The sequence below is a fragment of the Streptomyces sp. cg40 genome (assembly GCF_050320165.1).
Lineage (GTDB): Bacteria > Actinomycetota > Actinomycetes > Streptomycetales > Streptomycetaceae > Streptomyces > Streptomyces hokutonensis.
Genome location: NZ_CP190128.1, coordinates 3,836,721 through 4,290,543 on the forward strand (window position 1 = coordinate 3,836,721; position 453,823 = coordinate 4,290,543).

427 protein-coding genes, 2 tRNA genes, 1 pseudogene and 1 riboswitch (2 of these 431 only partly in view) are annotated in these 453,823 nt (G+C 70.3%); of the genes and pseudogenes, 194 read left to right on the plus strand and 236 right to left on the minus strand.

Annotation, left to right across the window (positions count from 1 at the left end; translation table 11 throughout):
* Positions 1-108: the 5' portion of an SIS domain-containing protein gene (locus ACQHII_RS16730; protein WP_427920056.1), read on the minus strand. The gene continues 963 nt to the left of window position 1, outside the view; 108 of the gene's 1,071 nt are visible here — the first part of the coding sequence; its start codon is at positions 106-108; the stop codon falls past the left edge of the window.
* Between the two features lie 180 nt (positions 109-288).
* Between ACQHII_RS16730 and nagB the strand changes: the two genes are divergently transcribed.
* On the plus strand, positions 289-1,074 hold the full coding sequence (nagB, locus tag ACQHII_RS16735) for a glucosamine-6-phosphate deaminase (protein WP_427920057.1): 786 nt from the start codon (positions 289-291) through the stop codon (positions 1,072-1,074).
* Between the two features lie 117 nt (positions 1,075-1,191).
* Here the strand turns inward: nagB and ACQHII_RS16740 are convergent, their stop codons facing one another.
* The 4 genes from ACQHII_RS16740 to ACQHII_RS16755 all read right to left on the minus strand — a co-directional run bounded on the left by ACQHII_RS16740 (position 1,192) and on the right by ACQHII_RS16755 (position 5,938).
* Positions 1,192-2,700, minus strand: a complete 1,509-nt coding sequence (locus tag ACQHII_RS16740; protein WP_427920058.1) for a glycoside hydrolase family 3 protein — start codon at positions 2,698-2,700, stop codon at positions 1,192-1,194.
* A gap of 9 nt (positions 2,701-2,709) precedes the next feature.
* Positions 2,710-3,573 carry a carbohydrate ABC transporter permease gene (locus ACQHII_RS16745; protein ID WP_427920059.1) on the minus strand — a complete coding sequence of 288 codons (864 nt, stop codon included), beginning with the start codon at positions 3,571-3,573 and terminating at the stop codon, positions 2,710-2,712.
* Positions 3,570-4,553, minus strand: coding sequence for a carbohydrate ABC transporter permease (locus tag ACQHII_RS16750; protein ID WP_427920060.1), 984 nt, complete (start codon positions 4,551-4,553; stop codon positions 3,570-3,572). The genes ACQHII_RS16745 and ACQHII_RS16750 overlap by 4 nt, the downstream gene beginning before the upstream one ends.
* 98 nt (positions 4,554-4,651) lie before the next feature.
* The gene (locus ACQHII_RS16755; RefSeq protein WP_427920061.1) at positions 4,652-5,938 is read right to left on the minus strand and encodes an extracellular solute-binding protein; all 1,287 of its coding nucleotides are present in this window, start codon (positions 5,936-5,938) and stop codon (positions 4,652-4,654) included.
* Between the two features lie 309 nt (positions 5,939-6,247).
* On the opposite strand from ACQHII_RS16755, the gene ACQHII_RS16760 reads away from it, so the two are divergent.
* From ACQHII_RS16760 to ACQHII_RS16805, 10 genes are all read left to right on the plus strand, one after another.
* The gene (locus ACQHII_RS16760; protein WP_033282079.1) at positions 6,248-7,012 is read left to right on the plus strand and encodes a GntR family transcriptional regulator; all 765 of its coding nucleotides are present in this window, start codon (positions 6,248-6,250) and stop codon (positions 7,010-7,012) included.
* Between the two features lie 101 nt (positions 7,013-7,113).
* Positions 7,114-9,258 carry a carbon starvation CstA family protein gene (locus ACQHII_RS16765; protein WP_427920062.1) on the plus strand — a complete coding sequence of 715 codons (2,145 nt, stop codon included), beginning with the start codon at positions 7,114-7,116 and terminating at the stop codon, positions 9,256-9,258.
* Positions 9,230-9,430 (plus strand): YbdD/YjiX family protein, encoded by a 201-nt coding sequence (locus ACQHII_RS16770; RefSeq protein WP_427920063.1) that lies wholly within the window; start codon positions 9,230-9,232, stop codon positions 9,428-9,430. The genes ACQHII_RS16765 and ACQHII_RS16770 overlap by 29 nt, the downstream gene beginning before the upstream one ends.
* Before the next feature lie 150 nt (positions 9,431-9,580).
* On the plus strand, positions 9,581-9,844 hold the full coding sequence (locus tag ACQHII_RS16775; RefSeq protein ID WP_427920064.1) for a DUF3311 domain-containing protein: 264 nt from the start codon (positions 9,581-9,583) through the stop codon (positions 9,842-9,844).
* Complete coding sequence (mctP, locus tag ACQHII_RS16780; protein WP_427920065.1) at positions 9,841-11,442, plus strand: monocarboxylate uptake permease MctP; 1,602 nt, start codon at positions 9,841-9,843, stop codon at positions 11,440-11,442. Before ACQHII_RS16775 ends, mctP begins: the two co-directional genes overlap by 4 nt.
* Positions 11,443-11,572: 130 nt before the next feature.
* Positions 11,573-12,079 carry a GNAT family N-acetyltransferase gene (locus ACQHII_RS16785; protein WP_427920066.1) on the plus strand — a complete coding sequence of 169 codons (507 nt, stop codon included), beginning with the start codon at positions 11,573-11,575 and terminating at the stop codon, positions 12,077-12,079.
* 52 nt (positions 12,080-12,131) lie between these two features.
* A riboswitch (cobalamin riboswitch) is annotated at positions 12,132-12,255 on the plus strand.
* A 123-nt stretch (positions 12,256-12,378) separates the two neighbouring features.
* Positions 12,379-14,805, plus strand: a complete 2,427-nt coding sequence (locus ACQHII_RS16790) for a ribonucleoside-diphosphate reductase subunit alpha (RefSeq protein WP_427920067.1) — start codon at positions 12,379-12,381, stop codon at positions 14,803-14,805.
* Positions 14,805-15,818, plus strand: a complete 1,014-nt coding sequence (locus ACQHII_RS16795) for a ribonucleotide-diphosphate reductase subunit beta (RefSeq protein WP_427920068.1) — start codon at positions 14,805-14,807, stop codon at positions 15,816-15,818. Before ACQHII_RS16790 ends, ACQHII_RS16795 begins: the two co-directional genes overlap by 1 nt.
* A 293-nt stretch (positions 15,819-16,111) precedes the next feature.
* On the plus strand, positions 16,112-18,196 hold the full coding sequence (locus tag ACQHII_RS16800) for a putative Ig domain-containing protein (RefSeq protein ID WP_427920069.1): 2,085 nt from the start codon (positions 16,112-16,114) through the stop codon (positions 18,194-18,196).
* 141 nt (positions 18,197-18,337) lie between these two features.
* A complete protein-coding gene (locus ACQHII_RS16805) occupies positions 18,338-18,805 on the plus strand; it encodes a hypothetical protein (RefSeq protein ID WP_427920070.1) in 468 nt (155 codons plus the stop codon).
* Here the strand turns inward: ACQHII_RS16805 and ACQHII_RS16810 are convergent.
* Positions 18,780-18,938, minus strand: coding sequence for a hypothetical protein (locus ACQHII_RS16810; RefSeq protein WP_427920071.1), 159 nt, complete (start codon positions 18,936-18,938; stop codon positions 18,780-18,782). The two genes, ACQHII_RS16805 and ACQHII_RS16810, sit on opposite strands and share 26 nt — an antisense overlap.
* 93 nt (positions 18,939-19,031) lie before the next feature.
* Here ACQHII_RS16810 and ACQHII_RS16815 point away from each other — a divergent pair, with 93 nt between their 5' ends.
* On the plus strand, positions 19,032-19,994 hold the full coding sequence (locus ACQHII_RS16815; protein WP_427920072.1) for a GlxA family transcriptional regulator: 963 nt from the start codon (positions 19,032-19,034) through the stop codon (positions 19,992-19,994).
* Between the two features lie 16 nt (positions 19,995-20,010).
* On the opposite strand, the gene ACQHII_RS16820 is transcribed toward ACQHII_RS16815, so the two are convergent.
* The 10 genes from ACQHII_RS16820 to ACQHII_RS16865 form a co-directional block, all read right to left on the minus strand.
* Entirely contained in the window at positions 20,011-21,381 is a 1,371-nt protein-coding gene (locus ACQHII_RS16820) for a cytochrome P450 (protein WP_427920073.1), read from the minus strand.
* On the minus strand, positions 21,378-22,463 hold the full coding sequence (gene cyc1, locus ACQHII_RS16825) for an epi-isozizaene synthase (RefSeq protein WP_427925331.1): 1,086 nt from the start codon (positions 22,461-22,463) through the stop codon (positions 21,378-21,380). Before cyc1 ends, ACQHII_RS16820 begins: the two co-directional genes overlap by 4 nt.
* 309 nt (positions 22,464-22,772) lie before the next feature.
* Entirely contained in the window at positions 22,773-23,423 is a 651-nt protein-coding gene (gene def / locus ACQHII_RS16830) for a peptide deformylase (protein WP_019072154.1), read from the minus strand.
* Positions 23,424-23,571: 148 nt separating this feature from the next.
* Complete coding sequence (locus tag ACQHII_RS16835) at positions 23,572-24,552, minus strand: tetratricopeptide repeat protein (RefSeq protein WP_399114702.1); 981 nt, start codon at positions 24,550-24,552, stop codon at positions 23,572-23,574.
* Positions 24,553-24,656: 104 nt separating this feature from the next.
* Positions 24,657-25,913, minus strand: coding sequence for an HD-GYP domain-containing protein (locus ACQHII_RS16840; RefSeq protein ID WP_427920074.1), 1,257 nt, complete (start codon positions 25,911-25,913; stop codon positions 24,657-24,659).
* Between the two features lie 7 nt (positions 25,914-25,920).
* Positions 25,921-27,228, minus strand: coding sequence for an HD-GYP domain-containing protein (locus ACQHII_RS16845; protein ID WP_427920075.1), 1,308 nt, complete (start codon positions 27,226-27,228; stop codon positions 25,921-25,923).
* Between the two features lie 115 nt (positions 27,229-27,343).
* Entirely contained in the window at positions 27,344-27,646 is a 303-nt protein-coding gene (rsrA, locus tag ACQHII_RS16850) for a mycothiol system anti-sigma-R factor (RefSeq protein WP_019072150.1), read from the minus strand.
* Positions 27,643-28,326 (minus strand): RNA polymerase sigma factor SigR, encoded by a 684-nt coding sequence (sigR, locus tag ACQHII_RS16855; RefSeq protein ID WP_427925332.1) that lies wholly within the window; start codon positions 28,324-28,326, stop codon positions 27,643-27,645. The genes rsrA and sigR overlap by 4 nt, the downstream gene beginning before the upstream one ends.
* A gap of 236 nt (positions 28,327-28,562) precedes the next feature.
* Positions 28,563-29,189 (minus strand): alpha/beta family hydrolase, encoded by a 627-nt coding sequence (locus tag ACQHII_RS16860; protein WP_427920076.1) that lies wholly within the window; start codon positions 29,187-29,189, stop codon positions 28,563-28,565.
* A gap of 1 nt (position 29,190) precedes the next feature.
* Positions 29,191-30,006 carry an SOS response-associated peptidase gene (locus tag ACQHII_RS16865; protein ID WP_427920077.1) on the minus strand — a complete coding sequence of 272 codons (816 nt, stop codon included), beginning with the start codon at positions 30,004-30,006 and terminating at the stop codon, positions 29,191-29,193.
* A 50-nt stretch (positions 30,007-30,056) separates the two neighbouring features.
* Between ACQHII_RS16865 and ACQHII_RS16870 the strand changes: the two genes are divergently transcribed.
* From ACQHII_RS16870 to ACQHII_RS16885, 4 genes are all read left to right on the plus strand, one after another.
* A complete protein-coding gene (locus tag ACQHII_RS16870) occupies positions 30,057-30,779 on the plus strand; it encodes a M50 family metallopeptidase (protein WP_427920078.1) in 723 nt (240 codons plus the stop codon).
* A 100-nt stretch (positions 30,780-30,879) separates the two neighbouring features.
* A complete protein-coding gene (aroA, locus tag ACQHII_RS16875) occupies positions 30,880-32,202 on the plus strand; it encodes a 3-phosphoshikimate 1-carboxyvinyltransferase (RefSeq protein WP_427920079.1) in 1,323 nt (440 codons plus the stop codon).
* Between the two features lie 12 nt (positions 32,203-32,214).
* A complete protein-coding gene (gene rsgA / locus ACQHII_RS16880) occupies positions 32,215-33,225 on the plus strand; it encodes a ribosome small subunit-dependent GTPase A (protein ID WP_427920080.1) in 1,011 nt (336 codons plus the stop codon).
* A gap of 86 nt (positions 33,226-33,311) precedes the next feature.
* Positions 33,312-33,635: a DMT family transporter gene (locus ACQHII_RS16885; protein ID WP_200710829.1), complete on the plus strand. Its 324-nt coding sequence runs from the start codon at positions 33,312-33,314 to the stop codon at positions 33,633-33,635.
* Between the two features lie 4 nt (positions 33,636-33,639).
* Here the strand turns inward: ACQHII_RS16885 and ACQHII_RS16890 are convergent, their stop codons facing one another.
* Entirely contained in the window at positions 33,640-34,260 is a 621-nt protein-coding gene (locus tag ACQHII_RS16890) for a TetR/AcrR family transcriptional regulator (RefSeq protein WP_427920081.1), read from the minus strand.
* A gap of 216 nt (positions 34,261-34,476) precedes the next feature.
* On the opposite strand from ACQHII_RS16890, the gene hisN reads away from it, so the two are divergent.
* From hisN to ACQHII_RS16920, 6 genes are all read left to right on the plus strand, one after another.
* On the plus strand, positions 34,477-35,277 hold the full coding sequence (hisN, locus tag ACQHII_RS16895) for a histidinol-phosphatase (protein ID WP_019072141.1): 801 nt from the start codon (positions 34,477-34,479) through the stop codon (positions 35,275-35,277).
* Between the two features lie 194 nt (positions 35,278-35,471).
* The gene (locus ACQHII_RS16900; RefSeq protein ID WP_427920082.1) at positions 35,472-35,864 is read left to right on the plus strand and encodes a CBS domain-containing protein; all 393 of its coding nucleotides are present in this window, start codon (positions 35,472-35,474) and stop codon (positions 35,862-35,864) included.
* A gap of 100 nt (positions 35,865-35,964) precedes the next feature.
* Positions 35,965-36,381 (plus strand): Fur family transcriptional regulator, encoded by a 417-nt coding sequence (locus ACQHII_RS16905; protein ID WP_200689012.1) that lies wholly within the window; start codon positions 35,965-35,967, stop codon positions 36,379-36,381.
* 196 nt (positions 36,382-36,577) lie between these two features.
* Positions 36,578-37,345, plus strand: coding sequence for an ABC transporter ATP-binding protein (locus ACQHII_RS16910; protein ID WP_427920083.1), 768 nt, complete (start codon positions 36,578-36,580; stop codon positions 37,343-37,345).
* Complete coding sequence (locus ACQHII_RS16915; RefSeq protein WP_427920084.1) at positions 37,342-38,205, plus strand: ABC transporter permease; 864 nt, start codon at positions 37,342-37,344, stop codon at positions 38,203-38,205. Before ACQHII_RS16910 ends, ACQHII_RS16915 begins: the two co-directional genes overlap by 4 nt.
* A complete protein-coding gene (locus ACQHII_RS16920; protein ID WP_427920085.1) occupies positions 38,202-39,347 on the plus strand; it encodes an ABC transporter substrate-binding protein in 1,146 nt (381 codons plus the stop codon). Before ACQHII_RS16915 ends, ACQHII_RS16920 begins: the two co-directional genes overlap by 4 nt.
* Before the next feature lie 48 nt (positions 39,348-39,395).
* Here the strand turns inward: ACQHII_RS16920 and ACQHII_RS16925 are convergent.
* The 4 genes from ACQHII_RS16925 to ACQHII_RS16940 form a co-directional block, all read right to left on the minus strand.
* Positions 39,396-39,469 (minus strand) — tRNA-Met (locus tag ACQHII_RS16925).
* A gap of 212 nt (positions 39,470-39,681) precedes the next feature.
* Positions 39,682-41,592 carry a tetratricopeptide repeat protein gene (locus tag ACQHII_RS16930; protein WP_427920086.1) on the minus strand — a complete coding sequence of 637 codons (1,911 nt, stop codon included), beginning with the start codon at positions 41,590-41,592 and terminating at the stop codon, positions 39,682-39,684.
* A 206-nt stretch (positions 41,593-41,798) separates the two neighbouring features.
* Positions 41,799-41,872, minus strand: a tRNA-Met gene (locus ACQHII_RS16935).
* A gap of 72 nt (positions 41,873-41,944) precedes the next feature.
* On the minus strand, positions 41,945-44,899 hold the full coding sequence (locus ACQHII_RS16940) for a UPF0182 family protein (protein WP_427925333.1): 2,955 nt from the start codon (positions 44,897-44,899) through the stop codon (positions 41,945-41,947).
* 174 nt (positions 44,900-45,073) lie between these two features.
* On the opposite strand from ACQHII_RS16940, the gene ACQHII_RS16945 reads away from it, so the two are divergent.
* Positions 45,074-45,616 (plus strand): PPA1309 family protein, encoded by a 543-nt coding sequence (locus tag ACQHII_RS16945; protein WP_427920087.1) that lies wholly within the window; start codon positions 45,074-45,076, stop codon positions 45,614-45,616.
* Between the two features lie 91 nt (positions 45,617-45,707).
* Here ACQHII_RS16945 and ACQHII_RS16950 read toward each other — a convergent pair whose 3' ends face one another.
* From ACQHII_RS16950 to ACQHII_RS16965, 4 genes are all read right to left on the minus strand, one after another.
* The gene (locus ACQHII_RS16950; RefSeq protein WP_427920088.1) at positions 45,708-46,805 is read right to left on the minus strand and encodes a YlbL family protein; all 1,098 of its coding nucleotides are present in this window, start codon (positions 46,803-46,805) and stop codon (positions 45,708-45,710) included.
* Positions 46,806-46,858: 53 nt separating this feature from the next.
* Positions 46,859-47,023 (minus strand): hypothetical protein, encoded by a 165-nt coding sequence (locus tag ACQHII_RS16955; protein WP_019072131.1) that lies wholly within the window; start codon positions 47,021-47,023, stop codon positions 46,859-46,861.
* 153 nt (positions 47,024-47,176) lie between these two features.
* Complete coding sequence (locus tag ACQHII_RS16960) at positions 47,177-47,638, minus strand: molybdenum cofactor biosynthesis protein MoaE (RefSeq protein WP_427920089.1); 462 nt, start codon at positions 47,636-47,638, stop codon at positions 47,177-47,179.
* Between the two features lie 105 nt (positions 47,639-47,743).
* Positions 47,744-48,856 carry an SDR family oxidoreductase gene (locus ACQHII_RS16965; protein ID WP_427920090.1) on the minus strand — a complete coding sequence of 371 codons (1,113 nt, stop codon included), beginning with the start codon at positions 48,854-48,856 and terminating at the stop codon, positions 47,744-47,746.
* Between the two features lie 192 nt (positions 48,857-49,048).
* Here ACQHII_RS16965 and ACQHII_RS16970 point away from each other — a divergent pair, with 192 nt between their 5' ends.
* The gene (locus ACQHII_RS16970; protein ID WP_427920091.1) at positions 49,049-50,461 is read left to right on the plus strand and encodes a zinc-dependent metalloprotease; all 1,413 of its coding nucleotides are present in this window, start codon (positions 49,049-49,051) and stop codon (positions 50,459-50,461) included.
* Entirely contained in the window at positions 50,458-50,979 is a 522-nt protein-coding gene (locus tag ACQHII_RS16975) for an NUDIX hydrolase (protein ID WP_427920092.1), read from the plus strand. Before ACQHII_RS16970 ends, ACQHII_RS16975 begins: the two co-directional genes overlap by 4 nt.
* A 55-nt stretch (positions 50,980-51,034) precedes the next feature.
* Here the strand turns inward: ACQHII_RS16975 and ACQHII_RS16980 are convergent, their stop codons facing one another.
* The 4 genes from ACQHII_RS16980 to ACQHII_RS16995 form a co-directional block, all read right to left on the minus strand.
* Positions 51,035-51,790, minus strand: a complete 756-nt coding sequence (locus tag ACQHII_RS16980; RefSeq protein WP_399114725.1) for an AIM24 family protein — start codon at positions 51,788-51,790, stop codon at positions 51,035-51,037.
* A gap of 16 nt (positions 51,791-51,806) precedes the next feature.
* Positions 51,807-52,487: an AIM24 family protein gene (locus ACQHII_RS16985; protein ID WP_427920093.1), complete on the minus strand. Its 681-nt coding sequence runs from the start codon at positions 52,485-52,487 to the stop codon at positions 51,807-51,809.
* A gap of 11 nt (positions 52,488-52,498) precedes the next feature.
* Entirely contained in the window at positions 52,499-54,157 is a 1,659-nt protein-coding gene (locus tag ACQHII_RS16990; RefSeq protein ID WP_427920094.1) for a TerD family protein, read from the minus strand.
* 114 nt (positions 54,158-54,271) lie between these two features.
* Positions 54,272-54,868: a M48 metallopeptidase family protein gene (locus ACQHII_RS16995; RefSeq protein WP_201052424.1), complete on the minus strand. Its 597-nt coding sequence runs from the start codon at positions 54,866-54,868 to the stop codon at positions 54,272-54,274.
* 219 nt (positions 54,869-55,087) lie between these two features.
* Between ACQHII_RS16995 and ACQHII_RS17000 the strand changes: the two genes are divergently transcribed.
* Both ACQHII_RS17000 and ACQHII_RS17005 read left to right on the plus strand, forming a co-directional pair.
* Positions 55,088-56,314: a ThiF family adenylyltransferase gene (locus tag ACQHII_RS17000; RefSeq protein WP_427920095.1), complete on the plus strand. Its 1,227-nt coding sequence runs from the start codon at positions 55,088-55,090 to the stop codon at positions 56,312-56,314.
* Positions 56,307-57,695, plus strand: a complete 1,389-nt coding sequence (locus ACQHII_RS17005) for an ABC1 kinase family protein (RefSeq protein ID WP_427920096.1) — start codon at positions 56,307-56,309, stop codon at positions 57,693-57,695. The genes ACQHII_RS17000 and ACQHII_RS17005 overlap by 8 nt, the downstream gene beginning before the upstream one ends.
* Positions 57,696-57,726: 31 nt before the next feature.
* Here the strand turns inward: ACQHII_RS17005 and ACQHII_RS17010 are convergent, their stop codons facing one another.
* From ACQHII_RS17010 to ACQHII_RS17030, 5 genes are all read right to left on the minus strand, one after another.
* On the minus strand, positions 57,727-57,936 hold the full coding sequence (locus ACQHII_RS17010; protein ID WP_427920097.1) for a hypothetical protein: 210 nt from the start codon (positions 57,934-57,936) through the stop codon (positions 57,727-57,729).
* Between the two features lie 133 nt (positions 57,937-58,069).
* Positions 58,070-58,399, minus strand: coding sequence for a hypothetical protein (locus tag ACQHII_RS17015; RefSeq protein WP_427920098.1), 330 nt, complete (start codon positions 58,397-58,399; stop codon positions 58,070-58,072).
* Positions 58,396-58,764, minus strand: coding sequence for a WhiB family transcriptional regulator (locus ACQHII_RS17020; RefSeq protein WP_019072119.1), 369 nt, complete (start codon positions 58,762-58,764; stop codon positions 58,396-58,398). The genes ACQHII_RS17015 and ACQHII_RS17020 overlap by 4 nt, the downstream gene beginning before the upstream one ends.
* Before the next feature lie 173 nt (positions 58,765-58,937).
* Complete coding sequence (locus ACQHII_RS17025; protein ID WP_200715742.1) at positions 58,938-59,255, minus strand: hypothetical protein; 318 nt, start codon at positions 59,253-59,255, stop codon at positions 58,938-58,940.
* A 168-nt stretch (positions 59,256-59,423) separates the two neighbouring features.
* Positions 59,424-61,622 carry an ATP-dependent DNA helicase UvrD2 gene (locus tag ACQHII_RS17030; RefSeq protein WP_427920099.1) on the minus strand — a complete coding sequence of 733 codons (2,199 nt, stop codon included), beginning with the start codon at positions 61,620-61,622 and terminating at the stop codon, positions 59,424-59,426.
* A 184-nt stretch (positions 61,623-61,806) separates the two neighbouring features.
* Here ACQHII_RS17030 and ACQHII_RS17035 point away from each other — a divergent pair, with 184 nt between their 5' ends.
* Positions 61,807-62,049, plus strand: a complete 243-nt coding sequence (locus tag ACQHII_RS17035; protein ID WP_019072117.1) for a mycoredoxin — start codon at positions 61,807-61,809, stop codon at positions 62,047-62,049.
* 87 nt (positions 62,050-62,136) lie between these two features.
* Here ACQHII_RS17035 and nudC read toward each other — a convergent pair whose 3' ends face one another.
* From nudC to ACQHII_RS17060, 5 genes are all read right to left on the minus strand, one after another.
* Entirely contained in the window at positions 62,137-63,081 is a 945-nt protein-coding gene (gene nudC, locus ACQHII_RS17040) for an NAD(+) diphosphatase (RefSeq protein WP_019072116.1), read from the minus strand.
* Between the two features lie 154 nt (positions 63,082-63,235).
* Positions 63,236-64,648, minus strand: coding sequence for a dipeptidase (locus ACQHII_RS17045; RefSeq protein ID WP_427920100.1), 1,413 nt, complete (start codon positions 64,646-64,648; stop codon positions 63,236-63,238).
* Positions 64,649-64,718: 70 nt separating this feature from the next.
* Entirely contained in the window at positions 64,719-68,246 is a 3,528-nt protein-coding gene (locus ACQHII_RS17050) for a UvrD-helicase domain-containing protein (RefSeq protein WP_427920101.1), read from the minus strand.
* A gap of 100 nt (positions 68,247-68,346) precedes the next feature.
* Complete coding sequence (locus tag ACQHII_RS17055) at positions 68,347-71,832, minus strand: ATP-dependent helicase (RefSeq protein WP_427920102.1); 3,486 nt, start codon at positions 71,830-71,832, stop codon at positions 68,347-68,349.
* A 257-nt stretch (positions 71,833-72,089) separates the two neighbouring features.
* Positions 72,090-72,476, minus strand: a complete 387-nt coding sequence (locus ACQHII_RS17060) for an MGMT family protein (protein WP_427920103.1) — start codon at positions 72,474-72,476, stop codon at positions 72,090-72,092.
* A 187-nt stretch (positions 72,477-72,663) separates the two neighbouring features.
* Between ACQHII_RS17060 and ACQHII_RS17065 the strand changes: the two genes are divergently transcribed.
* From ACQHII_RS17065 to ACQHII_RS17075, 3 genes are all read left to right on the plus strand, one after another.
* Positions 72,664-75,408, plus strand: a complete 2,745-nt coding sequence (locus ACQHII_RS17065) for a lysylphosphatidylglycerol synthase transmembrane domain-containing protein (protein ID WP_427920104.1) — start codon at positions 72,664-72,666, stop codon at positions 75,406-75,408.
* 95 nt (positions 75,409-75,503) lie between these two features.
* The gene (locus tag ACQHII_RS17070; protein WP_427920105.1) at positions 75,504-77,048 is read left to right on the plus strand and encodes an alpha/beta hydrolase; all 1,545 of its coding nucleotides are present in this window, start codon (positions 75,504-75,506) and stop codon (positions 77,046-77,048) included.
* A 137-nt stretch (positions 77,049-77,185) separates the two neighbouring features.
* A complete protein-coding gene (locus tag ACQHII_RS17075) occupies positions 77,186-78,742 on the plus strand; it encodes an alpha/beta hydrolase (RefSeq protein WP_427920106.1) in 1,557 nt (518 codons plus the stop codon).
* Positions 78,743-78,816: 74 nt separating this feature from the next.
* Here the strand turns inward: ACQHII_RS17075 and moeZ are convergent, their stop codons facing one another.
* The 12 genes from moeZ to ACQHII_RS17135 form a co-directional block, all read right to left on the minus strand.
* Positions 78,817-79,995, minus strand: coding sequence for an adenylyltransferase/sulfurtransferase MoeZ (gene moeZ, locus ACQHII_RS17080; RefSeq protein WP_427920107.1), 1,179 nt, complete (start codon positions 79,993-79,995; stop codon positions 78,817-78,819).
* Positions 79,996-80,058: 63 nt separating this feature from the next.
* Positions 80,059-80,808 carry a spherulation-specific family 4 protein gene (locus tag ACQHII_RS17085; protein WP_427920108.1) on the minus strand — a complete coding sequence of 250 codons (750 nt, stop codon included), beginning with the start codon at positions 80,806-80,808 and terminating at the stop codon, positions 80,059-80,061.
* Positions 80,796-81,755: an NAD-dependent epimerase/dehydratase family protein gene (locus tag ACQHII_RS17090; RefSeq protein ID WP_019072106.1), complete on the minus strand. Its 960-nt coding sequence runs from the start codon at positions 81,753-81,755 to the stop codon at positions 80,796-80,798. Before ACQHII_RS17090 ends, ACQHII_RS17085 begins: the two co-directional genes overlap by 13 nt.
* A 144-nt stretch (positions 81,756-81,899) precedes the next feature.
* On the minus strand, positions 81,900-83,249 hold the full coding sequence (locus ACQHII_RS17095) for a hypothetical protein (RefSeq protein WP_427920109.1): 1,350 nt from the start codon (positions 83,247-83,249) through the stop codon (positions 81,900-81,902).
* A complete protein-coding gene (locus tag ACQHII_RS17100) occupies positions 83,246-85,084 on the minus strand; it encodes a glycosyltransferase (protein ID WP_427920110.1) in 1,839 nt (612 codons plus the stop codon). Before ACQHII_RS17100 ends, ACQHII_RS17095 begins: the two co-directional genes overlap by 4 nt.
* 263 nt (positions 85,085-85,347) lie before the next feature.
* A complete protein-coding gene (locus ACQHII_RS17105; RefSeq protein ID WP_427920111.1) occupies positions 85,348-87,021 on the minus strand; it encodes a dipeptide ABC transporter ATP-binding protein in 1,674 nt (557 codons plus the stop codon).
* Entirely contained in the window at positions 87,018-88,016 is a 999-nt protein-coding gene (locus ACQHII_RS17110) for an ABC transporter permease (RefSeq protein ID WP_427920112.1), read from the minus strand. The genes ACQHII_RS17105 and ACQHII_RS17110 overlap by 4 nt, the downstream gene beginning before the upstream one ends.
* On the minus strand, positions 88,013-89,128 hold the full coding sequence (locus ACQHII_RS17115; protein ID WP_427920113.1) for an ABC transporter permease: 1,116 nt from the start codon (positions 89,126-89,128) through the stop codon (positions 88,013-88,015). The genes ACQHII_RS17110 and ACQHII_RS17115 overlap by 4 nt, the downstream gene beginning before the upstream one ends.
* Positions 89,129-89,132: 4 nt before the next feature.
* Complete coding sequence (locus tag ACQHII_RS17120; RefSeq protein ID WP_427920114.1) at positions 89,133-90,851, minus strand: ABC transporter substrate-binding protein; 1,719 nt, start codon at positions 90,849-90,851, stop codon at positions 89,133-89,135.
* A 193-nt stretch (positions 90,852-91,044) separates the two neighbouring features.
* Positions 91,045-91,137, minus strand: a complete 93-nt coding sequence (locus ACQHII_RS17125; RefSeq protein ID WP_317886218.1) for an Ms4533A family Cys-rich leader peptide — start codon at positions 91,135-91,137, stop codon at positions 91,045-91,047.
* 56 nt (positions 91,138-91,193) lie between these two features.
* Positions 91,194-92,933 (minus strand): DUF3152 domain-containing protein, encoded by a 1,740-nt coding sequence (locus tag ACQHII_RS17130; protein WP_427920115.1) that lies wholly within the window; start codon positions 92,931-92,933, stop codon positions 91,194-91,196.
* A 306-nt stretch (positions 92,934-93,239) separates the two neighbouring features.
* Positions 93,240-94,433, minus strand: a complete 1,194-nt coding sequence (locus ACQHII_RS17135) for an alpha/beta fold hydrolase (RefSeq protein ID WP_427920116.1) — start codon at positions 94,431-94,433, stop codon at positions 93,240-93,242.
* 223 nt (positions 94,434-94,656) lie between these two features.
* Between ACQHII_RS17135 and ACQHII_RS17140 the strand changes: the two genes are divergently transcribed.
* The 4 genes from ACQHII_RS17140 to ACQHII_RS17155 all read left to right on the plus strand — a co-directional run bounded on the left by ACQHII_RS17140 (position 94,657) and on the right by ACQHII_RS17155 (position 96,544).
* On the plus strand, positions 94,657-94,875 hold the full coding sequence (locus ACQHII_RS17140) for a hypothetical protein (RefSeq protein WP_427920117.1): 219 nt from the start codon (positions 94,657-94,659) through the stop codon (positions 94,873-94,875).
* A 212-nt stretch (positions 94,876-95,087) separates the two neighbouring features.
* A complete protein-coding gene (locus tag ACQHII_RS17145) occupies positions 95,088-95,732 on the plus strand; it encodes a TetR/AcrR family transcriptional regulator (RefSeq protein WP_200714443.1) in 645 nt (214 codons plus the stop codon).
* A 143-nt stretch (positions 95,733-95,875) separates the two neighbouring features.
* Positions 95,876-96,103, plus strand: coding sequence for a DUF3107 domain-containing protein (locus ACQHII_RS17150; protein WP_019072095.1), 228 nt, complete (start codon positions 95,876-95,878; stop codon positions 96,101-96,103).
* Between the two features lie 171 nt (positions 96,104-96,274).
* Positions 96,275-96,544 (plus strand): hypothetical protein, encoded by a 270-nt coding sequence (locus tag ACQHII_RS17155; RefSeq protein WP_262056281.1) that lies wholly within the window; start codon positions 96,275-96,277, stop codon positions 96,542-96,544.
* A gap of 6 nt (positions 96,545-96,550) precedes the next feature.
* Here ACQHII_RS17155 and ACQHII_RS17160 read toward each other — a convergent pair whose 3' ends face one another.
* The gene (locus ACQHII_RS17160) at positions 96,551-97,288 is read right to left on the minus strand and encodes a ferritin-like fold-containing protein (RefSeq protein ID WP_427920118.1); all 738 of its coding nucleotides are present in this window, start codon (positions 97,286-97,288) and stop codon (positions 96,551-96,553) included.
* A 468-nt stretch (positions 97,289-97,756) separates the two neighbouring features.
* Between ACQHII_RS17160 and ACQHII_RS17165 the strand changes: the two genes are divergently transcribed.
* Together ACQHII_RS17165 and ACQHII_RS17170 are read left to right on the plus strand one after the other, a co-directional pair.
* Positions 97,757-100,444 (plus strand): DEAD/DEAH box helicase, encoded by a 2,688-nt coding sequence (locus tag ACQHII_RS17165; protein ID WP_427920119.1) that lies wholly within the window; start codon positions 97,757-97,759, stop codon positions 100,442-100,444.
* A gap of 162 nt (positions 100,445-100,606) precedes the next feature.
* On the plus strand, positions 100,607-101,485 hold the full coding sequence (locus ACQHII_RS17170; protein WP_427920120.1) for an alpha/beta fold hydrolase: 879 nt from the start codon (positions 100,607-100,609) through the stop codon (positions 101,483-101,485).
* A 6-nt stretch (positions 101,486-101,491) separates the two neighbouring features.
* On the opposite strand, the gene ACQHII_RS17175 is transcribed toward ACQHII_RS17170, so the two are convergent.
* Entirely contained in the window at positions 101,492-102,385 is an 894-nt protein-coding gene (locus ACQHII_RS17175; RefSeq protein ID WP_093629010.1) for an NYN domain-containing protein, read from the minus strand.
* A gap of 196 nt (positions 102,386-102,581) precedes the next feature.
* Here ACQHII_RS17175 and ACQHII_RS17180 point away from each other — a divergent pair, with 196 nt between their 5' ends.
* Positions 102,582-102,734, plus strand: coding sequence for a hypothetical protein (locus ACQHII_RS17180; protein WP_019058373.1), 153 nt, complete (start codon positions 102,582-102,584; stop codon positions 102,732-102,734).
* Positions 102,735-102,830: 96 nt separating this feature from the next.
* Here the strand turns inward: ACQHII_RS17180 and ACQHII_RS17185 are convergent, their stop codons facing one another.
* From ACQHII_RS17185 to ACQHII_RS17195, 3 genes are all read right to left on the minus strand, one after another.
* Positions 102,831-103,436, minus strand: coding sequence for a MarC family protein (locus ACQHII_RS17185; RefSeq protein ID WP_427920121.1), 606 nt, complete (start codon positions 103,434-103,436; stop codon positions 102,831-102,833).
* 59 nt (positions 103,437-103,495) lie between these two features.
* Positions 103,496-104,353, minus strand: coding sequence for a PHP domain-containing protein (locus ACQHII_RS17190; protein WP_427920122.1), 858 nt, complete (start codon positions 104,351-104,353; stop codon positions 103,496-103,498).
* A 173-nt stretch (positions 104,354-104,526) separates the two neighbouring features.
* Entirely contained in the window at positions 104,527-105,168 is a 642-nt protein-coding gene (locus ACQHII_RS17195; protein ID WP_026179063.1) for a DUF6758 family protein, read from the minus strand.
* A gap of 148 nt (positions 105,169-105,316) precedes the next feature.
* On the opposite strand from ACQHII_RS17195, the gene ACQHII_RS17200 reads away from it, so the two are divergent.
* Positions 105,317-106,558 carry an MFS transporter gene (locus ACQHII_RS17200; protein ID WP_427920123.1) on the plus strand — a complete coding sequence of 414 codons (1,242 nt, stop codon included), beginning with the start codon at positions 105,317-105,319 and terminating at the stop codon, positions 106,556-106,558.
* 65 nt (positions 106,559-106,623) lie between these two features.
* On the opposite strand, the gene ACQHII_RS17205 is transcribed toward ACQHII_RS17200, so the two are convergent.
* A complete protein-coding gene (locus ACQHII_RS17205; RefSeq protein ID WP_427920124.1) occupies positions 106,624-107,220 on the minus strand; it encodes a suppressor of fused domain protein in 597 nt (198 codons plus the stop codon).
* 529 nt (positions 107,221-107,749) lie between these two features.
* Between ACQHII_RS17205 and ACQHII_RS17210 the strand changes: the two genes are divergently transcribed.
* The gene (locus ACQHII_RS17210) at positions 107,750-108,868 is read left to right on the plus strand and encodes a magnesium and cobalt transport protein CorA (protein WP_427920125.1); all 1,119 of its coding nucleotides are present in this window, start codon (positions 107,750-107,752) and stop codon (positions 108,866-108,868) included.
* A 23-nt stretch (positions 108,869-108,891) separates the two neighbouring features.
* Complete coding sequence (locus ACQHII_RS17215; RefSeq protein ID WP_427920126.1) at positions 108,892-109,407, plus strand: hypothetical protein; 516 nt, start codon at positions 108,892-108,894, stop codon at positions 109,405-109,407.
* Between the two features lie 16 nt (positions 109,408-109,423).
* Here ACQHII_RS17215 and ACQHII_RS17220 read toward each other — a convergent pair whose 3' ends face one another.
* Positions 109,424-110,140, minus strand: coding sequence for a hypothetical protein (locus tag ACQHII_RS17220; RefSeq protein WP_427920127.1), 717 nt, complete (start codon positions 110,138-110,140; stop codon positions 109,424-109,426).
* A gap of 191 nt (positions 110,141-110,331) precedes the next feature.
* Between ACQHII_RS17220 and ACQHII_RS17225 the strand changes: the two genes are divergently transcribed.
* Genes ACQHII_RS17225 through ACQHII_RS17235 form a run of 3 tightly spaced genes read left to right on the plus strand, consistent with a single transcriptional unit; the run spans position 110,332 to position 113,386 of the window.
* Positions 110,332-111,636: a magnesium transporter MgtE N-terminal domain-containing protein gene (locus tag ACQHII_RS17225; protein WP_427920128.1), complete on the plus strand. Its 1,305-nt coding sequence runs from the start codon at positions 110,332-110,334 to the stop codon at positions 111,634-111,636.
* Positions 111,626-112,210 carry a DUF1003 domain-containing protein gene (locus ACQHII_RS17230; RefSeq protein WP_427920129.1) on the plus strand — a complete coding sequence of 195 codons (585 nt, stop codon included), beginning with the start codon at positions 111,626-111,628 and terminating at the stop codon, positions 112,208-112,210. Before ACQHII_RS17225 ends, ACQHII_RS17230 begins: the two co-directional genes overlap by 11 nt.
* Before the next feature lie 42 nt (positions 112,211-112,252).
* Positions 112,253-113,386, plus strand: coding sequence for an Mrp/NBP35 family ATP-binding protein (locus tag ACQHII_RS17235; RefSeq protein WP_427920130.1), 1,134 nt, complete (start codon positions 112,253-112,255; stop codon positions 113,384-113,386).
* A 61-nt stretch (positions 113,387-113,447) separates the two neighbouring features.
* Here ACQHII_RS17235 and ACQHII_RS17240 read toward each other — a convergent pair whose 3' ends face one another.
* From ACQHII_RS17240 to sigE, 5 genes are all read right to left on the minus strand, one after another.
* On the minus strand, positions 113,448-114,107 hold the full coding sequence (locus ACQHII_RS17240) for a hypothetical protein (protein ID WP_200691275.1): 660 nt from the start codon (positions 114,105-114,107) through the stop codon (positions 113,448-113,450).
* Positions 114,108-114,329: 222 nt separating this feature from the next.
* Positions 114,330-114,758: a sec-independent translocase gene (locus ACQHII_RS17245; RefSeq protein WP_019072077.1), complete on the minus strand. Its 429-nt coding sequence runs from the start codon at positions 114,756-114,758 to the stop codon at positions 114,330-114,332.
* Between the two features lie 199 nt (positions 114,759-114,957).
* Positions 114,958-116,403, minus strand: a complete 1,446-nt coding sequence (locus tag ACQHII_RS17250; protein ID WP_427920131.1) for a S1C family serine protease — start codon at positions 116,401-116,403, stop codon at positions 114,958-114,960.
* A gap of 77 nt (positions 116,404-116,480) precedes the next feature.
* A complete protein-coding gene (locus tag ACQHII_RS17255; protein ID WP_427920132.1) occupies positions 116,481-117,452 on the minus strand; it encodes an anti-sigma factor family protein in 972 nt (323 codons plus the stop codon).
* Entirely contained in the window at positions 117,449-118,150 is a 702-nt protein-coding gene (sigE, locus tag ACQHII_RS17260; RefSeq protein ID WP_019072074.1) for an RNA polymerase sigma factor SigE, read from the minus strand. Before sigE ends, ACQHII_RS17255 begins: the two co-directional genes overlap by 4 nt.
* Positions 118,151-118,273: 123 nt before the next feature.
* On the opposite strand from sigE, the gene ACQHII_RS17265 reads away from it, so the two are divergent.
* Positions 118,274-118,408: a hypothetical protein gene (locus ACQHII_RS17265; RefSeq protein ID WP_427920133.1), complete on the plus strand. Its 135-nt coding sequence runs from the start codon at positions 118,274-118,276 to the stop codon at positions 118,406-118,408.
* A gap of 12 nt (positions 118,409-118,420) precedes the next feature.
* Positions 118,421-119,119 carry an O-methyltransferase gene (locus tag ACQHII_RS17270; protein WP_362975611.1) on the plus strand — a complete coding sequence of 233 codons (699 nt, stop codon included), beginning with the start codon at positions 118,421-118,423 and terminating at the stop codon, positions 119,117-119,119.
* Between the two features lie 87 nt (positions 119,120-119,206).
* On the opposite strand, the gene ACQHII_RS17275 is transcribed toward ACQHII_RS17270, so the two are convergent.
* The gene (locus tag ACQHII_RS17275) at positions 119,207-119,374 is read right to left on the minus strand and encodes a DUF3117 domain-containing protein (RefSeq protein ID WP_003966491.1); all 168 of its coding nucleotides are present in this window, start codon (positions 119,372-119,374) and stop codon (positions 119,207-119,209) included.
* A 375-nt stretch (positions 119,375-119,749) separates the two neighbouring features.
* On the opposite strand from ACQHII_RS17275, the gene ACQHII_RS17280 reads away from it, so the two are divergent.
* The gene (locus ACQHII_RS17280; protein ID WP_427920134.1) at positions 119,750-120,553 is read left to right on the plus strand and encodes an enoyl-CoA hydratase/isomerase family protein; all 804 of its coding nucleotides are present in this window, start codon (positions 119,750-119,752) and stop codon (positions 120,551-120,553) included.
* Positions 120,554-120,559: 6 nt separating this feature from the next.
* On the opposite strand, the gene ACQHII_RS17285 is transcribed toward ACQHII_RS17280, so the two are convergent.
* Both ACQHII_RS17285 and ACQHII_RS17290 read right to left on the minus strand, forming a co-directional pair.
* A complete protein-coding gene (locus ACQHII_RS17285) occupies positions 120,560-121,132 on the minus strand; it encodes a DNA-3-methyladenine glycosylase I (RefSeq protein ID WP_427920135.1) in 573 nt (190 codons plus the stop codon).
* Entirely contained in the window at positions 121,129-121,470 is a 342-nt protein-coding gene (locus ACQHII_RS17290; protein WP_381243543.1) for a DivIVA domain-containing protein, read from the minus strand. Before ACQHII_RS17290 ends, ACQHII_RS17285 begins: the two co-directional genes overlap by 4 nt.
* A 141-nt stretch (positions 121,471-121,611) precedes the next feature.
* On the opposite strand from ACQHII_RS17290, the gene folP reads away from it, so the two are divergent.
* Complete coding sequence (gene folP / locus ACQHII_RS17295; protein ID WP_427920136.1) at positions 121,612-122,472, plus strand: dihydropteroate synthase; 861 nt, start codon at positions 121,612-121,614, stop codon at positions 122,470-122,472.
* Between the two features lie 154 nt (positions 122,473-122,626).
* On the opposite strand, the gene ACQHII_RS17300 is transcribed toward folP, so the two are convergent.
* Together ACQHII_RS17300 and dapE are read right to left on the minus strand one after the other, a co-directional pair.
* A complete protein-coding gene (locus tag ACQHII_RS17300) occupies positions 122,627-123,385 on the minus strand; it encodes a TIGR00730 family Rossman fold protein (RefSeq protein WP_093628996.1) in 759 nt (252 codons plus the stop codon).
* Positions 123,386-123,462: 77 nt separating this feature from the next.
* A complete protein-coding gene (gene dapE / locus ACQHII_RS17305) occupies positions 123,463-124,542 on the minus strand; it encodes a succinyl-diaminopimelate desuccinylase (RefSeq protein ID WP_427920137.1) in 1,080 nt (359 codons plus the stop codon).
* Positions 124,543-124,627: 85 nt separating this feature from the next.
* Here dapE and ACQHII_RS17310 point away from each other — a divergent pair, with 85 nt between their 5' ends.
* Both ACQHII_RS17310 and ACQHII_RS17315 read left to right on the plus strand, forming a co-directional pair.
* Positions 124,628-125,620: a heavy metal transporter gene (locus ACQHII_RS17310; RefSeq protein ID WP_427920138.1), complete on the plus strand. Its 993-nt coding sequence runs from the start codon at positions 124,628-124,630 to the stop codon at positions 125,618-125,620.
* Positions 125,621-125,892: 272 nt separating this feature from the next.
* Positions 125,893-126,345: a hypothetical protein gene (locus tag ACQHII_RS17315; protein ID WP_019072065.1), complete on the plus strand. Its 453-nt coding sequence runs from the start codon at positions 125,893-125,895 to the stop codon at positions 126,343-126,345.
* Between the two features lie 114 nt (positions 126,346-126,459).
* Here the strand turns inward: ACQHII_RS17315 and ACQHII_RS17320 are convergent, their stop codons facing one another.
* Together ACQHII_RS17320 and fdxA are read right to left on the minus strand one after the other, a co-directional pair.
* Positions 126,460-127,554 carry a bifunctional succinyldiaminopimelate transaminase/glutamate-prephenate aminotransferase gene (locus ACQHII_RS17320; RefSeq protein WP_427920139.1) on the minus strand — a complete coding sequence of 365 codons (1,095 nt, stop codon included), beginning with the start codon at positions 127,552-127,554 and terminating at the stop codon, positions 126,460-126,462.
* Between the two features lie 149 nt (positions 127,555-127,703).
* Positions 127,704-128,024, minus strand: coding sequence for a ferredoxin (fdxA, locus tag ACQHII_RS17325; RefSeq protein WP_019058397.1), 321 nt, complete (start codon positions 128,022-128,024; stop codon positions 127,704-127,706).
* Positions 128,025-128,164: 140 nt separating this feature from the next.
* Here fdxA and ACQHII_RS17330 point away from each other — a divergent pair, with 140 nt between their 5' ends.
* Together ACQHII_RS17330 and ACQHII_RS17335 are read left to right on the plus strand one after the other, a co-directional pair.
* Positions 128,165-129,235 carry a GNAT family N-acetyltransferase gene (locus ACQHII_RS17330; protein ID WP_427920140.1) on the plus strand — a complete coding sequence of 357 codons (1,071 nt, stop codon included), beginning with the start codon at positions 128,165-128,167 and terminating at the stop codon, positions 129,233-129,235.
* A 17-nt stretch (positions 129,236-129,252) separates the two neighbouring features.
* Entirely contained in the window at positions 129,253-130,110 is an 858-nt protein-coding gene (locus ACQHII_RS17335; protein WP_427920141.1) for a tetratricopeptide repeat protein, read from the plus strand.
* Between the two features lie 13 nt (positions 130,111-130,123).
* Here the strand turns inward: ACQHII_RS17335 and ACQHII_RS17340 are convergent, their stop codons facing one another.
* The 9 genes from ACQHII_RS17340 to ACQHII_RS17380 form a co-directional block, all read right to left on the minus strand.
* On the minus strand, positions 130,124-130,738 hold the full coding sequence (locus ACQHII_RS17340) for a response regulator (RefSeq protein WP_427920142.1): 615 nt from the start codon (positions 130,736-130,738) through the stop codon (positions 130,124-130,126).
* Entirely contained in the window at positions 130,735-131,943 is a 1,209-nt protein-coding gene (locus ACQHII_RS17345; RefSeq protein WP_427925334.1) for a sensor histidine kinase, read from the minus strand. The genes ACQHII_RS17340 and ACQHII_RS17345 overlap by 4 nt, the downstream gene beginning before the upstream one ends.
* 5 nt (positions 131,944-131,948) lie before the next feature.
* Positions 131,949-132,680 carry an ABC transporter permease gene (locus tag ACQHII_RS17350; RefSeq protein ID WP_200713335.1) on the minus strand — a complete coding sequence of 244 codons (732 nt, stop codon included), beginning with the start codon at positions 132,678-132,680 and terminating at the stop codon, positions 131,949-131,951.
* Entirely contained in the window at positions 132,677-133,603 is a 927-nt protein-coding gene (locus ACQHII_RS17355; RefSeq protein WP_427920143.1) for an ABC transporter ATP-binding protein, read from the minus strand. The genes ACQHII_RS17350 and ACQHII_RS17355 overlap by 4 nt, the downstream gene beginning before the upstream one ends.
* Positions 133,604-133,783: 180 nt before the next feature.
* A complete protein-coding gene (locus ACQHII_RS17360; RefSeq protein WP_427920144.1) occupies positions 133,784-134,200 on the minus strand; it encodes a hypothetical protein in 417 nt (138 codons plus the stop codon).
* 93 nt (positions 134,201-134,293) lie between these two features.
* Entirely contained in the window at positions 134,294-136,876 is a 2,583-nt protein-coding gene (locus ACQHII_RS17365; protein ID WP_427920145.1) for a hypothetical protein, read from the minus strand.
* Positions 136,877-137,026: 150 nt separating this feature from the next.
* Positions 137,027-137,449 carry a DUF6113 family protein gene (locus ACQHII_RS17370; protein WP_427920146.1) on the minus strand — a complete coding sequence of 141 codons (423 nt, stop codon included), beginning with the start codon at positions 137,447-137,449 and terminating at the stop codon, positions 137,027-137,029.
* A complete protein-coding gene (gene mshB, locus ACQHII_RS17375; RefSeq protein WP_427920147.1) occupies positions 137,446-138,306 on the minus strand; it encodes an N-acetyl-1-D-myo-inositol-2-amino-2-deoxy-alpha-D-glucopyranoside deacetylase in 861 nt (286 codons plus the stop codon). Before mshB ends, ACQHII_RS17370 begins: the two co-directional genes overlap by 4 nt.
* A 24-nt stretch (positions 138,307-138,330) precedes the next feature.
* Positions 138,331-138,525, minus strand: a complete 195-nt coding sequence (locus ACQHII_RS17380; RefSeq protein ID WP_019058412.1) for a hypothetical protein — start codon at positions 138,523-138,525, stop codon at positions 138,331-138,333.
* A 203-nt stretch (positions 138,526-138,728) separates the two neighbouring features.
* Here ACQHII_RS17380 and ACQHII_RS17385 point away from each other — a divergent pair, with 203 nt between their 5' ends.
* On the plus strand, positions 138,729-140,846 hold the full coding sequence (locus ACQHII_RS17385; protein WP_427920148.1) for a prolyl oligopeptidase family serine peptidase: 2,118 nt from the start codon (positions 138,729-138,731) through the stop codon (positions 140,844-140,846).
* 150 nt (positions 140,847-140,996) lie between these two features.
* Here the strand turns inward: ACQHII_RS17385 and ACQHII_RS17390 are convergent, their stop codons facing one another.
* Genes ACQHII_RS17390 through ACQHII_RS17410 form a run of 5 tightly spaced genes read right to left on the minus strand, consistent with a single transcriptional unit; the run spans position 140,997 to position 146,581 of the window.
* The gene (locus tag ACQHII_RS17390) at positions 140,997-142,070 is read right to left on the minus strand and encodes an ABC transporter ATP-binding protein (RefSeq protein ID WP_427920149.1); all 1,074 of its coding nucleotides are present in this window, start codon (positions 142,068-142,070) and stop codon (positions 140,997-140,999) included.
* A complete protein-coding gene (locus ACQHII_RS17395; protein ID WP_427920150.1) occupies positions 142,051-143,037 on the minus strand; it encodes an ABC transporter ATP-binding protein in 987 nt (328 codons plus the stop codon). The genes ACQHII_RS17390 and ACQHII_RS17395 overlap by 20 nt, the downstream gene beginning before the upstream one ends.
* Before the next feature lie 9 nt (positions 143,038-143,046).
* Positions 143,047-144,027 carry an ABC transporter permease gene (locus ACQHII_RS17400; RefSeq protein WP_427920151.1) on the minus strand — a complete coding sequence of 327 codons (981 nt, stop codon included), beginning with the start codon at positions 144,025-144,027 and terminating at the stop codon, positions 143,047-143,049.
* Positions 144,020-144,943 carry an ABC transporter permease gene (locus tag ACQHII_RS17405; protein ID WP_200714015.1) on the minus strand — a complete coding sequence of 308 codons (924 nt, stop codon included), beginning with the start codon at positions 144,941-144,943 and terminating at the stop codon, positions 144,020-144,022. The genes ACQHII_RS17400 and ACQHII_RS17405 overlap by 8 nt, the downstream gene beginning before the upstream one ends.
* A gap of 6 nt (positions 144,944-144,949) precedes the next feature.
* The gene (locus ACQHII_RS17410; protein ID WP_427920152.1) at positions 144,950-146,581 is read right to left on the minus strand and encodes a peptide ABC transporter substrate-binding protein; all 1,632 of its coding nucleotides are present in this window, start codon (positions 146,579-146,581) and stop codon (positions 144,950-144,952) included.
* Between the two features lie 343 nt (positions 146,582-146,924).
* On the opposite strand from ACQHII_RS17410, the gene ACQHII_RS17415 reads away from it, so the two are divergent.
* From ACQHII_RS17415 to ACQHII_RS17440, 6 genes are all read left to right on the plus strand, one after another.
* Positions 146,925-148,805 (plus strand): ABC transporter substrate-binding protein, encoded by a 1,881-nt coding sequence (locus ACQHII_RS17415; protein ID WP_427920153.1) that lies wholly within the window; start codon positions 146,925-146,927, stop codon positions 148,803-148,805.
* Positions 148,806-148,842: 37 nt separating this feature from the next.
* A complete protein-coding gene (locus ACQHII_RS17420) occupies positions 148,843-149,883 on the plus strand; it encodes an ABC transporter permease (protein ID WP_427920154.1) in 1,041 nt (346 codons plus the stop codon).
* The gene (locus ACQHII_RS17425; RefSeq protein WP_427920155.1) at positions 149,880-150,794 is read left to right on the plus strand and encodes an ABC transporter permease; all 915 of its coding nucleotides are present in this window, start codon (positions 149,880-149,882) and stop codon (positions 150,792-150,794) included. The genes ACQHII_RS17420 and ACQHII_RS17425 overlap by 4 nt, the downstream gene beginning before the upstream one ends.
* A complete protein-coding gene (locus tag ACQHII_RS17430; RefSeq protein WP_427920156.1) occupies positions 150,791-152,056 on the plus strand; it encodes an oligopeptide/dipeptide ABC transporter ATP-binding protein in 1,266 nt (421 codons plus the stop codon). Before ACQHII_RS17425 ends, ACQHII_RS17430 begins: the two co-directional genes overlap by 4 nt.
* The gene (locus ACQHII_RS17435) at positions 152,053-153,048 is read left to right on the plus strand and encodes an ABC transporter ATP-binding protein (protein ID WP_427920157.1); all 996 of its coding nucleotides are present in this window, start codon (positions 152,053-152,055) and stop codon (positions 153,046-153,048) included. Before ACQHII_RS17430 ends, ACQHII_RS17435 begins: the two co-directional genes overlap by 4 nt.
* 171 nt (positions 153,049-153,219) lie before the next feature.
* Positions 153,220-153,579 carry a hypothetical protein gene (locus ACQHII_RS17440; RefSeq protein WP_427920158.1) on the plus strand — a complete coding sequence of 120 codons (360 nt, stop codon included), beginning with the start codon at positions 153,220-153,222 and terminating at the stop codon, positions 153,577-153,579.
* A 124-nt stretch (positions 153,580-153,703) separates the two neighbouring features.
* Here the strand turns inward: ACQHII_RS17440 and ACQHII_RS17445 are convergent, their stop codons facing one another.
* The 6 genes from ACQHII_RS17445 to ACQHII_RS17470 all read right to left on the minus strand — a co-directional run bounded on the left by ACQHII_RS17445 (position 153,704) and on the right by ACQHII_RS17470 (position 160,446).
* On the minus strand, positions 153,704-154,852 hold the full coding sequence (locus ACQHII_RS17445; protein ID WP_427920159.1) for an ABC transporter ATP-binding protein: 1,149 nt from the start codon (positions 154,850-154,852) through the stop codon (positions 153,704-153,706).
* Positions 154,845-155,906 carry an ABC transporter ATP-binding protein gene (locus ACQHII_RS17450; protein WP_427920160.1) on the minus strand — a complete coding sequence of 354 codons (1,062 nt, stop codon included), beginning with the start codon at positions 155,904-155,906 and terminating at the stop codon, positions 154,845-154,847. The genes ACQHII_RS17445 and ACQHII_RS17450 overlap by 8 nt, the downstream gene beginning before the upstream one ends.
* A gap of 11 nt (positions 155,907-155,917) precedes the next feature.
* Complete coding sequence (locus ACQHII_RS17455; protein WP_427920161.1) at positions 155,918-156,856, minus strand: ABC transporter permease; 939 nt, start codon at positions 156,854-156,856, stop codon at positions 155,918-155,920.
* The gene (locus ACQHII_RS17460) at positions 156,849-157,775 is read right to left on the minus strand and encodes an ABC transporter permease (RefSeq protein WP_427920162.1); all 927 of its coding nucleotides are present in this window, start codon (positions 157,773-157,775) and stop codon (positions 156,849-156,851) included. Before ACQHII_RS17460 ends, ACQHII_RS17455 begins: the two co-directional genes overlap by 8 nt.
* Positions 157,776-157,921: 146 nt before the next feature.
* The gene (locus ACQHII_RS17465) at positions 157,922-159,544 is read right to left on the minus strand and encodes a peptide ABC transporter substrate-binding protein (RefSeq protein WP_427920163.1); all 1,623 of its coding nucleotides are present in this window, start codon (positions 159,542-159,544) and stop codon (positions 157,922-157,924) included.
* A gap of 506 nt (positions 159,545-160,050) precedes the next feature.
* On the minus strand, positions 160,051-160,446 hold the full coding sequence (locus ACQHII_RS17470; protein ID WP_427920164.1) for a VOC family protein: 396 nt from the start codon (positions 160,444-160,446) through the stop codon (positions 160,051-160,053).
* Between the two features lie 85 nt (positions 160,447-160,531).
* Between ACQHII_RS17470 and ACQHII_RS17475 the strand changes: the two genes are divergently transcribed.
* Positions 160,532-161,275, plus strand: a complete 744-nt coding sequence (locus ACQHII_RS17475) for a class I SAM-dependent methyltransferase (protein ID WP_427920165.1) — start codon at positions 160,532-160,534, stop codon at positions 161,273-161,275.
* A gap of 54 nt (positions 161,276-161,329) precedes the next feature.
* Here ACQHII_RS17475 and typA read toward each other — a convergent pair whose 3' ends face one another.
* The 3 genes from typA to ACQHII_RS17490 form a co-directional block, all read right to left on the minus strand.
* Positions 161,330-163,237, minus strand: a complete 1,908-nt coding sequence (gene typA, locus ACQHII_RS17480) for a translational GTPase TypA (protein WP_427920166.1) — start codon at positions 163,235-163,237, stop codon at positions 161,330-161,332.
* 153 nt (positions 163,238-163,390) lie between these two features.
* Entirely contained in the window at positions 163,391-164,002 is a 612-nt protein-coding gene (locus tag ACQHII_RS17485; RefSeq protein ID WP_427920167.1) for a hypothetical protein, read from the minus strand.
* A 75-nt stretch (positions 164,003-164,077) separates the two neighbouring features.
* Positions 164,078-166,264, minus strand: coding sequence for an ABC transporter family substrate-binding protein (locus ACQHII_RS17490; RefSeq protein WP_427920168.1), 2,187 nt, complete (start codon positions 166,262-166,264; stop codon positions 164,078-164,080).
* Positions 166,265-166,556: 292 nt separating this feature from the next.
* Here ACQHII_RS17490 and ACQHII_RS17495 point away from each other — a divergent pair, with 292 nt between their 5' ends.
* Genes ACQHII_RS17495 through ACQHII_RS17510 form a run of 4 tightly spaced genes read left to right on the plus strand, consistent with a single transcriptional unit; the run spans position 166,557 to position 170,409 of the window.
* Positions 166,557-166,847 (plus strand): hypothetical protein, encoded by a 291-nt coding sequence (locus ACQHII_RS17495; protein ID WP_427920169.1) that lies wholly within the window; start codon positions 166,557-166,559, stop codon positions 166,845-166,847.
* A 30-nt stretch (positions 166,848-166,877) separates the two neighbouring features.
* A complete protein-coding gene (locus ACQHII_RS17500) occupies positions 166,878-167,699 on the plus strand; it encodes a hypothetical protein (RefSeq protein WP_427920170.1) in 822 nt (273 codons plus the stop codon).
* Positions 167,699-169,642 carry a fumarate reductase/succinate dehydrogenase flavoprotein subunit gene (locus ACQHII_RS17505; RefSeq protein ID WP_427920171.1) on the plus strand — a complete coding sequence of 648 codons (1,944 nt, stop codon included), beginning with the start codon at positions 167,699-167,701 and terminating at the stop codon, positions 169,640-169,642. The genes ACQHII_RS17500 and ACQHII_RS17505 overlap by 1 nt, the downstream gene beginning before the upstream one ends.
* Positions 169,639-170,409 carry a succinate dehydrogenase/fumarate reductase iron-sulfur subunit gene (locus tag ACQHII_RS17510; RefSeq protein WP_427920172.1) on the plus strand — a complete coding sequence of 257 codons (771 nt, stop codon included), beginning with the start codon at positions 169,639-169,641 and terminating at the stop codon, positions 170,407-170,409. The genes ACQHII_RS17505 and ACQHII_RS17510 overlap by 4 nt, the downstream gene beginning before the upstream one ends.
* On the opposite strand, the gene ACQHII_RS17515 is transcribed toward ACQHII_RS17510, so the two are convergent.
* From ACQHII_RS17515 to ACQHII_RS17535, 5 genes are all read right to left on the minus strand, one after another.
* The gene (locus ACQHII_RS17515; RefSeq protein WP_427920173.1) at positions 170,390-170,713 is read right to left on the minus strand and encodes a hypothetical protein; all 324 of its coding nucleotides are present in this window, start codon (positions 170,711-170,713) and stop codon (positions 170,390-170,392) included. The genes ACQHII_RS17510 and ACQHII_RS17515 overlap by 20 nt on opposite strands.
* Positions 170,710-171,702 (minus strand): phosphotransferase family protein, encoded by a 993-nt coding sequence (locus ACQHII_RS17520; protein WP_427920174.1) that lies wholly within the window; start codon positions 171,700-171,702, stop codon positions 170,710-170,712. The genes ACQHII_RS17515 and ACQHII_RS17520 overlap by 4 nt, the downstream gene beginning before the upstream one ends.
* Positions 171,699-171,977: a hypothetical protein gene (locus tag ACQHII_RS17525; RefSeq protein WP_427920175.1), complete on the minus strand. Its 279-nt coding sequence runs from the start codon at positions 171,975-171,977 to the stop codon at positions 171,699-171,701. The genes ACQHII_RS17520 and ACQHII_RS17525 overlap by 4 nt, the downstream gene beginning before the upstream one ends.
* A gap of 146 nt (positions 171,978-172,123) precedes the next feature.
* On the minus strand, positions 172,124-172,669 hold the full coding sequence (locus tag ACQHII_RS17530) for a DUF4232 domain-containing protein (protein WP_427920176.1): 546 nt from the start codon (positions 172,667-172,669) through the stop codon (positions 172,124-172,126).
* 501 nt (positions 172,670-173,170) lie between these two features.
* The gene (locus ACQHII_RS17535) at positions 173,171-174,277 is read right to left on the minus strand and encodes a hypothetical protein (protein ID WP_427920177.1); all 1,107 of its coding nucleotides are present in this window, start codon (positions 174,275-174,277) and stop codon (positions 173,171-173,173) included.
* A 223-nt stretch (positions 174,278-174,500) separates the two neighbouring features.
* Between ACQHII_RS17535 and ACQHII_RS17540 the strand changes: the two genes are divergently transcribed.
* Positions 174,501-176,012 carry a hypothetical protein gene (locus tag ACQHII_RS17540; RefSeq protein WP_427925335.1) on the plus strand — a complete coding sequence of 504 codons (1,512 nt, stop codon included), beginning with the start codon at positions 174,501-174,503 and terminating at the stop codon, positions 176,010-176,012.
* Here the strand turns inward: ACQHII_RS17540 and ACQHII_RS17545 are convergent.
* The 6 genes from ACQHII_RS17545 to ACQHII_RS17570 form a co-directional block, all read right to left on the minus strand.
* Entirely contained in the window at positions 175,999-178,665 is a 2,667-nt protein-coding gene (locus ACQHII_RS17545) for a SpoIIE family protein phosphatase (protein ID WP_427920178.1), read from the minus strand. The genes ACQHII_RS17540 and ACQHII_RS17545 overlap by 14 nt on opposite strands.
* 276 nt (positions 178,666-178,941) lie before the next feature.
* Positions 178,942-179,373, minus strand: coding sequence for an ATP-binding protein (locus ACQHII_RS17550; RefSeq protein WP_427925336.1), 432 nt, complete (start codon positions 179,371-179,373; stop codon positions 178,942-178,944).
* A 199-nt stretch (positions 179,374-179,572) separates the two neighbouring features.
* The gene (locus ACQHII_RS17555) at positions 179,573-180,025 is read right to left on the minus strand and encodes an NUDIX domain-containing protein (RefSeq protein WP_427920179.1); all 453 of its coding nucleotides are present in this window, start codon (positions 180,023-180,025) and stop codon (positions 179,573-179,575) included.
* A 22-nt stretch (positions 180,026-180,047) separates the two neighbouring features.
* Positions 180,048-180,239 carry an SPOR domain-containing protein gene (locus ACQHII_RS17560; RefSeq protein ID WP_019072018.1) on the minus strand — a complete coding sequence of 64 codons (192 nt, stop codon included), beginning with the start codon at positions 180,237-180,239 and terminating at the stop codon, positions 180,048-180,050.
* A 394-nt stretch (positions 180,240-180,633) separates the two neighbouring features.
* The gene (locus ACQHII_RS17565) at positions 180,634-181,386 is read right to left on the minus strand and encodes a GntR family transcriptional regulator (protein ID WP_019072017.1); all 753 of its coding nucleotides are present in this window, start codon (positions 181,384-181,386) and stop codon (positions 180,634-180,636) included.
* Positions 181,387-181,533: 147 nt separating this feature from the next.
* The gene (locus tag ACQHII_RS17570) at positions 181,534-182,856 is read right to left on the minus strand and encodes a DUF4190 domain-containing protein (protein WP_427920180.1); all 1,323 of its coding nucleotides are present in this window, start codon (positions 182,854-182,856) and stop codon (positions 181,534-181,536) included.
* Positions 182,857-182,983: 127 nt separating this feature from the next.
* Between ACQHII_RS17570 and ACQHII_RS17575 the strand changes: the two genes are divergently transcribed.
* The 3 genes from ACQHII_RS17575 to ACQHII_RS17585 all read left to right on the plus strand — a co-directional run bounded on the left by ACQHII_RS17575 (position 182,984) and on the right by ACQHII_RS17585 (position 188,166).
* On the plus strand, positions 182,984-184,168 hold the full coding sequence (locus ACQHII_RS17575; protein WP_427920181.1) for a serpin family protein: 1,185 nt from the start codon (positions 182,984-182,986) through the stop codon (positions 184,166-184,168).
* Between the two features lie 148 nt (positions 184,169-184,316).
* Positions 184,317-185,474 carry a serpin family protein gene (locus ACQHII_RS17580; RefSeq protein WP_427920182.1) on the plus strand — a complete coding sequence of 386 codons (1,158 nt, stop codon included), beginning with the start codon at positions 184,317-184,319 and terminating at the stop codon, positions 185,472-185,474.
* Positions 185,475-185,562: 88 nt separating this feature from the next.
* On the plus strand, positions 185,563-188,166 hold the full coding sequence (locus tag ACQHII_RS17585; protein ID WP_427920183.1) for a discoidin domain-containing protein: 2,604 nt from the start codon (positions 185,563-185,565) through the stop codon (positions 188,164-188,166).
* Between the two features lie 7 nt (positions 188,167-188,173).
* Here the strand turns inward: ACQHII_RS17585 and ACQHII_RS17590 are convergent, their stop codons facing one another.
* On the minus strand, positions 188,174-190,411 hold the full coding sequence (locus tag ACQHII_RS17590) for a DEAD/DEAH box helicase (protein WP_427920184.1): 2,238 nt from the start codon (positions 190,409-190,411) through the stop codon (positions 188,174-188,176).
* Between the two features lie 146 nt (positions 190,412-190,557).
* A complete protein-coding gene (locus tag ACQHII_RS17595) occupies positions 190,558-191,388 on the minus strand; it encodes an oxidoreductase (RefSeq protein ID WP_427920185.1) in 831 nt (276 codons plus the stop codon).
* Between the two features lie 99 nt (positions 191,389-191,487).
* On the opposite strand from ACQHII_RS17595, the gene ACQHII_RS17600 reads away from it, so the two are divergent.
* Together ACQHII_RS17600 and ACQHII_RS17605 are read left to right on the plus strand one after the other, a co-directional pair.
* Positions 191,488-192,399 carry a LysR family transcriptional regulator gene (locus ACQHII_RS17600; protein WP_427920186.1) on the plus strand — a complete coding sequence of 304 codons (912 nt, stop codon included), beginning with the start codon at positions 191,488-191,490 and terminating at the stop codon, positions 192,397-192,399.
* Between the two features lie 54 nt (positions 192,400-192,453).
* On the plus strand, positions 192,454-194,043 hold the full coding sequence (locus ACQHII_RS17605; RefSeq protein WP_427920187.1) for a hypothetical protein: 1,590 nt from the start codon (positions 192,454-192,456) through the stop codon (positions 194,041-194,043).
* On the opposite strand, the gene ACQHII_RS17610 is transcribed toward ACQHII_RS17605, so the two are convergent.
* On the minus strand, positions 194,028-195,533 hold the full coding sequence (locus ACQHII_RS17610; RefSeq protein ID WP_427920188.1) for a sigma-70 family RNA polymerase sigma factor: 1,506 nt from the start codon (positions 195,531-195,533) through the stop codon (positions 194,028-194,030). The two genes, ACQHII_RS17605 and ACQHII_RS17610, sit on opposite strands and share 16 nt — an antisense overlap.
* A gap of 208 nt (positions 195,534-195,741) precedes the next feature.
* On the opposite strand from ACQHII_RS17610, the gene ACQHII_RS17615 reads away from it, so the two are divergent.
* From ACQHII_RS17615 to ACQHII_RS17625, 3 genes are all read left to right on the plus strand, one after another.
* On the plus strand, positions 195,742-196,158 hold the full coding sequence (locus ACQHII_RS17615; RefSeq protein ID WP_427920189.1) for an SsgA family sporulation/cell division regulator: 417 nt from the start codon (positions 195,742-195,744) through the stop codon (positions 196,156-196,158).
* A 68-nt stretch (positions 196,159-196,226) separates the two neighbouring features.
* A complete protein-coding gene (locus ACQHII_RS17620; RefSeq protein WP_427920190.1) occupies positions 196,227-197,672 on the plus strand; it encodes an NAD(P)/FAD-dependent oxidoreductase in 1,446 nt (481 codons plus the stop codon).
* Positions 197,673-197,714: 42 nt separating this feature from the next.
* Positions 197,715-198,329 carry a hypothetical protein gene (locus tag ACQHII_RS17625; RefSeq protein WP_427920191.1) on the plus strand — a complete coding sequence of 205 codons (615 nt, stop codon included), beginning with the start codon at positions 197,715-197,717 and terminating at the stop codon, positions 198,327-198,329.
* Between the two features lie 24 nt (positions 198,330-198,353).
* Here the strand turns inward: ACQHII_RS17625 and ACQHII_RS17630 are convergent, their stop codons facing one another.
* Together ACQHII_RS17630 and ACQHII_RS17635 are read right to left on the minus strand one after the other, a co-directional pair.
* Positions 198,354-199,058 (minus strand): polysaccharide deacetylase family protein, encoded by a 705-nt coding sequence (locus ACQHII_RS17630; RefSeq protein WP_427920192.1) that lies wholly within the window; start codon positions 199,056-199,058, stop codon positions 198,354-198,356.
* Positions 199,059-199,081: 23 nt separating this feature from the next.
* The gene (locus ACQHII_RS17635; protein ID WP_427920193.1) at positions 199,082-199,768 is read right to left on the minus strand and encodes a glycoside hydrolase family 11 protein; all 687 of its coding nucleotides are present in this window, start codon (positions 199,766-199,768) and stop codon (positions 199,082-199,084) included.
* Positions 199,769-200,080: 312 nt separating this feature from the next.
* On the opposite strand from ACQHII_RS17635, the gene ACQHII_RS17640 reads away from it, so the two are divergent.
* The gene (locus ACQHII_RS17640) at positions 200,081-201,370 is read left to right on the plus strand and encodes a M14 family zinc carboxypeptidase (protein ID WP_427925337.1); all 1,290 of its coding nucleotides are present in this window, start codon (positions 200,081-200,083) and stop codon (positions 201,368-201,370) included.
* Positions 201,371-201,434: 64 nt separating this feature from the next.
* Here ACQHII_RS17640 and ACQHII_RS17645 read toward each other — a convergent pair whose 3' ends face one another.
* From ACQHII_RS17645 to ACQHII_RS17655, 3 genes are all read right to left on the minus strand, one after another.
* A complete protein-coding gene (locus tag ACQHII_RS17645) occupies positions 201,435-201,641 on the minus strand; it encodes a hypothetical protein (RefSeq protein ID WP_427920194.1) in 207 nt (68 codons plus the stop codon).
* The gene (locus tag ACQHII_RS17650; protein ID WP_427920195.1) at positions 201,638-203,056 is read right to left on the minus strand and encodes an ATP-binding protein; all 1,419 of its coding nucleotides are present in this window, start codon (positions 203,054-203,056) and stop codon (positions 201,638-201,640) included. The genes ACQHII_RS17645 and ACQHII_RS17650 overlap by 4 nt, the downstream gene beginning before the upstream one ends.
* A 388-nt stretch (positions 203,057-203,444) precedes the next feature.
* A complete protein-coding gene (locus tag ACQHII_RS17655) occupies positions 203,445-204,248 on the minus strand; it encodes an AfsR/SARP family transcriptional regulator (RefSeq protein WP_427920196.1) in 804 nt (267 codons plus the stop codon).
* 374 nt (positions 204,249-204,622) lie between these two features.
* Here ACQHII_RS17655 and ACQHII_RS17660 point away from each other — a divergent pair, with 374 nt between their 5' ends.
* From ACQHII_RS17660 to ACQHII_RS17670, 3 genes are read left to right on the plus strand one after another with little or no spacing between them, the layout of a single operon-like run.
* A complete protein-coding gene (locus tag ACQHII_RS17660; RefSeq protein WP_427920197.1) occupies positions 204,623-206,893 on the plus strand; it encodes a glycoside hydrolase domain-containing protein in 2,271 nt (756 codons plus the stop codon).
* A 17-nt stretch (positions 206,894-206,910) separates the two neighbouring features.
* The gene (locus ACQHII_RS17665) at positions 206,911-207,945 is read left to right on the plus strand and encodes a hypothetical protein (protein WP_427920198.1); all 1,035 of its coding nucleotides are present in this window, start codon (positions 206,911-206,913) and stop codon (positions 207,943-207,945) included.
* Entirely contained in the window at positions 207,936-208,286 is a 351-nt protein-coding gene (locus tag ACQHII_RS17670; protein WP_427920199.1) for a hypothetical protein, read from the plus strand. Before ACQHII_RS17665 ends, ACQHII_RS17670 begins: the two co-directional genes overlap by 10 nt.
* 106 nt (positions 208,287-208,392) lie before the next feature.
* Here ACQHII_RS17670 and ychF read toward each other — a convergent pair whose 3' ends face one another.
* On the minus strand, positions 208,393-209,481 hold the full coding sequence (gene ychF, locus ACQHII_RS17675) for a redox-regulated ATPase YchF (protein ID WP_019072727.1): 1,089 nt from the start codon (positions 209,479-209,481) through the stop codon (positions 208,393-208,395).
* A gap of 187 nt (positions 209,482-209,668) precedes the next feature.
* Between ychF and ACQHII_RS17680 the strand changes: the two genes are divergently transcribed.
* Complete coding sequence (locus tag ACQHII_RS17680; protein WP_427920200.1) at positions 209,669-210,244, plus strand: DUF6542 domain-containing protein; 576 nt, start codon at positions 209,669-209,671, stop codon at positions 210,242-210,244.
* Between the two features lie 40 nt (positions 210,245-210,284).
* Here ACQHII_RS17680 and ppgK read toward each other — a convergent pair whose 3' ends face one another.
* Both ppgK and ACQHII_RS17690 read right to left on the minus strand, forming a co-directional pair.
* A complete protein-coding gene (gene ppgK, locus ACQHII_RS17685) occupies positions 210,285-211,031 on the minus strand; it encodes a polyphosphate--glucose phosphotransferase (protein ID WP_427920201.1) in 747 nt (248 codons plus the stop codon).
* Positions 211,032-211,060: 29 nt separating this feature from the next.
* Positions 211,061-212,086, minus strand: a complete 1,026-nt coding sequence (locus ACQHII_RS17690; protein ID WP_427920202.1) for a 4-hydroxy-3-methylbut-2-enyl diphosphate reductase — start codon at positions 212,084-212,086, stop codon at positions 211,061-211,063.
* A gap of 100 nt (positions 212,087-212,186) precedes the next feature.
* Here ACQHII_RS17690 and ACQHII_RS17695 point away from each other — a divergent pair, with 100 nt between their 5' ends.
* The 5 genes from ACQHII_RS17695 (at position 212,187) to ACQHII_RS17715 (ending at position 216,494) form a co-directional block, all read left to right on the plus strand.
* On the plus strand, positions 212,187-213,575 hold the full coding sequence (locus ACQHII_RS17695; protein WP_427920203.1) for an APC family permease: 1,389 nt from the start codon (positions 212,187-212,189) through the stop codon (positions 213,573-213,575).
* Positions 213,576-213,633: 58 nt separating this feature from the next.
* Positions 213,634-214,851, plus strand: coding sequence for an exodeoxyribonuclease VII large subunit (xseA, locus tag ACQHII_RS17700; protein ID WP_427920204.1), 1,218 nt, complete (start codon positions 213,634-213,636; stop codon positions 214,849-214,851).
* 9 nt (positions 214,852-214,860) lie between these two features.
* Positions 214,861-215,091: an exodeoxyribonuclease VII small subunit gene (locus ACQHII_RS17705; protein WP_427920205.1), complete on the plus strand. Its 231-nt coding sequence runs from the start codon at positions 214,861-214,863 to the stop codon at positions 215,089-215,091.
* A 144-nt stretch (positions 215,092-215,235) separates the two neighbouring features.
* On the plus strand, positions 215,236-215,826 hold the full coding sequence (locus ACQHII_RS17710) for a malonic semialdehyde reductase (protein WP_427920207.1): 591 nt from the start codon (positions 215,236-215,238) through the stop codon (positions 215,824-215,826).
* A gap of 272 nt (positions 215,827-216,098) precedes the next feature.
* A complete protein-coding gene (locus ACQHII_RS17715; protein WP_427920208.1) occupies positions 216,099-216,494 on the plus strand; it encodes a VOC family protein in 396 nt (131 codons plus the stop codon).
* 18 nt (positions 216,495-216,512) lie between these two features.
* Here the strand turns inward: ACQHII_RS17715 and ACQHII_RS17720 are convergent, their stop codons facing one another.
* Entirely contained in the window at positions 216,513-217,034 is a 522-nt protein-coding gene (locus ACQHII_RS17720) for a DUF4245 domain-containing protein (RefSeq protein WP_427920210.1), read from the minus strand.
* Positions 217,035-217,160: 126 nt separating this feature from the next.
* Between ACQHII_RS17720 and glpX the strand changes: the two genes are divergently transcribed.
* A complete protein-coding gene (glpX, locus tag ACQHII_RS17725; protein ID WP_019072737.1) occupies positions 217,161-218,195 on the plus strand; it encodes a class II fructose-bisphosphatase in 1,035 nt (344 codons plus the stop codon).
* A gap of 84 nt (positions 218,196-218,279) precedes the next feature.
* On the opposite strand, the gene ACQHII_RS17730 is transcribed toward glpX, so the two are convergent.
* Both ACQHII_RS17730 and ACQHII_RS17735 read right to left on the minus strand, forming a co-directional pair.
* Entirely contained in the window at positions 218,280-218,654 is a 375-nt protein-coding gene (locus tag ACQHII_RS17730; RefSeq protein ID WP_427920211.1) for a WhiB family transcriptional regulator, read from the minus strand.
* A gap of 173 nt (positions 218,655-218,827) precedes the next feature.
* Positions 218,828-219,544 carry a DUF1707 SHOCT-like domain-containing protein gene (locus ACQHII_RS17735; RefSeq protein WP_427920212.1) on the minus strand — a complete coding sequence of 239 codons (717 nt, stop codon included), beginning with the start codon at positions 219,542-219,544 and terminating at the stop codon, positions 218,828-218,830.
* Positions 219,545-219,723: 179 nt separating this feature from the next.
* On the opposite strand from ACQHII_RS17735, the gene ACQHII_RS17740 reads away from it, so the two are divergent.
* The 6 genes from ACQHII_RS17740 (at position 219,724) to ACQHII_RS17765 (ending at position 227,526) form a co-directional block, all read left to right on the plus strand.
* Positions 219,724-221,394: a fumarate hydratase gene (locus ACQHII_RS17740; RefSeq protein ID WP_427920213.1), complete on the plus strand. Its 1,671-nt coding sequence runs from the start codon at positions 219,724-219,726 to the stop codon at positions 221,392-221,394.
* Positions 221,395-221,709: 315 nt separating this feature from the next.
* The gene (locus ACQHII_RS17745; RefSeq protein WP_427920214.1) at positions 221,710-222,087 is read left to right on the plus strand and encodes an SH3 domain-containing protein; all 378 of its coding nucleotides are present in this window, start codon (positions 221,710-221,712) and stop codon (positions 222,085-222,087) included.
* A gap of 132 nt (positions 222,088-222,219) precedes the next feature.
* On the plus strand, positions 222,220-222,939 hold the full coding sequence (locus ACQHII_RS17750; RefSeq protein WP_427920215.1) for a DUF2690 domain-containing protein: 720 nt from the start codon (positions 222,220-222,222) through the stop codon (positions 222,937-222,939).
* A 37-nt stretch (positions 222,940-222,976) separates the two neighbouring features.
* Complete coding sequence (locus ACQHII_RS17755; protein WP_427920216.1) at positions 222,977-224,362, plus strand: class II fumarate hydratase; 1,386 nt, start codon at positions 222,977-222,979, stop codon at positions 224,360-224,362.
* Between the two features lie 72 nt (positions 224,363-224,434).
* Positions 224,435-225,127 (plus strand): cytidylyl-2-hydroxypropylphosphonate hydrolase, encoded by a 693-nt coding sequence (fomD, locus tag ACQHII_RS17760; RefSeq protein ID WP_427920217.1) that lies wholly within the window; start codon positions 224,435-224,437, stop codon positions 225,125-225,127.
* A 302-nt stretch (positions 225,128-225,429) separates the two neighbouring features.
* Complete coding sequence (locus tag ACQHII_RS17765) at positions 225,430-227,526, plus strand: SpoIIE family protein phosphatase (RefSeq protein ID WP_427920218.1); 2,097 nt, start codon at positions 225,430-225,432, stop codon at positions 227,524-227,526.
* Positions 227,527-227,587: 61 nt separating this feature from the next.
* Here ACQHII_RS17765 and ACQHII_RS17770 read toward each other — a convergent pair whose 3' ends face one another.
* Complete coding sequence (locus ACQHII_RS17770; RefSeq protein WP_427920219.1) at positions 227,588-229,909, minus strand: transglycosylase domain-containing protein; 2,322 nt, start codon at positions 229,907-229,909, stop codon at positions 227,588-227,590.
* Between the two features lie 210 nt (positions 229,910-230,119).
* Between ACQHII_RS17770 and ACQHII_RS17775 the strand changes: the two genes are divergently transcribed.
* The 5 genes from ACQHII_RS17775 to ACQHII_RS17795 all read left to right on the plus strand — a co-directional run bounded on the left by ACQHII_RS17775 (position 230,120) and on the right by ACQHII_RS17795 (position 234,949).
* Positions 230,120-231,052 carry an SPFH domain-containing protein gene (locus ACQHII_RS17775; protein ID WP_427920220.1) on the plus strand — a complete coding sequence of 311 codons (933 nt, stop codon included), beginning with the start codon at positions 230,120-230,122 and terminating at the stop codon, positions 231,050-231,052.
* Entirely contained in the window at positions 231,049-231,291 is a 243-nt protein-coding gene (locus ACQHII_RS17780) for a hypothetical protein (RefSeq protein WP_093628922.1), read from the plus strand. The genes ACQHII_RS17775 and ACQHII_RS17780 overlap by 4 nt, the downstream gene beginning before the upstream one ends.
* 105 nt (positions 231,292-231,396) lie before the next feature.
* Positions 231,397-231,921: a PadR family transcriptional regulator gene (locus ACQHII_RS17785; protein WP_427920221.1), complete on the plus strand. Its 525-nt coding sequence runs from the start codon at positions 231,397-231,399 to the stop codon at positions 231,919-231,921.
* Complete coding sequence (locus tag ACQHII_RS17790) at positions 231,918-232,610, plus strand: ABC transporter ATP-binding protein (RefSeq protein ID WP_019072750.1); 693 nt, start codon at positions 231,918-231,920, stop codon at positions 232,608-232,610. Before ACQHII_RS17785 ends, ACQHII_RS17790 begins: the two co-directional genes overlap by 4 nt.
* Positions 232,607-234,949, plus strand: a complete 2,343-nt coding sequence (locus ACQHII_RS17795) for an ABC transporter permease (RefSeq protein ID WP_427920222.1) — start codon at positions 232,607-232,609, stop codon at positions 234,947-234,949. Before ACQHII_RS17790 ends, ACQHII_RS17795 begins: the two co-directional genes overlap by 4 nt.
* A 28-nt stretch (positions 234,950-234,977) precedes the next feature.
* Here ACQHII_RS17795 and ACQHII_RS17800 read toward each other — a convergent pair whose 3' ends face one another.
* The 4 genes from ACQHII_RS17800 to ACQHII_RS17815 all read right to left on the minus strand — a co-directional run bounded on the left by ACQHII_RS17800 (position 234,978) and on the right by ACQHII_RS17815 (position 237,888).
* Positions 234,978-235,406: a hypothetical protein gene (locus ACQHII_RS17800; RefSeq protein WP_019072752.1), complete on the minus strand. Its 429-nt coding sequence runs from the start codon at positions 235,404-235,406 to the stop codon at positions 234,978-234,980.
* Between the two features lie 4 nt (positions 235,407-235,410).
* Complete coding sequence (locus ACQHII_RS17805) at positions 235,411-235,770, minus strand: roadblock/LC7 domain-containing protein (RefSeq protein WP_427920223.1); 360 nt, start codon at positions 235,768-235,770, stop codon at positions 235,411-235,413.
* 69 nt (positions 235,771-235,839) lie between these two features.
* The gene (locus tag ACQHII_RS17810; protein WP_427920224.1) at positions 235,840-236,754 is read right to left on the minus strand and encodes a MarR family transcriptional regulator; all 915 of its coding nucleotides are present in this window, start codon (positions 236,752-236,754) and stop codon (positions 235,840-235,842) included.
* A gap of 177 nt (positions 236,755-236,931) precedes the next feature.
* Positions 236,932-237,888 (minus strand): LysR substrate-binding domain-containing protein, encoded by a 957-nt coding sequence (locus ACQHII_RS17815; RefSeq protein ID WP_427920225.1) that lies wholly within the window; start codon positions 237,886-237,888, stop codon positions 236,932-236,934.
* A gap of 134 nt (positions 237,889-238,022) precedes the next feature.
* Here ACQHII_RS17815 and ACQHII_RS17820 point away from each other — a divergent pair, with 134 nt between their 5' ends.
* Both ACQHII_RS17820 and ACQHII_RS17825 read left to right on the plus strand, forming a co-directional pair.
* Complete coding sequence (locus ACQHII_RS17820; protein WP_427920226.1) at positions 238,023-238,577, plus strand: peroxiredoxin; 555 nt, start codon at positions 238,023-238,025, stop codon at positions 238,575-238,577.
* Between the two features lie 6 nt (positions 238,578-238,583).
* A complete protein-coding gene (locus tag ACQHII_RS17825) occupies positions 238,584-239,129 on the plus strand; it encodes an alkyl hydroperoxide reductase (RefSeq protein WP_427920227.1) in 546 nt (181 codons plus the stop codon).
* Between the two features lie 25 nt (positions 239,130-239,154).
* Here the strand turns inward: ACQHII_RS17825 and ACQHII_RS17830 are convergent, their stop codons facing one another.
* The 4 genes from ACQHII_RS17830 to ACQHII_RS17845 form a co-directional block, all read right to left on the minus strand.
* Positions 239,155-240,468 (minus strand): AI-2E family transporter, encoded by a 1,314-nt coding sequence (locus tag ACQHII_RS17830; protein ID WP_427920228.1) that lies wholly within the window; start codon positions 240,466-240,468, stop codon positions 239,155-239,157.
* A gap of 140 nt (positions 240,469-240,608) precedes the next feature.
* Positions 240,609-241,298, minus strand: coding sequence for a transglycosylase SLT domain-containing protein (locus tag ACQHII_RS17835; RefSeq protein ID WP_427920229.1), 690 nt, complete (start codon positions 241,296-241,298; stop codon positions 240,609-240,611).
* A 402-nt stretch (positions 241,299-241,700) separates the two neighbouring features.
* Positions 241,701-243,026 (minus strand): PhoH family protein, encoded by a 1,326-nt coding sequence (locus ACQHII_RS17840; protein ID WP_019072758.1) that lies wholly within the window; start codon positions 243,024-243,026, stop codon positions 241,701-241,703.
* A 310-nt stretch (positions 243,027-243,336) separates the two neighbouring features.
* Complete coding sequence (locus ACQHII_RS17845; protein WP_093628914.1) at positions 243,337-244,110, minus strand: isoprenyl transferase; 774 nt, start codon at positions 244,108-244,110, stop codon at positions 243,337-243,339.
* Positions 244,111-244,760: 650 nt separating this feature from the next.
* Between ACQHII_RS17845 and ACQHII_RS17850 the strand changes: the two genes are divergently transcribed.
* The gene (locus ACQHII_RS17850; RefSeq protein ID WP_427920230.1) at positions 244,761-245,921 is read left to right on the plus strand and encodes a winged helix DNA-binding domain-containing protein; all 1,161 of its coding nucleotides are present in this window, start codon (positions 244,761-244,763) and stop codon (positions 245,919-245,921) included.
* Between the two features lie 12 nt (positions 245,922-245,933).
* On the opposite strand, the gene ACQHII_RS17855 is transcribed toward ACQHII_RS17850, so the two are convergent.
* The 4 genes from ACQHII_RS17855 to ACQHII_RS17870 all read right to left on the minus strand — a co-directional run bounded on the left by ACQHII_RS17855 (position 245,934) and on the right by ACQHII_RS17870 (position 249,056).
* Positions 245,934-246,719, minus strand: a complete 786-nt coding sequence (locus tag ACQHII_RS17855) for a class I SAM-dependent methyltransferase (protein ID WP_427920231.1) — start codon at positions 246,717-246,719, stop codon at positions 245,934-245,936.
* A gap of 62 nt (positions 246,720-246,781) precedes the next feature.
* Entirely contained in the window at positions 246,782-247,654 is an 873-nt protein-coding gene (locus tag ACQHII_RS17860) for an LLM class flavin-dependent oxidoreductase (protein WP_427920232.1), read from the minus strand.
* Between the two features lie 40 nt (positions 247,655-247,694).
* A complete protein-coding gene (locus ACQHII_RS17865; protein WP_427920233.1) occupies positions 247,695-248,267 on the minus strand; it encodes a dihydrofolate reductase family protein in 573 nt (190 codons plus the stop codon).
* A gap of 39 nt (positions 248,268-248,306) precedes the next feature.
* Positions 248,307-249,056 (minus strand): prepilin peptidase, encoded by a 750-nt coding sequence (locus ACQHII_RS17870; protein WP_427920234.1) that lies wholly within the window; start codon positions 249,054-249,056, stop codon positions 248,307-248,309.
* Positions 249,057-249,195: 139 nt separating this feature from the next.
* Here ACQHII_RS17870 and ACQHII_RS17875 point away from each other — a divergent pair, with 139 nt between their 5' ends.
* Positions 249,196-249,564 (plus strand): DUF192 domain-containing protein, encoded by a 369-nt coding sequence (locus tag ACQHII_RS17875; protein ID WP_427920235.1) that lies wholly within the window; start codon positions 249,196-249,198, stop codon positions 249,562-249,564.
* Here the strand turns inward: ACQHII_RS17875 and ACQHII_RS17880 are convergent.
* The 4 genes from ACQHII_RS17880 to ACQHII_RS17895 are packed head-to-tail and all read right to left on the minus strand — an operon-like array spanning position 249,506 to position 254,292.
* Positions 249,506-250,015: a hypothetical protein gene (locus ACQHII_RS17880; RefSeq protein ID WP_427920236.1), complete on the minus strand. Its 510-nt coding sequence runs from the start codon at positions 250,013-250,015 to the stop codon at positions 249,506-249,508. The two genes, ACQHII_RS17875 and ACQHII_RS17880, sit on opposite strands and share 59 nt — an antisense overlap.
* Positions 250,012-250,506 carry a hypothetical protein gene (locus ACQHII_RS17885; RefSeq protein WP_427920237.1) on the minus strand — a complete coding sequence of 165 codons (495 nt, stop codon included), beginning with the start codon at positions 250,504-250,506 and terminating at the stop codon, positions 250,012-250,014. The genes ACQHII_RS17880 and ACQHII_RS17885 overlap by 4 nt, the downstream gene beginning before the upstream one ends.
* The gene (locus tag ACQHII_RS17890) at positions 250,503-251,801 is read right to left on the minus strand and encodes a hypothetical protein (protein ID WP_427920238.1); all 1,299 of its coding nucleotides are present in this window, start codon (positions 251,799-251,801) and stop codon (positions 250,503-250,505) included. Before ACQHII_RS17890 ends, ACQHII_RS17885 begins: the two co-directional genes overlap by 4 nt.
* Positions 251,802-251,859: 58 nt before the next feature.
* A complete protein-coding gene (locus tag ACQHII_RS17895) occupies positions 251,860-254,292 on the minus strand; it encodes a hypothetical protein (protein ID WP_427920239.1) in 2,433 nt (810 codons plus the stop codon).
* 239 nt (positions 254,293-254,531) lie between these two features.
* Here ACQHII_RS17895 and ACQHII_RS17900 point away from each other — a divergent pair, with 239 nt between their 5' ends.
* The 5 genes from ACQHII_RS17900 to ACQHII_RS17920 all read left to right on the plus strand — a co-directional run bounded on the left by ACQHII_RS17900 (position 254,532) and on the right by ACQHII_RS17920 (position 257,911).
* Positions 254,532-254,873: a DUF4333 domain-containing protein gene (locus ACQHII_RS17900; RefSeq protein ID WP_427920240.1), complete on the plus strand. Its 342-nt coding sequence runs from the start codon at positions 254,532-254,534 to the stop codon at positions 254,871-254,873.
* 106 nt (positions 254,874-254,979) lie between these two features.
* A complete protein-coding gene (locus ACQHII_RS17905) occupies positions 254,980-255,366 on the plus strand; it encodes a hypothetical protein (RefSeq protein ID WP_427920241.1) in 387 nt (128 codons plus the stop codon).
* A gap of 94 nt (positions 255,367-255,460) precedes the next feature.
* Positions 255,461-256,765: a hypothetical protein gene (locus ACQHII_RS17910; protein ID WP_427920242.1), complete on the plus strand. Its 1,305-nt coding sequence runs from the start codon at positions 255,461-255,463 to the stop codon at positions 256,763-256,765.
* An 80-nt stretch (positions 256,766-256,845) separates the two neighbouring features.
* Complete coding sequence (locus tag ACQHII_RS17915; protein ID WP_427920243.1) at positions 256,846-257,343, plus strand: hypothetical protein; 498 nt, start codon at positions 256,846-256,848, stop codon at positions 257,341-257,343.
* Between the two features lie 55 nt (positions 257,344-257,398).
* The gene (locus tag ACQHII_RS17920; RefSeq protein WP_427920244.1) at positions 257,399-257,911 is read left to right on the plus strand and encodes a hypothetical protein; all 513 of its coding nucleotides are present in this window, start codon (positions 257,399-257,401) and stop codon (positions 257,909-257,911) included.
* Between the two features lie 139 nt (positions 257,912-258,050).
* Here the strand turns inward: ACQHII_RS17920 and ACQHII_RS17925 are convergent, their stop codons facing one another.
* The 15 genes from ACQHII_RS17925 to ACQHII_RS17995 all read right to left on the minus strand — a co-directional run bounded on the left by ACQHII_RS17925 (position 258,051) and on the right by ACQHII_RS17995 (position 270,241).
* Complete coding sequence (locus ACQHII_RS17925) at positions 258,051-258,488, minus strand: hypothetical protein (RefSeq protein ID WP_427920245.1); 438 nt, start codon at positions 258,486-258,488, stop codon at positions 258,051-258,053.
* Positions 258,489-258,602: 114 nt separating this feature from the next.
* Positions 258,603-259,187 (minus strand): OmpA family protein, encoded by a 585-nt coding sequence (locus ACQHII_RS17930; RefSeq protein ID WP_427925338.1) that lies wholly within the window; start codon positions 259,185-259,187, stop codon positions 258,603-258,605.
* A gap of 55 nt (positions 259,188-259,242) precedes the next feature.
* Complete coding sequence (locus ACQHII_RS17935; protein ID WP_427920246.1) at positions 259,243-259,821, minus strand: hypothetical protein; 579 nt, start codon at positions 259,819-259,821, stop codon at positions 259,243-259,245.
* A 34-nt stretch (positions 259,822-259,855) separates the two neighbouring features.
* Positions 259,856-260,455 carry a pilus assembly protein TadG-related protein gene (locus ACQHII_RS17940; RefSeq protein WP_427920247.1) on the minus strand — a complete coding sequence of 200 codons (600 nt, stop codon included), beginning with the start codon at positions 260,453-260,455 and terminating at the stop codon, positions 259,856-259,858.
* Positions 260,455-260,652, minus strand: coding sequence for a Flp family type IVb pilin (locus tag ACQHII_RS17945; RefSeq protein ID WP_427920248.1), 198 nt, complete (start codon positions 260,650-260,652; stop codon positions 260,455-260,457). The genes ACQHII_RS17940 and ACQHII_RS17945 overlap by 1 nt, the downstream gene beginning before the upstream one ends.
* A gap of 148 nt (positions 260,653-260,800) precedes the next feature.
* Positions 260,801-261,670, minus strand: a complete 870-nt coding sequence (locus ACQHII_RS17950; RefSeq protein ID WP_427920249.1) for a response regulator — start codon at positions 261,668-261,670, stop codon at positions 260,801-260,803.
* A 48-nt stretch (positions 261,671-261,718) separates the two neighbouring features.
* Positions 261,719-263,320, minus strand: coding sequence for a histidine kinase (locus ACQHII_RS17955; RefSeq protein WP_427920250.1), 1,602 nt, complete (start codon positions 263,318-263,320; stop codon positions 261,719-261,721).
* A 20-nt stretch (positions 263,321-263,340) separates the two neighbouring features.
* Positions 263,341-264,231 (minus strand): DUF5936 domain-containing protein, encoded by an 891-nt coding sequence (locus ACQHII_RS17960; protein WP_427920251.1) that lies wholly within the window; start codon positions 264,229-264,231, stop codon positions 263,341-263,343.
* Between the two features lie 14 nt (positions 264,232-264,245).
* Positions 264,246-265,187, minus strand: a complete 942-nt coding sequence (locus tag ACQHII_RS17965) for a type II secretion system F family protein (RefSeq protein ID WP_381243370.1) — start codon at positions 265,185-265,187, stop codon at positions 264,246-264,248.
* An 11-nt stretch (positions 265,188-265,198) separates the two neighbouring features.
* Positions 265,199-266,539: a CpaF family protein gene (locus tag ACQHII_RS17970; RefSeq protein WP_427920252.1), complete on the minus strand. Its 1,341-nt coding sequence runs from the start codon at positions 266,537-266,539 to the stop codon at positions 265,199-265,201.
* 50 nt (positions 266,540-266,589) lie between these two features.
* The gene (locus ACQHII_RS17975; protein WP_427920253.1) at positions 266,590-266,967 is read right to left on the minus strand and encodes a TadE/TadG family type IV pilus assembly protein; all 378 of its coding nucleotides are present in this window, start codon (positions 266,965-266,967) and stop codon (positions 266,590-266,592) included.
* Position 266,968: 1 nt separating this feature from the next.
* Positions 266,969-267,352 carry a TadE family protein gene (locus ACQHII_RS17980; RefSeq protein WP_427920254.1) on the minus strand — a complete coding sequence of 128 codons (384 nt, stop codon included), beginning with the start codon at positions 267,350-267,352 and terminating at the stop codon, positions 266,969-266,971.
* A gap of 5 nt (positions 267,353-267,357) precedes the next feature.
* A complete protein-coding gene (locus ACQHII_RS17985; protein ID WP_427920255.1) occupies positions 267,358-268,608 on the minus strand; it encodes an AAA family ATPase in 1,251 nt (416 codons plus the stop codon).
* 9 nt (positions 268,609-268,617) lie between these two features.
* The gene (gene cpaB, locus ACQHII_RS17990; RefSeq protein ID WP_427920256.1) at positions 268,618-269,328 is read right to left on the minus strand and encodes a Flp pilus assembly protein CpaB; all 711 of its coding nucleotides are present in this window, start codon (positions 269,326-269,328) and stop codon (positions 268,618-268,620) included.
* 103 nt (positions 269,329-269,431) lie between these two features.
* Entirely contained in the window at positions 269,432-270,241 is an 810-nt protein-coding gene (locus tag ACQHII_RS17995) for a hypothetical protein (protein ID WP_427925339.1), read from the minus strand.
* A gap of 378 nt (positions 270,242-270,619) precedes the next feature.
* Here ACQHII_RS17995 and ACQHII_RS18000 point away from each other — a divergent pair, with 378 nt between their 5' ends.
* On the plus strand, positions 270,620-272,308 hold the full coding sequence (locus ACQHII_RS18000; protein WP_427920257.1) for a chitinase: 1,689 nt from the start codon (positions 270,620-270,622) through the stop codon (positions 272,306-272,308).
* 95 nt (positions 272,309-272,403) lie between these two features.
* Here the strand turns inward: ACQHII_RS18000 and ACQHII_RS18005 are convergent, their stop codons facing one another.
* Positions 272,404-272,640: an antitoxin gene (locus ACQHII_RS18005; RefSeq protein WP_427920258.1), complete on the minus strand. Its 237-nt coding sequence runs from the start codon at positions 272,638-272,640 to the stop codon at positions 272,404-272,406.
* Between the two features lie 467 nt (positions 272,641-273,107).
* On the opposite strand from ACQHII_RS18005, the gene ACQHII_RS18010 reads away from it, so the two are divergent.
* The 3 genes from ACQHII_RS18010 to ACQHII_RS18020 all read left to right on the plus strand — a co-directional run bounded on the left by ACQHII_RS18010 (position 273,108) and on the right by ACQHII_RS18020 (position 276,397).
* A complete protein-coding gene (locus tag ACQHII_RS18010) occupies positions 273,108-273,626 on the plus strand; it encodes a SigE family RNA polymerase sigma factor (RefSeq protein ID WP_427920259.1) in 519 nt (172 codons plus the stop codon).
* Between the two features lie 52 nt (positions 273,627-273,678).
* Positions 273,679-274,920 carry a hypothetical protein gene (locus tag ACQHII_RS18015; protein ID WP_427920260.1) on the plus strand — a complete coding sequence of 414 codons (1,242 nt, stop codon included), beginning with the start codon at positions 273,679-273,681 and terminating at the stop codon, positions 274,918-274,920.
* Positions 274,921-275,044: 124 nt separating this feature from the next.
* Positions 275,045-276,397 carry a M14 family metallopeptidase gene (locus ACQHII_RS18020; RefSeq protein WP_427920261.1) on the plus strand — a complete coding sequence of 451 codons (1,353 nt, stop codon included), beginning with the start codon at positions 275,045-275,047 and terminating at the stop codon, positions 276,395-276,397.
* 28 nt (positions 276,398-276,425) lie between these two features.
* Here ACQHII_RS18020 and ACQHII_RS18025 read toward each other — a convergent pair whose 3' ends face one another.
* The 5 genes from ACQHII_RS18025 to ACQHII_RS18045 form a co-directional block, all read right to left on the minus strand.
* On the minus strand, positions 276,426-277,049 hold the full coding sequence (locus ACQHII_RS18025; protein ID WP_427920262.1) for a hypothetical protein: 624 nt from the start codon (positions 277,047-277,049) through the stop codon (positions 276,426-276,428).
* 284 nt (positions 277,050-277,333) lie between these two features.
* Positions 277,334-278,809, minus strand: coding sequence for a GntP family permease (locus ACQHII_RS18030; RefSeq protein ID WP_427920263.1), 1,476 nt, complete (start codon positions 278,807-278,809; stop codon positions 277,334-277,336).
* 131 nt (positions 278,810-278,940) lie between these two features.
* Positions 278,941-279,345 (minus strand): RidA family protein, encoded by a 405-nt coding sequence (locus tag ACQHII_RS18035; RefSeq protein ID WP_200712523.1) that lies wholly within the window; start codon positions 279,343-279,345, stop codon positions 278,941-278,943.
* A complete protein-coding gene (locus ACQHII_RS18040; protein WP_427920264.1) occupies positions 279,342-280,106 on the minus strand; it encodes an IclR family transcriptional regulator in 765 nt (254 codons plus the stop codon). Before ACQHII_RS18040 ends, ACQHII_RS18035 begins: the two co-directional genes overlap by 4 nt.
* Positions 280,103-281,149, minus strand: a complete 1,047-nt coding sequence (locus tag ACQHII_RS18045) for a sugar kinase (RefSeq protein ID WP_427920265.1) — start codon at positions 281,147-281,149, stop codon at positions 280,103-280,105. The genes ACQHII_RS18040 and ACQHII_RS18045 overlap by 4 nt, the downstream gene beginning before the upstream one ends.
* Before the next feature lie 138 nt (positions 281,150-281,287).
* On the opposite strand from ACQHII_RS18045, the gene ACQHII_RS18050 reads away from it, so the two are divergent.
* Complete coding sequence (locus ACQHII_RS18050; protein WP_427920266.1) at positions 281,288-282,565, plus strand: amino acid deaminase; 1,278 nt, start codon at positions 281,288-281,290, stop codon at positions 282,563-282,565.
* 20 nt (positions 282,566-282,585) lie between these two features.
* A complete protein-coding gene (locus ACQHII_RS18055) occupies positions 282,586-284,193 on the plus strand; it encodes an N-acyl-D-amino-acid deacylase family protein (RefSeq protein ID WP_427920267.1) in 1,608 nt (535 codons plus the stop codon).
* A 1-nt stretch (position 284,194) separates the two neighbouring features.
* Here the strand turns inward: ACQHII_RS18055 and ACQHII_RS18060 are convergent, their stop codons facing one another.
* Positions 284,195-285,031 (minus strand): trypsin-like serine peptidase, encoded by an 837-nt coding sequence (locus tag ACQHII_RS18060; RefSeq protein ID WP_427920268.1) that lies wholly within the window; start codon positions 285,029-285,031, stop codon positions 284,195-284,197.
* A gap of 102 nt (positions 285,032-285,133) precedes the next feature.
* Complete coding sequence (locus ACQHII_RS18065) at positions 285,134-286,942, minus strand: P-loop NTPase fold protein (protein WP_427920269.1); 1,809 nt, start codon at positions 286,940-286,942, stop codon at positions 285,134-285,136.
* A 146-nt stretch (positions 286,943-287,088) separates the two neighbouring features.
* Between ACQHII_RS18065 and ACQHII_RS18070 the strand changes: the two genes are divergently transcribed.
* The 6 genes from ACQHII_RS18070 (at position 287,089) to ACQHII_RS18095 (ending at position 293,350) form a co-directional block, all read left to right on the plus strand.
* A complete protein-coding gene (locus ACQHII_RS18070; protein ID WP_427920270.1) occupies positions 287,089-288,300 on the plus strand; it encodes a pyridoxal phosphate-dependent aminotransferase in 1,212 nt (403 codons plus the stop codon).
* A gap of 101 nt (positions 288,301-288,401) precedes the next feature.
* Positions 288,402-288,800: a hypothetical protein gene (locus ACQHII_RS18075; protein WP_427920271.1), complete on the plus strand. Its 399-nt coding sequence runs from the start codon at positions 288,402-288,404 to the stop codon at positions 288,798-288,800.
* Between the two features lie 106 nt (positions 288,801-288,906).
* Complete coding sequence (locus ACQHII_RS18080; protein WP_427920272.1) at positions 288,907-289,986, plus strand: substrate-binding domain-containing protein; 1,080 nt, start codon at positions 288,907-288,909, stop codon at positions 289,984-289,986.
* 13 nt (positions 289,987-289,999) lie between these two features.
* Positions 290,000-291,217 (plus strand): toxic anion resistance protein, encoded by a 1,218-nt coding sequence (locus ACQHII_RS18085; protein WP_427920273.1) that lies wholly within the window; start codon positions 290,000-290,002, stop codon positions 291,215-291,217.
* Positions 291,214-292,752 carry a substrate-binding domain-containing protein gene (locus tag ACQHII_RS18090; RefSeq protein ID WP_427920274.1) on the plus strand — a complete coding sequence of 513 codons (1,539 nt, stop codon included), beginning with the start codon at positions 291,214-291,216 and terminating at the stop codon, positions 292,750-292,752. The genes ACQHII_RS18085 and ACQHII_RS18090 overlap by 4 nt, the downstream gene beginning before the upstream one ends.
* Positions 292,739-293,350: a hypothetical protein gene (locus ACQHII_RS18095; RefSeq protein ID WP_427920275.1), complete on the plus strand. Its 612-nt coding sequence runs from the start codon at positions 292,739-292,741 to the stop codon at positions 293,348-293,350. The genes ACQHII_RS18090 and ACQHII_RS18095 overlap by 14 nt, the downstream gene beginning before the upstream one ends.
* Here the strand turns inward: ACQHII_RS18095 and ACQHII_RS18100 are convergent.
* From ACQHII_RS18100 to ACQHII_RS18130, 7 genes are all read right to left on the minus strand, one after another.
* Positions 293,338-294,498 carry a hypothetical protein gene (locus ACQHII_RS18100; RefSeq protein ID WP_427920276.1) on the minus strand — a complete coding sequence of 387 codons (1,161 nt, stop codon included), beginning with the start codon at positions 294,496-294,498 and terminating at the stop codon, positions 293,338-293,340. The two genes, ACQHII_RS18095 and ACQHII_RS18100, sit on opposite strands and share 13 nt — an antisense overlap.
* Positions 294,495-295,286: a PP2C family serine/threonine-protein phosphatase gene (locus ACQHII_RS18105; RefSeq protein ID WP_427920277.1), complete on the minus strand. Its 792-nt coding sequence runs from the start codon at positions 295,284-295,286 to the stop codon at positions 294,495-294,497. Before ACQHII_RS18105 ends, ACQHII_RS18100 begins: the two co-directional genes overlap by 4 nt.
* Positions 295,287-295,289: 3 nt before the next feature.
* Positions 295,290-296,051, minus strand: a complete 762-nt coding sequence (locus tag ACQHII_RS18110) for a vWA domain-containing protein (protein WP_427920278.1) — start codon at positions 296,049-296,051, stop codon at positions 295,290-295,292.
* A 27-nt stretch (positions 296,052-296,078) separates the two neighbouring features.
* On the minus strand, positions 296,079-296,993 hold the full coding sequence (locus ACQHII_RS18115) for a hypothetical protein (protein ID WP_427920279.1): 915 nt from the start codon (positions 296,991-296,993) through the stop codon (positions 296,079-296,081).
* An 80-nt stretch (positions 296,994-297,073) separates the two neighbouring features.
* Positions 297,074-297,535 (minus strand): hypothetical protein, encoded by a 462-nt coding sequence (locus tag ACQHII_RS18120; protein ID WP_019072807.1) that lies wholly within the window; start codon positions 297,533-297,535, stop codon positions 297,074-297,076.
* Complete coding sequence (locus ACQHII_RS18125) at positions 297,522-298,505, minus strand: serine/threonine-protein kinase (RefSeq protein WP_427920280.1); 984 nt, start codon at positions 298,503-298,505, stop codon at positions 297,522-297,524. Before ACQHII_RS18125 ends, ACQHII_RS18120 begins: the two co-directional genes overlap by 14 nt.
* Before the next feature lie 214 nt (positions 298,506-298,719).
* Positions 298,720-300,543 carry a phosphoenolpyruvate carboxykinase (GTP) gene (locus tag ACQHII_RS18130; RefSeq protein WP_427920281.1) on the minus strand — a complete coding sequence of 608 codons (1,824 nt, stop codon included), beginning with the start codon at positions 300,541-300,543 and terminating at the stop codon, positions 298,720-298,722.
* Positions 300,544-300,859: 316 nt separating this feature from the next.
* Between ACQHII_RS18130 and trhA the strand changes: the two genes are divergently transcribed.
* The 3 genes from trhA to ACQHII_RS18145 all read left to right on the plus strand — a co-directional run bounded on the left by trhA (position 300,860) and on the right by ACQHII_RS18145 (position 303,890).
* Positions 300,860-301,573, plus strand: a complete 714-nt coding sequence (trhA, locus tag ACQHII_RS18135) for a PAQR family membrane homeostasis protein TrhA (RefSeq protein WP_019072809.1) — start codon at positions 300,860-300,862, stop codon at positions 301,571-301,573.
* Positions 301,574-301,686: 113 nt separating this feature from the next.
* Positions 301,687-303,261 carry a DHA2 family efflux MFS transporter permease subunit gene (locus ACQHII_RS18140; RefSeq protein ID WP_427920282.1) on the plus strand — a complete coding sequence of 525 codons (1,575 nt, stop codon included), beginning with the start codon at positions 301,687-301,689 and terminating at the stop codon, positions 303,259-303,261.
* On the plus strand, positions 303,258-303,890 hold the full coding sequence (locus ACQHII_RS18145; protein ID WP_427920283.1) for a TetR/AcrR family transcriptional regulator: 633 nt from the start codon (positions 303,258-303,260) through the stop codon (positions 303,888-303,890). Before ACQHII_RS18140 ends, ACQHII_RS18145 begins: the two co-directional genes overlap by 4 nt.
* Positions 303,891-303,913: 23 nt before the next feature.
* Here the strand turns inward: ACQHII_RS18145 and ACQHII_RS18150 are convergent, their stop codons facing one another.
* The 5 genes from ACQHII_RS18150 to ACQHII_RS18170 form a co-directional block, all read right to left on the minus strand.
* Positions 303,914-306,331 (minus strand): galactose oxidase-like domain-containing protein, encoded by a 2,418-nt coding sequence (locus ACQHII_RS18150; protein ID WP_427920284.1) that lies wholly within the window; start codon positions 306,329-306,331, stop codon positions 303,914-303,916.
* Positions 306,328-307,518, minus strand: a complete 1,191-nt coding sequence (locus tag ACQHII_RS18155; protein ID WP_427920285.1) for a glycosyltransferase — start codon at positions 307,516-307,518, stop codon at positions 306,328-306,330. The genes ACQHII_RS18150 and ACQHII_RS18155 overlap by 4 nt, the downstream gene beginning before the upstream one ends.
* The gene (locus ACQHII_RS18160) at positions 307,515-309,164 is read right to left on the minus strand and encodes an ArnT family glycosyltransferase (protein WP_427920286.1); all 1,650 of its coding nucleotides are present in this window, start codon (positions 309,162-309,164) and stop codon (positions 307,515-307,517) included. Before ACQHII_RS18160 ends, ACQHII_RS18155 begins: the two co-directional genes overlap by 4 nt.
* Entirely contained in the window at positions 309,161-310,429 is a 1,269-nt protein-coding gene (locus tag ACQHII_RS18165) for a glycosyltransferase (protein WP_427920287.1), read from the minus strand. Before ACQHII_RS18165 ends, ACQHII_RS18160 begins: the two co-directional genes overlap by 4 nt.
* 192 nt (positions 310,430-310,621) lie before the next feature.
* A complete protein-coding gene (locus ACQHII_RS18170) occupies positions 310,622-312,658 on the minus strand; it encodes a thioredoxin domain-containing protein (RefSeq protein ID WP_427920288.1) in 2,037 nt (678 codons plus the stop codon).
* A gap of 146 nt (positions 312,659-312,804) precedes the next feature.
* Here ACQHII_RS18170 and ACQHII_RS18175 point away from each other — a divergent pair, with 146 nt between their 5' ends.
* Positions 312,805-316,008 carry a tetratricopeptide repeat protein gene (locus ACQHII_RS18175; RefSeq protein ID WP_427920289.1) on the plus strand — a complete coding sequence of 1,068 codons (3,204 nt, stop codon included), beginning with the start codon at positions 312,805-312,807 and terminating at the stop codon, positions 316,006-316,008.
* Between the two features lie 22 nt (positions 316,009-316,030).
* Here the strand turns inward: ACQHII_RS18175 and ACQHII_RS18180 are convergent, their stop codons facing one another.
* Together ACQHII_RS18180 and mca are read right to left on the minus strand one after the other, a co-directional pair.
* Positions 316,031-316,276: a hypothetical protein gene (locus ACQHII_RS18180; RefSeq protein ID WP_427920290.1), complete on the minus strand. Its 246-nt coding sequence runs from the start codon at positions 316,274-316,276 to the stop codon at positions 316,031-316,033.
* On the minus strand, positions 316,269-317,132 hold the full coding sequence (mca, locus tag ACQHII_RS18185) for a mycothiol conjugate amidase Mca (protein WP_427925340.1): 864 nt from the start codon (positions 317,130-317,132) through the stop codon (positions 316,269-316,271). The genes ACQHII_RS18180 and mca overlap by 8 nt, the downstream gene beginning before the upstream one ends.
* 157 nt (positions 317,133-317,289) lie before the next feature.
* Here mca and ACQHII_RS18190 point away from each other — a divergent pair, with 157 nt between their 5' ends.
* Entirely contained in the window at positions 317,290-317,688 is a 399-nt protein-coding gene (locus ACQHII_RS18190) for a DUF4307 domain-containing protein (protein ID WP_427920291.1), read from the plus strand.
* Between the two features lie 168 nt (positions 317,689-317,856).
* Positions 317,857-318,357: a transcription elongation factor GreA gene (greA, locus tag ACQHII_RS18195; RefSeq protein WP_381243444.1), complete on the plus strand. Its 501-nt coding sequence runs from the start codon at positions 317,857-317,859 to the stop codon at positions 318,355-318,357.
* Positions 318,358-318,454: 97 nt separating this feature from the next.
* Here the strand turns inward: greA and ACQHII_RS18200 are convergent, their stop codons facing one another.
* The 3 genes from ACQHII_RS18200 to ilvA all read right to left on the minus strand — a co-directional run bounded on the left by ACQHII_RS18200 (position 318,455) and on the right by ilvA (position 321,742).
* On the minus strand, positions 318,455-319,312 hold the full coding sequence (locus ACQHII_RS18200; protein ID WP_200712180.1) for an ABC transporter permease: 858 nt from the start codon (positions 319,310-319,312) through the stop codon (positions 318,455-318,457).
* Positions 319,309-320,340, minus strand: a complete 1,032-nt coding sequence (locus ACQHII_RS18205) for an ATP-binding cassette domain-containing protein (RefSeq protein ID WP_427920292.1) — start codon at positions 320,338-320,340, stop codon at positions 319,309-319,311. Before ACQHII_RS18205 ends, ACQHII_RS18200 begins: the two co-directional genes overlap by 4 nt.
* 172 nt (positions 320,341-320,512) lie before the next feature.
* A complete protein-coding gene (gene ilvA, locus ACQHII_RS18210) occupies positions 320,513-321,742 on the minus strand; it encodes a threonine ammonia-lyase (RefSeq protein WP_427920293.1) in 1,230 nt (409 codons plus the stop codon).
* Between the two features lie 163 nt (positions 321,743-321,905).
* Between ilvA and ACQHII_RS18215 the strand changes: the two genes are divergently transcribed.
* The 3 genes from ACQHII_RS18215 (at position 321,906) to ACQHII_RS18225 (ending at position 323,300) form a co-directional block, all read left to right on the plus strand.
* Positions 321,906-322,403 (plus strand): MarR family winged helix-turn-helix transcriptional regulator, encoded by a 498-nt coding sequence (locus ACQHII_RS18215; protein WP_427920294.1) that lies wholly within the window; start codon positions 321,906-321,908, stop codon positions 322,401-322,403.
* Between the two features lie 119 nt (positions 322,404-322,522).
* Positions 322,523-323,026, plus strand: coding sequence for a sigma factor-like helix-turn-helix DNA-binding protein (locus tag ACQHII_RS18220; protein WP_427920295.1), 504 nt, complete (start codon positions 322,523-322,525; stop codon positions 323,024-323,026).
* Between the two features lie 25 nt (positions 323,027-323,051).
* Positions 323,052-323,300 (plus strand): hypothetical protein, encoded by a 249-nt coding sequence (locus ACQHII_RS18225; RefSeq protein WP_019072827.1) that lies wholly within the window; start codon positions 323,052-323,054, stop codon positions 323,298-323,300.
* 9 nt (positions 323,301-323,309) lie between these two features.
* On the opposite strand, the gene ACQHII_RS18230 is transcribed toward ACQHII_RS18225, so the two are convergent.
* Positions 323,310-324,464: a cystathionine gamma-synthase gene (locus ACQHII_RS18230; protein WP_019072828.1), complete on the minus strand. Its 1,155-nt coding sequence runs from the start codon at positions 324,462-324,464 to the stop codon at positions 323,310-323,312.
* A gap of 127 nt (positions 324,465-324,591) precedes the next feature.
* Here ACQHII_RS18230 and ACQHII_RS18235 point away from each other — a divergent pair, with 127 nt between their 5' ends.
* The 11 genes from ACQHII_RS18235 to ACQHII_RS18285 all read left to right on the plus strand — a co-directional run bounded on the left by ACQHII_RS18235 (position 324,592) and on the right by ACQHII_RS18285 (position 332,710).
* Entirely contained in the window at positions 324,592-325,710 is a 1,119-nt protein-coding gene (locus ACQHII_RS18235) for a hypothetical protein (protein WP_427920296.1), read from the plus strand.
* Positions 325,711-325,841: 131 nt separating this feature from the next.
* A complete protein-coding gene (msrA, locus tag ACQHII_RS18240) occupies positions 325,842-326,510 on the plus strand; it encodes a peptide-methionine (S)-S-oxide reductase MsrA (protein WP_427920297.1) in 669 nt (222 codons plus the stop codon).
* Complete coding sequence (locus ACQHII_RS18245; protein WP_427920298.1) at positions 326,503-326,952, plus strand: DUF4304 domain-containing protein; 450 nt, start codon at positions 326,503-326,505, stop codon at positions 326,950-326,952. Before msrA (ACQHII_RS18240) ends, ACQHII_RS18245 begins: the two co-directional genes overlap by 8 nt.
* Before the next feature lie 65 nt (positions 326,953-327,017).
* The gene (locus ACQHII_RS18250) at positions 327,018-327,293 is read left to right on the plus strand and encodes a DUF4291 family protein (protein ID WP_427920299.1); all 276 of its coding nucleotides are present in this window, start codon (positions 327,018-327,020) and stop codon (positions 327,291-327,293) included.
* Between the two features lie 2 nt (positions 327,294-327,295).
* Positions 327,296-327,679, plus strand: a complete 384-nt coding sequence (locus ACQHII_RS18255; RefSeq protein WP_427925341.1) for a hypothetical protein — start codon at positions 327,296-327,298, stop codon at positions 327,677-327,679.
* 194 nt (positions 327,680-327,873) lie between these two features.
* Positions 327,874-329,154 carry a hypothetical protein gene (locus ACQHII_RS18260; protein ID WP_427920300.1) on the plus strand — a complete coding sequence of 427 codons (1,281 nt, stop codon included), beginning with the start codon at positions 327,874-327,876 and terminating at the stop codon, positions 329,152-329,154.
* A 42-nt stretch (positions 329,155-329,196) separates the two neighbouring features.
* Positions 329,197-329,904 carry a hypothetical protein gene (locus ACQHII_RS18265; protein WP_427920301.1) on the plus strand — a complete coding sequence of 236 codons (708 nt, stop codon included), beginning with the start codon at positions 329,197-329,199 and terminating at the stop codon, positions 329,902-329,904.
* 29 nt (positions 329,905-329,933) lie between these two features.
* Positions 329,934-330,542 (plus strand): hypothetical protein, encoded by a 609-nt coding sequence (locus ACQHII_RS18270; protein WP_427920302.1) that lies wholly within the window; start codon positions 329,934-329,936, stop codon positions 330,540-330,542.
* A 455-nt stretch (positions 330,543-330,997) separates the two neighbouring features.
* Positions 330,998-331,480 (plus strand): DUF6232 family protein, encoded by a 483-nt coding sequence (locus ACQHII_RS18275; RefSeq protein ID WP_427925342.1) that lies wholly within the window; start codon positions 330,998-331,000, stop codon positions 331,478-331,480.
* Entirely contained in the window at positions 331,477-331,812 is a 336-nt protein-coding gene (locus ACQHII_RS18280; protein ID WP_427920303.1) for a hypothetical protein, read from the plus strand. The genes ACQHII_RS18275 and ACQHII_RS18280 overlap by 4 nt, the downstream gene beginning before the upstream one ends.
* Positions 331,813-331,972: 160 nt before the next feature.
* Complete coding sequence (locus ACQHII_RS18285; RefSeq protein WP_427920304.1) at positions 331,973-332,710, plus strand: NAD(P)-dependent oxidoreductase; 738 nt, start codon at positions 331,973-331,975, stop codon at positions 332,708-332,710.
* A gap of 275 nt (positions 332,711-332,985) precedes the next feature.
* Here ACQHII_RS18285 and msrA (ACQHII_RS18290) read toward each other — a convergent pair whose 3' ends face one another.
* A complete protein-coding gene (msrA, locus tag ACQHII_RS18290; protein WP_026179176.1) occupies positions 332,986-333,498 on the minus strand; it encodes a peptide-methionine (S)-S-oxide reductase MsrA in 513 nt (170 codons plus the stop codon).
* Between the two features lie 136 nt (positions 333,499-333,634).
* Positions 333,635-334,726, minus strand: a complete 1,092-nt coding sequence (locus ACQHII_RS18295) for an aldo/keto reductase (protein WP_427920305.1) — start codon at positions 334,724-334,726, stop codon at positions 333,635-333,637.
* Between the two features lie 124 nt (positions 334,727-334,850).
* Between ACQHII_RS18295 and ACQHII_RS18300 the strand changes: the two genes are divergently transcribed.
* The 5 genes from ACQHII_RS18300 to ACQHII_RS18320 all read left to right on the plus strand — a co-directional run bounded on the left by ACQHII_RS18300 (position 334,851) and on the right by ACQHII_RS18320 (position 339,773).
* Entirely contained in the window at positions 334,851-335,750 is a 900-nt protein-coding gene (locus tag ACQHII_RS18300; RefSeq protein WP_427920306.1) for an AraC family transcriptional regulator N-terminal domain-containing protein, read from the plus strand.
* Positions 335,751-335,803: 53 nt separating this feature from the next.
* Positions 335,804-336,574, plus strand: coding sequence for a hypothetical protein (locus ACQHII_RS18305; RefSeq protein WP_427920307.1), 771 nt, complete (start codon positions 335,804-335,806; stop codon positions 336,572-336,574).
* A 118-nt stretch (positions 336,575-336,692) separates the two neighbouring features.
* Positions 336,693-337,715 (plus strand): ABC transporter substrate-binding protein, encoded by a 1,023-nt coding sequence (locus tag ACQHII_RS18310; protein ID WP_427925343.1) that lies wholly within the window; start codon positions 336,693-336,695, stop codon positions 337,713-337,715.
* A 34-nt stretch (positions 337,716-337,749) separates the two neighbouring features.
* Positions 337,750-338,739 (plus strand): FecCD family ABC transporter permease, encoded by a 990-nt coding sequence (locus ACQHII_RS18315; protein ID WP_427920308.1) that lies wholly within the window; start codon positions 337,750-337,752, stop codon positions 338,737-338,739.
* Positions 338,736-339,773, plus strand: a complete 1,038-nt coding sequence (locus ACQHII_RS18320) for a FecCD family ABC transporter permease (RefSeq protein ID WP_427920309.1) — start codon at positions 338,736-338,738, stop codon at positions 339,771-339,773. Before ACQHII_RS18315 ends, ACQHII_RS18320 begins: the two co-directional genes overlap by 4 nt.
* A 315-nt stretch (positions 339,774-340,088) precedes the next feature.
* On the opposite strand, the gene ACQHII_RS18325 is transcribed toward ACQHII_RS18320, so the two are convergent.
* Positions 340,089-341,132, minus strand: a complete 1,044-nt coding sequence (locus tag ACQHII_RS18325) for an NAD(P)-dependent alcohol dehydrogenase (RefSeq protein ID WP_427920310.1) — start codon at positions 341,130-341,132, stop codon at positions 340,089-340,091.
* Between the two features lie 169 nt (positions 341,133-341,301).
* On the opposite strand from ACQHII_RS18325, the gene ACQHII_RS18330 reads away from it, so the two are divergent.
* Positions 341,302-342,237: a helix-turn-helix domain-containing protein gene (locus ACQHII_RS18330; protein WP_427925344.1), complete on the plus strand. Its 936-nt coding sequence runs from the start codon at positions 341,302-341,304 to the stop codon at positions 342,235-342,237.
* Positions 342,238-342,500: 263 nt separating this feature from the next.
* Here the strand turns inward: ACQHII_RS18330 and ACQHII_RS18335 are convergent, their stop codons facing one another.
* The 3 genes from ACQHII_RS18335 to ACQHII_RS18345 all read right to left on the minus strand — a co-directional run bounded on the left by ACQHII_RS18335 (position 342,501) and on the right by ACQHII_RS18345 (position 348,451).
* Positions 342,501-345,860 carry a S8 family peptidase gene (locus ACQHII_RS18335; RefSeq protein ID WP_427925345.1) on the minus strand — a complete coding sequence of 1,120 codons (3,360 nt, stop codon included), beginning with the start codon at positions 345,858-345,860 and terminating at the stop codon, positions 342,501-342,503.
* 274 nt (positions 345,861-346,134) lie between these two features.
* Positions 346,135-346,821 carry an ABC transporter ATP-binding protein gene (locus tag ACQHII_RS18340; protein ID WP_427920311.1) on the minus strand — a complete coding sequence of 229 codons (687 nt, stop codon included), beginning with the start codon at positions 346,819-346,821 and terminating at the stop codon, positions 346,135-346,137.
* A 160-nt stretch (positions 346,822-346,981) separates the two neighbouring features.
* Entirely contained in the window at positions 346,982-348,451 is a 1,470-nt protein-coding gene (locus ACQHII_RS18345; RefSeq protein ID WP_427920312.1) for an ABC transporter permease, read from the minus strand.
* Between the two features lie 177 nt (positions 348,452-348,628).
* On the opposite strand from ACQHII_RS18345, the gene ACQHII_RS18350 reads away from it, so the two are divergent.
* The gene (locus ACQHII_RS18350) at positions 348,629-348,973 is read left to right on the plus strand and encodes a hypothetical protein (RefSeq protein WP_427920313.1); all 345 of its coding nucleotides are present in this window, start codon (positions 348,629-348,631) and stop codon (positions 348,971-348,973) included.
* Here ACQHII_RS18350 and ACQHII_RS18355 read toward each other — a convergent pair.
* Positions 348,942-349,313, minus strand: a complete 372-nt coding sequence (locus ACQHII_RS18355) for an ATP-binding protein (protein WP_427920314.1) — start codon at positions 349,311-349,313, stop codon at positions 348,942-348,944. The genes ACQHII_RS18350 and ACQHII_RS18355 overlap by 32 nt on opposite strands.
* Entirely contained in the window at positions 349,310-349,495 is a 186-nt protein-coding gene (locus ACQHII_RS18360; RefSeq protein ID WP_427920315.1) for a hypothetical protein, read from the minus strand. Before ACQHII_RS18360 ends, ACQHII_RS18355 begins: the two co-directional genes overlap by 4 nt.
* A gap of 112 nt (positions 349,496-349,607) precedes the next feature.
* Here ACQHII_RS18360 and ACQHII_RS18365 point away from each other — a divergent pair, with 112 nt between their 5' ends.
* From ACQHII_RS18365 to ACQHII_RS18375, 3 genes and pseudogenes are all read left to right on the plus strand, one after another.
* Positions 349,608-350,471 carry a helix-turn-helix domain-containing protein gene (locus ACQHII_RS18365; protein WP_427920316.1) on the plus strand — a complete coding sequence of 288 codons (864 nt, stop codon included), beginning with the start codon at positions 349,608-349,610 and terminating at the stop codon, positions 350,469-350,471.
* A complete protein-coding gene (locus ACQHII_RS18370; RefSeq protein WP_427920317.1) occupies positions 350,443-350,649 on the plus strand; it encodes a DUF397 domain-containing protein in 207 nt (68 codons plus the stop codon). Before ACQHII_RS18365 ends, ACQHII_RS18370 begins: the two co-directional genes overlap by 29 nt.
* A 79-nt stretch (positions 350,650-350,728) precedes the next feature.
* A pseudogene (locus ACQHII_RS18375) lies at positions 350,729-351,210 on the plus strand (hypothetical protein).
* Between the two features lie 466 nt (positions 351,211-351,676).
* Here ACQHII_RS18375 and ACQHII_RS18380 read toward each other — a convergent pair.
* The gene (locus ACQHII_RS18380; RefSeq protein ID WP_427920318.1) at positions 351,677-352,927 is read right to left on the minus strand and encodes a L,D-transpeptidase; all 1,251 of its coding nucleotides are present in this window, start codon (positions 352,925-352,927) and stop codon (positions 351,677-351,679) included.
* A 230-nt stretch (positions 352,928-353,157) separates the two neighbouring features.
* Positions 353,158-353,511: a hypothetical protein gene (locus ACQHII_RS18385; protein WP_200712146.1), complete on the minus strand. Its 354-nt coding sequence runs from the start codon at positions 353,509-353,511 to the stop codon at positions 353,158-353,160.
* A 130-nt stretch (positions 353,512-353,641) separates the two neighbouring features.
* Between ACQHII_RS18385 and ACQHII_RS18390 the strand changes: the two genes are divergently transcribed.
* Both ACQHII_RS18390 and ACQHII_RS18395 read left to right on the plus strand, forming a co-directional pair.
* The gene (locus ACQHII_RS18390) at positions 353,642-353,935 is read left to right on the plus strand and encodes an LAETG motif-containing sortase-dependent surface protein (protein ID WP_362985111.1); all 294 of its coding nucleotides are present in this window, start codon (positions 353,642-353,644) and stop codon (positions 353,933-353,935) included.
* A gap of 41 nt (positions 353,936-353,976) precedes the next feature.
* Positions 353,977-354,792 carry a hypothetical protein gene (locus ACQHII_RS18395; protein WP_427920319.1) on the plus strand — a complete coding sequence of 272 codons (816 nt, stop codon included), beginning with the start codon at positions 353,977-353,979 and terminating at the stop codon, positions 354,790-354,792.
* 42 nt (positions 354,793-354,834) lie between these two features.
* Here ACQHII_RS18395 and hutH read toward each other — a convergent pair whose 3' ends face one another.
* The 3 genes from hutH to ACQHII_RS18410 form a co-directional block, all read right to left on the minus strand.
* Positions 354,835-356,373 (minus strand): histidine ammonia-lyase, encoded by a 1,539-nt coding sequence (hutH, locus tag ACQHII_RS18400; protein WP_427925346.1) that lies wholly within the window; start codon positions 356,371-356,373, stop codon positions 354,835-354,837.
* 75 nt (positions 356,374-356,448) lie between these two features.
* Positions 356,449-357,594, minus strand: a complete 1,146-nt coding sequence (locus ACQHII_RS18405; RefSeq protein ID WP_427920320.1) for a diguanylate cyclase domain-containing protein — start codon at positions 357,592-357,594, stop codon at positions 356,449-356,451.
* Positions 357,595-357,670: 76 nt separating this feature from the next.
* Entirely contained in the window at positions 357,671-358,465 is a 795-nt protein-coding gene (locus tag ACQHII_RS18410) for an enoyl-CoA hydratase/isomerase family protein (protein ID WP_427920321.1), read from the minus strand.
* A gap of 146 nt (positions 358,466-358,611) precedes the next feature.
* Here ACQHII_RS18410 and ACQHII_RS18415 point away from each other — a divergent pair, with 146 nt between their 5' ends.
* Positions 358,612-359,235, plus strand: coding sequence for a hypothetical protein (locus ACQHII_RS18415; RefSeq protein ID WP_427920322.1), 624 nt, complete (start codon positions 358,612-358,614; stop codon positions 359,233-359,235).
* A gap of 51 nt (positions 359,236-359,286) precedes the next feature.
* Positions 359,287-359,721, plus strand: coding sequence for an ester cyclase (locus ACQHII_RS18420; RefSeq protein ID WP_427920323.1), 435 nt, complete (start codon positions 359,287-359,289; stop codon positions 359,719-359,721).
* A gap of 7 nt (positions 359,722-359,728) precedes the next feature.
* Here the strand turns inward: ACQHII_RS18420 and ACQHII_RS18425 are convergent, their stop codons facing one another.
* Together ACQHII_RS18425 and ACQHII_RS18430 are read right to left on the minus strand one after the other, a co-directional pair.
* Positions 359,729-360,883 (minus strand): adenylate/guanylate cyclase domain-containing protein, encoded by a 1,155-nt coding sequence (locus tag ACQHII_RS18425; protein WP_200711667.1) that lies wholly within the window; start codon positions 360,881-360,883, stop codon positions 359,729-359,731.
* Positions 360,884-361,200: 317 nt separating this feature from the next.
* The gene (locus ACQHII_RS18430) at positions 361,201-362,064 is read right to left on the minus strand and encodes a biotin--[acetyl-CoA-carboxylase] ligase (RefSeq protein ID WP_427920324.1); all 864 of its coding nucleotides are present in this window, start codon (positions 362,062-362,064) and stop codon (positions 361,201-361,203) included.
* A 111-nt stretch (positions 362,065-362,175) separates the two neighbouring features.
* Between ACQHII_RS18430 and ACQHII_RS18435 the strand changes: the two genes are divergently transcribed.
* From ACQHII_RS18435 to ACQHII_RS18450, 4 genes are all read left to right on the plus strand, one after another.
* Positions 362,176-363,780 (plus strand): acyl-CoA carboxylase subunit beta, encoded by a 1,605-nt coding sequence (locus tag ACQHII_RS18435; RefSeq protein WP_427920325.1) that lies wholly within the window; start codon positions 362,176-362,178, stop codon positions 363,778-363,780.
* Positions 363,781-363,793: 13 nt separating this feature from the next.
* Positions 363,794-364,003: an acyl-CoA carboxylase subunit epsilon gene (locus ACQHII_RS18440; protein WP_093628832.1), complete on the plus strand. Its 210-nt coding sequence runs from the start codon at positions 363,794-363,796 to the stop codon at positions 364,001-364,003.
* A 104-nt stretch (positions 364,004-364,107) separates the two neighbouring features.
* Positions 364,108-364,236, plus strand: a complete 129-nt coding sequence (gene mmpB / locus ACQHII_RS18445; protein ID WP_355903251.1) for a morphogenic membrane protein MmpB — start codon at positions 364,108-364,110, stop codon at positions 364,234-364,236.
* 31 nt (positions 364,237-364,267) lie between these two features.
* Positions 364,268-364,888, plus strand: a complete 621-nt coding sequence (locus tag ACQHII_RS18450; protein WP_427920326.1) for a Maf family protein — start codon at positions 364,268-364,270, stop codon at positions 364,886-364,888.
* A 3-nt stretch (positions 364,889-364,891) separates the two neighbouring features.
* Here ACQHII_RS18450 and ACQHII_RS18455 read toward each other — a convergent pair whose 3' ends face one another.
* Positions 364,892-365,386 carry a hypothetical protein gene (locus ACQHII_RS18455; protein ID WP_427920327.1) on the minus strand — a complete coding sequence of 165 codons (495 nt, stop codon included), beginning with the start codon at positions 365,384-365,386 and terminating at the stop codon, positions 364,892-364,894.
* 352 nt (positions 365,387-365,738) lie between these two features.
* On the opposite strand from ACQHII_RS18455, the gene ACQHII_RS18460 reads away from it, so the two are divergent.
* Together ACQHII_RS18460 and ACQHII_RS18465 are read left to right on the plus strand one after the other, a co-directional pair.
* Complete coding sequence (locus tag ACQHII_RS18460; protein WP_427920328.1) at positions 365,739-367,511, plus strand: acetyl/propionyl/methylcrotonyl-CoA carboxylase subunit alpha; 1,773 nt, start codon at positions 365,739-365,741, stop codon at positions 367,509-367,511.
* A gap of 127 nt (positions 367,512-367,638) precedes the next feature.
* Entirely contained in the window at positions 367,639-368,214 is a 576-nt protein-coding gene (locus ACQHII_RS18465; protein ID WP_427920329.1) for a TetR/AcrR family transcriptional regulator, read from the plus strand.
* 171 nt (positions 368,215-368,385) lie between these two features.
* Here ACQHII_RS18465 and ACQHII_RS18470 read toward each other — a convergent pair whose 3' ends face one another.
* Both ACQHII_RS18470 and ACQHII_RS18475 read right to left on the minus strand, forming a co-directional pair.
* Positions 368,386-369,339, minus strand: a complete 954-nt coding sequence (locus ACQHII_RS18470) for a DeoR/GlpR family DNA-binding transcription regulator (protein WP_427920330.1) — start codon at positions 369,337-369,339, stop codon at positions 368,386-368,388.
* Positions 369,340-369,503: 164 nt separating this feature from the next.
* Complete coding sequence (locus ACQHII_RS18475) at positions 369,504-370,952, minus strand: NAD(P)H-quinone dehydrogenase (protein ID WP_019072870.1); 1,449 nt, start codon at positions 370,950-370,952, stop codon at positions 369,504-369,506.
* A gap of 249 nt (positions 370,953-371,201) precedes the next feature.
* Here ACQHII_RS18475 and ACQHII_RS18480 point away from each other — a divergent pair, with 249 nt between their 5' ends.
* The 3 genes from ACQHII_RS18480 to ACQHII_RS18490 all read left to right on the plus strand — a co-directional run bounded on the left by ACQHII_RS18480 (position 371,202) and on the right by ACQHII_RS18490 (position 374,340).
* Positions 371,202-371,639, plus strand: a complete 438-nt coding sequence (locus ACQHII_RS18480) for a gamma-glutamylcyclotransferase (protein ID WP_019066947.1) — start codon at positions 371,202-371,204, stop codon at positions 371,637-371,639.
* Between the two features lie 138 nt (positions 371,640-371,777).
* Entirely contained in the window at positions 371,778-372,602 is an 825-nt protein-coding gene (locus ACQHII_RS18485; protein WP_427920331.1) for a purine-nucleoside phosphorylase, read from the plus strand.
* A gap of 103 nt (positions 372,603-372,705) precedes the next feature.
* The gene (locus tag ACQHII_RS18490; protein WP_427920332.1) at positions 372,706-374,340 is read left to right on the plus strand and encodes a phospho-sugar mutase; all 1,635 of its coding nucleotides are present in this window, start codon (positions 372,706-372,708) and stop codon (positions 374,338-374,340) included.
* A 25-nt stretch (positions 374,341-374,365) separates the two neighbouring features.
* Here the strand turns inward: ACQHII_RS18490 and ACQHII_RS18495 are convergent, their stop codons facing one another.
* The 12 genes from ACQHII_RS18495 to ACQHII_RS18550 form a co-directional block, all read right to left on the minus strand.
* Positions 374,366-375,067: a hypothetical protein gene (locus tag ACQHII_RS18495; protein ID WP_427920333.1), complete on the minus strand. Its 702-nt coding sequence runs from the start codon at positions 375,065-375,067 to the stop codon at positions 374,366-374,368.
* Positions 375,064-375,933: a phosphate ABC transporter ATP-binding protein PstB gene (gene pstB / locus ACQHII_RS18500; protein WP_427920334.1), complete on the minus strand. Its 870-nt coding sequence runs from the start codon at positions 375,931-375,933 to the stop codon at positions 375,064-375,066. Before pstB ends, ACQHII_RS18495 begins: the two co-directional genes overlap by 4 nt.
* A 36-nt stretch (positions 375,934-375,969) precedes the next feature.
* Positions 375,970-376,917 carry a sortase gene (locus ACQHII_RS18505; protein WP_427920335.1) on the minus strand — a complete coding sequence of 316 codons (948 nt, stop codon included), beginning with the start codon at positions 376,915-376,917 and terminating at the stop codon, positions 375,970-375,972.
* Between the two features lie 148 nt (positions 376,918-377,065).
* The gene (locus ACQHII_RS18510; protein WP_427920336.1) at positions 377,066-378,745 is read right to left on the minus strand and encodes a hypothetical protein; all 1,680 of its coding nucleotides are present in this window, start codon (positions 378,743-378,745) and stop codon (positions 377,066-377,068) included.
* Positions 378,746-378,842: 97 nt separating this feature from the next.
* Positions 378,843-379,820: a substrate-binding domain-containing protein gene (locus tag ACQHII_RS18515; protein ID WP_427920337.1), complete on the minus strand. Its 978-nt coding sequence runs from the start codon at positions 379,818-379,820 to the stop codon at positions 378,843-378,845.
* A gap of 262 nt (positions 379,821-380,082) precedes the next feature.
* On the minus strand, positions 380,083-382,524 hold the full coding sequence (locus ACQHII_RS18520) for a hypothetical protein (protein ID WP_427920338.1): 2,442 nt from the start codon (positions 382,522-382,524) through the stop codon (positions 380,083-380,085).
* Positions 382,524-384,233: a phosphate ABC transporter substrate-binding protein PstS gene (pstS, locus tag ACQHII_RS18525; RefSeq protein WP_427920339.1), complete on the minus strand. Its 1,710-nt coding sequence runs from the start codon at positions 384,231-384,233 to the stop codon at positions 382,524-382,526. Before pstS ends, ACQHII_RS18520 begins: the two co-directional genes overlap by 1 nt.
* The gene (pstA, locus tag ACQHII_RS18530) at positions 384,230-385,492 is read right to left on the minus strand and encodes a phosphate ABC transporter permease PstA (RefSeq protein WP_427920340.1); all 1,263 of its coding nucleotides are present in this window, start codon (positions 385,490-385,492) and stop codon (positions 384,230-384,232) included. Before pstA ends, pstS begins: the two co-directional genes overlap by 4 nt.
* A 69-nt stretch (positions 385,493-385,561) precedes the next feature.
* Entirely contained in the window at positions 385,562-386,602 is a 1,041-nt protein-coding gene (gene pstC / locus ACQHII_RS18535; RefSeq protein WP_427920341.1) for a phosphate ABC transporter permease subunit PstC, read from the minus strand.
* 165 nt (positions 386,603-386,767) lie between these two features.
* Positions 386,768-387,163 carry a hypothetical protein gene (locus ACQHII_RS18540; protein ID WP_427920342.1) on the minus strand — a complete coding sequence of 132 codons (396 nt, stop codon included), beginning with the start codon at positions 387,161-387,163 and terminating at the stop codon, positions 386,768-386,770.
* Between the two features lie 250 nt (positions 387,164-387,413).
* Positions 387,414-389,165 carry a hypothetical protein gene (locus ACQHII_RS18545; protein WP_427920343.1) on the minus strand — a complete coding sequence of 584 codons (1,752 nt, stop codon included), beginning with the start codon at positions 389,163-389,165 and terminating at the stop codon, positions 387,414-387,416.
* 130 nt (positions 389,166-389,295) lie between these two features.
* Positions 389,296-389,994, minus strand: coding sequence for a PH domain-containing protein (locus ACQHII_RS18550; protein WP_427920344.1), 699 nt, complete (start codon positions 389,992-389,994; stop codon positions 389,296-389,298).
* 166 nt (positions 389,995-390,160) lie between these two features.
* Here ACQHII_RS18550 and deoC point away from each other — a divergent pair, with 166 nt between their 5' ends.
* Genes deoC through ACQHII_RS18565 form a run of 3 tightly spaced genes read left to right on the plus strand, consistent with a single transcriptional unit; the run spans position 390,161 to position 393,481 of the window.
* On the plus strand, positions 390,161-391,117 hold the full coding sequence (gene deoC / locus ACQHII_RS18555; RefSeq protein WP_427925347.1) for a deoxyribose-phosphate aldolase: 957 nt from the start codon (positions 390,161-390,163) through the stop codon (positions 391,115-391,117).
* 5 nt (positions 391,118-391,122) lie between these two features.
* The gene (locus ACQHII_RS18560; protein ID WP_427920345.1) at positions 391,123-392,571 is read left to right on the plus strand and encodes an aldehyde dehydrogenase family protein; all 1,449 of its coding nucleotides are present in this window, start codon (positions 391,123-391,125) and stop codon (positions 392,569-392,571) included.
* Positions 392,564-393,481 (plus strand): aldehyde dehydrogenase family protein, encoded by a 918-nt coding sequence (locus ACQHII_RS18565; RefSeq protein ID WP_427920346.1) that lies wholly within the window; start codon positions 392,564-392,566, stop codon positions 393,479-393,481. Before ACQHII_RS18560 ends, ACQHII_RS18565 begins: the two co-directional genes overlap by 8 nt.
* A gap of 133 nt (positions 393,482-393,614) precedes the next feature.
* Here ACQHII_RS18565 and ACQHII_RS18570 read toward each other — a convergent pair whose 3' ends face one another.
* On the minus strand, positions 393,615-394,022 hold the full coding sequence (locus tag ACQHII_RS18570) for a hypothetical protein (RefSeq protein WP_427920347.1): 408 nt from the start codon (positions 394,020-394,022) through the stop codon (positions 393,615-393,617).
* Positions 394,023-394,149: 127 nt separating this feature from the next.
* Between ACQHII_RS18570 and ACQHII_RS18575 the strand changes: the two genes are divergently transcribed.
* A complete protein-coding gene (locus tag ACQHII_RS18575; protein WP_427920348.1) occupies positions 394,150-394,797 on the plus strand; it encodes a uridine kinase family protein in 648 nt (215 codons plus the stop codon).
* A gap of 184 nt (positions 394,798-394,981) precedes the next feature.
* Here ACQHII_RS18575 and ACQHII_RS18580 read toward each other — a convergent pair whose 3' ends face one another.
* Positions 394,982-395,719 carry a SigE family RNA polymerase sigma factor gene (locus ACQHII_RS18580; protein WP_019066937.1) on the minus strand — a complete coding sequence of 246 codons (738 nt, stop codon included), beginning with the start codon at positions 395,717-395,719 and terminating at the stop codon, positions 394,982-394,984.
* Between the two features lie 254 nt (positions 395,720-395,973).
* Here ACQHII_RS18580 and afsQ1 point away from each other — a divergent pair, with 254 nt between their 5' ends.
* The 3 genes from afsQ1 to ACQHII_RS18595 are packed head-to-tail and all read left to right on the plus strand — an operon-like array spanning position 395,974 to position 398,824.
* Positions 395,974-396,651 (plus strand): two-component system response regulator AfsQ1, encoded by a 678-nt coding sequence (gene afsQ1, locus ACQHII_RS18585; RefSeq protein WP_427920349.1) that lies wholly within the window; start codon positions 395,974-395,976, stop codon positions 396,649-396,651.
* Positions 396,648-398,225, plus strand: coding sequence for an ATP-binding protein (locus ACQHII_RS18590; RefSeq protein ID WP_427920350.1), 1,578 nt, complete (start codon positions 396,648-396,650; stop codon positions 398,223-398,225). Before afsQ1 ends, ACQHII_RS18590 begins: the two co-directional genes overlap by 4 nt.
* The gene (locus tag ACQHII_RS18595) at positions 398,222-398,824 is read left to right on the plus strand and encodes a hypothetical protein (RefSeq protein ID WP_427920351.1); all 603 of its coding nucleotides are present in this window, start codon (positions 398,222-398,224) and stop codon (positions 398,822-398,824) included. Before ACQHII_RS18590 ends, ACQHII_RS18595 begins: the two co-directional genes overlap by 4 nt.
* Before the next feature lie 34 nt (positions 398,825-398,858).
* Here ACQHII_RS18595 and ACQHII_RS18600 read toward each other — a convergent pair whose 3' ends face one another.
* Positions 398,859-399,281, minus strand: a complete 423-nt coding sequence (locus ACQHII_RS18600; RefSeq protein WP_427920352.1) for a hypothetical protein — start codon at positions 399,279-399,281, stop codon at positions 398,859-398,861.
* Between the two features lie 136 nt (positions 399,282-399,417).
* Here ACQHII_RS18600 and ACQHII_RS18605 point away from each other — a divergent pair, with 136 nt between their 5' ends.
* Entirely contained in the window at positions 399,418-399,969 is a 552-nt protein-coding gene (locus ACQHII_RS18605; protein WP_427920353.1) for a VanZ family protein, read from the plus strand.
* A 246-nt stretch (positions 399,970-400,215) separates the two neighbouring features.
* The gene (locus ACQHII_RS18610) at positions 400,216-400,419 is read left to right on the plus strand and encodes a PspC domain-containing protein (RefSeq protein ID WP_026178268.1); all 204 of its coding nucleotides are present in this window, start codon (positions 400,216-400,218) and stop codon (positions 400,417-400,419) included.
* Positions 400,420-400,563: 144 nt separating this feature from the next.
* Here ACQHII_RS18610 and ACQHII_RS18615 read toward each other — a convergent pair whose 3' ends face one another.
* The gene (locus tag ACQHII_RS18615) at positions 400,564-400,923 is read right to left on the minus strand and encodes a hypothetical protein (RefSeq protein WP_019066929.1); all 360 of its coding nucleotides are present in this window, start codon (positions 400,921-400,923) and stop codon (positions 400,564-400,566) included.
* A 140-nt stretch (positions 400,924-401,063) separates the two neighbouring features.
* Entirely contained in the window at positions 401,064-402,221 is a 1,158-nt protein-coding gene (locus tag ACQHII_RS18620; RefSeq protein WP_019066928.1) for an adenosine deaminase, read from the minus strand.
* Between the two features lie 113 nt (positions 402,222-402,334).
* Between ACQHII_RS18620 and ACQHII_RS18625 the strand changes: the two genes are divergently transcribed.
* Together ACQHII_RS18625 and ACQHII_RS18630 are read left to right on the plus strand one after the other, a co-directional pair.
* Positions 402,335-403,096, plus strand: a complete 762-nt coding sequence (locus ACQHII_RS18625) for a prolyl oligopeptidase family serine peptidase (protein WP_427920354.1) — start codon at positions 402,335-402,337, stop codon at positions 403,094-403,096.
* Between the two features lie 377 nt (positions 403,097-403,473).
* Complete coding sequence (locus ACQHII_RS18630) at positions 403,474-404,484, plus strand: zinc-binding dehydrogenase (RefSeq protein WP_427920355.1); 1,011 nt, start codon at positions 403,474-403,476, stop codon at positions 404,482-404,484.
* 1 nt (position 404,485) lies between these two features.
* On the opposite strand, the gene ACQHII_RS18635 is transcribed toward ACQHII_RS18630, so the two are convergent.
* Positions 404,486-405,442 carry a LysR substrate-binding domain-containing protein gene (locus ACQHII_RS18635; RefSeq protein WP_427920356.1) on the minus strand — a complete coding sequence of 319 codons (957 nt, stop codon included), beginning with the start codon at positions 405,440-405,442 and terminating at the stop codon, positions 404,486-404,488.
* Positions 405,443-405,505: 63 nt separating this feature from the next.
* On the opposite strand from ACQHII_RS18635, the gene ACQHII_RS18640 reads away from it, so the two are divergent.
* Both ACQHII_RS18640 and ACQHII_RS18645 read left to right on the plus strand, forming a co-directional pair.
* Complete coding sequence (locus tag ACQHII_RS18640; RefSeq protein WP_427920357.1) at positions 405,506-406,780, plus strand: MFS transporter; 1,275 nt, start codon at positions 405,506-405,508, stop codon at positions 406,778-406,780.
* A 135-nt stretch (positions 406,781-406,915) separates the two neighbouring features.
* Positions 406,916-407,932 carry a sigma-70 family RNA polymerase sigma factor gene (locus tag ACQHII_RS18645; protein ID WP_427920358.1) on the plus strand — a complete coding sequence of 339 codons (1,017 nt, stop codon included), beginning with the start codon at positions 406,916-406,918 and terminating at the stop codon, positions 407,930-407,932.
* Here ACQHII_RS18645 and ACQHII_RS18650 read toward each other — a convergent pair.
* Positions 407,816-408,166 (minus strand): STAS domain-containing protein, encoded by a 351-nt coding sequence (locus ACQHII_RS18650; protein ID WP_427920359.1) that lies wholly within the window; start codon positions 408,164-408,166, stop codon positions 407,816-407,818. The genes ACQHII_RS18645 and ACQHII_RS18650 overlap by 117 nt on opposite strands.
* 142 nt (positions 408,167-408,308) lie before the next feature.
* Here ACQHII_RS18650 and ACQHII_RS18655 point away from each other — a divergent pair, with 142 nt between their 5' ends.
* Together ACQHII_RS18655 and ACQHII_RS18660 are read left to right on the plus strand one after the other, a co-directional pair.
* Complete coding sequence (locus ACQHII_RS18655) at positions 408,309-409,229, plus strand: AEC family transporter (protein ID WP_427920360.1); 921 nt, start codon at positions 408,309-408,311, stop codon at positions 409,227-409,229.
* 112 nt (positions 409,230-409,341) lie between these two features.
* On the plus strand, positions 409,342-409,482 hold the full coding sequence (locus ACQHII_RS18660) for a hypothetical protein (RefSeq protein ID WP_427920361.1): 141 nt from the start codon (positions 409,342-409,344) through the stop codon (positions 409,480-409,482).
* A 50-nt stretch (positions 409,483-409,532) separates the two neighbouring features.
* Here ACQHII_RS18660 and ACQHII_RS18665 read toward each other — a convergent pair whose 3' ends face one another.
* From ACQHII_RS18665 to ACQHII_RS18700, 8 genes are all read right to left on the minus strand, one after another.
* The gene (locus ACQHII_RS18665) at positions 409,533-410,810 is read right to left on the minus strand and encodes a thymidine phosphorylase (RefSeq protein ID WP_427925348.1); all 1,278 of its coding nucleotides are present in this window, start codon (positions 410,808-410,810) and stop codon (positions 409,533-409,535) included.
* 97 nt (positions 410,811-410,907) lie between these two features.
* Positions 410,908-411,318: a cytidine deaminase gene (locus tag ACQHII_RS18670; RefSeq protein ID WP_200712802.1), complete on the minus strand. Its 411-nt coding sequence runs from the start codon at positions 411,316-411,318 to the stop codon at positions 410,908-410,910.
* Positions 411,315-412,577 carry an ABC transporter permease gene (locus ACQHII_RS18675; RefSeq protein WP_427920362.1) on the minus strand — a complete coding sequence of 421 codons (1,263 nt, stop codon included), beginning with the start codon at positions 412,575-412,577 and terminating at the stop codon, positions 411,315-411,317. The genes ACQHII_RS18670 and ACQHII_RS18675 overlap by 4 nt, the downstream gene beginning before the upstream one ends.
* The gene (locus ACQHII_RS18680) at positions 412,574-413,701 is read right to left on the minus strand and encodes an ABC transporter permease (RefSeq protein WP_427920363.1); all 1,128 of its coding nucleotides are present in this window, start codon (positions 413,699-413,701) and stop codon (positions 412,574-412,576) included. The genes ACQHII_RS18675 and ACQHII_RS18680 overlap by 4 nt, the downstream gene beginning before the upstream one ends.
* A complete protein-coding gene (locus ACQHII_RS18685) occupies positions 413,698-415,317 on the minus strand; it encodes an ABC transporter ATP-binding protein (RefSeq protein WP_427920364.1) in 1,620 nt (539 codons plus the stop codon). The genes ACQHII_RS18680 and ACQHII_RS18685 overlap by 4 nt, the downstream gene beginning before the upstream one ends.
* A gap of 285 nt (positions 415,318-415,602) precedes the next feature.
* Entirely contained in the window at positions 415,603-416,661 is a 1,059-nt protein-coding gene (locus ACQHII_RS18690) for a BMP family lipoprotein (protein WP_427920365.1), read from the minus strand.
* A gap of 253 nt (positions 416,662-416,914) precedes the next feature.
* On the minus strand, positions 416,915-417,961 hold the full coding sequence (locus ACQHII_RS18695; RefSeq protein WP_019066914.1) for a BMP family lipoprotein: 1,047 nt from the start codon (positions 417,959-417,961) through the stop codon (positions 416,915-416,917).
* Positions 417,962-418,238: 277 nt separating this feature from the next.
* Positions 418,239-419,477, minus strand: coding sequence for a M20 family metallopeptidase (locus ACQHII_RS18700; protein WP_427920366.1), 1,239 nt, complete (start codon positions 419,475-419,477; stop codon positions 418,239-418,241).
* Positions 419,478-419,781: 304 nt separating this feature from the next.
* Here ACQHII_RS18700 and ACQHII_RS18705 point away from each other — a divergent pair, with 304 nt between their 5' ends.
* On the plus strand, positions 419,782-420,477 hold the full coding sequence (locus ACQHII_RS18705; protein ID WP_427920367.1) for a class I SAM-dependent methyltransferase: 696 nt from the start codon (positions 419,782-419,784) through the stop codon (positions 420,475-420,477).
* Positions 420,478-420,586: 109 nt separating this feature from the next.
* Complete coding sequence (locus tag ACQHII_RS18710; protein ID WP_427920368.1) at positions 420,587-420,760, plus strand: hypothetical protein; 174 nt, start codon at positions 420,587-420,589, stop codon at positions 420,758-420,760.
* A gap of 16 nt (positions 420,761-420,776) precedes the next feature.
* Here the strand turns inward: ACQHII_RS18710 and ACQHII_RS18715 are convergent, their stop codons facing one another.
* Genes ACQHII_RS18715 through ACQHII_RS18730 form a run of 4 tightly spaced genes read right to left on the minus strand, consistent with a single transcriptional unit; the run spans position 420,777 to position 425,523 of the window.
* Positions 420,777-421,865, minus strand: a complete 1,089-nt coding sequence (locus ACQHII_RS18715) for a hypothetical protein (RefSeq protein WP_427920369.1) — start codon at positions 421,863-421,865, stop codon at positions 420,777-420,779.
* Between the two features lie 60 nt (positions 421,866-421,925).
* Positions 421,926-422,864 (minus strand): N-acetylneuraminate synthase family protein, encoded by a 939-nt coding sequence (locus ACQHII_RS18720; protein WP_427920370.1) that lies wholly within the window; start codon positions 422,862-422,864, stop codon positions 421,926-421,928.
* A 14-nt stretch (positions 422,865-422,878) separates the two neighbouring features.
* Positions 422,879-424,180, minus strand: a complete 1,302-nt coding sequence (locus ACQHII_RS18725; protein WP_427920371.1) for a cytidylyltransferase domain-containing protein — start codon at positions 424,178-424,180, stop codon at positions 422,879-422,881.
* Positions 424,181-424,212: 32 nt separating this feature from the next.
* Entirely contained in the window at positions 424,213-425,523 is a 1,311-nt protein-coding gene (locus ACQHII_RS18730) for a DUF6716 putative glycosyltransferase (RefSeq protein ID WP_427920372.1), read from the minus strand.
* A 198-nt stretch (positions 425,524-425,721) separates the two neighbouring features.
* Here ACQHII_RS18730 and ACQHII_RS18735 point away from each other — a divergent pair, with 198 nt between their 5' ends.
* The 4 genes from ACQHII_RS18735 (at position 425,722) to ACQHII_RS18750 (ending at position 430,529) form a co-directional block, all read left to right on the plus strand.
* Positions 425,722-426,699 (plus strand): glycosyltransferase family 2 protein, encoded by a 978-nt coding sequence (locus ACQHII_RS18735; protein ID WP_427920373.1) that lies wholly within the window; start codon positions 425,722-425,724, stop codon positions 426,697-426,699.
* Positions 426,696-428,033 (plus strand): alpha-2,8-polysialyltransferase family protein, encoded by a 1,338-nt coding sequence (locus ACQHII_RS18740; RefSeq protein WP_427920374.1) that lies wholly within the window; start codon positions 426,696-426,698, stop codon positions 428,031-428,033. Before ACQHII_RS18735 ends, ACQHII_RS18740 begins: the two co-directional genes overlap by 4 nt.
* Before the next feature lie 233 nt (positions 428,034-428,266).
* Positions 428,267-429,442 (plus strand): acyltransferase family protein, encoded by a 1,176-nt coding sequence (locus ACQHII_RS18745; protein ID WP_427920375.1) that lies wholly within the window; start codon positions 428,267-428,269, stop codon positions 429,440-429,442.
* Positions 429,443-429,632: 190 nt separating this feature from the next.
* Positions 429,633-430,529 (plus strand): class I SAM-dependent methyltransferase, encoded by an 897-nt coding sequence (locus ACQHII_RS18750; RefSeq protein WP_427920376.1) that lies wholly within the window; start codon positions 429,633-429,635, stop codon positions 430,527-430,529.
* On the opposite strand, the gene ACQHII_RS18755 is transcribed toward ACQHII_RS18750, so the two are convergent.
* Entirely contained in the window at positions 430,516-431,166 is a 651-nt protein-coding gene (locus tag ACQHII_RS18755) for a TetR/AcrR family transcriptional regulator C-terminal domain-containing protein (RefSeq protein WP_427920377.1), read from the minus strand. The genes ACQHII_RS18750 and ACQHII_RS18755 overlap by 14 nt on opposite strands.
* 81 nt (positions 431,167-431,247) lie before the next feature.
* Here ACQHII_RS18755 and ACQHII_RS18760 point away from each other — a divergent pair, with 81 nt between their 5' ends.
* A complete protein-coding gene (locus ACQHII_RS18760; RefSeq protein WP_427920378.1) occupies positions 431,248-432,660 on the plus strand; it encodes an FAD-dependent oxidoreductase in 1,413 nt (470 codons plus the stop codon).
* A 23-nt stretch (positions 432,661-432,683) separates the two neighbouring features.
* Here the strand turns inward: ACQHII_RS18760 and leuE are convergent, their stop codons facing one another.
* Together leuE and ACQHII_RS18770 are read right to left on the minus strand one after the other, a co-directional pair.
* Positions 432,684-433,340, minus strand: a complete 657-nt coding sequence (gene leuE / locus ACQHII_RS18765; protein WP_427920379.1) for a leucine efflux protein LeuE — start codon at positions 433,338-433,340, stop codon at positions 432,684-432,686.
* Positions 433,341-433,370: 30 nt separating this feature from the next.
* A complete protein-coding gene (locus tag ACQHII_RS18770; protein ID WP_427920380.1) occupies positions 433,371-434,951 on the minus strand; it encodes an acyl-CoA mutase large subunit family protein in 1,581 nt (526 codons plus the stop codon).
* Between the two features lie 112 nt (positions 434,952-435,063).
* Between ACQHII_RS18770 and ACQHII_RS18775 the strand changes: the two genes are divergently transcribed.
* Positions 435,064-435,870 carry a L,D-transpeptidase family protein gene (locus ACQHII_RS18775; RefSeq protein ID WP_427920381.1) on the plus strand — a complete coding sequence of 269 codons (807 nt, stop codon included), beginning with the start codon at positions 435,064-435,066 and terminating at the stop codon, positions 435,868-435,870.
* Between the two features lie 190 nt (positions 435,871-436,060).
* On the opposite strand, the gene ACQHII_RS18780 is transcribed toward ACQHII_RS18775, so the two are convergent.
* Both ACQHII_RS18780 and ACQHII_RS18785 read right to left on the minus strand, forming a co-directional pair.
* Complete coding sequence (locus ACQHII_RS18780) at positions 436,061-437,221, minus strand: hypothetical protein (protein ID WP_427920382.1); 1,161 nt, start codon at positions 437,219-437,221, stop codon at positions 436,061-436,063.
* Entirely contained in the window at positions 437,221-437,883 is a 663-nt protein-coding gene (locus ACQHII_RS18785) for an RNA polymerase sigma factor (protein ID WP_427920383.1), read from the minus strand. Before ACQHII_RS18785 ends, ACQHII_RS18780 begins: the two co-directional genes overlap by 1 nt.
* 779 nt (positions 437,884-438,662) lie before the next feature.
* On the opposite strand from ACQHII_RS18785, the gene ACQHII_RS18790 reads away from it, so the two are divergent.
* From ACQHII_RS18790 to ACQHII_RS18830, 9 genes are all read left to right on the plus strand, one after another.
* Positions 438,663-439,769, plus strand: coding sequence for an ATP-binding protein (locus ACQHII_RS18790; protein WP_427925349.1), 1,107 nt, complete (start codon positions 438,663-438,665; stop codon positions 439,767-439,769).
* A gap of 20 nt (positions 439,770-439,789) precedes the next feature.
* Positions 439,790-440,617 carry a roadblock/LC7 domain-containing protein gene (locus ACQHII_RS18795; protein WP_427925350.1) on the plus strand — a complete coding sequence of 276 codons (828 nt, stop codon included), beginning with the start codon at positions 439,790-439,792 and terminating at the stop codon, positions 440,615-440,617.
* Positions 440,610-440,996, plus strand: coding sequence for a DUF742 domain-containing protein (locus tag ACQHII_RS18800; RefSeq protein ID WP_093628763.1), 387 nt, complete (start codon positions 440,610-440,612; stop codon positions 440,994-440,996). Before ACQHII_RS18795 ends, ACQHII_RS18800 begins: the two co-directional genes overlap by 8 nt.
* A gap of 4 nt (positions 440,997-441,000) precedes the next feature.
* Positions 441,001-441,561, plus strand: coding sequence for a GTP-binding protein (locus tag ACQHII_RS18805; RefSeq protein ID WP_381248619.1), 561 nt, complete (start codon positions 441,001-441,003; stop codon positions 441,559-441,561).
* A gap of 8 nt (positions 441,562-441,569) precedes the next feature.
* Positions 441,570-442,946: a cytochrome P450 gene (locus ACQHII_RS18810; protein ID WP_427920384.1), complete on the plus strand. Its 1,377-nt coding sequence runs from the start codon at positions 441,570-441,572 to the stop codon at positions 442,944-442,946.
* Between the two features lie 89 nt (positions 442,947-443,035).
* Positions 443,036-444,283 carry a cytochrome P450 gene (locus tag ACQHII_RS18815; RefSeq protein ID WP_427920385.1) on the plus strand — a complete coding sequence of 416 codons (1,248 nt, stop codon included), beginning with the start codon at positions 443,036-443,038 and terminating at the stop codon, positions 444,281-444,283.
* Positions 444,280-445,101 carry an enoyl-CoA hydratase/isomerase family protein gene (locus ACQHII_RS18820; RefSeq protein WP_427920386.1) on the plus strand — a complete coding sequence of 274 codons (822 nt, stop codon included), beginning with the start codon at positions 444,280-444,282 and terminating at the stop codon, positions 445,099-445,101. Before ACQHII_RS18815 ends, ACQHII_RS18820 begins: the two co-directional genes overlap by 4 nt.
* A gap of 129 nt (positions 445,102-445,230) precedes the next feature.
* Positions 445,231-446,055, plus strand: a complete 825-nt coding sequence (locus ACQHII_RS18825; protein ID WP_427920387.1) for an amidohydrolase family protein — start codon at positions 445,231-445,233, stop codon at positions 446,053-446,055.
* Positions 446,025-446,363, plus strand: coding sequence for an amidohydrolase family protein (locus ACQHII_RS18830; RefSeq protein ID WP_427920388.1), 339 nt, complete (start codon positions 446,025-446,027; stop codon positions 446,361-446,363). The genes ACQHII_RS18825 and ACQHII_RS18830 overlap by 31 nt, the downstream gene beginning before the upstream one ends.
* 260 nt (positions 446,364-446,623) lie before the next feature.
* On the opposite strand, the gene ACQHII_RS18835 is transcribed toward ACQHII_RS18830, so the two are convergent.
* The 6 genes from ACQHII_RS18835 to ACQHII_RS18860 form a co-directional block, all read right to left on the minus strand.
* Positions 446,624-446,803 (minus strand): hypothetical protein, encoded by a 180-nt coding sequence (locus tag ACQHII_RS18835; RefSeq protein WP_427920389.1) that lies wholly within the window; start codon positions 446,801-446,803, stop codon positions 446,624-446,626.
* Complete coding sequence (locus ACQHII_RS18840) at positions 446,796-447,446, minus strand: RNA polymerase sigma factor (RefSeq protein ID WP_427920390.1); 651 nt, start codon at positions 447,444-447,446, stop codon at positions 446,796-446,798. Before ACQHII_RS18840 ends, ACQHII_RS18835 begins: the two co-directional genes overlap by 8 nt.
* A 198-nt stretch (positions 447,447-447,644) precedes the next feature.
* On the minus strand, positions 447,645-449,120 hold the full coding sequence (locus tag ACQHII_RS18845) for an MFS transporter (RefSeq protein WP_427920391.1): 1,476 nt from the start codon (positions 449,118-449,120) through the stop codon (positions 447,645-447,647).
* 123 nt (positions 449,121-449,243) lie between these two features.
* Positions 449,244-449,630 (minus strand): hypothetical protein, encoded by a 387-nt coding sequence (locus tag ACQHII_RS18850; RefSeq protein WP_427920392.1) that lies wholly within the window; start codon positions 449,628-449,630, stop codon positions 449,244-449,246.
* A gap of 138 nt (positions 449,631-449,768) precedes the next feature.
* Positions 449,769-450,329: a hypothetical protein gene (locus ACQHII_RS18855; RefSeq protein WP_427920393.1), complete on the minus strand. Its 561-nt coding sequence runs from the start codon at positions 450,327-450,329 to the stop codon at positions 449,769-449,771.
* A gap of 155 nt (positions 450,330-450,484) precedes the next feature.
* Positions 450,485-452,119, minus strand: coding sequence for a beta-N-acetylhexosaminidase (locus ACQHII_RS18860; protein WP_427925351.1), 1,635 nt, complete (start codon positions 452,117-452,119; stop codon positions 450,485-450,487).
* 215 nt (positions 452,120-452,334) lie between these two features.
* On the opposite strand from ACQHII_RS18860, the gene ACQHII_RS18865 reads away from it, so the two are divergent.
* From ACQHII_RS18865 to ACQHII_RS18875, 3 genes are all read left to right on the plus strand, one after another.
* The gene (locus tag ACQHII_RS18865) at positions 452,335-452,892 is read left to right on the plus strand and encodes a 2-oxo-4-hydroxy-4-carboxy-5-ureidoimidazoline decarboxylase (protein ID WP_427920394.1); all 558 of its coding nucleotides are present in this window, start codon (positions 452,335-452,337) and stop codon (positions 452,890-452,892) included.
* 256 nt (positions 452,893-453,148) lie between these two features.
* Entirely contained in the window at positions 453,149-453,529 is a 381-nt protein-coding gene (gene sdhC, locus ACQHII_RS18870; RefSeq protein WP_079660228.1) for a succinate dehydrogenase, cytochrome b556 subunit, read from the plus strand.
* A gap of 5 nt (positions 453,530-453,534) precedes the next feature.
* Positions 453,535-453,823 carry the 5' portion of a succinate dehydrogenase hydrophobic membrane anchor subunit gene (locus ACQHII_RS18875; RefSeq protein WP_427920395.1) on the plus strand. Its footprint extends 191 nt past the window's final position, so the window shows 289 of its 480 coding nt (coding positions 1-289); the start codon lies at positions 453,535-453,537; its stop codon lies off the right edge, out of view.

Genomic DNA, 453,823 nt, shown 5'->3' on the forward strand with positions numbered 1-453,823 from the left:
GGCGCCCTCCTCCAGGATGCGGCGCAGGACATCGGGCTGTTCGGCCATCTCGCGGGCCATGATCCGGCCGGGGAGTTCGCTGTCGGGGGCCGGGGGCGTGGCGGTCATGCGGGATCCTCCGGAGGTGGGTCGTGGCGGCGGTGCGGTGTCCATTTCACCCCTTCTTCCACGGCGGCGCCCGTGCGGGGTGGTGGGACGTGGATCACTCTGGGAGGGCGGTACCGATTCTGTTAGATTGGACACGATTGGTCTAAACCACATGGTTCTCTTCAGAACGGCAGGCCCCGCGTGGAAGTTGTCATCGTTCCGGACGCCAGGTCGGGCGGCGAACTCATCGCCGAGGCCATGGCACAGCTGCTCCGGCGCAGGCCGGAGGCCCTGCTGGGCGTGGCCACCGGCTCGACGCCCCTGCCCGTCTACGAAGCGCTGGCGGCCAGGGTCCGCGCCGGCGCCGTGGACACCTCACGGGCGCGCATCGCCCAGCTCGACGAATACGTGGGACTGCCCGCCGAGCACCCGGAGTCGTACCGCTCGGTGCTGCGCCGTGAGGTCCTGGAGCCGCTCGGGATCGGGATGGACGCGTTCCTCGGACCGGACGGGACCGCCGAGGACGTACAGGCGGCGTGCGAGGCCTACGACCGGGCGCTGGGCGAGGCCGGCGGGGTGGACCTCCAGATACTGGGGATCGGGACCGACGGGCACATCGGGTTCAACGAGCCGTGCTCGTCGCTCGCCTCGCGGACCCGGATCAAGACGCTGACCGAGCAGACACGGGTGGACAACGCGCGCTTCTTCGACGGCGACATCGAGCAGGTCCCGCACCACGTCATCACACAGGGCATCGGCACCATCCTGGAAGCGCGGCACCTGGTGCTGCTGGCGACCGGTGAGGGCAAGGCGGACGCGGTCGCCGCGACGGTGGAGGGGCCGGTCGCCGCGGTGTGCCCTGCCTCAGCGCTCCAGCTGCACCGGCATGCGACGGTCGTGGTGGACGAGGGCGCCGCGTCCAAGCTGAAGCTCGCGGACTACTTCCGGCACACGTTCGTCAACAAGCCCGACTGGCAGGGGATCTGAGGCGCGGCTTCCGCTTCCGCACACGTACATGCCGGTGCCGGGCTCCCTCGTGGAGAGCCCGGCACCGGTGTATTCGGAGGTGTTCCCCCGGGTCGGGGTCGCTCCCCCGGCTCGCGGTCACGCCCCGGCGACGACCTCCGCCGCGGCCCGGCCGCAGACTCGGGCCGCGCCGTGGGTGGCGATGTGGAGGGCGCCCCGGGGGGCGGCCTGCGGTATGCCCATCTCGACCACGACGGTGTCGGGCCGGGCGGCCAGCACGGTGTCGAGGGCGGCGGCCATCCACGGATGCCGGTGCTCGTCCCGCACCACGACCACGATCCGCCGCGCCCCCGCCGCCTCCAGCACCGCGTCCCCCGCGGCCTCCCCGGCGAAGCTCCCCGTCTCCGTGCCGGGCAGCGTCCTGGTCAGCTCCGCGCCCACGCCCCAGGGCGTCTCGTCGCCGACGGCGATGTTGGCGACGGGGGCGAGGAGGGCGACGTACGGCGGTTCGGTGAGGGGGGTGAAGGCTTCGGCGCCGGTGACCGTGAGGGCGCGGCGGGCGGCGACGAGACCGATGTCGACGCGCGTCACGTCCGGCGCGGGAGCGACGCCTTCAGCTGAGGCGGAGGCCGATGCCGTGGCCGCCCACCGGGCCAACCCCCGTACCCGTTCCGCCGCTTCGGCCAGGCGTTCCTCCGGGAGTTCGCCCGCGCGGACCGCGCTCACCAGCGCGTCCCGCAGGCGTCGTATCGTCTCGTCGTCCGCGAGGCCGCCGCCCACGCAGATCGCGTCGGCGCCGGCGGCGATCGCGAGGACGCTGCCGCGCTCGATGCCGTAGGTGGCGGCGATGGCCTGCATCTCCATGCCGTCGGTGACGATGAGGCCGTCGTAGCCGAGCCGGCCGCGCAGGAGGCCGGTCAGGATGTGCGGGGAGAGGGTGGCCGGGTGGTCCGGGTCCAGGGTCGGGACCAGGATGTGGGCGCTCATCACCGCGCGGGTCCCGGCGGCGATGGCCGCGCGGAACGGAAGGAGTTCGCGCCGCTCCAGGACCGCCGACTCCGCGTCGATGCGCGGCAGCGCGTGGTGGGAGTCGACGGCGGTGTCGCCGTGGCCGGGGAAGTGCTTCGTGCAGGCGGCGACGCCCGCGGCCTGGAGGCCGGTGACGTAGGCGGCGGTGTGGCGGGCGACCAACTCCGGGTCGGCGCCGAAGGAGCGGACGCCGATGACCGGGTTGGAGGGGTTGGAGTTGACGTCGGCGGACGGGGCCCAGTTGAGGTTCACACCGCAGGCGGCGAGGCGGCGGCCCAGTTCGTACGCCACCTCCCTCGTCACGTCGACGTCGTCCACCGCGCCGAGCGCGTGATTGCCGGGGAAGGAGGAACCCGTGCGCACCTCCAGGCGCGTGACGTCTCCGCCCTCCTCGTCGATCGCGACCAGCACGTCGTCCCGTTCGGCCCTCAACTGGGCGGTCAGGGAGGACAGTTGCTCGGCGGACGCGATGTTGCGGCCGAACAGGCCCACCGAGGCAAGGCCTTCGCCGAGGCGCCGCAGCAGCCAGTCGGGGGCCGTGGTGCCGGGGAAGCCCGGTTGCAGGACGGTGAGGGCGTCGCGCGTCAGAGTGTCTGTACCGCTGGCGAATGTCGTCATCGGTTGGCGTTATCCCTTCACAGCGCCGGCGGTCAGACCCGCGGCCATCTTGCGCTGGACGAGGAGGAAGAGGACGACGATCGGCACGGCCATCATCGTGGCGCCGGCCATCATCGGGGCGTATTCGGTGCCGTGCTTGGTGGTGAAGTTGCCGAGCCAGACGGTCGCCGTCTGGTGCTCCTGGCTGAGCAGCATCAGGGCGTACAGGTACTCGTTCCAGGCCTGGATGAAGCCGTAGACCGAGGTGGCGACCATGCCGGGGGCCAGCAGTGGGAAGACCACGCGGATGAAGGCGCCGGTGCGGGAGCAGCCGTCGACCATGGCCGCCTCCTCCAGTTCCTTCGGGATGTTGACGATGAAGCCGCGCAGGGTCCACACCGTGAACGGGAGGATGAAGGTCAGGTACGTGATGACCAGGCCGGAGAGCTTGTCGTACTGGTCGAGGTCGTTCAGCAGCAGGAAGACCGGGATGATCATCGAGACCAGCGGGACCATCTGGACCGCGAGGATGCCGACGATCACGATCTTGCGGCCGCGGAAGGCGAAGCGGGAGATGGCGAGCGCGGCCAGCAGGCCCACGACGATGCCGATCACCACGACCGACAGGGACACGATGAGGCTGCGGCCGACCGGGCCCCAGAAGTCCGCAATGGCCAGCGCCCGGCGGAAGTTGTCGAGCGTGATGCCGGTGGGCAGCAGGCTCGGGTCCGGGTCGATGGCGTCCTTGGCCGGCTTGAAGGCCGTGTCGACCATCCAGTAGAGCGGGAAGCCGACGACGAGGAAGACGAGGAGGCCGACGAGGTTCCAGCCGAGCTTGGACTTCTTGCGCCCGCCGGTCGGCCTGCGGGGCGCGTCGGTCGTGAGCGCGCTCATTCGACCTCTCCGATCTGAAGCATCTGACGCATGTAGACGGCGACGACACCGAGCAGCAGCACCACCGTGACCAGGGCTATCGCGGAACCCTGTCCGTAGTCGTTGACGACGAAGGCACGGTCGTACGAGTAGGTGCTCAGGAGCTGGAAGTCGGCCTCGGGATGGCCGCCGCGCATCACGAACACCTGGGGGAAGACGCCCATGTCCCAGATCACCGAGAGGGTCGTGAGCATCACGATGATCGGCTTGAGGATGGGCAGGGTGACGTACCGGAAGACGCCCCAGGCGCCGGCGCCGTCGAGGCGGGCGGCCTCCTCCAACTCCTGCGGGACCTGGGTGAGTCCGGCGCTGAGGGTGATCACCACGAAGGGCACCGCGCCCCAGACCACGAGCAGCATGATGACGAGGAGGCCCTGCGGTCCGCTGGCGAACCAGTTGTGGCCGACCATGTCGACGCCGGGGAGCTTGCTGAGCAGGGCGTTGAAGACGCCGTAGTCGGTGTCGAAGAGCCACTTGAAGACGGTGGTCGCGACGATGACCGGCATGCCCCAACTGGCCACCAGGACAATGTTGATGAGGGTCTTCATCCAGCCGGAGACCCGCTGCTGGAGCAGGGCCAGGGCCATGCCGGCGACCATCGTGAAGATGACCGAGCCGGCCGCGAAGACGATCGTGCGGACGACGACGCCCCAGAACTCGCCGTCGCCGAGGACCCCGGAGAAGTTGTCGAAGCCGATCCACTCGGCGGGCTTGAAACCCCACAGCTGGGACTGTCCGAAGGACTGGAAGGACAGCGTGACCAGGCGCACCAGCGGATAGCCCATGACCAGGGCGAGGATGGACAGACAGGGGGCGAGCAGCAGCCAGGGGATCCCGGTGCCTCTCGCCGTGCGCTTTCCGCGAGGTGCGCCCGGGGCGCGCGGTGGGGGCGCCTGCCGCGGCGGCGGCACCTTGGCAGGGGTGGTCGTGTCGGCACTCATCGCGCGCTCCTCAGCGGTCCCTCAGGTCGTACGGCCGTACGTGAGGCGGGGCCCTGCCCCGAGAACACCGAGGTGTCCAACAGGGCCCCACCCTCAGGTCACTTGGTGTTGATGACCTTGTCGATCGCGGTGTCCGCGGCCTTCGCGGCGTCCTCGACCGACTGCTTGCCGGTGCCGATGTTCTGCAGCATGGTCTGCAGGACCTGGGCCTTCTCGACCTGGCCCCAGCCCGGTGCCATCGGGACGAACCAGTTGGACTCGGCCGCGGTGGCCGGGACCGCCGTCGCGGGGTCGTTCTTCAGGGTCGCGAGGTCGGTCTTGTTGTTGGGCAGGTTGCCCTTGGCCATCAGGCCCTTCTGGCCGGAGGGGCCGGTGAAGGCGTTGATCCACTCGGCGGCGAGCGCCTGTGCCTTGGACTTGACCGGGACGGCCAGGTCCGAACCGCCCAGGAACACGGGCATGTTCTTGCCGGACGGGCCGGGCATCACGAAGTTGACGAGGCTGGTCTTCAGCTTGCCGCCGGTCTTGTCGGCCTTCGGGTCGGCCGCGCTCGCGCCCTCCCAGGCGGCACCGAAGATCATGGCCGACTTGCCCTGGCCGTAGACGATGTAGCGGTCGGACTCGTCCTTGGTCTTGTCACCGTGCATGTACTTGTCGATGACGTTCTTGAACTCGGTGAGGCCCTTGATGGACTCCGGCGAGGAGAGGTTGCCCTTCCACTGGCCGCCGGACTCCGCGGCGATGGAGCCGCCGGCGTCGTAGACGAAGGACATGGCCGCGTACCAGTCACGGGTGGGCTGGTACCAGGCGCTGAACTTGTCGCCTTCCTTCTTCTGGATCTTGTCCAGGTCGGCGGTCAGCTCGGTGTACGTCTTCGGGGGCGCCTTGATGCCGACCGAAGCGGCGATGTCCGAACGCCAGTTGCCGACGCGGCCACCGGCGTAGTACGGGACGCCGTAGGTCTTGCCGTCGTAGGTGACCGAGGCCTTGAGGCCGTCGAGCCATTGGGAGGAGTTGGTGAACTTCGAGGCGTCGAGGGGCGCGAAGGCGCCCTTGACCATGTAGCTCAGCATCTCGGTGTTGCCCATCTCGACCACGTCGGGGGCCTTGTCGGTGGCGAGGACCGCGTCGAGCTTGGTGTTCTTGTCCGGCCAGCCGTAGTACTCGTGCTTGATCTTGACGCCGGGGTGCGCCTTCTGCACGGCCGCGTCGGCCGCCTTCACCAGTCCGGGCCAGTTGTTCTGCGCGTCGACGGTGAGCCAGACGGTCAGCTCCTTGGCGTCGGCGCCGCTGTTCGAAGAGCCCTTGTCGTCGTTGCCCCCGCACGCCGCGATGGAGACCATCATGCCCGCGATACCGATCGCGGCTATCAGCTTGCGCTTCACGCCACCCTCCTCAGGGATGCCTGCCACACCTCCCGCCCAAGGGCCGGGACCTGAACCAATGGTGTAGACCAGTACCGGGAGCTTGGACCAGACCACAGGGCCTGTCAAGGGTTCCCGAAACGGCCCTGACCAGCCGTTATGGGACCTACATATGCAGGAACCTTTAAGTAAGAAGGCAGCGAAAACAACCATGCCGGAGTACTCTCCTCCACTAGACCACTTGGCCTTGTGGACTAGACCAAAAGCAGCGGCGACGGTATACAGAAGGGATCACGAAGTGACCCTTGTCCGGAGCCGGAAAGGCGGAGCATGAGCACCGACGTCAGCAGTGCGGAGAACGAGGGTGGGGCTACCGTCCGCACCGCGCGTGTGCCCAAGTACTACCGCCTGAAGAAACATCTGCTGGACATGACGGAGACGTTGCCGCCCGGCACACCCGTCCCGCCCGAGCGCACCCTGGCCGCCGAGTTCGACACCTCGCGCACCACCGTCCGCCAGGCCCTTCAGGAACTGGTCGTCGAGGGCCGCCTGGAGCGCATCCAGGGCAAGGGCACGTTCGTCGCCAAGCCCAAGGTCTCGCAGGCGCTCCAACTCACCTCGTACACCGAGGACATGAGAGCGCAGGGCCTCGAACCCACCTCGCAGCTCCTGGACATCGGCTACATCACCGCCGACGACACCCTCGCCGACCTGCTCGACATCACCGCCGGCGGCCGGGTCCTGCGCATCGAGCGCCTCCGCATGGCCAACGCCGAGCCGATGGCCATCGAGACCACCCACCTCAGCGCGAAGCGCTTCCCCGCGCTGCGCAGGTCCCTGGTCAAGTACACGTCCCTTTACACGGCGTTGGCCGAGGTCTACGACGTCCATCTCGCCGAGGCCGAGGAGACCATCGAGACCTCGCTGGCCACCCCGCGCGAGGCCGGCCTGCTCAGCACCGACGTCGGCCTCCCGATGCTGATGCTCTCCCGCCACTCCCTCGACAAGGAGGGCAAGCCGGTGGAGTGGGTGCGGTCGGTGTACCGAGGGGACCGGTACAAGTTCGTGGCCCGCCTCAAACGCCCGCAGGACTAGTTCGTGGCGCGACTCAAGCGCCCACAGGACTAGGGGACTTACGGAGTTACCCGGGTTGCTCTACGTTCCTCCCGTCGCCGCATGGACGGGAGGACTCCCCGGTGCGTACCGCGAACGTCCGAACCATCGTCGTCTGGACCCTCGTCGCGCTCGTCGCCGCGGCGGGCTGGTCCGTCCTCGCGCTGGCGCGGGGCGAGAACGTGTCGGCCGCCTGGATGGTGGCCGCCGCCCTCGGCTCGTACGCCATCGCCTACCGCTTCTACGCCAGGTTCATCGCGTACAAGGTCCTGAAGGTCGACGCGACCCGGGCCACCCCGGCCGAACGCCTCGACAACGGCATCGACTACCACCCCACCGACCGCCGCGTCCTGCTGGGCCACCACTTCGCCGCGATCGCCGGCGCCGGACCGCTCGTCGGACCCGTGCTGGCCGCGCAGATGGGCTATCTGCCCGGCACGATCTGGATCATCGTCGGCGTCATCTTCGCGGGCGCGGTCCAGGACATGGTGGTGCTGTTCTTCTCAACTCGCCGCGACGGCAGGTCACTTGGCCAGATGGCCCGCGAGGAGATCGGCCCGTTCGGCGGCGCGGCGGCCCTGCTCGCCACCTTCGCCATCATGATCATTCTGCTCGGCGTGCTGGCCCTGGTCGTCGTGAACGCGCTGGCCTCCTCCCCCTGGGGCACCTTCTCCATCGGCATGACCATCCCGATCGCCCTGCTGATGGGCTTCTATCTACGGGTACTCCGCCCCGGCCGCGTCTCCGAGGTGTCGCTGATCGGCGTGGCCCTGCTGCTGCTCGCCCTGGTCGCGGGCCGCTGGGTCGCCGAGTCGTCCTGGGCCGGCACCTTCACGCTCGCGCCCTCGACGCTGGTCATCTGGCTGGTGGCGTACGGCTTCATCGCCTCGATCCTCCCCGTCTGGACCCTGCTCGCCCCGCGCGACTACCTCTCCACCTTCATGAAGATCGGCACCATCGCCCTGCTGGCCATCGGCGTCGTCGTCGCCCTGCCCGACCTGAAGATGCCCGCCGTCACGGACTTCGCGAAGCACGGCAACGGCCCGGTCTTCGCCGGTTCCCTCTTCCCCTTCGTCTTCATCACGATCGCCTGCGGGGCCCTGTCCGGCTTCCACTCGCTCATATCGAGCGGTACGACCCCGAAGATGATCCAGAAGGAGACGCAGATCCGGATGATCGGCTACGGCTCCATGCTGATGGAGTCGTCGGTCGCGATCATGGCGCTGGTCGCCGCGAGCATCATCGACCCCGGCCTGTACTTCGCCATGAACGCACCGGCGGGCGCGATCGGCACGACCGTGCAGAACGCCTCGCAGGTGGTGACCGGTTGGGGCTATCACATCTCCCCCGCCGACCTCGCGCAGGCCGCGAAGAACGTCGACGAGGCCAGCCTCCTGTCCCGCACCGGCGGTGCGCCCACCCTCGCGGTCGGTGTCTCGGAGATCTTCGCCAAGGTCACCGGCGGGAGTCTGCGCGCCTTCTGGTACCACTTCGCGATCATGTTCGAGGCGCTGTTCATCCTGACCGCGCTGGACGCGGGCACGCGGGTGGGCCGGTTCATGCTCCAGGACATGCTGGGGAACCTCTACCGGCCCTTCAAGAACGTGAGTTGGAAGCCGGGCCTGGCGCTGACGAGTGCCCTGGTCTGCGCGCTCTGGGGCTACTTCCTCTGGGTCGGCGTCCACGAACCCCTCGGCGGGATCAACCAGCTCTTCCCGATCTTCGGCATCTCCAACCAGCTGCTCGCGGCCGTGGCGCTGGCCGTCTGCACCACCCTCCTGGTGAAGTCCGGCCGCCTCAAGTGGGCCTGGATCACCGGGATTCCACTCGCCTGGGACGCGACGGTCACGCTGACCGCGAGCTGGCAGAAGGTGTTCTCCAGCGACCCCAAGGTCGGCTTCTTCAAGCAACGGTCGGTGTTCCAGGACGCGATCGACGCGGGCAAGGTCCTGCCGCCCGCCAAGAACATGGACGACATGCACACCGTCGTCACCAACTCCACGGTGGACGGAGTGCTTTCGGCCATTCTCGCGGTGCTGGTCGTGGTCGTGATCGCGGACGCCCTTCGGATCTGCGTTCGGCATATCCGCCGCCCGGCGCTCTCCACGCTGAGCGAGACGCCGTACGTCGAGTCGAAGATCGTGGCACCGGCCGGGCTGATCCCGACCCGGGAGGAGAAGGAGGAGGCGAGGTCTCGCGATGTGGTCGGCGCTCAGGCGGGCGACTAGCGGAGTGCTCTGGTACGTCCGGGAGTTGACCGACGAAACGGCCTACGACCGGTATGTCGCACACGTACGCCGGGACCACCCGGACGCGGAGGTCCCGAACCGACGCGACTTCGAACGCATGCGGACAGACCGTCAGGAGGCCGATCCACGCCAGGGTTTCCGCTGCTGCTGACCCATGCCGGACCCCTGCTTTTGACACCGATGTCAGGCTTTCACTAAATCGACATGACGATATGCGGACGGGGTCTTTCGCTCGCGTGATGCCGTGACCTACATTGCCTGCGCGTTACACAGGCGATCAGTGAGGGGACGGAGTCGCGAAATGTCAGATGTGCCTGAAGTTCCGCCCGAAGTGGCGGCGCCGGTGGTGACACCGGTCCGCGTGGTCATCGCCGTCTGCCTGTTCGCCCCCTTCGTGGCGCTGCTCTGGGTCGGCTCCTACGCCAAGACGGACCCCGCGTTCATCGGCATCCCGTTCTTCTACTGGTACCAGATGCTCTGGGTGCTGGTCTCGACGGCGCTGACCATGACCGCCTACAAGCTCTGGCAGCGCGACCAGCGCACCCGTCACGGAGGCACCCGGTGAACGACGGCGTGAACGGCGTCGCCCTCGGCGTCTTCATCTTCTTCTTCCTGGCCGTCACGGTCCTGGGCTTCCTGGCCGCGCGCTGGCGCCGGGCCGACAACGAGCACAGCCTCGACGAATGGGGCCTGGGCGGACGGTCGTTCGGCACCTGGGTCACCTGGTTCCTGCTGGGCGGCGACCTCTACACCGCGTACACGTTCGTCGCCGTCCCCGCGGCGGTCTACGCGGCGGGCGCGGCCGGCTTCTTCGCGGTGCCGTACACGATCCTGGTGTACCCGCTGATCTTCACGTTCCTGCCCCGCCTCTGGTCGGTGTCGCACAAGCACGGCTACGTGACGACGTCCGACTTCGTGCGCGGCCGTTTCGGCTCCAAGAGCCTCTCGCTGGCGGTGGCGGTCACCGGCATCCTCGCGACGATGCCGTACATCGCGCTCCAACTGGTCGGCATCCAGGCCGTGTTGGACGTCATGGGCGTCGGCGGCAGCGCCAACTCCAACTGGTTCGTGAAGGACCTGCCGCTGCTGATCGCGTTCGCCGTGCTGGCCGCGTACACCTACTCGTCCGGCCTGCGCGCGCCCGCGCTGATCGCGTTCGTCAAGGACGGCCTGATCTACATCGTCATCACGGTGGCGATCATCTACATACCGATCAAGCTCGGCGGCTTCCACGACATCTTCAGCGCGGCGGGCGCCAAGTTCAAGGCGGCGGGAGCGGGCGGTCTGGTCCCCGCCCCGGCGGGCCAATGGACGTACGCCACCCTGGCGTTGGGCTCGGCGCTGGCCCTGTTCATGTACCCCCACTCGATCACGGCGACGCTCTCCTCCAAGAGCCGCAACGTGATCCGCCGCAACACCACGATCCTGCCCCTGTATTCACTGATGCTGGGGCTGCTCGCCCTGCTCGGCTTCATGGCGATCGCGGCGGGCGTCAAGGTCACCAACGGCCAACTGGCCATCCCGCAGCTCTTCGAGAACATGTTCCCCGACTGGTTCGCGGGCGTGGCCTTCGCGGCGATCGGCATCGGCGCGCTCGTGCCCGCGGCCATCATGTCCATCGCGGCGGCCAACCTCTTCACTCGCAACATCTACAAGGACTTCATCAACCCGGCCGCGACCCCCGCCCAGGAGACCAAGGTCTCCAAGCTGGTCTCGCTGCTGGTGAAGGTCGGCGCCCTGGCCTTCGTCCTGACGATGGACAAGACGGTCGCCATCAACTTCCAGCTCCTGGGCGGCATCTGGATCCTCCAGACCTTCCCGTCCCTGGTGGGCGGCCTCTTCACCCGCTGGTTCCACCGCTGGGCCCTCCTGGCCGGCTGGGCGGTGGGCATGCTCTACGGCACGCTCGCGGCCTACGGCGTGGCTTCGCCGACCCAGAATCACTTCGGCGGCTCGTCCAAGGAGATCCCGGGAATCGGCGAGATCGGGTACATCGGCCTGACGGCGTTCGTGCTGAATGTGGCGGTGACAGTGGTCCTGACGTTCATCCTGAAGGCGGCGAAGGCCCCGGAGGGCGTGGACGAGACAAGCCCGGCGGACTACACGGCGGACGCGGGCGACCCGGGAGTGAAGGAGGAGCTCCCCGTCATCGCCGGTCACTGAAATTCCTTAGGGGCGCGGGGCTGTATCAATGTGCGGCTCCGCCGCGTGGGCGCGACCAGCCACAACGAACCCGCAGCGGGCCGCCGACAGCAAGTAAGACGGCGGCCCGTTGTCATACAGACTCACCCCCATGAACATCCTCATCCGCCCAGCAGACCCCACCGAATACGAACCCCTGGGCGAAATCACAGCCCAGGCCTACCTCCAGGACGGCCTCCTCGACTTCGGCGAAAGCGACGCATACCTCGGCGAGTTGAGAGCCGTGGCAAAACGAGCCGCCGCAGCCGACGTCCTCGTAGCCGTCGAGAACGGCCACCTCCTCGGCGGAGTGACCTTCGTCCCGTCCGGCGGCCCCATGGCCGACATCGCGCAACAAGGCGAGGCCGAGATCCGCATGCTGGCGGTCGCCCGCGAGGCCCGCGGCAAGGGCGCCGGCGAGTCCCTGGTCCGCGCCTGCGTGGACCGCGCCCGGGCCACCGCGGGCTGCACAGCGGTCGTCCTGTCGACCCAGCGCACCATGCACGCCGCCCACCGCATCTACGAACGCGTCGGCTTCACCCGCGCCCCGGAGCGCGACTGGAAACCCCTGCCGGAGCTCGACGACATCACTCTCCTCACCTATGAGTTGACACTCTGAAACAGCCGCGACACAACATCTGGGGGTGCCACGACAGCCCGGCACAAGATGTATGCTCATGCTCGCTGTCGCCGCAGGGGAATCCGGTGTGAATCCGGAACTGTCCCGCAACGGTGTACTTGCGTGCATGTGCACGCCTGGTCAGTCCGAGGACCTGCCGACGGCGCGCCCGGCCAACCGGCCAGGGCGCATGACGTCCGGGCCTCGTGGAGTGGGCCGGTGGACGCGACGCCCCGTGCGCTCGTGAGCTGCCGCCTGCCCTCCGCAAGGCCCCGTGCCGAGCGAGGGAGAGCCCCACCGTGACCATCGCGCCAGCAGAGCCGGCATCAGCGACCCAGGCGAACGAGGCGATCGCGACCGGAACCGACCTGCCGGGAACCGCCGTTCCCGGTGCCGACGGTCCCGGCGCCGCGATCCTGCGGACCCTGACCGAGCTGACCGCCGACCTTCCCGACGCCGACCCCGGCCGGGTCGCCGCCGCCACGCTCCGTGGCCGGTCCGCGCACGCGGACGAGACGGAACTGCGCGAACTGGCCACGGAGGCCGCCGCCGGCCTCATCTCCGAGGACCCGGTCTACTCGCGGCTCGCCGCGCGCCTGCTGACGATCAGCATCGCCGCCGAGGCCGCGTCCCAGGGCGTCACGACGTTCACCGAGTCCGTCGCCGTGGGCCACCGCGAGGGCCTGATCGCGGACCGCACCGCCGAGTTCGTGACGCTGCACGCGGCCCGCCTCGACGCGCTGATCGCCGCCTCCTTCGATGAGGGTGCCGACGACCGTTTCGGCTACTTCGGGCTCCGCACCCTGCACAGCCGCTACCTCCTCCGGCACCCGATCACCCGCAAGGTCATCGAGACGCCCCAGCACTTCATGCTGCGCGTGGCGTCCGGCCTGGCGGAGGACGACAGCACCCGCGCCCTGGACGAAGTCACCGCGCTCTACCGCCTGATGAGCCGCCTCGACTACCTCCCCTCCTCCCCCACCCTCTTCAACTCCGGCACCCGGCACCCCCAGATGTCGTCCTGCTACCTCCTCGACTCCCCGCTGGACGAGCTGGACTCCATCTACGACCGCTACCACCAGGTCGCCCGCCTCTCGAAGCACGCCGGTGGCATCGGTCTTTCGTACTCCCGTATCCGCAGCCGCGGTTCGCTGATCCGGGGCACGAACGGGCACTCCAACGGCATCGTGCCGTTCCTGAAGACGCTGGACGCCTCGGTCGCCGCGGTGAACCAGGGCGGCCGGCGCAAGGGTGCCGCCGCCGTGTACCTGGAGACCTGGCACTCCGACATCGAGGAGTTCCTGGAGCTGCGGGACAACACCGGTGAGGACGCCCGCCGTACGCACAATCTGAACCTGGCGCACTGGATCCCGGACGAGTTCATGCGCCGGGTGAACGAGGACGGCACCTGGTCGCTGTTCTCGCCGGCCGACGTGCCCGAGCTGGTCGACCTCTGGGGCGACGAGTTCGACGCGGCCTACCGCAAGGCGGAGGAGCAGGGCCTCGCGAAGAAGACCATCCCGGCCCGTGACCTCTACGGCCGCATGATGCGCACCCTCGCGCAGACCGGCAACGGCTGGATGACCTTCAAGGACGCGGCCAACCGCACCGCCAACCAGACGGCCGAGCCGGGTCACACCGTCCACTCCTCGAACCTCTGCACGGAGATCCTGGAGGTCACGGACGACGGCGAGACGGCGGTCTGCAACCTCGGTTCGGTGAACCTGGGCGCGTTCGTCACCGATGGTGAGCTGGACTGGGAGCGGCTGGACGAGACCGTCCGCACCGCCGTCACCTTCCTCGACCGGGTCGTGGACATCAACTTCTACCCGACCGAGCAGGCGGGCCGCTCCAACGCCCGCTGGCGTCCGGTCGGTCTGGGCGCGATGGGTCTCCAGGACGTCTTCTTCAAACTCCGCGTCCCCTTCGACTCCCCCCAGGCGCAGGCCCTTTCGACCCGGATCGCCGAGCGCATCATGCTCGCCGCGTACGAGGCCTCCGCCGACCTCGCCGAGCGCAACGGCCCGCTGCCGGCCTGGGAGAAGACCCGTACCGCCCGCGGTGTCCTGCACCCCGACCACTACGGCGTGGAGCTGACCTGGCCCGAGCGCTGGTCCGCGCTGCGGGAACGTATCGCCCAAGTCGGCATGCGCAACAGCCTGTTGCTGGCCATCGCGCCCACCGCCACCATCGCGTCCATCGCGGGCGTGTACGAGTGCATCGAGCCGCAGGTCTCCAACCTCTTCAAGCGCGAGACGCTGTCCGGCGAGTTCCTCCAGGTCAACTCGTACCTGGTGAACGAGCTGAAGCAGCTCGGCGTGTGGGACGCCCGCACCCGGGAGGCGCTGCGCGACGCCAACGGCTCGGTGCAGGCGTTCAGTTGGATCCCGGCGGACGTCCGCGCCCTGTACCGCACGGCCTGGGAGATCCCGCAGCGCGGCCTGATCGACATGGCCGCCGCCCGCACCCCGTTCCTGGACCAGTCCCAGTCCCTGAACCTGTTCCTGGAGACGCCGACGATCGGCAAGCTCTCCTCGATGTACGCGTACGCCTGGAAGCAGGGCCTGAAGACGACGTACTACCTGCGCTCGCGCCCGGCGACCCGCATCGCCCGCGCGGCCCAGGCCCAAACCCAACCCACCGTCCCCGTACAGCAGTTGACGCCCGACGAAGACGCGGTCGCCTGCTCCCTGGAAAACCCCGAGTCCTGCGAGGCCTGCCAGTAATGACCACCGAAGCCAAGAACCTTCTCGACCCGGGCTTCGAGTTGACCCTCCGCCCCATGCGCTACCCGGACTTCTACGAGCGCTACCGGGACGCGATCAAGAACACCTGGACCGTCGAGGAGGTCGACCTCCACTCGGACGTCGCCGACCTCGCGAAGCTGTCGCCGGGCGAGCAGCACATGATCGGCCGGCTGGTCGCGTTCTTCGCGACGGGCGACTCGATCGTGGCGAACAACCTCGTGCTGACGCTGTACAAGCACATCAACTCCCCCGAGGCACGGCTCTACTTGAGCCGTCAGCTCTTCGAGGAGGCGGTGCACGTCCAGTTCTACCTGACGCTCCTCGACACCTACCTCCCCGACCCGGAGGACAGGGCCGCCGCCTTCGACGCGGTGGAGAACATCCCCTCCATCCGCGAGAAGGCCGAGTTCTGCTTCAAGTGGATCAACGAGGTCGAGAAGCTGGAGAGCCTCCAGACCCAGGCCGACCGCCGCCGCTTCCTCCTCAACCTGATCTGCTTCGCCGCGTGCATCGAGGGCCTGTTCTTCTACGGCGCGTTCGCGTACGTCTACTGGTTCCGCAGCCGGGGTCTCCTGCACGGTCTGGCCACCGGCACCAACTGGGTGTTCCGCGACGAGACCATGCACATGTCCTTCGCGTTCGAGGTCGTAGACACCGTGCGCAAGGAGGAGCCGGAGCTGTTCGACGACCAGCTCCAGCAGCAGGTCACGGACATGCTGAAGGAGGCCGTCGAGGCGGAGCTTCAGTTCGGGCGCGATCTGTGCGGTGAGGGTCTGCCGGGCATGAACACCGACTCGATGCGCCAGTACCTGGAGTGCGTGGCCGACCAGCGCCTCCAGCGACTGGGCTTCGCCCCGGTCTACGGCTCCGAGAACCCCTTCTCCTTCATGGAGTTGCAGGGCGTGCAGGAGCTGACCAACTTCTTCGAGCGCCGCCCGTCGGCGTACCAGGTCGCCGTGGAGGGCACGGTCGACCTCGACGAGGACTTCTAACCCCCTTTATGTATCGCTTACTTCGCGGACGGCCCATGGAGCTTCCATGGGCCGTCCATGGAGTTTCTATGGAGCGGCAAAGTTCTTGAGGGGCATCTGTTCCCGGTCTCCCTGCCCCGGCTAGGTTCTGCCCGTCCTGTCCATGCCATGCACAACGGCATCACAGAGTCCCCTTCAGAACGCTCAAAGTGTCATGCCCATGACGACGTTCAACGCCGCCGCTACGCGCGTCACAGGCCTGCCACCACGCCGAGGAACCCCACTCCAATCGACTCGACGGAGGCAGTACCCCCATGCGTGAGAAGCCCAGACGAAGCCTGCGAAGACTACTGACCGCCGCCATACCCGCTCTCACCCTGAGCGTCTTCGGCCTTGTGGCCGCGTCACCCGCCGACGCGCAGCCGGTCCCCCACGCCGTCACCCAGTCCGCCCAGGTCTCCAAGGTCACCCAGAACTCCAAGGCCCTGACCGCCCCGGCGGCGCAGGCCGTCCACTCCACCGGCAAGGCCGGGCAGAAGGTGCCGACCGAGCACCTGTGCGCGACCGCGGCCCCCGGTTCCGCGGCCTGTTTCGCCCAGCGGCGCACCGACATCAAGCAGCAACTGGCCGCCGCCGTGCACCCGGACGCCGCCGCCGCGGTCTCCGGGCTCAGCCCGGCCAACCTGCACAGCGCCTACGCGCTGCCGTCGACCGGCGGTTCCGGCATGACGGTCGCCGTCGTCGACGCGTACAACGACCCCAACGCGGCCTCGGACCTGGCCACTTACCGCTCCAACTTCGGCCTGTCCGCCTGCACGGTGGCCAGCGGCTGCTTCAAGCAGGTCAGCCAGACCGGCTCGACCACCTCCCTGCCGACGAACGACACCGGCTGGGCGGGCGAGGAAGCGCTCGACATCGACATGGTCAGCGCGGTCTGCCCGAACTGCAACATCATTCTGGTGGAGGCCAGTTCGGCCACCGACTCCGACCTCGGCACGGCCGAGAACGAGGCCGTCGCCCTGGGCGCGAAGTTCGTCTCCAACAGCTGGGGCGGCTCCGAGTCCTCCTCGCAGACCTCCGAGGACACCTCGTACTTCAAGCACCCGGGCGTCGCGATCACCGTCTCCTCCGGTGACGAGGCCTACGGCGCCGAGTACCCGGCAACCTCCCAGTACGTGACGGCAGTTGGCGGCACGGCGCTGTCCACCTCCTCCAACTCCCGCGGCTGGACCGAGTCCGTCTGGAAGACCAGCTCCACCGAGGGCACCGGCTCCGGCTGCTCGGCCTACGACTCCAAGCCGAGCTGGCAGACCGACACCGGCTGCACCAAGCGCATGGAGGCCGACGTCTCCGCCGTCGCCGACCCCGCCACCGGTGTGGCCGTCTACGACACCTACGGCGGCTCCGGCTGGGCGGTCTACGGCGGCACCAGCGCCTCGTCGCCGATCATCGCGGGCGTCTACGCGCTGGCCGGCACCCCGGGCTCCAGCGACTACCCGGCGAAGTACCCCTACTCCCACACCAGCAACCTGTACGACGTCACCAGCGGCAACAACGGCTCCTGCTCGACCTCGTACTTCTGCACCGCGGGCACCGGCTACGACGGCCCGACCGGCTGGGGCACCCCGGACGGCACCGCCGCCTTCACCGCCGGCACCACGACCGGCAACACGGTGACCGTCACCAACCCGGGCAGCCAGTCCACCGCGACCGGTTCCACGGCCAGCCTCCAGATCTCGGCCTCCGACAGCGCGGGCGCGACCCTCACCTACAGCGCGAGCGGACTGCCGACCGGCCTGTCGATCAGCAGCTCGACCGGGCTGATCTCCGGCACCGCGTCCACCGCCGGCACCTACGCCGTGACGGTGACCGCGACCGACTCCACCGGCGCCTCCGGCTCGGCCTCCTTCACCTGGACGGTCAGCACCTCCGGCGGCGGCTCCTGCACCTCGACCCAGCTGCTCGGCAACCCGGGCTTCGAGTCGGGCAACACCACCTGGACCGCGACCAGCGGCGTCATCACCAACTCCAGCAGTGAGGCCGCCCGTACCGGCTCCTACAAGGCCTGGCTCGACGGCTACGGCTCGACCCACACCGACACGCTGTCCCAGTCGGTGACGATCCCCAGCGGCTGCACGGCCACGACGTTCACCTTCTACCTGCACGTCGACACCGCGGAGACCACCACCAGCACCGCTTACGACAAGCTGACGGTCACCGCCGGTTCGACCACCCTGGCCACCTACTCCAACCTCAACGCGGCGACCGGATACGTCGCGAAGTCCTTCAGCCTCTCGGCCTTCGCCGGCACCACCGTCACCCTGAAGTTCAGCGGGGTCGAGGACTCCTCGCTCCAGACCAGCTTCGTTCTCGACGACACCGCCGTGACGACCGGCTGACCTCCTCATGAGCTGAGCCCCGGCCGTCTCGCAGCGGCCGGGGCTCTGTCATGCGCGCCAGTGTCATGTCCACGAATACTTCACTTCTCACAGCGGATCCGGATGCGTCCGTGACACGTCAAAGGGGCAAGGAGGCCCCCCATGCGCCGATCCATCCTCGCTCCGTCCCTCACCGTCGCCACCCTGGCACTCGCCCTCACGGGCTGCGGCGGCACGAAGTCCGACACCGGCAGCGGCAGCGTGTCGCCGGCCCCGTCGCAGTCCCCCACACCGAGCAGGAGCAAGGCGGCCTGTACGGCGAAGGAGACCCTCGCCGCCACCGACGACAACGGCACGTTCTGCCTGACGACCGGCAGCACGGTCCGGATCCTGCTGGACGGGACGGAATCCCGGCCGTGGGCGCAGGTCAAGACCGCCGGCACCGGCCTGGAGGCCACCAACAGCGGGATCCTGATCCGGCCCGGCGACGCGAGCAACGCGTTCAAGGCGGTCTCGGCCGGGACCGTGAAGCTCACGTCGTCCCGGCCGCTGTGTGCGACCGCCCCGCACAAGATCTCCTGCAAGGGCATTCAGGAGTGGTCGGTCACCGTCGTGGTGACGACGTCATGATCCGGTGGGCGGTCCGGATCTGACGGTCGATGCGCCGCTCGTGCGCGATACCGAGCAGCGACGGGAAGGCCACGGCGGCGAAGATGCCGAGGACGGTCAGCAGGGCGATGAGGTTGTCCATGGCTGTGTTCATAGACACCACTGTCCCGCGTTACGCTCCTTACCGTGAGTGGCAGTACTGCCGTACACCCTCGATTTACTGCCAGATCCGGCGCACAATGGCACGATGCTGAAGAACGTGGCCGTGGTCCTGCTCGACGGAGTCCATCCCTTCGAACTCGGCGTCGTCTGCGAGGTGTTCGGCCTCGACCGCAGCGACGAGAACCTGCCGGTCTACGACTTCGCGGTCGCCTCGGCCGAGGGACCGACGCTCGCCACGCACGCGGGCTTCTCGCTGGCGGTCCAGCACGGGCTCGAGCGGCTGGAGAGCGCGGATCTCATCGCCGTACCGGCCGGAGCGACCTACGCCGCGCGGGAGTACCCGCAGGAGCTGCTCGACGCGCTGCGGCGGGCCGTGGACCGGGGCGCCCGGGTGCTCAGCGTCTGCTCGGGGGTGTTCGTGCTGGCCGCCGCCGGGCTGCTGGACGGGCGGCGGTGCGCGGTGCACTGGCACCACGCGGAGCTGCTGGCGAAGCGGTACCCGAAGATCGCCGTAGAACCGGACGTGCTGTACGTCGACGCGGACCCGGTGATCACCTCGGCGGGCACCGCGGCCGGTATCGACGCCTGTCTGCACATCGTGCGCAAGGAACAGGGGCCCGAGGTCGCCAACGCCATCGCGCGGCGGATGGTCGTACCGCCGCACCGCGACGGCGGTCAGGCCCAGTACATCGAGCGGCCGCTGCCGCGCTCGCAGTGCGACACGGTGGGCGAGGTGCTGGTGTGGATGGCGGAGCACCTCGACCAGGAGGTCACCGTCGAACAGCTCGCCGCCCGCGCCCATATGTCGCCGCGTACGTTCGCCCGCCGCTTCCAGCAGGAGACCGGGACCACGCCGTACCGCTGGATCCTGCGTCAACGGGTGCTGCTGGCACAGCAGTTGCTGGAGGGGACGGACGAGACGATGGACGCGATCGCCTGGCGCACCGGCTTCGGCACCGCGCCCGCGCTGCGCCACCATTTCGTCCGCGCCCTGGGCACCACCCCGAACGCCTACCGGCGCACGTTCAGGGGCCCGGAAGCCGCCTGAACGCACGCCTCTCGTCTCACCTGGGGATCGGCCTGAGCATCAGCCGGTGCGGATGGAGGGTGATGCCGACGCGGGTGGTGTCGTAGGAGCCGGACACCAGCTCGAAGCGGTACTTCGCCGCCACCGCCGCCGTGAACAGGCTCAGCAGGGCCATCGAGAAGTGGTCGCTGGGACACTTCCGGTTGCCCACGCTGAACGGGCTCATGGCGAACTTCGGTACGTCCTTGGACCGTTCCGGAAGCCAGCGGTCGGGGTCGAACTCCAGGTTGTGCGCATACGAACGCGGGTCGCGCTGGATCGCGTAGGGGCTGTAGATGATGTCGGCCCCGGCCGGAATCCGATAGCCGCCCAGTTCGGTGTCCGTGACCGCCCGCCGCGTCAATATCCATACGGCGGGCCACAGGCGCAGTGTCTCGACGAGGACATTGTTGGTGTGGGTGAGCGCGCGGACGTCGTCGAATGCCACCGGGCGTCCGCCCGTCACGGATTCAACTTCCGCGCATACCTTGTCGGTGTGTTCCGGGTGTTCGGTCAGGACCTGGAGCAGCGACATGATCGTGGACGCCACGGTTTCACTTCCGGGGGTGAGGATCGCGACCACCTGGTCGTGGATCTCCTGTTCCCCGATCGGCTCGCCATTCTCGTCGGTCGCCTCCAGCAGCGCGGTCAGCAAATCGTCCGGCTTTTGACCAGATGCCCGGCGTTCGGCGACGATCTCGTCGACGAGGAGATGCAAATCGGCCAGTGCCCGGTCGAATTCGCGGTTGGCCGGAAGAGGCAGCCGGTAGAGCGGTCCGGCCGGGACGACCATCCGCCGGTACATGCCCCGGAAGACGGTGGCGAGGGCGGCGCACAGCCGCTCGGCGCGCTCGTCCATGAAGTCGCCGCGCAGCAGACAGCGGGCCGCGATCCGCACGGCGACCCGGAAGGCCTCGGAGGTGCAGTCGATCGTCCCGCCGTGCCGCCAGCGCTCGGTGAGCGCGTGCACCTCCTCCTCGATGACCGGCCCGTAGCCGGGTATCGCGTCGAGCCGGAACGCGGGCTGGATGATGCGCCGTTGACGCCGGTGGGTGGGCCCGTTGGCGGTGGCCACCCCCTCCTTGCCGAGCAGGCCCTCCAGGGACTCCCACAGCGGGCCCGCGATGATGTAGTCGGGGCTCAGCGCGACGGCCCCGGTGAGGGCCGGCGCGGTGACGGCGTACACCGTCTTGGGGCCGAGGCGCAGCCGTACGACCTCACCGTGGTCGCGGAGCCGGGTCATGAAGGCCAGCGGGTCGCGGACCAGTTTCCAGCCGTGGCCGAGCAGCGGTACTCCGCCGCCCGCGACGGGCGGCTCCAGCAGTTCCGGCGCCTCGGAGGGCGCGGACTTCACAGACTCGACGGTCATTTCTCACCTGCCGCTTCGTTGTTGACGTACGGGGGTGTGGACCGGTCGTCCCAGCTGTCGACCATGTAACGGCCGGACTCGTGGTGGAACCAGTAGACGGAACTAAACCAGTTCCGCATATTGCCGAGGCAGGACCGCACGGCGGCGCTCAATTCCATTCCGCGTACGGTGCCGTCGTCGAGCCGCCCGGCAAGAAGTAAGGCCTCCTGTTCCGCGACGAGGAAATCGGCGATGCATTCCTCGACCCGGCGCCTCACTTCGGCGACCGCGTCCTCAAGGGTCAGCCTCTCGTGTTTGATGAGACTGATTCCGAGATTGTGGACCTCGTCGCCCGCTATTTCCTTCGGCAGGGAACAGAGGTCGTTGTACCAGGCGGCGAATTCCTGACTGAGCAGTGCCGCCCGCCGATATCCCGGATGTTTCCGTACACGGTCCGGGAGTTCGCATCCCGCGCCCGCTTCCAGCAGATCGGTCCAGATCCAGTGCGCGAAAGTGAGCCGGCGCAGCGCCAGGTATTCCTCGACCGCGGGAATGGTCCCCTCGATGCGATTGCGGAATTCCCGGTCGTAGGCCTCGATCACGGCGTGGAAGTGCCGGGCGAACCGCGCGTTCCAGGTGGCGGGGAGGAACGAGTAGATCCGCGTCATGCAGTCGGCGAACCCCGCGACCAGGGGATCCGGGTGAAGCAGGTGGTGGCGCGGTGAGTCCAGTGCGGCGTGCAAGCGGAACCGGAGCCGCCGCCAGGCGTCGGGCCGGCCGTACACGATGTCCCGGTCATGGCGGTCGTCCCAGACGAAGAACCACGCGCTGAAGTCCGCTATCGCCTGGAGCACCTCGTCCGGTGCGCCCAAGTAGTACCCGGCCATCAAGTCCGTGTAGCAAAGACCGTCGGCATATTCGCGTACCTTGTCCGCCGGCATCAGCCGCTTTTCCAGCAGCCAGACGCGTGTCTTCTCCTGGAGCCTCGGCCAATACGGATGCAGTCGCCGGGGAAACGCCGCCTCGATCACCGGGAGAGAGAGCGATGGTGGAACGGCGATCGCCCTCGATGCCGTTGTGGTGCTGTGCGAGAAAGCAGGCACGAACAAACCCCTCTCAGCCGCCAGTTGCACACGCCCCTCCCGCTGTGCCGGGCGTGCGCCGTTGCGTATCCCCGCACTTCCCATTCAGCACCACAACTGACCGTTCTGGGAACGGATTTGCTCCCTTCACTACCCCCAAGTGCCGAGAATCCATCCTTGTGTGACTGATTCTGGATCACTACGAGAGCAAAAACGATCGAATGTGCGACGGACATGCGAACGGCGCCTGGTCAGGGAGGTGCACCTGAACAGACGCCGTACGTAAGGGGGTTGTGATCGTTTCTGGGACTCCTTGGGACTCCCCGGGACTCAGTCGTTGGCGACCACGGGGTAGCGGGGCTCGTTCTCGGCCATCTGCCGCAGCGCGTCCTTGCGGTCGCGCTTGGAGAGCCGGTCGATGTAGAGGTAGCCGTAGAGGTGATCGGTCTCGTGCTGCAAACACCGGGCGAAGTAGCCGGTGCCGCGGACCTTGATCGGGTTGCCCCGCTCGTCCTGCCCGGTCACCTCGGCGTAGTCGGGCCGCGCGAGCGGCGCGTACGCGGTCGGCACGGACAGACACCCCTCGTTGCTCTCGTCGAGGTGCCGCTTGTCGGCGGGCAGATCGACCAGTTTCGGGTTGCAGACCACACCGACGTGCCGCTTGCCCTCGTCGTCCTGGCAGTCGTAGACGAAGACCTTCAGACCGACGCCGATCTGGTTGGCGGCGAGGCCGACGCCCTCGGCGGTGCGCTGCGAGGCGAACATGTCCGCCACCAGCGTCTCCAGCTCCGCGCCGAACTCGGTGACGTCCGCGCACTCCTTGTGCAGCACCGGGTTCCCGACGACCGTGATCGCCCGCGAGGTCCCCCGCTCCCGCCAGGCCGCCTCACGCTCCTCGGTCCCCTCGGTGTCGACGACAAACCCCTCGTCGTCCACGGGAAGCACGCCCACGTGCTGCTGATCGGTGTCCTGCTGCGCCATGCCGACGAACGCCTTCCTCAAAACCAAGGGGGGTGAGTTGCTGATACAGGGTACGTGGAGTTTTTTCAGGGGCGCGGGGCTGTGCATATCTGCGGCTCCGCCGCGTGGGCGCGCCCAGCCACAACGGACCCGCAGCCGAACGAAGTCCTCAGCAGACCTCTTCCAAGTCCCGCCAGTCCCTTGAATCCGGGCTGTCGGCAACCCACCCGTCCAACAACCCCCGGACGAGCGACGCGGGGGCCGCAAGCCCACACTCCCGCTCCGGCACCCACAGTTGCCCGTCGGTCCGATGCCCCAGCGGCCCAGGATGCCCCGGCTCACTGTGATCGTGCGGATCAAGATGCTCCCCGTCACCCTCGTCCGAAGGCATCCGCGACTCCGAACACATCCGGCACAGCAGCCGCACGGAGGACGACCAGTCCTCCGCCGCGAACCCCGCATCGGCCGCCAGCTGCTCCAACGCATCCCGGTCGGCCTCGGCGGCAGCCTCCAGCAGCACCACCCACGTCGGCACGGGCGACGGCGCCCACAGCTCGATCTCGTCGAACACCGGATACGCATGGCCCGACGCGGTCGTCCGCTCACCGTGCGGCACCCCGTCGTGCAGCACGACCTCGCCCCAGCGTCGCCCGGACGAGGGAAGCGGAATGGACAGCACCTCGATCCGCGCCGGATCCAGCCGCCGCCCCCACACGACCTCGGCCTCGCCCTCGGGAGACAGCCGTACGGCCGCGCTGCCGAGGTCCATGCCGGCGGGCTCGCCCGCCGCGGTGACCCCGCCCGGCACCCGCAGCCCGTACGCCTGCCAGGCCCGCCGGGCCAGCGGCCAGTCCTGGAGGGCGGTGGCCGCGATGCCCACGTTCCACCAGTCAGGTGCGCCGGCCTCCCGCTCCAGCAGCGCGACCGCGCGGAGCCCGGCCGCCCGGGCCTGCTCCCAGTCGTGCCGGAACTTGTGCAGCAGGGCGAGGTTGAACCAGGACTCGGACAGCCAGGGTTCCAGATCGGCGGCACGTGTCAGCAGCGCGCCGGCGTCCTCGTACCGGCCGTCGCCGATCAGCGTGAACGCGCGGTCTGTGGCCTGCCGCCAGGAGGCGGAGGGCCGGTGCCGTCCCTTGCCGAAGATCCTCACGATTCCCGCCTGCCAGTTCCGTTCGTTGGGCTGGCTCTGCCCCCGGACACCCTCTTCTTCGCATCCAACCACGTACGGCTGGGAGGGCGCTCATTACCCATGGGTTACCCAGCCGAGGGCAAGGTCAGACAGCCACGGGAGAGCACCCGGGCCAGCGCTTCCACGACCTCGGGAGCGTAGTCCCCGGCGGTCCCGAGGCGCAGCTCCTCCAGCGCCTGGAGGGGCCCGCCGGGGCCGCCTGCCCGGGTTTTCTCCTCGTACGCGTTGACGGCCCGCACGATCCGCGCGGAGACGGGCTGCTCCCGGCACGGGTCGGCCTGCCGCTCCACGACGGCCGCCACCTGAGGACTCACCCCGGTCTGCCGTACGACGGCCCCGCCGAGCAGTGCTATCCGCCGCTGCTCGGCCACGGGGAGTACGGCGGTGGCGCCGGCCGGTACCGGGTCGACGAGGCTGAGCTGGCCGATGTCGTGCATCAGGGCTGCGTACTCCAGGACGGTGAGGTCGGGTTCGGACAGTCCCATGTCCCGCCCGACCGCCTGGCAGAGCGCGGCGACCCGGCGGGCGTGCCCGGCCGGGGTGTACCCGGCGATCTCGGTGGAGCGGGCGAGGGAGGTGATGGTCTGCCGGTAGGTGTCCCGTACGGCCGCGTACCGCCGGAAGGACAGCTGGGTCAGCAGCAAGGGCACGGAGAAGACGGGCAGCGCCCACAGCCCGACGACGGCGACCGCGAGCGCCATCACCGCGCCGGTCGCGCAGACCGCGGACCCGATGCCGAGCATGCCGCGCAGTTCGTCGCGGAGCAGCGGGCCGAAGGGCCAGCGGGTGCGGGAGTGGGCGAGCGCGGCGGCGAGCACGGCGTCGCACAGGGCGGTGAGGGCGAGCAGTGCGAGCAGCAGGAGGGCGTAGGCGGGGCCGCCCCAGTGGCCGAACACCCCTTGGTTGTAAAGGGGTTGGAAGCAGACGGCGGCGAAGCCGACGGTCAGTACGCGGCGCGCCAGGTGGTCGGAGGTACGGCCGCGGCCGCGCGCGATGTGCGGCACACAGCCGACGAGGGAGGCGGCGACGACCACGGTGACGACCTGGAAGGCGCCGTGGTGGGTGGGCCGGCCGGCGTCGGCGCCGAGCAGCGCGTAGGCGAGGGCGCCGGCGGCGCCGAGCGGGGCGGTCTCCCGGAGCCCGAGCCCGGTCGTCCCGTTCCACCGGCTCAGCTCCCCCACGGCGACGAGCACTCCGAAGGCGAGGGCGACTCCGCGTTCTTCGAGGCCGGTCCAGAGGGTGTGGGTGAGGGCGGTGGTGGCGAGGAGGAGGGCGGAGGCGTGGACGAGGGTGAGGATCAACGGCGGCCGAGGCAGGGGCATGTGAACGTCAACCCCTCAGCCCACTGGAGACGGCCGGGCTGGGTGGGAGAAGGGTGGGGGACCGGACTTCGTCGGCGGTCACGGAGGGGTGCCATCCACACCGCCCCAGCGCCCGCACCAACGCCCGCACCATCAACGGGTCGAACTGACTTCCGGCACAGCGCGACAGCTCCTCCAGCGCGGCGGACACCGGCCGGGCCCGCCGGTACGACCGGGTCGACGTCATCGCGTCGAAGGCGTCGGCGACGGCGACCACCCGCGCGGACTCCGGGATCTGACTGCCCAGCAGTCCGTAGGGATACCCGCTGCCGTCCAGCCGTTCGTGATGGTGCAGGACGGCCGCCCGGGCCTCCCCCAGGAAGCTGATCCCGCGCACGATCTCGTGGCCGTACTCGGGATGCAGTTCGATCACCCGCCGCTCCTCGGGCGTGAGCGGCCCGTCCTTGCGTAGCAGGCGCGTCGGAACGCCCAACTTCCCCACGTCGTGCAGGATTCCGGCGAAGCGGAGCACCTCCACCCGCGAGTCGTCCATGCCCAGCTCCCGCGCGATCATCATCGACGCCTGTCCGACCCGCTCGCTGTGCCCGCGGGTGTACCCGTCCTTGATGTCGACGGCCTGGACGAGGGCGCGGATGGTGGCCTGGTGGGCCGCGTGTTCCCGGTGGTACTGGGCGAACACCCACCAGGACACGCCCATGGGCAGCAGCACGAGCAGCGCGGCGACCGGGCCGTAGGGGCTGCGCCAGAGCACGGCCATCATCAGCCCGGCGAGCCCGTGCACGCCGATGGGTGCCAGGGATCGTAGGAACAGGCCTTGCCAGGCCCGTCGCAGCGGCACCTGTTCCGCGAGCGCGAGAATCCCGCCGTCGAGGACGGTCAGGACCAGGCAGAAGGCGAGGACGGCGGCGAGAGCGGGCAGCAGGGCGTAGGGGAAGTCCGAGGCGACGACCGCGTTCCGGCCGCCCAGCGCCCAGTGCACGCGGCCCGCCGTCCACACGGCGAGCGCGAGCTGCGCGGCCCGCCAGCTGCGCCGCAGCCGGGGTGAGCCCTGCTCGACGTGGGAGAACAGGGCACCCGGCAGCGGTACGAGCGCGGCGGCGGGCGGCGGGAGGAGGAAGGCGGCGGCGAGCAGCACCGGGTAGAAGGTGCCCGCGAACCGGCGGCGGGCGATCTGCTCGCAGCCCGCGTAGAGGGCCGCCAACAGCACGACCGCCCACCAGGGTGCGTGGACGGCCGGCAGCGGAAGCAGGCAGAGCAGGGCGCCGAGGACGGCACAGACCACGAACGCACGTGCCCGTGCCGGTGTCGCCTCCATGGCTGACGCCCCTCCCCCCGACCATGCCTGTCCAGGCCGAGGAGCCTAGGGCGAGCGGGGGGAGGCCGCGGGCGTATCACCCGCGGATTAGCACATTCGAGTGACGACAGTCCGTTCAGGACTCCTGCGGAGAAGCCGCCACATCATGCTCGGGCACGACCTGCCCGGACCGGATCATCTCCAGGCGTCCCATCACCTTGGAGCGGAGGTCCGTCGGCACGTCGTCCTGCCCGCAGCACCGCTTCACGAGCTTCTTCACGGCCTGCTCCAGGCCGTACTTCTCCAGGCACGGCGAGCACTCCTCGAAGTGCACCTCGAACTTGGTGCAGTCCGCGTCCGGCATCTCTCTGTCGAGGAACTCGTAGAGATGGTCGAGGACCTCACTGCAGTCCGTTTCGTGCGGCTCTCCGCAGCTCATGAGCCCGAGCCTTTCGCTTCGTTCGACTCCCCGGCACCGGCCGGGACCAGTCCGCGGTCACGCGCGTAGTCCTCGAGCATGCCGCGCAGTTGACGGCGACCGCGGTGCAGCCGGGACATCACCGTACCGATGGGTGTCCCCATGATGTCCGCGATCTCCTTGTACGCAAAGCCCTCTACGTCCGCGAGATACACGGCGATGCGGAATTCCTCCGGGATGGCCTGGAGGGCTTCCTTCACATCCGAGTCGGGCAGGTGGTCGAGCGCCTGCGACTCGGCGGAGCGCAGACCCGTCGACATGTGCGACTCGGCGCGCGCGAGCTGCCAGTCCTCGATCTCCTCGGCCGCGGAGCGCTGGGGCTCGCGCTGCTTCTTGCGGTACGAGTTGATGAACGTGTTGGTGAGGATGCGGTACAGCCACGCCTTGAGGTTGGTGCCCTCACGGAACTGGTGGAAGGACGCGTACGCCTTGGCGTACGTCTCCTGCACCAGGTCCTCGGCGTCGGCCGGATTGCGGGTCATGCGCAGTGCGGCCGAGTACATCTGGTCGAGGAATTCGAGCGCGTCCCGCTCGAAGCGCGCGCTGCGCTCCGCCGTGGACTCCGTGCCCGTGCCCTGGCCCTCGGGCTGCTCCGCCTGGCCGTGTTCGGTCCCTGCGTCGGTACCGGGAACCGGACCCACCTCCTCAAGATTCCGGGCAGCACCGAAGCCGATGCCACCAGAATCGGAGGATAGACGACGATCCGGTCCGCCCGCCGCCCCAATAGGGGTGGCCTTGGTCGCGTGCAGCACCGACCAGTCCAGGTCAGGGCGGCTGCTACGGGCCGGGCAGAAGGTCGAACCCATGCGGAGGACTTCCTTTCTACGACTCTCTGTGCCCAGCACAACAGTGGTAAGGGTCCCGGCATTCCCGCCCTTCACCCGAGTGTTCGAGTCCACTCCACCACGCGCCCCGTGATGATCTCCAGGGCCTCCTCCTGACCGATCTCCGCCCGCTTCGGCACCGCGAACCCATGATCGGCGTACGGCACCTCGACCAGCCCGAAGCCGCCCGCCGGGAACTCGGCCGGTTTCCCGAAGGGGTCGTTGCCGCCCTGCACGACGAGCGTGGGCACCCCGGCCCCGAGCAGTTCGGCGGCCCGCGACTTCTCCGGCTTCCCGGGCGGGTGCAGCGGGAAGCTCAGGGCGAGTACGGCGGCGGCGCCCAGCTCCGTCGCCGTACGGCAGGCCACGCGAGCGCCCGCGCTACGGCCCCCGGAGACCACCGGCAGCCCGGGTTTCGCGACGGCCTGCCAGATCCCCCGCCACCCCACGTCCAGCGTCTTCGGCGCGGGCGCCACCTTCTTGCCCGCCACCCGCCACGGCTGCTCGACCAGCGCGACGGTCACCCCATGCGCGGGAAGTGCGGCGGCGAGGGCCTGAAGATCCCGCGCCTCGATGCCACCGCCGGCCCCATGACTGACGGCGAGGACGAGCCGTGCCTGCTTCGCCCGGTGCCAGGTGATGCGGGCGGTCCCCGCGTCGGTCTCAATGATCTCGGTCACGCTAGAAGAGTGTGCCCTCCTCGGGCCCCTCCAGCTCCTTCAGCAGCTCCGGTCCGTTGTTGCGGACATTGCTGACGGCCGTGGACACCGGGTAGGCGCGCATCAGCCCGGCGGGCGGCGGCGCGAGCAGCTCACGCAGGTCGTCGGGGTCGGTGCGGGCCGGGTCGAGCCAGGCGTCCCAGCGGTCCGGGGTGAGCATCAGGGGCATCCGGGGGTGGATGTCGGCGAGCGCGTACGGCCCGTCTGCGGGAGCGACCGCGAGCGGGGTCGTCTCCGCCTCGGTGGTGATTACCGAGCAGGTGACCCACCAGGCCAGCGGATGGTCGTCGGGCAGCGTCCGGTCCCGCCAGAACTCGTACAGCCCGGCCATCGCGAAGACCGACCCGTCGGCGGGCAGCACGAAGTACGGCTGCTTGCGCTGCCGCTTCTTCTTGCCCTCGACCTCCAGCTCCCGCTCGTCCTTGGCGGTGACCCACTCGTAGTAGCCGTCGGCGGGGATGATGCACCGCCGGGAGGCGAAGGCACGACGGTACGACGGCTTCTCGTGCACGGTCTCCGCGCGGGCGTTGATCATCCGCGCCCCGCCCTCGGGCGTCTTCGACCAGCTCGGCACGAGTCCCCACTTCAGCTTGCGCAGCTGGCGAACCGGCTTCGGGCTGTCCGCGTCCTTAAGTGGACGGTCGAGGACTGCATAGACCTCTTTGGTCGGGGCCACGTTGTAGTCGGGGGCCAGAACCTCCTCGGGCTCCCACTTCTCGATCTCAAAGACTCCTGCGAGATCCTCGGGCCCACGACTAGCTGCATACCGTCCGCACATACGTGCCAGACTGCCAGATTCGACGACACCCACGGGAGCCTCCGCCACCAATGGAAAGCACCGCAATCGCCTCGATACCCGCCCTCTGGGACGAGGTCTTCGGCAGCCAGCCCGACCCGGATCTGTGGGTGGTGATCGCCACCCTGGTCGCCGCACTCACCGTGGTCGTCCCGCACGGACTCTGGCGCGTCTCCCGCAACGCCATCACCATCGCCCACGAGGGCGGCCACGGCCTGGTGGCCCTCCTCACCGGCCGCCAGCTCACCGGCATCCGCCTGCACTCCGACACCAGCGGCCTCACCGTCAGCCGCGGCAAGCCGCACGGCCTCGGCATGATCCTCACAGCGGCCGCCGGCTACACCGCTCCGCCACTCCTGGGCCTCGGCGGCGCCGCCCTCCTGGCCGCCGGCCACATCACGCTCTTGTTGTGGCTGTCGACCCTGTTGCTGGTCGCCATGCTGGTGATGATCCGCAACGCGTACGGCGCCCTCACGGTGATCCTCAGCGGCGCGGCCTTCCTCCTGGTGTCCTGGCTTACGGGTCCGCAGGTGCAGGCGGCGTTCGCGTACGCGGTGGTGTGGTTCCTGCTGCTGGGTGGGGTGCGTCCGGCTTTCGAGCTCCAGGCGAAGAGGTCGAGGGGCGGAGCGGGCGACTCGGACGCGGACCAGTTGGCGCGACTGACGCACGTACCGGCGGGGCTTTGGCTCTTCCTGTTCCACCTGGTGTCGCTGTGCTCGCTCATAGGCGGAGGCCGGTGGCTGCTGGAGCTATGACGCGCCCCCGAAGGGGGCAGGCGTCAGGGGCGCGGGGAACTGCGCGACCAGCCCCAACGGCGCAGCACTCGAAACACGACGTACTTATACAGTGGGGCCCATGGCCCCGAACGAAACCGCCCTTTGGCCCGCCCCCCACGCGCGCGGAGCCGTCGACGCGACGGTCCACGTCCCCGGGTCCAAGTCCGTCACCAACCGCGCCCTCGTCCTCGCCGCCCTCGCGAGCGAACCGGGCTGGCTCCGCCGCCCCCTCCGCTCCCGCGACACCCTCCTGATGGCGGGCGCCCTGCGCGCGATGGGCGTGGGCATCGAGGAGGGCGTGGGCACGGAGAAGGGCTCCGGCGAGTTCTGGCGGGTCATCCCCTCGGGCCTGCACGGCCCGGCCACGGTGGACGTCGGCAACGCGGGCACCGTGATGCGCTTCCTCCCCCCGGTCGCCGCCCTGGCCGACGGCCCCATCCGCTTCGACGGCGACCCGAGGTCGTACGAACGCCCCCTGAACGGCGTGATCGACGCGCTGCGCGTACTCGGCGCCCGCATCGATGACGACGGCCGGGGCGCGCTGCCCCTGACCGTGCACGGCGGAGGCGCGCTGGACGGCGGCCCGGTGGAGATCGACGCGTCGTCCTCGTCGCAGTTCGTGTCGGCGCTCCTGCTCTCGGGCCCCCGCTTCAACATGGGCGTCGAGGTCCGCCACATCGGCTCCTCCCTCCCCTCGATGCCCCACATCCGCATGACCGTCGACATGCTGCGCGCGGTCGGTGCCCAGGTGGACACCCCGGAGTCGGGCGGCGAGCCGAACGTCTGGCGGGTGACCCCGGGCGCGCTGCTCGGCCGGGACCTGACGATCGAGCCGGACCTGTCGAACGCGCAGCCGTTCCTCGCGGCGGCGCTGGTGGCCGGCGGCAAGGTCGTCGTACCGGACTGGCCGGCGCGGACGACACAGCCCGGGGACCGGCTGCGGGAGATCTTCACCGAGATGGGTGGTTCCTGCGAACTCACCGAGTACGGGCTGGAGTTCACCGGTTCGGGTGCGATCCACGGTATCGACGTGGACCTGAGCGAGGTCGGTGAACTGACCCCCGGCATCGCGGCCGTCGCCGCCCTCGCGGACTCGCCGTCCACGCTCCGGGGCGTCTCGCATCTCCGCCTGCACGAGACGGACCGGCTGGCCGCGCTCACCAAGGAGATCAACGAGCTGGGCGGCGACGTGACCGAGACCGCCGACGGTCTGCACATCCGCCCGCGCCGTCTGCACGGCGGGATCTTCCACACCTACGAGGACCACCGGATGGCGACGGCCGGGGCGATCATCGGCCTCGCGGTCGAGGGCGTGCAGATCGAGAACGTGGCGACGACCGCGAAGACACTTCCGGACTTCCCCGATCTGTGGGCCGGGATGCTCGGGAGCGACGGGGCGTAGGGGACTCACGCCATGCGCCGCTACGGCAAGAACACCGACGAGGACGACATCCGCCAGCGCCCGAACCGCAAGGGCAACCGGCCTCGTACGAACATCCGCCCCAAACACGAGGAAGCGGTCGAGGGCATGGTCCTCACCGTCGACCGGGGCCGCCTGACCTGTCTGGTCGAGGACCGGGTCGTGATGGCGGTCAAGGCCCGCGAACTGGGCCGGAAGGCGGCGGTGGTCGGCGACCGGGTCGGCATCATCGGTGACCTGTCGGGCGACAAGGACACCCTCGCCCGCATCATCCGCATCGAGCCGCGCACCTCCGTGCTGCGCCGCACGGCCGACGACGACGACCCGTACGAGCGCGTGGTCGTCGCCAACGCCGACCAGCTCGCCATCGTCACCGCCCTCGCCGACCCCGAGCCGCGCCCCCGCCTCATCGACCGCTGTCTGGTCGCGGCCTACGACGGCGGCCTCGACCCGCTGCTCGTGCTGACGAAGTCGGACCTGGCCCCGCCGGACCAACTCCTTGAGCTGTACGGCGCGTTGGGCGTCCCCTATGTCGTCACGAGCCGCGAGGAGCTGGAGAACGGCAGCGCGGTGGAGCGGGTCCGCAAGCAGCTGGACGGCAAGATCACCGCGTTCGTCGGACACTCCGGTGTCGGCAAGACGACCCTCGTGAACGCGCTGGTCTCCTCGGACCGGCGGCGCAGCACCGGCATCGTCAACGCCGTGACCGGCCGCGGCCGGCACACCACGACCTCGGCGCGCGCGATCCCGCTGCCGGACGACTCGGGCTGGGTCGTCGACACCCCGGGCGTCCGTTCCTTCGGCCTGCACCACGTGGACCCGTCCCGGGTGATCAAGGCCTTCCCCGACCTGGAGCCCGGCACGGTCGACTGTCCGCGCGCGTGCAGCCACGACGAGCCGGACTGCGCCCTGGACCAGTGGGTGGCCGACGGCCACGCCGACCCACAGCGGCTCTATTCGCTACGACGGCTGCTGGCCACCCGGGAGCGGACCGAGGGCGACTGATCACCGGCTGACCACCGCGTGTTTGTGGGGACTCGAGTTCGGTAAGTGCATAATCGCACCGAGCCGGACAAACGGGAGGACAGCACATGGCGTGGCTGCTGGTTGTCGTGGCCGGAATTCTGGAGACCGGGTTCGCCGTGTGCCTGAAGCTGTCCCACGGCTTCACGCGCCTGTGGCCGACGGTGGCCTTCTGCGCCTTCGCCCTGGGCAGCTTCGGTCTCCTCACCCTCTCGCTGCGGAAGCTCGACGTGGGCCCGGCCTACGCCGTGTGGACCGGCATCGGCGCGGCCGGTACCGCGATCTACGGCATGGTCTTCCTCGGCGACCTGGTGTCGACGCTGAAGCTCGTGTCGATCAGCTTCGTCATCGTCGGCGTGATCGGACTCCAGCTGTCCGGTTCCGCCCACTGAACCTCTAGGTCAGCAGGGCCCGGTGAGCCGGGGTCAGCGCACTCCGTACGAGTTCGCCGACGCCCCCCTCCCCCGGTGGCGCCGCCACGCAGGACAGCGCGAGGCGCACGACGAGTTCGCAGGACCGGGCCAGGTCGGCGGTGTCCGGCCGGACCGCTCCGGGACCGGCGAGCGCGGCCACTGCACGGTCGCGGACGACGGCCACGAAGTCGCCGGGCGAGGGCAGCGGCCCGTCGGCCCGGCGCTGTGCCGGTACGGCGGAGGAGGACGGCACCGCGGACAGGGTCGGCGAGGGCAGCCGTTCGCTCCAGCAGCCGGTGAGCATGGCCCGCACCAGCGCGTTCTCCCGGGCCGCCGACGTGGTCCACTCGGCGGTCGCGGTCAGCCGCTCCCGGGCGTCGCTGGTGCTCCCGAGCGCCCGCTCGACGCCGACGAGATACCCGTCGGCCTCCCTTCTGACCAGCGCCCGCGCGAGCCCCTCCTTGCTGCCGAACTCGTTGTACAGCGTCTGCCGGGACACTCCGGCCGCGGCGGCCACGTCCACCATCCGTACGGTGGACCACGGCCTGCGGGCCAGCGCCGTATAGGCGGCGTCCAACAGGGATTCCCGCGCTGCAGGCATCATTCGCCTCCCGGGGACGAGCGGCTCTGCGCCCAGATTTGACGCGCACGGGAGCACTGTCAAGGGTTCGCGGCTGCGCCGGGGGGCGCACTTCGGCCATTGCGCGCGGGAGTTGGGGGGAGAGTGCCGCTCAGGGAAGGGACGCGGCGGTCCCCCACCTCCCGTTTCGCCCACCGGACCCTGTAGCCCCGCGCCGACCCCTGAAGATACGGTTCACGCATGGCCGACTATCACGATGACCTGCGCCTCGCCCACGTCCTGGCGGACGCCGCCGACGCCGCGACGACCGCCCGGTTCAAGGCGCTCGATCTCAAGGTCGAGACCAAGCCGGACATGACTCCGGTCAGTGAGGCGGACAAGGCCGCCGAGGAACTCATCCGCGGCCATCTCCAGCGCGCCCGCCCGCGCGACGCGGTCATCGGCGAGGAGTACGGCGTCGAGGGCACCGGCCCCCGCCGCTGGGTGATCGACCCGATCGACGGCACGAAGAACTACGTGCGCGGCGTCCCGGTGTGGGCCACGCTGATCTCCCTGACGGAGGCGGCGGAGGGCGGCTACCAGCCCGTCGTCGGCCTCGTCTCCGCCCCCGCGCTGGGCCGCCGCTGGTGGGCCGCGAAGGGGCACGGCGCCTACACCGGGCGCAGCCTGTCCTCCGCGTCCCGGCTCCGCGTCTCCCAGGTCTCGAAGCTGACGGACGCGTCCTTCGCGTACTCCTCGCTCACCGGCTGGGAGGACCAGGGCCGCCTCGGCGGCTTCCTCGACCTGACCCGCGAGGTGTGGCGCACGCGCGCGTACGGCGACTTCTGGCCCTACATGATGGTCGCCGAGGGCTCGGTCGACATCTGCGCCGAACCCGAACTCTCCCTCTGGGACATGGCCGCCAACGCGATCATCGTCACCGAGGCCGGCGGCACCTTCACAGGCCTCGACGGCCGCCCGGGCCCCCACAGCGGCAACGCGGCGGCATCTAACGGGATCCTGCACGACGAGTTTTTGGGGTATCTGAACATGCGCTACTGAGCACAACGAGACACCCGCACACGCCCCCAACCGGCCGCGCGCGCCCTCTTGTTGACCCGTGCTTTACCTGCGACCCTGAGAGTCCCCCCACTTGTGAACTTGTGAATCCGGGAACTAGCAGACCTCGGCCGGGCGACCGCCGGACCCGAGGTCCGTTCGCCGATCCGGATTCCACTAGGAGGTGGCCTCATCCCATGCTGGTCCGCGACGCCATGAGCACGGTGGTTCTCACCATCGGCCCCGCCCACACCCTCCGCCAGGCAGCCGCCCTGATGGCCTCGCGCCACGTCGGCGCGGCCGTCGTCCTCGACCCCGACGCCGGCGGCATCGGGATCCTCACCGAACGGGACATCCTCAACTCGATCGGCCGGGGCCAGGACCCGGACACCGAGCGCGCCCACGCCCACACCACCACCGACGTCGTGTTCGCCACCCCGGCCTGGACGCTGGAGGACGCGGCGAGCGCGATGGCGCACGGCGGCTTCCGTCATCTCATCGTCCTCGACCGCGCCGAGCCCGCCGGCATCGTCTCGGTCCGCGACATCATCCGCTGCTGGGCACCCGCACGACAGCAGGTACCGGCCTGACAACCGCCCGGCCCGCATAGTTGGATCCAGTCCAAGTCCGGCAGCCCTCCAAAGTCACACCTATTCGGGAACTGGTCACGTTGCTGTTAGGCTGGCCTGCATGAGTGACCTTCTGGAGCGGCTGCGCGGACGCGGATGGCGGATGACCGCCCAGCGGCGCGTCGTGGCCGAAGTGCTCGACGGCGACCACGTCCACCTGACCGCCGACGAGGTCCACTCCCGCGCCGTGGCCAAGCTCCCCGAGATCTCCCGGGCGACGGTCTACAACACGCTGGGCGAGCTGGTCTCCCTCGGCGAGGTCCTCGAAGTGGCCACGGACAAGCGCGCCAAGCGCTACGACCCGAACGCGCACAGCCCGCACCACCACCTCGTCTGCGCGAACTGCGGCCAGATCCGCGACGTCCACCCGGGCGGCAACCCCCTCGCCGACCTCCCCGACTCGGAGCGCTTCGGCTTCACGGTCTCGGACGTCGAGGTGACGTACCGCGGACTGTGCCCGAACTGCGCTAGCGCGTAGCAGGTCCGCGCGGCAGGTCCGCGCAGCAAGTCCCTTCGCGAGCCCCGGTACCGCAGCAGGCGGCCACCGGGGCTTTGCGCTGTCCACGGACTCATGTCGCGTACAGCCTTCCCGAATCTGACGGTCCGTCATATCGTCGTGCGGCACTCCCCACCCCCCGGACCGACACCCGTACCGAACTCCGCGAGGAGCAACCGTGGGAGACCCGCACCCAAAACTCCAGGCCACCCGACTGACCCGCGCCTTCGGCCGCGCCCCGCACCAGGTCCACGCCCTCGGCCCGCTCGAACTCACCGTCGCGCCGGGCGAGTTCGTCTGCCTGGTCGGGCCGTCCGGCTGCGGCAAATCCACCCTGTTGCGCATCGCGGCGGGTCTCCTGCGCCCCAGCACGGGCACCCTGGAGATCCGCACGTCCAGCCCGCGCCCGGCGGCCATGATCTTCCAGGACTACGGCATCTACGACTGGAAGTCGGTCCGCGCCAACGTCCGTTTCGGCCTGGACGTCCAGCGCGTACCGTGCCGCGAAGCCAACGCCCGCGCCGACGAGTGGCTGACCCGCATGGGCCTCGCCGACTTCGCGGACGCCTACCCCGCGACCCTCTCCGGCGGCATGCGGCAACGCGTCGCCATCGCCCGCGCACTCGCCGTAGAACCCGAACTCCTGCTGATGGACGAGCCGTTCGCCGCTCTGGACGCCCAGCTCCGCACGATCCTCCAGGACGAACTCCTCGACCTCACCCAGGCGTTGCGCACGACCACCCTCTTCATCACACACAGTCTGGAGGAGGCGCTCGTGCTCGGTGACCGCGTGCTGGTGATGTCCGCGCGCCCGGGCCGGATCATCGCCGAGCACCGTCCGCCGTTCCCGCGCCCACGCACCGGCGACATCCGCGACACCCCCGAATTCACCGCCCTGAAAAGCGAGTTGTGGGAGCTGCTGCGCAAGGAGGCGGTGCCCGCATGACGACGATCGCTCCCGGCCGCGAGGACGCGGTCCTGGTCCGGCGCCCCGGCCCGCACGAACTCCATCCCGTACGCACCCACCGCCGCCGGCGCGCACTGGAACTGTCCCTCGCCGTCGCCGTACCGCTCGCCCTCATCCTCTGGTGGCAACTGGCCGCCACCCAGGGCTGGATCGACCCCCGTGTCTACCCGGCCCCCTCCACGATCTTCTCCGACGGCTGGGACCGGGCCACCGCGGGCGACCTGTGGCCGGACGTGTGGGCCACCACCCGGCGCGTCCTGGGCGGCTACGCGATCGGGACGGCGGCCGGCTACGCCCTGGGCCTGCTGATGGGCTCCCTCTCGCTCGTACGGGCCGCGCTGGAACCGCTGTTGGACGCCCTGTACGTCGTACCGAAACTGGCCCTGCTGCCCGTCTTCCTGAACATGTTCGGCCTGGGCGAGGGCCCCCAACTGGCCCTGGTGGCCGCCACGGTGTTCTTCTTCGTGTGGATCTCGACGATGTCGGCGGTCGTCGCGATCCCCTCCGGCCACCGCGACGCGGGCCAGGTCTTCGGCGCCTCTCCCTGGCAGATGTTCCGCCATGTCCTCCTCCCCGCCTCGCTCCCCGCGGTCCTGGTGGGCGCGCGGATCGCGGCGGGCGTGGCCGTGCTCGTCATCGTCGCCTCGGAACAGATCGCCGCGACGAACGGCCTGGGCCATCTGATCTTCGACTCCCGCGCGCTGTTCCAGAACGACGTGATGTTCGTCGGCATCGTGTGCGTCGCGGTCCTGGGAGTCGTCTTCTCCGAACTGGTGCGCGTGGCGGGCCGGTTGCTCACACCGTGGGCACCGAGGGACCGAGGACGGGGGCAGTCGTGAGACGTCGTACGTACGGTGTGGTGGTCGTCGTGGCGGCGGTGCTGGCGTCGGCGGGCTGTTCGTCCAAGTACGCGGACGACTCGGGGAGTTCGGCCACGGCGGCCGCGGGCAACCGCACGGTCAAGCCGGTGACCGGCTGCGGCGCCGCGTCCTGGACGGACCCGGCGGACCTCTCCCCCACCCGCACCCCGGCCCGCTGCGAGCCGCTCACCCCCGCCCCTCAACCCCAGTCCAAAACCACGAAGTTGACGATCGCGACGGGAACGCTGAGCGCGGAGTACGTGGCCCCGCTCGAAGTCGCCCTGGACAAGGGCGAGTTCAAGAAGGAGGGCTTGGACGTCACCCTCAAGGTGCTGCCGACCCCGGACGCGCTCCCCCTCCTCGCCAAGGGGGACATCGACGCGATGTGGGCGGCCCCGGAGGCGGCCGTCATGAACGGGATCAAGGGCGGCTTCGACATCAAGTGGGTCGCCGGGAACTTCTCGCCCGACCCCGAGTCCAAGAGCGGTCTGTGGGTGAAGCTGAAGCAGGGTGAGGCGGCGGCGGACGTCCGGATGGCGGGCCGCAGGATGGGCACGATGATCGGCAAGGGCTCGGTGATCGCGTACCCCATGGAGAAGGCCCTCGCGACCCACGGCGGCGGCCTCGACAAGATCCAGTACCAGCAGCTCGGTTCGGCCGACGTCCTCACCGCGCTCCAGAACGGCGGCGTCGACTCCGCGTGGCTCCTGGACCCGGTCTGGCGCAAGGTCGACGACAACCCCGCGTACGCCTTCCTGGGCGGCCAGCCCCTCGGCGAGCCCCTGGGCGGCATGCTGTACGGCCGCAGCCTCCTGCACGACGACGTGGACGCCGGCGTGGCCCTCCTGCGGGCCTACATCCGCACGGTGAACACGTACTTCGCGGGCGACTACAAGACCGACCCCGCCTTCGTCTCGTACCTGGCGAAACTCCTGAAGACGGACGAGACGGTCCTGAAGTCGACCCCGTCGCTCACGATGGACTGGGAGATCCGCGCAGGGACGACCACGCGCCTGCAAGCCGCGTACAAGGCGGCGGGCGTGTCCAAGGGAGCCGCGCTCCCGGAGTCACGAACCGTGGACCACTCCCTCTACGAGGAAGCGGTCGGCCACCAGCCGTAGAAACACCGAGGGCCGGAACCCTTTCGGGTTCCGGCCCTCGGCCTTCAGTAGCGGGGACAGGATTTGAACCTGCGACCTCTGGGTTATGAGCCCAGCGAGCTACCGAGCTGCTCCACCCCGCGTCGGTAAACACGACACTACGTCAGTCGCACCAAGAGAAGCAAATCGTTTAACAGCGCAGGTCAAAGCCCTTCGCTTCTGAGCCCAGGCGGGCATCCTCCAGCCCGTCCGGCGTTTGAGGACGAGGCCGTCCAGGCCGAAGCGGGGGCCTGGGGGCGGCAGCCCCCAGGGACGGGACGGGCAGGGGCGGCGGGGGCGAAAAGCACCCCCCCCCCTACGCCGTCAGCTCCTGCCGCAGCGCATCCCGCAACCGAGCCGCCCGCTCCGACACCTCCGCCGGCCCCAGCGACACGGCTCGATCAGCCCACCGCTGCCCCTCCGCCAGCTCCCCACGACGCGCGTAAACCAGCGCCAGCCGCAACGCAGCCCGACCGTGCCCCGCGTCAGCGGCCCGCGCCCACCACACCGCCGCCTCCGGCTCACTCCCCTCCCGAGCCAGCAACAGTCCAAGATTGAAGGCCCCGTTGCGCGATCCGGCCTCGGCCGCCTCCCGGTACCACCGAGCCGCCTCGACGACATCCCCGCGCGCGGCGGACAGCATCCCGACCCGCACCTGTGCCCGCCGGTGCCCCTGCGAGGCCGCCCGCTCGTACCACTCCTCGCACTCGGTCTTCTCATGCACCTGCTCACCCAGCTCGTGCGCGGGCGTCGGCGGCCGCCGCGCGTCGAGCACCGAGGCCAGCCGGTACGCCGCCTCCGCGCTCCCCCCGCCGGCGGCGCACCGCAGATGCCGTTCGGCCTCCCTCTCGTCGCCGTCCCGCAGCCGGGCGATCCCGACCTGGAGCGCCGCCTCGGTGTGCCCGGCGGCAGCGGCCCGCTCGTACCAGGGCAGCGCGACGGCCTCCTCGCCGCGCCCGGCGAAGAGAATCCCCAGGTTGAAGGCCGCGTCCACGCTGCCGGCCTCGGCCGCCTTGGAGAACCACGGCTCGGCACCGGTCGCGTCGCCGCCCTGGAGCAGCAGCACGGCGAGCGCGTTGGCCGCCTCGCGGTGTCCCGCGTAGGCCGCGCGGCGGTACCACTGCTCGGCCTGCGCGGTACGCGCCTGCTCGGCGCAGAGCAGCCCGAGGTTGTACGCGCCGTTCACGTCACCGGCGTCCATCGCGGCGCGGTACCAGCGCTCGGCGGTCTGGGTCTCGCCGCGCTCGGCGTGCAGCGCGCCCAGCGCGTTGGCCGCGTTGCCGTCGCCGTCCTGGGCAGCGCGCAGCCACCACACGGCGGCGCTCTCGGTGTCGCCGGCGTCGCGCAGCAGGAACCCGAGCGCGCAGGCGGCACGGGCCTCGCCGTCCTTGGCGGACGTCAGATACCAGCGCCCGGCCTCCTTGAGCTCGCCCCGCTTCTCCAGGATCGCCCCGAGTTGCAGCGCGGCCCGCTGATGCCCACGGGCGGCGGCCTGCCGGTACCACTGCTCGGCTTCGTTCCCGGGAACAGAGCCCGCAGAGCCCGCGGGGACGGCGGAAGCCGATGCGGCACCAGCGTCGCCCGAGTCCGCGCCGACGCCCCTGTCCCGGCCTCCGGCCCTGTTCCCGTCCCCGATCCCGTGCCCAGCCCCGTACTCGTCCTCGTGCGGCGCCCGCCGGTCAAGCGCACGCGCCAGCCGGTACGCGGCCTCGCGGTGCCCGCGCTCCGCGGCGGACCGCATCCACTGCTCGGCCGCGCCGTCCCCGCGGTGCTCCAGCAGGTCGGCGAGGGCGTACGCGCCGAGTGCGTGGCCCTGCTCGGCGGACTGGCGCAGCCAGTACTCGGCGGCGGGTTCGTCGCCGCGCTCGCGGTGGAACCGGCCGAGCGCGTGCGCGGCGGCGGCGGAACCGGCCACGGCGGCGATCCGCCACCATCCGGCGGCCTCGTCGGCGTATCCGCGCTGGTGCAGGAGGACACCCAGGTTGTTGGCCGCGGCCCGGTCGCCCTCGGCGGTGGCGGCACGCAGCAGGGGCTCGGCTCCGTCGAGATCACCGCGGCGCAGCAGCATCGCTCCGAGGACACTCGTCGCCTCGACGTCGCCGGCCTGTGCGGCGAGCCGTGTGCGTGCCTCGTCGACAGCCTCCCCCTCACCGGTCTCGTCCCGGTCGGAAGGCTGCACAAAACGCCCTGTATCCAACAGAGTTGCCTTGTCCCCCATAACGTCCATCGTCGCACCACCTGCAACCTGGGTACACCTGGTATACCGCAGCCAGTGAGGTCTCTACAGCGTTTTGTCGACATGCCCACAGAGAGACAAGCGAAACACGGTTCCACCAAGTCCCCCGGGCGGCACGGCCGTCACCCTCGTCGGCACATGCGTTCGCACAGCGCGAAGGCCCGGATCCTTGAAAGGATCCGGGCCTTCGCGATCAGTAGCGGGGACAGGATTTGAACCTGCGACCTCTGGGTTATGAGCCCAGCGAGCTACCGAGCTGCTCCACCCCGCGCCGTTGTGCTGCAACCGTACCACGGTGCGGGGTGGGCCTCTGACCTAGTGATCAACTGCCGTCCGAGCTGCGCTAACCGCTCGCGCTGCTCGGACTGCTGCTGGCACTCGGACTACTGCTTGCCTTCGGGCTGCTGCTCGGACTCGGACTACTGCTCTTGTCGCTGCCGCTGCTCTTCTCAGCCGCGGCCTGCGCGTCCTCGGCCCGCTTCAGCGCGGCCTGCAGATCCTTCTGCGCCTGCCCGTACGCCTCCCAGTCGCCCTTCTTCAGGGCCTGTTGGCCCGCGTCGAAGGCCTTCTGGGCGTCGGTCAGGGCCTGTTGGACCGTCGGATTGCTGGAGGTCGGTGGAGTGGTCGTCCCCGTATCCGGTGGAGTGGTCGAAGTCTCCGCCCCGAAGACCTTGTTGAGCCCCTCGTCCAGCGTGTCCTCGAACGCGGTCTTGTTGCCGTAGGCCACCAACACCTTGCGCAGGAGCGGGTACTTGAGTCCACCACCGCGTACGTAGACGGGCTCCACGTACAGCAGTCCTCCGTCGAGCGGCACCGTCAGCAGGTTGCCGTACTCGATGTCGGAGTCGCCGCCCTTGAGTAGCTTGATGGATTCGGCGATGTCCTGTTGGGAGTTGAAGGCGCTCTGCACCTGTTTGGGCCCGCCGACGGTCGTGCTGGTCGGCAGCTTCAGGATTCTGATCTTGCCGTAGTCGGGGCTGCCCGCCTCGGAGTCGACCGCCATGAAGGCGCTGAGGTTGTCTCTCCCGTTCGGCGTGAACGTCGTCGTCAGGGAGAACGCCTGCGCGCTCTGGTCCGGCATCTTCATGCTCAGGTAGTACGGCGGCACCGCGCTGCCCGACTTGTTGGTCGGGTCGTCCGGCACCTGCCACACCTCGCTGCCGCTGAGGAACGTCTGGGCGTCCGTCACGTGGTAGCGGGTGAGCAGTTCGCGCTGGACCTTGAACAGGTCCTGCGGGTACCGGAGATGGGCCATCAGCGAGGCCGAGATGTCCGACCTGGGCTCGACCGTGCCGGGGAACGCCTTCATCCAGGTCTTCAGGACCGGGTCCTCGGTGTCCCACTGGTAGAGCTTGACCTGCCCGGTGTACGCGTCGACGGTCGCCTTCACCGAGTTGCGGATGTAGTTGACCTGGTTCTGCTGGGCCACCACCGCGCGGTTGTTGTTGGTCGCGGTGAGCGAGTCGGCCGTGGTGTCCCCGAGGGTCGTCCGGGAGGCGTACGGGTAGCCGTTGCTCGTGGTGTACGCGTCGACGATCCACTGGATGTGGCCGTCCACGACCGCCGGGTAGGCGTCGCCGTCGATGGTCAGCCAGGGCGCGACCGCCTCGACGCGCTCCTTGGGCGTGCGGTTGTACAGGATCCGCGAACCCTCGCCGATGGCACCGGAGTAGAGGATCTGCGGCTCGTTGAACGCCACCGCGTACGCGGCCCGGTTGAGCGGGTTGGAGAGGTTGACCCCGCTCTTGCCCTTGTAGCTGGTGGTCTTCTCACCGCTGTCGTCGGAGTAGTCGATCTCCTTCTGGGGACCGCCGACGATCGAGTACGTGGTGGTCTTCTCGCCGTAGTAGATCTGCTGCTCGTACTTGCCGAGCTCACCCGTGGAGGGCAGATCGGACTCGGTGAAGACCGGGCGGCCCTCGGAGTCGACCTCGGTGCCCTTGGCTGCGACCACGCCGTAGCCATGCGTGTAGCGGAAGTGGTCGTTGATCCAGTTGTTCTTCGGGATGCCGTTGAGGTTCAGCTCGCGCAGCCCGATGACCGTGTCCTGGTCCTTGCCGTCCTCGCTGTAGCGGTCGACATCCAGGTTGGTCGGGAACGCGTAGTAGTTCCTGATCTGCTGGAGCTGCTGGAACGTGGGCGACACGACGTTCGGGTCCACGATCCGGATGCTCGCCGTGGAGTCGACGTCCGCGCGGAGCTTGGTCTTGTCCTTGGTGGTGCTCGTCCCCGAGTACTCCGTGACCTTGGTGTCGTCGATGCCGTAGGCCTCGCGCGTCGCCTTCAGGTTCTTCTGGACGTACGGGGCTTCCTTGGCCTGCTCGTTGGGCTGGACCGTGAACTTCTGGACGATCGCCGGGTACAGGCCGCCGATGAGGATCGCGGAGAGCACCATCAGGCCGAAGCCGATGACGGGCAGCTGCCAGGTGCGCCGCCACAAGGTGGCGAAGAACAGCAGCGCGCAGATGACGGCGATGCAGAACAGGATCGTCTTGGCCGGCAGATACGCGTTCGCGTCGACGTATCTGAGGCCCGTCCAGTCACCCGTCGCCTTGAAGTCGCTGGATTTGACCGCGAGTCCGTAGCGGTCGAGCCAGTAGGCGACCGCCTTGAGGGCGACGAAGATGCCGAGCAGCACCGACAGATGGCCGGTGGCGGCGGCCGTGGCGCGCGCCCCCGGGCTGGTGATGCGCAGCCCGCCGTACAGGTAGTGCGTCAGCGCGGCGGCCAGCAGCGAGAGGATCGCGGCGGCGAAGCCGAAGCCGAGCAGGAAGCGGTACCAGGGCAGGTCGAAGGCGTAGAAGGAGACGTCGAGATGGAACTGCGGGTCCTTCTGGTGGAAGGGCACGCCGTTGACCCACATCAGCCAGACCCGCCACTGACTGGACGCCGAGGCGCCCGCGATCAGCCCGACAAGAGAGGTGATCGCCAGCAGCAGCCACTTCTTGTACGGCGCGATGCCCATGCGGTAGCGGTCGAGGCTCTGCTGCTCCATCGACATGGCGCTGAGCGGCGGGCGCAGTCGGTGCGCCAGCCAGATGTTCACCCCGACCGCGGCCGCCATGAGCAGGCCGAAGACGAAGAACAGGCCGATCTTGGTCGAGAGGGTGGTGGTGAACACGGACGAGTAATGCACCGACCGGTACCAGAGCCAGTCCGTCCAGAAGCCCGCGAACATCGTGAACGCCATGCCGAGTACGGCAAGGACGCCCAGTGTCATGAGCAAAGTCCGGACCCGCCGGGAGGGGCGGCCCACTCTGATCCGCGGCCCTTGCGGGCCTCCGCCGCGGTCCGGCATCTGGAAAGCCAAGGTGCGCACCTCGAAGTTCGCTGTTGATCGCTGTCGTTGCGTCAGGCCCCCGGGTTCGCGGACCGTCCGTAGCCCCGCGTGATCGCGGGCCCACACCTATGCAACTTACTCACCGTTTACTCGGTTCCCGATTCCGGCCATGAACGAGGCAGGATTGTGACCATGTCCAACACTCCCATGGCAGCGAACCCCCTCACCCGGGCCGTACTGGAGATCGACGAGTACGCCTCCGGCCTCGGCTGGGACCAGCCCGCTCGCCTCTTCGCCCTCGTAGACACCGCGCGACTGCGGGCCCAGGAGCCCGGTCTCGCGGCCCAACTCGGCCTGCGGGACGAGCCCGAGACCACCGGTCTCACCCCGATCGAGCAGGAGGAGATCCCGGCCGGAAAGCCGCTGGACGAGTTCCTCGGCACGATCGCCTGGCCCGACGCGGTGGCCGGCTGCGCGCTGACCGTCGAGCGGCTGATGCTGCCGCCGTCCGCCGAGGCCTCCGTCCCGGACGGCCTCACCGAGAAGAAGCTCGCCCAGTGGGTCGCCCAGCACCCGGACCGCCAGGAGGTCCGGATGACGGTCGCGGTCCTGCGCGACGGCACCCGCGACTCGGCCCTGCGGCTGCGCGAGAAGGACTCCCCCACGGAGGTCCTCACCGGCGGCGCCCTCGTCCCGGGCCTCGCGGAGGCCCTGTCGGCGACCTTCGAGGACTGACGTCCTGTCTTCTCGTACGGCTCCGGGGGCGCTCTCGGCCTGAGGGCGCCCCCGGAGTCGTACGCGAGGCCTTCTTAAAGAAGGAGCTCGTTCAGCTCTTGGTGCTGCACTTCGGGAGGTCGGCGGTCTTGCCGCTGTTGATCAGCTTGAGGTCGCTGATCGCGTCCTTGATGGTGTTCACCTTGACGAGCCTGAGGCCACTGGGGGTGTCCTTGGCGGCCTCCGCGCAGTTCTCGGCGGGCGTCAGGAAGTACTGGGCGCCCTTGCTGCGCGCGCCGACGGTCTTCATCGAGATGCCGCCGATCGGGCCGACCTTGCCGGTGTCGTCGATGGTGCCGGTGCCGGCCACGAACTTGCCGCCGGTGAGGTCGCCCGGGGTGAGCTTGTCGTAGATGCCGAGCGCGAACATCAGGCCGGCGCTGGGGCCGCCGACGTCGGCCAGCTTGATGTCGATGGTGAACGGGAACGTGTGATCGGTTCCGGCGGAGATGCCGACGATGGCGCGCTTGGCGCCGGTGTCGTCAGAGGTCGCGGTGGTGATCGTGATGTCCTTCGTAGCTGTCGCCGTCTTGTTCGCCTTCACCGCGGCGGCCTGGTCCTTGGCCGACACGATCGTGAACACGACCTTCTGGCCCGGCTTGTGCTTGGTGACCAGTTTCGCGACGTCGTCGGGCTGCTTGACCGTCGTACCGTCGACGGCCTTGATCACGTCACCGGCGTGCAGCTTGCCCTCGGCCGGGGAGTCCTTGAGGACCGTCGAGACGATCACCCAGGACTTCACCGGGATACCCAGCTGGTCCAGGGCGGCGACCTTGGCGCTCTCCTGGGACTGGCTGAACTCCTCGGCGTTCTCCTGGGTCGACTGCTGCTCCGTCTTGCCGTCCGGGTACAGCGTGTCGTGCGGGACGACCTTGTCGTCGTGGGCGAGCCAGCCGTACACGGCCTCGATGAGGTTCATGTTGTAGTCGGCGCTGGTGACCCGGACCGTCGTCATGTTCAGGTGACCGGTCGTCGGGTAGGTCTTGCGCCCGGTGATCTGCAGCACCGGCTCGCCGTCGTGGTCCCCGAGCGTGTTCACCGTCGGGCCCGGTGACATCTCCGAATACGGGACGTTGATGAGGACTCCCGCGCACAGGAGCGCGATCAGCATCAGGGTGGAGGCGAGCATCGTCGCGGTGCGGCGTGGCATGGCACGACAGTACGGGACGCATCTGTCAGCGCACCGTCAGGGCCGCCTTCGGTTCAGGTGCCGGAGTGGGACTTGTCCATCGCCTCGCGGAAGCGGGCATAGCCGTCCAGTTCCGGACCGTCGCTGCGCACCTTGCGGGTCCTGTTGGCCCAGCTGCCCCACAGACCGGCGCCTATCGCAGCCACCAGCGGAATCAACAACCACGCGAGTGCCGCCATGCCGACCTCCCAACCCCGGACAAGTGAACTCGACTGCCTGATCAGCAGATTAGCCAGGCCCACTGACAACGCTCGTGGCAGGGGGGCGGTTACGCAACCGGAGGGCGGGTGAGAAGTACGTGAGTGCGCATCAGCAGGCGCGGCGGGCCGGCATCAGCAGGCGCCGACCCACTCCTCGGTGCCGTCGGAGAACTGCTGGTGCTTCCAGATCGGCACCTCGTGCTTGAGATCGTCGATCAGCTTCCGACACGCTTCGAAGGCCTCGCCCCTGTGGGGACACGACACGGCGACGACGACCGCCAGGTCCCCGATCCCGAGCTCCCCCACCCGGTGGACGGCGGCCAGCGCCCGCACCGGGTAGTCCGCGACGACCTTCTCGGCGACGCGCCGCATCTCGGCCTCGGCACTGGGGTGGCAGGAGTACCCGAGCCGGTCGACGTCGGCACCGCCGTCGTGATTGCGCACGGTCCCGACGAACAGCGCCGTCCCGCCGGCCGCGTTGTCCCCGACGGCCCGGAAGACCTCGTCCACGGAGAGCGGCGTCTCCCGGATCCCGATCAGCTTGACGGGATCCTGCGCGGCCTGCTCACCGGGGTGGTCGATCGTGGGTGCCATGCCTCCATCGTGCCGCACCCCGCCGACAGCGCGGAATAGCACTTTCACCAGGCACACGCGCGTGCCTGTTTGGAGCGTCCTACAGGAGGTCGTTCCCTGCCTTGCTCAGATCCGGCGCCGGGCCTTCCGCGCCCGTCGTACGACCGCCGCCGCGCCGAGCAGTGCGACCGTCGCGCCCGCGGCACCGGCCGCCGTGGCGTCCTTGCGGCCGAGCCGTCGTCCGACGACCGTGTGCCGTCCGGCGACCTCCTCCAGGAGCTGCGCGAGCACTTCCTCGTTGGTCCACTGGGGCCGCCAGCCCGCGTCGTGCAACCGGCTCCCGCTGACCACCCAGGGGTACATCGTGTACGCCAGGTCGCCGGCCGGGGACGGGGTGAGTCCGATCCGGTGCAGCCGGGCCGCCGCGCCGAGCGCGACCGCGGAGGGCAGTTCCATGCGCCGGATACCGCTGAGCTCCTCGACCTCCTCCTGCTCCAGCCAGCCGTCGCAGCCGACGGCGAGTTCCCCGTCGACCTTCTCCAGGACGGCGTACTCCAGGGCGCTGCACAGGTCCTCGACGTGGCAGAACTGCCAGGCGGGCCGCGACCCGGCCACCACGAGCAGCCGGGGCGACTCGAAGTACCTGGTCAGCGCGGTGTCGGTGCCGCCGACGAGGACTCCGGGGCGGACGACGGTGACGTTGAGCCCGGGATGTGCCCGGGGCGCGCGCCGCGCGAGCCGCTCGACCTCCAGGAGGTCGCCGACACCGGTGGCCTCCGCTGTGGCGCGCAGTTCGGCGTCCTCCGAGAGCGGCAGTTCGTTGTCGGGCAGCGCTCCGTAGACCATCGCCGAGGTGCAGAGCACGACCCGGTGGACCCCGGCCGCCGCGGCGGCGGTCAGCACGGTCTGCGTCCCCCGCACGTTGTACGCCGAACGGGCGGCCGGATCGGTCTCCAGATCGAGGTCCAGCGCCAGATGTACGACGACGTCGGCGCCGCGCAGCTTCTCCGCGATGGCCGGATCCCGCACGTCGAGGATGTGCCACTGGGCCGCCGCGCACTCGCCGCGCCGCTCGTCGATGGCGATGACCTGCTTGATCTCCTCGGACGCGGCGAGCCGCTCGGTGAGGAGCGCCCCGATCCCGGACGCGGCGCCGGTGACCGCGACGACGGGCCCGCGCAGGGCGGGACTGGTTGAGTGGATTCGCGCTGCGCGAACCTGCGGATCTGGGGAACTCACCGGGCGTCTCCAGCGGTTGTCTTCAGTACGGACGCGCGTGACGCGTCCGGACCAGGTGGCATCCATCCTGCCGCAGGCCAGGTCTCGGCGAAGCACCGAGGCCCGATCGGCCCGCGGTGTCTACGCTGGGTGGTGTTGAAGGGCAGTCGTGCCGTCGGAGAGAACCGGCGGCCTTAACAGCCGAGGAATCCCGTGAGTGACACCCCATTCGGATTCGGCCTTCCGCCGGAGGAGCCGGACGACGGCGACAAGGGCAAGAAGAAGGACCAGGAGAGCGGTGGTGGTCAGGGACCGGCCAACCCGTTCGGATTTGGCGGGCTGCCCGGTGCCGGGGGCTTTGGCGGCCCCGGTGCGGACAATCCGCTCGCAGCCATGTTCGGTTCCCTGAACCCCAACGACCTGGGCGCCGCGTTCCAGCAGCTGGGCCAGATGCTCTCGTACGAGGGCGGCCCGGTGAACTGGGACATGGCCAAGCAGATCGCCCGCCAGACGGTCTCCCAGGGCACTCAGGACGGCACGAAGGACGCGAGCATCGGCCCCGCCGACCGCAGCGCGGTCGAGGAGGCCGTCCGCCTCGCCGACCTGTGGCTGGACGACGCGACCTCGCTGCCGTCCGGTGCCGGCTCCGCCGTGGCGTGGTCCCGCGCGGAGTGGGTCGAGGCGACGCTTCCCGCCTGGAAGGAGCTCGTGGACCCGGTCGCCGAGCGTGTCGGCGCGGCCATGGGCGATGTCCTGCCGGAGGAGATGCAGGCCATGGCGGGCCCGCTGATCGGCATGATGCGCTCCATGGGCGGCGCCATGTTCGGCACGCAGATCGGGCAGGCCGTGGGCGTGCTCGCGGGCGAGGTCGTCGGCTCGACCGACATCGGTCTGCCGCTCGGCCCGGTCGGCAAGGCCGCGCTGCTGCCGCTGAACATCGAGGCCTTCGGCAAGGACCTGGGCATCTCCCAGGACGAGGTGCGGCTCTACCTCGCCCTGCGCGAGGCCGCCCACCAGCGCCTGTTCGCACACGTGCCGTGGCTGCGCTCGCACCTGTACGGCGCGGTAGACGGGTACGCGCGCGGGATCAAGGTCGACACCGCCAAGCTGGAGGACGTGGTCGGCCAGTTCGACCCGCAGAACCCGGAGCAGCTCCAGGACGCTCTTCAGCAGGGCATGTTCCAGCCGGAGGACACGCCGGAGCAGAAGGCGGCTCTGGCCCGTCTGGAGACGGCTCTGGCGCTCGTCGAGGGCTGGGTGGACGCAGTGGTCCACGCCGCCGCGAAGCCGCGTCTGACGTCCGCCGACGCGCTCCGCGAGACCCTGCGGCGCCGTCGCGCCACGGGTGGTCCCGCCGAGCAGACGTTCGCCACGCTGATCGGCCTGGAGCTGCGCCCGCGCCGGCTGCGCGACGCCTCCCGCCTGTGGGCCTCGCTCACGGACGCGCGCGGTGTCGACGGCCGTGACGGTCTGTGGGCCCACCCGGACATGCTGCCTACGGCCTCCGACCTGGACGACCCGGACGGCTTCGTGCACCGCGAGCAGCTGGACTTCTCCGAGCTGGACAAGCTGCTCGGCGAGGCGGCCGAGAAGCCCGACCTGAAGAAGGACGACGACACCGAGTGAGCCTGCACGACGACGCGGTCCTCGTACTGAAGAGCTACGAGGACCAGACGGAGCTGCGCCAGGCCTATCTGGACCACCTGGCCGCTCACCCGGACGGCATGTGGAAGTCCTGCCACGCCGGTCATGTCACGGCGAGCGCGCTGGTGGTCGACCCCGAGCAGGGTCGCGTTCTGCTGACCCTGCACAAGAAGCTGCGGATGTGGCTCCAGATGGGCGGCCACTGCGAGCCGGAGGACACCTCGCTGGAGGAGGCGGCCCTGCGCGAGGCCGCGGAGGAGTCCGGCATCACCGGACTCACCCTGCTGCCGGGCGGCCCGGTCCGCCTCGACCTCCATCCCATCCCGGCACCCTGCCACTTCCACTACGACGTCCAGTACGCGGCCGTGGCACCGCCCGGCGCCGTCCAGGAGATCAGCGACGAGTCGCTGGACCTGCGCTGGTTCGCCTACGACGAGGTGGCGGCCGTAGCCGACGAGTCGGTCGTACGGCTGCTGGCGGCGACGCGCGCCAGGCTGTGAACGTGTAAGAGGCGCCCGCAACTGCGGGCGCCCCTTACGTTCGACCGTTGGACGCTCAGCTCCAGGCGTTGCCCTGGTTCTGGGCGTGGGCGCCGTGCTGGCCCATGCCGTACTGCGCGGCGAGGCCCTGGCCGATGCCGGCGTTCTGCGGCGGCAGAAGTTCGCTGGGCTGAACGAGCGCGTAGCCGCTGCCCATGAAGCTCAGCTCCCAGCCCTCGCCGGTGTTGCCGCGGCGCCGCCACACCCCGGAGGAATGCGTCTGGGCCTGCATCTGGACGCGCAGGCCGGTGGACCAGGCGACGATCGCGTCGGCGTCGCAGTTGACGTACTTGTCGGGCGTGACCTGCATCATCAGCGGCGCGCCCGAGGTCATCAGGGCGACCTTGCCGCGGCCGGTGATGTTGAGCTGGTACTTCCCGGAGCCGGAGATGCCGTACTGGCTGTCCACTGCGATGACCTCGTGGTGCAGCGAGGAGTCCATCGCGAGGACGTAGCTGCTGTCGACGGTGAGGCCGTCCTGCTCCACATCCACTACGTGGATGTGCTGGGCGAGGTTGGCGAGGAAGACCGTGCCCTGCCCGTGGCAGCGCATCAGGCTGAGGCCCTCGCCGGTGGCCGCACGCGCGTAGGCCTGCCGGGTGTTCTGGTACTCGGCGTCGAACTCGACGAGCCCCTGGTAGGCGACCATCGTGCCCTTGCGGGCGAGGATGTCGTCGTGGCCCTCCAGGACGATGCGCAGCATCTGCTTGTTCTGAAGGCTGTAGCGGTCCTGGGACTGCGAGTCGTTGAACGCGAAAAGCGGGCTCTGCATGGTGTCGTTTCCCCCCTCAGCCCCGGAGCCGGAGACGGTCGGTGCTGTCCTCGCTGGGCTGGACGACGACGATGCCCTGCCCGGAGAAGGCCATCTGGTAGGCCTCCCCGCTGCCCCGGCCGATCAGCGACTGCGCCTTGAAGCTGCGCTTGCCCTTCACCTTGAGGTTCGGGGACCAGGCGACGAGCGCGTCCGGGTCGACGTAGGTCTCGTCGTCGCCGCCACCGCAGTCGACGACGATCGGCTTGCCGCGGGAGGTCAGCGCGACCCACCCCTGGCCGCTGATCTTGGTGTTCCACAGGCCCTGCCCGGCGAACTTGGCGAGCCCCTTGACGCGCTCCACACCCCAGGTGAGGGAGGTGTCGAAGGCGAGCAGGTTGGTGGCGTTGACGGAGATCCCGTCGCCGTTGAGGTTGATCACGACGACGTCGGCGCCGTAGTCGGCGAGGTAGAGCAGTCCGTCCCCGGAGCACTTCATCAGGGGCGCGCCCTCGCCGGTCATCCAGTCGCGCGCGATCTGGCGCACGGCCGGCGGGTTGGGCTCGTACTGGATGAAGCCCTCGTAGGCGATCATCGAGCCCACGCGCGCGAAGAGGTCGCTTCCGGTCTGCATGGCGACCTTCAGCATGTTGTTGCCGTGGTTCTCCATACGGGCGGTGACGGGTGCGGGGGCATAGCCCGCGAGCGGCTGGTTCATGACGGGCTCCCTCAGACCTCGTAAGGCTGGACGACGACGAAGTTGCCGGGGGCGGCCCGGAACTGCAGGTTGACGCTCTCGCCGGTGTCTCCGGGGTACGCGTTGCGGCGCATCCGGACCTGGCTGGAGACGATCACCTGGGCGGCGGCGGACCAGGCGACGACGGCGTTGCAGTCGGCGAACGTGGTCGGAGTGACCGGCAGGACGACGGGCTCACCGTGGGTCTTCACGACGATGGTGCCGGTCCCCTGGAACTGCATCGTGAACAGCGCGCCCCCGGGGATGCCGTGTCCCTCGATGCGTCTGACCTCGTACTGGAGGCTCTCGTCGAAGGCGAGGACGTTCTCCGCGGAGACACAGATCGCGTCCCCCTGGAGCTCGACGGGGTGCAGGTTGGTGGAGTTCTCGGCGAGGAACACCTGGCCCTGGCCGGTGCAGCGCATCAGCTGCATCTCCTGGCCGGTCGCGTTGCCGACGAGCCGGCCGGCGAATCCGGCGCCCTTGTAGCCGAAGTCGACCTTGCCCTGGTAGAGCACCATGCTGCCCTGGCGGGCCAGCACGGGCTGGCCGCCGATGCCGAGGTCGACGCGAATCAGCTTCTTGTTCTGCTGCGTCCAGCGCTGGCCGGTGGGCGTCTCCTTGAACTTCTGCAGCGCGGCCGACACACCGGCGCCCTGGGGAGCGCCGGAGGGCACTCCGTAGGCGGCCGGCTGGGCCGGGACCTGCCCGTATCCGGGAGGGGCGGGCGGCTGCTGGCCGTAGCCGGGAGGCGCGGGCGGCTGGCCGTAGCCGGGCGGGGGCGGCGGTGCCTGACCGTACCCGGGAGGCAGCGGCGCGGTCTGGCCGGGGGCCTGCTGTCCGTACGGCTGGGGCGGCTGGCCGTAGGGCGCGGGGACGGGGCCCGGGGGCGGCACGGTTCCGGGGCCGGGCGGGGTCATCGGGGCGATGATCGTCGGCGCGGCGTGCACGGAGGGCGCGGGTGCCGGGGCCGGGGGCGGTGTGGCGCCCGGCGGGGGCGCAAAGCCCTGCGCGACCGGCTGGGGAGCCGGTGCGGGTGCCGGTGCGGACGGGGCGCCGAACGCGGGCGGCGCGAAGCCCGGGGCAGCGCCGGACTGCGGCTGCGGCGCGGCGGGAGCCTCTTCCTCCATGACCTCGCCGCCGAAGTTCTTCAGCAGCGCTTCGAGACCGCCGTCGAAGCCCTGACCGACGGCGGCGAACCGCCAGACGTCCTTCAGGTAGAAGTCGCCCAGCATCACGGCCCGCTCGGTGGTGAACTCCGAACCGTTGAACGAGTAGCGGGCCACTTCCTCGCCGCCCGCGACGATCCGGACGTACCCGGGGGCGATCTGGGACATCTGCCCGGCGCCGTCGATCGTGGCCGTGAACGCCAGCTTGTGGATCTGCGGCGGGATCTTGTCGAGCGTGACCCGGAAGGACTCGGCGTCGCCCGCCTGGGCGCCCAGGAGCTGGATCGACTCCTCGGGGGACTTCGGCTGGTTGAAGAACACGAAGTACCGGTCGTCCGAGAGCCGTTCCTCGGCGTCGAGACCGAAGCAGCTGATGTCGAACGTCAGCCCGAGGCCGGTGATCTGTACGCCTACGTACAGATCGGTGCCCGCGGTGAGGTCACTGATCTTGGCCTTGTGGCCGCGTTGGAATTCCCTGGCCATGCGTAACGACCGTCCCCCATCCCGATGCGATGTGCGTCGCGTCAGGCTAACGGCAATCTCCGACACCGGAGTAAGTCGGTACAGACCCGGTACACAATCCCCCACAGGGGACGGTCACTCCTCGCGGGCGCCCGGCGGATGGGGCAGCCGCTCGGCCGCGACCACGCCTTCGAGGTACCCCTTGGCCCGCTCGGTGCGCGGATACGCCTCCAGAAGCCGCCAGAAACGCGGCCCGTGTCCGGGCACCAGGAGATGCGCGAGCTCGTGCAGCAGCACGTAGTCGACGACGTACTCGGGCATGCCCTGAAGCCGGTGGGAGAGCCGGATGCTGCCCTCGGAGGGCGTGCAGGACCCCCAGCGCGTGTTCTGGTTGGTGACCCAGCGCACCGAGGTGGGCCGGGCGCGGCCGTCGAAGTACTGGGCCGACAGGCGCTCGGCGCGCTCGGCCAACTCCGTGTCACCGAGCACGCGTTTGCTTTCCTGGGCGGCCAGCTTGTCGAGCATGACGGTGACCCAGCGCTTCTCCTCCGCCTCGGACATGCGGGCGGGGATCAGCACGACGGTGCGATCGCCCTCGCGGTACGCGGAGACCGTTCTGCGCCGACGCGCACTCCTGCGAACCTCGATCGCGCTCGCCCCCGAGCCGCTTGGCGGCTGGCTCGTCGTACTGCGCTGTGGTTTTCCGGCGCTGTGCAGTGGGTCGGCGGGCACGCCATGACGTTACCCTCTGCACACGCGGGAAGTCCCGACTCCGGGACGGTTTCGGTGTCGATCCCCCACCAAGCGTTTGATTCGTACGACGAATCCCCACCGCCTGTGGACAACTTTCGGCGTCCTCCGGCCCGGCCGGGCACTCTGGCACCACCGGCGGAGCACCGACCAGCTCCACCGGAACACGGGACGTACTTCCTACGGCTACGGGGGCCTGTCATGCATCCGATGGTGAAGCCGGCGCTGCGGCGCGGCTGGCGCGATCTCAACACCGTGCAGTTCGGGATGACACCGGCGCACGCGATGACGCTGGGCCCGATGGACACGGCGACGGGCAGTTTCCTGGACCTGCTCAACGGCACGCGCGGACTGCCGCTCCTTCGCGAGGAGGGCCGGCGAATGGATCTGCCCGACGGCCATGTCGACCAGTTGCTGAAGGGGCTCGCACACGCGGGACTGCTCGACGACGCGAAAGGGGGCGGTCCCGCGGCGGACGCGCTGCGTGCGAAGAAGGACGTCCTGGACCGGCTGCGCCCGGATCTCGCGTCGCTCTCCCTGACGACCGGCGAGCCCGGCGCGGCGATGGCCCGACTGGCGGCGCGTCGCGGACTGCGCGTGCAGGTGAGGGGCGCGGGCCGGGTGGGCGCGGTGCTGGCCTCCCTGCTGTCGGGTGCGGGGGTCGGCGAGGTCGACGTGCGCGACGGCGGTGACACCGAGCCCTGGGACGTCGCTCCGGGCGGGCTGCCCGCCGAGGCCGTCGGCGAGCGCCGGGACGAGTCGGCACGGCGGGCGGTGCGCCGGGCGGCCCCGGACCGGTCGCCGCGCCGGACCTCGGGGACCGCGCGAGAGGCGGGCGAACCCGGTTTCTCCCTGGTGGTCCTCGCCCCGCGCGACGATGTCGCCGTGCACGCGCCGGACCCGTCCGCCGCCGCCGACCTGATCGCCTCGGGGACCCCTCATCTGTACGCCGGTGTCGTGGAGGGCACGGGAACGGTGGGCCCGCTGGTGCTGCCCGGCGAGTCGGCGTGCGCGGGCTGTCTGCACCACGCGCGCACCGACCGGGACCCGACCTGGCCCCGGCTGGTCGCCCAGTGGCGCTCCGGCAGGCAGCCCCGGGTACGGCCCTGCGATCTGGCGCTGGCCACGACCGTCGCCGGCCTGGCGGCCACGCACGCGCTCGCCTTCCTGGACGGCCAGTCGCCGTCGAGCGCGGGCGCGCGGTGGGAGGCCTCGCTACCCGGTCTGCACTGGCACGCGCGACCGGTCTGGGCACATTCCGCCTGCCCCTGCGGAGCCGCAGAAAGAGAGGCGGAGAAAGGTAAGGAGGGACACACCTCTACGGACGAGGATCGACACGCGACAATGGCAGAGGACCGGCCGTCGAGGGACGTGCGCCGCAAGGCGGACTCGGCCCGGCCGGCTGGGACTTGGAGGGCGCATGTCTGATCTTCCCCGCAAGGCGGTCACCCGTACCGCCAAGCTCGCCGCGCTCCCGCTCGGCTTCGCCGGGAGAGCCACCTGGGGGCTCGGGAAACGGATCGTGGGCGAGTCCGCGGAGATCGTCGGCCGTGAGCTGCAACAGCGCACGGCGGAGCAGCTGTTCAAGGTGCTCGGCGAGCTCAAGGGCGGGGCGATGAAGTTCGGGCAGGCGCTGTCCGTCTTCGAGTCGGCGCTGCCCGAGGAGGTCGCCGGTCCCTACCGTGCCGCGCTCACCAAGCTCCAGGAGGCGGCGCCGCCGATGCCGACGCGCACCGTGCACGGTGTGCTGGCGGAGCGGCTTGGTGAGGACTGGCGCGAGTTGTTCGTGGAGTTCGAGGACAAACCCTCGGCCGCGGCGTCCATCGGCCAGGTGCACCGGGCGGTGTGGCACGACGGCCGCGAGGTCGCGGTCAAGGTGCAGTACCCGGGCGCCGGCGAGGCCCTGCTCTCCGACCTGACCCAACTGAGCCGTTTCGCCCGCCTGTTGGGCCCGCTCATCCCCGGGATGGACATCAAGCCCCTCATCGCCGAGCTCCGCGACCGGGTCTCCGAGGAGCTGGACTACGGCTTGGAGGCTCAGGCCCAGCAGGTGCACGCGGAGGAGTTCGAGGGCGACCCGGATGTCGTGGTGCCCGCCGTGGTCCACCAGTGCGACCAGGTCCTGGTCACGGAGTGGATCGACGGGATTCCGATGTCGGAGGTGATCGCCGACGGCACCCAGGAGCAGCGCGACCGGGCGGGTCAGCTCCTGGCCCGCTTCCTGTTCTCCGGCCCGGCCCGTACGGGTCTGCTCCACGCGGACCCGCATCCGGGCAACTTCCGGCTGCTGCCCGCCGACCCGGACGGCAAGGGCGACTGGCGCCTGGGTGTCCTGGACTTCGGCACGGTCGACCGGCTCCCCGGCGGTCTGCCGACCCCCATCGGCGATTCCCTGCGCATGACGCTCGACGGCGAGGCCGAGGCGGTCTACGAACTGCTGTGCGCGGAGGGCTTCGTCAAGGAGTCGATAGAGCTGGACCCGGACGCCGTCCTCGACTACCTGGTGCCGATCATCGAGCCGGCCCAGGTCGACGAGTTCACCTTCACCCGGGGCTGGATGCGCAGTCAGGCCGCCCGGATCGCCGATCCCCGCTCCCCCGCCCACCAGTTGGGCAAGCAGCTCAATCTGCCTCCGGCGTACCTCCTGATACACCGAGTGACATTGAGCACAATCGGCGTTCTGTGTCAGCTGGGTGCGACGGTACGGCTGCGCGAGGAGCTGGAGGAGTGGCTGCCGGGGTTCGTGCCGGAGGAGCCGGACGAGTACGGGGAGTTCGGGGACGAGGAGGAACCGGCCGCGCAAGCCTGAGCCCCGCCGCGAGGACGGGCGCGAGCGCGGCCTACCACCAGTCGGAGTCAAGCCGTCCCTCGATCGCCCTGAGGTTCTCCCTGGCGCAGGCGTCACAGAAGTACTGCCGGGTTCCGTTCTCCACGGAGCAGGTCCAGGTGGGTTGCGGGTCTTCGGACCGGGTGCCGCAGCGGGCGCACACAACGGGCTGGGGCTCCGCGGTGGAGGCGCTGGTGTCGCTGCCTCCGGGACGACTCGTCACCCGGCGACGATAACGCCGCGGCCGGGGATCGGCGGCAGAACGCACCGCGGGGGCCGGTCCGTTCGGACGGACCGGCCCCCGCGGGGAGCATTCGCCTCCGGGCTGGGGAGGCCACCGCTTCAGGTGTGATCGGTTACTGCATGACGGCCATGGCGAGCGCACGGCGGGCGCGCATCGACGCGCGCTCGGCCCTGCGCTGCATCCGGCGGGCGGCCAGCAGGCGCGTGACCTGTCGTTCCCGCTCGGCCTCCTGCAGGCGCTCGTGCATATGCGCACGGGCCAGGGCTTCTGGAATGAGTTGCATCTCTCGGGTCCTGTTCTGGCGCGACTCGGTCGCACCCGGAGTGGTGAAGTCTGGGATCGCGGAGCCCGCGGGCTCGCTGGGAGTGGACGGCTTCATCGGGGCCTGCTTCTTGGGGTCGTGCGTGAGGGGGCGGTCGATCGTTCCGAAGATGGTGTTCATGCCGTGACCGGGTTCTTGCGCGGACGGCCACGCGGCCGCTTGCGGGCCACGACGACACCCTGGACGAAGAGCTCGCCACCCCAGACGCCCCAGGGCTCACGCCGCTCCTTGGCGCCGGCGAGGCAGGCCTCGATCAGCGGGCAGGTGCGGCAGAGGGACTTGGCGTACTCGACATCGGCCGGCGACTCGGCGAAGAAGACCTCCGGGTCGTAGGAACGGCAGGGGACGGGCACGCCGAGGTTCTCGATGGCGTCGTCGAGCGCGGTGAGCGCAGTGAGCGGAGTCAAGGTGGAGTCCTCCGTGAGGCCGGGCGGGGGGATCGTTTCGGAAGGCGGTACGGACGGGGCGTGCGCTTCGAGTTGCACGGTTGTTCTTCCTCGTCTGGTCGGTCCGGCCCTGTTGGGCCGGGTGTCGGCTTGGTACCGGGTTCTTTTCTTGTCCCGAGGCCCCTTCGCTCCGTCGTCCCCGTTCGGGGAAAACAGAAGGGCCGCGGATCCCGGATGGGGTTCCGCGGCCCTGAAGGCGCCGGCCTGATCGATCAGGCTGGATCACTCCAGGGTTCTGGCCCACGGAAGGCCCACATCTGGTGGTGCTGCGTCGTCTGCTTCCGGCTTCCGGCACCGGGCGCAAAGGCATAGGCCTGCGCCTGTGCTCCTACTGCTTCCAGTGCCTTGGTCGGTCGCTCATTGCGCTCACGGATGGGAAGAACCGCGAGAGACAGGGCGGACGCCGGACGGGCGGCAGAAATGCCGGACAGACCGGTGCCCAGGTTCGAAACGCCGAGCATGCACAGGGAGACGACCGAGGGATCGGTCATTTTCACGATGCTGGCGGAGCTGGTGTTGATGCTGATCACTGGAATCGCCTCCTCTCGGCGTCTCGGGGGACCGGGCGTGAACCCGATCCTTCGGATATGCAAGTACATCACGGAATCAGGGCCTTCGAGAAGGCCTTCTGTTCCCGTGGCTTAGAACCTATGGGGATCGCTGGGGCATGCGCAAACTATTTTTCCGACGAGTTTCCATCAGTCCCCCGCGGCACCCTCCACAGGCTCCTGACCGCCGCAGATGGCCAGGACATCGGCTCCGTAGCGGTTGAGCTTGCGCACTCCGACGCCGGGGATCCGCGCGAGTTCGCCCTCGTCGTCGGGGACGGTCTCGGCGATCGCCATCAGCGTCTTGTCGGTGAAGACGCAGAACGCCGGCTGGCCGCTGCGCTGCGCCTGGACCTCACGCCACTCCCGCAACCGCTCGTAGAGGCCCTCGTCCATGTCGGACGGGCAGTCCTCGCAGCGCATCAGTTTCATCTCGCCGGCGTCGGTGAGCGTGCGACCGCAGACCCGGCAGCGGGCCACGGTGCGCTGCGCCCGCCGGGGGACGGCTGTGGGACCGGTGCCCGTGTAGCCGCGCTCGATGCCGCCGGGGGCGACCAGGCCGGGTCTGCCCGCGGCACCGGTCGAGCCGGGGCGCAGGCCGTCCAGGAAACGGCTGGGGCGGCGGCTGGGGCGACTGCCGGGTGAGCGGGCGAGGGCCCAGGAGACGTGGAGCCGCTCTCTGGCGCGGGTGACTCCGACGTACAGGAGGCGGCGCTCCTCCTCGATCTGTTCGTCGGTCTTCGCGTAGGAGATCGGCATCATGCCCTCGGCGACGCCGACCAGGAAGACGGCGTCCCACTCCAGGCCCTTGGCCGAGTGCAGGGAGGCGAGGGTGACGCCCTGGACGGTGGGGGCGTGCTGGGCGGTCGCCCGCTCGTCGAGTTCGGCGACCAGGTCGGCGAGGGTGGCTCCGGGTCTGGCCGCGGCGAAGTCCTGGGCGAGGTTGACCAGGGCGGCCAGGGACTCCCAGCGCTCTCTGACGGCTCCGGAGCCGGCCGGTGGCTCGGTGGTCCACCCCTCGCCGGAGAGGACGGCACGGACCTGGGAGGGCAGGTCGACGACGTCGTCGAGGAGGGAGTCGTTGCCACCGAAACGGGCCGCGCCGCGCAGGGCGACGCCGGCCTTGCGGACCGCGGGGCGGTCGAAGAACCGCTCCGCCCCGCGGAGTTGGTAGGGGACTCCGGCGTCTGCGAGGGCCTGTTCGTAGGTCTCGGACTGGGAGTTCGTGCGGAACAGGATCGCGATCTCGCTGGCCGGGACGCCCGCCGCCATCAGGTCACGGATGCGGCGGGCGGCGCCCTCGGCCTCGGCGGGCTCGTCGGTGTAGTCGGCGTAGAGGGGCTCGGGACCCGCGGCGCGCTGGGAGATCAGCTCCAGCCGGTGGTCGGCGGCCCGGCCACGGGCCTGGGAGAGCAGGCCGTTGGCGAGGTGGACGACCTGGGGTGTGGAGCGGTAGTCGCGGACCAGCTTGACGACGGTGGCGCCGGGGTGGCGGGCGCGGAAGTCGAGGAGGTGGTCGGGGGTCGCCCCGGTGAACGAGTAGATCGTCTGGCTGGCGTCGCCGACGACGCACAGATTGTCACGGTCACCGAGCCACAGCTCCAGGAGGCGCTGCTGGAGCGGGCTGACGTCCTGGTACTCGTCGACCACGAAGTGCTGGTACTGCGAGCGGACCTGTTCGGCGATGTCGTGCCGGTCCTGGAGGACGGCGACGGTGAGCAGCAGGACGTCCTCGAAGTCGATGACCGCGCGGTCGCGTTTGACGTCCTCGTAGGTGGCGTAGAGCTGGGCGATCTCGGCGGCGGCGCGGGGGATGTCGCGGCCCGCCTTGGCCGCCGCGGCGGCGTAGTCGGAGGGGACGGTCTGGGTGACCTTGGACCACTCGATCTCGGCGGTGACGTCCCGCAGTTCGCCTCGGTCGAGTCGGATGCGGCAGGCCGCCGCCGCGTCGGCGACGAGCTGGATCTTGCGGTCGACGAGCCGGGGCATGCTGCCACCGATCGCTTTCGGCCAGAAGTACTGGAGCTGACGCAGGGCGGCGGAGTGGAACGTGCGTGCCTGCACTCCCGTGGCGCCGAGCTGGCGTAGCCGGCCGCGCATCTCGCCGGCGGCGCGGTTGGTGAAGGTGACGGCCAGCACGCTGGAGGACTGCAGGACTCCGGCGCGCACTCCGTAGGCGATGCGGTGGGTGATCGCCCGTGTCTTGCCCGTTCCGGCGCCCGCCAGCACGCACACCGGACCGCGCAGGGCGGTCGCCACCTCGCGCTGCTCGGGGTCGAGCCCTTCGAGCACCGCGTCGGCCGAGTCCGGTACCTGCGGGAAGAGGGGGGAGTGCGTTGCTGCTGTCACACGGCCATGCTGCCAGGTCGCCGGAGACGGGTGAGCCGGTTGTCCACAGGGAGGCACCCGCAGTCGTACTAATGCGGCAGGCGTCACGTCCCGCGGGATACCCCCGGCGGGAATGGCGGGTGCGTCGCGTACGTTTCCACCACTGCGAGGACATATTCCCTGAGCTGTTGAGGAGCGCGAGAGAATGTCGGGCACCGTGACGATGTACAGCACCACCTGGTGCGGTTACTGCCGTCGGCTGAAGAGCCAGATGGACCGCGAGGGCATCGCGTACAACGAGGTCAACATCGAGCTGGACCCGGATTCCGCGGCGTTCGTCGAGAAGGCGAATGGCGGGAACCAGACGGTCCCGACCTTGCTCTTCGCCGATGGTTCGACACTCACGAACCCTTCGCTGGCCCAGGTCAAGCAGAAGGTCGGCGCCTGATCGGTGGTCGGCGCGCGCGGCTCCGTGGAAGGCGGCTCCTGATACGTCAGGGGCCGCCTTCTTGCTGTCTGCTTCCTGTTGCCGGCCTCAGACGAAGCTGCGCGTCGGCAGCGGCTTGCCGTACCAGAGTTCGATCAGGCGGGCCGCGATCGAGATGCCGTAGGGCGGCAGCACCTCTTCGGACTCGAAGGCGGCGCGCAGTTCCTCGCGGGAGAACCAGCGGGCCTCGTGGATCTCGTCGCCGTCGACGTTGATCTCCGTCGAGGTGGCACGGGCCATGAAGCCGAGCATGAGGCTGGACGGAAAGGGCCAGGGCTGGCTGGCGACGTACTCGACGTGGCCGACGGTGATGCCGGCCTCCTCGAAGACCTCGCGGCGCACCGACTGCTCGATGGACTCGCCGGGCTCCACGAAGCCGGCGAGCGTCGAGAAGCGGCCCTCGGGCCAGTGCACCTGACGGCCGAGCAGGATGCGGTCCTCCTCGTCGGTGACCGCCATGATCACGGCGGGGTCGGTGCGAGGGTAGTGCTCGGCGCCGCAGGCCGGGCAGCGGCGGATGTGGCCGGCCGCGGCGATGACCGTGCGCTCGCCGCAGCGGGAGCAGAAGCGGTGCAGGCGCTGCCAGTTCTCCAGGGCGACCGCGTGCACCATCAGGCCCACGTCCCGGGGTGACAGCAGCAGCCCCGCCTCGCGCAGGCCCGCCGCCCGTGCCGACTGGTCGATACGGCCCGGCAGCGCGTCCTTCTGGAGGGCGAAGTAGCTGACGCCGTCGTCGTCGGTGCCCAGGAAGTAGCGGTGGGCCTCGGTGAGGGGGGCCTCGAAGGACGGGGTCATGACGAGTTCGGTGCTGCCGTCGGGCGTCTCGTCGATGAGGACCTGGCCGCCGGAGACCACGAAGCAACGGGTGGTGGGGTGGCTCCACGCCGCCGCGAGCCAGGCCTCGTCGAGCCGGTGGTGGGCGGCTCGGTCGATGCCGCTCGGGGCGGTGAGCGAGATGGGTCGATCGGCTGTGTGGTCGGTCCAGGTGGTCACGGGTGCTTCCAACTCCCCCGGCAATGCGGATTGTTTCGGCGGGCGGTTCAGCGGGACGTACGGCAGGAGGCGACCGGGTCCGGCGGGGACGGGTGTGCGGGGCGGTTCTTCCAGTGTGCCTCGCGCGCGTCGCCGTTCCGGATCGCGTGGTTCGTCAGGGCGCGTGGCGCCAGGTGTCGGCGAGGTCTCCCCACAGGTGGGCGGTGGTTTCGACGCCCTTGAGGAGGAGGTCGAGTTCGACCTTCTCGTTCGGGGCGTGCCAGCCGTCGGAGGGGACGGAGATGCCCAGGAAGAGGACGGGTGCCCCGAGGACTTCCTGTAGGTCGGCGGCCGGTCCCGAGCCTCCCTCGCGAGTGAAGAGGACCGGTTTCTCGAAGGCGACGGCCATGGCGCGGACGACGGACTGGAGAGCCGGGTGGTCCAGCGGGGTCAGGCACGGGCGCGTGGCGGCACTGAACTCGATCTCCTGGCGGATGCCGTCGGGCACCTGCCGGGCGGCCCAGTCGCGGACAACCTTCTCGATGTGGTCGGGGTCCTGGCCGGCGACCAGCCGGAAAGAGAGCTTCACCATGGCCGAGGACGGGATGATCGTCTTGCTGCCCGGGCCCTGGTAGCCGCCGCCGATGCCGTTGACCTCGGCGGTGGGTCGGGCCCAGATGCGCTCCAGGGTGGTGTGCCCGGCCTCGCCGTGGGTGGCGTACGACTTGGCGGTGCGCAGCCACTGCGGCTCGTCGAACGGCAGCTCGGCGAAGAGTTCGCGCTCCTGCTCGGTGAGTTCGACGATGCCGTCGTAGAAGCCGGGGACCGTCACGCGTGCGTGCTCGTCGTGCAAGGCGGCGACGAGGCGGGCGGCTACGGTCGCCGGGTTGGGCACGGCGCCGCCGAAGGAGCCGGAGTGGATGTCCTGGTCCGGGCCGTACAGGCGGATCTCGCACTCGGCGAGGCCGCGCATGCCGGTGCACACCGTGGGGGTGTCCTCGGACCACATGCCGGTGTCGGAGACGATCACGGCGTCGGCGGCGAGCCGGTCGGCGCGCTCCTCGACGAGTGCCCGGAAGTGCGGGGAGCCTGACTCCTCCTCGCCCTCGACGAGCAGCTTCAGGTTGACGGCCGGGGTGGTGCGGCCGGTGGCGGCGAGGTGGGCACGGACGCCGAGTGTGTGGAAGAACACCTGGCCCTTGTCGTCGGCGGCCCCGCGCGCGTAGAGGCGGTTTCCGCGGACGACTGGCTCGAAGGGCTCGCTGTCCCAGCCGTCCTCGCGGGCGGCGGGCTGTACGTCGTGATGGCCGTAGACGAGGACCGTGGGTGCTTCGGGGTCGTCGGAGGGCCACTCGGCGAAGACGGCCGGTGCGCCCGGGGTCGGCCAGACCTCGGTGGTCGGGAAGCCGGTCTCCAGGAGTGCGGCGGCGAGCCAGTCCGCGCTGCGCCGGACGTCGGGCGCGTGCTCGGGCTGCGCCGACACGGACGGGATGCGCAGCCACTCGGCGAGGTCGTCGAGGAAGACCGCGCGGTGCTGCTCGATGTACGTGCGGACCGCGCTGACGGCACTGTCAACGGTGTGGCTCATGGTCACGAGCCTATCGGCCCGCACTGACATCCTCGGTGGGCGGTTCCTCACAGTTTGCTTGCGCGGCCGGCTACTCCCCCTGCGCGCCAGGTGATTCCGCCCGCGCGCCCGGCTCCTCCAGCAGCAGCCGCTCCAGTGCCGCCCGGTCCGGGAGGCCCTCCGGCCGGACTACCTCGCCGCCGCGCACGTAAAGGAACGCGGCGGTGACCGCTTCCAGCGGCACGCCCTGCCGCTCGGCCCAGGCGAGCCGGTAGATCGCGAGCTGGAGCGGGTCGGCGGTGCGGGTGGTGCTGGTCTTCCAGTCGAGGATCTCGTACGTCGCCTCGTCGCCGTCGCCCTGTTTGTAGACGGCGTCGATACGGCCCCGTACGACGCGGCCGGCGATCGAGAGCTGGAAGGGGGTCTCGACGCGGTAAGGCGTGCGCCGGGCGTACTCGGTGCGTTCGAAGGCGTCCTTGAGTGCTTCCAGATCTCGTTCGTCGGCGATCTCGGCTTCGCTGCCGGGCAGTTCCTCCGGCTCCAGCATGGGCAGGGTCAGCTCTTCGAAGCGTGATTCCACCCAGGCGTGGAAGCGGGTGCCTCGACGTGCGGCGGGTTGTGGAGGGCGTGGCATGGGGCGCGCGAGTTCCTGCGCGAGCCCGTCCGGGTCGGCGGCCAGGTGCAGCAGCTGGGTGGCGGTGAGGGAGGCCGGCAGGGGGACGTCCGTGACGCCCCGGCGGGCGCGCAGGAGTTCACCGGTGAGCGCGTCGAGGTCACGGTCCCAGGAGGCGATGGCTCGGGCTTCCTCGGGGGTGAGGCGGGTCCCGGGCGGTTCCGTGGGACGTGGGCGGGCGCCCCCAGGCGCACTGGGGTGTTCGGCGGGGTGCGGGGCCGTGGCCTGGTGCGGGACGGTCGGGCGGTCCGTGGTCCAGTCGTCCCAGTCGGCGGGATCGTCCTCCGGGAGGCCGTCCTCGGCGTCGAGGGGGGTTTCCTCGTAGCGGGGCTCGTCGTAGGTCGGCTCGTCGTCCTCCGGTGGCGGGGGCCAGTCCGGGTCGTCGTAAGCGTCCGGGTCGTGGGTGGCCGCGGGGTGGCCCTCGTCGTGGGAGGCGAGGCGCTCCAGGTGGTCCATGACCATCTTGGCGGCCTGGTGGCGGTGGGCCATCGCCCTGTCGTCCAACGGCAGTGGCCAGGCCTGGTCGGCGGTGGCCGTCTGCAGGGCGGGGTTCTCCTCGCCCTCCTCGGGTTCGTCCGCCCAGGCCTCGATCTCGCCGTACCCGGCCACCGAGTGGTCGTGGAGGGCCTGGAGGAAGTCGGACGGTCCCCGGGGCTTCTTCTGGCTGGGCCCCCACCAGTGGCCGGAGCCGAGCAGCAGGGAGCGGGGGCGGGTGAAGGTGACGTAGCCGAGGCGGAGTTCCTCGGTGCGCTGGTGGTCCTTCATGGCCTCGTGGAAGGCCTTCATGCCTTTGGAGTCCCAGGAGGCGACGTCGGGCAGGGTGGCGGTGTCGCCGCGCAGCGCGTGCGGGAGGACCTTGCCCTGGGCGGTCCACTTCTCGCGACCCTGGCTGCTGGGGAAGGTGCCGGTCACCAGGCCGGGAACTGCTACGACATCCCACTCCAGGCCCTTGGACTTGTGCGCGGTGAGGACCTTGACGGTGTTCTCCCCTCCGGGGAGGGCGTTGTCGAGGCCCTTCTCGTACTGGGCGGCGGTGCGCAGGAAGCCGAGGAAGGCGAGCAGGGTCGCCTCGCCGTCGCCGGCGGCGAAGGAGGCGGCAACGTCCAGGAAGTTCGACAGGGTCTCGCGGCGGCGGGCGGCCAGGGCGTGCGGGGACGCCGCGAGTTCGACCTCCAGGCCGGTGACGGCCAGCACACGGTGCAGGACGTCCATGAGGGGGTCGGACAGGGAGCGGCGCAGGTCGCGCAGTTCGGTGGCGAGGCGGGCGAAGCGCACGCGGGCGTCCGATGAGAAGGGCAGCCCGTCGTCGTCCCCGGTGCCGTCGGAGCCGTAGAGGGGGGTCTCCAGGAACGTGTCGAGGGCGTCGGCGAGCGATATCACCTCGGAGGGGTCGACCCCCTCGACGGCTGCGGCGAGCCTGCGATCCGGGTCTTCGTCGGCCCCCACACGCGCGTGGGCCACGAGAAATCGGGCGCGTCGCCCCAGGAGGGCGAGGTCGCGGGGGCCGATGCGCCAGCGCGGGCCGGTCAGCAGCCGGACCAGGGAGGCGTTGGCGCCGGGATCCTGGAGGACTTCGCAGACGGCGACGAGGTCGGCGACCTCGGGCAGGTGCAGCAGTCCGGAGAGGCCGACCACCTCGACGGGGATGTCGCGGGCCACCAGGGCACCCTGGATCTCGGCGAAGTCGGTGGCCGTGCGGCACAGGACGGCGATCTCGCCGGGCGCCTTACCTGTCCGTACGAGGTGGGCGATGGAGTCGCCGAGCCAGTCGATCTCCTCGGCGTGGGTGGGCAGCAGCGCGCAGCGCACCATGCCGTCGCGCTCGGCGCCGGGGGCCGGGCGAAGGGCCTCCACGCCCGCGTGCATGGCGCGCAGGGGTTCCGCGAGGCCGTTGGCGAGGTCGAGGAGGCGGCCGCCGCTGCGGCGGTTCTCGCTGAGCGACTGGCGGGCGGCGAGGCGGCCGTCGGCGTGCGCGAAGTGCTGGGGGAAGTCGTCGAGGTTGGCGACGGACGCGCCGCGCCAGCCGTAGATCGCCTGGCAGGGGTCGCCGACGGCGGTCACCGGGTGGCCCGTGCCGGAGCCGAACAGGCCTGCCAGCAGGATGCGTTGGGCGACCGAGGTGTCCTGGTACTCGTCGAGCAGCACCACCCGGAACTCGTCGCGCAGGATCTCCCCGACCTCGGGGCGGGTGCGCGCCAGGGTCGCGGACAGGGCGATCTGGTCGCCGAAGTCGAGCAGGTCCCGCTCGCGCTTGGCGGTCCGGTAGCGGCTCACCAGTTCGGTGAGTTCACGGCGGGCGGCAGCCGCCTCGGGGACCTTGCGGAGTTCGGGGTTGCTGAGTTTGCGGCCCTCCAGGTTGCGCAGCAGCTCGATGTCGTAGGCGCGCAGCTTCTCGGGCCGTACGAGGTGTTCGGCCAGCTCGGCGTCGAGGGTGAGGAGGTCGCTGACGAGGTCCGGGAAGGAGCGGGTGAGCGCCGGGTAGGGGCCGGGGGCCTCGCGCAGCACGCGCGCGGCGAGCTGGAAGCGGGTGGCGTCGGCGAGGAGGCGGGACGTCGGTTCGAGGCCGATGCGCAGGCCGTGGTCGGTCAGGAGGCGGCCCGCGAAGGCGTGGTACGTCGAGATCACCGGCTCGCCCGGGGGGTTGTCCGGGTCGATGACATCGGGGTCGGTGACGCCCGCCTTGATCAGCGCCTTGCGGACGCGCTCGGCGAGTTCACCGGCGGCCTTGTTGGTGAAGGTCAGACCGAGGACCTGTTCGGGGGCGACCTGGCCGGTGCCGACCAGCCACACCACGCGGGCCGCCATCACCGTCGTCTTGCCCGACCCGGCTCCGGCCACGATCACCTGCGGGGCGGGCGGCGCGATGATGCAGGCCGTCTGCTCCGGGGTGAAGGGGATGCCGAGGAGCTCCTTGAGCTGATCGGGATCGGTGATACGGGCGGGCATGTCGGAGAGGCTAGCGGCGGCCACTGACAGTCGAGGACCAATCGCCCTCGGGGGAAGAAGAAGCGCAGCTCAGCACGGGTGGTGCGATGTGTCACGCGCGCTACTCGACCACGTGCCGCCCCTCGGGCCGCGCGCTGCACGAGGCCCGGAACGCGCAGTGCGCGCAGTGCTGGCCGGTCTTCGGCGTGAACCGTTCGTCGAGGACCTTGCCCGCGGCCGTGGCCAGCAGTTCACCGGCCCACTCCCCCTCCAGGGGCTCCTGGGCCTGCACCTTGGGCAGGGTCTCGCCGCCGTCCCGTACGGCGGCGCCCTGGCGCAGCTGGACGAGTTCGGCGCCGCCCGGCTCTGGGCGCACTCCGTCGAAGGCGTCGTCCACGGCGCCTTCCTGGACGGCGAGTTGGTAGACGGCGAGTTGGGGGTGGCGTTCCACCTCGCGGGCGGTCGGCGTCTGCTTGCCGGTCTTGAAGTCGACGACGTAGGCGCGCCCCTCGTGGTCCGTCTCGACGCGGTCCATGGAGCCGCGGATGCGCACCTCGTAGTCGCCCGCTTCGAGGGTGACGTCGAAGTCGTGCTCGCTGGCGACCGGGGTGCGGCTGGCGCGGAGGCTGTTGGAGTCGACATGCCACTTCAGGAAGCGTTCGAGCGCCACGCGCGCGTTGTCCTTCTCCTGCGCCGACTTCCAGGGCGCGTCGAAGGCGAGCGCGTTCCACACGGTGTCGAGGCGTTCCATGAGGACGGCCAGGTCGGCGGGGGTGCGTCCGGAGGCGACCTCGTCGGCGAGGACGTGCACCACGTTCCCGAAGCCCTGGGCCGCGGTTGCGGGGGCGTCGGCCTTCACCTCGCGGCCCAGGAACCATTGCAGGGCACAGGTGTTGGCGAGCTGGTCGAGGGCGCTTCCGGAGAGCACGACGGGCTGGTCGCGGTCGCGCAGCGGCACCTTGCTCTCGGTCGGCTCGAACATGCCCCACCAGCGGTAGGGGTGCGCGGACGGGACCAGCGGGCGGCCGTCCTCGTCGGCGAGCGCGGCCAGCCGGGCCAGCCTCCGCGCGGCGGCCTCCCTGAGGGTGTCGGACACGCGCGGGTCGACGGTCGTGGCGCGCAGCTCGGCGACCAGTGCGGCGACGGACAGCGGGCGGCGCGGGCGCCCTGTGACGTCCTTGGGCTCGACGCCGAGTTCGGTGAGGAAGCGGGAGGGCTGGTCGCCGTCGTCGGCGGGTGCCTTCACAGCGGTGACTACGAGGCGTTCACGCGCGCGCGTGGCAGCAACGTAGAACAGGCGGCGTTCCTCGGCGAGCAGTGCCCCTGGGGTGAGCGGTTCAGCGAGTCCGTCGCGGCCGATGCGGTCCGCCTCCAGGAGCGAGCCGCGGCGGCGCAGGTCCGGCCACAGGCCCTCCTGGACACCGGCCACGACGACCACCCGCCACTCCAGGCCCTTGGAGCGGTGCGCGGTCATCAGGCGTACGGCGTCGGGGCGTACGGCACGCCGGGTGAGGGTGTCGGCGGCGATGTCCTCGGCGTCGATCTCCTCCAGGAAGTTGAGGGCGCCGCGGCCCCCGGTGCGCTCCTCCGCGCGGGCCGCGGTCGCGAACAGCGCGCAGACGGCGTCCAGGTCCCGGTCCGCGTTGCGCCCGGCCGCGCCGCCGCGCAGCGTGGCCCGCTCCAGGCGCCCGGGCCAGGGGGTGCCCTGCCAGAGGTCCCACAGCGCCTCCTCGGCCGTACCGCCGCCCGCCAGGCGCTCCCGTGCCTTGCGCAGCAGCGCGCCCAGGCGCTGGGCACCACGCGCGTACGTGGGGTCGTGCGCGACCAGCCGCTCCGGCTCGGCGAGCGCCCGCGTGAGCAACTCGTCGGAGGGCGGCGGCACGGGGTTGCCACCGGCCCGCTCCTCCTCCCGCAGCGCCCGGCCCAGGCGGCGCAGATCGGCGGCGTCCATGGCGGCGAGGGGCGAGGCGAGCAGGGTGAGGGCGGTCTCGGTGTCGAGCCAGGAGGGGGTGGCGGCGGGCGGATCTTCGGGATCGGCTTCCGGCGGGGCCTGTTCGCCGTCTCCTTCTACGGCGGTGTCCACAGCGTCGGCTTCCGGCACGGCGTCTGTGCCGTCGGCTTCCGGCACGGCGCCCACGTCTTCGGCATCCTCTTCGGCCTGTACGGCTTCATTGCCCCGCACGGCTTCGGTGTCGTCCTCGGGGCGTGCCGACGCCTCCGCCGTGGCGACCGCCCGCAGCGCCGTCAGCAGCGGGGCCACCGCCGGCTCGTGCCGGAGCGGCAGGTCGTCGCCGTCGATGTCCAGGGGGACGCCGGCCGCGGTGAGGGCGCGTCGGACCGTGGGGATCGTCCGGGAGCCGGCGCGCACCAGGACGGCCATGTCCTTCCAGGGGACGCCGTCCTCCAGGTGTGCCCTGCGGAGGATGTCGGCGATGTTGTCCAGCTCCGTGCCGGGGGTCGGGTACGTGTACACCTCGACGCGTCCACCGTCGCGCACCGGGGACAGCTCGCGGTGGGCGCGCACCTTCTGGGCCGGGAGCCGGGTCAGGGGCATGCGCTGGGTCAGCAGGCGGGTGGCGGTCAACAGGCCGGCGCCGGAACGGCGGGAGGTCCGGAGCACCTCCACGGGGGCGGGGGTGCCGTCCGCGCGCGGGAAGGCGCTCGGGAAGTCCAGGATGCCGTTCACATCGGCGCCCCGGAACGTGTAGATCGACTGGTCGGGGTCGCCGAAGGCGACGAGGGTGCGGCCGCCGCCGGCGAGGGCGTGCAGCAGCCGTACCTGGGCCGGGTCGGTGTCCTGGTACTCGTCCACGAACACGGCGTCGTACTGCGCGGCGAGCCGTTCGGCGGCCTCGGGGCGGTGGGCGAGCAGCACCGCGCGGTGGACCAGTTCCGCGTAGTCGAGCACTCCTTGGAGGTCGAGTACGTCGAGGTACTCGGCGAGGAAGGCGGCGGCTGCCCGCCAGTCGGGGCGGCCGATGCGGCGGGCGAAGGCGTCGAGGGCGTCGGGGCCCAGGCCGAGTTCGCGGCTGCGGGCGAGGACCGCGCGGACCTCGTCGGCGAAGCCGCGGGTGGTCAGGCAGGCCCGCAGTTCGTCCGGCCAGCGCACGTGCGCGAGGCCGAGCCGCTCCAGGTCGGGCTGGCCGGCGAGCAGTTCGCGTACGGCGACGTCCTGTTCGGGGCCGGAGAGCAGCCGTAGGGGCTCGACGAACAGTTCGCTGTCCTGGTGGGCGCGGACCAGGGCGTAGCAGAACGAGTGGAAGGTGGTGGCCCGGGGCGCGCGGGCGGCGCCGATGCGCAGTGCCATGCGGTCGCGCAGTTCGACGGCGGCCTTGCGGCTGAACGTCAGCACGAGGATCCGCGCGGGGTCACCTCCCCGGGCGATCCGGGCCGCGACGGACTCCACGAGGGTGGTGGTCTTGCCGGTGCCGGGACCTGCGAGGACGAGGAGCGGACCGGCCCCATGGTCAACCACCGAGCGCTGTGGCGCGTCCAGGTGAGGGGGAGCCGGCCGGGTCGGCGGGGTACGCACCAGTCGGTAAGCGCCACGGTTCCCCTGTCGCACCTGGGGGTGCGACAGGCGCCTGGTGGAGGAAGAGGAGCTCACGTGGTTCGCCGGTCCTGGTGGGTGTACTGGTTGGCAGGCTGCCGCGCGTCGGGGGCGGTGGCAGCGGGGTGAGGGGGACGCGTGCAGCCGACGCTACGCCGACGGGTCGTACGGAAGCGGGACTTCTGCTTCTTCCCCCGCGGCTCTCACGACCCGTGTGTCCCTCGCCCCTCGAACGTACGGCATGCCACGGACGTGCCCTGTTTCCCCCGTACGGGCCACAGGCCGCACCGGGGCGGGTCCGATGGCGGAAGCTGTCAGGTGTGACCGTCCGCGCGTTCGCCGCCGTCCCATCGCGCCCGTTTCATGTCGACGCGCGGCAGGTGGCCCTCGGCGGCTCTGTTCGCCTCCTTCAGAGGAGTGCCCTCCTCGCGGTAGCGGGCGAGGGCCTCCAGTTCGTGGCCGGGGAGCAGCACGCCGTCCGCGCGGACGACGCGCCACCACTCGACGGCTCCTCCGTAGAGGGCCATCACCCGGCCGACCTGGCGCGGCCCGCCCTCCTCCAGCCATTCGGCGACGTCGCCGTACGTCATGACGCGCCCGGGCGGGATGCGTTCGGCCACGTCGAGGACCCGCTCCGCGTACTCGGGCAGCGCATCCGCGTGCTCCGGGCCGGTGTCGTCCGGAAGGCTCTGCTCGCTCATCCGCCCCATCCTGCCGCACACCACCGACAACGCGACGCGCTGGCGAGTGTGGGTATCCCTCGCCCCGGAGCGGCGCTTGGGGCAGACTGTGCGCCCCCGCATTTGCACCCTGATGCCCCCGTGTGTCGGTGGGGCATGCCACCATCGTGCGGGCGGTGAACAGGTGATACGAGATCAAGAAGAGACGATGAAGCAGCAGGGTGTGCACCCCGAAGACGCGGAGGGCACCTCTGACGCTGCGTCGCGCCCGGACACCGCCGACGCGCCCGAGCAGGACCCCTCGGAGGATCCCGTCGAGGCGCCCACGCCCGGCCCCGACGACTGCGACGGCGACATGCACGCCGAAGAGGTCGAGGGCGACGAACCGCTCCTCCCCGCGCGCGTGCACCGCCCTTCCGATCTCATGCGCCTCCTGGTGGGCGTTCTCGCGATCGTCGTACTGCTCGCGATCGCCGCGTTCGCGCACGGCACGACCTCGGGGCTCGAACAGGACATCAACAAGGGCACCGGCCAGGCGCCCGACCTGCTGATCAAGATCGCGGGGCTGGCGTCGAGCATCGCCATCCTGCTGGTGCCGGTCGCCTTCGCGATCGAGCGGCTGATCAAGCGGGACGGGCTGCGCATCGCCGACGGCGTGCTCGCGGCGGTCCTCGCGCACGGAGTGACGCTCGCCACGGACCTGTGGGTCGCCAAGGCCGCCCCGGGGTCCATCCAGGAGGCGCTCACCCAGCCCTCCCCCGGTGACATCCATGCGCTCACCGACCCGGTGCACGGCTATCTGGCGCCCGTCATCGCCTATATGACGGCCGTCGGCATGTCCCGCAGGCCGCGCTGGCGCTCCGTGCTGTGGATCGTGCTGCTGCTGGACGCGTTCTCGATGCTGGTCACCGGGTACACGACCCCGTTCTCGATCATCCTGACGGTGCTGATCGGCTGGACCGTCGCCTACGGGACGCTGTACGCGGTGGGCTCCCCGAACGTGCGTCCCACCGGCCGGACGCTGATGGCCGGCCTGCGGACGGTCGGCTTCCACCCCGTGGGCGCGGCCCGCGAGGAGGCCGTCGACACGGAGAACGGCGATCGCGGCCGGCGCTACTTCGTCACCCTGGAGGACGGTCCGCCGCTGGACGTCACCGTGGTCGACCGGGAACAGCAGGCCCAGGGCTTCTTCTACCGCGCGTGGCGCAATCTGACGCTGCGCGGCTTCGCGACCCGCAGCAGCCTCCAGTCGCTGCGCCAGGCGCTGGAGCAGGAGGCCCTGCTCGCCTACGCGGCGATCGCCGCCGGGGCCAACGCCCCCAAGCTGATCGCGACCTCGGAGCTCGGCCCGGACGCCGTCATGCTCGTCTACGAGCACACCGGCGGGCGCACCCTCGACTCGCTCGCGGACGACGAGATCACCGACGATCTGCTGCGCCTGACCTGGCACCAGGTGCAGGCGTTGCAGTCACGGCGCATCGCCCACCGCAGGCTCGCCGGTGACGCGATTCTGGTGGATCGTTCCGGCAAGGTGATCCTGACCGACCTGCGCGGCGGCGAGATCGCGGCCGGTGAGCTGCTGCTGCGCATGGACGTCGCCCAGTTGGTGACGACGCTCGGGCTACGGGTGGGCGCCGAGCGCGCGGTGGCGTCGGCGGTCGGTGTCCTCGGCCCCGACGCCGTGGCCGACTGTCTGCCGATGCTCCAGCCCATCGCGCTGTCGCGCTCCACGCGCGCGACGCTGCGCCGGCTGTCCCGGGAGCGGGCCCAGCGGGAGCGCGAGGCGATCCTTGAGGCGTCCCGGCAGACCCGGCTGGCGCACGCCGAGGCGAACTCGGAGAGCGGCTCGGCGCCCGTACTCGAGAAGCCCGACAAGAAGGCCGTACGGGCGGAGCAGCGGGCCGAGAAGCGGGCCATCGACGATGCCCTGGACGAGGCGCGCGAGGAGGATCTGCTGACCCAGATCCGCCACCAGGTGCTGTTGATCAGGCCGCAGGCGCCGGTCGAGCCGGCCCGTCTGGAGCGGGTGCGGCCACGGACGCTGATCAGTTTCATCGCCGGTGCGATCGGCGCGTACTTCCTGCTGACGCAGCTCACGCACATCGAGTTCGGGCCGCTCGTCGCCAACGCCCAGTGGGGCTGGGTGGCCGCGGCCGTGCTGTTCTCGGCGCTGAGCTACTTCGCGGCGGCGATGGCCCTCCTGGGGTTCGTGCCGGAGCGGGTGCCGTTCCTGCGGACCGTGGCGGCACAGGTCGCCGGGTCGTTCGTGAAGATCGTGGCCCCGGCCGCGGTCGGCGGTGTCGCCCTGAACACCCGCTTCCTCCAGCGTGCCGGGGTGCGGCCCGGGCTCGCGGTGGCCAGTGTCGGCGCCTCGCAGTTGTTCGGCCTGGGCTGCCACATCCTGATGCTGCTGTCGTTCGGCTATCTCACCGGCACCGAGAAGACGCCGTCGCTGTCGCCGTCCAGGACGGTGATCGCCGGGCTGTTGACGGTGGCGGTGCTCGTGCTCGTGGTGACCTCGGTGCCGTTCCTGCGGAAGTTCCTCGTCACGCGCGTGCGGTCGCTGTTCGCGGGCGTGATCCCGCGCATGCTCGACGTGCTGCAGCGGCCGCAGAAGCTGGTCACCGGCATCGGCGGCATGCTGCTGCTGACGGCCTGCTTCGTGATGTGCCTGGACGCGTCGATCCGGGCGTTCGGCGACCAGTCGACGTCGCTCAGCCTGGCGAGCGTCGCGGTCGTCTTCCTCGCGGGCAACGCGCTCGGTTCCGCGGCCCCGACGCCCGGCGGTGTGGGCGCGGTCGAGGCGAGCCTGACGCTCGGTCTGATCGCCGTCGGCCTGCCCAAGGAGGTCGCCGCTCCGGCGGTGCTGCTGTACCGGCTGCTGACGCTGTGGATCCCGGTGCTGCCCGGCTGGCTGTTCTTCAACCACCTGTCCCGCAAGGGCTCCCTGTAGAGCACGCCCACGAGGAACATGGGGTACGCACGCGTGCGTACCTCGTACGGCCCGTGCCCCGAGCGCCCTGCCGTGTGCGACCTCAGGATGGGACCATGCCGAACCCCTCCCGGCTGCGTGCCGCTGCCCTGACCGCCACTGTCCTCCTGCTGTCCGCCACGCTGGCGGGCTGCGGCGGCGACTCCAAGGACGAGGATCCGACGGCCCAGAAGCTCAGCTGGAAGGACTGCCCGGCCCCGTCCGGGTCGGAGGGCGGCGGCGCAGCGCCGTCGCCACTGCCGAACGGCGACAAGTGGCAGTGCGCCACCATGAAGGCGCCGCTCGACTGGAACAAGCCCAAGGGCGACACGATCGGGATCGCCCTGGTCCGGGCGAAGACCAGTGGTCCCGCGAACAAGCGGATCGGGTCGCTCGTCTTCAACTTCGGCGGCCCCGGCGGCTCGGGCGTCACCACCCTGCCCGCGTTCGGCGACGACTACGCGACCCTGCGCACCCGCTACGACCTGGTGAGCTTCGACCCGCGCGGAGTCGGCCGCAGCGCCGGCGTCAAGTGCGAGAGCGACTCACAGCTCGACGAGTACTTCCAGCAGGACGCCACACCGGACGACGCGGCCGAGCGGACCAAGCTCCTGGCCAACACCAAGCAGTTCAACGCGGCCTGCGAGAAGAACTCCAAGAAGATGCTCCCCCAGGTGCGCACCACCGACGCGGCCCGCGACATGGACCTGATGCGCCAGGTCCTCGGCGACGACAAGCTCCACTACTTCGGCATCTCCTACGGCACCGAACTCGGCGGCGTCTACGCCCACTTGTTCCCCAAGCACGTGGGCCGCGCAGTGTTCGACGCGGTCGTCGACCCCACCCAGAACTCCGAACAGGGCTCCCTGGGACAGGCCAAGGGCTTTCAGCTGGCGCTCGACAACTTCGCCGACGACTGCACGTCGAAGACCACGGACTGCCCGATCGGCGACACCGCGCAGGACGTCAAGGACCGCATCGCCAAGCTGCTCACGAGCCTCGACAGCAAACCGATCCCGGGCATCTTCCCCCGCCAGCTGACCCAGACCGCCGCGACCAACGGCATCGCGCAGGCCCTGTACTCCAAGGACTTCTGGGAGTACCTCACCGAGGGCCTCGAACAGGCCTACAGCGGTGACGGCAAGGTCCTCATGGCGCTGTCCGACTCGATGAACGGGCGCAGCGAGAACGGCGAGTACAGCAACATCACCGCGGCCAACGTCGCCATCAACTGCGCCGACGACAAGCCGCGTTACACGGCCGACTACGTGGAGCAGAAGCTGCCCGAGTTCCGGGCGGCCTCCCCCTTGTTCGGGGACTTCCTGGCCTGGGGCATGGTCACCTGCACCGACTGGGCGGTGCCGGGTGCCGCCGACCATCCCGACGTGAGCGCGGCCGGTTCGGCGCCGATCCTCGTCGTGGGCAACACCGGCGACCCGGCCACGCCGTACGAGGGCGCGCGGAAGATGGTGGACGCGCTGGGCAAGGGCGTCGCGGTCGAGCTGACGTACAAGGGCCAGGGGCACGGGGCGTACGACAGCAAGAACAAGTGCGTGCAAAGCGCGGTGAACGGCTATCTGCTGAACGGAAAAGTGCCGGCGGCCGGCACCGTCTGCTCCTGACCCTCCATCTGAAATCCAAGCAAAAGCGCAGGTCAAACGGTTATCCACAGGCCGTCACGGGCTCGGCTCGTGCCGCCTACTATGGCCTGACCGCCATCCGCGGCGTGACGCGGACGGCCTGCGAGGGGGGAATGCACATGGCGCGATTCGTACGGTGGACGGCCCTGATGGCCGCCGCTGCACTGCTGACGGCCGGCTGTAGCAGCGGCTCGTCCGACGACGGTAAGGACGGCGCTGGCGCGGGGGACGCCAAGCCGTCCACGGCCGACTCGTCCTCTTCCACGACGGCCGCGCTGCCCGCGTCGCTGACCGCGCAGAAGCTCGGCTGGGGGCGCTGCAAGGCCACCGGCGACTCGGCCGCGCCCAGCAGCGACTGGCAGTGCGCGACGCTGAAGGTGCCGCTGGACTGGGCGAAGCCGGACGGCTCCACGATCGGGCTCGCGCTGATCCGCTCGAAGGCGACCGGCGGCGACCGCATCGGCTCGCTCCTGTTCAACTTCGGCGGCCCCGGCGGCTCGGGCGTGGACTACATGCCGGCGTACTCCACCACCGTGTCCGCGCTGCACGAGCACTACGACCTGGTGAGCTGGGACCCGCGCGGGGTCGCCGCCAGCGAGGGCGTCCGGTGCCGCAGCGACAAGGCGATCCAGGCCGCCGAGGACGTGGACGCCACACCGGACACACCGGCCGAGGAGAAGGCGTACTTCCAGGACGCCACCGACTTCGGCAAGGGATGCGAGAAGGCCGCCGGAAAGCTGATGTCGCACGTGTCGACGACCGACACGGCCCGCGACATGGACCTGATGCGCCAGGTCCTCGGTGACACGAAGATGCACTACTTCGGCATCTCGTACGGCACCGAACTCGGCGGTGTCTACGCCCACTTGTTCCCGACGAAGGTGGGGCGGCTGATCCTGGACGCGGTCGTCGACCCGAGCGCCGACTCGGTGGGCCACGCCCTGAACCAGACCCGGGGCTTCCAGCGCGCCCTGGACGACTACCTCAAGTCGACGGGACAGGACCCCGCGCAGGGCTCGAAGAAGATCGCGGCCCTGCTGAAGCAGATCGACGCCAAACCGCTCGCGACCTCGACGGGGCGCAAGCTGACCCAGACGCTCGCCCTGACCGGCATCGTCCTTCCGCTGTACAGCAAGGAGAGCTGGCCCACTCTGACCAGCGCTCTGGACTCCGCGAAGGAGGGCGACGGCTCGGAGCTGCTGGCGCTCGCCGACGGCTACAACGACCGTGACAGCGCGGGGCACTACGGCACGACGACGCATTCCCAACGGGTCATATCGTGCTTGGACGACAAGCAGCGGCCGACACCCGAGCAGACGCAGAAGCTGCTGCCGGAGTTCGAGAAGATCTCCCCCGTGTTCGGCGACTTCCTGGGCTGGGACACGGCCGGGTGGTGTCACGACTGGCCGGTGGCCGGGCAGTACGAGACCCCGGAGGTCAGCGCGCCCGGTGCGGCGCCGATCCTGGTGGTCGGCAACACGGGGGACCCGGCGACGCCGTACGAGGGTGCCCGCAAGATGGTCGACGAGCTGGGCAAGGGCGTCGGTGTGGAGCTCACCTGGAAGGGCGAGGGCCATGGGGCGTACGGCAGTGGGAGCGACTGTGTCGACTCGACGGTGGACGCGTATCTGCTGAAGGGGACGGTGCCCAAGGACGGCAAGGTCTGCGCCTCGTAGCGTCCGCGCCCGCCCGGGCAGCGGAAAGGGGCCCGGCACCTGTGGTGCCGAGCCCCTCCCGGGAAGGCGTGTGCCTAGTAGACCGGCTTGTCGGGCTCGATCTGGTTGACCCAGCCGATCACGCCGCCGCCGACGTGGACCGCGTCGGCGAAGCCCGCCGACTTCAGGACGGCGAGGACTTCCGCACTGCGGACACCCGTCTTGCAGTGCAGGACGATCTTCTTGTCCTGCGGGAGGGTCTCCAGAGCGGTGCCCATGAGGAACTCGTTCTTGGGGATCAGCTTGGCGCCGGGGATCGAGACGATCTCGTACTCGTTGACCTCGCGGACATCGATGATCTCGATGTTCTCGCCGTCGTCGATCCACTCCTTGAGCTGCTTGGGAGTGATCGTCGAGCCGGCGGCGGCCTGCTGGGCCTCCTCGGAGACGACGCCGCAGAAGGCTTCGTAGTCGATGAGCTCGGTGACGGTCGGGTTGTCGCCGCACACCGCGCAGTTGGGGTCCTTGCGGACCTTGACCTGGCGGTACTGCATCTCCAGGGCGTCGTAGATCATCAGGCGGCCGACGAGCGGGTCGCCGACACCGGTGAGGACCTTGATCGCCTCGGTGACCTGGATGGAGCCGATGGACGCGCACAGCACGCCCAGGACGCCGCCCTCGGCGCAGGAGGGGACCATGCCGGGGGGCGGGGGCTCCGGGTAGAGGCAGCGGTAGCAGGGACCGTGCTCGGACCAGAAGACGGAGGCCTGGCCGTCGAAGCGGTAGATCGAACCCCACACGTACGGCTTGTTCAGCAGTACGGCGGCGTCGTTGACCAGGTAGCGGGTCGCGAAGTTGTCCGTGCCGTCGACGATCAGGTCGTACTGGCTGAAGATGTCCATCACGTTCTCGGCCTCGAGCCGCTCTTCGTGCAGGACCACGTTCACGTACGGGTTGATGCCCAGCACGGAGTCGCGCGCCGACTCCGCCTTGGAGCGGCCGATGTCGGCCTGGCTGTGGATGATCTGGCGCTGCAGGTTCGACTCGTCGACCTCGTCGAACTCCACGATGCCGAGCGTGCCCACGCCCGCCGCGGCCAGGTACATCAGCGCCGGCGAACCCAGACCGCCGGCGCCCACGCAGAGCACCTTGGCGTTCTTCAGCCGCTTCTGCCCGTCCATGCCCACGTCGGGGATGATCAGGTGGCGGGAGTACCTGCGGACCTCGTCTACGGTGAGCTCGGCAGCCGGCTCGACCAGGGGTGGCAGCGACACGGGGACTCCGTTGGTCGGTCAATCACTACAGTTGTTCTCCCCGTAACACTGCCATGCCCCTCTTCATTCCGAGACACCCGTTCCGATCCGCGAGACGATCTCGTCCCAGTAGCCGGGCATCGTCTCCCAGGGGTCGGTGCGGCCCCCGCGATCGGTGCGGTCGGTGAAGTAGATCGTCGAGGCACCCTGCCAGCGGGCGATGCGCAGCGCCTCGTCGAGATGACCGCGCGGAACGCTGTGCACGAAGTGACAGAAGCGTTCGGGCGGGTGGTCGGCGGTCCACTCGGCCACCTGCGACCAGCGGTAGTCGCTCCACGGGCCGGAGAAGGTCACCAACTGGTCGGCGAACTCGGCGTATCCGGGGTGCGGGTGGGTGCCGTGCCCCAGGACGACATGGGCGCCGTCACGGATCTCGCGGAGCGTGGCGACCGTACGGCGGACCTCGGGGAGCGCGGTGCCTCCGGTCGGGCAGCGGTCCAGGAGGAAACCGTCGGCCCGGTACCAGTCGAGATAGCGGTGCGCCTCGGAGATCAGCTCGCCGAAGGCACGGGCGCCGTACGCGGCGTCCAGGTGGCCGAGCACGCGGATGCCCATGTTGCGCAGCCGACCGGCCGCTTCCAGGCAGTGCGGATCGGGACGCGCCCCCGGGCCGGAGGAGACATTGAGGACGACCCAGTGCAAGGGGGTGCCGGGGCGGGTGAGTCCGCCCCACTCGGCCGGCGCGACGAGGGGGTGCGCGTAGCCGGGGATCCCGAAGCCGGTGCGGACGGCGGTGCTCGCGGTGCCCGGGGTCGTGCTGGTCAGATGCGGCACGCCGCCTCCATCCAGATGTCGGCGAGGGACTCCTCCAGGTTGATCCGGGGCCGCCAGCCGAGCCGGTCGCGCGCGGTGCGCACATCGGCCTGCTGCCAGCTGCCGCAGCCGTCCGGGTACGGGTACGCGACCGGGGCCGCGTGGTCGGGGTCGCTGCGGGGGTGGCCGATGGCGGCCCGCAGCGGTCCGGGCGGACCGTCGAGTTCATGCAGCGCTCCGCCGTATCCGGCGACGCGGGCAAGGACGGAGGCGGCGTCGCGCAGCCGGACCGCGCGGCCCGAGCCGATGTTGATGACGCCCTGCGCGGCGGAGAGCGAGGCGGCGTGGACGGCGCGGGCCACGTCCCGTACGTCGACGAAGTCGCGCTGCGCGCCGAGGCCGCCGAGCTTGAGTTCGCCGTCGCCGGACTGCATGGCCCGGCGCATGGCCTCGGCGAGCCGGCCGAGCGGGGAGCCGGCCGGGGTCCCCGGTCCCGCGGGCGAGAAGACGCGCAGGACGACGGCGTCGAGACCGGAGCCCAGGACCAGTTCGGTGGCGGCGAGTTTGCTGACGCCGTACGGGCCGCCAGGGCGGGGGACGGCGTCCTCGGCCGTGGAGGAACCGGGCTGGCTGGGGCCGTACTCCGCGCCGCAGCCGATCTGCACGAGCCGGGCTCCGCAGCCACTGCGGCGCAGCGCCTCGCAGACGGTCGCGACGGCGACGGTGTTGTGCCGGGTGAGTTCGCGGGCGCCGCCCCTGGTGGCACCGGCGCAGTTGACGACGACTCCGGGGTGGACGGCGTCAAGGAAGCGGGTGAGTGCTCCGGGACTGCCGGACGCGAGGTCGAAGCGGACGTCGGCGTCGTCGCCGCGGCCGAGCGCGGTGAGCTGGACGGCCGGGTCGGCGAGCAGGCGGTCGGCGACGAACCGGCCGAGATAGCCGTTGGCTCCGATCAGCAGGACCCTCATCGGACGGCTCCCGTGGCCGACTCTCCGGATCGGGAGGTGATCATCTGGTGTTCTCCTTCACAAGGTGGTGCGGTTGCCTCCGGCGGTGGGGCCGGGCGCCTGCGGCCGGGTGACGGGGCCGGTTGGTTCGAGGTCATGGCGGCGTCACCGCGGCTCGTCCGCCGGCGCGTGCGCGGAGGCTCTGGTCAGCGTGCGGGTGGTGTGGAACAGGAGGGTCAGGGCGGCCGCTCCGCAGGCCAGGGCGGGAATGCCGCCCGGTCCCCAGGAGCCCAGGAGGGTCTCGACGGGGGTGGCCAGGAAGCCGCAGTCGGGGAGTCGGCCGATGAGGTCCAGGGCCAGGACCGTGGCCTCCGCCGCGGCTGCCGCGCCCAGGGCGAAGGCCGGGGCACGGGTGAAGCCGTGCACGAAGAGAAGGCGGGCGAGCAGCAGGAGCGCGCCCAGCGTGACGCCCTGCGCGTACGCGGCGGGCTCGCCCAGGACGGCTCCGCAGAGAGCGAGGAGGGCAGCGAGGGCACACACGAAGAGGGCGAACGTGCCGAGTAGGAGCGGCTGCACGGAGTCGGCGAAGTCCTCCAGGCCGCGGCTGGTGGCGAGCTCGCGCCGGGCGCGTACGGCGAAGTGGTGGGCGCACCAGGCCGCTGGGACACAGGCCAGGGTGAGGGCCAGGACGGGTGCGGTGGCCGTGGGCCAGGGTCCGCCGGCGATGCCGGTCGGCAGGTTGTCGGGGCCGCCGTCGTCAGCGGCGCGGAGCAGACCGTCGCCGAGGAGGGCGTAGGCGAGCAGCCAGTACGTCCACAGGCGCGTGCCGGGCGGGGTGCGCCAAGCGGGGGTGCCGGGCGGGGTGCTCAGGGGGCCGCGCCGAAGCGCCATGCGCACGCCGAACGCCACGGCGAGGACACCGGCGACGGCCACCGCCGGCCGCACCCGACCGTCCGTGAGCCGCACGCCGGTCACGGCCGCGGCGCAGAGGGCTCCGGGCAGCAGGACGCGTACGGCCCAGGCGGCGCGGGGCGCGGGCGCGGCAACGGCGTCGGTGTCGGAGTGCGTGGCAGCCGTGTCGGGGCGGGGCACGCGCGCGTACATCTCCTCGGCGAGCGAGAAGACGTCACGGTGCCGGAAGCGGGTGGCGGTCCGGTCGGTGAGACCGTGCGCCTCAAGGCCCGCCGCGATCTCCAGCGGGTCGACGGCCCGCTCGCACAGTTCGCGATGCCGGTGCATCAGCGCCTTCACGGGGTCGGCGGCACCGCGCCGGGCGGGGGCGGGCCTGCGGTCGGTCGCGTGAGGGGGCTGTACGGGGGCGGGGCGCGCGGTCGGCGAATCGGTGTCGTCGTCGGCCCGCGCGTTCTCCGCCGTCGGCTCCGTTTCGGGGTCCGTTTCCGGCTCCGTTTCGGGCTCCGGCTCCTCCCGTCCTCCGAGCCACTCCCCCGACTGCTCGTCCCATGCCTCCGCGCTGGCGGGCGTTCCGGGGCGGTCGAGTTCGCCGAGGCCGCTCATCGGGCCGCCTCCGTCGTCGGCACCGGAGCGGTGGCGCGTACCGGCGCTCCCGCCGCCCAGCGTGGGCCGCCGCGAGCCACGACGCGTGCCGCGGGGGCTGCCGTAGAGCCGGTGGTCGAGTCAGCCGTGGGGCGGCCGGTCCAGCGGCCGGGAACGTGGGACTCCGCGGGGGCGGCGAACGGGAGGGGTTCGCCGGTGTCGTCGAGGACGACGCGGTGGACCGGGGAGTGGGAGACGACCTCCAGGTAAATGCCGTGAAATGCCGCGATGTTCTGCTCGACGGTGAACAGTTCGAGTGCGCGGGCGCGCGCGGCGGCGCCCAGGCGCTCACGGCGCTCGGAGTCGCGCAACAGGGTCACGCACGCCTCGGCGAGCGCCCTTGGATTGCGCGGGGGCACGACGAGTCCCGTGCCGCCGATGACCTCGACCACCGCGCCGACGTCCGTGGACACGGTCGCCCGGCCGCAGAACATGGCTTCGACCAGACCGATCGGGAAGCCCTCGACGACGCTCGACAGGACGATCACCGTGCCGGACGCGTACGCCTCGGCGAGCGTGGGTGCCTCCGGGCCGCCGATCTCCTCGAAGGACACCGGGTTGTCGCCGACCGCGTGCACGCCCTCGGCCTCGTCGGGGAAGAGCTGTGCGGCCAGTGCCCGGCAGTGGCCCAGGTAGGCCGCGCCCTCGGCACCGGCGGGCGCGCCGACGATCCGCAGGCGCGCCTTGGGCTCCTCCCTGCGGATCTCCGCGAAGGCGTGGAGCAGGGAGATCAGGTCCTTCGCGGGCTCGATACGGCCCACCCACACCAGCGTGTCCGCGTCGGCGCGGTCGGGCGCCTCGCCCACCTCCGCGAAACGGGACGCCTCCATGCCGGGGTGGACCGTGCGCAGCTTCGTACGGTCGGCGCCGCAGCGTTCCTGCCAGCGGCGGGTGTGGGTGTTCCCGGGGGTGATCAGCGCGGCCCGCCGGTAGACCTCGGCGGCCAGCCTGCCGTGGAAGGCGGCGAGCAGGGCCCGGACGGCGGGCGGGGCGTCGGCGGAGGCCAGGTAGTGCGTGCGCAGCTGCACGCCGTACTCGGTCACCAGCAGCGGTACGCCGGCGAAGTGCCGGGCGAGCAGGCCGGGCAGGGCCGCGGTGCCGCCGGCCGTCGCATGGCAGAGGTCCACGGAGCCGAGGGCGTCGTCTTCGTACCAGTCGAGCGAGAGGGGGCGCAGGGCGCGTTCGACGTGCGCGGCGACCGTGAGGAGGTCGGGTACGCGCGCCTCGCGTGCCGTGCGGAGTGCGCCGGGCGCACGACAGGCGCGTTCTAGGGCACGTACGGCGCTCTCCGAGCGCAGCGCGGACACGAGTCCGCCCTCGTCGCGGGCGAGTTCCGCGAGCCCGTACAACGCGTTGGCGAAACGGTCCGCCACAACGGCGGAAGCCTCCCCCGAAAGCGCGGAAGGCCCTGCGGACACGGGCCCCGAGGACTCGGCAGGCCTCACGGAGCCGACCGACTCCGACACGGCCGGCTCAGAGACCGCCGACTCGGAAAGGAACGGCTGCGACTCCGCCGACCCGGTCGGCCCCTGCACCGGCGCATCCCCCGCGCACAGCACCGCCGCCAGCTCCTCGTAATGCTCGCGGAACCGCCGGCGTGCGCGGCGGCCGAGCGCCGGTCCGTCGTCCTCGGTGCTCCACAGCGGCGCGGTACGTACTCGCCGGACCTGGGGCGGCAGTTCGAGCCAGCCCTCGTCCTCCTGGCGTTCGCTGCGGCTGAGCGCGTAGACGTCGAACTCGTGCTGCCCGAGCCCGCGTACGAGCCGGTCGCACCAGAGTCTGGCGTCACCGCTCACATACGGATAGCCACCCTCCGTAACCAGTCCTATGCGCACGACCACACCCCCGATCTCCCTTGTGGGGAGCCACCGTTGACCCGGCGGCTCGCAGCGGGACGAACGTATGCGGACATGACGGTGGCGCGACGGACGGTTGTCCATCGCGCCACCAAAAGGGGTGAACGGTCGTAACTTTCCCGTGCGGGTCGCGTTCGCTCGCGCTAAGGGATCATCCGGGGGCGGATCGTTCTACGATCCACACCCGAATCGTTCTACGATCCTCATGTCGTCGCGAACTCCCGTCGGACCGCCCTCCGCTGGGCCGCCACCTCCGGATCGAGGGCCGGTACGGCGGCCAACAGCTGCTTTGTGTACGGGTCCTGCGGGGAGTCGTAGACCTCATCGGCGGGGCCTTGTTCAACGATCCTCCCGCGTCGCATCACCGCGACCCGGTCGCTGACCTGACGTACGACGGCGAGGTCGTGGGCCACGAACACGAGCGCGAGGCCGAGTTCGCGCTGGAGTTCGCCGAGCAGGGCGACGACCTGGGCCTGAGTGGTGACGTCGAGCGCGGATACGGGTTCGTCGCACACGATCACGCGCGGGTCGGCCGCGAGCGCCCGCGCGATGCCGACGCGCTGGCGCTGGCCGCCGCTGAACTCGTGCGGGTAGCGGTCGTAGTGCGCCCCTTCGAGCCCGACGCGCTCCAGCAGTTCCCGGACGCGCCCCCGAATGCGTCCCTCGTCACGCTCACCCCGCGCGCGGAGCGGGTCGGCGATCGACTCGCCCACGCTGCGGCGGGGGTTGAGCGAGGAGACGGGGTCCTGGAAGACCATCTGGACGTCGGGGCGTACGCCTCCGCCGGGCCTGATCTCACCGGCCGTCGGCTCCAGCAGCCCGACCAGCATCCGACCGAGCGTCGTCTTGCCGCTGCCGCTCTCGCCCACGATGCCGAGGGTCTCGCCCCGGTGGACGGTCAGCGACACGTCGTCCACGGCCGCGAACGCCCGCTTCCCGCGCCCGAATTCGCGCCGCAGGCCCGTGGCATCCAAAACGATCTCCGGGGCCGCCGAAGACGCCTCGGAGGACGTCTCGGACGAGGCCGCGGACAGCGCTCCGGTGGCCCCCTCGGAGCGAACGCGCCGCGCGTCCACGCGCGGGACCGCGCTCAGCAGATCCCGGGTGTACGGCTCGGTCGGTGCCCCGAGGACGGTGCCCACCGGGCCGTGCTCGACGGCCCGTCCGTGCCGCATGACCAGGATCTCGTCGACACTCTCGGCGGCGACACCCACGTCGTGCGTGACCAGGAGCAGCCCCAGGCCGGTCTCCTCGCGGAGCATGTGCAGCAGGTCGAGGATCTGGGCCTGGACGGTGACGTCGAGCGCGGTCGTGGGCTCGTCGGCGATGAGCAGTTCCGGCTCGCAGGCCAACGCCATGGCGATCAGGGCGCGTTGGCGCATACCGCCGCTGAACTCGTGCGGGCGCGAACGGGACCGTCGCGGTGCGTCCGGAATTCCAACTCGGTCCAGGACCTCGACGGCACGCGCGCGTGCCGCCCGACGCGACACACGCGCGTGGACCCGGTACACCTCGGCGATCTGGTCGCCGATCGCGTAGTACGGGTCCAGGGACGACAGCGGGTCCTGGAAGACCATCGCGGCCTTGCCGCCGCGCAGCCGCCCCAGGTCCGCCTCGGACGCCTCCTGTACGTCGATGCCAGCCACGCGCACCGAACCGCCCACGTCGGCTCCCGTGCCCCGGTGCAGCCCCAACAGGGCCGAGGCGACCGTGGACTTGCCCGAGCCGGACTCGCCGACCAGGCCGAGCGCGGCGCCCTTCTCCAGCCGGAAGGACAGGCCGTCGACGGCGCGCAGCGAGCCGAACCCGACCGTCAGGTCGGTGACCTCCACCAGGACGTCCACCGAGCCGTCAATGGACGCTTCCACCGAACTCATGCGAGCACCACCCGTCGGTCGGCCACCGCGTACAGCACGTCCGCGACGGCGTTGGCGATGACCACGAAGAAGCCGATGACCAGGACCATGCCGACGACCACAGGGAGGTCGACGACATTGACGGCGTGGACGAGTTCCTGTCCGATGCCGGGCAGTCCGAAGAGGGTCTCGGTGAGGACCGCGCCGCCGACCGCCGAGCCGACGTTGTTGGCGTTGAGCGCGATGATCGGCGCGAACGCCCCGCGCAGCGCGTGCCGCCCGATGATGGACCGCTCACCGACGCCGTACGCGCGGAAGGTGCGGATGTGGTCCTCGGCGAGGGTCTCCAGCATCGACGCGCGGGTGAGCCGGGCGAACGTGGCGGCCTCGATGAGGGCCAGGGAGAGCCAGGGCAACAGCAGGTTCCAGGCCCACTGTTCGGGGTCGTCGGTGAGGGCGACGTACTGCGGGAAGGGCAGCAGTTGGAGCTGCCCGCAGACGACGATCATCAGGACCAGGCCGATCACGAACACAGGGGTGGCGACGCCCGCGAGGGTGATGCCGGTCAGTAGGCGCTCGGTGAACCGGCCGCGCCGCCACGCCGACAGGACGCCCGTGCCGACACCGAGGATCAGCCACAGCACCATCGCGCCGAACACGAGCGACAGACTGGCCGGCAACTTGGTCAGGATCAGCTGGGTGACCTGCTGGTCGCCCTGGTACGACAGCCCGAGGCAGGGCGCCGAGCAGTGCTCCACGGAGGTGCCCGTGGAGTAGTCCTGGCCGACGAGGATGCCCTGGAGGAAGTGCCAGTAGCGGAGGTACAGCGGGTCGTCGAGCCTCAACTGCTGGGCGACCTGGTGCACTTGCTCCGGGGAGCAGCGCGGGCCGCAGGTGATCTGGGCGACGTTCCCGGGCGTGACGAAGAAGACCACGTAGACGATGACCGAGATCGCGAGCAGGGTGATCACGGTGCCGATACCGCGGCGCAGGACGAATCCTCCGAAGCCGCTCATGACGTGGCCTCCTTGGAATCCGCGCTCTTCGTAGTAGCGCTTTTGGTGCCGGCGTCGCCCTCGGTGCTCGCGTTTTTGCCGCTCGCGCCCTTGGTGCCCGCGTCCGCCTTTGTGCCCGCGTCCGCCTTGGCCTCGCGCTCGCGGCCGGTGCCGATGCGCAGGCGGGAGGCAGCGCGTGGATCCAGGGCCGTGCGGATGCCGTCGCCCAGGACCGTCAGGGACAGCACGGTGACGAACAGCGCGCCGGCGGGCAGCAGCAGGTACTGCGGGGCCGCCTGGTACCAGACGTCGGCGGCGGTGAGCATCTGCCCCCAGGAGGGCGTCGGGGGCTTCACGCCGACGCCGAGGAAGGACAGCGCGGCCTCGACCGTGATGTTCGTCGGAACGAGAAGTGCGGCGTACGTGATGACGGGCGCGGCGAGTCCCGGGAGCAGTTCGCGGCGGGCGATGCGCCAGGTGCCCCAGCCGCTGAGCCGGGCGGCGGATACGTAGTCGAGTTCCTTCAGGGTGAGCGTCTGGGCGCGCACGATCTTCGCGGTGTTGCCCCAGGCGATCAGGCCTATGACGAGGGCGACCAGCAGGGGCCGCGGGAAGCTGCTGGGCACGATCGCGAGCAGCGCCAACGACATGATCATCAACGGCATGGCGACGATGATCTCGGTCAACCTGCTCAACAGTTGATCAACCCATCGACTGCCGAGCGCGGCGGCGACACCGACCACGACACCGATGAGGACCTGCACGACGGTCGCCCCCAGCGCGACACCGAGCGAGACCCGGGCGCCGTAGACGAGGCGGGCGAACAGGTCGCGGCCGGTCTGTGGTTCGACGCCGAGCCAGTGGTCGCCGGTGATGCCCCCGAAGGAGCCGGTCGGGACGCCTCCGCGCGCGGAGTCGATGAGCGACGGGTGGTAGGTGAAGGGGTCCTGGCCCTCGATCGCGGTGAGCAGCGGCGCGGCGAGCGCGACCAGGACGAGCAGGGCGACGACGGCCGCCGCGACGAGGGCGGCACGCTGCGCGCGCAGCCGCCGCCAGAACTGACGGGCCCCCGAAACCGCCGGGACGGTGATGTCCGTCCCGGCGGCCTGGGAGGCGACAAGTGCCTCACTCATGGGGTTACTTGACCGCGACCTGGGAGATGTCCAGGACGCCGGTCCAGTCGCTGATCACGACGTTCTTGATGTCCTTGCCGACCAGCCGCTTGTAGACGGGGTGGAACAGCGGCACGGTCAGGGCCTGCTCGCCGATCTTCTTGTCCAGTGCGCCCCACCGCTTGGCGGCCTCGTCAAGATTCGTCAACTTGTTGATCGCGTCAATCTCGGCATTGACCGACTTGTCATTGAGCAGGCCGGTGTTGAAGTTCGCGCCGTCCTTGACGATCTGGCGGCCGTCGAAGATCGGGGCCAGGAAGGGACCGCCGGAGGGCCAGTCGGCACCCCAGTGGGCGAGGAAGAAGCCCGGCTCGGTCTTGACGCTGTGGATCTTGTCCTTGTAGTCGTTGATCTCCAGGCCCTGGAGCTTGACGGTGATGCCGGCCTTCTTGAGCGCGTCCTGGATCGCGGTCGCGATCTCGGGGCTGGTCTCGAAGTCCTTGTCGTTGGAGTGCGTCAGGGTGACGGTGATCCCGTTCGGGTAACCGGCCTCCTTCAGCAGCTCCTTCGCCTTCGCGGCGTTGCCGGTCGCGCCCGCCGGGAAGAGGTCGTAGGGGTCGTACCCGAAGGACTTCTGGTTCGGCAGGAAGGTGGTCGCGGCCTCGGCCAGCGACGAACCGCCCGCCGCGTTGACCACCGACGAGCGGTCGACGGCGTACGAGATCGCCTGGCGCACCTTGATGTTGTTGAACGGCGCGACCGTGGGGTTGAACGCGATGTAGTTCGTGTAACCGAAGTGCCCGGTGCCGACGCGCGACGCGAGCTCCTTGTCGCCGGTCACCTTGGCGAGCTCGGCAGGCCCGAGGTTGGTGTCGGTCGTGACGGCGGTGGCGTCCGCACCCTGGGACGACGACAACCGCTGGTTGATGACGGCCGAGTCGAGCCCGGACTTGACATCGATCCTGTCCGGGTAGGCCTTGCGCTCGGAGTCCGTGGCCGTGGACCAGTACTTGTTGCGCTCCAGGACGAGCGTCTCACCGTCGTTCTGGTTGCTGACGACCTTGTACGGCCCCGAGGAGATCGGGTGCTGCTCGTACTTCGTGCCCGTGTCCTTGCCCTGCGGGACGGGCGTGAACTGCGTCTGCGTGGCGAGGTAGGGGAACTCGCCCTCGGGCTTGTTGAGGTGGAACACGATGGTCCGGCTGTCGGGAGTCTCGATCGCGCTGAGCCCCTTCTTGTCCTTGTACGGCCCCTGGTAGTCGGCCGCGCCGACCAGCCAGTCCCGCAAGTAGGGCGCGCCGCCGGAGAGTTCGGGGGCGAAGGAGCGCTCGATGCCGTACTTGATGTCGGCCGAGGTGATCGCGGTGCCGTCCTCGTACTTGAGGCCCTTCTTCAGGGTGTACGTCCACACGGTCGCGTCCTTGTTGGGGCGCCCGGTGTCGGTGGCGAGGTCCGGGACGACCTTGGCGCCGGCCGCGCCGTTCTCACGGTTGCGGGTGGTGAGCGTGCGGAAGACGAGGGAGGGGACGTTGCCGCCGCCGGAGGTGTACAGGCGCGCCGGGTCGAAGTCCTCCTGGGGGTTGGAGTTCAGGACCGTGAGCGTGCCGCCCTTGTGCGGTGTGGAGTCGCCGGTTGAGCCCTTGGCATCGTTGTCCTTCGGCCCGCAGGCAGCGGCGCCCGCTGCCACGGCCAGGCTGACGGATGCCACGGCCACGCGCCGGGCTATGACGGACGGTTGACGCATCGGAATGACGACCTCTCGGGGGGATGCTCGGGAATTCTCATGGGGTTTCCCGAATAGCGAGACGGATGGACGAGGGGTGAGACGGAAATGAACAGGCGTCTGCCCCGGCGTCAGGTCGTCGGAAAACGCCCTGCCAAGGTCACGGGCAAGGGCGAGGTGGTGCGGGTCGCGACACGAACGCCAGGGGCGGTGTTCAGCGACAGAGAATGTCGGCCACGCAGAGCGGGGTCACGCCGATGAGCGCCAGCTCGATGGCGGCGCGATTCGCGACATGACTAGACCACATGCCCAAAAATATGAAGGATGCTGCGGCTCGTGTCAATGTGACATAAGCGTCGCCTGTCAACTCCCCGGGTACGGCCAGGGGTTCGCCAGGCAGTGGATCCCGTCGTGGTCGAGGAACTTGGTCTGCTGCTGCATGACCGGCGCCAACTCGCCGTCCTTGTCGCAGGTGACGTGCCCGTAGCCGAGACGATGACCGACTTCATGATTGATCAACATCTGTCGATACGCGTACATCTTGTCCCCATATGTTGACGACCCCTGGGCCCATCGATACGCATTGATCAACACACGTTCGGTGGCCGCCGAGTCGCACGACACGTTGTCCTCGGTGGTGTCGAGCCCGGACTTGGCACACCACTTGGCGGTGGTACCAGGGCTCGCGAGAGTGATCACGAAGTCCGGCTTGCCGGAGTAGATGCGCTCGAAGGTACGGGCCCCGTTGTGGGCCCAGCTCCGGTTGTCGTTGAGCGTCTTCTGCACGGCCTCCGCGAAGAGCGTGCCGTCGAGCCCGAGCCCCTGCTCCACGTCCACGCGGTACGTGTACTTGCGCCCCTTGCCGGGCGCCTTGTCGACACCGGGCACCGCGTCGAACTTGTCCGGCCCCTTGAGCGAGGCACTCAGGGAATACTTCTTGTCCATCTTCTGGGCATACGTCAGGGTCGCCACCCGCGGCGAGGCGGACGCGCTGGGCTGCGCGGAAGCGGTAGCGGTACCCCGCACGTCCCGCGCCTGGTCGGTGGCCGCCTCCGACCGCACACCACCCTTGTCACCGTCCCCGGTGACCTGCCCGGCGACGACGACAGCCAGCACGGTGGTGACGGCCGCGGCGGCGATGCCCGTGTAGGCACGCCCCTTGCCACCCTTGGCGGGAGCAGTGCCGACGCCTGACCGACCCGGGCCACCGGGCGGCACGCCCGCACTGTCGACATCGCCCTCCGTGCCGGCATCGCTCTCGGACGGCCAGTCGGTGACGGAGGCGTACGGATCGGAGCGGTGCGCGGCGACACCGGCCCGTGGTGCGAAGACATCGGTGTCCCCGTCGAAGGCGTCGACGTAGTCCTGCCGGGGACCACGACCACGCAGCCCGCCTTGCCGAGCCCCGGCCTGCGGCGCCTGCCGCTGCCGGGGGATGGGCAGCACCGGGCCCGCCCCGGGGCGTACGGGTCCGCCGGCGGCGGGACCTTGAGGCACCCCGGTCCGCCCGCCCTGCCCCCTCAACTCGCCCCAACCACCGCCGGGTTCAGGCTGCTGAGGATGCCCGGCACGAGCCTGCGGAACACCGCGCGCGGGAGTGCCATCGGGGAAGCGGGGGGTGCCGTGCGCAGGCGTGCCGTCGGGAAGGCGAGGCGTGCCATGCGCCGGAGTCCCGTCAGGAAGGCGAGGTATGCCGTGCGCCGGAGTCCCGTCAGGAAGGCGAGGTATGCCGTGCGCCGGAGTCCCGTCAGGAAGGCGAGGTATGCCGTGCGCCGGAGTCCCGTCAGGAAATCGCGGCATGCCGTGCGCAGGCGTGCCGTCAGAAAAACGAGGCGTGCCATGCGCCGGCGTCCCGTCGGAAAAGCGCGGGCTGCCGTGCGCGGGAGTCCCGTCGGCCAGGCGCGGGACACCGCGTGCCGGAGTCCCGTCGGGGAGCCTCGGAAAGCCATGGGCAGGAGTGCCGTCAGGCAGCCTCGGGAAGCCGTGCGCCGGGGTCCCGTCGGCGTAACGCGGCCCTCCAGGGCTCGGGTTCCCGCCCCCGGAACGCGGAGCGCCGCCCGGCCGACTCGCCCCCGCCTGAACCCCCTGACCTGCTTGGCTCACGCGGTTCGCTTGGCTCGGCTGACCCGACCTGTCCGCCTGCCCCGCCTGAGCCCCCTGGCCCGCTTGGCCCACCCGGTTCGCTTGCCCCGGCTGCCCCGGCTGACCCGGTCTACCCGCCTGCCCCGGCTGAGGCCCTTGCGCCCGCTGCCGCCCCAGAGCCGCCCAACCGCCCTTGCCAGTACCGGCGTTGGCATTGCCGTCGGCACCGGCACTGGCACCCGCACCGGCTCCGGTGCGTATGCCCCCGTCCGCGGAATCGCCCTTGGAGTTGGACTTACGGCGACTATGGCGTCCCACGTCGCCTCCTCAACTCCCCGTGTTCGTATCGTCGCCCTTGCCGTCAACCGCGGCGCCAGAACCCGCACCCGCAGCCGTTGAAGCGCCGCCGCTCTCACTCACCGTACTCACCGAACCGCCGTCACGGACCCCCCGCGCACCACTCCGGCCCCCTCGGCCACCGCGGCCCACCGTTTCCGCGTCAACCGTCCGACGCCCCGTCACCACACCCGCGCCCTCCCCGGCACCGGCATCAGCGCCCGTCCCCAACTCCCCGGCATCCGCCAGCAGTTCACGAAACGCCGTGGCCACGATCTCCGGGTACTCCATCATCGCGACATGCCCGGCGTGCGGCAGGGACAGCAGTCGGGAGTCGCGGAAGGCGCGGGCGGCCCGCTGGGCCATGCGGTAGCCGACGAGCTGGTCGCGGCGGCCGTAGACGAGGAGGGTCGGGGCGAGGACGCGCTCGGCCTGGCGCCAGAGGCCGTGCTGGCCGCCCAGGGTGTACGCGTTCACGACGCCCCGGGAGGAGCGGGCCATCACGTCCCAGAAGTACGGGAGTTGGAGCCGTCGTTCGAGTTCCTCGACGGCGTGGTGGAACTCCTCGGGCGTCACCCGGCCGGGATCGCCGTAGCAGAGGCCCAGGACGCCGCGGACGCGCTGTTCGGCCGTCCAGTCCCTGCTGACGCGGGTGAACAGGGAGGCCACTCCGGGTACGCCGAGCAGTGCCGTCGGGACGGCCGTGCGCTGGACGCGGAGCTCCGGGAGGGCCGGGGAGACCAGGGTGAGCGTGCGGACGAGGTCCGGGCGGACCGCGGCCACGCGGGTCGTGACCGCGCCGCCCAGGGAGTTGCCGACGAGGTGCACCGGGCCGCGGCCGGCCGCGTCGAGGTGACGGATGACCGCGCGGGCGTGCCCCGTGACGGAGTAGTCGCCGTCGTCCGGTGGCGGGGAGTCGCCGAAGCCCGGCAGGTCGAGGGCCTCGCTGTCGACCACGCCGTCGAGCTCGGCCATGAGCAGCGACCAGTTCTGCGAGGAGCCGCCGAGCCCGTGGACGTAGAGCGCGGGCGGCAGTCCTTCGCGCACCGGTGGCCGCGACCGCACCGTGAGCGTGATTCCCGGCAGCCGGACCGACCTGAGCCGCTCGCCGTCGCCGACTCTGACGGGCGCCACTTTGGGGAGCACGGCGGCGACCGACACGGAGGGCAGCTCTGTCGAAGACATGCGGCAATGTTACGAGACGATCACGCTGTGGTTCATGTGTTCGCCGTCACAGACAGCGAACGGGCCGCGGCGAACCGACGGCGGGCGGGCAAAGGCCGGGCGACCGAGGGCCGCCCTCCACTCATCGCATGGCGTCCGGATCGGGTGTCTCCTAGGCTCGTACACAGGGCACCCGCATGTGGCCCCCTGCTTCGTCAGGGACGTACTAGGAAGGGAGCCCCCCATGGCCGTCGATCCCACCGACCCCGACACCTTCGAGGACGAGAGCGGCGCCGCCGAACTCGACGTCGAAGCCCCGGAGGGCGACGCCGCCGAGCAGTCGGCCGAGGTGACGGCGGACCGCGAGGACCCGCCGACCGAGCTGGACCCGGACTCCGCGAACGAGGCCGACGTCATCGAACAGGCCCGCGTCGTCTCCCTCGACGAGGACGACTACCGCTGACCGCCGCGCGGTCACCACCGTCCCCCGCGCCCCCGGGAGCGCGCACCGAACCGCGCCTCCCTGCCCGCTCCATCCGCATTCAAAACACTTTGCGCGACTTCCGTCACCGTCCGGTCCGTGAAATTCTGCGCTCGCAGCGCGCACAGCAGGGTTACCGAAAAGTACGATGGCGGCGCGGCGCTCACCGCATGAGGACGACATTGGGAGGCGGCGTGACAGCCATCGAGCAGACAGAGGCGGCGCGCCCGCGGGGCACCCGCCTGCCGCGCCGTGCCCGACGGAACCAGCTGCTGGGCGCCGCCCAGGAGGTCTTCGTCGCGCAGGGGTACCACGCGGCCGCGATGGACGACATCGCCGAGCGCGCCGGCGTCAGCAAGCCGGTGCTCTACCAGCACTTTCCCGGCAAGCTCGACCTCTACCTGGCCCTCCTCGACCAGCACTGCGAGTCGCTGATCCAGGCCGTGCAGACGGCGCTCGCGTCGACGTCCGACAACAAGCAGCGCGTCCGCGCCACGATGGACGCGTACTTCGCCTACGTCGAGGACGACGGCGGCGCCTTCCGGCTGGTCTTCGAGTCGGACCTGACGAACGAGCCCGCCGTGCGCGAGCGCGTCGACAAGGTGACGAACGAGTGCGCCGTGGCGATCTGCGACGTCATCGCCGAGGACACCGGCCTCTCGCGGGCCGAGTCGATGCTCCTGGCCTCCGGTCTGGGCGGTCTCGCCCAGGTCGTCGCCCGCTCCTGGCTGCACAGCGACCGCAGCGTCCCGCGCGACCAGGCGGTCCAGCTGCTGGCCTCGCTGGCCTGGCGCGGCATCGCCGGTTTCCCGCTGCACGGGAGCGAACAGCACCACTGACCCGCGGGCTCCCCTTTTGTTCCCGTCCGGTGTTCGCTCCTGGCGTTCCCGGCGCGGAACATCTACGTCCTCTCACCGGGCTAGTGTGTGCTGCGTACGGCGCGGAAGATCGCGCACTTTGCTGACCGTCGGAGGGACATAGCGTGGAGGTCAAGATCGGCGTGCTGCACACGCCTCGCGAGATCGTTCTGGAGACCGGTCAGAGCGCCGAGGAGGTCGAGCAGGCCGTGGCCGAGGCACTGACCGGGAAGGCTCCGCTGCTGAGCCTCGTGGACGAGCACGGCCGCAAGGTCCTCGTCCCCGCCGACCGGCTCGCCTATGTCGAGCTCGGCGAGGCGGCCCCGCGCAAGGTGGGCTTCGGCGCGCTGTAGTCACGAGCGAACAGCGAGGGGGCCCGGCGTCCATTCGGCCGCCGGGCCCCCTCGCGTCTCCATCACAGATGGAGCACAAGTCCCCCACAGGGGAGGATTGCATTCCGCAGGTCACGGGTATGACCGGCTGTGACAGCAGTACGCAGGCCGACCGTGGGAGGGACCCCCGTGATGATCCTGGAAGCGCTCGGCTCCGCTGTGCTGGGTCTGCTGCTCGCCTGGGCGGCCACCCACCGGCTCGCGGACCGTCTTCCGGCCCGCACCCTGGTCTTCTCGACCGGTGTCGCCGGAGCGCTCTTCGGCGACTTCGTCACGCACAGCGCGCTGGGCCCCGGCAGCGGTCTGCCGAGCCTGCTCGGCGCGGCGGTCGTCTCCGCCGCCTCGCTCTCGCTGCTCCTTCGACCGTCGAGACGACTCCGGGGGCGGTCGGCCCCCGCGTAGCCGCAGCTAGGCGGCGAGCCCCAGGGCCGCCATCCGCTTGGTGTGCGCCTCGGTGATGCGGGAGAACATCCGGCCCACCTCCGCGAGGTCGAAGCCGTCCGCCACGCCGCCCACGAGCATCGTCGACAGCGCGTCCCGGTCGGCGACGACCCGCTGGGACTGCGACAGCGCCTCACCCATCAACCGCCGTGCCCACAGGGCGAGTCGGCCCCCCACGCGCGGGTCCGCGTCGATCGCCGCGCGTACCTTTTCTACGGCGAAGCTCGCGTGCCCGGTGTCGTCGAGGACGCCGAGCACGAGCGAGCGGGAGTCCTTGTCGAGGCGGGCCGCGACCTCGCGGTAGAAGTCGCTGGCGATCGAGTCGCCGACGTAGGCCTTGACGAGCCCTTCCAGCCAGTCCGAGGGAGCCGTCTGCCTGTGGAAGCCGTCGAGCGCGGCGACGAACGGCTGCATCGCCTCGGTCGGCTCGGCCCCGATCTCCGTGAGCCGGTCCCTGAGCTGCTCGAAGTGGTGGAACTCGGCCGACGCCATCTTCGCCAGCTCCGCCTTGTCCGCGAGCGTGGGCGCCAGCTTGGCGTCCTCCGCGAGCCGCTCGAACGCCGCCAGCTCGCCGTACGCGAGGGCACCGAGCAGGTCCACGACCGCGTTGCGGTACTGGGGGTCGGCGGCGGCCGTGGCCCAGTCCTGGGCGGCGACTCCGGTGGGTTCGGCGGGTGCGTCGGAGGCATTGTCAGCGGTCGTCATGAAGCGCACAATAGCCCGCTCACCGCACGGCGGAAGGCCCTGGTCAATCAGTGTGACGACGACTACGTGACCAAATCGGCCAACGCATGTGCGTGATTCCGGGGTATGGTGGTAATGCGCCCGCCGAATATTCGCCGGGCCGCACGAATGAGGATGCCCGGTCGGTGGCCCGATCGGCTCCGACCCGACAGCCCTCCTCGCCCGTACGGCACTCTGCGTACGAAGTTCGGAGGGGGACCCTCAGCGGTTCGAGCGCTAGAGCGTCGGCAGTGGTCCCGTGTCTTTACGGCTTGCCGTATTGGCAGCCGACGTCCCCGGCACGGTCCTGACACGACCCCCGCGCTCGCCTCGCACCGCGCACACAGAAGAGGCAGCACCCTGACTACTTTCCGAGAGCTCGGAATCCTTCCCGAGACCGCCGAGGCCCTTGAGGCCGTCGGTATCGTCTCCCCCTTCCCGATCCAGGAGATGACGCTCCCCGTAGCCCTTTCCGGCACGGACGTCATCGGCCAGGCCAAGACCGGCACCGGCAAGACGCTGGGCTTCGGCCTCCCGCTCCTGGAGCGCGTCACCGTCCCCGCCGACGTCGAGGCCGGCCGCGCCAAGCCCGAGCAGCTGACCGACGCCCCGCAGGCGCTCGTCGTCGTCCCCACCCGCGAGCTGTGCACCCAGGTCACCAACGACCTGCTGACCGCCGGCAAGGTGCGCAACGTGCGCGTTCTCGCCATCTACGGCGGCCGGGCCTACGAGCCGCAGGTCGAGGCGCTCCGCAAGGGCGTCGACGTCGTCGTCGGCACCCCGGGCCGGCTGCTCGACCTCGCCGGTCAGAAGAAGCTCGACCTGAAGCACATCAAGTCGCTCGTCCTCGACGAGGCCGACGAGATGCTCGACCTGGGCTTCCTGCCCGACGTCGAGAAGATCATCAACTTCCTGCCGGCCCGCCGCCAGACGATGCTGTTCTCGGCGACCATGCCGGGCGCGGTCATCGGTCTCGCCCGCCGCTACATGTCGCAGCCCACGCACATCCGCGCCACCGCGCCGGACGACGAGGGCAAGACGGTCGCGAACACCACGCAGTTCGTCTACCGCGCGCACAACATGGACAAGCCCGAGCTCGTCGCCCGCATCCTCCAGGCCGAGGGCCGGGGCCTGGTCATGGTCTTCTGCCGCACCAAGCGCACCGCGGCCGACCTCGCCGACCAGCTCCAGCAGCGCGGCTTCGCCTCCGGCGCGGTCCACGGCGACCTCGGCCAGGGCGCCCGCGAGCAGGCGCTGCGCGCGTTCCGCAACGGCAAGGTCGACGTGCTCGTCTGCACCGACGTCGCCGCCCGCGGCATCGACGTCGAGGGCGTCACGCACGTCATCAACTACCAGTCCCCCGAGGACGAGAAGACCTACCTGCACCGCATCGGCCGTACGGGCCGCGCGGGCGCCAAGGGCATCGCGGTCACCCTCGTCGACTGGGACGACATCCCGCGCTGGCAGCTCATCAACAAGGCGCTGGACCTCAAGTTCAACGACCCGCCGGAGACGTACTCCACCTCCCCGCACTTCTTCGAGGAACTGAACATCCCCGCGGGCACCAAGGGTGTCCTGCCCCGCTCGGAGCGCACCCGCGCCGGGCTGGCCGCGGAGGAGGTCGAGGACCTCGGCGAGACCGGTGGTCGCGGCGGCCCGCGTGGCCGTGGCGGTCGCGACGGTGGCCGTGGCGGTCGTGACAGTGGCCGAGGCGGACGTGACAGTGGCCGGGACAACCGGAACGAGTCCCGCTCCGGTGCCGGCCCCGTCGACTCCGAGCGCCCGGCGCGCACCCCGCGCCGCCGCCGTCGTACGCGCAACGGCGCCCCTATGGAAGGGACTTCGGCCGCTACGGCCGTGACGTCCACGCCGGAGGAGACCGCGCCGGCCGCCTCCGAGGAGACCGCGACGCGCACCCCGCGCCGCCGTCGCCGCACCCGTACCGGAGCGACCGGAGAGCAGCTGCCGGCCACGGCGGTCACCTCCCCGGCCGCACCCGAGGCGGCGGAGAACGCCGTGGCGACGGCCGAGGGCCCGGCCCTCGACACCCCCGCGCCGGCGCGCCGCCGCCGTACCCGCAAGTCCGCGGAGCCGGCGGTCGCGACGGCCGAGACCGTGGTCGCCGAGACGCCGGTGGCCGAGGCCCCAGTCGCCGAGGAGACGAAGCCGCGCCGCCGGACCCGTAAGGCCGTAGCGGCCACGGAGCCGGTCGAGGCAGCCGTCGCCACTCCGGAGGCCGCCGCCGTGGCCGCCGTCGACACGGCCGAGGCCGTCGAGGCCAAGCCGCGTCGCACCCGGACCCGGAAGGCCGCGGCTCCGGCCGAGGTCGTCGCCGTGGACACCGCCGAGGGCACGGAGGCCAAGCCGCGCCGTCGCGCCACGACCCGCAAGGCCGTCGCCGACATCCCGGCCCAGGTGGCCGAGGAGGCGGCCGAGGCCAAGCCCCGCCGTACGACCCGCAAGGCCGCCGAGGCCCCGGTCGCGGCGGAGCCGACGGTCGTGGAGGAGGCCAAGCCTCGCCGGACCCGGAAGACCGCGGTCGCCGCCGAAGCTGTCGTCGACGCAGTCGAGGCCGTCGAGGCCAAGCCGCGCCGGACCCGCAAGGTCGCCGCCGCGCCGGTGGCCACCGAGGCACCGGAGACCACCGAGGTCAAGCCGCGCCGGACGCGGAAGGCCGCGGTTGCCGCCGAAGCCGTCCTGGACACGGTCGAGGCCGTCGAGGCGAAGCCCCGTCGGACCCGCAAGGCGGCCGCCGCTCCGGTAGCCGCCGAAGCGTCGGAGGCCGCCGAGGTCAAGCCGCGCCGGACGCGCAAGACGGCTGCCGCCGCGGTCGCCACCGAGGCGCCCGAGGCGGTCGAGACCAAGCCGCGCACCACCCGGACCCGGAAGACCGCGGCCGTCGCCGCCGAAACCGTGGCCGAGGAGGCTGAAGCCAAGCCGCGCCGTCGCGCCACGACCCGCAAGGCCGTCGCCGACATCCCGGCCCAGGTGGCCGAGGAGGCGGAGGCCAAGCCGCGTCGCCGTACGACCCGCAAGGCCGCCGAGGCCCCGGTCGTGGCGGAGTCGGAGGCAGCCGAGGCGAAGCCGAGGGTGCGCCGTCCCCGCAAGGCCGCGGCAGCGGAGGTCGGCGAGAGCTGATCGGCCCTGCCCCCGCAGGTCGGAACGCCGTCGGCCCGGCCCACTCCACGTGGGCCGGGCCGACGGCGTTCCCCCTCCGCTCGCCACTCCCACTCCCCCCGTTAACCCCGGTTACACCGTCCCGTCCCCATCCCGCTCGGTTCCGCCGGATAACCTCAGGCCATGAGTAGGCCTCCCTCCTTCGTCCCGCCCCCCGGCGCTCGCGCGTACCCGCTGCGGACCGGTCGCGGTGAGTTCGCCGTCGTGGACTCGCCCGTGGCCGACGGTGTCGAGCCGAGGGGAGTCGCCCTGTTGCTGCCGGGATTCACCGGGAGCAAGGAGGACTTCAACCCCTTGCACGTGGCGCTCGGCGCGCGCGGGTACCGGACGGTCGCCGTGGACGGGCGGGGGCAGTACGAGACGGACGGGCCCCAGGACGACGAATCCGCCTACGCGCAGGACGAGTTGGCGCGTGACGTGCTCGCACTGGCCGAGGCGGTCGGCGCGCCGGTGCATCTGCTCGGGCACTCCCTCGGTGGGCAGGTCGCGCGGGCCGCCGTACTCCTGGACCACACGCCGTTCGTGTCACTGACGCTCATGGCGTCGGGGCCGGCGCAGATCTCGGCGTCGCAGCAGGACCGGGTGAAGCTGTTGCGGGACGCCCTGGCCGTGATGTCGATGGCCGAGGTGTGGGACGCGATCCAGGCGATGGAAACGCCCGAGGAGACCGAGACCGGGGGTGCGCTGGACGAGGGGCTCGACGACCGGGAAGATCTGCGGCGCCGTTGGCTGGGCACCAAGCCGGCCCAACTCCTCGCCACGGGAAGCCAGTTGTGCGACGAGCCGGACCGGGTCGCCGAACTGGCCGCCGTCCCGCTGCCGTTCCACGTCCTGTCGGGTTCACGCGACGACACCTGGCCGGTGCCGCTCCTCGACGACATGGCCGTACGGCTGAAGGCGCGGCGGACGGTGATCGCGCGGGCCGAACACTCGCCGAACACGGACCAGCCGGCCGCGACGGCCAAGGCCATCGCCGACTTCTGGGACACCCCGAGCCGGTAGCGGGCCCTAGTACTGCGTCTGGAGGTGCTCCCAGAACCCGTCCCGCAGCGACCGGCGCAGATCGGACTGTCCGCGCAGGGAGTACTGGAGCAGCCCCTCCGCCTCCACCAGCAGATCCTGGTCGACCGAACCGGGGAGGTACGGGTGCCCGGGCAGCAGTTCCACCAGTGCCTCCCGGCCCCGCGCGGCGAGCCACTTCGCGGCGATCTGCGCGCCCACGAAGCGGACGTCGTCGCGGGTGGGCCGGGTGGCGGCGGCCTCGTAGACGGCGGCCGTGCGCCGGGAGACGTACGGCTTGAAGAAGTCGAGGTCGAAGGTGCGCTGGCTGTCGACCTCCCAGAGGAGCGGCTCGGCCTGGTTGCGGCCCTCGGGGGCCTCGATGCCCCACAAGTGGACGCGGGCGCCATACCCTTGGGCCGCCTCGACCGCCGAGACCAGGTCCTCGTCGCCGCCGATGAGGGCCGCGTCACTGATCGCGCGGTGCCGGGCGAGGGACTCCAGGTCGGAGCGGATGAGTGAATCGACGCCCTTCTGCTGGTTGTTGGCGTTGAGATTGCCCAACCGCACCTTCACGTCCGGGAGTTCGGCGATGGCCTGCTGCTCGGCGGTGTGGATGCGGCGCCGGGCGCCGTCGTACCAGTAGACGCGCAGCAACCGGCTGTCCGCGAAGATCGTGCGGGCCTTGTCGATGAGCGCCTCGATGAGGCCCTCGGTGTCGAGGTCGAAGGTGCGCCGGTCCTCGGTCCCGGAGACGAGCCGGCCCGCGGCTGCATACAAGTACCCGGCGTCGACGAAGATCGCATGCGTCGAGGGCGTCTTCGCCACTTCGGCGAGCATGCGCTGCAGCAGCTCGTTCGTGCGGTCGATGCGGGCGCTGAGGGCCGCGAGGTCGTCGTTCATCGCCTCCATTGTCCCGGCGGTCACGCTGCGAACACAACCGGTCCCGGTCAGTCTCGTGCCGATCTCTTACCGGTCAGTAATTAGGCGTGCGAAAAATTTCCTTAGCGTAGGGAATGTTTGTAACACGCATCCCGTTGACTACATACGTAACCGAGTAGTTCTCCTCAGGAGGATGACCAGACGAAGGGAGAAGCCGATGCGCTTCGAAATCATGCGTCTTGACGAGGTCGACGGCACCACCGTGGACAGCACCGTCGTGGACGCCGCCTCCGTCAACCGGATCGTGCAACAGGCCGCCGCCATAGGACAGCGACTGTGGATCCGCCCCGCCGAGACCAAAGCCTCGTAACACCGACGACACCGACGACATCCACGCAGAGCTCCACCAGACTTCAGAACCCCCGTACGGCACCGACGCCGTACGGGGGTTCCGCGTTCTCGGGCCTCAGCTCGCCCGGACGACCTGGGTGACCCCGTTGATGATCTGCTGCACGGCGATGGCCGACAGCATCATCCCCGCGAGCCGCGTGACGAGGACGACCCCGCCGTCCTTGATGACCCGGATGATCAGCAGCGAGTACCGCATCACCATCCACAGCACGGCATGGATGGCGAGAATCGCCGCCCACACCGACACCTGCGTGGCCGCACTGTCGGCCTTCTGCACGGCGAGGATGACGGACACGATCGCACCGGGCCCGGCGAGCAGCGGCATGCCCAGCGGTACGAGGGCGACGTTGACGTCCTTGGTCTGCTTCGGCTCGTCGGTCTTGCCGGTGAGCAGGTCGAGCGCGATCAGCAGGAGCAGCAGTCCGCCCGCGATCATCAGCGCGGGCACGGAGACATGCAGATAGTCGAGGATCTGGTGCCCGAGGAGCCCGAAGACGGTGATGACCCCGCCCGCGACGCACACGGCCTGGAAGGCCATCCGCTTCTGCACCTTGGCCGGCCGTCCGGCGGTCAGCGCGAGGAAGATCGGGGTGATCCCGGGGGGATCCATGATGACAAAAAGGGTCAGGAAGAGAGAGCCGAAGACGGCGACGTCGAACATGGGTGAGCCACAAGCCTTGCAGAGGAGAGAAGAGGTGGGCGGGGAGGGTGCGGGCGGGGTCAGGCTCCGCCGGTCCCCGGCACCGGGAACGCCCCGGTCGCGCGCCGCGTGATCTCGCCGTAGACCTCGGGATCGGTCGTGTACTCGCCGAGCTGCACGCTCTTGCGGCTCCCGTGGTAGTCGCTGGACCCGGTGGTCAGCAGCCCGAGCTCCTTCGCGAGCCCGCGCAGCCGCACGCGCGTCTCGGCGTCGTGGTCCATGTGGTCGACCTCGATGCCGTCGAGCCCGGCCGCGGCCATCTCGGCGATGGCGGACTCGGGCACGGTGCGCCCGCGCTTGCTGGCTCCCGGGTGCGCGAAGACGGTCACGCCCCCCGCGGCCTTGACCAGCCGGATCGCCTCGAACGGATCGGTCTCGTGCTTCGCCACATGGGCCCGGCCGCCGTCGCCCAGCCAGTCCGCGGTGAACGCGTCGTTCACGGTCGGTACGACACCCAGCTCGACCAGCGCGGTGGCGACATGCGGCCGTCCGACCGACCCCTCACCGGCGATCCGCGCGACCTGCTCCCAGGTCACCGGCACACCCAGCCCCTGAAGCCGCTCCACCATGGCCCGCGCCCGCGGCACCCGGTCGTCCCGCACCAGCTCCCGCTCGGCGAGCAGCGCCGGTTCCTCGGGATCGAAGAGATACGCCAGCATGTGCATCGAGATCCCGTCGATCCGGCAGGACATCTCGGCCCCGGTGACCAGCGTGAGCCCCGAGGGCAACGCGTCGATCGCCTCGCCGTACCCACGGCTGGTGTCGTGATCGGTCAGCCCGACGACGTCCAGCCCGGCGGCAGCGGCATTCCGCACCAGCTCAGCGGGCGAGTCCGTACCGTCGGAGGCCGTGGAGTGGGTGTGCAGATCAATACGCACGCGCAAGCTCCAGACGGCGACGATTCAAAAAGGGACCACTCAAGGGTAACGGCATCCTCGGGAGCCCTTCGAACACCCTGGTCCGCAACCCCCTAAGGGGCGCGGGGAACTGCGCGACCAGCCACAACGCACCCGCACCCGCCCCAAAACAGAACCAGGCACCCCCCTAGGCGCTACGGCTCAAGCAAGCGCGGCGAAAGCGCACCACACGGCACCAAGTCCACTTCCGCCCCCGCATCCCGCAAATCCGTAAGCACCAACTCGTCGTACATCAACAACCCCGACTGCTCGGGCCAGACAACGGCCCACAGCCACAGCCCCAACGCCTCCCCGGCGAAAACGGCCCGATCGTCCGGCGCCGTGGCCACATGCCACAACGGCGTAGGCCGCCCGGCCGCGAGCAGCTTCGCCTGCGGCGGCTTCTCGACGCTCATGTACGGCCCGGGATCGGGCCCGTCGATCCCGGCGTACCGCGCCCCGAGCCCGACCCCCAGCTCCTCCGCGACGAGGATCAGCTCCCCCATCCCACCGAGCGGCCCGGGCCCGGAGCACGCGACAGCCGTCGCACGCCCCCCGCTCCGGTCGTCCCCCGCGCACGCCACGCCCGTGAACAGCCAGCCGACCGGCAGGGGCCACGGCATCCACACGGGTACCTGCGTGCGATGCACGACGACGCTGAGGGCCTCGACGCTGGGCGGGATCACGGGCTGCACCGGATGCACCGTGCCGTGGACATCGCACTGCCAGGAATCGGCGAAGAGTCCGGGAGCCCTGACCCGGCCACCACACTTCGGGCAACTGGGTTCGCCCCTCATAGGGCCCCACGGTCCTACCCTCGCACCCCCACGTCAAGGACGATCACCCGTCCGGCCGGGACCACTCACGGAGCGAAACTAGATGCATCTTGCATTTATTACCTAGCCTAACTTACTATGTGCATACACCAACTACTTGGGAGGAAGCATGGACGGGACGGACGACCCCTTCGACGCGGGAACCGGCACCGGCAGCCTGCTGCGACAGCCGAAGGCCGTATGGGCCACCGCCGGCGCCTCGGTCGTCGCCTTCATGGGTATCGGGCTCGTCGACCCGATCCTGCCGTCGATCGCCAAGGGCCTGGACGCCACCGCCGGCCAGGTCTCCCTGCTCTTCACCTCGTACTTCCTGATCACCGCCGTCGCGATGCTGGTGACCGGCTTCGTCTCCAGCCGCATCGGCGGCAGGAAGACCCTGCTGCTCGGCCTCGCCCTCGTCGTGGTCTTCGCCGGCCTCGCCGGCACCTCGGGCTCGGTCGGCGAACTCGTCGGCTTCCGGGCCGGCTGGGGCCTCGGCAACGCGCTGTTCGTCTCGACGGCCCTCGCGGTCATCGTCGGCGCAGCGGCCGGCGGCAGCGCCGCCGCGATCCTGCTCTACGAGTCCGCCCTCGGCCTCGGCATGGCCTGCGGCCCGCTGGTCGGCGCCCTGCTGGGCAACCAGAGCTGGCGCTACCCCTTCTTCGGCACCGCGTTCCTGATGGCGATCGGCTTCCTGTGCATCACGGCGTTCCTGAAGGAACAGCCGAAGCCCGCCCGCAAGACCTCACTGCTGGACCCGCTCAAGGCGCTCGGTCACGGCGGACTCGCCTCCGCCGCCGTCTCGTCCTTCTTCTACAACTACACGTTCTTCACCGTGCTGGCCTTCACCCCGTTCGTGCTGGACATGACCCCCTACAAGTCGGGTGCCGTGTTCTTCGCCTGGGGCGTGCTGCTCGCCGTCTTCTCGGTCTTCGTCGCCCCGCGCCTCCAGGCCCGCCTCGGCTCCCTCAAGGTGCTCGGCGGCTCCCTCGTGCTGCTCGCCGTCGACGTGCTCGTCCTCGGCTACGGCAGCCACACCACCGCCGTCGTCTGCACGATCCTGTCCGGCGCCTTCATCGGCGTGAACAACACCGTCTACACCGAGCTGGCCCTCGGCGTCTCGGACGCGCCGCGCCCGGTGGCGAGCGCGGGCTACAACTTCGTCCGCTGGTTCGCCGCGGCAGCCGCGCCGTTCTTCGCGCCGAAGATCGAGGGCTGGACCAACATCCACATCCCGTTCGTGGTCGCGGCGGTCACCGCGGCACTGGGCGCGCTGGTGGTCGTCGTACGACGGAGCGCGCTCACACACGACGCCGAGGTGCTGGAGCCGAGGCACGCGACCGAGGACGGTGTCGCGGTGTTCGCCAACTAGCCGATTCCCGGCCGTCGTTGGTGAGCTCGCTGGTGAGCTTGCTCACTTCTGCCGCCACTCCGGTTTCAGTCGAGCGGGACGGATGTGCGGGACGGATCCCGTAGGTCCGTCCCGCTCGTCAGCCAGCGCTCCTGGAGGGCCTGGGCGCCGTGGACGCGTTTCCAGGCGGCCTCGTTCGGGGTCATGGGGAGCAGCGGGAGGAAGCGGACCGGGTCGAGGGGCGCGTCGAAGTCCAGGTCCTCGATCAGTCCGCCCGGTTCGGCGACCAGTACCGAGGTGAAGGGGGCGCCGGGCCACAGCGGCTCGCCCACGTCGAGCGAGGCGCCGGGAGCCACGACCACGCCCTCGACCTGCGGGGACGCGGCGAGTACGGCGAGCGGGCGGAGCACCTTGTCGGTGTCGGCGAGGCCGCCGCGAACGGACAGGACCAGCTCGGCGCGGGGGCCGGAGACCGGGTCGGCGAGCATCGCCGTGGGGTCGCTCATGGGCTGTGCGGACATGCCGAGCGTGGCGTAGCGGACGATGCCGCCGTCCTGTCCGGTGTCCTGGAAACGCAGGACCTCGACGCGGTCCGTGCCCAGGAAGGTGACCGCCGCGCGCGCGTCCGGTTCGCCCAGCGCGGTGCGCAACCGTGCCTCGACCAGAGCAAGAACATCAACCATGCGGGGAGCATAGAACTCGTCAGTACCGGGCAAAGCAGCGCCTTGACACTTCGGCCTGCTGATAGTCTGGGCCGGTCGTTCGGGCAGCACGCAGAAGCGTCGCGATCAAGTCCCGACGCCGTTGAGACTCCCTCAAGGGGGACCGGCCGGAGGAGGTGGGGCTGCAATGGACCGAAGTCGGCCTGGCAGTACCACCCGCTCTTCCGACCGCTGATGTCGTCGCTCTGGCTCTTGTTCTAGCCTCCAGTCGGCTGTCGCCGCTCGCACTTCTTCACCGTCGCGGAAGAGCACTTCGTTTCTTCACCTGATCCGTCCGGCCCTGTCCGTGGTCTGTCTGTTCCGCAGTCGGCCCTCGGTCGGTCGGTGCCTGTAAGTCAGTGCCTTGTATCAGTAGCGAAACTCGCCACCGCGACGGTGCGGTGCTCCCCGCTTTGTGGACGTGCCAAACATCCGTACACAGGACGTCCCCATTCCGGGCAGTTCCAACCGTCGTTGGCGCCTTTCGCTGCTCGTCGCGAAGGAGCCCGCCATGTCGATGATCCGCGACCTGCGTGCCGTGGTCCGCCCGTCCCGCCCCTCCCTGCGCAAGGACGGCGGCGCGTACGACACCACGCGTGACCCCGGCACCCCGTCGGCCGTCGTCGACTGCGCCGTCTACCGCGACGGTGCCCGCGTCGACACCGGCAAGCCGCTCACCCCGCACGAGGCGATGCGCCAGGTGCGGCGCGACGGCGGCTTCGTGTGGATCGGGCTGCACGAGCCGACCGAGGCCGAATTCGCCGGTATCGCCCGGGAGTTCGGACTCCACCCGCTCGCCGTCGAGGACGCCGTGCAGGCCCACCAGCGACCCAAGCTGGAGCGCTACGACGACTCCCTGTTCACGGTCTTCAAGACCATCCACTACGTCGAGCACGACCAACTCACGGCAAACAGCGAGGTGGTCGAGACCGGCGAGGTCATGTGCTTCACCGGCCGGGACTTCTTCATCACCGTCCGGCACGGCGGGCAGGGCTCGCTGCGGGCGCTGCGCCACCGCCTCCAGGACGACCCCGAGCTGCTCGCCCGCGGTCCCTCGGCGGTGCTGCACGCGATCGCCGACCATGTCGTGGACGGCTATGTCGCGGTCGCGGACGCGGTGCAGGACGACATCGACGAGGTCGAGACCGAGGTGTTCACCCCGGGCCGCAAGGGCGGGGTCTCGCGCGGTGTCGACTCGGCGCGGATCTACCAACTCAAGCGCGAGGTACTGGAGTTCAAGCGGGCGGTGTCGCCGCTGCTGCGTCCCATGCAGCTGCTGAGCGAGCGGCCGATGCGGCTGATCGACCCCGACATCCAGAAGTACTTCCGCGATGTCGCCGACCACCTCGCCCGGGTCCAGGAACAGGTCATCGGCTTCGACGAGCTGCTGAACTCGATCCTCCAGGCCAACCTCGCGCAGGCGTCCGTCGCGCAGAACGAGGACATGCGGAAGATCACCGCGTGGGCCGCGATCATCGCCGTACCGACGATGGTGACCGGCGTGTACGGCATGAACTTCGAGCACATGCCCGAGCTGCACGCGCGGTACGGGTATCCGGTGGTGCTCGCGTTCACCGTGACCGTCTGTCTGGCGATCCACCGCACGCTGAAGCGCAACGGCTGGCTGTGAGCGGGCTGGATAGGCTGGGCGCCATGACTAGCAGCGAGCTGCTCGACCAGGCCCTCGTCGAGGAGGCCACGAAGAAGTCCGGCCTCGTCTGGGTCAACGGCCCCGGCGTCCCGGCCCGTGCGCTGTGGCACGTCTGGCACGAGGGCGCGGCCACTCTGGTCGGCGACGGTCCGGGCGAGCAGCCGCTGCCGGGGCTCGCCGACGGCGGCGCCGCCGAGGTCACGGTCCGCAGCAAGGACAAGGGCGGCCGGCTGGTCGTATGGACGGCGAAGGTCGTGGAACTGGCACCGGGCTCGGAGGCCTGGACCGCGGCCGTCGGCGAGCTGAAGGGCAAGCGGCTCAACGCGCCCGACGGCGAGGCGATGACGGAGCGCTGGGCGCGCGAGTGCCGGGTGCTGCGGCTCGAACCGACGGGCGCCACAAGCGAGTTGCCGGAGGGTTCGCTGGCCGAGCCTCCGCTGCCCTCTCCCGCGACGACCCGTCAGCCGGCCCCGGCCGCGCTGCCGCGCCTGCTGCTGAAGAAACGCAAACGCCGGTAACCGCCATCAAATGCCGTCAGGAAGACGGCAGTTGCTTGCCGTAGTCGACAGTGTCGTCGTCCGCGGGTTCCGTCACGGCGAAGCTCTTGCCCCAGTCCGAGAAGGTCAGGGTGCCCGCGCCGCCCGCGCGGACCAGCCGGAGCGGATAGGGCTTGCCCTCGAGGGAGACGTCGAGGGTGCCGCCGGAGCCGTCGTCGCCGGTGATGCGGATCGTGCGGACGCCGTTCTGGTCGTGGTGTCCGTCCGTCGCGAGCGACCCGTGCAGGGTCAGCAGACTGGAGAGGAGGACGTCCTTGTCCGTGAAACCACTGAACTTCTTGTACGAGGGGTCGTCCTGCGGCACCTTCACGTACTTGCCGTGCAGCGAGTCGCCGACGCCCGAGTCCCCGTTGCTGTTCCAGAAGTCCGCGTCGGCCTTCAGATACAGCTGCTCACCGACCCGCAGCAGCCCGAAGGTCGACCCCTTCGAGGTGACCGAGCCGGTGCCGCCGTCGGACTTCAGCCGCATGTCCAGCCGGTACGTCCGCCCGCTGGTGACGACAGTCCCGGACAGCCGTACCGCGTCGGCGGCGCCCGCGGCCGTCACCGACTTCGACTGGATCTTGTCGGCGGCCAGCTTGCCGACCCCGTTGGTCCCCGCGTCCGGATCCTCGCTGCAGCCCGCCAGAGCCAGCACGCAGACCGCGCCGAGCAGCGCCGCACGACGGTTTCGGACCTGGGGAATCGCAGTCACAGGTGGGGGGCCTTTCGTGCGGCGGGGGGCGATGGCGTACGGCAGCGTACCGGGGTCGCCGGGCGCCGTCGGAGCCAGTCCGTCCGGACCGCCCACCTGCGCGGATCGCATACGGACGGGCTAGCCTGAAGCCCGTCCGAGCGGGCAAATCGGAACATCCGGAAACCAGGAAAAGAAAGGGAGGTGCAGCCATGGCAGGGGGCGCCCCCAGGGTCTTCGTCTCGCACCTCTCCGGTGTCGCCGTCTTCGATCCCAACGGCGACCAGGTGGGCCGCGTCCGCGACCTCGTCGTCATGCTCCGCGTCGGTCAACGGCCCCCGCGCCTGCTCGGCCTGGTCGTCGAACTCTCCACCCGGCGCCGCATCTTCCTCCCCATGACCCGGGTCACCGGCATCGAGTCAGGGCAGGTCGTCACCACCGGGGTGCTCAACGTCCGCCGCTTCGAGCAACGGCCCACCGAGCGGCTGGTGTTCGGCGAACTCCTCGACCGGCGCGTCACCCTCGTCGAGACCGGCGAGGAGGTCACCGTCCTCGACCTGGCGGTGCAGCAGCTGCCGGCCCGCCGGGACTGGGAGATCGACCGGGTCTTCGTCCGCAAGGGCAGGACCGGCGGAGCCTTCAGAAGGGCCAAGGGCGAGACGCTGACCGTGGAGTGGTCCGCCGTCACCGGTTTCTCCCTGGAGGAGCAGGGACAGGGCGCGGAGAGCCTCCTGGCCACCTTCGAGCAGCTGCGCCCCGCCGACCTCGCCAACGTCCTGCACCACCTCTCCCCCAAGCGCCGGGCCGAGGTCGCCGCCGCCCTCGACGACGACCGTCTCGCCGACGTCCTCGAAGAGCTCCCGGAGGACGACCAGATCGAGATCCTCGGCAAGCTGAAGGAGGAGCGCGCGGCGGACGTCCTGGAGGCGATGGACCCGGACGACGCGGCCGACCTGCTCGGCGAGCTGCCGGAGGAGGACCAGGAGCGGCTGCTGAACCTGATGGAGCCCTCCGAGGCGGCCGACGTACGCCGTCTGATGTCGTACGAGGAGCACACCGCGGGCGGCCTCATGACGACCGAGCCGATCGTTCTACGACCGGACGCGACCGTAGCCGACGCGCTCGCCCGGGTCCGCAACGCCGACCTGTCCCCGGCCCTCGCCGCCCAGGTCTACGTGTGCCGCCCGCCCGACGACACCCCGACCGGCAAGTACCTCGGCACGGTCCACTTCCAGCGGCTGCTGCGCGACCCGCCGTACACCCTGGTCAGCGCGATCATCGACGGCGACCTCCAACCCCTGGACCCGGACGCCTCGTTGCAGCTCATCGCCGGGTTCTTCGCGACGTACGACATGGTCGCGGCGCCCGTGGTCGACGAGACCGGGTCGCTGCTGGGCGCGGTGACCGTGGACGACGTACTGGACCACATGCTGCCGGAGGACTGGCGGGAGACGGAATTCCACCTGGACGAGGACGACGAAGCAGAAGCGGAGGAGGTGGCGGCTCATGACTCCTGAGCGCGAGACCACGCGTGAGCGGACACCGGCGGGCGCGACCGCCACCACCCGGTCGCGGACCCGGCTCGACCAGCCGCGCCCGCCGCGGCGCCGGCTGCTGCCCGAGTACGACCCGGAGGCCTTCGGGCGGCTGTCGGAACGGATCGCCCGCTTCCTGGGCACCGGGCGGTTCATCGTCTGGATGACGATCGTCATCATCGCGTGGGTGCTGTGGAACATCTTCGCCCCGCGCGATGTGCGCTTCGACAACTACCCGTTCATCTTCCTCACCCTGATGCTGTCGCTCCAGGCCTCCTACGCCGCCCCGCTGATCCTGCTCGCGCAGAACCGGCAGGACGACCGCGACCGGGTCAACCTCGAACAGGACCGCAAGCAGAACGAGCGGTCGATCGCCGACACCGAGTACCTCACCCGCGAGATCGCCGCCCTGCGCATCGGTCTCGGCGAGGTGGCGACCCGGGACTGGATCCGCTCCGAGCTGCAGGACCTCGTCAAGGAGCTGGACGTACGGCACGACGGGCATGTCGTATTCCCGGCAGAACGGTCTTCCGTGCGTGACGCAGACGACCGCTGAGGGGCTGGCCGAAGGGCCCGGTCGGCGCCGTACCATCGACACATGGCTACGGAAGACGCGGTGCGCGAAGCGCTGTCGACGGTGAACGACCCCGAGATCAACCGACCCATCACCGAACTGGGGATGGTCAAGTCGGTGGAGATCGGTGCGGACGGAGCGGTCGCGGTCACCGTGTACCTGACGGTCTCCGGCTGCCCCATGCGCGAGACGATCACGCAGCGCGTGACGGAGGCGGTCTCGCGCGTCGAGGGCGTCACCGGCGTCGACGTGACCCTCGACGTGATGAGCGACGAGCAGCGCAAGGAACTCGCGACCGCCCTGCGCGGCGGCACGGCCGAGCGCGAGGTCCCCTTCGCCAAGCCCGGCTCCCTCACCCGCGTCTACGCGGTCGCCTCCGGCAAGGGTGGCGTCGGCAAGTCCTCGGTGACGGTGAACCTCGCGGCGGCGATGGCGGCCGACGGCCTCAAGGTCGGGGTCGTCGACGCCGACATCTACGGCCACTCCGTGCCGCGCATGCTGGGCGCCGACGGCAGTCCCACCCAGGTCGAGAACATGATCATGCCGCCGTCGGCGCACGGCGTGAAGGTCATCTCCATCGGCATGTTCACCCCGGGCAACGCCCCGGTCGTGTGGCGCGGCCCGATGCTCCACCGCGCGCTCCAGCAGTTCCTGGCGGACGTGTACTGGGGCGACCTGGACGTCCTCCTCCTCGACCTCCCGCCGGGCACGGGCGACATCGCGATCTCCGTCGCGCAGCTCGTCCCGAACGCCGAGATCCTCGTCGTGACGACCCCTCAGCAGGCGGCGGCCGAGGTCGCCGAGCGGGCCGGTTCCATCGCCGTACAGACCCACCAGAAGATCGTCGGCGTGGTCGAGAACATGGCGGGCCTGCCGTGCCCGCACTGCGGCGAGATGGTCGACGTCTTCGGCACGGGCGGCGGCCAGTCCGTCGCGGACGGCCTGACCCGCACGACCGGCGCCTCGGTCCCGGTCCTCGGCTCCATCCCGATCGACGTCCGCCTCCGCGAGGGCGGCGACGAGGGCAAACCGGTGGTGTTGAGCGACCCGGACTCCCCGGCGGGCGCGGCCCTGAGGGGCATCGCCGGCAAGCTCGGAGGCCGGCAGCGGGGTCTTTCGGGACTGTCACTCGGGATCACACCCAAGAACAAGTTCTAGGGATCTTCCTACGACGATGGGGGCGCCGTCCGGCCGGACGGCGCCCCCATCGTCGTAGCGTCTACTGGGCGTAGGTCGCGATGTCCTTGATCATGGCGAAGCCGAGCCCGTACGCGCTCATGCCCCGGCCGTAGGCCCCCACGTGGACCCCCGCCTGGGTCGACCCGGCCAGTACCCAGCCGAACTCGGACTCGCGGTAGTGGAAGGGCGTCGGGACGCCGTCCACGGGCAGGGACAGGGTGGACCAGTCGTCGCCGGCGAGGTCGTCGGCCAGGACCCAGGCCGTCTCGGTCTGCTGCTCCAGCCAGTCGTCCCGCAGCGTGTGGTCCATCTGGCCGGGCCAGGTGAAGGACAGCAGTCCGACGCCGGCGAGCCAGGCCGCCGAGGACACCGAGGTGGCCTCCAGGAGGCCCGTGCCGTCGGCCGTGCGGCGCGCGGGGTTGCCCGCGACGGTGACGACGACCGCGAACTTCTCCTTGTCCTCCGTGCCTTCGTTGCGTACGGAGGGCTCGTCGCCGTGTCCGATCGAACCGTGTTCGACGGCACCGTCCGCCGCCATGCCCACCTGCATCAGCCAGCGCGGCCCCGTGAAGGCCTCGTCGAGGCCGTACCACGGGAAGGGCGCCAGCAGGTAGCCGTCGACCGTGCGCCGGGCGGAGGGGACCTGCTGTCCGCCCTCCGCGGCCGGCGCCTGCGCGCCTACCCGACTCGTCGTCTCCATGCCGGACGCCTCCTCGCTCTCGTCGGACCGGGGCGGCCCGCCCCCCTTCGGGCGACTCGCCCGGTCCGCACAACAACTCGGCAGCATAGCCACCTCGTGGGAGGCAGCCCGGAAAGCGCCCGGCGCGTGAGGCGCCCGGAGGCCGTGTTCAGGCCGTACGAGGGCGTGGCGAAGCTATGAAACGCGTCACGTGGGAGGCGCTTCGGGAGCCGCGCGGGAAGGTCAGGTGGCGTCCGCGTCGAAGGGCGGGCGCTCGTCCTTCTCGGGGTCCTCGGGCTTCTTGGTCATGTCGAGACGACCACCGGAAGCGGGCGGCGAACTCGGAGTGTCGGCGCTCTGCACCGCCTCCGTGACCTCGGCCATCTCCTTCTTCAGGTCGAAGCCGTTGCGGATCTCCTTGAGCCCCAGCTCGTCGTTGTCCAGCTGCTTGCGCAGGAACGTCTTGGGGTTGAGGTCCTCGAAGTCGAAGTCCTTGAAGTCCGGGCCGAGTTCCTCGCGGATGTCCGCCTTGGCGCTCTCCGAGAACTCTCGGATCTTCCGGATCGTCCGCATGACGTCCTGGATGACCTTCGGGAGCTTGTCCGGACCGAAGACGAGCACGGCGAGGACGATGATCGTCACCAGCTCTAGCGGTCCTATGTCATTGAACACCTGAAGCTCCTTGCGATCCTCGGTCCGCGGCCCTCGGTGGTCGGTGCGCGTCTTCCGTGGTCCGGGCCGGGTCCACGGTACCCGGCGATCCCACCCGACCGGTACTGTCCCGTGGGCTACGAGTGGGTGTACAGGACCGGTTTTCCGGGTTGTTTGCCTAGTGGGACGGGCCGCGGGGCTCTCACCTGTGACGTTTCTGTCAATCGCCGGTCGAGGAGCCCAGAACGAGCGACACGGTCATGTTCCTGCCGCCCCGCCTGAGCGTCAGCCGCAGGTGGTCGCCGGGACGGTGCGCGCGGGTCCTGACGATGAGTTCGTCGCCGGTGTGGACGCGCTCGCCGTCGACCTGGATGATCACGTCGCCCGCCTTCAGCCCGGCTTTGGCGCCGGGACCGCCGGCGGTGACGGCGGGGTCTCCGCCGCTGCCCTTCGTCGCGACGCGGGCGCCGTCCCCGGAGTAGTCCATGTCGAGGGTGACGCCGATGACCGGGTGGGTGGCCCTCCCGGTGTTGATCAGTTCCTCGGCGACGCGCTTGGCCTGGTTGACGGGGATGGCGAAGCCGAGCCCGATGGAACCGGCCTGGCCGTCGCCCGTGTCGGTCCCGTCGTCGGCCGACCGGATCGCCGAGTTGATCCCCACGACCCGCCCCTGGGCGTCGAGCAGCGGCCCGCCGGAGTTGCCCGGGTTGATGGGCGCGTCGGTCTGAAGGGCGTCGACGTACGAGACGTCGCTCCCGTCCGCCGCGTCGCCGCCGGCCGTGATGGGCCGGTCCTTGGCGCTGATGATCCCGGCGGTCACGGTGTTGTCGAGGTCGAAGGGCGCGCCGATCGCCACGACGGGGTCGCCGACCCGCACGTTGTCGGAGTTGCCGAGGGGCATGGGCCTGAGCCCGCGCACCCGGCTCACCTGCACCACGGCGAGGTCGTAGCCGGTGTCGTGCCCGACGACCTTCGCCCTGGCGGTCTGTCCCCCGCTGAAGCTCACGGATATCTCGCCGTCGCCGCCCGCGGGCTGCACGACATGGTTGTTGGTGAGGATGTGGCCCCGCGTGTCCAGCACGATCCCGGTGCCGGTCCCCGACTCCTCGTCCCCGCTCACATGCAGGGTCACCACACTGGGCAGCGCCCGAGCGGCGATCCCGGCCACACTCCCGGCCGCCCGCCCACCGTCCTCGGCACCGGCCTGCGGCAGCACGACGTCACCACCGACACCGTCCCGCTCCAGATACGCCCCTACGACGCCGCCGACGCCCCCGGAGACCAGCGCGAGCACCAGCCCGGAGACGACGAGGAGTTTCCGGGTGCGGTTGCGGCGCTGCTCCTGGGTCGGGGGCGCGGCACCGGTCTGTTGGAGGGGGGCGATCGGCGGTGCGGGTGCCCAGGGGTCGTAGCGGTGCCAGGGATCGGGAACGGGGGTGGGGGCGGCGTCCGGTGGGGCGGGGGTGCTGAAAGCCGTTGAGCCGGTCGGTGGGGCAGGAACGCCGGAGGCCGTCGTGGCGGCCTGTGGGGCGTCTCCGGGCGCCTCCACGGGGCGCTCCGGCTCGAAGTCGGCGTCGGCGGAAGGGACTTCAGCGCTCACGGCCGCGCCGGGCGTCACCGCCCGCCCTCGACTCCACCACTTCGGCTTCGGTGTCTCCTCGTTCATGTGCTCCCCACCGCCCGCCGTGCCACCCCGTACTCCCCGGATTCAACCAGGTCGACGGGGTGCGGGGCAGGGGCCGGTCAGTGCAGGGGGCGGGAGGAGGCGGAGGGGGACGGAGTGGGGGAAGAGGTGGCGTCGGGTGCGCGCAGCAGGCCGGGGGCCATGACCTCGGGGGCCGTGGACCACGAGGTGAGGGCGACCGGCGGGTTCGTGTTGAGCGGGCGTATCAGCGGGGACATGACCGCCGCACCGGCCACGACGGGCGCGGTCAGCGTGTGCATGACCTCGTCGTCGCCCCGGACGACCGCGGGGGACGGCACCCCGGGCAGCAGCGGCGCGGAGACGGAGGTCGGGGCGATCGGGGTGTCGCCCAGCATCGACCGCTGGCTCGCGCCCTGGGCGAGCAGGGGTCCGACGCCTCGGCGGCGGCCGGAGTCGGCGGCCGCGGCGCCCGTGCCCTGGGTGCGCGCCGGGGTCACTCCCGCGCCGCCCCTTGCTTCGGCGGCGGTGTCGCCCGGCGTGACCGTGGCGACCCCGCCCAGGGCGATCGCGGCCAGGGAGACCGCGCCGGCGGCGACGAACGCGAACCGCATGCCGCGTGAGGCGGAGCGGTCGCTGTCGTGCCGGCTGACGTCATGGATGCGGAAGCCCTCGCGGGCCGGTGCGGACGACGGGGTCAGGGCTGTCGCGGCGTGCGGGCCCGCGGGGACGTAGCCGAACTCGAAGGCGTCGAGCGGGCCGTCTCTTTTCACGCCGAAGAAGCCGGCTCCGGCGAGGAATCCCCCGCCGGGCGGTTCCTCGGCGTCCGAGTCGTCTCCCCCGGGGAGTCCCTGGAGGCGGGCCAGGAAGCTCTCGGAGGGCGGCGGCGGGGCCACTTCCGCGAACACGTTCTTCAGTCGGCGCTGCGCGTCGGCCTCGGCCTTGCACTTCGTACAGGTGGCCAGGTGCGCCAGTACGCGATCGCGCGACTCATGACCGAGCTCCCCGTCCACCAGGGCGGAAAGTCGGTCTCCCAGATGCTGCTCCGCAGGCGTAGGACGTGATCCACTCACGCGGTCGCGCCCCCTCCCCCCAGCGCGGGCACACGCGCCACGAAGGAACGGCGCTCGGCCCGTGCTTCCGGCGAGCGGTGTGCGAGGGCCTTGCGCAGCTGGGAGCGGCCACGGTGGATCCGGGACCGGACCGTGCCGAGCTTGACGCCCAGGGTCGCGGCGATCTCCTCGTAGGAGAGGCCCTCGATGTCACAGAGGACGACCGCCGCCCGGAACTCGGGCGCGAGGGTGTCCAGGGCCTGCTGGACGTCGGCGTCGAAGTGCGCGTCGTTGAAGACCTGCTGGGGCGACGGCTCGCGGCTGGGCAGGCGCTCGGCCGCGTCCTCCCCGAGCGCGTCGAAACGGATGCGCTGCTTGCGGCGGACCATGTCCAGGAAGAGGTTGGTGGTGATGCGGTGCAGCCAGCCCTCGAAGGTGCCGGGCGTGTAGGTCGACAGGGAACGGAAGACCCGGACGAAGACCTCTTGCGTCAGGTCCTCGGCGTCGTGCTGGTTCCCCGTCAGGCGGTACGCGAGCCGGTACACACGGCCGCTGTGGGTGCTGACGATCTCCTCCCAGGTGGGCGGAGTCCACGCCTGCCCGTCCGCGTCGGTGGAGAAGGTCGCGGTCTGGGCATGGTCAGCGGCGTGGCTGTGGTCAGCAGCGGTGTCGTTCACGGATTTCGGCCTGCCTGCCGATCCGAGAAAGCGCCGGAGCACTCCTCCCCGATCCACAGGTACAGCCGCACCTCCCCTGTCGGCTCTGGTGGTGTCCAGTGGAGTCCCTACCATAGCCACCTCGCCCGTTAGCTCCGGATAAGGGGTTTTACGAGAATTTGATACATGCTCATACCGACCTTCCGGCGGTACGAGCCGATGCTCGGGCCCCTGCTCCCGCCGCTGCTCGACGTCCTGATCCGTCCTCATCCCCCGCTCTCCCCTCCGGCCGCGTCCCCCAGTGCATTCCTCCCCCTCTAAACGCCCGGTCCCATCAGCAGGTTCCCGGCACCAACGGATACAGTCACGCCCAGGCAACCACGGGGACAGGAGAGGGTCATTACCGGCAACCGGCAGACGAGCTGGGCGTTCGCCGACGCCTATGTCGCCGAGGACGAAGCACTGCGCTGGGCCCGGGACCGGGCCCGCGAGGCAGGGCTGCGCTCGGTGTCGCCCGGCACGGGCGCCGCGCTGCGGATGCTGGCCGCCACCGTGGACGCGAAGGCGGTGGCGGAGATCGGTACCGGGACCGGCGTGTCCGGGATGCATCTTCTCCACGGCATGCGGCCGGACGGGGTACTGACCACCGTCGACCAGGAGCCGGACCACCAGCAGTTCGCCCGCCAGGCCTTCCGCGCGTGCGGCTTCGCCAGCAACCGGGCCCGCTTCATCCCGGGCCGCGCCCTGGACGTGCTGCCCCGGCTCGCGGACGCCGGCTACGACCTGGTGTTCTGCGACGGCGACCGGCAGGAGTTCCTGGACTATCTCGCTGAATCGTTGCGCCTGCTGCGTCCGGGTGGCCTGGTGGTCTTCGAGGGCGTCTTCGCCAACGGCCGGACCGTCGACTCGGGCCCGCAGCCGACCGAGGTGCTGCGGCTGCGCGAGCTGCTGCGGGCGGTGCGCGAGAGCCCGGAGCTGGTGCCGTCGCTGCTCCCGGTGGGCGACGGACTGCTGTGCGCCGTCAAGCGGTAGAACGCCTTGGGAACGCGGGAAAGCAGCGGCCCCGGCACCATCTCGGATGCCGGGGCAGCTGAAGGGGTATGGTCGCGTTCCGCCGCGTCAGCCGACGACCTTCTTGAGGGCGTCGCCCAGGGCGTCGGCCTCGTCAGGGGTCAGCTCGACGACGAGCCGACCGCCGCCTTCGAGCGGAACGCGCATGACGATGCCCCGCCCCTCCTTGGTCACCTCGAGCGGGCCATCGCCCGTCCGCGGCTTCATGGCCGCCATGCTCGTTCCCCTTCCTGAAACCAGCTCATCGTCGCCGACGGCCCCATGGAGGGCACGCGCGGCCCCTAATGAGACACGCGTCACCGGCATCGAACACATTGCTTCCAAGCCATTATCCCGCATCTCAGGACCCGATGACCAACATCAGTCGGCATCGCTTGGGCAACGCGCGCGAGCAAAACCACTCAATTCGCCGATGTGACTGCGATACTTCGCCGCCGCGCGGACCCCTGCCGACCGAAACCGGCGCCGAATTCTTTGACGCAGGTCACACGACCGGTCCGGTGCGTGGACGGCGATCTCCGCCATGCTGTCCTACGGACACAGGGCGTACCGAACGGTACGCCGGAGCCACCGCACCGGAGGGGACACACCATGGCCGACACCGTGCTCTACGAGGTGAGCGACGGACTCGCGAAGATCACGCTGAACCGCCCGGAGGCGATGAACGCGCTGAACATCGCGACCAAGGTCGCCCTCCGGGAGGCGGTCCAGGCCGCGGCGGGTGACGACGCCGTACGGGCCGTGCTGCTGACCGCGGCCGGGGAGCGGGCGTTCTGCGTGGGCCAGGACCTCAAGGAGCACATCGGCCTCCTGGCCTCCGACCGCGAGGCCGGGACCGGGGAGACCATGACCACGGTCAAGGAGCACTACAACCCCATCGTGCGGGCGCTGGCCGGAATGGCGAAGCCCGTGGTGGCCGGGGTCAACGGGGTCGCGGCCGGGGCCGGGTTCGGGCTCGCGCTGGCCGCGGACTACCGGGTCGTGGCCGACACCGCCGGCTTCAACACGTCCTTCGCGGGTGTCGCCCTTACTGCGGACTCCGGCATCTCCTGGACGCTGCCCAGGGTCGTCGGACCCGGGCGCGCCGCCGACCTGCTGCTGTTCCCGCGCACGATCACGGCGCAGGACGCGTACGACCTCGGGATCGCCAACCGTCTCGTGCCCGCGGGCGAGTTGCACGCGGAGGCCGAGAAGGTGGCGCGGGCGTTGGCCGGCGGGCCGACGGTCGCCTACGCGGCGCTGAAGGAGTCCGTCGCCTACGGCTTCTCGCACACCCTTGAGGAGACGCTGGAGAAGGAGGACGAACTCCAGGCTCGGGCGGGCGCGTCGGAGGATCACGCGATCGCTGTGGAGGCGTTCGTCAACAAGGAGACGCCGAAGTACTTGGGGCGCTGAACCGACTCAGGGGAGGCGGGCCACACAGTCCGCCAAGTGGTCGTTCACCAGTCCGCACGCCTGCATCAGGGCGTACGCCGTCGTGGGCCCCACGAATTTCAGGCCCCGCTTCTTGAGGGCCTTTGACAGGGCCGTCGACGCCTCCGTGACCGCCGGGACGTCCCCGAGTGTCTTCGGGGCCGGGCCCGGCTTCGGGGCGTGGGACCAGATGAAGTCGTCGAGTTCGCCCGGCGCCCAGTCGGCCAGCACGCGCGCGTTGGCGATCGTCGCGTCGATCTTGAGGCGGTTGCGGATGATGCCCGTGTCGAGGAGCAGGCGTTCACGGTCGGCGTCCGTGAAGGTCGCGACCTCCGCGATCTTGAAGCCCGCGAACGCGGCCCGGAATCCCTCGCGGCGGCGCAGGATCGTGATCCAGGAGAGGCCCGACTGGAAGGCCTCCAGGGAGAGGCGCTCGTAGAGGGCGTCGTCGCCGTGGACCGGGCGGCCCCACTCCTCGTCGTGGTACGTGATGTAGTCCTCGGTGGACAGCGCCCAGGGGCAGCGCAGACCGCCGTCGGGACCGGCCACGGCCTCGCTCACTGGTGGTCGCCTTCCACGGGCTTCTCGATCGAGACGCGGTGGCTCTGCGCGCCCGCCAGCGCGGACTCCAGGTCGGCGATCCGGGCGTCGCGCTCGGCGAGTTCGGCGGCGATGCGGCTCAGCGCGTCGTCCACCTCGGCCATGCGGTAGCCCCGCACGGCGAGCGGGAAGCGGATGCTCTCCACGTCGGCCTGGTCGACCGGCCGGTCCGGGGGCAGCGCGTCGTCGAGGCGCTCGGGCGCGACGTCGGGCAGCGGGGCGTTCTCGCCGCCGCCGATCACCGAGAGGGTCACGGCGCCGACCACGACGGCCAGCCCGACGACCAGGAACAGGAACATGAACATCGCTGGGGTCTCCACGGGCGTCGAGGTCGGACGTGCCGAAGCCGAATGTGTCAGGGTCCGATCGTGCCATGCGACGCTGACAGTTAGGGTCACAGGCGGCTGAAGACCGGTCGGTACTAGGAGAGGTCACAGGGGATGCTCAGGCTGGGCAGGCGTGAATTCGACGCGCACGAGCCGGTGATCATGGCGATCGTGAACCGGACCCCGGACTCCTTCTACGACCAGGGGGCGACGTTCCGCGACGAGCCCGCCCTCGCGCGCGTGGAGCACGCCGTGGCCGAGGGCGCCGCCATCATCGACATCGGCGGAGTGAAGGCCGGCCCCGGTGAGGAGGTCACCGCCGAGGAGGAGGCGCGGCGTACGGTCGGTTTCGTGGCCGAGGTGCGGCGGCGCTTCCCGGACGTGATCATCAGCGTCGACACCTGGCGGCACGAGGTCGGCGAGGCCGTCTGCGAGGCCGGCGCGGATCTCCTGAACGACGCGTGGGGCGGCGTCGATCCGCGGCTCGCGGAGGTCGCCGCGCGGTACGGCGTGGGTCTTGTGTGCACGCACGCGGGCGGCGCCGAGCCGCGGACCCGGCCGCACCGGGTGACGTACGACGACGTCATGGCCGACATCCTGCGCGTGACCCTGGGGCTCGCCGAGCGGGCCGTTTCGCTGGGCGTGGCCAGGGAGTCGGTGCTGATCGATCCCGGGCACGACTTCGGGAAGAGCACGCGGCACAGTCTGGAGGCGACGCGGCGGCTCGGGGAGATGGTCGAGACGGGGTGGCCGGTGCTGGTGTCGCTGTCCAACAAGGACTTCGTGGGCGAGACGCTGGACAAGCCGGTCAAGGAGCGGGTTGTCGGGACGTTGGCGACGACTGCGGTGTCCGCGTGGCTCGGTGCCCAGGTGTACCGGGTGCACGAGGTCGCGGAGACTCGGCAGGTGCTGGACATGGTGGCGTCCATTGCCGGGCATCGGCCGCCGGCTGTGGCGCGGCGGGGGCTGGCCTGATTTTTTCGCCCCCGCCGCCCCTGCCCTCCCCCACTCTCGGCTTCGCTCGAGCGGGGGGACCCCCATCGTCCCTGGGGGCTGCCGCCCCCAGACCCCCGCTTTCGGCCTGGACGGCCTCGTCCTCAAACGCCGGACAGGCTGAAAAGAACCACCGTTACCGGCCGGCTTCCTTCGAGACCAGCGCTACCGCCTCGTCCACGTCGTCCGTCACGTGGAACAGCAGGAGGTCCTTCTCCGACGCCTTGCCCTGGGCGATCAGGGTGTTCTTCAGCCAGTCGACGAGGCCGCCCCAGTACTCGCTGCCGAAGAGGACGATCGGGAAGCGGGTGACCTTCTGGGTCTGCACGAGGGTGAGGGCCTCGAAGAGTTCGTCGAGGGTGCCGAGGCCGCCGGGGAGGACCACGAAGCCCTGGGCGTACTTGACGAACATCATCTTGCGGACGAAGAAGTAACGGAAGTTCAGGCCGATGTCGACGTAGGGGTTGAGCCCCTGCTCGAAGGGCAGCTCGATGCCCAGGCCGACGGAGATGCCCTTGGCCTCCAGGGCGCCCTTGTTGGCCGCCTCCATGGCTCCGGGGCCGCCTCCGGTGATCACGGCCCACCCGGCCTCCACGAGGGCGTGTCCGAGCCGTACGCCCGCTTCGTACTCCGGTGAGTCCGGCTTGGTGCGGGCCGAGCCGAACACGCTGATCGCGGGCGGCAGTTCGGCCAGTGTGCCGAAGCCCTCGATGAACTCCGACTGGATGCGCAGAACGCGCCACGGGTCGGTGTGGACCCAGTCCGAGGGGCCGCCCGCGTCCAGAAGACGCTGGTCGGTCGTGCTCGCGGTCACCTGGCCGCGCCTCCGGAGGACCGGTCCCAGGCGCTGTTCCTCCGGTGGCTGCTGCTTGCCCTCGGGGTTGCCTGTAGCCATGTGCGCTCCCTCCACTTGCAGGTGTTTCGTACCTCAGCGTAGGTCTACGCGGGTTACGGAGGGGGGACATACGGATGTCAGGCGGTGAGCCAGTCCCGCAGCCGCCGCTCCGCCTCGGGGATGAGAGCCGCCTCGACCCTCTCGTCCACCTTGTGGGCGAGGAGTTGGGCGCCCGGGCCGTAGTTCACCGCGGGCACTCCCAGGGCGCTGAAACGGGCCACGTCCGTCCAGCCGAACTTGGGGCGGGCCTCGCCGCCGACGGCCGCCATGAAGGCCGCAGCGGCCGGGTGGGTCAGGCCGGGGCGGGCTCCTCCGGTGTGGTCGTCCACGACGAACTCGTCGACCCCGCAGTCGGCGAAGTACTCGCGCACGAAGGCCTCCGCCTCCGCCTCGCTGCGGTCGGGCGCGTAGCGGAAGTTGACGACCAGGGTGCACGCGTCGGGGATGACGTTGGTGGCGACTCCCCCTTCCACCCGCACCGCGTTGAGGCCCTCGTGGAACTGAAGGCCGTCCACGACCGGCGTGCGGGGCTCGTACGCGGCGAGCCTGGCCAGTGCCCTGGAGGCGGCGTGGATCGCGTTGGAGCCCATCCACGCGCGCGCGGAGTGCGCTCGTTCGCCCTTGAACTTCAGGAACACCCGGAGCGTGCCCTGGCAGCCGCCCTCGACCTGACCGTCCGTCGGCTCCAGGAGGACCGCGAAGTCGCCCGCCAGCCACTCGGGACGGGCCTCGGAGACGTGCTTGAGGCCGTTGAGGGGAGCGGCGACCTCCTCGTTGTCGTAGAAGACGAACGTCAGGTCGCGGTTGGGGGCCGGGACCGTGGCCGCGAGGCGGAGTTGGACGGCGACGCCGGACTTCATGTCGCAGGTGCCGCAGCCCCACAGGACGCCGTTCTCGTCGAGGCGCGAGGGGACGTTCCCGGCGATCGGGACCGTGTCGATGTGGCCGGCCAGAATGACGCGTTCCGAACGGCCCAGGTTCGTGCGCGCGACGATGTTGTTGCCGTACCGGTCGACCGTCAGGTGGGGCAGGGCGCGCAGCGCGGTCTCGATCGCGTCCGCGAGGGGCTTCTCGCTGCCGCTCTCCGAGGGGAAGTCGACGAGCTGCGCGGTGAGCAGTGCGGCGTCCAGCGTGAGGTCAAGTGGGGTATCGGCCATGCCGTCGACCCTAACGCGAAGGGCGTCTCCACCGTTTGTCCACACCCGGCTCAGCGGTAACAGGAGCCTCCGCTACCTTGTGGGGATGCCTGAGCAGTCCCCCACCCCAAAGAAGCGTCGACGCGGCCGCCTCTTCCGGTTCTCAGCCGCCTTCGTGGTGCTGCTCGCTGTCGCGGGCTATCTGGTCGTCCAGTACGTCACCGGCGGCCGGGGCGGGCCCGGTTGCAAGGTGGTCTCCGGGAAGGACGACGGCCAGGAGTTCGAGTTCACGCAGGAGCAGACGATGAACGCGGCGACGATCGCCGCCGTAGGCACCGGGCGCGGTATGCCCGAGCGGGCCGTGACGATCGCGCTCGCGACCGCCCTCCAGGAGTCGCAGCTCGTCAACATCACCCACGGGGACCGGGATTCGCTCGGCCTGTTCCAGCAGCGGCCCTCGCAGGGCTGGGGCACCGAGAAGCAGATCATGGACCCGACGTACGCGGCGGGCGTCTTCTACGAGCACCTCGCCAAGGTGGACGACTACCAGAAGCTCCCCCTCACGGTCGCCGCGCAGCGCGTGCAGCGCAGCGGTTACCCGGAGGCGTACGCCAAGCACGAGCCCGACGCCACGCTGCTGTCCGCCGCCCTCACCGGGCAGTCGGCCGCCACGCTGACCTGCCAGGGCCTCCCGGACACCACCGTGACCACCACCGGCCCGGACGCCGTACGGGCCGCGCTGGTACGGGACTTCGGGCGCGAGGTGCTGAAGGAGACCGGCGCGGAGGTGACCGGCGGGGCGACGACGTCCAAGGGCACGTCCAAGTCGAAGACGAAGACCACGGCCACGCCGGCTCCGAGCGCGAGTGCGACCGGCGGGAGCAGCACGGTGACCCTGCCGGTGCGGTCCGGCAGTACGAAGACCGGCTGGCAGCTCGCCCACTGGGCGGTGGCCAACTCCTCGGCGCTGCACATCGACCGCGTGTCGTACAACGGCCGCGAGTGGGCCGCGGGCAGCGCGAACGACCCGTGGCACTCGACCGGCACGAAGGCCGCGGGCGGGGTCCGCATCCAGACCGAGGCACCGACCGGGCAGTAGTACGGGTCCTCACCCGTAGGAGTTATGCGTGGTCGATCAGGGGCCGCGGGTGCTCAGGTTTTCGCGTGGTCACCCACAGGTGCGCCGGAGTCCTTGAAAACAAAGGGCTGCAAGCATTCGACGGGCTTTCGGGACGGGCGACCTTTGTCCGTTTTTATCCGTAGCTGATAATGCGACGCATTGCCAACTCTTTACGTTGGCGCTCCGCAACCTTCGCGCGCTTCGAGCGGTAGTCACTGCGTCCGAGCCCGGAGATCAACACAAGGAGCATCATGTCCCTCCCCCTGACCCGCCGGATCGCCCGTGCCGCGCTGCTCGTCGCAGCGGGAGCGGCAGCCGGGGTCGGTGCGGCCGGCTCCGCCAGTGCGGCCCCCTCCCTGCCGGCCACCCCGAACCTGGGCGCGCTGACCGCCCTGGACGGGGCGAGCGTCGGCAACACGGTCGACGGCGCCAGCCAGAACGTCACGGGGGTCGCCGGCAAGTCCGGTGGCCAGACGCTGGAGAAGGCGGTGCCGGCCGCAGGCAAGACCGGCGGGAAGGTCGCCAAGACGGTGGCTCCGGCTGCGCAGCATGTCGCCGGGGACACGGCTGGGCAGGCCGGCGGCCTGCTCGGTGACACCGCCAAGACCGCCACGGCGGGTGGCGGGCTGCCGACGGACGCGGTCACCAAGGGTGGGTTGCCGACGGCCCAGGAGCTGCCGTTGAAGGGACTGCCGCTCGGCTAGGCACCCTGCGTTGAAGGGGTCCAGGGAGTTCCCTGGACCCCTTTTGCATGCTGGTTGTTTGGCTGTGGGCCGGTGGGGGCTGGGCGCGCAGTTCCCCGCGCCCCTAAAGAACTCTCAGCTGAGCCTGTTTACGGCTGCCCGTACTCGCTCGTCCGTCGCCGTCAGCGCCACCCGTACGAAGCGGTCGCCCGCCTCCCCGTAGAAGTCGCCCGGTGCCACCAGGATGCCCAGGTCGGCCAGGTGGGCCACCGTGGCCCAGCAGGACTCGTCCCGGGTTGCCCACAGGTAGAGGCTGGCCTCGCTGTGTTCGATGCGGAAGCCGTGGGCGGTCAGCGCTTCGCGCAGGAGCGTGCGGCGGGCCTTGTAGCGGTCGCGCTGTTCCTGGACGTGGGTGTCGTCGCTCAGGGCCGCCACGACGGCCGCCTGGGTCGGGGCCGAGGTCATCATGCCGCCGTGCTTGCGGATCTCCAGGAGCGGGGCGAGGACCGCCGGGTCGCCGGCCAGGAAGGCGGCGCGGTAGCCGGCGAGGTTCGAGCGCTTGGAGAGGGAGTGGACGGCCACGATGCCGTCGTAGGAGCCGCCGTTGACGTCCGGGTGCAGGACCGAGACCGGGTCGGCCTCCCAGCCCAGTTCGAGGTAGCACTCGTCGGAGAAGATCAGGACGCCGTGCTCGCGGGCCCAGGCGACGGCCGCGGTGAGTTCCCGCTTCGAGAGGACCCTCCCGGTCGGGTTGGACGGGGAGTTCAGCCAGAGGAGCTTCAGGCCCTCGGGGTCGAGCCGCGTCGGGTCGTCGTAGACCTCGTGGTCCGCGCGGGCCAGTCGGGCGCCCACCTCGTACGTCGGGTAGGCGAGGCGGGGGTAGGCCACGCGGTCGCCGGGGCCCAGGCCCAACTGCGTGGGGAGCCAGGCGACCAGTTCCTTGGAGCCGACGATCGGCAGGACGTGGCGGTGGGTGACACCGCGGGCGCCGAGGCGGCGTTCGACCCAGCCGGTGAGCGCGTCGCGCAGGGCCGGGGTGCCCCAGACCGTGGGGTAGCCGGGCGAGTCGGCCGCGTCGATCAGGGCCTTCTGGATCAGATCGGGGACCGGGTCCACCGGGGTGCCGACCGACAGGTCGACGATGCCGCCCGGGTGCGCCGTCGCCGTCTTCTTGTACGGCTCCAGCTTGTCCCAGGGGAAGGTGGGCAGACGGTCGGAGACTGCGGACACGGTTGCTCGCTCACTTTCTTCGGTACGGCCCGATGCGGCCGGTACGGACCGGTACGACCCGACACGGCAAACGCCTCGGCCCCGTAGGGCGCTGATCGGGCGTGATCAGGCCGTACGGGACCGAGGCGGCGCGTCTGCGCGGGCCGCTCTTACTGGTTCTGCGGCGGCAGCGCGGCGACGAAGGGGTGGTCGCGCTCGATCAGGCCCAGCTTGCTGGCACCGCCCGGGGAGCCGAGCTCGTCGAAGAACTCGACGTTCGCCTTGTAGTAGTCCTTCCACTCCTCGGGAGTGTCGTCCTCGTAGAAGATCGCCTCGACCGGGCACACCGGCTCACAGGCTCCACAGTCGACGCATTCGTCCGGGTGGATGTACAAGGACCGTGAGCCCTCGTAGATGCAGTCGACCGGGCACTCCTCGATGCACGCCTTGTCCTTGACGTCGACACAAGGCTGCGCGATGACGTAGGTCACGCTGTCGTTCCTCCTCGATAGGGCGCTGGCGGGCCTCCGTAGGCTCCGCCGCCAGGCGCGCTGGAGCGCGGCGTCGTCCATGCCCGCACCTAGTATCTCCGTTCCGGGGCGTGATCCATACAGGAGGGGTGAACTGACCTGTGGAAATCTCTGCGGCCGGACGTCTCGAGGTCCGCATCACCGCTGCTGACGTGGGCAAACGGGTGTCCGTCAGGCGCTTGGCAGGTACGGAAGACACGACGGAGAAGTTCACCGACACGGTGGGTGTTCTCACATCATGGGACAGCGGTGTGCTCACGATCACACGGAAAGGTGGGGAGTCCGTGCATATTTCGGAATCCTCGCTGGTGGCGGGCAAGGTCGTCCCGGCCGCTCCGGCCCGTCGGCGGGGCCCCGCCGCGGGCTACCGGGAACTGGCGCAGGTCTCCGCGCGCGGCTGGCCGCCGGTGGAGAGCGAGCGGCTCGGCGAGTGGGAGCTGCGCGCCGCCGCCGGATTCACCCGCCGCGCCAACTCCGTGCTCCCGCTCGGCGATCCCGGCCTGCCTCTCGACGCGGCCCTCACCTCCGTACGACGGTGGTACGGCGACCGCGGCCTGCCCGCCTACGTCCAGACCGCGACCGGCGCCGAGGGCACGCAGGAGCTGCTCTGCGCCGAACTGGAGCGGCGCGGCTGGACCCGGGAGGTGACGGCCGAGCTGTGGGTCGGGGCCCTGGCCCCGGTCGCCGACCGGGCCGACCCGGCCGGGGTCGTCCTCTCCAGGACGGCCGACGACGCATGGCTGGCCCGCTATCAGCGCAAGGGGGTGAGCGAGGTGGCCCTGAAGGTGCTGGGCGGCGGCCCGTCGGTGTGGTTCGCGACCGTGCCCGGGGAAGGTGCCGAGCCTGCCGCGATCGGGCGGTGTGTGGTCGACGGCCGGTGGGCCGGTTTCGGTGCCGTCGAGGTCGATCCGGCGCTACGGCGGCGAGGGCTCGGCTCGCTCGTCATGGCCGCGTTGGCCTCGCGGGCGCTGGAGGAGGGGGCGTCGGCCGCGTGGTTGCAGGTCGAGACGGACAACGCGGGGGCGCGGGCGCTGTACACCGGGATGGGGTTCGCGGCGCATCACGCCTACCACCACTATCGCGAGCCGGCCTCGACCGATGGCATCGGTGACATCGGTGACGTCCCTGCCACCGGTGACATCGGTGCCGGCGGTCGCGACGGTTCGTCGTGAGGGGGTTCGAGTTCGCCATGCCCGTTCCCTGTCCCTCTCCCCCGTCGCCCGAGCGGTCGGCGGAGGTGCGTGCCTGGTTCGCCGAGGAGGCCCGGTCCGAGCGGCCCGATCTGACCACGCTCTGCCTGCTGGTGGGCGCTACGGCCGACGGGGCGCTGGACGACGCCGGCATCGACGCGGCGCAGGTCGAACTGGACCGGCTGGCCGGGCAGTTGCCGTACCGTCCCGGCGGGCCCTCCGCCTGGGCGAACGCGCTGCACCAACTCCTCGGCGTCCGCTTCGAGTTCCGCGGTACGCCCGGCGACTACCAGCGGCTGGGGTCCTCGCTGCTGCACGACGTCCTGCGCCGGCGGCGCGGGCTGCCCATCCTGCTGTCCGTGGTGTGGATGGAGGTCGCGCGGCGGGCCGGGGCTCCGGTGTACGGGGTCGCGCTGCCGGGGCACTTCGTGGTGGGGTTCGGGCCGGCGGAGGAACAGGTGCTGGCCGATCCGTTCGACGGGGGGCGGGTGTTGTCGGGCGGCGATGCGGAGTTGCTGGTCGCGGGGGCGACGGGAGCTTCGCTGGAGCCCTCGATGCTTGTGCCTGCGGCGCCGCTGGAGGTCGTTTCGCGCGTCCTGAACAACATCCGGGCGTGGGCTGCGGCTCGGCCGGAACGGTCGGATGTCGCCCTGTGGGCCGTCGAGTTGGCGTTGCTGTTGCCCTCGCATTCGGCACGGTTGCGGTACGAGCGGGCTCAACTGCTGGTTGAGCGGGGGGATTTCCTTACCGGGGCAGCCGAGTTGGAGGCGTATGCGGAGGTGGTGGCCGTGGTGGACGAACCTGCTGCTGATCGAGTTCGGGGGCAGGCCCAGTCCGCAAGGGCCAGGTTGAACTGAGTTGGCCGGCGATTTACAGCCAGCCCTTCTCCCTCGCGATCCGCACCGCCTCCGCCCTGTTCCTCACCGCCAACTTCTGGATTGCCGTCGACAGATAGTTGCGGACCGTCCCCTGGGACAAGTGCAGCGCCTTGGCCAACTCCGCGTTCGTCGAGCCGTCCGCCGCCGCCCTCAGGATCTCGCGCTCGCGGTCGGTCAGCGGGTTGGCGCCCTCTGCGAGTGCCGCCGCGGCCAGAGTCGGGTCGATGACCCGCTCCCCCGCCAGTACCTTCCGTACCGCTGCCGCGAGTTGGGCCGCCGGGGCGTCCTTCACCAGGAACGCGTCGGCGCCCGCCTCCATCGCGCTGCGGAGGTAGCCGGGGCGGCCGAAGGTCGTGAGGACGACCAGCTTCACCTCGGGGAGCGCCTTGTGGACCTGGGCCGCCGCCTCGATGCCGGTGCAGCCGGGCATCTCGATGTCGAGGAGGGCCACGTCGACGCCGTGGTCCCGGGCCGCCGCCAACACCTCGTCGCCGCGCGCGACTTGGGCGACGACCTCGATGTCGTCCTCCAGGCCGAGCAGTGCGGCCAGTGCCTCGCGGACCATCGACTGGTCCTCGGCGAGGAGGACCTTGATCGTACGGCTCATGCGGGGGATCCTACGTCCGCCGAAGCGGCCGGAACGCCCGTGGGCACCCGGGCGACCAGCCGGAAGCCGTGTTTGAGTCGGGTCGTCTCCAGGGAGCCGCCGACCTTCGCGAGGCGCTCGGTGAGGCCCGTCAGACCGTTGCCGGGACCCTTGCCCGAGCCGCCCGAGCCGTTGTCCTCGACGGAGAGTTCGAGCATCGGGCCGTCCAGGGTCTGGCGCCGGACCACCTCGACCAGGCAGCGCTGGGCGCCGCTGTGCCGTACGACGTTGGTGATCGCCTCGCGCAGGGCCCAGGCGAGGGCGGACTCGCTGTCCTCGGGGACGTCGGCGAGGTCCGGCTCGGCGGGGAGGTCGGCCGTGACGCCGGCCGCCGTCAACGCGACCTGGGCACCCGCGAGTTCGCCGGGGAGGCGGGGTCGGCGGTAGCCGGTGACGGCCTCGCGGACGTCCACCAGGGCCTGGCGGCTGACCTGTTCGATGTCGGCGACCTGCTGGGCCGCCTTGTCGGGGTGGTCGGGGAGCATCCGGCCGGCCAGCTCGCTCTTCAGCGTGATCAGGGAGAGGGAGTGGCCGAGCAGGTCGTGCAGGTCCCGGGCCAGGCGCAACCGCTCCTCGTTGGCCGCCAGTTGGGCGACCGTGGCGCGGGCCTTGCGCAACTCGACCGTCGTGCGCACGAGTTGCCGTACTCCCGTCATGGAGTAGCCGATGAGCAGCACCACCAGGAAGAGGCCCCAGGCGTCGTCCAGGTCGTGGGCGTGCCAGCCCGCCAGCATCATGGCCGCGGTGGTCAGCGGGATCGTCCAGTACGCGGCGCGCAGCGGGAGAGCCGCCCCGCAGGAGACGGAGACGTAGACGAAGAGGCCGATCCAGGAGCCGCCGAGGGTGAGGGCCAGGGTCACGGCGAGCACCCAGAGCACGGTGATCAGGGCCGCGACGAACCGGCCCGCGTAGGGCCGGCCCATGGAACGGAAGACCACGGTCAGGTAGGCCGAGACGAAGGCCACCAGGCCGACCCAGCCCGCCGCCGTGGCCGGGGTGGTGTGGTGGCCGGAAAGCAGGTCCTTCACGGGCCCGCTGAGGAAGACCAGCCACGGCAGGACCCACACCAGCTTGCGCACCGCCTCGGAACGGTTGCGGGGCGGCTGGCCGATCCGGACCAGCCGGTCGGCCCGGGCCTCCTCCTCGGACCTCAGGTCTTCCGTCATCGCGCTCACGCCTTCAGCGTGTCCTTCCGGTACAGCCAGGCCGCCCCGCCCGCGAAGAGCGCGAAGTAGACGACGAGGAGGGTGATGTCCTTGGCATGGGGCGACCGGCTCTGCTCGATGGCCTGCCCCAGCGCAGCGTACGCGTGCGTGGGCAGCCACTTCGCGATGTCCTGGAGCCAGGTCGGGAAGGTCGTGGACGGGAACCAGAGGCCGCCGAGGATCGACAGCCCGAAGTAGACGATCATCGTGATCGGGCGGACCGCGTCCCCGGAGGCGAGGTACCCGATGGCCACCCCGAGCGCGGCGAAGACCAGGCTGCCGGCCCAGATCGCGCCGGTCAGCGCGAGCCACTGCCAGGCCTCCAGCCGTACGTCCTTCAGCACGGCGGCGACGATGAACACGACCACGATGGAGGGCAGGCTGACCACGGCGGCGCTGGCGGTCTTGGCGAGGACGTAGCCGCGTCCGGGCAGGGTGGTCAGCCGCAGCTGCCGTACCCAGCCGTTCTCGCGCTCCTTGGCGATGCGCTCGCTGTTGCCCATGAGGACGGCGGTCAGGGCGCCGAAGGAGGCCATGGAGACCATGACGTACTTCGCGATGCTCAGGCCGGTGCCGTCTACCGTGCCCGTCTGGTTGGAGACCAGCAGGAAGATCACCGAGGGGTAGATCACCGAGAAGAACAGGAACTTGCGGTTGCGCAGGGCGCGGGTGAGTTCCAGCTTGATGAGACTGTTCATGACTGCTTGGCCTCCTCGGCGGTGGTGATGGCGACGAAGGCCTGCTCCAGGCCGAGTCCGGCGACTTCGAGGTTGCGGGGGTAGACGCCGAGGCCGTAGAGCGCGTGGACGGTCGCGTCGGCGTCGGTGGACTGGATGCGGATCGTCTGACCGGAGATGTCGATGGTGGTGAGGAAGGGGAGGGCCCGCAGCGGCGCCTCGTCGATCTCGCCGTCCAGGTCGAAGGCGACCCTGCGGGCGCCCGCCTTCGCCTTGATCTCGGCGGAGGTGCCGTCGGCGAGCAGCCGGCCGCGGTGCAGGACCAGGACGCGGTCCGCGATGGCGTCGGCCTCTTCGAGGTAGTGGGTGGCGAAGAGGACCGTACGGCCCTGGTCGGCCTGTTCGCGCATGGTGGCCCAGAAGGCCTGCCGGGCGGAGACGTCCATGCCGGTGGTCGGTTCGTCGAGGACGATCAGGTCGCTGTCGCCGGCGGTCGCGAGGGCGAAGCGGACGCGCTGGGCCTGGCCGCCGGAGAGCTTGTTGACCTTGCGGTCGGCGATCTGGGCGATGCCCGCGCGGGCGATCACATCGGTGACCTTGTAGGGCTTCGGGTGCAGGTCGCAGGCCAGCTTGACCAGTTCGCCGACCGTGACCTCGTCCATCAGTCCGCCGCTCTGGAGCATCGCGCCCACCCGGCCGGCGACGATGGCCTCGCGGGGGCTGGTGCCGAAGACGCTGACCGTGCCGCTGTCGGCGTGCTTGAGGCCGAGCAGCAGATCGAGGGTGGTGGACTTGCCGGCCCCGTTCGGCCCCAGCAGGGCCACCGTCTCCCCCGGGTGCAGCGCGAGCGACAGCCCGTCGACGGCCCGGACCTCGCCGTAACTCTTGCTCACCTGGTCGAACCCGACCACCGGGGTGGCGGTGGTCGCCGCTGTTGTCGTCATGGCACCCATCGTGGCCGCCGGGGCCTGGCACGCGGCAGTGTCGGCGGTCCTGAGTGGCGGATGACAGATGTCATACGGAGCGGATGACGGAAAGCCGAGCGGCCCTGCCCCCTTGGTCGGAAAGCCGAGCGGCCCCCGCCCCCTGGTCGGGGAGGCGAGGGCCGCTCGGCGGAGAATCCGTCACGTGTTGCCGGTCACGAGAAACTTCTGACCGTTGTATTCGAGCCAGATATCAATGGCCTTGTGGTCGGTGAAATTCTTCGAGCAGTAGACCCATTTGCCGACACCGGCCTTGTTGATGCACTTTCCCTTGCGGTTTCCCGTGAGCCAGTACCCGGTGACGGACTTGCCGTCCTTCTTCTCGTCCCTCACGTAAATACCGTCGTCGCCCCGGTCGAAGCAGACGCGGCCGATGGGGAGGCCGATCGCGCAGGCATCGCCGTGCTGATTGAAATAGCCGAGCTCGTCCGGGTCGTAGGCGGTGACGATCCCGGTGTCGACCTCCCAGGAGGCCGCCGAGGCGGACCCCGTGAAGACGCCGAGAATCCCGATGGCGGCCGCAGCGGAAACCATCGGTACGGCAGGACGACGTCGCACATTTCCCCCTTGCGTTGGTGAATCGGAGAATATCATCCACCGCACACCAAAGGGGCAATCAGGACGCCGTCGTGCCCAAGACCACTTCGATTGTCAATTGTCCTGCGGAATGGTGACGATACGCGCCGCGGATGTCTTTCCACGCAGTGCCTCGCGCAGTCCGACAGCGACGTCCGTCGGTGCCACGGCGGTCTTCGAGCCGTTTCCGCGCTCGATCTGCACGCCGTCGAACGTGCTGCCGTAGAGCGTCTTCAGCACGTTGAGGTCGTAGTGCTCGACGAGTTTGCCGTTGAGGGCCTGCACGGTCAGGAACTTGTAGATCGAGTTCTGCGGGCTGAAGGAGACCGCGTGCGTGGCGTCCGTCCTGATCGTCACGTTGGCCGACATCGCGAGCTTCGCGAAGTCCTTCATCTCGCGGTCGACCTCGGCGTTCGTGACCGTCGGCTCCTTGGTGGTCGTCGGGACCGTCACCGTGGTGGCCGTGCCGGTCTCCACCTCGGTGCGGTACGCCTCCTCGACAGCCGTGACGGAACCGGCCGGGTCGATGGCCTTGCCCGCCTTGCCGTAGACGGCGACCGCCTTGCCGGCCTTGAACTCGATCGTGCCCTCGGTCACCGCACCGGTGCCGGAGCCGCCGCCGAGGTTCGCCAGGGCGGCCTGGAGCTTCTCCTCGTCCGTCGGCATCTCGGGCTGAACGACGCGCTCCTGGCCGAAGAGCGAGCCGATCACGGAGACCGGGTTGTAGTCGCTGGTGGCGGCCTTGCTGACGGTGGTCGCGAAGTCGAACTGAAGCCCCGCCTGGTCCGGCTTCAGCGAGACGGTCCTGCCGCCCACCGACAGCTTCAGCGGCTTGTTCACCCGGTCGCCGAACGCGTCGTCGAGCTTCTTGACGGCGTCGTCACGGGTGCCGCCGCCGATGTCGACGCCGAGCACGGTGGTGCCCTTGGGCACGTCGGTGTGGTTCATCAGCAGCCCGGCACCGTAGGCACCGCCCGCGATGACGAACACGCCGACGCCGAGCAGGACCAGCTTGCTGCGGCCCTTCTTCTTTTTCTTCGCCGCGCTCTTGCCCGCGTTCTTGGCGGCGGGCGCGCTCTGCGCCGAGCCGGACTCGGGCAGCTTCGGGGGCGTGTGGGGAAGCGGTCCGTCCGGGTGGGTGCCCGTGCCGAACGGCGCGGTGCCGCTGCCCGGGACGACCGGCATACCGCTGGTGACGGTGTGTCCGGAGACCTGGTCGGCGGGGGCGCCGTAGCCGGGCATGCCGGGCTGGGCGAGCTTCTGCGGGGTGAGGATCGCGGTGTCGTCGCTGAGACCGCCGCCGGGGATCATGCCGGGGAGACCGGCGCCGCCGGCCGTACCGGGGCCGCTGAGTCCCATGGCGGGGCCCGCGCCGGGACCGCCGGGACCCGCGCCCGGACCTCCAGGGCCGCCGGGAACACCCGGGCCCCTGCCGCGACCGGCGTGCCGGCCGGGGGCCGCAGCACCGGGGCCGCCGGGAACACCAGGGCCACCCGGGCCGCCCGAACCGTCGGCGTAGCCGCTCAGCGCGCTGGGCGCGCCCGGGGCGCCGCCCATGGGGCCGGGCGGCAGCATCAGGCCGTCGCCGGTGACCGGGCCGCCGGTCGGGCCCGCGGGGCCCTGGGGGCCGCCCTGGCCGCCGCGCCCGTTCGGGCCGTTGAAACCGCTGGGTCCGCCGGGACCGCCCTGGCCGCCGGGGCCCATGCCCTGGCCGTCGGGTCCGGGGAACTGCTCGATGCGCGGGCCGTGACCGTTGGTCCCGGGGAAGCCCTGGCCGTTCGTCTCGGGGTAGCCCCCCAGCGCACCCTGACCGCCGGGCCCGGGGAAGCCGCCCTGCTCGCCGCCCTGGCCGCCCGCTCCGGGCAGGCCGCCCTGCTCGCCCTGACCGTTCCCGGAGAAGTACGGCAGGTCATCGCGGCGGGGTTCGCCGGGGCCGCCGCCCGGACGGGAGCCGTTGCCCAGCGAGCCCGCCGCCAGCGCCTCGGTCACGTCGAAGGAGCCGGTGCCGCCGCCGTGCCCGGGGGCCACGGGTCCGCCACCGGTGGCACCGGCGAACCCGGCACCGTTCGTACCGCCGTTCGCGCCGCCCGGCCGGGAGGCGCTCGGCAGGCCCATGGCGCCGACCACACCGCCGGGCCGGCCGCCGGTCGGCCGCGCACCGCCGGGCGCGCCCGAGGCGCCCGCAGGCGGCGCGCTCGGGGTTCCGGCGGCCGAACCGCCCGCAATCCCCGCGCCGTTGGTGCCGCCACCGCCCTGACCGCCCTTCGCGGGGCCGGACTTGCGTGGCGCGAACCAGTCGCTCGTCTTCTCCTCGGGCGTGGGCAGGGCGAGTTCGGCGGTCGGCTCGACGACGCCGGTGGGCAGCGCGGAACTCGGCAGCTGCGTCTCGGCGGTCGTGGACCCGTCGGCGGACTCGGTGTCCGCGACGGGCGTGCGCACGACGACCGGCGGAATGGGCCGCGACCCGGGGATGTTGATCCGGATCCGGGTCGTCAGCGTCGTCTCGGTCTTGCGTTCCTCCGGCTGCGCGGCCGAACGCCCCGCATCCGTACGGTCGTCGGAAGCCGCCGGCGTCCCGTACGGCGGGGTCCCCGAGGGGTAAGCGGCTCCGCCGCGCCCGTCGGGCCCGGAGGACGGAGTGTCAGTTTCACGACTCAAGGCAGGTTCTCCCGGTTGGCTCCGCCGCCCGACACCCACGGGCGACTCGGCGGCGCGCACCACCATACTGGCCACTTCTTGGCGGTATCCCACGGCCGCTGGGGAAACCCACACCGGACTCGCACGCGCGCGTCACCGCGAAGTGGTACGTCACTTGCCAAGTCGGACGTCAGGGCCGCTTGGTTGCCGCCCCAAACCCAACGTGGCGCAGATCACAGCAACAGCCATTCCACCGAGCAGGAAGAGATAGGAACCGACTCCCGCGCCGAAGAGGAAGTCGCCCTCCGGACGGCTGGCGGTGAGCAGGACGACGGCCACCATCCAGCCGGCCGCGGGCGCGACGGCCCCGCCCCTGCCGTCGGCCGCTCTCGCCCCGCCGAGGAAGAGTCCGCCCGCTCCGGCGAGCGCGAGCAGCAGTCCGCCGGGGAACCAGCCGCCCTGCACCAGCGCCCCGGCCGCCCCGACGACGGCGCCGAGCACGAAGAGCCCGAGGTAGGCCAACACCCGTAGTCCGGAAGGCCGTTGCAGCGGCTGGGCGAGCAGGCTTCCGCCGCCCTGGTTGGCGCTCGTCACAGGCCCAGCCCTTCGAAGAGGTCGGTCTCGGGCGCCGGGCCGCCGGCCCCGCCCTTGACCAACTCGTAGTACTCGGTGGTGAGGATCGGTTGCGCGAGGTGGTTGGAGAGCACGAAGTACGGCTCGTCCGGGGCGACTTCGATCTGGGTCGCGTGCGCGCGCATCGCGGCGGTCTTGGCGGCGGCGTGGGCGGTGCCGTCGATCACGGTGGTGATCCGCCCGTCGTCCACGACACCCGGGACGTCGTCCACGGCAGCGGTCTCCCCGAAGGGAAGCTCCGGCAGCGCGTCCCGCAGCCGCGCGAAGCCCTCCTCGACGACGGTCCGGGGTACGCGGTTCCAGTAGATCTTGGCGATCGACTGCCCTGCGTCTGCGGCCAGTTCGGCGGCGCGCATGGCGACGCGGTGGGCCTGGATGTGGTCCGGGTGGCCGTAGCCGCCGTCGGGGTCGTAGGTGACCAGGACCTGCGGGCGGACCTCGCGGATCACCTCGACGAGGTGTGCGGCGGCCTCGTCGACGTCGGCCTGCCAGAAGCAGTCGGGGTCGTCGTTGTCCGGGGTGCCCATCATCCCGGAGTCCTGGTAGCGGCCGGGGCCGCCGAGGAGACGGAAGTCACCGACTCCCAGCTCGGCCGTCGCGGCCCCGAGCTCACCCGCCCGGTGTTTCGCGAGCGCGGCGCCGGTCAACTGCCGCAGCGCGGGCGGAATGACCTCGCCGTGCTCGCCGAGGGTGCAGGTGACCAGCGTCACCAGGGCACCCTCAGCCGCGTACTTGGCCATGGTCGCGCCGTTGTTGATCGACTCGTCGTCCGGATGCGCGTGCACGAGCAGCAGACGACGGGCAGGCAGTTCCGTCATGTGCCCACCCTAAAGGGGGGGCCGTCAGAACTTGATGCTGCCGATCATGCTCGCGATGTTCGTCGTGAGATCGCTGATCGTGGGCGCGATGGTCGAGGAGGCCAGATAGAACCCGAGGAGGACACAGACGACCGCGTGCCCGCCCTTCAGCCCTGATTTCTTGACCAGAAGGAAGACGACGATCGCCAGCAGCACCACCGCCGAAATCGAGAGTGCCACGGCGGCTCACCTCCAATGATCCCAGGGACTCGGGGGGGTCGGACTATGGGGGCAATGGATCCATGGCGTGGATCCGTAGAGCAAATCCATACAGCAGCCAGCAGGTTCATACCCACACTGCGCTAGTGATCATAACTATCCGCGCTCGCGCATCGCTCGGCGCACAGCCGCACAAGGGGGCGCATGGCCAATATGGTCGGGTCATGACGACCGAGACCGACTCCTTCCCCCGACGGCACGCCCGTACCCAGCGGTTCACGCTCGGCGCACCGCGCGCGTTCAGCGTGGCGCCCGATGGTTCGCGGGTCGTGTTCCTGCGCTCCTCCTCCGGCGAGGACCGGGTGAACGCGCTGTGGGTCCTCGATCCGGCGGGCGGCGAGGAGCGCGTCGCGGCCGACCCGCGCGCCCTTCTGGGCGGCGCCTCGGAACATCTCTCGCCCGAGGAGCGGGCGCGCCGCGAGCGCACCCGCGAGGGCGGTGCGGGGATCGTCGGCTACGCCACCGACAGCGAGGTCGAGTTGGCGTCTTTCGCCTTGTCAGGGCGGCTTTTCACGGCCGAGCTGCGGGCCGGCACGGCACGCGAACTCCCCGTCCCCGGACCGGTGATCGACCCCCGTCCGGCCCCCGACGGACGCCACATCGCCTACGTCACCGAGGGCGCCCTGCGGGTCGTGGGAGCCGAGGGCGAGGACGACCGGGTGCTCGCCGGGCCGGAGTCGGACGAAGTCACCTATGGACTGGCCGAGTTCATCGCGGCCGAGGAGATGAGCCGTACCCGCGGCTTCTGGTGGTCGCCGGACTCGGACCGGCTGCTGGTCGCCCGGGTGGACGACACGCCGGTGGAGCGCTGGTGGATCGCCGACCCGGCCCACCCGGAGCGCGCGCCGCGCCAGGTCGGGTATCCGGCGGCGGGGACGGCCAACGCGGAGGTGCGGCTGTATGTGATCGCGCTGAACGGGGTGCGCACGGAAGTCGTATGGGACCGTGCGCGGTACCCGTATCTGGCGCGAGTGCACTGGTCAGCGGCGGGTGCGCCGCTGCTGCTCGTGCAGGCGCGGGACCAGCGCAGCCAGCTGTTCCTGGCCGTGGACCCGGACACCGGGGCGACCCGGATGGTGCACGCCGACGAAGATCCAGTTTGGCTTGATCTTTTCCCTGGCGTGCCGTGCTGGAGCCCCTCCGGACGGCTCGTGCGGATCACCGACGAGGGCGGTGCCCGGGTCCTCGCGGTCGGTGAACGCCCGCTCACCGGACCGCAGTTGCACGTCCGCGCGATACTGGACGTCTCGGACGACAACGTGCTGGTCGCGGCCTCGGCGGGCGAGGCCGCACCCGCCCCGGAGACCGGCGAGGTGCATGTCTACCGGGTCAACGAACTCGGCCTGGAGCGCGTCTCGCAGGAGCCCGGCGTGCACTCGGCGGTACGCGCCGGGGGCGTGACAGTACTGCTGTCGGCGGTGCCGGACCGGCCGGGCACGGGGGTACAGGTGCTGCGCGAGGGCAAGAAGACGCTGACGATCGCGTCGTACGCCGAAGATCCCGGTATGTCCCCGCGCATCACGTTCACCGAGGGGGGCGCACGCCGCGTCCCGTGCGCCCTGCTTATGCCACAGGACTACGACGGCGGCAGCCCTCTTCCGGTTCTGCTGGACCCGTACGGCGGTCCGCACGGCCCCCGGGTGGTCGCCGCGCACAACGCGCACCTCACCTCGCAGTGGTTCGCCGACCAGGGTTTCGCGGTGCTCGTCGCCGACGGGCGGGGCACACCGGGCCGCTCACCGGCCTGGGAGAAGGGCGTCCACCGCGACTTCACGGTCTCCCTGGACGACCAGATCGACGCCCTCCAGGACCTCGCGAAGTCCCACCCGCTCGACCTCTCGCGGGTCGCCATCAGGGGCTGGTCGTACGGCGGTTGGCTCGCCGGCCTCGCCGTGCTGCGCCGCCCGGACGTCTTCCACGCGGGCATCGCGGGCGCCCCGGTCACCGACTGGCGGCTCTACGACACCCACTACACCGAGCGGTACCTCGGCGACCCGGCCAAGGACCCGCAGTCGTACGCGAGGAGCAGCCTGGTGACGGACGACGGACTGTCCGCGCCCGCCGAGCCGCACCGCCCGCTGATGGTCGTGCACGGCCTCGCCGACGACAACGTGGTGGTCGCGCACACCCTGCGGCTGTCCTCGGCGCTGCTGGCCGCCGGCCGCCCGCACGAGGTGCTGCCACTGTCCGGGGTGACCCACATGACCCCGCAGGAACAGGTCGCGGAGAACCTGCTGCTGCTTCAAGTGGACTTCCTGAAGCGGTCGTTGGGGCTGGCGTAGGTACGGCAACGGACCGGGGCGACATGGCGCGCCCCGGTCCGTTTACGGCACCCGCACGGCCGTACGTTGTTCAGGTTGACGCGTCCGTATATCGAGATCGGGTCGGCCGAGTTGCCTGCGTGTTAACGCGGTTGATACCCGTTTGCACCCTTATTCCGCCCCATTCCCAAGATCGTCCGGGGTCTCGTCCTTCGGTACGACCGTCTTCTCCTCCGCGAAGTGACAGGCCGAGTCGTGCGCGGCGGGCCCGCTCGCGAGCCGGAACTCGGCCGGTACGGCGAGCAGCGGCACCTCCAGCGAGCAGCGCTCCTGGGCCTTCCAGCAGCGGGTGCGGAAGCGGCAGCCGGACGGGACGTTGGTCGGGGACGGCACGTCACCCGCCAGGATGATCCGCTCCCGGTGCTCGCGGGCGTCCGGGTCGGGCACGGGGACGGCGGACAGCAGCGCCTGGGTGTACGGGTGCGTCGGGTGGTCGTAGATCTCCTCGTCCCTGCCGATCTCCACGATCCGGCCGAGGTACATCACCCCGACCCGGTCCGAGATGTGACGGACGATCGACAGGTCGTGCGCGATGAAGACGTACGACAGGTCGAACTCGTCCTGGAGGCGGTCGAGGAGGTTGATGACCTGGGCCTGCACGGAGACGTCGAGCGCGGAGACGGGTTCGTCGGCGACGATGACCTCGGGGCGCAGGGCCAACCCCCGTGCGATGCCGATGCGTTGGCGCTGGCCGCCGGAGAACTGGTGCGGATACCTGTTGATGTACTCGGGATTGAGCCCCACCACGTCCAGCAGATCCTGAACCCGCTTGCGCCGGTCGCCCTTCGGCGCCACCTCGGGGTGGATCTCGTACGGCTCCCCGATGATGTCGCCGACCGTCATCCGCGGGTTGAGGGAGGTGTACGGGTCCTGGAACACCATCTGGATGTTGCGGCGGGCGGCCTTCAGGGCACGGCCGGACATCTTGCTGATGTCCTCGCCCTTGAACTTGATCGACCCTTCCGTCGGCCGCTCGAGATTGACCAGCATCTTGGCGACAGTCGACTTGCCGCACCCGGACTCCCCGACGATGCCGAGGGTCTCTCCTCTGCCCAGCGTGAAGTCGACACCGTCGACAGCCTTGACGGCACCGACCTGCTTCTTGAACAGGATGCCCTGGGTCAACGGGTAGTGCTTGACCAGTCCGGTCACTTCAAGGATCGGCTCAACCGTTGACTCGGCCATTGAGGCACTCCCTCCAGAAGTGACAGGCACTGCCCCGGTGTTGATCGACCTCGTACAGCTCGGGTTCGTCGGTCCGGCACACGTCCTGGGCCATCGGGCAACGGGGGTTGAAGGCGCAGCCGGACGGGATGTGCATCAGGTTCGGCGGGAGACCCTTGATGGCGTAGAGCTCCTGCCCCTTCTGGTCCAGGCGCGGGATGGAGTCGAGCAGACCGCGTGTGTACGGATGCGCCGGGGCCTTGTAGATGTCATGAACGGGGGCCGACTCGACGATCCGTCCCGCGTACATGACAGCGATCTTGTCGGCCACGTCGGCCACGACTCCGAGGTCGTGGGTGATGAGGATGAGCCCCATGTTGAGCTCGCGCTGCAACTCGGCGAGCAGGTCCATGACCTGCGCCTGGACGGTGACGTCGAGGGCGGTGGTGGGTTCGTCGGCGATGATGAGCGCCGGTTCGAGGGCGAGCGCCATCGCGATCATGATGCGCTGGCGCATACCGCCGGAGAACTGGTGCGGGTAGTCGCGTACGCGCTCCTTGGCGGCCGGGATCCGCACCCGCTCCATCAGCTCGACGGCCTTGGCGCGCGCGTCCTTCCGCGACATCCCCTTGTGCACGACGAACATCTCGCCGAGCTGATCGCCCACGGAGAGCACGGGGTTGAGCGAGGACAGCGCGTCCTGGAAGATCATCGCCATCTCGGCACCGCGAACCTTGCGCCGCTCCTCCTCCTTGAACTTGAGGAGGTCCTTCCCCCGGAACAGGATCTCCCCGCCGGTGATCTTCCCCGGCGGCACATCGAGAATCCCCATCACGGCCTGCGCGGTCACCGACTTCCCGGACCCCGACTCCCCCAGCACGGCGAGGGTCTCCCCCTCGTCCACGCTGTAGTTGACCCCGTTGACGGCCTTGGCGACCCCGTCCCTGGTCCTGAACTCCACGTGCAGATCCCGCACTTCGAGCAGCATGACGGCACCTCACCTCAACTTCGGGTCAAGGGCGTCGCGTACCGCGTCGCCCAGCATGATGAACGCGAGGACCGTGATCGCGAGGGCTCCGGCCGGCCAGAGGAGCATGTGCGGGGCGTTGCGGATGTAGGCGGAGGCGGAGGAGATGTCGATGCCCCAGCTGACCGTGGGGGGCTTCAGGCCTACACCGAGGTAGGACAGGGTCGCCTCCAGGGAGATGTACGTGCCGAGGGCGATGGTGGCGACGACGATCACCGGGGCCACCGCGTTCGGGGTGATGTGGCGAAGCAGGAGGCGGGAGTTGGAGGCTCCCAGCGCCCGCGCGGCCTGGACGTAGTCGTTCTGTTTGGCGGTGATGACCGAGCCGCGCGCGATGCGGGAGATCTGCGGCCAGCCGAGCAGCACCATGAAGCCGATGACCGGCCAGACCGTGTTGCTGGTGACCACGGAGAGCAGGACCAGACCGCCGAGGACCACCGGGATGGCGAAGAAGATGTCCGTGAGGCGGGACAGGATCGAGTCCCAGATTCCGCCGAAGAAGCCGGCCAGTCCGCCCAGTACCGAGCCGAAGACCGCGACGCCCAGCGTGGCGAGGACGCCGACCGTGACCGACGTACGGGTGCCGTAGACCGTGCGCGTGTAGACGTCGCAGCCCTGGCCGTCGTAGCCGAAGGGATGGCCGGGCTGGGAGCCCTCCTGGGCCTTTGCGAGGTTGCACTTGAGGGGGTTGCCGGAGGCGATCAGGGACGGCCAGAGGGAGATGACGATCAGGAAGAGGATGACCAGCGCGGAGATGATGAAGACCGGGTTGCGGCGCAGGTCCCGCCAGGCGTCGGACCAGAGGGAGCGGGGCTTCTCCCCGGGGCCCGTGCCTTCCGGTCCCCCTGGTGTCTTCTCCAGGGTCTCCGCCTCGCTGGTCGCGAGGTCCATCGCGCCGCCCATGCCGGTGCCGGCGATGGCGCGGTCCGGTTCGAACGGCTGCTCAGGCATAGCGGATCCTCGGGTCGAGTACGGCGTACAGGAGGTCTACGAGCAGGTTGGCGACCAGGAAGACGAGCACGAGGATCGTCACGAAGCCGACCACGGTCTGCGTGTTCTGCCGGACGATCCCCTGGTAGAGCTGGAAGCCGACGCCGTGGATGTTGAAGATCCGCTCGGTGACGATCGCGCCGCCCATCAGCGCGCCGATGTCGGTGCCGATGAACGTGACCACGGGGATCAGGGAGTTGCGCAGCAGGTGGCGGATGATCACCCGGCGTCTCGGGAGGCCCTTCGCCACCGCCGTGCGGACGTAGTCGGAGCGCCGGTTCTCCGCGATGGAGGTCCGGGTCAGCCGGGTGACGTAGGCGAGTGAGACCGAGGCCAGGACCAGGCCCGGCACGATCAGTTCGCTGAACGTCGCGTCCGTGGACACCGACGGCTTGATCCAGCCCCATTCCACGCCCAGCAGCAGTTGCAGCAGCAGACCGGTGACGAAGGTCGGGATGGAGATCACGATGAGGGTGAGCAGCAGCACGCTCGTGTCGATCGGACGGCCGCGCCTGAGGCCGGTGACGACCCCGAGCGCGATGCCCACGACGACCTCGATGACGATCGCCACGACGGTCAGCCTGATGGTGACGGGGAACGCGGTCGACATCAGCTCGGTGACCTTCTGGCCGTTGAACGCCGTACCGAAGTCACCGGTGAAGACGTTCCCCATGTAGGTCAGGTACTGCTGCCACACGGGCTTGTCGAGGCCGAACTCCCGCTTGAGCTGGGCGGCCGTCGCCGGGTCGCACTGCCGGTCTCCGCACAGGCCCGCGATGGGGTCGCCCATCACGTTCACCATCAGGAAGATCAACAGGGTGGCGCCGATGAAGACCGGGACCATCTGCAGCAGCCGCCGGACGACGTACCGTCCCATGCGGGCTCAGCCGACCTTGATCTCGTTGTACACGGGGACGCTGAACGGGTTGAGCGCCACGTTCGAGAGCCGGTCGGAGTAGCCCGCGCTGCCGTTCTGGTACCAGAGCGGGATGGCGGCCATGTTGTCCCGTACGACGCCCTCGGCCTGCTGGAAGAGCTTGATCGCCTTGCCGGTGTCGGTCTCCGCGTTGGCCTGGTCGACGAGCTTGTCGAAGTCCTTGTTGGACCACTGGCCGTCGTTGGAGGAGGCGTTGGTGTAGTAGAGCGGCTGGAGGAAGTTCTGGATGAGCGGGTAGTCCATCTGCCAGCCGGCCCGGAACGGCCCGGTCATCTTGTGCTGGCCGATCTGGTTGCGGAAGTCCGCGAAGGTGCCGACCGGGTTGCCGACGCAGGCCTTGTCGTTGCCGAGCGCGTTGTTGATGGAGTTGCACACGGCGTCCACCCACTCCTTGTGCGAGCCCGTGTCCGCGTTGTACGTGATCTTGACCTGGCCGCCGGGCAGCCCGCCGCCCTCCTGGACCAGCTTCTTGGCCTCGGTCGGGTTGTACTTGCAGGAGTCACCGCACAGCCCGTCCTGGAAGCCGCCCGCGGTGCCGAGCACCGGTGAGGTCCAGTCGGTGGCCGGGGTGCGGGTCTTCTGGAAGATCGTGTTGGTGATCTGGTCCCGGTTGATCGCCATGGACAGCCCCTGGCGGACCTTCTCCGAGCCGCTCTTGTTCCAGTCCTTGTCGTAGTACGGGAACGCGAGCGTCTGGATGATCCCGGCGGGGGTGTTGATGTACCGGCCGCCGAGGTCGCTCTTGACGTTCTTGAGCTGCGAGGCCGGGATGTCGTCGACGAGGTCGAGGTTGCCGGCCATCAGGTCGGTGTAGGCGGTGTTGTTGTCGGTGTAGACCTTGAGGGTCACGCCGCCGTTCTGCGCCTTGTCGGCGCCGGTGTAGCCGTCCCACTTCTTGAGCTGCATCTGCGAGCCCTTGGTGTACGACTCGATGGTGTACGGCCCGTTCCCGACCGGCTTCTTCAGCCAGGCCGCGTGGTCCGAGAAGAACGTCGACGGCAGCGGGGAGTAGGCCGCGTAGCCGAGGGTGTCCGGGAAGGTGGAGAACTTCTGGGTGAGCTTGATGGTGAAGGTGTCGGTGCCGGTCACCTTGAGCCCGGACAGCGTGGTCGCGGACTGCGAGCCGCTGTCGGGGTGGACCTTGTCGTAGCCGTCGATGTACCCGAAGAAGTACGCGTTCTTCTGGTTGTTCTTGAGGCTGGCGCCGTAGTTCCACGCGTCGACGAAGGACTTCGCGGTGACGGCCTCGCCGTTGCTGAACTTCCAGCCGCTCTTCACGGTGACCGTGAAGTTCTGCGAGTCGGTGGTCTCGATCTTGTCGGCGAGCATGTCCTGGGCCTTGCCGGTCTTCGGGTCGTACCGCTTCAGGCCGCGGAAGACCATGTCGAGGACCTTGCCGCCCTGCACCTCGTTGGTGTTGGCGGGCTCCAGCGGGTTCTGCGGGTCTCCCCAGGAGGCACTGAGCACCGCGCTGCCGTCACCGCCGCTGCTGCCGCTGCCGCTGCTCCCACAGGCGGTCGCCGCGAGGGCTACCGCCGCCGCGCAAGCGGCCCATTTGGCGTGCGTGGCTCCACGCATCGAGTGCCTCCTCAGGAAAGCCGATCCAGGCCGATCCAGATCGATCCATTACCGGCCAATATCTGCATAAATTGGGCACCTCGCACACGCAGTCACCCGAATGCAGCACAGGCCGCGCGTGGGAGGGGTGACGCACGGGGCGAGGCGGGCCCGGCTCCACTGCCACCGCCCCACCAGGCACGCTTCAGTGGTGTGGACCAATAAACCTCCGATCGGTCCGTCAACTCACTGTTTCCGCAGGCCACATGGCCTTTCATGCGCCGTTGACGGGCGCCGACCGCCGCTGATAGACACACTCTTCAACCCAGCCCGGCGTCACCTGGTCAAGCGCGAGGTCAGGACCATGAGCACTCAGGACCGGAACGGCACAGAGCACTCACGCCCCAGAAGACCGCGGCCCCGCCGCTTACACCGGCTGGTGGCCGGAGCATCCGGCGCCCTGGCCCTCACGGCGGCCCTCGCCACCCCCCTCGACCCGGCACCGCAGCAGGCCGAGGCCAAGGCCGGCAAGACCGACAAGGTCCTCACCGTCGCCGTCGCACAGAGCGTGGACTCCCTGAGCCCCTTCCTGGCGACCCGCCTGGTCAGCACGAGCATCGGCCGGCTGATGTACGACTACCTCACCAACTACGACCCCAAGGACAACCACACGATCCCGGGGCTCGCCACCAAGTGGACGTCGTCGCCGGACAAGCTGACCTGGACGTACACGATCCGCTCGAACTCGGAGTGGTCCGACGGACAGCAGGCCACCGCCGAGGACGCTGCCTGGACCTTCAACACGATGATGACCGACCCGGGCGCCGCCACCGCCAACGGCAGCTTCGTCACCAACTTCGCGAAGGTCACCGCCCCCAGCCCCACCCAGCTGGTCATCCAACTGAAGAAGCCGCAGGCCACGATGACCGCGCTCGACGTGCCGATCGTGCCCGAGCACATCTGGTCGAAGGCCGGCGACCTCTCCAAGTTCAACAACGACAAGACCTTCCCGATCGTCGGCAACGGCCCGTTCGTCCTCACCGCCTACAAGCCCGACAGCTACGTCCGCCTCAAGGCCAACAAGTCCTTCTGGCGCGGGGCACCGAAGTTCGACGAACTCGTCTTCCGCTACTACAAGGACCAGGACGCGGCCGTCGCCGCCCTGCGCAAGGGCGAGGTCTCCTTCGTCGCCGGCTCCCCCTCCCTGACCCCCGCCCAGGCCGCCTCTCTCAAGACCGAGAAGAACATCAAGGTCAACGACGCCCCCGGCCGCCGCTTCTACGCCCTCGCCACCAACCCCGGCGCCCAGGCCAAGAACGGCACCCACTTCGGCGACGGCGACCCCTCCCTGCTCGACGAGCGGGTGCGGCACGCCCTGTTCATGGCGGTCGACCGCACGACCCTCATCGACAAGGTGTTCCAAGGCCACGCCGTCGAGGGCCAGGGCTACATCCCGCCACGCTTCTCCACGTACTTCTGGAAACCGTCCGCGAGCCAGGACCTCGCCTACGACCCCACGAAGGCGGCCCAACTCCTCGACCAGGCGGGCTACAAGAAGAACGGCGACGGCAAACGCGTCGGCAAGGACGGCAAGCCGATCGACTACCGCCTGCTGTGCCACGCCACCGACCCCAACGACAAGGCGGTCGGCCAGTACCTCAAGGAGTGGTGGGGCAAGCTCGGCATCGGCGTGACGCTCGACTGCCTCGACAACGTCACCGACCCCTGGCTCGCGGGCAAGTACGACCTCGCCTTCGACGGCTGGTCCGTCAACCCCGACCCGGACTTCGTGCTGTCCATCCACACCTGCGCGGCACTTCCGGCGACCCCCAAGGACATCGGCGCGACCGACAACTTCATCTGCGACAAGACCTACGACAAGCTCTACGCCCAGCAGTTGGCCGAGTACGACCCGGCAAAGCGCGCGGACATCGTCAAACAGATGGAGTCGCGGCTGTACGACCTCGGGTACATGAACGTCCTGGCGTACCCGAACGCCGTCGAGGCCTACCGCACCGACCAGATCAAGTCCCTCGACACGATGCCGCTGAGCGGCGGCAACATCTACGGGCAGGACGGCTACTGGAGTTGGTGGTCGGCGGTGCCAGCGACCTCCGACGGCTCGTCGTCCGGCGGGCTCTCGGGCGGGGCGATCGCCGGGATCGCCGTCGGGGGGCTCGTGGTCGTCGGCCTGGTGGTCCTGTTCGCGGTACGGCGCCGGGCCACCGCCGAGGACCGGGAGTAGCCGGTGCCCTCAACAGCCCTGGGCGGGAGGGTGGTTCATGACCGCTGACGTCACTTCGGTGCCGGTGGAGGAGACGGCCGGACCGGGAGCGGGACGTACCCGGTCCGGCTACGTCCGCTACGTCGGCGGCAAGTTGGGCGGTGCGGTCGTCTCGCTGCTGGCCGTGCTGGTCACCGGGTTCTTCCTGTTCCGGCTGATCCCGGGCGACCCGGTCAAGACCATGACCGGCGGCCGTCCGATCTCGACCGCACAACTGGCCGAGTACCGCCGGGAGTTCGGGCTCGACCTGCCCCTGTGGGAGCAGTTCACGGACTACTGCGGCAAGGCGCTCAGCGGCGACCTCGGGACGTCGTACCAGTTCCACGCGCCCGTCATCGACAAGATCGGCGAAGCGCTGCCCAACACCCTGCTGCTCACCGGCACGGCCTTCGTGCTGTACACCGCGCTCGGCATGTTCCTCGGCACGCGTTCGGCATGGCGCAACGGCAGCCTCTCGGACCGGCTCAACACCGGTCTGGCGCTGACCCTTTACTCCGTCCCGTCGTTCTGGCTCGGGCTGCTGCTGATCATCGTGTTCTCGGTGGGCGTGGGCCCGATCCCCGGGCTGTTCCCGACCGGCGGCATGGAGTCGGGCGGCAAGGAGGGCTTCGCGTACGTGCTGGACGTGGCCCACCATCTGGTCCTGCCCGTGGTCACGCTGGTGGCGGTCGAGTACGGACAGACCCTGCTCGTCACCCGCTCCGCGCTGCTCGACGAGATGGGCAGCGACTATCTGACGACCGCGCGGGCCAAGGGACTTCGGGACGACCTCGTCCGGCGCCGCCACGCGGTCCCGAACGCGCTGCTGCCGACCGTCACCCTCGTCTTCGTCAACCTCGGCCGGACGGTCGCGGGCGTGATCCTGGTGGAGACGGTCTTCTCCTGGCCGGGCCTGGGCGGACTGTTCTACCAGGCCCTCAGCGTGCCCGATCTGCCCCTGGTCCAGGGCCTGTTCCTCTTCTTCGCCGCGGCGGTGATCGTCATGAACACACTGGCAGACCTCGTCTATCCGCTGCTCGACCCCCGGGTGGGCCGATGACCGCTCCCCCCGTGGCGCAGGCAGGCCCGCGCGCCCTCGCCCGGCAGCGCCGCCGCCGGTCCGCCGTACGGTTCTGGGCGCGGTACCGCACCCACCGCGCCGGGCTCGTCGGCCTGGCCGCGCTCGCCCTGTTCGCACTGGTCGCGCTCACCGCGCCACTGACGGTCGGCTCGGACGTGTCGAGCGTGACCGACGCGCCCGGACGGCCACTGGAGAGTCCGAGCACCCAATTCCCGCTGGGCACGGACCAGTTCGGCCGCAACCTGCTGGGCTTGGTGGTGTGGGGCGCGCGGGTCTCGCTGCTCGTCGGACTGCTCGCGGCGGTGCTGTCCGTGGCGATCGGCGCGGTGGTCGGGATCACCGCCGGGCACTTCCGGGGCGCGTACGGGACCGTGCTGATGCGGGTCACCGACTGGTTCCTGGTGATGCCGACCCTGGTACTGGCGATCGCGCTGGCCACCGTCATGTCCCGCTCGCTCGGCACGGTGATCCTGGCGATCGGCGTGACGACCTGGCCGACGACGGCCCGGCTGGTGCGGGCGCAGACGCTGGCGGTGGAGTCACGGCCGTACATCGAACGGGCACGGGCGCTCGGCGGCGGGCACTGGCATGTGATGTCCCGGCACGTACTGCCCAATGTGATGCCGCTGGTCCTGGCGCAGACAACCCTGATGGTCTCCTCGTCCATCCTCGCCGAGGCGACCCTCGCCTTCCTGGGGCTCGGCGATCCGACGGTGGTGTCGTGGGGCGGGCTGCTCCAGGACGCCCGGGAGGCGGGCGCGGTGAGTGCCGGGGACTGGTGGTACCTGGTGCCGCCGGGCATCGCGATCGCCGTGGTCGCGCTGGCGTTCACGCTGTGCGGGCGCGCGGTGGAGTCCGTCCTCAACCCCCGGCTGGGGGTGGCGGGTTGACCCTCCTGGAGGTCCGGAACCTGGAAGTGACGTACCCCGGCGGGGTGGCCGCGGTGCGGGGCGTCGACCTGTCCCTGACGGCAGGTCAGAAGGTGGGCGTGGCGGGCGAGTCGGGCTCGGGCAAGTCCACCCTGGCCCTGGCTCTGCTACGGCTGCTGCCGGCGGGGACGCGGGTCTCCGGGGAGATCCTGCTCAACGGCGAGGACGTGCTGACGATGCGGTGGGGGCGGGTGCGGGCGGTCCGCTGGGCCGGTGCCTCGATCGTCTTCCAGGGCGCGATGCACTCCCTCAACCCCGTGCACCGCGTCGGCGACCAGATCGCGGAACCGGTGCTGCTGCACCAGGGGGCGACGGCGGCACAGGCCAGGCGCCGCGCCGGCGAACTCCTCGAACAGGCCGGGCTGCCGGCCGCCCGCGCGGGCGCCTACCCGCACGAACTCTCCGGCGGCCAGCGGCAACGCGTCATGATCGCGATGGCGCTCGCCTGCGACCCCCAACTGATCATCGCCGACGAGCCCACCACCGCACTCGACGTGATGATCCAGGCCCAGATCCTCAACCTGATCCAGGGCCTCGTCACCGACCAGGACGTGGGCCTGATCATGATCAGCCACGACCTCGCGGTCCTCGCCGACAGCTGCGACCGCCTCGTCGTCATGTACGCGGGCCGCGTCATCGAGGAGGGCCCCGCCCGACAGGTCTACGAGAACGCCCTCCACCCCTACGCCAAGGCCCTGTCGGCCTCCTTCCCGCACATCGGCGACCCGTCCTCCCGCTTCGCCCCACGCGGCCTCCCGGGCGACCCGCCCGACCCGTCGGCCCTCCCCTCCGGCTGCGCGTTCCATCCACGCTGCGCGGAGGCACTGGAGGCGTGCGCGACCGAGGACCAGGCCCTCCGGGAGGCCGGTCGGGGGCGGCGGGCCGCCTGCGTGCATGTGCCTGTGGGTGTGATCGGGGCGGCGGCAGGGGATGCCGGTGCGCCGGAACCGGCTCCCGGCGTAACGGAGTTGGCCGCGGGCGCGGGGACGGCGGTCGCCACGGGACCGGCGGTCGAGTTGGCTCAGCCCGCCGGGGCAGCCGGATCCGCCGAGCCGGGCGAGCTGGGCAAGCCGGGGCGGCCTGGCGGGTCCGCAGGATCCCCGGAGCCTGCCGAACGCACGGCCCCCGCCACGCGGACCGAGCCCCCCGGCCGCCCCGGCCCCGCCCCCGAGAACACACCAGGCTCAGCCGCCCCACCCCACGACACCAGGAGCCCGTCATGACCACACCGGCGGCGCCTCTGCTCAGCGCGCAAGGGCTGCACGTGGCCTTCCCGGGGCGGCGTGGCGGTGCGCCCGCCCGGGCCGTGGACGGGGTCGACCTCGACATCCGGCCGGGAGAAGTCGTGGCGCTCGTGGGCGAGTCGGGCTGCGGGAAGACGACGCTGGCCCGCTCGCTGCTCGGGCTGGTGCCGCCGACCGGAGGGCGGATCACCTTCGACGGCGAGCCCCTCCAGTACTCCTCCCGTGCCCTGAAGGCCTACCGCCGCCGGGTGCAGCTCGTCCTCCAGGACCCGAGTGGGTCGCTCAACCCCCGGCACACGGTGTACGACGCGGTGGCCGAGGGGCTGCGCGTCCACGGGGGCGTCGGTGACGAACAGGCCGTGGTCGCACGGGCGTTGAGCCGTGCCGGGCTCCGGCCGCCCGAGCGGTTCTTCCTGCGCTATCCGCACGAGCTGTCCGGCGGGCAGCGGCAGCGCGTGGTGATCGCCGGCGCGCTCGTCCTGGAACCCGAACTCCTCGTCGCCGACGAGCCGGTGGCCTCCCTGGACGCCTCCGTGCGCGGCGAGATCCTGGCCCTCCTGCTGCGGCTGCGCACCGAACTCGGCCTGGCCGCCCTGGTGGTGACCCACGACCTGGGCCTGGCGTGGAACATCGCCGACCGGGTCGCGGTGATGTACCTGGGCCGGATCGTGGAGACGGGGGACGCGGAGCAGGTGCTGACGGCGCCCCGACACCCGTACACACAAGCCCTGTTGTCGGTACTGCCCGAAGCACCGGGCGATCCCGTCGTACTGTCCGGCGAGCCCCCGGACCCGTCCCGCATCCCGACCGGCTGCCGGTTCCGGGTGCGCTGCCAGATCCTGGCGAGCGGGGAGGCGGAGCGGGCGGGGGTGGCACACCGCTGCCGGACCGAGGACCTGGAGGTACTGGGCGGGGGCGCGGAGGCACAGGTGGCCTGTCACTGGGCACGGGTGCCGGACCCCGCCGTATGAGAACGTCGTTGGGAGACGGCTCTGGCCGCAGTTCCGCAAAATTATCTCGAACTGGCGACTACTGTCCTGCTGGTGGATCGTCCGACCGACGAGAGGGCTGAGCCGTGCTGACCACCGCGCACCCTCCGTAGGTACCTCCGGAAAGCCCGGAGGTGCCTGGGGAGGCTCTCGATGTCCCGCACCGTCCGCACGACTCCCGGGCGACTCCGCGTCCGAGACGTCGCTTCGGAGACGATGTCCCTGTACGACCTGCGCTACCTGCACGCCGAACTGGCCCGGGCCGCCCGCGAAGGCCGTCGCCCCGACCCCACGAAGACGCTGCACCGGATCACCGCTTGGCAGTGGATGGTGCTCTCTTGCAGAAAGGGCTCGTTCGCGGTCGAGATCGCTACGGCTGAACGCCGGGCCCGGCTCCAGGGTCGACTCGAAGCCCAGCGGATCCGCGGACTGCACCGCGCAGGCCACGACCTCGACGACGCGGACATCCCTCCGGTCCGCCACCGTCACGACGGGCTCTGGAATGCCTGGTAGAGCATGAACTTCCTACGGCGGGCGGCCGAAGGACCTGCGTCTTCCGCCCTTGTACCCGATCGTGAAAACGCCGATTCCCGGCACCGTCGTCACAGTGCCGGGAACCAGTCGTGGCCGTAGCGGATCAGGCCGCGTGGACCACGTCCTTGACCTCGGCGAAGTGGCAGGCCGACTCGTGGGCCGCGGGGGTGTCGGAGCCCTTGAAGCGCTCCGGGATCGCCAGGAGGGGCTCCTCCTGGGCGCACTTGTCCTGGGCCTTCCAGCAGCGGGTGCGGAAGCGGCAGCCCGAGGGCGGGTTGGCCGGGGAGGGCACGTCACCGGTGAGGATGATCCGGTCGCGGTGCTCGCGGGCCTCCGGGTCCGGCACGGGTACGGCCGACAGCAGCGCCTGGGTGTAGGGGTGCGTCGGGTACTCGTAGATCTGCTCGTCGGTGCCGACCTCGGCCATCTTGCCGAGGTACATCACGCCCACCCGGTCCGAGATGTGCCGGACGATGGACAGGTCGTGCGCGATGAAGATGTAGGAGAGGTTGAACTCGTCCTGAAGTCGCGCCATCAGGTTGATGACCTGTGCCTGCACCGACACGTCGAGCGCGGAGACCGGCTCGTCGCAGATGATGATCTCGGGGTTGAGCGCGAGGCCGCGGGCGATGCCGATGCGCTGGCGCTGACCGCCCGAGAACTGGTGCGGGTAGCGGTTGATGTACTCCGGGTTGAGACCCACGACGTCCAGGAGGTCCATCACCTTGCGGCGACGGTCCCCTTTCGGTGCCACCTCGGGGTGGATGTCGAAGGGCTCACCGATGATGTCGCCCACCGTCATACGGGGGTTGAGCGAGGTGTACGGGTCCTGGAAGATCATCTGGATGTTCCGGCGGACGGCCTTGAGGGCCCTGCCGGACAGCCGGGTGATGTCCTGGCCCTTGTAGAAGACCTCGCCGGCCGTCGCCGTCTCCAGGCTCATCAGGAGCTTGGCGACCGTCGACTTGCCGCAGCCGGACTCGCCCACGATGCCCAGGGTCTCGCCCTGGTGCAGGTCGAAGGAGACACCGTCGACGGCTTTCACCGCGCCGATCTGGCGTTTGATCACGATCCCCTGGGTCAGCGGGAAGTGTTTGACCAGGTTGCGCACCTGGAGGATCGGCTCGCCCCGCTCGACGTTCGCGTCGAGAGCGGCGACCGCCTCCTCCTCCGAGTGCACCTCCGCCACCTCGACGTCGGAGACGTTCGGCGTCACGTCCTGCGGCTCGTCGGCCTTGGTCGGGTCAGCCATGGATCGTCTCCTTCCAGAAGTGGCACGCGCTGGCGCGGCCGGGCAGTTCGGTTCCGTCCGCCTCGGTCACCGGGACCAGCGGCGGGAACTCCGTACGGCAGATGTCCTGCGCCCTGTCGCAGCGCGGGTTGAAGGCACAACCCTGCGGCACCTTCAGCAGGTTGGGCGGCAGGCCCTGGATCGCGTAGAGCTCCTGGCCCTTCTGGTCCAGGCGCGGGATGGAGTCCAGCAGACCCCGGGTGTAGGGGTGCGCGGGGCGCTTGTACAGCTCGTGCACCGGTGCCGTCTCCACGATGCGGCCCGCGTACATCACCGCGATCTTGTCGGCGACGTCCGCGACCACACCGAGGTCGTGGGTGATGAGGATGAGCCCCATCCGATACTCGCGCTGCAACTCCGCGAGCAGGTCCATGACCTGGGCCTGCACCGTCACGTCGAGGGCCGTGGTCGGCTCGTCGGCGATGATCAGGTCCGGCTCCAGGGAGAGTGCCATCGCGATCATGATGCGCTGGCGCATACCGCCGGAGAACTGGTGCGGGTAGTCGTTCACCCGCGCCGCGGCGGCCGGGATCTTCACCCGGTCCATCAGCTCGATGGACTTGGCCTTGGCCTGCTTGCGGGACATGCCCTGGTGGACGCGGAACATCTCGCCGAGCTGGAAGCCCACGCTGAGCACGGGGTTGAGCGAGGAGAGCGCGTCCTGGAAGATCATGGCGATCCGGGCGCCGCGCAGCTTGCGCCGCTCCTCCGCGCCCATGGTCAGCATGTCCTGGCCGTAGAAACGGATCTCCCCCTGCGGGATCCGGGCCGGCGGCATGTCCAGGATGCCCATGATCGCCTGCGCGGTCACGGACTTGCCGGAGCCGGACTCGCCGAGCACGGCGAGCGTCTCTCCGGAGTTCACGGTGTAGTTGACGCCGTTGACGGCCTTGACCACACCCTCGCGGGTCTGGAACTCGACGTGCAGATCGCGCACTTCGAGCAGTGGGCCGGTGTTCTCGTGGTCGCCGGGGCGCTGGGCCGGAACGGCGTCCGTCGGGTCGATGATGGTCACGTACGCCTCCCTCAGCGCATCTTGGGATCGAAGGCGTCGCGAACCACGTCGCCGAGCATGATGAAGGCCAGGACCGTGATGCTCAGGGCACCGGCCGGGAACATCAGCGCGTGCGGCGAGGTCAGGAACCTGTCCTGGGCGTCACTGATCATCACGCCCCAGGAGATGTTGGGGTACTGGATGCCGATGCCCAGGTAGGACAGGGCGGCCTCGGCGCTGATGTACACCCCGAGGTTCATGGTGGTGATGACGATGACGGGGGCGAGCGTGTTCGGCAGGATGTGCCGGAACGCTATTCGCCAGGAGCCCGCGCCCAGTGCTCGCGCGGCCGTCACGTAGTCGTTGTACTTGTTGGCGATGACCTCGCCGCGCATGATCCGGTAGACCTGCGGCCAGCCGAGGATCGCCATGATGAACGACACCGACCAGACGTCGCCGCCGCCCCAGATGGACATGATCAGCAGACCGCCGATGATCAGCGGCAGACCCGCGAACACCTCGGTGATACGGGACAGCAGCGCGTCGGCCCAGCCGCCGATGAGACCGGCGAGCATGCCCACCAGACCGCCGATCAGCGTGGTGACGGTGGTGGTCACGACACCGACGACGACCGAGTTGCGGGTGCCGTACACGGTCCGCGTGTAGATGTCGCAGCCCTGCACGTCGTAGCCGAACAGGTGCCCGGACGAGGGCCCGGTCATCGAGTTCTGCAGCTGGCAGAAACCGTCGGAGAACGGGGAGCGCGCCGTGAAGAGGCTGGGCGCGATCGCCAGCGCGAGCAGGATCAGGATGATCAACGAGGTCACGATGAACATCGGCCGCTTGCGCAGATCTGCCCAGCCGTCCCGCAGCAGGCTCGCCTGCCGGGCCGCCGCCTTCTCCTCCGCCTCGATCTCCTTGGCGATGGCGGCCTCGTCGGTGGTGGGCCTTTCTATCGTCTTCTCACTCATAACGGATCCTCGGGTCGAGCACGGCGTACAGCAGGTCTACGAGGAGGTTGGCGACCAGGTAGATCAGTACCAGGAGGGTCACCAGACCGACCACGACGGGCCGTTCGCGCAGATAGACGGACTGGGCCAACTGGCCGCCGATGCCGGGCATGTTGAACACGCGCTCGGTGATGATGGCGCCGCCCATGAGCGCGCCCAGGTCGAAGCCCAGGAAGGTGACGACCGGGATCAGGGAGTTGCGCATCGCGTGCACGCCGATGACCCGCCGCGTCGGCAGGCCCTTGGCGATCGCCGTACGGACGTAGTCGGCACGGACCGACTCCCCCATGCTCGTCCGGACGAGTCGGGCGATGTACGCCATCGACGTCGAGGCGAGCACGATGGCCGGGAGGATGTAGCTCTGCGGCCAGCCGTGTTCGATGCCGGCGACCGGTGTGATCTTGAGGTTCACACCGAACTCCAGCTGAAGCACGGAGCCGAGCACGAAGACCGGGATCGAGATCAGGATCAGCGTCGAGACCAGCACGACGTTGTCGATGAACTTGCCCTTCTTCAGGGCGGAGAAGATACCGGCGATGATGCCGATCACGGCTTCGAGCGCGAAGGACGTCAGGCCCAGCTTCACCGTGACGGGGAAGCGCTCGGAGACGATGTCGGAGATGGCGCGCCCGTTGTACGTCTCACCGAGGTCACCGGTGAGGACACCGCTGATGTAGTGCCAGTACTGCTGGTACAGCGGTTCGTTGAGGTGGTAGTGCGCGCGCAGGATCGCCGCGATGTTGGGGTCGGCGCGCTTGTCGCCGGCCAGTGCCTGGATCGGATCGCCGGGCAGAGCGAAGACCAGGCAGAAAATGATGAACGTGACGCCTATGACCACAGGGATCACCTGCAAAAGGCGGCGCGCGACGTATCGGCCCATGGGTGCTCCAGAGGGGGGTGCTCGACCCGACCGCGGCCGGGGGGAGGGCACGGTCGGACGGTAGACGGCAGCAGAGGTGAGCAGGGGAAGGCTATTCCTCCCCCTGCTCACCCCGTACCGCTGTGTCAGAACTGCTCAGAACCGGTTCAGCTGAGCTTGACCGTGTCCCACAGGATCTGGTGACCGGCGATCTTCATCGACTTGATCTTGTCGCTGTAGCCGGCGTTCAGCGTGTAGAAGTACACCGGGATGTAGGGCAGGTCCTTGAGCAGGACGTCGTCCGCCGCCTGGTACTTCTTGATGGCGTCCTCGTGCGTCGGGGCCTGGTCGCCCTCGACGAGGAGCTTCTCGAACGCCTCGTTCGTGTAGCCCGAGTAGTTGGAGCCGTTGAGGATGGCGTCCTTCGAGAAGATCGGACGGAGGTAGTCCTCCATGTCCGGGTAGTCCATGCTCCACGCCATGCGGAACGCGCCCTGGTACTTCTTGGCGTCCAGGTCGTTCAGGATGGTCTGGAACTGCTCGAACGGCTTGGCCGTCACCTTGATGCCGAGAGCCTGCTGGATCTGGTTCGACACGGCCTCGACCCACTCCTTGTGGCCGCCGTCCGCGTTGTAACCGATCTCCAGCGTGTTGCCCGGCAGACCGCCGCTCTGCTTGTAGAGCGCCTTGGCCTTGGTCGGGTTGTACGTGCAGGCCTCACCACAGGCGCCCTTGCGGTAGCCGTCGATGATCGGGCTGATGTAGTCGTCCGCGGGCGTACGGGCGCCGAGGAAGATCTTCGACGAGATCGTCGCGCGGTCGATCGACATCGAGATGGCCTTGCGGAGGTCCGCGTTCTGGAAGGCCTTGTTGTACTTGATCGGGAAGCCGATGTACCCGACGGCCGAGTCGGCCTCGTCGATGTAACGGCCGTCCAGGTCCTTGTGGTACGTCGGCAGGCCCGAGGTCGGGATCGTCAGCAGGCTGTCGAGGTTGCCGGCGACGAGGTCCTTGTACGCGGTGTCCTGGTTCGAGTAGATCTTGAAATTGACACCCTTGACCTCGATCTTCGAGGCGTCGGGGTACTTGTCGTACTTGACGGTGTCGATTTCCTGGTTGTGCTTGAACGTGCCGCTCATCTTGAACGGGCCGTTGCCGATCGGGGCCTCGCCGAAGGCCTTCGGGTCCTTGAAGAACGCCTTGGGCAGCGGCACGAACGCGGTGAAGGAGAGCTGCGAGGGGAAGGCCGAGAACGCGCCGTCCAGGGTGACCTGGAGCGTGCTGTCGTCGACCACCTTCAGACCGGACAGCTTGTCGGTCGCGGGCTTCTTGCCCTCGCCCGGGTTGAGGTCCTTGTAGCCCGCGATGTGGCTGAACAGCGGGTTGGTCTGCTGGGCGTTGGTCTGGTTCGCGCCGTAGTTCCACGCGTCGGCGAAGGACTGGGCGGTCACCTTCTCCCCGTTGTGGAAGGTGTAGCCGGACTTCAGCTTGATCGTCCAGACCTTGTTGTCCTTGGACTCGATCGACTCCGCCATGGCGTTGACGACCTTGTTGTCGGCGTCAAGCTTGGTCAGCCCCGTGAAGAGGGCGTTGATGACCTGGCCACCCTCGGTCTCGTACGTGTTGCTCGGAACCAGGCTGTTCTGCGGTTCGCCGATCTCGACCGAGATGACGCCGTTGCCCTTGCTGCCGCCGGAGCTGTTGTCGTCACCGCCGCCACCACAGGCCGTTGCGCCCAGCGCCACAACTGCGGCTATCGCAACCCACTTGGCGCTCTTGGCACCACGCATGGGGGCTCCTCCTCATGAGTCCAATGGTTCATCACCTGGGAGAGCGCATGACACATCACCGTCACCGGTGCCTGAAAAGGTCAAGTGCTCCCCGCGCTCGATGAGTCGCCGCCTACAGCGAGTGACCCGTGATCCGAGCTCTACGCGCCTAACTATCTGCCATGAGGCGGGACCGAGCCATATTCACAAGGTCTCGGTTCGATCACACCTCGCGCGTACATCTTCCAAAATCCGGACAAAGGGTTTGGTGAAAGATCCCTGCGAAACGGACTTGTTACATATTTATCGGGCTTGAATGTCCGCATGCCGAACGCGGAGCGCGTGAAAATCCAGTTGCGGTTCAGCGACCGCTGTGCAATCAACACGCCCGCAGGTCCGCGGCCTTCAACGGCACCGGACAGGACATGGACAGGATCACGCCAACGGCAGAGTAGTGCGGATCGAGGGGCCTGTGCGGATTCCTGACCAGGACAAGGGATAACCCTTTATTCGGCCGAGCCCCGGCTTCACATGGCGTCCACCACCAACTCGACCTCGAAACCGTCCCCGTTCTCCAGATAGGCGGCACAGTGATCCGGACCACCCGCGTGCGGATACCGCTCCGTGAACATCGGGATCCAGCCGTGCCCGGGTGCCGCCGCCACCAACGCGTCGAGTTCGGCGCGGCCACCGCGGACATGGAAGGCCAGATGGTTCAGCCCCGGCCGCATCCGGTCGTGGCCGGTGGCCGGGCGCAGCGCCGGTGACTGCTCGATCACGACATACGTCTCCCCCGTCCGCCAGCTCCGGCCCGCCGGCCAGTTCTGGTACGGCTCACAGCCGAGGCGCTCCAGGAGCCACCCCCACTGCGGGGCCGCCCGCTCCAGGTCCGCGACCCACAACTCGACGTGGTGCAGCAACACCCGCCACCTCCTCCGCAGTTGAGAACCCGTCAAGAATGCGGGTCGGCCCCGCATACCCGTGGGGTGGGTGTGGCAGGCTGAATCGGTGGTGGATCGGTCATTCGGGGACATGTCGCTTGCCGAGTTGTACGACGGACTCAATCCGTGGGGTGCGGGGGACGACTTCTATCTGGACCTGGTGATGGCCGCGCGGGCCGTGCTCGATGTGGGGTGCGGTACCGGGAAGTTGCTGCACCGGGCCCGAGGCGAGGGACACGGGGGGCGCCTGACGGGGATCGATCCCGCCGCCGCCATGCTCGTTCAGGCGCGCCGGCGGGAACCCGGTGTCGAGTGGGTGCTCGGGGAGTTGCGGAGTGCGGCCTGGCGCGCCGAGTTCGACCTTGTCGTGATGACCGGGCACGCGTTCCAAGTCCTGGTCCAGGACGAGGAGTTGCGCTTCGCGCTGCGTGCCGTGCGGGACGCGCTGACGCCCGGCGGGCGGTTCGTGTTCGAGACGCGGAATCCGGCGGCGCGCGCCTGGGAGAGCTGGACACCGGACCGGGCCCGCCAACTCACCGACGCGGACGGCAGTGTCGTAAAGGTGTGGCACGAGGTCGAGACCGTGCCGGCCGCGGAGGACCGGGTGACGTTCACCGAGACCTTCGAGGGTGGGTGTTGGCCACGGCCTCAGGTGAGCCGGTCGACCCTGCGGTTCCTGGACTGCGGCGCCCTGTCGGAGTTCCTCGCCGGGGCCGGGCTGGCGGTCGTCGAGCAGTACGGCGACTGGGAGCGGGGACCGCTCACGGCCGCGAGTCCCGAGATCATCACCGTGGCACGGCCGACGCACTGAGCCCGGGCACCCCAACTCGGGGGTGCCCGGGCTCAGTTGGGCCCTGTAGGCCGATCAGCCGTGCTTGGCGCGGCTCGCGGAGCGGCCGCGCTCCTTCTGGTCGAGGACGACCTTGCGGATGCGGACGGCCTCCGGGGTCACCTCGACGCACTCGTCGTCGCGGCAGAACTCCAGGGACTGCTCCAGGGAGAGCTTGCGCGGCGGGACGATCGCCTCGAAGGAGTCGGCGGCGGCCGAGCGCATGTTGGTGAGCTTCTTCTCCTTGGTGATGTTCACGTCCATGTCGTCGGCGCGCGAGTTCTCGCCGACGATCATGCCCTCGTACACCTCGGTGCCGGGGTCGGTGAACAGCACACCGCGCTCCTGGAGGTTCGTCATCGCGAAGGCGGTGACGGCGCCGGCGCGGTCGGCGACCAGCGAGCCGTTGTTACGGGTCGTCAGCACACCGAACCACGGCTCGTGGCCCTCGTGGATGGAGTGGGCGATGCCCGTGCCGCGCGTACCGGTGAGGAACTCGGTACGGAAGCCGATGAGACCGCGGGACGGGACGACGAACTCCAGGCGGACCCAGCCCGAGCCGTGGTTGGACATGTTGTCCATCCGGCCCTTGCGGACGCCCATGAGCTGCGTGACCGCGCCCATGTGCTCCTCGGGCACGTCGATCGTCATGCGCTCGACCGGCTCGTGCACCTTGCCGTCGATGATCTGCGTGACGACCTGCGGCTTGCCGATGGTCAGCTCGAAGCCCTCGCGGCGCATCTGCTCGACCAGGATGGCCAGCGCCAGCTCACCGCGGCCCTGCACCTCCCAGGCGTCGGGGCGCTCGGTGTCGAGGACGCGCAGCGAGACGTTACCGATCAGCTCGCGGTCGAGGCGGTCCTTGACCTGACGGGCCGTCACCTTGCGGTCCTTGACCGCCGACTTCGCCTGGGCGCCCTTTCCGGTGCCGCCGCGGCCGACCAGCGGCGAGGTGTTCGTACCGATGGTCATGGAGATCGCCGGCTCATCAACCGTGATGAGCGGCAGCGCGATCGGGTTCTCCGGGTCGGCCAGGGTCTCGCCGATCATGATGTCCGGGATACCGGCCACGGCGCAGATGTCACCGGGGCCCGCCATCTCGGCCGGCTTGCGGGTGAGCGCCTCGGTCATCAGGAGCTCGGTGATGCGCACGTTCGACATCGTGCCGTCGCGCTTGATCCACGTGACGGTCTGGCCCTTGCGCAGCTCGCCCTGCTCGACGCGGAGCAGCGCGATACGGCCGAGGAAGTTGTCGGCGTCCAGGTTGGTGACGTGCGCCTGGAGCGGGGCCTCCTCGTCGAACTGGGGGGCCGGCACGTGCGACAGGATCGTGGAGAAGAAGGGCTCCAGGTTGTCGCTGTCCTGCGGGACCGTGCCGTTCTCCGGCTTGGTCAGCGAGGCGACGCCGTCCCGCGCACACGCGTAGACGATGGGGAACTCGATCTGCTCCTCGTCCGCGTCCAGGTCCAGGAACAGGTCGTAGGTCTCGTTGACGACCTCGTCGATCCGGGAGTCGGGGCGGTCCGTCTTGTTGATGCAGAGGATGACGGGCAGGCGCTGCTGGAGCGCCTTGCGCAGCACGAAGCGGGTCTGCGGCAGCGGGCCCTCGGAGGCGTCGACGAGCAGCACCACCGCGTCCACCATCGACAGACCGCGCTCGACCTCGCCACCGAAGTCGGCGTGGCCCGGGGTGTCGATGATGTTGATGGTGATGACGTCTCCGCCATCCTTCGGGTGGTACTTCACGGCCGTGTTCTTGGCCAGGATCGTGATGCCCTTCTCACGCTCCAGATCGTTCGAGTCCATCATGCGGTCGTCGAGCGATTCGGCGGCGTGCGCGGCGAAGGCACCGGCCTGCTTCAGCATGGCGTCGACGAGGGTCGTCTTCCCGTGGTCGACGTGGGCGACGATGGCGACGTTGCGGATGTCGTGGCGCGTGGCCATATTGCGGCGTACTCCCGGAGAGTGAGGAAGGCCTGCGCGTACGTCTGTGTTACGCGGACCCTGCCGGGCTGGACACGCCACGGCCTTACCCCATCGTACGTGGCGTACGGGGAAGGGGCCTCCGCAGGGCCTTACGGGCGGCGGCGGGAGGGGTCAGGCGGACTCGCCCGCCGCCGTTCCGGCCGGGCACAGCCGCAGCCCCGCGCTACGGCCGGCAGCGCCGTCGGAGGTCTCGGAGCAGGGCAGGAACCCCTCACCGACCGTCTCCCAGGTCAGCACATGGCCTCGCACCGGCGCGTTGTACCCACAGGTGTAAGTGAAATCGGCCTCAACCAGGCCGATCCATCCCCAGGAGTAGTACGGGCCCTCCAGATCCCCCGTGTCCTCGAAGTACTGGGACCGCTCGGGCCGCACCACCTCCGACGGATCGGCCAGGGGCTCGTCCGTCCTGAGCCGGTCGCCCAGCGCCTCGACCACGCGGGCCGCGCCGACGCCCCTGGGCACGTGGGGCACGGTGACCCGGTAGACGGTGTCGTCGACGGGCTTCAGGCTCGACTCGTAGTGCTCGGTCCCCTTGGGGAAGGTGACCGGGTCCGCGAGCGCGGTCACCTTCTGCCGACGCTGGATCCCGGACCACTGGTACGTCCCGTGCGCGCAGATCGTGGCCGCCCCGGCGGTGGATCGCCCGTCGTCAGTGGCCGCGGCTCCGCAGCCGGCCGTGCCCAGCATCACCACCGCGGTCAGCGCCGCACCCCAACCCCGCACAACCCACCCCCGTACGACAACCGCCGCCCCGCTTCGGAAGCGGGACGGCGGCCGTGCTCGTCATCTGCGGTGATGCTAGCCCTTGGACGGGCTCGCCGAGGGGTGGGCTCCCTTCTTCAGGAACCCCATGTCCTCGTAGACCGGCGTCTGGAAGCCGAAGGAGCCCGCGTTGACGATGGTTTTGCGGGCCGCGGTGAGCTGGGGGCGCTGGTAGAGGGGGATGGAGCCGGCCGCGGCCCAGATGCGGGCGTCGGCCTTGCGGACGAGGGCGGCGGACTCGTCCTCGTCGAGGGTGGAGGCGGCCTGGTCGAAGAGCTGGTCGACCTGGTCGGTGCCGACGCGGGTGTAGTTCTGCTCGACGTTCAGGGAGCCGTCGGCTGCCGGGACCGGCTTGGCGAAGATCGGGCGGGCGTCGGTGGCGGGGTAGGCGGACGCGGGCCAGGAGTAGAGGGCGAGGTCGTACTGGCCGGACGCGATGTGGTCCTTGAAGTAGCTGTCGTCGGAGACCTTGGTGATCTCGGTGCGGATGCCGACCTTCTCCAGCATGCGGGAGATGCTGTCGGCGACCGCGCTCAGCGACTCCGAGCCGGTGCCGGAGGGGAGCACGAAGCGCAGGGTGAGCGGCTTGCCGTCCTTGGCGAGCGTGCCGGTCTTCGCGCCGGCGGGGGCGGCCGTGCCCTTCGGGGCGTACGCGCCGGGCGCCCCGCCCTGCTTCACCTTGCGGCCGTCGTACTGCTTGCCGTCGGCGAGGTGCTTGGAGCCCTCGTCGCCGTGCCCGTGCTTCTTGGTGTGGTCCTGCGGGTCCTTGTTGTCCTCGCCGACGATGTACTGCCCGTCGGAGCCGCCCTCCGACGCGGCATCGTCGTCGGACTTCTTGCCCTTCTTGCCCTCGGCGCCGGCCGCCTTCTCCCCCTTCTCCTTGACCGGTCCGCCGGCCACCCAGCCCGCGTCGGTGAGCAGCGCCTGCGCCTCCGCGGTGTCGTGGTCGCCGAGCGCGCCGCTGTTGTCGGCGTACGCGGCCTGCCCGGAGAGCGCGAGGTGGCTGCCGACCGGTACGGCGGGCAGGCCCAGCGGAGTGAGGACGACCTTGGCGAGTGCCTCCCGGTCGAGCGCGCGGGCCACGGCACGCCGGACGCGCTCGTCGGCTAGCGGGCCCTCGGAGCCGTTCAGGGCGAGCTGCGTGTAGGCGGGCTCGAAGGAGCGGCGGACGGTGAAGGCCCTCAACTCGTCCTGCTGGCGCAGGTACTTGGCGAGCGCCTTGCGCTCCTTCTTGCTGAGCTTCTTCTTCTCCTTGGGGCTCTCGCCCTTGTTCTCGTCCTTGTTCTCCGTGTCGCCCGTGGCGCTCGCGCTCGCGCCCTGGAGCGGGGTGCCGGTGCCCTTGGCGCGGCCCGCGAGCGCGATCCGGCTCGCGTCGGCGGGGTCGACGGCGGCCAGGTCGACCGTGCCGTCGGCGAGCGCGGCGGCCCGCTTCTCCAGTGGTACGGCGGCCAGCACGATCTGGGAGAGCTTCGCGGGCCTGCCCCACCAGTGCGGGTTGCGGGCGAGGACGATCTCCTCGTCCTTGCGGTCGACCTTCTGCAGGGCGAACGCTCCGGCGGTGACCTTCAGTTTGCGGCGCGCCCCGTCGTTGAAGGCGTCCGGGGTACCCATGACGTCCTTGGGGTACAGCGGCGAGAACAGCGACTTCCAGTCGGCGTAGGGCCTGCTGAAGGTGACCTTGACCTCGAGGTTGTTGGCGCCGCGCTCGATCTTCTCGATGCGGTCGTAGCCGGCGTTGCGGGCGGTCCAGTACGCGGAGTCCTTGCCGGACAGGGCGCGCCACTGGGCGGCGAAGTCGGCGGCGCCGATCTCGCGGCCGTCGCTCCACACGGCCTGCTGGTCGAGCTTGTAGAGGACGACCTGCTTGGGCGAGGTGTCGACGACCTTCGCGGACTCCAGGTAGTCGGCGTCGCGCTGCGGGCGGCCCTGCGCGTCGAGCCGGAACATGGCGGGCAGGACGGCCTGGGCGACGCGGGTGGTGGCGTCGTCGGCGTCCGACTGGAAGGCGTTGAGGGTCTCGGGTACGTCGTCGACGGCCCAGCGCAGGGTGCCGCCGTCGGCGACCAGGTCACGCGCGACGGGCGCGATGTCCTGTGCGGCCAGCGGCTTGCCCGACGCGTCCTCGGAACTGCACGCCGAGAGGATGGGCACCGCGAGCGCGCCCGCGGTGAGGAAGGCGACCGAGCGCATGACCGCGCGCAGTCCGACGCCGTCGTGGGACATCACTGCTACCTCCGGTAAGCCGCGGGCTTCTGATCACTTTTGGTGGTATATGGAGCTGATCAGATCTATGCGGCCACTGAAGAGGAAACGGTTCGGCCCTGTGGGGCGACACGGCGAGGGGCGCCGGGAAGCCCACCCGTGCGGCGCAATGTTCGAATCTGCCCCCGTACACACCAACGCACCCCGGCCAATCCGTGCACACCGCTTCCCACCGGCAGGTGTGACGCGCAACACTCGCAGGCGCATGAACGTTGCCGTCCAGGGCCGAGGCCCGCGGAAGTGAGGTCACGTCATGTCCGTGCACGACGAACTGACGTCAGTACAACGCTGTCTTGAAGACCTGTTCAGGTCGGTGGGACGGCTGGAACAGCAATTCGGCAGCGGCGGCCTGGAGATGCGCAGGGTCAAAGCCGACGCCGACCGCCTGCGCGAGAGCGTCGCGCTGCTGCGCGACGCCGCACCAAGGATCGAGCGCCCCCGGCGCCCCGATCTCGTCCCCATCCCCGACACCCCCTACGACAACACCCTGTGGACGGACACGGACGACGAGGGACTCGGCGCCCATCACGGTCCCGGCCACTGAGCGTCCCTAGAAACCGACCGGAGTCCTGACTTGGCCACTGGTACGGAACCTCATCCGAACAGCGGCGGCGTACGCACCGGTACGCGCGCCGCCATCGACGCCCCGCATCTGCGGACCGACCGCTGGTGGCTGGCCCCGGCCGTCACCGCCGCCGGACTGCTCGCCTTCGTCGTCTACTCGACCTGGCGGGCCTTCGCGGACTCGAACTACTACTCGGCGCCCTACGTCTCGCCGTTCTACTCGCCCTGCCTCGCCGAGCGGTGTGGCACCATGCACGCGGGCCCGAACGCCGACCTCTTCGGGAGCTGGTGGGGCATCTCCCCCGCCATCATCATCCTGATCTTCCCGCTCGGCTTCCGCCTGACCTGCTACTACTACCGCAAGGCCTACTACCGCGGCTTCTGGGCCTCTCCGCCGGCCTGCGCGGTGGCCGAGCCGCACAAGAAGTACTCCGGCGAGACCCGCTTCCCGCTGATCCTCCAGAACGTCCACCGGTACTTCTTCTACGCGGCCCTGCTGGTGGCGGGCACGCTCACCTACGACACCGTGCTGACCTTCCGCGACGAGCACTACCACTGGGGCCACATGGGCCTGGGCACCCTCGTCTTCGTGGCCAACATCGTGCTGATCTGGGCGTACACCCTCTCCTGCCACTCCTGCCGGCACATCGTCGGCGGCAAGCTCAAGCACTTCTCCAAGCATCCCGTGCGCTACAAGGCCTGGCAGTTCGTCGGGAAGCTGAACAACCGTCATATGCAGCTCGCCTGGGCGTCGTTGATCAGCGTGGCGCTCGCGGACTTCTACGTGTACCTGGTCGCCTCCGGCGCTTTCAACGATCCGAGGTTCTTCTGATGTCCGTGGTCGAGCGACAGGAGTGGGACGTCGTCGTGGTCGGTGCCGGTGGCGCCGGTCTGCGGGCCGCCATCGAAGCGCGCGAACGCGGTGCCCGTACGGCGGTGATCTGCAAGTCGCTGTTCGGCAAGGCCCATACGGTGATGGCCGAGGGCGGCATCGCGGCGGCGATGGGCAACGTCAACTCCGGCGACAACTGGCAGGTCCACTTCCGCGACACCCTGCGCGGCGGCAAGTTCCTCAACCAGTGGCGCATGTCCGAGCTGCACGCGAAGGAAGCCCCGGACCGGGTCTGGGAGTTGGAGACCTGGGGCGCCCTCTTCGACCGCACCCAGGACGGCCGGATCTCGCAGCGCAACTTCGGCGGCCACGAGTACCCGCGCCTCGCCCACGTCGGCGACCGCACCGGACTCGAACTGATCCGCACGCTCCAGCAGAAGATCGTGTCCCTCCAGCAGGAGGACAAGAAGGAGACCGGCGACTACGAGTCCCGCCTGAAGGTCTATCAGGAATGCACGGTCACACGGGTGTTGAAAGACGGCAGCCGTGTCTCCGGGGTCTTCGCCTACGAGCGCGAGACCGGCCGCTTCCTCGTCCTGGAAGCGCCCTCCGTGGTGATCGCGACCGGCGGGATCGGCAAGTCCTTCAAGGTGACGTCCAACTCGTGGGAGTACACGGGCGACGGCCACGCGCTGGCACTGCTCGCCGGAGCGCCCCTGCTCAACATGGAGTTCGTGCAGTTCCACCCGACCGGCATGGTCTGGCCGCCGTCCGTGAAGGGCATCCTCGTCACCGAGTCGGTGCGCGGCGACGGCGGGGTGCTGCGCAACTCCGAGAACAAGCGGTTCATGTTCGACTACATCCCCGACGTCTTCAAGGAGAAGTACGCCGAGTCGGAGGCCGAGGGCGACCGCTGGTACGAGGACCCGGACCACAACCGCCGGCCCCCCGAACTGCTCCCGCGCGACGAGGTCGCCCGCGCCATCAACTCCGAGGTGAAGGCGGGCCGCGGCTCACCGCACGGCGGGGTCTTCCTGGACGTGTCGACCCGTATGCCGGCGGAGGTGATCCGGCGCCGACTCCCGTCCATGTACCACCAGTTCAAGGAGCTGGCCGACGTCGACATCACGGCGGAGGCGATGGAGGTCGGGCCGACCTGCCACTACGTGATGGGCGGCATCGCGGTCGAGTCGGACACGGCCGCCGCACGCGGGGTACCGGGACTGTTCGCGGCCGGTGAGGTGGCCGGCGGCATGCACGGCTCCAACCGGCTGGGCGGCAACTCCCTCTCCGACCTGCTGGTGTTCGGCCGCAGGGCCGGCTGGCACGCGGCGGACCACGCGGCCGACCTCGCGGACAGCCGCCCGCTGGTCGACGACACCGAGGTGGACCTCGCGGCGGCGGAGGCACTGCGCCCCTTCTCCGCCGAAGGGCCGGAACCCGGCAAGGAGAACGGCCGCCCGCCGGAGAACCCGTACACCCTCCACCAGGAACTCCAGCAGACCATGAACGACCTCGTCGGCATCATCCGCCGCGAGGGCGAGATGGAGCAGGCGCTGGAGAAACTGGCGGATCTTCGGGTACGGGCCCGCCGGGCGGGAGTCGAGGGCCACCGGCAGTTCAACCCGGGCTGGCACCTCGCGCTCGACCTCCGGAACATGCTGCTGGTCAGCGAGTGCGTGGCGCGGGCCGCGCTGGAGCGCACCGAGTCGCGCGGCGGACACACCCGCGAGGACCACCCCGGCATGAACCGCGACTGGCGCCGCATCAACCTGATCTGCCAACTCACCGATCCCACGGGCGGTTTGGGCGCAACGGACCCGGTGGCCGCGCAGATCGCCCTGACCCGTGAGACGACCGACCCCATCCGCGCCGACCTGCTCGCCCTCTTCGAGAAGGAAGAGCTGGTCAAGTACCTCGCCGAAGAGGAGCTCTACGAGTGAGCAGCTACGAGGCCCGCTTCAAGGTGTGGCGGGGGGACGTCAAGGGCGGCGGCCTGGAGGACTTCGAGGTCGAGGTGAACGACGGCGAGGTGATCCTCGACATCATCCACCGCATCCAGGCCACCCAGGCCTCCGACCTCGCCGTGCGCTGGAACTGCAAGGCGGGCAAGTGCGGTTCGTGCTCGGCGGAGATCAACGGGCGACCCCGGCTGATGTGCATGACCCGCATGTCGGTGTTCACCCGCGAGGAGACGATCACCGTCACCCCGCTCCGGGCCTTCCCGGTCGTCCGCGACCTCGTCACGGACGTGGGCTTCAACTACCAGAAGGCCAGGGAGGTTCCGGCGTTCGTACCGCCGCAGGGCGTCGCCGCCGGCGAGTACCGGATGATGCAGGAGGACGTCGACCGCTCGCAGGAGTTCCGCAAGTGCATCGAGTGCTTCCTGTGCCAGGACACCTGCCATGTCGTCCGTGACCACGAGGAGAACAAGACGGCGTTCGCCGGACCCCGATTCCTCATGCGGGTCGCGGAGTTGGACATGCACCCGCTGGACGCGGCATCCGAGAGCGGCCTGGACCGCAAGAAGACCGCCCAGGACGAACACGGCCTCGGCTACTGCAACATCACCAAGTGCTGCACCGAGGTCTGCCCCGAGGGCATCCACATCACGGACAACGCGCTGATCCCCTTGAAGGAAAGGGCGGTCGACCGCAAGTACGACCCGCTGGTGTGGCTGGGGTCGAAGATCAGGAGGCGTTCTTCGTAGGGGCCCCGGATTCCCCGGATTCCCCCGGTTTCCAGGCGGCCTGCTGGACAAAGATCCCGGCGATCATCACCAACGTGCCGGCCATCGCGAGGAGCCCGTGCGAATGGGGGCTCGGATACGGACCGAAGAAGATGAACCAGGCCAGGCCCGCGTCGCTGACCAGGATGCCGTAGCCCCACAACCTGGGGCGCGCGATGCTGCGTCGGCGGACGAGCGGGGTCCAGCCGCGCGTGATCGCGCCGACGCCGACGACGGCGAGCACGGCGATCAGCAGCACGGCCACGGCCACTTCGACGTCACTCATGTCCACTCCGTGAGAGACAGCGCCTGCTGGAGGTTGTGTTCCGCGATGCCCCGCATGAACTCGGGGTCGTGGAAGTCACCGACGTCCAGGAGGCGCAACGGGCCTGCCACCAGGGAGAGATGCATGGCCAGGCGGTAGAGGTGGAGCCGGTCCTCGTCCAGCCCTTCGGTGCGCAGGGCTTCGTAGTGGTGGCCGAAGCGCAGACGGAGGAAGACGTGCTCCCATTCGACGTCGAAGTACATGAGGCCTTCGATGTCGATGAGGGCGAGGTCGCCGTCGGCGGTCACGCGGACGTGGTCGCCGCCGAGTTCGCCGTGGATGAGGGCGGGGGGCGAGGTGCGGGGGCGGACGCGGGCGGCCAGGGCCCTTACGGCGTCGGCCAGTTGGGGGTGGGCGGCGGCTGCGCGCGGGTCGCGGGCGGGGAGTTCGTCGAGGTCGCCCAGGGCGCGGGCCACGACGAGCTCCTCGCATGAACTCCCGTACGAGGAAACGCCGTTGTCGACCACCGCGACCTTGCCGAAGCGCGGGCCCGTGCAGGTGTGCAGGGTGGTGAGGAGGGCCGCCATCCGCTCCAGGGCCTTCGGTGCGGCGGCCGGGTCGCGGTCCAGCAGGTCCTCCAGGGTGCCGCCCGGGAGGTCCTCGACGAGCGCCGCGTCCGCCGGGAGGTGAGTGTGGGTGGGGTCGGCGTGCAGGAGCCGGGGCGTGCGGACACCGGCCGCGGCGAGGCGGTCGGCCGCCGCCGTGAAGAGGGCGAGGCCGGAGGCGTGGGAGAAGGGGTCGCGTGGGTCGCCGGGGCCGGCGTCCCAGAGGTCCTCGTCCGCTGACCAGACGTAGGCCACCGCGGTCGTACCGTCCTCGAAGACGAGGCGGTAGACGCCCTTCTTCGAACCGCCCCGGATGCGGGTGACGGTGGTCGGGACGCGGCCGAGGGCGGCACGGGACAGCGGGGCCAGGTCGGTGCGGGTGAGGGTTCTGCGGGTGGCGGTCACCGGGGCGTGGGATGCCGGCGGGCGCGCGACTGGCACACGAAGCCGAGGACGATCAGGGCGAAGCCCAGTAGTCCGAAGAAGTCGACGGCCGTCAGCCACCGCAGGGACCATTCCGTCGCCAGGCCGGCGGCCGTCAGCAATCCGCCGCATCCCCACAATCCCGGTTGCACGACATGGACCCGCAGCCGCCGCGGGAGCCAACCGGTCGTCAGCGCGATCGCTCCGGGTACCGCCACCAGCACACAGGCCAGCGCGCCGAGCACCGTCCACAACATGGCCCACCCCCTCCAGGCTCGACGGATCATCGCACCCCGGGCTGTGAACAGCACCCGTTTTACATCGAGCAGTCATCCGGTCTGGGAAGTGAGCAGTTCTCGGGCGGACGGTGTCGGTACGCGCCTCGGCCGGGCGGCTCGGTGGCTCAGTAGAGCGCGTTCTCGATGCTGCTCTGCCAGTAGGTGACCGTGGCGGCGCTGTTGAAGTAGACCCCGTGGTGCGGCAGCTTCAGGGTCTTCTCCGGGCCGACCGAGCCGTCGAGCGCCCGGTTGGCGAAGAACACGCCGAGCGTCTTGGCCTTGTAGCCCCCCACGCCGTCGGGCGTGGAGGTGGTGATCCCCGCGTAGGCGGACCTGCCGGGCTTCACGGTGACCACCGACTGCGGGACGGAGTCCTCGTCCCAGCCCACCGCGGCCTGGGCATCGGCGCCGGCCCGCAGGTACGGGGCGCCGTAGGCGTAGCAGGGCTTGGTGCCGGTGTTGGTGGCCTTCAGCAACAGGTGGTTGACCGGCCGGGTCACCGGGCTGACGGTCACCTTCATGTGGGCCGTGGTGCAGGCCTTGATCGCCGCGGCCCGCTTGGGAGCGGCGTCGGCCGACTGGGCCGCCGCCTGCACACCGGCCGCCGCGAGGACGGCGACGAGGACGGAGGGGGCGAGGGTACGAGCGGTGCGGCGGCTGAGGATACGCATGACGGACTGCCTTTTCTGTGGATGCCGGTTCTGTGCCGGCTCTGCGGATGCCCGGAGTACGGCGAGCGGCGGTTGCCGGAGTGCGGCGAGTGCTGCCGGGGCGGACGGCCCAAGACTGTGGGCACGGTCGTCCCAGATGCGAGGCCGACGGCCGATTACGGGACGCTGGAACACCGGAACGCCACCTGACCTGCGAATTCCCCCGAAGCCTGGAACGCCGACTGGAATACGGCGTACGGTGCCGGCCCGTGTGAGTGGCAGGTGAGGCAGGGCGAGGGCCGGGTCCCTGTGCGCGGGGCCGGTCAAGTGAGCGGCGAATGGTCCGGGAAGTGAGCAGTCGGCGCGGCGACGCTCGGCCCCCTGAATGCCTCGTAAGGCCGACGCATGCACGCCGTGGTGTGCGGGCCCCCACCCATGCCCACGGCGACTGGCACCCGGCCGACCGGGTGCGCCGCTATTGACCCTCCGTCATGTCCTGTCGCACAAAAAAGAGTTGGAGGCTCAGCGCACCCAACCCTCCCGGTACGCCGTCCAGTCCGCCTCCGTCGCCGCGAAGTCCACGTACAGGGCGACACCGAAGTTCGCGCGGTCCGCGTCCGTGCGGGACAGGCCGAGGCGTACGCCCCGGACGGCGGCGGGGACGGTCTCGGCGGCGCCCCGGTGGCCGAACCGGTTCTCGTGGTAGAAGGGCAGGCCCATGAGGAGATCGGTGGAGTCCGGGGTGACCTCCAGGGCGAGCGAGGTCTGCTGGGCGACATAGCCGCCGTAGAGACTCTGCAGGGGCTGCATCGTGTCGTACGACATCACGGCGATCTGGTCGACCCGGCGGGCGACCTGACCGAAGTACGCCTGCGACCACCACTTGGGGTGGTTGGTGACGGTGCCCCAGAAGGAGTGGAAGGCGGGGAGCGGGTCGATCTGGTGGGCGGCGACGGAGAGTTGGGCGTTCCGGGACTCGGTGACGTCGTGCAGCCGGTCGAGGAGGTCGAGGTAGTCGCGGTCGCCGGAGTGCAGGGGTTCGAGGTCGAAGTGGGCGCCCTCGAAACCGGCGTCGAGGATCTGGCGGGTGGAGGCGACGATCGCGGTCCGGGTAGCCGCCCGTTGCAGCCGCAGACCGTCCGGGCTCTCGGTGGCGAGCTTGTCCCCCAGCCAGGCCTGCACGCGTACGCCGGGCAGCGCACGGTGGACGGCCTCGATCAGCCAGGTGGCCCTGGGGTAGTCCGTCTCAGGGAGGGTGCCGTCGTGCTCCAGGGGCCCCGAATGGACGTACAGATCACGAATACCGGTCCCCTTCAGCCGCCGGGCCAACGCGGTCACGTCCGCGTCGGTCTTCCGCCCGTCCACCCAGGCGTGGCCCAGCCAGATCGCGTCCTGGTTCCTGGTGCGGGCGCCGTCCGCGGGGTCACCGGTGTAGTTCACGCGGAGGGCGATCTCGGCGGCGAGGACGGGGAGGACCAGGAGGAGCACGAGCGCGAGGGCGGTACGGCGGGTCCAGCGGGCCCACTTCCTTCCCTGCGGCGGCGCTTGTGGAGGTATATCGCCGTCGGCGACCTCAGGACCCTCGTCTCTCCCGGTACCCGTACCCGTACCCCCTGCGTGTTCCGTCACGGCGTCTCCCCTCCCGTAGCCGTACCCCGCACCCCACCCGTCACCGGCACACCCCCACGTCCCGCCCCGGTCGCGCGTCCGTAATCCTGCTCATACGCTCCGAAATGTGACGTCATCCTTGATACGCGGCCGGCCGCGACGCGCGGCCTCTCACATATCCGTGCGGGTGGCGCATGCCGTGCTGGGCGGTGCGGCCGGGGTCGTGTGGCTGGTGTTGCCGGTGATGACGATCAACGCGGAGGTTCCGGTTGCGGCCACCCGGGCCGGGCCCGTCGCGGAGCGGGACGCCGCCGCCGGGCAGGCGGCCGACGGGACGTCCGCCGCCGACCTCGTCCTGCCGCTCGTCGCCGTCGGCGGCGCGGGGATACTCGCGGGGTACGGGTATGTACGGCGCACCCGTAGGGCCCGTACCCGTACGACTCCCGGGGTGGTGTCACCCGGGGTACCGCCCGTGGTGTCGCCCCGGCCCCCGGTGACCCCACTGCCCGTACTCGAACGGCAGGCCGGTGCCGCACTCGTCCAGGCCGACGACTGCATACGCACCAGCCGGGCCGAACTCGCCTTCGCCGAGGCCCGGTTCGGGCCGGCCCTCGTCGAACCGTTCCACCGGGCCCTGCACGAGGCCGAGCGCGAACTCGCCGCCGCGTTCGCGATACACCTGCGCTACGGCCGGGGCGTCCCGGAGGTTCCGGGGGTCCGCGCAGAGGAAACGGCCCGGCGGCAAGCCCTCGCCGGCATCGTCGGACGGTGCGCCGAGGTCGGACGGCGCCTGGACGCCGCAGCCCCGGAGTTCGATCGACTCCGGGCGCTGGAGCGGGAGATGGGCGAGGCGCTGGAGGTCGCGGAGGGCCGGTTCCGTGAACTGACCGGCCGTACGGGGGCGGTGGAAGCCGAACTCGCCGACCTGCACGCGCACTTCCCGGCCTCGGCCACCACCACAGTCACCGGATACGTCGAACAGGCCAAGGACCGCCTGGTGTTCGCCACGACCCATCTCAACCAGGCCCGCCAGGCAGCCGACTTGGGGCGAACCGAACAGGCGGTGCGCGACCTCCGCGCCGCCGAGGGCGCCATCGGCCAGGCCGCCACCCTCCTCACCGACGTCGACGAGCTGGCCGACTCCCTCGCCAGAGCCACCGAGTTGATCCCGCCCGCGCTCACCGGCGCGGAGGCGGTGAGGACCCGGTCGGCCACCGGGACGGCGAACGGCGGCGCGCCCCGCTCCCTCCTGGCCGACACCGACGCCGCCCTCGCCGCCGTACGGGAGGAACTGACCGGCGACCGTCCGTACGACCCTCTCGCCGCCCTGCGGAGCATCGTGCGGGCCGCGTCGGCGCTGGGCGCCGGGCAGGACGGGGTGCTCGGTGCCGCCGCGTGGCTGGTCGGCCGGGCCGACGTCCGGGCGGCGGACGACTTCGTGGCGACGCACCGGGGTGCGGTGGGCGCCGGCGCGCGAACCCTCCTGGCGGAGGCGGAACGCCTGCTCGACACCGACCCCGCCGCAGCCGCCGAACCCGCCCTGGCAGCCCGGGAGTTGGCCGAACAGGACGTCCGCGTACACGGCAACCCCTACTCCGGCACCACCGAGCACACGACCGGAGCCGTCCTCGGCGGAGTCCTGCTCGGCGAGAACCCGGACGGCGGACCCCCGCCCGCCTTCGGCGGACCGGGCACGAGGAAACGCGGGGAACCCGACCCGAGTGAGTCCGCCTCCAACTCCGTCAGAACAGACTGAGCAGCGCCTCCGCCGGATCCACCATCCCGGTCTCGCCGTCCGGCAAGGGCAGTTCGAACCAGACCGTCTTGCCGCGTGGGGTCCGGCGTGAGCCCCAGGCCGCCGACAGGAGGCCTACCAGCTGTAGGCCTCGGCCACCCTCGTCCGTGTCGCGGGCGCGGCGGCGGCGCGGCTGGACGAGCCCGGCATCCCAGACCTCGCACACCAAGGTGCGGTCCAGCAACAGCCGTAGCCTGATCTCGCCCTCGCCGTACCGGAGCGCGTTTGTCACCAGTTCGCTGACCAGCAACTCCGTTGTGTCGATGAGGGGTTCGAGGTCCCAGGACTGGAGGCGGGCGCGTGCGTACTCGCGGGCGCGGCCCACGCTGCGGGGCTCGCGCGGGAGGGTCCAGTCGCCGACGGAGTCCTCGGGCAGGCCCTGGACGCGGGCCATCAGCAGCGCGATGTCGTCCTCGCCGTGGTGGGTGTCGAGGGTGCTGAGGACGTGGTCGCAGACGTCCTCCAGGTCGCGGTGGGTCTCGGCGTTGAGTGCCGCCGCCGTGACCGGACGGCCGTCGTCCGCCGGGCGGTTGGGGTCGGTGAGGGCGCCCACGAAGGCCTGGAGGCCCTCGTCGAGGGGGTGATCGCGGGATTCGACCAGTCCATCCGTGTAGAGCGCCAACAGTGCGCCTTCGGGCAGTTCGACCTCCACCTCCTCGAAGGGCTCGCCGCCGACGCCGAGCGGCATGCCGGGCGGCACGTCGAGCATCAGCGCCGCCTCGCCGGGTTCCACCAGGACCGGCGGGAGATGGCCCGCGTTGGCGAAGGTGCACCGCCTGGTCACCGAGTCGTAGACCGCGTAGATGCAGGTCGCGAGGTACACCTCGGAGAGGTCGGCCTCGCGGGGGCGGCGGGCGGCCCGGGTGGCCTGCTGGACGCCGCCGGGGGTGCCGAGCCCGCGCGCGATCTCGTCCAACGCCGAGAGGACTTCGGCCGGTTCGAGGTCCAGGAGGGCCAAGGTGCGGACCGCCGTGCGCAGTTCGCCCATCGCGACCGCCGCGCGCAGTCCGCGGCCCATCACGTCACCCACCACCAACGCCGTGCGGTGGCCTGGCAGTTCGATGACGTCGAACCAGTCGCCGCCGACCTCCGTCGCCGCGTTCCCGGGAAGGTAACGACACGCGATGTCGAGGCCGGAGGCCTCCGGGTCGCCGGGCGGGAGGAGCGACCGTTGCAGTATCAACGCCCGCTCGTGCTCACGGCGGTACAGGCGCGCGTTGTCGATGCAGACGGCGGCCCGTGCCGCCAGTTCCACCGCGAGATCCCGGTCCCGGTCGCCGAACGGCTCGCTGCCCTTCGTACGGGCGAACTGCACGAGTCCCACGACGGTGTCGTGGGCGACCATCGGCACGGCCAGCGTGGACTGGACCGGGCCGTTCTCCTCGGCGGGGACGTACTGCGGGCGGGCGGTGCGCAGGGCGTCCGCGCAGGGCGAGTTGAAGGGGTAGTGGTGGACCGCGCCCACCGTGACGGGTGCGCCGCCGCCGGCGAAGGGGGCGTCGGAGACCGCGCTGGCGAAAGCCACCCGGCGCACCTCCGCGCTGCCGTCGGCCCGGCCGGGCGGGGTCTCGTCGCCGGCCAGGAGGCCCTGGTAGAGGTCGACGGTCGCCAGGTCGCAGAAGCCGGGGACGACGATGTCGAGGAGTTCGCGGGCGGTGGTCTCCAGGTCGAGGGAGTTCCCGATGCGGGCGCCGACCTCGTTCAGAAGGGCGAGATTGCGCCGCGCGGAGGCGGCCTCGCGGGCGGCGGCGCGGCGGGCGGTGACATCGGTGCCGAGCCAGGCGATGCCGATGGGGCGCCCGCTGCCGCTGTGCACGCGGTACAGGTTGATGGACCAGTGCCGGCGCTCCTCGGAGCCGGGCACGAGGCCCGTGACATGCATGTCCGTTATCGAGTTGCCGGTCTCCAGGACCCGGCGCAGGGTCGCGGTGACCCGCTCGGCCTCGGGGCTCTGCAGATAGTCCTGGACGCCCCTGCCTCGGTGGTCGTCGGGGGTGCCGCCGAAGGTGTTGGCGATCTGCTGGTTGGCGCGCCGGACCCGCAGGTCGGGGTCGATCAGCAGGAACCCGAACGGAGATTGACCGAATATCGACTGCGAAGCGGCGAGATCGGTCTCTATCCGGCGCAGGATCCGGACGTCGACGACGATACAGACGGCGGCCCGCTCGCCCTCCTCGGTCCGGGTCGGCATCACATAGACCTCGGCGAGGCCCTCCTTGCCCGGATCGCCCTCGGCGCTCTCCGGCACCCGGAAGGGCACCACTCCGGTCCACTCCCGGCCGTCCAGGATCTCGGCCATCTTCCGCTGGCCGCGCTCCCGCAGCGCGGGGTCGACGAACGCCTCGATGGGGTCCATGCCGACGGCGTGCTCCGTGGGGATGCCGAAGAGCTGCTCGGCCCGCAGGCTCCACTGGTCGACGAGCCCGTCGGGGCCGATGGAGAAGGAGGCGACCTTGATGTAGTCGTAGATCGAGCCGGGCGGGCTGCTCTGCCACATGGCGTCGCCGACGGACATGGCGTCGGCGGAGGGCACGTCGGCGAAGCCCACGGCCTCAGCCCTCGCGCCGCCCGACGGGTCCTCGGACTCCGTGGCCTTCGCTGGTATCTCGCTCACGCGAACCGTCCCCTCCAGCTCACCGCGTCCGGCACCGGTCACCGGGGGCGGCTGCCCGCAGTATCCAGCACTACGGCGCCCCACAACACGGTGTTCACGATCACAGGACAATCCCGATGCATTTCGGACCTGCCCGCGACAACACTCCCAGTCTTCTAACCAGCGGACACGCAGTCGAACCACGCCGATCGACAACCGTCACAGGCCTTGACCAATCGATGGACACCACTGTCCGGTCCGTACAGGAGCGTGCGCCCGCGCACCGGCCCGGGTCCATCACGGCACCTCGAGTTCGAACCACACCGTCTTGCCCGTCTCCCCGGGCCGGGTGCCCCAGCGGACGCAGGCGTCGGCGACCAGCTGGAGGCCGCGTCCGCTCTCGTCCTCGGGGCGGGCGACGCGCTCGCGCGGCGGGTCGGGGAGCGGGTCGGAGACCTCGACGAGCAGGACGCCGCCGGGGCGGGCGGGGCGCACCAGGCGGACGCCGATGGGGCCCGTGGCGTGCCGCAGCGCGTTGGTCACCAGTTCGCTGACCAGCAGCGCGGCAATGTCGGCGAGGGCGGTGAGGTCCCAGTCGCGCAGCTGACCGCGGACGGCCGAGCGCGCGGTGCGGACGGCTCCGGGGTCGGCGGGAAAGGTCCACTCGGCGCAGTCGCCTTCGGTGTCGATCAAGCCGATCACATCCCGGGGCCGGCCCAGCACACCCATGTCCGATTTCATGGGGTTAATGGGCACATACCCGATATCAAGGGCCCGGTACCGTCCCGGAGGGCGCACTGTGGCACGAACGGCGTACACCGATCCCGGCGCACTCCACCACCTCGCGCCCCACAGGAATCCGGTGCGCCCGTCCGCCACGAACTACGGCGGGTTCCGCACACCCGGCTCGTCCCGGCCTACGACGGGTTCAGCGCGCCCCGGCGTCGAGCAGCGCCAGCGTCTCCCGTACGGCGGGCACGTCCTGGTCGAGCCAGTCGACGCTCCAGACGTCCGCGGGGGCGAGCCAGCGCAGCTCGTCGTGGTCCTGGAGGGCAAGCGGGCGGGGCGAACCGGGGAGCAGCCGGGCCGTCCAGACCTGGAGGACGTACGGCGGCTTCAGCGACCACTCCCCCGGGACGCGGGCGACGGTCTCGGCGTCGACGCCGAGTTCCTCGCGGAGTTCGCGCACCAGCGCGGCGTCGGGGCGCTCGCCGGGCTCCACCTTGCCGCCGGGGAGTTCCCAGCGGCCGGCCAGTTCGGGGGGTGCACTGCGGCGGGCGGCGAGCAGCCGGGCGCCGCGGCCGTCACCGTCGTCGCCGAAGTCGCCGTCGAGGTCGTCGTCGAACAGGGCGGCTCCGACCACCACGATCCGTGTCGTCATGCGCCGGAGCCTACGGGGTGCGTCAGTTGCGGGTGGCGTCCCCGTTCTGCCCGATCCGCTCGACCCAGTAGAGCTGCTTGTGCTTGCGGTCGTCGAGGCTGTCCGCGATCTTCTGGGCCTCGGCGCGGGTGGCGTACCTGCCCACGCGGTAGCGATTGCCGTTGTCGTCCTGCCGTATCACGAGCCAGGGAAGAGTGATCGTGCCGTCGTTCATCGCGCCCCTCCGCTTCCCGCTCGCGGTTCGTGCCGTGCCCCACCCCATAAGGAAACCGCAATCCGCATATGCCGGAGCCTACGCCTAACCTTCACGCAGCGAATACGGCTTTTCACAAAGAGGTACGCAACCAGCCACGACGGAGGGGGCGCACGACAACGAACGCGCCGTTGACGCACCTCGATGCATCCGGTCGGAGGCACGCTACAGGTCCTGTGAGCGACCTGCGAGAAAGACCGGAATGCAACGGCCCCAAAGACAGGGCGGATTGACCGGTTCCGGCGACAAGTGCCGGGAAAGTTGCGCTACTTCATCTGGAATGCGCCCAACTCGCTACTCAGCGCGCTACTTCACGGGAAGTCGGTGCATTGCCTCACGGGCAGGCGGTGGGCGATCACTTCACGGGCAGGTGGTAGGCGATCCGGTAGCGGTCGGCCGGGACCACCACGTCGGCCGTCTCCACCGCGCGCCCCGAGGCGTAGTACGTGCGCTGGATGACGAGGACCACATGCCCGGGGACACCGCCCAGCGCGAGCAGTTCCTCGGAGAGGCCGGGCCGGGCGCCGACCTCCTCCGTGACGTTGTCCACGACGACGTCGATGGCCCGCATCCGCTCGACGACCCCCATGCCGCCGAGCGGGCCCTCCTCGGGCAGCATCACGGGCGTACGGCCGGTCACGGCGAGGGGTTCCCAGGACGTGGAGAGCATCATCGTCTCGCCGGCGTCCCGGAACACGTACTTCGTGCGCATCACGCGCTCGCCGGCCTGGAGGCCGAGCCGCTCGGCGATCGCTCCGCCGGCCTCGGTCTGCTCGCTGCTGGACTCCCAGGTGCCGCGCGCCTCGCCGTCGGCCTGCTCCTGCCGGAACGGTGTCGCGCCGGCCGGCGGCCGGAACCCGGAGCGGGCGATACGGCGCGGCACCGGACGCTCGCGCACATACGTCCCCGAGCCGGAGCGGCCCTCGACCAGACCCTCGGCCATCAGCACCTTGCGCGCCTCGAGAGCGACCGTGTCCGAGACGCCGTACTCCTCGCGGATCCTGGCCTGCGAGGGCAGCCGGGTGTGCGGGGGCAGCCTGCCGTCGACGATCTTCTTGCGGAGATCACCCGCGACGCGCAGATACGCCGGCTGCTCACCGAATGTCACTGGCCGCTCCCATCAGGTTGTACAGACAGCAACAGCCTGGCAACCGTGGGTTGTGCCATGCAAGCAAAGGCCAGAGAATCACTCGATGTGATGACTTGTGCCCGGCGTGGGCTTTACCCAGGCAGTTTCTCCCCGCTATAGAGGCCCTCACACCTCCAGACCGGTATCGCCTCCTCCGCTGTCCCCTCCGCTGTCGCTGTCGTCGTACGGCGGCGGGGTCGTGGCGAGCCCCAGAGCCTTGCGGGCGGTGACCGACAGATGGGGGTCGATGAGCTCGGCGCCCTTGTCGTAGTGCCCGTAGAACTCGTCGGCGTCGGAGGCCCCGGCCGCCTTCGCCCACTGCTTCTGCGCCGCCCGCAGGTCCTTGACCAGGTCCGCGACCGGTTTCGCGGCGGCACTCGGCCACTGACGGCCTTCCAGCAGATCGGCCTGCCGGGTCAGCGCGGTCGAGACCCGGCCCGCCCATGCCCTGTGCCCCGGCAGGTCGTCCTCGACGTACTGCGCGTCGGGCGCCGAGTCGAGTGCCGCGTTGAGGACGTGGGCCGCCTTCAGGTACGCGACCTGGTCCGCGTCGAGGGTCGTGGCGTCGTTGCGCAGCGAACCGCCGGGCAGACTCGCCTCCTCGTCCCTGTTGCCGAACGCGCAGGTGATCTCGCGGTCGCCCAGGCTCCAGCTCTCCGCGGTCGGGGTCACGTAGTAGATGTCCACGTCGTCGGGCACGGCCCAGCCGTCCATCGCGTAGGAGTCCTGGAGCGCGTAGCACCGGTCGTCCGCGGTGGCCGTGACCTTCTTGTCCCCCGGGTACGAGTCGCCGCTCAGCCGCACCACGGCGAACACCTCGCCGTCGTGCTCGCCCGCGCAGGACACCACGTCGAAGTCGTAGGCCATGCCCTCCAGCGAACCGCTGGGCGCGTCGAAGCACTGGCCCTTCCCGGGGGAGGCGCTCGCGCTGTTCCCCCCGTCGACCTCGACGTCGTCGAAGAAGCCGGTCGCCGCGCCGGCCACTCCGAGCGCCCACAGCACCAGCCCGCACGACGAGAGCACGATGCCGGCCACCGCCATGCCCCGGCCGCGCTCGCCCCGCTTCTTCGTCTGGTTCAGCCCGATCAGCCCGAGGACCAGACCGACGCCCGGTATGCAGCAGAGGATGCCGAGCACGAGGGCGGCGATGGACATGCCGTTGAGGGGCGCGGGGTTGTTGTACGGGCTGTAGCCCTGGGACCAGGTCTGGTAGGGCTGGGGCCCGTAGGGGGCGTACGGGGGCGGGGGACCTTGGGGGTACGGGGTGTACGGGTTGTACGGGGGCTGCGGCTGTACCCCGTAAGGGGGTTGGGGCTGTGCCGTCCCGTGGGTGTCCTCCGGCGGCGGGGCGTACGGGTTGTACGGGGTGGCGGGCGCCTGGGGGAGAGGAGCCGGGCCCGGGGGCTGGTCCTGGGGGCCTTCGTGGTCCGGCGGCGGGGGTATGGACACGGGTACCGTGCTCCTGGTTCAGGCGGGGGATCTTCGGCGGGCGGGCTTCGCCGCGGAGCCGGAGATCTTCAGGTGCGGAACTGATGTACGACTCGCGCATGTTAAGCACGAGGTGACCGGGGGCGGAATGCGGGTTTCTAAGACGACGGTCCGGGCGGTGAACGCGCTTGCCGCGCGCTGGGCCGGGGCCGCCTGCGGGGGCACGGTGTTCTCGGCGGCCGGGGTGTGGCCGCTGCTGGCCCTGCTCGCGGACGGCGCCGAGGGAGCGGCAAGGGCGGAGCTGGCGGACGCGGTGGGACTGCCGGTCGGCCAATCGGCCGCCGCCGCACGGGAGTTGCTGGCCGGGCTGACGGCGATGCGCGGAGTCGACGCGGCGCTCGGGCTGTGGACGAAGCGGACCGTGGAGCTGCGCGAGGCATGGGCGGCGGGGCTGCCCGCCGAGGCGCACGGAGTGCTCACCGGGGACCCCGAGGCCGACCGCGCGGCCCTGGACGCGTGGGCGGCGAAACGGACCGGCGGACTGATCGAGCGCATGCCGCTCGCGCTGACGGACGCCACCGAACTGGTGCTGGCGAGCGCGCTGGCCCTGCGCACCGAGTGGCTGCGGCCGTTCACCGAGGTGCCGTTGGAGAGCACGTACTGGCGCGGCCGGGTCCTGCTCGGCCTGCGCCGCGAGACCGCCCTCCTGGACCGCGTCGGCGTCGCGGACACACCTGACGGCCATGTCACCGAGCTGAAGGTCCTGGGCGACGCGGCGATCGACGTCCACCTCCTGCTCGGGGAGGAGCGGATGACACCCGCCCAGGTGCTGGGCGCGGGCGTGGGAATCCTGGACCGCCGTCATCCCGTAGTACCCGGGGACCAACTCCCCTACGGAGACCCCGGACCGGGCCTGCGGGTGGAGCGGACGCGCTCCACCCGCCCACGGCCGCCCACCCTCGACGTCACGACGGTCGCGTACGACCTGACCGCGCGGCACGATCTGCTGCGCCTGCACCGCCTGTTCGGGCTCACGACGGCACGGGACTCCACGCGCGGCCACTTCTCCGGCATCAGCCCTTCCCCGCTGGCGATCGGGTCGGCCGAGCAGGCGACGACGGCGAGGTTCGGCGCGCTCGGCTTCCGCGCGGCGGCGGTGTCGGCGGTCGCCGCCGTCCCCGGCGGCCTGCCCGACCTCCGCCATGTGACCACCACCGTCACCGCCCGCTTCGACCGCCCCTTCGCCTTCCTCGCCCTGCACCGCCACTCACGGCTGGTGCTGGCGGCCGGCTGGGTCACGGAACCGGAGCCGTTCCCCGACGACCAGGGCTGATCATCCGGTGCCGGGGCGGCGAAGATAGCCTTCACGTGCGCGATCTTGCGCTACGGCACGGACGGGGGCGGAATTGGGAGCGGTCCGGGGAACGGCGGTTCAGGGCACGGCGGTCGGGGGGACGGCGGTCGGGGGGACCGTCGACGCGGTGAACCGGCTGACGGCGCGCTGGGCGGACACGGCGACCGGTGGCACGGTGTTCTCGGCGGCCGGGGTGTGGCCGCTGCTCGCGTTCCTAGCCGACGGGGCGTGGGGCGCAGCGCGGGCGGAACTCGCGGACGCGGTGGGCCTGCCCGCCGACCAAGCCGCCCCCGCCGCACGGGAGTTGCTGACCACGATGGGGTCGATGCCCGGACTGCGCTCCGCCCTCGGCCTGTGGACCAGGCACGACTTGGCCCTGCGCGAGGAGTGGCGGAGCGGACTGCCCGCGGGCACGCACGGAGTCCTCACCGACGATCTCCCCGCCGGACAGCGGGCGTTGGACGCGTGGGCGGCCGAGCGGACGGGCGGGCTGATCGAGCGGATGCCGATCGCCCTGGACCCGGGCGTGGTGATGGTGCTGGCGAGCGCGCTCGCGCTGCGCACCGAATGGCCGCGCCCCTTCGAGGAGTTGCCGCTCAGCCCGGACGCCGGCCCCTGGCAGGGGCGACGCCTCGCGGGCCTGCGCCGCACCGGCGTCCGCCTCGACCGGGCCGGCGTGACGAACGGCCCGCACGGCTACGTCACCGAGCTGAAGGTCCCCGGCGACAACGGCATCGACGTCCATCTCCTGCTCGGCGAACAGCGGATGACCCCCGGCCAGGTGCTGGGCACGGGCGTCGCCGCGCTGGCCCACCAGGTCACCGTGGTCCCCAGCGGCCAACTCCCTTACGGCGACGTGGGACCGGGCCTGCGCGTCGAACAACAGCGGTGCGCCACACCGCGACCGCCGGAGCTGTCCGTGACGACGGTGGCCTATGACATCGGCGCGCGGCACGATCTCCTCGACCGGCACGGCCTGTTCGGGCTCACCACGGCCATGGACACCGGCGACGGCCACTTCCCCGGCATCAGCCCCGACCCGCTCGCCGTCGGGAAGGCCGAGCAGTCGGCGGTGGCACAGTTCGGCGCGCTCGGCTTCCGCGCGGGAGCGGTGACCGCGGTCGCGCCCCGCTACGGCGCCGGTTCCCGACCCGATCTCCGCTGCACGACGACAATCGTCACGGCCCGCTTCGACCGCCCCTTCGGCTTCCTGGCCGTACACCGCGAGTCACGTCTCGTCCTGACAGCGGGGTGGGTGACCGAGCCGCTGCCGTATCAGGGGTAGGGAGGGCTCGGGGCCGGGTGCGCCCCGTACGTGGTAATCCCCCGCGCGTTTCCCGCCCCCACCCCACGCCGCGCCCCATCGTCGAACGGTGACCAAGCCACCCCGTCTGCTGCTCCCGCTCCTCGCCGCCGCCCTGCTCCTCCCCCTGCCCCCGGCGTCCGCCGCGCCCCTCCCCCGCGACGGCTGCGGGGCGGGCGGCTGGACGCCCTCGGCCACCCGGATCGACCCGGCCGACACCTACCACCCGTACGTCGGCAACGGCTATCTCGGCACCCGGGTCCCGCCCGCCGGCGCGGGCTACGCGGCGTCCGGCGAGAAGACCGGCTGGCCGCTCTACACCCCGCGCTACGACGGCGCGTTCGTCTCCGGCCTCTATGCCCGGGGCCCCGCGAACACCGCCGGCCGCGAGGCCCTCGCCGCGCTCCCGACCTGGACCGGCCTCGATGTGACGTCGGGCGCCGAGACGTACGGCGGCGGCAGCCGGATCACGCGGTACCGCCAGACCCTGGACCTGCGCTGCGGCTACGTCCGTACGTCCCTCACCTGGACGACCAAGGACGGCCGCCGCACCGACCTGGTCTACGACGTCCTCACCTCCCGCGACAGCGAGCACACCGGCGCCGTACATCTGCGCGTGACCCCGCACTGGGACGGCGAACTCACCCTCACCGACCGCCTCGACGGCCGCGGCGCCCGCCGGGTCACCCAGACGACCGGCGGCCCGGCGGGCGCGCACACCATCGGCGTCGCGTTCCGCACGGACGGGACCGGGGTGGACGGCGCCCTGGCCTCCGTGCTGGACGTGCCCGGGCGGCGTCAACGCGCGGCCCGGGACGGGAAGTTGAGTGCCAGCCAGACGGCGGTCCTGTCCGTGCGCTCCGGCCGTAGTTACACCGCGACCAAGTTCGTCGGCGTCGACACCTCACTGACCTCGCGCGATCCCCGGGCCGCCGCCCGGGACGCCGCCGGGCGGGCCGCGCGGCGCGGCTGGGACGCGCTGCTCGCCGCGCACACCGCCGCGTGGCGGGCGCTGTGGTCGTCGGACATCGAGGTGCCGGGCCATCCGGACCTGCAACTCTGGGCCCGTTCCGCCCAGTACGGGCTGCTGTCCGCGCTGCGCCAAGGCGCCCGGAACAGCATCGCGCCCGCAGGGCTGACCAGCGACAACTACGCGGGCATGATCTTCTGGGACGCCGAGACCTGGATGTTCCCGTCCCTGCTGGCCGCCCACCCCGACCTCGCCCGCCCGGTCCTCGACTACCGCTACCGCACCCGCACGGCCGCCGCCGAGAACGCCGCGAAGACCGCGGTGAAGGGCCTGTTCTTCCCCTGGACCAGCGCGAGCCGCGGTCTGCTGTGGAACGAGTGCCAGAGCTGGCAGCCCCCGCACTGCCTCACCCAGAACCACCTCCAGGGCGACATCGCCCTCGCCGCAAGCCAGTACTACCTCGCCACCGGCGACCGCACCTGGCTCCGCGCCGAAGGCCGGCCCCTCCTCAACGGCCTTGCCCAGTACTGGACTTCACGCGTCACAAAGAACACCGACGGGTCCTACTCCATCAGGGAGGTCGCGGGCCCCGACGAGTACAGCAACGGCGTGAACGACGCCGTCTACACCAACGCCGTCGCCGCCACCGCCCTCCGCGCCGCCACCGAAGCGGCCCACTCCCTGGGCCGGCCCGCCCCCGCCGACTGGCTCACCATCGCCGACCACCTCCGCATCCCCTACGACCCGAAACGCAAGATCTTCCTCCAGTACGACGGTTACAACGGCTCACAGATCAAGCAGGCCGACACCGTGCTGCTGATCTACCCGCTGGAGTGGCCGATGCCGGCCGGTGCCGGGGCCGCCACCCTCGACTACTACGCCCAGCGCACCGACCCGGACGGCCCCGCCATGACCGACGCCGTCCACGCGATCGACGCGGCGGCCGTCGGCGAGCCCGGCTGCGCCGCGTACACCTACCTCCGGCGGGCCTACCAGCCCTTCGCCCGCGGCCCGTTCGCCCTCTTCTCGGAGTCGCGCGGCGACAAGGCGGGCGCGTCGGACCCGCTCGCCGGCTCCCCCGCGCAGGACTTCCTCACCGGCAAGGGCGGCTACCTCCAGGTCTTCACCCACGGCCTGACGGGCCTCCGGCTGCGCCCCGACACCCTCCACCTCGACCCGAGCCTGCCGCCCCAACTCTCCGACGGGGTCCGCCTGTCGGGCCTGCGCTGGCGCGGTCGTACGTACGACATCGCGATCGGCGCGAGGACGACGACCGTACGGCTGCGCTCCGGGGCGCCCTTCGTGCTGGACACCCCCGAGGGCCGCCGCACCCTCTCCGGCACGGTCACCCTGAAGACCCGGCGGCCCGATCTCACGCCCACCACCGACCTGGCCCGCTGCCACCCTGCGACGGCGACCTCCTCGGAGTCCGGCCGCTATCCGGAGGCCGCCGTGGACGGCAGCCCCGCGACCACCTGGTCCCCGGGCGCCGACCGCGCCTCGCTCACCGTGGACCTGGGCCGCCCGGTGCGGGTCGGGACGGTCCGGCCCACGTGGACGAAGCGGCCGGGGTCGTACACGGTCGAGGCCTCGGCGGACGGCCGCGCGTGGCACGCCCCGAACGGGACGCCCGCCCGATACGTCCGTGTCACCGTGCGCGGCGGTACGGGTGCCGCGCTCGCCGAGCTCGACGTGCGCTCGTGACGGCCAACTAGCCTTCCTTGAGGGGGCAGTTGGCCTCGGCCGCCAGCCGTTGCTGTTCCTCCTCGACGATGCGGCGGACCAGGGTGGCGTCCGATATGTCGACCGCGTCCGGCGTGGCGTCCGCGAGGTCGCTGCGCCGGGCGAACCGGTCGAAGAGGCGGTCCTTGTTCTTGAGGATGGTCAGGAGCCGGTCGTCCACGCTGTCGGTGGCGAGCATGCGGTGCACCTGGACGGTGCGTATCTGGCCCATGCGGTGGACGCGGGCCACGGCCTGGTGCTCCACCGTGGGCTTGACCTGGGGTTCGCAGAGGATGACCAGGGAGGCGGCCTGGAGGTTGAGGCCGACCCCGCCCGCGCTGATCTGGGCGAGCAGCACGGCGTGGCCGTGGGCCTGGGTGAATTCGTCGACCAGTTGCTGTCTGCGGAGGGCCGGGACGCTTCCGGAGATCGTCCCGGTCACGCGCATGCCGGGTCCGTCCAGTGCGCGCCGGACGGTGGTCAGCACGTCCCGGAAGTAGGAGAAGACCACCACCTTCGCGCCGTTCTCCGCGGCCTCGGCGACCAGTTCGCGCAGGCGCTGGAGCTTCGCCGACTTCTCGGCGTCGGCGTAGGCGGCCCGGCGCATCGCCATGAAGTTCCCGGCGCCGACCGCGCGGTCGTAGGCCTCGCGGTCGGCGGCGCCGAGCTCCACCCACTCGTCGACCTGGACCAGGGCGGGCAGTTCGGTGAGGACGTCCACCTGGTTGCGGCGGAGGTAAGCGGGGGCGACGGACTTGCGGAAGGCCTGCGGTCCGGCCGCCGCGGTGCCGCCCCGGACCGTCGGCAGCAGTTCGGGGCGGAGGTGGCGGACGAGGGTGCGGAACTCGTCGACGTGGTTCTCCATGGGCGTGCCCGTCAGGAAGAGCACGCGGTCGCAGTGCTCGGTCCACAGCGCGACCGACTTGGTGCGGCGGGTGTCCGGGTTCTTCACGTAGTGGGCCTCGTCGACGACGAGGATGCCCGGGGTGGGGCCGGGCGGGGCCTCGCCCTTGGGCTTCCAGAGCTTTGACTTCCTGCTCTCGGGCGTGGGCAGGGTGTGCAGCGTGTCGAAGGTCGTGACCGCGACTCCACCGCGCTCGCGCCACTCTCCGTAGGCCTCCTGCCGGTCCGGGCCGTGCACGGGCAGGGCGCGCAGGGTGCTGCGGGCGCCGATCTCGCGGGTCCAGTTGATGAGCACGCCGGCCGGGCAGACCACCAGGAAGTGGCTGTGCCCCTCGGCCGCGAGATGGGCCAGTACGGCGATGGCCTGGATGGTCTTGCCGAGTCCCATCTCGTCCCCGAGGACGACCCGGCGCTGGGCGAGCGCGAACCGGGCGCCGAACGACTGGTAGCCGCGCAGCGAGACCCTCCGGTGGGTGTCGTCCAGCTGCTGGGCGTGCACGCGCTCGGCCAGCTCCGAGGGCAGGAAGCCCTCGCTCGCCGCGTGGTCCGGCAACTGGCCGTCGACCTCGGCGAGCTGGCTGTAGTACTCGGCGGACCGCAGCTCGAAGTCGACCAGGGCCTCGATCTCGGAGACCGGCGGGCGCAGCAGGTCGGTGGAGGCCTGGGCGATCAGCAGCGGTACGTCCCGGGCGGTGGCGTCGGTGACGAGTTCGTGGAGTTCGGCGACCGCCGCGAGGGCGCGGTTCCTCCGCCCGCGACCGGCGAGCGCCATCAGTAGCCTGCTGGTGGCGGGCCGGGCCACCGGGAGCAGCGCGCCGAGCCGCTCGTCGAGCCGGGTGGCCGCGTCCAGCGCGCGGCGCAGCTCGGGTCCTGCCTCGACGAGCCGTTGCAGAGCGACGACCAGGGCGGTGGTGCGGGGGTCGGGGTCGTCGGCGTCGATGCGGACGGAGACGGTCTCCCCGACGGCCCGCGCGATCTGCCGGGCGGCGGCGAGCGCGCGGTCGGCGGTCTGCTGTCCCACACCGGGCAGTTGCCGCAGTTCGTACCGGCTCGCCTTGTGCACCGCGCGCACGGAGGTGAGCCCCGCCGCCTCCACGGCGCCGAGCCGCAGCCGCCCCTCGGTGACGTCCTTCAGCCTGCCGACGGGGATGGACTCCAGCTCCTGGGCGACGAGTTCGGCCCGCAGCGGTTCCAGCGCGGAGCGGACGGTGTCGAGGGCGCGGGTGTGGTCGGCACGCAGGGCGCGCGCCACGTCGTACAACCTCGTCCCCCGCGAGCACAGCTCCCTGATCTGCCGCCCGCCGCGCGGAAACTCCCCCTCCATGTCACCCCCCGCTCGCATGTGTCCCGTCGTGCGTCCATCGTGGCATCCGCCACTGACAACGGGGACGGGACCAGGCGGGCCAAGGGTTCCCGGCCGTCCGTCAGGCGTCGGACCGACCGTCCGTCCCGCGTCTCACCCGCTGTCCCTCAGGCGTCGAAGCCCGTCGCCCGGGTCCGCTTCTCCCAGGCCGCGATGTCGCCGCGCACCTGGTCGAGGTGGCCGAGCACGGCGTCGACGGCGTCGTCGCCCAGGGGCAGGTGCAGCGGGGTGTCCTCGGCGTCGAGGGCGGCGAGGATGAGGGCCGCCGCCTTGGCGGGGTCGCCGGCCTGGCCGCCGTCGCCGCCGGAGACGAAGCCGCGGGTCTCGGTCACCTTGGCGTACACACCGCTGTCGGCGCTGACCCCGGCCCGGCTCGTGTCGAAGAGGGCGGTCCGGAAGGCGCCCGGCTCGACGATCAGCACCTTGATGCCGAACTCGGCGACCTCGTCGGCGAGCGCCTCGGACAGTCCCTCCAGCGCGAACTTCGTTCCGCTGTACGCCGAGAAGCCCGCGAAGGACATCTGCCCGCCCATGCTGCTCATCTGCACGATCGCCCCCGAGCGCCGCTCCCGCATGGACGGCAGCACCGCGCGCGTGAGTGCGGCGGGCCCGAAGACATGCAGGTCGAACAGGTCCCGCAGCTCCTGCTCGGTGGTCTCCTCGAAGGCCCCGACGTGGGTGCGGCCGGCGTTGTTGACGAGGACGTCGATCCGCCCGTGCCGCGCCACCACGTCCCGTACGGCCGCCTCCGCCGCCTCCGTGTCGGTGACGTCCAGGCGCAGCGCCTCCAACTGGTCGGGGTGGGCGGCCACCAGGTCGTCCAGCGCCTCGGGCCGCCGGGCCGCGCCGACCACCACGTCACCGGCGGCGAGCGCGGCCTCGACGATCGCCCGCCCGAACCCGCTGCTGGCGCCGGTCACGAGCCACACCTTGTTCATGACGTCTCCCTCTGAGATCCGTTCGAGATCCGTGTTGCCCTCTGCGGACCAGCCTGCTCCCGCCCCCTGCGACGCGTCCAAGACCTAAGCTCATAACCGATGGCTATGACGATGGACGTCCATGTACGGGACCTGCGCTACTTCGTCGCGGTCGCCGAGGAACTGCACTTCACGCGCGCGGCGGAGCGGTTGTACGTGTCGCAGCCCGCGCTGAGCAAGCAGATCCGGGCGCTGGAGCGGCAGTTGGGCGCCGAGCTGTTCCGCCGCGACCGGCAGGCCGTGACGCTCACCCCGGCCGGCACGGCTCTCCTGCCGTACGCGGAACGGGTGTTGGCCCTCTGGGCGGAGGGCGCGTCCGCGCTGGCGGAGGTCAGCGCGGCCGAGCGCAGCACCCTGGTCGTCGGCATGAGCACCAGCCCCGGCCGGGGCGGCCTGCTGCCCGCGATCCGCTCCCGCTTCACGGCCGCGCGTCCGGAGGCGGTCGTACGGCTGCGGCAGGTGAGCTGGGACGATCCGACGGCGGGGCTCGCGGACGGCGGCGCGGACGTCGCCTTCGTCTGGCTGCCGCTGCCCGACGCGGAGCGCTACGACTGGACGGTGGTCGCCGAGGAGCCCCGCCTGGTCGCGCTCCCGGACACCCATCCGCTGACCGCCCGCGCGGAGGTGGACTTCGCGGACCTCGTCGACGAACCGTTCCTCGCCCTGCCGCCCGACGCGGGCCCGCTGCGCGACCACTGGCTCGCCCTCGCCGAACGCGGCGGCCGTCCCCCGCGTATCGGGGCGGAGATCGCGAGCACGGAGGAGACGTACGAGGCGCTGGTCGCCGGTCTGGGCATCTGCCTGGTGGCCACGGGCAACGCGCATCTGATCACCCTCGGCGGTGTCACCACCCGCCCGGTGCGCGGTCTGTCGCCGAGCCAGTACGCCCTCGCGTGGCGGCGCGAGAACGGCGGACAGCCGCTGGTGAGGGCGTACGCGGAGGCTTGCCGGGGGGTCAGGAGCGGGGGGTGAGGCGCGTGGCTACTATGAGTCGGCTTTGGGGAGTTCGGGTCGTAGGGGGTTGTCATGAGCGCAGGTCGTACCGGACGCGGAAGACGCGCGTCGTTCGCTTTCGTCGGGGTGGCCATGCTGGCACCGCTGTTCGTTCCCGCCGCCTCCGCGCAGGCCGCGTCGGGCTCGCTGACCGTGACCACGCTGGGGCGGCACGGCGCGAAGGTGGCGACGACGGTGACCGTCGTCAACGCGTCGTCCGGTGAGCGGCGCACCGTCAAGTCCGGCAAGAAGCTCAGCCTGCCCGCGGGCAAGTACCTCGCGATGACCGACATCTACGAGAGCGCCACGGACGGTCTGGGCACCGACACCATCGGCGCGCAGGTCGTGTCGGTGTCGGGGGCCAGGTCCGTGACCCTGGACGCCCGCAAGGGCAAGGCCGTGAAGGTGTCGTTGGACACCCCGGCCGATGTGACGGGACCGGCCCGGATCAGCGCGCAGGTGTGCGCCGGCACCATGGACATGCCCTCCGCGTACAGTGCGGGCGGCTGGAACGACGCCGGGGCCCTCTACGCCATCCCCAACTCCTCCAAGCTGCTCCAGTTCGCGTACATGGCGCAGTGGTCGGGCACCGACAGCTACGTCGCGGTCAAGAAGACGACGGGTATCCCGGCCGCGCCCGGCGGTTCGTTCAAGCGGTCGCAGCTGGCGGCGCTGCGGTTCTCGGTGCGCGCCGGGACGCAGATGGGCACCCAGAACGACACCGCCGTCCAAGCCGCACCCAAGACCGACGACTGCACGACCGACCTGTACTCCGAAGTCCGCGACGACAGCGCGCCGTTCAGCGCCACGGTCCATGTGACGCCCGGGACCTGGCAGCCGCGCGGCGACGTGATCGCGAACAACGGCGATGTCGTCAGCGGCGGTTTCCCGGCGGCCAGGACGCTGAAGGCGGGGCAGAGCTTCACCCAGTCCTTCGGGCGTGCCGCATGGGGCCCCATGCACTACCTGCCGATGGTCTGGCAGAAGTCCGTGAACTTCATCCCGGACGCGCTGATCGGCGACCCGGACGTGGGTGTCTGGGGCGCCGACCCGACGAAGGAGACGGTGGTCCTGTCCAAGGGAAGCACCACCGTCAAGAAGCAGACCCTGACCAACTGGGGCAACTCCAGCGACGCCTTCGCCGCCCGCATCACCTCGGCCGGCACCTACCGGCTGACCGTGGACGCCCACCGCTACCGCCCGGGCATCACCTTCCCGTCCGGCATGCTGTCGTCGCGCGTCACGCTCGACTGGCGGTTCAAGGCCGACCCGGCCAAGTCGGTGGTCGCCCCCGTCTTCATGACCCGCTTCCTGCCGACCGGTCTCGACAGCCGCAACCGGGCGAAGGCGAGCAGCGTCACGTCGGTCACCGTCAGCGCGGGCCGCGGATCCCAGGGTCCGGACGTCAAGTTCACCAAGACGACGGTCAAGTCCCTGAAGGTCTGGGCCTCTTCGGACGGCGGCACGACCTGGAAGGCCGTCTCCGTCACCCGCTCCGGGTCCTCCTGGAAGGCCGCCGTGCACAACCCGGCGTCCGGCGCGGTCGCCCTGCGCTCCCAGGTGACCGACTCCACCGGCGGTACGTCGACGGAGACGGTCTACCGCGCCTACGCGATCGGCTGATCCGCATCGGCCGTCGCAGCCCGGCCACAGAGGCGGTCACCGCCGCCCGGCGTCTCAACAGGCGTCGGGTCGGCGGGAGTCGGGGCCACCACGGAGGGTTCCGGTGACGGTACGGACGGGGTCGTGGGCTCCGGTTTCGTGGGCTTCGGGGGCTTCGGGGGCTTCTTCACGGGGTCGCTCGGAGCCGGGTAGGTGGGTGTCGGCTCCGTGGGCGTCGGCTCAGGATCCGTGGAAGCCGGCGGCGTCGGAGTCGGCGTCGGCTCCGGAGTCACGGGCGGCGTGGGCACGGGCGTAGGCGTCGGCGTCGGCGCAGGAGTCGGCGTCTCAACCGGGGTCGTAGGAACGGGTGTTGGGCTGCTGCCCCCCACCGGCACCACGACCGTCCCGGGTCCACTCTCCCCAAGTACGGCCGGAGGAACGGCGGTTACGGACCCGTCCGGTGCGGGTGCTATGGAACCGCCGCCGTCGCCCGGCGTCTTCGTGGGCTTCCCCGCCCCCGGCTGCGATGCCACCGGCGCCTGGGAGACCGGGACTTCGGCCACCGGACCCTTCGCCACCGGGACCTCGGCGGAGTCGCTGCCACCGAGGACGACGATCACCGCGACGGCGCCCGCGACGGCCGCGCCGACCGCCGCCCCCACCTGCGTCTTGGAGGCGCCGGCTGCCACGTGCCGTACGCCGTGCAGAATTCCGCCGTGCCCGCCCGCCGCGGTGGCCGCGCCCGCGGACCCCGCGCCGAAGGCCAGCAGGAACTTGCCCGCGCCGCCGAGCACGAACACCAGCAGGGCCGGTGCCACGAGCGCGGGCAGCCGGTCGTTGGCGCGCATCAGGGCGGCGAGCCGGGCCCGGCAGTCGTCGCACGCGTCGACATGGCCGAGGAGCCGTTCGGACTGCCGCTCGGTGGCGCCGCCGCGCACATACGCGGGCATCCGCGCCCAGTGCACCTGGCACGCGGGATCGTCCGGAGCGCCGGTCTGCGCACGCAGGAACGCCTGCCGCATGCCCTCCCGCGCGCGGTGCAGCAGTACGGCCGTGGCCCCCTGCTTGGTGCCGAGCTGGGGTCCTATCGCCGCCAGCGGCAGCCCCTCCGCCTCGGCCAGCCACAGCGCCTTGACCCAGCGCTCCGGCAACTGCTCAAGTACCCGCACCAGCAGGTCTGTCGAGGACACCTGCTCGGCCGGATCGCCCCCGTGGACCTGGTCGTGCACCCGTTGCGCGCCGACCCGCTCGCCGACCTCGGGATCGAGCGGCGTCTCGCGTGCCGCGCCCCCCGCCGCGCTCGCGAGATGCTTCACCGTGGTCATGAGGTACGCCGGCACGTTGTCGATCTCGTGCCCGGCGGACAGCCTGCGCCACACCCTGAAGTGCGCCTCGGCGACGAGGTCTTCGGCGACCCAGGTGTTACGGGTGAGCGAGCGGGCGTAGGCGACGAGGCGCGGCTGCTGCTCCTCGTAGATCCGGGCGTACGCCGCGGTGGGGCCGTCGTTCATGGCAGCAACGCTCCAGTTGCCAGTGGGGCGGGGACAAGGGTTCGTACCCTAGATGGCAAAACTTTCAATTAAAGTTGCAGACGTTCCACAAGGTGACACAGGTCACATAAATCACTTCGCGTGATGGCGTAATCAAAGGCCCCTCCGCGTGATCAAGGAGGGTGTGTCGGCACAACGGCCGCCGCCCCCGCCCGAATCGGAGACCGCCATGAGCCCCATCACCCTGGAACAGCCCACCGGCGCCCGCCTGATCGCCGACGACGACCAGGAGTTGGCCGTGACGGTCACGCTTCGCTACTCCTCCGGCGACCCCTTCGCCGTCCAACTTCTCTTCCCCGCCTGGATATCGCTCGACGGCAAGAAGGTGACGTGGACCTTCGCGCGGGCACTGCTGGAGGAGGGCCTGGACACCCCCGCCGGGATGGGCAACGTACACATCAGGCCGTACGGCCCCGCCCACACGGCGGTCGAGTTCCACTCGGCGGAGGGCATGGCGATGATCCGCTTCGACTCGGTCGCCCTGCACCACTTCCTGCGCCGCACCTACCGGGTGACCGAACCCGGCCGGGAGGCCCTGGGCCCGTCCCTCGACCGGGGCCTCGCCTCGCTCCTCGACGGCGCGTGACGGGAGGGGCCGGACAGAGCCCCAACTTCCCTCCGTGGCAGGCGAATTGAGATTGTTATCGTCGCCCCATGAGTGAATCGCCGCAACGGCTTCCCCAGGTGTCCCGGACGTCGACCCGTGCCGTGGTCGTCGGAGGAAGTCTCGCCGGCATGCTCGCGGCGGCCGCGGTCCGGGACCACGTCGACACGGTCGAGATCATCGAGGCGCACGACCTGCCCGAGGGCCCCGAGTCACGCCCGGGCGTGCCCCAAGCGGCGCATTTCCACGTCCTGTTGTCGGGCGGGGCGGACGCGATCGACGACCTCCTCCCCGGCACGATCGACGACCTCCTCGCCGCGGGCGCCAACCGTGTGCCCATGACGACCAACATGGTCCTGTTCTCCCCCGAGGGCTGGTACCGCCGTTGGCGGCGGGACAGCCACTACCTGATCGCCGCGAGCCGGGACCTCACCGACTTCGTCGTACGCAGGCAGGTACTGAAGGACCCGCGCATCCGCGTACGCCCCCGCACCAAGGTCACTGCCCTGCTGGGGAGTTCGCGCCGGGTCACCGGCGTACGGCTGAGCGCGGCCGACGGCACCGAGAGCGAGCTGACCGCGGACCTGGTCGTCGACGCCTCCGGAAAGGCGGCGCGCACTCCGCACTGGCTGGCCCAACTGGGCGTCCCCGCACCGGCCGAGGCCCGCATCGACTCCGGCATGGCCTACGCCAGCCGTATCTACCGCGCCCCCGTCTCCACCCGGAACTGGCCCCTGATCAGCGTCCAGGCCGACCCCCGCAGCGGCGAACCCGGCCGCGCGGGCGGCATCGTCCCCATCGAGGACGGCCGCTGGCACGTCAGCCTGATGGGCACCCCGGGCGGCCAACCCTCGCGCGACGCAGCCGAGTTCGAGAACTACGCCCGCACCCTCCGCCACCCGCTCGTCGCCGACCTCCTGGCCCACGCGCAGCCACTCACCGACGTCGTCATGACTCACAGCACGGTCAACCGCCGCCACTACTACGAACGCCTCAAGTCCTGGCCCGAGGGCCTGATCGCCCTCGGCGACTCGGTGGCCGCGTTCAACCCGGTCTACGGCCACGGCATGTCGGTGGCGGCCCTCGGCGCCGTAGCCCTGCGCACCCAACTCTCCGCCCTGGGCCTCGGCCGCGGCCTGTCCCGCGCAGCCCAGCGGGCCATCGCCGCCCCCGTCGAACTCGCCTGGAGCCTCGCCGTCGGCCAGGACATCCACTACACGACCACAACAGGCAGGAACGCGGGCCCACCCGACCGCCTCCTCCAGCGCTACGTCAGCCGCCTCTCCCACACCGCCACGGGCTCGTACCACGTGGCGACGGCGATGACGGAGGTCCTGACGCTCCGGTCGCCGGGGACGGCGTTGCTCCGGCCGGGCGTCCTGACGGCCGCGCTGCTCGGACCGCTGCGGCCGCAGCTCGACGGGCCGACGTTCACGGCCGAGGAGCGACGACTGCTGGCGGACGCCGGTATCGCGCTGCCCGGGCTCGCCGCGTAGGCCGGGCGCCGGATTGTCAGTGGCGGCTGGTTCCATGACGTCATGAGCACCGTGCACGACACCGCCGTCCTCCTCCCCGAGCCCGCCGAACTCCGCGTCCGTCTGCGCGCGTTGGCCGTCCTGGACGGCACGATCGGCGACGACGAGGAGTACTGCCAGTACACCTTCCACCCGGACTGGGGCCCCGGGGAGGAGGCGGCCCGGATGGACAACGGCTCGGGGGACGAGTTCACCGTCCTGTTCACCGCGGCCGGTGTGCTCGTACTCGGCTTCGACCACGAGTCGGAGATGAGCCCGTACAGGACGGACGACGAGGAGGTCTGGCCCGGCGTCGTCGACGACGTGCCGGCCGCACTGCGCCCGCTCCTGGACGATGCCTCCCCTGTCGCCGTCACCGCCTGCCTGTGGCGCGAGACCGGCGACACCGCCTGGCGCGCCGGCCCAGCCATCGAATTCCCCGCCGGCAACGAGCAGCCGGACGGCTCCGACTCCCTCTTCCACCTCCTCACCGACCGCTCCCCCGAGACCGTCCGGGCCCACTTCGAGGACTACTACGAGCGCCCCGTACCCCTCGACGCCGTCCGCCACGTCCTCGCCGGACACCCGGTCACTCCCGAGATCAGCGCGGCCCTCGCTCCGCCCGCGCCCCAGGTGTAGGGACTCGCAGGGTTGTCGGCGGCCCTATTGGGGTGCCACGGCGCGGCCGGTCCCCGGCGAGATCATCCCCGCACACAGCCCCCGGGCCGCCAGCCCCTGCGCGATCCGCGGTATCGCCGCGACCGTGTTGGGCGGCCAGTCGTGCATGAGGATGATCTGGCCGGCGGTGAGGCGGCCTGCCGCGGCGACGATCGCATCCGTGGTCGCGCCGTTCCAGTCCTGGGAGTCGACGTCCCAAATGATCTCTTTCAGACCGTACTTGGCCTCTACGGCCTTCACCGTCGCGTTGGTCTCGCCGTACGGCGGGCGGAAGAGTCTGGGCGTGCCGCCGCCCGCGGCCGCGATGGCCTGCTGGGTCCGGGAGATCTCCGAGTCGATCGTCGCCTGGGTCTGCTGGGTGAGGTGCGGGTGGGTGTAGCTGTGGTTGCCGACCCACATGCCGGCGGCGACCTCGGCCCTGACCTGCGCCGGGTAAGTGGCCGCGTACTGGCCCTCGTTGAACGTCGTGGCCCGAAGGCTGTTCTGCTTCAGCGCGTTGAGGAGGGCGGGGGTGTTGCCGGACGGGCCGTCGTCGAAGGTGAGGCCGACATAGCCGCCGCAAGTGACGGCCTGTGCCGGGGTGTTGACGCCTACGGCGAGGGTGCTCGCGGCGATCAGCGCGGCGACGGCGAGCGTGGGGGCCGGCCTGGCCGACCGGGGTCGTGACGAGAAGTGCGGTGCGGACTTCATGTGACGTGTCCTTCCGAACTGGCTCAGCCCACCGTGATGTTGGAGTTCCCGCTGCTCTGGTAGCCCTCGGTCGCGAGGATCATGTAGTACCTGAAGCTGCCCAGCGGCATTCCGGCGCGGGCCCAGGCGTCGAAGTGGTTGCCGGTGGTGATGGTGCCGCCGGTGCGCCTGGTCTGCCGGACGCTCCAGTACTGGTCGAAGGTCTTCGTGCCTTCCACCGAGGGGGCGTTGTACCGCGTGGTCTTGTAGATGTCGTAGGTGCCGCCGTCACTGGTGACGGTGCCCTTGTACGTGCCCGTGGGCCGGTAGGTGCCCCAGTTGTCGACGATGTAGTACTCGACGAGCGGGTTCGACGTCCATCCGTAGAGCGACAGATAGCCGTTGCCGGACGGGTTGAAGCTGCCCGAGTACGTCACGGTCCGGCGGGCGCCGGTGCTCCAGCCCTTGCCTGCCACGAAGTTGCCGGTGTTGCTCCACGTGGTGCCGTAGTTGCCCCCGGAGTTGAGGGTCATGGAGACCGTGCCCTGGGAGTCGGTCCAGAACGAGTAGTAGTAGCCGTTGTTGGTGCCGGTCTGGTTCGTGGTGATCACCGTCGCGGCACTCGCGGTGCCGGGCAGGGTCATCGCCGCGAGGAGGGCCAGCAGCAGGGCGCAGGCGCCGCTGATTGACAGCCGTAAGCGGTTTGTCGTGCGTGCGGGTGTGTGGTCCATGCCGCGTCAGTGTTGGTACGTCCCTGTCAACTGTCAATAGTTTCGGTTCCAGATTCGAAATATTCGCCGACATGTTGGCAGGTGAGATCAACGGCAAGACGCATATCACTCACAGAGTGGATCACCTGCCCGAATGTCCGAATGTTTCGAGCGAATGTTTCGAAGAATCGGCGGGAGCAGTCGTTGACAACGGTCACCCCCTACGCAAACCCTGGCAGGAGCACGTCAAAACCGTGAGTTCCACAGCGTCCACCGGAAGGACACGACATGGCGGCGAGAGCGCGGGAGGCGGCGACCGACCCGCCGAGCCCGATGGACCGCTACCCCACCGTCGCGGAGGTCACCGAGTCGGCCCGGCTGCTGGTCTCCCGGTTTCCGGGGACCGTACGACTGCGCCGGATCGGGGCGTCCCGCGCGGGCCGGCCGATCCTGATGCTGTCCGTGGGGCACGGGCCGCGCCATGTCCTGGTGGTCGCCGGACCGCACCCCGACGAACCGGTGGGCGGCGCGACCGCGCTCACCCTGGCGGAGCGGATCGCCCGCGGCGAGCGGCTGTCGGCGGCGACCGACCCCGCCCTCGTCACCTGGGACATCGTGCTGTGCCTGGACCCGGACGGCGCGGCCCTGAGCAGCAACTCCGCTTCCACTCTGAAGAGTTACTACGGCACCGCCTTCCGCCCGGTCGCCGCGGAGCAGCCCGAGTGGGCCCCGATCGTCTCGCACCCGCTCCCGGAGAGCCGCGCGCTGTTCCAACTCATCGACGGGCTACGGCCGTTCCTCCAGTGCTCGCTGCACAGCACCGATGTGGGCGGCAGCTGGGTCCAGTTGACAAGCGACCTGCCCGAACTGGCCGCACCCTTCCGGGCATCCGCCGACGAACTCGGCATCCCGCTCCAGTACGGCACGTACGACGCCCTGTACTGGGAGAACCCGAGCCCCGCCGTCTACGTCCTGCCCCCGCCGGACAGCACGGGCCGGCTGGCGGCCGGGTCGGAGAACATCGGGCTGTCCACGTGGTGCGCGCCCCTGCGCTACGGCGGTGTCACCGCGATCGTCGAAGTCCCCATGTGCGCAACGGACTTGGCCGCGGACACGACCCCGTACCCGGCGGCCGACCACACCCTGCGCGAGCTGGCCGAACTGGTGCTGGACGGCGGCCGACAGGTGACCGCCATCCTCCACAAGGCGCGCGGATTCCTGCCGTCGGCCCAGGACGACCCGCTCAGACGCGTACTGGAGTGGATGGCCGACGGCCTCTACGACATGGTCGCCGAGTCCTGGAAACCGCTCGCCCGGCAGGCCGCCGCCGCGACGCACCCCGACGATCCGCGCCACCTGACGACCGCCCAGGTCTCGGCCCTGGACATCGTGGCCCGCCGCCAGCCCATCCGCGCGGCGGGCCTTCTGCTACGGCTCCTGGAGGCGGCGGAGGACCCGGCCGCCCCGAGGCTGCACCGCGAACTGGACGAGCTCTGCACCGCGTGGTGCACCGACCTCGAACGGGCCCTGCGGGTGCGCCGGGTGCCGGTGCGCGACCAGGTGGAGCACCAGACCCGCACGGTGCTGGCCGCGGCCGAGAGCGCGCTGAAGACCCTGCGGTGACCAGCACCCCTCGCCGATCCGCCCTGCCTTGCTCTGCCCTGCCCTGCTCGCCGATCCGCTTCGCTCACCGCCCCGCGAGAATCGCCTCCACCCCGAACTCGAACGGCTCGTCGAAGGACCCCGGTGCGAGATGTCCGGCCACGCGGTGCAGCGCGGGGTGGGTCGTCGCGGAGATCGCGCGGGCCAGGGTGTCGCCCAGCGGACGGTGGTCTACGGCCTGCTCCTCCTGGGTGAGGCCCAGGGCGAAGTAGACCTGCCATCCGCCACTCACAGCGGCCAGGCCGTCAGCAAGTCGTCAGGACCATAGACGGCGTCGAGCCCCGGACAGTCGACTCCACCGCGCGAGACCGCGACGACTGGAACAGGTTCGTCGGTGAGGGCGGCCCGGTGTCGGTGGAGAGCGGCCAAGTCGTGCCGGTCGAAGGGCGACTGCTCCAGCCACTTGATGGAGCCGACGAAGAGGAGCTCCTTGGCGATGGGGGCGCGGTCCGCCCCGACGATGTCGATCTCGACGTCGTTGGTGCGGGTCCAGTAGCCGCCCACCGCGGGGGCTGCGGGCAGTTGAGCGTCGGGCAGTATCCGGGCGAGCGCCTCGCGGATCAGCGGCTCGATCGCCCGGCCGCGCCAGCTGGTCCAGTTCTCCCGGATGCGCGCCAAGGTCAGATCACCCCGCCCCCGCTCGATCTCCTCCATGGACGGGCCGAGCAAGTGCAGCCAGAACCGCAGGTAGGGATCAGTCACCCGGTAGCGGCGGTCCTTCGACGGACGCGGCGAGACAGGCAGCTCCCCAGCGACGATCCGTTTGTCCGTGAGCAGTTCCAGGGCTCGCTGCAGCGGCGTGGCCCCGATCCCGCCGGCCGCGCGGGCGATGTTGGTGAAGGTCCGCTCACCACTGCCGATGGCCGCCAGCACCGTCCGCGCCTGGGCCTGCGGGGGGAACTCGGCAGCCAGCGAGCGCTCGGCCGACACGAGCAGGGCCGAGACCGGATCGCTCAAGGCCTCGCCGAGGAAGTCCCACAGCCCTGCGCCGCTCGGCCACTCGGCGCAGATCAGCGGCAGCCCGCCGGTGATCAGGGCAGCGTCGAAAGCCTCCGCCGGATCCAGCCCGAGCATCTGTCCCACCTCGGCGGGGTTGAGTGCTCCCAGCACCATCTCCCGGCCGCGCTGATGGAAGGGGCGCCCGTAGCTGTTCAGCGCCTCCATCATCGACAGATCGGAGCCGATGAGGACCAGAAGCACCGGCTTGGTCTCCAGCACCCGATCCCAGGCCCGCTGCAACATCCCCTCAAAGGCGCCATCGGCATCCATCAGGTACGGCACTTCGTCGATGACCAGCACGCTCTCCCGGTCGGCGGGCAGCGCCGCGGCCAGCACGTCGAACGCGGCGTCCCAACTCTCCGGCCGCGCGGCGGCCACCAGCCCGGCCAACGGCAGCGTCGACGCCTGAGCGTCCCGGGCCAGCCGCGCCAGATCGTCCCTGGGGGCCGCACCGGTCGCCGCGTAGAACAGGAACGGGGCTCCGGAGCGCTCCGCGAACCGCTCGACCAGCCGCGACTTCCCCACCCGGCGCCGCCCGCGCAACATCACACACCGACCGGGCCGCTCCCCGCCGACCCCTGCCGCGACCTTCCGCAGCTCCCGCTCCAGCGTCGCCAGCTCCTCGCGACGGCCTACGAAGTCCACCATGTCCTCCGACCTCCACCCATGAAACTAACGACGATGTTACTAACATAGACGTTAGCGTGGAGCGGAGGTGATCGACCGTGCGGATAAAGCCGGGGTTTGGGGCGACTACGTCACTCGCTCAGACGTTGAACCGGAACGTTCGCCACAGGGCTCCCACCTGCGGAAATGCTCCTTCGAGTGATCGCATCCAGCACCGGTCCAGCACCGTGGGGACTGATCCAGCGCATCCAGTACGCCCGTCGGCACACCTCCGATGGCACGCGCGTACACCGATCAGGGAGATCACCCCCGACTCCGGCCGCATCTCGCGCTCCCCGGTCTCAGCAACCTTGACCCTTCGGAGTCGCGCCCCGGTGCCCGTCGGAGCGACCGCCCAAGAGCCACCGTCTCAGGACGGAGCGCCCAGCTCGGCATCCGAGAACTCGTCAGCCCCGGGAGCGGGGAGCGGAACCGTGCCGTCGAGGATCGCGTCCAGGGCCTGGCGAACCTCGCGGCCCGGCCCGATCGCGAGTCCCTCCCCCAACCGACGGGCAAGGCGCGCGTATACCGCGTGCGCGTCATGGGTCCGGCCCTCGCCGTGCAACGCCGACATCAGAAGGGCGACTCCGCGCTCCCGGAGCGGATGCTCCCCGACGTGCCGCAGAAGGCGCGGAATCACCCCGCTACCGCGACCGGTCGCGATCGACAGGGCGAAGTACTCCTCGGCCGCGATCGCCTGCTGCTCCTCCAGCGCCGCCGCGTGCGAGGCCAGACTCGGTACATCGAGCCCGTCGTACACGCCGCCGCGCCACAGCGCCAGCGCGCGCTCGTACAGGCCGAGGCTGGACTCGACCCGCCCGAGCGCCTTCGCCGACTCCGCCTCCGCGTGGAGCCGGGAGAACACGACATGGTCGATCCGTTCGGCGTCGACGCCGAAGACGCACCCGTCCCGGACCCGGTCGAGACGCATATCGGCGGCGCCCGACGCCGTGATCGCCCGCCGGATGGAGCCGAGGCAGTTCATCACCTGCTCGCGTGCCGTCCGCGGCGGGTCGGTGTCCCACATCGCGTCGATGAGCGCATTCGTGGAAATAAAGGAGTTGGGTCGTGTCATCAAGGCGGAAAGAATGATCCATTCACGCCTGCGATTAACGCCGATGCTGGACCGGAGGGGCTCGGCATACGGTTGCCCGAGAATCCCGAAGTCGGGCATCGACCATCCCTTCCGATAAAAGAGCGGGTGCGAGAATCTTCACAGGAAACAAACAGAATGCTGCTGCCGCGCGTTTGAAAGTGTAGGTGTCGCAGACTCCTTTGTTGCGTCTGAGCACGACTCTTTATGGCCCTTTGAGGCCGCCTTGGGGACCGCATGCACATCCACTCCCTGTGACCCGGCGATGACCTGGTGATGGAGTGGCGATGGGAAGGCGATGGGAAGGCGATGGCGCCACCTGACATCTTCTTGGGCGTCCGGTCACCGGAACCAAGAAGGGCCATCCTATGGATCAAATGGTTCTCAAGGCCCAGCAATGGGTCAATGCAACATACACAGGCGTATCCGGTTACAACCCGTGCACCGAGAACGGAATGACCGGCTGGGAGACGATCTACTGCCTCACCCGAGCACTCCAGCACGAACTCGGCATCACCGCGCTGTCCGACAACTTCGGGCCGACGACCTGGGCGGATCTCAATGCGTACGGCCCGGTCGGGCACGATTCCGCCAACATAAACATGCGGACCATCGCGGAGGCGGCCCTCTACTGCAAGGGCTACAGCGGCGGCGACATCGACGGCGGGTTCAACGTGGACACCGGCGCCGGTCTGACCGCTCTGGTGGCGGACATGGGCCTGCCGGGTCCGCCGGACCCGGACAGCCAGCTCTACGACGTGGAGCCGAAGGTCTTCAAAGCACTGCTGACCATGGACGCGTACGTGATCACGGCCGGCGGCTCCGACGCGATCCGGACCTGCCAGCAGTGGCTCAACAGCGCGTACTACCAGAAGGGCCAGTTCTTCATCGGACCGTGCGACGGGCACTTCTCCCGCAATGTCCAGCAGGCCCTGGTGCTGGGCATCCAGTACCAGATGGGCCTGACGGACAGTCAGGTGACGGGCTCCATCGGACCGACCACCGAAGGGGCGCTCCGGACGACCGCCTATGTGTCCAGCGGCTCGCAGGACTCGGGGTCGGCCGGCTGGGTCCGGTTGTTCCAGAGTGCCCTCACGTTCAACAACTTCGACGCGCACTGGGGGGACGGCGGCGGCACGTTCGGTTCCGACCTCGCCTACACGGTGATGCGTTTCCAGCAGTTCTGCGAGCTGGACGCCAACGGCGCCGCCGACTACGAGACCTGGATGTCGCTGCTGGTGTCGACCGGGGACCCGGACCGCAAGGGCACCGCGTTCGACTGCATGTATCCGCTGAACGCGACGACGATCCAGACGGTGAAGGACAACGGCTACTCGACAGTCGGCCGCTACCTCATCGGCGGCACGAGCAAGGTGCTGACCAACTCCGAGATCGCCCTCATCTTCGACAACGGCCTGTCCCTCTTCCCGATCTATCAGGACGAGGGCAACGTGATCACCGACTTCGGCCACGAACTGGGGGTCGCGGCCGGAAACGACGCGGCCGGAGCCGCGATGGACTTCGGTATCCCCTACGGCACGGTCATCTACTTCTCGGTCGACTTCGACGCGACCGACGCGGACATCACCAGCGTGATCATCCCGCACTTCCAGGGCATCAACGACGGGGTGGGCGCGTACGGAAGCCTGTACGCGATCGGTGTGTACGGGTGCCGGAACACCTGTATCCGCCTGGCGGCCGAGGGCCTCACCACCCGGAGCTTCGTCAGCGGCATGTCGACCGGCTACAGCGGCAATCTCGGCTACCCGCTCCCGGACAATTGGGCGTTCGACCAGATCAAGGACTTCACGCTGGCCCCCGGCACCAGCGGCGCGGTGGAGATCGACAACGACATCGTCTCGGGCCGGGATCTGGGCGTCGACAGCGTGACCCGGCCGCGCGATCCCAACGACGGCTTCTACACGTACCTGATCTGGCTGGAAGCCAGGGCCGGCCAGTGGATCGACCAGGGGCACACCTCCCGGTCAGCGCCCGAACTGGTCGCGCAGTACCTCCGGGCGCGCGACGGGCTCTACGAGTTCACGGGCGCCGACACCACCTTCGGCTCGCTCGACCAGGACTTCGTCGACTTCGTGAACGCCTATCCCGACGAACCGTTCGCCAGCCCGCTGCGCGACCCCGACCTGCTGTGGGACTCCGACGTGGCCCACTTCGGCGCGTCCTACGGCGCCGTCATCACCACCGGTCTCGATGACGACCTCACATCGGCCAACCTGGCGGACTTCGGGACCTGGGGCGGCGATCTCGTCAGCGTGCTGGGGCAGTTCCACCAGAGCGGACTGTCCGACGACCAGGCGTACGACTACGCCGCCGGTCTGATCGGCGCCAAAGGTGAGGGCACCTACTTCTCGCTCGCCGATGTCCTCGCCGATATCGACGCCTGGATCCTGGGCCACGGCGCCCTGCAGGACTCGAGCCAGACACTGTCCGCGGCGTTCAAGGCGAACTACGCGTCGTCGGCCGCCTCCGTCGCACGGCGTAAGGCGTTCTACGCGCTCCGGTTCGGCGGTTCGTCCGACACCTTGGGCACGGCGGCCGTGAACGCGATGGTCCGCGGCACCGCCGAGATGGCCGCCATCCGAGGAGCCTTCTGGTACGACCAGTTCGGATCGGTGACCTGTCCCTCTCCCGAATTCATGTCCGCCGACGCGATCGGTGGTGTGGCGGCGGCATTCCGCGACGCCATCCTCCAGTACTGCTCATGACGAATCGAGGACGTGACATGAACGATCCGCAGGTCACCCGTCGGCAGGTCCTGGCTCTCGGGGGGCTGACTCTGGGCGTCGCCACCGTCACCGTCGCCGGTCTGGGCGGACCGGCGTGGGCCGATTCCGCGGCCTCGGACGTGGTGCTGGTGCCGGTCGGCGCGAGCCCGGTCGCGGTCCTTCCGGGCGTCGGTGTCCAACCGGCGGCGTTCCCCAGACAGTTGGCCGTACAGGTCCAGCACGCGGGCGCGAGTCTTCCGGCCGGGACCGAAGTGACCGTCACCTACGACCCCCGGCTCTACTCCCCGCTGCCCGCCGCGGTGGCCACCGTGGAGGACCGCCGGCTGCGCACGACGAGCACGATCACCACCGACCCCAGGACGACGCTCGCGACCTGCACGGTCACCCTGGCCGAAACCGTCGCCGCGGGCAGTGATCCGGTGGTCGTCGTGGGAACCGCCTACCCCGTGCTCTACCCGCGCGATCTCGTCGTCGGGCCCGCGGACGCGACCGCCGCCGTGAGCCGGAAGAACGCGAAGGCGAGCGGTCGGCGGAGCCTTCAGCCGCACCGGCCGAGCACGTTCGGCGGCGTCGCCACACCATGGGGCCTTGAGGTCAGCGGTGTCTGGGGCCGCTACGAGTGGGGGAACGGAAAGCGGTGGTACTACTATCCGGTTCAGGTCACGGTGCAGAGCGTCGGGCCGGGCCCCGTCCCCGCAACCGCGTCCTTCTCCGTGGCGTTGGACCCCCAGATCGTGAACGACGTCAAAGTCGCCGACGCCCGGCTCAATCACACAGCGCACGACGCCGGGGTACGACTCCTTTCGCGTACCCGGACCACATCGCTGTTCGAGACCAAGTGGAGCACAACGGTGAAGCTCAAGTCCGGTGACCGGCTCGATCTGAGCCTGGAGGTGACGACACGGAAGCCGGCGGGCGATCTGCCGACCATCAAGCACCCCTTGGTAGGACTGATCGGCACGGGCAACCACGTCACCCAACGGCAGACCGGCCGGAACTCGATGTCACGGACCGATGCCGTGTGGCAATAGTCAGTGGTTATGTGTGGATCCTGCCCGCGGTGACCATCGTCGGCTGGATCCTGTCGTGGTGGGGAACACGGCGGATCCGGTGGTTTCTGCTGTCCGCCGCGACCGTCGTCTCGGTGTCCTGTCTCCTCATCGGGTACCGCGACAAGGGACCGCAGATCAGCCCCGGAACCGTCGGCTGCTCACCGGCCCTGGAGTGCATGGACTGGCGTGGGATCTACTGGCTGGAGGCCGGTCTGATCGGCTTCGTGTGCTGCTTCGTGCTGCTGATCGTGACCACCGTGGCCGAAATCGCGCTCTGGTTCGATCGTCGGGCGACGGCCGCCGCGGAACAACCCGGCTGACGTGATGACCGAGCATCACCTGGGCAACCGAAGGGCTCACCTCTGGCGGTGAGCCCTTTCCCGGGCTCTCACTGTTCCAGGACAGGAGAGCAGGTCACGGACTCGATCAGACGTTGAACCGGAACTCCACCACATCCCCGTCCTGCATCACATACTCCTTGCCCTCCATCCGCGCCTTCCCCTTCGCGCGGGCCTCCGCGACCGAGCCCATCTCCACCAGGTCGGAGAAGGAGATGACCTCCGCCTTGATGAAGCCCTTCTGGAAGTCGGTGTGGATGACTCCGGCGGCCTCGGGGGCGGTGGCGCCCTTCTTGATGGTCCAGGCGCGGGATTCCTTGGGACCGGCGGTGAGGTACGTCTGGAGGCCGAGGGTGTCGAAACCGACGCGGGCGAGGGTGGCGAGGCCGGGCTCCTCCGCGCCGACCGACTCCAGGAGCTCCATCGCGTCCTCCTCGTCCAGCTCGGCGAGGTCCGCCTCCAGCTTGGCGTTGAGGAAGATCGCCTCCGCGGGGGCGACCAGGGCGCGCTGGGCGGTCTTGAAGTCCTCGTCGACCAGTTCGTCCTCGTCGACGTTGAAGACGTAGAGGAAGGGCTTGGTCGTCAACAGGTGCAGGTCGTGGAGGAGTTCCTCCTTGCCCGAGCCCTGGACGATGCCCTGCGAGAAGAGAGTGTCGCCCTTCTCCAGGATCTCCTTCGCCGCCTCGACGGCCGCGACCTTCGGGACGACGTCCTTCTTGATGCGCGAGTCCTTCTGGAGGCGCGGCAGGACCTTCTCGATGGTCTGGAGGTCGGCGAGGATCAGCTCGGTGTTGATCGTCTCGATGTCGTCCTTGGGCGAGACCTTGCCGTCGACGTGCACGACGTTCTCGTCCTTGAAGGCGCGGATGACCTGGCAGATCGCGTCCGACTCACGGATGTTCGCGAGGAACTTGTTGCCCAGCCCCTCACCCTCCGACGCGCCCTTCACGATGCCCGCGATGTCGACGAAGTCGACGGTCGCCGGGAGGATCTTCTGGGAGGAGAAGATCTCGGCGAGCTTGGTGAGGCGCGCGTCCGGGACGCCGACCACGCCGACGTTCGGCTCGATCGTGGCGAACGGGTAGTTGGCCGCCAGCACGTCGTTCTTGGTCAGGGCGTTGAACAGGGTCGACTTGCCGACATTCGGCAGACCGACGATTCCGATCGTGAGCGACACGTTGCGACTTCCCGTACGTGAGAGGCGTGAGAGCGATGGGGGCTCGCGGGGTTGCGGCCCGGGGCCGATCCACCAGTCTACGGCGTGAGCCGCGCCCTCCCGGCTCCGCCTCGAACACCTGGCCAAGCTCTGCTCATCGGCGTGTCCCAGGGCCTATTCGGCACATAAACCGACCTAAGTTGGTCCAGTGGAGCAACACAGGACACGACCCCCACAGCCCGGCGCGAGACGCGGGGCCCCGCCGCTGCCCCCGCAGGCGGGCCGGGGCCCGAACGGCGGCCCGGCCCGTCCGACCCGGCCGGGACCCCAGGCCCGCGGCACCGCACAGCGCCGTCCGGCGGCCGTACGACGCCCCGGCCCGGCGACACCCCAGTCCGTACGGCCGCTGCCGAACCCCCGGCTCACCGGGCTCGGCGGCGGCCTGTTCTGCGCGGCCGTGATGGTCGTGCTCGGGTTCCTCGACCAGCTGCTGTTCGGGGCGTCGCTGACCGTGTACGGCGTGCTGTTCCTGCCGGTGTGCGTGCTGACGGCGGTCTGGATCCGACGCGGCGACCTGCTGACCGCCCCGGTCGTCGTGCCGATCGCCTTCGCCGTCGGCCTGCTCCCGGTCGCCGACGGCAGCGGCGGCCTCGGCAACCGCCTGATGGGCCTGTTCACCGCCCTCGCGACCCAGGCCGGCTGGCTCTACGGCGGCACACTCGTCGCGGGCCTCATCGCGACGGTCCGCAGAATCCAGCTGGTGAACCGACGCCGACGCGGGTGATCAGGCCCTTCGTGGAGGCGCGGGAGCGCTCCACGCGGGGCTAGTCGTCCCCCGCCGCATGCATCGCCGCCCCCACGATCCCCGCGTTGTTCTGCAACTGCGCCGGGACGATCTCCGCCTTGATGTCCTCGATGAAGTGCAGGAACTTGTCGGCCTTGCGGCTGACTCCGCCGCCGATGATGAAGAGTTCGGGGGAGAACAGCATCTCGACGTGGGCGAGGTACTTCTGGACGCGGTGGGCCCAGTGCTCCCAGGTCAGCTCGCCGTCCTCCTTGGCCTTGCTGGACGCCTTCTTCTCGGCGTCGTGGCCGTTCAGCTCAAGGTGGCCCAGCTCCGTGTTGGGGACGAGGACGCCGTTGACAAAAAGGGCACTGCCGATGCCTGTGCCGAAGGTCAGCAGGATCACCGTGCCCTTGCGGCCCCGGCCGGCGCCGAAGTGCATCTCGGCGACGCCCGCCGCGTCCGCGTCGTTGACGACGGTCACCGGGAGGCCGCCCAGTCTGTCGCTGAACAGCGCGCCCGCGTCCGTGTCGATCCAGCTCTTGTCGACGTTCGCCGCCGTACGGATCGTGGCACCGCCGGTGACCACGCCCGGAAACGTGAGCCCGACCGGTCCCGTCCAGCCGAAGTGGTCGACGACTTCCTTCACGCCGTCGGCCACCCCGTCCGGCGTCGCCGGGTGCGGAGTCAGCACCTTGCACCGCTCTTGGGTCAAATCGCCCTTGCCCAGGTCCACAGGGGCGCCCTTGATCCCGGATCCACCGATGTCCACGCCGAAGATCTGCATGGATCCACGCTACGACGAACGACTGACAGTCACTGCCCGGAGGGGGTCGTACGGGCCGTACCGGTACGCTCGGCGACCAGTGCCGCCGCCTCTTCGCGCAGGTCACGGCGGAGTTCCTTGGGCAGCGAGAACGTGATGGACTCCTCTGCCGCCTTCACCAGCTCGACGTCCTCGTAGCCACGCACGGACAGCCACTCCAACACCTGTTCGACCAGGATCTCCGGTACGGAGGCACCGGAGGTCACACCGACCGTGGTCACGCCCTCCATCCAGGCCTCGTCGATCTCGTCGGCGAAGTCCACCAGGTAGGCGGCGCGGGCGCCGGCCAGCTTGGCGACCTCGACGAGCCGGATCGAGTTGGAGGAGTTCCTCGAGCCGACCACGATCACCAGGTCGGCCTCCTCGCCCATCTGCTTCACGGCGAGCTGACGGTTCTGCGTGGCGTAGCAGATGTCGTCGCTGGGCGGGGAGATGAGCTGCGGGAACTTCTCCTTCAGGGCGTCGACGGTCTCCATGGTCTCGTCCACGGAGAGCGTGGTCTGGGAGAGCCAGACGACCCGGGACGGGTCGCGCACCTCGACCTTGGCGACGTCGCCGGGACCGTCGACCAGGGTGATGTGGTCGGGGGCCTCCCCGGAGGTGCCGATGACCTCCTCGTGGCCCTCGTGCCCGATGAGGAGGATGTCGAAGTCGTCGTTGGCGAACCGGACGGCTTCCTTGTGGACCTTGGTCACCAGGGGGCAGGTCGCGTCGATGGTGGCGAGATTGCCCCGCCTGGCCTCGTCGTGGACGACGGGCGCGACGCCGTGCGCGGAGAACATCACGATGTTCCCCTCGGGGACCTCCTCGGTCCGCTCGACGAAGATCGCGCCCTTCTTCTCCAGGGTCTGGACGACGTACTTGTTGTGCACGATCTCGTGCCGGACGTAGATCGGAGCCCCGTACTGCTCAAGGGCTTTCTCGACGGCGATCACGGCGCGGTCCACACCCGCGCAGTAGCCCCGGGGGGCGGCGAGCAGGACACGGCGGCCAGACGAAGCGGTCATGCGTCCCATCGTAAGGCCGCGCCCGACGGGTCAAAGATCGCGTCCTTGGAGAGACTGGCCGTGGAGGGGGAAGGGGCGGGGGCCGGACACTACGTACGGGAGACGCGAGATGGCCGACACGGGCACGGATACGGACGCGACGACCATGGCCGGCGAGGGACCCCAACTGCGGCGCAGCCTCGGTTTCCGCGATCTCGTCGTCTACGGGCTGCTGTTCATCGCCCCGATGGCGCCGGTCGGCGTGTTCGGCACCCTGGACGCCAAGTCGCACGGCGCGGTCGCGCTGGTCTACGTCGTGGCGACGGTCGCGATGGCGTTCACCGCTTTCAGCTACGCGCAGATGGTGCGGGTCGTCCCCCAGGCGGGCTCGGTGTTCGCCTACGCGCGCGTGGGGCTCGGCAGGGAGGCCGGGTTCATCGCCGGCTGGATGGCGATGCTGGACTACGTCCTGATCCCCGCGGTCGCCTACCTCTTCTCCGGGATCGCCATGAACGCGCTGGTCCCGGAGGTCTCCCGGTGGGTGTGGACGGCGCTCGCGGTCGTCCTCACGACCTGCCTCAACCTCTGGGGAGTGCGGGCCGCCGCGCGCGTGGGCTTCCTCGTCCTCGCGATGGAGATCGTGGTCCTCGTCGTCTTCGTCGTGTCGGCGATCGTCGTCCTCGCGCGCGACGGCGCCGAACGGGGCTGGCTGTCGCCCCTCTCCGGGGACGGCACCCAGGGCGCGTTCGCGCTGTCGGCGGTGATCGGCGCGGTCTCCGTCGCCGTGCTCTCCTACCTGGGCTTCGACGCGGTCGCCACCTTCGCGGAGGAGGTCACCGGCGGCTCCGAGAAGGTCGCCAGGGCGCTGCTGTTCTGCCTCGCGCTGGCCGGTGTCCTGTTCATCACCCAGACGTACCTGGTCGCCCTCCTGGAGCCGACGACCTCCGCGCAGCTCGCCGCCGACGCCGGAAAGCAGGGATCGGCGTTCTACGACGCCGTCGACGTGTCGGTCGGCAACTGGCTGCACAACCTGGTGGCCGTCAGCAAGGCGATCGGCGCGGCCTTCGCGGCGCTCGTCGGGCAGGCCGCGGCGGGCCGCCTGGTCTTCGCGATGGCCCGCGACCGGCGCCTCCCCCGCGCCCTCTCGAAGACCGACGACGGCGTTCCCCGGGTCGCACTCCTGTCGGCGGCCCTCATCACCTTCGTCGCCGCGGTCTGGGCGGCCCGGCGCGACGACGGACTCGACCACCTGGTGTCGGTCGTCGACATCGGCGCCCTGACCGCCTTCACACTGCTGCACGCGAGCGTGGTGGGCTGGTTCGCGGTACGGCGCCGGGGAGGGCCGGTGGTGTGGTGGCGGCACGTGCTCGTACCGGTGCTGGGAGCGGCGATCACCGTCGCGGTGATCGTGGAGGCGTCCGGTACGGCACAGGTGGTGGGTGCGATCTGGCTGGCGGTGGGACTGGCGGTGCTCGCGGTGCAGGGCAGCCGGAACAAGGCCGACACGGAGACCGGTTGAGGGTCGTACGCTCCTCACCTCGACCGCACTGTCAGACCTGGCCGTTACTCTCGGGCGCATGGCTCTCAACACGGCTCCGGACGCCCCGCTCCCCGTCGGTGAGGTCTCCCGGCTGATCGGCGGGTGGATCGACCGGCTCGGCGCGGTGTGGGTCGAGGGGCAGATCACCCAGCTGTCGCGGCGTCCCGGTGCCGGTGTCGTGTTCCTGACGCTGCGCGACCCGTCGTACGACATCTCGGTGAGTGTGACCTGCTTCCGGCAGGTGTTCGACGAGATCGCGGATGTCGTCAGCGAGGGCGCGCGGGTGGTCGTCCTCGCGAAGCCGGAGTGGTATGCGCCGCGCGGGCAGTTGTCGTTGCGGGCCACGGAGATAAGGCCGGTGGGGGTGGGTGAACTCCTCGCGCGGCTGGAGCAGTTGAAGAAGTCGCTGGCCGCGGAGGGGCTGTTCGCGGCCGACCGGAAGAAGCCGTTGCCGTTCCTGCCGCAGCTCATCGGGCTGGTCTGCGGGCGGGCCTCGGCCGCCGAGCGGGACGTCCTGGAGAACGCGCGGCACCGCTGGCCCGCCGTCCGCTTCGAGGTGCGCAACGTGCCCGTGCAGGGCGTGCACGCCGTGCCGCAGGTCGTGCAGGCCGTGAAGGAGCTGGACGCGCTCGAAGGCGTGGACGTGATCATCGTGGCGCGGGGCGGCGGCAGTGTGGAGGACCTGCTGCCGTTCTCCGACGAGCAGTTGGTGCGGGCCGTGTCGGAGTGCCGTACGCCCGTGGTGTCCGCGATCGGGCACGAGCCCGACAACCCGCTCCTGGACTACGTGGCCGACCTGCGCGCCTCCACCCCCACCGACGCGGCGAAGAAGGTCGTACCGGACGTGGGCGAGGAGTACGAGCGGGTACGGCAGCTGCGCGACCGGGCGCGGCGGTGTGTGGTGGCGTTCGTCGACCGGGAGGAGCGCGGGCTGGCGCAGGCGCTGGCACGGCCGTCGATAGAGGATCCGCACCGGATGATCGACGAGCGGGCGGACCATGTCGCCGCCCTCCTCGACCGGGGCCGGCGCACCCTCGGCCACCTCCTGGACCGCGCCGACTCGGAGCTGACCCACACGCACGCGCGCGTGGTGGCCCTCTCCCCCGCGGCGACCCTGAAGCGGGGGTACGCGGTGCTGCAGAAGGCCGACGGGCACGCCGTCCGCGACCCGGAAGAGGTGACGGCCGACGAGGTGCTGCGGGCACGGGTCGCCGAGGGCGAGTTCACGGTTCGAGTCGATACGGCACATGCATAGGGTGGGCGAATGACCAGCAAGGTGACGGAAGAAGCCCTCGGGTACGAGCAGGCGCGCGACGAGCTGATCGAGGTCGTACGGCGGCTGGAGGCGGGCGGTACGACGCTGGAGGAGTCGCTCGCGCTCTGGGAGCGGGGCGAGGAACTGGCGAAGGTGTGCCGGCGCTGGCTGGACGGGGCCCGGGCACGGCTGGACGCGGCGCTGGCGGAGGAAGAGGCCGAAGAAGAGGGCCGCGAGTAACACTGACTGTGATCCGCTGTGAGGCGGATCACCATGCTCCGTTTTTGGTTGAATGTTGAACCTAACGTCGCGTACGGTCGGTCTCGTCAGCTTAACCGGACCGCGGTCCGGTAATCCGCTTCCGCCCCCCGAGGAAGTTCTCGCATGTCTCTCGTTCTTGACCCCGCCGCCCAGGACCTGCTGTTCCGCGAGGCCCGCACCGCGAACACCTTCACCGACGAGCCCGTGACCGACGAGCAGGTCCAGGCGATCTACGACCTGGTCAAGTACGGCCCGACCTCGATGAACCAGTCGCCGCTGCGCATCACCCTGGTCCGCTCCCCCGAGGCCCGCGAGCGTCTCGTGCAGCACCTCTCCGAGGGCAACCAGAAGAAGACCGCCGCCGCCCCGCTGGTCGCGATCCTCTCCGCGGACAACGAGTTCCACGAGGAACTGCCCACCCTGTTCCCGCACTTCCCGCAGGCCAAGGACACCGTCTTCGCCGAGCGCTCGGCCCGCGAGCACAACGCCGCGCTGAACGCCGCCCTCCAGGCCGCGTACTTCATCATCGGCATCCGCGCCGCCGGCCTCGCCGCGGGCCCGATGACCGGCCTCGACTTCGCGGGCGTCCAGAAGGAGTTCCTGGACGACGACCACACCCCGTTCGTCGTCATCAACATCGGCAAGCCGGGCGAGGACGCCTGGTTCCCGCGCTCCCCGCGGCTGGCGTACGACGAGGTCGTCACCACCGTCTGAGACGCGTGACGCACGGAAGGCCCCGGCGCGGACAGGAAACCGTCCGCGCCGGGGCCTTCCGTATTCGCCAATCGCCGTTGCCGTGACGCTCAGTGCGGCACTAGGGTCCTTCATGTGACTGCCGGGTCGGCCAATGGCCATTCACGAGTGGGGCACCCGGCCTCGGCGTGAGCACGAGGCGGGCAAGAGCCCCGCCGTTTCTCCTTGTCTTCCCTTCTGGCGCCCGGACGTGGCGCTCTCATCGGACCCAAGACTCGGAGACCCGCCCACACATGTCACTGCCGACCACCGTCCAGCTGAACCACACCGCCGTCTACGCCGTGGACCGCCAACTGTCCGCCGAGTTCCTCGCCGCGATCCTCGGTCTGGAGGTCGGCGTGCCCTTCGGGCCGTTCGTCCCCGTGGACCTGGGCAACGGTGTGACGCTCGACTACTACGAGAAGCGCGACGAGCCGATTCAGCCGCAGCACTACGCGTTCCTCGTGCCCGAGGAGCGGTTCGACGCGATGATCGGCCGCCTGGAGGCGGTCGGGGTGACTTACTACTCCGACCCGTACCACAAGGATCCCGGCCGGACCAACGACCTCTTCGGCGGTCGCGGCGCCTACTTCGAGGACCCGGGCGGCCACAACATGGAGATCATGACGCGGCCGTACGTCCGGCCGTAGCGCGGGGACGCCGTCGGGCTACTTCATCTGCAACGCCGTTGCCATCTCGGTCAGTTGGGCGAAGGAGCCCGTGCCCGCCACGACCGTCGTCGAGCCCTTGTCCGCGAGCACGAGGGCGTCGTAGCGGCCGCCGGTCCAGCGGGTCCAGGTGTGGCCGTCGATGGTCTGGGTGGTCCTGGTCGCGGCGGCGCCCTGGCTCGCGGTATCGATGAAGTCGGCCGGCTTCTGAGTCGACTGCTCTATCTGCACGTACTGACCACCGGGGGCACTGAACCCGAGGTGCCAGGCGTCGAACGCGGCGCCGTCGTAGCGGACCGAGGTCGCCTTCCAGCTCGCGGGCAGGCCCTCCGGCGCCGCCACCGGGTACGGCGCCGCGCGGCGTGCGGTGAGCAGCTCCACGCGGTAGTCGACCCGCTTGACGTCCGGAGCGTGGTCGCTGTGCGGGATGAAGATGTAGACGATCGCCGCCGCGATCCCGATCAGGCCCAGGGAGAGAATCATGTCCCGGACCGTCTTCTGCTTGCCGTTCGAACCTGCCACGTCCCTATCGTCGCAGGTGCCCTGGTCCGCTCATCCGTGGGGCCCCCTGCTCATTTTGTCTGCCTGGCGATAGAGTCGTGGCCATACCCTCATCCGGCCGTCGTCGTATCAGAAAGGTGCGCTCCGATGACCGAGCATCATCATCTGCCGTCCGAACTCGAAGTCCCCTCCGAGGCCCCCGACCGCAACCTCGCCCTGGAACTCGTCCGGGTGACCGAAGCCGCCGCGATGGCCGCGGGCCGCTGGGTCGGGCGCGGTGACAAGAACGGCGCCGACGGTGCCGCCGTGCGCGCCATGCGGACCCTCGTCTCCACCGTCTCGATGAACGGCGTCGTCGTCATCGGCGAGGGCGAGAAGGACGAGGCGCCGATGCTCTTCAACGGCGAGCGCGTCGGTGACGGGACCGGGCCCGAGTGCGACATCGCCGTCGACCCGATCGACGGGACCACCCTCAACGCCAAGGGCATGCCGAACGCGATCGCGGTGCTGGCCGCCGCGGACCGGGGTTCGATGTTCGACCCGTCCGCCGTGTTCTACATGGACAAGCTGGTCACCGGGCCCGAGGCCGCCGAGTTCGTCGACATCGAGGCCCCGATCTCGGTGAACGTCCGCCGGGTCGCCAAGGCCAAGCGGGTCACGCCCGAGGACGTCACCGTCGTCGTGCTGGACCGGCCGCGGCACGACGGGATCATCAAGGAGATCCGGGAGACCGGTGCGCGGATCAAGCTGATCTCCGACGGGGATGTGGCCGGCTCGATCCTGGCGCTGCGCGAAGGCACCGGCGTCGACCTGCTGCTCGGTGTCGGCGGCACGCCCGAGGGCATCATCTCGGCCTGTGCCGTGAAGTGCCTCGGGGGCGTGATCCAGGGCAAGTTGTGGCCCAAGGACGACGCGGAGCGGCAGCGGGCGCTGGACGCGGGGCACGATCTGGACCGGGTGCTCACCACCAACGACCTGGTGTCGGGCGAGAACGTGTTCTTCGTCGCGACCGGGATCACGGACGGGGAGCTGCTGCGGGGCGTGCGGTACCGGTCGGAGACCGCGACCACCGACTCCATCGTGATGCGGTCCAAGTCGGGGACGGTGCGGCGGATCGACTCGGAGCACCGGCTGAGCAAGCTGCGGGCGTACAGCGCGATCGACTTCGACCGGGCCAAGTAGCCACTCCACAGCCAGAACCACGACCACACGGCCGTATGTGAAAGAGGCGCCCCCGGTGCGGTGGGGGCGCCTCTTCTACGGCGGTCAGCCGGCCGCTGCTATGCGGCCCGCCGCCCTCGCCTTCTGGAGTTCCACCTCGCGGCGGCGGCGCCTGGCCAGGACCACGCGGCGTTCGGCGGCGGTGAGGCCGCCCCAGACGCCGTAGGGCTCGGGTTGGAGGAGGGCGTGTTCGCGGCACTCGACCATGACCGGACAGCGCGCGCAGACGCGCTTGGCGGCGTCCTCGCGGGAGAGCCGGGCGGCGGTGGGTTCCTTGGAGGGTGCGAAGAACAGGCCGGCCTCGTCGCGCCGGCACACCGCTTCGGTGTGCCATGGAGCGTCTTGGTCCCTGTCTCGCGCAGGCACCCGCTGGGCCGGAACAGCAGCTACCTGCAGGGACGAATGCGGCGGTTGCAGCACGGTCTACTCCTGACGACGGCTTCGCGAGCGAGAGACGATGCAGCAAGGCCTACCCGCTGTGCGCGCGCCTATGCACTGAGTTCCGAACCGCTGGTTTCCGTGTGCTTGTGCGCGATGTCAGGGGCGGACCGGCGTGGACCGATCAGCTCCACATGTGTCCCGATTCACAACCGTCAACGGTCCAGGTGTTTGCGCAAACCCTTGTCGACCTTGCGCTGAACCCGATCGAGAATGTCCGCAACGAGCTTGCCGCGCTTGGGTTTTGCCTCGATGTTTCCGAGTACGGCCCATCCGTCGACGTAGATCACGGGCGCGTCCGGCTCCAGTGAGTCCAGCGTGTCCACCTCGAAGTTGCCGAGGACTCCGCCGCCGGTGCCGCGCAGCGACACGTTCTCCGGGACGCGGATCTCCACGTTCCCGAACACCGAGATCGCCTTGATGACGACCTGCTGGTACTCGAAGATCGCCTCGCTGAGGTCGATCTCGACGCTGCCGAACACGGCGTACGCGTGCATGCGGCGGCCCGCGCGCCAGCGACCTTTGCGCATGGCGGAGCTGAACACCGCCACCACGTTCTGGTCGGCCTCGGCCGGGATCGCGCCCTCCGTCGGGCGGTTCGGCGCGGGGCTGTACGACGCGGCCGTCGCCCGGTGCCCATGGGCGGCCGGCAGATCCTGGATGAAGACCTCCAGCTCACCGACCGTCTTGGCGCTCAGCACCCCCTCGACCCGCTCGGCGTGCTCGTCGGCGCTCAGCCGCCCCTCGGTCAGGGCGTCGCGCAGGATGTCGGCGATGCGGTCACGGTCGGCGTCCGAGGCGCGCAGCGCGGACGCGGCGGGCGCGGGCTGCGGGGCCGTGGGCGCGGATGCGGGCTGCTTCTGAAGGTCCACGACAGCAGAGTACCGAAACGCGATAGATCGCGACTAGGGGTGTGGACAACGTTGGCGTGGCGCGGCCCCCGGCGAACTGAGCCTTACCTCACAAGCCCGCTGTCAGCGGCAGGTTCTACGCTGGTGAGCGCCCGCCAGTGTCGGCGGGCGGCCGTCTGTCGAGTGAGGAATGGGCTGCGATGCCTGAGTTCGCGTACACCGATCTGCTCCCCATGGGAGAGGACACCACCCCGTACCGGCTGGTGACCTCCGAGGGTGTCTCCACCTTCGAGGCCGACGGGCGGACGTTCCTCAAGGTCGAGCCGGAGGCGCTGCGGAAGCTGGCGGCCGAGGCGATCCACGACATCCAGCACTATCTGCGGCCGGCCCACCTCGCGCAGCTGCGCCGGATCATCGACGACCCCGAGGCGTCGAACAACGACAAGTTCGTGGCTCTGGACCTCCTGAAGAACGCGAACATCGCGGCGGCCGGTGTGCTGCCCATGTGCCAGGACACCGGTACGGCGATCGTCATGGGCAAGCGCGGACAGAACGTCCTCACCGAAGGTGAGGACGAGGCGGCGCTCAGCAAGGGCATCTACGACGCCTACCTGAACCTCAATCTGCGCTACTCGCAGATGGCCCCGCTGACCATGTGGGACGAGAAGAACACCGGGTCGAACCTGCCCGCGCAGATCGAGCTGTACGCGACCGACGGCGGCGCCTACAAGTTCCTCTTCATGGCGAAGGGCGGCGGCTCGGCCAACAAGTCGTTCCTCTACCAGGAGACGAAGGCGGTCCTCAACGAGGGCTCCATGATGAAGTTCCTCGAGGAGAAGATCCGTTCGCTCGGTACGGCCGCCTGCCCGCCGTACCACCTGGCGATCGTGGTCGGCGGTACGAGCGCCGAGTACGCGCTGAAGACCGCGAAGTACGCCTCCGCGCACTACCTGGACGAGATCCCGGCCGAGGGTTCGGAGCTGGGGCACGGCTTCCGGGACAAGGACCTGGAGCAGAAGGTCTTCGAGCTGACGCAGAGGATCGGGATCGGGGCGCAGTTCGGCGGCAAGTACTTCTGCCACGACGTGCGGGTCGTCCGGCTCCCCCGGCACGGCGCCTCGTGCCCCGTCGCCATCGCCGTGTCATGCTCCGCCGACCGGCAGGCCGTCGCGAAGATCACCGCCGAGGGTGTGTTCCTGGAGCAGCTGGAGACCGACCCGGCGCGGTTCCTGCCGGAGACGACCGACGAGCACCTCGACTCGGCCGGCGAAGACGTCGTCCGCATCGACCTCAACCAGCCCATGGACGACATCCTCGCCGAGCTGACCAAGTACCCGGTCAAGACCCGGCTCTCGCTCTCCGGGCCGCTGGTCGTGGCGCGTGACATCGCGCACGCCAAGATCAAGGAGCGGCTGGACGCGGGCGAGGAGATGCCGCAGTACCTGAAGGACCACCCGGTGTACTACGCCGGGCCGGCGAAGACCCCCGAGGGGTACGCGTCCGGCTCCTTCGGGCCTACGACGGCCGGTCGTATGGACTCCTACGTCGAGCAGTTCCAGGCGGCGGGCGGGTCCAAGGTGATGCTCGCCAAGGGGAACCGCAGCAAACAGGTCACCGACGCGTGTGACGCGCACGGCGGCTTCTACCTCGGGTCGATCGGTGGGCCGGCGGCCCGGCTCGCGCAGGACTGCATCAAGAAGGTCGAGGTCGTCGAGTACGAGGAGCTCGGCATGGAGGCGGTCTGGAAGATCGAGGTCGAGGACTTCCCGGCGTTCGTCGTCGTCGACGACAAGGGCAACGACTTCTTCCAGAACCCGGCGCCGGAGCCGACGTTCACGCACATTCCGGTGCGGGGGCCTGGGCTGGTGTAGGACGTTCGGGGTGGCCGGGGGTGGATTTCGCCCCCGCCGCCCCTACCCGTCCCGTCCTCCAGGGGCTCTGCCCCTTCGACCCCGTTCCCAGGGGGCTCCGCCCCCTGGACCCCCGGTCGGCCTGGACGGCCTCGTCCTCAAACGCCGGACGGGCTGATTGCGGCCGCCCGGGGTGAGCGGTGTCCCGGGATGAAGGAAACCGTCCCAATTCGTCCCAGGGACACACGGGACGGCATTTCCGCCCGCTTTGCCGGAAAAGCTCCGTGCTGACTGGATCACAGCCCGTGGTCCTCGGTCGACTCGGAGGAACCCCCCATGATCCGACGCACTCTGCGCAACGGCCTCGTGGCCGCGTTCGCGGCCGTCGCTCTCTTCCCCGCGGCAGCCGTCGCCGCCCCGGCCGGCCACTCGGCGCCGCACCCCACCCGGCACCACGTCGCCCACCACCACGTCGCCGCCCGCACCTGGGGCAGCGTCACGACCCGCCACTACACTCGTCTGAACGTCCGCTCGGGCCCCGGCACCGGCTACCGGATCGTCGGCACGCGGCCGGTCGGGCGGGCGCTGCCCATCGTCTGCAAGACGCGCGGCTCCAACGTCTTCGGCAACCACCGCTGGTACAAGCTCCCGCACCACGAGGGCTACGTCTCCGCGCACTACGTCCGCAACCACAGCGCCGTCCGCTGGTGCTGACCCCCGCCTGACCGACGGTGTTCCCCGACGGGACGATCCCGTACGTCCCGTCGGGGAACACCAGGTCAACACCCCTTCATATTCCGGCGACCCGGGTGTGGCCCCACACCACCCCCGGGAAGGGAAGGCCCTGTGACGGTCGAGAGACAGCGGCTCCTGGCGGAACTCCACCTCCTCAAGCGGCGGACCGGGCTGAGCCTGGCCGCGCTGGCCTCCGTCACGCCGTACAGCAAGTCGACCTGGCACCGTTATCTGAGCGGCGACCAGTTCCCGCCACGCGCCGCTGTCGAGGCGCTCGCCCGGCTCGCGGGAACCGAACCCGGCACGCTGCTCGCCCTGTGGGACACGGCGACCCGGGAGCAGTCCAGGCCCATCGAACCTCCCGCCCCGCCCGTACGCCCCCGCCGGCTGCGTGCCCCCGCCCGCGCCCTCGTCGCCCTCGCCGCGGTGGCCACGACGGTCGCGGTCACCGCCGGTGCCGCCGACGTCCTCGACCGCGACACGGACCAGGTGGCCTTCTCCTGCCGTTACGGTGGCTGTCAGGGGGAGCTGCCGTCCGCCGGGGCCTGCGCCCGGGACGCCCGTACGGAGAGCGTCGTCGCGCGGGCCACCCAGGTCGTACGGCTGCGGTACTCGCCGTCCTGCGCCACCGTCTGGTCCGAGGTGCGCACCCGGATCGGCGGCGCGCGGGAGATCTCGATCAGGTCGGGGCGGGACGAGCTGTCCGCCGAGTACCCGGGCGACCGCTCGGACGGCTACAGCAGCCCGATGCTGGCCTCCTCGGACCCGCGCGGGGCACAGGCGTGCGCCGAGGTGGCCGGAAAGCCCGTCTGCACGGCCCCCGGCCACTGACCCGGAACATCCCCGCCCTCCCGGTCGATATACAGGTATGAGCGACTACCGCATCGAGCACGACTCCATGGGCGAGGTACAGGTCCCGGCGGACGCCAAGTGGCGGGCGCAGACGCAGCGGGCCGTCGAGAACTTCCCCATTTCCGGCCAGCGCATCGAGCGCGCCCACATCGAGGCCCTGGCCCGGATCAAGGGTGCCGCCGCCAAGGTGAACGCCGAGCTGGGCGTGCTCGACAAGGACATCGCGGAGGCGATCCAGGAAGCCGCCCGTGAGGTCGCCGGCGGGGCCTGGGACGAGCACTTCCCGATCGACGTGTTCCAGACCGGGTCCGGCACCTCGTCGAACATGAACACCAACGAGGTGATCGCGACCCTGGCGACCGAGCGGCTCGGGCGCCCTGTGCATCCGAACGACCACGTCAACGCCTCGCAGTCGTCCAACGACGTCTTCCCGTCCTCCATTCACATCGCGGCCACCGGTGCCGTGATTCGTGATCTGATCCCGGCGCTTGAGCATCTCTCGGGCGCGCTGTCGCGCAAGTCCGTCGAGTTCGCCGATGTCGTGAAGTCCGGGCGGACGCATCTCATGGACGCCACCCCGGTGACGCTGGGGCAGGAGTTCGGCGGGTACGCGGCCCAAGTGCGGTACGGCGTCGAGCGGTTGCAGTCCTCGCTGCCGCGGCTGGCCGAACTGCCGCTGGGCGGGACCGCCGTCGGCACCGGGATCAACACCCCGCCCGGGTTCTCCGCCGCCGTGATCGCGGAGGTCGCCCTGGTCACCGGGCTGCCGCTCACGGAAGCACGCGACCACTTCGAGGCGCAGGGCGCCCGGGACGGGATCGTCGAGACCAGTGGGCAGCTGCGGACCATCGCCGTAGGACTGACGAAGATCGCCAACGATCTGCGGTGGATGGCGTCCGGGCCGCGCACCGGGCTGTCCGAGATCTCGCTGCCGGATCTTCAGCCGGGGTCATCGATCATGCCCGGCAAGGTCAACCCGGTGATTCCGGAGGCCGTGCTGATGGTGGCCGCGCAGGTCGTCGGGAACGACGCGACCGTCGCCACCGCCGGGGCCGCGGGCAACTTCGAGCTGAACGTCATGCTTCCGGTGATCGCCAAGAACGTCCTGGAGTCGATCAGGCTGCTCGCCAATGTGTCGCGGCTGCTCGCCGACCGGACCGTGGACGGGATCGTCGCGCACCGGGAGCGCGCGCGTGAGTACGCGGAGTCGTCGCCGTCCGTCGTCACCCCGCTGAACAAGTACATCGGGTACGAGGAGGCCTCCAAGGTGGCCAAGAAAGCACTGGCGGAACGCAAGACGATCCGCCAAGTCGTGCTGGAGGGCGGCTATGTGGAGCGCGGTGATCTGACGGTCGTCCAACTCGACGAAGCCCTCGATGTCCTGCGGATGACGCGTCCGTAACCAATTGTCGCCATGGCGTGAACCGTGACGCGCGCCGCAGCGTCGTATGCCCGGGGCACCTAATATCTGTTCATGGCAGACGGTGGAGCGGTGAGAGCGGTGGAAGCGGGTACGTCTACGGCCTTCTGGGCGCCCGGGAGTCAGATCCTGTGGCGCTATCGGGAGAACGCCGGACCGCGCTTCCACATCGCCCGCCCCGTCACGGTCGTGCGCGACGACGAGGAGCTGCTCGCTGTCTGGATGGCACCCGGCACCGAGTGTGTGAAGCCGGTGCTCGCGGACGGCACGTCGGTGCACGTGGAGCCGCTGGAGACGCGGTACACGAAGCCGCGCACGGTCCAGCGCGACCACTGGTTCGGGACCGGTGTGCTGAAGCTGGCGCGGCCCGGTGAGGCGTGGTCGGTGTGGCTGTTCTGGGAGCCGGGATGGCGGTTCAAGAACTGGTACGTGAACCTTGAGGAACCGCTGGCCCGTTGGGCCGGCGGGGTCGACTCCGAGGACCACTTCCTGGACATCACCGTTGAGCCGGACCGGAGTTGGGAATGGCGCGACGAGGACGAGTTCGCGCAGGCCCAGCGGGACGGGCTGATGGATTCCCAACTCGCCGAGCGGGTGCGGAAAGCGGGCTGGTCCGCGGTGGAAGCGATCCGCGCGTGGGGCTCCCCGTTCGCAGACGGCTGGCAGCACTGGCGCCCGGATCCGTCCTGGGCTGTACCTTCACTTCCGGAGGACTGGGACCGCACTCCCGCGCACATGTCCACATGAGACCCTTGATGCGCCCCCGGTGCGCAACCGTAGGATCGTCCTCCGCAAGGGCACCGCGACAACTCCCGGCGCATGCACCGGGACTGACCAGATGTCACCGAGGGGCGGCAGGACGTGAGCGAGGGGTACGAGGGCAACACCGGCGACACCGGTCCTGAGGGCCGCCGGTCCACCGGTGGCACAGGAACAGCCTCTGACCACGCGGGAATTCCGTTCCTGGGGCACGTATTCCGGGTATCGGCATTTCGGCGGGACGAACCGTACGTACGGCGTGCGGTCCCGGACGGACGGATTCGACACGCGTGACGGAGCACCCCACCTCCTTCGAGCGCCCACAGGGCGCCGACCCCACGGACCCCCGTGGGGCGCTTCTGCGTACCTCGACGCCGCCGCCCAGGCCGTCCGGTGCCCCGGCCTTACCGGCTCAGGCACGCACCGGTGAGCCGTCCTCGGCGCCGGGTACGAGCACGTCCCGCGCCAAGGGGAAGGACCCGGCAGGTACCCCTGTGAAGCCCGACACCGCAGGTGGCTCCGAGCACTCCCAGCCCTCGGCCGCCGAACCCGACGCCCACCGTCCGCGCCCTGCGCCCGAGGGCATCCCGGCCCAGCCGGGGGTCGGGGAGGTCCCCGACGCCGTCGCCAAGGAGCGCCGTACGGGACAGGGGCTGCCCCCGGGCGGTCCCATGCCGATGCGGCGGGACGGGGACCGGCTGCGCTTCGTGGGCGCCGCGACCCGGCGGATCGCCCGCGGGATCGACCTGGACGAGATCGTGATGGGGCTGTGCCGGGCGACCGTGCCGACCTTCTCGGACGCGATCCTGGTCTATCTGCGCGACCCGCTGCCCGTCGGCGACGAACGGCCCACGGGTCCCGTCGTGCTGCGGCTGCGCCGCACCGACCGGATCCCGGAGGAGCGGGACACGGAGAACGGCTTCATGCCGGCGCTCCAGCCCGAGCAGCCGTCCGAACTCTCGGCGGTCACCGCCGAGTTGTGCGAGGTCAGGCCCGGCGGCGCGCTGAACGAGGTGCTGCGGGGCGTACGTCCCGTCTTCGCCGACTCCCCGGCCGCCCGCGCCGCGCTGCCCGAACTTCTCGGCGAGGGCGGCGAGTTGATCGTCCCCACAGGCCAGCGCGCGATCCTCGCGCCACTGCGCGGCCGGCGCCGGGTGATCGGCGCCGCGCTCTTCCTGCGCCGTCCCGAGCGCATGGCGTTCGAGGCCGACGACCTCCTCGTCGCGGCCCAACTCGCCACGCACAGTGCCCTGGGCATCGACAAGGCGGTGCTCTACGGCCGTGAGGCGTACATCGCCGACGAGCTCCAGCGCACCATGCTCCCCGAGACCCTCCCGCGCCCCACCGGCGTGCGGCTGGCCTCCCGCTACCTCCCGGCCGCCGAGACGGCCCGGGTCGGCGGCGACTGGTACGACGCGATCCCGCTGCCCGGCAGCCGGGTCGCGCTCGTGGTCGGCGACGTCATGGGCCACTCGATGACCTCGGCCGCGATCATGGGCCAACTCCGCACCACCGCCCAGACGTTGGCGGGCCTGGACCTGCCCCCGCAGGAGGTCCTGCACCACCTCGACGAACAGGCCCAGCGGCTGGGCCATGACCGCATGGCGACCTGCCTCTACGCGGTCTACGACCCGGTCTCGCACCGCATCACCATCGCCAACGCGGGCCATCCGCCACCGGTGCTGCTGCATCTGGGCGGCCGGGCGGAGGTCCTGCGGGTGCCGCCCGGCGCTCCGATCGGGGTCGGCGGCGTCGACTTCGAGGCCGTAGAGCTGGACGCACCCGCCGGAGCGACCCTGCTCCTCTACACGGACGGGCTGGTCGAGTCGCGGCTCAGGGACGTCTGGACCGGGATAGAGCAGCTGCGCGAGAAGCTGGCCGCGGTCGCGCAGCTCACCGGACCGGACCATCCGCCGCCCCTGGAAGCGCTGTGCGACGAGGTGCTCGACATGCTCGGCCCGGGCGACCGGGACGACGACATCGCGCTGCTCGCCGCCCGTTTCGACGGGATCGCGCCGAGCGACGTGGCGTACTGGTTCCTCGACCCGGAGGACTCCGCGCCCGGCCAGGCCCGCCGGCTGGCCCGGCGGGCGCTGGCCCGCTGGGGCATGGAGGACCTGAGCGACTCGGTGGAGCTGCTGGTCAGCGAGGTCGTGACGAACGCCGTACGGTACGCCTCCCGGCCGGTCACGCTACGGCTGCTGCGGACCGACGTACTGCGCTGCGAGGTCGGCGACGACGTGCCCCAACTGCCCAGGCTGCGGCAGGCACGGGCCACGGACGAGGGCGGACGCGGTCTCTACCTGGTCAACAAACTGGCCCGTCGGTGGGGAGCGACCCGGCTCAGCACCGGAAAGGTGGTCTGGTTCGAACTGAACCGGAATTAGGCCCTGACAGAAGTTGGGCGCCCGGCGATGTGCCGGGCGCCCTTTCTCTTGTGTGACCCGGCTACTGCCCGAACTGGTCCAGCGGCTGGTCGGTGTTGCCGTCGCCCGGCGTCGGCGTCGGACTGGTCGTCGGCGTCGGACTGGTCGTCGGGGTCGGCGTGGGTGTCGGGGTCGGCGTGGGCGACTCCGTCGTGGGAGTCGGCGAGGGGCTCTTCGTCGTCGGCGTCTCGGACGGCGTCGTCGACACGGTCGCGCTCGGGGTCGGCGTGAAGTCCGGCTCGACGGCCGCGCCCTGGTCGGTCTCCAGGTCGAACTTGTTGTTCGCCTTGGTCACTCCGAACATGTACGTCGCCCAGATCTGCGCCGGGTAGCCACCACCGTTGATACGGCCGCCGCCCGCGGTGATCAGACCCGTCGCACCGGTCAGCGGGACCTGGGCGCCGCTGCCCTTCTTCTCGCCGAACAGGCCCACCGAGGTGACCAGGTCGGGCGTGTAGCCGGTGAACCAGGCCGACTTGTTGTTGTCGGACGTACCCGTCTTGCCCGCGACCTGCTGCCCGTCGCGCTTGCTGTTCTCGGCCACCGACACCTTCGCCGTACCGTCGTCGACCACACCGGTCAGCACCGAGGACACCGTGTCGGCGGCCTCGCGTGGGATGACCTGGGCACCGATCGGGTTCGGCATGGTGACCGTGCGCGTGTTGTGCGACACCGACTTGATGATCGCCGGGGTGACCTTCCGGCCGTGGTTGTCGAAGGTGGCGTAGACGCCGGCCATCTCCATCGGGCTCGCGCCCATGGTGCCCAGGGTCTGCGCCGGTACGGCCTTCAGGTCGCCGGGGTCCATGCCCAGCTGCTCGGCGGTCTTCATCACCTTGTCCATGCCTACGTCGACACCGAGCTGCGCGAAGACCGAGTTGATCGACTTGTTCATCGCCGTCTGGACGGTGACCTTGCCGTAGTTCTGGTCGTCCTCGTTCTCCGGCGCGAAGGCGATGTCGCTGCCCACGACCGGGCGCTTGCTGGTGCCGTCGTAGAGCGTGTCGGTGGTGATCGTCTTGCCGGACTGCGTCTTGGCGCCGTCCGCGAGGGCCGCGGCCAGGATCACCGGCTTGAAGGTGGAGGCGGGCTGGTAGTCGGTGCGGGTGGCGTTGTTCGTGAAGTGCTCCGTGTAGCCAACGCCGCCGTACATCGCCACGATCCCGCCCGTCTTCGGGTCCACGGACACCGCGCCCGGCTGGACGTTCCCGTCGACCTTGCGCTTCTTGGCGTCGAGCTTGCTGGTCAGCTGGGACTTGACCGACTTCTCCAGCTGGGCCTGCTTCTTCTTGTCGATGTTGAGCGTGATCGTCCAGCCGCCCGCGTCGACCAGCGCCTCGGCCTCCTTGGTGTTGGCGGCCTGGCCGCTGGAGATCAGCTGCTTCTCCAGCGCCGCGTTGGCCTCGGTCACCAGGTAGCCGTTCTGCCCCTCCATACCGGCCTCGGCCTTGGGCGGCTTGGGGGTCGGGAACGTCATCTTCTGGCGCTCGGCGGAGCTCAGCCAGTTCTGCTCGACCATGTTGTCCAGTACGTAGTTCCAGCGCGCCTTCACCAGCTGCTTGCCGGTGTCGGTGGCTATCGCCCAGTCGTACTGGTTCGGCGCCTGGAGCAGTGCGGCGAGATAGGCGCCCTGCTCGACCGAGAGCTTCCTCGCGTCGACCTGGTAGTAGGCCTGCGCGGCGGCCTGGATGCCGTAGGCGCCGCGGCCGTAGTAACTGGTGTTGATGTACCCGGCGAGGATGTAGTCCTTGGACTTCTCGCGGTCCAGCTTCAGGGAGATGACCAGTTCCTTCAGCTTGCGCGTGACGGTCTGGTCCTGCGTCAGGTAGTAGTTCTTGACGTACTGCTGGGTGATCGTCGAGCCGCCCTGCGCGCCCTTGCCGGACAGCGTGTTGAGCAGACCGCGCGCGGTGCCCTTGAGGTCGACGCCGGCGTCCTTGTAGAAGGTCTTGTTCTCGGCGGCGACGAACGTCTCCTGGACGGCCTTCGGGACCTGCGAGAGGTCCACGTTCTCCCGGTTGACCTGGCCCCTGCGGGTCAGGGTCGAGCCGTCGCTGTACTTGTAGACGTTGCTCTGGAGCTTCGCGGTCGCGTTGCCCGCGGGGATGCTGATCATCATGTAGAGCACGATGAACGCGCCGATGCCGAGCAGGCAGAAGCCGAGGAAGGTGCCGAGGATCTTCTTCCAGGTGAAGAGCCTGCGTATGAAACTCTTACCGCTCTTGCCGCCCTTGGCGTCCGTGCCGGCCGACGCTGTGGCGGTGGCCCCCGACGAACGGCGGGTCTTGGGCGCAGCGCGGCGGCCACCGCGTTGTCGCGCTCGTCGCTCTTCCGCTCGTCCCATGAGTCCGTCTGCTCCGCTTCCGTCTCGTCCGTGCCTGCAAGTCAGCTCAGAAAGCTAACACCGCCAGTTGTGACAAAGGTCTGCCGATCCTGTCTTTTACGGACGTGAGAATCAGCACCTGTTCCAACGGAACCGACGTACGAACGGGGTTGAGGGTTGCCGCGCGAGGGTAAAGTGATATCACTTTGCTTCAACCAAGATATGGGGGACATGATGGCCACGGACTCACCCACGGCGGACGTACCCGAGATGCCCGCCCCGCGTGTGCGCGAGTTCGCCGCGCACAGCATCGGCGGCGCGCTGGCGCTGGTCCTCGGACTGGCCGGGCTGCTGATCTCCGCCGGACTGCTCGCCACCGCCACCGCGGTCACCGCGCCCGGCGGCAAGGCCGCGCTGATCGTCGGCGGCCTCCTCGTCCTCCTGGCCGCGGTCATCGCGATGCGCGGACTGAACACGGTGGCGCCGGGCGAGGCGCGGGTCGTGCAGCTCTTCGGGCGCTACCGGGGGACCATCCGGCAGGACGGGCTGCGCTGGGTGAACCCCTTCACCGCGCGCACGAAGATCTCCACCCGCGTCCGCAACCACGAGACCGCGGTCCTCAAGGTCAACGACGCCTACGGCAACCCGATCGAGCTGGCCGCGGTCATGGTGTGGAAGGTCCGCGACACCGCGCAGGCCACCTTCGAGGTGGACGACTACAGCGACTTCGTCGCCATCCAGACCGAGGCGGCCGTACGGCACATCGCCATCGAGTACCCCTACGACTCCCACGACGAGGGCGGGCTCTCGCTGCGCGGCAACGCCGAGGAGATCACCGAGAAGCTCGTCCTCGAACTGAGCGCGCGCGTCGAGGCGGCCGGCGTCCAGATCATCGAGTCCCGCTTCACGCACCTCGCGTACGCGCCCGAGATCGCCTCGGCGATGCTCCAGCGGCAGCAGGCCGGGATGGTCGTCGCGGCCCGGCGGCAGATCGTGGACGGGGCGGTCGGGATGGTCGAGGCGGCGCTGGCCCGGATCACCGAGCGGGACATCGTGGAGCTGGACTCCGAGCGGAAGGCGGCGATGGTGTCCAACCTGCTGGTGGTGCTGTGCGGGGACCGGTCGCCGCAGCCCGTGCTGAACACGGGGACCCTCTACCAGTGACAGACCCCTCCGAGCCCTCCGGGGCGAAGCGCCGGCCGCAGCAGGAGCGCAAGCAGGTACTGCTGCGGCTGGACCCCGCGGTCTACGAGGCCGTCGCCCGGTGGGCCGGGGACGAACTGCGGTCCGCCAACGCGCAGATCGAGTTCCTGCTGCGGCGGGCTCTCGCGGAGGCGGGGCGGCTTCCCGGGGAGGCCGGGCCGCTGCCGCGCCGCGGCCGGCCACCCCGGCCGCCCCAGTGACAGAACCGTGACAATCGGCCCTCACCTGCGGGGCCGCACCCCGGGCCATGATCTACACACTGTGCGTATACACGCCAGGTATACGCCGTGTGTAGAGTGCTCCGCATGTCCATCGGTCACACCCTTCTGGGGCTCCTTGAGTCCGGCCCGCGCCACGGTTACGACCTGAAGCGGGCCTTCGACGAGAAGTTCGGTCACGACCGGCCGCTGCACTACGGCCAGGTCTACTCGACGATGTCCCGCCTGCTGAAGAACGGCCTCGTCGAGGTCGACGGCATCGAGGCCGGCGGCGGTCCCGAGCGCAAGCGGTACGCCATCACCGACGCCGGGATCACCGACGTACAGCAGTGGCTCGCGACGCCCGAGAAGCCCGAGCCGTACCTTCAGTCGACCCTCTACACCAAGGTCGTTCTCGCGCTGCTCACGCACCGCAACGCGGCGGAGATCCTCGACGTGCAGCGCTCCGAGCATCTGCGGGGCATGCGGATCCTGACCGACCGCAAGCGCAAGGGCGATCTCGCGGACCAGCTGATCTGCGACCACGCCCTCTTCCATCTGGAGGCCGACCTGCGGTGGCTGGAGCTCACCGCGGCGCGTCTCGAAAAGCTCGCCGAGGTGGTGGCCAAGTGACGACACATCCCGCCGGTTCCCTGCTCGCGGCCGAGGAACTGCGCAAGGCCTACGGGCCGACGACCGCGCTCGACGGCGCCGAGTTCTCCATCCATCCCGGAGAGGTGGTCGCCGTGATGGGGCCCTCCGGGTCCGGGAAGTCGACGCTGCTGCACTGCCTCGCCGGGATCGTCCCGCCCGACTCGGGCTCGATCACCTACAACGGGCAGGAGATGGCGACGATGAGCGACGCCCAGCGCAGCGCGCTGCGCCGCTCGGAGTTCGGGTTCGTGTTCCAGTTCGGCCAGTTGGTGCCCGAGCTGACCTGTGTCGAGAACGTGGCACTGCCGCTGCGGCTGAACGGCACGCACCGCAAGGAGGCCGAGCGGGCCGCGCTCCACTGGATGGAGCGCCTGGAGGTCGACGACCTCGCCAAGAAGCGGCCCGGCGAGGTCTCCGGCGGTCAGGGGCAGCGCGTCGCCGTCGCCCGCTCGCTGGTCACCAACCCGCGCGTGCTGTTCGCCGACGAGCCGACCGGCGCGCTCGACTCGCTCAACGGCGAGCGCGTGATGGAGCTGCTGACCGAGGCGGCCCGGTCCACCAACGCGGCCGTCGTGCTGGTCACGCACGAGGCCCGGGTGGCCGCCTACTCGGACCGCGAGATCGTCGTACGGGACGGCAAGTCCAAGGACATGGAGCGCATCGTATGAACCTGCGTCAGTGGGCGGCCGATCTGGCCATGGGGGTGCGGTTCGCCTTCGCCGGCGGACGTGAGGGCTGGGTACGGGCCGTACTGACGGCGGTCGGCGTCGGTCTCGGGGTGGCGCTGCTGCTGCTCACCACCGCGCTGCCGAACGCGCTCTCCCAGCGCGACGACCGCGGCAGCGCGCGGCAGGACTTCACCTACAGCGGGAAGCAGCTGCCGAAGGCGGACAACACTCTGGTCATAGCCAACTCCGACACCACGTTCCGCAGCAAGGACGTGCGCGGCCGGCTGCTGGAGCCGGAAGGCACCAAGGCACCGCTGCCGCCGGGCCTCACGAAGTTCCCGGCGACCGACGAGATGGTCGTCTCCCCCGCGCTCGACGAGCTCCTCAAGTCCGGCTCCGGGAAGCTGCTGCGCGAACGGCTGCCCTACAAGATCACCGGCACCATCGCGCGGACCGGGCTCATCGGCCCCGCCGAACTCGCCTACTACGCGGGCGGCAAGGACCTCTTGCAGCACCAGGGCGGCAGCAACGTCGAGCGCATCAACTACTTCGGGCCCTCCCCCAACAGCACGCCGGACAAGCTCGACCCGATCCTCCTGCTGCTGATCCTGATCGTCTTCGTCGTCCTGCTGCTGCCGGTCGGCGTGTTCATCGCGGCGGCCGTGCGCTTCGGCGGCGACCGCCGGGACCGGCGGCTCGCGGCGCTGCGCCTGGTCGGCGCGGACGGGCGGATGGCGCGCCGGATCGCGGGCGGCGAGGCGCTCGCGGGGGCGCTCCTCGGGCTCGTCGTCGGCACCGGATTCTTCCTGGTGGGGCGGCAGTTGGCGTCGCTCGTCGAGGTGCGGGACATCAGCATGTTCCCGAGCGACCTCAACCCCTCGCCGCTGCTCGCCCTGGCCGTCGCCGTCGCCGTGCCGGCCGCGGCCGTCCTGGTGACGCTGTTCGCGCTGCGCGGGGTGGTCATCGAACCGCTCGGTGTGGTCCGCAAGGCGAAGCCGCCGCGGCGCCGGCTGTGGTGGCGGCTGCTGATGCCGCTGGCCGGCCTCGCGATGCTCTACCCGATGATCGGCCAGGGCAACAGCGACGGGAACTTCAACCAGTGGCTGGTGATCGGCGGCACGGTCCTGCTGCTCGTCGGCATCACCGCCCTGCTGCCGTGGATCGTCGAGGCCACCGTGGTCCGGCTGAACTCCGGCTCGGTGTCCTGGCAACTCGCCGTCCGCAGACTCCAGTTGAGCAGTGGTACGGCCGCCCGCATGGTCAACGGCATCGCGGTCGCGGTGGCAGGTGCGATCGCGCTCCAGATGTTGTTCTCCGGCGTCGAGGGCGGCTACACCGAGCGGACCGGCAACGACGTGAACCGGGCCCAGATCGAGGTCTCCGTCGACGGCGCCACCTCGCTGGCCCAGGCCGACGGGCAGCTCGCCCGGACCAAGGGCGTCCGGCGGACGGCGGCCGTCTCCCTCACCTGGATCGGCGAACGGGCCAAGAACCCGGACGGCAACCTGGAAGTCGCCGTCGGCAGCTGCGCCCAGCTTCAGGAGGTGGCCCGGCTGACGGGCTGCCGCGACGGCGACATCTTCCGGATCACCGGCGGCGGCGCCGACCTCGACCAGCAGACGGCACACACGGCCAAGGCGGGCCGGACGGTGTACTTCGACCCGTCCTACGACTCGTCACCGGCCCACGACACGGTGGCCTGGAAGGTGCCCGCGGGTCTGAAGACGGCGACCCATCGCGAGGACCCGACCGGCTACGCCCGCGACGGTCTGCTGATCACCTCGGGCGCGCTGCCCGCGAACGCGGCGAAGACCCTGGACCAGCACGTGTTCGTCACGTTGGACGGCTCGGTGCCGGACGCGACCGACTACGTGCGCAACACCGCCGCGAAGCTCGACCCGCTGGGGGACGTGTTCGTCCTGGCGTCCACCCGGCAGTCGGCGCAATTCACGTCCATCCGCACCGGACTGCTGGTCGGCGCGACCTGTGTGCTCGTCCTGATCGGGGCCAGCCTGCTGGTGTCGCAGCTGGAGCAGTTGCGCGAGCGCAGGAAGCTGTTGTCGGCGCTGGTCGCCTTCGGCACCCGGCGGCGCACGCTGAGCCTGTCGGTGCTGTGGCAGACGGCGATCCCGATCGGCCTGGGCCTGGCCCTGGCCTCGACGGTGGGGCTGACCCTGGGCGCGGTGCTGCTGAAGATGACGGCCACGCCGGTGGCCATCGACTGGGAGAGCGTGCTGATGATGACCGGCATCGGCGCGGGGGTCGTCCTGGCGGTGACCCTGCTCAGCCTGCCGCCGCTGCTGCGGATGATGCGGCCGGACGGGCTGCGCACGGAGTAGTCCGTCCGCAGCCGCCCGTCCGCCCTCGTCAGAGTCCGTACTCCCGCACCACGCGCCGGACTTGGGCGAACAGCATGCCCACGTTCACCGACTTGCGGCAGACCACCACGGCGACGACGTCCTGTTGCTCGGTCATCCGCACGAACAGGTGGGTGAGGTTCTCGCTGTTGACGAGGATCTCCTGGAAGAAGTGGTGGTCACTGGTGATCCCGCGGCGCTCCTTGAAGACGTCCTCGATCATCACGACCGTCCGGCCCTGGAACAGGTCGAGGGTCGCACCCGCCAGCAGGTCGAGGACCTCTGGCGGGTGGTTGTCGATGGTCTCGTACGACAGCAGCATGCCGGTGGACATGTCGACCACGCCCGAGGCCACACAGTCGGGGGCGTCGGTCCGGAGGGTTTTGACCAGGCCCATCACCTGGTCGGAGAATCCTGGAGTCATACGCTTCGTCGCCATCCCTTCACACTCCTTCTGATGCCTTCTCGGTGAGGATCGACTCGATCCGGTCGAGCGTCGGCCGGGCCGCCAGATGCAGCCGGTCCACGTCCATCCCCTCGTCGCCGAGCACCACCATCAGCGCGGTGTCGCCCACGGCGTAGGTCGCGGCGCAGCCGTGACTGCCGTACGTCACCGTCTGGCGCAGCGTGCCGCGGTCGGTGGCCTCGGCGGTGCGCCGGGCGAGGCCGAGGCCGGCCGCGGCGAGCGCGGCGAGGGCCTCCGGGTCGATCGAGTCGGCGGTGTCGGCCGCGATGAGCAGTCCGTCGGCCGCCGTGACCGCGGTGTCGGTGATTCCGGTCACCTGTTCCCGCAGTGTGCGCATTTCCAATGTCAGGGCTTTGTGATCCACTTACTCAACTCCCCTAAAACTGATCGCAATTGTCCGTCAGGGTCATTTCGAGGTTCCGTTCCGCAGGCGGAAGAACCCTTTCCAGCCCGCCCCGCTCTTTTCGGGGACGAGAGATTCGGTGATACCGCTGGCCCCCGGATTCCGGCGGGGCAGCGCGGTGGGTGCGGCCTGTGCGGTGAACTGCGGTGGCGCGGGCGCCGGTTCACGACGGCGCAGGACGGGCCCTTCGGGCGGCACCCGGACCGGGATCGGCACCGGGGTGTCGGAGCACTCCAGCAGCCCTTCGGCGAGCATCCGCGCGACCTCGGTGGTGACCGGGTAGACCCCGCGCCCGGTACGAAAGGCGAGATCCCGGGCGGTACGGCGGCCGTCGACATGGGTGAGCAACTCCCGTTGCAGCATGCCGAGTCCGGCCTCGTCGAGGCCGCCGGCGGGGGCTCGGGGGCGTTCCCGGTCGGGCCGTACGGGACACGGGAGCGCGGCGATCGCGGCAAGTCTGCGGGCCCCGTCCTGGAGCAGCCGGATCGGGGGTTCGCCGATGCCCACGGGCGCCAACGGCCTTACGTCCGGGGCGCGTTCGCAGTGGTCGACGTCTCCGGCGACGACCGCGAAGGCCGCGTCGTGCAGGGCCAGCACACACACGATCCGCAACTGGGCGGCCCCCGCGTACCCGTGGGCGATCAGTCCGGCCACCGGCCAGCGCGAGCCGCCCGACTCCCGTACCAGATCGGCCCATTGCTCGCCGGTGACCCGGCCGGAGCGCAGCAGCAGTGCCTCGGGGCCCGGCGCGCCGGGGCTCTCCACCGCGATGACGAGCCCGCCGCGCAGATGGAAGATCCCGCCGGGTCTGCCGGACACCCGCAGTCCCCCGGTGAACTCCTCGCGCCCACAGGCCGAAAGAGCCGCCGCGAGCAGGTCGTGACCGACCCGGCCGAGGGAATCCCGAATGCCCGACATCACTCCCCTAGGCTTTTCGTACACGCACCTGACGTGTAGCGCTGAGGGGTGAAGGTGTATCAGTCCGAGCGCATATTCCGGCGGGGTTCTTCCTACCTGCCTGCGGGTGACGGAAGTTGAGAATTCCCGCCGTTCGATTTCCTTTGTGCGGCGCTCATTTGACCGAACGGGGACGGGTCAGTTGCCGGTGCCCAACACCCGTACCGGCAGCGGCCGCAGGGCCTCGCGGAGGGCGGCGGCCAGTTCCTGGTACTCGGCGCGGCGGGCGGCTCCGGTGCGCATCGCGAGGGCGATCCGGCGGGTCGGGGCGGGCTCGGTGAAGTAGCCGGTGAGGAGCTGGTCGCTGCGGGTGGTCTCGACCCGTACGGCGGTGCGCGGCAGCAGCGTGACCCCGAGCCCGCCGGCGACGAGCTGTACGAGCGTGGAGAGTCCGGCGGCCGTCGTGGTCACCGGGGCGTCCGCGCGGCCCGCCTCCCGGCAGATGTCGAGGGCCTGGTCGCGCAGGCAGTGCCCCTCGTCCAGGAGCAGCAGGTTCAGCTCGCGCAGCGCCTCGCGCGGGATGCCGCTGCGCCCGCCGAGCGGATGGCCGAGCGGCGTGACGAGCACGAAGTCCTCGTCGAACAGCGGGAGTTCGACCACTCCTGGCACACCGAGGGGCACGGCGAGCAGCAGCAGGTCCAGGCGGCCGGTGGTCAGCCCTTCCAGGAGGTTCGCGGTCTGCTCCTCGTGCACCTGGAGGTCGAGGTCCGGGTACCGGTCGTGCACCAGCCCCAGCACGGTCGGCAGCAGATACGGCGCGACGGTCGGGATCACCCCGAGCCGCAGCGCCCCGGTGAACGGAGCCCGCACGGCCTCCGCCTCCGCCAGCAGCGCCCCGACCTCCTCCAGCACCGCCTTCGCCCGTACGGCGAGCCGCTCGCCGGCGGGCGAGAGCAGCACCTTGCGGGTGGTGCGCTCCAGGAGGGTCACGCCGAGGGTGTCCTCCAGGGCGGCCACGGCACCGGACAGCGCGGGCTGGCTCATGCCGATCGCGGCGGCGGCGTCCCGGAAGTGGAGGTGTTCGGCGACCGCGGAGAAGGCGCGCAACTGGGCCAGGCTGGGCTGGCGTCTCTTACTCGTATTACTAACGGTCACTGATAACCGCCTCCGATCAACACGCCCCAGTGTAGCTATTTCCACAATCAATGCACGTTGTGCCAGGATCGGGGCCGACCAACCCACGTAAAGCACCCATTCCGCTTGGGTGCTTTCCGCTGCAAGGAGAGCCTGTGCTCACTGTCGGTGACAAGTTCCCGTCGTTCGATCTGACCGCCTGTGTCTCGCTGGAGAAGGGCGAGGAGTTCCGGCGGATCGACCACAAGACCTACGAGGGCAAGTGGAAGATCGTCTTCGCGTGGCCCAAGGACTTCACCTTCGTGTGCCCCACCGAGATCGCCGCCTTCGGGAAGCTGAACGACGAGTTCGCCGACCGTGACGCCCAGGTGCTCGGCTTCTCCGGCGACTCCGAGTACGTCCACCATGCCTGGCGCAAGGACCACGACGACCTGCGCGACCTGCCGTTCCCGATGCTGGCCGACTCCCGGCACGAGCTGATGCGGGACCTCGGCATCGAGGGCGAGGACGGCTTCGCCAAGCGCGCGGTGTTCATCGTGGACCAGAACAACGAGATCCAGTTCTCCATGGTGACCGCGGGCTCGGTCGGCCGTAACCCCAAGGAGGTCCTGCGGGTCCTCGACGCGCTCCAGACGGACGAGCTCTGCCCGTGCAACTGGACCAAGGGCGAGGCCACGCTGGACGCGGGCGCGCTGCTCGCCGGGGAGTGACCCGAGATGTCACTGGACGCCCTGAAGTCCGCCATACCGGACCACGCCAAGGACCTGAGGCTCAACCTCGGTTCGGTCATCGGCAACTCCGACCTGCCGGCGCAGCAGCTGTGGGGCACGGTCCTCGCGACGGCGATCGCGTCCCGCTCGCCGCTCGTGCTGCGGGAGTTGGCGCCCGAGGCGAAGGCCCACCTGTCGCCGGAGGCGTACACCGCGGCGAAGTCCGCCGCGGCGGTCATGGCGATGAACAACGTCTTCTACCGGACGCGGCACCTGTTGTCCGACCATGAGTACGGCACTCTCCGGGCGGGGCTGCGGATGAACGTCATCGGCAACCCCGGGGTCGACAAGGTCGACTTCGAGCTGTGGTCGTTCGCCGTGTCGGCGATCAACGGCTGCGGGATGTGTCTCGACTCGCACGAGCAGGTGCTCCGCAAGGCGGGCGTCGAACGGGACGTGATCCAGGAGGCGTTCAAGATCGCGGCGGTGGTGGAGGCGGTGGGGGTGACGTTGGAGGCGGAGGCGGTGCTGGCACCTCTCGACCGACGGTGAACGGGTGGGTGGGTGGGAAAGGTCGTTACGGGGCCTGGTCCGGCGGGGGCGATGACACCGCCGTCGCCCCCCTCGGCTTCGGCGACAGCCGAGGGGGCGGTTCCGTGCCCTGGGCGTACGCCTTGAGGTAGCTCACCACCGTGTTGGTGACCGCGACCAGCGGGACCGCCACCACCGCTCCGCCGATCCCCGCGATCATGCCGCCCGCCGCGACCGAGAGGACCACCGCGAGGGGGTGGACCCGGACCGCGCGGCCCAGGATGAAGGGCTGGAGGATGTGGCCCTCGATCTGCTGGACGGCGAGGACGACGCCCAGGGTGAAGAGGGCCACGACGACGCCCTGGGTGACCAGCGCGACGACGACCGCCAGCGCGCCGGAGGCCACCGCGCCGACCAGCGGGATGAACGAGAACAGGAAGATGAAGACGGCGAGCGGCACGGCCATCGGTACGCCGAGGAAGTAGATGCCGACGCCGATACAGACGGCGTCGATGAAGGCGACTATCACCGTGCCGCGGACGTAGGCCGTCAGCGTGCGCCAGGCGCGCGGGCCCGCCCCCGCCATCGCCGGCCGGGCCGCCGCGGGCACCAGCTTCAGCGACCACTGCCAGATGCGCGGGCCGTCGTAGAGGAGGAAGAGGGTCGAGAAGGCCGTCAGCAGGATGCCGGTCAGGGCCTCGACGATGACTTGGACGCCCTCCAGGCCGAACGACGTGATCTGGTCGGTGTTGGCGCCGATGGCCTCGCGGAGGTTCTTCGCGATCTGGTTGATCTGCTTCTCGGTGACGTGGAAAGGGCCCTTGAGCAGCCAGTTGCGCAGATCGTCGACGCCGTTCTGGACCTGGTCGGAGAGGTTGTCGATGTTCGCCATGACCTGCCAGGTCACGAACCAGCCGATCAGCCCCATCACGACGAAGCCGAGGATCGCGGTGAGCGCCGTGGCCACCCCGCGCGGAAAGCCGTAGCGGATCAGGGCGGCCACCGTCGGCTGGAGCAGTGCCGTGATGAGCAGGGCCGCGGCGAAGGCCAGGACCACCAGTTGTACGGCGCTGATGACCCGCATCAGCACCCAGACCGTGCCGGCCAGGATCAGCAGCCGCCAGCCCGCCTCGGCGGCCACCCGTACACCCCAGGGCACGGCGAGCGCGGGGTCGGGGCGGTCACGGGCGATGGGAACGGCTACCGGGGCGGGTTCCGGGGGTTCGGCGTCGGCGGGCGGCAACTCGGGCCCGGCGTCGGTGTGTTCCTTCTCCACCTCGGCACGGCGCTCGTCCAAGCGCTCCCCCATCTCGCTCAGCCCGTTGCCCAGCCGGCCGAGCCACCCTGGCACTCGCGACATGATCCGCCCTCTTCCCCCGTCTGTCCCCACCCCACTCCCCCTTGGAGCCGTTGCGTGTCCGACCGTACAGGGCGAAGGCCCCTCCCCCTAGGACGGGGAGGGGCCTTCAGAGGTTGAGCGGCCCGGGACCGGGCGTACGACTAGTACCAGCTGTTCGCCTGCCAGAACGACCAGGCCTCGCACGGGCTGCCGTAGCGGCTGTCCATGTAGTTGAGGCCCCACTTGATCTGGGTGGCGGGGTTGGTCTGCCAGTCGGAGCCCGCCGAGGAGTACTTGGAGGCGGGGAGTGCCTGGAAGAGACCGTAGGCGCCGGAGGAGGCGTTGACGGCGTGGTAGTTCCAGCCGGACTCGTGCGACACGATGTTGCTGAAGCACTGGAACTGGCCGCTCGGCACCATCTGGGCGGCCATGGCCTGGATCTGCGAGACCGTGTACGAGCTCTGCACGGGGAAGCTGGTGGAGGAACGGCTGGCCGCGGACTTCGCCTCGGCGCGCTCCTTGGCCAGCTTCTCCGCCTTCTCGGCGGCGGCCTTCTTGGCGACCGCGGTCTTCGCGGCGGCCAGGCGGGCCGACTCCTCGGCGTCCTTCTTGGCGCTCGCGTCGGCCTGGATCGCCTGGGCGTCGGCCTGCTGCGTCAAGGAGGCGGTCTGTACCTGGGCCTGCTGGCCCGTGGGGATGTCCGCCAGGAGCGTGGTGTCGGCTGCCGTCGTCTCGGCGTCATTGTTCTGCGCCTGAGCGACGCTGCCCGAGGCAACGCCCACGACGCTTCCGACGGCGGTGACCGCGGTGGCCGAGGCCACTGCGAATCCCCGGACCGAAATCCGGCTCACACGGTTTCCTTCCAGCATCGTCCGCTTCGGTGACCCTGGCGGACGCAATCGTGCCCCTGAACGCTGGCCTCCCAACTACGGGGTCACGGGAGGCACGGGCCCGGTGGGCAACTCCCGCTCGGGGAGCGCCGCGTGAAGAAGCGGGCGGCATACGACTTCGCTGTGGAGTTGGCTTTGATGCTCAAGTTGGTGCGTACCGCTGGGGGTACACGTGTGTCGTATGCGGGGCCTGACAGGAGTGAGACTCTGCCGTAACCGGACGCCGGGTGGCAATTCTGAGTTGCGTGTGAAAGCTCACATCCCGTTTGCCCCAGGGGATTTGGAGAAACAGCAGGACGCCAAAGCGCCGCCCCGCTAAGCTCCTTGGCTTTGCGGGGCGGCGCCAACTGACCTGCAACTACCTCAGATTTGGCCGTCCTCCAGCATTTCGGTCACAAGCGCCGCGATCTGGGACCTCTCGGACCTCGTGAGGGTCACATGCGCGAAGAGCGGGTGGCCCTTCAGCTTCTCCACCACGGCGACGACACCGTCGTAGCGGCCGACCCTCAGATTGTCCCGCTGGGCCACGTCATGGGTGAGAACCACCCGTGAATTGGCACCGATTCGGGACAGGACGGTCAGCAGGACGTTCCGCTCCAGGGACTGCGCCTCGTCCACGATCACGAACGCGTCGTGCAGCGAGCGTCCGCGGATGTGGGTGAGGGGCAGGACCTCCAGCATCCCGCGGGCGGTGACCTCCTCGATGACCTCGCGGCTGGTGACCGCGGACAGCGTGTCGAAGACCGCCTGGGCCCAGGGGCCCATCTTGTCGGCCTCGGAGCCGGGCAGATAGCCCAGCTCCTGTCCGCCCACCGCGTACAGCGGCCGGAAGACCATGACCTTCTTGTGCTGGCGGCGCTCCAGGACCGCCTCCAGGCCCGCGCAGAGCGCGAGCGCGGACTTGCCGGTGCCGGCCCGGCCTCCCATGGACAGGATCCCGATGTCGGGGTCGAGCAGCAGATCCAGCGCGATGCGCTGCTCCGCGCTGCGGCCCTTGATACCGAAGGCCTCCCGGTCGCCGCGCACCAGCCGGACGTTGCCGTCGGCGGTGACGCGGCCCAGCGCCTTGCCGCGCTCGGACTGGATGGTCAGTCCGGTGTGCACGGGAAGGTCGGCCGCTTCCGGGACGTAGACGTGGCCCTCCTCGAAGAGGATGTCCACCTGTTCGCCCGGCAGGGTCAGTTCGGACATTCCGGTCCAGCCGGAGGAGCCCGTGATGGCCAGTTCCGCGCGGTACTCCTCGGCGAGGAGTCCGACGGACGAGGCCTTGATCCTGAGCGGAAGGTCCTTCGACACGACGGTGACGTCGTACCCCTCGGCCTGCAGGTTGCGGGCGACCGCGAGGATGCGGGAGTCGTTGTCCCCCAGGCGGTACCCACTGGGCAGCACGCTGGGGTCCGAGTGGTTGAGCTCGACCCTGACGGTGCCGCCGAGTTCCCCGATCGGGATGGGGGCGTCGAGGCGACCGTGCCGGACCCGGAACTCGTCGAGCAGGCGCAGGGCCTGCCGGGCGAAGTAGCCGAGTTCGGGATGGTGCCGCTTGGCCTCCAGCTCTGTGACCACGACGATCGGCAGCACGACTTCGTGCTCGTCGAAGCGGTTCAGTGCGTTCGGGTCGGCCAGCAGAACGCTGGTGTCGAGAACATAGGTGCGCCGGTCAGGCAGGCGGCGCTTTGTGCTGGTCACCACGGAAGGACGTACCCCCTCGGAAGAGGTCGGGGAGCGACGGAGAGGAGCTGGACCGGTCCGGACCGCAGTGCGCGGGCCGAGGACCGGCCCTCCGTCTCGTCCGTACTGACCGCACGGTCGGGCTGGTGCAAAGGGCCTCCCGGGCGGACGGCCCCGTGCCGTCCGCTGAGATACGACACCCGTGGTTCGGGCGTCGACCTGCTTGGCTTATGCCCTCGAACATGCGCCGCCATGCCACGGCATATGACGACGCCCTGGTGAACTCCTTGTTACTTGTGCACCAAACGGGGTACTCGGGGGGTCTTGCCCGTCATCCGCCGTAACGCCGGTGTCGCGCGGCGTAGTCGCGCATCGCGCGCAGGAAGTCGACCTTGCGGAAGGCGGGCCAGAAGACTTCGCAGAAGTAGTACTCGGAGTGGGCCGTCTGCCAGAGCATGAATCCGGACAGCCGCTGCTCGCCGCTGGTGCGGATCACCAGATCGGGGTCGGGCTGATCGCCCGTGTAGAGGTGCTTGCCGATGAGTTCGACGTCCACGTGGTCGGCGAGCTCCTCCAGGGAGGTGCCCTTGTCGGCGGCGTCCAGGATCATCGAGCGGACCGCGTCGGCGATCTCCTGCCGGCCGCCGTAGCCGATGGCGACGTTGACGAGTATCCCGTCGATGTGCGCGGTCGACTCCTCCGCCTCCTTGAGGACGGACTGCATCCCGGACGGCAGCAGGTCGAGGGTGCCGACGTGGTGGACGCGCCAACGGCCGTCCGCGGCGAGGGAACTGACGACGTTCTCGATGATGCCGAGCAGCGGGCCGAGTTCCTCCTGCGGGCGGTCGAAGTTGTCCGTCGACAGCAGCCAGAGGGTGACGACCTCGACGTCCGTCTCGCTGCACCAGCCGAGGAACTCCTCGATCTTGTCGCCGCCGGCCTGGTGCCCCTGGACGGTGGTGGAACCCGCGGCCTTCGCCCAGCGCCGGTTGCCGTCCATGATGACGCCGATGTGCTTGGGCACCTGTGCGTGGTCGAGATGGCCTCCCACCCTGCGTGCGTAGAACCTGACCAGCAGGCGGCGCAGGGTGTCGCGCACGTTCACGTGTTGTCAGCCCCTCCGTGGATGGCAGTCCCCGGCGTCGAAGCCTACCCCCGCCGGAGCCCGGTTCCCCCAAGGGGTGTCTGGGCTCATCCCGGTTCGGCACGAAGGTCGGTCTCGGTTCGGCACGGGGTCGGTACGGGCGTCGGCCGGTGCGGGAGGGTGCGAGGGGCGCGGGGGTCGTCGCCGCGGGGCACAAAAAATCGGGCCGGTCCGTGGGGGGGATACGGACCGGCCCGAGGGGGGGTTTCCACCATAACCCTTCGTAAGTGATGCTGCGTGCATCGGCGTGCCACAACTACTCTCCGGAGTCGGCCGACAACACGTCAACGGGTCCGGAAGCCCTGATTCCAGCCCTGATCATGGCCTGTTCACAGCGGATTCCGAGGAGAAGGCGGGGGTTTTCCGCCACCCCCCGGCGTGTCGCTCGCAGGGGTGACACCGTCGGCGAACGTCCGCTTGACGGGGCAGGGGCACCGCGCGGCCCCCTCCACCGCGCGGTGCCGACCGCGCAGCTTTGCTCACGCGAATTACCTTGGTCTGAACTTACGTGAGGAGATGGCCGGAACGCGAGTCGATCTCGATAACGATGTGAAAACCGCGTGGACGTGTGGCGGACGTCCCGTGACCTAGTTCGGCCCTAGCGTCGCGCCATGACCGTGAAGATCACTTGGACCATGGCGAGCGCCCGCCGGCTCCGACGGCAGTTCCTGGACACCCCGGCCGGGCCCGGCACACCGGTCGCCGAGGTGGTGGCGTCGATGCTCGCCGCCCATGCGCAGGTGCTGTCGGCGGCCGAGGTGTCGGTGGGGGTACGGGCCGCGGGGCGGACCCGGGCAGACGTACGAGCGGCGTTGTGGCAGGCCGACGGCTCACCCGCCTCGCTGATCAAGGCCCACGGCCCGCGCGGGACCGTCCATCTGCTGCCCACCGGCGAACTCCCGCTGTGGAGCGCCGCGTTGACCGCGATCCCGGGCACGGGCCGGTTCGCCCCCGACATCCGGCTCACCGACGCACAGGCCACCGAGGTGGTCGCGGCCATTGCCGACGCCCTGGACGGCCGGACCCTGACCGTCGACGAACTCGACGAGGCGGTCGTCGCCCGCACCGGTCCGTGGGCCGGGGACCGGGTGATGCCGGCCTTCCAGGACCTGTGGCCGCGCTGGCGCCAGGTCCTGCACCGGGCCGGCCAGTCCGGCGCCCTGTGCTTCGGCCCGAACCGCGGCCGCAAAGTCACCTACACCCGCCCGCCCCGCTTCACCCCCCTCCCCACGGCCGAGGCCCTGCGCACCCTCGTACGGCGATATCTGCGCGCCTACGGCCCGGCGACCCCACCGGATTTCGCCAAATGGCTCGCGGCGCCCGGAGGTTGGGCGTCGGCGCTCTTCGAGACCTGCGCCGCCGAGGGCGGAATCGAGGAGGCCGACTTCGAGGGCACGCGCGCGTGGCTGGCGGCGGGCGACACGTCATTCCCCGAGGAACCCGTCCGGGGCGTGCGCCTTCTCCCCTACTTCGACGCCTACGTCATCGCCGCCCAGCCCCGCGAGACGCTGTTCCCTGGTACCGCGTACCGGCGGGCGCTGGCGGGCGGACAGGCCGGCAACTACCCCGTGCTGCTGGTCGACGGGGTGGTCGCCGGGGTCTGGCACCAGCGCAGACAAGGACGGCGTACGACCGTCACCGTGGAGCCGCTGGGACGGCTGACGGCACGCCAGGAACGGGAGTTGGGCGAGCGGGCGGAACGGGTGGGCGAAGTGCTTCAGGCGCGGGCGGAGTTGGTGATCGGGAAGGTGACCTCCGGACCGCACGCCTGAATCGGCCCCACGTCACGCGAGCGGCTTGCGTACGTCGAAGAGGTGCCGGGTGCTGTGGGTCACGAACGGGCCCGTGGCCTCGATCTGCTCGTGCAGGGACCGGAGTTGGGGCTCGTAGGCCTCGACCGTGAAGTCCGGGACCATCCAGATCACCTTGCGCAGGAAGTGCACGACGGCCGCGATGTCGTAGAACTCCATGCGCAGCCGCTCGGCCCGCAGACCGACGACCTCAAGACCCGCGGCCTCGGCGCCGGCCCGCTCGCGCTCGGGGTCGCGGGCACCGCTCACCTCCTCCGGCTGGGGGCCGAGGAAGTGCTCGACGAGTTCGAACGCGCTGCGGGGGCCCACGTGTTGGGCGAAGTAGGTGCCGCCGGGGCGCAGCACGCGGGCGATCTCCGGCCAGTGGGCCCGGACCGGGTGGCGGCTCAGGACGAGGTCGAAGGCGGCGTCCGCGAAGGGCAGCGGTGCGTCCTCGGCCGCCGCGACCACCACGACCCCGCGCGAGCGGAGCAGGGCGGTGGCCTTGGCGACGTTCGGCGGCCAGCCCTCGGTGGCGGCGACCATCATCGGGGGCTGGACGGCGGCCCGGCTCAGGGCGAAGTCGAAGACCTCCCCTCCCCCGGTCTGCACGTCCAGGGCGGTGTTCGCCCAGGTGAGGCGGTCCCCGGCGGTGCGCGCGTACTCCCACGACGGCCGCGCCTCCGTGGCCCGCCCCTCGAACCACGAGAAGTCCCAGCCCTCGGTGGGGACGGCCGCCCCTTCCGCGACAAGATCCTCAAAGCTCCTGCTGTTGCCCATGGGGCGATGGTCGCAGGGCGGTGTCGGTGGCGCTGCCGAATTTCGAAGCGGCGCGGCGCGGGTCAGGGGACGAGTGCCCTGACCTCCTCCGCCGCGAAGCGTACGAAGGCCTCGGGGTCGGGTTCGTCGCCGGTGGGCTGGAGGACGACCGTGTCGGCGCCGGCCTCGGCGAGGCGTTGGACGGCCTTCGCCACGGTGTGCGCGTCGCCGGCCGCGCCGAGGTCGGGGACCGACTCCAGGCCCTCTTCGGCGAGTTCGGCGCGGAGGCGGGCCGTGGCGCCGGGGCCGGTGGCGGTGAGGAGGTAGACGACGATCCGGTGCGTGTCGGTGCGGCCCGCCGACTCCCGTCCCTCGTCGATGAGTTGACGGGCCCGTCGGACGCCGTCCGGCGCGGTGGACGCGGTGAGGACCGTACCGTCCGCCGAGGCGCCGGAGAGGCGAAGGGTGCGCGGGCCGCCGGCGCCGGCGAGGAGTTCGACGGGACCGGTCGGCGGCCAGTCGAGGCCTACGTCGTCGAGATCGACGTAGCGGCCCTGGACCGTGAGCCGTTCTCCGCGCAACAGGGCGCGCAGCGCGTCGAGATGCTCGCGCAGCAGGGTCACCGGGGACTCGGCGCGTGCGCCGACCTGGCCCATCCAGTCCTGCACGCCGTGGCCGACGGCGAGGATCGGGCGCCCCGGGAACAGCCGGTACAGGGTCGCGGCCTCCATCGCGGTGATGGCGACGTTCCGCAGCGGGACCGGGAGCAGTCCGACGCCGATCCGTACCCGCTCGCTCCAGGCGAGCGCCGCCGCCGCGGCCGAGATCCCGCCCTCGCGGAAGCAGTCCTCCCACAGCCAGAGCTCTTCGAGCCCGCAGGCGTCGGCGAGTCCGACCACCGCACGGAGTCGCTCGGGGGGAAGTTGGGGACGGAACACCGCGCCGAGTCCAGTCATGGCTTCTTCCTATCCGGTGGGAGCACGGCGGACAACGGATTTACGGCGCGACCCGCTCGTAGCGCAGCAGGACGACCCCGTTGCCGAAGGCGCGGTTCTCGGCGAGGCGGAGCGCGGTGTGTGCGTCGGCCTCGGGGAACATCCGCTTCCCGCGGCCGATGAGGACCGGGTGGACGTACACCTTGATCTCGTCGACGAGGCCGAGCCGGAGGAAGGTGGCGGCGAGGTCGGCGCCGCCGAGGCAGAGGTCGCCGCCGGGCTGTTCCCTGAGTGCGCGCAGCTCCTCGGGGACGACCTCGGAGACGATGGTCGTGTTCCACTCGGCGGGACCGGCGGGCAGGGTCCGCGAGTACACGGTCTTCGGCTTGTCCCGCCAGATCGCGGCGAACTCGGCGGTGACCGCGGAGGCGTCCGGGTCGGCGTCGGCGGTGGGCCAGTAGCCGGCCATCAGTTCGTGGGTGACCCGGCCGTCGACGAAGGCGCCCATGGGCCTGAGGGTGTCGTTCATGTGCTGGTGGAGTTCGTCGTCGACCAGATGCCAGCCGATGTCCCGGTCGGGGCCCTCCAGGAAACCGTCGAGGGACACGGACATCATGTAGGAGATCTTCCGCACGGTACGTCACCTCCGTTCAGAACCGGGTGCGTCAGCGTCTCACGCCGCTGCCAGCGCCCCCAGGACCACGCCCGTGAACGCGCCGCCGAGCATGAACGGCCCCAGCGGAATAGCCGTCTTACGGCCCGCCCGGCGCAGCGCGACCATGCCGAGGCCGTACAGCGCGCCGTACAGCACCCCCGCGAAGGCCCCCGTGACGAGCACCGGCCAGCCGTACCAGCCGAGGGCCGTGCCGAGGGCGAGGGCGAGCTTCACATCGCCGAAGCCCATGCCGGCGGGGTTGATGAGATACAGCACCAAGTACCCGGCGCCGAGGGCGAGTCCACCGAGCAGCGCGGTGAGCCAGGAGCCCGCGTCGGCGGGGAGCAGGGCCGCGACGCCGAGGAGAGCGAGGGTGGCGGCGGCGAGGGGGAGGGTGAGGACGTCGGGGAGGCGGTGCACCCGGTAGTCGACGAGCGCGAGCAGCACGGCCACAGGGGCCGCGAGCAGCCAGACGGCGAGTTCGGGGTGGGGGCCGGTGGCCGCGGCGAGGACCGCGCAGACGAGGGCGGTGGCGGTCGATACGACGGGGGTGCTGGGGCCGTAAGTGCTGATGTCGATGTCGCCGGTTCCCTTGCAGCGGGCGCGGCCCAGCCAGCCGTCGAACGGGCCCTTGATCGGGTGGCCGTCGGGGCAGTGTCCGTTCCAGGGTTCCTCGGCCTCGACGGAGAGGCGGTGGGCGGCGCGGGGCAGCAGAAGGCCCGACCACGCGCCCCACAGGGCACCCACGACGATCAGAATCAGGCGCACGCGGGGACGATATCCGGGTGGCGGCGGGCGGGGCATGGGTCCGTGGGCCCATGTGAGGCCTAGTCGGGGACGGATACGGTCGGTCGACACCGGAGGGACGGCGATATGGATCCGGAGTGGCGCGGGAAGGCGGCCTGGTATGGGACGACGGTGGAGTGACGGGCGGGGGAAGCTGATCGTGCGGGGGGCCGCGGGCACGGTCGCCGTTCCGCTGGAGCTCGCGACCTCCTACCGGGCGCGGACGAAGGGGCTGCTCGGCCGGGACGGGATCGACGGGGCGATGCTGCTCTCGCCGGCGAGCAGTGTGCACACGTTCCGGATGCGCTTCCCGATCGATGTGGCGTACCTGAACCGGAGGTTGGAGGTCGTCGCCGTCCACACGATGAAGCCGGGCCGACTGGGCCTGCCACGGCTCCGGTCCCGTCATGTGCTGGAGGCGGAGGCGGGGGTCATGGCGGGGTGGGGGTTGGACGTGGGGGGTCGGGTGACGGTGGAGGCGGGGCCGTAGGGGGCAGATCCGGTACCTGTGCCGTCACGTCGTAGACGCGGAACGGGTGGAGGTCGGCGTCCGCGCCGTAGCCCGCCTCGACCGACTCCATGCTGCATCGGACCGTACGGCCGTCGGGGACCGCCGCCCAAGTGGCGCTCGGCGGGTAGGACTCGGCGGGGTAGAGGACCGAACTGCCCACCCTGGCCGCGATACCGAGGGCGAGGTCCGCTTCCGTGAGGTCGCCGGCGGCCGGGGCGGTGACGGTGATGTCGAGGCAGAGCGCGAGGTCGCCCGGGGGCAGCGGGCAGTAGGTGCAGAGCACCGGGGCCGCCCAGTTCCGGTCCTCCTGGTTCCAGTCCCCCACGTCCACGGCCTCCTCGGGCAGGCCCAGCAAGTCCGCGAGGGCGCGCCGGATTTCGACGCGGGGCGACTCCGCCACGACGAAGAGGTTCGCGAGCAGCATTTTCACCGGCTGCTCCCGTTCCAGCGGCGCATGTCCTCGGCGTTCCCGACTCTGATGCCGAAGGGCCACGTCGGGTCGAAGAACAGCCAGTAGCGGGACTCGAGTTCGAGGGCAAGGCACTTGACCAAACCCTCCTCGGGCTTCGAGCCGACGTCCATGAAGGGGCGTACGGTCGTGCAGCGAAGTCGGTCCCAGCCGTCACCGAAGAGCTGTTCGCCTTGGGAAGCGAGGGCGATTTCGTCCCCTTCCTCCTCGATGATCGCGAAGAGTTCGACACCGGCCAGGGTGACCGAGTCCACCACCCGGACCTCCAACTGGCCGAAACCTCCCACCGATTCGAGCCGCAGCGCTCCATCGTCGAGCCTGACGAACACGACGAGCGGCTGCGGTCTGAACACCGCGATCGGCTCGTCGTCGCGGTCGACACGGCCGGGGACGAGAACATCGGTGACGTAGCGATGCAGGAGGACGTCCTCCACCCGGTTCCAACGGGTCAAGGCTGCTCCTGCTCCTCCGGCGGCAGTGTCCCGTCGGCCGCCAGCCGGGCGAGAGCCTCACGACTGCGCGCTACGGTGCCGTGCCAGCGCAGCATCGCCACGGCCTGCTCGGTGGCGACGTCGTACCGGGCGTACTGCTCGGCGAGTTCCATCGCCCACGGGGTCACCAGTGACTCGTCGTCGACGTACATGCCGAGCCAGGTGAAGACCTCGCCGGCGATCCAGCCGCCGATCCACGTCACCCACCGCCGGACGAACCGCGCCGCCTCCTCACCGCTCGGGACCTGCGGCACTCCGGGGATCCCGATCAGCGCGCACTCCCGCATCGCCTCGGACATCCGCTCCTCGGTGACCAGGCGGGCGTACGGCATCAGATCCCGCATGACCTGCCGGACCTCGAACCAGGCGGGTGGTTCGTGATCCTCGTCCTCGTCCTCGTGGCTGTGCCAGGAGGGGACGGGGACCGGTTCGGGCACGGGCTCGGGCGGGGCGCAGGACCGGAGGATCGAACGGGCGCGGGCGATGTTCTCCTCGGTCTCGGGGAGTTCCGCGGGCCACTGGAAGCCGGCGCTCCAGCTGTAGGGGAGTTCTCGTGCGGCGGGGGGTAGTAAGGGGTGTTCTCCGTACGCTGGTTGCTGTGCGCGGGCCACGTAGGCGGGGCGGCGTAGCCGCATGAGTGCGCCCCGCGCCTGCGAGCGGCTGCTTTCGTGGGCCCGGTCGTCTCGTACGACACGTAGGAGAGCCTGCTCGCCGTGAGGCTGGCCGAGTGCTTGCAGCAGGCTGACCGCCTGGTGAGCTCCGAGCCCCTTCTCGACACAGCGCTCGGCCACAGCCGCGACGCCCGCCTCGTCGTACGGCTGCTGCTGGAGCCACCGCAGCACGTCATGGGCCCAGTTCGAGAGCGTGAAGTCGGCCAACTCCCTGTTGATCAGGTCTAGTTGACCCTCAAGCCACCAGTTCGGCACCGGCGGCTGCGCTGCGCGCCCCCACTCCCTGAGCACGTCCGCAACGCCCTCGCGGGTGAACCGGCCGACCGTCGGCATCGCCTGGGACAGCCGACGCCCGGCCTCGTGCCGGACCCGGTCGAAGAGCTCCCACGACTCGTCGCTCCAGACGCGGGGCGCGGGCGACCGCGGCGGACCGGAGAGCGCGGCACCCAGTGCGTCGAGAGCGGCGCGCTCGTTCGCTTCCGTGTGTGCCAGATCCTCCAGCTTCGGCTTCCGTTCCCAGGTCAGGTCGTTCCATGGTGGCGGGAGCCGACGCATGTCCGCGGGCAGCAGGTGATGTGCGGTCACTGTCCGGCCGCTCCGTTCCTCTCGTCGCCCACTCGTCCGTCCGCTCGTTCGCTCCACGTCAAGAAACGCCCAGGTACTGCATCGCGGTCTTCGGATCCTTCATCTTGCCCGAGTCCCGTGCCGCCTGCTGCTCGGCCGGAGTCTTCCGGCTCCACGCGTCGTTCATCGCCTTGAGCTGCTGCGACGAGATGTCCTGACCGGCGACACGAAGGTCGAGACCGTTCTCGGCGAGCGTCTGCGCAGGAGTTCCGGCCGGGACCTCTCCGGTCTTCTTGTCCTTCTGGAAACCGTCGAACACCTTGTCCCAGCCGTCCTGGGTCTCGATCTCGTAGCGGGCCTTCCGGCCGGGGTTCGCCTTCTGCCAGTCGGCCAGCTTCTTGGCCTGAGCGCGAATCGACGCCTGGGTGGCCGCCTGTCCCGTGTTCTTGACCTCCACGACGTTCAGAGTGCCGTCCTTGCCCTTGTAGACCACGTCGGCGTCGTCGATGCCGGAGAGATCGGCGGTGGTGCCGTCGCCCATGTCCACCGTCTGACGGCCCTTCTTCGCACCGACACCGGCGTAGACCTTGGTGCCCTCGGCGGCGTCGTCCGCGGCGCGCGTCGCGGCCTTGACCTCGGCCATGGCTTCGGCCAGTTGGTAGCGGTTGCCGGCCCTGAGCACGGGGCCGCCGAGCGAACCACGGCTCTGGCTGTCGATAGTCGTGTTCTTCAGCATGTCCGCCAAGTCCTTGAGGGACTGGGTCAGTTCGGCCTTCCCGATCTCCCCCTTGCTCAGGTCCGGATTGTCCTTGGCCTTGGCGACGAGGTCGTCGATCTTCTTCTCGTCGAGCTGGAACCGGTCGCTCTTGGGCGTCTTCTGCTTGTCCTTGGCATCCGTGATGGCCTTCTTCGCCTCGTCCGCGGCGTGTTGCAGGTCCGCGGCGCGGGCGGCCGCATCGGCCTCGTCCGCCTGCTTACGGGCCTCCTCGGCCTCCTTCTCGGCGTCCTCGTCGCAGTCCTTGCCCTGCGCGAGTACGACATACGGCGTGCTGCCGGCGGCCAGGACCGTGGTGCCGGTGCCGGTGCCTCCGAACGTGGGGGCGCCGCTGTCGCCGTACGGGATGCGGCGGCTGGGCGCACCGACCAGACAGCCGGTCTGCCGGGCCTTCTTCTCCGCCGCGTCGGCCGCCTCGTCGGCCTCCTTGGCCGCCTTCTCGGCGCCCGCCACGTCCCCCGCCTTGGCCGCCTTCTTCGCGTCCTCCGCTGCCTTGGCCGCCTTTTCGGCTAGTTCGCCGAGTTTGCCCAACTTTCCGATCTTGCCCAGATCGCCGACCTTTTCGACGATCTTGGCGCCGTCGTAGCCCGGGATGAAGAGGGAGCCGACGTTCCACAGGACGTGGGTGACGGCGCGGGTCTTGTCGCCGTTGTTCCAGTCCTTGGCCACGTCGTCGCCGATGAACAGGTCGTAGAGGACCGTGCCGCCCGTCTTCGCGGAGGCGGTCGTCCAGTCCCACAGGGCGCCGCCGTAGTCCCCGTCGGACCACTTCTTGCCGGCGTCCTTGGAGTTCTTGGTCCAGTCGTCGCCGAGCTGTTTGCCGTAGTCGCCGATGCCCTTCACGGTGTCGATGGGGTGGCGGACCATGTCGTAGATGCCGGTGAGGTCGCCCCAGACGCCGTCCACGAAGAGGCCCTGGCCGACCTGTTTGACCTGGTCGCCGGCGCAGCCGAAGAAGGCGCCCACGCCGGAGAAGCAGCCGTCGTCGTGGGCCTTTTCATCGCTGGTGGGGGCAGGCTTGTCGGCGGCGGGGGCGGAGGCGGGGGCGGGCTTGTCGGCGCCCGTTGTGTCGGTCTCGGTAGTGGTTGTTGTGGTGCCGGTACCGCAGGACATGCCGGTGACCTTGCAGACCTCCGACTGGATGCCGCTGAAGATCTGGGTGCCGAGGCCGGTCACCAGCAGGGCCGTGATGATGGCGGCGACGATCGCGATGAAGCCGGCGTACTCGATCGCCGTCTGGCCCTCGTCCCGGCGCCAACGGATCAGGCGGGCAAGGGAGAAGGGGCGGCGTTCGGCGCGGTCCAGTCCGGCGAGGCCGTACCACTCGCGGCTCTCGGGGCGGAACAGGAAGAAGAGGATGACGATCGGGAGGAAGAGCTGGAGGCCGCCGCGGGCGGACCCCGAGGTGACGTTGACGACGGCTCCGACGATCAACCAGCCCTGTACCGCGAGGAGTCCGAGCCTGACCCGGGTCCCGCCCTCCCAGCTGCGGCGGGCCAGCCACCAGCCGAGGACGCCCGGCGCGGCGGCGTAGGCGACGAGGGCGACCACCTGGCCGTCGAGCGTGTCGTACGACGCGGCGGTCAGGAGGACGCCGAGGCCGCCGACGACGGTGACCGCGAAGAGTGCGTGGACCAGCACCAGCGCGGTGGCGAGCGGGGCGGGCATCTCGCGCCGCCCGCCCAGTCGGCTGCCGACTCCGTCGATTCCCCCGCCCGTTCCCCCGATCGAGGCCATGTCTCCCCGTCCCCCGCTGCCTGTGACTCAACTCCACTGGAGCTTCCAGAGGTTAGGGACGGGGCGGGTGCCCGGGATGGGCCCGTGGGCCCAAATCGGTACCCAACTACCGGGTGGGTCCGGACTGCACAGGACAGGGCCCGCAGGATGGCCCGGCGAATGGAGCACCGCGCCTCGTATGCTCTTCCGGTCTTCCCACCCGACCGGCCGACCAGGAGTGCACAATGTTCAAAGTCCCGATGACCGCAGGCCTGTCGATGCTCGCAGCCATCGCGGCCGGCACGCTGCTGTCGGGCTGCTCGGCATCCGTCGAGGTCAAGAAGTCCACGCCGCCGAAGCTGTCCGCGGACAAGCTTTCCAGCACGCTCTCCGAAAAGCTCGCCGCCGCGACAGGACAGTCGAAACCGGACGTCTCCTGCCCCGAGGACCTCGTCGGCAAGGTCGGCACCACCTCACGCTGCACGCTCACGGCGGACGACGGCAGCACCTTGGGTGTGACAGTCAAGGTCACCTCTGTCAGCGGCGGCCAGATCCACTACGACTTCAAGGCCGATGACAAAGCTTCTCCGGCCTCGAACTGACCAGCGTCCAAAGACAGTTGAGTCTGATTCGCTTATATGAGCGACGGGGGTAAGGCTGATGGCAGGGGTAGATCCGGACAACAGCGCGACGGCACAATCCGTCGGAATGCGACTGAACCAGATACCGGGCGATATCGGTGGTTCCCCGACTGCTCAGGGACAGCCCGAAGGGCAGCAGAAGCTCGTCTCCTCACCGGCCCAGAAAAAGGCGGCGGCCAACGCCATCGAGCAGCACATCGAGCCCGACACACGCAAAGCCGCAGGCCATGCCGACGCGGAAACCAACGGAGCGGTCAAGGCGTTCCGCGACGGATGGCGCGCCTCGGGAGCGCTGAAAAAGGCGCACACGGCCTGGGGCGAGCAGGTGACGAACCTGATGAACAGGCTCGGCTCGGACAAGGCGGCACTGCGCAGCACCAACACCACACTGCAGACCACGGACTTCCAGGTCGGGTCGGACACGGACGCGGTGTCGGCACTCTCCGGGTACTGACGGGCAAGCCACGGGGCTCAGTTGGGTCGCGCCCTCGGCCCGCAGACAGCTTGGCAATGACAGCAGGGAAGCCATGCCGACTTATCACGAGATCATGACAACCGATCTGTCCGCGCTCACCACAGCCTCAGAGCGCTGGGACGGGATGGCGAAGGAGTTCCACAAGCAGGAGTCCGCCTACCGGCGGGACGTCTACGGCATCACCCTGAGTCCGGGCTGGTCGGGGTTGAGCGCGGACGCGGCGAGCGGACGCTTCGACACCACACTCAAGCAGTTCCAGGCCGCGCAGGTCGAAGCCAAGGCAGTGGCCTCACTGCTGCGTGAGGCACACACGGACTTCACGGGTCTCCGGAAAAAACTGGAGTCCGCCCGAGAGGACGCCGTCAAGGCGGGCATGGTGGTCTCGGAGCAGGGCTTGGTGTCCTACGACACCGCAAGGCTGAGCGAGGGCGAGCGCACAGCCCTGCACCACGACCCCGACTACCAGCAGACGGTGCGCAAGGCTGTCGCCTCCTGGCAGGCGGAGATCGATCGGCTCGTGAAGGCGGTGAGCGACACCGACACTGAGGTCGAGAACGCCCTCACTCGGGTGGTGATCGACTCCGATGTCAGTGACGGCACGCTGACCGGCTTCAACAGCCAGGCCCACGGCGACATCAAGACCTACGAGGACGAGGCCAGGCGCGAAGCCGCCCGGACCGAACCCGACGGTTGGAAGTCCAAGGGCAAGACCGAGGTGTCCGGCCTCGGTGCCGGGGCGAGCGCGGAGGGACCGGACGTCGCGTCCGGCAAACTCGGCGAGGCAGAGGCACATGCAGACCTGGGCAGCGCGAGCGCCGAGGGCTCGCTCACCAGAGGGCCGTGGACACTCGACGGAAAGGCCGATGCCTACGCGGGCGCGAAGGGCTCGGCCAGCGGCAGCTTCAGCCAGAGCGGCGCAGAAGGAGACGCGAGCGCCTTCGCCGGGGCTGAGGGATCGTCCGAGGGCAACGTCAATGTCGGCCCGTTCGGCGTCTCCGCCAAGGCCGAGGCCACGGCGGGTGCCGAGGCCAACGCGAATACGGGGGGCGGCAAAGAGGGTGTGCACGTGGGCGGCAACGTCTTCGCGGGTGCCAAAGGCGGCGGCGAGTTCGGTGCGGATCTCGGCGGAGTCTCGGCGGGCTTCTCCTCCGAGGGGTGGGCCGGTCCCGGCGCCGAGGCAAGCCTGGACGCCGGCAAGAACGACGAGAACGTGTGGGAATTCAGCACCAAAGTCGGTCTCTCTCCCGCGCTCGGCGGGGAAGTGGGCTTCGAGTTCAGTGTCGACCCGGACAAGGTCGTCCACACCGCGGGCGACCTGGCCGACGCCGTGGGCCATGGTGTGAGTTCGGTCGGGCATGCGGTCACCAGCGTGTTCTGAAACCATCACCAACGTGCTCCGAACCGTCGCTCGCGTGGCCCGGCGCCGCGGCTGCGCCTTCGGAGGAAGGAAACCTCTCGATGCCGACGACCCTGCCGATCCCGATCCGGTTCGATGTACCTCAAGGCTGGCGCGCCGCGCCTCCGGACGAAGTCGGCGCACCCGACGCCGCGTTCGTCGCCGTCCATCCGCCGTCGGACAACGGCTTCACCCCGAACATCACCGTCGACGGCGAGTACCGCCCCGACACGGCGACGCTGCCCCGCATCGCCGACGAGTCGGTGGGTCTCATGAGTGAATCCGTCACGTCGGTCAGGGTCACCGACCGACGTGAGACCGGCTCCGCGGATGCTCCCGGCCTCACCCAGACCCTGGCCTTCTCGGTCGTCCTGGGCCAGCGGAGCCACGACCTCCTCCAGTCGCAGGTGTACCTTTCCCTGCTCGACGTCGACAATCCCCGCAGGCGGGTCGTGATCCGCCTGATGCTCACCTCCACCGAGTCACGGCATCCCGCTCTGCTGGACGACTTCCGGAGCATGGTGCGAACCATCCGCCCGGGCGAGGGGGCAACGCCGTAGTTCCGCGGGTGGGAACGCGCTTGTGCCGCCGTCCCGGCCTTCATAGGTTGGCCTCATGGGACTCTTCGACAAGCTCACCGGCACCCAGCATCCACCCGAGGGGGTGTCGCCGGTCCCTGGGGAGGACTTGCGGGAGGCATTGCTCGGACTCAACCGGGCCGAGGTTCCCTACGTCATCCGCTACGGCGGCGGCGAGGGGTGCGACCTGCTCGCGGAGTGGCGATTGACCGAACCGGCCTGGCAGCAGGTCTTCGTCCGGTCCCGGATCAGTCACGCCGTCCGGATCCGGCTGCGCCTGGACCACAAGGAGCACGAGGTACGCGCCCTTGAGGAACAGTGGGAGCTGAGTCGGGTCGGTACTCCGACGAGGCTCCAGACGACTTCGGAGTACACACGCGGACCCGGCCGGACCGTCAGCCGTCGCTGGACCGTCGGGCGTGGTGCCGACGGCCACCTTGAGGCGACGGAGACCTTCCGCTTCGACAGCGCCGAAATGCGCGAGCCCCTGCGTGACACCGTGCTCAGGTCCGGTTGGACCTGGCGGGGAGTGGTCTTTGGCAAGCTGTGAGGTCGGACGACGGGAAGATCCGGGCCGGTTTCGGAGGAAAGTGGCCCCGCCCGCCGGGGACTTGAGCGATGCGGCGTTGTGCCGGTGTCCGCCCCGGGACACCCTCCCCGTGAAAGTGTGACGCTTTGACGAAAAAGCGTCACACTTTTACGGCACACTCCCCGCGAGCGGCACCCCTTTGCGCCGCTCGACTGCAAAGGCCCTCGTTCCCTCCGCCCTCGTCGTCGGCCTCCAAACGCGGCGAGCCCAGGCGCGCACCCCGCGGCTCGGCCACGCGTACCGCGTCACTCAGGCACTCGGCGAGCCGCACGGCCGCGTACCGCACCTCGGTGAACGGGGACATGGAATCGTCCAGCACCTTCCGGGCACCGCCCAACACGTCCTCCGCCATGGCGAGTTGTACGGCTTCCATCTCGTCCGCGAGGCGTGAGAGGTACCCGCCCTCACTGTCGGTCGACAGGTAGCAGGGTTTGCCCTCCGGCGACGGCCACGGCAGGAGGCGGAGGCGGACGAGGCCCTCCACATGTTTCCCCGGCTCCCCCGGTTCCGTCGACCCCGCCTTCTTCATCGACGTCATTACGCCGCCACCGCCGTACCGATCGTCCCCATCAAGGGCACCTTCGTCCGCGCCGAGAAGCCGTCAGTCGGCACCCTGACGGAGAGCGAGAGCGCCGACTGACGGTTGTGCACGTCAGCTCGACGTGCGCGGGAAGGTCACCTCGACCCTTCGGTTCTTCTTGCGGCCGGCCTCCGTGGAGTTGTCGGCGATCGGGTACTGCTCGCCGTAGCCGCGTACTTCGAAGGTGATGTTCGGGTCGTTCAAGTCAGCGTCCAGGACGGCCTGTACGGCGTCGGCGCGCTGCTTGGAGAGGACGTCGCCGTGGGCCGAGGAGCCGAGGTTGTCGGTGAAGCCGAAGACGCGGACGGTGGTCGCGTTCTGCTTCTTGATCTCCGCGGCGATCGCGTCGATACGGGACTTCGAGGCGGCGCTCAGCTTCGAACTGTCCTTGCTGAAGAGGACCTCGGCCTGGAGGGCGAACGTCACGTCCGAGTTGGTGTCCTCGCGGCGTTCCTCGCCGCCCTGGTCCTCCACGACGGACTTGATGTCCAGCACCTTGGGGGCGGCGAGCGTGGCGCCCTCGGGGAGCTTCAGGTCGGGGTCGTTCGGGTCGACCTGCACGGGGGCGGAGGCGGAGGCCTCGGTGCCCGGGGGGACGCTGGGGCTCGGGGTGTCGGCGTGGGCCGTCACCGCGCCGACGAGGTTCGCGGCGACCATGAGGGTGGCGGCGGTGACGACGAGGGGGAGGCGGGGAGTGGTGGTCACTGTCGCCTCATCCGGAGATCTTGATGGTGGCGACGGAGAACGTGGGTAGTTCGAAGGAGACTTCAGTGGTGGTGGAGGGCGGAGCCGGGAACTGCATGAAGACGGCAACCTCGTCGCCTGACTTGATCGTCGCGATACCGGTTGTCGTCAGCGGACGGCCGTCCGTATCACGCAGCACGTAGTAGCGCTTCTTGCCCTTCGAGTCCACGAGTGTGGCGCCGCCGAGCGACGGGCCGTTCCTGATGATCTCGGTCTCATTGCCGCTCAACGCGGCTGGAACCACGAGGAGTTTGTCCGCGTCGTTCCTCAGGTTGCCGTTCACCGTGACGAAACCGCCCGCGTCCCGGGTGACCGAGGTGATGTCCAGGATCAGGCCGTTCGACCCCTTCAACTCGGCCAAGGGCGCGTCCGACTGCCCCTCCTGGGCACTCGGATCGGATCCGCCGCTCTTGGAGGCCGAGGCCGTCGTGTCCGGCTTCTTGGCTTCGCCGCCACCCCCGCAGCCGGCCACACCGAGGGCCAGACCGGCCGCGACAGCCATCGCGACCATCCCCCTGCGGGCCGTCGAAGTGAACCGAATGCTCATGACTCTGCTTCCTTCACCACTCGTCGTTCGGTTGTCAGTCAGCCAGGTGGACGTCGAAAAGGTCCTCGGGTCCCGGTAGATCGGTGAGTTGGAGCGGGTCCAGGTCCCACTCCACGCCGTCCTTGCAGGTGAGCTTCGGCAGCACATCGTCCCCGGCGTCCTCACCGGGGAGTTGGAACGTGCAGAGCGACTCGATCACGGCGGTGGCATGTGCTTTCGAGTACGTGTTCTCCGTACCGGGGACGATCGAGTCGCCGACGGACTTGTTGGTCCTGACCGCGACCGTGAAGCGTAGGGGCTCCGTCTGTGTGCAGTTCTCCACAGCGGCGTCGTTCTGCCCCGCGAGTTCGGTGGCACGCCCGCACGACGGGGTGAGCCCGTCCGCGATGCCATCGAAGATGTCCTGCCACTTGGTCGGGTCGAGCACGTCCAGCTGCCACGCATCTGCGAGTTGGTCCCGGGTGTCCTGTGCCGCCGCGAGCGCCGCCGCGTCGGCGGCCGTCTGGGCTCCGCCCCGGTTCACCGCGGCCTGGCCGACCGCTACGTACGCGAACGCGAGAAAGAGCAGACCCGCCACCACCGTGATGTAGATGGGGAAGGCCTGCCCTGCGTCGCTGTATCTCCGGGGCCGCATCAGCCGCCAGTGACCTCGCCGATCTTCGCGGTGATCGCGTCGAGGATCGACTGGCCGATCGACGTACCCGTGATCGCCAGCACGATCGCCACGACCACCGCGATGATGCCCAGGTACTCCACCGCGGTCTGACCCCTGTCGCTGCGGGCGGCGCGGGCCTGAAGGTACGTCACGGTGGTGTTGATCCAGTTGCTCATGATGTTCCCCTCCGAATGACGCGTTACCGGCTTCCTCGTCGCCGGTGCCGCTTTCGACATGAGAACGGTATGCCCGCGACAGCGGTACGTCAGAGGGTCCCAGGGCCCAATCCCGGGCCCAATCGGAGTCCCAACCGTTCACCGGAGTTCACCCCAGCCCTCGTGTCGAACCCGGTGCCGTGCCGAGCCACTTGGCGGCGGCCTCGGAGCGGCTCGTGCTGTGGAGTTTGGCGAAGATGCGGTTGATGTGGTTCTTGACGGTCTTCTCGGAGATGAAGCAGGTGGCGGCGATCTGCTGGTTGGTCATGCCGGACGCTATGTGGTCCATGATCTCCGCCTCCCTCGCGCTCAGTTGGAACCGTGACCTGTCCGGCGTCAACTGTCGCACAGTTGGTTGCAGTTGCGAAAGCCCTTTGGGTGAAGTCGGTGGTGGCAAGGACCCAACGGGTTCTATCACGTGTGCAGTTGCACTTAGTTGAGGCTCGTATGAGCCCAGGCCCTCCGGTAGTGCGGGGCCCGTTCGTTCCTGGCGGAGCTGGGCCAGAAGTGCGCCCGCCGCCGACGGCGTGAAGTGGGCCCTGCCCTGCTTGATGTCCCTTACGGCGGCGACCAGTTCGTCCGCCGTGAACTCGCCGTGGACCAGGTAACCGCCCGCCCCTCGGCGCAGCGCCTCCTGGACGATCTCCGACTCCCTGCTGTACGTGAGCATCACGACCGGCGCGATCCCCACGAGGTACGGGAGCGCCGAGATGCCGTCCACGCCGGGCATGCGTACGTCCAGGAGGACCACGTCGGGGCGGTGCAGGCGGGCCGCCTCGTAGGCCTCGCGGCCGTCCGTCGCCTCCGCCACGACCGTGATGTCCGCACGGCCCGAGAGGAGTGCCGTCAGGCCGGCCCGGACCACCGGGTTGTCGTCGGCCACCACCACCCGAAGGGGTGAAGTCGGCGCGGGCTGCGGGAAGTTCGGGAACGGGTTCGGCTGCGGCGCGCCGGGGTGGGGCGTCGTGTGGTCCGGCATGGCTGCCTCCTCTCGGGTCGTAGTCGTAGTCGTGTGTGTTCGCTGTGGTTACGTCTTCGCCGTCAGCGCTTCCAGCGGGAGTTCCAGGCGGACCTCCGTGCCCTTGGGGTGGCCGCCCCTGCCGATGCGGATGCGGGCGCCCACCGATGCCGCCCGCTCCACCATGCCGACCAGGCCGAAGTGGCCTGCCCTGCGCAGCTGTTCGAGGGTCGTTCCGGGAGGGAGGCCGCGGCCGTCGTCGTAGACGCTGATGCGGAGCAGGCTGTCGTGGACTCCGGCCCGTACGTCGACCTTGGTGGGGGTCGCGTGGCGGTGGGCGTTCTCCATCGCCTCCGTGGCGATGGTGAGGAGTTGGCGGGCCACGGCGGGCGGGACCGGGGGTACGCCGTGTTCGCCGGTGGGGCGGTAGGTGGTGGGCAGGCCGGTTCTGGTGCTGAAGTCCCTTGTACGGGCGGCCAGTTCGACCAGTACGTCCGTGCCCTCGTCGGGGTCGGACTCTCTGCGCAGGTCCGCCAGGAGTTCCCGGGATTCAGCCGCGGCCCGGCGTGCCGAGCGGGCCACCAGTTCCGCCTGCTGTTTCACCAGGGTCGGGTCCATGCGGTCCGCGCCCGCCGAACCGACCAGGCCGTCCGCCGCGAGGGCAACGCCGTGCAGGGTCTTCGCCACGGAGTCGTGCAACTCGCGGGCCAGGCGGGCCCGTTCGGCGCCCACCGCCTCCGTTACGGCCAGCCTCGCCTGGACCGTCGTCAACGCGGTCGTCGCCTCGCCGAAGCGGAGCATCAGGTTGCGCAGGGTCACTCCGACCGCGCCTGCGATCACGCACAGGCCGGGGAGCAGGGAGGCTTCCGCCACGCCCCTGTGGGCGTCGGCCGCCGCCGTCTGCGCCAGGAGCAGGATCACCGCCTGGAGGCCGGCGAAGCAGCCGGCGCCGCGCCAGCCGTAGACGATGCCGGCGAGCAGAGGCGTGCAGACGCTGACATAGGCGAGGGTGCTGGTGGGGCCGGCGGAGATGAGGAGCAGGGCGGCGAAGAGGGTGTCCAGGGCGAGGAGGGAGGGGTGGCGGAGGAGGAGGGGGCCGAAGCGTTCCCAGTCCCTGAAGAGGACGTAGGAGACCATGAAGGTGACGACCACGGCTGCGCCGACCAGGCGGGTCGCTACTCCGGGGTTGGCGTTGAGGAGGGCGGAGGGGGCGGCCAGGGCGATCATCGCGAGGCGGAAGCCGAAGACCTGCCGGCACATTGCCTGTAGGGCGCTGATCTGGATGGGGAGCGCCACGACCCGGCCTCCGGCCGGGATCTTGCTCCCACCCGCACCAACCGTTGCACTTTCGTTGTCGGGTGCGGGTGGCCCCTGTGGGGCGCCTTCACCGTCGGCGGCCATCCCTGCGCCGTCGGCCGACGGGTCCGCCTTCGGCATCCCCGACGCAGCCGCCACCACCGGCCCCGGCTGCGTCGGCACCCCGGGCAGCCTCGCCCCGGGCCCCGCCGGCGTCCACCCCGGCGGCAGCGCGGGCGTCACCGTCGTCACCGGGATGTCCGTCGCCCCGGACCGCACATGGTCCGGCAGGACCGTCCCCGCCGGCGGTGTCGTGATCTCCGCCGGCTTCGGGCGCCGTCGCAGTCGTCCCGTTCGTTCCTCCGTCGTCGCCATCCGTCGCTCGCCCCCGTCCCCTACTTGCCCGTGATCGTGCTGAAGTCCGTGCCGGAGCCGAGGAGGAGGCCCGCGCCGAGGAGCAGCATCGTGGCCGGGACCATGAACGTGGTGATCATCATGGTGGCCTTGGGCACCGCCCTGGCCGCCTTCCGCCGCGCGTTCTGCGCGTCCGTGCGGCGCATGTCCTTCGCCAGGGCGACCAGCGTGTCGACGATCGGCGCGCCCAGCTCCTCGCCCTGCTGCAACGCCGTGACGAACATGGCCACTTGCTCGCTGTCGTTGCGCCGGCGCAGTTCCGTGAAGGCCGCGCGGCGGCTCATGCCCAGGTCCATCTGGCGGAGCGTGATGCGGAGTTCGTCGGCCCAGGGCCCCTCGTACTTCGACGCCACCCGGTCCAGCGCCTGGCGGAAGCCCAGCCCCGCGCTCACCACCACCGCCAGCACGTCGAGGAAGTCGGGCAGGGTCCGTTCGATCACGTCCTTGCGGATGCGGATCGCCGACCAGATGCCGACCTCCGTCCAGAACGCGCCGAAGGCGAACAGGATGATGGCGAGGAGGTAGTTGCCCTTCAGGAGGAACACCAGGCCGCCGAAGCCGCCGAGGAAGCCGTAGACCGCCCTCCTCGCCGCGTAGCGGTCGATCGTCAGGCCGCCCGGATTGCCCGCGAGGTCTATCTTGCGGCGGTACTTGGCCACCTGCTTGGGGCCCATCAGGCGCAGGACCGTCGGGGCGTAGCGCATGCCGAGGCGGTCGACGACGGAGTCGACCGCGCCGGTGCGGGTGGAGCCGACCTCCAGGGCGAGGACCAGGTCGGTGGGGAGTTTCGCGTCCGCGCGGTACATGCGGATGCCGGCGAAGATGCCCCACACGCTGAGGCCCATGACCAGTCCGAGGACGAGTGCCGTCATCAGGTTCCCCCCTCTCAGACGTCGATGCGGGACAGGCGGCGGATGAGGACGAAGCCGACCGCGTACAGCCCGAAGGCGATGATCACGCAGGCCTGGCCGATCGGGGAGCCCGTCATCCGGTCCAGGGCGCCGGGTTTGACACCGTTCATCAGGAAGAGGGCGCCCACGCCCATCACCGGAACGGCGTACGAGGTCATGTTGACCTGGGAGAGCTGGGTGCGGACCTCGCGGCGGGTCTCCTTGCGCTCCTCCAGGGTCTCGGTGAGGTTGCGCAGGGCGCTGACCACCTGGCCGCCGGCCCGGTTCGAGAGCACCAACGTCGTGACCAGTACGACGAGTTCGCGGGACGGGAGGCGGTCCGCCAGCTCGCTCAGCGCGTCGTCCATCGAGGCGCCGACCGCCAACTGGTTGGCCACCTTGGCGAGTTCCTCCCCGGCCGGTGCCTCCAGTTCCTCCGCCGCCATGCTGATCGAGGTGCGCAGGGCGAGGCCCGCGTGGGTCGCGTTGGCCATGATGCGCGCCAGTTCGGGGAGTTGGTTGATGAACTTCTCGATGCGTTTCTGGCGTTGCCAGTTGAGGAACTGGATCGCCACCCCGATGCCCAACAGGCCCGCGATCGGCCCGAAGAACGGTGCCAGGGAGGCTTGGCCGATCAGCCAGAGGGCGGCCACCGTGGCCAGCATGTAGACGAAGAACTCGCCCGGCGTCATGTCCAACCCCGTTGCGGCAAGCCGCAGTTCGAGCTTGCGGCCGAGGCGGGTGCGGCGCAGTCTGCGGTCCAGGCCGCGGAAGCGGCGGGCGCGGCCGAGCGGGATCTGTCCGGTCGACGACAGCCGGTCGACCAGGGCCGCGCGCTGTGCCCTGCCCGTGGCGTAGGCGTGCACTCCGGCGACACCCAGGACGCAGGTCAGCAGGGTGATGCCGGTGGTGAGCGTGACGATCGTCTGGAGATCCATGGGGTCGGTCCCTACCTACTGGCTTCTCTGAGGGCTAGGTGTTCCGTGCTCTGGGCGACGCCGAAGGCCTGCGGCAGGGGCTGGCTCGCCATGTAGAGGCGGTCTGCGGTGCGGCGCGAGAGCGGGAAGTACTCGAAGACGCCGTAGACCCGGCCGTCGGCGGAGATGGGCTGCGGGCTGAAGCGGGCGACCGTGGCGAGGCGGTACGGCTCGCTGCCGTGGCTGTCGAGGAGGGCGATCTCGGTGATGCGGCGGGCGCCGTCGGCGAAGCGGGTGAGCTGGATGATGACGTCGATCGCGCTGTTGATCTGGTCGTGCAGCGCCTCGAAGGGGATCTCCACCTCGGACATGGACGCCAGCGTCTTGAGGCGCATCAGCGCGTCCTCGGCGCTGTTGGCGTGGACGGTCGCGAGGGAGCCGTCGTGGCCGGTGGACATCGCCTGGAGCATGTCGAGGGACTCGCCGCCGCGGACCTCACCGACCACGATCCGGTCGGGGCGCATGCGCAGCGAGTTGCGGACCAGGTCGCGGATGGTGACCTGGCCCTTGCCCTCGACGTTCGGGGGGCGGGCCTCCAGCCGGATCACGTGCGACTGCTGGAGCTGGAGTTCGGCGGAGTCCTCGATGGTGATGATGCGCTCGGTCTCCGGGATCAGACCGGAGAGGGCGTTGAGGAGGGTGGTCTTGCCGGTGCCCGTGGCGCCCGACACGATGATGTTGAACTTCGCGTGCACCAACCCCGCGAGCAGGTACAGCATGTGCTCGTCCAGCGAGCCGAAGCCGACCATCTCCTGAAGCGTGAAGGAGCGCGGGAAGCGGCGGATGGTGAGCGTGGCGCCGGTCAACGACAGCGGCGGGATGATGACGTTGACGCGTTCGCCGGACGGCAGTCGGGCGTCAACCATCGGATTCGATTCGTCCACACGGCGGTTGACGGTCGACACGATCCGCTCAATGGTCTGCATCAGCTGGTCGTGGGAGGGGAAGCGCAGCGGCAACTGCTCGACGCGGCCGCCGCGTTCGACGAAGATCGCGTCCGGGCCGTTCACCATGATCTCGGTGATCGACGCGTCTTCGAGGAGCGGTTCGAGGATGCCGAGGCCGAGCGCCTCGTCGACGACCCGGCGGATCAGCTGCGAGCGTTCGACGGTCGAGAGGACCGGGCCCTCGCGGCTGATGATGTGCCCGAGCACCCGCTCCAGGCGGGCCCGTCGCTCGGCGGCGGCCAGCGCGCTCATCTCCGCGAGGTCGATCTCCTCCAGGAGTTTGGCGCGGTACGAGGCGACCATGTGGCCTTCCTCGCCCCGATGGCCGTTCTCCTCGGGATGGTTGACACGTTCCCGCAGACCCATGAGTGCTGTGCTCCTCGCTCCTTGTTCCGGTCGAGCCCTGTTGTGCGGTGTCAGTGGTCGAGCGGCATGGTGGCCGTCTTGCTGGCGTTCCCGAAGCCGTCGTAGCCGGGGATGACGGACGGGATGTGGATGGAGGCGGTGACGGTGACGGTGTCGCTGCCGAACGAGGCCGGACAGCCGACGACCGTGAGCCCGGAGCCGACCGCGTCGCTGCACGCCGGCTGGGCGCCCTGGCGGAGCGAGGCGCTGCGCGCGCCCGCCCGGGCCGCCGTCCCCGCCTGTTCGGCGGTGTAGGCGATCAGCCCCAACTGCACGGCGGCCAGGGTCACGAGGATCAGGATCGGGATGAACCCGAGGTATTCGATGGCGACTTGACCGCGGTCGCGCGCTTCACGGCCGTAGGACAGGCCAGTTCGTCCGTGGGACATCTCAGTTCGTCGCCTCCTCTACGGCGCCCGCGTGGGCGTGGACCGTGAAGGGGAAGGCGATCGAGCCGGGGAAGAGGACGGGTACCTTGAGCCTGACGTCGGCCGTGACGTAGCCCGTGCCCTGGCAGGTCACCTCGGCGTCCCCCCTCCACGCGGCGGACAGCTTGCTGAGGCCCGCCTGTTCGCAGGCGGCCTGGCGTTCGCCGCGTGTGGCCGCCGTGCCCGCGCGTACCGCCTCGTCGGCAGCATTCCCCGCGAGCGTGTAGGTGTACCCCACCAGCACGAACTGCCACATCAGCACCAGCGTCAGAATGATCAGCGGGGTCATGCCGAGGAACTCGATGGTGACCTGGCCCCGGTCTCTCCCGTGCACAGTCATACGCATCCTCCTCACTCCCTACGGCGCCGGAAGCTGACCGAGCCGCGGTCGCCGCCGCCCCGGGTCCGGCCGCCCTTCTGGGCGCCTTCGGGGACCTTGACCAGTCCGAGTTCGCCCGCGAGACCCCAGAGGGCCTGTTTGACCACGCTCTTGTTGTCGAGTTCGTGCAGGCGGCCGGCGTCCACCGCGCCCTGGAGTTCCTTGAAGTTGGCGGGGATCGCGGTCGCGGCGACCGCCGTGCCGGTGATGCGCTGGATGAGGGCCGGCTGGATCTCCGTACCGCGCGTGTGCCGGTTGACGACGATGGTCGTCTCCTCCGCCTTGCGGATCTGGAGCCGGTCCCACATGCGGACGGTGCGCTTCGCGGCGCGTACGGCGACCACGTCCGGGGTGGTGAACAGCAGGGCGGTGTCGGCCATTTCGACAGCCGCCGCGCTCGCACCGCTCATCTGGGCGCCGCAGTCGATGACGACGACCTCGTAGCGGGAGCGCAGGGCGCTGACGATCTGGCGGGCGGCCCGGTCGGTGACCTCCTCGCCGCGCTCGCCCTCGCCGGGGGCGAGCAAGAGCGCCATCCCGGTGTCGTGGCGGAACACGGCGTCGGCCAGGACGCGCGGCGAGATGTCGGTGATCGCGGCGAGGTCGACGACCGAGCGGCGGAACTGGACGTCCAGGTAGGAGGCGATGTCGCCGGTCTGGAGGTCCATGTCGACGAGCGCGGTGCTACGGCCCGAGGTCTGGGCGGCGAGGGCGAGTTGGATCGCGGCGAGGGTGGCGCCGACCCCGCCCTTGGCGCCGCTGACCGTGACGACGGTGCCGCCGACGCCGGTGAACACGTCGCCGCCGTGACCGAGATGGCGCCGTACGCCCACGGACCAGGCGGCGACGGCCTGGACGCGGTTGGCCAACTCCTCGTAGCTCAGCGGGAGGGCGATGAGGCCGCGGGCGCCGGAGTCCATGGCGGCCTGGAAGAGGCCGGGGCTGGCGTCCGTGGTGACGAGGATGACGCCCACCGCCGGGAAGCGCAGGGCGACCTCGCGGACCAGCTCCAACGCCGGTACGGGACCGATGCGTTCATGCACCACCACGACCTCGGGCAGCTCGTCGACGGACTCGGCGGCGAGCCGGGCCAGGGTGTCGACGAGCTGCGTCGAGTCGGCCACCGGGGCCACCGGGTCGGCGTCCGGGAGCTGGCTGAGCAGGGTCGTGATGGCGCGGATGGCGTCCGCGTCTCCGACCGCCGGGAGAATCCTGGTGGGCATGCGGGCCTCTCACTTGTCCTTCGCGAGTTCGTACGTCCGGTCCTGCTCGGGCACGGTCGTATCGGTGCCGGGCGCCACCAGTGCCAGCCGCACCCGCTCGGCGAACGACTCGGCGTAGGTGATGCGCTGGGCGTCCAGCGTGGAGAGCGCGAAGGTGATCGGGACGGCGTCGGTGGACTGCTGGTTCTTGTCGCTGTTGCTGCCCGGGTCGAGGGCGGTGATGTGGCCGACGTCGATGACCTTCGCGTTGGTCACGATGATCTTCGACTGGTCGGGGTCGCCCGCTTTCGCGCCCGCGAAGGTGGCGTACACGTTGACCGTGGAGCCCGGGGTGATCTTGCCGGCCACGCCGGTCGCCGCGTCGATCATGATGGCGACCTCCTGCTGGCCGGGCTGGAGGGCCGGCTGGTCGACGATCATGTCGGTCTGGAGCAGGGAGCCGCTCCGCAGGGTGGTCACCGCGATCTTGCCCTGGATCTGCCTCAGATCGGTCACGGCGTTGTCCGACAGCCACCGCTTGGGCATCTCGATCTTCTTGAACTGGGCGGCGGTGAGGGCCGTGTAGGGCGCCACGTTGTCCTTGACCTGGTAGGCGGCGACTTCGGGGCCGACCTTGGACTTCACGTCGCTGATGACGGAGAGGACGCCGGCGAACGCGCCGAGGGCGCAGAGGACCGACAGGAGCAGGAGTATCACGCCGCGGCGCTGACGGGAGTTCATGAACCGTACAACCTCATTGGGGATATCGGTCGAGCGGAGATGAGCGGATCTAGCCGGGTCGAGCGGGACCAGGTGCTGTAAGCGTGTCCTGTGAAGGGATGACTTATCCGCTGGGCGTTTGGTTCTCGTGAACGGGCGGTGTTGCCGAGCAGAAGACACATCGGTCGCCGATGACGTCGATACCGCACCAATGGCACACGGACTGCCGTACCGAGGTGACCAGTTGGTACAGCACCGACAGGTCGGGCAGATATGTACAGAACTCGATCAGCCTGCCCGTGCCCCACCAACTCGCGGACTCGGCGGGCAGGGTGGCCTCGCGCAGCCCCATCGCGTTCCAGGCCGGGGCGAGGGTGGTGCCGATCCAGTCGGACTGGAGCTGGCCCTTGGCGACCAGCATCCAGGTGCCGAACTCCGGCCCGGCGAGGGCGACTCCGGGGCCGACCTTGATGAGCTGCGGTTCCGGGTGGGCGATCACCGCGAACTGGCTGCCGGGCACCCAGGACTTGGCGTGCGACTTGAGGCCGACGGGGACCCGGTCGAGCTTGGTGACCGAGCCGAGGACGGCACCGGCGTGGATGTAGTGGGTGAGCAGCCGGCCGGCCGAGGCGAGCACCCCGGGGCTGAGGTCGCAGGACGCGAGCTGCCTCAACTGGCGGGCCAGGACCGCGAGTCCGAGTGGGGGGAGATTCGGACGGAACAGGGCGATCCGGTCGGTCTCCAGGATGGACCGGATGGTGTGCAGCCGTCGGTCGACGCCCTCGGACACGGCCTGCGAGGACACGACGACGACATGCCCGTGCTGGTCAATGAGGGTCTGCATCTCCGACAGCGCCTGGTCCAGCGGCCGTTGATCCAGGTCCCGCAGCACGACGGCGGGCACGGTTCGTTCGTCCTGTGGTGGCAGCGCCATGTCGGCGCTGGTCACGGCAATGGCAGTTGGCACGCGCAGCTCCCCGTCTCACGCCTGTCGGCCTGCCGGGATCACTCCGGTACGCCGAGTCGACTTCATTGCGTGACTACCTCAGCACTGTAACCACGCCCCTGTGACCGGAGAACAGCGTTTCGGTAGCTGTCCCGCAACTGTCATCGCGCACAACACGCCAAATCGGGGCAGGTCGAGCAGCCGATCGCGGCCAGGGCGCCGAATCCGCCGCCGGGGAAGTTGGTCTGGACCTCTTGACAGCGGATTGGTCTGGACCAACTCTTGAACTCCAGCGGTGGCCACCGTCGTTCGTCACAGCCCCCTCCAACTCCCCCACCGGAGGCATCAGTGGACCGCGCACCAGGCATGCCCGTACTCAGGAACAGACGTCTGTGGGCCGGGGTCGCCATGGCCGCCCTCGCTCTCTCCTTCGCGGGCACCGGCCAGGCGTCCGCCGCCGACATCAACAACGCCAAGAACGCCGGCTTCGAATCGGGCCTGACCAACTGGACCTGTACGGCGGGCAGCGGCACGACCGTCTCCTCCCCGGTGCACAGTGGCGCGGCGGCGCTGAAGGCCACGCCGGCCGGCCAGGACAACGCCCAGTGCAGCGAGTCGGTCGCGGTCAAGCCCAACTCGACGTACACGCTGAGCGCGTGGGTCCAGGGCGGCTACTCCTACCTGGGCGTGACGGGCACGGGCACGACGGACGTCTCGACCTGGACCCCCGACACGACGGCCTGGAAACAACTGTCGACGACGTTCACCACGGGCGCCTCGACGACCTCCGTCTCGGTCTACACCCACGGCTGGTACGGCCAGGCCGCGTACTACGCCGACGACATCTCGGTCTACGGCCCCGACGGCGGCGGTGGCGGCGACCCGGCCCCGACGGTCCCGGCGACCCCGACCGGCCTGAGCGTCTCCTCCACGACGTCCTCCTCGGTCTCCCTCGCGTGGAGCGCGGTCTCGGGAGCCACGGGCTACAACGTCTACCGCAACGGCACGAAGATCACGGCGGTGACGGGAACGTCCGCCACGGTCACGGGACTTACGGCCTCGACCTCGTACTCCTTCCAGGTCACGGCGACCAACTCGGCCGGTGAGTCCGGGAAGTCGACGGCGGTGACGGGCACGACGACGGCAACGGGCGGGAACGGCGGCACGGGTCTGCCCAAGCACGCGGTGACCGGCTACTGGCAGAACTTCAACAACGGCGCGACCGTCCAGAAGCTCTCGGCCGTCTCCTCCCAGTACGACATCATCGCGGTGGCCTTCGCGGACGCGACCTCGACTCCGGGCGCGGTCTCCTTCACGCTCGACTCGTCCGGCCTCGGCGGCTACACGGTCGACCAGTTCAAGGCGGACATCGCGGCCAAGCACGCGGCCGGCAAGAAGGTGATCATCTCGATCGGCGGCCAGAACGGCACGATCTCGGTCAGCGACTCGACGTCCGCGACGAACTTCGCCAACTCGGTCTACTCCCTGATGCAGACGTACGGCTTCGACGGCGTCGACATCGACCTGGAGAACGGCATCAACGCGACCTACATGACCCAGGCGTTGAGGTCCCTGTCCTCGAAGGCGGGATCGTCGCTCATCATCACGATGGCCCCGCAGACCATCGACATGCAGTCCACGTCGAACGCGTACTTCCAGACCGCGCTGAACGTGAAGGACATCCTCACGGTCGTCAACATGCAGTACTACAACAGCGGCACGATGCTGGGCTGCGACGGCAAGGTCTACGGCCAGGGCACGGTCGACTTCCTGACGGCCCTGGCCTGCATCCAGCTCCAGGGCGGCCTCTCCCCGTCCCAGGTGGGCCTCGGCCTCCCGGCCTCCACGAGCGCGGCCGGCAGCGGCTACGTCTCCCCCACCATCGTCAACAACGCCCTCGACTGCCTGACCGCCGGCACCAACTGCGGCACCTTCAAGCCGTCGAAGACCTACCCCGACCTCCGGGGCGCGATGACCTGGTCGACGAACTGGGACGCGGCGGCGGGCAGTTCGTGGTCGAACTCGGTGGGGGCGCATGTGCACGCGCTGCCGTAGCGGATCGTGTTGAACGTGGGGAGTGCGACCGGGCAGCCCGGTCGCACTCCCCAGCTTTCGCTCTACGCCCGCTTTCGCTCTACCCAGCTTCTGCTCTACCCCGCCGGCCGGTCCTTGCCGTCGGCGTCGCGCGCGCTCTCGGCAAGCCTGTCCAGCAGCCCCTGCGCCTTGTCGACCGCGGTGTCGATCTGCTCGCTGTGCTTGCCGCCCGTCTTCTCGTCGACGAGCTCACCGGCCTTCTCCAGCCCGTCGGAGATCGTGTCCCCGTGCTCCTCGGCGATCTCCTCGGCCTTGTCCTTGAGCTTCCCCAGGTCCCCCAGGTTGTCGAACACGGCAGATTCCCCTCGCTGCGACGGCCGTACACGGTCAGGGACATGGTCCTCACGCCGACCCCCACTGAACAAGGTGGCCCCGGCGCAACCGCCCCGGCGGTCGGAGGCGCGGGGTGGGCGTGTTCGGGGCGCGTTCGCATCACGGGCATCGCCGGGGCCGCCTGTACCCGTCGAACCCCGTCCACTGAACGGCTCCGAGCGGGCCGTACCGGAGTGGATCCTCTCCGCCGGCTGGAGCGGGCTCAGGTGGTAGCCGTATGGGGGCCGGGGTCGGTGAGCGTCGACCTGCGGGTCCGCGAGCCCGCGCGGCACGCGGCGACGGCGTCCGACCTCGTCCCTGCCGCCCACCGATGCCGTACGGCTCTCCGTGCGCTGGGCCGCCCGGTCTGAAACATTCCTGTGGGTCCACCGCATCAATGAAGTGAGGGTGGTACGGGCAACAGCCCGCGGGGGCAGGGGGAAACGGTATGAGACGACAGGGACGCGCCGACGAGTACGCGGAGTTCGCCGCCGCGCGCGCCGGGCATCTCTATCGGTCCGCCTGTCTGCTGACCGCCGGGGACACGCATCTCGCCGAGGACCTGGTGCAGGAGACACTGGGCAAGCTGTACGTCGGCTGGGGGCGGATGTCCCGGATCGGGAACCCCGCGGGGTACGCGCAGACCGTCCTCACCCGTACGTTCCTCGCGCACCAGCGGCGCCGCAGCAGCACCGAACGCGCCACCGACGTACTGCCCGACCGGCCCGACCCGGGCGGCTCCGCCGGTGACACCCCCTTGCGGCTGACGCTGCTCCAGGCCCTGTCCCGGCTGCCCGCGAAGGACCGGGCCGTGGTCGTCCTGCGCTACTGGGAGGACCGGTCCGTCGAGGAGACCGCCGACGTGATGCACGTCAGCTCCGCCGCCGTACGCACCCGCTGCGTCCGCGCGCTGAGCCGGCTGCGGGAACTCCTCGGCGAGAACCTCGACGAGTACGCCCGCCCCTGACCTCCCCCCACTCCCATCCGCCAACACCCCCTATGCGAAACGGTGGTTCGCCATGCCCGACGCACACTCCAGCGACAGCGCCGACCCCTTCGAGACACGGCTCGCGGCCGGTCTCAGGGACGCGGGCGACGCCTTCGAGACCGACCGGGCCGCGCTCGTCACCGCGGGTGCCCTCAAGGGACGGCGGCGGCTGCTACGGCGCCGGAACGCCGCGGTGATGAGCGGCGCGGCCGGTATCGCCCTCGTCGGCGTCGGCACGGCGGTGCTCCTGCCGAGCGGCTCCCCCGACGTACAGGGTTCCCCGGCCACGTCCACCCGGGCCTCCGCCTCCTCCGCTCCCGCGCCCGTCTCCGGCAAGGACCTGTTCATGACGCTCGGACACCTGATGGGCGACGGCTCGTACACCAAGATCGAGACCCGCGGCACGGACGAGGGACCGGCGCCGTACGTCCATGCCGTCTACGACGACGGGAAGGGCAAGTCGGCCGTAGAGCTGACCCTGGGCCGGGTGGAGCCGGGGAGCGACGAGGCGCGGCAGGCCACCACGTGCCCGGCGAAGGCGTTCACGCACTACGACGCGTGCCGCACGAGCCGGCTGGCGGACGGGTCGGTGGTCATGGTCCTTCAGGGGTACGAGTATCCGGACCGCCGGGTGGACACCAAGTGGTGGAGCGCCGAACTCGTCACCCCGCAGGGGCAGCACGTGAGCGTGAGCGAGTGGAACGCCGCCGCCGAGAAGGACTCACCGATCACCAGGCCCCAACCTCCGCTGTCCCCGGCCCGGTTGACGAAACTCGTGGCTTCGGAGGCGTGGCGGAAGGCCATCGACGCGATTCCCGAGCAGGTTCCGACAGCGGCCCCGGCACCGAGTGACACGGCTCTCGGCATTCCGGTCGCCCCGACCCTCAAGTCCCTTCTGCCGAAGGGGTTCACGGTGTCGGAGAGCAGTGGTGACGACTCCGGCTTCGGCTATCTCGTCGTCGACGACGGCAAGGGCAAGAGCCTCGTCCAGGTCAACGTCCAGGCGAATATGTCGGACGTCGAGGGCGACCTCTTCGGCTCGGACGCCGAGGTCCTCTCCGACGGTACGAAGGTCGCCACGCACCAGGGTCCCGGCGAGAAGGGCGGCGCGGGTGTCGTGATGTGGACCGTCGACACCATCCGCACCGACGGCATGCGCGTGGTGATCAGCGCCTTCAACTCCGGTGCCCAGGACACCCCTTCGACCCGTACGACCCCGGCCCTGACCATGAAGCAGCTGCGCGCGATCGTCCTCAGCCCGAAGTGGCGGTAATCCGGCCAGCCGCTTTGCGCCCCATTGACCTGACCATGCCAATCGCTTCACCATAGGCGCCACACAGGAAAGCCACACCCGCACGTCGCACTGAAACACCCCCCAACTCCAGCTAGGAGATTTCATGCGACTCCGTATCCGCGGCTCAGGCGCCCGAAGTGGCAGACGCACCGCAGCGCTCGCCGCCCTGATGGCCCTCGCCCTCGCCGCCCCCGTCTCGGCGAACGCCACCGGCGGCGGCGCGCGACAGGCCGCCTCCCCGGCGGCGGACGACATCCGCCAGTACGAGATCCACGTCGACCACAACACCCCGGTCACCCGTACGGCCATCGCGGCGGCCGGCGTCACCGTGGACGAGTCCGACGAGGAGACCGTGGTCGTCTCCGGCCGCGCCGCCCAGATCAAGCAGCTGCGCCAACTGGGCTACGACGTCTCGCTGTTGGGCTCGGCACCCGACCGTTCCACGGCGGCGGACGCCCCGCGGCTCCTCGACTTCCCCTCGGCCGACTCGAAGTACCACAACTACGCCGAGGCGAACACGGAGATCGACCAGCGGCTCGCCGCCTACCCGAACATCATGAGCAAGAAGGTGATCGGCAAGTCGTACCAGGGCCGGGACATCGTCGCCATCAAGGTCAGCGACAACGTGGCCACCGACGAGAACGAGCCCGAGGTCCTGTTCACCTTCCACCAGCACGCGCGCGAACACCTCACGGTGGAGATGGCGTTGTACCTGCTGCGCGAGCTGGGCGCGGGATACGGCACCGACTCCCGCGTCACGAACATCGTCAACAGCCGCGAGATCTGGATCGTGCCCGACCTCAACCCGGACGGTGGCGAGTACGACATCGCTACCGGCGCCTACCGGTCCTGGCGCAAGAACCGCCAGCCCAACTCCGGTTCCTCATATGTCGGTACGGACCTCAACCGGAACTGGAACTACAAGTGGGGCTGCTGCGGCGGCTCTTCGGGCTCGACCTCGTCCGAGACCTACCGGGGCGCGTCCGCCGAGTCGGCGCCCGAGGTGAAGGTGGTCGCGGACTTCGTGCGGAGCCGGGTCGTCGGCGGGAAGCAGCAGATCACCGCGGGCATCGACTTCCACACGTACAGCGAACTGGTGCTGTGGCCCTTCGGCTACACGTACTCCGACACGGCCACCGGGATGACCGCGGACGACGCCGCCGCGTTCAAGGCGGTCGGGCAGAAGATGGGCGCGAGCAACGGCTACACGGCCGAGCAGTCCAGCGACCTGTACATCACGGACGGTTCGATCGACGACTACCTCTGGGGCAGTCAGAAGATCTTCGACTACACCTTCGAGATGTACCCGACGTCCAGTTCCGCGGGCGGGTTCTACCCGCCCGACGAGGTCATCGAGCGGGAGACCTCACGGAACCGGGACGCGGTGTTCCAACTGCTGGAGAACGCGGACTGCATGTACCGGTCCATAGGCAAGGCGGCCCAGTACTGCAGCTAGCCGGCCGTCCGGCCATCCGTCCGGCCGGCTAGTCCTTGCGGACCTCGGCCTCCGCCTCGGCGAGCGCGGCCTCGTCCACCTCGGCGGACTCGTCGTCCTCGTCCTCGTCGCCGTCCTCGAAGTACGCGTCGAGGACGGCGTCGAGCTGTGTCTCCCACTCGGCGAACCGGCTCCTGGCCGACGCCTCGATCTCGATCGGGTACCAGCGGCGGTCGGGCGTGTGCACCGTGATGGTGAACCGCTTGCCGAAGCGCGGGGTCTCGGTCTCGACGGCGCCGATCTCGTCCCAGCGGAACTCGCAGTTCTGGTCGTCCAGGCGCAGTCGTACGCCCTTCTCGTCCGCGACGATCTCCGCCCGCCGGTCGGAGGCCTCGAAGACGGGCCCGTCGGACTCGTCGTCACCGTCTTCCTCGGCGTCGTCGTCCTCGGCGACGGCCTGCTCGGCCTCCGCCTCACCGACGTCCGCCTTCTCGGCCGACGACTCCTCCGGCTCCGCCGCCTCGGCCTTGGCGTCCTCGGGCTCCGCGTCCGGCGACTTCGTGTCCTCCGGTTCGTCGGAGGACACGGCGGGTGCGGTGAGCCCGGGGACGAAGGCCGGGTCGAATCCGGCGCCCTCCAGGGGCTGGCTGCTCGAACCTATGCGCTGCTCCACAGCGCGAAGTATGGTCGACGATCCTGTGTCGGACACAGCCAGCCCCTACTTCGTTATCAGACGCCTACACGAACTTCTAGACGAAGACGCTCAATACGGCCGCCACCGCGAACCCCGCCACCGACAGCGCGCTCCGCGCGCGGGCCCCATCGTTGACACGCGAGGCGAAGACCGAGCCCGCCGAGGCGGAACCGCCGCTCGTCGCACCCGCCACAGCGGAAGCGACTGCCGCAGGCCGGCCGAAGACCGTGCCGACCGACCGCGACGATCACACCGCCCGCCACCTACACGAACAGGCTCAGCACCGCCGCCACCGCGAACCCCGCCACCGACAGCACCGACTCCAGCACCGTCCACGTCCTCAACGTGTCCCGCTCGGTGATCCCGAAGTATTTGGCCACCATCCAGAAGCCGCCGTCATTGACGTGCGACGCGAAGATCGAGCCCGCCGAGATCGCCATGATGACGAGGGCGACGAAGGCCTGGGAGTGGTCGCCCTCGGCGAGGAGGGGGGCCACGATGCCCGCCGTGGTCACGATCGCGACCGTCGCCGAGCCCTGTGCGACCCGTAGTACCAGCGAGATCAGGTACGCCAGCACGACCACCGGCAGGCCTACGTCGTGGAAGGTGTCCGAGAGTGCCTGGGCGACGCCGCTCGCCTTGAGGACGGCGCCGAAGACCCCGCCCGCGCCGACGACCAGGATGATGTTGCCGACCGGCTTGAGGGACGCGGTGGAGACGGTCTCCAGGGACTTGCGGGACCAGCCCCGACGTATGCCCAGGAGGTAGTACGCGAGGAGGAGCGCGATGGTCAGGGCGACGAAGGGGCTGCCGAAGAACTCCACCACCGAGCGCCCGGTGGACGGGTCGAAGGCGATCGACGAGAACGTGGCCGCGAGGATCAGGACCAGGGGCGTACCGATGATCGCGAGGACCGTGCCCAGCGCCACCGGCTGCTCCTGCGGTACGACACCGGACGCCCGCTGTTCCTCGATGACCGCCTGCTTCGCCTCAGCCGCCGCCTCCACCATGTCCTGGGGTACGGCGACGAAGATCCGCTTGCCGATCCAGGCCGCGTAGGCCCACGCGGCGAGCACGGCGGGGATGCCGACGACGATGCCCATGAGGATGACCCAGCCGAGCTGGACGTGGAGGAGACCCGCGGCCGCCACCGGGCCGGGGTGCGGCGGAAGGAACGCGTGGGTCATCGACAGGCCCGCGAGCAGCGGCAGGCAGTAGAGCAGGATCGACTTGCCGCCGCGCTTGGCGGCCGCGTACACGATCGGCGCGAGGACGAAGATGCCGACGTCGAAGAAGACCGGGATGCCGAAGATCAGGCCGGTGAGGCCCATGGCGAGGGGGGCTCTCTTCTCGCCGAACAGGTTCAGCAGCCTCGACGCCAACACCTCCGCGCCGCCGCTGACTTCGAGGATCGCGCCGAGCATCGTACCGAGGCCGATGATGATCGCGACATGGCCGAGGATGCCGCCCATGCCGGACTCGATGGTGGAGACGGCGTCGGAGCGCTGGACCGTGCCGAAGAGTTCGGTGACGGACAGGCCGGCCAGCAGGCCGACGGTTATGGAGACGGCGAGGAGGGCCACGAAGGGCTGGAGTCTGACCTTGATGATCAGGAAGAGGAGGAGTGCGATACCGATGGCGGCGACCGTGAGCAGGCCTGCGGTGCCGTCGAAGAGGAGGAGCAGGCCTCCGGTGTGGGGTGGGGTCGCGGGGGCGGTGGCGGCGAGCGGTAGGGACATGTGGGGGTCCTCGGGGTCGTCGTAGGAACATGGGGCTTTCGGGCAGGGGGCATCGCGGCGCGGCACCCCTAGGGGTGCCGAACCGTCGTACGGTGTGCGGGAGTTGCGGGGGCGCTAGCCCATCGGGCCGGTCAGCCCAGAACGGCCAGCGCGTCGATCTCGATGAGCAGGCCGGCGGGGAGGCCGACGTAGACCGTCGTGCGCGCGGCCGGGACCTCGACGAGGCCCTCGAAGTACTCGTTGTAGATCGCGTTCATCTCGGCGAAGTGGTCCACGTCCGTCAGATAGACGCGGATCATCATCACGTCCTCCCAGCTCGCGCCGCCCTCCTCCAGGATCGCCCGGACGTTGGCGAGGGTCTGGAGGGTCTGCTCGCGCAGGGTCGGGCCGGCCGGCGTCGGCGGCCTGCCCTCCTCGGCCGGGAGGAAGCCGACCTGCCCGGCGACCTGGAGGATGTTCCCCTTGCGGACGCCGTGCGAGAACTTCGCGGGCGGGGCGGTGTGGGTCTTGGGGGTGAGGGCGGTCTTCTCGGTCATGAGGTGGCTTCCTTGACGGGGGTTCTGCCGGAGTACTCCCCGCTGATGGCGTCCGCCGTACGACGGACCAGCGGGAGCAGGGTGAGGAGTTCGTCGGCGGTGACGACGACGTTGGGCGCGGAGACCGACATCGCGGCGACCACGCGTCCGTCGGCGCCCCGGATCGGCGCGGCGACGCAGTTGATGGACTCTTCGTGGCCGCCGAGGTCGGTGGCCCAGCCCTGTTCCCGCACCTTCTCCAACTCCCGCAGGAATGCGGGGGCGTTGGGGGTGGAGCGGGCGGTGTACATGGGGTAGTCGAGCTTGTCGGCGAGGACCCGCCGCTCGCCCTCCGGGAGGTCGGCCAGGAGCAGTTTCGCGACCCCCGCGACGGTGATCGCGACGGGCTTCCCGATCCGCGAGTACATGCGCACCGGGTACCGGCTCTCCACCTTGTCGATGTAGAGGACCTCGTTCTCCTCGTACACCGCGAGGTGGACGGTATGACCGCACTGTTCGTTGAGGCGGACGAGATGGGGGTGGGCGATCTCGCGGATGTCGAGGTTCTCCATCGCCTCCTGGGCGAGGGCGATGAGGCGGGCGCCGAGGCGGTAGCGCTGGTCGGACTGGCGGTAGACGAGGCCGTGCTCGTGCAGGGTGCGCAGCAGCCGCAGGGCCGTCGACTTGTGGACGTCGAGGCGCTCGGCGACCTGGCCGAGGTCGGCGGGGCCCTCGGCGAGCAGCGGCAGGATGCTGAGCGCGCGGTCGACGGTCTGACTCATGGCGTACGTACCTCCTCGTCGGCCCGGTCGGCGGCGTCGGTCCAGCCGGGGCCGAGTCGAAGTCTCCCCCACGCCCGCTCGTCCAGGGCGACCAGGCGGTCGGCGTGGTCGCGGAGCGGCGGCGCGGCGAGATCGCCGGGGACGGTGAGCGCGGCGGCGGCCGTGAGATGCCCGTGCCGCAGCCGGTCCCGTACGGGAAGCCCCCGCAGGGTCGCGGAGAGGAACCCGGCGGCGAAGGCGTCCCCGGCACCGACCGCGGCCACCACGTCGACGTGCGGCGCGGGCACGAAGGTGACGTGCTTCCTGTGGAAGACGGTGGCCCCTCGCCCGCCCTGCTTGACGACGAGCGTCTCGGGGTCGGGGAACGCGTCCCGTACGGCCTCGGCCCCGACCAGCCCCCAGACCTCGGCGGCCTCGTCCTCGCCGACGAAGACGAGGTCCGCGCCGCGCGCCAGCTCCAGCAGCACGCCCGGCCCGTCGGCCGAACGCCCCAGCGCGGGGCGGTGGTTGACGTCGAAGGAGATCAGCGGGCGGTGCGCGCGGAGCGCGGTCAGTTCCCGGACCAGGCCGAGGCAGCCGTCGGAGAGCATCGGGGTGATCCCTGACAGGTGCAGCACCCGCCCGGCCCGTACGGCGGCCAGGTCCACGTTCGCGACGGACATCGCGGAGGCGGCGGATCCGGCCCGGTAGTACGCCACCTCGTGCGCGTCGGTGGCCCGGTCCCCGGCGGTGCGGAAGTAGATGCCGGTGGGGCGCGCGGGATCGCGTTCCACGGCGGACACGTCCACGCCGTACCCGCCGATGGTCTCGACGAGATGGTCCCCGAAGCCGTCCGCCCCCACCCGGCTGACCCACCGGGCGCTGTGCCCGGCGGCGGCGAGCACGCAGACGACGTTCGACTCGGCGCCGCCGATGGCGCGGTCGAAGGACGGTACGTCGGCGAGGCGGCCGGGGCGGCCGGGCAGGAAGGTGACCATGGACTCGCCCAGCGCTACGACGTCGACGACGTCACGGGCGGCGGTGGACTGTCCGTCGGCGGTCACGATGGTGATGGCTCCTCGTCGGTGCACCGGTTTGCGGCGGCTCCGTTGACCCGGTGTTGGGCGAGATGTTAGACAGCGGTAAGCGATATACGCAATGAAGGTTGCAGAGATTGCAACACTCCAGCTCAGGGAGGCCTCATGGTCCGCGACACCGGTACCGAAGCGCTCGCCCGGCTCGCCGGGGAACGCGTCGACCACCGTTTCAAGGGCCTTCCCCCGGACGCGGACGGCCTGACGCTCGCCGAGCTGGCGGCCGAGCGCCGCAACCTCTTCACCGGCGGCTTCACCACCCCCGTCCTCGCCCTCTCCGCCGAGCGCCTGGAGCACAACCTCCGCCTCATGGAGACCTACGCGACCCGCCACGGCCTCGCCTTCGCCCCGCACGGCAAGACCTCCATGGCCCCCCAGCTCTTCCACCGCCAACTCGCGCACGGCGCCTGGGGCATCACCCTCGCGGTCCCCCACCAGGTGCGCGTGGCAAGGCAGTTCGGCATCGACCGCATCTTCCTCGCGAACGAACTGGTCGACCCGGCGGCCCTGAAGTGGATCTCGTCGGAGCTGGACGCCGACCCCGACTTCCGTTTCATCTGCTACGTCGACTCCGTGCGCGGGGTCGAGCTGATGGACGCGGCCCTGCGCGGCGCCGCCCGACCGCTGGACGTCGTCGTCGAACTGGCCGCCGGCGAGGGCGCCCGCACCGGCGCCCGCACGGAGGCGGAGTGCGCGGCCGTCGCGGACGCGGTGGCCGCCGTAGGGACACTGCGGCTGGTCGGGGTCGCCGGGTACGAGGGCGAGGTGCCTCAGGCGGACCCGGAACGGGTGCACGCGTGGCTGCGCCGACTCACCGCGCTGGCCGTGGAGTTCGACAAGTCCGGCCGCTTCTCCGAGACGGACGAGATCGTGGTCAGCGCGGGCGGCAGCGCCTGGTTCGACGCGGTCGCCGACGTCCTCGCCGAACTGCCCGAACTCTCGCTCCCCGCGCTGAAGTTGCTGCGCTCGGGCGCCTACGTCTCGCACGACGACGGGCACTACCGCAAGCTGACCCCCTTCACCCGCGTGCCCGAAGAGGGCGCGCTGGAGCCCGCGTTCAGGCTCTGGGCGCAGATCGTGTCCCGCCCCTCCCCCGAGCAGGCCTTCGCCAACGCGGGCAAGCGGGACGCGGCCTACGACCTCGACCTCCCCTTCGCCCAGGTCGTCCGCCGGGAGGGCGCCGAACGCCCGGCGACCGGCGTCGAGATCACCGGCCTGTCCGACCAGCACGCCTGGCTGCGGACGGCGCCCGAGGCGGACCTGGAGGTGGGCGACTGGATCGGGATGGGCCTGTCCCACCCCTGCACGTCCTTCGACAAGTGGCAGCTGATCCCGCTGGCGGAGGCGGACGGGACGGTCGTCGACTACATCCGTACGTTCTTCTAGAAGGCCCCGGGAGGCATCGCATGGAAGAGCTGGTCATCCGGGACGCGGACGTCGTCGACGGCAGCGGAGACCCGTCGTACCGCGCCGATGTGGTCGTGGACGGCGGCCGGATCGTCTCGATCGTGCGGGAGGCGGCGCAGGCGGGCTGTCAACGCCCCGAGGCACGGCGGGAGTTGGACGCCGAGGGGCTGGTCCTCTCCCCCGGCTTCATCGACATGCACGCCCACAGCGACCTCGCCCTGCTCCGCGACCCGGACCACAGCGCCAAGGCCGCGCAGGGGGTGACCCTCGAAGTCCTCGGCCAGGACGGGCTGTCGTACGCCCCCGTCGACGACCGGACCCTCGCGGAGGTGCGCCGGGCGATCGCCGGGTGGAACGGGTACGGCGACGACATCGACTTCGACTGGCGGTCGGTGGGCGAGTACCTGGACCGGCTGGATCAGGGCATCGCCGTCAACGCGGCCTACTTGATCCCGCAGGGCACGGTCCGGATGCTCGCCGTCGGCTGGGAGGACCGGGAGGCGACACCCCGGGAGCTGGACCGGATGCGGCAGTTGGTCGCCGAGGGCCTGGAGCAGGGCGCGGTCGGCATGTCGTCCGGGCTCACCTACACCCCCGGCATGTACGCCAAGGACGCCGAACTCACCGAACTCTGCCGGGTGGTGGCGTCATACGACGGCTACTACTGCCCGCACCACCGCTCGTACGGAGCGGGCGCGCTGGAGGCCTACGCGGAGATGGTGGAGCTGACGAGGGAGGCCGGCTGCTCGCTCCATCTCGCGCACGCCACCATGAACTTCGGCGTGAACGAGGGCCGGGCACCGGAGTTGCTGACCCTCCTGGACGAGGCCCTGGCGACCGGCGCGGACATCAGTCTCGACACCTACCCGTACACCCCCGGCTGCACGACGCTCGTGGCGATGCTGCCGAGTTGGGCGAGCGAGGGCGGCCCGGAGGCGATCCTGAAGCGGCTCGCGGACGACGACACGGCCGACCGTATCCGCCACCACCTGGAGGTGACCGGCTCGGACGGCTGCCACGGGGTGCCGATGGAGTGGGACACGATCGAGATCTCGGGGGTCGCGGATCCCGCGCTGGCGGAGTACGTCGGCCGCCGCCTGGACAGCTGGGCCACGGCCCGGCACCTGCTCCTCGCCGACCGTCTGGCCCCCTCGATCCTCCAGCACGTGGGCCACGAGGAGAACGTCCGGCAGATCATGCGGCACCGCGTCCACACGGGCGGCTCGGACGGCATCCTCCAGGGCGCCAAGCCGCATCCGCGGGCGTACGGCACGTTCCCGGAGTATCTGGGGCGGTACACAAGGGAGTTGGGCGTGCTGTCGCTGGAGGAGTGCGTGGCGCATCTGACGTCCCGCCCGGCGGCCCGCCTGCGCCTGCCGGACCGGGGTCTGGTCAAGGAGGGCTACCGCGCGGACCTGGTCCTGTTCAACCCGGCGACGGTGGCGGCGGGTTCGACCTTCGAGGAGCCGCGCACGCTGCCGACGGGCATCCCGCACGTCCTGATCGACGGCCGTTTCGTGATCGAGGACGGCCGGCGGACGGACGTACTGGCGGGCCGGTCGATCCGTCGCAGTCCCGTGCGACGGAACGCCAACCCCCGTATCTGACCTACGGCTTGGGCAGGGTGCAGGCGCTCGCGCTCAGGTTGAGCACGTTCGCCGAGGTGAAGCACGCCGGGATGTTGTAGGTCTCCTCGGCGTAGTTGATGCCCTCGCGGACCGTCACCGTGCCGTTCTCGTCGACCTCGCACGGGTTGTCGACGGTGCAGGTCTCGCCGTCCTCGTTGCCCGTGTTGTTGACGGCGACGACCTGGCCGGTGCTGGTGTCGATGACCGGGGAGCCGGAGGTGCCGCCGATCGTGTTGCAGGCGGAGGTGTAGCGGACCGAGTCCTTCCAGGTCCAGGAGCCCTCCTTCAGCCGGTACACGAACCCGTCGATGTTGCAGCTGTAGATCGTCTTCCAGTAGCCGGAGACGACCTTGATGGCGGTGCCCGCGGTCGGGTGCGTGGCGCTCACGGTGAGCGGGCTGATGCCGTACGCGCTCTTGATCGCCGCGTACGTGGTGGTGGTGCGGTAGATCGTCACGTCCGTGTCGGTCATCGTCGAGTAGACGACCTGGTTGGCGCGGAGCGTGGCGACCTTGGTGCCGGCCGAGTTCAGCAGCCCGAAGGTGCGGCTGGAGGACTGGCCGGTGATGACCTGGCCGGCCGCCGGGAAGCCGGTCTCCAGGCAGTGGCCGTTGGTCAGTACGAGGGCCGGGGAGGTGTCGGTCGAGTTCGGGAAGCGGATGACCGAGCCGGAGCAGTTGCTGAGCGAGACGGTGCCGGCGAAGTCGACGGTCACGGCCGCCGCCTTCGGTGCCGTCTGCGGTGCGGCGACGGCGGGTGCCACGCCCGCCCCGGCGATGGCCAGGCCCGAGAGTGCGGCAAGGAGAGGCTTGTTCATGTGGGGGTCCCCTCTTATGACGAGGCGACCGGAGATCTTCCGGCCGCCGCCTTTTGTCATGGGCATTGTGATTGTTGGGGAGAGAGGGGGCAAGGAGCGGTTTCAGGACGGGCCCTGGCGGATTTCCGCACATGCCTCGTCGACGAGACGGCGCAGCGTCGCGCCGTTGTCCGCGATGCGGGCGCCCAGTTCACGGCACTGTCGCTCACGGGCCGGGGTGATCCGGCCGGTGAAGAACACCGCGGGGCCGGTGAAGATCTCCCGCTCCCGCCAGCGCGCGAGGGCGTTCAGGCCGGCGTCGCCGTCGAGACCGCGCGCGAAGTCCGAGAGCAGCAGGTCGACCGGGGTCCGGGCGAGCATCCGTTCGGCGCTCGGCGCGTCCTCGGCCAGCAGGACCTGGGCGCCCAGCCGCTCCAACTCCCGTACGTGGGAGGTGTTGTTGCCCGGATGGTCGTCCACCCACAGCATCCGGATGCCCTGGTAGCGGTCGTCGGACCGGTCCCCGCCCGTGCGGTCCTCCTCGCGCCGCCCCTCCCCCGTCCTCCGTTCCCCGGTGGGCGGCCCGGCCCCGTCCGGCCGGATCGTGACGACCGGCGAGGCGCCGCCCCGCTGGAGCTGGGTCAGCAGCCTGTCCCCCTGCGGCAGCCGCAGCCACTCCTCGACGAGCCCGACGAAGCCCCGGTCCCGGGCCAATGACGGGTAGACGGTGGGCAGTTGCTCCTCCAGCCGGCCGAGGACGGCCTCCCACTCCTCGGGCCGCTCACGGTCGGGCGGCGCGAGCCGGTGCCCGGCCACGGCGGCCACCGTGGTGCGCCAGACCTCGGGACCGGCCGCGATCGACCGGCTGAGCACCCGCCGGGCCGTGTAGTACCCCAGGAACTCCTGGGCCGCGTTGGAGGAGAGGACGTCGCCGGACACGAGGATGCGGTGGAACTCCGGATACAGGTACTGGAGCAGCAGCGTGCGGATGACGGCCTCCGGCTCGAAGCCCGCCCACACCGGGTTGAGGGAGCACTCCAGGCCGAAGCCGTTGATGAGCCGCTTGATCCGCCGGGGGTTGCGTTCCGAGCGGTCGGCTATCAGGCTCACCAGGTCGTCGTCGAGCAGCTCGCGCACGCCCGAGCGGTCGGCGCAGTGGCGGACGTAGGCGCGGACGTCCTCACCGCCCGGTACCGGCAGGCGATAGCTGGTCTGGAAGATCTTCTCCATGAACGCGGAGCCCGCCGGGCCGAGGTCCCGCAGCAGTCCGGAGGGGCCGAGCACCGACCGGTCGCAGCCGATCACGAAGACGAGCCCCGGCAGGTCGAGGTAGGTCTTCACCGCCTCGCACACCGCGAGGACCGTGTCCTCGGCGCAGCGGTCGAGGTCGTCCACGAACACGACGAGCAGCCGGCCCGGCCGGTTCTCGGTCGTGCGGGCCCAGTCGGTGGCGAGCCTGTTCAGCTCGTCGCGCATGGTGGCGCGGGCCCTGGGGTCGACGGACAGCTCGCGCCACAGCCGGTCGACCAGCCCGGCCAGCCCGAACGGGGAGGCGACCACCGTAAGGGTGGCCAGCGCGGCCCTGACCAGCGGGCCGTGCTCCGACAGCCGGTGCAGGGTCCGGCGCAGCAGTCGCTTGTCGAACCTCATCAGCACGGTCTTGATGAGTCCTTCCAGCGCGTCGGCGCCGGTGGCGGACCACGCGTTGTACCAGACCGTTCCGACGTCGTCGCGCGCGTCCAGTTCCGCCCGGACCAGCCGCATCAGGCTGCTCTTGCCCATGCCCCAGCCCGCGTCCACGGCCAGGGTGAAGGGCGCCGCCCTCCGTGAGTCGTGGACCAGCGCGGCCAGTTGCCGGGCCGCTCTGCCGGTGCCGAGCAGATCGGCCTCCGGCGCGCTCACCGGCTCGTCGCTCAGCAGCGAGAACTCCATGCTCCGCCTCCCCCCTTCGGCGAGGTCAACGTACCGATTCCGGGCGCGCGCATCCGGCGAATCGCGCTCAGGGGCGGCATGGGGGCCTGTCTCATGTGGCGGAAAGCACGAGCCAAGTCTCGTTACCGGGCCGTAAGCTCACGGACATGCAGGTGATCCAGTCGACCAAGCTCTCCAACGTCTGTTACGAGATCCGGGGCCCGGTTCTCGAAGAGGCGATGCGTCTGGAGGCGGCCGGCCACCGCATCCTGAAGCTCAACACGGGCAACCCGGCGGCCTTCGGGTTCGAGTGCCCGCCCGAGATCCTGGAGGACATCCTCCGGAACGTGTCGTCGGCGCACGGGTACGGCGACGCGAAGGGCCTGCTGGCCGCCCGCCGCGCGGTCGTCATGCACAACCAGACCCTCGGCATCGAGACGGACGTCGAGCACGTCTTCATCGGCAACGGCGTATCCGAGCTGATCGTCATGGCGATGCAGGGCCTGCTCGACGACGGCGACGAGGTCCTCGTCCCGTCCCCGGACTACCCCCTCTGGACCGCCGCCGTCTCGCTCTCCGGCGGCACCGCCGTCCACTACCGCTGCGACGAGCAGTCCGACTGGATGCCCGACCTCGCCGACGTGGAGCGGAAGATCACCGACCGCACCAAGGCGCTCGTCATCATCAACCCGAACAACCCGACCGGCGCCGTCTACGACGAGGCGATGCTGCGCGGCCTGACCGACATCGCCCGCCGCCACAACCTCCTCGTCTGCTCCGACGAGATCTACGACAAGATCCTCTACGACGGCGCCACGCACACCCCGACCGCGAAGATCGCCCCGGATCTGCTGACGCTCACCTTCAACGGGATGTCGAAGGCGTACCGGGTGGCCGGTTACCGCGTCGGGTGGGTGTCGATCTCCGGGCCCCGCACGCACGCCGAGTCGTACATCGAGGGTCTGACGATCCTGGCCAACATGCGGCTGTGCGCCAACATGCCCGGCCAGCACGGGGTGGTCGCCGCGCTCAGCGGGCGGCAGACCATCAACGACCTGGTGCTTCCGGGCGGGCGGCTCAAGGAGCAGCGGGATGTCGCCTACGACCTGCTGACCCAGATCCCGGGTGTGACCTGCGTGAAGCCGAAGGGCGCGCTGTATCTGTTCCCGCGGCTGGATCCGCAGGTCTTCAAGGTCAAGGACGACCGGCAGATGGTCCTCGACCTGCTGCGCCGCGAGAAGATCATGGTCGTCCACGGCACCGGGTTCAACTGGTCCGAGCCCGACCACTTCCGGGTCGTGACGCTGCCGACGGTCGGGGATCTGCGGGACGCGGTGACCCGGATCGGGAACTTCCTGGACGGGTACAGCCAGCCGTAAACCTTGCGGGCCTGATTCTTTCGGCCAATTTTTCGGCCAACACAACTTTAGACGCAATCTAAGCTAGGATGGTTTCCTGTCTGAGCACAGGAGACCATGCCATGTACGAACCGATCCGCACGAAGTCGGTCCACAGCACGGTGGCCCGCACTCCGTCCGACTTTCCTCACCGGTCGCGTGAGGAGGAGCTGGACATTCAGCTGGCGGGGCATCTCGCCGCGCTGCTTGCGGTGACCGACGAGCTGCGGGCGCTCGAGCCTTCGGCGGAGCTGGACGTCGCCGCCGAGCGGCTTGCGGGGCAGTTGACGCGGCTGCGCGGCGGAATCGCGCCCAGCCGCATGTCCGCGTCCGCTCCTACGACCCGTCTGGACGCGCTGCATCAGCGGGCGCACGCGCTTGCCGGGCGGGCGCTGGTTGTCGCCGCGTCCAGGGCGGATACGGCCGCGGCGATTCTGTCCGCCGAGCGGATGGACGCGCATGCGGGCACCGCAGTGGCCTGAGCGACCACGCCCCTGAAAGACAGCGTGTTGATCCGGGACCCGTCCGACACCTTCCGTTCATCCCATTCCTCGGGGAATGTTGGGTTCCGCGAGCACGCTGCCCCTCGTGAGACGTATCGCAGGAATCGTCCTCGCGGTGTTGCTGATCGGCGGAGTGGTGGCAGCCGTCGTAGCGGGCCGGGACAACGGGGACAAGGGCACGGCAACGAAGACCGTGCGTGGAGTGATCGGTTCGGAGAAGGCGGACTTCTTCGCCGATCCCGACGTGGTGAAGGCCCTCGCCGCCAAGGGCTTCACCGTGAAGACGGAGACCTCCGGGTCCTGGGCCATGGAGGGGCGCGACCTCAAGGGGTACGACTTCGCCTTCCCCTCCAGCCAGGCACCGGCCGACGCGCTCGCCGCCAAGTACAAGGTGCAGCAGCCCCTGCCGCGGCCCTTCTACTCGCCGCTCGTCGTCGTGGCCCATCGCAGCGCCGCCCAGGTCCTCGCGGACAACGGGCTCGCCACGCTGGAGCGGAGCCAGGACCGCGGCACCCTGAAGATGGCCGCCTATCTGGACGCGGCCAAGGCCGACCGGACCTGGCAGCAGCTCAAGGGGGCCGACAAACACGGGGAGTTGACCGGCACCCTCTACATCGCCACCACCGACCCTGAGACCTCCAACTCCGGTGCTCTCTATCTCGCCGCGGCCTCCTACGTCGCGGACGGCGGGCGGGTGGCGGCGAGTAGCGCCGATGTCGGTCGTACCGCGCCGCTGATGCGCAAGCTGATCAGCGTGCAGGGAGCCCAACAGTCCAGCTCCGACGGGCCGTTCAGGGACTTCATCAGTGGCGCCGGCAATCCGCTGGTCCTGGTGTACGAGTCGCAGGTGGCCTCGCTGCTCCTGGAGAAGCAGCCGGTCGGCGATCTCGTCGTCCTCTACCCGGACACCACGGCCAACAGCGACCACACCGTCGTGCCGCTCACTCCGGAGGGCCGGGCGCTGGGTGAACTCCTCAGCTCCGACCCGACGTTGCGGAAGCTCGCCGTACGGCACGGGTTCCGGCCGCAGGGCGACACCGCCGAGTTCGTCGCGGCGACCGCCGCCCACTCCAGCTATCTCAACCAGACGCTGACCGGTGTCCGGCAGGCGCCCGTGCCCACCTCCACGGTGCTGCACGACATGGCGCGCCGGGCGCGCGGTTGACCGGGGGGACCACATGAGCAGCAGCTTCAACACCAGCCAGAACAGCAGTGAGAACACGCTCAGCGGCGACGACGTCTTCACGCTGACTCCGCCGGAGGCCGTGAAGCCCGTGCCGAGAGAGAAGGCCGGCGGGCTCGTGCCCGTCGACGACTCCGTCCGTACGGACATGGAGCGCAAGGCCAGTGCCTATGTGGAGGGGCTGGCCGCACTGGACGCCCGCTCGCCCGAGTTCGCGGGCAAGGTCGGCGAGATCACCGCGCTCGGCGCCGGGGAGATGCGCAGCGCCACCGCGCAGTCCAACCGGATGCTGGAGCGGACGGTGCGCAGTCTGCCCTCCAAGGGCGGTGACGCCCAGTCGCAGGTGGCGGGCTCGCTCGTCGAACTCCGGCGCGTGGTCGAGGACTTGGACCCGCGCGACCTGCCGGCGTCGAAGGGGCGGAAGTTCCTGTCCCGGCTGCCCGGCGGCAACAAGCTGCGCGACCATGTCGCCAAGTACGCCTCCGCGCAGGGCACGTTGAACAAGATCGTGGGCTCGCTGCGCGGCGGGCAGGACGAACTCCGGCGCGACAACGCGGCGTTGCAGACCGAGCGGGTCCGCCTCTGGGAGACCATGGGCAAGCTCCAGGAGTACGTGGTCCTCACCCAGGCCCTCGACTCGGCCGTCGAGCAGCACATCGCCGGCGTCGAGGCCACCGACCCGGGCCAGGCCGACACCCTGCGCGCGGACGTCCTCTTCCCGGTCCGGCAGAAGCACCAGGACCTGCTGACCCAGCTCGCGGTGTGCGCGCAGGGCTACTTGGCGATGGACGTCGTACGGCGCAACAACGACGAGCTGATCAAGGGCGTGGACCGGGCGGCGACCACGACCGTCTCGGCGCTGCGGATCTCGGTCATGCTCGCCTCCGCGCTGGAGAACCAGCGCAAGGTCGTCGACCAGGTCAACGCCCTGCGCGGCACGACCGAGGACCTCATCCGGGGCAACGCCGAGATGCTCGCCACGCAGAGCGGCGAGATCCAGCGCATCGCGGCCGACCCGGCGGTGGGCGCGGAGACGCTGCGCACCGCCTTCCAGCAGATCTACCGCACGCTCGACGCGATCGACACCTACAAGGTGCAGGCGACCGAGGTGATGGCGGCGACCGTGGAGTCCCTGACGTCCGAACTCCAGAACGCCAGCAGCTACTTGGAGCGCAGCCGCTCGCAGAGCGCGCTGGAAGGGGGTCTCGGATGAGACGCCTCCTCGCGCTCGCACTCGGCACGGCCGCCCTGCTCACCGCGTGCACGTCGACGCAGGACACGAAGACCGGGACCGACAACGCACCCCGGCCCGGCACCCTCCGCGTCCTCGCCTCCAGCGAACTCAGCGACATGACCCCGGTGTTCGACCAGGTCCGCAAGGACACCGGCATCACGATCCGCCCCACCTACATGGGCACCCTCGACGCGGTGGACCTGCTGGCGAAGGGCAAGGTCGACGGGCAGTACGACGCGCTGTGGCTGTCGTCGAACGACTATCTGCGGCTGCGGCCCGACGCGGCGAAGAAGGTCGTGTCCGAGACGTCGATCATGTCGAGCCCGGTCGCGATCGGCGTGAAGACGGCCACCGTCACGGCACTGGGCTGGCAGCCGGACAAGGTCACCTGGTCCGAGATCGAACAGGCCGTCCAGGACGGCAAGTTGACCTACGGCATGACGGACCCGGCCCGCTCCAACTCCGGTTTCTCCACCCTCGTCTCGGTGGCCTCCGCGCTCTCCGGCGCGCAGTCGGCGCTCACCGACGCGGACGTCACCAAGGCGACTCCCCGGCTGAAGGAGTTCTTCAAGGGGCAGAAGCTGACGTCGGGTTCGTCGGGCTGGCTCGCGGAGGCGTACCAACGCCGGGGGAACGTCGACGCGTTGCTCAACTACGAGTCCGTCCTCAAAGGCATCCCGGGTCTGACCGTAATCCGCCCGAGTGACGGGGTCGTCACCGCCGACTACCCGCTGACCTCGCTCGCCTCGACGGACGCGACGACCCGCGACAACGTCCGCCGGGTGACGACCGACCTGCGCACGGACGCGCTCCAGAAGCTGATCACCACCCGCACGCACCGCCGCCCGGTCGTCACCTCCGTACCGCCCGCGTCCGGCCTGGACACCGGCCGACGGCGTGAACTCCCCTTCCCCGGCAGCCGGTCCGTCGCCGACGGGCTCCTCGACTCGTACGAGAACAAGCTGCGCCGGCCCTCGCGGACCGTGTACGTCCTGGACACCTCGGGGTCGATGGCGGGCGACCGGCTGTCCCGGCTGAAGAAGGCCCTCACCGCTCTGACCGGCGACTTCCGGCAGCGCGAGGAGGTCACGCTGATGCCGTTCGGGTCGGGCGTGAAGAGCGTGAAGACGCATGTGGTGAGCCCGGGTGATCCGCAGGCCGGGCTGAACGCGATCCGCGAGGACACCAAGGCGCTCAGCGCCGACGGGAACACCGCGATCTACACCTCGCTGGAGAAGGCGTACGAGCATCTCGGCACCGGCGGCGACACGTTCACGTCGATCGTGCTGATGACGGACGGCGAGAACACGACCGGAGCGAAGGCCAAGGAGTTCGACGGCTTCTACGGCCAACTGCCCACCGCCCAGCGGGAGATCCCCGTCTTTCCCATCCTCTTCGGCGACTCGGACAAGGCGGAGCTCCAGCACATCGCCGACCTGACCGGCGGCCGTCTCTTCGACGCCCAGAAGGGCTCGCTGGACGGCGCCTTCGAGGAGATCCGTGGCTACCAGTAAGTTCCTCGGCTACTTGGAGTCCCGCAAGAACCTCACCGGCAGCGCCTGCGGGCTCGTCGGGCTGGCGCTGACGTTCGTGGGGGTGGCGGGGCCGTACTGGCCGGTCGTGGTCGTCGGGCTGTACGGCGCGGGTGCGCTGATCGCGCCGCCGGAACGGCCGCCGCTGCCCGACTTCCCGGATCCGTCGGCCCAACTGGCGGAACTGCGCGACGACTTCGAGAAGCTGGGCGGCTATCTCACCGCGATCGAGCTGCCGCCGGCCGCCGACGGCCGGCTCACCGAGCTGAACCAACTCCTCGCCGGGCTGCTCGATCCGCAGGTCACCCAGGATCTCGCGCAGGATCCGGAGGGCGTGCACATCCTGTCGCGGGCGATCCGGCAGGACGTACCGGAGGCGGTCGACACGTTCGTACGGACGCGGTGGTGGACGCGGCTGGCTCCCGGCACCGAGCCGCCGGAACGCCATCTGGAACGGCAGTTGACGGTGCTTCAGGAAGAGGCGCAGCAGCTGGCGGCGAACCTGCGTGAGGCGGAGGCGCGGCGGCAGGAGTCGCACACGCGGTATCTGGAGGACCGGGGGCGTTCTCAGAGCAGTTGAAGGATCGCGATCAGCGCGACCACCAGGACGAGTACGGCCGCCACCTTCAGCGGCCCGAACCGGTGGCTCTCCGGCGCGGCCACCGGCGGCACCGGGACCGGCACCGGCTGTCGTACCGGCGGGTTGAACACGTCGTGTCCGGTCACCGCGGCGCGGGTGCACCACGGGCAGGTCGGGAGGTGGGAGCCATAGGTGTGCAGGGGGCGGGTCGGGCAGGCCTGGACGCGGGAGCGTTCCTGGTCGAGGGCGCGCAGCCAGACCTCCGGGGTGGGGCGGGCGGCGGGGGCGTGGACTCCCGGGCCGAACGCCGTGTGGGCCAGGGTGAGGAGGCCGGGCGGGAGGACCGAGGGGTCCACGGTGCCGCGCGGGATGACGACCGCCTCGGGGCGGACGACGTAGGAGACGCTCGCGGCGATGTTGTCCTTGACCGTCGACTCGGAGGTGCTGTCGTGCGGGACGCCGCCGAAGGGGTGGTTGCCGGCCGTGAGGAGCTGGTAGATGAGCACCGCCAGCGCGAAGTTGTCGCTCTCCGGGGTGGCCGCCGCGCCCGACTGGCGTTCCGGGGAGGAGTAGTCGGTGGTGTGCATCAGGCACGGGAAGTGCTCGGCGGTGACCGGGTCGGTGAAGGCGATGGAGTCGCAGTCGAGGAACGTGACGAAGCCGTTGGCGTCGACGACGACGTTGCTCGACGAGAAGTCGCCGATGACGAGGCCGTCGTAGTGCATGCGGGCCGTCATGAAGGCGAGGTTCCAGGAGACGCCGAGCAGGAAGCGCCAGTCCGCGCGGTCGGGGAAGAGGCGCAGGCGCTGGGCGCGGGTGAACAGGCCCACCAGCTGCACGTGTTGGGGTTCGCCGAAGCGGCGCATGGCGTAGCCGAGGAAGGTGTCGTCGGGGCCTCGGGCGATGGCGGTGGGCCAGGCGAGTTCGGGGGGCTGGTTGGCATCGGTGGGGCGCGCGGCCAGTGGTGACATGGTGAGCATGCGGGCGAGGCGGCGCTCCAGGTCCGGTCCCGGGCGGTCGCGGTAGAGCTTGACGACGATCGTGTCGTCGCCCTCGACGGGGAAGACGGCCGCCTGGCCGCCGCCCTTGAGCGGGAGTTCGGCGAGGGTCACGGGCTTGCCGTCCAGGTGGACGGTGCGGCCGGTCACGGGGTCACCGCGCGCACGGCCCGCAGCAGGGTCTTGTCGTCGCCGTTGAGACTGGTCAGCCGGTCGGAGCGGAGCAGCGCGGCGATGTTCTCGCTCGCGCTGTCGGTCACCGGCCCCGGGGTGTCCAGGGAGCGCAACACGGCTTCCACGAAAGAGGAGTTGGGCTGCGGCGGGCCGCCGCCCGGGGTAGAGAGCGCGGCCTGCGCGAGGCCGTCGGTGGACAGCAGCACCCCGTCGACGCGCGGGTCCGCCACACAGTCGGTGTGCAGCCGGCGGGGCGCGTCGGGCGAGGTGAGGAAGACGGTCTCATTGCTGTACTCGCTGACGGCGGGCGGCTGCGGGAGAAGGTGGAACTGCCGTTGCCCGTCCTCGGTTCCGGCGCGTACGACGACGAAGCCGTCGCCGACGCTGAGATGGCCGAGCCAGCCGGGGGTGAGCACGACGACGGTGAGGGTGGTGGCGTAGTCGGGGGCGGCGGCGCCGTAGGTGTCCAGGAAGATCTTCGCGACGTCGTGGAAGGCGTCGGCGAGCAGGTCGTGGACCTCGGTGCCGGGCGGGCAGCCGGACGCTGCGGCGGCCCGGCGCCGGAAGTGCTCGGCCGCCAACTCGACGGCGTGCAGGGCCCCTTGGTCGGAGTGCGGGCGGCTGCCCGCGCCGTCCGCGACGGCCAGCACGGTCACCTGCGCGGATGCCACATAGGTGCAGGCGTCCTGGCAGGGGGTGCCGGTGCGGCGGTGGCGGTAGCCCTCGACGCTGAGGCCGTGGATGCGCCAGGGCGACGCGGCCACCGCTCAGCTCTCCCACGCCGGGCGCTGGGTCTTGAACTGGCTGAAGATCTTCTCGAAGACCTCGTCGCCCGCGCCCTTCTGCTCGGCGTTGGCGCTGGCCGACATCATCTGGAGCAGCTCGCGGAACGGGAAGCCCTGGATGCGGGCGTTGAACTTCGGCGCGAACGCCTGGAGCACCTGCTCGCCGCGGTCGGTGATGCCGCCGACGCCGATCGCGTAGAGGCGGAAGCGGCGGGCCTGCTGCTCCTCGGCGAGGACGGGCAGCAGCCGGTGCCAGGAGTCGGTCATATGGCCGGTGCCGTCGGTGGGGAGGCCGTCGGTGACCAGGCAGATCTGCGGGCGGTAGTACTGGAGCCCGGAGGCGCGCAGCTCCGCCTTGCGGGCCGCGACGACATGCATGGCCAGCTCCAGCGCCTCCGTCATCAGCGTCACGCCGGACGCGGTGAAGCGGGGTGCCTGGAAGGCGTGCGCGGGCACGAAGGGGCTCACCGGGGTGTGCGGGTCGAGGAGTTGGGGCCCACGCCAGGCGCCGACGCCCCGGCCGCCGAAGGTGATCACGGCGACCTCGACGCTGTAGCTGAGGGAGACGTCGTCGTGGAGTTCGCGGGTCCACTCGGCGAGCGCGTCGTTGAGGGTCTGGATCGGCGCCCCCGCCATGGAACTCGACGTGTCGAGGCACAGCACCAGCGGCAGCCGTTGCGCGTTGTTCTCGAACTCGATGTCGGCGTACTCCGCCGGCAGCGTGGGCGGGTATTCGCTGTGCATGGGGATCTCCTGGCGGTAGTACGGGGATCACGAGCTGCCGCGCGCGTGATGCCGGGCGGCGGGCGGAAAGGCGTACAGGACGTCGGAGTCGGGTTCGCGGGCGTCGGTGACCTCGACCTGCGCGCCGGGCTCGGGCGGGGTGCGGTCGGGTTCGGCCCAGACGGCCCGGTACAGGACGTGGTCGAGTTCGACATAGCCCTGCGGGTGAAGTGCCGTACGGACGACGGCCGTTCGGGACGGGCCGGTGCGGGGGCCGACCCGGCGGCCGGGGGACGGGGGCGGTGCGGGGGCGGGCGGGACGGGCCGGAGTCTGGCGGTGGTCTCCGCGGGGTCCGGGCCGGTGTCCGCCACAGCCGTGGCTGTGACTGTGGCCGGGGCGCGGGAGCGGCGGACGGCGAGGAGGAGGGCGAGGAGCAGGAGGAGGAGTACGGCGGTCAGGGTGATGAAGAGGAGGCGCAGGTAGTCGAAGGACTTGTGCGGGCCGAGTTCGGTGACGCCCAGCTTCTTGTCGATCAGTTGGCCGCCGGTGAGCGAGGAACTCTTCAGTGCTGTGCACAAGTCGCTTGTGCAGGTCCCGAGTTGGTTGAGTGTCGCGGAGTTCAGCCGATCGATCCGGGCGTCCCGGTCGACGAGCGGGTGGCCGGCCAGGAGGAGCAGCGCGGTGCCGCCCTGGCCGGTGTGGACATCGGCCGGTACCTCCACTCGAAGATTTTTGAGGTCCCGGCGGACGGCGGCCTGGTCGACCTTCTGGCCGGTGTCGACGGCCAGCGGTTTGTCCAGCGTGACCGTGACCTCGGCCCCGTCGCCGAGCGCTTCCCGCCAACAGCCGAGGCGCGCCGGAAAGTCCTTGCCGCAGTCCGCGCCGGCGGCAGCCGCCGACCCCGCCGGAATCACCGCGATCAACAAACCGAACAGCAAGGCAGTGCACAACGTACGTCTCATGACGACCCCCCGTTGGCGCCCATAGTGGAGGCAACAGGGCCGTGGCCGAAAGGGGTTGACTGAGAATGCTCAATTCACTTCTACAGCTGGAAAACCTGATGACAACGGGTGAACATCTGTCGCGCCCGTTCCACCCAATCACTGGCCAGAACATCGAAGTCGGCCTGCGAGATCCGGCAGGTCAGCGGGAGATCGCAGACCCCGGCGAGGCACGGGCTGGGTCCGCGCACGTCCCACACCGACAGCATGGGATTCAGCTGTTCCGTGTTCCACGCGTTGGACGCGGCGGCGGCGATCGCCAATTGATCCTTGCGCAGGGAATGACCGTCGGTGACAAAAGCGACGAGAAGTCTTTTCGTGGTCATGAAACGCACGGTGAGCGTGCGCCCCGACCCCTCTAGATCGAATTGCAGGGAGAGGGAATCGACCTCGCTCTCGACGTGGTAATTCCGGCGGGCGCCCCAGGTGTGCGTCAACTGCCGCCAGGACGAGGCGATGTCGTAGTCCCGGCCGGGCGGGATCGAGGCCTCAGGCGTCGCCACGGACCACCGCCCGCGTGACCATGTCGTCGGTGAGGCCCGCGTCCAGCAGGGCCTGCGCGTGCAGCAGCAGACAGGACGGCACCGGCAGACTCGTACCGCCCCCGCGCCGGGCGGCCAGCTCGCTGCGGCGGACCTCGATCGTGCGGGCCACGGCGGGCGGCGGCCACACCGCGGTGCGCGGCTGCGCGAGCAACTCCCCGAGCAGGACGTCCAGTCGGGGCCGGTCCCCGGGTCGCTTCGCGAGGCACCGCGCCAGCAGCGGCCGTAGCCCCGCCGGTACGCCGTCCAGGTCGGGCTCGCGGTGCACCACCCGCAGGCTCACCGCCTCGCCCGAGCCGAACGGCGGGCGGCCGGTCAGCGCGTACACCAGGACACCGCCGAGGGAGAACACGTCCGTGGGCGGGCCGACCGGCGCGGCCGTCATCTGCTCCGGGGACATGAACGGCGGGGTGCCCACCACGATTCCGGCCTGGGTGAGGCTCGGGGCGCCCTCGACGCGGGAGATGCCGAAGTCGATGACACGCGGGCCGTCGGAGGCGAGCAGCACGTTCGCCGGTTTGAGGTCGCGGTGGACCAGGTTGGCCGCGTGGATGGCTTGCAGCGCCTCGACGAGGAACGCGCCGAGCCTGCGGACCTGGGCCTCGGGCAGCGGTCCGTCGCTGCGGACGGCCTCGGCGAGGGAGGGCCCGGGCACGTACATCGTGGCCAGCCAGGGGAGTTCGGCCTCGGTGTCGGCATCGACGACGGCCGCCGTGTACGCGCCGCTGACCAGCCGCGCGGCGGCGACCTCGCGGGCGAAGCGCTCGCGGAACTCCCGCTCGGCGGCGAGTTCGGGCCGTACGACCTTCACCGCCACCTCGCGGCCGGCCGGGGAACGGCCGAGATACACCCAGCCCATACCGCCGGAGCCGAGCCGCCCGGCGATCCGGTACGGCCCCACGCTCAGCGGATCACTGGCCGGAGTACGCACCCCGCTCACCTCACTTCGGGGTTCGTTGCAGGTTGTCCCGAGTGTCCCCCGAAATGCCGGTCTGGGCAGAGGTGATGGGAGAAATGGAGGCCAACGGGTGGGGGCCCGCACGCCGTTGTGCGAGCCCCTGCCCGTTGTGCCGTCACCGCGGCCGGCCGTGACGATCTGCTGGTCAGGGCACATTCGGTTGACCGGCCGCGGAGTCTTACGGGGACTAGCCCAGGCGCTGCACCAACGCGCGGTACTCGTCCCACAGTTCCTTCGGGGTGTGGTCGCCGAAGGTGTTGAGGTGGTCGGGGACCAGGGCCGCCTCCTCGCGCCACACGTCCTTGTCGACGGTGAGCAGGAAGTCGAGGTCGGCCTCGGACAGGTCCAGGCCCTTGGTGTCGAGGGCGCCCTTGGCCGGCAGGACGCCGATCGGGGTCTCGACACCCTCGGCGCGGCCGTCGAGGCGGTCCACGATCCATTTCAGGACACGGCTGTTCTCGCCGAAGCCGGGCCACACGAACTTGCCCGCGTCGTTCTTGCGGAACCAGTTCACGTAGTAGATCTTCGGCAGCTTCGCCTGGTCCTTGCCCTTGGCCACGTCGATCCAGTGGCCCATGTAGTCGCCCATGTTGTAGCCGCAGAACGGCAGCATGGCGAAGGGGTCGCGGCGCAGCTCACCGACCTTGCCCTCGGCGGCGGCGGTCTTCTCGGAGGCCACGTTGGCGCCGAGGAAGACGCCGTGGTTCCAGTCGAAGGACTCCGTCACCAGCGGTACGGCCGAGGCGCGCCGGCCGCCGAAGAGGATCGCCGAGATCGGCACTCCCTTGGGGTCCTCCCACTCGGGCGCGATGATCGGGCACTGCGAGGCGGGCACGGTGAAGCGGGCGTTGGGGTGCGCGGCGGGCGAAGTGGACTCCGGCGTCCAGGAGTTGCCCTTCCAGTCCGTGAGGTGGGCCGGGGTCTCCTCCGTCATGCCCTCCCACCAGATGTCGTTGTCGTCGGTCAACGCCACGTTGGTGAAGACGGAGTTGCCCCACAGCGTCTTCATCGCGTTGGCGTTGGTGTGCTCGCCGGTGCCGGGCGCGACGCCGAAGAAACCGGCCTCGGGGTTGATCGCGTAGAGCCGGCCGTCCTCGCCGAACCGCATCCAGGCGATGTCGTCACCGATGGTCTCCACGGTCCAGCCGGAGACGGTGGGCTCCAGCATCGCGAGGTTGGTCTTGCCGCAGGCGCTCGGGAAGGCGGCGGCCACGTACTTCGACTCCCCCTGCGGAGGCGTCAGTTTGAGGATCAGCATGTGCTCGGCGAGCCAGCCCTCGTCGCGCGCCATCACGGAGGCGATGCGCAGGGCGTAGCACTTCTTGCCGAGCAGCGCGTTGCCGCCGTAGCCGGAGCCGTAGGACCAGATCTCGCGGCTCTCGGGGAAGTGCGAGATGTACTTGGTGGAGTTGCACGGCCACGGCACGTCCGCCTCGCCCTCGGCCAGCGGTGCTCCGAGCGTGTGCACGGCACGCACGAAGAAGCCGTCGGTACCGAGTTCGTCGAGGACGGGCTGTCCCATGCGCGTCATCGTGCGCATGGAGACGGCGACGTAGGCGGAGTCGGTGATCTCCACGCCGATCGCGGAGAGGTCCGAGCCGAGGGGGCCCATGCAGAACGGGACGACGTACATCGTCCGGCCCTTCATGGAGCCGCGGAAGATGCCCTGTTCTCCCGCGAAGATCTCCCGCATTTCCGCGGGTGCCTTCCAGTGGTTGGTCGGTCCCGCGTCCTGCTCCTGCTCGGAGCAGATGAACGTCCTGTCCTCGACCCGGGCGACATCGGTCGGGTCGGAGGCGGCGTAGTAGGAGTTGGGGCGCTTGATCGGGTCGAGCTTCTGGAAGGTGCCCTTTCGGACGAGCTCCTCGCTCAGCCGCTCGTACTCGGCTTCTGATCCGTCACACCAGACCACGCTGTCCGGCTGGGTCAGTTCTGCGATCTCGTTCACCCACGAGACCAGTTCCTTGTGTTCGGTTGGGATGACGGGGGGAGCCGCGATGTCGCGCGCCACGATTGCTCCTATGGTGAGGGATTTTGTCCTTGTTGCCCCGTGGGGGCCGCGACCCGGATGCTTCAGATGGTCGATCTTGGCGCTCATCCGGTGCCGACCGCACTCATTTGATCATCCGACTCCCCTGCCCATCTGTCCAGAGGGCCTCACAGACGAGCGACGTGAGGATCGCCACGTATCGAGATGTTTTCCGTGCGTCACCGGCGCTTCACCCCGGGTACCCGCACCTCGGCTACGCATGAGAGAGTGGCCACTTCTGGACCCCATCTCGCCGCACTGACACGTAACTTACGGTTCCGTAGGTACGCTTGCGCGCATGACTGCGTCCGTCCCCGACGCGCCCACGGACACGCCGATCGCCGGCCACGGTCCCTCCGCGCTCTCAATCCCCGACCATGTGAAGCCGAAGCTGCGCGGCTGGCTGCACCTCGGCATGTTCCCGGCCGTTCTCATCTCCGGCCTGGTGCTCACCGCACTCGCCGACTCGGCCCGGGGCCGTATCGCCTGCGGGATCTTCGCCCTGACGGCCTGCCTGCTCTTCGGCGTCAGCGCGCTGTACCACCGGGGCAACTGGAGCCCGCGCATGGACGGCATCCTGCGCAGACTCGACCACGCCAACATCTTCCTGATCATCGCGGGCACGTACACGCCCCTGACGATGCTGCTGCTCCCGGGCGCCAAGGGCCAGTGGCTGCTGTGGGGCATCTGGGGCGCGGCACTGGCCGGCATCGCCTTCCGGGTCTTCTGGGTCGGCGCCCCGCGCTGGCTCTACACCCCCTGCTACATCGCGATGGGCTGGGCGGCCGTCTTCTTCCTGCCGGACTTCATGCGCACCGGCGGCATCGCCGTCCTGGTCCTGGTCATCGTCGGCGGACTGCTCTACAGCGCGGGCGGAGTGATCTACGGCATAAAGCGGCCGAACCCGTCACCGCGCTGGTTCGGTTTCCACGAGGTCTTCCACTCCCTGACGGTGGCGGCCTTCCTCGTGCACTACGTGGGGATCTCCCTGGTGGCCTACCAGCACGGGTAGCGCCTGAGACACCTCCTGTTCATGGCCACGGCTCTCAAGCCGTGGCCATTTTTCATGCGCTGAAAGCCGATCCCCATTGACATCAACCACCTTTTGACAGCTACTCTCATTTCATGGCTACTGTCACTCAATCCCAAGAGGTGCGACGCGACCCGCGCCGCTGGTGGGCCCTCGGGGCCCTGGTCGCGAGCATGCTCACGCTCGGCTTCGACACGACGATCCTCAACGTCGCCCTGCCCACCATGGCGGGCGACCTCGGCGCCACCACCGGCCAGCAGCAGTGGATGGCCGACTCCTACGTCATCGTCTTCGCGGCCCTGATGCTCCCCGCCGGCCTCCTCGGCGACCGCTTCGGACGGCGCCGGATGCTGGTCGTGGGGCTCGGCATCTTCCTCGCCGGCTCGGTGGCCGGCGTCATGGCGAACGACGTGAACTGGGTCATCGCGGCCCGCACGGTGATGGGAGTGGGCGCGGCCCTGATCACCCCGCTCGCCCTCTCCGTCCTGCCCTCGCTCTTCGGCCCCGACGAGCGCACCAAGGCCGTCGGCATCATCTCCGCGGCCTCCTCGCTCGGCCTGCCGCTCGGCCCGATCATCGGCGGCTGGCTGCTCAACCACTTCTGGTGGGGCTCGGTCTTCCTGGTCAACATCCCGATGGCCGCGATCGGCATCGCCGCCTGCGTCTTCCTGCTCCCCGAGACCCGCGACCCCGCCTCCCCCAAGGTCGACACCCTCTCCACCGCGTTCACCGCGGCCGGCCTCGGCGCCCTCATCTACGCCATCATCGAGGCGCCCAGCCGCGGTTGGGGCGACCCGCTGATCGTGGGCATGCTCATCGGATCCGCGATCCTGATCACCGCCCTGGTGCTGCGCGAGCGGCGCATGGAACGGCCCATGCTCGACATGGAACTGCTCGCCCACCGCGGCTTCCTCTTCAACACCATGGCCGCGACCCTCGTGATGTTCGTCCTGTCCGGCCTGCTGTTCGTGCTGCCGCAGTACCTCCAGGCGGTCCTCGGCAACGACGCGCTCGGCACCGGCGTCCGCCTGCTGCCCATGATGGGCGGCCTGATCGTCGCGGCCCGCGCCGCACAACCGCTCGTCGCCAGGTTCGGCTCCCGTGCGGTCGTCACGGCGGGCCTGGTGGTCCTCGCCTTCGCCGCCGTCCTCGGCAGCCGTACGACGGTCGACTCCGGCTACGGCTTCACCGCGCTGTGGCTGTCCGTCACCGGCTTCGGTTTCGGCTTCTCGATCGTCCCCGCGATGGACGGCGCCCTCGGCGCGCTCCCCCGCGACCGGGCCGGCAGCGGCTCCGGGCTCCTGATGACCATGCGCCAGGTCGGCGCCGCGATCGGCATCGCCCTGCTCGGCAGCCTGCTCGCCAGCACCTTCCGGGACCGCCTCGACGTGACCGGCCTGCCCGCGAAGGCGGCCGACACGGCCGGGGAGTCGGTCGTAGCGGCACACATCGTCGGCCAGAAGGCGGGATCCGCAGACTTGATCGCCTCGGCGAACAGCGCGTACGTCCACGGCATGGGCCTGGTCCTGCTGGTGTGCGGCGCGGCGGCCCTCGTCACCGCCCTCCTTGCGGCGGCGTTCCTGCCGAACACCCCGGTGGCGGCGACGGAGAAGGACGACGAGGACACGGGCACAGCCGTGGCCACCGCTCTGGCGGATGCCGGACAATGAACAGCATGACGGCCGCACCCTCCCCCTTCAGCCCCGCAGACCGCCCTCAACTGGGCCTCCGTGAGCGCAAGAAGATCAAGACCCGCGAAGCGATCCGCACCGCGACGTACGCGCTCGTCAAGGAGCAGGGGTACGACGCGACCACGATCGAGCAGATCGCAGAGCGCGCCGAGGTGTCGCCGTCGACCGTCTTCCGCTACTTCCCGACCAAGGAAGACATCGTCATCACGGACGAGTTCGACCCGATCATCATGGACGAACTCCGGGCCCGCCCGGCCGACGAGCCCTGGATGACCACCCTCCGCTATGTGATGCAGAAGGCCATCAAGTACGGCTTGAAGGAGGACGAGGAGACCACCCGCCTGCGCACCCACCTCATGGTCCAGGTCCCGGCGGTGCGCTCCCGCATGATGGAGAGCATGTCGGTCACCGGCGCCATGCTCTGCGAGGCCATCGCCGAGCGCACCGGCCGGGACCAGGACAGCCTGGAGGTCCGGGTCTACGCCATGTCGCTCATCGGCGGTCTGATGGAAACGTCGCTGTACTGGGCGGAGAACGGCCACCAGGAGGACTTCGCGAGCCTGGTGGACCGCACGATGGACGTGCTGGAGCACGGGCTCACCGAGTGAGTGAGCCCGTGCTCGGGCGGCACCTACCCCTTCTTCTTCACGGTCTTCAGGTCACCCTTCCCGCACGCCACCCCGTCCCTGTCCGGGTCGAGGTGGAGCGGGTCGTCCTTGCCGTTGACCTTCAGGCGGCCGTAGTCGTTCTGCCGGAGCCATGAACAGCGGGCCGCGGTGGTCGACTTGACCTCGGCCGGGAAGACCGTGGGGACACAGACGTTGATCGTGCCGTAGTGGCGGTCGCAGCCGGAGATGGTCACGGAGACCTTCTGCGAGGTCCGTTTCCTGCCGGGCTCGGTGACCTTGCCGGTCAGGGAGTCGGCGAAGGAGTGGACGTGGGCCGAGGCCGTGTCCGCCGACAGGGCCGAAGGGCCTTGCAGATGGACCCACTTGGCGACCGAGGGAACGCCGTTGGCGTCCACCGCGAAGAGCATGTACCAGCCGGGCGGCGCCAGGTTGGGGTTGCTCGTCACGTTCAGGTCGACCGTGTTGCCGTTCACGGAGAGCGGCAGGTCCACGAACCGCTGGTTCGGGTCCGAGGAGTGGGTGACCGCGGCCGGCCGGATCAACTCCGCCTTGGCGATGGGCCGGTCGACGGTGATCGTCTGGGTGTCGCCGTACTCCCACTCGTTGTCGATCACCGAAGTGATCGTCGGGCGTGTGCCCTTGAGGAGATACGGCGGGGTGTAGATCGACACGTTGTGGTTCCAGGTGCCGTTGCCCGGGTTGTCACCGGTCGACATCACCCGGCCGTCCGGCAGCAGGAACGAGGACGAGTGGTAGCCGCGGGCCTCGGGGTCGGCGGCCACCGGGTCGAACGTCGTCGTCGCCGGGTCGAAGATCGACGCCTCGTACACCGGGTTCGCCCGGTTGTGCAGCGCGCCGCCCGTCTCCAGCACCGTGCCGTCCGGGAGGATGACGGCCGATACGTACATCTTGCCCTGCGCACCGGTCTCGGCCACCGGACCGTTCCCCAAGTCGACGGTCCCCTGCGGGATTTGGGGTCCCACGGTGTACGTGGGATTCGCCGCCTTGAGGTCGATGATGTCGGTCAGCCGGTTCGCGTCCGGGTTGGAGTCGATGTTGCCGCCGCCGATGGTGAGGACCTTCTGGTCCTGCGCCGGAGGCAGCAACACGCTTGCGGACTGGTCGCGTTGGTCCTTGTTCTGGAGACCCGGGACCGACGTGATCGTGTTCGCGGAGTAGTCGTAGATCGCCGAGCCCGTGCCCGGGATGTTGTTCCCGAAGACATGGCTGCCCGTGTAGAAGAGCCGCCCGTCCTGCATCAGGACCATCGACGGGTACAGCCCCCAGTACGACCAGGTCTGGTTGACCTGCGACAACGGCAGCCACTTCTGCTGCGCGTCCGACCAGTACTCGGCCGTCACCGACCCCGTCGAGTCCTCCCGCAGCCCGCCGAAGGAGACGACGTCACCGTTGCCCAGCTCGGTCGCCGACGGGTACCAGTGCCCGTCGTTCAAGTCGTTCGTCTTGCTGTACGTCTCGGTCACCGGGTCGAAGATGTACGAGTCCTTGTACCCCTCGTACCCGTGCGAACCGTCCGCCGCCGGGAACGCCTTGTTGCCGCTCAGCACCAGCACCCGGCCGTCCTGCAACTGGATGTGCCCCGAGCAGAACATGTCCTTCGGCGTCGGAATCACCTTGTACGTCCCCGCGACCGGGTCGTACACCGCACTCGTGAACGTCCCCGCGTCGAACTGCTCCTGGCTGTTCCCGGAGCCCGCGATCAGCAGCACCTTGCCGTTGTTGAGCACGACGGAGTGCATCGAGCGGACGGGGTTCTGCGTCGGGAGCACGTCCCAACGGCCGTTCGCGCACTGCTCGGCGGTCGCCGTACAGGTCGCGGGCGGGAGCGTGTCCGGCACCTGGTCCATCGTGTAGTCGTCGGTGGTCGCGGACCCGGTGCCGTAGACCGAGACACCCCAGGTGATCCGGTCGGTACCGGCCGGGACTTCCGGCGTACGGACGCTCGCCTGGGTCCAACTGCCCTGCATCTCCAGGGTCTTGAGGTCCGTCCAGTACTGCCAGCCGGCGACCGTGTCGTGCCGGAAGAGGGTGATGTTCGCGTCCGGCGTGGTCGTCTTGTACCAGAGCCCGAGATCGTACTGCTTGCCCGCCGTCACCACCGGCGCACACCCCGTCGACTCGGTGATCAGCGCCTTCCGGTCACCGTCCACCCGCCGCGTCACGGTGACCTTCATGGCCTTGGAACCGGAGTGCGCGTCCGAAGTCGTCGTGAAATCGAAGTCGTTGTCGCCCCAGCCGGACTTCTCCCAGCAGTACGGCATCCCGTCACCGCCGTCCGTCTCCAACCCCGGGTTGAGCACGAGGTTCGCGGCCTCGGCGGACTGCGGCGAGGTCAGCAGCAGTCCGGCGGTCAGCGTTCCCACCCCCAGGAACGCGGTTCTTCTGCGGTACTTGTTCACACGCCTCTCCTTGCGGCTGTACGGCTCTCCTTGCGACGCGGGAGATAGACCAGTGCCTCGGTGCCGACGAAGCGCAGGACGAAGGTCGTGACCAGCGCGAGCGCGGTCGCCGACACGGCGCCCATGCCGAACCGGTGGACGAACACGGCGATCAGCGGGATGCGCAGCACCAGGTCGGCGTTGGCGAGCAGCGCGAAGCGGCCCGCCCGGTCCCACCAGTTGCGGTGCATCCGGCGGTCGCGGAACAACAGGTGCTCGATGAGCAGGAAGTTCCAGGCCACCCCGAGCTGGTTGGCGAGGATCTCGGCGGGGACGTAGTGCATGCCCGCTTTCGTCAGCGCCCAGAGGCCGACCAGGTTCGGCAGGAAGCCGGTGGCGCCGATCAGGCCGAAGACGAGCATGCGCGCGACCGGCGAGGCGGTGCGCAGGCCGAGCAGATGGCGCAGGAAGCGAAAGCCTTCCTTCGCGGTCGACTTGGACTCGCCGGCGAAGCGGTCCTGGAAGACGAACGGCACCTCGGTGACCGTGTGCGGGCGGCTGCGGACGGCGAGTTCGAGCAGGATCTTGTAGCCGAGCGGCTTGAGCGCCTGTGCCGTCACCGCGCTGCGGCGGATCGCGAAGAAGCCGCTCATCGGGTCGCTGATGCCCCGCAGTCTGCGCGGGAAGAGCCCCTTGGTCAGCCAGGTCGCCCCACGGGAGACGGCGATGCGGTAGCCGCCGGCCAGACCCTCGCGGCTGCCGCCCTTGATGTACCGGGAAGCGACGACGAGCCCGGCGTGCGCCCGCTCGCCGGTACCCACCAACTCCGGTACCAGGGACGGCGGATGCTGGAGATCGCCGTCCATGACGACGATCCAGTCCGACGTCGCCGCCTTGATCCCCTCGACGACCGCGCCCCCGAGCCCGCCGACCGGCTCCTCCCGGTGCAGCACGGTCACCGGGAACGGGCAGTCCCGCGCGGCCTCGAAGATCACCTCGGGGGTGTCGTCGGTGGAGTCGTCGACGAAGACGACCTCGCAGGGCAGCCGGGTCGGCACGGACTCGGTGATCCGGTGCAGCAACTCCCGTACGTTCGCCGACTCGTTGAAGGTCGGTACGACGATGGTGACGGCACCGGGCTCGGCGATTTCCGTGGCGCGTACCGCGGGCTCGCCCAACTCCCCTGGGACTGTGGACTCTTGACTCATCGCTGGGCTCCCACGGTTTCGGACCGGACCTGCCGGATCTCGATGCGGTCGTCGCCGGTGCCGAAGGTGGCGACCGGGGTGGAGTGCTCGATCGCCGCCTTGACGTTGGGCAGGTCGACCGCGTCTCGCCGTACCGTCGGGGAGGCCACCACGTAGTCGATGTCCCGCCAGCCGTCGGGCAGCGTCTTGGTGACGGCGGGGTCGAGGTCGGCCTTGTAGAACCAGATGACCCCGAGCCCGGGCCGGTACCCGGCGTGCACCAGGTCCAGCCAGAGCGCGTCGTCGACGAGGACCCGGGTGTCCTTCGGGTCCCGCACCTCGGTGGACAGCCACTTGGAGGCTGCCCGGTAGGGGGCGTTGGCGTCCGCGGTCACGGCGGTGTGGTCGCCGTCGTACCACTTCGGTACGACATAGGCGCCGGCGGCGAGGGCCAGCACGGCCGCGAGCGCGTACCGGCCCCCGGTGACGTACCGTTTCTCCCCCTCGCGCCGCCGTCTGCGCAGCACGGCGTGGGCGACCGAGGCGGTGCCTCCGGCGAGGACCAGGGCGAGGAAGGGCAGCGCGCCGATGACGTACATCGCGGGCAGATAGCCGCCCGGCCGCAGGGCCACGGCGGCGAGGATCGCCACGGTCAGCGCCGGTCCGGCGAGCGAGCGGGCGGTGACCGACCAGCGCCAGGTCACCAGGAGCAGGAGCGCCCCGGCGAGGCCGCCCAGGGGCAGGACACGGTCGTAGTACAGCCACGAGTGGAGGACACCGTGGGAGCCGGTCCCCGGGTCGAGGATGAAGCCCGAACCCGGCCTGGTCATCTGGTACTTGAGGCCGTCCCAGAGGGAGACATGGCCGCTGCCGGGCAGCAACTCGCCCTTGAGCAGGGCGAAGAGAGGGTACGCGCAGCCGATCAGGACACAGGCCGTGATGGCGCCGGTGAGCGCGAACTTCCTGGTGTCCCGGTGTCCGTGCCGCCACATGGTGACCACCAGCGCGGGCAGGACGACGACCATCGTCTCCTTGGTGAGGACCGAGGCGGCGGCTGCCAGACCGGCCCCGAAGTGGTGCCAGAGATGGCGACTCGGTGACGCGGCCAGGCAGAACGCGAGCAGCATCCACATCACGGCGATGTTGTCGAGGAAGATCTCCCGCTGGAGGATGACGGAGAGCGGGGACAGTCCGAAGAGCAGCATGGCGAGGCCGGCCGCCCAGCGCGGGAGGGACAGGCGGCGGGCCAGGACGTAGACGAGGACGGCACTGACCGCGCTGATCACCAGCATCACGAGGCGCATGGTGCCGACGGTCATCGAGTCGGGGCTGAAGTGCGCGGGGATCCAGGTGAGCAGCGCGATCTGGATCCAGCCGAGCGGCGGATGGTCGTACCAGTAGGTGTAGTGGGCGAGGCCGGTGCCCTGCTGGACGGCCCAGGCCTGGGCCAGGTAGGTGCCCTCGTCGTCGCTGAGCGTCGGGTAGTCGGCGATGTTCCAGCCCTGGACGACGAGGATCGCGGTGAGGAGCAGACCGCAGAGGAGGAGGTCGGGGCGGGAGGAACGCAGCCTTGAAAGTGGCGTCGTTCGGGTGGCCGAACCGGTTTCAGGCGCAGGCTGGCGCTGCGCGGGGACCGTGGTGGTCGCCGCGGGAAGGGTGGAGGTCACGCAGGAACGTCCTCTCGGATCACTGCGGGTTCGGTGAGGTGCGCGCCGACATGGGAGGTCAACTCCCAGTCGTTTCGGCCACGTTGCTCACGCCACACTGCGCGGATCGCGGCTCCGGCCAGGAGGACCTGGTAGAAGGGGCCGCCCACGACGAGCTTCAGATAGTGGACGGCGCGGACGCGCAGGCCGTACTGCTTGCCGAAGTCGTGCAGTCCGACGACCTCGAAGACGAAGGTGACGGCGGCGGTGACCAGCGGCAGGAAGGTGAGGAAGGCGATGCCGACCGGCACGTCCAGGAAGAGCGCGACCGCCGCGTTCAGCGGGATGATCACCCCGGAGAAGGCTTGCAGGAACGGGGTCATCAGCGTGTAGCGGGCGAGCAACCGCTGCCCGAATCCCGGGAGTTGCTTCCAGTCCTTCTTCCGGTAGACCTGAAGGAAGCCCTGGTTCCAGCGAGTTCGCTGCTTCAGCAACGACATGAGCGAGCCCGGAGTCTCCTCCCGGGTCACCATGTCGGAGTCGTAGGCGACGACGACCTTCTTGCCGACACTGGACAGCCGGACGCCCAAGTCGCAGTCCTCGGCGAGGCAGTTGGGGTCCCAGCCGTCGGCTTCCCGCAGGGTGTCGGTCCGTACGAAGACGGTGTTGCCGCCCAGCGGGATGAACCCCTTCTGCGCGTGCAGATGCAGCCGGGACCGGAACCAGAAGAAGTACTCCAGGCAGTTGCGCAGGCTGTACCAGCTGGAGTGGAAGTTGATGAGCTGGACGCCGCCCTGGACGACGTCCGCCCCCGTCGTCCGGAACGCGTGGTCGACATGGGCGAGCAGTTCCGGATGGACCTGGTCCTCGGCGTCGAAGACCCCGACGACATCGCCGCGGCAGTGCGGCAGCGCCGTGTTCATGGCCTTCGGCTTGTTCTTCTTCTCGTGCGTGTCGACGACGACGCGGACGCGCGGGTCGCGCACGGCGGCGCTGTCGGCCACCGCCGCGGTCTCGGGGTCGTCGTGCCCCACGATCACGATGATCTCGAAGTCGGTGTGCGTGGACTCCAGCAGGCGCTGGATGGTGTGGTCCAGCACGGCCTGTTCGTGCCGGGCCGGCAGCAGCAACGAGAACGAGACGTGCTCGTCCCCGTCCGGACTGCTGAAGCGGGTGGAGGCGAGCACTTCGGGCGTACGCCACGCGTGCATCTGCCACCACAGAGTGAAGGCGGCCATCCAGAACAGGGCAAGCGAAACAGCAGCGACGAATACGGACGTCAGCACAGCAGATCCCCCCAGATCCCAATCCCCCCGGCGCGACGGTGAGTTACCTCCGTCGCGTCACGGGGCCGAGACTATGGGCGGTCTGTGAAGAGGACAGGTGATTTCAGTGAAGAGCGTGTTTCCTCACCTTGCGACCCGGACCTGAGCATTTCTCTCGCTGGTCGCGTTTGGGATGGTTACGAGTCTGTCGTTTCACCTGCTCAGCGCGGTGCGCAACTGTTCGGGATCGGTAGTCGGCGCGTCACAGGTGAAGTTACGGCAGACATACGCGGCCGGTTCACCACCCACCAGTGGCCGGTTCGCGAGCAACGGCAGCTCCTCACTCTCCGCGACCCCGAAGGCGACCACCGCACCGGGCGCGGTCCCCAGAAGTGCCGTACGGTGCAAGGCCTTTGCGGCCTCGTCGTCGAGCGAAGGCCCTACGACGGCCACCTCGCGCGGCCCGTCGAGATACGCCTCGGCGACCGCGAGCCCCCACCCGATGAACCGCGGCACCCGCGGCCCGAGCGCCTTCACGACCCCCAACGCCCGCTCGGCGGCGCTGCGATGGGGCTCGGCACCGGTCTGCGCCGCGTAGCTCAGCAGGGCGCCCGCCGCCGCGGTCCAGCCGGACGGGGTGGCGTTGTCGGTCGGATCCTGCGGCCGGCGGATGAGCCGCTCGGCGTCGGCGGCGGTGTCGTAGAGCGCCCCCGACTCGTCCACGAACCCGGCGAGCACATGGTCCAGCAGGAACCCGGCGAACTCCAGCCACACCCCCTCCCCCGTGACCGACGCCAGCGCGAGAAAGCCCTCCGCGACATCGGCGTAGTCCTCCAACACCCCCGCGTTCGCCCCGACTTGCCCGTCCTTGCTGGTGCGGGACAGCTTGGCGTGCTCGTCGAGATGCAGCCGTACGAGGAGATCGGCGGCGGAGACGGCGGCCTCGACCAGGTCGGGCCGGTCGAAGTAGGCACCGGTCTCGGCGAGCGCGGCGACGGCGAGCCCGTTCCAGGCGGCGACGACCTTGTCGTCCCGGCCGGGGGCGGGCCGCTGCGAACGGGCGGCGAGGAGACGCCTCTTGACCGACTCGATCCTCCCGGCGTCGAACACGCCCTCGCTCTGCGGGAGTTGGAGGACGGACTGCCTCTCCTCGAAGGTGCCGTCGTCCGTCACACCGAAGTACTGGGCGGCGAGTTCGGCGTCGTCCTCGCCGAGCACCTCGGCGAGCTGCTCGGGCGTCCAGACGTAGTAGGCACCCTCGACATGCTTGCCGCTCCCGGTCCCGTCGTCGCTGTCGGCGTCGAGCGCGGAGGCGAACCCGCCCTCGTTGGTGCGGAGTTCCCGCACCATGAAGTCGGCGGTCTCGACAGCGACCCGGCGGGCCAGCTCGGACCCGGTGCTGCGCCACAGGTGCGCGTACACGCGGCAGAGCAGGGCGTTGTCGTAGAGCATCTTCTCGAAGTGGGGCACCACCCACTCGCGGTCGACGGAGTACCGCGCGAACCCGCCCCCGAGCTGGTCGTAGATACCGCCACGAGCCATCCGCTCACAGGTGTCCTGCGCCATCTCCAGCGCACCCTCGGAACCGGTGCGGGCGTGATGCCGCAGCAGAAACTCAATGACCATGGACGGCGGAAACTTGGGCGCGCCCCCGAATCCCCCGCGCTGCGGGTCGTACTCACGGGTGAGCCCCAGCAGCGCCTGTGCCAGCTCCTCCTTGCCGGGTGCCTCGGTGCCGCCGTAGTCGATCTCCCGCTGGGACAGATCCCGCGTGATCTTCCCGGCGACCTCGGCGACCTCGTCCCGCCGGTCGCTCCACGCACTGCGCACCCCTTCGAGCACCTGCCGGAAGGAGGGCATGCCGTGGCGGGGGGCGGGCGGGAAGTAGGTGCCGAAGTAGAAGGGTTCGGCGTCGGGCGTGAGAAACACGGTCATCGGCCAGCCGCCCTGCCCGGTGGCCGCCTGCACGGCCTCCATGTAGACGGCGTCGACGTCGGGGCGTTCCTCGCGGTCGACCTTGATGCTGACGAAGTGCTCGTTGAGGTAGTCGGCGGTGGGGTGGTCCTCGAAGGATTCGTGGGCCATGACGTGGCACCAGTGGCAGCTGCTGTATCCGACGCTCAGCAGGACCGGTTTGTTCGCCCTCCTGGCCTCGTCGAACGCCTCTTCCGACCAGGGCCACCAGTCGACCGGGTTGTCAGCGTGCTGGAGCAGATAGGGGGAGGTCTCATGGGCCAGTCGGTTCGGCATGGACCCATCGTGCCCGACGGGCGGCACAGGTCGTAGAACGGCCCGCAGCTTCCGCGCAGCGAACGGGTGATCGTCGCCCTCTCGCGCTCTCGTCTCCCCCGAAGGACACTCATAGGCCAGGGAGTTGCCGTCGGAGGGGGCGCGACATGCGGGACAGCCATCGGAGCGATGCCGAGCGGCTGTTGGCTCGGGCCGTGGAGGAGGAGGTGCGGCGTTCCGGCGGGCGCGTCGAGGCGCCGGTGCTGCTGGCGCGGTCACGGGCCGCGCTGGATGCCATGGCGGAGACGGCGGCGGAGGAGTACGCGGCCTATACGGGCGCGCTCGACGAGGCGGCGGCCGGGCAGCTCACCTTCGGGCAGCGGTACGCCAGGGAGGGCGGTGGAACTCCCTTGCTGGTGGCGGGTGTTGCCGCCGTGGCGGCTGTCGTGGCCGATCTGACCCTCGGTACCGGCGCCGGTACCGCGCTCGGCGCGGGCGTGACCGTCGGTGTCGTCGGTGCGGCGGCGACCGTCGTGAAAGTGACCGCCTCGCATCTGCCCGCCGCGCATCACCGGGCCGGTGCCGCCAACCAGCCTGGCGGGCCCGAGCAGTTGAGGTTGCAGTGGCTGACGGCCCTGGAGGTGCGGGGCATCCGCCCCTTCCTGGATCAGCAGCGGGTGCTCGCCGCCTCCACCGGGCCGACGAAGAAGCCGGGACCGCAGCTGCGCGGTACGGACAAGAGCGCGGCGGCGCGCAGACGGAGTGTGCTGGAGCAGTCGTTCGGTCAACTCCCGGAGCCGGTCGGGGCGTTCGCCGGTCGGCGGGCGGAGCTGGCGCGGATCCGGCAGCTGGTGCAGGCGGCCCGGGCGAGCACGGAGACCCGGCCGACCGTGGTCGTGCTGCACGGCGCGCCGGGTTCCGGCCGCACCACCCTCGCGGTGCGCGCCGCGCACGATCTGCGGGACCAGTTCCGCGGCGCGTGCGTGGTGGATCTGCGCGGCGACAGCCCGGGCGAGTCCCCGCTGCCCACCCGCGACGCCCTGCTGCATCTGCTGAACCGGCTCGGCGCGCCCCGCGAGCAACTGCTCTTCCGTGAGCGCTCCTCCCCCGACCAACAGGTCAGGCGGCTGGGCGAGTTGTACCACCAGCACCTGACCGGCCTCCCGGTGACGATCGTCCTGGACGACGCCTCCGATCCTGGGCAGGTGGCCACCCTGGTCCCCGAGCGGTCCGACAGTCTGGTCGTGGTGACCGCCCGCAAGCCTCTCGATCTTCCGGCCGAACTCGCCGCCTGGGTGCACCAGTTGCCGGTGGACGCGCTCGACGCGGCGGGTGCGGAGGAGCTGCTCGGCGCCGTGGCGCAGGACGGTTCGGGGCCCTACGACGCCGAATCCGACGAGCGGATCAGGGAGTTGTGCGGCGGGCTGCCGCTGGCGCTGCGGATCGCGGGCTCGTCCCTGGGACCGCGCTCGCCCCGCCAACTCGCCACGGATCTGGGCGCGTACGGCCCGGTCGAGCCCGTCGAGCGGGCGCTGTGGCTGCGCTACACCGACCAGTCCGACCCGGCCCGCACCCTGCTGCGCCGACTGGCGCTGGCCGGCCGGGCCTCGCTCGGCGCCGCGGCGGCCGCCGCCCTGCTGGCCACGGACGAGACGGAGGCCACCCGCCACCTGGTCGCCCTCTCCCGCGCGGGCCTCCTCGACCACGTCCGCGGCACCCGCTACCGTCTGCACGACCTGGTCCGCGCCTTCGCCCAGGCCCGCCTCCTCGACGAGGAGGAGTCCTCGGAACGTACGGCGGCGCAGGAGCGGCTGATCGTCAACTACGCCGAACTCGCCGACTCCGTACTGCGGTTGGTCGACGGCAACATGTCGACGCGCTCGGACCGCTTCGGACCGCACGGCTTCACCTCGCTCGACGAGGCGCTGCGCTGGCTGGACGACGAGTCCAGCTTCATCACCTCGACGCTGCGGCACGCGGAGGGCGTCGACCAGGGCGCCGTACTCAATCTGCTCGGTGCGCTGTGCGACTACTGCCTGCTGCGCGGCGACCTCTACCGGCTGGGCGAGATCAGCGAGTTGGCGCAGGCCGTCGACCAGGGGCTGCTCGTCCGGTCGGTGCAGTGGCGCACGGGTATCGCGGCCCGGCAGCTCGGCGAACTCGACAAGGCGCGCACCACCCTCACCTCCGTCGTCGACCTCTACATGGAGGCCCACCACGACGCCGGCGCCGCGCGCGCCCTCTGCTCCCTCGGCATCACCCTGCACCACCAGGGCAACCTCACCGAGGCGGCAGCAAAACTCCGCGAGGCCCTCGACCTGCAGGCCCCGCCCCAACTGGCCACGGACCGCGCCTGGACCATGCACGCCCTGGCCGCCGTCGAGCGCGACCGCGCCCGGCTCCCCGAAGCCATGCGGCTGTTGACCGAGTCCCTGGTCCTGCACCGCGCGGGCGAGTCCGTGCACGGCGAGGCCTGGGCCCACTTCCAGCTCGGCCAACTCGGCCTGCGCATGGGCGACATACCCCGCGCGGAGTCCGAACTGACCACCGCCCTGGGCCTCTACGGCCGTACCCGCGACGCCCGCGGCGAGGCCTGGGCGCTCACCCAGCTGGCCCGGGCCCGGCTGGTCGCGGGCGATCCGTCCCCGGCGGTGGACGGCCTGCGCACGGCCGCCTCCCGGCACCGCGACAACGAGGACGCCCGCGGTGAGGCCTGGACGGTCTACTACCTCGGCCAGGCCCTGGAGGAGACCGGCAACCTGGACCTGGCCGTACGCGAACTGGAACGCTCCCGCACCATGTTCTCCCGCATGCGGGACGTCTACGGCCTGGCCTGCGCCCGGCACCACTCCGCCCGCGTCACCCGCGACCAGCGCGCCGCCCAGACGGGTTCGCTGCGCAACTCCGGCTTCGCCCGCCAGCTCCTCGTCGACGCCCGCGCCGACTTCCAGCGCATCGGCGTCGCCCACGGCGAGGCGTGGACCTGCCTGGAGCTCGCGGTGGTCGACGCGGGCAACGCCCGTACCGCACAGGCGCTGACCCTGTGCGACGAGGCGCTCGGCCTGTTCACCTCGTACGGCGACCACCGCGGCGAGGACTGGGCCCGCTTCCTGCGCTCCACGCTCCTGCCGTACGCGGCCCCCGGCGGCGTCGAGGTCGGCACGGCGGTCGCGCAGGAGGAACTGGCGCAGCTCGCCCTCACCCGGCACCCCTACCGCGACGAGAAACTCGACGACTACGTGGAGGCGTACCAGCTGCTGCTGGAGCGGGGCGTGAACCTGGAGGCGGGCTGGCAGGCGTGGCGGCTGGGCATGGTGCCGAGCCGGCACGCCCGTGAGGTGATGGGGGTGGCGGTGCCGGACCGGCCCTGAGCACCCCCGCGCGCCCGCCCGGTCAGCCCTGCTTGGCCTTGGATGCGGCCGGGGCGGCCTCGGACTCCGCCTGCGGGTCCGGGGCCTCCTTGAAGTCGACCTTGTTCATCTGCTTGCTCATGGACTTCATCAGTCCCCATACGGCCAGGGCCATCACCGCGAAGACGATGAAACCGAGGACGCCGGGGGTGACCTTGTTCTCGTCGACCTCGGCGAGGGGGACCAGGTGCGTCATTGCCAGGGCTGCGCTTGAGCTCATATCAGGCATTGTCGCGGATGCCCGCGAAGAGGTCGTCCTCGGGGAGGGACGTATCGACCAGAGACTTCGCGAGCTCGTACTCCTCGGTCGGCCAGACCTCCCGCTGGATCTCCATCGGGACCCGGAACCAGCCGCCGTCGGGGTCGATCTGCGTGGCGTGCGCGAGCAGCGCCTTGTCACGGATCTCGAAGAACTCGGCGCACGGGATGTGCGTGGTCAGCGTGCGGTCCCGCATCGTCCCGGACTCGTCCCACCGCTTGAGCCAGTCCCCGTACGGAGACTCCAGGCCCCGGTCGAGGAGCGCCTTGTGCAGGGCCTCGGTGCGCTGCCGGTTGAAGCCCTGGTTGTAGTACAGCTTCTGCGGCCGGTACGCCGGGCCGCACTCCGACTCCGGGTACTTCTCGGCGTCGGTCGCGCCCTCGAAGGCCACCATCGAGATCTTGTGGGTCATGATGTGGTCGGGGTGCGGGTAGCCGCCGTTCTCGTCGTAGGTGGTGATCACCTGCGGGCGGAAGGAGCGGATCTGCTTCACCAGCTCGCCGGCCGCCTTGTCGACGTCCTCCAGCGCGAAGCAGCCCTCGGGCAGCGGCGGCAGCGGGTCGCCCTCGGGCAGCCCCGAGTCGACGAAGCCGAGCCACTCCTGCTTGATGCCGAGGATCTCGCGGGCCTCGTCCATCTCCTTCTTGCGTACCTCGTGGATGTGCTCCTCGATGTACTTGTCGCCCTGGAGCTTCGGGTTGAGGATGGAGCCGCGCTCCCCGCCCGTGCAGGTCACGACCAGCACGTCCACCCCCTCGGACACGTACTTCGCCATGGTGGCCGCGCCCTTGCTCGACTCGTCGTCGGGGTGCGCGTGAACGGCCATCAGTCGCAGCTGGTCAGTCAAGACTCAATCCTCAGTAAGTCGGCGCCCCGGTGTCCTGGGGTGCGATCGGCGGCTTCTATAGTGACCGAATCGGGAGGCGAAAAATTCCGGGGGCCGGTTTCGGAGGCCCCTTGAGCCCCTTGCCGGGAGGACGATCATGAGTACGGCGAGTACGCGACTGCCCGAGGGCCGCTACGGCACCTCGTCGGACGAGCGTGCCGACCACAAGCTCAGGATCGCCGGCGCCGTTCTCGCGGCGGTCCTCGTCGCCCTGGTCGGCTACTTCGCCTACCACTATGTCGTCGAGGCCAAGATCAGCGCCGAAGTGATCACTTTCCAGGCCTCGGACAACGAGGTCAAGGTGCATCTGGAGGTCCACAAGGACTCGGGCACCAGCGGCTACTGCACCCTGCGCTCGCAGGCCGCCGACCAGTCCGAGGTGGGCCGCGCCGACTTCCACTTCGGCGGCTCCGCGACCCGCATCGACAAGGTCGTCACCCTGAAGACGACGTCCAGGGGCACCACGGCCGAGCTGCTGGGCTGCCACTCCGACTGACATCACCCTCGTTGCGTAGGCCTTGACCTGCGTTGACGTATTTCTGATGCCTTATGTCCTCCCCCTGACGCCGTTGAATTGTTAGGCTCGTGGTTTCGCCCTTCCATGAAGGAACATTCTTCTGGGTAGGGCGATGCTTTGTATTCCCAGTACCTACGAGGAGCACCTGTGACCCAGACCAGCGAAGACGTCACCTGGCTTACGCAGGAGGCGTACACCAAGCTCAAGGAAGAGCTGGCGTACCTGTCTGGTCCCGCGCGCGAGGAAGTCACCGCGAAGATCGCGGCCGCGCGCGAGGAGGGCGACCTGCGCGAGAACGGCGGGTACCACGCGGCCAAGGAGGAGCAGGGCAAGCAGGAGCTCCGCATCCGGCAGCTGGTCCAGCTCTTGGAGAAGGCCAAGGTCGGGGAGGCTCCGGCGTCGGCGGACGGCGCGGTCGCGCCCGGCATGGTCGTCACGATCGCCTTCGACGGCGACGAGGACGACACGATGACCTTCCTGCTCGCCTCGCGCGAATACGCGAGCGCCGACATCGAGACCTACTCGCCGCAGTCCCCGCTGGGCTCCGGCGTGCTCGGCCACAAGGTGGGCCAGGAAGCGCAGTACGAGCTGCCCAACGGCAAGAAGGCCTCGGTGACGATCCTCAAGGCCGAGCCGTACAACGGCTGACCGACCCCCGGGACTCCGAGGTTTCGCCTTCGACGGGCCCCCGGCCGCCTTGCGGCGCCGGGGGCTGCGTCGTCCCGGTGTCGTCTCGGGTCTCCCCTCAGGCCGTCGCCGAGCGGTACTTCCGTACCGCCAGCGTCCGGAATATGAGGATGATCAGGAGCGAGTAGATCAGTGAGGCCCACACCGGGTGCACCATGGGCCAGGCGTCCGAGGGCGACTGTCCCGGGTTGGCGAAGAGGACCCGGCAGGCCTGCACGGTGGCGCTGAACGGGTTCCACTCGGCGATGTGCCGCAGCCACGGGGTCATGTTGCCCGTGTCCACGAACGCGTTCGAGATGAACGTCACCGGGAAGAGCCAGATCAGTCCGCCGGAGGTGGCCGCCTCGGGCGTGCGGACGGTGAGCCCGATCAGGGCGCCGATCCAGGTGAACGCGTACCCGAGCAGGAGCAGCAGGCCGAAGGCGCCCAGGACCTTGCCGGCGTTGGTGCCTCCGTCCGAGCCGACCCGCCAGCCGACCAGCAGGGCGACTATCGCGAGGACCAGGAGGGTCAGCGCGGTCTGCACGAGGTCCGCGAGCGTCCGCCCGGTCAGCACCGCGCCGCGCGCCATGGGCAGCGAGCGGAAGCGGTCGATGAGGCCCTTGTGCATGTCGTCGGCGATGCCCGCGCCGGAGCTGGCGGTGGCGAACGTGACGGTCTGCGCGAAGATGCCCGCCATCAGGAAGTTCTTGTAGTCGGTGGCGCTGGTGCTGCCGCCGATCTGCATGGAACCGCCGAAGACGTAGGTGAACAGCACCACGAACATGATGGGCTGGATCAGCCCGAAGATCACCATCTCGGGAATCCGGGACATTCTGATCAAATTGCGCTTGGCGACGACCAGGGAGTCGTGCACGGACTGGCCCAGCGCGCTGCTCGGTGCCGCGACCGGCACGGCGTCGGTGACGGCACTCACTTCGCGGCCTCCTTCTTGTGCTTGCGGTCCTTGGCGTCGGCGGTGGTGTCCGCGCCGCTGTCCTCGGTCTTCTCCTCGGCCAGGTGGCCCGTGAGGGAGAGGAACACGTCATCGAGGGTGGGGCGGCGCAGGCCGATGTCGTCGATCTCGATGCCCTCGGTGTCCAGCTCGCGGATGATTTCGGCGAGTAGCTTGGCTCCGCCGGAAACGGGCGTGGTGATCTTGCGGATGTGCTCCTCGACGGCGGTGTCGCCCTTGCCGAAGCCGCGCAGGCTGTATTTGTCCAAGAGGGCGGAGGCGATCTCGATGTGGTCGCGCTCGTGCACGACGACCTCCACGCGCTCGCCGCCGGTGCGGGCCTTGAGCTGGTCGGAGGTGCCTCGGGCGATGACCTTGCCGTGGTCGACGACCGCGATGTCGTGCGCGAGATGGTCGGCCTCTTCGAGGTACTGCGTGGTCAGGAGGAGGGTCGTGCCGCCGGAGACGAGTTGTTTGATGACCTCCCACAGCATCTGGCGGTTGCGCGGGTCGAGGCCGGTGGTCGGCTCGTCCATGAACATCACGGGCGGGGAGACGACCAGGGCCGCCGCGAGGTCGAGCCGGCGGCGCATGCCTCCGGAGTAGGTCTTGGCCGTGCGGTCGGCGGCGTCCACGAGGTTGAACTGGTCGAGCAGTTCGTCGGCCCGGGCCTTCGCGGCCTTGGCCTTCATCTGGTAGAGCTGGCCGACCATCTGCAGGTTCTCCCTGCCGGTCAGGTATTCGTCGACCGCGGCGAACTGGCCGGAGAGACCGATGGAACGCCGTACTTCGTTGGGCTGCTTGAGCACGTCGAGGCCGGCCACGGTCAGCTTGCCGCTGTCGGGTCGCAGGAGGGTGGTCAGACAGCGGACGGCGGTCGTCTTGCCCGCGCCGTTGGGCCCGAGCAGGCCCAGCACGGTGCCCTCGGGGACATCGAGGTCGACGCCGTCCAGAGCTTTCACGTCGCCGAAGGTTTTCACCAAACCTTCGGCATAGATGGCGCCTGGCATATCAGTCTCCACGTCGTCGGGGATTCTTCGAAAAGCCTAGGTTTGCGTGTGATGGTCCGCCTCCCGTTTTTCACAGGAACGGCGACACGAGACACACCATAACGCGATGTATCGCGTCTCTCAACAGATTTTCTCGAACGAGTGACGGAACAGGTGACGAACGGGCCTGACCTCAGTCGATGACCGTGTACCCCGCGTCGCGCAGGGCCTGGCCGACCTCGGCGCAGTGCACCGGCCCCTTCGTCTCCAGGTGCAGCTCGACCTCCACCTCGGTGAGCCCGAGCCGTGGGTCGGTCCGGACGTGGCTCACATCCAGGACGTTAGCGTCGACCACTGACAACACCCCGAGAAGCGTCGCGAGCGCCCCCGGCCGGTCCGTCAGCCGCAGCGTCACGGCCAGGTAGCGGCCCTGCGCGGACATGCCGTGGCGCAGGATGCGCTGGAGCAGCAGCGGGTCGACGTTCCCGCCGGACAGCAGCGCGACGACCGGTCCGTCGAAGGCACGCGGATCGCTCAGCAGCGCCGCGACCGGGCTGGCACCCGCCGGCTCGACAACCAGCTTGGCCCGCTCCAGGCACAGCAGCAGCGCGGTGGACAGTTCGTTCTCGGTGACCGTGCGGACCTCGTCCACGAGATCGGCGACGATCCCGAACGGCACGTCGCCGGGCCTGCCGACCTTGATGCCGTCGGCCATCGTCGCCGGGTTCCGGATCGACACCGGGCGTCCGGCCGCCAGTGAGGGCGGGAACGCGGCGGCGCCGGCCGCCTGCACGCCCACGATCCGCACGTCGGGCCGCAGCGCCTTCACGGCGACCGCGACACCGGCCGCGAGTCCGCCGCCGCCGATCCCGACGACGATCGTGCGCACCTCGGGGCACTGGTCCAGGATCTCGAGGCCGACCGTGCCCTGGCCCGCGATGATGTCCGGGTGGTCGAAGGGGTGGATGAACACCGCGCCCGTCTCATGGGCGTACTCCTGCGCGGCGGCCAGCGTCTCGTCGACCACATGGCCGTGCAGGCGCACCTCGGCGCCGTACTCCTTGGTGGCGCTGATCTTCGGCAGGGGTGCGCCCTTGGGCATGAAGACCGTGGAGCGCACGCCGAGGAGTGCGGAGGCGAGGGCGACGCCCTGGGCGTGGTTGCCGGCGCTCGCGGCGACGACACCGGCGGCGCGTTCCTCGGGGAGGAGTCCGGCGATACGGACGTAGGCGCCGCGCAGTTTGAAGGAGCCCGTGCGCTGGAGGTTCTCGCACTTGAAGTGCACCGGTGAGCCGACGAGCTGGGTCAGGTGCCTGCTGCCCTCCATCGCGGTCACCCGCGCCACGCCCGTGAGCATCTTCTGGGCGCCGCGCACATCGTCGAGGGTGACGGGTCGCAAGGAGTCAGCCGTGCTGTAGCTCATGACTCAAGCATCGCAGTTCACAGGCGCACGCCACGGCTGTGACCAAGCTCCGAGACTGGTTTGCGCAGCGCCGGTACGGGCCGCCTTCCAGCCCGTTACCCTGTCCCCCAACCCAGCACCCCCTTCATGAAGCGAGCCCCCGGCCATGCCCACAACACCTGAAATGTCGATGGACATGACGACCGTCGGTGAACCCGGTCTCCTCGACACGCTGCAGCACGAGGTGGCGGTCTTCGCGCGCCGTGCCGAACAGACCCGGCTCGGCGGAGTCGGACAGGTGCGCAACTCCATGGACCGCGCCGCGTATCTGCTGCTCAACCGCCTCGACAAGGAAGGCCCGATGGGCGTCAAGGCGCTCGCCGCGAGCATGGGGATCGACTCCTCGACGGTCACCCGGCAGGTGGCGCCGCTCGTCGACACCGGGCTCGTCAAGCGGACCTCGCACCCCGAGGACGGCCGCGCGGTGGTGCTGCAGCTGTCCCCGCGCGGGCAGTCGCGACTGGAGGAAGTCCGGTCGTCCAGGCGTCAGTTGATGGACGAGTTGACACACGACTGGGCGCCGGAGGAGCGCGAGGCGTTCTGCACGCTCCTCACACGCTTCAACAGCGCCCTCTCCGCGCGGATGGCGATGCCGGGCAACGAGCCGTCGCCCGCTTCCTGACCCTTCGGCTCGTGGGGCACACGCGCGTGGTGCCCGACTCCCGCCCCTTCGTACCGAACTCTTGACCTCACGACGGCCCTGGCCTCAGATGAGACCGGAGCCATCAGGGGGAGGGCTAGGTGCGCGAACGGCAGGTGTCCCAGGGCGCCCGCCGGGCCCGGGAGTTCGAGGCGTTCGTCGCGGGCGCGGCAGGGCGGCTGCTGCATGCCGCCACCCTGCTCACCGCGGAGGCCACGGACGACAACCCGCGCGCGCGACGCCTGCTGACGCTGTCGCTGGCCCACACCTACGCGTGCTGGGACCGGTTGCGCGGCGAGGACCCCTACGACCGTGCCCGGCAGTACCTGGCCAGCCGCTTCGCCCGCGCGGCCTGGCACCAGTACGGCGGCCTCGGCCGGGCCCGCCCCCACCCCGACAGCCCGCTGGGCGCCCTCGCGCCCCAGGAGCGGCTGATCGTCGTCCTCAGGTTGTACGAGGGGGTCGCCGAGGAACAGGCCGCCGCGCTGCTCGGGCTGCCCACGGAACGGGTGCGGACGATCTGCGAGCGGGCGACGGCGAGGCTGCTGCATCCGCCGCGCTCCCCGGCATCGAAGGTGGCGGGCGCCAAGGTGGCACCGTCATGAGGTCGCCGAACGGGGGTACGCGCGCGTGAACAGGCCCGAGCGGGAGGCGGCCGTACGGCGGATCATGGAGCGGACTCCGCCGCAGGTGCCGCCGGAGCTGTACGCGGACGTGCTGCGCCGCGGCGGGAGGATGCTGCGCCGCCGCAGGGCCGCCCGGCGGCTGATGTGGATGCTGATGTGCGCTGCGGTGGTGGCGTTCACCGTGTGGGCGCTGATGGTCCATCCCTGGGTGGAGCCGCCGTCGGAGACGACTCCACCGCTGTCCAACTGGTGAGAGCGGGCCCTAGCCGAGCGCCTGCTGCAGGTCCTCCAGGAGGTCCTGCACGTTCTCGATGCCCACGGAGAGGCGGACGAGGTCGCCGGGGACCTCCAGGGCCGAACCGGCGACGGACGCGTGCGTCATGCGCCCCGGGTGCTCGATCAGCGACTCGACGCCGCCCAGGGACTCGCCGAGCGTGAACACCTTGGCGCGGTTGCAGACCTCGACGGCCGCCTCCTCGCCGCCCTCGACCTGGAAGGAGACCATGCCGCCGAAGGCCCGCATCTGCTTGGCGGCGACCTCGTGGCCGGGGTGCTCCGGGAGGCCCGGGTAGAGAACGCGCGTCACGCGCGCGTGCCGGGTGAGCATGTCGGCGACCTTGGTGGCGTTCTCGCTGTGCCGGTCCATGCGCACCGACAGCGTCTTGGCGCCGCGCAGCACCAGCCAGGAGTCGAAGGGGCCGGCGACCGCGCCCATCGCGTTCTGGTGGTACGCCAGTTCCTCGCCGAGCGCCTCGTCGGCCGCGATCAGCGCACCGCCGACCACGTCCGAGTGGCCGCCCATGTACTTGGTCAGGGAGTGCACGACGACGTCCGCGCCGAGGGCCAGCGGCTGCTGGAGGTAGGGCGTGGCGAAGGTGTTGTCGACGACGAGCCGTGCGCCCGCGTCCCGCGCGATCTGCGCGACGACGGCGATGTCCGTGATGCCGAGCAGCGGGTTGGAGGGGGTCTCCACCCAGACGACCTTGGTCTTCGGGGTGATGGCGGCCCGTACCGACGCCGGGTCGCTGGTGTCGGCGACCGACCACTCGACGCCCCACCGGGAGACGACCTTCGCGAAGAGGCGGAACGTGCCGCCGTACGCGTCGTTTGGGATGACGACGTGGTCGCCGGGGCTGAGCAGCGTACGCAACAGGCAGTCCTCGGCCGCCAGTCCGGACGCGAACGCGAGACCTCGGCGACCGCCCTCGAGGGCGGCGAGGTTCTCTTCCAGGGCGGTCCTGGTGGGGTTGGCGCTACGGCTGTACTCGTAGCCGCCGCGCAGACCGCCGACGCCGTCCTGCTTGTAGGTCGAGACCTGGTAGATCGGCGGGACGACCGCGCCGGTGAGGGGATCGGCGGTGTTGCCCGCGTGGATCGCGAGGGTCTCGAAGTGCTGACTGATGTGCCTGTCGCTCATGGGGCCGAGCGTAGTGCGCTCGCGGAGTGAACGACGATCCGGACGCTCTCGGCGGAACGACGCGGGTTTTCCACAGGGTGGTGGGCCGGGTTGGCCAATTGTCGGACCCGTCTGGTTCGCTTGAGGCATGGAGATTCTCTGGGTCCTGATGGCGCTGCTCATGATGGGTTTCGTGCTGCTCCCGTACCTGCGGCGCAGGCGCGGGATGATCGAGCAGGTCTCGCCGGGCCACCCGGACGCCGCGGACCCGGCGACCTACGGCTTCGTGCGCGAGGAGGAGCTGGACATCCGTATGCCCGGCCCCGACCAGGACCTGCTGGACGTCCTCGACCTGGTGCAGCGCACGCAGGACTACCGCGCGGCGATGCAGTTGCTGGCCGGCACCGAGATCACGGGCGAGCTGCGCTGGCAGCGGGTGCAGGCCTTCGCGGGCGCCGCCTCGCTGGAGCTGCAGCAGCGGCCCGGCGGGGTCAGCGAGACGCCGGGCGGGCAGTGGCTGCGGGTGTGGCGGGCCGAGCACCCGAAGGACGCGGGCGGCGCGGCCGTGCACGCGGAGTTCCTGGTGCAGCAGGCGTGGCGTACGTCGACGCGGGGGACGGACGAGTTCCGGATCATCATGGAGGAGGCGAAGGACGCCTGCGGGCAGGCGGCGCTGCTCTCCCCCGGTGACCCGGTCCCGTACATCGTCGAGTTGTCGGTGGCCCGTGGACTGGCGTATCCGCAGCCGGAGTTCGAGCAGCTGTGGCTGAGGATCCTGGACCGTGCGCCGGCCCACATGGGGGCGCATCTGGCGGCGCTGCACTACTGGTGCGAGAAGTGGCACGGCTCGCGCGAGCTGGCGAACTCGTTCGCGGAGTCGGCCGCCGCGCGGGCCCCGCAGGGCTCCCTCCTCGCCGCGATGCCGCTCTTCGCGGTCTTCGAGCACCTCCCCGAGGTGAATCTGGTCAGCAGCTTCTACCAGAGCGAGGTCGTGGAGAAGGCGATCCACGGCGCGCTGTTCGCCGTGCACGCGGCCCGCCCCGACGACCCGATGCTGGCGCACGTCCGCCATCTGCTGGTCTTCTTCCTGGTCCGCGCGGAGCGCTGGTCCGAGGCGATGAACCAGCTCATACACATCGACGGCCATGTCGGAGCCCTCCCGTGGACGCTGTCGCCCGACCCGGCGGCGGAGTTCGCGGTGTACCGGGCGCTGGCGGTGGCGGGGTACGAGGCGAACGGCGGGAGTCCGGCGAGCCTGCCGCACTGACGGCGGGGGCCTCAGGGGCGGCGAGGTCGGGCAGCCGCCGCCGTCTGCGAAGGCGGGACCGGAATTCTCGATGCGCCCCACCCGTTGACAGTTCGGACTCGGACTCACCCCGGGGCCCGTTGGGAGAGCGCATGTTCCTGCACAGCCGTACGCCCCAGCTACCGACCCCCGAGCAGGCTCTGCAAGGCCGGCCGGAGCGGATGTTCACGGTCCCCGACCGGCACGTCGTCCTCGGTACCCCGTTGCTCGGCCCCTACCCCGAGCACCTGGAGATCGCCGACTTCGGGATGGGCTGCTTCTGGGGTGCCGAGCGCAAGTTCTGGCAGCTCCCGGTGGGGGTGTGGACGACCCTGGTCGGCTATCAGGGCGGCTACACCGAGAACCCGCACTACGAGGAGGTCTGCTCGGGCCTGACCGGCCACACTGAGGCGGTCCGCGTGGTCTACGACCCGGAGCTGATCTCGTACGACAAGCTGCTGAAGACGTTCTGGGAGTCCCACAACCCGACGCAGGGCTTCCGCCAGGGCAACGACGTGGGCACGCAGTACCGCTCCGCGATCCACCCCCACACCCCCGCCCAGTCAGCCGCCGCGGAAGCCTCCCGCACGGCCTACCAACAGGTCCTCACGCGCTCGGGCTTCAGGACGATCACCACGGAGATACTGCCGGCGGAGGGGCGGGTGTTCTATCCGGCGGAGGGATACCACCAGCAGTACCTGGCGAAGAATCCGGCGGGGTACTGCGGGATCGGGGGGACGGGGGTGTCCTGTCCGGTCGGTGTGGCGCGGATCGATGGCTGACCGCTCGGCGCCCACGGCGCAGGAGGCGTTCACCACGCTGATGCGCGCACGGATCGCTCCCGGTCTGCGCGCGCTGGGCTTCAAGGGGTCGGGGCAGACGTACGAGCTGCCCCATCTCGAAACCTGGGCTCTCATAGGCTTCCAGAAGTCCACGCACAACACCGCGGGGCGGGTCGAGTTCACTCTCAACGTGACCGTGGCCGACAAGCTCGGCTGGGCCCGGGCCCGCAGGAGTCAGCCGCACCTGCCCGCCCGCCCCAGCCCGAACACGGTGTACGGTCCCGCTGCCTGGCACCGCCGCATAGGCCAACTCCTTCCCGCGAAGCGCGACACTTGGTGGACCATCTCGGCCACGACCGACCCGGGGCCCGTTGCCCGTGGTGTCATCACCGTGGTGACGGAGTACGCGCTCCCAGCCATTCGGGAGCAACGGCGTTCATGACCGCCGAGTCGGAACACCAGCGGTAAACCAGTGCCCCGCCCCCACTCACCCCCACCCTGAACCCCATGGAACAACCGCACCGCCAGATCCGTGTGATCCGCTCGGACAGCACGGTCACCGTCTATCAGGCGTACGCCCCCGAAATCGGTCTGCCCGCGGTTCGTGAGGGCCGTTTCACCGGCGCGTGGAAGCGCGGGCGCATGCCGTGGACGGCAGTTCCGCAAGCTCGTGGCGCTCGTGCGGCGTCGAGGTTGGAGGCAAGCCCATCGGCGGCCGGCCGTAGGCCCTGCCTCTGGCGGACCACGTATTGCTGGTGGCGGCGTACTGGCGGACGAACCTGACGATGCGGCAGCTGGGGCCTCCGTTCGGGATCTCGAAGTCGGAAGCGGACCGGGTCATGGATCACATCGCTCCACTTCTTGCTTCGGCCCCGGTCCGGCGCAGGCACCCGGCCGACACGGTCCTGGCCGTGGACGGCACCCTGGTCCCGACCCGCGACAGGAGCGTGGCCGCTTCCAGTAGGAACCACCGCTGTTGCACCAACCACAGATGGTCATCGACGCCAACGCCCGACTGGCCGTGGCGGCCGAACGCCACTGCCCGGCAACCGCCACGACGCCCGTGCCCACCGGGAATCAGGCGTGGACCGGGTGGTGAAGTACGCGCCTGTCCTCGGCGGCGGCGACCATCGCGGCACACCCGTCCTCAGCCCGCACTGGCCACGTAAAGACCGACCGCTCACGCCTGAGCGGCAAGCCGACAACGCCGTTCACCGCCGGGCCGGAGCCCGTCTGCGTCAGTTGAGCTGCCGAGTGCTGATGACGTCCCCATCATGACAGCTCGGAGGCCCTTTTTCGTAGGAGCGATCGCACAGCTCAGCAGCCTTGTCCGGGCCATGCTCCGGCTCTCAGAATCGCCGTCATGGATCACGCGGACAAGGTCGATCAGGACGCAGTACTGCGGGCACGGACGATGTTGCTCGGATCGGGCCGACTGAGCCTCGGCCATCAGGTCGAGGCGTACCGAATGCTTTCGGTGGTCAGTCCTCTGACCTACCTGCCGAAGCTGACACAGGCACTGCTCTCGTACGGGTACGAGCCGGAGGTCCGGGACCTGCCTGAGGTGCGGTTGGCTCGCCATGCCGAGGCGGCTGTCACGGCACGGCGCGTCGACGCCGGCGAGCCGAAGAGGACCGAACTGCTGGTACGTGCCCTGTCCGCGTACCGGTACGAGCTGTATGCCGTCGGACGACGGGCAGAAGGCTTCGCTGTGTGCGAGGAGATGGCCGAGGCCGGGCGGTGGGGTTTCGCCCATGGGCAGGTGAGCAGTTCCGTGTACGGGCACGGGCCGCTGGCCGCCGTACTGGCCGAGGACGGGCGTCATCAGGAGGCCGCGGAGCTGTGCGGGAAGATGGTCCGAGCCGCTCGCTCGGAAGGCCCGGGGAAGGTCTCTTTCTGGGCCACGGTTGCATGGGCGGCCGAACTGGATGCCACCGGACGTCACGACGCGGCCCTGGAGGTGTTCGCGGAGATCGTTGACGGCAGCCGTACCGAGGTCGATGGCGAGGGAAGCTCCCCGCTGGCCATCGTGGTGTGGCAGCTGGTCCACCAGGCCGGGATGCTGGACGCCGCCGGGCGCCACGTCGAGGCTCGCGAGGCCCGACAGGACGCCCTGGCCTTCCTCTCCGAGCTGGACAGGACCGGGGAGCGCAGGAGTTGGAGCAACATCCTGTCGTGGTGGACCACTCTGTATGCCCTGTCGGGTCGATCGGCGGAGCCCGTGGGCCGTCCGAGTGCCCCGGCGCCCCCGTTCGGCCTGCCGTTCCTCGACTGGTCACCCGACATCAAGCAGACGTACTTCGAGAACCTGCCCGCCCTCGAAGAACAGGTCGCCGATCTGAGGAAGGCGGCCACGAGCGACCCCCGCGAAAATCTTCCGGCACTGGTGGCCCAGCACCGAAGACTCACCATCCGTTCAGCCCTGTACTGGGAGAAGCGCAGCCACCGCATCCTGAAGCAGCTCCGCCCGGTCTTCAACGAAGGGGTCGTGCTTGCACGCCAGTTGGCCGACGCGGTGGGCACGGATCAAAGCCGGGAAGCACTGGGACAGGTCCTGACCGACCGTTCAATGTTCCTTGTCGCCGCCAAACAGTACGGCGAGGCCTACGACGACTACCTTGAGGTCCTCGACCTGCTGGGCTGACGAGTCGGGTGGGCGGCCGGTCGAGGCGGGGATCATGGTCTCGTGACGAAGTGGACGAAGGAAACGCCTCCGGCCGGGCGGTCCGAGCAGGAGCCACAACTCTCGGCCTACCAGAGGGCGATGCGCAGCCGGCTTCTCGCGGCCTCCGTGGTGCCCGCGCCCAAGCCCTGGCGGCCTGTCTTCGAGTACGAGTACGGCGTCCCTGTCGGCGGACTGCTCGGCATCGGCTTCGCGACGGACCCCGATACCGGCCACGATCTGGTGATGGTCGTCTCGTACGACGGGCACGGTCTCTTCGACGCCGTCACCGGCGAGAAGATCGCAAGGGACCGCGACCCCGCCCCTGAGGACAGCACCCCCGACGCAGTCGCCGATCTGTCCTGCCCCGGGCTGGGGCCGCTCGCCGGAAGCCGCGTACGCATCGCCGGGCTCTCCGGCGGCGGACTGCACACCACCACCGAAGACGGCTGGGCCCTGGAAGTGGTCACCCCGGCCTGGCCGAACGATCGGATCCTGCTGTCCAGCGACGGCGGGCTCCCCCACGCGGGACCGCACGGAGAGGAGTGGTGGCACATCTTCCACTCGGACCACTCCACCTTCCGTGCAGCCGGCTTCTCCCCCTCCGGCCTGACGATCGCCGTGGCGACGAGCAGTGACCTCAGCCTGTGGACCCGCAGTACGGACGACCGTCAAGCCGACGGCCAGGACATGACCGAGTTCGGGTGGAAGAACAGAAAGGAGCGGAGTTGAGCGTCACAGGTGTGTGGATAGTCGGCGCCGTGCCTGACCAAGGGGTACGGGACGTGCTGAGCGCTTCGGTTCAGAACTGGTCGCCGGCACCGGTGCACCGTGAAGAGCTCGGGGAGCTGGCTTGGTGGCGACGCAAGGCGCAGGCGTCCATGTTCACCACGTCGACAAGCTCTCCCGGCGATTGGAGCGCCGGGGAGGACGCACTCCGACTGAGCACCTTCTTCGACGCCTGCCACGACGACTCCGACGGCGCGGAGGAGCTGCGCGACGCCGTCATGGACCAGTTCCCACCCGATGTCGAAGAGGGTTTGTTCGTGGCCACGGCGCGCAAGGCGAGCCCCTTCTCCGCCCTCGCCTACGCCCTGGGTCCCGACGCGACGCTGCAACTGCCGGGCTGGTTCGGGGACTTCCTTCTCGACGCCGGGCAAGTCCGCACTCAACTGCCTGCGGCCGAGGAGACTCTCACCCTGACCGGAGCCACACGTCGCGACGCGATCGAGCGGATCCATGCGTGGATGACCGGGCTGGGGGACGATCCCGCCCACGACGCGGACGAACTTCTTGACGGCCCGCTGCGCGTCCTCCGCCACGCCGCCCGTACGGGGCAGGGGGCAGCCGGCCAAGTCCGCTGGTACTGACGTGGTCGAACAGCCGATTGTGCCCCGACTTCGCGTGCCCGTCCGCGGCGAGTTGCACTCCGCCACGCGGCTGTTGCCCCAGGAACTCCCTTATCCCGTCGGCGAGGAATCACTCGCCCACCTCCTGGACGGGATCGCACCTGCTCCGAACCACGCCCCTGCGCCTCACGGACCGACGCCATAGGTCCCGGCGGGATACGGGATTCGGCGAGAACAACCCGTGGTCGTACGGCCGAACAGCTTCCCGTCCCTTTCGACAGCAGGGCATCGCATGACCGCGGCCAGAGGCAGCCGTCATTCAAGAGAACGTAATTTGACCGATTAGGATGAAAAGACGCCAAAGCCCACCACCGCGATGCCGATCACCTTACGGTCCCGGTATCTCGGCACGTTTCTGCCGATAAACGACAGAGGAGGCAGCGGTGGCACCCACTCACTCAGCGGTTCAGGTCCGGGTGAACGAAGGCGTTTTATGGGTGGCGGGTGAGGCTTACCCCTTGCGCAACATCTCCCACGTGGGACAACGCAAACTGGCGGTCGACAAGAAGGCGGCCTGGAAGCAGTTCATCGTGCGCTCGCTCATCTGCCTGTTCTTCGGCAGTTTCCTGGCGGCCGGCGCCGGAACCATCGGTGTGGTGATCCTGCTCGCCCTGGAGGCCCTGCTGATCTGGCGGCTCGTCACCGCGCTCGGCAAACCGGACCTGTTCGGCCTGGTCCTCAACACCTCGGGCACTCAGCGCGACGCCGTGTGGTCCACGGACAGCGGCGAGATCCACTATCTCGTGGGCGAGATCACCAAGGCGATCGGCCACCCGGACATCGCCCAGGTGATCTACAACGTGCAGCACGCCGTGCAGGGGGACCTCATCAACCAGTACGGGGCCGGAAGCATCGGCAAGGCCACCCACACCGGCTCCGGCAACATCGCGGCCTCATGAGCGGCGACAGTTTCCACCAGTACGGCGCCGGAAGCATCGGCAAAGCCACCCACAGCGGCTCCGGTGACATCGTGACCGGCGGCAAGAACGGGCCGGGACCGGAGGCGGGGCCGTCACTCGCCGGCCTGCTCAGGGAGATCGACGAGTTGAGGCGGTACCTGGACGCGAGCGACCGGGCGGAGGTCGACGCGACGGTCGAAGAGATCCGTTCGAATCCTTCCGAGGAACGATTCGGCAGGCTGCTGCGGAGGATCGCCGGCATCGCCGCCGTCATCGGGGAGGCGGGGGTCCCGGTGATCACCACCGTCAGGGCGCTGCTCGGCTCGTCGTAGTGCGAAGGGGCGATCCCCGATGGGCGAGGAGGACGGCCGTGGCACTTTCGACTCACGCGGTGCTACGGCCGGTTCGCCCGTGAAGCGGATGTCACACTCGGCGCCGTTCCGGCCCTCTTGTCGGCAGAACCGACTTGAAGCTTGAAGAGGGGAGACCCCCGTGAACATCGTCATCTTCGGGGCGAACGGAACGACCGGGCGGCTGGCCGCCGAACAGGCCGGGGCCGAGGGGCACGCCGTCACCGCTGTGACGCGACGTCCCGCGGACTTTCCGGTACGCGGTCCACGGCTGCGGGTGCTGGAGGCGGACGTGCTCGACCCCGCCGCGGTCGAACGCGCCGTGGCCGGGCAGGACGCCGTGATCTCGACGCTCGGCGTCCCGTACGGCCGAAGGCCGGTCACCGTGTACTCCGTCGGCATCCGGCACATCACGCGGGCCATGGCCAGGCACGACGTCCGACGCGTCGTCGGCGTGACCTCGACCGTGCTCTTCGGGACGGCGGCGCCCGGTGAGGGCCTTCTGTTCCGGAAGGTGCTGGAGCCGTCCGTCGTACGTTTCATGGGGCGCACCGTGTACGACGACATGCGGCGCATGGAGGAGATCCTCCGCGAGACCGATCTCGACTGGACGGTCGTCCGCCCCGGCGGCCTGTTCGACACCGACTCGGTGAGCGACTACCGGGTGGGCAGGGAGCGCCTTCCCGGCCGGTACACCGCGCGGGCCGACCTCGCGCACGAGTTGCTGCGGCAGGCCGTCGACGACGACCGGCATGTGCACGCCTTCGTCGACGTACGCACCACGCAGGGCACCCCGAGCTTTCTCGACCTGATCCGCAACGAGGCGTTCGGCGGCAAGGGCGAGAAGAGTGGGAACACGAAGGGGCGCGTCCATGGCTGACGGACGGTTCGAGTTCGACGACACGGTCCACCTGGCACCGGAGAGCTCGTTCGTGCTGCTCCCCCGGTGGCCGGTAGCACTGCCTGGAGGACCTGTTCGAGGCGGGGTCCACCGTGCTCACCGACGGCCGGATGGATCCTGCGAAGATCAATCCGGTCGCGGCCCCGTACGACATCGCGTACGAGGAGTCACCACAGGACGACGGGTGACGTGAGCACGGCCCGGCCGTGGAGTCCCGGCCGGTCGGCCTTGACTCCCGCCGGGCCGGCTCGGGGTCAGCCCTCCGCGCGGGCCGGCAGCCGCCATCCCGGGCGGGGGAAGTGGCAGGTGTAGCCGTCCGGGTAACGCTGGAGGTAGTCCTGGTGCTCGGGCTCGGCCTCCCAGAAGGGGCCGACCGGCTCCACCTCGGTGACGACCTTGCCGGGCCACAGGCCGGAGGCGTCCACGTCGGCGATCGTGTCCTCGGCGATCCGCTTCTGCTCGTCGTCCACGTAGTAGATCGCCGAGCGGTAGCTGAGGCCGATGTCGTTGCCCTGGCGGTTCTTGGTGCTCGGGTCGTGGATCTGGAAGAAGAACTCCAGGAGCGCGCGGTAGTCGGTCTTCTCAGGGTCGTAGAGGATCTCTATGGCCTCCGCGTGCGTGCCGTGGTTGCGGTAGGTCGCGTTCTCCACGTCACCGCCGGTGTATCCGACGCGGGTCGCCGTCACGCCCGGGAGCCGGCGGATCAGCTCCTCCATCCCCCAGAAACACCCGCCCGCCAGCACGGCCCTCTGCGTCTGCGCAGCCATCGCGATCCCTCCACTTTCTGTCGGCTCGGTCACCCACAGTCCACAACGCTCGGGGGCGCCCTGCGATTCCGCACCCCGCACACCGGCCGGAATGCCGTACGACTGGACGACCGCGCCGCCGTGCTCCCCGTCACCTTCAGTATCGCGCGGCGCTCTCGAGCAACGGCGGATACACGGCGCTCGGTACTCCGTCGACCGTCGCGCCCGCGTACTTGAGCATGGCCCCGACCTGCTGGTTGAGGTCGTGGGGGAAGTTGAGGGTGGGTGCGGACGCGTCGTCGAGGGTGGCCGTCTGGGCCGGGGTGAGCCGGAGGTCCAGGGCGGCGAGGTTGGCTTCGAGGTGGGAGAGGGTGCGGGGGCCGATGAGCGTCGAGGTGACGCCGGGGCGGGAACGGACCCAGGACAGGGCGGTGGCCGCGGAGGTCGCGCCCGCCTGCTCGGCCACCTCGGCGAGGGCGTCGATCACCTTGAACTGGGCGGGAGTCGGGGCGCCGAGGACGGCGGAGCGCCTGGTGTCGGCGGGAGTTGCCCGGGTGCGGGTGTATTTCCCGGACAGGTAGCCGCTCTTGAGCGGGCTCCACGGCAGGACGCCCATCCCCGCGTCCTGGGCCAGCGGGATCAGCTCGCCCTCGATGGTGCGTTCCAGGAGGGAGTACTCCAGCTGGAGTGCGGTGATGGGCGTCCAGTCGCGCAGCAGCGCCATGGTGTGGGCCTTCGCGGTGAACCAGGCGGGGGTGTCGGAGAAGCCGACGTAGCGGATCCTGCCCGCCGTCACCAGGTCGTCCAGGGTGCGCAGGGTCTCCTCTACCGGCGTGGAACGGTCGTGGTTGTGCAGCCAGTACAGGTCGATGTAGTCGGTGCGCAGGCGGCGCAGCGAGTCCTCGACCTGGCCGAGGATCGCCTTGCGGCTCGCGCCGCCGCCGTTGGGGTCGCCGAGGTGGAGGTTGCCGTAGAACTTGGTGGCGATGACCAGACGGTCGCGCAGGCCCGGGCGGGCGGCGAGGAAGTCGCCGAGGATCGCCTCGGAGTGGCCGTTGGTGTAGAAGTTCGCGGTGTCGACGAAGTTGCCGCCGCGGTCGAGATAGGCCTGGAGGATCTTCTCGGACTCCTCGACGCCGGCGCCGAAGCCGCCGTCCTCGCCGAAGTTCATCGCCCCGAGGCAGAAGGGGCTGACCTTGAGACCGGACCGGCCGAGACCGACGTACGAGTCGAGTGCGCCGAGTGTCATGAAAGTGCTCCTGTGGAGAGTGGGCGGGAAACCGACTCTTCGATCACACCACTGTGAGCAGGTATGTTGTTAGGGCGATACTGTCGTGCTCTTGCACGATCCTGTCGAATTGAGAGGTGGGTGGATGTACCCTCGCACCCTCCTGAGCGAACTGCGTGCCCTGATCGACCGGCACGCCGACCGTGCACCCCTCGCCGTCGACGGTCTGCTGCTGACCAGGGCGGTCCGGCCCGAGGAGCCGAGTACGAGTCTCGCCCGTCCGGTGCTGGCGGTCGTCGCGCAGGGCTCGAAGCGGCTCACCCTGGGCGACCGCGTCCATGACTACGGGGCCGGGCAGTACCTCGTCGTCTCGGTCGACCTGCCGGTCGCCGGCCACTACACACAGGCCGACCCCGAAGTACCCTTCCTCGCCTGCGGGTTCACCCTTGAACCCGCGAAGATCGCCGCACTGCTCCTGGAGGCGGGCGCCGACCCACTCCCTCGCAGGACGGCCCCGCACGGGCTCGCCGTGTGCGACGCGCCCGCCGAACTCCTCGACGCGACAGTCCGGTTGCTACGGCTGCTCGACCGCCCCGGCGACGCACAGATGCTCGCGCCGCTGATCGAGAAGGAGATCCTTTGGCGGCTGATCACCGGTGAACAGGGCTCTCTCGTACGGCAGATCGGGCTCGCCGACAGTCAACTCACCCATATCGGCAGGGCCATTCGCTGGATCCGGGACCACCACACGGAGACGCTCCGCATCGAGGACCTGGCCCGCCTGGCCGGCATGAGCGCCTCCCCCTTCCACCGGCACTTCCGCGCGGTGACGGCGCTGACCCCGATCCAGTACCAGAAGCGGATCCGGTTGCAGGAGGCCCGGCTGCTGCTGATGAGCGGCGCGCGGGACATCGCCGACATCGGTTTCGCGGTCGGTTACGACAGCGCGTCCCAGTTCAGCCGCGAATACCGCCGCGAGTTCGGCAGACCGCCGGGGCAGGACGCGCTCCGACTGCGGGGCGAGGCAGCGGCCTCAGCCCCATGACTCCCCCGGCAAAAGAGTGTGACGGCACCCCGTCAACAGGCTTTGATGCGTGCGTGAGTGAGCCGAGCAAGCCCCCCGCCCCCGTCCCCAGCACGTTCCTGATCGGCGGAGGATGGGGCACCCCTGTCGTCCACGAACCCTTCCTGCGCGCCGCGGGCGGATCCGCGCGCTCCGCGCCCCGTATCGGCTGTGTGATCGTCGACGAGGGGGACGGCGACGGGGACCGTCAATTCGCGCGCTACGACGGCGTGTTGAGGGGCGCCGCCGACTGCGTGCCTGTGCCGGCGCTCGTGCCGGTCGGCGGGCGCTTCGACCTCGGCGCGGTCTCGGACGTGGACGGGCTGCTGGTGTGCGGTGGGCTGACTCCCGCCTATCAGGACGCCTTCGCCGGCTGTCTCGGCCTGTTGCCCGGCCTCCTCGCCGAGCGGGGCATCCCGTACGCCGGGTTCTCCGCCGGAGCGGCCCTCGCGGCGCGGTCGGCCGTCGTCGGCGGGTGGCTGCTGGACGGCGTTCCGGTGTGCCCGGAGGACTCGGCGGAGGATCTCGAAGAGATCGCCGTACGGCCGGGGTTGGGGCTCGTGCCCTTCGCGGTGGACGTGCACGCGGCGCAGTGGGGGACGCTGCCGCGGTTGATCGCGGCTGTCAGTCGCCATCGGCTTCCGCATGGTGTCGCCCTCGACGAGAACACACTCGTCGAGGTGGCGGCGGACGGGCGTGCGCACGTCTCCGGGCTCGGGCGCGCGCACTCGGTGCGGCCCGCCCCGTACGACGGTGGTGTGCTCGTGCGGTCCTACGGAGCCGGCGGGTCGTTTCTCGCGCACTGAGCCCCCTGGCCGACCCGCTCCGACGGCAAGCTAAGGTAAGCCTTACCTGGCCAGTTTTCAGTGGAGAGTCGGAGTGACAGTGACAGTGCGTGCGTTCAAGAGGAAGGCTGTCACGGCGGTGGCCGCCGTGACCGTCGTCGGGGGGTTGCTGGCCGGGTGCTCGTCCTCCTCCGCCGACAACGATGCCGAGAAGACGACCGAGGGAACACAGAACAAGGTGATCGGCGCCTCGGAGGGGCCGTCCGCCGCACCGAGCACCCTCGCGACCGGCATGGGCGCGGACACCGACACCGACGGGACCTTCCCCCGTACCGTCACACACTTCGAGGGCAAGACCACCATCACGGCGAAGCCCACGAAGATCGCCGTGCTGAGCACCGGGCAGCTCGACGACCTGCTCTCCCTGGGCACCGTCCCGGCGGTCACCACCCGCGCCGAGAACGCCGGGCTCGTCCCCGACTACCTCGCGAAGGCCTTCCCCTCGGACAAGTCGGAGCTCGCCGCGATGACGGACGCGGGCACCCGCACCGCGCCCAACCTGGAGACGCTGGCCGCCGCCAAGCCCGACCTGATCCTCGTCAACGACTCGCTCGGCGACCTCTACCCCAAGCTGTCGAAGATCGCGCCGACCGTCGTCACGGCCGGCAACGGCATCAACTGGAAGCGCGACCTGCTGCTCGTCGGCGACGCGATCGGCAAGGGGCAGCAGGCACAGGAGCTGCTCGACGGCATCGTCGAGGACGCGCACGAGAAGGGCGAGGCGCTGTCGAAGACCTCCGTGTCCATGCTGCGGTTCACGCCCGGCCGGACCCGGATGTTCGGCGTCTCGTCCTTCACCGGTTCGATCGCGGTCGACATGGGGCTCGACCGGCCCAAGTCGCAGCAGTTCAAGGCGATTTCGCAGGACATCGGCGCGGAGAGCATCGACTCGGCCGACGGTGACTGGATCTTCTACTCGGTGCAGGGCGACGCGGGCAAGACGGACGCGGCGAGCGTGCTGGCCGGACCGCTGTGGAAGTCGATGAAGGCCGTGAAGGCCGGGCACGCGGTGAAGGTCGACGACGACCCCTGGTACCTCAACGCGGGCCCCACCGCCGCCCGCCTCGTCGTCCTCCAACTCGCCGAGGACATAAGCAAGTAGTGAGTTCCACAAGGTCATGAAGGTCATGAAGGTCATGAGCCTCAATCGCCTCGCCTGGCCGGCGGCCACCCTCGCGGTGGCCGCCGCCGTGCTGCTCAGCCTCGCCGTCGGCACCCGCCAGATCCCCCCGTCCGCGGTGTTCAACGCCCTTCTGCACGGCGGGAGTTCACCGGACGCCCTGGTCGTACGGTCGCTGCGGCTGCCCCGCACCGAGATCGGACTGACGGCGGGCGCGGCGCTCGGCGTGGCGGGCGCCGCACTCCAGGCCGTCACCCGCAACCCGCTCGCCGACCCGGGCATCCTCGGCCTCAGCCAGGGCGCGGCGGCCGGTGTCGTCCTCGCCATCGCGACCGGCCTCGCGAGCGGCTTCGAGGGCTACGTCTGGTACGCCTTCGCCGGTGCCGTCCTCGCCGCCTGCCTGGTCTACGGCATCGCCGCGCGCGGCCGGGGCGGCGCGTCCCCGGTCAAACTCGCCCTGGCCGGGACGGCGTTGTCCGCGATGACGGCGGGCGGGACGACCGTCCTCCTGACCTCCAGCTCGGCCACGCTCGACCAGTTCCGGTTCTGGCAGGTCGGCTCGCTGAGCGGGCGGGACGCCGGCACCGTCGTACGGATGCTGCCGTTCCTGGCGGCGGGCGCGGTGCTGGTGCTCGCCTGTGCGCGCGGGCTGGACGCGCTGGCGCTCGGGGACGAGACGGCGCGGGCGCTCGGGCACCGGGTGGGGGTCGTACGGGTGTGCGCGGCGCTCGGGGCGACCCTGCTGGTCGCGTCGGCGGTGGCCGCGGCCGGGCCGATCGCCTTCGTCGGGCTGGCCGTTCCGCACCTGGCCCGGCGCCTCACCTCGGGCGGACACCGCGCCCTGCTGCCCCTGTCCGCGCTGCTCGGTGCGGCGCTGCTGGTCGCGGCGGACGCGGCGGGCCGGGTGGTGCGGGCACCGGCGGAGGTACCGGCCGGAGTGATGACGGCGCTGGTGGGAGTGCCTGTGCTGGTGGTGCTGGTACGGCGCCGGGGAACCGCCCTATGACGACCAGCGGCGTCACGGTCCTACGCCCCCGCCCCGCCATCTCCCTGCTCCTGCACCGCCGTTCGGCCGTCGTGGCCGTAACTCTCGTACTGCTGCTGGCCGTTGCGATGGGCACGGCGGCCTGTCTGGGCCAGACCTACATCCCGCCCGCCGAGGTGTGGCACACGCTGCGTACCGGTCCGGGGCAGTACGACCTTGTCGTCAACGAGTTGCGGGTGCCGCGGATCGTGCTGGGCGCGCTGGTCGGGGTGGCGCTGGGGCTCGCGGGGGCGCTGGTGCAGACCGTCACGCGGAATCCGCTGGCCAGCCCGGACGTGATCGGGGTCGGGCACGGTGCCGCCGCCGCGACCGTGCTCGCGCTGTCCACCGGTCTTGTCGCCTCGCCGGGTGCGATGCCCGTCGTCTCCGTGGTGGGCGGGCTCGCCGCCGCCGCGCTGGTGTACGTGCTGGCGTGGCGGCACGGGATGCAGCCAAGTCGGTTCGTGCTCACGGGAGTTGGCATCGGGGTCGCGTTGTCGGCCGTCGTGCAGCTGTATCTCGCCGACAGTGAGCTGGAGGCCGCCGAGCAGGTCAAGTTGTGGCTGACCGGTTCGCTCAACGGGCGCGGCTGGGAGCAGGCGGGGCCGCTGGCCGTCGTCCTGCTGGTGTGTCTGCCCGCGCTGGTGTGGGCGGGCCGGGCCGTACGGCCGCTCGGGCTCGACGCCGATACGGCGGCGGCGCTCGGGGTGCGGGTGGACCGGACACGGCTCGCGCTGACCGTGCTCGGGGTGGTGCTGGCGGCGACGGCGACGGGGGCGGCGGGGCCGATCGGGTTCGTCGCGCTGACCGCGCCGCAGTTGGCCCGGCGGCTCACGCGCACGCCTCAACTGCCGTTGCTGTGCTCGGCGTTGACGGGGGCGGTGATTCTTGTCGCGGCCGATCTCGCTGCCCGCACGATCCTGCCTCCACTGGAGGTGCCGGTCGGTGCGCTGACCTCGCTGGTCGGGGGGCCGTATCTGTTGTGGCTGTTGGGGCGGAACAGGGTGGGGGGCTGAGGTTCGTCGGCGGGTGCGGGCCGGTGGGGGCTGGTCGCGCAGTTCCCCGCGCCCCTAAAAGCCGGACAGCACGGGCGCATATAAGGGCGCGGGACTGTATCAATTCCCGGCTCCGCCGCGTCGTGGGCGCGCGCCACCGCGCACCGCACCCCTCAAAACGCCTGTGCTGGTCCGACCCTTCAGGGGCGCGAGGAACTGCGCGCCCAGCCACAACGCACCGCGACCCTGAAAGCGCCCGTGCTGGTCCGACCCTTCAGGGGCGCGGGGAACTGCGCGGCCAGCCCCCACGCACCCGCACTCGAAACGCGACCGCCGTCAGATCGTCGCGGTGTCGATCACAAAGCGGTACCGGACGTCACTCGCCAGCACCCGCTCGTACGCCTCGTTGATCTGGTCCGCCGAGATCAGCTCGATCTCCGCGCCGAAGCCGTGCTCGGCGCAGAAGTCCAGCATTTCCTGGGTCTCCCGGATGCCGCCGATGCCGGAACCGGCGAGGGTCTTGCGGCCGCCGATCACGGAGAACAGGTTGAGGGAGACGGGCTCCTCGGGGGCGCCCACGTTGACCAGGGCGCCGTCCGTCTTCAGCAGCGAGAGGTACGCGCCGAGGTCGAGCGGCGCGGACACGGTGGAGATGATCAGGTCGAGGCTGCCGCGCAGTTCCTCGAAGGTCTTCGGGTCGCTGGTCGCGTAGTAGTGGTCGGCGCCGAGCTTGAGGCCGTCCTCCTTCTTGCTCAGCGTCTGCGAGAGGACGGTGACCTCCGCGCCGAGCGCGTGCGCGATCTTGACGCCCATGTGGCCGAGGCCGCCCATGCCGACGATCGCGACCTTCTTGCCGGGACCGGCGTTCCAGTGCTTCAGCGGCGAGTAGGTGGTGATGCCGGCGCAGAGCAGCGGGGCGGCCACGTCGAGGGAGATGCCCTCGGGGATGCCGACGACGAAGTTCTCGTCGACGACGATCTTCTCGGCGTAGCCGCCGTAGGTGGGCTCGCCGTTCTTGTCGAGCGCGTTGTACGTGCCGACGTTGCCGCCGGTGCAGTACTGCTCCAGGCCGGCCTTGCAGTTGTCGCACTCGCGGCAGGAGTCGACCATGCAGCCGACACCCACCCGGTCGCCGACCCGGAACCTGGTGACACCGGGGCCGACCTCGGAGACGATGCCGGCGATCTCGTGGCCGGGCACCATCGGGAAGATGGCCTCGCCCCAGCCCTCGCGGGCCTGGTGGATGTCCGAGTGGCAGATGCCGGCGAACTTGATGTCGATCAGGACGTCGAACTCGCGGACCGCCCGGCGCTCGATCGTGGTGCGCTCCAGGGGAGCCTTGGCGGCGGGGGCCGCGTATGCGGCGACTGTGGTGGTCATGCCGGAACACTCCTAGGGGGATGTGCGCCCGGCTGCCTTCCGGCCGGGCACGGTGTACAGCCTGCCCGAACGTTCTACGGCTACCCAGGCCACGCTTCTGCGTACGTCCGCTGTGCCTACCACCAGCGAGGTCAGGCTCATGGACGTACGACCGGGAATACTGGAGCACATGGACGAACAGCCCGAATCCGCCACCGAGCCCCTGGACCCCGGCCGGCCGCTGGACCAGCGTGCCGAGCTCAGCGAGTTCCTGCGCACCCGGCGGGCCCGGCTGAAGCCGGAGGACGTCGGGCTGCCGGACTTCGGACGGCACCGCAGGGTGCCCGGCCTGCGGCGCGAGGAGCTGGCGCAGCTGGCCGGGGTGTCGGTGGCGTACTACACCCGCCTGGAACAGGGCAACGGGCGGAACGTGTCGGCGGAGGTCCTCGACGCGATCGCCCGCGCGCTGCGCCTGACGGACGCGGAGTCCTCGCACCTCACCCACCTGGCGAAGCCGAAGCAGCACAAGAAGAAGTCGTCGGTCCCGGGGCAGCACGTGCGGGGGCCGCTGCGGCAGCTGCTCGACACGATCGACACGGTCCCGGCGTACATCACGGGCCGCCGCACGGACATCCTGGTGTGGAACCGGATGGCCGCGGCCGTCTTCGGCGACTGGTCCGAGCTGCCGCCGCAGGAGCGGAACTGGGCGCGGCTGGTGTTCCTGCGGCCCGAGTACCGGGACCTGTTCGTGGAGTGGGAGCAGAAGGCGACGGACATCGTCAGCATGCTGCGGATGGACGCGGGCTACTGCCCCGACGACCCGCGACTGTCCGCGCTGGTGGGCGAACTCTCCGTGAAGAGCCCGGAGTTCAGGCGGCTGTGGGCGACCCACGACGTCAAGGAGAAGACCTACGGCGCCAAGCGCCTCCTCCACCCGCTGGTGGGCGACCTCACCCTCCACTTCGAGGGCTTCCACCTCTCGGACGGCTCCGACCAGATCCTCGTCACCTACCACGCGGAGCCGGGCTCCCCCTCGGCCGACGCCCTCCGCCTCCTCGCCAGCTGGGGCACGGACGCGACCCGCGCGGGCACGGCGTCGACCGACCGCCCGGGGCTCACTCCGTGACACGGTGACCTCATGGCACCCCCGCTACAGCGAACTCACCCCTGATACGACGGCATCGATCCCCAGCCCCACCGCGGCACCGGTCGTTCAGCCGGTGGCTGGGGGTCCGGGCCGGAGAAGTAGACGGCCGGCCGCGGGTCGGTGGGGGCTGGTCGCGCAGTTCCCCGCGCCCCTTACGGGGCGCTGTACCAGCGCCGGACGTCCACGTGACGAAGGGCCCGCCGGAAGCTGTACTTCCGGCGGGCCGTTCGCTGTCGGCCTGCTCAGGTGCTAGCGCCTCCCTTGGCGTAGTACGCGTTGTAGATCGAGACCGTCGACTTGTTGCCCTTCTTGTCGGCGATCTTGGCGTGGAAGGAGATGGCCTTGCCCTTGGCGGGGTTGGTGACGGTGATCCTGCCGTTGACGACGGGGATCTTCTTCCAGGTCTGGCCGTAGTCGTACGACACCCACACGCCGAGCGACTTGAGGTTGCGGCCGGCTGCCGCGCCCTCGACGGTGACCGGGAAGGTCACCTTCTTGCCGGCCTCGACGCGGTTGTCCGGGCCGGTGACCGCGTGGAAACGGGCCGTGGAGACCGGGAGTTGGGCGACGGTGTCACCGGACGGCTTCTTCGAGGAGAACGTCCAGCTCGCGTCGATCCGGGTGGAGGCGGCGGCGACCCTGACGCTGCGGATGACCGAAGTGGTCAGCCTGTAGGCGGCGTTGGCGGCCGGGACCTTGAACGAGGCCTCGCCGAACAGCGGGTCCTTGTTGGAGCCGACCTTGGTGCCGTTGCGGTACAGGGTCGTGTCGACCGAGGTGAACGTCGACGAGCCCGGGTTGCCCTGGGAGTCGGCGAACAGCGGCAGCAGCCCGGAGATCTCGTTGCCCATGCGGAACACGCCGTAGTCGGCGGTGAGATGGGGGCCGAAGACCGCCGTGTTGAAGGTCTTGGAGTAGGTCCGGCCGGCCTTGAAGGTCTGGAGGTCGTTCAGGGTGTAGTAGGCCTCCGCGATCGGGAAGCCGTCCGCGTCGACCCCGCTGTCCTGCTCGAACTCCAGCTCCCACTGCACCCCGTTGATGGTGGAGACGTGCAGGGTGCGGGTGCCGGGCAGCTTCTGCTGGACGCCGGTGGCGGAGCCGCCGATGCCGTCGGGCAGATAGCCGAAGGCGGCCACCTGACCCGTCTTGCCGCTCGCCCCGGCGCCCATGTGGGCCTTCACCGTGGCGAGTTCGGTCGCCTTGTAGTGCTTGGTGTAGCCGGTGGCGAGCTGCTTGACCTTGGCCGCGGTCGTGGTGTCGTACTGCTCGTCGGCGCCCTTGACGTAGTGGGCGTCCCACTGCTCGGTCAGCGAACCGTCGGTGATCTGCGGACCGAGGTGCGCGGTACGGAAGTTGTCGTACGTCTCCAGGAACCAGCCGAAGGAGACGCCCCCGTCACCGGTCTCCAGCAGGTAGGCCGGTGACGCGAAGACCGACTTGGCCCCGGTGTCGGGCACCGTGATGTCGACCGGCTTGGTCGTACGGGCGTCGAGGGTCAGCGTGGTGTCCTTGCTGATGTCCAGCTTGGGCCGGGCGAGCCAGTCGGCGCCCTTGGCCGCGTCCTCCGGGTCCACGAAGATCGCGCCGTCGAGGACGTAACCGCCCTTGGGGACACGGACCTTGACGGTGCCCGAGGCGTCGTAGGGGCTGAAGAACTGGCCGTTGCCGAGGCCGGAGACGCCCGCCACCGAGGCGCTGTAGTAGGTGGCCGGGGTGCCGTCACGGTTGACGAACTTCAGTGTCAGGTCGTACGACTGCACCTCGCGCACGACGGCCGCGGCCGTACGGACGCTCTGTCCGCCGCCCGTCGCCGTCACATACGCGGAGTAGGCGCCGTCGAGCGTGCCGCCGAGCTTGGTGTTGACGGTCAGGGCGACCGAGGCCTTGCCGCCGGCCGGGACGGTCACCTTGGTGGCGCCCAGCTTGAAGAAGCCCGCGGGGGCGGTGTGGCCCTTGGGGTCGGTGGCCGCCGCCGTGAGGCCGAGGGTGACGGCCGTGGTGCCGAGGTTGCGGTAGGTGAGCTGCTTGGTGACCGGGGTGTCGTCGGTGTGCGGCCACTGCTGGACGCCGAAGCTCACCGACACCGGGTCGGCGATCACGCTCTGCTTGATGGCCCTGTCGACGGCGATAGGGCCCGAACCCTGCTGGAACGGCGTGTAGTTGCCGCCCTTCGCGGACCCGGTCAGCGCCCCCTTCAGCTCGGCGTAGCCCCACGTGGGGTGCTCCTGCTTGAGGAGGGCGGCGGCGCCCGCGACGTGCGGGGTCGCCATCGACGTACCCGAGATGGTCAGGTAGCCGGGCGGGTTCTCGCCGACCTCCTGGTCGATGAGGCTGCCGGGTGCGGCGGCTGCCGTGATGTCGACGCCGGGCGCGGTGACGTCCGGCTTGATGGCGCCGTCGCCGAGGCGCGGGCCGGTGGAGGAGAAGTCGGCGAGCTTGTCGTTGCCGTCGACGGCGCCGACGGTGATGGCCGCGTCGGCGCTGCCGGGCGAACCGATCGACTCCGGGCCCTCGTTGCCCGCCGCGATGGCGAACAGGATGCCCTTCTCGGCGGAGAGCTTGTTGACCTCCGCCTCCAACGGGTCGATCCCCGGGGTGTCCTGACCGCCGAGGCTCAGGTTGACGATGTCGGCGCCCTGCCCGGCCGCCCACTCCATGCCCGCCAGGATCCCGGAGTCGTCACCGGAGCCGGTGTCGTCGAGGACCTTGCCGCTGAGGATCTTCGCGTCGGGCGCGACGCCCTTGTACTTGCCGTGCGACTTCGCGCCGGTGCCCGCCGCGATGGACGCGACATGCGTGCCGTGTCCGACGCGGTCCTTGGTGTCGGCGGAGGTGGAGAAGTTCTTGGCCTCGATCACCTGGGTCTTCAGGTCCGGGTGGTCGGCGTCGACTCCGGTGTCCAGTACGGCGATCTTGACGCCCTTGCCGGTGTAGCCGGCGGCCCACGCCTTGGGGGCGCCGATCTGCGGCACGGACTTGTCGAGGCTGGCCCTGCGGACGCCGTCGAGCCAGACGTGCGCGATCCCGGAGGCCGTACGGTCGCCGTTGGTGACGGCGTCCCACAGCTCGGGGGCGTCCTGCTGCGGGGTCTGCACGGCGTCGGCGTTCAGGGTCTTCAGGGACCGGCGCAGCGTGCCCGCGTCGCGGACGTCGGCGCGGGTGGCGGCCGCGGTGCCCTGGTAGCCGACGATGACCTTCAGGCCGGTCTTCTGGGAGGCGCGCTCGGCGGACTTGTCGAGTTCGGTGATGTCGAAGAGCCGCTGGTCGAGCTTGCCGCTCGCGATCAGGCGGGCGGCGTCGGCGGGTACGACGAGCGTGTGCCCGGCGACCTTCCGCACCTGAACGGGTATGTGCTGACGGCCCTTCGCGGGTTCGAGTCCCACGACCCGGCCCTTGGCGTCGACGGTGACGCGGTCGCCGGTGATCAGGGTCAGGTGGTGCTCGCCGGCCAGCCGGGCCTGCGCGGCAGCGGCCGTACGCAGCGCGGAGCCGGTCGAACTCCCGCCGCTCTGCTCGGACTTCGCCGACGCCGGGCTGGTCATGCCCGCGGCGAGGGCGACGGCGGCGGCCGTGGCGACACCGGCCGCGCACGCTCTCTTCACTTGTCTGCGCAAGACTCCCCCTGGAGCTCAGGTACCGGGCGAATTCCCCATTCACCCGGCCGGGGGAAAGCTCGCACACCTGCGCGTACACCCCCCGGAACACGCAGTATGCCGAGGGGTGATCAACCGCTCAAGAGATGAGAGGAGGGTAAGAGGGCACGGCCGGAGAATGTTACGGGCCCGCGCGAACTCCGTTACCCAGTCGCCGGGTTCAGCCCGCGAGAACTCCGCTAAGGAGTCTTCTCTCACCGAACTCCCTTGCGCAGCACCGGAGTTACTTCGACCCCGCGTTCTCCTTCACCGTGATCTTGCCCTTGCGGATGGTGGCGAGACGCGGCGCCTTCTTCGCGATGGCGGAGTCGTGGGTGACCATGATGAAGGTCAGCCCGTGCTCCTTCCACATGCGCTCCAGTACGTCCATGATCTCGTCGCGCATCGACTCGTCGAGGTTGCCGGTCGGCTCGTCGGCCAGCAGCACCTTCGGCTGCTTGACGAGCGCGCGGGCGATGGCGACACGCTGCTGCTGTCCTCCGGACATCTCGCCGGGGAGGTGGCCGAGGCGCTCACCGAGACCGACCGACACCAGCGCGTCGGCGGCCCGCTGGCGCCGCTCCTTCGCCTTCACGCCCAGCGGTACGAGGGCGGTCTCGACGTTCTCCTGCGCGGTGAGCGTCGGGATCAGGTTGAAGGACTGGAACACGAAGCCGATGTTCTCGCTGCGGACCTTGGTGAGCTTGGCCTCGGAGAGCTTCGCCAAGTCGACGCCGTCCAGGACGATTTCGCCCGCGGTGGGGCGGTCGAGGGCGCCGATCATCTGGAGCAAGGTGGACTTGCCGCCGCCGGTGGGGCCCTGGATGACCAGGCGGTCGCCGTCGCCGATGGTGAGGTCGATGCCGTCGAGGGCGTGGACGGTTTCCTTGCCGCGCGAGTAGAGCTTGGTGACGCCTCTGAGTTCGTACATCGTGCAACTCCTGGGGAGGTAAAGGGGGTTGGGGCCCGTCGGTGGGACGGGCCCCATTGCGTCGTCGTTCGTCTGCGGCGCCGTCGTGGCTGGTCGCGCCCACGCGGCGGAGCCGCAAATTGATACAGCCCCGCGCCCCTTTGGGGCGCGACAGCTACCGCTACTCGACTCGGCGCAGCGCGTCCGCCGGGCGGAGTCGCGACGCGCGCCAGCCGCCGAAGGCGCCGGCGATCAGGCCGCCGGCGACGGCGAGGCCCACCGCGAGCCCGATGGTGGTGGCGTTGACGGGCGCGGTGAGCGCGACGTCGAGCGTCTTGGCCGCGGCCTGCCTGCCGAAGCCGCCGCCACCGCCGGGGCCGCCGCCGCCCGGACGGGCGGCGCCGCCGGCCGAGTTGCCGAGGGAGGCCGACAGGGTGGGACTGATCGCGGTGACGACGTACGCGCCCGCCAGGCCGAGCGCGATACCGAGGACGCCACCGACCAGACCGTTGACGACGGCCTCGCCGACCACCTGCCGGGTGACCCGGCCGGACTTCCAGCCGAGCGCCTTCAGCGTGCCGAACTCGCGCACCCGGCGGGAGACCGCCGAGGAGGTGAGCAGGCCGGCGACCAGGAACGCGGCGATCAGCACCGCGATCGACAGCCACTTGCCGACGCTGGTGGCGAGGGAGGAGGCGGTGGACAGTGAACCGGAGACGGTGTCCGCCAGGTCGGCGGAGGTGGTGACCGTCGTACCCGAGACGTTGCTGGTGATGGTCTTCTTGACGGCCGAGATCTGCTTGGAGTCGGTCGCCTTGACGTAGATCGTGGTGACCTTGTTCTTGTCACCGCTCAGGGTCTGCGCCTGCGTCAGCGGGATGTACAGGTTGGCCGCGGCGTCCCCGCTGGTCGCGGTGGCGATCCCGATGACCTTGTACTTGACGCTCTTGATCGTGACGGTCGAACCGACCTTGAGCTTCTTCTCCTTGGCGTACGCCGAGTCGGCGACGACGACCTTCGCGTTGGTCTCGGCGGTGGTGAAGGTACGGCCGCTGGTGATCTTCGAGGAGGTCAGCGGGCCGAGCGCGGGCTTGGTGACGTCCGTGCCGTAGACGGTGTACGCGTTGATGTTGAAGTTGGCGCCACCGCCGGTGACTTCGCCCTGCGGCGCGCCGCCGGTGCCGCCGCCGCGGTTGCCGCCGCCTCCGGTGCCGCTGCCCTGGTTCTGCTGGAACTGACCGCGGGTGAACTGGCCGTCGACCTTGACGACGTTGAGGCTGAGCCCGCCGACGGCGTCGGAAACACCCTTCTGGCCCGCGACCTTGGTGACGGTGGTGGAGGCCAGCGTCGTGAAGCCCTGGACCATGACGCGGTCACTGCTCTGCGTCTTGCTGTCGTCGTTGTTGTTGGCGTCGAACTGGAACCGCGGCTGCTGCGAGCTGCTCGCGCTGGCCGTGGCCGCCTTGGTGACGGTCATGTCCGTGCCGAGTCCGTACAGCGACTGGAGGACCTTGTCCTGCGCCTTCCCCATGCCGGAGGACACGGAGTTGACCACGATGACCAGCGCAATGCCCAGTGCGAGGCCGGAGGCGACGACGAGGGCCGCTTTTCTGCGGCGGCGCAACTCGCGCCTCAGGTAGGTGAAGAACATGGCCCGCAAGCTAGGTACAGCGCGTGATGATGCCATAAGGCCGACATAAGAGAACGATGAGAAGGCTGTCCGTGGGCAAAGAATGAGCCTCTGCGGGGCTGTCAACGGAGGCCCGGGATAATCCATTTCGCGATATTTTCGGAGGCGCGGGGCACGGCGCACCGATAGATTCCAGGAATGACACGAAGTCCCAGCTCAAGAGGCCCAGAACTCGATCTCGACGGGATCGAGGAGCTGTGCTCCGCCGCCACGCCGGGTCCGTGGTTCGTCAGGAGTCTCGACGACGACTACGCCATGAGCCTGGTCGCGGTCAGTACGACCGAGGACACCGGGCGGGGCGAGCGGTGGCCGGAGTTCGACCACGGCGAGTTGATCGCGGCGACGTTGGTTCAGCAGCCCCGGTACGTGGACTGCGCCGACGGGCGCTGGGACGAGAACGCGGCGTTCATCGCCATGGCCAGAGAGGCAGTCCCCCAACTGGTCGCGGAGATCAGGCGCCTTCGGGCTCTGCTCGACTCCTGAGCACGCACCACACCGTCTTCCGGTCCGCCGCCTGCTCCACGCCCCACCGCAGCGCCAGCGCGTCGAGAAGTGCCATGCCGCGGCCGTGTTCGTCCGTCGTCGCGGCGCGGAGGAGGACAGGCAGCGCGCGGGCGTCCGGGTCGGTGACCTCGACCCGCGTGCGGCCGTCGTCCGTATCGAGGACGCGGACCGTGACCGGAGTCCCCTCCCCCACGTGGTCGATCACGTTCGTCACCAACTCCGTTGCGCAGAGGCGGACGTCGTAGTCGTGGTGGCGGAGGTGGTCGCGAAGTTCCGGTACGGCCTTGGGAGTTGCGAGCAGACGGAGTTCGAACGTCACTGTTCCGCCGCCTTGCGGAGGGCGGCGGCGAGTTCACGGGCGGTGGCGATGTTGCAGTTCCCGAGCGCGACGAGGCCGGCGGCCAGGATGTCCACGCCCAGGGAGGGGAGTGTGATGCCGTGCAGACCGAGGGCCTCGCGGAGTTCCTCCACGCAGAGGGTCGTGTCGTAGGGGTCGGACATGAACGGGTGCCTCCTGTGCGCTCTGTGACGAACTCCTCACAGACTGGCGTCCCGCTGGCTACCGTAAAAGAGGTTTCGCGTTCGCGACCGGCGCTGCGGAGGAGGGCAAGTGGTGGCACGGGGCAAGGACATCGACGGCTCGATGAGCGTTCCCACCTTCTACGGCAAGGAGTTGCGGTGGAAGAGGGAGGAGGCGGGGCTGTCGTTGGATGCGTTCCTGAAGGGCATCTTCTACGGCAAGACGTACCTCAGCGACATCGAGCGCGGGGAGCGGAGGATGCCGCTGGATCTGGCACAGCACGCGGATCGGGTGTTGGGGACGGACGGGTTCTTCGAGCGGCATTGCGAGGATGTGCGGAAGGCTCGGCGGGGTGCGCACGCTGTGTACTTCGAGAAGGTCCTGGAGGCGGAGAAGTGCGCGGAGTCCATCGAGGAGTGGTGTCCCATCCTCTTCCCCGGGCTGCTCCAAACCGCCGCCTACGCACGGACGTTGGTCCGGTCTGCCCATCCGGCCGCCGAAGACGAGTGGGTCGAGGAGAAAGTGACGGCCCGGCTCAGCCGCGCCCGGCTCTTCGAGGACGACCACTCCACTCCGGAGTACTGGGTGGTGCTGCACGAATCGCTGCTCAGCGATCCGGTGCTACCGGCGCTGGAGATGGCCGAACAACTGGATCGGGTCGTGGAGTTGGCCGAGCGACGCCGGATTGCTCCGCAGATCGTTCCGCGGACGTGTGGGCCGCATCCTTTGATGGCTGCCTCCATCAAGGTCATGACCTTCCCGGACGCGCCACCGCTGATCTACATCGAGTCGTCGTACAGCGGTGACACCATCGACGATCCGGGCCTCGTGAAGCAGTACCGCAAGGCATACGATCGGCTCAGGGCCGTAGCGCTGTCACCAGTCACGTCCCTGGTCATGATCAAGGCAGCGGCAGAGGAACTCCGAAATGGCAAGCAACCGGACCGACTTGAGTGACGCGCGCTGGTTCAAGAGCAGCTACAGCAACGGCGACGGCGGGGACTGCGTAGAGGTCGCCGCCAACCTCCCCGGCCTCGTCCCCGTCCGCGACTCCAAGACCGCCCCCGACGGCCCCGCCCTCATCCTCACCGCCTCCGCCTGGACCCCCTTCATCACCGCCTTCCGAAAAGCGTGACACCAGACCCCAAACTGTCACGCTTTTTCAAAGCAAGTCCCGCGCTCCAGCTCAGCGGGAGGCCCCTAGGTTGGCTGCTGTGAGTGCGCGAGGGCGGGTTTACAGGTATGTCGGACCGGTCGACCTGAAGGCTGCGGTCCGGGGTGGTCGCGGCGGGTGCCCGATCAGATCGAGGGCCGACTTCAGCGGATGGATCGGTGAGCAGTCGGCGGCGGAATTGGCCGAACCGTTCACCTTCGTGATCGGCACGGACGGTGTGCTTCGACTGGGGCGGGCCGGTGGGCCGTGAGCGAGGTCAGCAACCAGTCCACCGGGTACTGCCCGGACACCAGCTCCTGGCCGGCGGTCGCCCGCGCTCTGGACGACGTGGAACTCGTGCGGCCCTCTGGCTTCACCCACGAGGTGGTCTTCCGGCGGTGCCCCGAATGCCAGGAACACAACATCGTGCGCGAGGACGACTTCGTCTGCGTCTTCTGCGACAGCGACCTGCCCGCGGCCTGGAACGTGGATCCCACAGGGCATGGGCCGGAGGACCAAGTCGGCTTGCCGGAGGCGCCGTAGCCGGTATCGTCGTCGGTGAAGAGGAACGAGCCCCCGCCACGGCGGGTATCCGTGACAGGGGCTCAGGCTCACTCAGGAGCCTTCGGAGGCCCCTACTAAAGCTGGGGGCCTCCGGCTACCTGGTGATCCACCAGAGCCAACACCTCCTCACGTGCTTGGCCCACGTTTCCGGCAGCAGCCGGGTGAGTCGACACACAAGAGTCAGCCGTGGCTTGGCATGACGTCCCATGGGTGCGCCTCCCTTTTCTCAGGGAGGCGGCCTTTTTTTGTACCCGGAGCCGCCTCACTTCGGGCCGGGCCCCGAGGGGACGGGACCCGGAACAAGGGAGGCGCACCCGAGGGTGCGTCATATGACGGATATTACCGTCAACTCACATATGCCGCCGCCCACTTGAGCAGGGCAACGGAGAAGGCGGTCACCCCCAGCCAGGGGGCAACCGCCTTCGAGCAGAACGGAGTTGGCGGGTCAGACCGCCGAACCCGCCTTCCACTGGGCCCAGTCCATGTTCCAGCCGTTGAGGCCGTTGTCGGGGGAGACCGTCTTGTCGCCGGTGTTGGAGACGACGACCACGTCGCCCACGATCGAGTTGTTGTAGAACCACGCCGCCGGCATGTTCTTGTCGCCCGCGCCCTTCACGTCCTGGAGACCCACGCAGCCGTGGCTGGTGTTGACGCTGCCGAAGACGGACGGCGAGCCCCAGTAGTTGCCGTGGATGAACGTGCCGGAGCTGGTGAGGCGGATGGCGTGGGGGACGTCCTTGATGTCGTACTCGCCCTTGCCGTCGTCGTCGGTGAAACCGACCGTCGCGCCGTTCATGCGGGTCTGGACGAACTTCTCGGACATCACCATCTGGCCGTTGTACGTGGTGTGTTCGGGGGAGCCGGCCGAGATCGGGATGGTCTTGATGACCTTGCCGTCCTGCTCCACCTTCATCTGCTTCGACTTCGCGTCCACGTACGAGACCTGGTTGCGGCCGATGTGGAAGGTGACCGTCTTCTGCTGCACGCCGTAGACCCCGGAGGCGCCCTCGACGCCGTCGAGCGCGAGCTTCAGCGTGACGGTGGAGTTCTCCTTCCAGTAGTCCTCGGGGCGGCAGTCCATGCGCTGGGTGTTGAACCAGTGGCAGACGACTTCCTGGCCGCTGGTGGAGGTGACCGTGATGCCCTTCTGGACGGCGGCCTTGTTGGTGATCGCCTTGTTGAAGTTGATCGAGACCGGCATGCCGACGCCGACCGTGGAGCCGTCCTCGGGAGTGAAGTTCCCTATGAAGCTGTTGGCCGGGGAGACCGTGGTGAAGGAGGCGTTCTCGTGGGCGGCGAGGCCGGCGGAGTCCTTGGCGGTCGCGGCGACCTTGTACGTCGTGGAGCGCTCCAGCTGGGCGCTGGGCTTCCAGCTGAGCTTGTCGGCGGAGATGGTGCCCGCGACGGCCGTACCGTCCGCGGTCGTCATCGTCACGGCCGTGAGCGTGCCCTTGCTGACGGTGACGGCGGCCGAGTTGTTGATGGAGGCGTTGTCCGAACCGTCCGCCGGTGTGATCTTGATCTGGGCCTCGGACGACTTCTTCGCCGCCGCCTCGTCGGCCTTCGACTGTGAGCTCTGGCTCGAGTCGCTGCCGGAGGACTTGTCGTCGCTGCCGGAACACGCCGTGAGCACGAGCACACCGCCGAGCAGTGCGGACGCGGCCACAAGACCCCTGCGCCGCTTACTGTCCGTCATCACACGCTTCTCCATCGTTGCCGAATCACCAAAAACCCGAGCGCCCCGTTGAACAGTCCTGGAAGAGTCCTAAACAGTTCTTAAGAATTCAACGCTACGACTGGTGCGCCCCGTTCCGCTTACCCACAATCTGTGGGGCACACCACGTCCACTGTGACGCCCGGAACCACTGAGACGACGAAACCCCGGACAGCGGTTGCCGCCCGGGGTCACATGGTCCCGCGCACGGCTCAGCCGACCACTGCCGTCCCGTCTGCTTCCTCGTCGCCGTCGACATCATCCTCGTCGAGGTCCCAATCCGGCGAATCCGGGTCGTAGTCGATCTCCTCGCTGCTCCATGAGGCCTGGGCCAGTTCGACCCCGGGCATCTCGCCGACCAGGTCGAACGGGTCGACGAGATAGGCGAGGGCCTCGGCGGTGTCTTCCGTCACAGCGCTCTCGGCGTGCACCCGCTCGTCCCCGGGCAGTTCCGGATCGTCGGCGATCTTGGCCAGCGCGGCCTTGGTCACGGCGTCCTCGTTCTCGACTTCAAGAACGAGTTCGACACGAAGGCGTACAAAACGTGATGTCTCTGGAGTGCTCATGCCGGGAGCGTACGGCCCACAGGCACCGTGACTTTCCCGCGACCCGCACTGTTCATTAGCATCGCTCCACACGGCCAATTCGCCAGCGCCACAAGGGGATCGATATTCCGTGTCAACCGCTCGCCGAACGATGCTGACCGCCACCGCCGCGGGCACCCTGCTGGGCGCCCTGTGGTTCGTCCCCTCCGCCAACGCGACGGTGACCGACCAGGTGAGAGTGGAGACTTCGGCGACACCAACCTCCCAGGTCACCCAGCAGGCAAGGGTGACCTCCTCGGCCGTCACCACCTACTCGGACGACACCCAACTCGCCGACACCGGAAGCCCGGACACCACGCCGTACATCGTCGGCGGGACCATTTTCCTCGGTCTCGGCGCCGGTTTCGTGGCGTATTCGGTGCGACGGGAGCGCCTCGGGTTTTAACTTGCTTGACGATTACTTGACTCAAGCTTCATAGTCCGCTCATGAAGAGATCATCGGGCATACGGCTGTGCGTCACCGTCGCGGTGGGCGCACTGTCGCTGGCCCTCATCACCGGCTGCTCCGACGGCGGTTCGGACACCGCGAAGAGCGACGACTCCAAGAGCAACGCCGAAGGCACCACCAAGAACTCCGCGAAGGCGCTCAGCGCCGCCGAGTTGCAGAAGCTGGCCCTCGCGAAGGGCGATGTCACCGGTTACGAGGTCGGATCGGTCGGCAAGACCTTCCCCGCGACCAAGAGCGCCGTCACCGTCGACAAGGCGCAGTGCCGCCCGCTGGCCTGGGCGATGGCCGGGCAGGCGCCGGGCGACGCGGCCACGGCCACGAACAGGATGGTCATCGAGGCGAAGAAGGCCTCCGCCACCCCGTCCAAGTCCGTGGAGGACCTGAGCGAGGCGGAGCTCGAGGACGCGTTCGGTTCCGCAATGGACCGCACGACCACCGTCGTCGGCCTGTCGTCGTACGACGGCGACGGCGCCGAGAAGACGTTCAAGACCATCTCCGACGCGGTCAAGACCTGCGCCGGCGGCTTCACCCTCGTCCCCGGCTCCGACGGCACCAAGTACACCGGGGTCACGGCCGAGAAGGCCTCGGACTCCGGCGACGAGTCGGTGGCGTTCGGCGCGACCGCCGTCATGGAGGACACCGGCGGCGAGACGGGCACCGTGCACACCGAGGTGGTGCGGCACGGCAGCACCATCGTCACGTACTACACGGTCAACCTCGGCGCCCTGATGTCGCAGAAGGCCTACGCCATCCCGGCCGCGGTGGTCACCGCCCAGTCCGCCAAGCTGAAGTGACGTACGGGGCCCGGCCGTTGCCACGACCGGGCCCCGACTTCCCTACAGCAGCGGCCCGGTGACCTTCTCCACGGCCTCCACCACACACCCGTCACGCACGAACGCCTCCGCCGCGGCGAGGTCGGGAGACAGGAAGCGGTCCGGCCCCGGACCCTCGACTCCCGCCGCCCGTACGGCATCGATGACCGCCCGGGAAGCGGGCGCAGGGGCCAGCCCCTCACGCAGCTCCACCGCGCGCGTGGCCGCGTACAGCTCCACCGCGATGATCCGAGTGAGGTTTCCGACAGCAGTGCGCAGCTTGCGCGCGGCCGACCACCCCATGGAGACGTGATCCTCCTGCATCGCGGAGGACGGAATCGAGTCGGCGGAGGCGGGCACGGCCAGCCGCTTCATCTCACTCACCAGCGCGGCCTGCGTGTACTGGGCGATCATCAGCCCCGAGTCGACACCGGCGTCGTCGGCGAGGAACGGCGGCAGCCCGTGCGACCGGTTCTTGTCGAGCAGCCGGTCGGTACGACGCTCGGCGATCGACCCGAGGTCGGCCGCGGCGATGGCAAGGAAGTCGAGGACGTAAGCCACCGGCGCGCCATGGAAGTTGCCGTTGGACTCCACCCGACCGTCGGGCAGCACAACGGGGTTGTCGACGGCCGAGGCCAACTCCCGCTCCGCGACCAGCCGGGCATACGCAATCGTGTCCCGCCCCGCACCCGCGACCTGCGGAGCACACCGCACGGAGTACGCGTCCTGGACCCGGGGCGCACCGTCCTGGTGGTGCCCGGTGAGTTCCGAACCGGCAAGCACGGCAAGCATGTTGGCGGCACTGGAGCCCTGCCCGGGGTGCGGCCGGATGGCGTGCAACTCGGGTGCGAGCACCTTGTCGGTACCGAGCAGCGCCTCCAGCGACAGCGCGGCCGTGACGTCGGCGGACTTGTAGAGCATGTCGAGGTCGGCGAGCGCCATGACCAGCATCCCGAGCATGCCGTCGGTGCCGTTGAGAAGGGCGAGCCCCTCCTTCTCCCGCAGTTCGACAGCCGCGATCCCGGCTTCCGCCAGCAGCTCGCCGGCGGGCCGCACAAGCCCGTCCGGACCCTCCGCATCGCCCTCTCCCATGAGCGTGAGCGCGCAGTGGGAGAGCGGGGCGAGGTCACCGGAGCACCCGAGAGAGCCGTACTCGTGAACAACGGGGGTGATCCCGGCGTTGAGCACATCGGCCATGGTCTGCGCGACCTCGGGCCGCACACCGGTGTGCCCCGAGCAGACGGTCTTGAGCCGCAGGAACATGAGAGCGCGCACGACCTCCCGCTCCACCCGCGGCCCCATCCCCGCGGCGTGCGAGCGAACGATGTTGCGCTGCAACTGGGCCCGCAGCTCCGGGCTGATGTGCCGGGACGCCAAGGCCCCGAACCCCGTGCTGACGCCGTACACGGGCTCCGGCTTGGCGGCCAGCGCGTCCACGATCTCCCGCGCCGCGGCGAGCGCCGAGACGGCCTCGCCCGAAAGCTCGATCCGGGCGCCCCCGCGCGCCACGGCAAGAACGTCGGACGCGGTGACCCCCGACGTCCCCACCACCACAGTGTGCATATCCATATTCAGGAGCGTACGCATTGAATGCGGCAGTGTCACTACCGGGGGACGGGTTGGACCCTTACAGGTACGTCACGTCCGCCGCCCCCGGAACCGCCGCCGCTCCGCCGGCATCTCCGGGGTCGGCGAGTCCGCGAGCCGGACCACCGGATCGTCCGGGCCGTCCCGCCCGGCGACCACCGGCCGGTCCGCACGCAGCGCCTTCGCCCGGTACTGGGCCGCGTCCGCCAGCCGGAACAGCCGCCGGCCGGACCGTACCGCCCCGATCGGATCCTCGGTGGACGCGACCCCGCACGCGACACCCTCCCCCAGCTCCAACTCGGCGGCCCTGCGGCACAGTTCGCCCGCCGCGTCGACCACCTCGTCGGCGGGTGGCCCGACCGCGAGCAGACAGAACTCGTCCCCGCCGAGCCGCGCGGCCAGGGCCCCCGGCAGCATCGCCCCGCACAGCGACAGCACCGACCCGAACCGTTCGAGCAGCCGGTCACCGACCGCGTGCCCCTGGGTGTCGTTGACGCGCTTGAGCCCATTCAGATCGCACACGACCAGGCTGACCACGACCCCGTCCCGCCGATGCCGCTCGACCGCCTCGTCCAGCCGTACGTCCACGGCCCGCCGGTTGGCGAGCCCGGTCAGCGCGTCCGTGAAGGCGAGCCGCCGAGCCTCCTCCAGCCGCTCGGTCTGCGCGAGCCCGGCCGCGACCACGGAGGCCAGCACGGTCGCGAAGTCGGCGTCGTCCCGCCCGAACACGGGCGCCCCGACCGCCCGCGCCACATACAGCTCACCCCAGGCCCGCCCGTGCAGCACGATCGGGGCGACCACACAACAGCCGCGCCTACGACGCCGTAGCGCCGCCACGCGCTGATGGCAGTAGCCGGGACTGCCCGCGGCCAGGCCCTCCGCGGTCTCGACCCAGGCGTTGGGCTCACCGCCCCCGGCCCAGCGCTCGTGCAGGAACTCGGTGATCTCCGGGAACTGGTGCACCGGGTAGGTCTCGGCGTCCGGGAACTCCTCCTCGCCCGCCGCCCGCTCCCCCACGTTGACGAGGACCCGCAGCCGCCCCAGCTCCCGCTCCCACACCGACAGCGCGGCGAAACTCCCGTCCAGCGCCCGGCACGCCCCGCCCGCCGCCGCCCGCCAGGACTCGCGCGGGGTGTGAGCCGCCGCCATCCCCTGCGCCAGCTCCACCACGGCAGCCAGCCGCCTGTCCTCACCCATCACTCCAGGCTAGGGAGTTTTGGGGCATATCGGGACATTGATGCGGCGAACAGGTGTCTACGCGCGACAAGAGCCGCTACTCACCGGGCCACTGCGGCTTCCGCTTCTCGTTGAACGCGGCCACGCCCTCCGCCCGGTCCCCCGAGAACGCCACCGACCGCCACGCCGCGTCCTCGACCTCAAGACCGGCCCGCAGATCCAGCCCGTGCCCGAGCCGCAGCGCCCGCTTGGCCGCGCGCAGGCCGACCGGCGAGTTCGCGGCGATGCGCGCACCCAGGGCAAGGGCCTCCTCGCGGTCCCGACCGGCCTCCACCAGGACGTCCACGAGCCCCAGCTCCGCCGCCTCTTCCGCCTCCAACCGCCGTGCGGTGAAGATGAGTTCGGCCGCCCGGGCCGCGCCCACCCGGCGGGGCAGCAGCTGCGTACCGCCACCGCCCGGGATCACCCCGACCGACACCTCCGGCAGCCCGACCACCGCCGTATCGTCCGCCACGATCAGGTCGCAGGACAGGGCCAGTTCGAAGCCACCGCCGAGCGCGAACCCGTGCACGGCGGCGATCGTCGGCATCGGGAGTTCCAGGACACCGGTGTACGCCCCGCGCGCGAGCGGCCGCTGCCGTACGAGCTCGGCGTCGGTGAGCGAGTTGCGCTCCTTGAGGTCGGCGCCGACACAGAAGGCCCGCTCGTGCGAGGAGGTCAGCACGGTGACGCGGACGTCCCGGTCCGCCGCCAGCGCCGCACAGGCCGCGGCGACGGACCCGGCCATCGCGGTGGAGACGGCGTTCATGGCCTTGGGCCGGTCCAGGACGAGTTCCGCGACATGGTCGTGGAGCCGCACCAGCACGAACTCCCCGAACCGTTCCTCGCTCATGACACCCTCCTGGTTAACGTGGGTTAACTGAACTCGCCCCGATCATCGCACGGCCCTTCCCCGTTCGGGTGACATGCCGCCCAACTCCCGCCGCACCGCCCGGAGAAGCGCATAACGTGCGTCCGCCACACGACAGGGGAGGGATCGTGACGACGACCACGCAGGCGGAGCGGGCCGAGGACACCGCGGACGCGGCGCCACCCGTCCTCCCCCGGGGCCGGCACCGGCGCCCCAAGCCCCGCAAGGTGCTGCTCGCCTTCGGCGGGCTCGCGGTGGCCGCCGGGGTGCTGAGTCTCGTACGGCTGACGCCGGAGTCGGGGGTCGGCGGGGTGGGCACGGCGGAGGCGGAGCCGAGCCCGGACGTGGACGCGGAGCAGAGCGGCGCCGGGCACCCGGCCAACGCCGCCGCCACGATCAGCGCGGACCCGACGGCGTTCCCGTCCACGATCCCCTCCGCGAACTCGGTGATGGGCGGCGCGGGCGCGACACCGACCACGGCTTCCGGCGTCGTACCGACTCCGTACGCGACGACGGCACCCACGACCGTCCCGCGGACGGAGCCGACGTCGGAGGCCGGCACCGCCCCACAGCCGCACGCACCGGTCACCGCACCGGCCCCCCAGGCTCCCGCGACGAGCGCGGCCCCGCAGCCGGCCCCCACGCCGACCCCGAGCAGGACCGCCAACTCCCCTGCCCCGGCGCCGAGTCGGCCGAGTCTCTGCGTGCCGATCATCGGGCTCTGCGTGGACCCACTGGTCCACCGTGACTGATCCGAAGCCCCACCGTTTGTGCCGGTTTGTGGACGGCGTGAGACTGAAGACATGAACGCATCGGACACCACCCTCGACAAGAACAAAGAGCTCGTGCGCGCGTTCATCGACGCACTCTTCACCAAGGGCGACCTGGGCGCGGTCGACGAGTACCTCGCCGAGGACTTCGTCGACCACGACCCGCCGTTCAACGGGCCCGGCGACCGTGAGGGCTTCCGCACCGCCGGCGCGCTGTTCCGGGAGGCGTGTCCCGACTGGCACAGCGAGCCGGACCTGATGATCGCCGAGGGCGACCTGGTCGTCGAGCACTTCACCGCCGCCGGGACACAGCGCGGCGAGCTGCTCGGGGTGCCGGCCCCGGCCGGGGGCCGCCCCCTGACCCTGCACGGGACCAACATCTTCAGGGTCGAGGACGACCACATCGTCGAACGCTGGAACCGCCCCGACGAGCTCGGCATCCTGCGCCAGCTGGGGATCGCGCCGTAGCAGAGACCTACGCGGGGGCCGAGTCCCGGCGGGTAAGCAGCCAGGGTTCCACCACACCCAGGCCGCGCACCGGGCGCTGCCACATCGGCTGGAGCGCGAAGCGGTACGTCGGGGGCTCCTCGCCCTCCTTCTCGGCGGTGGCCGCGGCCTCGGCCGCCTCCGCCTCGGAGGCGGGCGCCTCGCCGCTGCGGATGAGCTCCTCGGCGAAGGCGCTGTCGACGAGGACGGCGTCGCGGGGAGCTATCGAGGTGAGCCGCGAGGCGAGGTTGACCGTCGTGCCGAAGACGTCGCCCATGCGGGTCGTGACCGTGCCGAAGGCGATGCCGACGCGGAGTTCGGGCATGGTCTCGTCGTGGGCCATGGTCTCGATCAGGCGCAGCGAGATCTCGGCGGCGACCCCGGCGTCGTCGGCGGAGAACAGGACCTCGTCGCCCAGGGTCTTGATGAGCCGGCCGCCGCGCGCCGCCACGAGGTCGGCGGCGGTGGTCTCGAAGGCCTCGACCAGTTCGCCGAGTTCCTCCTCCTCCATGCGGCGGGTCAGCCGGGTGAAGCCCACCAGGTCGGCGAAGCCCACGGCGAGGCGCCGGTCGACCATCTCCTCGTCGTCGCTGGCCTGGACGACCCGGCCGGCCGAGGCGGCGAGCTGGCGCCGCCACACGTAGACGAGGAACTCCTCCAGCTCGGGCAGCAGCAGCTCGATGATCGGGTACGTCACCTCGGTACGGGACATGCCGGGCTCGGGCGGCTCGGTGAGGCCCTCCAGGAACGAGTCCATCTGCCAGCCGGCCAGCCGCGCGGTGGTCTGCCCGGTGGAGCGGGCCACCTGCACGGCCATCGCCTCGCTCAGCAGCCCCGCCTCGACCAGACCGGCGAGGCGGCGCAGCGCGAGGACGTCCGCCTCCGTGAACGCCTTGGCCTGGCCGACGTCCGCGAAGCCCATGGCGCGCCAGAAACGGGTGGCCAGCTCCATGGAGACACCGGCGGTACGGGCCGCCTGGAACGGGGTGTAACGGCGCTCCGCGCCCAGGATCAGCCCTTCGAGGCGCAGCGCGAGGGGGTCTTCGCCGGGATCGGCGGCATAGGGGTCGGCCCGGCCACCGGCGGCATCGGGGTCCACCCGGCCGTCCGCGTCCGCGCCGGAGCCCGTGTCGTCGACGGTCACGCCTGCTGCCCTTCCGATCTGCCACGGTCAGGTATCGACCGGGCCCAATGCTACGGCAGGTGTGGGCCAGCTCACTCCGTGAGTCACGCGGACAAAGCGGCCACAAGAGCGGTCGGGGTCACGCGGGGCGCAGACGCACGAATTCGCCCGCCCCCCACCGGCTCCTGCACTCCGTCCGCCACAGCCCGAGACCGACCACACTCCCCAGCGATCATCACAACCACTCCGACGATCCACCACCCCGACAACCCGGACCGGACCAAGCCCGCCGCAACCGATCGCGTCACACCGACACGACAGCCCCACAGCGGCCAAGGTCACGCGGGGCGCAGGTGCACGATGTCGCCCGCCCCCACGGGCTCCTGCACTCCGTCCTCCGTCGCGAGGACCAGCCGCCCGTCCCCGTCGATCGCTACGGCCTCCCCGGTGATCGACCGGTCCCCGGGCAGTTCGGCCCGTACGACCCGGCCGAGCGTGGCGCAGCCGGCCGCGTAGGTCTCCTGGAGGCCGCTCTCCACCGGGTCGCCGCCCGCCGCGCGCCACTTGTCGTACCAGTGCTCCAGGGACCGCAGAACGGCCCGCAGCAGGGGGTCGCGGTCCGTGGCGACGGCCCCGGCCAGGGCGAGGGAGGCGGCCTGGGGCACGGGCAGCTCGTCCTCGCGCAGGGTGACGTTGATGCCGACGCCGACGATCACCGCGGTGTCCCCGGCGCGCTCGGCGAGGATGCCGCCGGCCTTGCGTTCCTCGCCACCGACAGTCACCAGCAGGTCGTTGGGCCACTTGAGTGCCGTGTCGACGCCGGCCGACCGGGCCAGGCCGGTGGCGACGGCGACACCGGTGAGCAGCGGGAGCCAGCCCCAGCGGGCCACGGGGACGTCACCCGGCTCCAGCAGGACGGAGAAGAAGAGCCCGGAGCGGGCCGGTGCCGTCCACTGCCGGTCGAGCCGTCCGCGCCCGGAGGTCTGCTCCTCGGCGACCAGGACGGCGCCCTCGGCCGCCTTGCCGGCGGCGGCAAGGGCGACGAGGTCGGAGTTGGTAGAGCCGGTGGACTGCACGACCTCCACCCCGGTCCACAGCCCGCCCGCCCGGACGAGCCCGCGGCGCAGCGCGTCGGCGTTGAGGGGCGGCCGTTCCAGATCGGACCAACGGCTGCTGTCGTCTGAGGCATCTCGCGGCGTCATGCAAGCCACCCTAGGTGTGTTGTACGCCGCACTGCCGATCGGTAGGCACGCCACTACTCTACGAATGAGTAACCGTCCCCCCTTTTGAGCAGGCAGGGAGCCGTAATCCCGATGTCCGAGCCGGAAGCGCCTCAAGAGATCGACATCCACACCACCGCCGGGAAGATCGCGGATCTTCGGCGCCGCACCCAGGAGGCGACGCACGCGGGCTCGGAGCGCGCGGTCGAAAAACAGCACGCCAAGGGCAAGTTGACGGCCCGTGAGCGGATCGACCTGCTCCTCGACGAGGACTCCTTCGTCGAGTTCGACGAGTTCACCCGGCACCGGTCCACCGACTTCGGCCTGGAGAAGAACCGCCCCTACGGCGACGGTGTCGTCTCCGGCTACGGCACGGTCGACGGCCGCCCCGTCGCCGTGTTCTCCCAGGACTTCACGGTCTTCGGCGGCGCCCTGGGCGAGGTCTACGGCCAGAAGATCGTCAAGGTGATGGACTTCGCGCTGAAGACCGGCTGCCCGGTCATCGGCATCAACGACTCCGGCGGCGCCCGCATCCAGGAGGGCGTGGCCTCGCTCGGCGCGTACGGCGAGATCTTCCGCCGCAACACCCACGCGAGCGGCGTGATCCCGCAGATCTCCCTGGTCGTGGGCCCGTGCGCGGGCGGCGCGGTCTACTCCCCCGCGATCACCGACTTCACGGTGATGGTCGACCAGACCTCGCACATGTTCATCACCGGCCCGGACGTCATCAAGACGGTCACCGGCGAGGACGTCGGCTTCGAGGAGCTGGGCGGCGCGCGCACCCACAACTCCGTGTCCGGCGTGGCCCATCACATGGCGGGCGACGAGAAGGACGCGATCGAGTACGTCAAGCAGCTGCTGTCGTACCTCCCGTCCAACAACCTCAGCGAACCCCCCGCGTTCCCGGAGGAGGCGGACCTCTCCGTCACGGACGAGGACCGCGAGCTGGACACCCTGGTCCCGGACAGCGCGAACCAGCCGTACGACATGCACACGGTGATCGAACACGTCCTGGACGACGCGGAGTTCTTCGAGACCCAGCCCCTCTTCGCGCCGAACATCCTCACCGGTTTCGGCCGGGTGGAAGGGCGCCCGGTCGGGATCGTCGCCAACCAGCCCATGCAGTTCGCCGGTTGCCTCGACATCGACGCGTCCGAGAAGGCGGCCCGCTTCGTCCGCACCTGCGACGCGTTCAACGTCCCGGTCCTCACCTTCGTGGACGTCCCCGGCTTCCTCCCGGGCGTCGACCAGGAGCACTACGGCATCATCCGCAGAGGCGCGAAGCTGATCTACGCGTACGCCGAGGCGACCGTCCCACTCATCACGGTCATCACCCGCAAGGCCTTCGGCGGCGCCTACGACGTCATGGGCTCCAAGCACCTGGGCGCCGACCTCAACCTCGCCTGGCCGACCGCCCAGATCGCCGTCATGGGCGCCCAGGGCGCGGTCAACATCCTGCACCGCCGCACGCTCGCCGAGGCCGAGGCCGCCGGCGAGGACCTGGACGCGGTGCGCGCCCGCCTCATCCAGGAGTACGAGGACACCCTCCTCAACCCCTACATCGCGGCCGAGCGCGGCTACATCGACGCGGTCGTCCTCCCCTCCGACACCCGCCGCCACGTGGTCCGGGGCCTGCGCCAACTCCGCACCAAGCGCGAGTCGTTGCCCCCGAAGAAGCACGGCAACATCCCCCTGTAGAGGAGCGGCCTCCATGAACATCAAAGTCGTAAGGGGCAACCCGACCCCGGAGGAGCTGGCCGCCGCCCTGGCGGTGGTCAGGGCCCGCGCCGCGGCGGCGACGACAACTCCGCCCGGCGCACCGAGGCAGCGGGACGCGTGGTCGGACCCGTCGAGGATCGCGACGGCGAGGCTCCCGATCCCGGGGCCGAGTGCGTGGACCCGCACTTTCTGGCCGGGCTAAGGTTTTAGGGGCGCGGGGAACCGCGCACGAAGGGGAAACTCCGGGCGCCGATTTGAGTACGAGTACTCAGGCGCCCGCCCCCACCCAAGCCGCACGCTGGTGCCATGCTGTGGTCCGACCCCGATGACGAGCCTCCCGAGGAACTGCGGGAGATGCAGGTCATGTTGCGGCGACTCGGAGTACTCATGGCACTCGCGATGGTCCTGGCGATGATCGTGATCGGACTGGCGTAAGCGGCCGCGGCGCCGCCGATACCCTGGCCGTATGACAGATCAGCCGCGCCGCCGCCTCGTGCTCGCCTCCCAGTCCCCCGCCCGGCTGGGCCTCCTGCGCCAGGCGGGACTGGACCCCGAGGTGATCGTGAGCGGGGTGGACGAGGACGCGATCTCCGCCCCCACCCCGGCCGAACTGGCGCGAGCACTCGCCGAGGCGAAGGCTTCCGTCGTGGCCGCCCGCCCGGAGGTGCAGGGCGCGCTGGTGATCGGCTGCGACTCGGTGCTCGACCTCGACGGCGAAGCCCTCGGCAAGCCCGCCGACGCCGAGGAGGCCACCGCCCGCTGGAAGTCGATGCGCGGCCGGGCGGGCACCCTCCAGACCGGCCACTGCATCTACGACACGACGAGCGGCCGGTACGTCTCGGCGACCGCGTCGACCGTCGTCCGCTTCGGCGAGCCGACCGACGCCGAGGTCGCCGCGTACGTCGCCTCGGGCGAACCCCTTTACGTGGCAGGGGCGTTCACGCTCGACGGCCGTTCGGCGCCGTTCATCGAGGGCATCGACGGCGACCACGGCAACGTGATCGGCATCAGCCTGCCGCTCGTTCGCCGCCTGCTGGGCCAACTGGGCGTCGGCATCACGGAGTTGTGGACGCCCCGGGAGAAGTAGCGCTCAGGAGGGGCTGGGGGCCGGCGGCGGGACGATCGGCGCCGGGTCCTTGTCGGGCCGCTCGGGGTCCTTCGGGTCCTTGGGGCCCTCCGATGCCGGGGCCGCGTCGGAGGGGCCCTCCAGGCGGTCGTAGGTCATCAGCAGCAGGATCACGAGGCCGAGCACCACCACCATGAACGCGAACGCGGCCTTGCCCTCCACCATGGCCCACGCGAACGCGGCCAGCAGTCCGTGTACCACCGCCACACTGATCAGCAGGATGCGGCCGAGGCCGGCCGGGGCCCGGTCGCGTATCGCGACCAGCAGGGCGACCACGGCGCACAGGAGGAAGTAGAGGCCGAAGACCACTCCTCCCACCTTCGAGGAGACGGACATCGCGTCCGGGTCGATGCCGGCCAGGGACATGTTCTGGCGGTCGGCGACGATCCCCAGGAACCAGTTCAGCGCGGCCACTCCGAAGGCCTCCACGAAGAGGACGACCGCCAAGATCCATGCCACCGGTCTGCGCACCACCGGCCCCCACCCACTTCCGTTCGAGACACCCCGAACGCTACTAACGGGTAAACCTCGGGACAAGGGTTGTGTCAGGGGCAAAGAATCATTGGGCCATTCGTAGGGACTCCACAAAGAAACGGCGTGGCGCGCGGCACGCTCTCACAGAGACCTTGACCACACAGGAGGGCTAGGGTTTTACGGAGGAGTCCTGCGTACCGAGGTGCGACAAGGGATTTCGCGGGTCGAGCGGGCCCCGCATCACGCTCCGTGTGGGCAAGCTCACCACCGGGGACGGGTCGATGCGTCGTGTCGGCAGTCCCTAAACTCGGCTTGTTTCAAGGAGGGAGCCTCAATCGTGCGCAAGGTGCTCATCGCCAATCGTGGCGAAATCGCTGTCCGCGTTGCCCGGGCCTGCCGGGATGCCGGGATCGCGAGCGTGGCCGTATACGCCGACCCGGACCGGGACGCTCTGCATGTCCGCGCCGCGGATGAGGCGTTCGCCCTGGGCGGTGACACACCGGCGAGCAGCTACCTGGACATCGGGAAGGTCCTGGGCGCGGCCCGCGAGTCCGGTGCCGACGCCGTCCACCCCGGCTACGGCTTCCTGTCGGAGAACGCCGAGTTCGCCCAGGCCGTCCTCGACGCCGGCCTGATCTGGATCGGCCCCCCGCCGCAGGCGATCCGCGACCTGGGTGACAAGGTCGCCGCCCGGCACATCGCCCAGCGCGCCGGCGCCCCGCTGGTGGCCGGCACGCCCGACCCGGTCTCCGGGTCGGACGAGGTCGTCGCGTTCGCCGAGCAGCACGGGCTGCCCATCGCGATCAAGGCCGCGTTCGGCGGCGGCGGCCGCGGCCTGAAGGTCGCCCGCACGCTGGAAGAGGTTCCCGAGCTCTACGACTCCGCGGTCCGCGAGGCCGTCGCCGCCTTCGGACGCGGCGAGTGCTTCGTCGAGCGCTACCTCGACAAGCCCCGCCACGTGGAGACCCAGTGCCTGGCCGACACCCACGGCAACGTGGTCGTCGTATCGACGCGTGACTGCTCGCTCCAGCGCCGGCACCAGAAGCTGGTCGAGGAGGCGCCCGCGCCGTTCCTCTCCGAGGCGCAGGTCGCCGAGCTGTACGCGTCGTCGAAGGCGATCCTGAAGGAGGCCGGCTACGTCGGCGCCGGGACCGTCGAGTTCCTCGTCGGCCAGGACGGCACGATCTCCTTCCTGGAGGTCAACACCCGCCTCCAGGTCGAACACCCGGTCACCGAGGAGGTCGCCGGCATCGACCTCGTGCGCGAGATGTTCCGCATCGCCGACGGTGAGGAACTCGGCTACGGGGATCCCGAACTGCGCGGCCACTCCTTCGAGTTCCGCATCAACGGCGAGGACCCCGGCCGCGGCTTCCTGCCCGCCCCCGGCACCGTCACCACCTTCGCGCCGCCGTCCGGGCCGGGTGTCCGGCTGGACGCGGGTGTCGAGTCCGGCTCGGTGATCGGTCCGGCGTGGGACTCGCTGCTGGCCAAACTGATCGTCACGGGCGCCACCCGTGAGCAGGCGCTGCAGCGGGCTGCGCGGGCGCTGGAGGAGTTCCGGGTCGAGGGCATGGCCACCGCCATCCCCTTCCACCGCGCGGTCGTCACCGACCCCGCCTTCGCGCCCGAACTCACCGGCTCCGCCGACCCGTTCACAGTCCACACCCGCTGGATCGAGACCGAGTTCGTCAACGACATCAAACCCTTCGCCGCCCCCACCGACACCGAGGCGGACGAGGACACCGACCGCGAGACGATCGTCGTCGAGGTCGGCGGCAAACGCCTGGAGGTCTCCCTCCCGGTCTCGCTCGGCATGTCCCTGGCCCGCACCGGCCTCGCCGCCGGCGCCAAGCCGAAGCGGCGGGCGGCGAAGAAGTCCGGGCCGGTCGCCTCGGGCGACACCCTCGCCTCGCCGATGCAGGGCACGATCGTCAAGGTCGCCGTCGAGGAGGGCCAGGAGGTCAAGGAGGGCGACCTCATCGTCGTCCTCGAAGCCATGAAGATGGAACAGCCCCTCAACGCCCACAAGTCCGGCACCATCAAGGGCCTCGGCGCCGAAGTCGGCGCCTCCATCACCTCCGGCGCCGCCATCTGCGAGATCAAGGACTGATCCGACCGCACGTACAGAGGTGCCCGGCCGACAGGAACAGTCTGTCCGCCGGGCACCTCTGTAATGTGACGGGACAACAAGGTGACGGGACAACGCCGTATCGCGCCGAGGAGGGCAGGTGGGACCCATGGCCGAGACAGCCAGGCCGCCGGCGGGTCTGCGTGCCGACGCCCGCCGCAACTACGAGCGGCTGCTCGCCGAGGCCCGGGTGTCCTTCGCCGCGCACGGCACGGACGCGTCCCTGGAGGACGTGGCCCGGCGCGCGGGCGTCGGCATCGGCACGCTGTATCGCCACTTCCCGAACCGGCAGTCCCTGATGAGCGCGGTGTTCGAGGACGCGGTGGGTGAACTCCTCGCGCGTTCCCGGGAGTTGCGGAATGCTCCACAGCCGTGTGCGGCACTGGTGACCTGGCTGCGCGAGATGGTGACCCACGCGAGCGAGTACCGGGGGCTTTCACGGGCGCTGATGGCGGTGGCCGACGACGACACGTCGGCGCTGGCCCGGTGCAGCAGCCCTATCCGGGAGGCAGGGGGTGCGTTGCTGTCCCGGGCCCAGGAGGCGGGTGACGTGCGCGGTGACGTCGAGATCGGTGATCTGCTTCAGCTGACGCATGCGATTGCGTTGGCGGCCGAGGGGAATCCCGGAGACCCTGAACTGGCTGACAGGTTGCTCACGTTGACGTTGCGAGGGTTGAAACCGTAGCGCTGTCTCGTTTTCGGGTGCGGGTCGGTGGGGGCTGGTCGCGCAGTTCCCCGCGCCCCTAAATGCCGACCAGCTCAAGCGCTTTTAAGGGGCGCGGGGCTGTATCGATATGCGGCTCCGCCGCGTGGGCGCGACCAGCCACGACGGCGCCGCAGCCGAAATCCGCACCGATCAACGCCTGCGCAAATCCGCCACCCTTGCCGCGCGCTCCCGCTCCGGGGACTCCCCGGTCAGTACGCCCGCCGAGCGCAGCCCCGGTACTTGACCCCGTCGCGGTGCCGGAAGGGGTACGTCCCGGCGGCGTTGCTCCCGCGCCGGGGCCTGATCACCCCCCTGGCCGCCCGCCCCGCCGGCCACGGCGATCTGCACCCCCTGGTCGGCGAGGGCCTGCAACTCCGTGGCGGCGCGGTCGTCGTGGCCCGGGGGCTCGTCGGTGACGAGGCGGGTGATCACGTCGGTCGGCACGGTCTGGAACATGGTGTCCGTGCCGAGCTTGGTGTGGTCGGCGAGGACGACGACCTCGGCCGCCGCCTGCACGAGGGCCCGGTCGACGGACGCCGAGAGCATGTTGGACGTGGAGAGGCCGCGCTCGGCGGTGAGCCCGCTTCCGGAGAGGAAGGCCCGGGAGACGCGCAGCCCCTGGAGGGACTGCTCGGCCCCGCTGCCCACCAGCGCGTAGTTGGAACCGCGCAGGGTGCCCCCGGTCATCACGACCTCCACGCGGTTGGCATGGGCCAACGCCTGGGCGACAAGGAGGGAGTTGGTGACCACGGTCAGTCCGGGGACCCGGGCGAGCCGGCGGGCCAGCTCCTGGGTGGTGGTACCCGCCCCTACCACGATCGCTTCGCCCTCTTCGACGAAGCTCGCGGCGAGATCGGCGATGGCCGTCTTCTCGGCGGTCGCGAGATGCGATTTCTGCGGAAAGCCGGACTCCCGCGTGAACCCGCCCGGCAATACCGCACCGCCGTGCCGGCGGTCGAGGAGTCCTTCTGCCTCCAGTGCGCGCACGTCCCGCCGTACGGTCACTTCGGAGGTCTGGACGACGCGGGCGAGCTCACGGAGCGATACAGCCCCATTCGCTCGCACCATTTCGAGGATCAATTGGCGACGTTCTGCAGCGAACACGAAACTGACAGTAACCCCAACGACCGTCTGCTTTCAGCTGTTTGCGGTGAATAGCAGAAGTTGTTCGCACAGGAGGGCGAGAAGTGGTATAGGGGGTAGTCCCGGCGCCTATGCCGTACGAATGGGCGGCAACTCCCCGTGACCAGCGGGGAGTCGGTGCGGCCTCAGACTTCGCCCGTCGCCTTGCGGGTGTGCAGCTGTCGGGCCACCTCGGCGATCGAGCCCGAAAGGGACGGGTAGACGGTGAAGGCGTTCGCGATCTGTTCGACCGTCAGGTTGTTGTCGACGGCGATCGAGATCGGGTGGATCAGCTCCGAGGCGCGGGGCGCCACGACGACACCGCCGACGATGATCCCGGTGCCCGGGCGGCAGAAGATCTTGACGAAGCCGTCCCGGATGCCCTGCATCTTCGCGCGCGGGTTGCGGAGGAGGGGGAGCTTGACGACACGGGCGTCGATCTTGCCCGCGTCGACGTCGGCCTGGGAGTAGCCGACCGTGGCGATCTCCGGGTCGGTGAAGACGTTCGAGGAGACCGTCTTGAGGTTGAGCGGGGCCACCGCGTCGCCGAGGAAGTGGTACATGGCGATACGGCCCTGCATCGCGGCCACCGAGGCGAGCGCGAAGATGCCGGTGACGTCACCGGCCGCGTAGACGCCGGGGGCGGTCGTGCGCGAGACCTTGTCGGTCCAGATGTGGCCCGAGTCGCGCAGCCTGACGCCCGCCTCCTCCAGGCCCATGCCCGCGGAGTTCGGGATGGCGCCGACGGCCATGAGGCAGTGCGAGCCGGTGATGACGCGGCCGTCGGCGAGGACGACCTCGACCTTGTCGCCGACACGCTTGGCGGACTGGGCGCGGGAGCGGGCCATGACGTTCATGCCGCGGCGCCGGAAGACGTCTTCGAGTACGGCTGCCGCGTCCGGGTCCTCGCCGGGGAGGACGCGGTCGCGGGAGGAGACGAGGGTGACCTTGGAGCCGAGGGCCTGGTAGGCGCCGGCGAACTCGGCGCCGGTGACACCGGAGCCGACCACGATCAGCTCTTCGGGGAGTTCGGTGAGGTCGTAGACCTGGGTCCAGTTCAGGATGCGCTCGCCGTCGGGGCGGGCGTCGTCCAGCTCACGGGGGTGGCCGCCGGTCGCGATGAGGACGGCGTCCGCGACGAGGGTCTCCTCGGTGCCGTCGGCCGCCTTCACGATCACCTTGCGGGAGCCGTCGATCGCCTGCATGCCGTCCAGCCGGCCCCGGCCGCGCATGACGCGGGCGCCGGCCCGGGTCACGGACGCGGTGATGTCGTGCGACTGGGCGAGCGCGAGGCGCTTCACACGGCGGTTCACCTTGCCGAGGTCCACGCCCACGACCCGGGCCGCCTGCTCCAGGGGTGGGGTGTCGTCGGCCACGATGATGCCGAGTTCCTCGTACGACGAGTCGAAGGTGGTCATCACCTCGGCCGTCGCGATAAGGGTCTTCGACGGCACGCAGTCGGTCAGCACCGACGCCCCGCCCAGACCGTCGCAGTCGACGACGGTCACCTCCGCGCCGAGCTGCGCTGCCACCAGCGCCGCTTCATAGCCGCCGGGTCCGCCACCGATGATCACGATCCGAGTCACGTACCCCATTGTCCCGCACGCTTCAAGATGCTTCCGCCCGGGGGCGGCGGGGGTGCGTGGTGCGCCTGCGGTTCGTCGTGGGTCGCCTGCGGTTCGTTGTGGGTCGGTGCCGTGTCGGGGGGTGTCCGTACGCGGCTGACGGCCGTCCGGGGTGCGCCGCCGTTCCGAAGCGCATGTCCGCGCCGGGGCGACGGAGGTGCCCCCGGGTACCGACGGTTACGGGAGTGGCGGGTGTGTTCGCTGCCGTACTCTCGGAGCATGTCGCTCTACGCCGCGTACGCCGGCAATCTCGACGCGCGGCTGATGACCCGCCGCGCACCGCACTCGCCGTTGCGTGCCACGGGCTGGCTGAACGGGTGGCGGCTGACCTTCGGTGGTGAGCACATGGGCTGGGAGGGCGCGCTCGCGACGATCGTGGAGGCGCCGCGCTCCCAGGTCTTCGTCGCGCTGTACGAGATCGCGCCGCCCGACGAGGACTCCATGGACCGCTGGGAAGGTGTCGGTCTTGATGTCTATCGGCGGATGCGGGTTCGGGTGCACACCCTGGACGGCGAGGAACCCGCCTGGGTGTATGTCCTGAATGGGTATGAGGGCGGGCTGCCGTCGGCCCGTTATCTCGGAGAGCTGGCCGATGCCGCCGAGTCGGCCGGAGCGCCGCACGACTATGTGATGGAGCTGCGTAAGCGGCCCTGCTGAGGGCTGTCACGGCGGGAGCTGAGGGTTCCCACACATAACGCCCGTCACAGGTCTCGTTGGAAACGACAAGACAACGATCGCAATCCCGTGAGCTCTGTCATCTACGCGCGTAGGCCCAGACCAGCTACCCTCAACCGCGTGAACGCATCTCTTCTTCCGGACGACATCCAGGGCGACCCCCACGCCGCCGCTGACGCCGCCGCCACGCGCCTGCGCGAACTGACGGGCGCCGAGACCCACGACGTCGCACTTGTGATGGGCTCCGGCTGGGGGCCGGCCGTCGACGCGCTCGGCGTGCCCGAGGCCGACTTCCCCGTCACCGAGCTGCCCGGATTCCCGCCGCCGGCCGTCGAGGGCCACGGCGGGCGGATCCGCTCGTACGCCATCGGCGACAAGCGCGCGCTGGTCTTCCTCGGCCGTACCCACTACTACGAGGGGCGCGGTGTCGCCGCCGTCGCGCACGGGGTCCGTACCGCCGTCGCCGCCGGCTGCAAGACCATCGTGCTGACCAACGGCTGTGGCGGACTGCGCGAGGGTATGCGGCCCGGGCAGCCGGTGCTGATCAGCGACCACATCAATCTCACGGCCGCCTCCCCGATCATCGGCGCGAACTTCGTCGACCTGACGGATCTGTACTCGCCCCGGCTGCGGGCGCTGTGCAAGGAGATCGACCCCGGTCTGGAGGAGGGTGTCTACGCCCAGTTCCCCGGGCCGCACTACGAGACTCCGGCGGAGATTCGGATGGCCCGGGTGATCGGGGCGGACCTGGTGGGGATGTCCACGGTGCTGGAGGCCATTGCCGCGCGTGAGGCGGGTGCCGAGGTGCTGGGTATCTCCCTGGTGACGAACCTTGCCGCGGGGATGACGGGTGAGCCGCTGAACCACGAGGAGGTTCTTCAGGCGGGCCGGGACTCGGCCACGCAGATGGGCTCGCTGTTGGCCCAGGTGCTCGGCCGGCTGTAGGCACCGCCCAGGATTTCGCCCACCCGCCCGTCCGCCGACCCGCCCGCCCGTCTCGGTCAGTCGAGAAGCCGACGCACACCACACCACGAGAGGTTGACCTGACGTGCACGACGACGATCTCATCGCGCGGGCCAAGACCTGGCTCGCCGAGGACCCCGACGCGGACACCCGCGAGGAGCTGGGGAAGCTCATCGACGCCGGGGACGTCACGGAACTCGCGGAGCGCTTCCGCGGCACCCTCCAGTTCGGCACCGCCGGCCTCCGCGGCGAACTCGGCGCCGGACCCATGCGGATGAACCGGGCGGTCGTCATCCGTGCCGCCGCCGGCCTCTCCGCGTACCTCAAGCACCACGGCCACACCGACGGAGTCGTCGTCATCGGCTACGACGCCCGGCACAAGTCCGCGGACTTCGCCCGCGACACCGCCGCCGTGATGACCGGCGCGGGGCTGCGGGCCGCCGTGCTGCCCCGGCCGCTCCCCACCCCCGTACTCGCCTTCGCCATAAGGCACTTGGGCGCGATCGCGGGCGTGGAGGTCACCGCCAGCCACAACCCGCCCCGGGACAACGGCTACAAGGTCTATCTCGGCGACGGCTCCCAGATCGTGCCCCCGGCCGACGCGGAGATCGCCGCCGAGATCGAGGCCGTGGCCTCCCTGCACGACGTGCCCCGGCCGGACGGCGGCTGGGAAACCCTCGACGAGGGCGTCCTGGACGCCTATCTCGCCCGTACCGACGCCGTCCTCTCCCCCGGCTCCCCCCGCACCGCCCGTACCGTCTACACGGCGATGCACGGTGTCGGCAAGGACGTCCTGCTGGCCGCGTTCGCCCGCGCGGGGTTCCCCGAGCCGGTGCTCGTCGCCGAACAGGCCGAGCCCGACCCGGACTTCCCGACCGTCGCGTTCCCCAACCCGGAGGAGCCGGGCGCGATGGACCTCGCCTTCGCCCGGGCCCGCGCCACGGACCCCGACCTGATCATCGCCAACGACCCCGACGCCGACCGCTGCGCCGTAGCGGTGAAGGCCGAGGGGGACTGGCGCATGCTCCGCGGCGACGAGGTCGGCTCGCTGCTCGCCGCGCACCTCGTACGGCGCGGCGCCCGGGGCACCTTCGCCGAGTCGATCGTCTCCTCGTCCCTCCTCGGCCGTATCGCCGAGAAGGCGGGCCTGCCCTACGAGGAGACCCTCACCGGCTTCAAGTGGATCGCCCGGGTGGAAGGGCTCCGCTACGGCTATGAGGAGGCCCTCGGCTACTGCGTGGACCCGGACGGTGTGCGCGACAAGGACGGCATCACCGCCGCCCTGCTGATCACCGAGCTGGCCTCCGAGCTGAAGGAGGAGGGCCGTGATCTGCTGGATCTCCTCGACGATCTCGCCGTCACGCACGGTCTGCACGCCACCGATCAACTGTCGGTGCGGGTCGAGGACTTGACGGTCATCGCGGACGCCATGCGGCGGTTGCGCGAGCAGCCGCCGACCGAGCTGGCCGGGCTGGCCGTCACCAGGGCCGAGGACCTGACCGAGGGCACGGAACTGCTCCCGCCCACGGACGGCCTGCGCTACACGCTCGACGGTGCCCGCGTCATCGTCCGGCCCAGCGGCACCGAGCCCAAACTGAAGTGCTACCTGGAGGTCGTGGTCCCCGTGGCCGCGCACGCCGACCTCCCGGCGGCCCGCGCGCGGGCGGCCGAGACCCTCGCCACGATCAAGCGGGACCTGTCGGCGGCGGCCGGTATCTGAGCGGTCCTTCGCCCCTGCACGGGGTTCAGTCCCGTACGAGGTAGCTGAACCCCGTGTCCGGTCCCACGCAGGACTGGAGGGTGAGGTCGCCCCAGTAGAGGCCGGCGGCGGGCACGCCCCGGCCGGGGGTGACGTAGTGGGCGTAGACCGTGTAGGTCCAGGTGCCGCGCGGGGTGTCGATCGTGACCTTGGTGCCTGCGCGGAGCGTGGCGAAGCGGTCGAAGCCGCAGTAGTCGTGGCCGACGATCACCACGGTCCGCAGTTCGTAGCCGTTCTCGGTGCCGATGTCGGGGCCCGTCCACTGCACGGCGTTCCGGCAGGCGTCGACCTCCGTCTGGTCGCCGCGGACGACCGTCGAGGACCAGTCGCCGATACGGATCGTGGTGGACGTGGGGCGCCCGGTCGTCGCCGTGCGGGTGGGCGGTGCGGTGGAGCGGGTGGGGCGGGGCGTGGTGGCCGGTGTCCGCCGTGACAGGTCCGGGCCGGGTACCCGACTGTCGGGGACGCTCGGGGCGGGAGTGGACGGGTCGGGCCGTTCCGATGCCCGGGGGCTCCGAGCGGCGGCGGACGGCGGTACGGACACGGAGGGCTCCGGTGGCGCGAGGGAGACCGTAGGGGGCGCCTCGGCCGTCCTTCCTGCCTCGGGGTGCGTGACCCGCACCCCGGTCCCGCAGCCGGCCAGGAGGAGGACCGCCGCGGCCACGCCCGCGAGCCGCGCTGCCGTCATCCGAACCGTCCGTTCACGTAGTCCGAAGTCCGTTCGTCCTGGGGCGAGTTGAACATCGCCTGGGTGTCGCCGTGCTCGACGATCACGCCCGGGGTGTTCTGCGAGGCGAGGAAGAAGGCGCAGCTGTCCGAGACTCGGGCGGCCTGCTGCATGTTGTGGGTGACGATGACGATGGTCACCTCGGACTTGAGCTCGGCGATGGTCTCCTCGATGCGGCGGGTGGAGGTCGGGTCGAGCGCCGAGCAGGGTTCGTCCATGAGGAGGACGCGGGGGCGTACCGCCAACGACCGTGCGATGCACAGGCGTTGCTGCTGTCCGCCGGAGAGGGCGCCGCCGGGCTGGCGGAGGCGGTCCTTGACCTCCTTCCACAGGCCCGCCTTGATCAGGCACTCCTCGACCAGGTCGTCCTTGCCGTCGCGGGTGGCCTTGATGGCGTTGAGTTTGAGGCCGGCGAGGACGTTGTCGTAGATCGACATGGCGGGGAAGGGGTTCGGTTTCTGGAAGACCATGCCGATCTGGCGGCGGGCGTGGGTGATGCGGCGGCCCCGGTCGTAGATGTCCTGGTCGTCGAGGAGGACCCGGCCGGCCAGTGAGGCGGAGCCGATGAGTTCGTGCATGCGGTTGAGGATGCGCAGGAAGGTCGACTTGCCGCAGCCGGAGGGGCCGATGAGCGCGGTGACCTCGCGGGCGGGCATGGTGAGGGAGACCCGGTCGAGGACCTTGTGGTCGCCGAACCAGGCGGAGACGGAGTCGGCGCGCAGGCTCGCGGGGCCGGGTCCGGAGAGGACGACCGGCGGCCGGCGGAGGGTGTCGGTGAGGTCGGGGTCCGCGTCCGAGGGGGCGTTCCCGGTGAGGTCGGTGGACATGGTGGTGTGGTCAACTCCCGTACGGGGCTTGGTGGTTCAGAGCAGGTTCGGCAGCAGGGAGACGATCGCCCCGGAGTCGGCGAGGCCCAGCGCCAGCAGCAGGGGGCCCGCGCAGATCCAGGTCTGCCAGCGGCCCCAGACCCGGTGGGCGACCACCGCGAGCAGGGCGGCGAGCAACAGGCCCTGGGACCACAGGAAGACGCGCAGCCAGGCACCGTCGTCACCGCCGAGCGCCTCCTCGGACGCGGCGATCCAGCCGGGGCGCAGATCGCGCGGCGGGGCGGCCTGCGCGGGGGTGATCAGCTCGGCGTCCACCCGCAGGACCCCGCTGGGTGTGTACGGGGCTCCGGTGGCGGTGATGAGGGTGAGCCGGCCCTGTCCCTGTGCGAGGGGGGTGGGCAGTTCGTCGCCGGCCCGGCGGACGCCGGTGACCCGGTAGACGGCCTTGGTCTGGCCGGTGGTGACCTCGATGCGGGAGCCGGTGGGCAGGCTGTGCAGGTCGAGGAACGGGCTGCCGTATCCCCATTGGCGGCCCATGATCACCGAGGTGCCGGGCTGGCCGGGCAGCGGGGTGTCGCGGCGGTGGCCCGGCCCCGACATCAGCACTTCGGAGGTCGTGCCCTCGGCGACGACCTCCTTGATACCGAGGGCGGGGATGCGCAGGAGCGCGACAGGGGCGCCCGGCTTCAACATCCTTCCCTCGTAGTCGCGTTGGCCGACGGGGGCGGTGCCCAGGGCGAGTTCCTTGCGGAGTTCGTCGTAGGCGGTGCGCTGGTCGCGGGCGTGCTGGAGGTGGCCGACGACGGTGAGGTTCGCGGCGAAGCCGAGGAGCACGGCGGCCAGGACACACACGGCCGCCCCGGCGAGTGCGAGCCCGGGGCGGGCGGGGGGCCGTGGGGTCTCCTGGCGCGGCCGGGCGGGCGGCGGTGGCGGGCCGTCGGCCGGCGCCGTCGCGTCGGCCGGGGGCGGGGCGAGCGTGGTCACGGGGTGCGCTCCTCGAAGCGGGACGGTTTCCTTCGAACGGCGTCTCGTGCGGCGCCGGTTGTACGGCTGTACGGCGTCTCGTGCGGCGCCTTTCGCGGGGCGGGGTCCGGGGGCGGGGGGGGTGGGCGCCCCCGGACCGCCCGGACGGTCAGCGGTGTTGCGGGGTGTCGCCGTCGCCGAAGGTCAGCAGGCCCTTGCGGCGCATGTGGAGGACGAGCGCGGAACCGGCGGCGAGGAACGCGAGGGAGGCCAGGCCGATCGCGCCGGCCTGGGCGCCGGTGGCCGCCATGGAGCCCGAGGCGGAGCCGGTGCCGGTGCCGCTGTCTCCGCCGGTGGTGCCGCCCGTGTCCGAACCGCCGCTGCTGGAACCGTCGGTGGGCGTGGCGCCCGAGTCCGAGTCGGACGGGGTGGGCGACGGGGACTCGCTGGAGTCGTCGCCACCGGTGGTGAAGGCGAAGGCGACGCTGTGACCGCCGGTCGCGTCCTCGGCGAGCGTCAGGGTGTGGTCGCCGTCGGCGATGTCGCCGGGCACGGTGAACTCGTAACTGTCCACGGTTCCGGCGGAGTTGGCCTTGGCGTCGGTGAAGGTCGCAGTGCTGTCGGCGAGGGTGACCTTGACGGCGGCGCTCGCGGTGTAGCCGCGGGCGGTGATCCTCACCTTCTGGCCGGGCTCGAGGGCGGGGTTCGTGCCGAGGGCGGTGCCGTCCTCGTCGGTGACGGTGAGGTCGGGGTTCTCGGTGGGGCTGGGGCTGGAGGTGGCCGCGTCGGTGCTGACGAACGGCAGGGAGGCGTAGATGCCGGTCTTCTCGGAGAACTGGAGGCTGTGGTCGCCGTTGGGCAGCTGGTCGGGCACGGTGAACGCGTAGTCCACGACGGCCCCGTCGGCGTTGACGGTCACGTCGGGATAGGTCGCGGTGGAGCCGCTGAGGGTCACATGGGCGGCGGCGGCCGGGGTGAAGCCCTTGACGGTGACCTTGACCTTCTGGCCGATGGCCAGCGTGGGCTTGTCGGAGAGGGCGTTGCCGTCGGCGTCCTTGGCGGAGACGACGTAGTCGATGCTCGCGCTCCCCGTGGCCGAGGCGCTGGAGTAGGCGTCGGCGTCGGCGGGCGTGAACACGGCGCTGAACGGCAGGGGGCCGCCGATCGCCGGTGCCTTGATCGTGAGTTCGGCCGTGCCGTTCGTGGCCGTCGCCGTGCCGAGCGAGGTGTCGCCGTTCCTGAACTCCACGGAACCGGCCGCCGAGGCGGGCGAGACCGTGGCGGTGAGCTTGAGGTCGCCGCCCACGGGAACGCCGGCGGGCGCGCTCACGGCGAGGGTCGTGGCCTGCTGTTCGAGCAGGGACCAGGTGTCGCCCGTGACCCGGATCTTGGCGAGGAAGCGGTCGGCGGTCGTGCTGGTGGTGCACATCAGGGCCAGCGTGTAGGTGCCGTCGTAGGGGGCGGAGACCCCGGCGCTCGTCAGGGCCGACTGGAGGCTCGGCTTGGCCGCGGTGGCCGCGAGCGCCACGGTGAAGGGGTCCGTGCCGACGCCGGCCTTCGTCACCGACTGGGCCAGCGGCAGGAGTGCGGTCGGGGTGGTCGGGTTCACCAGCCTGAGCACGGTCGTCTGCGCGGTGGTCGAGTTGCAGCCGGCGCTGGTCGTGACGGACGTGGTCATGGGGATGTCCGTGATGCTGCCCGTGGCGGGGCTGACGGTGAACTTGCCCAGTTCCGTGGCCGCGTGGGCCCGGCCCGAGAGGGCGACGACCCCGGCCAGGGCGGCGAACAGCAGCGCGCAGGAGGTCAACAGCGCCACGGGTGATCTGAGTTGTGCGAGACGGTGCGTCATGCGGTGGTCCCCCCACGGGGTTTCGGTCATGGATGGATACGCCGACAGGGCCGGACACCCGTGGGTGCCCGGCCGGTGCGCGGCTAGCGGTCGGTGCTCAGCTCTCGCCCTTGAGGGTGGTGCTGCCGCAGTCGCTGCCGAGGGTGCCGAAGCCGTACAGCGTGATGACGGAGGAATTGGCGCAGACCTTGGAGCCGGTGCCCACGAAGGTGTCCGCGATCAGCGGGTCCGAGAGCTTGGCGGTCGGGACGACGTTGTAGACGTTCCGCAGGTAGGGGAAGCTCAGGTTCAGGGTCAGGTCGTCGTTGCGCGCGACCTGGCCGTTGACGGAACCGAGCACGGCGGAGCCGCGGCGGTCGTCGACGACGAAGCTCTCCTGGGCGGTGTACTGGGCGACCGAGTACGGGAAGATGTCACCCGCGCTGTCGACGGCCGAGCCGTCGTTCTCCTGGATCGTGGAGTTCGAGGTGACGCAGGAGCCGGGGGTCGTCACGCCGATGGAGCTGAGGAAGAAGGCGCGGGTGCCCGAGGCCGACTGCGGCAGGATCGGGGTGAGGGTGACACCGTTGAGGGTGGTCAGGGTGCACTCGTAGATCGCCTTGAGCTGGGCGGTCGTCAGGTCGTCGGGCAGCGCGCTGCCGTCCTGCTTCACCCAGGACACCGCGTCCTTGGCGTACGGGACGAAGGTCAGGTCCGTGGTGGTGGTGTTGTTCGGGCCGCGCGAGGAGCGGGCGAAGTCCACACAGCCGGTGGAGCCGTCGACGGCGGCGTTGAGGGCCGTGATGCCGGCGCCGGAGCCGTCGGGACGGGTGATCGTGCAGCTGCCGGTCGACTTGGTCGTGATCGTGCTGGAGCCGGTGGCGTTCCACGAGGCGATGACCTTGCCGCTGCTGTTCGTGATCGCGTCGCCGAGGGCGTTCACGACGTCCTGGGTCGTGTCGGAGCCGACACCGGCGAGCTGACGGTAGTCGGTGGCCGAGCTGGGGTCCGCGTAGGCGGGGGCGGCCAGGGCACCGAGGCCCAGGGCGACCGCACCGACACCGGCACCGATACGCAGGCGGGTCTTGACGTTCACTTGAGTTCTCCTCCGTGGAAACGGATCGAGCAAAGGACGTACAAGCGGAAGACGTACAAGAAGAATCCGGATCTCTTTCGCCGCCGGCCCGTCGGCCGGCCACGCAGAACAATTCCGCAGATCCGTCTCCTGAGGCCACTAATTCCAGCCGGTCATCAGGTTACGACTCCCTTTCCTAGGTGACTCCAAGGGAATTCACTTGGCGGTGCGCGGATTCCCCGGGGCGTGAATGTTCCCCGGGGAATCCGGAAAGTCCGGGGGCTCAGTCGGCGGCCGCCTTTCGGCGCGTCGAGAACCGCAGCATGACCGGGCCCGCGAGGGCGGCCGCTCCACCGGCGACGAGGACGCCGAGCAGCACCCAGCGGACCGGCCCGAGCACCTCCGACGGGGTGTGGCCGCCGGACTGGGCCACGTTCTGCTTGGCCGGGTCGGTCTCCGTGGGAGCGGTGGAGGGCGTGGCGGTGTCCGACGCGGTGGCGGTGGTGCCGGATGTTCCGGCGGCGCCGGTTCCGGTGCCTCCGGCCGTGCCGCCCGCCGCTCCGCCGGCCGCCGAGCCGCCGCTGCCGCTCACGTCGTCGCCCCCGGAGGCGCTGCCGGTGGACTCGCCGGCGTCCGGCGCGCCCTTCTCCAGCAGGTCCGCCGCCTGCTTCGCCTGCGTGCGCAGCGCGGTGGGCAACGGGGCGTACCCGTAAGGCAGTTGGCCCTTCGCCGTGCCCTGGGTCTGGCCGTCGCCGGCCGCGTAGCGCATCACCTTGGCGTAGTCGAGGCGGGCGTCCTTGGCCTCGTCGAGGGAGGCCGCCGCATAGACCACGGCGGTCAGCGGATAGGCGCCGTCCTTCGTCCGGGCGGGGTCGGGCGCCTTGACGCCGGCCACGTCCGAGTCGGGCATCTCGGCGACCGCCTTGAGCAGGGACTGGCTGTTCGGCTGGACGTACTGCCCGGCGCCGTTGCGCAGGGCGGCGGCGCCCAGCAGGTAGCGGGTCGCGGACGCGTTGTCCACCAGGCCGAACTGGCGCTGGCCGGTGGGGATCGGGCGGCCGACCGGCGACAGCTTCGGCACGTTGTCGGTCAGGACGCACTGATAGGCGGTGCCGATGTCACCGCGGCGCACCTTCAGCGCCCCGTCGTGCATGTCGTTGACGTAGGGGACGACGTCCATGCCGGTGTAGGTGATCGTGGTGGTGTTGCCGCCCCCGCAGTCGGTCGTCGCGGGTGTGATGTCCGTCTTGGGGAAGAAGTCCAGGGAGTCCGAGACGACCCCGTTCTCGTAGGCGGGGTTGACCTTCATTCCCCAGGGGTCGGGTTTCCCCTCGATGAATTCCTTCGCGTCGGCGTTCGCCAGAATGTATTTCCACACCAGGCGGGCAGAATCGGTGTTGGCCTGTGTCACGGCGAGACCCAGGGGCGCGTTTCCCGCCGCCTGGCCCGCGAGCGAGGGATTCAGCTCGATGAATTCGGGGTCCTTGACCAGGGAATCCGGGTTGCCGGCGAGATGGGCGGGCACCTTGTCGCCCGGCTTGACCAGGCTGAGGGGGTAGGACTGTGTGAGGACCTTCGCCAACAGGCGCTGGTTGAGCTTGAGTTCGGTCAGCGGGCGGCTGCCGCCCGACACGTCGTACATCCAGACGAACCCGATCGTCAGCCCGGTGACCGCGACCGGCGCGTGCACCACCGGGGGTGCTCCGTCGACCGGTTCGACGGGGTCCACCGTCAGGGCGAGCCCGGCCGTCGAGTCGCCCGAGGTCACGGCGTCCCGGGCCTGCTGCTCACCGGACTGGGTGTAGGTGAAGCGGTAGGTCCCGGTGCGGCACAGTGCGCTCTGCCAGGAGGTGACGACGTCGGTGGCCAGTTCGGAACCCATGATTCCGCGCTCGGGCTTGTCCGCGTCGCAGTTGTCCGTGACCTGCGCGAAGTCGAGGCGGAACACGATCCGCTGGTCCCAGTTCGACTGGCTGAGCGTGGAGGAGACCTGGCTGCCCGCCTGGTGCTGACTCCCGCCGGGGTCGTGGGTGCCGCGGGGCACCACCACCAGCCAGCAGGGCTGGACCGCGCCGGACGCGGTGGTGCGGGCGCCACAGCCCAGCGCGGGCTGCTCCACGGCCGACTTCAGCTCGAACGACATGTCGCCGCCGCCGTCACCGTCGTTCGGCAGGAACGCGACCGCGTTGGTGTCCCCGTCGGTGAAGTACGTGGTGTCGGTGCCGCTCGTGGTGGGGTCGCCCTGCCCGGCGACCGGCCGGAACGGCACGTAGTGGTCGCCGTTGTGGTCGACCGGGGTCGAAGCCGCGGTCTCCAGCGGGTCACCGACCGAGGAACCGCTCCGGTACACGGACCGGCCGTTCCCCGCCTGCGCGCCCGCCGCCATCCCGTACTCGCACTGCGTCCGGTCGGGACCGGACGTCGCGTCGCCCCAACACTGCATGACGGAGAGGAAGTTGGTCTGGTCGTTGGCCGACGGCGCCCCGCCCGTCCAGGTCACCCGCACGCCCTGTCCGGTCAGGTCCTTCGTCTGGTGCACGGTGACTTCGAGGTTCGAGAAGTCGTCGCCGTACGTCCCCTTCGTCCCGCTCTCCGTCACCGCCGAACTCTCGGTGGTCGCGGCCTGCGCCCGGTCCGCGCCCCGGGGCAGCGGCAGCACCGCCAGCACCAGGGCGGACAGCAGGCAGCCCACGCCCACGGTCACCCGTGTCGTACGGCGTCTCATCAGAACTCCCTCTTGCGGCGCGAACGGGCCGCCAGCATCCGGGCGGTGAGCGGTGGTCCGACGACGACCGCGAGCAGCAGGACGGCCGACAGGGCCATCAGGGCGCCGCGCATCCCGAGGCCGTTGTCCGCGGCGAGGGCCACGGGGTTGGCCACGACGGAGGTGTCGCCGCTGCCGGTGCCCGCCCCGGTCCCGTCGCCGCTGACGACCTCGCCGGTGTCGGGGTCGATGGAGGCCCCGGAGGTGCCGCCGGCCGCCGCGCTCGCGGTGGAGTCGGGCGTGCCGTCGCCGTTGGTGTCCGTGCCCGCCGTGCCGCCCGTGGCGGAGGAACCGCCCGAAGTCGAGCCGCCGGTCGAGGAGTTGGCGCCGCCCGAGGTGCTACCGCCGTTGGCCGCGGGCTTCACCGGGGTGTCGGTGCCCGCCGCGCCGGCCGTGCCGGTGGTGCACTGCGTGGACCCCTTCTTGTCGCAGGCCTTGGGGTAAGGGGCGTTCTTGATCAGGGTGTTGACGCCGCCGGAGAAGGTGGGGTTGCGGCAGTCGTTGATGTTGATCGAACTCGTGGGGGCGCCAGGCACCTTGCGGATCTGCTCGAAGCCCGCCTCGACGAGGTTCTTCGGCAGCGGCGAGTAGCCCAGGTCGTCCGCCTGCTGCTGGCCGTCGCAGAGGAAGTAACGGGCGAACGTGCCCAGCGAGTTGCCCTTGGCGGTGGTGAAGCCCGCCTCCACCTTCGTCGGCAGGATCATGTAGCTGTAGCTGGAGAGCGGATAGGTGCGGGCGTCCGCGTTGGTGTAGACGTTGTCGAGGATCTGGGTCAGGTAGTTCGAGGACTGCTGGTTCTGGTTGATCCCGGCCTTGGTCAGGGCCACCGCCACGCTCGCCGCGGTCGGCTCGACGTAGTAGTTGTCCCTGTTGAGCACCTTGGCCACCGGGAAGCCGGTGTTCTTGGCGTAGGAGTACTCGACGTAGGTGATCGCACCCTCGCCGGAGGGCTGGCGGACATGTCCGGAGACGCCGAGCGAGCCGGACTTGGAGACCATCGTGGAGCCGCTGAGCAGCGGATAGAACGAGGTCATCCCGCAGTTGCCGCTGCCGCGCCCGGTGCGGGAGCAGTAGTCGCTCCACAGGGCGGGGTACTCCTTGGACATCCAGGTGGTGAACTGCGCGCTGGTGCCCGAGCCGTCGGAGCGGACGACCGGGACGATCGCGCGGGCCGGCATGGTCAGACCGGGGTTGTCGGCGGAGATCGCGGGGTCGTTCCAGCGGGTGATCCTCCCCGTGAAGATCTTGGTCAGTACGTCCCCGGAGAGCCGCAGATTGGTGACCATCCTGCCGTTGATCTTGAGGTTGTACATGAACGCCGTACCGCCGGCCACGATCGGCATATAGGCGTAACCCCGGCTCGGCGGCACCTCGGTGACGCCCTGTTCCTTGAGGCCGTAGGGGATCTCGGAGACCGCGAAGTCGACGGTGTTGTTCTTGAACTGCTGGCGGCCCTGGGAGGAGCCGTTGGCCGAGAAGTTCACCGTCATGCCGTAGTTGGCCTTGACGTTGCGGACCCACTGCTGGACCGCGTTGGAGCTCCAGGTCGAGCCGGAGCCGGTGATCTTCGCGTAGGAGGCAGCGGCGGCGGACGGTGGTTGGGCGGCGAGCAGGGCGCACAGCAGTGACAGCGCGGTGGCCGCCAGACGGAAACGAGTGGCGGGTTTCACGACGAACTCCCGTTTTCGGTAAGGGCGTTGGGGCTCGGGGCGGAAGGGGCTGCCGCGGGGCGGGCGGCGAAGCGACGCGCGTCACGCTGCGACGCGAGGACGCGCCGGTGTTCCTGACGGTGCGTCAACTGGCCCGGTCCACGGCCGCCGACGATGCGTGCGGCGACGAACAGCAGCAGCACCAGCGTCATCAGCAGGGCCGCCGTACCGAAACCGCGCGAAATCATGTTCGGCTCGGGCGACTTGACGAACTCGAAGGTGACCAGCGGCAGCGAGACCATCGGGTCGTGCAGCGGATTGAGGTTGAGGTCGTTGGTGAAGCCCGCGGTCAGCAGCACCGGGGAGGTCTCGCCGATACCGCGCGCGGTGCCGAGGATCACGGCCGTGGTGAGGCCCGAGCGGCAGGTCGGCAGGACGACGTGCCAGACCGTGCGCCAACGGCTGGTCCCCATCGCGTAGCTGGCCTCGCGCAGGGTGCCGGGCACCAGCCGGATCACGACGTCGGCGGCCCGGATGATGATCGGCAGCATCATCACCGAGAGCGCGAGCCCGGCGGCGAGACCCGACTGCCCCAGGCCCAGGCCCAGGATCACGGTGGCGTAGATGAACAGGCCGGCCACGATCGACGGCAGCGCGGTCATCGCCTCGACGATGGTGCGCACGAACCGGGCGTAGCCGCCGGGGACTTCGGTGAGGAACACCGCGCAGATCAGCCCGGCCGGCACGGTGATCAGCAGCGCGATGGTGATCATGATCAGGGTGCCGGCCGCCGCGTGCAGCGCCCCGCCGACGCCGAGCGGTTCCAGCGGTCCCGCAAGGTGCATGTCCTGGGTGAAGAAGTTCAGGTGTACGAGCGCCTTGCGGCCCTCGACCAGCGCGTACACCACGACGAACACCAGGATCACGACCAGCAGCACGCCCATCGAGCGGACGACCGCCGCCGCGATGCGGTCGACGACGGCGGGTCCGTCCTCGTCGAAGGAGACCAGCAGGGCGTAGATCAGCAGGAAGAGGCCGTAGGCCAGGACGGCGAAGCCGACCGCGCCGTCGAAGGGGAGCAGCCGGGCGAACAGCAGCCAGGTCAGCGACAGCGCGGAGGCGGCGGCGCCGACGACGGCGTACAGGTCGGTGGCGCGCATCCGGGTCAGGGCGCGGCGGCTCTCCCCGCCCGGCCCGGTGCCGCGCGCGGAGCCCGGCAGCGTGGTGCGCGGGCGGCCGGTCGCCTGACGCGCGCCGGGCGCTTCAGGGGCAACGGTCATGGTCGCTCATTCCTGTGGGGCGTAAGTGGCTGCGGGCGCCTGGGAGTTGACATGGGAAGGCGGCCGCCGTCAGGCGTCGCTCGTCGCGCCCGAGCGCGAGCGGGCGACGATGGAGGAGGCGGCGAAGTTGACGATCAGCGTCATGAGGAACAGCGCGAAACCGGCCGCCATCAGCGCGGACATGCCGAACTCGCTGGCCTCGCCGTAGTGCAGCGCGATCAGCGAGGCGATCGAGCTGGTCCCGGACTGAAGGACGTGCCACTGGATGTCGAAGGTCACCGAGATGATCATGAAGATGGCGATGGTCTCGCCGAGCGCCCGGCCCAGGCCGAGCATGGTGCCGCCGATCATGCCGCCACGCCCGAAGGGCAGGACGACGCTGCGGATCATGCCCCAGCGGGTCGCGCCGAGCGCGTAGGCGCCCTCGCGCTCACCGGCGGGGGCCTGGGAGAAGACCTCGCGCATGATCGAGCAGACGATCGGCGCGATCATCATGCCGACGACCAGGCCCGCGATGAACGTCGAGGACGTGTACAGGCTTTCGGGCGCGAGCGGGTCGGCCGGGTCGGCGCCCCGCACGTCGAAGACCGGGATCCACCCGAAGTAGGTGGAGATCCAGCGGGCGACCGGCAGCACCTTGTCCTGGAGGAAGAACACCCCCCACAACCCGTAGACCACGGAGGGTACGGCGGCCATCAGGTCGACGACGCTGATCAGGGTCCGGCGCAGCCGGGCGGGCGCGTACTCCGAGATGTAGAGGGCCGCGCCGGTGGCCAGCGGTACGGCGACCAGGACGGCGACGATCGCGATCAGGACGGTGCCGACGAGTACCGCCGCGATGCCGAAGTTCCCCTGGTCCGGGGCCCATTGGGCGGTGGTCAGGAAGGACCAGCCGGCCTTGTCCAGCGCCAGCCAGGCCCGGTAGAGCAGGAAGCCGCCCACGAGCAGCATGACGGCCAGCACGAAGGTGCCGCCGGAGCGCAGCACCACGCGGAAGATCCGGTCGGGCAGTCCCGGGTCGGCGTACAGGCGTCTGGGCACGTCGTCGTCGGGCCCGGCCGCGAGGGCGGCCCCGGGCTGCGGCTGTCTGAGGTGTATCGGCACAGGCACGGTCCCGACGCTCCGGGCCCGCGATTGACATGCTCAGCCCGAGGTGTGAACGAGAGGTGCCCTGGGGGCAACAACCGTTGCGCACGGCACACCCGCACCATGGACAACTCACCTATGAACATGGCGAGTTGACGGGCAGCTGACAGGCGGAGGCAGCCGTGTCCGTCAGCTGTTGCCGAATAACTCCGGCCCCACGCCCACCAGTTCGGGCAGCAGCGCGCGGAACCGGTCGTAGGCGGCACGACAGGTGGCATGCCGTTCGTACGTCCGCGCCGCCCCGGCCAGATGCCGGCCGGACGTCTCCCACACCACCCACACCCAGCCGCCGCCCTCGGCGCTGTGCTGGATGCCGCCGCCCATCTCGGCGTGCCGCGAGCACAGCCGCACAAAGGCCGTACGACATCGTTCATGACTGTCGTGCGAGGTCAACGACACCGCCACCGACCGCCCGTTGGGGGCCACCAGCCGCCAGCCGTATCCGCCCCGGCCGTCGATGTCGATCTGACATCTCATGCCCATCACCGCGACGGCAGGTCTTGCCGTCTCGCCGGACCGCTCCATGTCCCCACCCCTTGCCGCCCATCGATGAGTAAAACCCGCAGGTACGGCGCTATGGACGGCACCAGCAATCTACTGAGGCGGAGATGAACGGGGAGAGACAAACGTGACGGCCGGGCACACGCTTCATGTCGAAGTACCCCCTAGGTAACCCCTAGGACAGCCACAGGGAAAGCGCTCACTCCGGTCTCAGGACAACGTTGCCAATAAGCGGACGGAAGCGCTTGCACGGGGACAGCGCCCCGCACAGCGGTCAGGACAGCCAGCGGGTGACGAGCACCGCGATCCAGGCGATACCGAGAACCGCGGCATACGGCCACAGCGGGCGCCCGCGCTCCTCCTCCGCGCTCTCGCCGGTGGGCCGCAGGGCGGGGTCGGCGATCATCGCGGAGAGCTCGGCGGCGAGGGTGTCGTAGGGGTGGATCAGACCGCGCCTGCGTTGCAGCCGGGCCGAGTGCGGGGCCGCGACCACCCAGGAATCGCCGCCGCGCCACCGGAGCTTCAGCTCGACCCCATCCCGGCGGGCCGAGCGGAGGTCGTCCCAGGTGATGTGTCGCGGCCGGCGCAGACCGTTCAGCCAGATGCCGGTCCGGTCGGCGGTGATGCGCCAGGACAGCTTCACGGGGATCCGGGTGGCGCCCCTCATGCCCATGACGACCAGCAGGACGCGATGCCAGAGGCTCTCGTCGACCGCGACCCAGTACAGCCAGACGCCGCACTGCGCCATCAGGAAGGTCGCCAGCCAGTCCACCGGACCCGCCCGCCAGCGCCGTACCGGCACGGGCTCGGCGCTCCGCGCCGCCACGGCCGCGACCAGTTCCGCGTGCCGCGCGTCGTCGCGGGCCGCCCGGACCGCCGCCCGCTTCGCCCGCACGAGCCGCCGCCGCACCTCGGGTTCGGACAACGGCCGCACGGGCCCGGTCGACCACTGCGTTCGCGGCGCGCCGCCCGGCTTCGAGGGGGCGCTGACGAGGAGGATCTCGGCGCCGTCGTAGGGGGTGCCGTAGAGGACGGCCTCGCGGACGGGGCCGGAACGCTCGACGGGGAGACGACCGCCGCCGAGGACGTCGTCCAGAACTTCGTCGACGACGTCGTCGAAGGCGCTGGGGAGGGGGTCGGCGTCCTCGGGGTCGTCCGCGTCCTCCGGGGCCCGGTCGGCGGGGTCGGCGGGGTGGATTCCGGCGGCGGTGTTGTCCGGGTCCGAGACGGCGACCCGGAACAGGGGCCGCAGCGCGGCCGGGTCGTCGGTGGCGAGGACCTCCGTGTCGCCGTGCGCGGTCTCCCGGACCAGCACGCGCAGGACGGGGGCCGGAGCCTGTCGCAGCGCGCGGGCCCGCCGTCTGCCCAGCACGCCGGACAGCAGGACGGTGAGGCCGAGTCCGACCACATGGACGCCGGTCATCACGGCGGCCTGCCGGTCCTCGCCGTGCGGGACGAGCGGCGCCAGGGCGGTCAGTGCGGCGCCGGGGACCAGAAGGAACGTTCCGGCGCGGATGAGGAAACGGCCTCGGCGAACCGGCCGGCCGGCGCCGGGGAGACGGGCCGTGACACCCTCCGACGCGGCGAGGGCCACCTCCCGCTGCCGGGCACGCGCACGTGCCCGGTATTCGGCGGGCGGCACGGAGAGCACCAGCGCAGGCAGGACGACACCGCCGAGCACCCACCAGGACGCGTGCGGCGGCCACGACCCGTACCCGACCACCGCGACGAACAGGACGGCCGCCGAGTACCGGACGATCTCGGGCCGCCACAGCGCCCAGATCGCCTGGAGCGGCAGCACCGCAGCCAGGTACGGGGGCAGACCGCCGTAGTACAGCAGCGCCGCCGCGGCCAGCCAGCCGCACAGCACCGCGAGCTTCACATGGACCAGCCGCAACCGCACCGACATCCGGCGCAGGGGCAGCGCCGCCGTCCACCGTCGCACCGGCTCGCCGCGCCAGCGGACGGTGCCCTCGGGTATCGCGGAGGCGGGCAGCCGCAGCGGCTGCCGGACGTTCGTGTCCATGACTTCCCAGAGACTCGGACCACGGGCGTGGTCGGCTGGCTCGGCTTCGCCTCCGGGTGGGGGACCGCCGCCGCGGCCGAGTTCGGGTCGAATGATGACCCGGAAAGCTGTGAGAGTGAGGGCGGTCCGGTCAGCCCGTCGCCAACAGGATCGCCAGCACCACGGCACCCGCGAGCGCCGGGGCGATCACCTCGTACGCCCAGCGCACCGTGACCTCGCCCTGTGCCGACTCCGCCTGCTCCCGGTTCTCCAGCAGCTCGTTCAGGTCGCTCATGATCTGGTCGGACTCCGCCCGCGTGGACTCACCGGCCGCGGCACCGCCGCCCAGGCCCCCGCCGAAGCCCCCGAACCCGCCGAATCCGCCGCCGAAGCCCCCGGCCCGGCCGCCCCGGCCCGCCTGGCCGGCCGCCTCCGCCCTGGACCGCGCCTCGCGGCGCGCCGCCCGCTTGCGGCTGCGCAGCGAGACCGGGATCGCCCACAGCTGGAACTTGGTGCCGGCCTTGGTGAGAACCTCGTTCGAGAGCCCGGACCGCAGCGCGGCCACCTCGCCCCACGGCACCACGACCAGCCGGAACGGGTTGCGCACGCGCAGCCGGTCGTCGTTGGCGTACACGGCCGGGCGGAACGTGAAGGCGACCACCAGCGGCACGACGAGGATCAGCCCCGCGAGCGCGAGCCACGGCGTGCGGCCGTTTCCCCGCACGAGCGCGTCGATGCCGAGCCACAGTCCGATGGCGAGCAGCAGTACGCCGCCTGCGATGCCCATGGACGACCTGTAGATGCGGTCGGGGGGCTGCGAGGTGGGGGGCTCGTGGTGCGGGGTCGTCATGGTGCCGATTGTGCCTCAGCCGTTCGCCCATTCGCCGTTGGGGACCTGTTCGTTTGCGAGTGCGGGGACGTCGTGGCTTGTCGGGCAGTTCCGCGCGCCCCTTCAGGGCGCTCATCCGCACGGGGTGTACAGCCGCTACGCGCGTAGATATGCTCGTCTGGTGACCATGCCCACCACTGCACCCACAGCACACTCTCTCGGTGACGTCACCGCGTCCGACAGCACGCTGCGCCGTTTCCTCCACGGGCTGCCCGGCGTCGACGCGGTCGGCCTGGAGGCGCGTGCCGCCTCGCTCGGGACCCGTTCCATCAAGACCACCGCGAAGGCGTACGCCATCGACCTCGCCATCTCGATGGTCGACCTGACGACCCTGGAAGGCGCGGACACCCCCGGCAAGGTCCGGGCGCTCGGCGCCAAGGCGGTCCGCCCCGACCCGACCGACCGGACGAGCCCCTCGACCGCCGCCGTCTGCGTCTACCCCGACATGGTGGCCGTCGCCAAGGAGGCCGTCGCCGGTTCCTCCGTGAAGGTCGCCTCCGTCGCCACCGCCTTCCCGGCCGGCCGTGCCGCGCTCTCCGTGAAGCTGGCCGACGTGCGCGACGCGGTCGCCGCCGGCGCCGACGAGATCGACATGGTCATCGACCGCGGGGCCTTCCTCGCGGGCAACTACATGAAGGTCTACGACGAGATCGTCGCCGTGAAGGAGGCGTCCGGGGCGGCCCGTCTCAAGGTCATCTTCGAGACCGGCGAGCTGTCGACGTACGACAACATCCGGCGCGCGAGCTGGCTCGGCATGCTGGCCGGCGCGGACTTCATCAAGACGTCGACGGGCAAGGTCGCCGTCAACGCGACGCCCGCGAACACCCTGTTGATGCTGGAGGCGGTGCGCGACTTCCGCGCCCAGACCGGCATCCAGGTCGGGGTGAAGCCCGCGGGCGGTATCCGTACCTCCAAGGACGCGGTCAAGTTCCTGGTCATCGTCAACGAGACGGCGGGCGAGGACTGGCTGGACAACCACTGGTTCCGCTTCGGCGCGTCCTCGCTCCTGAACGACCTGCTGATGCAGCGTCAGAAGCTGGCCACCGGCCGCTACTCCGGCCCCGACTACGTGACGGTGGACTGATCCACATGGCATCCACATCTGCATCCGCTTTCGAGTACGCACCGGCGCCCGAGTCCCGCTCCGTCGTCGACATCGCCCCCTCCTACGGCCTGTTCATCGACGGCGAGTTCACCGAGGCGGCCGAGGGCAAGGTCTTCAAGACCGTGTCCCCGTCCACCGAAGAGGTGCTGTCCGAGATCGCCCAGGCGGGCGAGGCGGACGTCGACCGCGCGGTGAAGGCCGCCCGCAAGGCCTTCGAGAAGTGGTCGGCACTGCCCGGCTCCGAGCGCGCCAAGTACCTGTTCCGTATCGCCCGGATCATCCAGGAGCGCAGCCGTGAACTGGCCGTCCTGGAGACCCTGGACAACGGCAAGCCCATCAAGGAGACGAGGGACGCCGACCTCCCCCTCGTAGCCGCGCACTTCTTCTACTACGCGGGCTGGGCCGACAAGCTGGACCACGCAGGTTTCGGCGCGAACCCCCAGCCCCTCGGTGTCGCGGGCCAGGTCATCCCCTGGAACTTCCCCCTCCTGATGCTGGCGTGGAAGATCGCCCCGGCGCTGGCGACCGGCAACACGGTGGTGCTGAAGCCCGCGGAGACGACTCCTCTCTCCGCGCTCTTCTTCGCGGACATCTGCCGCCAGGCCGGCCTCCCCAAGGGTGTCGTCAACATCCTTCCGGGATACGGCGATTCGGGCGCCGCGCTCGTCGCGCACCCGGACGTGAACAAGGTCGCGTTCACCGGTTCTACGGCCGTCGGCAAGGCGATCGCGCGCCAGGTGGCCGGCACGGCCAAGAAGGTCACGCTCGAACTCGGCGGCAAGGGCGCGAACATCGTCTTCGACGACGCCCCCGTCGACCAGGCGGTGGAGGGGATCGTCACCGGCATCTTCTTCAACCAGGGCCAGGTCTGCTGCGCGGGCAGCCGGCTGCTCGTACAGGAGTCGATCCAGGACGAGTTGATGGACTCGCTCAAGCGCAGGCTCTCCACGCTCCGCCTCGGCGACCCGCTCGACAAGAACACGGACATCGGCGCGATCAACTCCGCCGAGCAGCTCTCCCGGATCACCACGCTCGTCGAACAGGGCGAGGCGGAGGGCGCCGAACGCTGGTCCCCGGCCTGTGAACTCCCGTCCTCCGGCTACTGGTTCGCCCCGACGCTCTTCACGAACGTCACCCAGGCGCACACCATCGCCCGCGACGAGATCTTCGGCCCGGTGCTGTCCGTACTGACGTTCCGCACTCCCGAGGAGGCGGTCGCGAAGGCCAACAACAGCCAGTACGGCCTCTCCGCCGGCATCTGGACCGAGAAGGGCTCCCGCATCCTCGCCGTCGCGAGCAAGCTGCGCGCGGGTGTCATCTGGTCCAACACGTTCAACAAGTTCGACCCGACCTCGCCGTTCGGCGGCTACAAGGAGTCGGGCTTCGGCCGCGAGGGCGGTCGCCACGGCCTGGAGGCGTACCTCGATGTCTGAGAAGTCCGAGCAGAACCGTCTGAGCGTCTTCAAGACCTACAAGCTGTACGTCGGCGGGAAGTTCCCGCGTTCCGAGAGCGGCCGGGTGTACGAGGTGACCGACGCAAAGGGCAAGTGGCTGGCCAACGCCCCCCAGGGGAGCCGCAAGGACGCCCGTGACGCGGTCGTGTCCGCCCGCAAGGCGTTCGGCGGCTGGTCCGGCGCGACGGCGTACAACCGGGGCCAGATCCTCTACCGCATCGCCGAGATGCTGGAGGGCCGCAAGGACCAGTTCGTGCGCGAAGTCGCGGACGCGGAGGGCCTGTCGCCCTCAAAGAAATCAGATACAGCGAAGGCGTCCGCGGTCGTGGACGCGGCGATCGACCGCTGGGTCTGGTACGCGGGCTGGACCGACAAGATCGCCCAGGTGATCGGCGGCGCGAACCCGGTCGCGGGCCCCTTCTTCAACCTCTCCTCCCCCGAGCCGACGGGTGTCGTCACCGTCCTGGCCCCCCAGGAGTCGTCGTTCCTCGGGCTGATCTCGGTCGTGGCCCCGGTGATCGCGACCGGCAACACGGCCGTCGTCGTCGCGAGCGAGAGGTCCCCGCTCCCCGCACTGTCGCTGGGCGAGGTCCTGGCCACCTCCGACCTCCCCGGCGGAGTCGTCAACATCCTCTCCGGGAAAACGGCGGAGATCGCGGCCCCCCTGGCCGCCCACCAGGACGTCAACGCGATCGACCTGGCGGGCGCGGACGACGTACTGGCGAAGGAGCTGGAGATCGCGGCGGCCGACAACCTCAAGCGAGTTCTTCGTCCACAGCCTGTGGATTACAACGAGACTCCGGGCATCGACCGCCTGACAGCCTTCCTGGAGACGAAGACGGTCTGGCATCCGACGGGTTCATTGGGAGCAAGCGGCTCCTCGTACTAGGAGGCAGGCCGAAGGCCACGCCTCAGGGGCGCGGGGCGGTATTGGATCTGCGGCTCCGCCGCGTGGGCGCGACCAGCCACAACGAACGCGCACCCGGCAACGAGACCGCAGCTCCCCGCCCCTCCCCCGCAACTCAACCCCCAAGAACTCCCAGCGCCTGCCCCACCACCGGAATCCTGCTGATCGACTCCGCCTCGGCAACAGGCGCGGTCAACATCTGCGAAGCAACCGGCTGGAAGTCGGCGAGCTGGGTGGCAACGCCGTTGTCGAGGGGGTCAACTCCCGTCCCCGCGAGCGGATTCGGCTTGAGCCCAGCGATCGGGCCGGTGACGTAGCCGACGGTGCCGGCAACGGCGCCGAGCCCCGCCGCAGGGTCGATCTTGCCCAGCGAGGTGGGCCGCGTCCGCATCACGTCGACGACCGGCGCGTTGTCCGCGGCGGCGGCCGTCGCCGCGCCCGCGCCCAGGGCGACTCCGGCGGTCGCGAGGGCGACCAGGGCGCGCTGGGCGGTCGGGTGCTGGGAGGACGTGTGTCGTGCCATTGCTGGTGCCACCTTCTGGTGCGCAGGGTAATCAGGTCAGCACGAAGGGTAGTTGACGTGTGATGCGCGTTCCAATGGCGACCCGCGGGGTCGGCAGGACGTACGGAATACGTCAAACTGGTGTCCCGTGAGCATCCTTTCCCCGTCACCGGCCCGTGTCGTGCTGCTGTGCGGCCCCTCGGGTTCCGGCAAGTCCCTTGTCTCGGCCCGCTCCGGTCTTCCCGTGCTGCGGCTCGACGACTTCTACAAGGAGGGCGACGACCCGACGCTGCCACTGGTGGCGGGGAGTTCGGACATCGACTGGGACCACCCCGACTCCTGGGACGCGGAGGTCGCGGTCACCGCGATCGTCGAGCTGTGCCGCACGGGTCGTACGGATGTGCCGGTCTACGACATCTCGCTCAGCGCCCGCACGGGCACGGAGGCGGTCGACGTCGGCCGGACCCCGCTCTTCATAGCGGAGGGAATCTTCGCCGCCGAGGTCATCACCCGCTGCCGGGAGCTGGGTGTCCTCGCGGACGCCCTGTGCCTGAGCCGGGGTCCGGTGCGCACCTTCCGGCGCCGCTTCCTGCGGGATCTGCGGGAGGGCCGTAAGTCCGTGCCGTTCCTGTTGCGGCGCGGCTGGCGGCTGATGCGGCTGGAGCGGTCGATCGTGGCGCGGCAGACGACGCTCGGCGCGTACGCGTGCGACAAGGACGAGGCGCTGGGCAGGCTGGCCGCGGCGGCGGTGGGCCGGCGTCCGGCACACACGGCTCCGGCGCCCTCCCCCTCGTAGACAAGCCTTTGCGGACAAAAAAAAGCGGGACTGGACGGACCCCCCGGCCCTCCAGTCCCGCTCTTCCTTTTCCCCCGTGGTACTTCCCCCGTGATTCCCCCCCCAGGACCCCGTCGGCGCCCCCCCAGCGCCGATCCCCCGTGGTCCCCTTGGTGCTCCCCCGTTCCCCGTTTCCCCCCGACCCTCAGGCGACGAGCTCCCCGAAGGCGTCCTCCTCGTCACGGCCGAAGCTGAGGACCTCGTCCTCGCGCATGCGGCGGAGCGACCGCCAGATGCTGGACTTCACCGTGCCGACACTGATGTCGAGGATCTCCGCGATCTCCGGGTCCGTGCGGCCCTCGTAGTAACGGAGGACCAGCATGGTGCGCTGGAGTTCGGGCAGCCGGGCCAGCGCCTGCCACAGGACCGCGCGCAGTTCGGTGCCGCGCATCGCGTCCGTGTCGCCGGGCGTCTCCGGCAGTTCCTCGGTCGGGTACTCGTTCAGCTTGCGGCGGCGCCACGCGCTGATGTGCAGGTTCGTCATGGTGCGGCGGAGGTAGCCCCCGACCGCGGCCTTGTCGCTGATCCGGTCCCACGCCTTGTACGTCGAGAACAGCGCGCTCTGGAGCAGGTCCTCGGCCTCGAAGCGGTCGCCGGTCAGGTGGTAGGCGGTCGCGTACAGGGAGGCGCGGCGCTCCTGGACGTAGGCGGTGAACTCCGCCTCCGACAGCGAACGACGCTCCCCCGTGTCCTCCCTGTACCCGCTTCCCCCGTGCGCTTCCCCCGTGTGCGCGTCAACCACCGTCATGTAACCGGTGTGCTGACGCCCGGCACCGCGAACGCACCCCCGCCCGCTCACGGCACCGGACTTCTCGGAACCCCGGGTGACGTCGTGCAGACGCGTGATGACTGCGTTGTTGCTGGTGCTGTGCAGCGTGCTCATCTCGCGCCCCCCGTAGTGGACTTGCCCGGTGTTCGGATCTTCCGGCTCGGTTCCTCGTGGTTCCTTGCCTGTGACGAAAATCCTGCCGGGGTCACTTCATGGACGTGTCCGCCGACTGTCACAGACCTGTCACAGGGGTCCCCCTCTGCGGCTGCCCTCAGAAAACGGACAGTCCGGTCACAGAAAGGAGCGCTACGGGCGCGTACCCGTGCAGGTGTCGAAACACCGCCCCCGCATGGGCCAGAATGAGCCCCGTGCCTTCCCTGTTGCTGATCGAGGACGACGACGCCATCCGGACGGCCCTGGAGCTCTCGCTGACGCGCCAGGGACACCGGGTAGCCACCGCTGCCAGCGGCGAGGACGGTCTGAAGCTGCTGCGTGAGCAGCGGCCGGACCTGATCGTGCTGGATGTGATGCTGCCCGGCATCGACGGTTTCGAGGTGTGCCGGCGCATCCGGCGCACCGACCAGCTGCCGATCATTCTGCTCACCGCGCGCAGCGACGACATCGACATCGTCGTCGGGCTGGAGTCCGGTGCCGACGACTATGTGGTCAAGCCGATCCAGGGGCGCGTCCTTGACGCCCGGATCCGGGCCGTGCTGCGGCGCGGGGAGCGTGAGTCGTCCGACGCGGCGAGCTTCGGCTCGCTCGTCATCGACCGCGCGGCCATGACCGTGACGAAGAACGGCGAGGACCTCCAACTCACGCCCACCGAGCTGCGGTTGCTGCTCGAACTGAGCCGTCGGCCCGGACAGGCCCTGTCCCGGCAGCAGTTGCTGCGCCTGGTGTGGGAGCACGACTACCTCGGTGACTCGCGGCTGGTGGACGCGTGTGTCCAGCGGCTGCGCGCCAAGGTCGAGGACGTGCCCTCGTCCCCGACACTGATCCGTACCGTGCGCGGCGTCGGTTACCGCCTGGACTCGCCTCAGTGACCGACGCACCAGGGGGGATCCGCGGCTGGCGCCCGGGTCGTAAGGGAGTTCTGTGGCGGCTGCGGTTCACCAGCCTGCGCCTGCGGCTGGTGGTCGTCTTCGGCCTGGTCGCGCTGACCGCCGCCGTGTCCGCGTCCGGCATCGCCTACTGGCTCAACCGCGAGGCCGTCCTCACCCGCGCCCAGGACGCGGTACTGCGCGACTTCCGCCAGGAGATGCAGAACCACGCCGGAGCCCTGCCGCTGCACCCCACGCAGGACGAACTCATGCGCACGGCAGGCCAGATGGCCAACAGCAGCCAGCGCTTCAGCGTCCTGCTGGTCGCCGAGGACACGAACAAAAAGACGGTCTACGGCAACTCCGGCGGCCTGAACGGGTTTTCGCTGGAGGACGTGCCCAAGTCGCTGCGCACGGCGGTGAACAAGCAGCAGTCGGTGACCGACGGCAACAAGGAGCCGTACCACCTGTACTGGCAGCGGGTCACCGAGCACGGCACGCCGTTCCTGGTGGCCGGCACGCGGATGATCGGCGGCGGCCCGACCGGCTACATGCTCAAGTCGCTTGAGCCGGAGGCGAAGGATCTCAACTCCCTCGCCTGGTCGCTCGGTATCGCCACCGGGCTCGCGCTGATCGGTTCCGCGCTGCTCGCGCAGGCCGCCGCGACGACCGTCCTCAAGCCCGTGCACCGCCTCGGCATCGCGGCGCGCAGGCTCGGCGAGGGCAAGCTCGACACCCGCTTGCGTGTGTCCGGTACGGACGAACTCGCCGAACTGTCACGGACGTTCAACCAGACCGCCGAGGCGCTGGAGAAACGGGTCGCCGACATGGCCGCCCGCGACGACGCCTCGCGCCGTTTCGTGGCCGACATGTCCCACGAACTGCGCACCCCCCTGACCGCGATCACGGCCGTGGTGGAGGTCCTGGAGGAGGAACTCGACGCCGAGACCGGCAGCGTGGACCCGATGATCGAGCCCGCCGTACGGCTCGTCGTCAGCGAGACCAAGCGGCTCGGCGACCTCGTCGAGAACCTGATGGAGGTCACCCGCTTCGACGCGGGCACCGCCCGGCTGGTCCTCGACGACGTCGACATCGCCGACCAGATCACGGCGTGCATCGACGCCCGCGCCTGGCTGGACGCCGTGGACCTCGACGCCGAGCGCGGCATCCACTCCCGGCTCGACCCGCGCCGCCTCGACGTCATCCTCGCCAACCTCATCGGCAACGCCCTCAAGCACGGCGGCTCGCCGGTCCGGGTGTCGGTCCGCCTGGAGGACGACGACCTCGTCATCGCGGTCCGCGACCACGGCCCCGGCATCCCCGAGGACGTCCTCCCGCACGTCTTCGACCGCTTCTACAAGGCGAGCGCCTCCCGCCCCCGCTCCGAGGGCAGCGGCCTCGGCCTCTCCATCGCCCTGGAGAACGCCCACATCCACGGCGGCGACATCACCGCCGCCAACTCCCCCGACGGCGGCGCGGTGTTCACCCTGCGGCTGCCGAGGGACGCGTCCGTACTCACGGAGGAGACCGACAAGGGCGAGGGCGAAGGGGACAGTTCGAAGGGGGACGCCTCATGAAGGCACGCGGATTGCTGACTCTCCCCCTCCTCGCACTGCTGCTCGCCGGGTGCGGGATCCGGGCCACGGAGGTGCCGACCGACTTCGGGCCCGCGCCCTCGATGGTGCCCTGCACGCTGACCGAGCCGGACGTGTCGACGCAGGCCGCGCGCGGGGTGCCCGTGCAGGTGTTCCTGCTGTGCGGGTCGTCGCTGGTGACCGTCGACCGGACCGTGCAGGTGCCGGACGGCACCGCGGACGTGCAGCGGCGCGTGATCGTGGCGCAGGGGCTGCTGGACCAGCTCGCGCAGTCGCCGTCGCCGGGCGAGAAGGACGCCCGGTACACGACCGACGTGCGGGGCGGCATGACGGTCAGCGGGCCGCGCGCCAAGGACCCCAAGGACGCGTTGCGGCTGAGCAATTCACCGGCCGACCTGACGTCGTACGCGCTCGCCCAGATCGTCTGCACCTTCTCCGACTCCGCCGCGGCCGAGGGCGACGGCTCCGTCATCCTCGGCGGTCCCGACGACACCCCACTGCGCCGCTACGAATGCACGGACGACGTCCGCTCCGCACCCGGCACGAAGGCTCCGCCGTCCAGCGAGGTGACGGGGGGCTGAGCCGACGGGGCGCGCCGGTGTCGACAGTGGCAGCTCACGCGGCCGGCCGGCGGAACTCCCTGACGGTGAGAGCTCCCGCGCCGACCGTCCCGAGGAGCGGCACCACGGGGAGCAGGATCGAGATGCTCCGGGAGACGAAGTCGGTGTCCACCGCGTCGTAGCTTCCCCAGGGGGTGCGTGCGGCCCTTATGGTCTCGCCCTCGTGGCCTTTGTACGAGAGCTTCGCGGTGCGCGCGTTCGTAGCGTTCCGCGTGGTGTGCACCGGGCCGCTGCACACCGTGTAGGTGCCGCCCTTCGCGCCCTCCTTCTGGTGGCACTCCGCGAGCCGGACCTCCACGGCGTTCCCCATCAGGTTCAGCTTCGCGATGCCGGTGAGTACGCACCATGTCGTCGCTGCCGCGCACAGCAGTGTGAGCGCCGCATAGCCGACGACCGCGCGTACCCGCCCCTTTGGCATGGGTCCATCATGCCGCCTCCTCCGTAAAGCGCCCCGGAGGTGAACGAGCCGGAAAAGCGGGGTGTGGCGGAAGCCTCAGCCCGGTGCTTGGGCCCTACCCGGAACCGATCGTGCCGGAGGGGGCGTCTAGTGGGGCGTGCAGCGTCAAGGCTCCATCGGCGGCAGTGCCGCGATTCGCGTCCGTGTGACAGGAGGTGTCCTCCTCGTCGCACATCTCGTGCTCGTCGCCTGGGTCACGCTGCGCCCGCGGGACGTCCCCTGGGTGATGCCGCCGAACCTGCACCCGCTGGCCAGCATCCGGGCCGATCTCGCGCTGGGCTGGCCGGAGGCGGCGAAGCGGATCGGTGAGGGCCTCGCGCTGCTGGCCCCGCTCGGCGTCCTGCTCCCGATGGTGAGCGGCCGGCTGCATGTCTCGCCGCTCGCGTCCCTGATCCGTACGGTCGCCGCCGGCGCCCTGATCTCGCTCGGCATCGAACTGCTCCAGACCGGCGTGCCGGGCCAGGTCGTGGACGTCGACTCGCTGCTCATGAACACGGTGGGCGTGGCCCTCGCGCACGTCGCCGTCGTCCCCGCCGCCCGCGCCTGGCTCCGCCGCAGGGGCGAGAGCCCCTTCCCCGCGCCCCTCCTCCAGGAGGAAGCGACTCAGGGACGGACCCCGACGATTCCCAGGGTCGGCATCGCACCGTAGAGCGACGCCGGGCAACCTCCGCCTCCGTACCGTTGAAGGCAGATGGGCAGCCCGCCCACCTCAACGAACGCCCAGGGCCCACCGAGGGCCAGTGTCCCCACGCGTCGGCCGGGAGCGAGCCGCAGGGGGCGCGCCGGTGTCGAGAGTGCGATCGCGCGGAGGCGCGCGGCGTCGAGCACGATCGCGCTCTCGACACCGGCCGAGGCGCCCCCGAAGGCGAACGACCCAAAAGAAGGAGTGCCCATCATGACCGCCATTGCCCGCCCCACCCAAGGCCGCATGATCGGCGGAGTGTGCGCAGCGCTGGCGCGGCGCTTCGGTACCTCCGCGACCACGATGCGGGTGATCTTCCTGCTCTCGTGTCTGCTGCCCGGGCCGCAGTTCCTGCTCTACATCGCGCTGTGGATCCTGTTCCCGTCCGAGGACAAGGTGCGCACCGAGGCCTGGTGACAGCCCACACCGGCCCGGCGCACGTACGCCGATGGGGCGCACCCCTCGTCCAGGGGGCGCCCCATCGGCGCGTTCGGGGGCGGGCTCAGCCCAACGGACCTCGCCCAGCAGGCGTCAGCCCAACGGACCTCGGCCCGGCGGGCCTCAGCCCAGCGGAACGCCGTTCAGCGGCAGGCCGTGCGTGGGCAGGCCCGTCTGGGACAGCGGGAGGCCGCCCAGCAGTCCGGCGACGGGCGCGGTCGGGCCGTCGGAGAGGACCTTCTCGGCGGCCGGCTGCACGGCGGAGAGACCGCCCGCGAGCGCGGGCTGCGCCTGGCTCAGCGCCTCGCCGGCACCCGGCAGCGCCTTGGTGACGTTCTCCGCGGGCAGCGTGTGGGTCACGGCGCCCAGCACCTGGGTGGTGTCCGGGACCGCCGGAGCCGCGCTCGCGGCACCCGCGCCTACGGCGGCGAAGGCAGCACCGAGGGCGGCGACACCGAGGGTCTTGGCAGCAGACTGCTTCATGGTGAATGCGTCCTTGAATGGGATGACGGGGATGTGAGCGGTCCAAGACCGTAAACACGCGAAGGCGCCCGCCGCAAACATCGAAATGCGGACGGATTGTGAATGCCCGCCCGCATCCCCCGTGTCCCGTTCGACCTCTGTCAGCCCTCTTCGGGTACAGAACCGCTGGTGGAAGCCGTCTGACGGAACAGCCATTCGGATTTGAGTTCGGCATATCCGGGCTTGATCACGTCATTGATCATGGCCAGTCGTTCATCGAAAGGAATGAATGCTGACTTCATAGCATTGACGGAGAACCATTGCATGTCGTCGAGCGAATAACCGAACGCCTCGACAAGGTGCTCGAATTCGCTGCTCATGCTGGTGTGGGACATCAGCCGGTTGTCGGTGTTGACGGTGGCCCGGAAGTGGAGCCGGCGCAGCAGCCCGATGGGGTGCTCGGCGTAGGAGTCGGCGGCGCCGGTCTGGAGGTTGGAGCTGGGGCACAGTTCCAGCGGGATGCGCTTGTCCCGGACGTAGGAGGCGAGCCGGCCGAGCTTGACCGTGCCGTCGTCCTGGACCTGGATGTCGTCGATGATGCGCACGCCGTGTCCGAGCCGGTCGGCGCCGCACCACTGGAGCGCCTGCCAGATGGACGGCAGTCCGAAGGCCTCGCCGGCATGGATGGTGAAGTGGTTGTTCTCGCGCTTGAGGTACTCGAAGGCGTCGAGGTGCCGGGTGGGCGGGAACCCGGCCTCGGCGCCCGCGATGTCGAAGCCGACGACGCCCAGGTCGCGGTAGCGGTTGGCGAGTTCGGCGATCTCCAGGGCGCGGGCGGCATGCCGCATGGCGGTGAGCAGCGCCCCCACGCGGATCCGCCGCCCGCCCTCCCGCGCCAGCGACTCCCCTTGCCTGAAGCCCTCGTTGACGGCCTCGACGACCTCTTCGAGGCTGAGCCCGCCGTCGAGGTGCTGCTCGGGCGCGTACCGCACCTCGGCGTATACGACGCCGTCCTCGGCGAGGTCCTCCGCGCACTCGCGGGCGACCCGGATCAGCGCGTCCCGGGTCTGCATCACGGCGACGGTGTGCGAGAAGGTCTCCAAGTACCGTTCCAGCGAACCGGAGTCGGCGGCCTCGGCGAACCACACGCCGAGTTTGTCCGGGTCGGTCTCGGGGAGTCCGGTGTACCCGGCGTCCCGCGCGAGTTCGACGATCGTCCCCGGGCGGAGGCCGCCGTCGAGGTGGTCGTGCAGCAGAACCTTCGGCGCCCGGCGGATCTGGTCCGGCGTCGGGGTGTTCGGGGTGCTCTGGCTCGTCATTTCCGCACTCTAACTCCTACGCGCGTAGATCACCCGTTGTACGAATCCGTCGATACGTAACGGTGACCGCGCGGAAGGATGGCGTACACGCTCACTTCTGACACTGTTCTGTCATGGCACAGCAAGCGACGCCGGTTCGGACGGCCCGGCTGGGGAGAGCGCTCGGTCCAGAACCGACCTCGGTGAGCGGCGTGGTCCTGCTGCTCCCCGGCGGCGAGGAGGTCTCCGCCCGCAGGCCGTCCCCCCTGATGGCGACAGCCTCGGTACGAACGCTGGGGCGCCGACTGTCCCGGGCAGGCGCGGTGGAGGGTCTGGCCGCGCATGTCGTCCACTACCGCTGCCGCGGCTGGAACGGCAGCGAGGCGTATCTCGCGCACGACGCCAGCTGGGCGGTGGACGAGGTCGTACGACGCTACGGAGACGTGCCCGTCTGCCTCGCCGGCATCGACATGGGCGGCCGGGCCGCGCTGCGCTCCGCCGGACACGAGGCGGTCAACTCCGTTGTCGCGCTGGCCCCTTGGCTCCCCGAGCAGGACGTGGCCGCACCACCCGAACCGGTGAAGCAGCTGGTGGGCCGCCGCGTCCTGATCGTCCACGGCACGAACGACGAACGCACCGACCCCGAACTCTCCTTCCGCCTGGCGGCCCGCGCCAAGAAGGCGAACCGGGACGTCTGCCGTTTCGAAGTCCACTCCGACGGCCACGCGTTGCACCAACACCGCCAGGAAGTACACGCCCTGACCGAGGACTTCGTCCTCGGCGCCCTGTTCGGCCGGGCGTTCGCCCGCCCCGTGGAGGACGCGTTGCAGGCACCACCGCCGCTGGGACTGAGGATGCCGCTCGCGGCGGGCTTCGGGCGCTCGTTGCGGAAGTGAGCGGGCGCGGTCGCCGACAAGCCGGCTTCCGGGGCGAGTCGGGCATGCGATGACGACGGGCTCGGGCATTCCCTGCGCAGGTGAACCGGGCGCGAGCACGCGCCACGACTGCCGACCGGCCGGGCCCAGGGCCGGCCAGAACAGACGCCCGCGCCGCCATCGCGTGGCACCCCGGCCAACTGGCCGGTGTCCCGGGCCAGTCGAGAATGCACCGGCGGCAGACTTCGAACGCTCCCTGCTCAAGTACCCCGGAGGCGCCCGCCCGGCGCGGCGGCCAACCGGCCGGTCCCCGGGCCGAGTCGGGAATGAAGCCCCCGCCGCCCGACGTTGACGCCCGCCGACCGACTCTCCTCCCCGTCCGGGAAGAAGGCAGGCCCATGACGACGTCCTCTTCGAGCAGCATGCGTGCCGTACGGCTCTCCGGCCCCGGCCCCGTGGAGAACCTGCGGCTGACCACCCTCCCCCTCCCGCCCGAGCGGGACGGCTGGGTGCGGATCCGGGTCGAGGCCTTCGGGCTCAACCGGTCGGAGTTGAAGCTGCGGCTGGGGGTGAGCGAGGGGGTCGGTTTTCCGCGGGTGCCGGGGATCGAGGCCGTCGGTACGGTCGACGCGGCGCCGGTCGGCAGCGGGCTCGTGCGGGGGCGGAAGGTCGTCGCGATGATGGGGGACATGGGGCGTACGTACGACGGCGGCTATGCCGAGTACACATCGGTGCCGCTGACTCAAGTGATCCCCGTCGAGACCGAGTTGCCCTGGGAGGTACTGGGCGCCCTGCCGGAGATGGTGCAGACCGCCTACGGTTCGCTCACCGTCGGTCTTGATCTGCGGCCCGGCCAGACCGTGCTGATCCGCGGGGGCACCTCCTCGGTGGGGCTGGCCGCCGCCGCGCTCGCCCGCCGGCGCGGAGCCACGGTGCTGTCCACCACCCGGCGCCCCGACCGGCTCACCCTGCTCAAGGAACGCGGTGTCGATCATCCGCTGCTCGATGTCGGCGAAGTCGCCCTCGCCGTACGCGAGTTGTACCCGGACGGCGTCGACGCCGCGCTCGACCTGGTCGGCACGCCCACCCTCCCCGACACGCTGCGCGCGGTACGCGTGCACGGCACGGCCTGTTTCGGCGGCAGCCTCTCCAACCAGTGGACCGTCCGCGACTTCTCCCCGAACGAGTACCTGCCCAGGGGCGTACGTCTCGCGGGCTATTTCGGCGACGCCTCCGATCTCCCCCCGGCGGTCTTCCAGGAGATCCTCGACGCGGTCACCACCGGCCAACTGGCCTTCCCCGTCGACCGTGTGTACGACGGGCTGGAGCAAGTAGCCCAGGCCCACGACGACATGGAGCACAACCGCGCCACCGGCAAGCTGGTCGTGCGGGTGCGGCACCACAACTGAGCTACTCGGGCAGCAGGTTGCCCCTCCTCGACAGCAGGAACTTCTTGAAGGCGGCCACCGGGGGCGTGTCCGGGCGGCCGTCCAGCCAGGCCACGCCGATCTCCCGTACCGCCTTCGGGGCCGTGACCGTCAGTTCCGCGACTCCCGGGCGGGGTACGGCCGGTGGAGGGAGCAGGGCCACTCCGAGACCCGCCGCCACCAGGCCCCGTAGCGTCTCCGCCTCCTCCCCCTCGAAGGCGATCCTCGGGCGGAAGCCGGCCTCCGCGCAGACCGCGTCGGTGATGCTCCGGAGGCCGTAGCCCGGCTCCAGGGTCACGAAGGTCTCCTCGGCCGCCTCCGCGAGGCGGATCCGCTTGCGGGAGGCCAGGCGGTGGTCGGCCGGGACGACGAGGCGGAGCTTCTGGACGTCGAGGCGGTGGGCCACGACGTCGGGGGCGTCGAGGGTCGGGGCGGTCAGCAGGCACAGGTCCAGTTCGCCCGCGCGCAGCCGTTCCAGCATGGCCTCGCCGTAGTTCTGGACGAGGCTGAAGCGGACGCGGGGGTGGTCGGCGCGGAAGGCGCGGATGAGTTCGGGGACGGTCTCCGAGCCGAGGGTGTGGAGGAAGCCGAAGGCGACCTTGCCGGTGGTGGGGTCGGCGTCGGCGCGGACCTCGTCGGCGGCCTTGCCGATCTCGGCGAGGGCGCGTTCGACGGAGGTGAGGAAGGTGCGGCCGGCGGGGGTGAGCGAGACCGTGCGGCCCCGGCGGGCGAACAGGTCGACGCCCAGGTCCTGTTCGAGGCGGACCATGGCCCGCGACAGGGTGGACTGCGGGACCTGCATCTCCTGCGCGGCCCGCGTGACGTGCTCGGTGCGGGCGACCCCGGCGAAGTACGCGAGCCGTGGCGCGAGCAGCGCGACGATGTCTTCTGTGTCACCGGACGGTGACAGGCGAGGCTGTGAGCTGTACTGATGCACCATGGGAACGATTATGGCGTTTCCGTGCATTGGACGGATGAAGGGGAGCGTACGTAGCTTCGAAGCATGTCTCCCGCCGATACCGGGGCGTCCACCGTCGTGGCCGCCTCCACCACCTCCCCTACGACTTCCTCCGACTCACGGCTGACGCCGGGTGGTCCCGGTTATCGCCGGATGAGCTTCGCGCTCTTCCTCGCGGGGGTGGCGACCTTCGCGCTGCTCTACTCCACGCAGGCCCTGCTGCCGCTGATCTCCGGCGAGTTCGGGGTGGCGGCGAGCGCGGCGAGCTGGACGGTGGCCGCGGCGACCGGCGGACTCGCGCTGTTCGTGCTGCCGATGAGCGCCCTGTCGGAGCGCTTCGGACGTCGTACGGTCATGACCGCGTCGCTGGTGGTCGCGGTGAGCATCGGGGTCCTGGTGCCGTTCGCGCCCTCGCTGGGCGCGCTGGTGGTGCTGCGGTTCCTCCAGGGTGCCGCGCTGGCCGGGCTGCCCGCGTCGGCGACGGCGTATCTCGCGGAGGAGGTCCGGCCGAAGGCGCTGGTCACGGCGATCGGCCTGTTCGTGGCGGGCAACAGCGTCGGCGGGATGAGCGGCCGGGTCATCACCGGCTGGGTCGCGCAGGAGTGGGGCTGGCGGGTCGCCGTAGGGGTGATCGGTCTGATCGCGGTCGGCTGCGCGGTCGCCTTCCGCCTCCTGCTCCCCGCCCCGCGGCACTTCACGCCGGGCTCGCTGCGCCCGCGCGTCCTGGCCCGCACGGTCCGCGCCCACCTCGCGAACCCGCTGCTGTGCCGGCTGTACGCGATCGGCGCCCTGTTCATGACGGTCTTCGGCGGCGTCTACACGGTGATCGGCTACCGCCTCACCGAGGCCCCCTTCTCCCTCCCCCAGGGCATCGTCGGCTCGATCTTCCTGGTGTACCTGGTCGGTACGGTGTCGGCGTCCACGGCGGGGCGGCTCGTCGGCCGTCTCGGACGCCGGGGTGCCCTCTACCTCGCGGGCGGTACGACGGCCACCGGCCTCTTGGTCTCCCTCGCCGACTCGCTGCCCCTGGTGCTGCTCGGCCTGGTGCTGATCACGGCGGGCTTCTTCGCGGGGCACGCGGTCGCGTCCTCGGCGGTCAGCAAGACGGCGACCACCGGCCGCGCCCAGGCCTCCGCCCTCTACCAGTCCGCGTACTACATCGGCTCCAGCACCGGCAGTACGGTCGGCGCGCTGGCGTTCCACGCGGGCGGCTGGGCGGGCACGGTCGGCGTGGGCGTGCTCGCGGTGCTCGGTGTCGTGACGATCACGGTGCTGGGGTCGCGGGCGGCGCGGGTCGAGCGGGGACTCGCCGCCGCCTGAGCGGTCACATCCGCCCGGCCCTGTAGTGAAACCTTCCTGACCTGCGCGTTCAGCCACTCCGGGGGCCATTGTCAGTGGGCTGCGCTACGTTTCGGGGTATCGGAAGAACGGCCACAGGGGTGGGTGGGCGAGACCATGAGCGACGGCACCGCGACGACGACAGACCTCGACATCAGGCTGGAGAAACACCGCGTCGAGCTGACCGGGTACTGCTACCGCATGCTCGGCTCCTCCTTCGAGGCCGAGGACGCGGTGCAGGACACGATGGTCCGCGCCTGGCGGAGCTACGACAAGTTCGAGGGTCGCTCCAGCCTGCGGTCCTGGCTGTACCGGATCGCGACGAACGTCTGCCTGGACATGCTGTCCGCGGGCAACAAGCGGGCGCGGCCCGTCGACCTCAGCGACTCCACCCCGCTCGCCCAGGCCGCGCTGTCGCCGCGCCCCGACAACACCTGGCTGGAGCCGATGCCCGACGCGCGCGTGCTGCCCACGGTCGCCGACCCGGCGGAGGCCGCCGTCGCCAAGGAGTCGGTGCGGCTCGCGTTCATGGCCGCCCTTCAGCAACTGCCGCCGAAACAAAGGGCGGTGCTGATCCTGCGCGAGGTGCTGGCCTGGCGGGCAGGCGAGGTCGCCGAGCTGCTCGGCACCTCGGTCGCGTCGGTCAACAGCGCGTTGCAGCGGGCCCGCGCCACTCTCGCCGAGCGGGACGAGAAGGCGGCCGACGCGGCCGTCTCCGATCCGCTCGACGACGAGCAGAAGAAGCTCCTTGAGCGGTATGTCGCGGCCTTCGAGGGCTACGACATGGCGGCCCTGACGGCGCTGCTGCACGAGGACGCCATCATGACGATGCCGCCGTTCGACCTGTGGCTGACCGGCCACGACGACATCACGGGCTTCATGACGACGATCGGCGCCGCCTGCGAGGGCTCCCGCCTGATCCCGGTGGAGGTGAACGGCCTGCCGGGCTTCGCCCAGTACAAGCCGGACCCGGAGGCGGGCGGCTTCAGCCCCTGGTCGGTGCAGGTCCTGGAGATCTCAGACGGCAGGCTCACCGGGTTCCACTTCTTCCTGGACACCCAGCGCTGGTTCCCGCTGTTCGACCTGCCCCTCCATCTCGAAGCGGAGCCCGACCAGATCGAGGAGGGCGCGTAGTCCGGGGCTGGGCCCGCGCAGCCTGATCCGGCCACCGGCCCGCCGCGCGGTCAGCTCCAGACGGGCCAGGAGATCGACGGTCCCGAGCCCCGGCGGCCCGGGCCCCACGGTCTCGACCCCGACGAGGACGACCCCGGCGCCGGTCGCCTCCAGCAGCCGCCGCACCTCGTCGCAGAGCCGCACCACCTCGTCACGGGTGACGGGGCGGTTCGGCACGAGTACAGCGGGTGTCATGGCGTCCACGACCGGTAGACCGGGTGGGCGGTCGTAACTCATCGGGAGCGACCGCCTAGGTTTGCTGTATGCCCCACGGATCAGCTCCGCCCTGGATACCTGACGCCCTCCCGCGCGCCGCGACCCCCGCCGAGGAGGCGCCGTGCAGGGGGTGTTGACCGGGTTCGCGGTCATCGGCGTCGTCATCGCCGTCGGCTATCTGCTCGGCCTGCGCGGCTCCCTCGGGGAGAACGGCCGGGACGTCCTGACCAGGCTGGCCTTCAACGTGGCGTCCCCGGCCCTGCTGTTCACCACCCTCGCGCGGGCCGACCTCTCGGTGGTCTTCTCCAGCTGGCTGCTCGTGACGGTGCTGAGCACGGCGGCGGTGGCGGGCGTGTTCGTGGCGGTGGGCGGGGCCCGCGGCTGGGGTGTGGGCCGTACGACGATCGGCGCGCTCTGTTCGAGCTACGTCAACTCCGGCAACCTCGGCATCCCGATCTCGGTGTACGTCCTGGGCAACGCGTCGCTGGTGGCACCGGTGATGCTGTTCCAGCTCGTGGTGGTCAGCCCGCTCGCCCTCACGATCCTCGACCTGTCGGACCGGGGCGACAAGGATCCCTGGTGGCTGCGGCTGCTCACGCCCGTGCGCAATCCGGTCGCGGTCGGCTCCCTCGCCGGGGTCGCGGTGGCCGCCTCCGGCGTGCATCTCCCGGGCCCGGTGATGGACCCCCTCACCCTGATCGGCAACATGGCGGTCCCGGCCGTACTCCTCGGTTTCGGCATCTCGCTGCGCGGAAGTGCCGTGCCGGCACGTGGCGTCGAGCGGTGGCCGGTGCTGCTGTCGGTCGCCCTGAAGTCGGTGGGGCAGCCGGCGATCGCCTGGGCGCTGGCGGCGGGGGTGTTCGGCCTGCACGGCGCGGCCCTGCTCGACGTGGTCGTGACCTCGGCGCTGCCCGGTGCGCAGAACCTGTACACGTACGCGAGCCGTTACCGCGTGGGCGAGGCACTGGCCCGGGACTCGATCCTGCTGTCGACGATCCTGTCGGTGCCGGTGCTGGTGGTGATCGCGGCGCTGCTGGGGTAGCCGGGCCGGTCCCGGAGCAGCCCTGGAAACCCGGGTCGATCCCAAGATCATCGGGGCGATCGCGGCCCGGAACAGACTGGTCATCGAGCAGGTCGGCCCCGATTTCGCCGCCATGGGCTGGTCCCACACGGAGCCGAGCGCGGCGATGTGGAACAGCGCCGTAGTCGAAGCCGCCATCCTGGAGCTGGACGGCGGCGGTCGGCGACCGGAAGTCCGGGCGGCGCTGGAACAGTTCCTCCAGGTGCCCAAGTAGGCGGAAGGGGCCGGGACTTGAAAGCCCGGCCCCTCAACCCCACTCCCGGATCAGGCGATGCGCTCCAGCACCACCGGCGAAGCCGTGAACGAGGTCCCCTCGGCGCCGATGTCGTACGAACCCTCGACGGCCTCCAGCGCGTACGTGAAGCGCTCCGGGGTGTCGGTGTGCAGGGTCAGCAGGGGCTGGCCCGCCGTCACCGCGTCGCCGGGCTTGGCGTGCATCTCCACTCCCGCACCCGCCTGCACCGGGTCCTCCTTGCGCGCACGCCCCGCGCCGAGACGCCAGGCGGCGATGCCGATGTCGTAGGCGTCGAGGCGGGTGAGGACACCGGACGTCGGGGCCGTCACCACCTGGCGCTCGCGGGCCACCGGCAGCTCCGCGTCCGGGTCGCCGCCCTGGGCCGCGATCATCCGGCGCCAGACGTCCATCGCCGAACCGTCGGCCAGGGCCTTCGCCGGGTCGGCGTCCTTGATGCCGGCCGCGTCGAGCATCTCGCGGGCCAGCGCGATGGTCAGCTCGACGACGTCCGAGGGGCCGCCGCCCGCCAACACCTCGACGGATTCCCGGACTTCGAGGGCGTTGCCCGCCGTCAGGCCGAGGGGGGTCGACATGTCCGTCAGGAGCGCGATCGTCTTGACGCCGTGGTCCGTGCCCAACCCGACCATCGTGGACGCCAGTTCACGCGCGTCCTCGATCGTCTTCATGAACGCGCCCGTGCCGACCTTCACGTCCAGGACCAGGGAACCCGTGCCCTCGGCGATCTTCTTCGACATGATGGACGAGGCGATCAGGGGGATTGCCTCCACCGTGCCGGTGACGTCCCGCAGGGCATACAGCTTCTTGTCCGCCGGGGCCAGGCCGTCGCCCGCCGCGCAGATGACCGCTCCCGTGCCCTCCAGGACCGACAGCATCTCCTCGTTGGAGAGCAGTGCGCGCCAGCCGGGGATCGACTCCAGCTTGTCGAGGGTGCCGCCGGTGTGGCCGAGGCCGCGGCCGGAGAGCTGCGGGACGGCCGCGCCGCAGGCGGCGACCAGCGGGGCCAGCGGGAGGGTGATCTTGTCGCCGACGCCGCCCGTGGAGTGCTTGTCGGCGGTCGGGCGGGAGAGGGACGAGAAGTCCATGCGCTCGCCGGAGGCGATCATCGCGGCGGTCCAGCGGGCGATCTCGGAACGGTTCATGCCGTTGAGGAGGATCGCCATGTTGAGGGCGGCCATCTGGTAGTCGGCCACCTCCCCGCGGGTGTACGCGTCGATGACCCAGTCGATCTGCTCGTCGCTCAGTTCACCGCGGTCCCGCTTGGTACGGATGACGGAGATGGCGTCCATCGAGACTTGCGCCATGGCTTGGCTTTCCTTCCGAACGTTCTGAAAATGCGCGGCCCCGCCGAGCAGGGTGGACCAACTCAGCGGGGCCGCACGGGAGTTACCTGGTGAGATGGTCCGGCCCGAAGGCCTGCGGGAGCATCTCCGAGAGCGGCAGGACGCCCGCCGGTGTCTCCACCAGCAGACCGGGACCGCCGAACTCGTACAGCAGTTGGCGGCACCGGCCGCACGGGACGAGGATGTCGCCCTTGCCGTCGACGCAGGTGAAGTGCGTCAGCCGGCCGCCGCCGGTGCGCTGGAGGTCGGACACGAGCCCGCACTCCGCGCACAGGCCGAGGCCGTACGACGCGTTCTCCACGTTGCAGCCGGAGACCGTGCGGCCGTCGTCGACCCGGGCGGCGACCCCGACGGGGTAGCCCGAGTACGGCGCGTAGGCGTGGGACATCGCCTCCCGCGCCTCGGCGCGCAGTTCGTCCCAGTCGACGGCCAACTCGGCGGCGGGCGAGGTCACTTGCCCTGTCCCTTCCGGTACGGCAGGCCGTCCGCCTTCGGCATCCGCAGATGCTGTGCGGACAGCGAGAGGACCAGCAGGGTGACGATGTACGGGCTGGCGCCGACCAGTTGGGTCGGGACCTGGTCGGTGGTGGCGTACCAGACGAACATCAGGGCCGCGACGGCGGCGGTGATGCCGGCCGGGACGTACCGCTTCTTCCAGACCAGGTAGCCGACGCCGGCGACCAGCAGGAAGCCGAGCAGCAGGATCAGCGCATGGACGTTGGTGGCGCCGCCGCGCAGGTTGAGGCTGTCGGTGTAGCCGAACAGGCCCGCGCCGAGGGCGAGTCCGCCCGGCATCCAGTTGCCGAAGATCATCGAGGCGAGGCCGATGTAACCCCGGCCGCCGGTCTGGCCGTCGAGGTAGACGTTCGAGGCGACGATCGACAGGAAGGCGCCGCCGAGGCCGGCGAAGCCGCCGGAGATGATCACGGCGAGGTACTTGTACTTGTAGACGTTGACGCCGAGGGACTCGGCGGCCACCGGGTTCTCGCCGCAGGAGCGCAGGCGGAGGCCGAAGGCCGTGCGCCACAGGACCCACCAGGTGGCGGGGACCAGGGCGACCGCGATGACGGTGAGCGGGGAGAGGTTGGTGACCAGACCGCCGACGAGACCGGCGATGTCGGAGATCAGGAACCAGTGCTTGCCGTTGAGCGTGTCCAGCCAACTGGAGAGGCCGGGGATGTCGAAGTTGCCGAGCGAGTCGATGGGTGGGGACTGCTTGGCGGAGCCCTCGGAGGTGTTGGCGAAGGTGAACTTCGACAGATAGCGGGTGACGCCGAGCGCCAGGATGTTGATGGCGACACCGGAGACGATGTGGTTGACGTTGAACGTCACGGTGGCGACGGCGTGCAGGACGGCGCCGAGGCAACCGCCGAGGATGCCGAAGACGACACCGGTCCAGGGGCCCCACTGGTAGCCGGCCCAGGCGCCGAACCAGGTGCCGAGGATCATCATGCCTTCGAGGCCGATGTTGACGACGCCCGCGCGCTCGGCCCACAGACCGCCGAGACCGGCGAGGCCGATCGGTACGGCGGCGCGCAGGGCCGTGGACATCTGGCCGGTGGAGGTGATGCCGTCCGCGCCGGTGATGAGGCGGACGATCGAGGTGAGGATCAGCGCGCCCGCGATGATCAGCAGGAGCACGGGAAGGGAGAATCGGCGTCCGCCCTTGCCGGGCTGCTTCGCCTGCGGCTTGGCGATGGTCGCGGTACTCATCGGGCCGCCACCTCCTTCTTCTCGGAGTTGTTCCGGGCGGCGGCGGCGAGTTCGGCGCCGACACGGCTCTGCTGGCGGCGCAGGCCCCAGGTGCGGACGACCTCGTAGGAGATGACGACCGCGAACACGATCAGGCCCTGCATGATCGTCGCGATCTCCTTCTCGTACGCGACCGGGGTCGCGTAGTCGAGGGCGGGCGACGCCTTGTCGAGGAAGGCCCACAGGAGGGCGGCGAGAGCGATGCCGCCGGGGTTGTTGCGGCCGAGGAGCGCGATGCCGATGGCGGTGAAGCCGAGGCCCTCGGGGAAGGTGAGGCTGTAGGTGTGGCTGTCGCCGAGCAGCAGCGGCAGCCCCGCGAGACCGGCGACACCGCCGGAGATCAGCATCGCGGTGAGCGTCATGCGCTTGGCGTCGACACCGGAGGCGGCCGCGGCGGTCTCGGACTCGCCGGTGGCGCGCAGGTCGAAGCCGAAGCGGGTGCGGTTGAGGACGAGCCAGTACAGGACGCCCATGATCACGGCGAGGAAGACCAGGCCGTAGATCTCGCCGGTGTCCGCGCCCATGTCGATGCCGGGGATCCAGCCGGACTTCTTCATGATGCCGGTCGTCATGTTGTTGCCGACCTGGACGCCCCACGTGTCGGTCTGCGTGAGGTAGAGGATCAGGCTGGTCGCGATGGCGTTCAGCATGATCGTGGCGACGACCTCGCTGACCCCCCGGGTGACCTTGAGGACACCCGCGATGCCGGCCCAGAAGGCGCCGGTGAGGATCGCGACCAGGAGCAGCAGCGGCACCTGGAGGAAGGCGGGCAGGCCGACGTGCGCGCCGACCACGGCCGTCATCACGGCGCCGAGCCGGTACTGGCCGTCGACGCCGATGTTGAACAGGTTCATCCGGAAGCCGAGGGCGACCGCCAGGGCGGCGATGTAGTACATCGACGCCTGATTGATGATCAGCACCTGGACGTCCGAGTACCCGATCTGCTGGAGCATCAGGTGGTACGGCTCGATCGGGTTCTTGCCCGAGGCGAGCAGCACGACCGAGGTCAGCAGGATCGCCGCGACAAGCGCCATGACCGGGCCGGCCACGGCGAGGAGCAGCCGCTCCTTGTCGAACTTCTTCATCGGGCCTCGTCCTCCGGGGCGGTGTCGTCGGCGCCGTCTTCTGCGGACTCTTCGACGTGTTCGAGGTGACCGGACGCGGCGCCGGTCATGGCCGAGCCGAGTTCCTCGGGGGTGACGGTGGCCGGGTCGGCGTCGGCGACCAGCCTGCCGTCGTAGATCACGCGCAGGGTGTCCGACAGGCCGATCAGCTCGTCCAGGTCGGCGGAGATCAGCAGGACGGCGAGGCCCTCGCGGCGGGCCGCGCGGACGTGGTCCCAGATCGCGGCCTGCGCGCCGACGTCCACACCGCGGGTGGGGTGGGCGGCGATCAGGAACTTCGGTGTGTGGCTCATCTCGCGGCCGACGATCAGCTTCTGCTGGTTGCCGCCGGAGAGGGAGGCGGCGGTGACGTCGATGCCGGGGGTGCGGACGTCGTACTCCTCGACGATCCGGCGGGTGTCCTCCTGGGCGCCCTTGATGTCGAGCCAGACGCCCTTCGCGTTGGGTTTCTCGGTGACGTGGCCGAGGATGCGGTTCTCCCACAGCGGGGCTTCCAGGAGGAGGCCGTGGCGGTGGCGGTCCTCGGGGATGTAGCCGATGCCGTGCTCGCGGCGGCGGCGGGTGGCCCAGGCGGTGATGTCCTCGCCGAGGAAGACGATGGTGCCGGAGTCGGCGTTCTTCAGGCCGATCAGCGCGTCGATCAGCTCGGTCTGGCCGTTGCCCTCGACGCCGGCGATGCCCATGACCTCACCGGCGTTGATGGTGAAGGTGACGTCGTCGAGGACGCGCTTGGCGGCGCCGGCGGCGGTGTCGCCGACCAGTCCGCCGCCCACGGGCTCCGACTCGGCGCCGAGGGAGGCGCCGGCGGCGTAGACGGTGAGGTTCTTGACCTCGATGACGGGCTGGTCGGTGACCGTCGACTCGGCCGTCTCGGGGGTGGGGAGTTCGCTGCCGACCATCATCTCGGCGAGCTGCCGGGAGGTCGTCTCGGCGGGGACGGCCGTGCCGACCGTGGTGCCGCGCCGGATGACGGTGATCTCGTCGGCGACCGACAGGACCTCGCCCAGCTTGTGCGAGATGAAGATGACGGCGAGGCCCTCGGACTTCAGCTCGCGCAGGTTGCTGAAGAGGGCGTCGACCTCCTGCGGGACCAGGACGGCGGTGGGCTCGTCGAGGATCAGGGTGCGGGCGCCGCGGTAGAGGACCTTGAGGATCTCGACGCGCTGGCGCTCGGCGACGCCGAGGTTCTCGACCAGGACGTCCGGGCGGACGTTGAGGCCGTAGCGGTCGGAGATCTCCTTGATCTTCTTGCGGGCGCCGCCGCCGATGCCGTAGAGCTTCTCGCTGCCCAGGACGACGTTCTCCAGGACGGTGAGGTTGTCGGCGAGCATGAAGTGCTGGTGGACCATGCCGATGCCGCGGGCGATGGCGTCGGCGGGCGACGAGAAGGCGACCTGCTCGCCGTCGACGGCGATGGTGCCCTCGTCCGGCTTCTGCATGCCGTAGAGGATCTTCATCAGGGTCGACTTGCCGGCGCCGTTCTCGCCGACGAGGGCGTGCACGGTGCCTTTTCGGACACTGAAGCGGATGTCGCTGTTGGCGACGACACCGGGGAAGCGCTTGGTGATCCCGGCCAACTCGACCGCGGTCGACTGTGCGGTGAGCGGAGGGCTGCTGGACGCGTCGATGGCGAACTCTCCTCGTGGAAAGGGGCCTCTCTACGCGCGTAGCGCCCCTGCTTTAAATAGTGCCCAGACCTGACCGGCTTTGTTCGGCATCCATCGCCGTCCGATCCGTTCCGAGCATTCTGCCGCGCGAACGGGGCGTGGCGAGCCATCCTCCCCACGCCCCGTTCCGTGGCCGTAACGCTGCCATTACAGCGCTCTTTTGGCCATGGTCGTAACCGGCCTACGACCGCTGGTTCAGGAGGTCTTGACCGTGATCGAGCCGTCCTTGATGCCGGCCTCGGCCTTCTTGAGGGCGGCCTGGAGGGTGGCGTTGTTCTTGAACGTCGGGTTGGAGTCGGCCAGGCCGACGCCGCCGTTGCTCAGCGAGCCGCGGATCTCGCCGCTGAGGGGCTTCTTGTCCTTGATGACGGACTTGGCGAGGTCGTAGACCGCGCCCTGCACGTTCTTCAGGGCCGAGGTGAGGATGTACGGCTTGTAGGCGGCGAGCGCCTTCTGGTTGTACTGGTCGGAGTCGACACCGATCGCCCACACCTTGTGCGCGGCGGCGGCCTTGATGACGCCCTGGCCGGAGAGGCCCGCGGCGGCGTAGACGACGTCCGCGCCGGCCTCGATCTGGCCCTCGGCCGCGCTCTCGCCCTTGTCGGGGCTGGAGAAGCCGCCCTCCTCGGCGGTCTGGGTCAGGTACTGCGACTTGACCTTGACGCCCTTCTTGGTGTCGGCGACACCTTGGGCGAAGCCGGCCTCGAACTTGTGGATCAGCGGGACGTCCACGCCGCCGACGAAGCCGACGGTGTTGGTCTTCGTGGTGAGCGCGGCGGTGACGCCGGCCAGGTAGGAGGACTGCTCCTCGTGGAAGACCATGTCGGCGACGTTGTCGGCCTTGATGGTGTTGTCGTCGATGATGCCGAAGGTGATCTTCGGGAACTTCGCGGCGGCTTCCTTGACGGCGGGCGCGTAGGCGAAGCCGACACCGATCACCGGGTTGTAGCCGGAGCGGGCCAGCGTCTCCAGGCGCTGCACCTTGTCCGCGTCGGACTCGCCGTCCTGCGGCTCCACGTCCCGGCCGCCGACGCCGAAGTCCTTCTCGGCCTTGGTGAAGCCGGCGTACGCGGCGTCGTTGAAGGACTGGTCGCCCTTGCCGCCGACGTCGTAGGCGAGGCCAATACCCTTGGAGGTACCGCTGCTGCTACTGCTGCTGGTGGACGAGCTGGACGAGCTGCCACAGGCGGAGACGGTGACGGCAAGTGCTGCGGTTGCAACGCCTGCAACGGCGATACGGGACACCCGGCGCATGGAACGAGACTCCTTCGTGCAAGCGCCCCAACCAGGCGCTGGTTCCGTCGCAGAGTAACGCGCGTAGACATGGTGGAGAACCCCAACTTGCCAGAGCGTTATCCGACCGTTTTGAACCTTTGCCAAACGCCAAGCACCCGGATGGCGGACACGGAGAACGGACACGGAGAACACGGGGAGCCCCGGGACCGTTTCGGTCCCGGGGCTCCCCGGTGTCGGCGTCAGGAAGACGGCCAGGAAGGCAGTGTCACCCTCACTTGGTCGTGGTGGCGACCGTGACCTTGCCGTCGATGATGTCCTGCTTGGCCTTGTTCACCGCGGCCACCGCGGCGGTCATGGCCTTGTACTTCGGGTTGGTGTCGGAGAAGCCGACGCCGTCGTTGTCGAGGCCGTAGCGGATCACGCCGGTCTTGGGCTTGCCCTCGTACACGGACTTCACCAGGTCGTAGACCGCGCCGCCGACGTTCTTCAGCGCCGAGCCCAGGATCGAGTCCTTGTACTTGGCGAGCGCCTTCTGCTCGTACTGGTCGGAGTCCACTCCGATGGCCCACACACCCTTGGCGGAGGCCTCGGAGATGACGCCCTGGCCGGAGAGACCGGCGGCGGCGTAGATGACGTCCGCGCCCGCCTCGATCTGGCCGCTGGCCGCGTCCTTGCCCTTGTCGGGGCTGGAGAAGCCGCCCTCGGCAGCGGTCTGCGTCAGGTACTGCGACTCGATCTTGATGCTGGGGTTGACGGACTTGGCGCCCTGGTCGAACCCGGCTTCGAACTTGTGGATCAGCGGGACGTCGACGCCGCCGATGAAGCCGATGTGGTTCTTCTTGGTCGCCTTGGCCGCGGCGACGCCCGCCAGGTACGAGGACTGCTCCTCGTGGAAGACCAGGTCGGCCACGTTGGCGGCCTTGTCCTGCTCGTCGTCGATGATGCCGAACGTGATGTTCGGGAACTTCGCGGCGGCCTCCTTGACGGCGGGCGCGTAGGCGAAGCCGACACCGATGACCGGGTTGTAGCCGGCCTGGGCGAGCTGCTCCAGGCGCTGCACCTTGTCCGCGTCGGACTCGCCGTCCTGCGGCTCGATGTCGCGGCCGGTGAGGCCGAAGTCCTTCTCCGCCTTCTGGAAACCGGCGTAGGCCGCGTCGTTGAAGGACTGGTCGCCCTTGCCGCCGACGTCGTAGGCGAGGCCGATGCCCTTGCCGGTGTACTTGCCGGACGAGGACGACGAACTGTCGCTGGCCTTGTTGGCATCCTTGCTGGAGCTACCGCACGCGGTAGCCGCGAGGGCGATGACCGTGACGGCCACCGCGGCTTGGGAGAACCTGGTCCTCCGAGATGTATGACGCACAGCAAGCACTCCTTCGTCCTCACGGCACCGTCACCGGACCGCTTCCCCAACGCGCCGCCTCTGTGGCGATTTCCGCGCACAGTAACGCGCGTAGACGAGGAGGGGAACGGGGTTTCTCCTTGCCGTTACCGGATCGTGCCGCCACCGCGTTACGTTCACGCGCCGGTGGTTACACCCGGGTGACACAAGGGGACGTAGGGGTACCGAACGGGCACCTCTACGCCCCCCGTCGCGCTCAGAGAGCCGCGTCGATCAGCGCGGCGGCGGTGAACAGCTCCACGCCGACCGTGATCGCCGACTCGTCGGCGTCGAAGTCGCCCTGGTGGAGGTCGCGTACGGTCCGCTCCCCCGGCGTCCGCACCCCGAGCCGGGCCATGGCACCCGGCACGTGCTCCAGATACCAGGAGAAGTCCTCGCCGCCCAGGCTCTGCTCGGTGTCCTCGACGGAGAGCGGTCCGCGCCGGGCGACCATGGCGTCCCGCAGCAACTCGGTCACGAGCGCGTCATTGACCACGGGCGGCACCCCGCGCACGTAGTCGATCACCGTCTTGGCCCGGTGCAGCCCGGCGACCTCGTCGATCGCCGCGTGCACGATGTCGGGCGCCCGCCGCCAGGCGTCGAGATCGAGACACCGTACGGTGCCGGACAGCTCGGCGTGCTGCGGAATCACGTTGGGCGCGTGACCGGACTCGATCCGCCCCCAGGTCACGGACACCCCGCTCCGCGCGTCCATCCGGCGGGCGACGAGCGCGGGCACGTCGGTGGCGACGCGGGCGGCGGCGGTGACGAGGTCGGTGGTGAGATGCGGCCGGGCGGTGTGCCCACCGGGCCCGTCGAGCGAAACCTCCAGCCGGTCGCATGCGGAGGTGATGGGCCCGACCCGCAACCCGATCCTCCCGCTGTCCACCTTCGGATCGCAGTGGACGGCGATGATCCGGCCGACCCCCTCCAGCACCCCGCACTCGATGGCGTCGGCGGCGCCGCCCGGCAGGATCTCCTCGGCGGGCTGGAAGAGCAGCCGCACCGGCCGGGGCAGCAGCCCCTGCTCGTGCAGCCGGGCCAGCACGAGGCCGGCGCCGAGCACCACGGTGGTGTGCACGTCGTGGCCGCAGGCGTGGGCGCGGTCGGGCACGGTGGAGCGGTACGCGCAGTCACTCTTCGTGTCCGGGATGGGCAGGGCGTCGAGGTCGGCGCGCAGCGCGAGCATGGGTACGCCGCTCTCGCGGGGCCCGATGTCACAGACGAGGCCGGTCCCGATGGCGAGCACACGCGGTTCGAGACCGGCCTGCTCCAGCCGGGTCTTGATCGCGGCGGTGGTCCGGAACTCCTGATTGCCCAGCTCGGGATGCATGTGCAAGTCCCGGCGGAACGCGACGAGTTCGGCCCGCAGGTCCTCGGGCAGGGTGCCCGGGAGCACATTCCCGACGGATTCGGCCTCGGACTCTGCCTCGGATGCCTCGGACTCTGGTGACATCAATTGCTTCACCCTCTGAAGGGTAGGGCGCCCGGGTGGTCAACTGACCCTCGATCAACAAAAGTTCAACCCGTTAGACGAAGAAAATCTGACCGCCGACCGCATGGCTGCTCGCTGGGGTGGGTATGCTCCCTGCTTCCTCTGGCATACCACGTCCCATCGAGCCCCAGCCTGTCCCGTCCGTATCCCGGAATCCTCACGGCCACGCGACGTTACGGCTACACAGCGTGGCGGTACCGGGGGTTGGCGGGAAGCGGATCTCCCCGGCTTCTCGGGTCGTCGCCCCTTGCTAGGGTCCGCCGACGTGACCGACGACTCTCACGCGAACGCGCCCACGGACTCCGCGGACTTCATAGAGGCCACCCGCTCCTCCTACGACACGATCGCCCCCGCGTACAGCGCGGAACACCCCGACGGCCTGGGCGACGGCCCCCTCGAATCGGCCCTGCTGACCGCCTTCGCGGACCTGGCCCGTACGACGGCTCCCGACGCACCGGTGGCCGACGTGGGCAGCGGCCCCGGCTACGTGACGGCACGCCTGAACACCCTCGGCGTCCCGGCCTTCGGCATCGACATCTCCCCGCACATGGTGGCACTGGCCCGCGAGGCCCATCCCCAACTCCGGTTCGAGGTCGGCTCGATGACGTCCCTGGACGTACCCGACGCGTCCCTGTCCGGCATCATCGCCCTCTACTCCACGATCCACATCCCGGACCCCGAACTCCCGGGCGTCTTCAAGGAGTTCCACCGGGCCCTGCGCCCCGGCGGCCACGTACTCCTCGCCTTCCAGGCCTCGGACGGCGAACACATCCACATGACGGAGCGCTACGGCCTGGACATCTCCCTCGACTACTACTTCCGGACTCCGGGGGAGGTCGCCGGGTTCCTCACGGAGGCGGGGCTGACGCTGGACGCGCAGGTGCGGGTGGAGCCGCGGGGGGCGCAGAGGCTGGGACGTGCTTTCGCGCTGGCTCACAGGCTGGGGGAAGTTGCGGGGTAGCGGTCGCCTTTCAGGGCGTCGACGAAGGCAGAAAAGGCTGCGGCCGGGACTTCAGAGTCCCGGCCGGATACGCAGGGGTGCCGCAGGAGAAGCCAAGGGGATTCTGTTCGTGCTGGAGGTCCGCGGCATCCCCGTACGGGACAGCGTGCGTGAGCGCATCACCTCCTGCACGGACCTCGACCGCATGGACGCCTGGTTGGAGCGTTCCCGCACGGTCGAGCGCGCGGAGGACCTGTTCGCCGAGGACTCGGAGACTGAGGGGACCGGGCCCGGAGCGGCCTGATCCCCCGCTCTTCCCCCTAAGCCGCCGTAACCGCCGACAACCGATGCACATCCTTCGCCGTCCCCGTAACCCCCGACAGGAACCCCTGCGCCCGAGGCGAGGCGTTCTCCGTCAGCCAGGCCGGGTCGATGTCGCACACGGCGACCCGGACCTCCGTGCCGACCAGGGCCAGCGGCAAGGTGTGGACGACAGTTGACGGGAAGCTGAGGATCGTGCGGCCGATGGGGCCGCGGCGGGCGATCAGTTCCAGGGGGAGGTCCGGGCGGACGATCTCCAGGCCCGTTTCGACCGCCAACCGGTGGAGTTTCTCCGTGGATTCACGGCGGTGGGCGAAGTAGCGCGTCGCGCCGTGGGTCTTCGCCAGGGCGGTGACCGCCTCCAGGTAACGGTCGGCGTCGACGACTCCCGTCTCCACCAACGACGTTCCGACCATGTCGGCGCCCTTCGTGATGCGGGGCGGGCCGAAGGTGGCGCGGGTCCAGGCGAACTCGTTCGCCGTGATCGTGACGCCCTTGGGGGGCTCCTCGATCGGCATGGAGGAGAAGATCTCCACCTTGCGGCGGGTGTTGGGGGTGAGGCGGCGGCGGGCCGAGGAGGAGACCGGGGCGAAGATCAGGTCCCTGGGGCCCTGGCGGCCGCCCTTGCGGTGCCAGCGGACCAGGCGTTCACCGCTGGCGAGTTGGGCGACGAACTCCATCGTCGCCGTGCCGTCGTCCACCACCACCAGGTCGCGTGCCCTGGTGATCGTCAGCAGCAACTGCACATATCTCGAAAACGGGTCGCCCATCACGATCCGGTCCGCCTTGCGCAGCAACCGCGTGAGGCCGCCGATCGTCTGGAAAGGAGCCGCGGGGCCACCCCGCGCCTCCTCCCAGCGCACGGTGTGCCCCTCGTCGCGGGCGAGGTCGGCCATGCGGCGCAGCTGGCCGCGGGTCATCGGGTCGGTCGGTGACAGGACCACGAGGGTGAGCCCCCCGCCGGGTGCCCCCTCCGCGCGGGGCGCACGCAGGTGCGCCCACTCCAGCACGTTCAGCAGCTGTACCGGACTCTCCACGAACGCGAGAGTGTGGGGGGTGAAGCCGGCGGTGCCGGCGTGGGGGCTCATTGTCGTACGACCGTCCCGTGACCGTAAGTGACGCTGGCGCTGGCTCTTAATGGCTCAGACTCAGACCGAGACCGGCTCGCCCGCCGCCGCGGCGATCTCCGCCTCGGCGACCACGCCGGTGACGCGGCGCAGCTTCTTCATCGGGCCGAGCTCCGACTCGTAGACCTTCTTGACGCCGTCACCGAGGGAGGCCTCGATGGTGCGGATGTCGCGGACGAGGCGGGTCAGGCCCTGCGGCTCGACGGAGGCGGCCTGGTCCGAGCCCCACATGGCGCGGTCGAGGGTGATGTGGCGCTCGACGAAGGTGGCGCCGAGCGCGACCGCGGCGAGGGTGGTCTGGAGGCCCGTCTCGTGGCCGGAGTAGCCGATCGGCACGTTCGGGTACTCGGCCTGGAGGGTGTTGATGACGCGGAGGTTGAGCTCCTCGGCCTGCGCGGGGTAGGTCGACGTGGCGTGGCACATCAGGATGTTGTCCGAGCCGAGGACCTCGACCGCGTGGCGGATCTGCTTCGGCGTCGACATGCCGGTGGAGAGGATGACCGTACGGCCGGTCGCGCGCAGCGAGCGGAGCAGCTCGTCGTCCGTGAGGGAGGCGGAGGCCACCTTGTGGGCGGGGACGTCGAACTTCTCCAGGAAGGCGACGGCCTCGGTGTCCCACGGGGAGGCGAACCAGTCGATGTTCTTGCTCTTGGAGTACTCGTCGATCTGGCGGTACTCGTCCTCACCGAACTCCACGCGGTGGCGGTAGTCGATGTAGGTCATGCGGCCCCAGGGGGTGTCGCGCTCGATGTCCCACTGGTCGCGCGGGGTGCAGATCTCCGGGGTGCGCTTCTGGAACTTGACGGCGTCGCAGCCGGCTTCGGCGGCGGCGTCGATCAGCTTGAACGCGTTCTCCAGCTCACCGTTGTGGTTGATGCCGATCTCGCCGACGACGTAGACGGGGTGGCCGGGGCCTGCGGTCTTCGAACCGAACTGGCGCAGACGGGAGTTGTTGCTCATGACAGCGGGTTTCCTTACTTGGTGAGGGAATCGAGAGAGGGGCCGAGGATCCAGCTGGCGATCTCTCGGACAGCGCCGTCGCCACCGGGCACGGTGGTGACCGCGCGTGCGGCGCCGCGTACGACGTCGTGGGCGCTCGCGACCGCCACGGGCCAGCCCACGAGGGCGAAGCACGGGAGGTCGTTGACGTCGTTGCCGACGTAGAGCACGCGCTCCGGCGCGATGCCCTGCTCCTCGCACCACTGCTTGAGTGCGAGGTCCTTCCGGTCGATGCCGTGCAGGACCGGGAGCTGGAGCTTCCGGGCCCGGGCGGCGACGACCGGGTTCTGCTCCGAGGACAGGATGAGCATCTTCAGGCCGCTCCTGCGCAGCGCCGCGATGCCGAGTCCGTCGCCGCGGTGCACGGAGACGAACTCCCGTCCTTCGGAATCGATCAGCACCCTGTCGTCGGTCTGGGTGCCGTCGAAGTCGAGTACGACCGCGTCGATGTCGTCGGCGGTCGGGAGCGAACCGGGTCGGTCCGCGTCGAACAGCGGGGCCAACGCCCTTGCCCGCGCCAGCTCGTGGGGGTCGTCGATCTCCAACACCCTTGCGGGGTCGGTCCGTACGAGTTCGGTGCGGCCGAAGAAGCGGTGGCCGACCTTGCGGAAGCCGACCGCGTCCATGCCGTAGACGGCGCCGGTCTCCAGGAAGTCCTGGGGGCGGTCCTGGCGGCGCGGGCGGAAGGACTTGTCGTGGTTGACGCCGTAACCGCCGCTGGTGACAGGCGGGTTGGCGACCTTGGTGGCGCCGCCGACCTGGCCGGTGGCGGTCGGCTCGACGACCGTGGTCGCCTCGTCGTCGGCGTCGCGCCACACGAAGCCGTGGAAGGGGGCGACGGTGTGCGCGGTGTCGGCGCCGTTCGCGACGATCGCGTTGACGATGCCGTCGACGTCCTCGCGGACGATGAAGGGGCTGGTGCACTGCACGAGCAGGACCACGTCCACGGCCGCGCCGTGCAGCGCCTCGTGGGCGTCCATCGCGTGCAGGACGGCGGCCTCGGAGGTCGCGGTGTCGCCGGCGATGGCGGCGGGGCGCAGCACGACCTCGGCGCCGGCCTGACGGGCGGCGGCGGCGATGGCCTGGTCGTCCGTGGAGACCACGACGTCCGTGACCAGTCGGCTGGCGCGGCACTCGCGCACCGCGCGGGCCACCAGCGGGACGCCGCCGACGGGCGCGAGGTTCTTGGCGGGGACGCCCTTGGAGCCGCCGCGCGCGGGGATCACCGCGAGCACCCGGCGCATCGAAACGCCTTGGCCCGCTTGCGGGTTGGACATGGGCTCTACTCCTTGAGCGGGAATCCTGACGTTCACAGCTCCCCCATCCGGCGGATGACGGGCGCCACGCGCTGCACGCCGTGGCGGTAGGCGCCGCGCGCGGCCCGGCGCACGATCTGCCGGACGGGCCCGGGCGCCTTGTCGGCGGCCGGGGCGCCGGGCAGCGGGGTGCCGTCGGGGCCGAGGTGGTGGCGGGCGAGGATGCCGGGCAGATAGCCGGGGGCTGTCTCGGGTGTGTAGTACGGCTTCAGGGCGGGCATGTCGCCGCCGGCCAGCAGCTTGGCGATGCGCTCCCGGGCCGCGTCGAAGGCCTTCTCGTACGATCCGTCGGCAAGCACCCCCTGCCGGGCCACCCACTCCGCGTCCGGCACCGGCTCGTACCCGGCGTCGAGCTGCTCCCAGGAGGCGAGGCACCCGGAGCCGACGAAGTGGTGGTTGCCGAGTCCTTCGCGGATGCCGAGGTCGGTCAGCACGACGGTGGGGATACGGCGGTGCAGGGACTCCAGGGCGGCCGTCGAGCTGATGGTCACCAGAAGGTCGGTGCGGTCGAGGACTTCGCCCATGTGCCCGTACACCAGGCTGAAGTTGGCGGGCAGGTCCTTGCCCTGGACCAGCTTCTGGTAGGGCAACTCCTCGATGTGCGTGGTGTGTTCGCCGGGCTTGGAGCGCAGCTTGAGGAGGACCTCGCGGTTGGGGTGGAGCCGGGCGTGCCGGATGGCCCTGTTGAGCAGGTAGTCGCGGTCCCGGCGGTTGTCGGGCACCGAGGGCTGCACCGCGAACACGACGGTGTACGGGTCGTGTTCGCCGGTGTAGGTGTCCCCGCCGAGGAACGGCAGGGCCACTTCGGTCACCGCGGAGGAGTCGGCGCCGACCCCGTCGTAGACCGCGCGGAAACGGTCCGCGTCCTGGCGGGAGTTGGCGAGGACGAGGTCCGCGCCGTGCCGCAGCAGCAGGCCGTCCGCGAGCTTCTCGTAGACGACTCCGACATAGCCGGTGACGACGACGGGCCGCTCGGCGCGCCCGTCCCAGGCCCGTGCCAGACCGTGCAGCATCGCCTGGACCCCGCCGCCGACGAGGGAGAGGACGAGGATGTCGTAGGACTCCTGCTCCATGGCGCGCAGGAACTCGACGGCGGTCACCTCGCGGAGGGAGTCGGCGGTGACGCCGACTTCCTTCAGCTGGCGGGCTGTTGGGGTGGCACGACCCCGCAGGAGGTATCCGTCCAAAGAGATGTCCGAATTCGGCGGAGCGATGCGATTCGCGGTGAGCGAACCCCATTTCCACCGGGTGTCGGAATCCGCGAGGACGGCGACTCGCAGGGTCTGCGTTGCACTTGCTGGCACACCGAAGACGCTAGGAAGCCATTCCGTTGCTCGGCCCAACCCGAGGGCAACAAACGGTTAACAGCACAACGCCGAATAGCGAACCGGCACAGGAACGGGCCTCGAAAAAACCCGGTACACAGGTTCGCCACGTGTCGTTCACCCAAAATCAAGGTGACAGTAAAGACGGATGCCGGGCCGCGCCCTAACGTCACTCCCGTGGTCAAGCTCTCCGTCATCGTGCCGTTCTACAACGTGCAGCAATACGCGCCAGACACCCTCAAGAGTCTGCGCGCGAACGCGCACGCGGACTTCGAATTCATTCTCGTCGACGACTGCTCGCGCGACGGGACACCCGACATTCTCGCGCGCGCGGAGCGCGAGTTGCCAGGCGCGGTGTATGTCAGACACGAGAAGAACGGAGGACTGGCGACCGCGCGCAACACCGGGATCGACAAGGCCCGGGGGAAGTATCTGACGTTCCTCGACGGGGACGACTGGCTCGCCCCCGGATACTTCCCCCAACTGGTGGACGCCATCGAGGAGTTGGGCTGCGACTTCGTGCGCACGGACCATGTCCAGTGCACCGCGCGGGCCCGCACCATCCAGCGGATGCCGCACGGCAGGCGCGGCGTCGTGATGAATCCGCGCGAGGCGATCCTGCCCGCCGACCGGTCCACCTCCGTCGACTACGCGTACGCCTGGGCGGGCATCTACCACCGCCGGCTGGTCGACCGCGGCCTGCTCCACTTCACGGACGGGCTGCGCACGGCCGAGGACCGGCCGTGGATCTGGAAGCTGCACCGGGAGGCGGAATCGTTCGCCGCGGTGAGCCTGCTCGGCGTCTTCTACCGGCGCGGGGTCGCCTCCTCCCTGACCCAGATCGGGGATGTCCGCCAGCTCGATTTCATTCGCGCGTTCGACCAGGTCATCGAGGAAACCGCACAGGACCGGGACGCGGACAAACTGCTCCCCAAGGCCGTCCGTACATATTGCGCAATCATTTCCCATCATCTGGGATCCATCGAAAGGTTCGAGCCGGCGGTGGCGAGAAAACTGAAGTCGATGAGCGCCGTCGCCTTGCGACGCATGCCACAGGACGTGGTGGACGAGGCGCTCGACTCCATGGACATCCAGCGCGCGACGAGGCTGCGCCGGCTGCGCCGCCGTCCCGCCGCCGCGGGGGCCGCCGCGTGAGGACCCAGATCTTCCTGGCGTCGACCCTGTACGGCACCGCCACGCTGGCCGCCGCCCTCGACTCCGACGCCTTCCGCCCCGCCGACCGGCGCATCCTCCTGGTCTGCAACAACGCGGCGACCCCCGAGACCACGCCCGGCCTCGACGAGGCGCCCGGCTTCGAGCGGCTGCGGGAGCGCTTCGACGACGTGCTGTCGTGGAACGAGACCATCTCCCCCTTCCACCCCGGCGGCTGGTCCCCCCGCCTCGACGACGTCCCGCTGTGGGAGCGCCATCTGCGGCTCCTGTGGAACCTCGGCGACGACGAGGTGGAACTGGTCGTCGAGTCGATCCAGGTCAACCCGGCGCTCGGCTTCTGCCAGATCTTCACCGGCGCCCCCGTCACCGTCTACGCCGACGGCCTGATGAGCTACGGCCCGACCCGCAACAAGATCGACCCGCTGGTCGGCACCCGGGTGGACCGGCTGCTCCACCTGGACCTGGTCCCGGGCCTCACCCCGCTGCTGCTCACCGAGTTCGGCGTCGGGCCGGAGATCGTCCCGACCGACGCCTTCGTCAAGGTGCTGGCCGAACTCGGCGACACCGCCGACGAGTTGCCCCCGCTCCCGGACGAACCCGCCCTGCTGCTCGGCCAGTACCTCTCCGCGCTCGACATCCTCACCGCCGAGGAGGAGGAGGACCTGCACGTCCGGATGCTCAAGGGCGTGGTCCAACTCGGCCACACGCGTGTGGTGTTCAAGCCGCACCCCTCGGCGCCGGCCCGCTGGTCGCGCGCGCTGGAGCAGGAGGCGGAGAAGCTCGGCGCCGACCTCACGGTCCTCGACACCCCGGTCCTCGCCGAGGTCCTCTACCAGCGGCTGAGACCCGTCCTGGTCGTCGGCTGCTTCTCCACCGCACTGCTCACCGCGAGCGCGCTCTACGGCCTGCCGGTCGCCCGCATCGGCACCTCGACGCTGCTGGACCGGCTGACGCCGTACGAGAACAGCAACCGGGTGCCGGTGACGATCGTCGACGCGCTGGTGCCCGAGCTGACGAACCGCGCGGCGGTCACCGACCAGCGCGAGGGCATGGACGTCGCGGTCCTCAACGAGCTGGTGCAGGCCGTCGGTTACGCGATGCAGCCGAAGATCTACCCGAACCTGCGCCCGGCCGCCGAGGCCTATCTCACCCGGCGGCTCGACGGCCACAGCTGGCGCTACTTCAAGCGCAAGCGCCTCACCTCGCTGGCACTGCCCGGCGCGGTACCGGCGCAGCTCGCGTTCATCCCGCGCAACGCGACCGTGCGCCGGGTGGCCCGGCGCGCCCGGCTGCTGAAGCGGGGCGTGAGCCGCTGACGCGGGGCGTACGTACGAGCGACGGGCCGGTCCCTCAGGGGCCGGCCCGCCGCGCTGTCCGGGGCCCCTACACACCGGTTGTGGCGAGGACGCGACAAGGTTGGGTACGCGCAGGCGAAACCTGGGTGAACGGCCGCGGACGGGGTGACGAAGGGTCGCGGCGAGACCGTAAACCCGCCCGGATGTCGGACTACTGTGCTGTGATCCAGCAGAGCCATTCCTAGGGGAACCTTGTGATCGACACGCCCGCGGACACGCGGGAAAACCCGACGGGCACCGTGGTCCGCGCCGAACTGCCGCCAGCCACCGAGGAGTTGCCGCCGGCCGAGCCGCCGCAGCCGCCCAAACGCCGGGAGACCCGCCTCCGCGCCCTCGACGGACTGCGCCTGGTCGCCGCGCTGATGGTGGCGGCCTACCACTACGGCGGCCGTGACGGCGAGGTCGTCCAGGCCTGGGGCACCTCGCCCAGACACCAGTTCCCCACCCTGCACACGCTGTTCTCGTACGGCTGCCTCGGTGTGCAGGTGTTCTTCGTGATCAGCGGCTTCGTCATCTGCATGAGCGGCTGGGGCCGCCCGCTGCGCTCCTTCTTCGCCTCCCGCGCCTCCCGGCTGCTGCCCGCGTACTGGGCGGCGATCCTCATCATCACCGGCGTCTTCGCGCTGCCGATGGTGGCGTACAAGGCCGCCGCGCCGAGCGACGTCCTGGTCAACCTGACCATGCTCCAGATGCCGCTGGGCGTCGACCGGGTGCTCGGCGTCTGCTGGACGCTGTGGGCGGAGATCCGCTTCTACGCGCTGTTCGCCCTGTGCGTCGTGCTGCCCGGCGCCAACCGGCGGCGCGTGATCATGTTCTGCGCGGGCTGGACGCTGGCCGCGGCGATCACCCAGAGCGCCAAGTCGCCGCTGCTGGACATCATCCTGATGCCCGAGTACGCGCCGTACTTCATCGGCGGCGTCGGCCTCTACCTCGTGCACCGCGACCGCAAGGACGCCTACGCCTGGGGCATCGTCGCCGTCAGCTGGCTGATCGGCCAGCACTACGCGGTGGCCCGGCTGTGGCACGCGCCCAACGACACGGCGTTCTCCAACCGCTCCGCCTGGGGCATCATCCTGGTCGTGACCTTCGGCTATGTCGCGGTCGCCGCCATCGCCCTGGGCTGGCTGCGCTGGGCGAACTGGCGCTGGCTGACGGTCGCGGGCGCCCTGACGTACCCCTTCTACCTGGTCCACGAACACCTGGGCTGGGTCGTCATCAAGGCCTACCACCGGACCCTGGGCATCCCGTCGTACGCGACCATCGTGCTCACCGTGTTCACCATGCTGCTGCTGGCCTACGCGCTGAACCGCGTCGTGGAGAACCGGCTGACACCGAAGCTGCGCTCGCTGCTGTCGACACCACGCGGCTGACGGCAGAAGCACAGGGGGCGTCCGGGAATCACCCGGGCGCCCCTTCTGCACCCCGACACAACAGACGCACAGGAATTGGTCTTCCGTTCACCTCAGGGCCCGTTTGGGCGGGTGCCGTTGGGCAGATGCTGGGGTGTCCCGCACGGGCTCAGACAGGCGAGCCCGTCCCTGCCAGGGAGCGTTCCGCACGATGACCCTCGTACCAGGCACGATACGACCGCCCGGCCGGCTCGACGACGTTCCCGGCTGGTTTCCCGTTCTCGACCAGGTCCTCTTCGAATGGTTCCTGGCCCGGCAGGAGGCCACGGGAACGCGGGGCGATCTGCTGGAGGTCGGGGTGTACATGGGCAAGAGCGCGATCTTTCTCGGGCGGCACGGTCGGGACGGCGAGAACTTCACGGTCTGCGACCTCTTCGAGGGCGACGCCTCGGACGACGCCAACCAGGCCGAGGCGACGAAGTCGTACAGCGCGCTCACCCAGCGGGTCTTCGAGGAGAACTACCTCGCCTTCCACGACACCCTGCCCAGGGTGCTGAAGGGCCCCAGCAGCATCGTCCCGGCCGAGGTCGCCCCGGCCAGCTGCCGCTTCGTCCACATAGACGCCTCGCACCTGTACGAGCACGTCCGTGACGACATCGGCGCGGCCCGCGAGGCGCTGCTGCCCGGCGGGATCGTGGTCCTGGACGACTTCCGCTCGGAGCACACGCCCGGCGTCTCCGTGGCCGTCTGGGAGGCGGTGCTCACCAGGGGCCTGCGCCCGATCTGCCTGAGCACCCAGAAGCTCTACGGCACCTGGGAGGACCCGGGCCCGGTCCAGGACGAGCTGCTGGCGATGGTGCGCGGGCGCGAGGACTGCAACCTCAGCATCCAGCAGGCCGCGGGGCACCGCATCGTCCGCCTGAAGTCCAAGAAGGGCATGCAGGCCCCGCCGTTCCCGCCGTCCCGGTTCGCGCACCGCGCGGAAGAGGTCGCGCCGGCCAAGGCCTCGCCCCGCGGCCGCGGCACGACCCGGGCCCGCCGCTTCGCGGCCGACCTGCTGCCGCCGATCCTCACCCGCGCGATCCGCAACGGCCTCAGCCGCTCCTGAACCGGGCCTCGATGCCCGCGATCACCAGGTCGAGCCCTTCCTCGAAGTGCCGGCCGTAGTCCTGGAAGATCTCCGCGCCCGCCGCGGCCGACATCGGGAAGTCGGCCATCAGGCGGGCGCGTTCGTCCATGTCGTAGCCCTCGCGGCGCTCGTCCGGCAACGGCTGGACGCCCTGTTCCTCGCTGACGAAACCGATCGTGTAGAGGTACGACGTCGAGGTCGCGCGGACCGCCTGGGCGAGGGTGAAGCCCGCCTCCGTGAACAGCCGCAGGGTGTCCTCCATCTGCACCGCGTGCAGGGTGCCGGTGAAGCGTGAGCCGCTGAAGACCTTGGCGCCGTCGCGGTAGCCGAGCAGGGCCGAGCGCAGTCCCCGGTTGGATTTCAGCAGCCGCTCCTGCCAGCTGTCCTCGCGCACGAGCGGGACGTCGGCGACCATCCGCCGGTACATCTCCGTCGCCATCTCGTCGAGCAGCGCCTGTTTGTCCTTGAAGTGCCAGTAGAGGGCGGGCGCCTTGACGTCCAGTTCCTTGGCGATGGCTCTCAGGGACAGCCCGTCGAGGCCGACCTCGTTCAGCACCTTCAGGGCGGTGTCGGCGACCCGCTTGCGGTCGAGGGGGATGCGTCGTTCCGTACTCACGCTCGACAGCTTGACAGCTTAACGGCGTTAAGGGCACCCTGATGCCCGTAGCCACTTAACGGCGTTAAGGAGATGAGGATCATGACGAACCACACGGATGTACTGATCGTCGGCGCGGGCCCGACCGGCCTCGCCCTCGGCATCGACCTGGCCCGGCGCGGGGTGGACGCGCTGGTCGTGGAGAAGGCGGACGCGCTCTTCCCCGGCTCGCGCGGCAAGGGGATCCAGCCGCGCACGATGGAGGTCCTCGACGACCTCGGCGTGATCGGCGCGATCCTCGCGAAGGGCGGCGCCTACCCGACCGGCGCGGTCTGGAAGGACGGCCGCAAGGTCGGCGAGCACCGGATGTTCGAGCCGTCCGAGACGGACCCCGACACCCCGTACGGCACCCCGTGGATGGTGCCGCAGTGGCGCACCCAGGAGATCCTGTCCACCCGGCTCGCGGAGCTGGGCAAGGCGGTGGACTTCGGACACGAGGTCACCGGCTTCACCCAGGACGAGACGGGTGTGACAGTCGAGTTCGCCTCCGGTACGGCCGTCCGCGCCCGGTATCTCGTGGCCGCCGACGGCGGTCGCTCGCTCGTCCGCCGGACCCTGGGCATCGGCATGACCGGCGAGACCGTCGACCCGCACCCGATGCTGGTCGCGGACGTCCGCCTCACCGGCCTGGACCGCGACAACGTGCACGTCTTCCCGCCGCACGGGGACGACGGCTTCCTGGCGATCTTCCCGCTGGCCGGCACCGAGGACTTCCAGGTCATCGCCCAGTTCCCGGAGGGCACCGCCGTCGACCTCTCGCTCGACGGCGTCCGCGCGACCGTGGCCGCCCGCACCCACCTCGCCCCCGAGGACGTGACGGAACTCCGCTGGGCCTCCAACTTCCAGCCGCGCGCGGCGCTCGCCGACCGCTTCCGCGCCGGACGCGTCTTCCTCGCCGGGGACGCGGCCCACGTCCACTCGCCGGCCGGCGGACAGGGCCTCAACACCAGCGTCCAGGACGCCTACAACCTCGGCTGGAAGCTCGGCGCGGTGCTGCGCGAGGGCGCCCCCGAGTCCCTGCTCGACACCTACGAGGAGGAGCGGCTGCCCAACGCCGCCGACATGCTCGGCATCTCCACCCAGGTCCACCGCGGGGAACTGGAACGCGGCAGGGCCACCCAGCAGCTCGCCCTCGGCTACCGCGGCCGCTCACTCTCGCTGGACACCCGCACGGACCTGCCCGAGGACGCGCTGCGGGCGGGCGACCGCGCCCCGGACCGCACGGTCGACGGCGTCCGCCTCTTCGACACCTTCCGCGGCCCGCACTGGACCCTGCTGGCCCTGGACACCAAGCCTCCGACGGCCGTCGGCGACTCGGTGCGCGTCCTGGAGGGCCCCGCCGTCGAGACGTACGGCACGGGCCTCTTCCTGATCCGCCCCGACGGCTACGTCGGCTGGGCGGGCACCACGGAGGACGGCCTCGCGGAGTACGCGAAGCGCTACGGCCTGCGCTAGACGGAACCGGCCAGGGGGCTTGGCTAGACCGAGCTGGCCAGCGACAGCTTCACCGCGAACCCCAGGAACAGCGCGCCCGCCGCCGAGGTCGCCCCCGCCGCGAGCCGCCTGCGCCGCCGGAAGGCGGTCGCCAGCCGGGTCCCGCCGAAGATCAGCGCACTCAGGTAGAGGAAGCTCGCCAGCTGCGCGAAGGCACCGAGCACGACGAACGACAGCGCGGGATAGGCGTACCCCGGGTCGACGAACTGCACGAAGAAGGCGACGAAGAACAGAATCGCCTTCGGGTTGAAGAGACTGACGACGAAGGCACGCCGGTACGGCCGCTCGTCGGCGGCCGTGGCGTCCGTGACCGTCTCCGCGGCCGCCCGCTCCTTCCGGGTCCGCCACATCGCCCACGCGGCCCGCAGCATCCCGAACGCCAGCCAGGTCAGATACCCGGCCCCCGCGTACTTCACGATCCCGAACAGCACGGCATTGGCCTGCAACAACGAGGCGACCCCGGCCGCGGACAGCGTCATCAGCACGGTGTCCCCGCACCACACACCGGCGGCGGCCGTGTACCCGGCCCGGGTCCCGCGCCGGGCGGCGACCGAGAGGACGTACAGCGAATTGGGGCCGGGCAGCAGCACGATCAGGACCAGGCCGGCGAGGTAGGTGGGGAGGTCTATGACACCGAACATGAGCACGAGTGTCGCACGGGGCCGGGCGGCTCAGAAGGTGTCGTTCGGGACGTAGGTCCCCCAGACTTCACGCAGCGCCCCGCACACCTCGCCGACCGTGGCCCGCGCCCGCAGCGCCTCCTTCATCGGATACAGCACGTTGTCGGTACCGGCCGCCGCCTCCCCCAGTGCGGCCAGTGCCGAGTCCACGGTCTTCTGGTCGCGGTCGGCGCGGAGTCGTGCGAGGCGTTCGGCCTGCCGGGTCTCGATGGCCGGGTCGACGCGGAGGGGCTCGTACGGTTCCTCCGTGTCGAGGCGGAAGCGGTTGACGCCGACGACGACGCGTTCGCCGGAGTCGGTCTCCTGGGCGATCCGGTAGGCGCTGCGCTCGATCTCGCCCTTCTGGAAGCCATGCTCGATGGCGCCGACCGCGCCGCCCAACTCCTCGACCCGCCGCATCAGTTCGACCGCGGCCCGCTCGACGTCGTCCGTCATCGTCTCCACCGCGTACGAGCCCGCGAAGGGGTCCACCGTCGCGGTCACGTCCGTCTCGTACGCCAGGACCTGTTGGGTGCGCAGGGCGAGGCGGGCGCTCTTGTCCGTCGGGAGGGCGATCGCCTCGTCGAAGGAGTTGGTGTGCAGGGACTGGGTGCCGCCGAGGACCGCGGCCAGGCCCTGGACGGCGACGCGGACGAGGTTCACCTCCGGCTGCTGGGCGGTGAGTTGGACACCGGCGGTCTGGGTGTGGAAGCGCAGCATCAGGGACTTCGGGTTGCGCGCGCCGAACTCCTCGCGCATCACCCGGGCCCAGATCCTGCGTGCGGCACGGAACTTGGCGACCTCTTCGAGGAGTGTCGTACGCGCTACGAAGAAGAAGGAGAGCCGGGGCGCGAAGTCGTCGACGTCCATGCCGGCCGCGAGCGCGGTGCGGACGTACTCGATGCCGTCGGCGAGCGTGAAGGCGATCTCCTGCGCGGGCGAGGCACCGGCCTCGGCCATGTGGTAGCCGGAGATCGAGATGGTGTTCCACTTCGGGATCTCGGCCCCGCAGTACCGGAAGATGTCGGCGGTCAGGCGGAGGGACGGCTTCGGCGGGAAGATGTACGTGCCCCGCGCGATGTACTCCTTCAGTACGTCGTTCTGGACCGTGCCCGTCAACTGCCCGGCCGGCACGCCCTGTTCCTCGCCGACCAGCTGGTACATCAGGAGGAGGAGGGCGGCGGGGGCGTTGATCGTCATCGACGTCGAGACCCGGTCCAGCGGAATGCCGTCGAACAGCACCCTCATGTCGTCCACCGAGTCGATCGCGACGCCGACCCTGCCGACCTCGCCGTGCGCGAGCGGGGCGTCGGAGTCGTGGCCCATCTGGGTGGGCAGGTCGAAGGCGACGGACAGGCCCGTGGTGCCGTGGGCGATCAGCTGGCGGTAGCGGGCGTTGGACTCGGCGGCGGTGCCGAAGCCGGCGTACTGGCGCATCGTCCACGGGCGGCCGGTGTACATGGACGGGTACACGCCCCGCGTGAAGGGGTACTCCCCCGGCTCGCCCAGCCGCTCGGCCGGGTCCCAGCCGGCGAGTGCCGCGGGGCCGTAGACGGGTTCGACGGGCAGGCCCGACTCCGATTCGCGCACCATGGTGTGCACCTCCGGACACCACGATGCCGCGCCGTTCGCGGCCCGTCATCCGGGGGTACGTGTCCGGGTGACACCGGTGAGACGGCGGGGGTCCGGGATGCGTACTACGGGTATGGGGAGAGCGATCGTCGCCGCGGCGGCCCTGTCGGCGCTGCTGGCGGTGTGCGGCTGCACGGTGCAGGGCACGGACGCGGACGGCAAGCACCACCTGCCGGTGCGCATCGAACTGCCGGGAGCCAAGGCCAGTCCCTCGGCCACGCCGGGCACGCCCCGTGCCGAACCCGCCGCGAACGTCCTGTGGTCGCGCGGCGACAGCGGCTCGGGAGTGCGCGAGCTTCAGGCCCGGCTACGGCAGGTCGACTGGCTCTTCGACGGGCCGACCGGGACCTACGACGACCTCACCGAGCAGGCCGTCGCCGGTTTCCAGGGCAAGCGCGGGCTGCCGAGGACGGGCGAGACCGACAAGGTCACCTGGCAGCGGCTGGTGAAGATGACGCACGAGCCGGGGAAGTGGGACCTGTATCTGATGGGCGGCCAGCCGGCCGGAGCGCCCGACCCGCGCTGTCTCACCGGCCGAGTGCTGTGCATCGACAAGACGACCCGCACCCTGCGCTGGATGATCGACGGGCGGACGGTGTCGACGATGTCGGTGCGCTTCGGCGCGCAGTACACCCCGACCCGGGAGGGTGTGTTCCACGTCTACTGGAAAGCGCGGGACTGGGTGTCGACGCTCTACAACTCCCCGATGCCGTATGCCATGTTCTTCAGCGGCGGCCAGGCGGTGCACTACTCCTACGACTTCTCGGCCCGGGGTTACGCGGGCGGCTCGCACGGCTGCGTCAACGTACGGGACGAGGCGGCGATCGCGAGTCTGTTCGCGCAGGTGCGGACCGGCGACAAGGTCGTCGTGTATCGGTGAGATGTGCGGGGCGCGGGCGGGACCGGGGGAACGTGTCCCGCCCGCGCCGAGTGCACGAGCCGTAGGTACGGGGGGAACCCCGGCTCTGTGCGACGGCCGATGACCAGTCGGCTCACTCAGTACTGCGCCACGGGGTCCGAAAACGTCACACCCCGCGCGAAAAAAGTTCCGCGCGTCATGAAGTCGCAGGTCAGAGGGCGCTGTACGTCGGGGCCGGCGCCGGTGTCCGCGAGGGGCCGGTGGTGTGCGACGAGGCGGGGGTGGACGGTGTCTGCCGGGCGAGCGGGGTGAAGGCGGAGGGGAGCGGGGTGGCGACCACGCCGTTGCCCTTGTGCCCGCCGGCGCTCCCGCCGCTGCCGCTGCCACTGCCACTTCCCGTGTTGCCGCCGCCCGGGGCGAGCGGGGCCATGGTGCCGTTGCCCTCGTCGTCGCCCTGGCCGCCGCTCTGGTCGCCCTGGCTGCCGCCGGGACCGCTCTGGTCGCCGCCCTGGGAGCCGCCGTTGTTGCCGTTGCCGCTGCCCTGGTCGTCCGAGCCGCCGCCGGTGTTCTTGAGCAGGCCCTTGCAGTACGTCCACACATGGGAGGTGCCGCCCGCCGCGCCCACCAGGGTGCGCTTGCGGCCGGGCTCCAGGGACTTGCCGTCGCGCACGGCACGGCAGGACTGGGCCACGGCGCTCCACCAGCTGCCGGAGTGGGCTGACTCGTCCTGGCCGGAACCGGCGGCGGGGGTGCGGTCCGTGCCGCCGCCGACCGCCTCGCCGGAGGAGTCGCCGGAGCCGGCCGTGTCACCGCCCGCCGAGGGTGTGCCCGAGCCGAGGGTGCCGCTGGGCGGGGGCGAGATCAGCGGGCGGTCCGGGGTCGCGGCGGCGGAGATGGAGGCGGCGGGCGTCGGGTCGTCGAACGGCGACGGCAGTACTCCCGTACCGGCCGCTGCCGCGACCCCGCCGGCCAGTCCGACGGCGAGCGCCGCGGTCAGCCCGAACCGCGCGGGTCTGCCCAGGCGCGGTCCCCGTACGGTCTCCACGGGCCGCCCGAGCCGGACGAGACCGGCGTCGGAGGAGTGCGCGCGGGTGGGCCCGCCGAGGGCGGACCGTTCGACGTCGTCGCCGGTGCGGGCCGCCCGGAAGGCGGCCAACGCGGCTTCCTCGCCCGGGAGTTCGGCCTTGTCGGAGCCGGGTTCCACGGACAGCGCGCCGAGGGTCCGCGCGAGCCGTTCGGCCTGGTCGCGGGCGGCCGGGTCGACGGCTTCGAGGGACTCGCCGCGCAGCAGGAGTTCGGCGGTTTCGCGGTCCAGCCATCGGCCGGGGGTCCGGGGGGTGTCCCCCGGCACAGCAGAGCGCTCGTCGGCCATCACATGTCCTTCTGCGTCCGCGCGCGCGTATGCGTCACAGTGGCGGACCTCACCGCGCGGTCGCGCGGCTCTCGCTGGGGTGGCAGGGCGTCGAGGGCCGCGGCCGATTCCGGGTCGCCGCCGAGCAGTTCCGCGAGCCGTTTCAGACCGCGGTGCGCGGCCGTGCGGACGGCGCCGGGCCGCTTGCCGAGGGTCTCCGCGGCGGTCTTGGCGTCGAGGCCCATCACCACCCGCAGGACGACGGCCTCGGCCTGGTCCTGGGGCAGCTGGGCGATGAGGGAGAGGGTGCGGCCGGTGGCCAGCGCCTCGATGGCCTCGCCGGCGGTGTCGGACTCGGCGGCGCGGCCGGTCAGCTCGGTCTCGTCGCCGCCGATCGCGGGGCGGCGGCCGCGCATCCGTATGTGGTCCAGGGCGCGGTTGCGCGCGATCCGGGCCGCCCACCCCCGGAACCGGTCCGCGTCCCCGCTGAACCGGTCGAGATCCCGGGCGATCTGGAGCCAGGCCTCGGACGCGACGTCCTCGGCGTCGGGTTCGCCGACCAGCGTCCGTACGTATCCGAGCAGCCGTGGGTGCACCGTGCGGTACACAGTCCGGAACGCGGTCTCGTCCCCGTCCTGTGCCGCAAGCACCGCGGCGGTCAGCTCCGCGTCGTCCCCCAGCACGTGGTCCCTCGAATTTTGTTGGTCGCGGCCGCCCTCCGGCGCGAAAGGCACGTTACGACCTGAAACTGCTCCTCGTCCATGTCCGTACAACGCGCAACCACCTGCTTCGGGCGCGCGGTGTGACAGAAAACGCACTCCTGACGCTGTAGAGAGTACGGGCCGCCGCGCGGCCCGTGCCGCGCGACGGCCGGGGCCTCTCCTGTGGGGGGTGGCGGCCCCGGCCGTTGCCGCGACGGCCGTCGCTCCGACGCGGCGGCGCACACTTCTCGGCGTCTCCGCCGGCTTTTACCACGAACACGAACGAGCGCTCGTCGCCGATGCGGCGGAGGCGGTCTCGGAGCGGTGCCCGATAACAATCAGGTCGCCGGCCGACCGGGCCCCGGGAGAGCGGGGAACCGGTGGAATCCGGCCGCGGCGGGCCCTGCTGGAGGCCCGGCCTGCGGCGGCGCGGACCGCGGCCCTCCGGTACGGTCAACACCCCTTGCACAGCAGGCGTGTTAACTCCGTGAAACCCGATGGAGTGGCCTCCGATACGCACGGTTGACGGTGATAGCATTCCGCCGTCTGCGACCTTGATCCACTTTTGTTCAGGCCTCGAGTCTGAACGCGGTCATCTCCCCGCGTAGATCAGTCATGCAGTCCCCTGGACGGGTTGCGGATCCTTGCAAGGCGTACCCCCGATGACGCCTGCGTGCCACGCGCCGGGAAAGGTTTCCATGACTCAAGACGTGCTTCTTTGGTGCCTGGTTGCGATAGCGGTGACAGCCGTAGCCGCAGTCGTGGCGCTCGTGCTCCGCAGCAGAGCCCTGGGGAGGAGGAAGAAGGAGTCCGAGGCCGCGCTGGAGGCGCGGCTGCGCTACGCGGAGGGTGAACTCGACCGCGCCCAGGCCGCCTTGACCACGCTGCGGGACGAGCAGGACGGTGTCATCCGGGAGGCGGAGCAGGCCGCCGAGGAGAACACCAAGTCGGTCCTCAAGGGTGCCGCCCGCTTCCTTCAGAGCCTCGCGGCCGAGCAGACCACGCTGCTGGACGGGGTCCAGCGCGAGTACGGCGGTCACGCGGTCCTCTCCGACCTGATGGACATCACCCACGCCAACGCGCAGATGGCCCGCAAGGCGCAGGGCATCGCCGTGATGTGCGGCGCGCCGCTGGGCCGCCGCAACCAGCCCGCCAGCGTCTACGACGTCGTCCGCAGCGCGCAGAGCCAGATCCGCAACTTCCAGCGGGTCGAGATCATGCAGCCCAGCGGCATCGCGCTGAAGGCCTCGGCCGTCGCGCCGGTCGCCCTGGCCGTCGCCGAACTCCTCGACAACGCGGCCAGCTTCTCCCAGGCGGACGCCCCGATCGAGGTCACGTTCCGCCAGGCCCAGAAGAACCTGTGCATCGTCATCGACGACGCCGGTGTCGGCATGGGCGACGAGGACCGGCAGCGGGCGAGCGCGATGCTGTCCGGCGAGGGTCTGCCCCGGCTGTCCCAGCTGGGCACCCAGCCGAAGTTCGGTTTCCCCGTCATCGGTCTGATCGCCCGTCAGCACGGCTTCACGGTGGATGTCACCGGTGTCTCCCGGTACGGCGGCGTGCGGGCCGTCGTACTCCTGCCCGAGGAGCTGTGGACCATGGAGGAGACCCTGCCGCCGGCCACCGAGGCGCCCGTGAGCACCATCCGGCCGATGGAGACCGGACGGTCGGCGCGGACCGCGGGCGGTCTGCCGAAGCGTGGCTCCCGTATCTCGCCCACCGGTGTCACCACCGGCGGGGAGCAGGCGCCCCGGCGCAGTGCCCGGCGCGGCACCGGCAGCCTGGCGGCCCTTCAGCGCGGTACGCAGTCCGCGCGCGACACGGCCTCCTTCGACATTCCGACGCCCGGAGGGTCCGAAAACGCATGAGTACAGCTGACCTGTCCTGGATGGTCCAGGACATCGTGGACAACGTGCCGAGAGCACGGCACGCCGTGGTGCTGTCCGCCGACGGTGTGCCGCGCGGGTCCACGGACGACCTGTCCGGCCAGGACGTGCGGACCATCTCCGCGGCCATGGCGGGGATGCAGTCGCTCAGCCGGGCCACCGCCCACTTCGCCGGACTGGCCCAGAGCCGTAACTGGATCCAGACGGTCATCGAGTTCCAGCACGGCTGGGTGTTCCTGATCGGGGCCGGTCAGGGTGCCTATCTGGCCGCCGCCGCGGAGCCCGACGTCGACATGGAGCAGCTCTCGTTCCGGATGAACCGGCTGGTCTCCCGGCTGGGCAACAACCTCACGGTCCCGGCGCGGGTGGCCGGCAGCGAGCCGGCCCACCCCGGGGACGGCGCCGGGGCGGCGCTGGACAGCGGTGGCGGCGGGGTCTTCCTGCTCCCGGAGCTGGACAAGGCGGTGGCGTCGGTGCCGGGCGCGCTGCACGCGCTGCTGCTCGGCGCGGACGGCCTGCCGCGCGGGGCGAGTTCGGGGATCGGCAGGAACCTCGCGGACACCATCTCGGCGGCCATGACCGGCATCCACGCCTACAGCCGGGCGACCGCGCCGTTCGCGGGCGGGCAGCAGGACGACGAGTGGATGCAGACGGTCATCGAGTTCGAGCACGGCTGGGTGTTCCTGATCGCGGCCGGCGAGGGCGCCTTCCTCGCGGCGGCCGCCGAACACGGCTGTGACATCGAGGAGTTCACCGTACGGCTGGGCGACACGATGCCGGCGCTCACCGCCGGGTCGGCGGCCCGGGGAGGAAGGACGGGCGATGAGTGACGAACTGGACGGCGAGCTGGAACTGACGGCCCCATTAGTCCCACTCTTCGTCATCGCGCAGGGTCGCGCGCTGCCACGGGAGAGCGAGTACGAGCACACCACGATCATCACGGCCCAGGACGGTGCCGTGGCGGCGGCCAGGACGCTCGCCCCGGAAGCCCGTACGGTCCTGGATCTGATCGCGGACGGCTTCCTCTCGGTGGCCGAGGTCGCGGCCCACACCCGGCTGCCCCTGGGCATCGTCCGCATTCTGCTGGCGCAGATGGCAGAGGACGGCCTGATCCATGTGCGCAATCCGGTGCCCCATGCCGAACGCCATGATCCCGTCCTGCTGACCGCCGTGCTCGACGGCCTGATGCGAATTCGAACCGGAGCGTAGACCCGTGTATCTGGATCCCGACGTCTCCCGCTCCGTGAAGATCCTGGTCGTGGGCCACTTCGCGGTCGGGAAGACCACGTACATCGGAAGTGTCTCCGAGATAGAACCGCTCCAGACCGAGGAGGAGATCACCGAAGCCAGCGAGGGGATCGACGATCTCTCCGACACCCCGGACAAGACGACCACGACCGTGGCGATGGACTTCGGGCGGCTCACCCTCGGCGAGGACCTGGTCCTCTACATCTTCGGAACCCCCGGGCAGGAACGGTTCAAGCAGATGTGGGAGGGGCTGTCCCGGGGCGCCCTGGGGGCGCTGGTCCTGGCGGACCCCGAGCGGCTGGAGGAGACGTTCCCCGTCCTCGACCTGGTCGAGGCGTTCGGTCTGCCCTATGTCATCGGCGTCAACACCTTCGAGGGGAAGCACCAGTTCCCCCTCGACGAAGTGTGCGAGGCACTCAACATCTCCGAGGACACCCCGGTCATCCACTGCGACGTGCGCGACCAGGACTCCTCGATGCAGGCACTCATCACGCTCGTGAAGCACCTCTTGTCCTCACTCGGCTAGGAGCCAGCATGCAACAGCCCTTCGAGCCGTCCGGGGCACCGGCCGGCTGCCCCGCGCACGGCAACGTCCCGCTGTACGGGTCCGACTTCGGCTCCGACCCCGAGAACATGTACGCCCAGCTGCGCACGCTGGGGCCGAGCGCCCCGGTCGACATCGCGCCGGACGTCGAGGTCGAGCTGGTGACCAGTTACGACGCCAGCCTGTACATCCTCCAGAACCCGACCCTGTTCGTGCGGGACTCGCGCCGCTGGAACGCCCTGAACGACGGGGCGATACCGGCGGACAGCCCGGCGCTCCCGATGATGGGCTACCGGCCCAACGCCCTGTTCAGCGACGGCGCGGCACACGCCCGGCTGCGGCAGGCGGTCACGGACAGTCTCGCGACCGTCGACCAGAGCCGGATCGTCCGGCTGACGCAGCAGTCGGCCGACTACCTGATCAGCCAGTTCAGCTCCGAGGCCCTCGGCCAGGCGGAGCTGATGTCCGCCTACGCCCAGCCGCTGCCGCTGCTGGTCTTCGGTGAGCTGTTCGGCTGCCCGCCCGAGCTCGGCGACCGCGTGATCGCCGGCATCACCGGCATCTTCCAGGGCACCCCGGGTGCCGACGAGACCCTCGGCGGCGCGCTCGCCGAGCTGATCGCGCTGAAGCGCCGGCAGCCCGGCGAGGACCTCACCACCCGCCTGATGGTGCACTCCTCCCGGCTGACCGACGAGGAGGTGCTGCACCAGCTGGTGACCCTGCTCTCCGGCGGGACCGCGCCCCTGACGGCCTCGATCGGCACCAGCGCCGCGCTGTACCTCAGCGACGACTGGCCGAGCGGTCTGCCGGTCGAGGACGCGGTCGTCAAGACGCTCTGGAACTACGCGCCGATCGCCAACTACGCGGCCCACTACCCCACCCAGGACGTCGAGTTGGGCGAGCGGACGCTGCACGCGGGCGACCCGGTCCTGATCTCCTTCGCCGCCGCCAACAACGACCCCAAGCTGACCGCGCACCGCGAACAGCTCAGCTCCAAGGCCCACCTCGCCTTCGGCGCGGGCCCGCACGCGTGCCCGGCCAAGGACCCCGCGTTCATGATCGCGGCCACGGCCGTCGAGTCGCTGCTCAACCGGCTGCCCGACGTCGAGATGCGCGTCCCCTTCAAGGAACTCGCCTGGGTGCCGGCGCCGTGGAGCCGCCAGCTGGTGACCGTGCCGATCCGCTACACCCCCCGTACGGTGCCGTCCGCGGCCCAGCCCCGCCCGGCGCGGCCGGCCTCCGCCCAGGCCGTGCCGTCGGCCGCCGCCATGCCGCAGCCGGCCGCGTTCAGCCGGCCCTCGCACGCCGCACCGAAGCCCAAGGGCGGGATGTTCAGCCGCTTCCGGGCCTGGGTGAATGGCGAGTGACGTAAGTAACCCTACGAAAACACTGTGTTATTGGATGATTCAAACACCCCACGGGTACGGATGGCGGCTGGCAGAAAGGAGCCACCATCGTGGGAAGCGTCACGACTCCGTCCACGGACCGTCGGGCCACCATCTCCCTGTTCTCCCGTCTCCGGACGGCTGAGGGACAGGCCGATCCCTTCCCCATCTACGCAGAGCTCAGGGCGCGCGGCTCGGTCAGCCCCGCGCCCTGGGGCGGTCACCTCGTGACCGGCTACGGCACCTGCGACCAGGTACTGCGCAACGGCGTGTGGATCGAACCGGACACCACCTGGCGGGAACAACAGGGGGCGCGCACCCGATGGAGCGCCCCCTCCGCACGGGAGATCAGCCGGACGATGCCCGCGCTGAACCCTCCGGAGCACACGCGGGTGCGCCGGTCGGCGGGCTCCTTCGACCGCACCACCATCGAACAGATCGGCCGCCGGGTGAGCCGGGTCGTCGACCGGCTGCTCGACACTCTGCACGAGCGCCTGCACGCGGGAGAGGCCGACTTCTCGGCCCTGGTCAGCGAGGAACTCCCGGTCGCCACCATCGGCGACTGGCTCGGACTGCCCGGCGCGGACTGGCCCCGACTGCGTGAACTGACCCACGACCAGGTCTTCACCCAGGAACTGCTCCCCAACGCCAGCCAGTTGGCCCGTTCCGACGCCGCCATGGTGGAACTGCGCGCCTACTTCCTGGAGTTGATCCGCGACCGCCGCGAACACCCCGGGGACGATCCCGTCTCCCGGTGGATCAGCACCTGGGACGAGCTCGAACCGGACCGGGACAAGGCCGACGAAGCCGTCTACTTCCTCGCCCTGTTCGTCCTGCTGGCCGCCCTGGAGACGACCTCGACACTGCTGTCGACGATGACGCTCCTGCTGGTCGAGGACCCCGACCGCTGGAGTCTGCTCGCCGAACACCCGGACCTGGTGCCCGCGTTCGTGGAGGAGACCCTTCGCTACGACCCTCCCACCCACGTCATCAGCCGGGTCGCCTCCGAGGACTGCCTGCTGGAGGGCACCGAGGTCAAGGCCGGGGAGATGGCCCACCTCATGGTGGGCGCCGCCCAGCGCGACCCCACCAGGTTCACCGACCCCGACTCCTTCGCGCCCCGGCGCAAGGCGACCCATCTGGCCTTCAGTGGAGGCATCCACTACTGCCTGGGCGCACCACTGGCCCGGCTGGAGGCACAGACCCTGCTCAGCCGCATGATCGCCCGCCTGCCGAGACTCACCCTGGTCCGCCGCCCCGTGCAGGCACCCCGGGTGGCGTTCAGGCGACTTCTGAACCTGGACGTTTCACTGACATGAACCCGCCAATAACCTCCCGTGCCGCTGTGCACGCCCCCGCGTCGGAGCCCGTGGACGACGCGGAAACCGCACCTCCCACCGGCCCCCTGAGCCTCACCCGGACCGGATCCGTCCTCCACGTACGGCTCAACCCGTCCACTCAGGACGACGACGTCCTGAGCACCGCCGTCCTGGACGGGCTCATCGCCGTACTCGACGGCCTGCACGAACAGCCCGACGTCCAGATCCTGGTGCTCTCCTCCCTCGGCGATGACTTCTGCCTGGGAGCGGACCGCCGGGAGTACCAGGACGCTCTGGCCGGCGATCCGACCGGCACCACACTGCGGCGCCTCGCGGACAAGGCCCACCGGCTGTGCCAGGCCCTGGAGAACACCCACGCCGTCACCATCGCCCGGCTCCACGGCCGGGTCGTCGGAGCCGGTCTCGCACTCGCGGCCCACTGCGATCTGCGCGCGGGGGCGGACACCTGCCGCTTCCGCATGCCGGAGATCGGCCTCGGTCTCGCCCCCGCCTGGGGAGGCGCGATGGGGCGCCTCATCACGGAGGCCGGCGCCGCCCGAATCCGCGAACTCATGCTCACCTGCGACGAGTTCGACGCCCCCACGGCCCACCACCTCGGGCTGCTGCACAAGGTCGCCCCCCTCGACCAGCTGGACGACGCCGTCACCGCCTGGACCAGACCCCTCGCCCGGCGCTCCCCACAGGCACTCGTCCTCACCAAACGCATGCTCGCCGGCTACTCGAAAGCCGCCCGCACCAGCGACACCGCCCTCCTCGACTCCCACCTCCTCGCCGCCCAACTCGCCCAGCCGCGCTGAGTGTTACGCCCGTGCCGTCCGAGGTGGACCCGCCCTGGACGGCACGGGCCTCCGTGTCTCCGGCCCGGCGTCCCGGCCACCGGACCACCGTGCGTGCCGGGTGGGGTCGGTGCGGGATACACGTGGGGCATGCCTGACAACAGTGAACGTCGCTCGTCGGCCCCTGTCGTGTTCACCGGTGTCCGTCTGGTCGACGGCACCGGGGGCCCGCCCGTCGAGTCGGCGGCCGTGGTCGTGGAGGACGGCAGATTCACCTACGCCGGGCCGGAGCACGCGAGGCCGCAGGTCCGAGGAGCAACCGTCGTCGACTGCCGCGGACGCACCCTGCTGCCCGGGTTCTTCGACTGCCATCTGCACTTCCTCATGGACAGCAACGCCGACTTCACCGGACGGCTGCTCACCAACCGGCCCACGGTCACCGTCTTCGAACGGGCCCGCCGTATGCGCGAGACCCTGCACGCCGGAATCACCACGGCCCGCGATCTCGGCGGCATTGACGCCGGTTACCGCGACGCCGTGGCGCTCGGCCCGATCGAGGGACCCCGACTCCATGTCGCGCTGCGGCTGATGAGCCACACCGGCGGACACGTCGACTTCAGCATGCCCAGCGGCTACGACCCCTCGGCCCTCCTGGAGCCGTTCAGCGAACTGGCCGACGATCCCGGCCAAGTCCGGCTGGCCACACGGCGGTTGCTGCGCGACGGGCGGCGTCAACAGCCCGAGCAACCAGCCCGAGGACGAGGGCCTGACCGTGGAGGAGATCGCGACGGCCGTGGACGAGACCCGACGGCACCGGGGCCGGCCGGTCGACGCCCTGCGCGGCGGGGTGACCAGCGTCGAGCACGGTTACCTCATCGACGACGAAGGCATCGATCTGATGCTGGAGAAGGGCGCGTTCCTGGTCCCGACGCTGTCGACCTTCCATGTCGGGCGAGGCGGTCCGGCGCGGGGTGAAGGTGGCACTCGGCACGGACGCGGGAGCGGTCCCCCACGGGCGGAATCTCCAAGAGCTGGGTCACATGGTGCAGTTGGGCCTGTCCCCACTGGACGCCATCCGCGCGGGCACGCTGAACGCCGCCCAACTCCTGCGCCTGGACCAGTCGTTGGGCACGGTCGAGGTCGGCAAGATCGCCGACGTCGTGGTGTGCGAGGGCGACCCCGTCGCCGACATCCATCTGCTCGAAGATCCGGCGAACGTGGTACTGGTCATGCAGGAGGGCCGGATCGTCAAGCGGGGCAGGGCAGTTGGGGCAGGGGTCTAGTCGCGGCAGTCGGGCCGATACGGCCCTCCTGCATGACCAGCACCACGCGACGCCCGTCGGCCAGGCACACCAAGACAGCTGACCCGACCGTCCAACCACAGCGGCCCAACTCACACCACCCCAGGACACAGCCGTCAAGCCCGACCAGACAGTCGACACACCAGCCTCACCACGGCGACCGAGCTCACACCACCACGCGACGCCGGCCGCCGAGCACTCCGGGGCAGTTGGCCGAGCGGTCCCGTCACGGCGCCGCGGGCTCACCCCACCCCGGGCCGCCAGTCGTCCTCGCGTCGGGGGCTGGTCGCGCGGTCGTCGGAATCCCTGGCCAGCCGGAACGCGGCCACCGCCCGCCGCTCCGCCTCGTCGTCCATGACGACATCGCGCAACGCGGCGCCCAGCAGGGCCGGGAAACCGTCGCCGTTCCGCTGCTCAGCCATCTCCGTGTCCATCCGTCCGCGAACCGCCGTCCGACTGCCCCAGCGTCCTGGTACCGGCATCCGTCACACCCTCCGCCGCGAGTTCACGGGCCAGCCGCTTCAGCCCACGGTAGGCCGCCGTGCGTACGGCACCCGGCCGCTTCCCCAGCACCCGCGCGGCGGCCGGCCCGTCGAGGCCCACGACGACGCGGAGCAGGACCGCCTCCGCCTGGTCGCGGGGCAGGCCGCGCACCAGGTCGAGGGCGTGCTCGGTGGAGAGGGACTCCAGTGCCTGGTCGTGGGTACTGTGCGGACCGGGGAGTTCGAACACGTCCTGTTCCAGGGTTGCCGACCGGGGCCGCACCCGCTGCCTGCGAAGGTGGTCCAGTGCCCGGTGCCGGGCGATGGTCGCCGTCCAACCCCGGAAGCCCGCCCCGTCGCCCCGGAAGCGGCCGAGGTCGCGGGCGATCTCCAGCCAGGCGTCGGCCGCCACGTCCTCGGCCTCGTCGCCGACCAGCCCGCGCAGATACCCGAGCAGCCCGGGCTGCACGATCCGGTACGCGACCGCGAAAGCACCGTCGTCGCCCTCTTGGGCGCGCGCGACAGCGACACCCAGTTCCCCGTCGTGCGCGTGCCCGCGGCGGGGCTCGCCTGTCTGGCCCAAGGACTGTCCTCGTCCGTACGGCCCCCGTGACGTACCGATCGACACACCGATCTCGACGTAGCGGGTCACGTACCGAGTTCGCGAAGAATCCGTACCGGGCGCGGCGGTCCCCCGCACCCCCCATCGCCATCAGCGCCGGGCCTCACAGAAGTGTCACAGCGCCCCCGCCGCGGGGTACTGCCCCTCGATCCCGTCGCTCTAGAGCGTTGTGTCCACGGGCTGTTGGGGTGTCTCCGCCGGGGCCGCGCCCGGCGTCGGCACCCGGTCCGTGTTCACCAGGACGCCCGCGATGAGGGCGGCCAGCAGGAGGGAGCCCATCGCCCACCAGGTGGCCACGTTGAAGCCGTGCACCGCGGCCTTGGCCTCAAGGAGTTTCCTGTCGACGCCGGGGCCCGCGTGGGCGGTGGCGTAGCGCGTGGTGACCGTGGCGGCGATCGTGTTGAGGAGGGCCGTACCGATCGAACCGCCCACCTGCTGGGCGGTGTTGAAGGTGGCGGAGGCCGCGCCGGAGTCGCGCGGGGCGACGCCGCCGGTGGCCAGGGAGACCGAGGTCATCATCGCCGTACCCATGCCGAGGCCGAGCATCAGCATGCCGGGCAGGATGTACGTGGCGTACGCGGGCTCCACCCCGACCTGGGCGATCAGCGCGAGCGCGCCCGCGGCGATGAGCAGGCCCGGGACCATCAGGGTGCGCGGCGGGACCCGGTACACCAGCCGGGCCGCGATCTGCGTGGAGCCGGTGATCATGCCGACGGTGATGGGGAGATAGGCGACGCCCGTCCTGACCGGCGAATAGCCGAGGACGCGCTGCATGTAGTAGGTGAGGAAGAGGAACACGCCGAACATGCCGATGGTGACGAACAGGATGGTGAGGAACGCCCCGACCCGCTGACGGTCCTTCACCACCGACATCGGCAGTAGCGGAACCCGTGCCCGGGTCTGCCAGAACCCGAACGCGACGAGCAGCACGACACCGGCCGCGAGCAGGCCGAGGACCAGTCCGTCGCCCCAACTCCGCGACTCCGCCTCGGAGAAGCCGTAGACGAGGGTCAGCATGCCGCCCGAGCCGAGGAGCGCGCCGGGGATGTCGAGATGGGCCTCCGGGTGCCGGGAGCTGTCGCTGAGCAGCACCCAGGCGCCGGCGAACGCGACCAGCGCGATGGGCACGTTGACGTAGAGGCACCAGCGCCAGTCCAGGTACTGGGTGAGGAAGCCGCCCGCGAGGAGGCCGACTGCCGCGCCCGCGCCGACGATCGCGCCGAACACGCCGAAGGCCTTGCCGCGGTCCTTCGGGTCGGTGAACGTCGTGGTCAGCAGCGACAGCGCGGAGGGGGCCAGGAGCGCGGCGAAGACTCCTTGCAGCGCCCTGGCGCCGAACAGCATGCCCTGGTTGGCGGCGGCACCGCCGAGCGCGGACGCGGCGGCGAAGCCGATCAGGCCGATCATGAAGGTGTTCTTGCGCCCGGCGAGGTCCGCGACCCGGCCGCCGAGCAGCAGCAGTCCGCCGAAGGCGAGGGTGTAGGCAGTGATGACCCACTGCCGGTTCCCGTCCGACATCCCCAGGTCGGTCTGGGCGGACGGCAGTGCGATGTTGACGATGGTCATGTCGAGGACGACCATCAACTGCGCGAGCGCGATGACGACCAGCGCCCACCAACGACGGTTGTCAGCCATGTACCCTCCCCGGTCCGGCAGTTGCCCTCATCGTCCTCCCGGACCTCGCCCTTGGGGAACGCAGGCGTCTCTTATTACGCCGATTTTGCCGTGCGAGAACCTCGGGGCGCCCGCCGAACTCGCCTACCCCCGCACGCCGTTGATCGCGTCCCGGCACAGCAGCCGCAGCGACCCGTGCCCGCCGAAACACCGCCGCGCCTCGTCGACGGGGTCCCACAGGCTCCCGTCCGGAGTGCGCAGCCAGTGCTCACCGCCGGTCGCCCACCACTCGGCACCGGTCTGCCGCGCGATCACCTCGCCGGCGTACGCCCCGAATCCGCGCAACTCGCTCCGCACGGCGGCGTACGGCGTGCCCTCCCGCCGTATCTCCTCGATCATCCGGTCGACGCGCCACAGGCTCCGCGCCGAGTAGTCGAGGCGCACCCGCGCGCCCTCGCGCATCATCGCCACCGAGTCCGCGGCCCACCGCACGGGCTGCGCGGCGGCCCTGGGCCGGGACCGCTCCGTCATCCGCTCTGTCACCACACCAGGAGAAGCACGGCCGGGCACTCTTCCGGCACCACGATCCGGACATTCCCCCGGACCGGCGCAGGACCACCCCATCCTCACCGCACGACGCTCACAGACCGCGCGGAAACGGGGCTCCCCTCAACCCCGTCCGCGGGCCCGGCGCGACACCACCGCGCGCAGCACCCGGCGGCCCTCCGTGGACACGGCCAGGACCTGGCGGAGTCCGCCCGGGGCGGGGCCGGAGAGGAGTTCGAGCACGGTGATCTGGCGGCGCAGCTCGGCCGCGACGAGCGGCGAGACCCCGTCCGTACGGCCCGCCCGGCGGGCGTCGACCGGGGAGCCGTCGTCGGCGGGGTCGAGGAGCTGGTGGATCCGCAGCGAGGCGACGGAGCAGGCGTCGGCCCACTCCCGTACGGAGGGGTCGGCCAGGCTGTCCGGGGCGGTGTCGAGCATCCGCCGGGCCAGCGGCGCGGCCACATCCTCACCGGGTTCCTCGAAGAGGGCGGGCAGTTCACCGCGCGCCTTCTCCAGCCGCTCGCCCCACTCCTCCCCCGTCGCGCCGTCCGCGAGGCCGGCCCACAACGGCCGCAGCACCTCGTCGCCACCGCCCAGCAGCGGTACACACCGATCCAAACAAGCCAGCCCACTGACGGCCAGCGCCCGTTCGTCGGCCCGAGCGATCAGTTCCAGCAGACTCATCCGAACCTCCCTCGGCGGGGCCCCTCCCCTTTGGGGCCCGCGTCTCCCCTGACTGCGTGCTCCACCCCGGGAGTGTCACACGGGAGCACCCCGAGCAGGTCGGGAAAGCGGAAGAAGAGATTTTCGGCCAACCGGTCGTGAGAACCGGCGTCCGCTCAACCCACCTTGTCCGCAAGCGACTTGAACTGGGTCCAGGTCAGCGGCGGTGTCCCCGGGTCCCACAGCTTCTGGACGGTGGCCCGCAACGGCATCCGGATGCCGGCCGCGACCTGCGCCTGCGTCTGCGAGTTGGCCAGGTCGCACCAGACCGCGAAGGAGCCGCCGAGGATCTGGGCGTCGTACTTCGCGGGGACCGCCTGGGTGCCGCGCAGCACGCGCGGGGTCCACTGTTCGTAGATCCGCCGCCCGGTCGGATAGACGAAGGTCTGCGGCTCGCCGAGGACGTAGTACAGGTACTCGTCGTTGTAGTTGAGGACCTTGCGCCCCGCGCTCAGATAGGCGACGGGCTGCCGCGCGCCGAGCTCCTTGCCCGTCCAGTACGCCACCTGGAGATCCCTGGCGGCCTGCACGGACGTACCCGCGAAGAAGCCGTCGTTCCACACCCGCATCGTCCGGTCGTGGTCGCGGACCGTGTCGGCGCGGTCGTTGAGCCAGCCGGTGGTGAGGTCGGCGACGGTGCCGCCGGAGCCGTAGGCCTTCGTCGCGGCGGCGGCCAACTGCGGGAAGGACGCCTGGGGGTCGGCGACGGTCAGCGCCTGGTACTCGTCGCCGCCGAGGTGCCACTGATCGCCGGTGAACAACCCGGCGTATTCGTCGAGGAGTTGGTCGACGATCGCGGCGGACGCGTCCTTGGAGATGTCGACGGCACCGCGCCTGGCGACGCCCGACGCGTTGCGGAGTTGGAGATCGGGGTGCGCGGCGATCACCGCGCCCAGATGCCCCGGCGAGTCGATCTCGGGCACGACGGTGATGTGCCGGGCGGCGGCGAGACCGACGATCGACTTCACCTGGGCCTTGGTCAGATGGTCCTTGGACACGACCTCCGGATGGCTGGTGGACTCGATCCGGAAACCCTGGTCGTCGGAGAAGTGCAGGCCCAGCTCGTTGAACTTCAGGTCGCCCAACTCCCGTACCCGGTCCTCGATCCAGGACGCGGTGAACGGCTTGCGCGCGATGTCCAGCATGAACCCGCGCCGCGGCTTGGCCGGTTGGTCGTGCACGACCCCCTCCGGCGCCGAACCGCCGCCGTGCACCTCCTGCTTGAGCGTCCGGGTGCCGTAGAACACCCCCGCGTCCGAGGGCCCGCTGATGGTGACCCGCCCGCCGCGCACGGTCATCGCGTACGACTCCGGGTTCGCGCCCTCGTCGTCGTTCAGCGCCAGCCGTACGTCCCCGGCGCGCACGTCACTCGCCTCGCCCGCGTACGTCAGCCCCAGCTCACCGGCGATCAGCCGCCCCTCGTCGACGAGGTCGGCGTCGTCGACGACGACCCGCTCCCCCTTGGCGGGGCGCCAGCCGGGGCCGCGCGCGGGCGTGTGCGAGCGCACGGCGGGAATCGTGCGGGGCGTCTGCGACAGCGGATAGACCCGGGTCGGGCTCGGGGTGGGCGTGGGGGTGCGCGAGTTCGCGGCCCGCGAGGAGGTGGAGCCGGAGTCGGCGGGGCTCAGCGCGGCGCCGACCGGACTCCCGTCGTCCCCGGACGACGCCCACAGCCCGAGGCCGACACCGCCCGCCACCACGGCAGTGGCCGCGGCGACCGCGATCAGCCCCGGCTTCTGCTTCCACTTCACCTGCTTCGCCGACGAGCGGCGCCTGTGCTGGCTCACGGCGCCAACCTACGGCCCCGGGCGGACCGCGAGTGTCCACCACACGTTCCGAAACTCTCCCGTCCGGGTGAAATTCGGGCATGCAACGGACACGTCATGACCACTCCCGATAACGTGGTGACACACCTCTCACAGCACCTCTCACAACACCCTTCACCGCATCCCCTGCCGCACCATCCGTGACGCGAGGATCCACACTGCCTTCGCACCGCCTTCCCCACCTTCCCGGCCGACTGGCCATACCGGCGCTGCCCGAGCAGTCCCGCACCTCGCCGTCCCCGAATTCACTCGCGGCCTTCAACACGGCACCGCCCGAAGACGCCCGCCACACCCTCCTCGCCTGCCTCCACAGCCACCGCTGGTCCCACCGCCTCACCGACCACCGCCCCTACCCCGACCTCGACGCCCTGCTCGCCGCGTCCGACGAGGCGGCGTACGACCTCACGGCGGGCGACCTGGCGGAGGCCCTGGCGGGCGAGTCGCTGCCGGTCCTGCCGGACGACACGTACGAGGCCGCTCACATGGCATTGGACGCGGCCCACGCGGCGTACGAGGCGAGGTTCGGCCACGTGTTCGTCATCTGCCCGGACGGCATTGCCCCGGACGAGGTCCTGGACCATGTACTGGCGGAAATCCGGTCACGGCTGACAAACGATCCCGAGGAAGAACGGGTAGTGGTGGCCGAGGAACTCCGGCGCCTGGCAAGAGGCCGGCTGCTGAGCGTCTTTGTCTTTTAGGGGCGCGGGGCTGTGTCTATTTGCGGCTCCGCCGCGTGGGCGCGACCAGCCACAACGCACCCGCACCCGACCAGCCGCCCGAAACTAGCCCATACGCGCACCTTTGGGTGCCAGTTTGATCACACAAGCAGGCCCGCCGTAAGACCCGTGTCAGCACCTGGTTACGATGCTGAGGGCCGGTGGACCGTACCCGGCCGGGCCCGACCGACAGAGAAGCCGGCGCGGCCCTAAATCCCCGCTCCCGGAGGGTTCTTCCGTGCCGGCTGGAACGCTGTACCGCGGCCGGGAAGGAATGTGGTCCTGGGTGGCTCATCGAGTCACCGGCGTCCTCATCTTCTTCTTCCTGTTCGTACACGTGCTGGACACCGCTCTCGTGCGTGTCTCCCCCGAGGACTACGACAAGGTCGTAGCCACCTACAAGACGCCGATCGTGGGCCTGCTGGAGTACGGCCTCGTCGCCGCCATCCTGTTCCACGCCCTCAACGGCCTGCGCGTCATCGCCGTCGACTTCTGGTCGAAGGGCCCGCGCTACCAGAAGCAGATGCTCTGGTCGGTCGTAGGCCTGTGGGTCGTGCTCATGCTCGGGGCGATCTACCCCGTGCTCGGCCACGCCGCTCGTGAACTGTTCGGGAGCTGACACCGATGGCCACCACTGAAACCACCTCCGGTATCGGCCCCGTCGAGAGCGCGGCCGTCTACACCGTGGACAACCCCGCGCCGCTCATCGAGGCCCCCCGCAAGCGCACCAAGAAGACCCCGAAGTCGACCCGGGGCAATTTCGAGATGTACGGCTGGCTCTTCATGCGCCTGTCCGGCGTCGTGCTGGTCGTCCTGGTCCTCGGCCACCTGCTGATCCAGCTCGTGCTCGACGGCGGTGTCTCCAAGATCGGCTTCGCCTTCGTGGCCGGCCGCTGGGCCTCGCCGTTCTGGC

Bases quoted from the DNA above. Each gene is read 5' to 3' on its own strand.
- ACQHII_RS16885 (WP_200710829.1), top strand. From the start codon at position 33,312: ATGGCGTGGCTGCTGGTTGTCGTGGCCGGAATTCTGGAGACCGGGTTC.
- ACQHII_RS18090 (WP_427920274.1), top strand. From the start codon at position 291,214: ATGAGACGCCTCCTCGCGCTCGCACTCGGCACGGCCGCCCTGCTCACC.
- ACQHII_RS18835 (WP_427920389.1), bottom strand. From the start codon at position 446,803: ATGGCTGAGCAGCGGAACGGCGACGGTTTCCCGGCCCTGCTGGGCGCC.
- ACQHII_RS18640 (WP_427920357.1), top strand. From the start codon at position 405,506: ATGTCTCCCGCCGATACCGGGGCGTCCACCGTCGTGGCCGCCTCCACC.
- ACQHII_RS17915 (WP_427920243.1), top strand. From the start codon at position 256,846: ATGCCGACGACCCTGCCGATCCCGATCCGGTTCGATGTACCTCAAGGC.
- ACQHII_RS18000 (WP_427920257.1), top strand. From the start codon at position 270,620: ATGCCCGTACTCAGGAACAGACGTCTGTGGGCCGGGGTCGCCATGGCC.
- ACQHII_RS18390 (WP_362985111.1), top strand. From the start codon at position 353,642: ATGCTGACCGCCACCGCCGCGGGCACCCTGCTGGGCGCCCTGTGGTTC.
- ACQHII_RS17710 (WP_427920207.1), top strand. From the start codon at position 215,236: ATGTCTCTCGTTCTTGACCCCGCCGCCCAGGACCTGCTGTTCCGCGAG.
- ACQHII_RS18175 (WP_427920289.1), top strand. From the start codon at position 312,805: ATGCGGGACAGCCATCGGAGCGATGCCGAGCGGCTGTTGGCTCGGGCC.
- ACQHII_RS17250 (WP_427920131.1), bottom strand. From the start codon at position 116,403: ATGAACGAGGAGACACCGAAGCCGAAGTGGTGGAGTCGAGGGCGGGCG.
- ACQHII_RS18615 (WP_019066929.1), bottom strand. From the start codon at position 400,923: ATGAAGCAGTCTGCTGCCAAGACCCTCGGTGTCGCCGCCCTCGGTGCT.
- ACQHII_RS17940 (WP_427920247.1), bottom strand. From the start codon at position 260,455: ATGCGGCCCCGGAGATACAGCGACGCAGGGCAGGCCTTCCCCATCTAC.
- ACQHII_RS18620 (WP_019066928.1), bottom strand. From the start codon at position 402,221: ATGACGAGCCAGAGCACCCCGAACACCCCGACGCCGGACCAGATCCGC.
- ACQHII_RS18750 (WP_427920376.1), top strand. From the start codon at position 429,633: ATGACCCTCGTACCAGGCACGATACGACCGCCCGGCCGGCTCGACGAC.
- ACQHII_RS17110 (WP_427920112.1), bottom strand. From the start codon at position 88,016: ATGAGCGGCTTCGGAGGATTCGTCCTGCGCCGCGGTATCGGCACCGTG.
- ACQHII_RS17090 (WP_019072106.1), bottom strand. From the start codon at position 81,755: ATGAGGGTCCTGCTGATCGGAGCCAACGGCTATCTCGGCCGGTTCGTC.
- ACQHII_RS18030 (WP_427920263.1), bottom strand. From the start codon at position 278,809: ATGTCCCTACCGCTCGCCGCCACCGCCCCCGCGACCCCACCCCACACC.
- def (WP_019072154.1), bottom strand. From the start codon at position 23,423: ATGGCGCAGCAGGACACCGATCAGCAGCACGTGGGCGTGCTTCCCGTG.
- ACQHII_RS17095 (WP_427920109.1), bottom strand. From the start codon at position 83,249: ATGAGCGGCCTCGGCGAACTCGACCGCCCCGGAACGCCCGCCAGCGCG.
- ACQHII_RS16950 (WP_427920088.1), bottom strand. From the start codon at position 46,805: ATGCCACGCCGCACCGCGACGATGCTCGCCTCCACCCTGATGCTGATC.
- ACQHII_RS17065 (WP_427920104.1), top strand. From the start codon at position 72,664: ATGAAGCAGCAGGGTGTGCACCCCGAAGACGCGGAGGGCACCTCTGAC.
- ACQHII_RS17550 (WP_427925336.1), bottom strand. From the start codon at position 179,373: ATGGGTGTGCTGGGCCGGCCCCGGGATGTGATCGGCTTGATCGACACC.
- ACQHII_RS17455 (WP_427920161.1), bottom strand. From the start codon at position 156,856: ATGAGTGAGAAGACGATAGAAAGGCCCACCACCGACGAGGCCGCCATC.
- ACQHII_RS18380 (WP_427920318.1), bottom strand. From the start codon at position 352,927: ATGACGGACAGTAAGCGGCGCAGGGGTCTTGTGGCCGCGTCCGCACTG.
- xseA (WP_427920204.1), top strand. From the start codon at position 213,634: ATGGCTCTCAACACGGCTCCGGACGCCCCGCTCCCCGTCGGTGAGGTC.
- ACQHII_RS18850 (WP_427920392.1), bottom strand. From the start codon at position 449,630: ATGACGGAGCGGTCCCGGCCCAGGGCCGCCGCGCAGCCCGTGCGGTGG.
- ACQHII_RS16760 (WP_033282079.1), top strand. From the start codon at position 6,248: ATGAGCACCGACGTCAGCAGTGCGGAGAACGAGGGTGGGGCTACCGTC.
- ACQHII_RS18720 (WP_427920370.1), bottom strand. From the start codon at position 422,864: ATGAGCAACAACTCCCGTCTGCGCCAGTTCGGTTCGAAGACCGCAGGC.
- ACQHII_RS18570 (WP_427920347.1), bottom strand. From the start codon at position 394,022: ATGGCACGACACACGTCCTCCCAGCACCCGACCGCCCAGCGCGCCCTG.
- ACQHII_RS17495 (WP_427920169.1), top strand. From the start codon at position 166,557: ATGTCCGTGCACGACGAACTGACGTCAGTACAACGCTGTCTTGAAGAC.
- ACQHII_RS18690 (WP_427920365.1), bottom strand. From the start codon at position 416,661: ATGCGCCGGGTGTCCCGTATCGCCGTTGCAGGCGTTGCAACCGCAGCA.
- ACQHII_RS18245 (WP_427920298.1), top strand. From the start codon at position 326,503: ATGGCTGACCGCTCGGCGCCCACGGCGCAGGAGGCGTTCACCACGCTG.
- folP (WP_427920136.1), top strand. From the start codon at position 121,612: ATGCTCAGGCTGGGCAGGCGTGAATTCGACGCGCACGAGCCGGTGATC.
- ACQHII_RS16915 (WP_427920084.1), top strand. From the start codon at position 37,342: ATGACGACGATCGCTCCCGGCCGCGAGGACGCGGTCCTGGTCCGGCGC.
- ACQHII_RS17950 (WP_427920249.1), bottom strand. From the start codon at position 261,670: ATGCCGGACCACACGACGCCCCACCCCGGCGCGCCGCAGCCGAACCCG.
- ACQHII_RS17610 (WP_427920188.1), bottom strand. From the start codon at position 195,533: ATGAACGACGGCCCCACCGCGGCGTACGCCCGGATCTACGAGGAGCAG.
- ACQHII_RS17420 (WP_427920154.1), top strand. From the start codon at position 148,843: ATGACCGCTGACGTCACTTCGGTGCCGGTGGAGGAGACGGCCGGACCG.
- ACQHII_RS16985 (WP_427920093.1), bottom strand. From the start codon at position 52,487: ATGAACCAGCCGCTCGCGGGCTATGCCCCCGCACCCGTCACCGCCCGT.
- ACQHII_RS18255 (WP_427925341.1), top strand. From the start codon at position 327,296: ATGCGGCAGCTGGGGCCTCCGTTCGGGATCTCGAAGTCGGAAGCGGAC.
- ACQHII_RS17690 (WP_427920202.1), bottom strand. From the start codon at position 212,086: ATGGGACGCATGACCGCTTCGTCTGGCCGCCGTGTCCTGCTCGCCGCC.
- ACQHII_RS16845 (WP_427920075.1), bottom strand. From the start codon at position 27,228: ATGGAGGCGACACCGGCACGGGCACGTGCGTTCGTGGTCTGTGCCGTC.
- ACQHII_RS17855 (WP_427920231.1), bottom strand. From the start codon at position 246,719: ATGGGCAACAGCAGGAGCTTTGAGGATCTTGTCGCGGAAGGGGCGGCC.
- ACQHII_RS17600 (WP_427920186.1), top strand. From the start codon at position 191,488: ATGGCTATGACGATGGACGTCCATGTACGGGACCTGCGCTACTTCGTC.
- ACQHII_RS17460 (WP_427920162.1), bottom strand. From the start codon at position 157,775: ATGGGCCGATACGTCGCGCGCCGCCTTTTGCAGGTGATCCCTGTGGTC.
- ACQHII_RS18700 (WP_427920366.1), bottom strand. From the start codon at position 419,477: ATGTCACCAGAGTCCGAGGCATCCGAGGCAGAGTCCGAGGCCGAATCC.
- ACQHII_RS18820 (WP_427920386.1), top strand. From the start codon at position 444,280: ATGAACCCGCCAATAACCTCCCGTGCCGCTGTGCACGCCCCCGCGTCG.
- ACQHII_RS17340 (WP_427920142.1), bottom strand. From the start codon at position 130,738: ATGAGCCGTACGATCAAGGTCCTCCTCGCCGAGGACCAGTCGATGGTC.
- ACQHII_RS17980 (WP_427920254.1), bottom strand. From the start codon at position 267,352: ATGCGTATGACTGTGCACGGGAGAGACCGGGGCCAGGTCACCATCGAG.
- ACQHII_RS18715 (WP_427920369.1), bottom strand. From the start codon at position 421,865: ATGAGCCCCCACGCCGGCACCGCCGGCTTCACCCCCCACACTCTCGCG.
- ACQHII_RS18810 (WP_427920384.1), top strand. From the start codon at position 441,570: ATGCAACAGCCCTTCGAGCCGTCCGGGGCACCGGCCGGCTGCCCCGCG.
- ACQHII_RS17310 (WP_427920138.1), top strand. From the start codon at position 124,628: ATGCCTGAGCAGTCCCCCACCCCAAAGAAGCGTCGACGCGGCCGCCTC.
- ACQHII_RS17355 (WP_427920143.1), bottom strand. From the start codon at position 133,603: ATGACGACAACAGCGGCGACCACCGCCACCCCGGTGGTCGGGTTCGAC.
- ACQHII_RS18085 (WP_427920273.1), top strand. From the start codon at position 290,000: ATGAGCAGCAGCTTCAACACCAGCCAGAACAGCAGTGAGAACACGCTC.
- ACQHII_RS18145 (WP_427920283.1), top strand. From the start codon at position 303,258: ATGAACAGCATGACGGCCGCACCCTCCCCCTTCAGCCCCGCAGACCGC.
- ACQHII_RS17230 (WP_427920129.1), top strand. From the start codon at position 111,626: ATGACTCCTGAGCGCGAGACCACGCGTGAGCGGACACCGGCGGGCGCG.
- ACQHII_RS18630 (WP_427920355.1), top strand. From the start codon at position 403,474: ATGACGACGTCCTCTTCGAGCAGCATGCGTGCCGTACGGCTCTCCGGC.
- ACQHII_RS16930 (WP_427920086.1), bottom strand. From the start codon at position 41,592: ATGGACGTTATGGGGGACAAGGCAACTCTGTTGGATACAGGGCGTTTT.
- ACQHII_RS17740 (WP_427920213.1), top strand. From the start codon at position 219,724: ATGCCTGAGTTCGCGTACACCGATCTGCTCCCCATGGGAGAGGACACC.
- ACQHII_RS17465 (WP_427920163.1), bottom strand. From the start codon at position 159,544: ATGCGTGGTGCCAAGAGCGCCAAGTGGGTTGCGATAGCCGCAGTTGTG.
- ACQHII_RS16800 (WP_427920069.1), top strand. From the start codon at position 16,112: ATGCGTGAGAAGCCCAGACGAAGCCTGCGAAGACTACTGACCGCCGCC.
- ACQHII_RS18325 (WP_427920310.1), bottom strand. From the start codon at position 341,132: ATGACCACCACAGTCGCCGCATACGCGGCCCCCGCCGCCAAGGCTCCC.
- rsgA (WP_427920080.1), top strand. From the start codon at position 32,215: ATGCGCCGCTACGGCAAGAACACCGACGAGGACGACATCCGCCAGCGC.
- ACQHII_RS17985 (WP_427920255.1), bottom strand. From the start codon at position 268,608: ATGCCCACCAGGATTCTCCCGGCGGTCGGAGACGCGGACGCCATCCGC.
- ACQHII_RS17235 (WP_427920130.1), top strand. From the start codon at position 112,253: ATGGCTACGGAAGACGCGGTGCGCGAAGCGCTGTCGACGGTGAACGAC.
- ACQHII_RS18495 (WP_427920333.1), bottom strand. From the start codon at position 375,067: ATGACGGCAGCGCGGCTCGCGGGCGTGGCCGCGGCGGTCCTCCTCCTG.
- ACQHII_RS18315 (WP_427920308.1), top strand. From the start codon at position 337,750: ATGAGCCTCAATCGCCTCGCCTGGCCGGCGGCCACCCTCGCGGTGGCC.
- ACQHII_RS18680 (WP_427920363.1), bottom strand. From the start codon at position 413,701: ATGAAGAAGTTCGACAAGGAGCGGCTGCTCCTCGCCGTGGCCGGCCCG.
- ACQHII_RS18235 (WP_427920296.1), top strand. From the start codon at position 324,592: ATGGAGATTCTCTGGGTCCTGATGGCGCTGCTCATGATGGGTTTCGTG.
- ACQHII_RS17715 (WP_427920208.1), top strand. From the start codon at position 216,099: ATGTCACTGCCGACCACCGTCCAGCTGAACCACACCGCCGTCTACGCC.
- ACQHII_RS16770 (WP_427920063.1), top strand. From the start codon at position 9,230: ATGTGGTCGGCGCTCAGGCGGGCGACTAGCGGAGTGCTCTGGTACGTC.
- ACQHII_RS17155 (WP_262056281.1), top strand. From the start codon at position 96,275: ATGATCCTGGAAGCGCTCGGCTCCGCTGTGCTGGGTCTGCTGCTCGCC.
- ACQHII_RS16795 (WP_427920068.1), top strand. From the start codon at position 14,805: ATGACCACCGAAGCCAAGAACCTTCTCGACCCGGGCTTCGAGTTGACC.
- ACQHII_RS17935 (WP_427920246.1), bottom strand. From the start codon at position 259,821: ATGAGCATTCGGTTCACTTCGACGGCCCGCAGGGGGATGGTCGCGATG.
- ACQHII_RS17540 (WP_427925335.1), top strand. From the start codon at position 174,501: ATGACGATCAACGCGGAGGTTCCGGTTGCGGCCACCCGGGCCGGGCCC.
- ACQHII_RS17555 (WP_427920179.1), bottom strand. From the start codon at position 180,025: ATGACGACACGGATCGTGGTGGTCGGAGCCGCCCTGTTCGACGACGAC.
- ACQHII_RS17530 (WP_427920176.1), bottom strand. From the start codon at position 172,669: ATGCGTATCCTCAGCCGCCGCACCGCTCGTACCCTCGCCCCCTCCGTC.
- ACQHII_RS17810 (WP_427920224.1), bottom strand. From the start codon at position 236,754: ATGTCGGGCATTCGGGATTCCCTCGGCCGGGTCGGTCACGACCTGCTC.
- ACQHII_RS17445 (WP_427920159.1), bottom strand. From the start codon at position 154,852: ATGGCTGACCCGACCAAGGCCGACGAGCCGCAGGACGTGACGCCGAAC.
- ACQHII_RS17860 (WP_427920232.1), bottom strand. From the start codon at position 247,654: ATGACTGGACTCGGCGCGGTGTTCCGTCCCCAACTTCCCCCCGAGCGA.
- ACQHII_RS18065 (WP_427920269.1), bottom strand. From the start codon at position 286,942: ATGGAGTTCTCGCTGCTGAGCGACGAGCCGGTGAGCGCGCCGGAGGCC.
- ACQHII_RS17400 (WP_427920151.1), bottom strand. From the start codon at position 144,027: ATGCCTGAGCAGCCGTTCGAACCGGACCGCGCCATCGCCGGCACCGGC.
- ACQHII_RS17975 (WP_427920253.1), bottom strand. From the start codon at position 266,967: ATGTCCCACGGACGAACTGGCCTGTCCTACGGCCGTGAAGCGCGCGAC.
- aroA (WP_427920079.1), top strand. From the start codon at position 30,880: ATGGCCCCGAACGAAACCGCCCTTTGGCCCGCCCCCCACGCGCGCGGA.
- ACQHII_RS18435 (WP_427920325.1), top strand. From the start codon at position 362,176: ATGTCCGAGCCGGAAGCGCCTCAAGAGATCGACATCCACACCACCGCC.
- ACQHII_RS18405 (WP_427920320.1), bottom strand. From the start codon at position 357,594: ATGGGTGAGGACAGGCGGCTGGCTGCCGTGGTGGAGCTGGCGCAGGGG.
- ACQHII_RS17345 (WP_427925334.1), bottom strand. From the start codon at position 131,943: ATGACGGAAGACCTGAGGTCCGAGGAGGAGGCCCGGGCCGACCGGCTG.
- pstA (WP_427920340.1), bottom strand. From the start codon at position 385,492: ATGACCGTTGCCCCTGAAGCGCCCGGCGCGCGTCAGGCGACCGGCCGC.
- ACQHII_RS17240 (WP_200691275.1), bottom strand. From the start codon at position 114,107: ATGGAGACGACGAGTCGGGTAGGCGCGCAGGCGCCGGCCGCGGAGGGC.
- ACQHII_RS17140 (WP_427920117.1), top strand. From the start codon at position 94,657: ATGGCCGTCGATCCCACCGACCCCGACACCTTCGAGGACGAGAGCGGC.
- ACQHII_RS16820 (WP_427920073.1), bottom strand. From the start codon at position 21,381: ATGACCGTCGAGTCTGTGAAGTCCGCGCCCTCCGAGGCGCCGGAACTG.
- ACQHII_RS18825 (WP_427920387.1), top strand. From the start codon at position 445,231: ATGCCTGACAACAGTGAACGTCGCTCGTCGGCCCCTGTCGTGTTCACC.
- ACQHII_RS18770 (WP_427920380.1), bottom strand. From the start codon at position 434,951: ATGGTGCGCGAATCGGAGTCGGGCCTGCCCGTCGAACCCGTCTACGGC.
- ACQHII_RS17225 (WP_427920128.1), top strand. From the start codon at position 110,332: ATGGCAGGGGGCGCCCCCAGGGTCTTCGTCTCGCACCTCTCCGGTGTC.
- ACQHII_RS18480 (WP_019066947.1), top strand. From the start codon at position 371,202: ATGTCGCTCTACGCCGCGTACGCCGGCAATCTCGACGCGCGGCTGATG.
- ACQHII_RS18360 (WP_427920315.1), bottom strand. From the start codon at position 349,495: ATGTCCGACCCCTACGACACGACCCTCTGCGTGGAGGAACTCCGCGAG.
- ACQHII_RS18780 (WP_427920382.1), bottom strand. From the start codon at position 437,221: ATGGCCGACGAGCGCTCTGCTGTGCCGGGGGACACCCCCCGGACCCCC.
- ACQHII_RS17490 (WP_427920168.1), bottom strand. From the start codon at position 166,264: ATGTCCCACGACGGCGTCGGACTGCGCGCGGTCATGCGCTCGGTCGCC.
- ACQHII_RS18190 (WP_427920291.1), top strand. From the start codon at position 317,290: ATGAGTACGGCGAGTACGCGACTGCCCGAGGGCCGCTACGGCACCTCG.
- trhA (WP_019072809.1), top strand. From the start codon at position 300,860: ATGACTGCGTCCGTCCCCGACGCGCCCACGGACACGCCGATCGCCGGC.
- ACQHII_RS17945 (WP_427920248.1), bottom strand. From the start codon at position 260,652: ATGAGCAACTGGATCAACACCACCGTGACGTACCTTCAGGCCCGCGCC.
- ACQHII_RS17615 (WP_427920189.1), top strand. From the start codon at position 195,742: ATGAGCCCCATCACCCTGGAACAGCCCACCGGCGCCCGCCTGATCGCC.
- ACQHII_RS17000 (WP_427920095.1), top strand. From the start codon at position 55,088: ATGCATCCGATGGTGAAGCCGGCGCTGCGGCGCGGCTGGCGCGATCTC.
- ACQHII_RS18050 (WP_427920266.1), top strand. From the start codon at position 281,288: ATGGTCCGCGACACCGGTACCGAAGCGCTCGCCCGGCTCGCCGGGGAA.
- ACQHII_RS17770 (WP_427920219.1), bottom strand. From the start codon at position 229,909: ATGGGACGAGCGGAAGAGCGACGAGCGCGACAACGCGGTGGCCGCCGC.
- ACQHII_RS16900 (WP_427920082.1), top strand. From the start codon at position 35,472: ATGCTGGTCCGCGACGCCATGAGCACGGTGGTTCTCACCATCGGCCCC.
- ACQHII_RS17075 (WP_427920106.1), top strand. From the start codon at position 77,186: ATGGCGCGATTCGTACGGTGGACGGCCCTGATGGCCGCCGCTGCACTG.
- ACQHII_RS18560 (WP_427920345.1), top strand. From the start codon at position 391,123: ATGGCATCCACATCTGCATCCGCTTTCGAGTACGCACCGGCGCCCGAG.
- ACQHII_RS18830 (WP_427920388.1), top strand. From the start codon at position 446,025: ATGTCGGGCGAGGCGGTCCGGCGCGGGGTGAAGGTGGCACTCGGCACG.
- ACQHII_RS17105 (WP_427920111.1), bottom strand. From the start codon at position 87,021: ATGAGTTCGGTGGAAGCGTCCATTGACGGCTCGGTGGACGTCCTGGTG.
- ACQHII_RS18520 (WP_427920338.1), bottom strand. From the start codon at position 382,524: ATGAGACGCCGTACGACACGGGTGACCGTGGGCGTGGGCTGCCTGCTG.
- ACQHII_RS17215 (WP_427920126.1), top strand. From the start codon at position 108,892: ATGACTAGCAGCGAGCTGCTCGACCAGGCCCTCGTCGAGGAGGCCACG.
- ACQHII_RS17850 (WP_427920230.1), top strand. From the start codon at position 244,761: ATGACCGTGAAGATCACTTGGACCATGGCGAGCGCCCGCCGGCTCCGA.
- ACQHII_RS17425 (WP_427920155.1), top strand. From the start codon at position 149,880: ATGACCGCTCCCCCCGTGGCGCAGGCAGGCCCGCGCGCCCTCGCCCGG.
- ACQHII_RS18170 (WP_427920288.1), bottom strand. From the start codon at position 312,658: ATGCCGAACCGACTGGCCCATGAGACCTCCCCCTATCTGCTCCAGCAC.
- ACQHII_RS17800 (WP_019072752.1), bottom strand. From the start codon at position 235,406: ATGGCGACGAAGCGTATGACTCCAGGATTCTCCGACCAGGTGATGGGC.
- ACQHII_RS17120 (WP_427920114.1), bottom strand. From the start codon at position 90,851: ATGCGTCAACCGTCCGTCATAGCCCGGCGCGTGGCCGTGGCATCCGTC.
- ACQHII_RS17875 (WP_427920235.1), top strand. From the start codon at position 249,196: ATGGGACGACGGTGGAGTGACGGGCGGGGGAAGCTGATCGTGCGGGGG.
- deoC (WP_427925347.1), top strand. From the start codon at position 390,161: ATGCCCACCACTGCACCCACAGCACACTCTCTCGGTGACGTCACCGCG.
- msrA (WP_026179176.1), bottom strand. From the start codon at position 333,498: ATGGCTGCGCAGACGCAGAGGGCCGTGCTGGCGGGCGGGTGTTTCTGG.
- ACQHII_RS17205 (WP_427920124.1), bottom strand. From the start codon at position 107,220: ATGGTTGATGTTCTTGCTCTGGTCGAGGCACGGTTGCGCACCGCGCTG.
- ACQHII_RS16750 (WP_427920060.1), bottom strand. From the start codon at position 4,553: ATGAGTGCCGACACGACCACCCCTGCCAAGGTGCCGCCGCCGCGGCAG.
- ACQHII_RS18635 (WP_427920356.1), bottom strand. From the start codon at position 405,442: ATGGTGCATCAGTACAGCTCACAGCCTCGCCTGTCACCGTCCGGTGAC.
- ppgK (WP_427920201.1), bottom strand. From the start codon at position 211,031: ATGCAGATCTTCGGCGTGGACATCGGTGGATCCGGGATCAAGGGCGCC.
- ACQHII_RS18440 (WP_093628832.1), top strand. From the start codon at position 363,794: ATGAACATCAAAGTCGTAAGGGGCAACCCGACCCCGGAGGAGCTGGCC.
- ACQHII_RS18350 (WP_427920313.1), top strand. From the start codon at position 348,629: ATGACACGAAGTCCCAGCTCAAGAGGCCCAGAACTCGATCTCGACGGG.
- ACQHII_RS17290 (WP_381243543.1), bottom strand. From the start codon at position 121,470: ATGTTCCTGTTCCTGGTCGTCGGGCTGGCCGTCGTGGTCGGCGCCGTG.
- ACQHII_RS17435 (WP_427920157.1), top strand. From the start codon at position 152,053: ATGACCACACCGGCGGCGCCTCTGCTCAGCGCGCAAGGGCTGCACGTG.
- ACQHII_RS17035 (WP_019072117.1), top strand. From the start codon at position 61,807: ATGTCGGGCACCGTGACGATGTACAGCACCACCTGGTGCGGTTACTGC.
- ACQHII_RS16745 (WP_427920059.1), bottom strand. From the start codon at position 3,573: ATGAGCGCGCTCACGACCGACGCGCCCCGCAGGCCGACCGGCGGGCGC.
- ACQHII_RS18610 (WP_026178268.1), top strand. From the start codon at position 400,216: ATGACCGCCATTGCCCGCCCCACCCAAGGCCGCATGATCGGCGGAGTG.
- fomD (WP_427920217.1), top strand. From the start codon at position 224,435: ATGGCAGACGGTGGAGCGGTGAGAGCGGTGGAAGCGGGTACGTCTACG.
- ACQHII_RS18510 (WP_427920336.1), bottom strand. From the start codon at position 378,745: ATGACGCACCGTCTCGCACAACTCAGATCACCCGTGGCGCTGTTGACC.
- ACQHII_RS16815 (WP_427920072.1), top strand. From the start codon at position 19,032: ATGCTGAAGAACGTGGCCGTGGTCCTGCTCGACGGAGTCCATCCCTTC.
- ACQHII_RS17995 (WP_427925339.1), bottom strand. From the start codon at position 270,241: ATGGCGCTGCCACCACAGGACGAACGAACCGTGCCCGCCGTCGTGCTG.
- ACQHII_RS17575 (WP_427920181.1), top strand. From the start codon at position 182,984: ATGCGGGTTTCTAAGACGACGGTCCGGGCGGTGAACGCGCTTGCCGCG.
- leuE (WP_427920379.1), bottom strand. From the start codon at position 433,340: ATGTTCGGTGTCATAGACCTCCCCACCTACCTCGCCGGCCTGGTCCTG.
- ACQHII_RS17825 (WP_427920227.1), top strand. From the start codon at position 238,584: ATGTCACTGGACGCCCTGAAGTCCGCCATACCGGACCACGCCAAGGAC.
- ACQHII_RS17300 (WP_093628996.1), bottom strand. From the start codon at position 123,385: ATGGCTACAGGCAACCCCGAGGGCAAGCAGCAGCCACCGGAGGAACAG.
- ACQHII_RS17505 (WP_427920171.1), top strand. From the start codon at position 167,699: ATGTCCGTGGTCGAGCGACAGGAGTGGGACGTCGTCGTGGTCGGTGCC.
- ACQHII_RS17395 (WP_427920150.1), bottom strand. From the start codon at position 143,037: ATGCTGCTCGAAGTGCGGGATCTGCACGTGGAGTTCAGGACCAGGGAC.
- ACQHII_RS18600 (WP_427920352.1), bottom strand. From the start codon at position 399,281: ATGCCAAAGGGGCGGGTACGCGCGGTCGTCGGCTATGCGGCGCTCACA.
- ACQHII_RS18775 (WP_427920381.1), top strand. From the start codon at position 435,064: ATGGGGAGAGCGATCGTCGCCGCGGCGGCCCTGTCGGCGCTGCTGGCG.
- ACQHII_RS17640 (WP_427925337.1), top strand. From the start codon at position 200,081: ATGGACCGCTACCCCACCGTCGCGGAGGTCACCGAGTCGGCCCGGCTG.
- glpX (WP_019072737.1), top strand. From the start codon at position 217,161: ATGACCGAGCATCATCATCTGCCGTCCGAACTCGAAGTCCCCTCCGAG.
- ACQHII_RS17015 (WP_427920098.1), bottom strand. From the start codon at position 58,399: ATGAACACCATCTTCGGAACGATCGACCGCCCCCTCACGCACGACCCC.
- ACQHII_RS18625 (WP_427920354.1), top strand. From the start codon at position 402,335: ATGGCACAGCAAGCGACGCCGGTTCGGACGGCCCGGCTGGGGAGAGCG.
- ACQHII_RS18260 (WP_427920300.1), top strand. From the start codon at position 327,874: ATGGATCACGCGGACAAGGTCGATCAGGACGCAGTACTGCGGGCACGG.
- ACQHII_RS17165 (WP_427920119.1), top strand. From the start codon at position 97,757: ATGACGCTCCCCGTAGCCCTTTCCGGCACGGACGTCATCGGCCAGGCC.
- ACQHII_RS17960 (WP_427920251.1), bottom strand. From the start codon at position 264,231: ATGACGGCACTCGTCCTCGGACTGGTCATGGGCCTCAGCGTGTGGGGC.
- ACQHII_RS16940 (WP_427925333.1), bottom strand. From the start codon at position 44,899: ATGCCGGACCGCGGCGGAGGCCCGCAAGGGCCGCGGATCAGAGTGGGC.
- ACQHII_RS18545 (WP_427920343.1), bottom strand. From the start codon at position 389,165: ATGGACACGAACGTCCGGCAGCCGCTGCGGCTGCCCGCCTCCGCGATA.
- ACQHII_RS18675 (WP_427920362.1), bottom strand. From the start codon at position 412,577: ATGAGTACCGCGACCATCGCCAAGCCGCAGGCGAAGCAGCCCGGCAAG.
- hutH (WP_427925346.1), bottom strand. From the start codon at position 356,373: ATGCACACTGTGGTGGTGGGGACGTCGGGGGTCACCGCGTCCGACGTT.
- ACQHII_RS18420 (WP_427920323.1), top strand. From the start codon at position 359,287: ATGAACGCATCGGACACCACCCTCGACAAGAACAAAGAGCTCGTGCGC.
- ACQHII_RS18550 (WP_427920344.1), bottom strand. From the start codon at position 389,994: ATGACGACCCCGCACCACGAGCCCCCCACCTCGCAGCCCCCCGACCGC.
- ACQHII_RS18855 (WP_427920393.1), bottom strand. From the start codon at position 450,329: ATGAGTCTGCTGGAACTGATCGCTCGGGCCGACGAACGGGCGCTGGCC.
- ACQHII_RS17705 (WP_427920205.1), top strand. From the start codon at position 214,861: ATGACCAGCAAGGTGACGGAAGAAGCCCTCGGGTACGAGCAGGCGCGC.
- ACQHII_RS17595 (WP_427920185.1), bottom strand. From the start codon at position 191,388: ATGAACAAGGTGTGGCTCGTGACCGGCGCCAGCAGCGGGTTCGGGCGG.
- ACQHII_RS17785 (WP_427920221.1), top strand. From the start codon at position 231,397: ATGTCCATCGGTCACACCCTTCTGGGGCTCCTTGAGTCCGGCCCGCGC.
- ACQHII_RS16775 (WP_427920064.1), top strand. From the start codon at position 9,581: ATGTCAGATGTGCCTGAAGTTCCGCCCGAAGTGGCGGCGCCGGTGGTG.
- ACQHII_RS17930 (WP_427925338.1), bottom strand. From the start codon at position 259,187: ATGGTCGCCGCGAACCTCGTCGGCGCGGTGACGGCCCACGCCGACACC.
- ACQHII_RS18300 (WP_427920306.1), top strand. From the start codon at position 334,851: ATGTACCCTCGCACCCTCCTGAGCGAACTGCGTGCCCTGATCGACCGG.
- ACQHII_RS16980 (WP_399114725.1), bottom strand. From the start codon at position 51,790: ATGCAGAGCCCGCTTTTCGCGTTCAACGACTCGCAGTCCCAGGACCGC.
- ACQHII_RS18330 (WP_427925344.1), top strand. From the start codon at position 341,302: ATGGACGAACAGCCCGAATCCGCCACCGAGCCCCTGGACCCCGGCCGG.
- ACQHII_RS18760 (WP_427920378.1), top strand. From the start codon at position 431,248: ATGACGAACCACACGGATGTACTGATCGTCGGCGCGGGCCCGACCGGC.
- ACQHII_RS17970 (WP_427920252.1), bottom strand. From the start codon at position 266,539: ATGGGTCTGCGGGAACGTGTCAACCATCCCGAGGAGAACGGCCATCGG.
- ACQHII_RS17180 (WP_019058373.1), top strand. From the start codon at position 102,582: ATGCGCTTCGAAATCATGCGTCTTGACGAGGTCGACGGCACCACCGTG.
- ACQHII_RS18565 (WP_427920346.1), top strand. From the start codon at position 392,564: ATGTCTGAGAAGTCCGAGCAGAACCGTCTGAGCGTCTTCAAGACCTAC.
- ACQHII_RS18580 (WP_019066937.1), bottom strand. From the start codon at position 395,719: ATGAGCACGCTGCACAGCACCAGCAACAACGCAGTCATCACGCGTCTG.
- ACQHII_RS17795 (WP_427920222.1), top strand. From the start codon at position 232,607: ATGAACCTGCGTCAGTGGGCGGCCGATCTGGCCATGGGGGTGCGGTTC.
- ACQHII_RS17560 (WP_019072018.1), bottom strand. From the start codon at position 180,239: ATGAACGACGGCACGATCACTCTTCCCTGGCTCGTGATACGGCAGGAC.
- cpaB (WP_427920256.1), bottom strand. From the start codon at position 269,328: ATGAACTCCCGTCAGCGCCGCGGCGTGATACTCCTGCTCCTGTCGGTC.
- ACQHII_RS17630 (WP_427920192.1), bottom strand. From the start codon at position 199,058: ATGAAGTCCGCACCGCACTTCTCGTCACGACCCCGGTCGGCCAGGCCG.
- ACQHII_RS17650 (WP_427920195.1), bottom strand. From the start codon at position 203,056: ATGGTGGACTTCGTAGGCCGTCGCGAGGAGCTGGCGACGCTGGAGCGG.
- ACQHII_RS18370 (WP_427920317.1), top strand. From the start codon at position 350,443: ATGGCAAGCAACCGGACCGACTTGAGTGACGCGCGCTGGTTCAAGAGC.
- ACQHII_RS17210 (WP_427920125.1), top strand. From the start codon at position 107,750: ATGTCGATGATCCGCGACCTGCGTGCCGTGGTCCGCCCGTCCCGCCCC.
- ACQHII_RS17385 (WP_427920148.1), top strand. From the start codon at position 138,729: ATGACGACCGAGACCGACTCCTTCCCCCGACGGCACGCCCGTACCCAG.
- ACQHII_RS17755 (WP_427920216.1), top strand. From the start codon at position 222,977: ATGAGCGACTACCGCATCGAGCACGACTCCATGGGCGAGGTACAGGTC.
- ACQHII_RS18345 (WP_427920312.1), bottom strand. From the start codon at position 348,451: ATGTTCTTCACCTACCTGAGGCGCGAGTTGCGCCGCCGCAGAAAAGCG.
- ACQHII_RS16945 (WP_427920087.1), top strand. From the start codon at position 45,074: ATGTCCAACACTCCCATGGCAGCGAACCCCCTCACCCGGGCCGTACTG.
- ACQHII_RS17275 (WP_003966491.1), bottom strand. From the start codon at position 119,374: ATGGCGGCCATGAAGCCGCGGACGGGCGATGGCCCGCTCGAGGTGACC.
- ACQHII_RS18450 (WP_427920326.1), top strand. From the start codon at position 364,268: ATGACAGATCAGCCGCGCCGCCGCCTCGTGCTCGCCTCCCAGTCCCCC.
- ACQHII_RS17955 (WP_427920250.1), bottom strand. From the start codon at position 263,320: ATGGCGACGACGGAGGAACGAACGGGACGACTGCGACGGCGCCCGAAG.
- ACQHII_RS17175 (WP_093629010.1), bottom strand. From the start codon at position 102,385: ATGAACGACGACCTCGCGGCCCTCAGCGCCCGCATCGACCGCACGAAC.
- ACQHII_RS18250 (WP_427920299.1), top strand. From the start codon at position 327,018: ATGGAACAACCGCACCGCCAGATCCGTGTGATCCGCTCGGACAGCACG.
- ACQHII_RS18800 (WP_093628763.1), top strand. From the start codon at position 440,610: ATGAGTGACGAACTGGACGGCGAGCTGGAACTGACGGCCCCATTAGTC.
- ACQHII_RS17775 (WP_427920220.1), top strand. From the start codon at position 230,120: ATGATGGCCACGGACTCACCCACGGCGGACGTACCCGAGATGCCCGCC.
- ACQHII_RS17200 (WP_427920123.1), top strand. From the start codon at position 105,317: ATGGACGGGACGGACGACCCCTTCGACGCGGGAACCGGCACCGGCAGC.
- ACQHII_RS16840 (WP_427920074.1), bottom strand. From the start codon at position 25,913: ATGCCCCTGCCTCGGCCGCCGTTGATCCTCACCCTCGTCCACGCCTCC.
- mca (WP_427925340.1), bottom strand. From the start codon at position 317,132: ATGGCCGTTCACGCGCACCCCGACGACGAGTCGAGCAAGGGCGCGGCC.
- ACQHII_RS18795 (WP_427925350.1), top strand. From the start codon at position 439,790: ATGGTCCAGGACATCGTGGACAACGTGCCGAGAGCACGGCACGCCGTG.
- ACQHII_RS18055 (WP_427920267.1), top strand. From the start codon at position 282,586: ATGGAAGAGCTGGTCATCCGGGACGCGGACGTCGTCGACGGCAGCGGA.
- ACQHII_RS17160 (WP_427920118.1), bottom strand. From the start codon at position 97,288: ATGACGACCGCTGACAATGCCTCCGACGCACCCGCCGAACCCACCGGA.
- ACQHII_RS18020 (WP_427920261.1), top strand. From the start codon at position 275,045: ATGCGACTCCGTATCCGCGGCTCAGGCGCCCGAAGTGGCAGACGCACC.
- ACQHII_RS17830 (WP_427920228.1), bottom strand. From the start codon at position 240,468: ATGTCGCGAGTGCCAGGGTGGCTCGGCCGGCTGGGCAACGGGCTGAGC.
- ACQHII_RS16905 (WP_200689012.1), top strand. From the start codon at position 35,965: ATGAGTGACCTTCTGGAGCGGCTGCGCGGACGCGGATGGCGGATGACC.
- ACQHII_RS18465 (WP_427920329.1), top strand. From the start codon at position 367,639: ATGGCCGAGACAGCCAGGCCGCCGGCGGGTCTGCGTGCCGACGCCCGC.
- msrA (WP_427920297.1), top strand. From the start codon at position 325,842: ATGTTCCTGCACAGCCGTACGCCCCAGCTACCGACCCCCGAGCAGGCT.
- ACQHII_RS18205 (WP_427920292.1), bottom strand. From the start codon at position 320,340: ATGCCAGGCGCCATCTATGCCGAAGGTTTGGTGAAAACCTTCGGCGAC.
- ACQHII_RS17135 (WP_427920116.1), bottom strand. From the start codon at position 94,433: ATGTCTTCGACAGAGCTGCCCTCCGTGTCGGTCGCCGCCGTGCTCCCC.
- ACQHII_RS16955 (WP_019072131.1), bottom strand. From the start codon at position 47,023: ATGGCGGCACTCGCGTGGTTGTTGATTCCGCTGGTGGCTGCGATAGGC.
- ACQHII_RS17045 (WP_427920100.1), bottom strand. From the start codon at position 64,648: ATGAGCCACACCGTTGACAGTGCCGTCAGCGCGGTCCGCACGTACATC.
- ACQHII_RS16870 (WP_427920078.1), top strand. From the start codon at position 30,057: ATGGAAAGCACCGCAATCGCCTCGATACCCGCCCTCTGGGACGAGGTC.
- ACQHII_RS18015 (WP_427920260.1), top strand. From the start codon at position 273,679: ATGCCCGACGCACACTCCAGCGACAGCGCCGACCCCTTCGAGACACGG.
- ACQHII_RS17925 (WP_427920245.1), bottom strand. From the start codon at position 258,488: ATGACGTCGATGAAGAAGGCGGGGTCGACGGAACCGGGGGAGCCGGGG.
- dapE (WP_427920137.1), bottom strand. From the start codon at position 124,542: ATGGCCGATACCCCACTTGACCTCACGCTGGACGCCGCACTGCTCACC.
- ACQHII_RS17895 (WP_427920239.1), bottom strand. From the start codon at position 254,292: ATGGCCTCGATCGGGGGAACGGGCGGGGGAATCGACGGAGTCGGCAGC.
- ACQHII_RS17905 (WP_427920241.1), top strand. From the start codon at position 254,980: ATGCGACTGAACCAGATACCGGGCGATATCGGTGGTTCCCCGACTGCT.
- ACQHII_RS18645 (WP_427920358.1), top strand. From the start codon at position 406,916: ATGAGCGACGGCACCGCGACGACGACAGACCTCGACATCAGGCTGGAG.
- ACQHII_RS18140 (WP_427920282.1), top strand. From the start codon at position 301,687: ATGGCTACTGTCACTCAATCCCAAGAGGTGCGACGCGACCCGCGCCGC.
- ACQHII_RS17390 (WP_427920149.1), bottom strand. From the start codon at position 142,070: ATGGCCGAGTCAACGGTTGAGCCGATCCTTGAAGTGACCGGACTGGTC.
- ACQHII_RS18725 (WP_427920371.1), bottom strand. From the start codon at position 424,180: ATGTCCAACCCGCAAGCGGGCCAAGGCGTTTCGATGCGCCGGGTGCTC.
- ACQHII_RS18475 (WP_019072870.1), bottom strand. From the start codon at position 370,952: ATGGGGTACGTGACTCGGATCGTGATCATCGGTGGCGGACCCGGCGGC.
- ACQHII_RS18280 (WP_427920303.1), top strand. From the start codon at position 331,477: ATGAGCGGCGACAGTTTCCACCAGTACGGCGCCGGAAGCATCGGCAAA.
- ACQHII_RS16990 (WP_427920094.1), bottom strand. From the start codon at position 54,157: ATGGCCAGGGAATTCCAACGCGGCCACAAGGCCAAGATCAGTGACCTC.
- ACQHII_RS16810 (WP_427920071.1), bottom strand. From the start codon at position 18,938: ATGAACACAGCCATGGACAACCTCATCGCCCTGCTGACCGTCCTCGGC.
- rsrA (WP_019072150.1), bottom strand. From the start codon at position 27,646: ATGAGCTGCGGAGAGCCGCACGAAACGGACTGCAGTGAGGTCCTCGAC.
- ACQHII_RS17665 (WP_427920198.1), top strand. From the start codon at position 206,911: ATGAACGATCCGCAGGTCACCCGTCGGCAGGTCCTGGCTCTCGGGGGG.
- hisN (WP_019072141.1), top strand. From the start codon at position 34,477: ATGGCCGACTATCACGATGACCTGCGCCTCGCCCACGTCCTGGCGGAC.
- ACQHII_RS17745 (WP_427920214.1), top strand. From the start codon at position 221,710: ATGATCCGACGCACTCTGCGCAACGGCCTCGTGGCCGCGTTCGCGGCC.
- ACQHII_RS17655 (WP_427920196.1), bottom strand. From the start codon at position 204,248: ATGCCCGACTTCGGGATTCTCGGGCAACCGTATGCCGAGCCCCTCCGG.
- ACQHII_RS17660 (WP_427920197.1), top strand. From the start codon at position 204,623: ATGACCGGCTGGGAGACGATCTACTGCCTCACCCGAGCACTCCAGCAC.
- typA (WP_427920166.1), bottom strand. From the start codon at position 163,237: ATGGCCACGCGCCACGACATCCGCAACGTCGCCATCGTCGCCCACGTC.
- ACQHII_RS18215 (WP_427920294.1), top strand. From the start codon at position 321,906: ATGTCGATGGACATGACGACCGTCGGTGAACCCGGTCTCCTCGACACG.
- ACQHII_RS17900 (WP_427920240.1), top strand. From the start codon at position 254,532: ATGACCGCAGGCCTGTCGATGCTCGCAGCCATCGCGGCCGGCACGCTG.
- ACQHII_RS18060 (WP_427920268.1), bottom strand. From the start codon at position 285,031: ATGAACAAGCCTCTCCTTGCCGCACTCTCGGGCCTGGCCATCGCCGGG.
- ACQHII_RS16890 (WP_427920081.1), bottom strand. From the start codon at position 34,260: ATGATGCCTGCAGCGCGGGAATCCCTGTTGGACGCCGCCTATACGGCG.
- ACQHII_RS17280 (WP_427920134.1), top strand. From the start codon at position 119,750: ATGGCCGACACCGTGCTCTACGAGGTGAGCGACGGACTCGCGAAGATC.
- ACQHII_RS18430 (WP_427920324.1), bottom strand. From the start codon at position 362,064: ATGACGCCGCGAGATGCCTCAGACGACAGCAGCCGTTGGTCCGATCTG.
- ACQHII_RS18110 (WP_427920278.1), bottom strand. From the start codon at position 296,051: ATGCACAGCGAATACCCGCCCACGCTGCCGGCGGAGTACGCCGACATC.
- ACQHII_RS18040 (WP_427920264.1), bottom strand. From the start codon at position 280,106: ATGAGTCAGACCGTCGACCGCGCGCTCAGCATCCTGCCGCTGCTCGCC.
- ACQHII_RS18075 (WP_427920271.1), top strand. From the start codon at position 288,402: ATGTACGAACCGATCCGCACGAAGTCGGTCCACAGCACGGTGGCCCGC.
- ACQHII_RS17605 (WP_427920187.1), top strand. From the start codon at position 192,454: ATGAGCGCAGGTCGTACCGGACGCGGAAGACGCGCGTCGTTCGCTTTC.
- ACQHII_RS17910 (WP_427920242.1), top strand. From the start codon at position 255,461: ATGACAACCGATCTGTCCGCGCTCACCACAGCCTCAGAGCGCTGGGAC.
- ACQHII_RS17195 (WP_026179063.1), bottom strand. From the start codon at position 105,168: ATGAGGGGCGAACCCAGTTGCCCGAAGTGTGGTGGCCGGGTCAGGGCT.
- ACQHII_RS18845 (WP_427920391.1), bottom strand. From the start codon at position 449,120: ATGGCTGACAACCGTCGTTGGTGGGCGCTGGTCGTCATCGCGCTCGCG.
- ACQHII_RS18540 (WP_427920342.1), bottom strand. From the start codon at position 387,163: ATGGAGCGGTCCGGCGAGACGGCAAGACCTGCCGTCGCGGTGATGGGC.
- ACQHII_RS17590 (WP_427920184.1), bottom strand. From the start codon at position 190,411: ATGGAGGGGGAGTTTCCGCGCGGCGGGCGGCAGATCAGGGAGCTGTGC.
- ACQHII_RS17410 (WP_427920152.1), bottom strand. From the start codon at position 146,581: ATGCGTGGAGCCACGCACGCCAAATGGGCCGCTTGCGCGGCGGCGGTA.
- ACQHII_RS18660 (WP_427920361.1), top strand. From the start codon at position 409,342: ATGGGCTGGTCCCACACGGAGCCGAGCGCGGCGATGTGGAACAGCGCC.
- ACQHII_RS17415 (WP_427920153.1), top strand. From the start codon at position 146,925: ATGAGCACTCAGGACCGGAACGGCACAGAGCACTCACGCCCCAGAAGA.
- ACQHII_RS17965 (WP_381243370.1), bottom strand. From the start codon at position 265,187: ATGGATCTCCAGACGATCGTCACGCTCACCACCGGCATCACCCTGCTG.
- ACQHII_RS18230 (WP_019072828.1), bottom strand. From the start codon at position 324,464: ATGAGCGACAGGCACATCAGTCAGCACTTCGAGACCCTCGCGATCCAC.
- ACQHII_RS16805 (WP_427920070.1), top strand. From the start codon at position 18,338: ATGCGCCGATCCATCCTCGCTCCGTCCCTCACCGTCGCCACCCTGGCA.
- ACQHII_RS17125 (WP_317886218.1), bottom strand. From the start codon at position 91,137: ATGTGGTCTAGTCATGTCGCGAATCGCGCCGCCATCGAGCTGGCGCTC.
- ACQHII_RS17805 (WP_427920223.1), bottom strand. From the start codon at position 235,770: ATGCGCACACTGCGGGAACAGGTGACCGGAATCACCGACACCGCGGTC.
- ACQHII_RS18115 (WP_427920279.1), bottom strand. From the start codon at position 296,993: ATGAGACGTACGTTGTGCACTGCCTTGCTGTTCGGTTTGTTGATCGCG.
- ACQHII_RS18650 (WP_427920359.1), bottom strand. From the start codon at position 408,166: ATGACACCCGCTGTACTCGTGCCGAACCGCCCCGTCACCCGTGACGAG.
- ACQHII_RS18320 (WP_427920309.1), top strand. From the start codon at position 338,736: ATGACGACCAGCGGCGTCACGGTCCTACGCCCCCGCCCCGCCATCTCC.
- ACQHII_RS17050 (WP_427920101.1), bottom strand. From the start codon at position 68,246: ATGCCCGCCCGTATCACCGATCCCGATCAGCTCAAGGAGCTCCTCGGC.
- ACQHII_RS17920 (WP_427920244.1), top strand. From the start codon at position 257,399: ATGGGACTCTTCGACAAGCTCACCGGCACCCAGCATCCACCCGAGGGG.
- ilvA (WP_427920293.1), bottom strand. From the start codon at position 321,742: ATGAGCTACAGCACGGCTGACTCCTTGCGACCCGTCACCCTCGACGAT.
- ACQHII_RS16960 (WP_427920089.1), bottom strand. From the start codon at position 47,638: ATGGCACCCACGATCGACCACCCCGGTGAGCAGGCCGCGCAGGATCCC.
- ACQHII_RS17115 (WP_427920113.1), bottom strand. From the start codon at position 89,128: ATGAGTGAGGCACTTGTCGCCTCCCAGGCCGCCGGGACGGACATCACC.
- ACQHII_RS18665 (WP_427925348.1), bottom strand. From the start codon at position 410,810: ATGGACGCCATCTCCGTCATCCGTACCAAGCGGGACCGCGGTGAACTG.
- ACQHII_RS17620 (WP_427920190.1), top strand. From the start codon at position 196,227: ATGAGTGAATCGCCGCAACGGCTTCCCCAGGTGTCCCGGACGTCGACC.
- ACQHII_RS17170 (WP_427920120.1), top strand. From the start codon at position 100,607: ATGAGTAGGCCTCCCTCCTTCGTCCCGCCCCCCGGCGCTCGCGCGTAC.
- ACQHII_RS18395 (WP_427920319.1), top strand. From the start codon at position 353,977: ATGAAGAGATCATCGGGCATACGGCTGTGCGTCACCGTCGCGGTGGGC.
- mshB (WP_427920147.1), bottom strand. From the start codon at position 138,306: ATGACGGAACTGCCTGCCCGTCGTCTGCTGCTCGTGCACGCGCATCCG.
- ACQHII_RS18295 (WP_427920305.1), bottom strand. From the start codon at position 334,726: ATGACACTCGGCGCACTCGACTCGTACGTCGGTCTCGGCCGGTCCGGT.
- ACQHII_RS17265 (WP_427920133.1), top strand. From the start codon at position 118,274: ATGCTCATACCGACCTTCCGGCGGTACGAGCCGATGCTCGGGCCCCTG.
- ACQHII_RS18180 (WP_427920290.1), bottom strand. From the start codon at position 316,276: ATGCCTGATATGAGCTCAAGCGCAGCCCTGGCAATGACGCACCTGGTC.
- ACQHII_RS18155 (WP_427920285.1), bottom strand. From the start codon at position 307,518: ATGAGTCAAGAGTCCACAGTCCCAGGGGAGTTGGGCGAGCCCGCGGTA.
- mmpB (WP_355903251.1), top strand. From the start codon at position 364,108: ATGCTGTGGTCCGACCCCGATGACGAGCCTCCCGAGGAACTGCGGGAG.
- ACQHII_RS18595 (WP_427920351.1), top strand. From the start codon at position 398,222: ATGAAGGCACGCGGATTGCTGACTCTCCCCCTCCTCGCACTGCTGCTC.
- ACQHII_RS17005 (WP_427920096.1), top strand. From the start codon at position 56,307: ATGTCTGATCTTCCCCGCAAGGCGGTCACCCGTACCGCCAAGCTCGCC.
- ACQHII_RS17070 (WP_427920105.1), top strand. From the start codon at position 75,504: ATGCCGAACCCCTCCCGGCTGCGTGCCGCTGCCCTGACCGCCACTGTC.
- ACQHII_RS17440 (WP_427920158.1), top strand. From the start codon at position 153,220: ATGTCCCGCACCGTCCGCACGACTCCCGGGCGACTCCGCGTCCGAGAC.
- ACQHII_RS18010 (WP_427920259.1), top strand. From the start codon at position 273,108: ATGAGACGACAGGGACGCGCCGACGAGTACGCGGAGTTCGCCGCCGCG.
- ACQHII_RS18340 (WP_427920311.1), bottom strand. From the start codon at position 346,821: ATGTACGAACTCAGAGGCGTCACCAAGCTCTACTCGCGCGGCAAGGAA.
- ACQHII_RS17525 (WP_427920175.1), bottom strand. From the start codon at position 171,977: ATGTTGTGGACGGTGCTCGGCGCGCTGGCCTGTGTGCTGGTGGCGGTA.
- ACQHII_RS17335 (WP_427920141.1), top strand. From the start codon at position 129,253: ATGCCCGTTCCCTGTCCCTCTCCCCCGTCGCCCGAGCGGTCGGCGGAG.
- ACQHII_RS17635 (WP_427920193.1), bottom strand. From the start codon at position 199,768: ATGGACCACACACCCGCACGCACGACAAACCGCTTACGGCTGTCAATC.
- ACQHII_RS18035 (WP_200712523.1), bottom strand. From the start codon at position 279,345: ATGACCGAGAAGACCGCCCTCACCCCCAAGACCCACACCGCCCCGCCC.
- ACQHII_RS18410 (WP_427920321.1), bottom strand. From the start codon at position 358,465: ATGAGCGAGGAACGGTTCGGGGAGTTCGTGCTGGTGCGGCTCCACGAC.
- ACQHII_RS17405 (WP_200714015.1), bottom strand. From the start codon at position 144,943: ATGGGACGGTACGTCGTCCGGCGGCTGCTGCAGATGGTCCCGGTCTTC.
- ACQHII_RS17060 (WP_427920103.1), bottom strand. From the start codon at position 72,476: ATGAGCGAGCAGAGCCTTCCGGACGACACCGGCCCGGAGCACGCGGAT.
- ACQHII_RS18070 (WP_427920270.1), top strand. From the start codon at position 287,089: ATGCAGGTGATCCAGTCGACCAAGCTCTCCAACGTCTGTTACGAGATC.
- ACQHII_RS17185 (WP_427920121.1), bottom strand. From the start codon at position 103,436: ATGTTCGACGTCGCCGTCTTCGGCTCTCTCTTCCTGACCCTTTTTGTC.
- ACQHII_RS17315 (WP_019072065.1), top strand. From the start codon at position 125,893: ATGTCCCTCCCCCTGACCCGCCGGATCGCCCGTGCCGCGCTGCTCGTC.
- ACQHII_RS18385 (WP_200712146.1), bottom strand. From the start codon at position 353,511: ATGAGCACTCCAGAGACATCACGTTTTGTACGCCTTCGTGTCGAACTC.
- ACQHII_RS16865 (WP_427920077.1), bottom strand. From the start codon at position 30,006: ATGTGCGGACGGTATGCAGCTAGTCGTGGGCCCGAGGATCTCGCAGGA.
- pstB (WP_427920334.1), bottom strand. From the start codon at position 375,933: ATGTCCACCGACCTCACCGGGAACGCCCCCTCGGACGCGGACCCCGAC.
- ACQHII_RS16740 (WP_427920058.1), bottom strand. From the start codon at position 2,700: ATGACGACATTCGCCAGCGGTACAGACACTCTGACGCGCGACGCCCTC.
- ACQHII_RS17515 (WP_427920173.1), bottom strand. From the start codon at position 170,713: ATGAGTGACGTCGAAGTGGCCGTGGCCGTGCTGCTGATCGCCGTGCTC.
- ACQHII_RS17695 (WP_427920203.1), top strand. From the start codon at position 212,187: ATGGCCGACACGGGCACGGATACGGACGCGACGACCATGGCCGGCGAG.
- ACQHII_RS16785 (WP_427920066.1), top strand. From the start codon at position 11,573: ATGAACATCCTCATCCGCCCAGCAGACCCCACCGAATACGAACCCCTG.
- ACQHII_RS17625 (WP_427920191.1), top strand. From the start codon at position 197,715: ATGAGCACCGTGCACGACACCGCCGTCCTCCTCCCCGAGCCCGCCGAA.
- ACQHII_RS17350 (WP_200713335.1), bottom strand. From the start codon at position 132,680: ATGAACAGTCTCATCAAGCTGGAACTCACCCGCGCCCTGCGCAACCGC.